Origin of the sequence: Lysobacter yananisis (genome assembly GCF_031199375.1) — a bacterium.
Lineage (GTDB): Bacteria > Pseudomonadota > Gammaproteobacteria > Xanthomonadales > Xanthomonadaceae > Lysobacter > Lysobacter yananisis.
In genome coordinates this window covers 1-449,902 of record NZ_CP133568.1, presented here as the reverse complement: position 1 = coordinate 449,902, position 449,902 = coordinate 1, and the positions used below count along the sequence as shown (strand labels likewise).

Annotated in this window: 407 protein-coding genes, 2 tRNA genes, 21 pseudogenes and 5 riboswitches (1 of these 435 cut by a window edge); of the genes and pseudogenes, 214 read left to right on the top strand and 216 right to left on the bottom strand. The window is 69.9% G+C overall.

The features are described from left to right. From RDV84_RS01970 to RDV84_RS01940, 7 genes are all read left to right on the top strand, one after another. A protein-coding gene (locus RDV84_RS01970) for a TonB-dependent receptor (protein WP_309152297.1) crosses the window boundary here: on the top strand, positions 1 to 602 show its end. The gene continues 1,828 nt to the left of window position 1, outside the view; 602 of the gene's 2,430 nt are visible here — the last part of the coding sequence; its start codon lies off the left edge, out of view; the stop codon is at positions 600 to 602. A gap of 195 nt (positions 603 to 797) precedes the next feature. Further along, a complete protein-coding gene (locus RDV84_RS01965) occupies positions 798 to 1,085 on the top strand; it encodes a hypothetical protein (protein WP_309152296.1) in 288 nt (95 codons plus the stop codon). A gap of 62 nt (positions 1,086 to 1,147) precedes the next feature. Beyond that, on the top strand, positions 1,148 to 3,265 hold the full coding sequence (gene recG, locus RDV84_RS01960) for an ATP-dependent DNA helicase RecG (RefSeq protein WP_309152295.1): 2,118 nt from the start codon (positions 1,148 to 1,150) through the stop codon (positions 3,263 to 3,265). 306 nt (positions 3,266 to 3,571) lie between these two features. After that, on the top strand, positions 3,572 to 4,252 hold the full coding sequence (locus RDV84_RS01955) for a calcium-binding protein (protein WP_309152294.1): 681 nt from the start codon (positions 3,572 to 3,574) through the stop codon (positions 4,250 to 4,252). Between the two features lie 191 nt (positions 4,253 to 4,443). Then, positions 4,444 to 5,091, top strand: coding sequence for a DUF4166 domain-containing protein (locus RDV84_RS01950; protein ID WP_309152293.1), 648 nt, complete (start codon positions 4,444 to 4,446; stop codon positions 5,089 to 5,091). Next, positions 5,088 to 6,023, top strand: a complete 936-nt coding sequence (locus tag RDV84_RS01945; protein ID WP_309152292.1) for a nucleoside hydrolase — start codon at positions 5,088 to 5,090, stop codon at positions 6,021 to 6,023. Before RDV84_RS01950 ends, RDV84_RS01945 begins: the two co-directional genes overlap by 4 nt. A gap of 243 nt (positions 6,024 to 6,266) precedes the next feature. Further along, on the top strand, positions 6,267 to 6,512 hold the full coding sequence (locus tag RDV84_RS01940; RefSeq protein ID WP_057946400.1) for a type B 50S ribosomal protein L31: 246 nt from the start codon (positions 6,267 to 6,269) through the stop codon (positions 6,510 to 6,512). Between the two features lie 135 nt (positions 6,513 to 6,647). Here RDV84_RS01940 and RDV84_RS25725 read toward each other — a convergent pair. Beyond that, positions 6,648 to 6,758 (bottom strand): annotated as a pseudogene (locus RDV84_RS25725) (DUF6053 domain-containing protein); the annotation flags it as partial. Between the two features lie 369 nt (positions 6,759 to 7,127). Here RDV84_RS25725 and RDV84_RS01935 point away from each other — a divergent pair. After that, positions 7,128 to 8,432 (top strand): citrate synthase, encoded by a 1,305-nt coding sequence (locus RDV84_RS01935; RefSeq protein WP_241833720.1) that lies wholly within the window; start codon positions 7,128 to 7,130, stop codon positions 8,430 to 8,432. Positions 8,433 to 8,656: 224 nt separating this feature from the next. Here the strand turns inward: RDV84_RS01935 and RDV84_RS01930 are convergent, their stop codons facing one another. Next, positions 8,657 to 9,679, bottom strand: a complete 1,023-nt coding sequence (locus tag RDV84_RS01930) for a hypothetical protein (RefSeq protein WP_309152291.1) — start codon at positions 9,677 to 9,679, stop codon at positions 8,657 to 8,659. Here RDV84_RS01930 and RDV84_RS25720 point away from each other — a divergent pair. Further along, a pseudogene (locus RDV84_RS25720) lies at positions 9,609 to 9,821 on the top strand (DUF6053 domain-containing protein); the annotation flags it as partial. The gene RDV84_RS01930 and the pseudogene RDV84_RS25720 sit on opposite strands and share 71 nt — an antisense overlap. Here RDV84_RS25720 and RDV84_RS25715 read toward each other — a convergent pair. From RDV84_RS25715 to RDV84_RS01920, 4 genes and pseudogenes are all read right to left on the bottom strand, one after another. Then, a pseudogene (locus tag RDV84_RS25715) lies at positions 9,743 to 9,913 on the bottom strand (DUF6053 domain-containing protein); the annotation flags it as partial. The pseudogenes RDV84_RS25720 and RDV84_RS25715 overlap by 79 nt on opposite strands. Beyond that, complete coding sequence (locus RDV84_RS01925) at positions 9,910 to 10,563, bottom strand: hypothetical protein (protein WP_309152290.1); 654 nt, start codon at positions 10,561 to 10,563, stop codon at positions 9,910 to 9,912. The gene RDV84_RS01925 and the pseudogene RDV84_RS25715, both read right to left, overlap by 4 nt. A gap of 146 nt (positions 10,564 to 10,709) precedes the next feature. Continuing rightward, entirely contained in the window at positions 10,710 to 10,889 is a 180-nt protein-coding gene (locus tag RDV84_RS25710) for a DUF6053 domain-containing protein (RefSeq protein WP_425608192.1), read from the bottom strand. 117 nt (positions 10,890 to 11,006) lie between these two features. Then, positions 11,007 to 13,562, bottom strand: coding sequence for a penicillin-binding protein 1A (locus RDV84_RS01920; protein WP_309152289.1), 2,556 nt, complete (start codon positions 13,560 to 13,562; stop codon positions 11,007 to 11,009). 621 nt (positions 13,563 to 14,183) lie between these two features. Between RDV84_RS01920 and RDV84_RS01915 the strand changes: the two genes are divergently transcribed. From RDV84_RS01915 to RDV84_RS01865, 11 genes are all read left to right on the top strand, one after another. Then, entirely contained in the window at positions 14,184 to 15,242 is a 1,059-nt protein-coding gene (locus RDV84_RS01915; RefSeq protein ID WP_057946404.1) for a pilus assembly protein PilM, read from the top strand. Further along, positions 15,242 to 16,075: a PilN domain-containing protein gene (locus RDV84_RS01910; protein ID WP_309152288.1), complete on the top strand. Its 834-nt coding sequence runs from the start codon at positions 15,242 to 15,244 to the stop codon at positions 16,073 to 16,075. The genes RDV84_RS01915 and RDV84_RS01910 overlap by 1 nt, the downstream gene beginning before the upstream one ends. Continuing rightward, positions 16,072 to 16,755 (top strand): type IV pilus inner membrane component PilO, encoded by a 684-nt coding sequence (locus tag RDV84_RS01905; protein WP_057946406.1) that lies wholly within the window; start codon positions 16,072 to 16,074, stop codon positions 16,753 to 16,755. The genes RDV84_RS01910 and RDV84_RS01905 overlap by 4 nt, the downstream gene beginning before the upstream one ends. Before the next feature lies 1 nt (position 16,756). Further along, positions 16,757 to 17,308: a pilus assembly protein PilP gene (locus RDV84_RS01900; RefSeq protein ID WP_057946407.1), complete on the top strand. Its 552-nt coding sequence runs from the start codon at positions 16,757 to 16,759 to the stop codon at positions 17,306 to 17,308. Positions 17,309 to 17,320: 12 nt separating this feature from the next. Further along, complete coding sequence (locus RDV84_RS01895; protein ID WP_425606455.1) at positions 17,321 to 19,420, top strand: type IV pilus secretin PilQ; 2,100 nt, start codon at positions 17,321 to 17,323, stop codon at positions 19,418 to 19,420. Between the two features lie 285 nt (positions 19,421 to 19,705). Further along, positions 19,706 to 20,734, top strand: coding sequence for an AAA family ATPase (locus tag RDV84_RS01890; protein ID WP_057946408.1), 1,029 nt, complete (start codon positions 19,706 to 19,708; stop codon positions 20,732 to 20,734). 166 nt (positions 20,735 to 20,900) lie between these two features. Next, entirely contained in the window at positions 20,901 to 21,797 is an 897-nt protein-coding gene (locus RDV84_RS01885) for a DUF58 domain-containing protein (RefSeq protein ID WP_078997214.1), read from the top strand. Then, on the top strand, positions 21,797 to 22,258 hold the full coding sequence (locus tag RDV84_RS01880) for a DUF4381 domain-containing protein (RefSeq protein WP_309152286.1): 462 nt from the start codon (positions 21,797 to 21,799) through the stop codon (positions 22,256 to 22,258). Before RDV84_RS01885 ends, RDV84_RS01880 begins: the two co-directional genes overlap by 1 nt. A gap of 25 nt (positions 22,259 to 22,283) precedes the next feature. Continuing rightward, positions 22,284 to 23,297 carry a vWA domain-containing protein gene (locus RDV84_RS01875; protein WP_309152285.1) on the top strand — a complete coding sequence of 338 codons (1,014 nt, stop codon included), beginning with the start codon at positions 22,284 to 22,286 and terminating at the stop codon, positions 23,295 to 23,297. After that, positions 23,294 to 25,042: a vWA domain-containing protein gene (locus tag RDV84_RS01870; RefSeq protein WP_309152284.1), complete on the top strand. Its 1,749-nt coding sequence runs from the start codon at positions 23,294 to 23,296 to the stop codon at positions 25,040 to 25,042. The genes RDV84_RS01875 and RDV84_RS01870 overlap by 4 nt, the downstream gene beginning before the upstream one ends. A 4-nt stretch (positions 25,043 to 25,046) precedes the next feature. Continuing rightward, positions 25,047 to 26,783 carry a BatD family protein gene (locus tag RDV84_RS01865; RefSeq protein ID WP_309152283.1) on the top strand — a complete coding sequence of 579 codons (1,737 nt, stop codon included), beginning with the start codon at positions 25,047 to 25,049 and terminating at the stop codon, positions 26,781 to 26,783. A gap of 13 nt (positions 26,784 to 26,796) precedes the next feature. On the opposite strand, the pseudogene RDV84_RS25705 reads toward RDV84_RS01865, so the two are convergent. The 3 pseudogenes from RDV84_RS25705 to RDV84_RS25695 all read right to left on the bottom strand — a co-directional run. After that, positions 26,797 to 26,868, bottom strand: a pseudogene (locus RDV84_RS25705) (DUF6053 domain-containing protein); the annotation flags it as partial. Positions 26,869 to 26,903: 35 nt separating this feature from the next. Beyond that, positions 26,904 to 27,113: pseudogene (locus tag RDV84_RS25700) on the bottom strand (DUF6053 domain-containing protein); the annotation flags it as partial. Between the two features lie 35 nt (positions 27,114 to 27,148). Next, positions 27,149 to 27,289: pseudogene (locus RDV84_RS25695) on the bottom strand (DUF6053 domain-containing protein); the annotation flags it as partial. Positions 27,290 to 27,381: 92 nt separating this feature from the next. Between RDV84_RS25695 and RDV84_RS01860 the strand changes: the two are divergent. The 3 genes from RDV84_RS01860 (at position 27,382) to RDV84_RS01850 (ending at position 32,663) form a co-directional block, all read left to right on the top strand. After that, complete coding sequence (locus RDV84_RS01860) at positions 27,382 to 28,746, top strand: dicarboxylate/amino acid:cation symporter (RefSeq protein ID WP_250444950.1); 1,365 nt, start codon at positions 27,382 to 27,384, stop codon at positions 28,744 to 28,746. Positions 28,747 to 29,886: 1,140 nt separating this feature from the next. Further along, on the top strand, positions 29,887 to 31,884 hold the full coding sequence (gene tkt, locus RDV84_RS01855) for a transketolase (protein ID WP_078997217.1): 1,998 nt from the start codon (positions 29,887 to 29,889) through the stop codon (positions 31,882 to 31,884). A 215-nt stretch (positions 31,885 to 32,099) separates the two neighbouring features. Further along, positions 32,100 to 32,663, top strand: coding sequence for an REP-associated tyrosine transposase (locus RDV84_RS01850; RefSeq protein WP_309152282.1), 564 nt, complete (start codon positions 32,100 to 32,102; stop codon positions 32,661 to 32,663). 76 nt (positions 32,664 to 32,739) lie between these two features. On the opposite strand, the gene RDV84_RS01845 is transcribed toward RDV84_RS01850, so the two are convergent. After that, on the bottom strand, positions 32,740 to 34,776 hold the full coding sequence (locus tag RDV84_RS01845; protein ID WP_309152281.1) for an acetyl-CoA hydrolase/transferase C-terminal domain-containing protein: 2,037 nt from the start codon (positions 34,774 to 34,776) through the stop codon (positions 32,740 to 32,742). Between the two features lie 92 nt (positions 34,777 to 34,868). Here RDV84_RS01845 and RDV84_RS01840 point away from each other — a divergent pair, with 92 nt between their 5' ends. Further along, positions 34,869 to 35,240: a BlaI/MecI/CopY family transcriptional regulator gene (locus tag RDV84_RS01840; protein WP_057946417.1), complete on the top strand. Its 372-nt coding sequence runs from the start codon at positions 34,869 to 34,871 to the stop codon at positions 35,238 to 35,240. Further along, complete coding sequence (locus RDV84_RS01835) at positions 35,227 to 36,507, top strand: TonB family protein (RefSeq protein ID WP_309152280.1); 1,281 nt, start codon at positions 35,227 to 35,229, stop codon at positions 36,505 to 36,507. Before RDV84_RS01840 ends, RDV84_RS01835 begins: the two co-directional genes overlap by 14 nt. Positions 36,508 to 36,626: 119 nt before the next feature. Here RDV84_RS01835 and RDV84_RS01830 read toward each other — a convergent pair whose 3' ends face one another. The 7 genes from RDV84_RS01830 to RDV84_RS01805 form a co-directional block, all read right to left on the bottom strand. Beyond that, complete coding sequence (locus RDV84_RS01830; protein ID WP_309152279.1) at positions 36,627 to 37,292, bottom strand: ATP-binding cassette domain-containing protein; 666 nt, start codon at positions 37,290 to 37,292, stop codon at positions 36,627 to 36,629. Continuing rightward, on the bottom strand, positions 37,289 to 37,993 hold the full coding sequence (gene modB / locus RDV84_RS01825) for a molybdate ABC transporter permease subunit (protein ID WP_309152278.1): 705 nt from the start codon (positions 37,991 to 37,993) through the stop codon (positions 37,289 to 37,291). The genes RDV84_RS01830 and modB overlap by 4 nt, the downstream gene beginning before the upstream one ends. Positions 37,994 to 38,066: 73 nt before the next feature. Next, entirely contained in the window at positions 38,067 to 38,855 is a 789-nt protein-coding gene (modA, locus tag RDV84_RS01820) for a molybdate ABC transporter substrate-binding protein (protein ID WP_309152277.1), read from the bottom strand. A 149-nt stretch (positions 38,856 to 39,004) separates the two neighbouring features. Next, positions 39,005 to 39,127 carry a DUF6053 domain-containing protein gene (locus tag RDV84_RS27270; protein WP_425606328.1) on the bottom strand — a complete coding sequence of 41 codons (123 nt, stop codon included), beginning with the start codon at positions 39,125 to 39,127 and terminating at the stop codon, positions 39,005 to 39,007. Positions 39,128 to 39,237: 110 nt separating this feature from the next. Then, positions 39,238 to 39,747, bottom strand: coding sequence for a molybdopterin-binding protein (locus tag RDV84_RS01815; RefSeq protein ID WP_309152276.1), 510 nt, complete (start codon positions 39,745 to 39,747; stop codon positions 39,238 to 39,240). A gap of 8 nt (positions 39,748 to 39,755) precedes the next feature. Next, a complete protein-coding gene (locus RDV84_RS01810) occupies positions 39,756 to 40,655 on the bottom strand; it encodes an MBL fold metallo-hydrolase (RefSeq protein WP_309152275.1) in 900 nt (299 codons plus the stop codon). A 250-nt stretch (positions 40,656 to 40,905) separates the two neighbouring features. After that, positions 40,906 to 41,748 carry a S1/P1 nuclease gene (locus RDV84_RS01805; RefSeq protein ID WP_057946424.1) on the bottom strand — a complete coding sequence of 281 codons (843 nt, stop codon included), beginning with the start codon at positions 41,746 to 41,748 and terminating at the stop codon, positions 40,906 to 40,908. On the opposite strand from RDV84_RS01805, the gene RDV84_RS25685 reads away from it, so the two are divergent. Beyond that, positions 41,650 to 41,994 carry a DUF6053 domain-containing protein gene (locus RDV84_RS25685; protein WP_425608191.1) on the top strand — a complete coding sequence of 115 codons (345 nt, stop codon included), beginning with the start codon at positions 41,650 to 41,652 and terminating at the stop codon, positions 41,992 to 41,994. The two genes, RDV84_RS01805 and RDV84_RS25685, sit on opposite strands and share 99 nt — an antisense overlap. Here the strand turns inward: RDV84_RS25685 and RDV84_RS01800 are convergent. Beyond that, positions 41,984 to 42,607 (bottom strand): OmpW/AlkL family protein, encoded by a 624-nt coding sequence (locus tag RDV84_RS01800; RefSeq protein ID WP_057946425.1) that lies wholly within the window; start codon positions 42,605 to 42,607, stop codon positions 41,984 to 41,986. The genes RDV84_RS25685 and RDV84_RS01800 overlap by 11 nt on opposite strands. Positions 42,608 to 42,842: 235 nt before the next feature. On the opposite strand from RDV84_RS01800, the gene gap reads away from it, so the two are divergent. Together gap and RDV84_RS01790 are read left to right on the top strand one after the other, a co-directional pair. Further along, a complete protein-coding gene (gap, locus tag RDV84_RS01795) occupies positions 42,843 to 43,847 on the top strand; it encodes a type I glyceraldehyde-3-phosphate dehydrogenase (RefSeq protein WP_250444929.1) in 1,005 nt (334 codons plus the stop codon). 193 nt (positions 43,848 to 44,040) lie between these two features. Then, positions 44,041 to 45,690, top strand: a complete 1,650-nt coding sequence (locus tag RDV84_RS01790) for a diguanylate cyclase (protein WP_078997226.1) — start codon at positions 44,041 to 44,043, stop codon at positions 45,688 to 45,690. 223 nt (positions 45,691 to 45,913) lie between these two features. Here RDV84_RS01790 and metE read toward each other — a convergent pair whose 3' ends face one another. Further along, a complete protein-coding gene (gene metE, locus RDV84_RS01785) occupies positions 45,914 to 48,193 on the bottom strand; it encodes a 5-methyltetrahydropteroyltriglutamate--homocysteine S-methyltransferase (protein WP_309152274.1) in 2,280 nt (759 codons plus the stop codon). A gap of 189 nt (positions 48,194 to 48,382) precedes the next feature. After that, a riboswitch (cobalamin riboswitch) is annotated at positions 48,383 to 48,652 on the bottom strand. Between the two features lie 445 nt (positions 48,653 to 49,097). Here metE and RDV84_RS01780 point away from each other — a divergent pair. After that, positions 49,098 to 50,267: a COG3904 family protein gene (locus RDV84_RS01780; RefSeq protein ID WP_309152273.1), complete on the top strand. Its 1,170-nt coding sequence runs from the start codon at positions 49,098 to 49,100 to the stop codon at positions 50,265 to 50,267. 375 nt (positions 50,268 to 50,642) lie between these two features. Here RDV84_RS01780 and RDV84_RS01775 read toward each other — a convergent pair whose 3' ends face one another. From RDV84_RS01775 to RDV84_RS01765, 3 genes are all read right to left on the bottom strand, one after another. Further along, positions 50,643 to 51,689, bottom strand: coding sequence for an aldo/keto reductase (locus RDV84_RS01775; protein WP_309152272.1), 1,047 nt, complete (start codon positions 51,687 to 51,689; stop codon positions 50,643 to 50,645). Positions 51,690 to 51,800: 111 nt separating this feature from the next. Beyond that, complete coding sequence (locus RDV84_RS01770; RefSeq protein WP_254782744.1) at positions 51,801 to 52,181, bottom strand: acyl-CoA thioesterase; 381 nt, start codon at positions 52,179 to 52,181, stop codon at positions 51,801 to 51,803. 110 nt (positions 52,182 to 52,291) lie between these two features. Next, positions 52,292 to 53,344 carry a ribonucleotide-diphosphate reductase subunit beta gene (locus RDV84_RS01765; RefSeq protein ID WP_231783951.1) on the bottom strand — a complete coding sequence of 351 codons (1,053 nt, stop codon included), beginning with the start codon at positions 53,342 to 53,344 and terminating at the stop codon, positions 52,292 to 52,294. A 61-nt stretch (positions 53,345 to 53,405) separates the two neighbouring features. Here RDV84_RS01765 and RDV84_RS01760 point away from each other — a divergent pair, with 61 nt between their 5' ends. Next, positions 53,406 to 53,759 (top strand): four helix bundle protein, encoded by a 354-nt coding sequence (locus RDV84_RS01760; RefSeq protein WP_309152271.1) that lies wholly within the window; start codon positions 53,406 to 53,408, stop codon positions 53,757 to 53,759. A gap of 44 nt (positions 53,760 to 53,803) precedes the next feature. Here RDV84_RS01760 and RDV84_RS01755 read toward each other — a convergent pair whose 3' ends face one another. After that, positions 53,804 to 56,158 carry a ribonucleoside-diphosphate reductase subunit alpha gene (locus RDV84_RS01755; protein ID WP_231784016.1) on the bottom strand — a complete coding sequence of 785 codons (2,355 nt, stop codon included), beginning with the start codon at positions 56,156 to 56,158 and terminating at the stop codon, positions 53,804 to 53,806. A gap of 411 nt (positions 56,159 to 56,569) precedes the next feature. Further along, positions 56,570 to 56,880, bottom strand: a riboswitch (cobalamin riboswitch). A gap of 123 nt (positions 56,881 to 57,003) precedes the next feature. Here RDV84_RS01755 and RDV84_RS01750 point away from each other — a divergent pair. From RDV84_RS01750 to RDV84_RS01720, 7 genes and pseudogenes are all read left to right on the top strand, one after another. Further along, positions 57,004 to 59,781 (top strand): DUF2339 domain-containing protein, encoded by a 2,778-nt coding sequence (locus tag RDV84_RS01750; RefSeq protein ID WP_309152270.1) that lies wholly within the window; start codon positions 57,004 to 57,006, stop codon positions 59,779 to 59,781. Next, entirely contained in the window at positions 59,778 to 61,154 is a 1,377-nt protein-coding gene (locus RDV84_RS01745) for a DUF3999 domain-containing protein (protein WP_309152269.1), read from the top strand. Before RDV84_RS01750 ends, RDV84_RS01745 begins: the two co-directional genes overlap by 4 nt. A gap of 281 nt (positions 61,155 to 61,435) precedes the next feature. Beyond that, a pseudogene (locus RDV84_RS01740) lies at positions 61,436 to 62,496 on the top strand (IS30 family transposase). A 930-nt stretch (positions 62,497 to 63,426) separates the two neighbouring features. Beyond that, positions 63,427 to 64,602 carry a phosphoglycerate kinase gene (locus RDV84_RS01735; protein WP_309152268.1) on the top strand — a complete coding sequence of 392 codons (1,176 nt, stop codon included), beginning with the start codon at positions 63,427 to 63,429 and terminating at the stop codon, positions 64,600 to 64,602. 3 nt (positions 64,603 to 64,605) lie between these two features. After that, positions 64,606 to 65,256, top strand: coding sequence for an HAD hydrolase-like protein (locus RDV84_RS01730; protein WP_057946434.1), 651 nt, complete (start codon positions 64,606 to 64,608; stop codon positions 65,254 to 65,256). Positions 65,257 to 65,519: 263 nt separating this feature from the next. Continuing rightward, a complete protein-coding gene (locus tag RDV84_RS01725; protein ID WP_057946435.1) occupies positions 65,520 to 65,750 on the top strand; it encodes a DUF6289 family protein in 231 nt (76 codons plus the stop codon). Positions 65,751 to 65,991: 241 nt separating this feature from the next. Then, a complete protein-coding gene (locus RDV84_RS01720; protein WP_057946436.1) occupies positions 65,992 to 66,216 on the top strand; it encodes a DUF6289 family protein in 225 nt (74 codons plus the stop codon). Between the two features lie 140 nt (positions 66,217 to 66,356). On the opposite strand, the pseudogene RDV84_RS25680 reads toward RDV84_RS01720, so the two are convergent. Both RDV84_RS25680 and RDV84_RS01715 read right to left on the bottom strand, forming a co-directional pair. Beyond that, positions 66,357 to 66,443, bottom strand: a pseudogene (locus RDV84_RS25680) (DUF6053 domain-containing protein); the annotation flags it as partial. A 78-nt stretch (positions 66,444 to 66,521) separates the two neighbouring features. Beyond that, positions 66,522 to 67,148: a GNAT family N-acetyltransferase gene (locus RDV84_RS01715; RefSeq protein ID WP_057946437.1), complete on the bottom strand. Its 627-nt coding sequence runs from the start codon at positions 67,146 to 67,148 to the stop codon at positions 66,522 to 66,524. A 194-nt stretch (positions 67,149 to 67,342) separates the two neighbouring features. Between RDV84_RS01715 and pyk the strand changes: the two genes are divergently transcribed. After that, positions 67,343 to 68,809 carry a pyruvate kinase gene (pyk, locus tag RDV84_RS01710; protein ID WP_057946438.1) on the top strand — a complete coding sequence of 489 codons (1,467 nt, stop codon included), beginning with the start codon at positions 67,343 to 67,345 and terminating at the stop codon, positions 68,807 to 68,809. A gap of 103 nt (positions 68,810 to 68,912) precedes the next feature. Further along, positions 68,913 to 69,866 carry a hypothetical protein gene (locus tag RDV84_RS01705; RefSeq protein WP_057946439.1) on the top strand — a complete coding sequence of 318 codons (954 nt, stop codon included), beginning with the start codon at positions 68,913 to 68,915 and terminating at the stop codon, positions 69,864 to 69,866. 331 nt (positions 69,867 to 70,197) lie between these two features. Here RDV84_RS01705 and RDV84_RS01700 read toward each other — a convergent pair whose 3' ends face one another. Continuing rightward, positions 70,198 to 71,523, bottom strand: coding sequence for a hypothetical protein (locus RDV84_RS01700; protein ID WP_309152267.1), 1,326 nt, complete (start codon positions 71,521 to 71,523; stop codon positions 70,198 to 70,200). Between the two features lie 277 nt (positions 71,524 to 71,800). On the opposite strand from RDV84_RS01700, the gene RDV84_RS01695 reads away from it, so the two are divergent. From RDV84_RS01695 to RDV84_RS01685, 3 genes are all read left to right on the top strand, one after another. After that, complete coding sequence (locus tag RDV84_RS01695; RefSeq protein ID WP_057946441.1) at positions 71,801 to 72,811, top strand: class I fructose-bisphosphate aldolase; 1,011 nt, start codon at positions 71,801 to 71,803, stop codon at positions 72,809 to 72,811. Positions 72,812 to 72,906: 95 nt separating this feature from the next. Beyond that, entirely contained in the window at positions 72,907 to 73,542 is a 636-nt protein-coding gene (locus RDV84_RS01690; RefSeq protein ID WP_057946442.1) for a LysE family translocator, read from the top strand. 64 nt (positions 73,543 to 73,606) lie between these two features. Continuing rightward, complete coding sequence (locus RDV84_RS01685; protein ID WP_309152266.1) at positions 73,607 to 74,281, top strand: hypothetical protein; 675 nt, start codon at positions 73,607 to 73,609, stop codon at positions 74,279 to 74,281. A gap of 153 nt (positions 74,282 to 74,434) precedes the next feature. Here RDV84_RS01685 and cysK (RDV84_RS01680) read toward each other — a convergent pair whose 3' ends face one another. Continuing rightward, positions 74,435 to 75,391, bottom strand: a complete 957-nt coding sequence (gene cysK, locus RDV84_RS01680; protein ID WP_309152265.1) for a cysteine synthase A — start codon at positions 75,389 to 75,391, stop codon at positions 74,435 to 74,437. Between the two features lie 327 nt (positions 75,392 to 75,718). Between cysK (RDV84_RS01680) and RDV84_RS01675 the strand changes: the two genes are divergently transcribed. Genes RDV84_RS01675 through RDV84_RS01665 form a run of 3 tightly spaced genes read left to right on the top strand, consistent with a single transcriptional unit; the run spans position 75,719 to position 80,149 of the window. Continuing rightward, positions 75,719 to 76,840: an efflux RND transporter periplasmic adaptor subunit gene (locus RDV84_RS01675; protein WP_057946445.1), complete on the top strand. Its 1,122-nt coding sequence runs from the start codon at positions 75,719 to 75,721 to the stop codon at positions 76,838 to 76,840. Beyond that, positions 76,833 to 77,027 (top strand): hypothetical protein, encoded by a 195-nt coding sequence (locus RDV84_RS01670; protein WP_309152264.1) that lies wholly within the window; start codon positions 76,833 to 76,835, stop codon positions 77,025 to 77,027. The genes RDV84_RS01675 and RDV84_RS01670 overlap by 8 nt, the downstream gene beginning before the upstream one ends. Next, complete coding sequence (locus RDV84_RS01665; protein ID WP_309152263.1) at positions 77,024 to 80,149, top strand: efflux RND transporter permease subunit; 3,126 nt, start codon at positions 77,024 to 77,026, stop codon at positions 80,147 to 80,149. Before RDV84_RS01670 ends, RDV84_RS01665 begins: the two co-directional genes overlap by 4 nt. A 126-nt stretch (positions 80,150 to 80,275) precedes the next feature. On the opposite strand, the gene RDV84_RS01660 is transcribed toward RDV84_RS01665, so the two are convergent. Next, a complete protein-coding gene (locus RDV84_RS01660) occupies positions 80,276 to 80,584 on the bottom strand; it encodes a peptidyl-tRNA hydrolase (RefSeq protein ID WP_309152262.1) in 309 nt (102 codons plus the stop codon). 99 nt (positions 80,585 to 80,683) lie between these two features. After that, positions 80,684 to 81,145, bottom strand: coding sequence for an Imm10 family immunity protein (locus RDV84_RS01655; RefSeq protein ID WP_309152261.1), 462 nt, complete (start codon positions 81,143 to 81,145; stop codon positions 80,684 to 80,686). A 68-nt stretch (positions 81,146 to 81,213) separates the two neighbouring features. Between RDV84_RS01655 and RDV84_RS01650 the strand changes: the two genes are divergently transcribed. Together RDV84_RS01650 and RDV84_RS01645 are read left to right on the top strand one after the other, a co-directional pair. Beyond that, positions 81,214 to 81,771, top strand: a complete 558-nt coding sequence (locus tag RDV84_RS01650) for a GNAT family N-acetyltransferase (protein WP_309152260.1) — start codon at positions 81,214 to 81,216, stop codon at positions 81,769 to 81,771. Then, positions 81,761 to 82,906, top strand: a complete 1,146-nt coding sequence (locus RDV84_RS01645) for a TrmH family RNA methyltransferase (RefSeq protein WP_309152259.1) — start codon at positions 81,761 to 81,763, stop codon at positions 82,904 to 82,906. Before RDV84_RS01650 ends, RDV84_RS01645 begins: the two co-directional genes overlap by 11 nt. A 68-nt stretch (positions 82,907 to 82,974) precedes the next feature. On the opposite strand, the gene RDV84_RS25675 is transcribed toward RDV84_RS01645, so the two are convergent. The 3 genes from RDV84_RS25675 to RDV84_RS01640 all read right to left on the bottom strand — a co-directional run bounded on the left by RDV84_RS25675 (position 82,975) and on the right by RDV84_RS01640 (position 84,032). After that, a complete protein-coding gene (locus RDV84_RS25675) occupies positions 82,975 to 83,061 on the bottom strand; it encodes a DUF6053 domain-containing protein (protein ID WP_425606456.1) in 87 nt (28 codons plus the stop codon). Positions 83,062 to 83,234: 173 nt separating this feature from the next. After that, positions 83,235 to 83,285 (bottom strand): DUF6053 domain-containing protein, encoded by a 51-nt coding sequence (locus tag RDV84_RS25670; RefSeq protein ID WP_425606457.1) that lies wholly within the window; start codon positions 83,283 to 83,285, stop codon positions 83,235 to 83,237. An 18-nt stretch (positions 83,286 to 83,303) separates the two neighbouring features. Beyond that, positions 83,304 to 84,032 (bottom strand): hypothetical protein, encoded by a 729-nt coding sequence (locus RDV84_RS01640; protein ID WP_309152258.1) that lies wholly within the window; start codon positions 84,030 to 84,032, stop codon positions 83,304 to 83,306. A 96-nt stretch (positions 84,033 to 84,128) separates the two neighbouring features. On the opposite strand from RDV84_RS01640, the gene RDV84_RS25665 reads away from it, so the two are divergent. Continuing rightward, positions 84,129 to 84,269, top strand: coding sequence for a DUF6053 domain-containing protein (locus tag RDV84_RS25665; protein WP_425608190.1), 141 nt, complete (start codon positions 84,129 to 84,131; stop codon positions 84,267 to 84,269). Here the strand turns inward: RDV84_RS25665 and RDV84_RS25660 are convergent. From RDV84_RS25660 to RDV84_RS01620, 5 genes are all read right to left on the bottom strand, one after another. Next, positions 84,251 to 84,316, bottom strand: a complete 66-nt coding sequence (locus RDV84_RS25660; RefSeq protein WP_425606459.1) for a DUF6053 domain-containing protein — start codon at positions 84,314 to 84,316, stop codon at positions 84,251 to 84,253. The two genes, RDV84_RS25665 and RDV84_RS25660, sit on opposite strands and share 19 nt — an antisense overlap. An 85-nt stretch (positions 84,317 to 84,401) precedes the next feature. Next, complete coding sequence (locus tag RDV84_RS01635; RefSeq protein ID WP_309153666.1) at positions 84,402 to 85,805, bottom strand: M20/M25/M40 family metallo-hydrolase; 1,404 nt, start codon at positions 85,803 to 85,805, stop codon at positions 84,402 to 84,404. A 426-nt stretch (positions 85,806 to 86,231) separates the two neighbouring features. Beyond that, positions 86,232 to 86,639 carry a large-conductance mechanosensitive channel protein MscL gene (mscL, locus tag RDV84_RS01630; protein ID WP_057946453.1) on the bottom strand — a complete coding sequence of 136 codons (408 nt, stop codon included), beginning with the start codon at positions 86,637 to 86,639 and terminating at the stop codon, positions 86,232 to 86,234. Between the two features lie 74 nt (positions 86,640 to 86,713). Further along, positions 86,714 to 87,442 carry a fumarylacetoacetate hydrolase family protein gene (locus RDV84_RS01625; RefSeq protein ID WP_309152257.1) on the bottom strand — a complete coding sequence of 243 codons (729 nt, stop codon included), beginning with the start codon at positions 87,440 to 87,442 and terminating at the stop codon, positions 86,714 to 86,716. 4 nt (positions 87,443 to 87,446) lie between these two features. After that, positions 87,447 to 87,779, bottom strand: a complete 333-nt coding sequence (locus RDV84_RS01620) for a hypothetical protein (RefSeq protein ID WP_078999615.1) — start codon at positions 87,777 to 87,779, stop codon at positions 87,447 to 87,449. A 120-nt stretch (positions 87,780 to 87,899) separates the two neighbouring features. Here RDV84_RS01620 and RDV84_RS01615 point away from each other — a divergent pair, with 120 nt between their 5' ends. After that, positions 87,900 to 88,217, top strand: coding sequence for a Rieske (2Fe-2S) protein (locus tag RDV84_RS01615; protein ID WP_231784017.1), 318 nt, complete (start codon positions 87,900 to 87,902; stop codon positions 88,215 to 88,217). 242 nt (positions 88,218 to 88,459) lie between these two features. Here the strand turns inward: RDV84_RS01615 and RDV84_RS01610 are convergent, their stop codons facing one another. The 3 genes and pseudogenes from RDV84_RS01610 to RDV84_RS01600 form a co-directional block, all read right to left on the bottom strand. Further along, positions 88,460 to 90,307: an SLC13 family permease gene (locus tag RDV84_RS01610; RefSeq protein WP_057946457.1), complete on the bottom strand. Its 1,848-nt coding sequence runs from the start codon at positions 90,305 to 90,307 to the stop codon at positions 88,460 to 88,462. Between the two features lie 49 nt (positions 90,308 to 90,356). Then, on the bottom strand, positions 90,357 to 91,139 hold the full coding sequence (gene trmB / locus RDV84_RS01605) for a tRNA (guanosine(46)-N7)-methyltransferase TrmB (RefSeq protein ID WP_309152256.1): 783 nt from the start codon (positions 91,137 to 91,139) through the stop codon (positions 90,357 to 90,359). Position 91,140: 1 nt separating this feature from the next. Continuing rightward, positions 91,141 to 92,073, bottom strand: a pseudogene (locus RDV84_RS01600) (DUF6053 domain-containing protein); the annotation flags it as partial. On the opposite strand from RDV84_RS01600, the gene RDV84_RS25655 reads away from it, so the two are divergent. From RDV84_RS25655 to RDV84_RS01585, 4 genes are all read left to right on the top strand, one after another. Then, positions 91,988 to 92,167 carry a DUF6053 domain-containing protein gene (locus tag RDV84_RS25655; RefSeq protein WP_425608202.1) on the top strand — a complete coding sequence of 60 codons (180 nt, stop codon included), beginning with the start codon at positions 91,988 to 91,990 and terminating at the stop codon, positions 92,165 to 92,167. The pseudogene RDV84_RS01600 and the gene RDV84_RS25655 sit on opposite strands and share 86 nt — an antisense overlap. A gap of 102 nt (positions 92,168 to 92,269) precedes the next feature. Continuing rightward, positions 92,270 to 94,882 (top strand): TonB-dependent receptor, encoded by a 2,613-nt coding sequence (locus RDV84_RS01595; RefSeq protein WP_309152254.1) that lies wholly within the window; start codon positions 92,270 to 92,272, stop codon positions 94,880 to 94,882. Positions 94,883 to 94,938: 56 nt separating this feature from the next. Beyond that, the gene (locus RDV84_RS01590; RefSeq protein WP_309152253.1) at positions 94,939 to 96,165 is read left to right on the top strand and encodes a phosphatidylinositol-specific phospholipase C1-like protein; all 1,227 of its coding nucleotides are present in this window, start codon (positions 94,939 to 94,941) and stop codon (positions 96,163 to 96,165) included. A 263-nt stretch (positions 96,166 to 96,428) separates the two neighbouring features. After that, on the top strand, positions 96,429 to 98,006 hold the full coding sequence (locus RDV84_RS01585) for a CehA/McbA family metallohydrolase (protein WP_309152252.1): 1,578 nt from the start codon (positions 96,429 to 96,431) through the stop codon (positions 98,004 to 98,006). 345 nt (positions 98,007 to 98,351) lie between these two features. On the opposite strand, the gene thiS is transcribed toward RDV84_RS01585, so the two are convergent. Next, positions 98,352 to 98,552 (bottom strand): sulfur carrier protein ThiS, encoded by a 201-nt coding sequence (thiS, locus tag RDV84_RS01580; protein WP_057949975.1) that lies wholly within the window; start codon positions 98,550 to 98,552, stop codon positions 98,352 to 98,354. A 518-nt stretch (positions 98,553 to 99,070) separates the two neighbouring features. Between thiS and RDV84_RS01575 the strand changes: the two genes are divergently transcribed. Beyond that, positions 99,071 to 100,864, top strand: a complete 1,794-nt coding sequence (locus RDV84_RS01575; protein ID WP_309153665.1) for an autotransporter outer membrane beta-barrel domain-containing protein — start codon at positions 99,071 to 99,073, stop codon at positions 100,862 to 100,864. Positions 100,865 to 100,946: 82 nt separating this feature from the next. Here the strand turns inward: RDV84_RS01575 and RDV84_RS25650 are convergent. Beyond that, positions 100,947 to 101,003, bottom strand: a pseudogene (locus RDV84_RS25650) (DUF6053 domain-containing protein); the annotation flags it as partial. A 128-nt stretch (positions 101,004 to 101,131) separates the two neighbouring features. Here RDV84_RS25650 and RDV84_RS01570 point away from each other — a divergent pair. From RDV84_RS01570 to RDV84_RS01560, 3 genes are all read left to right on the top strand, one after another. Continuing rightward, a tRNA-Gly gene (locus RDV84_RS01570) sits at positions 101,132 to 101,205 on the top strand. Between the two features lie 344 nt (positions 101,206 to 101,549). After that, the gene (locus RDV84_RS01565; RefSeq protein ID WP_057946461.1) at positions 101,550 to 101,951 is read left to right on the top strand and encodes a hypothetical protein; all 402 of its coding nucleotides are present in this window, start codon (positions 101,550 to 101,552) and stop codon (positions 101,949 to 101,951) included. Positions 101,952 to 102,091: 140 nt separating this feature from the next. Further along, the gene (locus tag RDV84_RS01560; protein WP_057946462.1) at positions 102,092 to 102,451 is read left to right on the top strand and encodes a bleomycin resistance protein; all 360 of its coding nucleotides are present in this window, start codon (positions 102,092 to 102,094) and stop codon (positions 102,449 to 102,451) included. A gap of 12 nt (positions 102,452 to 102,463) precedes the next feature. On the opposite strand, the gene RDV84_RS01555 is transcribed toward RDV84_RS01560, so the two are convergent. Then, entirely contained in the window at positions 102,464 to 103,399 is a 936-nt protein-coding gene (locus tag RDV84_RS01555) for a hypothetical protein (protein WP_309152251.1), read from the bottom strand. A 124-nt stretch (positions 103,400 to 103,523) separates the two neighbouring features. Between RDV84_RS01555 and RDV84_RS01550 the strand changes: the two genes are divergently transcribed. From RDV84_RS01550 to RDV84_RS01525, 6 genes are all read left to right on the top strand, one after another. Then, positions 103,524 to 103,904, top strand: coding sequence for a VOC family protein (locus tag RDV84_RS01550; protein WP_057946464.1), 381 nt, complete (start codon positions 103,524 to 103,526; stop codon positions 103,902 to 103,904). A gap of 148 nt (positions 103,905 to 104,052) precedes the next feature. Next, a complete protein-coding gene (locus RDV84_RS01545; protein WP_309152250.1) occupies positions 104,053 to 104,721 on the top strand; it encodes a hypothetical protein in 669 nt (222 codons plus the stop codon). 362 nt (positions 104,722 to 105,083) lie between these two features. Then, entirely contained in the window at positions 105,084 to 105,581 is a 498-nt protein-coding gene (locus RDV84_RS01540) for an ATP-dependent zinc protease family protein (RefSeq protein ID WP_309152249.1), read from the top strand. Positions 105,582 to 105,697: 116 nt separating this feature from the next. Next, a complete protein-coding gene (gene rimK, locus RDV84_RS01535) occupies positions 105,698 to 106,606 on the top strand; it encodes a 30S ribosomal protein S6--L-glutamate ligase (protein WP_078999630.1) in 909 nt (302 codons plus the stop codon). Between the two features lie 553 nt (positions 106,607 to 107,159). Then, the gene (locus tag RDV84_RS01530; protein WP_057946468.1) at positions 107,160 to 107,840 is read left to right on the top strand and encodes a response regulator transcription factor; all 681 of its coding nucleotides are present in this window, start codon (positions 107,160 to 107,162) and stop codon (positions 107,838 to 107,840) included. Positions 107,841 to 107,843: 3 nt separating this feature from the next. Further along, positions 107,844 to 109,181 carry a sensor histidine kinase gene (locus RDV84_RS01525; RefSeq protein ID WP_057946469.1) on the top strand — a complete coding sequence of 446 codons (1,338 nt, stop codon included), beginning with the start codon at positions 107,844 to 107,846 and terminating at the stop codon, positions 109,179 to 109,181. A 172-nt stretch (positions 109,182 to 109,353) separates the two neighbouring features. Here RDV84_RS01525 and RDV84_RS01520 read toward each other — a convergent pair whose 3' ends face one another. From RDV84_RS01520 to metF, 4 genes are all read right to left on the bottom strand, one after another. Next, positions 109,354 to 110,268 carry a branched-chain amino acid transaminase gene (locus tag RDV84_RS01520; protein WP_057946470.1) on the bottom strand — a complete coding sequence of 305 codons (915 nt, stop codon included), beginning with the start codon at positions 110,266 to 110,268 and terminating at the stop codon, positions 109,354 to 109,356. 121 nt (positions 110,269 to 110,389) lie between these two features. Beyond that, the gene (locus RDV84_RS01515) at positions 110,390 to 111,094 is read right to left on the bottom strand and encodes a DUF4124 domain-containing protein (RefSeq protein ID WP_309152248.1); all 705 of its coding nucleotides are present in this window, start codon (positions 111,092 to 111,094) and stop codon (positions 110,390 to 110,392) included. A gap of 1,226 nt (positions 111,095 to 112,320) precedes the next feature. Next, on the bottom strand, positions 112,321 to 113,589 hold the full coding sequence (locus RDV84_RS01510; RefSeq protein WP_309152247.1) for a M12 family metallo-peptidase: 1,269 nt from the start codon (positions 113,587 to 113,589) through the stop codon (positions 112,321 to 112,323). Positions 113,590 to 113,950: 361 nt separating this feature from the next. Then, complete coding sequence (gene metF / locus RDV84_RS01505) at positions 113,951 to 114,775, bottom strand: methylenetetrahydrofolate reductase [NAD(P)H] (RefSeq protein ID WP_057946474.1); 825 nt, start codon at positions 114,773 to 114,775, stop codon at positions 113,951 to 113,953. Between the two features lie 162 nt (positions 114,776 to 114,937). On the opposite strand from metF, the gene RDV84_RS01500 reads away from it, so the two are divergent. Then, positions 114,938 to 115,654, top strand: coding sequence for a GNAT family N-acetyltransferase (locus RDV84_RS01500; protein WP_309152246.1), 717 nt, complete (start codon positions 114,938 to 114,940; stop codon positions 115,652 to 115,654). After that, positions 115,635 to 115,877 (top strand): LytTR family DNA-binding domain-containing protein, encoded by a 243-nt coding sequence (locus tag RDV84_RS01495; RefSeq protein WP_309153664.1) that lies wholly within the window; start codon positions 115,635 to 115,637, stop codon positions 115,875 to 115,877. The genes RDV84_RS01500 and RDV84_RS01495 overlap by 20 nt, the downstream gene beginning before the upstream one ends. A 118-nt stretch (positions 115,878 to 115,995) precedes the next feature. On the opposite strand, the gene RDV84_RS01490 is transcribed toward RDV84_RS01495, so the two are convergent. Beyond that, the gene (locus RDV84_RS01490) at positions 115,996 to 116,136 is read right to left on the bottom strand and encodes a hypothetical protein (RefSeq protein ID WP_309152245.1); all 141 of its coding nucleotides are present in this window, start codon (positions 116,134 to 116,136) and stop codon (positions 115,996 to 115,998) included. Here RDV84_RS01490 and RDV84_RS01485 point away from each other — a divergent pair. From RDV84_RS01485 to RDV84_RS01470, 4 genes and pseudogenes are all read left to right on the top strand, one after another. Beyond that, positions 116,135 to 120,814 carry an RHS repeat-associated core domain-containing protein gene (locus RDV84_RS01485; RefSeq protein ID WP_309152244.1) on the top strand — a complete coding sequence of 1,560 codons (4,680 nt, stop codon included), beginning with the start codon at positions 116,135 to 116,137 and terminating at the stop codon, positions 120,812 to 120,814. The genes RDV84_RS01490 and RDV84_RS01485 overlap by 2 nt on opposite strands. Beyond that, positions 120,795 to 121,268 carry a hypothetical protein gene (locus RDV84_RS01480; protein WP_309152243.1) on the top strand — a complete coding sequence of 158 codons (474 nt, stop codon included), beginning with the start codon at positions 120,795 to 120,797 and terminating at the stop codon, positions 121,266 to 121,268. The genes RDV84_RS01485 and RDV84_RS01480 overlap by 20 nt, the downstream gene beginning before the upstream one ends. A gap of 120 nt (positions 121,269 to 121,388) precedes the next feature. Then, positions 121,389 to 122,402 (top strand): annotated as a pseudogene (locus tag RDV84_RS01475) (RHS repeat-associated core domain-containing protein); the annotation flags it as partial. Continuing rightward, positions 122,393 to 122,689, top strand: coding sequence for a hypothetical protein (locus RDV84_RS01470; RefSeq protein WP_309152241.1), 297 nt, complete (start codon positions 122,393 to 122,395; stop codon positions 122,687 to 122,689). The pseudogene RDV84_RS01475 and the gene RDV84_RS01470, both read left to right, overlap by 10 nt. Positions 122,690 to 123,082: 393 nt before the next feature. On the opposite strand, the gene RDV84_RS01465 is transcribed toward RDV84_RS01470, so the two are convergent. Both RDV84_RS01465 and ahcY read right to left on the bottom strand, forming a co-directional pair. Then, entirely contained in the window at positions 123,083 to 123,826 is a 744-nt protein-coding gene (locus tag RDV84_RS01465; protein WP_057946476.1) for a hypothetical protein, read from the bottom strand. A 309-nt stretch (positions 123,827 to 124,135) separates the two neighbouring features. After that, a complete protein-coding gene (gene ahcY, locus RDV84_RS01460) occupies positions 124,136 to 125,566 on the bottom strand; it encodes an adenosylhomocysteinase (protein ID WP_250444852.1) in 1,431 nt (476 codons plus the stop codon). A 61-nt stretch (positions 125,567 to 125,627) separates the two neighbouring features. After that, positions 125,628 to 125,704: riboswitch (S-adenosyl-L-homocysteine riboswitch) on the bottom strand. Positions 125,705 to 126,019: 315 nt separating this feature from the next. Between ahcY and RDV84_RS01455 the strand changes: the two genes are divergently transcribed. After that, positions 126,020 to 128,659: a S9 family peptidase gene (locus tag RDV84_RS01455; protein ID WP_425606331.1), complete on the top strand. Its 2,640-nt coding sequence runs from the start codon at positions 126,020 to 126,022 to the stop codon at positions 128,657 to 128,659. Between the two features lie 112 nt (positions 128,660 to 128,771). Here RDV84_RS01455 and RDV84_RS01450 read toward each other — a convergent pair whose 3' ends face one another. Further along, a complete protein-coding gene (locus RDV84_RS01450; protein ID WP_309152240.1) occupies positions 128,772 to 129,488 on the bottom strand; it encodes a hypothetical protein in 717 nt (238 codons plus the stop codon). A 429-nt stretch (positions 129,489 to 129,917) separates the two neighbouring features. Next, a riboswitch (cyclic di-GMP riboswitch) is annotated at positions 129,918 to 130,003 on the top strand. Between the two features lie 45 nt (positions 130,004 to 130,048). Here RDV84_RS01450 and RDV84_RS01445 point away from each other — a divergent pair. The 4 genes from RDV84_RS01445 to RDV84_RS25640 all read left to right on the top strand — a co-directional run bounded on the left by RDV84_RS01445 (position 130,049) and on the right by RDV84_RS25640 (position 135,165). Continuing rightward, positions 130,049 to 132,514 carry a hypothetical protein gene (locus RDV84_RS01445; protein ID WP_309152239.1) on the top strand — a complete coding sequence of 822 codons (2,466 nt, stop codon included), beginning with the start codon at positions 130,049 to 130,051 and terminating at the stop codon, positions 132,512 to 132,514. Positions 132,515 to 132,841: 327 nt separating this feature from the next. Beyond that, positions 132,842 to 133,444, top strand: a complete 603-nt coding sequence (locus tag RDV84_RS01440) for a TetR/AcrR family transcriptional regulator (protein WP_309152238.1) — start codon at positions 132,842 to 132,844, stop codon at positions 133,442 to 133,444. Positions 133,445 to 133,563: 119 nt separating this feature from the next. Further along, positions 133,564 to 134,598 carry an NADP-dependent oxidoreductase gene (locus tag RDV84_RS01435; protein WP_309152237.1) on the top strand — a complete coding sequence of 345 codons (1,035 nt, stop codon included), beginning with the start codon at positions 133,564 to 133,566 and terminating at the stop codon, positions 134,596 to 134,598. 306 nt (positions 134,599 to 134,904) lie between these two features. Next, entirely contained in the window at positions 134,905 to 135,165 is a 261-nt protein-coding gene (locus RDV84_RS25640) for a DUF6053 domain-containing protein (RefSeq protein WP_486624516.1), read from the top strand. Here the strand turns inward: RDV84_RS25640 and metK are convergent. Then, complete coding sequence (metK, locus tag RDV84_RS01430) at positions 135,059 to 136,282, bottom strand: methionine adenosyltransferase (RefSeq protein ID WP_309152236.1); 1,224 nt, start codon at positions 136,280 to 136,282, stop codon at positions 135,059 to 135,061. The two genes, RDV84_RS25640 and metK, sit on opposite strands and share 107 nt — an antisense overlap. A 350-nt stretch (positions 136,283 to 136,632) precedes the next feature. Here metK and olsF point away from each other — a divergent pair, with 350 nt between their 5' ends. Together olsF and RDV84_RS01420 are read left to right on the top strand one after the other, a co-directional pair. Continuing rightward, positions 136,633 to 138,411 carry a bifunctional ornithine lipid synthase OlsF gene (gene olsF / locus RDV84_RS01425; RefSeq protein ID WP_309152235.1) on the top strand — a complete coding sequence of 593 codons (1,779 nt, stop codon included), beginning with the start codon at positions 136,633 to 136,635 and terminating at the stop codon, positions 138,409 to 138,411. A 20-nt stretch (positions 138,412 to 138,431) separates the two neighbouring features. Then, a complete protein-coding gene (locus tag RDV84_RS01420) occupies positions 138,432 to 139,265 on the top strand; it encodes a UDP-2,3-diacylglucosamine diphosphatase (protein WP_057946484.1) in 834 nt (277 codons plus the stop codon). 300 nt (positions 139,266 to 139,565) lie between these two features. On the opposite strand, the gene RDV84_RS01415 is transcribed toward RDV84_RS01420, so the two are convergent. Together RDV84_RS01415 and RDV84_RS01410 are read right to left on the bottom strand one after the other, a co-directional pair. Then, positions 139,566 to 140,048 carry a hypothetical protein gene (locus tag RDV84_RS01415; protein WP_057946485.1) on the bottom strand — a complete coding sequence of 161 codons (483 nt, stop codon included), beginning with the start codon at positions 140,046 to 140,048 and terminating at the stop codon, positions 139,566 to 139,568. 249 nt (positions 140,049 to 140,297) lie between these two features. Continuing rightward, positions 140,298 to 141,002, bottom strand: a complete 705-nt coding sequence (locus RDV84_RS01410) for an aspartate/glutamate racemase family protein (protein WP_309152234.1) — start codon at positions 141,000 to 141,002, stop codon at positions 140,298 to 140,300. A 135-nt stretch (positions 141,003 to 141,137) separates the two neighbouring features. Between RDV84_RS01410 and RDV84_RS01405 the strand changes: the two genes are divergently transcribed. Both RDV84_RS01405 and RDV84_RS01400 read left to right on the top strand, forming a co-directional pair. Continuing rightward, the gene (locus tag RDV84_RS01405) at positions 141,138 to 142,298 is read left to right on the top strand and encodes a metal-dependent hydrolase (protein ID WP_082644326.1); all 1,161 of its coding nucleotides are present in this window, start codon (positions 141,138 to 141,140) and stop codon (positions 142,296 to 142,298) included. Between the two features lie 175 nt (positions 142,299 to 142,473). Then, positions 142,474 to 142,980: a PEGA domain-containing protein gene (locus RDV84_RS01400; protein WP_309152233.1), complete on the top strand. Its 507-nt coding sequence runs from the start codon at positions 142,474 to 142,476 to the stop codon at positions 142,978 to 142,980. Between the two features lie 334 nt (positions 142,981 to 143,314). On the opposite strand, the gene dusB is transcribed toward RDV84_RS01400, so the two are convergent. Continuing rightward, complete coding sequence (gene dusB / locus RDV84_RS01395) at positions 143,315 to 144,313, bottom strand: tRNA dihydrouridine synthase DusB (RefSeq protein WP_309152232.1); 999 nt, start codon at positions 144,311 to 144,313, stop codon at positions 143,315 to 143,317. Between the two features lie 229 nt (positions 144,314 to 144,542). Further along, a complete protein-coding gene (locus tag RDV84_RS01390; protein ID WP_057949977.1) occupies positions 144,543 to 144,878 on the bottom strand; it encodes a YegP family protein in 336 nt (111 codons plus the stop codon). A 199-nt stretch (positions 144,879 to 145,077) separates the two neighbouring features. Between RDV84_RS01390 and RDV84_RS25635 the strand changes: the two genes are divergently transcribed. Continuing rightward, positions 145,078 to 145,257, top strand: coding sequence for a DUF6053 domain-containing protein (locus tag RDV84_RS25635; protein ID WP_425606462.1), 180 nt, complete (start codon positions 145,078 to 145,080; stop codon positions 145,255 to 145,257). On the opposite strand, the gene RDV84_RS01385 is transcribed toward RDV84_RS25635, so the two are convergent. Then, on the bottom strand, positions 145,217 to 146,338 hold the full coding sequence (locus RDV84_RS01385; RefSeq protein WP_309152231.1) for a PepSY-associated TM helix domain-containing protein: 1,122 nt from the start codon (positions 146,336 to 146,338) through the stop codon (positions 145,217 to 145,219). The two genes, RDV84_RS25635 and RDV84_RS01385, sit on opposite strands and share 41 nt — an antisense overlap. A 28-nt stretch (positions 146,339 to 146,366) precedes the next feature. Beyond that, a complete protein-coding gene (locus tag RDV84_RS01380; protein WP_309152230.1) occupies positions 146,367 to 148,487 on the bottom strand; it encodes a TonB-dependent receptor in 2,121 nt (706 codons plus the stop codon). 153 nt (positions 148,488 to 148,640) lie between these two features. On the opposite strand from RDV84_RS01380, the gene RDV84_RS25630 reads away from it, so the two are divergent. Next, a complete protein-coding gene (locus RDV84_RS25630) occupies positions 148,641 to 148,691 on the top strand; it encodes a DUF6053 domain-containing protein (RefSeq protein WP_425606463.1) in 51 nt (16 codons plus the stop codon). Here the strand turns inward: RDV84_RS25630 and RDV84_RS25625 are convergent. The 6 genes from RDV84_RS25625 to RDV84_RS01355 all read right to left on the bottom strand — a co-directional run bounded on the left by RDV84_RS25625 (position 148,673) and on the right by RDV84_RS01355 (position 155,410). Further along, entirely contained in the window at positions 148,673 to 148,723 is a 51-nt protein-coding gene (locus tag RDV84_RS25625) for a DUF6053 domain-containing protein (protein ID WP_394541474.1), read from the bottom strand. The two genes, RDV84_RS25630 and RDV84_RS25625, sit on opposite strands and share 19 nt — an antisense overlap. A 51-nt stretch (positions 148,724 to 148,774) precedes the next feature. Further along, on the bottom strand, positions 148,775 to 149,755 hold the full coding sequence (locus RDV84_RS01375) for a ribokinase (protein ID WP_309152229.1): 981 nt from the start codon (positions 149,753 to 149,755) through the stop codon (positions 148,775 to 148,777). Positions 149,756 to 149,759: 4 nt separating this feature from the next. Beyond that, positions 149,760 to 151,058: a NupC/NupG family nucleoside CNT transporter gene (locus tag RDV84_RS01370; RefSeq protein ID WP_309152228.1), complete on the bottom strand. Its 1,299-nt coding sequence runs from the start codon at positions 151,056 to 151,058 to the stop codon at positions 149,760 to 149,762. Positions 151,059 to 151,442: 384 nt separating this feature from the next. After that, positions 151,443 to 152,582: a GGDEF domain-containing protein gene (locus tag RDV84_RS01365; protein WP_175429124.1), complete on the bottom strand. Its 1,140-nt coding sequence runs from the start codon at positions 152,580 to 152,582 to the stop codon at positions 151,443 to 151,445. 146 nt (positions 152,583 to 152,728) lie between these two features. Beyond that, entirely contained in the window at positions 152,729 to 153,319 is a 591-nt protein-coding gene (locus RDV84_RS01360) for a TMEM165/GDT1 family protein (protein ID WP_057946494.1), read from the bottom strand. A 1,149-nt stretch (positions 153,320 to 154,468) separates the two neighbouring features. Beyond that, the gene (locus RDV84_RS01355; protein WP_309152227.1) at positions 154,469 to 155,410 is read right to left on the bottom strand and encodes a hypothetical protein; all 942 of its coding nucleotides are present in this window, start codon (positions 155,408 to 155,410) and stop codon (positions 154,469 to 154,471) included. A 76-nt stretch (positions 155,411 to 155,486) separates the two neighbouring features. On the opposite strand from RDV84_RS01355, the gene RDV84_RS01350 reads away from it, so the two are divergent. The 5 genes from RDV84_RS01350 to RDV84_RS01330 all read left to right on the top strand — a co-directional run bounded on the left by RDV84_RS01350 (position 155,487) and on the right by RDV84_RS01330 (position 161,036). After that, positions 155,487 to 156,452, top strand: coding sequence for a potassium channel beta subunit family protein (locus RDV84_RS01350; protein ID WP_078995956.1), 966 nt, complete (start codon positions 155,487 to 155,489; stop codon positions 156,450 to 156,452). A 152-nt stretch (positions 156,453 to 156,604) separates the two neighbouring features. Continuing rightward, positions 156,605 to 156,853, top strand: a complete 249-nt coding sequence (gene hemP / locus RDV84_RS01345; RefSeq protein ID WP_078995957.1) for a hemin uptake protein HemP — start codon at positions 156,605 to 156,607, stop codon at positions 156,851 to 156,853. Positions 156,854 to 157,142: 289 nt separating this feature from the next. Beyond that, entirely contained in the window at positions 157,143 to 159,458 is a 2,316-nt protein-coding gene (locus tag RDV84_RS01340) for a TonB-dependent hemoglobin/transferrin/lactoferrin family receptor (RefSeq protein ID WP_309152226.1), read from the top strand. Positions 159,459 to 159,461: 3 nt separating this feature from the next. After that, positions 159,462 to 160,019 carry a hypothetical protein gene (locus RDV84_RS01335; protein WP_057946497.1) on the top strand — a complete coding sequence of 186 codons (558 nt, stop codon included), beginning with the start codon at positions 159,462 to 159,464 and terminating at the stop codon, positions 160,017 to 160,019. Between the two features lie 123 nt (positions 160,020 to 160,142). After that, complete coding sequence (locus RDV84_RS01330) at positions 160,143 to 161,036, top strand: DUF6607 family protein (RefSeq protein ID WP_309153662.1); 894 nt, start codon at positions 160,143 to 160,145, stop codon at positions 161,034 to 161,036. A 437-nt stretch (positions 161,037 to 161,473) separates the two neighbouring features. Here the strand turns inward: RDV84_RS01330 and RDV84_RS01325 are convergent, their stop codons facing one another. The 3 genes from RDV84_RS01325 to RDV84_RS01315 all read right to left on the bottom strand — a co-directional run bounded on the left by RDV84_RS01325 (position 161,474) and on the right by RDV84_RS01315 (position 164,418). Then, entirely contained in the window at positions 161,474 to 162,751 is a 1,278-nt protein-coding gene (locus tag RDV84_RS01325) for a PDZ domain-containing protein (protein ID WP_309152225.1), read from the bottom strand. Positions 162,752 to 162,884: 133 nt separating this feature from the next. Then, complete coding sequence (locus RDV84_RS01320; RefSeq protein WP_309152224.1) at positions 162,885 to 163,820, bottom strand: hypothetical protein; 936 nt, start codon at positions 163,818 to 163,820, stop codon at positions 162,885 to 162,887. Beyond that, positions 163,813 to 164,418: an RNA polymerase sigma factor gene (locus RDV84_RS01315; RefSeq protein WP_057946500.1), complete on the bottom strand. Its 606-nt coding sequence runs from the start codon at positions 164,416 to 164,418 to the stop codon at positions 163,813 to 163,815. The genes RDV84_RS01320 and RDV84_RS01315 overlap by 8 nt, the downstream gene beginning before the upstream one ends. 105 nt (positions 164,419 to 164,523) lie before the next feature. On the opposite strand from RDV84_RS01315, the gene RDV84_RS01310 reads away from it, so the two are divergent. From RDV84_RS01310 to gcvH, 6 genes are all read left to right on the top strand, one after another. Next, positions 164,524 to 165,480: an SPFH domain-containing protein gene (locus RDV84_RS01310; RefSeq protein ID WP_057946501.1), complete on the top strand. Its 957-nt coding sequence runs from the start codon at positions 164,524 to 164,526 to the stop codon at positions 165,478 to 165,480. Between the two features lies 1 nt (position 165,481). After that, positions 165,482 to 165,922: an NfeD family protein gene (locus RDV84_RS01305; RefSeq protein ID WP_057946502.1), complete on the top strand. Its 441-nt coding sequence runs from the start codon at positions 165,482 to 165,484 to the stop codon at positions 165,920 to 165,922. Between the two features lie 2 nt (positions 165,923 to 165,924). Then, on the top strand, positions 165,925 to 166,791 hold the full coding sequence (locus tag RDV84_RS01300; RefSeq protein ID WP_309152223.1) for a hypothetical protein: 867 nt from the start codon (positions 165,925 to 165,927) through the stop codon (positions 166,789 to 166,791). Between the two features lie 310 nt (positions 166,792 to 167,101). Beyond that, positions 167,102 to 168,238, top strand: coding sequence for a glycine cleavage system aminomethyltransferase GcvT (gcvT, locus tag RDV84_RS01295; protein WP_057946504.1), 1,137 nt, complete (start codon positions 167,102 to 167,104; stop codon positions 168,236 to 168,238). A 208-nt stretch (positions 168,239 to 168,446) separates the two neighbouring features. After that, on the top strand, positions 168,447 to 169,085 hold the full coding sequence (locus RDV84_RS01290; protein WP_309152222.1) for a 2-hydroxychromene-2-carboxylate isomerase: 639 nt from the start codon (positions 168,447 to 168,449) through the stop codon (positions 169,083 to 169,085). 136 nt (positions 169,086 to 169,221) lie between these two features. Further along, a complete protein-coding gene (gene gcvH / locus RDV84_RS01285; protein WP_057946506.1) occupies positions 169,222 to 169,617 on the top strand; it encodes a glycine cleavage system protein GcvH in 396 nt (131 codons plus the stop codon). A 285-nt stretch (positions 169,618 to 169,902) separates the two neighbouring features. On the opposite strand, the gene RDV84_RS27265 is transcribed toward gcvH, so the two are convergent. The 3 genes from RDV84_RS27265 to RDV84_RS01280 form a co-directional block, all read right to left on the bottom strand. Beyond that, entirely contained in the window at positions 169,903 to 170,202 is a 300-nt protein-coding gene (locus tag RDV84_RS27265) for a DUF6053 domain-containing protein (RefSeq protein WP_486624539.1), read from the bottom strand. After that, positions 170,084 to 170,383 carry a DUF6053 domain-containing protein gene (locus RDV84_RS27260; RefSeq protein ID WP_486624540.1) on the bottom strand — a complete coding sequence of 100 codons (300 nt, stop codon included), beginning with the start codon at positions 170,381 to 170,383 and terminating at the stop codon, positions 170,084 to 170,086. The genes RDV84_RS27265 and RDV84_RS27260 overlap by 119 nt, the downstream gene beginning before the upstream one ends. A 233-nt stretch (positions 170,384 to 170,616) precedes the next feature. After that, complete coding sequence (locus tag RDV84_RS01280) at positions 170,617 to 170,919, bottom strand: hypothetical protein (protein WP_309152221.1); 303 nt, start codon at positions 170,917 to 170,919, stop codon at positions 170,617 to 170,619. A gap of 138 nt (positions 170,920 to 171,057) precedes the next feature. On the opposite strand from RDV84_RS01280, the gene RDV84_RS01275 reads away from it, so the two are divergent. The 4 genes and pseudogenes from RDV84_RS01275 to RDV84_RS27255 form a co-directional block, all read left to right on the top strand. After that, entirely contained in the window at positions 171,058 to 171,591 is a 534-nt protein-coding gene (locus RDV84_RS01275; protein ID WP_309152220.1) for a hypothetical protein, read from the top strand. A 582-nt stretch (positions 171,592 to 172,173) separates the two neighbouring features. Beyond that, on the top strand, positions 172,174 to 172,596 hold the full coding sequence (locus RDV84_RS25620) for a hypothetical protein (protein WP_057946507.1): 423 nt from the start codon (positions 172,174 to 172,176) through the stop codon (positions 172,594 to 172,596). 301 nt (positions 172,597 to 172,897) lie between these two features. Next, on the top strand, positions 172,898 to 173,428 hold the full coding sequence (locus RDV84_RS01265) for an SRPBCC family protein (protein WP_309152219.1): 531 nt from the start codon (positions 172,898 to 172,900) through the stop codon (positions 173,426 to 173,428). A gap of 43 nt (positions 173,429 to 173,471) precedes the next feature. Continuing rightward, a pseudogene (locus RDV84_RS27255) lies at positions 173,472 to 173,549 on the top strand (DUF6053 domain-containing protein); the annotation flags it as partial. Positions 173,550 to 173,632: 83 nt separating this feature from the next. On the opposite strand, the gene RDV84_RS01260 reads toward RDV84_RS27255, so the two are convergent. Further along, positions 173,633 to 175,057, bottom strand: a complete 1,425-nt coding sequence (locus RDV84_RS01260; protein ID WP_078995966.1) for a serine hydrolase domain-containing protein — start codon at positions 175,055 to 175,057, stop codon at positions 173,633 to 173,635. An 80-nt stretch (positions 175,058 to 175,137) separates the two neighbouring features. On the opposite strand from RDV84_RS01260, the pseudogene RDV84_RS25610 reads away from it, so the two are divergent. Further along, positions 175,138 to 175,335: pseudogene (locus tag RDV84_RS25610) on the top strand (DUF6053 domain-containing protein); the annotation flags it as partial. Here the strand turns inward: RDV84_RS25610 and RDV84_RS25605 are convergent. Together RDV84_RS25605 and RDV84_RS01255 are read right to left on the bottom strand one after the other, a co-directional pair. Then, positions 175,260 to 175,538: pseudogene (locus RDV84_RS25605) on the bottom strand (DUF6053 domain-containing protein); the annotation flags it as partial. The pseudogenes RDV84_RS25610 and RDV84_RS25605 overlap by 76 nt on opposite strands. Then, positions 175,427 to 176,995: pseudogene (locus RDV84_RS01255) on the bottom strand (GMC family oxidoreductase); the annotation flags it as partial. The pseudogenes RDV84_RS01255 and RDV84_RS25605, both read right to left, overlap by 112 nt. 399 nt (positions 176,996 to 177,394) lie before the next feature. Between RDV84_RS01255 and RDV84_RS01250 the strand changes: the two are divergent. The 6 genes from RDV84_RS01250 (at position 177,395) to RDV84_RS01225 (ending at position 184,003) form a co-directional block, all read left to right on the top strand. Continuing rightward, positions 177,395 to 178,783: an NTP/NDP exchange transporter gene (locus RDV84_RS01250; RefSeq protein WP_078995968.1), complete on the top strand. Its 1,389-nt coding sequence runs from the start codon at positions 177,395 to 177,397 to the stop codon at positions 178,781 to 178,783. Then, positions 178,780 to 179,664, top strand: coding sequence for a metallophosphoesterase (locus RDV84_RS01245; protein WP_309152217.1), 885 nt, complete (start codon positions 178,780 to 178,782; stop codon positions 179,662 to 179,664). Before RDV84_RS01250 ends, RDV84_RS01245 begins: the two co-directional genes overlap by 4 nt. A gap of 67 nt (positions 179,665 to 179,731) precedes the next feature. Then, on the top strand, positions 179,732 to 180,940 hold the full coding sequence (locus RDV84_RS01240; protein ID WP_309152216.1) for a hypothetical protein: 1,209 nt from the start codon (positions 179,732 to 179,734) through the stop codon (positions 180,938 to 180,940). A gap of 106 nt (positions 180,941 to 181,046) precedes the next feature. Continuing rightward, positions 181,047 to 182,426 (top strand): NTP/NDP exchange transporter, encoded by a 1,380-nt coding sequence (locus tag RDV84_RS01235; RefSeq protein ID WP_309153661.1) that lies wholly within the window; start codon positions 181,047 to 181,049, stop codon positions 182,424 to 182,426. Further along, positions 182,423 to 183,550, top strand: a complete 1,128-nt coding sequence (locus tag RDV84_RS01230; protein WP_309152215.1) for an SDR family oxidoreductase — start codon at positions 182,423 to 182,425, stop codon at positions 183,548 to 183,550. Before RDV84_RS01235 ends, RDV84_RS01230 begins: the two co-directional genes overlap by 4 nt. A gap of 102 nt (positions 183,551 to 183,652) precedes the next feature. After that, complete coding sequence (locus tag RDV84_RS01225; RefSeq protein ID WP_309152214.1) at positions 183,653 to 184,003, top strand: DUF1304 domain-containing protein; 351 nt, start codon at positions 183,653 to 183,655, stop codon at positions 184,001 to 184,003. Positions 184,004 to 184,019: 16 nt separating this feature from the next. Here RDV84_RS01225 and RDV84_RS25600 read toward each other — a convergent pair whose 3' ends face one another. Continuing rightward, positions 184,020 to 184,133 (bottom strand): DUF6053 domain-containing protein, encoded by a 114-nt coding sequence (locus RDV84_RS25600; protein WP_425606332.1) that lies wholly within the window; start codon positions 184,131 to 184,133, stop codon positions 184,020 to 184,022. Between the two features lie 96 nt (positions 184,134 to 184,229). After that, complete coding sequence (wrbA, locus tag RDV84_RS01220; protein ID WP_309152213.1) at positions 184,230 to 184,829, bottom strand: NAD(P)H:quinone oxidoreductase; 600 nt, start codon at positions 184,827 to 184,829, stop codon at positions 184,230 to 184,232. Positions 184,830 to 185,019: 190 nt separating this feature from the next. Between wrbA and RDV84_RS25595 the strand changes: the two genes are divergently transcribed. The 3 genes from RDV84_RS25595 to RDV84_RS01210 all read left to right on the top strand — a co-directional run bounded on the left by RDV84_RS25595 (position 185,020) and on the right by RDV84_RS01210 (position 187,246). Beyond that, complete coding sequence (locus tag RDV84_RS25595; RefSeq protein WP_425606464.1) at positions 185,020 to 185,070, top strand: DUF6053 domain-containing protein; 51 nt, start codon at positions 185,020 to 185,022, stop codon at positions 185,068 to 185,070. Between the two features lie 329 nt (positions 185,071 to 185,399). After that, positions 185,400 to 186,572 carry an MFS transporter gene (locus RDV84_RS01215; RefSeq protein WP_057946519.1) on the top strand — a complete coding sequence of 391 codons (1,173 nt, stop codon included), beginning with the start codon at positions 185,400 to 185,402 and terminating at the stop codon, positions 186,570 to 186,572. A 71-nt stretch (positions 186,573 to 186,643) separates the two neighbouring features. Next, a complete protein-coding gene (locus RDV84_RS01210) occupies positions 186,644 to 187,246 on the top strand; it encodes a hypothetical protein (RefSeq protein WP_309152212.1) in 603 nt (200 codons plus the stop codon). Between the two features lie 25 nt (positions 187,247 to 187,271). On the opposite strand, the gene RDV84_RS01205 is transcribed toward RDV84_RS01210, so the two are convergent. From RDV84_RS01205 to RDV84_RS01195, 3 genes are all read right to left on the bottom strand, one after another. Next, a complete protein-coding gene (locus RDV84_RS01205; RefSeq protein ID WP_250444793.1) occupies positions 187,272 to 187,655 on the bottom strand; it encodes a hypothetical protein in 384 nt (127 codons plus the stop codon). Positions 187,656 to 187,854: 199 nt separating this feature from the next. Further along, complete coding sequence (locus tag RDV84_RS01200) at positions 187,855 to 188,331, bottom strand: hotdog fold domain-containing protein (RefSeq protein WP_309152211.1); 477 nt, start codon at positions 188,329 to 188,331, stop codon at positions 187,855 to 187,857. Positions 188,332 to 188,619: 288 nt separating this feature from the next. After that, positions 188,620 to 191,106 carry an acyl-CoA dehydrogenase gene (locus tag RDV84_RS01195; RefSeq protein ID WP_250444791.1) on the bottom strand — a complete coding sequence of 829 codons (2,487 nt, stop codon included), beginning with the start codon at positions 191,104 to 191,106 and terminating at the stop codon, positions 188,620 to 188,622. A 361-nt stretch (positions 191,107 to 191,467) separates the two neighbouring features. On the opposite strand from RDV84_RS01195, the gene RDV84_RS01190 reads away from it, so the two are divergent. From RDV84_RS01190 to RDV84_RS01165, 6 genes are all read left to right on the top strand, one after another. Then, a complete protein-coding gene (locus RDV84_RS01190) occupies positions 191,468 to 192,148 on the top strand; it encodes a TetR/AcrR family transcriptional regulator (protein WP_091798825.1) in 681 nt (226 codons plus the stop codon). Between the two features lie 75 nt (positions 192,149 to 192,223). Next, complete coding sequence (locus RDV84_RS01185) at positions 192,224 to 193,990, top strand: phosphoenolpyruvate carboxykinase (GTP) (protein ID WP_309152210.1); 1,767 nt, start codon at positions 192,224 to 192,226, stop codon at positions 193,988 to 193,990. A gap of 239 nt (positions 193,991 to 194,229) precedes the next feature. Beyond that, a complete protein-coding gene (locus RDV84_RS01180) occupies positions 194,230 to 194,817 on the top strand; it encodes an RNA polymerase sigma factor (RefSeq protein WP_057946524.1) in 588 nt (195 codons plus the stop codon). Then, positions 194,814 to 195,482 carry a hypothetical protein gene (locus RDV84_RS01175; protein ID WP_309152209.1) on the top strand — a complete coding sequence of 223 codons (669 nt, stop codon included), beginning with the start codon at positions 194,814 to 194,816 and terminating at the stop codon, positions 195,480 to 195,482. The genes RDV84_RS01180 and RDV84_RS01175 overlap by 4 nt, the downstream gene beginning before the upstream one ends. 18 nt (positions 195,483 to 195,500) lie before the next feature. Further along, a complete protein-coding gene (locus tag RDV84_RS01170; protein ID WP_057946526.1) occupies positions 195,501 to 196,448 on the top strand; it encodes a DUF4097 family beta strand repeat-containing protein in 948 nt (315 codons plus the stop codon). A gap of 385 nt (positions 196,449 to 196,833) precedes the next feature. After that, a complete protein-coding gene (locus RDV84_RS01165; protein WP_309152208.1) occupies positions 196,834 to 198,105 on the top strand; it encodes an aspartyl/asparaginyl beta-hydroxylase domain-containing protein in 1,272 nt (423 codons plus the stop codon). 198 nt (positions 198,106 to 198,303) lie between these two features. On the opposite strand, the gene RDV84_RS01160 is transcribed toward RDV84_RS01165, so the two are convergent. From RDV84_RS01160 to hslO, 4 genes are all read right to left on the bottom strand, one after another. After that, entirely contained in the window at positions 198,304 to 201,207 is a 2,904-nt protein-coding gene (locus RDV84_RS01160) for a TonB-dependent receptor domain-containing protein (protein WP_309152207.1), read from the bottom strand. Between the two features lie 292 nt (positions 201,208 to 201,499). Continuing rightward, on the bottom strand, positions 201,500 to 204,346 hold the full coding sequence (locus RDV84_RS01155) for a TonB-dependent receptor (protein WP_057946529.1): 2,847 nt from the start codon (positions 204,344 to 204,346) through the stop codon (positions 201,500 to 201,502). Between the two features lie 445 nt (positions 204,347 to 204,791). Continuing rightward, positions 204,792 to 205,598 (bottom strand): XOO1806 family protein, encoded by an 807-nt coding sequence (locus RDV84_RS01150; RefSeq protein WP_425606465.1) that lies wholly within the window; start codon positions 205,596 to 205,598, stop codon positions 204,792 to 204,794. Between the two features lie 218 nt (positions 205,599 to 205,816). Next, positions 205,817 to 206,740 carry an Hsp33 family molecular chaperone HslO gene (gene hslO, locus RDV84_RS01145; protein WP_309152205.1) on the bottom strand — a complete coding sequence of 308 codons (924 nt, stop codon included), beginning with the start codon at positions 206,738 to 206,740 and terminating at the stop codon, positions 205,817 to 205,819. A gap of 209 nt (positions 206,741 to 206,949) precedes the next feature. On the opposite strand from hslO, the gene mtgA reads away from it, so the two are divergent. The 4 genes from mtgA (at position 206,950) to RDV84_RS01125 (ending at position 210,219) form a co-directional block, all read left to right on the top strand. After that, on the top strand, positions 206,950 to 207,708 hold the full coding sequence (gene mtgA, locus RDV84_RS01140) for a monofunctional biosynthetic peptidoglycan transglycosylase (protein ID WP_309152204.1): 759 nt from the start codon (positions 206,950 to 206,952) through the stop codon (positions 207,706 to 207,708). A gap of 208 nt (positions 207,709 to 207,916) precedes the next feature. Beyond that, the gene (locus RDV84_RS01135; protein ID WP_078995988.1) at positions 207,917 to 208,960 is read left to right on the top strand and encodes a glycosyltransferase family 2 protein; all 1,044 of its coding nucleotides are present in this window, start codon (positions 207,917 to 207,919) and stop codon (positions 208,958 to 208,960) included. Continuing rightward, positions 208,920 to 209,348, top strand: coding sequence for a CBS domain-containing protein (locus tag RDV84_RS01130; protein WP_057949983.1), 429 nt, complete (start codon positions 208,920 to 208,922; stop codon positions 209,346 to 209,348). The genes RDV84_RS01135 and RDV84_RS01130 overlap by 41 nt, the downstream gene beginning before the upstream one ends. 325 nt (positions 209,349 to 209,673) lie before the next feature. After that, on the top strand, positions 209,674 to 210,219 hold the full coding sequence (locus RDV84_RS01125; RefSeq protein ID WP_309152203.1) for a hypothetical protein: 546 nt from the start codon (positions 209,674 to 209,676) through the stop codon (positions 210,217 to 210,219). Between the two features lie 115 nt (positions 210,220 to 210,334). Here the strand turns inward: RDV84_RS01125 and RDV84_RS01120 are convergent, their stop codons facing one another. From RDV84_RS01120 to RDV84_RS01090, 7 genes are all read right to left on the bottom strand, one after another. After that, complete coding sequence (locus RDV84_RS01120; RefSeq protein WP_309152202.1) at positions 210,335 to 212,329, bottom strand: AsmA family protein; 1,995 nt, start codon at positions 212,327 to 212,329, stop codon at positions 210,335 to 210,337. 180 nt (positions 212,330 to 212,509) lie between these two features. Further along, positions 212,510 to 213,187, bottom strand: coding sequence for a PAQR family membrane homeostasis protein TrhA (gene trhA / locus RDV84_RS01115; protein ID WP_057946534.1), 678 nt, complete (start codon positions 213,185 to 213,187; stop codon positions 212,510 to 212,512). Positions 213,188 to 213,325: 138 nt separating this feature from the next. Then, positions 213,326 to 213,574 carry a hypothetical protein gene (locus tag RDV84_RS01110; protein WP_309152201.1) on the bottom strand — a complete coding sequence of 83 codons (249 nt, stop codon included), beginning with the start codon at positions 213,572 to 213,574 and terminating at the stop codon, positions 213,326 to 213,328. Between the two features lie 284 nt (positions 213,575 to 213,858). Further along, positions 213,859 to 214,347 (bottom strand): hypothetical protein, encoded by a 489-nt coding sequence (locus RDV84_RS01105; protein WP_057946536.1) that lies wholly within the window; start codon positions 214,345 to 214,347, stop codon positions 213,859 to 213,861. 3 nt (positions 214,348 to 214,350) lie between these two features. Then, on the bottom strand, positions 214,351 to 215,955 hold the full coding sequence (locus RDV84_RS01100; RefSeq protein ID WP_309152200.1) for a peptide chain release factor 3: 1,605 nt from the start codon (positions 215,953 to 215,955) through the stop codon (positions 214,351 to 214,353). A 197-nt stretch (positions 215,956 to 216,152) separates the two neighbouring features. Next, positions 216,153 to 217,097, bottom strand: coding sequence for a peptidoglycan DD-metalloendopeptidase family protein (locus tag RDV84_RS01095; RefSeq protein WP_078995993.1), 945 nt, complete (start codon positions 217,095 to 217,097; stop codon positions 216,153 to 216,155). A 45-nt stretch (positions 217,098 to 217,142) separates the two neighbouring features. Next, entirely contained in the window at positions 217,143 to 218,243 is a 1,101-nt protein-coding gene (locus tag RDV84_RS01090) for a phytase (protein ID WP_309152199.1), read from the bottom strand. 162 nt (positions 218,244 to 218,405) lie between these two features. After that, a riboswitch (SAM riboswitch) is annotated at positions 218,406 to 218,540 on the top strand. Between the two features lie 69 nt (positions 218,541 to 218,609). Between RDV84_RS01090 and metX the strand changes: the two genes are divergently transcribed. The 5 genes and pseudogenes from metX to RDV84_RS25590 form a co-directional block, all read left to right on the top strand. Beyond that, positions 218,610 to 219,677, top strand: coding sequence for a homoserine O-succinyltransferase MetX (gene metX / locus RDV84_RS01085; protein ID WP_309152198.1), 1,068 nt, complete (start codon positions 218,610 to 218,612; stop codon positions 219,675 to 219,677). Positions 219,678 to 219,704: 27 nt separating this feature from the next. Further along, complete coding sequence (locus RDV84_RS01080; protein WP_309152197.1) at positions 219,705 to 220,916, top strand: O-succinylhomoserine (thiol)-lyase; 1,212 nt, start codon at positions 219,705 to 219,707, stop codon at positions 220,914 to 220,916. Next, a complete protein-coding gene (locus RDV84_RS01075; protein ID WP_309152196.1) occupies positions 220,913 to 222,058 on the top strand; it encodes a homoserine dehydrogenase family protein in 1,146 nt (381 codons plus the stop codon). Before RDV84_RS01080 ends, RDV84_RS01075 begins: the two co-directional genes overlap by 4 nt. Positions 222,059 to 222,306: 248 nt before the next feature. Then, complete coding sequence (locus tag RDV84_RS01070) at positions 222,307 to 223,503, top strand: DUF3089 domain-containing protein (protein ID WP_309152195.1); 1,197 nt, start codon at positions 222,307 to 222,309, stop codon at positions 223,501 to 223,503. 26 nt (positions 223,504 to 223,529) lie between these two features. Then, a pseudogene (locus tag RDV84_RS25590) lies at positions 223,530 to 223,583 on the top strand (DUF6053 domain-containing protein); the annotation flags it as partial. Positions 223,584 to 223,975: 392 nt separating this feature from the next. On the opposite strand, the gene RDV84_RS01065 reads toward RDV84_RS25590, so the two are convergent. After that, positions 223,976 to 225,988, bottom strand: coding sequence for a glycosyl hydrolase family 18 protein (locus tag RDV84_RS01065; RefSeq protein WP_309153660.1), 2,013 nt, complete (start codon positions 225,986 to 225,988; stop codon positions 223,976 to 223,978). Positions 225,989 to 226,694: 706 nt separating this feature from the next. On the opposite strand from RDV84_RS01065, the pseudogene RDV84_RS25580 reads away from it, so the two are divergent. Further along, positions 226,695 to 226,751: pseudogene (locus tag RDV84_RS25580) on the top strand (DUF6053 domain-containing protein); the annotation flags it as partial. 50 nt (positions 226,752 to 226,801) lie between these two features. Here RDV84_RS25580 and RDV84_RS01060 read toward each other — a convergent pair. From RDV84_RS01060 to RDV84_RS01030, 7 genes are all read right to left on the bottom strand, one after another. Continuing rightward, positions 226,802 to 227,806, bottom strand: a complete 1,005-nt coding sequence (locus tag RDV84_RS01060) for an alpha/beta fold hydrolase (RefSeq protein WP_309152194.1) — start codon at positions 227,804 to 227,806, stop codon at positions 226,802 to 226,804. 178 nt (positions 227,807 to 227,984) lie between these two features. Beyond that, positions 227,985 to 229,274 (bottom strand): c-type cytochrome, encoded by a 1,290-nt coding sequence (locus tag RDV84_RS01055; RefSeq protein WP_309152193.1) that lies wholly within the window; start codon positions 229,272 to 229,274, stop codon positions 227,985 to 227,987. Further along, on the bottom strand, positions 229,271 to 229,852 hold the full coding sequence (locus RDV84_RS01050) for a (2Fe-2S)-binding protein (RefSeq protein ID WP_309152192.1): 582 nt from the start codon (positions 229,850 to 229,852) through the stop codon (positions 229,271 to 229,273). The genes RDV84_RS01055 and RDV84_RS01050 overlap by 4 nt, the downstream gene beginning before the upstream one ends. After that, positions 229,849 to 232,707: a xanthine dehydrogenase family protein molybdopterin-binding subunit gene (locus RDV84_RS01045; protein WP_309152191.1), complete on the bottom strand. Its 2,859-nt coding sequence runs from the start codon at positions 232,705 to 232,707 to the stop codon at positions 229,849 to 229,851. Before RDV84_RS01045 ends, RDV84_RS01050 begins: the two co-directional genes overlap by 4 nt. A gap of 261 nt (positions 232,708 to 232,968) precedes the next feature. After that, on the bottom strand, positions 232,969 to 233,700 hold the full coding sequence (locus RDV84_RS01040; protein WP_309152190.1) for an alpha/beta fold hydrolase: 732 nt from the start codon (positions 233,698 to 233,700) through the stop codon (positions 232,969 to 232,971). A 1-nt stretch (position 233,701) separates the two neighbouring features. Next, on the bottom strand, positions 233,702 to 234,451 hold the full coding sequence (locus tag RDV84_RS01035) for a hypothetical protein (RefSeq protein ID WP_309152189.1): 750 nt from the start codon (positions 234,449 to 234,451) through the stop codon (positions 233,702 to 233,704). Positions 234,452 to 234,464: 13 nt separating this feature from the next. Further along, positions 234,465 to 235,868 carry an L-serine ammonia-lyase gene (locus RDV84_RS01030; protein WP_057946547.1) on the bottom strand — a complete coding sequence of 468 codons (1,404 nt, stop codon included), beginning with the start codon at positions 235,866 to 235,868 and terminating at the stop codon, positions 234,465 to 234,467. Positions 235,869 to 236,082: 214 nt separating this feature from the next. On the opposite strand from RDV84_RS01030, the gene RDV84_RS01025 reads away from it, so the two are divergent. Next, positions 236,083 to 236,310: a glutaredoxin family protein gene (locus tag RDV84_RS01025; protein ID WP_309152188.1), complete on the top strand. Its 228-nt coding sequence runs from the start codon at positions 236,083 to 236,085 to the stop codon at positions 236,308 to 236,310. 160 nt (positions 236,311 to 236,470) lie between these two features. Here RDV84_RS01025 and RDV84_RS01020 read toward each other — a convergent pair whose 3' ends face one another. The 3 genes and pseudogenes from RDV84_RS01020 to RDV84_RS01010 form a co-directional block, all read right to left on the bottom strand. Next, entirely contained in the window at positions 236,471 to 237,025 is a 555-nt protein-coding gene (locus RDV84_RS01020) for a YceI family protein (RefSeq protein WP_057946549.1), read from the bottom strand. Positions 237,026 to 237,152: 127 nt separating this feature from the next. Continuing rightward, positions 237,153 to 237,695 (bottom strand): annotated as a pseudogene (locus RDV84_RS01015) (cytochrome b); the annotation flags it as partial. After that, positions 237,692 to 238,528, bottom strand: a complete 837-nt coding sequence (locus tag RDV84_RS01010) for a YceI family protein (protein WP_425606467.1) — start codon at positions 238,526 to 238,528, stop codon at positions 237,692 to 237,694. The gene RDV84_RS01010 and the pseudogene RDV84_RS01015, both read right to left, overlap by 4 nt. Positions 238,529 to 238,952: 424 nt before the next feature. Here RDV84_RS01010 and RDV84_RS01005 point away from each other — a divergent pair, with 424 nt between their 5' ends. From RDV84_RS01005 to RDV84_RS00990, 4 genes are all read left to right on the top strand, one after another. Then, on the top strand, positions 238,953 to 242,522 hold the full coding sequence (locus RDV84_RS01005; RefSeq protein ID WP_241833763.1) for a hybrid sensor histidine kinase/response regulator: 3,570 nt from the start codon (positions 238,953 to 238,955) through the stop codon (positions 242,520 to 242,522). A 309-nt stretch (positions 242,523 to 242,831) separates the two neighbouring features. Further along, on the top strand, positions 242,832 to 246,398 hold the full coding sequence (locus tag RDV84_RS01000; RefSeq protein WP_309152186.1) for a hybrid sensor histidine kinase/response regulator: 3,567 nt from the start codon (positions 242,832 to 242,834) through the stop codon (positions 246,396 to 246,398). Continuing rightward, positions 246,395 to 250,057 (top strand): hybrid sensor histidine kinase/response regulator, encoded by a 3,663-nt coding sequence (locus RDV84_RS00995; RefSeq protein ID WP_309152185.1) that lies wholly within the window; start codon positions 246,395 to 246,397, stop codon positions 250,055 to 250,057. The genes RDV84_RS01000 and RDV84_RS00995 overlap by 4 nt, the downstream gene beginning before the upstream one ends. A gap of 414 nt (positions 250,058 to 250,471) precedes the next feature. Next, the gene (locus RDV84_RS00990; RefSeq protein WP_078997824.1) at positions 250,472 to 250,777 is read left to right on the top strand and encodes a cupin domain-containing protein; all 306 of its coding nucleotides are present in this window, start codon (positions 250,472 to 250,474) and stop codon (positions 250,775 to 250,777) included. Positions 250,778 to 251,030: 253 nt separating this feature from the next. On the opposite strand, the gene hemE is transcribed toward RDV84_RS00990, so the two are convergent. The 5 genes from hemE to RDV84_RS00965 form a co-directional block, all read right to left on the bottom strand. Continuing rightward, positions 251,031 to 252,107, bottom strand: coding sequence for a uroporphyrinogen decarboxylase (hemE, locus tag RDV84_RS00985; RefSeq protein WP_057946552.1), 1,077 nt, complete (start codon positions 252,105 to 252,107; stop codon positions 251,031 to 251,033). A gap of 205 nt (positions 252,108 to 252,312) precedes the next feature. Next, positions 252,313 to 252,567, bottom strand: a complete 255-nt coding sequence (locus tag RDV84_RS00980; protein WP_057946553.1) for a WGR domain-containing protein — start codon at positions 252,565 to 252,567, stop codon at positions 252,313 to 252,315. A 178-nt stretch (positions 252,568 to 252,745) separates the two neighbouring features. After that, positions 252,746 to 253,315 carry a hypothetical protein gene (locus RDV84_RS00975; RefSeq protein ID WP_309152184.1) on the bottom strand — a complete coding sequence of 190 codons (570 nt, stop codon included), beginning with the start codon at positions 253,313 to 253,315 and terminating at the stop codon, positions 252,746 to 252,748. A 501-nt stretch (positions 253,316 to 253,816) separates the two neighbouring features. Next, the gene (aroB, locus tag RDV84_RS00970; protein WP_309152183.1) at positions 253,817 to 254,923 is read right to left on the bottom strand and encodes a 3-dehydroquinate synthase; all 1,107 of its coding nucleotides are present in this window, start codon (positions 254,921 to 254,923) and stop codon (positions 253,817 to 253,819) included. After that, positions 254,920 to 255,486, bottom strand: a complete 567-nt coding sequence (locus RDV84_RS00965; protein WP_309152182.1) for a shikimate kinase — start codon at positions 255,484 to 255,486, stop codon at positions 254,920 to 254,922. Before RDV84_RS00965 ends, aroB begins: the two co-directional genes overlap by 4 nt. A gap of 155 nt (positions 255,487 to 255,641) precedes the next feature. Between RDV84_RS00965 and RDV84_RS00960 the strand changes: the two genes are divergently transcribed. Then, positions 255,642 to 255,845: a dodecin family protein gene (locus tag RDV84_RS00960; RefSeq protein ID WP_057946557.1), complete on the top strand. Its 204-nt coding sequence runs from the start codon at positions 255,642 to 255,644 to the stop codon at positions 255,843 to 255,845. Between the two features lie 140 nt (positions 255,846 to 255,985). Here RDV84_RS00960 and RDV84_RS00955 read toward each other — a convergent pair whose 3' ends face one another. Next, positions 255,986 to 256,864, bottom strand: coding sequence for a kinase (locus RDV84_RS00955; protein WP_425606335.1), 879 nt, complete (start codon positions 256,862 to 256,864; stop codon positions 255,986 to 255,988). 17 nt (positions 256,865 to 256,881) lie between these two features. Here RDV84_RS00955 and pdxH point away from each other — a divergent pair, with 17 nt between their 5' ends. From pdxH to RDV84_RS25565, 3 genes are read left to right on the top strand one after another with little or no spacing between them, the layout of a single operon-like run. Then, the gene (pdxH, locus tag RDV84_RS00950; protein ID WP_309152181.1) at positions 256,882 to 257,487 is read left to right on the top strand and encodes a pyridoxamine 5'-phosphate oxidase; all 606 of its coding nucleotides are present in this window, start codon (positions 256,882 to 256,884) and stop codon (positions 257,485 to 257,487) included. Next, positions 257,484 to 257,942 carry an aminoglycoside 6'-N-acetyltransferase gene (gene aac(6'), locus RDV84_RS00945; RefSeq protein WP_309152180.1) on the top strand — a complete coding sequence of 153 codons (459 nt, stop codon included), beginning with the start codon at positions 257,484 to 257,486 and terminating at the stop codon, positions 257,940 to 257,942. Before pdxH ends, aac(6') begins: the two co-directional genes overlap by 4 nt. A gap of 52 nt (positions 257,943 to 257,994) precedes the next feature. Next, positions 257,995 to 258,081, top strand: coding sequence for a DUF6053 domain-containing protein (locus RDV84_RS25565; RefSeq protein ID WP_425608200.1), 87 nt, complete (start codon positions 257,995 to 257,997; stop codon positions 258,079 to 258,081). Positions 258,082 to 258,165: 84 nt separating this feature from the next. Here the strand turns inward: RDV84_RS25565 and RDV84_RS00940 are convergent, their stop codons facing one another. Beyond that, positions 258,166 to 258,963: a cobalamin-binding protein gene (locus RDV84_RS00940; RefSeq protein WP_250444727.1), complete on the bottom strand. Its 798-nt coding sequence runs from the start codon at positions 258,961 to 258,963 to the stop codon at positions 258,166 to 258,168. Positions 258,964 to 259,301: 338 nt separating this feature from the next. On the opposite strand from RDV84_RS00940, the gene RDV84_RS00935 reads away from it, so the two are divergent. Both RDV84_RS00935 and RDV84_RS00930 read left to right on the top strand, forming a co-directional pair. Beyond that, positions 259,302 to 260,246: a lipase family alpha/beta hydrolase gene (locus tag RDV84_RS00935; protein ID WP_309152179.1), complete on the top strand. Its 945-nt coding sequence runs from the start codon at positions 259,302 to 259,304 to the stop codon at positions 260,244 to 260,246. A gap of 2 nt (positions 260,247 to 260,248) precedes the next feature. After that, positions 260,249 to 261,271: a lipase secretion chaperone gene (locus tag RDV84_RS00930; protein WP_309152178.1), complete on the top strand. Its 1,023-nt coding sequence runs from the start codon at positions 260,249 to 260,251 to the stop codon at positions 261,269 to 261,271. 238 nt (positions 261,272 to 261,509) lie between these two features. On the opposite strand, the gene RDV84_RS00925 is transcribed toward RDV84_RS00930, so the two are convergent. Next, on the bottom strand, positions 261,510 to 261,971 hold the full coding sequence (locus tag RDV84_RS00925) for a DUF4426 domain-containing protein (RefSeq protein WP_309152177.1): 462 nt from the start codon (positions 261,969 to 261,971) through the stop codon (positions 261,510 to 261,512). Further along, on the bottom strand, positions 261,968 to 262,804 hold the full coding sequence (proC, locus tag RDV84_RS00920; protein ID WP_309152176.1) for a pyrroline-5-carboxylate reductase: 837 nt from the start codon (positions 262,802 to 262,804) through the stop codon (positions 261,968 to 261,970). The genes RDV84_RS00925 and proC overlap by 4 nt, the downstream gene beginning before the upstream one ends. A gap of 119 nt (positions 262,805 to 262,923) precedes the next feature. On the opposite strand from proC, the gene RDV84_RS00915 reads away from it, so the two are divergent. After that, complete coding sequence (locus tag RDV84_RS00915) at positions 262,924 to 263,553, top strand: HAD family hydrolase (protein ID WP_309152175.1); 630 nt, start codon at positions 262,924 to 262,926, stop codon at positions 263,551 to 263,553. 30 nt (positions 263,554 to 263,583) lie between these two features. On the opposite strand, the gene RDV84_RS00910 is transcribed toward RDV84_RS00915, so the two are convergent. Next, entirely contained in the window at positions 263,584 to 264,276 is a 693-nt protein-coding gene (locus RDV84_RS00910; protein WP_309152174.1) for a YggS family pyridoxal phosphate-dependent enzyme, read from the bottom strand. A 179-nt stretch (positions 264,277 to 264,455) separates the two neighbouring features. Between RDV84_RS00910 and RDV84_RS00905 the strand changes: the two genes are divergently transcribed. The 3 genes from RDV84_RS00905 to RDV84_RS00895 all read left to right on the top strand — a co-directional run bounded on the left by RDV84_RS00905 (position 264,456) and on the right by RDV84_RS00895 (position 267,441). Beyond that, positions 264,456 to 265,493: a type IV pilus twitching motility protein PilT gene (locus RDV84_RS00905; RefSeq protein WP_057946565.1), complete on the top strand. Its 1,038-nt coding sequence runs from the start codon at positions 264,456 to 264,458 to the stop codon at positions 265,491 to 265,493. A gap of 112 nt (positions 265,494 to 265,605) precedes the next feature. Then, a complete protein-coding gene (locus RDV84_RS00900; RefSeq protein WP_057946566.1) occupies positions 265,606 to 266,772 on the top strand; it encodes a PilT/PilU family type 4a pilus ATPase in 1,167 nt (388 codons plus the stop codon). A 96-nt stretch (positions 266,773 to 266,868) separates the two neighbouring features. Then, positions 266,869 to 267,441, top strand: coding sequence for a hypothetical protein (locus tag RDV84_RS00895; RefSeq protein ID WP_309152173.1), 573 nt, complete (start codon positions 266,869 to 266,871; stop codon positions 267,439 to 267,441). Between the two features lie 124 nt (positions 267,442 to 267,565). Here the strand turns inward: RDV84_RS00895 and RDV84_RS00890 are convergent, their stop codons facing one another. Then, positions 267,566 to 268,471, bottom strand: a complete 906-nt coding sequence (locus tag RDV84_RS00890) for a hypothetical protein (RefSeq protein WP_309152172.1) — start codon at positions 268,469 to 268,471, stop codon at positions 267,566 to 267,568. A 407-nt stretch (positions 268,472 to 268,878) separates the two neighbouring features. On the opposite strand from RDV84_RS00890, the gene RDV84_RS00885 reads away from it, so the two are divergent. Genes RDV84_RS00885 through RDV84_RS00875 form a run of 3 tightly spaced genes read left to right on the top strand, consistent with a single transcriptional unit; the run spans position 268,879 to position 272,221 of the window. Further along, positions 268,879 to 270,039: an ATP-grasp domain-containing protein gene (locus tag RDV84_RS00885; protein WP_309152171.1), complete on the top strand. Its 1,161-nt coding sequence runs from the start codon at positions 268,879 to 268,881 to the stop codon at positions 270,037 to 270,039. After that, a complete protein-coding gene (locus RDV84_RS00880; protein ID WP_309152170.1) occupies positions 270,036 to 271,151 on the top strand; it encodes a hypothetical protein in 1,116 nt (371 codons plus the stop codon). Before RDV84_RS00885 ends, RDV84_RS00880 begins: the two co-directional genes overlap by 4 nt. Beyond that, positions 271,148 to 272,221 (top strand): Rieske 2Fe-2S domain-containing protein, encoded by a 1,074-nt coding sequence (locus RDV84_RS00875; RefSeq protein WP_309152169.1) that lies wholly within the window; start codon positions 271,148 to 271,150, stop codon positions 272,219 to 272,221. Before RDV84_RS00880 ends, RDV84_RS00875 begins: the two co-directional genes overlap by 4 nt. 173 nt (positions 272,222 to 272,394) lie before the next feature. Here RDV84_RS00875 and RDV84_RS00870 read toward each other — a convergent pair whose 3' ends face one another. Together RDV84_RS00870 and RDV84_RS00865 are read right to left on the bottom strand one after the other, a co-directional pair. Continuing rightward, complete coding sequence (locus tag RDV84_RS00870) at positions 272,395 to 274,218, bottom strand: DUF4153 domain-containing protein (protein ID WP_309152168.1); 1,824 nt, start codon at positions 274,216 to 274,218, stop codon at positions 272,395 to 272,397. Between the two features lie 665 nt (positions 274,219 to 274,883). Then, positions 274,884 to 275,388 (bottom strand): annotated as a pseudogene (locus RDV84_RS00865) (DNA-3-methyladenine glycosylase I); the annotation flags it as partial. A 180-nt stretch (positions 275,389 to 275,568) separates the two neighbouring features. Between RDV84_RS00865 and RDV84_RS00860 the strand changes: the two are divergent. The 3 genes from RDV84_RS00860 (at position 275,569) to RDV84_RS00850 (ending at position 277,632) form a co-directional block, all read left to right on the top strand. Beyond that, complete coding sequence (locus RDV84_RS00860; RefSeq protein WP_309152167.1) at positions 275,569 to 276,135, top strand: YqgE/AlgH family protein; 567 nt, start codon at positions 275,569 to 275,571, stop codon at positions 276,133 to 276,135. Continuing rightward, complete coding sequence (gene ruvX, locus RDV84_RS00855; RefSeq protein WP_057946573.1) at positions 276,132 to 276,620, top strand: Holliday junction resolvase RuvX; 489 nt, start codon at positions 276,132 to 276,134, stop codon at positions 276,618 to 276,620. The genes RDV84_RS00860 and ruvX overlap by 4 nt, the downstream gene beginning before the upstream one ends. A gap of 76 nt (positions 276,621 to 276,696) precedes the next feature. Continuing rightward, on the top strand, positions 276,697 to 277,632 hold the full coding sequence (locus RDV84_RS00850; RefSeq protein ID WP_057946574.1) for an aspartate carbamoyltransferase catalytic subunit: 936 nt from the start codon (positions 276,697 to 276,699) through the stop codon (positions 277,630 to 277,632). 31 nt (positions 277,633 to 277,663) lie between these two features. On the opposite strand, the gene RDV84_RS00845 is transcribed toward RDV84_RS00850, so the two are convergent. The 17 genes from RDV84_RS00845 to RDV84_RS00765 form a co-directional block, all read right to left on the bottom strand. Further along, the gene (locus RDV84_RS00845; RefSeq protein WP_139381983.1) at positions 277,664 to 278,404 is read right to left on the bottom strand and encodes a hypothetical protein; all 741 of its coding nucleotides are present in this window, start codon (positions 278,402 to 278,404) and stop codon (positions 277,664 to 277,666) included. A 24-nt stretch (positions 278,405 to 278,428) separates the two neighbouring features. Next, positions 278,429 to 279,790 (bottom strand): magnesium transporter, encoded by a 1,362-nt coding sequence (gene mgtE, locus RDV84_RS00840; protein ID WP_057946577.1) that lies wholly within the window; start codon positions 279,788 to 279,790, stop codon positions 278,429 to 278,431. A gap of 235 nt (positions 279,791 to 280,025) precedes the next feature. After that, positions 280,026 to 281,735, bottom strand: coding sequence for a phosphoenolpyruvate--protein phosphotransferase (ptsP, locus tag RDV84_RS00835; protein WP_057946578.1), 1,710 nt, complete (start codon positions 281,733 to 281,735; stop codon positions 280,026 to 280,028). A gap of 13 nt (positions 281,736 to 281,748) precedes the next feature. Then, positions 281,749 to 282,018, bottom strand: a complete 270-nt coding sequence (locus RDV84_RS00830; protein ID WP_057946579.1) for an HPr family phosphocarrier protein — start codon at positions 282,016 to 282,018, stop codon at positions 281,749 to 281,751. Between the two features lie 122 nt (positions 282,019 to 282,140). After that, positions 282,141 to 282,533 (bottom strand): PTS sugar transporter subunit IIA, encoded by a 393-nt coding sequence (locus RDV84_RS00825; protein ID WP_309152166.1) that lies wholly within the window; start codon positions 282,531 to 282,533, stop codon positions 282,141 to 282,143. Positions 282,534 to 282,957: 424 nt separating this feature from the next. Then, on the bottom strand, positions 282,958 to 283,269 hold the full coding sequence (locus RDV84_RS00820; protein ID WP_309152165.1) for a hypothetical protein: 312 nt from the start codon (positions 283,267 to 283,269) through the stop codon (positions 282,958 to 282,960). A gap of 64 nt (positions 283,270 to 283,333) precedes the next feature. Further along, entirely contained in the window at positions 283,334 to 283,732 is a 399-nt protein-coding gene (locus RDV84_RS00815; RefSeq protein WP_078997844.1) for an EF-hand domain-containing protein, read from the bottom strand. A 478-nt stretch (positions 283,733 to 284,210) separates the two neighbouring features. Then, positions 284,211 to 285,065, bottom strand: a complete 855-nt coding sequence (gene rapZ / locus RDV84_RS00810; RefSeq protein WP_078997866.1) for an RNase adapter RapZ — start codon at positions 285,063 to 285,065, stop codon at positions 284,211 to 284,213. Between the two features lie 62 nt (positions 285,066 to 285,127). Further along, positions 285,128 to 286,078 carry an HPr(Ser) kinase/phosphatase gene (hprK, locus tag RDV84_RS00805; protein WP_057946583.1) on the bottom strand — a complete coding sequence of 317 codons (951 nt, stop codon included), beginning with the start codon at positions 286,076 to 286,078 and terminating at the stop codon, positions 285,128 to 285,130. Between the two features lie 142 nt (positions 286,079 to 286,220). Then, entirely contained in the window at positions 286,221 to 286,685 is a 465-nt protein-coding gene (locus RDV84_RS00800) for a PTS sugar transporter subunit IIA (RefSeq protein WP_057946584.1), read from the bottom strand. 54 nt (positions 286,686 to 286,739) lie between these two features. Beyond that, a complete protein-coding gene (gene hpf / locus RDV84_RS00795) occupies positions 286,740 to 287,075 on the bottom strand; it encodes a ribosome hibernation-promoting factor, HPF/YfiA family (RefSeq protein WP_057946585.1) in 336 nt (111 codons plus the stop codon). 324 nt (positions 287,076 to 287,399) lie between these two features. Continuing rightward, positions 287,400 to 288,848, bottom strand: coding sequence for an RNA polymerase factor sigma-54 (locus RDV84_RS00790; RefSeq protein WP_309152164.1), 1,449 nt, complete (start codon positions 288,846 to 288,848; stop codon positions 287,400 to 287,402). A 100-nt stretch (positions 288,849 to 288,948) separates the two neighbouring features. Next, the gene (gene lptB / locus RDV84_RS00785) at positions 288,949 to 289,668 is read right to left on the bottom strand and encodes an LPS export ABC transporter ATP-binding protein (protein ID WP_057946587.1); all 720 of its coding nucleotides are present in this window, start codon (positions 289,666 to 289,668) and stop codon (positions 288,949 to 288,951) included. Continuing rightward, positions 289,668 to 290,267: a lipopolysaccharide transport periplasmic protein LptA gene (gene lptA / locus RDV84_RS00780; RefSeq protein WP_309152163.1), complete on the bottom strand. Its 600-nt coding sequence runs from the start codon at positions 290,265 to 290,267 to the stop codon at positions 289,668 to 289,670. The genes lptB and lptA overlap by 1 nt, the downstream gene beginning before the upstream one ends. Next, positions 290,248 to 290,814: an LPS export ABC transporter periplasmic protein LptC gene (lptC, locus tag RDV84_RS00775; RefSeq protein WP_057946589.1), complete on the bottom strand. Its 567-nt coding sequence runs from the start codon at positions 290,812 to 290,814 to the stop codon at positions 290,248 to 290,250. The genes lptA and lptC overlap by 20 nt, the downstream gene beginning before the upstream one ends. Beyond that, positions 290,811 to 291,359 (bottom strand): KdsC family phosphatase, encoded by a 549-nt coding sequence (locus RDV84_RS00770; protein ID WP_078997847.1) that lies wholly within the window; start codon positions 291,357 to 291,359, stop codon positions 290,811 to 290,813. Before RDV84_RS00770 ends, lptC begins: the two co-directional genes overlap by 4 nt. 148 nt (positions 291,360 to 291,507) lie before the next feature. After that, positions 291,508 to 292,530 (bottom strand): KpsF/GutQ family sugar-phosphate isomerase, encoded by a 1,023-nt coding sequence (locus RDV84_RS00765; protein WP_057946591.1) that lies wholly within the window; start codon positions 292,528 to 292,530, stop codon positions 291,508 to 291,510. Positions 292,531 to 292,872: 342 nt separating this feature from the next. Here RDV84_RS00765 and RDV84_RS00760 point away from each other — a divergent pair, with 342 nt between their 5' ends. Next, positions 292,873 to 293,109 carry a BolA family protein gene (locus RDV84_RS00760; RefSeq protein ID WP_057946592.1) on the top strand — a complete coding sequence of 79 codons (237 nt, stop codon included), beginning with the start codon at positions 292,873 to 292,875 and terminating at the stop codon, positions 293,107 to 293,109. A gap of 294 nt (positions 293,110 to 293,403) precedes the next feature. Further along, the gene (murA, locus tag RDV84_RS00755) at positions 293,404 to 294,660 is read left to right on the top strand and encodes a UDP-N-acetylglucosamine 1-carboxyvinyltransferase (protein ID WP_309152162.1); all 1,257 of its coding nucleotides are present in this window, start codon (positions 293,404 to 293,406) and stop codon (positions 294,658 to 294,660) included. On the opposite strand, the gene RDV84_RS25560 is transcribed toward murA, so the two are convergent. The 6 genes from RDV84_RS25560 to RDV84_RS00730 form a co-directional block, all read right to left on the bottom strand. Beyond that, entirely contained in the window at positions 294,600 to 294,767 is a 168-nt protein-coding gene (locus tag RDV84_RS25560; RefSeq protein ID WP_425608189.1) for a DUF6053 domain-containing protein, read from the bottom strand. The genes murA and RDV84_RS25560 overlap by 61 nt on opposite strands. A 68-nt stretch (positions 294,768 to 294,835) precedes the next feature. Continuing rightward, positions 294,836 to 295,525, bottom strand: a complete 690-nt coding sequence (locus tag RDV84_RS00750) for a DUF3108 domain-containing protein (RefSeq protein WP_309152161.1) — start codon at positions 295,523 to 295,525, stop codon at positions 294,836 to 294,838. After that, on the bottom strand, positions 295,525 to 296,247 hold the full coding sequence (locus tag RDV84_RS00745; RefSeq protein WP_309152160.1) for a DUF3108 domain-containing protein: 723 nt from the start codon (positions 296,245 to 296,247) through the stop codon (positions 295,525 to 295,527). The genes RDV84_RS00750 and RDV84_RS00745 overlap by 1 nt, the downstream gene beginning before the upstream one ends. A 117-nt stretch (positions 296,248 to 296,364) precedes the next feature. After that, positions 296,365 to 297,048, bottom strand: coding sequence for a phosphoribosylglycinamide formyltransferase (gene purN / locus RDV84_RS00740; RefSeq protein ID WP_057946594.1), 684 nt, complete (start codon positions 297,046 to 297,048; stop codon positions 296,365 to 296,367). A 270-nt stretch (positions 297,049 to 297,318) separates the two neighbouring features. Next, positions 297,319 to 299,574: a TonB-dependent receptor gene (locus RDV84_RS00735; protein ID WP_309152159.1), complete on the bottom strand. Its 2,256-nt coding sequence runs from the start codon at positions 299,572 to 299,574 to the stop codon at positions 297,319 to 297,321. Positions 299,575 to 300,719: 1,145 nt separating this feature from the next. Continuing rightward, positions 300,720 to 301,862, bottom strand: coding sequence for an alpha-D-ribose 1-methylphosphonate 5-triphosphate diphosphatase (locus RDV84_RS00730; RefSeq protein WP_309152158.1), 1,143 nt, complete (start codon positions 301,860 to 301,862; stop codon positions 300,720 to 300,722). Positions 301,863 to 301,979: 117 nt separating this feature from the next. Here RDV84_RS00730 and phnF point away from each other — a divergent pair, with 117 nt between their 5' ends. Next, on the top strand, positions 301,980 to 302,774 hold the full coding sequence (gene phnF, locus RDV84_RS00725) for a phosphonate metabolism transcriptional regulator PhnF (protein WP_309152157.1): 795 nt from the start codon (positions 301,980 to 301,982) through the stop codon (positions 302,772 to 302,774). A 316-nt stretch (positions 302,775 to 303,090) separates the two neighbouring features. Further along, complete coding sequence (locus RDV84_RS00720) at positions 303,091 to 305,244, top strand: tetratricopeptide repeat protein (RefSeq protein WP_309152156.1); 2,154 nt, start codon at positions 303,091 to 303,093, stop codon at positions 305,242 to 305,244. 22 nt (positions 305,245 to 305,266) lie between these two features. On the opposite strand, the gene RDV84_RS00715 is transcribed toward RDV84_RS00720, so the two are convergent. Next, positions 305,267 to 305,758, bottom strand: coding sequence for a hypothetical protein (locus RDV84_RS00715; protein WP_250444672.1), 492 nt, complete (start codon positions 305,756 to 305,758; stop codon positions 305,267 to 305,269). A 357-nt stretch (positions 305,759 to 306,115) separates the two neighbouring features. Between RDV84_RS00715 and RDV84_RS00710 the strand changes: the two genes are divergently transcribed. Then, positions 306,116 to 306,640 carry a hypothetical protein gene (locus RDV84_RS00710; protein WP_309152155.1) on the top strand — a complete coding sequence of 175 codons (525 nt, stop codon included), beginning with the start codon at positions 306,116 to 306,118 and terminating at the stop codon, positions 306,638 to 306,640. A gap of 296 nt (positions 306,641 to 306,936) precedes the next feature. Here the strand turns inward: RDV84_RS00710 and RDV84_RS00705 are convergent, their stop codons facing one another. The 7 genes from RDV84_RS00705 to RDV84_RS00675 all read right to left on the bottom strand — a co-directional run bounded on the left by RDV84_RS00705 (position 306,937) and on the right by RDV84_RS00675 (position 312,394). After that, positions 306,937 to 308,094, bottom strand: a complete 1,158-nt coding sequence (locus RDV84_RS00705) for a TIGR03364 family FAD-dependent oxidoreductase (protein ID WP_309152154.1) — start codon at positions 308,092 to 308,094, stop codon at positions 306,937 to 306,939. 77 nt (positions 308,095 to 308,171) lie between these two features. Then, the gene (locus RDV84_RS00700; RefSeq protein WP_309152153.1) at positions 308,172 to 309,461 is read right to left on the bottom strand and encodes a DUF5690 family protein; all 1,290 of its coding nucleotides are present in this window, start codon (positions 309,459 to 309,461) and stop codon (positions 308,172 to 308,174) included. Continuing rightward, positions 309,458 to 310,147, bottom strand: a complete 690-nt coding sequence (locus tag RDV84_RS00695) for an HAD-IA family hydrolase (RefSeq protein WP_057946603.1) — start codon at positions 310,145 to 310,147, stop codon at positions 309,458 to 309,460. Before RDV84_RS00695 ends, RDV84_RS00700 begins: the two co-directional genes overlap by 4 nt. Before the next feature lie 224 nt (positions 310,148 to 310,371). Then, complete coding sequence (locus tag RDV84_RS00690) at positions 310,372 to 310,794, bottom strand: DUF4259 domain-containing protein (RefSeq protein WP_250444663.1); 423 nt, start codon at positions 310,792 to 310,794, stop codon at positions 310,372 to 310,374. Between the two features lie 29 nt (positions 310,795 to 310,823). Further along, positions 310,824 to 311,246 carry a hypothetical protein gene (locus RDV84_RS00685; RefSeq protein ID WP_309152152.1) on the bottom strand — a complete coding sequence of 141 codons (423 nt, stop codon included), beginning with the start codon at positions 311,244 to 311,246 and terminating at the stop codon, positions 310,824 to 310,826. A 33-nt stretch (positions 311,247 to 311,279) separates the two neighbouring features. After that, on the bottom strand, positions 311,280 to 311,732 hold the full coding sequence (locus tag RDV84_RS00680; protein ID WP_309152151.1) for a hypothetical protein: 453 nt from the start codon (positions 311,730 to 311,732) through the stop codon (positions 311,280 to 311,282). A gap of 56 nt (positions 311,733 to 311,788) precedes the next feature. Beyond that, a complete protein-coding gene (locus RDV84_RS00675; protein WP_057946607.1) occupies positions 311,789 to 312,394 on the bottom strand; it encodes a DUF2238 domain-containing protein in 606 nt (201 codons plus the stop codon). Positions 312,395 to 312,819: 425 nt separating this feature from the next. Between RDV84_RS00675 and RDV84_RS00670 the strand changes: the two genes are divergently transcribed. Then, positions 312,820 to 313,308, top strand: a complete 489-nt coding sequence (locus tag RDV84_RS00670) for a hypothetical protein (RefSeq protein ID WP_309152150.1) — start codon at positions 312,820 to 312,822, stop codon at positions 313,306 to 313,308. A 121-nt stretch (positions 313,309 to 313,429) separates the two neighbouring features. On the opposite strand, the gene purM is transcribed toward RDV84_RS00670, so the two are convergent. Further along, entirely contained in the window at positions 313,430 to 314,494 is a 1,065-nt protein-coding gene (gene purM / locus RDV84_RS00665) for a phosphoribosylformylglycinamidine cyclo-ligase (protein ID WP_309152149.1), read from the bottom strand. A gap of 312 nt (positions 314,495 to 314,806) precedes the next feature. Here purM and RDV84_RS00660 point away from each other — a divergent pair, with 312 nt between their 5' ends. Genes RDV84_RS00660 through hda form a run of 3 tightly spaced genes read left to right on the top strand, consistent with a single transcriptional unit; the run spans position 314,807 to position 317,804 of the window. Continuing rightward, positions 314,807 to 315,895: a DUF2066 domain-containing protein gene (locus RDV84_RS00660; RefSeq protein ID WP_078997862.1), complete on the top strand. Its 1,089-nt coding sequence runs from the start codon at positions 314,807 to 314,809 to the stop codon at positions 315,893 to 315,895. An 8-nt stretch (positions 315,896 to 315,903) separates the two neighbouring features. Continuing rightward, positions 315,904 to 317,076 (top strand): AI-2E family transporter, encoded by a 1,173-nt coding sequence (locus tag RDV84_RS00655; RefSeq protein WP_057946610.1) that lies wholly within the window; start codon positions 315,904 to 315,906, stop codon positions 317,074 to 317,076. Beyond that, entirely contained in the window at positions 317,073 to 317,804 is a 732-nt protein-coding gene (gene hda / locus RDV84_RS00650) for a DnaA regulatory inactivator Hda (RefSeq protein WP_078997863.1), read from the top strand. Before RDV84_RS00655 ends, hda begins: the two co-directional genes overlap by 4 nt. Positions 317,805 to 318,527: 723 nt before the next feature. Here the strand turns inward: hda and RDV84_RS00645 are convergent. The 7 genes from RDV84_RS00645 to cysG form a co-directional block, all read right to left on the bottom strand. Beyond that, complete coding sequence (locus RDV84_RS00645) at positions 318,528 to 319,589, bottom strand: IS30 family transposase (RefSeq protein ID WP_309152148.1); 1,062 nt, start codon at positions 319,587 to 319,589, stop codon at positions 318,528 to 318,530. 376 nt (positions 319,590 to 319,965) lie between these two features. Further along, positions 319,966 to 320,475 carry an O-acetyl-ADP-ribose deacetylase gene (locus RDV84_RS00640; protein ID WP_309152147.1) on the bottom strand — a complete coding sequence of 170 codons (510 nt, stop codon included), beginning with the start codon at positions 320,473 to 320,475 and terminating at the stop codon, positions 319,966 to 319,968. A 4-nt stretch (positions 320,476 to 320,479) separates the two neighbouring features. Then, entirely contained in the window at positions 320,480 to 321,031 is a 552-nt protein-coding gene (locus RDV84_RS00635; protein ID WP_309152146.1) for an RNA 2'-phosphotransferase, read from the bottom strand. 58 nt (positions 321,032 to 321,089) lie between these two features. After that, positions 321,090 to 321,809, bottom strand: a complete 720-nt coding sequence (gene murU / locus RDV84_RS00630) for an N-acetylmuramate alpha-1-phosphate uridylyltransferase MurU (RefSeq protein WP_078996827.1) — start codon at positions 321,807 to 321,809, stop codon at positions 321,090 to 321,092. Positions 321,810 to 321,820: 11 nt separating this feature from the next. After that, positions 321,821 to 322,864, bottom strand: a complete 1,044-nt coding sequence (locus RDV84_RS00625) for an aminoglycoside phosphotransferase family protein (protein WP_078996805.1) — start codon at positions 322,862 to 322,864, stop codon at positions 321,821 to 321,823. Between the two features lie 565 nt (positions 322,865 to 323,429). Continuing rightward, positions 323,430 to 324,407, bottom strand: a complete 978-nt coding sequence (gene cysK, locus RDV84_RS00620) for a cysteine synthase A (protein ID WP_078996806.1) — start codon at positions 324,405 to 324,407, stop codon at positions 323,430 to 323,432. A 46-nt stretch (positions 324,408 to 324,453) separates the two neighbouring features. Continuing rightward, positions 324,454 to 325,881: a siroheme synthase CysG gene (gene cysG / locus RDV84_RS00615; RefSeq protein WP_309153658.1), complete on the bottom strand. Its 1,428-nt coding sequence runs from the start codon at positions 325,879 to 325,881 to the stop codon at positions 324,454 to 324,456. Positions 325,882 to 326,267: 386 nt separating this feature from the next. On the opposite strand from cysG, the gene RDV84_RS00610 reads away from it, so the two are divergent. Continuing rightward, positions 326,268 to 327,251 (top strand): LysR family transcriptional regulator, encoded by a 984-nt coding sequence (locus RDV84_RS00610; protein WP_057946616.1) that lies wholly within the window; start codon positions 326,268 to 326,270, stop codon positions 327,249 to 327,251. Positions 327,252 to 327,520: 269 nt separating this feature from the next. On the opposite strand, the gene RDV84_RS00605 is transcribed toward RDV84_RS00610, so the two are convergent. The 4 genes from RDV84_RS00605 to RDV84_RS00590 are packed head-to-tail and all read right to left on the bottom strand — an operon-like array spanning position 327,521 to position 332,125. Further along, positions 327,521 to 328,273, bottom strand: a complete 753-nt coding sequence (locus tag RDV84_RS00605) for a phosphoadenylyl-sulfate reductase (RefSeq protein WP_057946617.1) — start codon at positions 328,271 to 328,273, stop codon at positions 327,521 to 327,523. Next, complete coding sequence (gene cysI / locus RDV84_RS00600; protein WP_078996808.1) at positions 328,270 to 330,009, bottom strand: assimilatory sulfite reductase (NADPH) hemoprotein subunit; 1,740 nt, start codon at positions 330,007 to 330,009, stop codon at positions 328,270 to 328,272. Before cysI ends, RDV84_RS00605 begins: the two co-directional genes overlap by 4 nt. Then, the gene (locus RDV84_RS00595) at positions 330,006 to 330,278 is read right to left on the bottom strand and encodes a hypothetical protein (RefSeq protein ID WP_138884756.1); all 273 of its coding nucleotides are present in this window, start codon (positions 330,276 to 330,278) and stop codon (positions 330,006 to 330,008) included. Before RDV84_RS00595 ends, cysI begins: the two co-directional genes overlap by 4 nt. Next, positions 330,278 to 332,125, bottom strand: a complete 1,848-nt coding sequence (locus RDV84_RS00590; RefSeq protein WP_425606469.1) for an assimilatory sulfite reductase (NADPH) flavoprotein subunit — start codon at positions 332,123 to 332,125, stop codon at positions 330,278 to 330,280. The genes RDV84_RS00595 and RDV84_RS00590 overlap by 1 nt, the downstream gene beginning before the upstream one ends. A 488-nt stretch (positions 332,126 to 332,613) precedes the next feature. On the opposite strand from RDV84_RS00590, the gene cysD reads away from it, so the two are divergent. Both cysD and cysN read left to right on the top strand, forming a co-directional pair. Next, positions 332,614 to 333,579 (top strand): sulfate adenylyltransferase subunit CysD, encoded by a 966-nt coding sequence (cysD, locus tag RDV84_RS00585; protein ID WP_309152145.1) that lies wholly within the window; start codon positions 332,614 to 332,616, stop codon positions 333,577 to 333,579. Next, positions 333,579 to 335,591, top strand: a complete 2,013-nt coding sequence (gene cysN / locus RDV84_RS00580; protein WP_309152144.1) for a sulfate adenylyltransferase subunit CysN — start codon at positions 333,579 to 333,581, stop codon at positions 335,589 to 335,591. The genes cysD and cysN overlap by 1 nt, the downstream gene beginning before the upstream one ends. A gap of 258 nt (positions 335,592 to 335,849) precedes the next feature. Here the strand turns inward: cysN and RDV84_RS00575 are convergent, their stop codons facing one another. Further along, positions 335,850 to 336,095, bottom strand: a complete 246-nt coding sequence (locus tag RDV84_RS00575; RefSeq protein WP_057946620.1) for a GlsB/YeaQ/YmgE family stress response membrane protein — start codon at positions 336,093 to 336,095, stop codon at positions 335,850 to 335,852. 420 nt (positions 336,096 to 336,515) lie between these two features. Continuing rightward, positions 336,516 to 338,042 (bottom strand): M20 family metallopeptidase, encoded by a 1,527-nt coding sequence (locus RDV84_RS00570; RefSeq protein WP_057950003.1) that lies wholly within the window; start codon positions 338,040 to 338,042, stop codon positions 336,516 to 336,518. A gap of 191 nt (positions 338,043 to 338,233) precedes the next feature. Here RDV84_RS00570 and RDV84_RS00565 point away from each other — a divergent pair, with 191 nt between their 5' ends. The 3 genes from RDV84_RS00565 to RDV84_RS25555 all read left to right on the top strand — a co-directional run bounded on the left by RDV84_RS00565 (position 338,234) and on the right by RDV84_RS25555 (position 339,798). Then, positions 338,234 to 338,602, top strand: a complete 369-nt coding sequence (locus tag RDV84_RS00565) for a ComEA family DNA-binding protein (protein ID WP_425606176.1) — start codon at positions 338,234 to 338,236, stop codon at positions 338,600 to 338,602. Positions 338,603 to 338,998: 396 nt separating this feature from the next. Then, positions 338,999 to 339,616 (top strand): HutD/Ves family protein, encoded by a 618-nt coding sequence (locus tag RDV84_RS00560; RefSeq protein ID WP_078996813.1) that lies wholly within the window; start codon positions 338,999 to 339,001, stop codon positions 339,614 to 339,616. A 65-nt stretch (positions 339,617 to 339,681) separates the two neighbouring features. After that, positions 339,682 to 339,798 (top strand): DUF6053 domain-containing protein, encoded by a 117-nt coding sequence (locus tag RDV84_RS25555; RefSeq protein ID WP_425606177.1) that lies wholly within the window; start codon positions 339,682 to 339,684, stop codon positions 339,796 to 339,798. Positions 339,799 to 339,869: 71 nt separating this feature from the next. Here the strand turns inward: RDV84_RS25555 and RDV84_RS00555 are convergent, their stop codons facing one another. The 7 genes from RDV84_RS00555 to RDV84_RS00525 all read right to left on the bottom strand — a co-directional run bounded on the left by RDV84_RS00555 (position 339,870) and on the right by RDV84_RS00525 (position 347,935). Next, positions 339,870 to 341,522: a sulfite reductase subunit alpha gene (locus tag RDV84_RS00555; protein ID WP_309152143.1), complete on the bottom strand. Its 1,653-nt coding sequence runs from the start codon at positions 341,520 to 341,522 to the stop codon at positions 339,870 to 339,872. Next, entirely contained in the window at positions 341,519 to 342,520 is a 1,002-nt protein-coding gene (locus RDV84_RS00550) for an FAD:protein FMN transferase (RefSeq protein ID WP_336044406.1), read from the bottom strand. Before RDV84_RS00550 ends, RDV84_RS00555 begins: the two co-directional genes overlap by 4 nt. Positions 342,521 to 342,682: 162 nt before the next feature. Further along, positions 342,683 to 343,492: a DUF4198 domain-containing protein gene (locus RDV84_RS00545; RefSeq protein ID WP_250444355.1), complete on the bottom strand. Its 810-nt coding sequence runs from the start codon at positions 343,490 to 343,492 to the stop codon at positions 342,683 to 342,685. Positions 343,493 to 343,658: 166 nt separating this feature from the next. Further along, complete coding sequence (locus RDV84_RS00540) at positions 343,659 to 344,174, bottom strand: DUF2271 domain-containing protein (protein WP_250444352.1); 516 nt, start codon at positions 344,172 to 344,174, stop codon at positions 343,659 to 343,661. Positions 344,175 to 344,214: 40 nt separating this feature from the next. After that, complete coding sequence (locus tag RDV84_RS00535; RefSeq protein ID WP_250444350.1) at positions 344,215 to 344,850, bottom strand: PepSY-associated TM helix domain-containing protein; 636 nt, start codon at positions 344,848 to 344,850, stop codon at positions 344,215 to 344,217. Then, positions 344,847 to 345,533 carry a Fe2+-dependent dioxygenase gene (locus RDV84_RS00530; protein WP_057946626.1) on the bottom strand — a complete coding sequence of 229 codons (687 nt, stop codon included), beginning with the start codon at positions 345,531 to 345,533 and terminating at the stop codon, positions 344,847 to 344,849. Before RDV84_RS00530 ends, RDV84_RS00535 begins: the two co-directional genes overlap by 4 nt. A gap of 101 nt (positions 345,534 to 345,634) precedes the next feature. After that, positions 345,635 to 347,935 (bottom strand): TonB-dependent receptor, encoded by a 2,301-nt coding sequence (locus tag RDV84_RS00525; protein ID WP_057946627.1) that lies wholly within the window; start codon positions 347,933 to 347,935, stop codon positions 345,635 to 345,637. 398 nt (positions 347,936 to 348,333) lie between these two features. Between RDV84_RS00525 and RDV84_RS00520 the strand changes: the two genes are divergently transcribed. From RDV84_RS00520 to RDV84_RS00510, 3 genes are all read left to right on the top strand, one after another. Next, positions 348,334 to 348,864, top strand: coding sequence for a hypothetical protein (locus RDV84_RS00520; RefSeq protein WP_309152141.1), 531 nt, complete (start codon positions 348,334 to 348,336; stop codon positions 348,862 to 348,864). A 158-nt stretch (positions 348,865 to 349,022) separates the two neighbouring features. Then, a complete protein-coding gene (locus RDV84_RS00515) occupies positions 349,023 to 349,508 on the top strand; it encodes a hypothetical protein (protein ID WP_309152140.1) in 486 nt (161 codons plus the stop codon). 30 nt (positions 349,509 to 349,538) lie between these two features. Next, entirely contained in the window at positions 349,539 to 351,017 is a 1,479-nt protein-coding gene (locus RDV84_RS00510) for an XVIPCD domain-containing protein (protein ID WP_309152139.1), read from the top strand. A gap of 86 nt (positions 351,018 to 351,103) precedes the next feature. On the opposite strand, the gene RDV84_RS00505 is transcribed toward RDV84_RS00510, so the two are convergent. From RDV84_RS00505 to RDV84_RS00465, 9 genes are all read right to left on the bottom strand, one after another. Next, entirely contained in the window at positions 351,104 to 351,427 is a 324-nt protein-coding gene (locus RDV84_RS00505; RefSeq protein ID WP_057946632.1) for a Rieske (2Fe-2S) protein, read from the bottom strand. Positions 351,428 to 351,546: 119 nt separating this feature from the next. Next, positions 351,547 to 352,089 carry a GNAT family N-acetyltransferase gene (locus tag RDV84_RS00500; RefSeq protein ID WP_309152138.1) on the bottom strand — a complete coding sequence of 181 codons (543 nt, stop codon included), beginning with the start codon at positions 352,087 to 352,089 and terminating at the stop codon, positions 351,547 to 351,549. Beyond that, positions 352,086 to 353,327, bottom strand: a complete 1,242-nt coding sequence (locus RDV84_RS00495; protein ID WP_309152137.1) for a cysteine desulfurase — start codon at positions 353,325 to 353,327, stop codon at positions 352,086 to 352,088. Before RDV84_RS00495 ends, RDV84_RS00500 begins: the two co-directional genes overlap by 4 nt. Before the next feature lie 103 nt (positions 353,328 to 353,430). Continuing rightward, a complete protein-coding gene (gene sufD / locus RDV84_RS00490; RefSeq protein WP_309152136.1) occupies positions 353,431 to 354,726 on the bottom strand; it encodes a Fe-S cluster assembly protein SufD in 1,296 nt (431 codons plus the stop codon). A 25-nt stretch (positions 354,727 to 354,751) separates the two neighbouring features. After that, positions 354,752 to 355,516, bottom strand: coding sequence for a Fe-S cluster assembly ATPase SufC (gene sufC / locus RDV84_RS00485; protein WP_057946636.1), 765 nt, complete (start codon positions 355,514 to 355,516; stop codon positions 354,752 to 354,754). Positions 355,517 to 355,535: 19 nt separating this feature from the next. After that, positions 355,536 to 355,973, bottom strand: a complete 438-nt coding sequence (locus tag RDV84_RS00480) for a hypothetical protein (RefSeq protein WP_309152135.1) — start codon at positions 355,971 to 355,973, stop codon at positions 355,536 to 355,538. Continuing rightward, the gene (locus RDV84_RS00475; protein ID WP_309152134.1) at positions 355,966 to 356,169 is read right to left on the bottom strand and encodes a hypothetical protein; all 204 of its coding nucleotides are present in this window, start codon (positions 356,167 to 356,169) and stop codon (positions 355,966 to 355,968) included. The genes RDV84_RS00480 and RDV84_RS00475 overlap by 8 nt, the downstream gene beginning before the upstream one ends. Then, positions 356,166 to 357,656, bottom strand: a complete 1,491-nt coding sequence (gene sufB / locus RDV84_RS00470) for a Fe-S cluster assembly protein SufB (protein WP_309152133.1) — start codon at positions 357,654 to 357,656, stop codon at positions 356,166 to 356,168. The genes RDV84_RS00475 and sufB overlap by 4 nt, the downstream gene beginning before the upstream one ends. Before the next feature lie 16 nt (positions 357,657 to 357,672). Next, positions 357,673 to 358,134 (bottom strand): SUF system Fe-S cluster assembly regulator, encoded by a 462-nt coding sequence (locus tag RDV84_RS00465; protein ID WP_057946639.1) that lies wholly within the window; start codon positions 358,132 to 358,134, stop codon positions 357,673 to 357,675. 253 nt (positions 358,135 to 358,387) lie between these two features. Between RDV84_RS00465 and RDV84_RS00460 the strand changes: the two are divergent. From RDV84_RS00460 to RDV84_RS00440, 5 genes and pseudogenes are all read left to right on the top strand, one after another. Next, a pseudogene (locus RDV84_RS00460) lies at positions 358,388 to 358,852 on the top strand (SET domain-containing protein); the annotation flags it as partial. Between the two features lie 491 nt (positions 358,853 to 359,343). Further along, positions 359,344 to 360,129, top strand: coding sequence for a 3-hydroxybutyrate dehydrogenase (locus RDV84_RS00455; RefSeq protein WP_309152132.1), 786 nt, complete (start codon positions 359,344 to 359,346; stop codon positions 360,127 to 360,129). A 143-nt stretch (positions 360,130 to 360,272) separates the two neighbouring features. Then, positions 360,273 to 361,763 carry a DUF3734 domain-containing protein gene (locus tag RDV84_RS00450; protein WP_309152131.1) on the top strand — a complete coding sequence of 497 codons (1,491 nt, stop codon included), beginning with the start codon at positions 360,273 to 360,275 and terminating at the stop codon, positions 361,761 to 361,763. 370 nt (positions 361,764 to 362,133) lie between these two features. Next, complete coding sequence (locus tag RDV84_RS00445; RefSeq protein ID WP_309152130.1) at positions 362,134 to 364,395, top strand: DUF5916 domain-containing protein; 2,262 nt, start codon at positions 362,134 to 362,136, stop codon at positions 364,393 to 364,395. A 295-nt stretch (positions 364,396 to 364,690) separates the two neighbouring features. Then, entirely contained in the window at positions 364,691 to 365,170 is a 480-nt protein-coding gene (locus RDV84_RS00440) for a hypothetical protein (RefSeq protein WP_057946642.1), read from the top strand. Between the two features lie 50 nt (positions 365,171 to 365,220). Here RDV84_RS00440 and RDV84_RS00435 read toward each other — a convergent pair whose 3' ends face one another. Both RDV84_RS00435 and RDV84_RS25550 read right to left on the bottom strand, forming a co-directional pair. After that, positions 365,221 to 367,281, bottom strand: coding sequence for a TonB-dependent receptor family protein (locus RDV84_RS00435; protein ID WP_309152129.1), 2,061 nt, complete (start codon positions 367,279 to 367,281; stop codon positions 365,221 to 365,223). Positions 367,282 to 367,474: 193 nt separating this feature from the next. Then, positions 367,475 to 367,546, bottom strand: a complete 72-nt coding sequence (locus RDV84_RS25550; protein ID WP_425606337.1) for a DUF6053 domain-containing protein — start codon at positions 367,544 to 367,546, stop codon at positions 367,475 to 367,477. Between RDV84_RS25550 and RDV84_RS27250 the strand changes: the two genes are divergently transcribed. Then, positions 367,518 to 367,682: a hypothetical protein gene (locus RDV84_RS27250; RefSeq protein ID WP_486624508.1), complete on the top strand. Its 165-nt coding sequence runs from the start codon at positions 367,518 to 367,520 to the stop codon at positions 367,680 to 367,682. The two genes, RDV84_RS25550 and RDV84_RS27250, sit on opposite strands and share 29 nt — an antisense overlap. 515 nt (positions 367,683 to 368,197) lie before the next feature. Here the strand turns inward: RDV84_RS27250 and RDV84_RS27245 are convergent. The 33 genes and pseudogenes from RDV84_RS27245 to RDV84_RS00275 all read right to left on the bottom strand — a co-directional run. Then, positions 368,198 to 368,518 (bottom strand): annotated as a pseudogene (locus RDV84_RS27245) (EamA family transporter); the annotation flags it as partial. 169 nt (positions 368,519 to 368,687) lie between these two features. Continuing rightward, complete coding sequence (locus RDV84_RS00425) at positions 368,688 to 369,512, bottom strand: AraC family transcriptional regulator (RefSeq protein WP_309152128.1); 825 nt, start codon at positions 369,510 to 369,512, stop codon at positions 368,688 to 368,690. A 125-nt stretch (positions 369,513 to 369,637) separates the two neighbouring features. After that, positions 369,638 to 369,721 carry a DUF6053 domain-containing protein gene (locus RDV84_RS25545; protein WP_425606338.1) on the bottom strand — a complete coding sequence of 28 codons (84 nt, stop codon included), beginning with the start codon at positions 369,719 to 369,721 and terminating at the stop codon, positions 369,638 to 369,640. After that, positions 369,700 to 370,155: a PIN domain-containing protein gene (locus RDV84_RS00420; protein WP_309152127.1), complete on the bottom strand. Its 456-nt coding sequence runs from the start codon at positions 370,153 to 370,155 to the stop codon at positions 369,700 to 369,702. The genes RDV84_RS25545 and RDV84_RS00420 overlap by 22 nt, the downstream gene beginning before the upstream one ends. A gap of 16 nt (positions 370,156 to 370,171) precedes the next feature. Continuing rightward, positions 370,172 to 370,915, bottom strand: a complete 744-nt coding sequence (locus RDV84_RS00415; RefSeq protein ID WP_309152126.1) for a hypothetical protein — start codon at positions 370,913 to 370,915, stop codon at positions 370,172 to 370,174. Beyond that, on the bottom strand, positions 370,912 to 371,679 hold the full coding sequence (locus RDV84_RS00410; protein ID WP_309152125.1) for a hypothetical protein: 768 nt from the start codon (positions 371,677 to 371,679) through the stop codon (positions 370,912 to 370,914). Before RDV84_RS00410 ends, RDV84_RS00415 begins: the two co-directional genes overlap by 4 nt. A 366-nt stretch (positions 371,680 to 372,045) precedes the next feature. Then, the gene (locus tag RDV84_RS00405; protein WP_078998763.1) at positions 372,046 to 372,576 is read right to left on the bottom strand and encodes a hypothetical protein; all 531 of its coding nucleotides are present in this window, start codon (positions 372,574 to 372,576) and stop codon (positions 372,046 to 372,048) included. Between the two features lie 348 nt (positions 372,577 to 372,924). Next, on the bottom strand, positions 372,925 to 373,659 hold the full coding sequence (locus tag RDV84_RS00400) for a tellurite resistance TerB family protein (protein WP_057946650.1): 735 nt from the start codon (positions 373,657 to 373,659) through the stop codon (positions 372,925 to 372,927). 156 nt (positions 373,660 to 373,815) lie between these two features. Continuing rightward, positions 373,816 to 374,448, bottom strand: coding sequence for a LysE family translocator (locus RDV84_RS00395; protein WP_309152124.1), 633 nt, complete (start codon positions 374,446 to 374,448; stop codon positions 373,816 to 373,818). Positions 374,449 to 374,536: 88 nt separating this feature from the next. Beyond that, the gene (locus RDV84_RS00390) at positions 374,537 to 374,932 is read right to left on the bottom strand and encodes a thioredoxin family protein (protein WP_078998768.1); all 396 of its coding nucleotides are present in this window, start codon (positions 374,930 to 374,932) and stop codon (positions 374,537 to 374,539) included. 194 nt (positions 374,933 to 375,126) lie between these two features. Next, complete coding sequence (locus RDV84_RS00385) at positions 375,127 to 376,383, bottom strand: mechanosensitive ion channel family protein (RefSeq protein WP_309152123.1); 1,257 nt, start codon at positions 376,381 to 376,383, stop codon at positions 375,127 to 375,129. Further along, positions 376,380 to 376,769, bottom strand: coding sequence for a DUF4087 domain-containing protein (locus tag RDV84_RS00380; RefSeq protein ID WP_197414824.1), 390 nt, complete (start codon positions 376,767 to 376,769; stop codon positions 376,380 to 376,382). The genes RDV84_RS00385 and RDV84_RS00380 overlap by 4 nt, the downstream gene beginning before the upstream one ends. Positions 376,770 to 376,855: 86 nt before the next feature. Beyond that, positions 376,856 to 377,773: a hypothetical protein gene (locus RDV84_RS00375; RefSeq protein ID WP_309152122.1), complete on the bottom strand. Its 918-nt coding sequence runs from the start codon at positions 377,771 to 377,773 to the stop codon at positions 376,856 to 376,858. A 36-nt stretch (positions 377,774 to 377,809) separates the two neighbouring features. Next, positions 377,810 to 379,873: an elongation factor G gene (gene fusA / locus RDV84_RS00370; RefSeq protein WP_078998779.1), complete on the bottom strand. Its 2,064-nt coding sequence runs from the start codon at positions 379,871 to 379,873 to the stop codon at positions 377,810 to 377,812. A 311-nt stretch (positions 379,874 to 380,184) separates the two neighbouring features. Next, the gene (locus tag RDV84_RS00365; RefSeq protein WP_309152121.1) at positions 380,185 to 380,514 is read right to left on the bottom strand and encodes a Mor transcription activator family protein; all 330 of its coding nucleotides are present in this window, start codon (positions 380,512 to 380,514) and stop codon (positions 380,185 to 380,187) included. 47 nt (positions 380,515 to 380,561) lie between these two features. Further along, the gene (locus RDV84_RS00360) at positions 380,562 to 381,044 is read right to left on the bottom strand and encodes a regulatory protein GemA (RefSeq protein WP_309152120.1); all 483 of its coding nucleotides are present in this window, start codon (positions 381,042 to 381,044) and stop codon (positions 380,562 to 380,564) included. Between the two features lies 1 nt (position 381,045). Next, a complete protein-coding gene (locus RDV84_RS00355; RefSeq protein ID WP_309152119.1) occupies positions 381,046 to 381,951 on the bottom strand; it encodes a recombination-associated protein RdgC in 906 nt (301 codons plus the stop codon). Between the two features lies 1 nt (position 381,952). Then, positions 381,953 to 382,990 (bottom strand): hypothetical protein, encoded by a 1,038-nt coding sequence (locus RDV84_RS00350; RefSeq protein ID WP_309152118.1) that lies wholly within the window; start codon positions 382,988 to 382,990, stop codon positions 381,953 to 381,955. Further along, positions 382,983 to 383,492 carry a hypothetical protein gene (locus RDV84_RS00345; RefSeq protein WP_309152117.1) on the bottom strand — a complete coding sequence of 170 codons (510 nt, stop codon included), beginning with the start codon at positions 383,490 to 383,492 and terminating at the stop codon, positions 382,983 to 382,985. The genes RDV84_RS00350 and RDV84_RS00345 overlap by 8 nt, the downstream gene beginning before the upstream one ends. Continuing rightward, on the bottom strand, positions 383,489 to 383,857 hold the full coding sequence (locus RDV84_RS00340; RefSeq protein ID WP_309152116.1) for a DUF2528 family protein: 369 nt from the start codon (positions 383,855 to 383,857) through the stop codon (positions 383,489 to 383,491). Before RDV84_RS00340 ends, RDV84_RS00345 begins: the two co-directional genes overlap by 4 nt. Before the next feature lies 1 nt (position 383,858). After that, on the bottom strand, positions 383,859 to 384,497 hold the full coding sequence (locus RDV84_RS00335; RefSeq protein ID WP_309152115.1) for a DUF3164 family protein: 639 nt from the start codon (positions 384,495 to 384,497) through the stop codon (positions 383,859 to 383,861). 16 nt (positions 384,498 to 384,513) lie between these two features. Next, on the bottom strand, positions 384,514 to 384,705 hold the full coding sequence (locus tag RDV84_RS00330; RefSeq protein ID WP_309152114.1) for a hypothetical protein: 192 nt from the start codon (positions 384,703 to 384,705) through the stop codon (positions 384,514 to 384,516). Next, positions 384,695 to 384,964: a hypothetical protein gene (locus tag RDV84_RS00325; RefSeq protein WP_309152113.1), complete on the bottom strand. Its 270-nt coding sequence runs from the start codon at positions 384,962 to 384,964 to the stop codon at positions 384,695 to 384,697. Before RDV84_RS00325 ends, RDV84_RS00330 begins: the two co-directional genes overlap by 11 nt. 28 nt (positions 384,965 to 384,992) lie before the next feature. Next, the gene (locus RDV84_RS00320) at positions 384,993 to 385,379 is read right to left on the bottom strand and encodes a hypothetical protein (RefSeq protein WP_309152112.1); all 387 of its coding nucleotides are present in this window, start codon (positions 385,377 to 385,379) and stop codon (positions 384,993 to 384,995) included. Then, positions 385,379 to 385,612, bottom strand: coding sequence for a hypothetical protein (locus RDV84_RS00315; protein ID WP_309152111.1), 234 nt, complete (start codon positions 385,610 to 385,612; stop codon positions 385,379 to 385,381). Before RDV84_RS00315 ends, RDV84_RS00320 begins: the two co-directional genes overlap by 1 nt. Next, on the bottom strand, positions 385,609 to 385,845 hold the full coding sequence (locus tag RDV84_RS00310) for a hypothetical protein (protein WP_309152110.1): 237 nt from the start codon (positions 385,843 to 385,845) through the stop codon (positions 385,609 to 385,611). Before RDV84_RS00310 ends, RDV84_RS00315 begins: the two co-directional genes overlap by 4 nt. A gap of 1 nt (position 385,846) precedes the next feature. Further along, positions 385,847 to 387,019 (bottom strand): ExeA family protein, encoded by a 1,173-nt coding sequence (locus tag RDV84_RS00305; RefSeq protein ID WP_309152109.1) that lies wholly within the window; start codon positions 387,017 to 387,019, stop codon positions 385,847 to 385,849. A 151-nt stretch (positions 387,020 to 387,170) separates the two neighbouring features. After that, positions 387,171 to 387,374 carry a hypothetical protein gene (locus tag RDV84_RS00300; protein ID WP_309152108.1) on the bottom strand — a complete coding sequence of 68 codons (204 nt, stop codon included), beginning with the start codon at positions 387,372 to 387,374 and terminating at the stop codon, positions 387,171 to 387,173. Continuing rightward, complete coding sequence (locus RDV84_RS00295) at positions 387,371 to 389,032, bottom strand: hypothetical protein (protein ID WP_309152107.1); 1,662 nt, start codon at positions 389,030 to 389,032, stop codon at positions 387,371 to 387,373. Before RDV84_RS00295 ends, RDV84_RS00300 begins: the two co-directional genes overlap by 4 nt. Positions 389,033 to 389,175: 143 nt before the next feature. Further along, entirely contained in the window at positions 389,176 to 390,075 is a 900-nt protein-coding gene (locus RDV84_RS00290) for a hypothetical protein (RefSeq protein WP_309152106.1), read from the bottom strand. 16 nt (positions 390,076 to 390,091) lie between these two features. After that, complete coding sequence (locus RDV84_RS00285) at positions 390,092 to 390,403, bottom strand: helix-turn-helix domain-containing protein (RefSeq protein WP_309152105.1); 312 nt, start codon at positions 390,401 to 390,403, stop codon at positions 390,092 to 390,094. After that, positions 390,400 to 390,576, bottom strand: a complete 177-nt coding sequence (locus RDV84_RS00280; RefSeq protein WP_309152104.1) for a hypothetical protein — start codon at positions 390,574 to 390,576, stop codon at positions 390,400 to 390,402. The genes RDV84_RS00285 and RDV84_RS00280 overlap by 4 nt, the downstream gene beginning before the upstream one ends. Then, positions 390,573 to 390,782 (bottom strand): hypothetical protein, encoded by a 210-nt coding sequence (locus RDV84_RS00275; RefSeq protein ID WP_309152103.1) that lies wholly within the window; start codon positions 390,780 to 390,782, stop codon positions 390,573 to 390,575. The genes RDV84_RS00280 and RDV84_RS00275 overlap by 4 nt, the downstream gene beginning before the upstream one ends. A 77-nt stretch (positions 390,783 to 390,859) precedes the next feature. Here RDV84_RS00275 and RDV84_RS00270 point away from each other — a divergent pair, with 77 nt between their 5' ends. Both RDV84_RS00270 and RDV84_RS00265 read left to right on the top strand, forming a co-directional pair. Further along, on the top strand, positions 390,860 to 391,366 hold the full coding sequence (locus tag RDV84_RS00270; RefSeq protein ID WP_309152101.1) for a helix-turn-helix domain-containing protein: 507 nt from the start codon (positions 390,860 to 390,862) through the stop codon (positions 391,364 to 391,366). A 48-nt stretch (positions 391,367 to 391,414) separates the two neighbouring features. Continuing rightward, positions 391,415 to 391,948 (top strand): hypothetical protein, encoded by a 534-nt coding sequence (locus RDV84_RS00265; RefSeq protein WP_309152100.1) that lies wholly within the window; start codon positions 391,415 to 391,417, stop codon positions 391,946 to 391,948. Here the strand turns inward: RDV84_RS00265 and RDV84_RS00260 are convergent. Further along, positions 391,945 to 392,169 carry an Acb2/Tad1 domain-containing protein gene (locus tag RDV84_RS00260; RefSeq protein ID WP_309152099.1) on the bottom strand — a complete coding sequence of 75 codons (225 nt, stop codon included), beginning with the start codon at positions 392,167 to 392,169 and terminating at the stop codon, positions 391,945 to 391,947. The two genes, RDV84_RS00265 and RDV84_RS00260, sit on opposite strands and share 4 nt — an antisense overlap. A 194-nt stretch (positions 392,170 to 392,363) precedes the next feature. Here RDV84_RS00260 and RDV84_RS00255 point away from each other — a divergent pair, with 194 nt between their 5' ends. The 37 genes from RDV84_RS00255 to RDV84_RS00075 all read left to right on the top strand — a co-directional run bounded on the left by RDV84_RS00255 (position 392,364) and on the right by RDV84_RS00075 (position 426,202). After that, positions 392,364 to 393,080 (top strand): hypothetical protein, encoded by a 717-nt coding sequence (locus RDV84_RS00255; protein WP_309152098.1) that lies wholly within the window; start codon positions 392,364 to 392,366, stop codon positions 393,078 to 393,080. Further along, positions 393,077 to 393,505 carry a hypothetical protein gene (locus tag RDV84_RS00250; protein WP_309152097.1) on the top strand — a complete coding sequence of 143 codons (429 nt, stop codon included), beginning with the start codon at positions 393,077 to 393,079 and terminating at the stop codon, positions 393,503 to 393,505. The genes RDV84_RS00255 and RDV84_RS00250 overlap by 4 nt, the downstream gene beginning before the upstream one ends. Next, positions 393,414 to 393,752 carry a hypothetical protein gene (locus RDV84_RS00245; RefSeq protein ID WP_309152096.1) on the top strand — a complete coding sequence of 113 codons (339 nt, stop codon included), beginning with the start codon at positions 393,414 to 393,416 and terminating at the stop codon, positions 393,750 to 393,752. Before RDV84_RS00250 ends, RDV84_RS00245 begins: the two co-directional genes overlap by 92 nt. Further along, positions 393,749 to 394,063 (top strand): hypothetical protein, encoded by a 315-nt coding sequence (locus tag RDV84_RS00240; RefSeq protein ID WP_309152095.1) that lies wholly within the window; start codon positions 393,749 to 393,751, stop codon positions 394,061 to 394,063. Before RDV84_RS00245 ends, RDV84_RS00240 begins: the two co-directional genes overlap by 4 nt. Further along, positions 394,053 to 394,361 (top strand): hypothetical protein, encoded by a 309-nt coding sequence (locus RDV84_RS00235; RefSeq protein ID WP_309152094.1) that lies wholly within the window; start codon positions 394,053 to 394,055, stop codon positions 394,359 to 394,361. The genes RDV84_RS00240 and RDV84_RS00235 overlap by 11 nt, the downstream gene beginning before the upstream one ends. Positions 394,362 to 394,367: 6 nt before the next feature. Continuing rightward, entirely contained in the window at positions 394,368 to 394,910 is a 543-nt protein-coding gene (locus tag RDV84_RS00230; RefSeq protein WP_309152093.1) for a phage protein Gp27 family protein, read from the top strand. Next, complete coding sequence (gene terL, locus RDV84_RS00225; RefSeq protein ID WP_309152092.1) at positions 394,907 to 396,355, top strand: phage terminase large subunit; 1,449 nt, start codon at positions 394,907 to 394,909, stop codon at positions 396,353 to 396,355. The genes RDV84_RS00230 and terL overlap by 4 nt, the downstream gene beginning before the upstream one ends. Then, on the top strand, positions 396,352 to 397,881 hold the full coding sequence (locus tag RDV84_RS00220; RefSeq protein WP_309152091.1) for a DUF935 domain-containing protein: 1,530 nt from the start codon (positions 396,352 to 396,354) through the stop codon (positions 397,879 to 397,881). The genes terL and RDV84_RS00220 overlap by 4 nt, the downstream gene beginning before the upstream one ends. A gap of 3 nt (positions 397,882 to 397,884) precedes the next feature. Then, entirely contained in the window at positions 397,885 to 399,180 is a 1,296-nt protein-coding gene (locus tag RDV84_RS00215) for a phage minor head protein (RefSeq protein ID WP_309152090.1), read from the top strand. Beyond that, positions 399,177 to 399,638, top strand: coding sequence for a phage virion morphogenesis protein (locus tag RDV84_RS00210; RefSeq protein ID WP_309152089.1), 462 nt, complete (start codon positions 399,177 to 399,179; stop codon positions 399,636 to 399,638). The genes RDV84_RS00215 and RDV84_RS00210 overlap by 4 nt, the downstream gene beginning before the upstream one ends. A gap of 206 nt (positions 399,639 to 399,844) precedes the next feature. Next, positions 399,845 to 401,020: a hypothetical protein gene (locus tag RDV84_RS00205; protein ID WP_309152088.1), complete on the top strand. Its 1,176-nt coding sequence runs from the start codon at positions 399,845 to 399,847 to the stop codon at positions 401,018 to 401,020. 55 nt (positions 401,021 to 401,075) lie between these two features. After that, positions 401,076 to 401,411 (top strand): capsid cement protein, encoded by a 336-nt coding sequence (locus RDV84_RS00200; protein ID WP_309152087.1) that lies wholly within the window; start codon positions 401,076 to 401,078, stop codon positions 401,409 to 401,411. 58 nt (positions 401,412 to 401,469) lie between these two features. Continuing rightward, positions 401,470 to 402,417 carry a hypothetical protein gene (locus tag RDV84_RS00195; protein WP_309152086.1) on the top strand — a complete coding sequence of 316 codons (948 nt, stop codon included), beginning with the start codon at positions 401,470 to 401,472 and terminating at the stop codon, positions 402,415 to 402,417. Between the two features lie 93 nt (positions 402,418 to 402,510). Continuing rightward, a complete protein-coding gene (locus tag RDV84_RS00190; protein ID WP_309152085.1) occupies positions 402,511 to 403,185 on the top strand; it encodes a hypothetical protein in 675 nt (224 codons plus the stop codon). Between the two features lie 7 nt (positions 403,186 to 403,192). Beyond that, positions 403,193 to 403,720, top strand: a complete 528-nt coding sequence (locus tag RDV84_RS00185) for a gp436 family protein (protein WP_309152084.1) — start codon at positions 403,193 to 403,195, stop codon at positions 403,718 to 403,720. After that, positions 403,717 to 404,190: a phage tail terminator protein gene (locus RDV84_RS00180; protein ID WP_309152083.1), complete on the top strand. Its 474-nt coding sequence runs from the start codon at positions 403,717 to 403,719 to the stop codon at positions 404,188 to 404,190. Before RDV84_RS00185 ends, RDV84_RS00180 begins: the two co-directional genes overlap by 4 nt. Then, the gene (locus tag RDV84_RS00175; RefSeq protein ID WP_309152082.1) at positions 404,187 to 404,390 is read left to right on the top strand and encodes a DUF7210 family protein; all 204 of its coding nucleotides are present in this window, start codon (positions 404,187 to 404,189) and stop codon (positions 404,388 to 404,390) included. Before RDV84_RS00180 ends, RDV84_RS00175 begins: the two co-directional genes overlap by 4 nt. A gap of 54 nt (positions 404,391 to 404,444) precedes the next feature. Continuing rightward, positions 404,445 to 405,194, top strand: coding sequence for a phage tail tube protein (locus RDV84_RS00170; protein ID WP_309152081.1), 750 nt, complete (start codon positions 404,445 to 404,447; stop codon positions 405,192 to 405,194). A 4-nt stretch (positions 405,195 to 405,198) separates the two neighbouring features. After that, the gene (locus tag RDV84_RS00165; protein ID WP_309152080.1) at positions 405,199 to 405,693 is read left to right on the top strand and encodes a DUF6631 family protein; all 495 of its coding nucleotides are present in this window, start codon (positions 405,199 to 405,201) and stop codon (positions 405,691 to 405,693) included. Between the two features lie 187 nt (positions 405,694 to 405,880). Continuing rightward, positions 405,881 to 409,363 carry a phage tail length tape measure family protein gene (locus tag RDV84_RS00160; protein ID WP_309152079.1) on the top strand — a complete coding sequence of 1,161 codons (3,483 nt, stop codon included), beginning with the start codon at positions 405,881 to 405,883 and terminating at the stop codon, positions 409,361 to 409,363. Then, the gene (locus RDV84_RS00155) at positions 409,360 to 410,967 is read left to right on the top strand and encodes a discoidin domain-containing protein (protein WP_309152078.1); all 1,608 of its coding nucleotides are present in this window, start codon (positions 409,360 to 409,362) and stop codon (positions 410,965 to 410,967) included. The genes RDV84_RS00160 and RDV84_RS00155 overlap by 4 nt, the downstream gene beginning before the upstream one ends. Positions 410,968 to 410,972: 5 nt before the next feature. Then, positions 410,973 to 411,914, top strand: coding sequence for a hypothetical protein (locus RDV84_RS00150; protein ID WP_309152077.1), 942 nt, complete (start codon positions 410,973 to 410,975; stop codon positions 411,912 to 411,914). Next, positions 411,914 to 413,587: a hypothetical protein gene (locus RDV84_RS00145; RefSeq protein WP_309152076.1), complete on the top strand. Its 1,674-nt coding sequence runs from the start codon at positions 411,914 to 411,916 to the stop codon at positions 413,585 to 413,587. Before RDV84_RS00150 ends, RDV84_RS00145 begins: the two co-directional genes overlap by 1 nt. Then, on the top strand, positions 413,577 to 414,404 hold the full coding sequence (locus tag RDV84_RS00140; protein ID WP_309152075.1) for a phage BR0599 family protein: 828 nt from the start codon (positions 413,577 to 413,579) through the stop codon (positions 414,402 to 414,404). The genes RDV84_RS00145 and RDV84_RS00140 overlap by 11 nt, the downstream gene beginning before the upstream one ends. Positions 414,405 to 414,413: 9 nt before the next feature. Next, positions 414,414 to 414,638 (top strand): hypothetical protein, encoded by a 225-nt coding sequence (locus tag RDV84_RS00135; RefSeq protein ID WP_309152074.1) that lies wholly within the window; start codon positions 414,414 to 414,416, stop codon positions 414,636 to 414,638. A 2-nt stretch (positions 414,639 to 414,640) separates the two neighbouring features. Further along, on the top strand, positions 414,641 to 414,841 hold the full coding sequence (locus tag RDV84_RS00130) for a hypothetical protein (protein WP_425606178.1): 201 nt from the start codon (positions 414,641 to 414,643) through the stop codon (positions 414,839 to 414,841). Then, a complete protein-coding gene (locus RDV84_RS00125) occupies positions 414,828 to 417,050 on the top strand; it encodes a hypothetical protein (protein WP_309152072.1) in 2,223 nt (740 codons plus the stop codon). The genes RDV84_RS00130 and RDV84_RS00125 overlap by 14 nt, the downstream gene beginning before the upstream one ends. A 7-nt stretch (positions 417,051 to 417,057) precedes the next feature. Continuing rightward, positions 417,058 to 418,110 (top strand): hypothetical protein, encoded by a 1,053-nt coding sequence (locus tag RDV84_RS00120; protein WP_309152071.1) that lies wholly within the window; start codon positions 417,058 to 417,060, stop codon positions 418,108 to 418,110. A gap of 161 nt (positions 418,111 to 418,271) precedes the next feature. Then, on the top strand, positions 418,272 to 418,451 hold the full coding sequence (locus tag RDV84_RS00115) for a hypothetical protein (protein ID WP_309152070.1): 180 nt from the start codon (positions 418,272 to 418,274) through the stop codon (positions 418,449 to 418,451). Beyond that, entirely contained in the window at positions 418,448 to 419,584 is a 1,137-nt protein-coding gene (locus tag RDV84_RS00110) for a hypothetical protein (protein WP_309152069.1), read from the top strand. The genes RDV84_RS00115 and RDV84_RS00110 overlap by 4 nt, the downstream gene beginning before the upstream one ends. Continuing rightward, the gene (locus RDV84_RS00105) at positions 419,584 to 420,249 is read left to right on the top strand and encodes a formyltransferase family protein (protein WP_309152068.1); all 666 of its coding nucleotides are present in this window, start codon (positions 419,584 to 419,586) and stop codon (positions 420,247 to 420,249) included. The genes RDV84_RS00110 and RDV84_RS00105 overlap by 1 nt, the downstream gene beginning before the upstream one ends. Further along, a tRNA-OTHER gene (locus RDV84_RS00100) sits at positions 420,211 to 420,315 on the top strand. The genes RDV84_RS00105 and RDV84_RS00100 overlap by 39 nt, the downstream gene beginning before the upstream one ends. 358 nt (positions 420,316 to 420,673) lie before the next feature. Next, entirely contained in the window at positions 420,674 to 421,105 is a 432-nt protein-coding gene (locus RDV84_RS00095) for an OsmC family protein (protein ID WP_123649228.1), read from the top strand. Positions 421,106 to 421,340: 235 nt separating this feature from the next. Continuing rightward, positions 421,341 to 422,081, top strand: a complete 741-nt coding sequence (locus RDV84_RS00090; protein WP_309152067.1) for an alpha/beta hydrolase — start codon at positions 421,341 to 421,343, stop codon at positions 422,079 to 422,081. A gap of 81 nt (positions 422,082 to 422,162) precedes the next feature. Then, positions 422,163 to 422,882 (top strand): glycine zipper 2TM domain-containing protein, encoded by a 720-nt coding sequence (locus tag RDV84_RS00085; RefSeq protein ID WP_309152066.1) that lies wholly within the window; start codon positions 422,163 to 422,165, stop codon positions 422,880 to 422,882. Between the two features lie 207 nt (positions 422,883 to 423,089). Further along, positions 423,090 to 424,985 carry a propionate--CoA ligase gene (prpE, locus tag RDV84_RS00080; RefSeq protein WP_309152065.1) on the top strand — a complete coding sequence of 632 codons (1,896 nt, stop codon included), beginning with the start codon at positions 423,090 to 423,092 and terminating at the stop codon, positions 424,983 to 424,985. A 143-nt stretch (positions 424,986 to 425,128) separates the two neighbouring features. Beyond that, the gene (locus RDV84_RS00075; protein WP_309152064.1) at positions 425,129 to 426,202 is read left to right on the top strand and encodes a suppressor of fused domain protein; all 1,074 of its coding nucleotides are present in this window, start codon (positions 425,129 to 425,131) and stop codon (positions 426,200 to 426,202) included. Between the two features lie 63 nt (positions 426,203 to 426,265). Here RDV84_RS00075 and RDV84_RS25540 read toward each other — a convergent pair whose 3' ends face one another. Continuing rightward, positions 426,266 to 426,358 carry a DUF6053 domain-containing protein gene (locus RDV84_RS25540; RefSeq protein ID WP_425606179.1) on the bottom strand — a complete coding sequence of 31 codons (93 nt, stop codon included), beginning with the start codon at positions 426,356 to 426,358 and terminating at the stop codon, positions 426,266 to 426,268. A 108-nt stretch (positions 426,359 to 426,466) separates the two neighbouring features. Here RDV84_RS25540 and prpB point away from each other — a divergent pair, with 108 nt between their 5' ends. From prpB to RDV84_RS00060, 3 genes are all read left to right on the top strand, one after another. Continuing rightward, complete coding sequence (gene prpB, locus RDV84_RS00070) at positions 426,467 to 427,348, top strand: methylisocitrate lyase (RefSeq protein ID WP_309152063.1); 882 nt, start codon at positions 426,467 to 426,469, stop codon at positions 427,346 to 427,348. A 12-nt stretch (positions 427,349 to 427,360) separates the two neighbouring features. Then, entirely contained in the window at positions 427,361 to 428,515 is a 1,155-nt protein-coding gene (gene prpC, locus RDV84_RS00065) for a bifunctional 2-methylcitrate synthase/citrate synthase (RefSeq protein WP_309152062.1), read from the top strand. Between the two features lie 257 nt (positions 428,516 to 428,772). Beyond that, positions 428,773 to 429,291, top strand: a complete 519-nt coding sequence (locus RDV84_RS00060) for a hypothetical protein (protein ID WP_309152061.1) — start codon at positions 428,773 to 428,775, stop codon at positions 429,289 to 429,291. A 158-nt stretch (positions 429,292 to 429,449) separates the two neighbouring features. Here RDV84_RS00060 and RDV84_RS00055 read toward each other — a convergent pair whose 3' ends face one another. The 3 genes from RDV84_RS00055 to RDV84_RS00045 all read right to left on the bottom strand — a co-directional run bounded on the left by RDV84_RS00055 (position 429,450) and on the right by RDV84_RS00045 (position 433,535). Continuing rightward, positions 429,450 to 430,061 carry a glutathione S-transferase N-terminal domain-containing protein gene (locus RDV84_RS00055; protein WP_057946664.1) on the bottom strand — a complete coding sequence of 204 codons (612 nt, stop codon included), beginning with the start codon at positions 430,059 to 430,061 and terminating at the stop codon, positions 429,450 to 429,452. A 184-nt stretch (positions 430,062 to 430,245) separates the two neighbouring features. Next, positions 430,246 to 430,704, bottom strand: coding sequence for a cell wall hydrolase (locus tag RDV84_RS00050; protein ID WP_057946665.1), 459 nt, complete (start codon positions 430,702 to 430,704; stop codon positions 430,246 to 430,248). A 716-nt stretch (positions 430,705 to 431,420) separates the two neighbouring features. After that, a complete protein-coding gene (locus RDV84_RS00045; RefSeq protein ID WP_309152060.1) occupies positions 431,421 to 433,535 on the bottom strand; it encodes an NADPH-dependent 2,4-dienoyl-CoA reductase in 2,115 nt (704 codons plus the stop codon). A gap of 237 nt (positions 433,536 to 433,772) precedes the next feature. On the opposite strand from RDV84_RS00045, the gene RDV84_RS00040 reads away from it, so the two are divergent. The 6 genes from RDV84_RS00040 to RDV84_RS00015 all read left to right on the top strand — a co-directional run bounded on the left by RDV84_RS00040 (position 433,773) and on the right by RDV84_RS00015 (position 447,339). Continuing rightward, positions 433,773 to 435,302, top strand: coding sequence for a hypothetical protein (locus RDV84_RS00040; RefSeq protein WP_309152059.1), 1,530 nt, complete (start codon positions 433,773 to 433,775; stop codon positions 435,300 to 435,302). Next, on the top strand, positions 435,299 to 436,327 hold the full coding sequence (locus RDV84_RS00035) for a hypothetical protein (RefSeq protein WP_309152058.1): 1,029 nt from the start codon (positions 435,299 to 435,301) through the stop codon (positions 436,325 to 436,327). Before RDV84_RS00040 ends, RDV84_RS00035 begins: the two co-directional genes overlap by 4 nt. Then, complete coding sequence (locus RDV84_RS00030) at positions 436,320 to 439,127, top strand: AAA family ATPase (RefSeq protein ID WP_057946668.1); 2,808 nt, start codon at positions 436,320 to 436,322, stop codon at positions 439,125 to 439,127. Before RDV84_RS00035 ends, RDV84_RS00030 begins: the two co-directional genes overlap by 8 nt. Before the next feature lie 633 nt (positions 439,128 to 439,760). Beyond that, the gene (gene fusA / locus RDV84_RS00025; RefSeq protein WP_309152057.1) at positions 439,761 to 441,821 is read left to right on the top strand and encodes an elongation factor G; all 2,061 of its coding nucleotides are present in this window, start codon (positions 439,761 to 439,763) and stop codon (positions 441,819 to 441,821) included. Positions 441,822 to 442,311: 490 nt separating this feature from the next. Beyond that, positions 442,312 to 445,215: a TonB-dependent receptor plug domain-containing protein gene (locus RDV84_RS00020; protein WP_309152056.1), complete on the top strand. Its 2,904-nt coding sequence runs from the start codon at positions 442,312 to 442,314 to the stop codon at positions 445,213 to 445,215. 81 nt (positions 445,216 to 445,296) lie between these two features. Then, entirely contained in the window at positions 445,297 to 447,339 is a 2,043-nt protein-coding gene (locus RDV84_RS00015; protein ID WP_309152055.1) for an alpha/beta hydrolase family protein, read from the top strand. Between the two features lie 93 nt (positions 447,340 to 447,432). Here the strand turns inward: RDV84_RS00015 and RDV84_RS00010 are convergent, their stop codons facing one another. Beyond that, positions 447,433 to 448,449, bottom strand: coding sequence for a zinc-binding alcohol dehydrogenase family protein (locus tag RDV84_RS00010; protein WP_250444282.1), 1,017 nt, complete (start codon positions 448,447 to 448,449; stop codon positions 447,433 to 447,435). 208 nt (positions 448,450 to 448,657) lie between these two features. Beyond that, positions 448,658 to 449,902 (bottom strand): SGNH/GDSL hydrolase family protein, encoded by a 1,245-nt coding sequence (locus RDV84_RS00005; protein WP_309152054.1) that lies wholly within the window; start codon positions 449,900 to 449,902, stop codon positions 448,658 to 448,660.

Sequence of the window (449,902 nt, the reverse complement as noted above, 5' to 3'; positions counted from 1 at the left end):
CCTCGCTGTTCTACTACGTCTACGACAACCGCCAGGCGGTGCGGCTGGACAGCAGCACCGACATCCCGCGCTTCGTCGTCGACACCTCGGACCTGGAAGCCTACGGCCTGGACTTCGACATGCGCTGGCAGGCCACCGACAACTTCGGCCTGGACTTCAACGCCAGCTTCATCGACTCGACCTACAAGAACTACGTCACCTCCGACGGCATCGACGCGAGCGGCGATCCGACCGGCCTGCCGTACTGGTCGGCGGCCGGCGGCCTGCACTACCGCATCCCGATGGAGGCCAACGGCGACATCAACATCGCCCTGCGCCACTCCTACCGCGGCAAAGTGCGTTGCAGCGAGGAGTCGCGCGCGCAGAACCGCTGCGGGGTGAGCCCGGCGCTGGACCTGGGCGAGGCGCAGAACCGCACCGACCTGCGCATCGCCTGGACCTCGCCGCAGGACCGCTGGGGCCTGGCGATCTACGGCAACAACCTGTTCGACAACCAGTACGTCAACTCGCTGGGCACCTACGGCAAGAACGTGCTCGGCACGGTCGGCGCGCGCCTGACCGAGCCGCGCACGTACGGGATGGAGTTCAGCGCGCGCTATTGATCCGGCGCGACGCGAGCGGGCGGGCGCCGCCCGCTCGCTCGCCCGGCCGCCCGCGACCCGGCGGCGCGCCGATGCCGGACGCCGCCGCGGCTGGACATGCGCGCCAGGCTTGGCTATCTATCGTCCCGAATCGGGGGGCGATGCATGGCCAGGCACTACCGGAAATACGAGTCGCTGAGATCGCGGGCGCGGCGGATGAGCCGCTACCCGTTCGCCGCGTTGTCGGGCCTGTGCCTGCTGCTGGCGTTGTGGCGGGCCGCGTCGGCGCTGCGGGAGTGGAGCGCCGACTCGCCAGGAAGTTCGATCGGCGAGCTCGTGTTCATCGTCGCGCCGCTGACGGTACTGGCCGGAATCTTCTTCGTCGGCTGCCGCTGGGCGCGCGGTACGGCCGGCGTCGGCGGCGCGCTTGCGGCGCTGCTCGGCGTCGCGGCGTTGATCGCGTTCTTCGCCGCGGTGTCGTCGATACAGCTGAAAACCTTCTGAGCCGGCCGCGCGTCGCGGCCTCGGCTTTCCCGATCCGCGGCTCCCGCCCTATCCTTACGCCCATGCAGAGCCGTAAGGACGGGCCCACCGTCGATCTCCACACGCAACCGTTGCCGCGCATGCCCGGGGTCGGGCCGGCCGTGGCCGAGAAACTGGCGGCGCGCGGGCTGCTGACCTTGCAGGATTTCTGGCTGCAGTTGCCGCGCCAGTACGAAGACCGCACCCAGCTAACCGCGATCGGCAGCCTGCGGCCCGGCGTGGCGGCGCAGGTGGAAGGGCGGGTCGAGGCGGTCGAGCGCGGATTCCGTTACCGGCCGATGCTGCGGGTCGCGGTCGGCGACGACTCGCGCGGCAACGTGGTGCTGCGTTTCTTCCATTTCCGCGCCGCCCAGGTCGCCCAGTTCCAGGTCGGCGCGCGGGTGCGGCTGTACGGGACGCCCAAGCCCGGCCAGCACGGGCTGGAGATCGTCCATCCCAGCTACCGCATCCTCGACGATGCGGCCGAAGTCGAACTCGGCCAGTCGCTCGATCCGGTCTATCCGGCCATCGAAGGCATCGGCCCGGCGACGCTGCGCAAGCTGATCGGCTACGCGCTCGACCGCCTGCCGGGCGACGACGCGCTGGAACTGCTGCCCGACGAACTGCGCCGTCGCCTGCAGCTGCCGACCTTGCGCGAAGCGCTGCTGACCGTGCACCGCCCGCCGGCCGACGCCGACGTCGCCGCGCTGATCGACGGCCGCCATCCGGCGCAACGGCGGCTGGCGCTGGAAGAACTGCTCGCCCACCACCTCAGCCTGCGCCGCCAGCGCATCGCCCAGCAGGCGCACAAGGCGCGGCCGCTGAAGCAGGCGGTATTGGCCGAGAAACTGCGAAAGTCGCTGCCGTTCAAGCTCACCGGCGCGCAGCGGCGGGTGTTCGACGAGATCCGCGCCGACCTCGCCAAGCCCTCGCCGATGCTGCGGCTGGTGCAGGGCGACGTCGGCAGCGGCAAGACCGTGGTCGCCGCATTGGCGGCGATGCTGGCGGTGCAGCACGGCCGTCAGGCCGCGCTGATGGCGCCGACCGAATTGCTGGCCGAGCAGCACCTCAACAATTTGCGTCGCTGGCTGGAGCCGCTCGACATCCGCGTGGCGTGGCTGGCCGGCAAGGTCACCGGCAAGGCGCGCAAGCAGGCGCTGGAAGCGGTCGCCGACGGCAGCGCCCAGGTCGTGGTCGGCACCCACGCGCTGATGCAGGAAGGCGTGGCTTTCCACGACCTCGCCCTGGCCATCGTCGACGAACAGCACCGCTTCGGCGTGCACCAGCGTTTGGCGCTGCGCGACAAGGGCGCCGGCGGCGCGGTCGGCGTCGACGCGATCGTGCCGCACCAGCTGGTGATGACCGCCACGCCGATCCCGCGCACGTTGGCGATGACCGCCTACGCCGACCTCGACGTTTCCGCCATCGACGAACTGCCGCCCGGGCGCACGCCCGTGCAGACCGTCGCGCTCAGCGAAGAGCGCCGGCCGGAACTGGTCCAGCGCATCCGCACCGCGTGCGCCGAGGGCCGCCAGGCCTATTGGGTGTGCACGCTGATCGACGAGTCCGACGAAGTGGTCGCGCAGGCCGCGCAGAGCACGTTCGAGGATTTGTCGAAACAGCTCGCGCCGCTGCGCGTGGGATTGGTGCACGGGCGCATGAAGGCCAAGGAAAAGCAGGAGACGATGCGCGCGTTCAAGGACGGCGAGCTCGACCTGCTGGTCGCCACCACGGTGATCGAAGTCGGCGTCGACGTGCCCAACGCCTCGCTGATGATCATCGAGAACGCCGAGCGGTTGGGTCTGGCGCAGTTGCACCAGCTGCGCGGGCGGGTCGGCCGCGGCAGCGCCGCGTCGAGCTGCGTGCTGCTGTACCGCGCACCGCTGTCGGGGCTGGCGCGGCAGCGCCTGGAAACGATGCGGCAGACCCACGACGGTTTCGTCATCGCGCAGAAGGACCTGGAATTGCGCGGCCCCGGCGAACTGCTCGGCACCCGCCAGACCGGCCTGGCCGGCTTCCGCGTCGCCGACCTGAGCCGCGACGCCGACCTGCTGCCGCTGGTGCAGGAGGTCGGCGAGCGCCTGCTGGCGCAATCGCCGCAACTGGCCGAACGCATCGTCGCGCGCTGGGTCGGCGGCGCGGTGCGCTACGCGTCGGCGTGATCGCATCGGCGTGATCGCGCCGGCCGGGCCGTCGTCCCGGCACGCCATCGCCTTGGCGCGAACGCCCTGAGACATCGAGGCGGCGGCCGCTCACCTTTCGCAGCATCGTCGCGGTCCGGACTCGCTTCGATGCGGCGGCGACCGCGATGCAGGCGTCGCGGCGGTGCCCACGTCGCGACGGCACGGCGTCGCAGCGCCTGCGCCGGCGCCGTGCTGCAATGATCGGGCTTGCGGACGCCACCGATGGCGGCGTGCGCAGGTCCGACCGCCGCGCCATCGATCCGCGTCATCGACAAGGAGTCCGTCATGCCTGTGCTTTCCGATCTCCCGCCCGGCACCGATGCCGCCCGCGCGCCGGTCGCCGAGGTGCGCCGCGGCGCCGACCTCGCGCCCGGCGCCTCCGCGCGCGCGCAGCAGGCGCGCTTGCGGCGCGCGGTGCCGAGCCTGTTTTCCGCATCGCCGCGCGGTGCGGACGCGCCCTCGGCCCACATCCTCGCCAGCATCGTCGGCAGCTCCGGCGACGACACGCTCTACGGCACCGCGCAGGCCGACACCATTGAAGGCCTGGACGGCAACGATGCGCTCTACGGCCTCGCTGGCGACGACGTGCTCGACAGCGGCGACGGCGACGATGTGTTGACCGGCGGCCCCGGCGACGATGCGCTGTACAGCGGCCAGGGCAATCCGTTCTTCGTGTTCTCCGCCGGCGACGGACACGACCGCGTCTATCACAGCGACCCGTTGGGCCAGTTCATCGCAGTTCTGCAGTTCCAGGCCGATGTCGATCCGGCCACGACTACGGTCGAGCGTTCCGGCGACGATCTGGTCGTGCATTACGGCAACGCCGACAGCGTCACCGTGGTCGACTATTTCCCCGGCGGCGACGACCCGTGGCCGCGCGGCGTCGACGAGTTCTGGTTCGCCCAGGGCGCGGTCTGGGACACCGCCGAGATCCTGTCGCGGCTGCCGCCGGGCCAGGGACTGTGAGCTTGCATGCCGGCGCGGTCGCGTCGGCACGCCGCGCGCGGGGCGGAGGCTGCGCGCCCGCCCCGGCGCATTCGCCCGGGCCGGCGCAGCCGCCCGAGCCGGCAAAACCCGGCGAATTCGCCGATTCCGGCGATTTCCCCGCCCGCCCGAGTTAGGGCATAGTGTCCCGCCAGCAGGAGAGCCCGACCCGGATGCCGGGAGAGCCCCACAACGCGGCGATCGGATGGTTCGGCCCGGCCTTCGACCGGCTGCACCCCTTGCTGCAGGCGCTGCACCGCGACGGCGGCGCGCTGGCCGGCGAGATCGAGCTGCGCAGCGGCCGCGGCCTCGCCGGCGTTCTCGGCCGGCGCCTGGCGCGCAGGCTCGGCATTCCGCTCGACCGCCCGCGCCGCGGTTTCCGCGTCGATATCGTCCACGAACCCACGCGCATGCTGTGGCTGCGCCGTTTCGACGACGGCGGCGAACTGCGCTCGGTGTTCGAACCGGTCGGGCATTGGCCCGACGGGCATTGGCTCGAAACCACCGGCCCGGTGCGCCTGCGCCTGGGCGTGGACCTCGACGGCGGCGGCTGGCGCTGGCGTTTGCTCGGCCTGAGCGCGCGCGGCCTGCCGCTGCCGCGCTCGCTGTTTCCGCGTACCGATGCGAGCAAGCGCATCGAGCGCATCGACGGCGAAGAACGCTATCGCTTCGCCGTCGCCTTCTCGTGGTTTCCCTTCGGCGAACTGCTGCGCTACCAAGGCGCACTGCACGCTGTCCCGGCCGTTACGGCCCCCTCGGCCGCACCGGCCGGCGCGGCGAACGTCGCTGCGCACTGTTCCGCACAACGAGTGACTTCATGACCGATCGCATTCCCCTGCTCATCGACACCGACCCCGGCGTGGACGACGCCCTGGCGCTGCTGATGGCGTTCAACGACCCGCACCACGAGATCGTCGGCCTGACCATCGCCGCCGGCAACGTCGGCCTCAAGCACACCGTGGCCAACGCGCTGAAGCTGTGCGAAGTGGCCGGCCAGGACATCCCGGTGTTCGCCGGCGCCGACGCGCCGCTGCTGCATCCTTCGCCCGACGCCGGCTACGTGCACGGCCAGGACGGTTTCGGCGACGTCGGCTATGAGGCGGCCAAGCGCCAAGTCGAAGCCGAGCATGCGGCGCTGGCGATCATTCGCCTCTCGCACCAGCATGCCGGCAAGTTGCTGCTGGTCGCGCTGGGCCCGCTGACCAACGTCGCGCTCGCGCTCAAGCTCGATCCGACCCTGCCGCAACGCATCGCGCGCCTGGTGGTGATGGGCGGCGCGGTGACCTGCCAGGGCAACATCACTCCGGCGGCGGAGTTCAACATCTACTTCGATCCGGAAGCCGCGCACATCGTGTTCGAGGCGTTCGAACGCATCGACCTGGCCGATTGGGAAGCGGTGATGGCGCACGGCCTGCACCACGACCGCGTGGTCGGCTGGCTCGCCGCCGGCGCCGAGCGCGGCCGTTTCTACGAGCGCATTTCCGAGAAGACCCGGCTGTGGTCAATCGACCGCCGCGGCGACGAATGGCATGCGGCCGATGCGCTGGCGATGGCGTTCGCGCTCGAACCCGATGGCGCGCTGGACGTGCAGGACCGGCCGGTGTCGATCGAACTGGACGGCACCCACAGCCGCGGCGCGACCGTGGTCGACTGGCGCCGGCAGGAAGGGCGCGCGGACAAGGTGTCGATCCTGATGAAATACGATCAGGCCCGGTTCGAGCGCTTGATCGCGGCGGCGCTGGCCGCGGGCTGAGGCGGCGCGGGCGAGGCCGGGCCGGAGTTCCGGTCGGGCCTTGGTCTGGCCGGGTCTGGTCGCGCCGGCTGGTTCGAACCAGCGGGTTTAGCCGCCGCGACGCGGCGTCCCGGCCGGGGCAGGGCGAGGCCGGAGTTCTCAAGGGCCGCTGCGATCAAATTCTTTGTGCGGCCTGGACTTGCGCGAACCGCCAGGGCCTGTCTATACTGCTCGACTTTCCCGCACACCTTAAGGTTGAGTGCCATGAAGGCAGGCATCCATCCCGAATACCGCGACGTCGTGTTCCAGGACGTCACCACCGATTTCCAGATCCTGACCCGTTCGACCCTGTCGAGCAAGGAAACGATCAAGCTCGACGGCGCCGAGTATCCGCTGATCAAGGTCGATATCTCGTCGGCCTCGCACCCGTTCTACACGGGCAAGCACAAGATCATGGACACCAGCGGTCGCGTCGACAAGTTCCGCAAGCGTTACGGCGCGCAGAAGTAATCGCGTGCCGCGCCGGAGCGATCCGGCCGGAACTTGCAGCAAGCGCTTGGCTGTACGCACAACGGCTGCCCGCAAGGGCGGCCGTTTGCGTTTGCGTCCGGTTTGGCTGCCGGCTTGGTCCAGCGCGGATGCTTTTGTGGGAGGGGCTTCAGCCCCGATGCTTTCCGTTCCGGTCGCCGCGACCTGACAGAAAAGCATCGGGGTTGAAGCCCCTCCCACCACAGCGGCCCCTTCCACAAAAGCCATCCCTCGTGTCGGGCGCGTTTGCCGGCGGATACGGCGCGACGAACCGGCCGCTCCGGCAAGCCGTCACACCGCCTGCATACCCGTCGGCCGCCCAGCGGATCGACGTCGCCCCGCGCCGCCCGCTGCCGCCGCGCCCCGCGAATCCAGCCGCCACATCCCGGCAACCGGGCGGTCGAATACTGACCGGTGGCCGCCTCCCGCGGCCGCGCCGACGCAACGATCCGTCGCGCCAAGCCCGCCGCCGCGACCAAAGTCCGAGCTTGGGCTCGGAATGCGTTGTGCGATAATTCACTATCGCAACGTGCTTGCGACCCCCCGTTGCCCTCCTGTCGCGGCCATCCCTGCGGCAGGCAGACTGAGGAGTGTTTCGTGTCCGAAGATTCCAACAAACGCCTGGACCAGGTGAGCGTCGCCGCCGGCGACAAGAATTTTGCCCTGCCGGTGCAGCATCCCACCCTCGGCGCCTCCTGCGTCGACATCGGCAAGCTGCCGAAGGAAACCGGGATGTTCACCTACGACCCGGGCTTCACCGCGACGGCGAGCTGCAAGTCGGCCATCACCTACATCGACGGCGACGCCGGCGTGCTGCTGTACCGCGGCTACCCGATCGAGCAGTTGGCCGAGAAGTCGAACTTCCTCGAAGTCGCCTACCTGCTGATGAACGGCGAACTGCCGACCGCGGGCGAATTCTCCAAGTTCGAGCACGAGGTCACGCATCACACGATGATGCACGAGGCCTTCCGCACCTTCCTCTACGGCTTCCGCCACGACGCCCATCCGATGGCGATGCTGGTCGGCATGCTCGGCTCGATGGCGAGCTTCTACCACAACGAACTCGACCTGGAAGATCCGGAGCAGCGCCGCCTGGCCGCGATCCGTCTGATCGCCAAGGTCCCGACCATCGCCGCCGCCTGCCACCGCTATTCGATCGGCTGGCCGATCCGCTATCCCAAGAACAGCCTCGACTACACCACGCGCTTCCTGCACATGCTGTTCGAAGTGCCGAGCGAGCCGCTGGAGCTGAGCCCGGTCGCCGCCAAGGCGATGGACCTGTTGTTCATCCTGCACGCCGACCACGAGCAGAACGCCTCGACCTCGACCGTGCGTCTGGTCGGTTCGACCGGCGCCAACCCGTACGTGAGCGTCGCCTCGGGCGTCGCCGCGCTGTGGGGGCCGGCGCACGGCGGCGCCAACGAAGCCGTGCTCAAGATGCTCAACGAGATCGGCCGTCCGGAGAACGTCAAGTCGGCGGTCGAAAAGGCCAAGGACAAGGAATCGGGCTTCCGCCTGATGGGCTTCGGCCACCGCGTCTACAAGAACTACGACCCGCGCGCCGCGCTGGTGCGCAAGATGACCCACGACGTGCTCGGCGAGCTGGGCATCAACGACCCGCTGCTGGACGTGGCGATGAAGCTGGAAGAGGCGGCGCTGAAGGACGACTACTTCGTCCAGCGCAAGCTCTACCCGAACGTCGACTTCTACTCCGGCATCATCTACAAGGCGCTCGGCATTCCGGTCGAGATGTTCACCGTCATGTTCGCCATCGCCCGCACCGCCGGCTGGGTGTCGCATTGGCTGGAACAGCAGAACGACCCGGAAAACAAGATCGGCCGTCCGCGCCAGATCTACACCGGCCACGGCGTGCGCGACTACGTCGCCGCCGACAAGCGCTGAGCCGCGCCGCGATCCGCCTCGCGCGGGTCGCAAGCGCTCGACGCCGGTAAACGCCCCGCTTCGGCGGGGCGTTTTCGTTTGCGGCGTCGGCGCGTGGCTCGGTGCGCGCCGGCCGCGGACGCGCATGGCGGCGATGGATCGCGCGCGGTCGCGGCGGGTGCCGGCGTCGACGGGCCGCGCCATGCTTCGGCCGGAGGTTTTCGTGCGCAGCGTCGGCGCGCGGCTCAGTCCAACTCGGGGCCGCGGCCGCGCATGGCGGCGATGAAGTGCGCGTAGGCGGCGAGATCGGCCTGGGCGCCGGCGGGCAGGGCATCGCGTTGCCGGCGCGCCTGGCTTGCGGCTTCGCCGGCGCCGAGCGCGCCCTTGAGCACGCCTTCGCGCAACTCGCGCAGGCGTTGCAGGCTCAGGCCGGAGGCGTCGGCGTAGCGGTCGGCCTGGGCGATCAGGAATTCGGCGAGCGCCGGCGGCAGCCGCTGCGAGGGCGCGATGTCGGCGCGGGTGTAGGGATAGATGCGTTTCTGCTTCCACGGATCGAAACCGCGGGTGCCGAAGCTGTCGTTGCGGCCGAGGAAGATCAGCGTGGTCGGCACGACGATGCGCGCTTCGCGCGGCGGGCCGGGGCGGCTCCAGACCGCGACCGTGTGATTGGACGTGGGCCATAGCAGGCCGACGCCGTCGACGCCGCCCAGGCGCGCCAGCACGGCGTAGAACGCCGACAGTTCGTCGCATTCGGCGACCGCGGTGGCGCGGTCGGGCGCCGGTGCGCGCACGCTCTGCCATTGCCGCCAGATCGCGTCCGACTTGGGTTCGCGGTCGGTGATCGCCCAGCGCAGGTTCCAATAGCCGCCGTCGCGCGAGGCTTCGAACAGCAACCGCAGCCAGGCGAAGTCGGGGTAGGGCAGCTGTTGCTCGCTCAGGCCCTGCGCGCGCAGCAGGGCGAGGTAATCGGCGCGCACCGCCGGGCTGCGTTGCGAGGCGGCGGCGCGGGCGCGCAGGCGCGCGACGAGGTCGGCGACGGTGGAGACTGCTGCGCTGGCGCGCGCAGCCGGCGCGGGGCGGGGCTTGGCGGAGGCTGGGTTTGCGGAGGCCGGGCTGGCGGACGCGGCAGGCATCGCGCTGATGTCGGCGCCGGCGACCGACGCCAGCGCCGCAGACGCCATCGCGGCCGCCAGGAGCATGTTGCGGATGAGGCGGCGCGGATGCCGGCCGTCGGCCGCGGGGGCGGTGCGTGGTTGCAGTCCTTGCATGTCGCTTCGATCCGGTCGAGTGAGCCGCTGTCGCGGCCGTTGCGGAACGCCTTCGGCTTTTGTGGGAAGAACTTCAGTCCCGACGCCTTTCGATGCGCTCGCCGCGGTCTGGCACGAAAGCGTCGGGACTGAAGTCCCTCCCACAAGCGCCTCGTACGCATATGCAGGGCGATCGCAGATGCGGAGCGCTGCGCGGGAGCCCGGACGCAGGCGCCGCTGGCGCGCCCGGCTCAGCCGCGTTCGAACAGCGAGATTTCCTCTTCGGCCAACATCTGCCGCACCTGCGCCGTCGAGGCGCGCTTCATCGGTTTCTCGTCGATGTTGGACAGCGGCGCCTGGCGCAGCACGTCCAGCGGCAGCACGGTCAGGTCGAAGCCCAACTCCTCGGCGCTGAACACCCAGACCGGGAAGTCCTCGGCGCGCTCGCGGTCCAGGCGCAGGCGGCGCTCGCGGGTCTCGGCCGGGATGTGGTGCTGTTCGAGGAAGCGCGGGACCGCTTCGAAATCGTCGCAGTACAGGTGCAGCGCGACCGGGCTGCGCGCGTCGGCGGTGCCCTCGAGCACCGGGCCGACCAGGCGCGGTTCGAAGCCGGCGAAGAACTCCATCGCCCGCAGCGCGGCCTCGCGGCGCTGGCGCAGGCCGTCGGCGTGCTCGCGCTGGAACAGGCGCTGGTACTCGCGCAGCGCGTCCTCGATCTCGCGGTTGGCCGGCAGCGAGGCGTCGTCGAAGATGCCGAGCCGCTCGGCGGCCTTGAGCTTGGCCTGGTGGTAGTCGCGGTAGCCGCTTTCGGCCATCAGCCGGGCCGCCTCGTGGGCGACGCGCCTGCGGCGCTCGCGGGTGCGGGTCTGCGCATGCTGGTGTGCGTGCTGTCGGGCCTGGTGCATCTCGACCTCCGGGCGGGCACGTCACGGCGAGGGCGCTCGCCGCGGCCGGGGTGCACCGGCAGCCCAAAGCTAGCACGTCCGCGCGGCGCGGCAATGTCCGCGCCGGGCCGCGCGGCGAGGCGCCAGATCGGGCAAGCGGGCGGTGTTCAGGCGGTTGCGGGAGGGCCTTCAGGCCGGATGCTCTTGTTTCTGATCGCCGCGACCTGACCGGAAAGCGTCGGGCCTGAAGGCCCTCCCACAACCGCTCGGAGCGTCGGGACTGAAGGCCCTCCCGCAACCGCTCGGAGCGTCGGGTCTGAAGGCCTTCCCACAACCGCTCGAAGCATCGGGCCTGAAGGCCCTCCCACAAACGCCGCGGGCTGTCCTGCAGAAGCCATGGCCCGGGCAGAAAAAAAGCCGCACGCGCGAGGCGTGCGGCTTTCGGTTTCGCGACGGGGCCGCGGTCAGAAGATGTCGAACGACTCTTCCGACGGCGCCTGGTCTTCGCTGCCGTAGTCGGTGTAGGTCTGCATCCGCTCCAGGTCCTCGGCCTTGACCCACTCGACGATGCCGCCGGCGCCGTCGGGAATCAGCGCGCCGCTGGCGCCGACGGAGACCTTGACCATGCCCTCCGGCGGTTCGTTGTCGCGGATCGGCTGGTCCTTGAGCGCCACGCGCATGTAGTCGATCCAGATCGGCAGCGCGGCCTTGCCGCCGTACTCGCGATAGCCCAGCGACTTGTAGTTGTCGCGGCCGACCCAGACGGTGGTGACGTAGGGGCCGCCGAAGCCGGAGAACCAGGCGTCGCGGTGGTCGTTGGTCGAGCCGGTCTTGCCGCCGACGTCGTCGCGGCCGAGCACCTTGGCCGCGGTGCCGGTGCCGCGCTTGACCACGTCGCGCAGCATCGAGACGATCTGGTAGGCGATGCGGTCGTCGATCGCGCGCGGCGCGACCTTGATCTGCGCGATCTCTTCCGGCGTGAGCTTCTTCGCCGGCTCCTCGGGCTTGGCCTTGTCCTTCTTGTCCTTCTTCGGATCGGGCTTCCTGGCGTCGGCGACCGCGCCCGGCGCCGGGCCCAGGTCGAAGCCGTCGACGACGTTGTTGGCCGGCAGCGCCGCGCTGGCGGTGCCGCCGCGGCCGACGCACTGCGGGCAGGCGGTGGCGGGCTTTTCCTTGAACACCACCGCGCCGGCGCGGTCCTTGACCTCGTCGATGAACCACGGATCGATGCGGAAACCGCCGTTGGCGAAGGTGGCGTAGCCGCGCGCGACCGACAGCGGGGTCAGCGAGGCGGTGCCCAGCGACATCGACAGGTTCGGCGGCAGTTGCTCGATGTCGAAGCCGAAGTGGCTGATGTACTTGCGCGCGAAGTCGACGCCGATGGCGTCGAGCAGGCGCACCGAGACCAGGTTGCGCGACTGCACCATCGCCTCGCGCACGCGCATCGGGCCGGCGAAGTTGCCGCCGTCGTTCTGCGGGCGCCACAGGTGGCCGCGGCGGTCCTTGAACACCACCGGGGCGTCGAGCACGATCGACGCCGGGTTGTAGCCGCGCTCGAACGAGGCCGCGTACACGAACGGCTTGAAGCTCGAACCCGGCTGGCGCCGCGCCTGGGTGGCGCGGTTGAACTTGGCGCCGGCGAAGCTGTAGCCGCCGGACAGCGCGCGCAACGCGCCGTTGCCCGGTTCCAGCGAGACCAGAGCGGCCTGCGCCTGCGGCAACTGGTCGAGGCGGTAGCTGATGGTCGGCGGCGCAGTCGGCGGCGCGGCGGTTTCGCCGGGCTTGGCCGCGGGCGCCGGCGCGGCGGTCTCGATCCGCGCCACCCGCACCAGGTCGCCGCGCTTGAGCAGGCTGCCCGGGCTGCGGCCGAGGAAGCCTTGTTTCTCGCTCAGCGCGAGTTCGGTGCCGTCGCCGAGCACCACGCTGGCCTGGCCGCCGGCCGTCGACAGCACCACCGCCGGCAACAGGTTGGCCTGGGCCGGAATGCCGCGCAGGCGCACCTTGGCGGCGGTGGCGTCCTCGCTCGGGGCCAGTTCGAAGTGCTGCTCCACGCCGTGCCAGCCGTGGCGGCGGTCGTACACCGACAGGCCGTCGCGGATCGCCTTGTCGGCCGCGGTCTGCAGCTCCGGGTCGATGGTGGTGGTGACGTGGTAGCCCTTGGTCAGCGCTTCGGCGCCGTAACGGGCGACCATTTCCTGGCGCACCATTTCGGCCACGTACGGCGCGTACACCTCGACCGGACGTTCGTGCGGGCTGGCGTGCATCGCCACCGCCTTGGCCGCGTCGGCTTCGGCGCGGGTGACGAAGTTCTGCTCGGCCATGCGGTCGAGGATGTAATCGCGGCGGATCTTGGCGCGGTCGGGATTGCTCAGCGGATTGCCGCTGGACGGGAACTTCGGGATGCCGGCGAGCGAGGCCATCTCGTCCAGGCTCAGCTCGTTCATCTTCTTGCCGTAGTAGAACTCGGCGGCGGCGCCGACGCCGTAGGCGCGGTTGCCGAAGAAACTCTTGTTCAAGTACAGCTCGAAGATCTCGTCCTTGCTCAGCTCGCGCTCCATGCGCATCGCCAGCAGCATTTCGCCGAGCTTGCGCTTGTAGCTGTATTCCGAGCTCAGGAAGTACTGGCGCGCGACCTGCTGGGTGATGGTCGAGCCGCCGGGCACGCGCTTGTCGTCGGTGGTAGCCAGCAGCCACACCGCGCGCGCGATGCCTTTGTAGTCGATGCCGTGGTGGGTGTAGAAGCGCGAGTCCTCGATCGCGATGAACGCGTTCTTGAGCCGGTCGGGCACGTCCTCGATCGCCACCGGGTAGCGCCGGGTCTCGCCGAACATCGCCATCAGGCGGCCGTCGCGGGCGTAGACGTACATCGGCTCCTGCAGCTCGATCGTGCGCAGGGTCTCAACGTCCGGCAGCTTGGGCACGATCAGGTAGTACAGCGTGCCGAGCGCGATCGCGCCCAGCAGGGCCGCGCCGATGAACGCGTACAGCGCCCAGCGCAGCCAACGGCGAAGTCGGGACATCTATTGGGCTTCCGGGTGTCTTGGGGTCGTGGCGGGGAAGTATAGATGAGCGCGGAACGCGACCCGGGTCGCGCTTCGCCCGCGGCCGGGGTGACGCGGCGCGGCACCCCGGGGTGGGGCAGGCCGGTCCCGTCCGCGGGCGGCGGCGAGCGGGGCGGACTGGCGGGCGGGTCGCTGCCGGATCGGCGCCGGGCCGCCGCCGGGCCGCCGCCGGCCGCGCTGGCGCTCACGCAGTCTCACGCGCGGCTGGCACGGCTTGCGCGAGCTGTGAGCGCGCGCGCACTGTGCGGTGGTGGTTCGCGGGCGAATTGCAGGCGCCGGCACGGATCGCGGTGCCGACCCGGCGGCAGGATCGGGCCAACCGAGCGCGCAAGCCCGGCGCGGACGCAGCGCATCCGGCCCCGGCCGCGCGAACCGCGCCCTGAATCGCGGTTTCGGGGGCTGCAGCGGTATGTGTCGCCCAGGTGGACTGACCGTGGCGGTCACGTGACGCCAAAGGTCAAAAAAGCACGACTGGGTTGGCAATCGTGAAAGAAGTGGTTGCCAGCCTGTGAAAAGTCCGTTATCTAAGCCGGGGCCACACGAAGTGCGCGTAAGCGCTTGTGGCATGGGGAGATAACTGTGGGACTCATCACAAAAAGCCAGCCGGCTCTCGTCGGCGTGGACATCAGTTCGACCGCGGTAAAGTTGCTGCAACTTTCGCGTGCGGGCAATCGCTACCGCGTTGAGCATTACGCGGTCGAGCCGTTGCCGCCGAACGCGGTGGTGGAAAAGAACATCGTCGAGGTCGAAGCGGTGGGCGAGGCGATCAAACGCGCCGTGGCCCGCTCGGGGACCCGCGCCAAGCACGCCGCCGCGGCGGTCGCCGGTTCCTCGGTGATCACCCGCGTCATCGGCATGCCGGCCGACCTGGACGAGGACGATCTGGAGTCGCAGGTCGAGCTGGAAGCGGCGAACTACGTGCCGTATCCGATCGATGAGGTCAACCACGATTTCGAAGTGCTCGGCCCGATGCCGGGCAGCCCGGACATGATCCAGGTGCTGCTCGCCGCGTCGCGTTCGGAGAACGTGGAAGTGCGCGCCTCGGCGCTGGAGCTCGGCGGCCTGACCCCGCGGGTCATGGACGTGGAAGCCTTCGCGATCGAGAACGCGTTCGCGCTGCTCGCCGACACCCTCAGCGGGCCGCGCGACGGTCTGGTCGCCCTGGTCGACTCGGGCGCGACCATGACCACGCTCAACGTCCTGCGCAACGGCCGCAGCCTCTATCACCGCGAGCAGGTGTTCGGCGGTAAGCAGCTGACCGACGAGGTCATGCGCCGCTACGGCCTGAGCTACGAGGAAGCCGGCTTGGCCAAGCGCCAGGGCGGGCTGCCGGAGAGCTACCAGGCCGAGGTGCTGGAGCCGTTCAAGGAAGCCATGGTCCAGCAGGTCAGCCGCCTGCTGCAGTTCTTCTACGCCGGCAGCGAGTTCAACCGCGTCGACCAGATCGTCCTGGCCGGCGGCGGCGCCTCGATCCCGCGCATCGCCGAGATGGTCGAAGAGCAGCTCGGCATCCCGACCACGGTGGCCAATCCGCTCGCGCACATGACCCTGGGGCCGCGCGTGCAAGCGCACGCGCTGGCGCAGGACGCTCCCGCGCTGATGATCGCCTGCGGCCTGGCCCTGAGGAGCTTCGACTGATGGCACGCATCAACCTGCTCCCGTGGCGCGCCGAGCGCCGCAAGGCACGGCAGAAGGAATTCGGCGCGATGCTGGGCCTGTCGGCCCTGGCCGCGGCGGCGCTGTCGTTCCTGATCGTCTTCTACTACAGCAACGAAATCAGCGGCCAGGAGAAGCGCAACAGCTTCCTCGACGGCCAGATCGCCGAGGTCGACAAGAAGATCGCGGAGATCGAGGAGCTCGACAAGAAGAAGGCCAAGCTGCTCGCGCGCAAGGAAGTGATCGAGAAGCTGCAGTCCAACCGCTCGCAGATGGTGCACCTGTTCGATTCGCTGGTGCGCACCATTCCCGACGGCGCGGTGCTGACCGCGATCAAGCAGGACGCCGAGACCCTGACCCTGGAAGGCCGCGCGCAGTCCAACGCCCGCGTCAGTACCTACATGCGCAACCTCGAGGTCTCCGGCTGGATGAGCAAGCCGGACCTGACCATCATCGAGGCCAAGGACGGCGGCGGTAAGGGCCTGCCGTACGAGTTCAAGCTGACGGTCAAGCTGGCCAATCCGAACGCGCCCAAGGACGAGGACGGCGACGGCATTCCCGACGCGCCGGCCGCTCCGGCCGAAGCCGCCGCGGCCAATGCGCCGGTCGCGGCCGCCGGTCCCGCTCCCGCGGGCGCCGCGCCCGCCGCCGCCGCTCCGGCCGCCGCCCGCAGCGGGGCCGCGGGCCCCGCCGCGGCCAAGCCCGGCCAGGCGCCCGCCGCGCCGGCGCAGCCGCCGGCCGCCAAGCCCGCCGCCGCGCCGGCCAAGCCCGCCGCGCCGGCCGCCGCCCCCACCAAGACTGGAGCCGCGTCGTGAGCAAGAAGGCTTCGATGAAGAACTTGGACTTCAACAACATCGGCAGCTGGCCGCGGCAGGCGCAGATCGTGTTCTGCGCCGTGGTCGGGCTGGTGATCGTCGGCCTGGCCTGGTACCTGTTCGTCAGCGACAAGCGCACCCAGCTGGAAAGCCTGGAGGGCAAGGAAACCGAGCTGCGCCAGACCTTCGAGACCAAGCAGGGCCGCGCCGCCAACCTCGAGCCGCTCAAGCAGCAACTCACCCAGATGGAGCAGCAGTTGCAGCAGATGCTGCGCCAGCTGCCGAGCAAGACCGAGATGCCCGACCTGATCGTCGACATCTCGCAGACCGCGCTCGCCACCGGCATCTCCAACGAACTGTTCCAGCCCGGCGCTGAGGTTCCCAAGGAGTTCTACGCCGAGAAGCCGATCGCGCTGCGCATGGTCGGCACCTATCACCAGTTCGGCGCCTTCGTCAGCGGCGTGGCCTCGCTGCCGCGCGTGGTCATCATGACCATGCACGACATCTCGCTGAAGCCCAAGGGCAACAACAGCAAGGACGCGATGGGCGGGATCACCCCGAACAGCCCGCTGGAGCTGGCCGGCACGGTCAAGACCTATCGCTACCTGGACGAGGAAGAGATGGCCGCACAGAGCCCGCCCGCCGACGGGTCGGACGGCGCCAAGAAGGAGGGCAACTGACATGCGAGCGAGTTCCGTGTCCAAGCCTTCCCGCCTGTTCGCCGCCTGCGCCGTGGTCCTGGCGCTGTCGGCCACCGGCTGCTTCCGCAGCATCACCAGCACGCCCGGCGAAGCGCCCAACCTCGAGAAGTGGGTCGCCGAGGTCAAGGCGCGCCCGGCGCCGCCGCTGGATCCGCTGCCGGTGATGCAGCAGTTCGAAACCTTCGAATACGCCGCGCAGGACCTGCGCGACCCGTTCAGCACCGCCTTCACCGACGAAGACAGCGGCTCCGGCGTGCGTCCGGACAAGGTGCGCCGCAAGCAGCCGCTCGAAGCGTTCCCGCTCGACGGCCTGGACATGGTCGGTACCCTGGGTACGGGCAAGAACATCGTGGCGCTGGTGATGGCGCCCGACAAAGTGACTTATCGTGTTCGACCCGGTGCGTACATGGGGCAGAACGACGGTCGCGTGACCGGCGTGTCTGAGGAGCGCATCGACTTGGTGGAACTGGTGCCGGATGGCGCTGGCGGCTGGTTGGAACGACCGGCTTCCGTGGCGCTGGAAGATCAATAAGGGGATTGCATGATGATCGTATTCAACGCCAACCGCATGCCGTCGGACCGACGCCCCATGGCATCCGGCGCCCGCATGGCCGCGCCCCGTCTGGCCGGGCTCGCGCTCGGCCTGCTCGCCGGCATCAGCGCGGTCAACGCCGCCGAACCGGTCGCCGCCGCGGGCAAGCCCGCGCTCGCGCCGGCCCCGGCGGTCGCGCCGACGCCGAGCAACGACCCCGCCAAGCAGCTGCCGGGCACCATCTCGGTCGCCAACATCGACTTCAAGCGCGGCGACGGCGGCTCCGGCAAGCTGATCGTGCGCTTCAGCGGCGAAGGCGCGCTGCCCGACATGCGCAGCCAGGGCTCGCAGGTCACCATCGACGTCGGCAACGCGCAGTTGCCGGCGGCGCTGCAGCGCCCGCTCAACGTCGCCGACTTCGCCACGCCGGTGCAGCGCATCGATGCGCGCAGCGCCGGCACCGGTTCGCAACTGGTGCTCAACACCGCCGGCGCGGTCGACACCATGGCCTACCAGACCGGCCGCGACTACATCGTCGAGGTGGTGCCGCGCACCGCCCAGGCCGGCAATCGCGCGGTCGGCGCGGTCGGCGCCAGGCCCGCCGCGACCGCAGCGCCGACGTCCGGCACGATCGGCGGCAGCGCTCCGGTCGCCGCGCGCAGCTACTCCGGCCGCCCGGTGACCTTCAACTTCCAGGACGTGCCGGTGCGCACCGTGCTGCAGTTGGTCGCCGAGGAGTCGAACCTCAACATCGTCGCCGCCGACACGGTCCAGGGCAACGTCACCCTGCGCTTGGTCAACGTGCCGTGGGACCAGGCGCTGGACATCGTCCTGCAGGCCAAGGGCCTGGACAAGCGCCGCAGCGGCAACGTGGTGTGGGTCGCGCCGCAGGCCGAGGTCGCCAAGTACGAGCAGGACCGCGAGGACGCGCGCATCGCGCTCGACAACCGCGTCGATCTGGTCACCGAGTACGTGCAGATCAACTATCACAACGCCGCGCAGATCTATAAGGCGCTGACCGAGGCCAAGGGCATCGGCGGCGGCTCCGGCGGCGCGGCCAACAGCAACTCCAGCAACGAGAACGGCTTCCTGTCTCCGCGCGGGCGACTGGTGGCGGACGAGCGCACCAACACCCTGATGATCAGCGACATTCCGAAGAAAGTCGCGCAGATGAAGGACCTGATCAAGGTCATCGACCGCCCGGTCGACCAGGTCCTGATCGAGGCCCGCATCGTCATCGCCAGCGAAAGCTTCGCCCGCGACCTGGGTGCGCGCTTCGGCGTGTCGGGCCAGAAGGGCGATGTGATCACCAGCGGCACGCTGGACAGCATCAACAACTATCGCAACATCGCTGCCAAGAACGACTTGATCCGGCAGCAGGCGAGGCAGTTGACCGACGACGCCGACACGTTCCGCGTGTCCGATCCGGCCAAGTACGCCACGTTGAACGATCAGGCCCGTTCGCTGCTGCAGACCCTGACCAACCCGGCGTTCCTGTTCCCGGCCAGCCTCAACACCAACCTGGCCCGGCTCAACCCGGCCGGCGCGATCGCCTTCACCATCCTGGGCAAGTACGTCGACCTGGACATGGAGTTCAGCGCGATGCAGACCGAGGGCCGCGGCGAAGTGGTGTCCAACCCGCGCGTGGTGACCAGCAACCAGCGCGAGGCGGTGATCCGCCAGGGCGAGGAGGTCGGCTACGTGACGATCTCGCCGCAGCAGGGCGGCAACAGCATTCCGATCCCGAACGTGCAGTTCAAGGACGTGCTGATGGAGATGAAGGTCAATCCGACCATCACCAACGACGGCCGCGTGTTCCTGAACCTGGACGTCAAGAAGGACGAGATCAGCCGCTACGTCAACACTTCGATCGGCGAAGTGCCGCAGATCAACAAGCGCAACATCAACACCGCGGTGCTGGTGGAAGACGGCCAGACCGTCGTGATCGGCGGCGTGTACGAGTTCCGCGACCGCAGCGACCTGAGCAAGGTGCCGTTCCTCGCCGACATCCCGTTCCTGGGCAACCTGTTCAAGAAGAAGACCCGCAGCAAGGACAAGGCCGAGCTGCTGATCTTCGTGACCCCCAAGGTGATGAAGGTCGCGCAGCGCTGAACGCGCCGCGGCGCAAGCGAGGAGGGCCTTCGGGCCCTCTTCGCGTTTGTGCGGGCCGGCGGCGCTGAGGCGTGCCGGCGGGCGAGCGGCTCGTGCCGTCGCCGCCGGGTTTGCCGTTCCCGGCGAAAACCCGGCGCAAGCGCGCCCCGCGCGGCCGGGCCGGGGTCCGATCGCGTCCGCGGGTTGAACCTGCGCGGCGAACTTCGGTCAGAATCGCCGTACCGATGCCGTATTGCCCGTTAAAGTAATGCCTTCGTTTGCCCGCTTCGCCGCCATGGATACCGGATGGACAGCGCTACCGATCACGCCCAAACCCCTGTTGCCGCCACTTCTCCCGCCGATGTCGCCCGCCTGCACGACGCGTTCAGGCAATTGCGCGACGCGCTTGCCGTCGAGATCGTCGGCCAGTCCGAACTGATCGAGCGCCTGCTGATCGCCCTGCTCGCCGACGGCCACCTGTTGGTCGAAGGCGCGCCCGGCCTGGCCAAGACCAGCGCGGTGCGCGCGCTGGCCGCGCGCCTGGAAGCCGATTTCGCCCGCGTCCAGTTCACCCCGGACCTGCTGCCGGCCGACCTCACCGGCACCGAGGTGTGGCGTCCGCAGGAAGGCCGGTTCGAGTTCCAGGCCGGGCCGATCTTCCATCCGATCCTGCTCGCCGACGAAATCAACCGCGCCCCGGCCAAGGTGCAGTCGGCGTTGCTGGAAGCGATGGGCGAGCGCCAGGTCACCGTCGGCCGCGCCACCTACGCGCTGCCGCCGCTGTTCCTGGTGATGGCGACCCAGAACCCGATCGAGCAGGAGGGCACCTTCCCGCTGCCCGAGGCCCAGCTCGACCGTTTCCTCATGCACGTGCGCATCGGCTATCCCGAGGCCGCGGCCGAGGCCGAGATCCTGCGGCTGGCGCGCGAGCGCGCCCGCCAGACCCTCAAGCCCGCGCCGGTCGCGGTGCAGCGCATGCCGCTGGCGGACGTGTTCGCCGCGCGCTCGGCGGTGCTGGACCTGCACGTCGCGCCGGCGGTGGAGCGTTACCTGGTCGAGTTGGTGCTGGCCTCGCGCGACGCCGCCCGCTACGACGCCACCCTGGCCCGGCGCATCGCCTGGGGTGCGAGCCCGCGCGGCTCGATCGCGCTGGAGCGCTGCGCGCGCGCCCACGCCTGGCTGGCCGGACGCGACTTCGTCACTCCCGACGACGTGCGCGCGATCGCCCCGGACGTGCTGCGCCACCGCATCCTGCCGAGCTACGAGGCCACCGCCGAAGGCTGGGACGGCGATCGCCTGCTCGGCGAATTGCTCAAGAAGGTGCCGTTGCCTTGAGGCCATGGGGCGGGATCGTGTTTGCGGATCGAGCTTTGAAATCGCAGTGTCGGGATCGGAATTTCGCGATCGCAGCTTCGCGATCCGCGGCAGCGGCGATCGCGGCGGACGCGCTTGCGCGGACGAGCGTGTCGCGTTCACCCACGGATCGGAGTGAGAGGACTCGATGAGCGACGGCGTCGTTCCCAGCCTGGCCGAGTTGGTGGCGCTGCGCGCCGCCGTCGCCGGCCGCCGCAGCGCGCGCCAGGGACGCCACGGCGTCAGCGGGCAGGCGTTGTCGCCGCTGCGCGGGCGCGGCATGGAGTACGCCGAGTCGCGCGAATACTCCAACGGCGACGACGCCCGCCACATCGACTGGCGGCTGACCGCGCGCACCGGCCGCGCCCACACCAAATTGTTCCAGGCCGAGCGCGAGCGCCTGAGCCTGATCGTCGCCGACACCTCGCCGGCGCTGTACTTCGGCACCCGGGTGCGCTTCAAGTCGGTGCAGGCCGCGCGCGCCGGCGCGGTCGCGGCCTGGGCCGCGGCGCGCGACGGCGACCGCATCGCCGCGCTGCGCGGCAGCCTGCGCGAGCCGCCGGTGAATCCCGGCAGCGGTCCGCGCGGCGCGCTGCGCGTGCTCGACGCGATGGTGCGCTGGTATGCGCAGCCGCCGGCCGAGGACGCCGGGCTGGAGGTCGCGCTCGACCACGCCGCGCGCCTGCTGCGCCCGGGGTCGCGCATGGTGGTGCTGGCCGAGCCCGGCAGCGTCGCCGCGCTGCCGCAGCGGCGCTGGGCGGTGCTGGCCCAGCACCACGAAGTGATCGTGCTGCTGCTGACCGATCCGATCGAAGCCGCGCCGCCGCAGGCCGCGCTGCCGTTCAGTCACGACGGCCAGCGCATCGAGCTCGACCTCGGCGCGCCGGCCCAGCGCCAACGCTGGCACGCCAGCTTCGTCGCGCCGGTGCAGGCCGCGCTGGAAAAACTGCCGGCGCGCGGCGTGCGCGTGCAGGCGCTGTCGACCGACGCGGCCAGCGAGTCCTGGCTGCCGCTGCTGGGCCGCACCCGGCCGTTGGTGGCCTGATGGCTTCGCCGCAACAACTGCCGCTGCGCGACGTGCATCTGCCGGGCGCGCCCTCGCTGTGGCCGCTGGCGCCGGGCTGGTGGCTGCTGCTGGCGGCGCTGGCCGCGCTGGCGCTGTCGCTGTGGTGGTGGCAGCGCCGCCGCAGCCGCCGCCGGCGCGAGGCCGAGCGCGTGTTCGACGAAGCCCTGGCCGCGGCGACCACGCCGGTCGCGCAGGTCGCGGCGATCTCCGAACTGCTGCGCCGCGCCGGCCGCCGCCGCGACCGCGCCGCCGACACCCTCGACGGCCAGGCCTGGCTGGAATTCCTCGATCGCGGCAGCAAGCGCCGCGATTTCGCCGAAGGTCCCGGCCGGCTGCTGCTGGAAGGCGGCTACCGGCGCCAGGTCGATCCGGCCCAGGCGGCCGCGCTGCGCGAACTGGCGCGGCGGCGGTTCCTGCAATGGATGGGCGTGCGCGCATGATCCGCGTCTTTGCGAGCGCGCCGCGATGACCGGGCTGGGCGCGTTGATCGCCGAGTGGCGCGAATTGTTCGCCTGGCCCTGGTGGCTGGCGGCGTTGCCGTTGCCGCTGCTGGCGCGCTGGCTGCTGCCGCCGGCGCGCGACGCTTCGGCGGCGCTGAAAGTGCCGTTCGGCGCGCGCCTGGACGCGGTCGCCGCGGCCGGCGGGCGCGGCCTGCGCGGCGGCGGCGCCGGCTGGCTGCTGTGGCTGGCCTGGGCGCTGCTGTGCCTGGCCGCGGCGCGGCCGCAACAGCTCGGCGATCCGATCCGCCCGCCCCAGGTCGGCCGCGGCATGATGCTGGCGCTGGACCTGTCGGGCAGCATGAGCGAACAGGACATGACCCTGGGCCGGCGCAACGTCGACCGCCTGACCGCGGCCAAGGCGGTGCTGGCCGACTTCCTCGACCGCCGCGTCGGCGACCGCGTCGGCCTGGTGGTGTTCGGCAACCGCGCCTACGTGCTGGCGCCGCTGACCCTGGACCGCGACACCGTGCGCGACCAGCTCGGCAACAGCCTGGTCGGCCTGGCCGGGCAGGAGACCGCGATCGGCGAGGCCATCGGCCTGGCGGTGCGGCGCCTGCGCCAGCTGCCCGAACGCGAGCGCGTGCTGATCCTGCTGACCGACGGCGTCAACACGCCCGGCACCCCCGATCCGATGCGCGCCGCCCAGATCGCACGCGACGAAGGCGTGCGCGTGCACACCATCGCGTTCGGCGGCGACGGCGTGCTGACCCTGTTCGGCGTGCGCCTGCCGACCAGCGGCGGCGCCGAGGTCGACGAAGCGGCGCTGCGCCGCATCGCCGACCTCACCGGCGGCCGCTTCTTCCGCGCCCGCGACACCGCCGAGCTGGCCGGCATCTACGCCGAGATCGACCGGCTCGAACCGGTGCAGCGCGAAGGCAAGGCGGTGCGCCCGCGGCTTGAGCGCTATCCCTGGCCGCTCGGTGCCGCGCTGGCGCTGGGCCTGCTGGCGTTCGCGTGGCCGCGACGGAGGCCGGCATGAATCCTTCGGCGTGGTTCGAACACCTGGCGCCGCTGACCTTCCTGCGCCCGCAGTGGCTGTGGGCGCTGTTGGCGCTGCCGCTGCTCGGCGCGTGGTGGTGGCGCAGCCGCCGCCAGCGCAACGTCTGGCAGGGCGCGGTCGATGCGCATTTGTTGCCGCATCTGCTCGACGCGGCGCCGGGCCGGCGTTCGCAACTGGCGGCCGGCGCGGCTGCGCTGGGCTATGCGCTGGCGGTCTTGGCGCTGGCCGGGCCCAGTTGGTCGCAGGGCGAGCAGCCGCTGTGGCAGGGCAGCACGCCGATGGTGGTGGCGCTGGACCTGTCCAGCCGCAGCCTCGCCGGCGACCTGCCGCCCAGCCGCCTGGCCCAGGCCCGGGCCAAGCTCGCCGCGTTGCTGCGCGCGCGCGCCGGCGGCGGCCAGATCGCGCTGGTGGTCTACGCCGACGACGCCTTCACCGTGGCGCCGCTGACCGACGACCCGGACAACATCTCGGTGTTCCTGGATTCGCTGGCGCCGGACATCATGCCCGGCGACGGCCAGCGCAGCGACCGCGCCATCGCCTGGTCGGCGCGGCTGCTGCGCCAGGGCGGCTTCAAGCGCGGCCGCATCGTGCTGATCACCGACCGCGGCGACAGCGCCGCCGACCGCGCCGCGGCCAAGGCCGCCGGCGACGGCTACAGCGTGTCGGTGCTGGGCCTGGGCAGCGCCAGCGGCGCCGCGTTCCAGCGCCCCGACGGCCGCATCGTCAAAGTCAGGCTCGACACCCCGTCGCTGCAGGATCTGGTGCGCGCCGGCAACGGCCGCTACGCCGCGCTCAGCGCCGACGACAGCGACCTGCGCGCGCTGCAGATCGGCAACGCCGGCAGCGGCGACGCGCGCGTCGGCGCCGGCGCCGGCGAGAAGCGGCTGGCGCGCGAGGACGACGGTTACTGGCTGTTGCCGCCGTTGCTGCTGCTGGCGCTGTTCGCGTTCCGCCGCCGCGCCGGCGCCGGCGCGCTGGCGTTGCTGCTGTGCCTGGGCCTGCCGCTGGCGACCGCGCCGGCGCGCGCGCAGTCGCTGTGGCAGCGCGCCGACCAGAGCGCGCACGAGCGCATCGTCGAAGGCAACCAGGCCTATCGGTCCGGGCGCTTCGAGCAGGCCGGCGAGCTCTACCAGCGCGGCCAGGGCGCCGATGCGCAGTACAACCTCGGCAACGCACTGGCGCGCCAGGGCCGCTATCCGGAGGCCATCGCCGCCTACGACCGCGCGCTCAAGCAGCAGCCGGGCATGGCCGACGCGCTCGCCAACAAGCGCGCGGTGGAGGCGGCGATGAAGCGGCCGCCGCCGCAGAACCAGAACGGCAAGGGACAGCAGCAGAAACCGTCTTCGGGTTCCAAGCAGGACGATCCCAAGCCGCAGCCGTCGGATTCGCAGCAAAAGCCCGACGGCAAGCCGCAATCGCCGCCGCCGAAGCCCGACCCGGACGGCAAGCCGCAAGACCGGCCCAAGCCCGCCGACGATCCCGAGCAGCAGCGCCGCGCCGACCAGGAGCAGCGCGAGCGCATGCAGCGCGAGCTCGAGCGCCAGCGCGCGCAACAGCCGCCGCCGGGCGCGCGCGAGCCGGCGCGCACGCCGGCCCAGCGCGAGCGCCAGCAGGCCAACGACGCCTGGCTCAAGCGCGTTCCCGACGACCCGGGCAGCCTGCTGCGGGAACGGTTCAAGATCGAGTACGCGCGCCGGCAGATGTCGGCGCTGGAGGGAGACTGAGGCGATGTCGCGTTACCTGCTCAAATTCGCCCTGTGCCTGCTGCTCGCCGGCTTCAGCGCCGGCGCCGCGGCGCAGGTGCGCGCCTGGCTCGACCGCAGCAGCATCCGCGCCGGCGAGACGGCGACCTTGAACGTCGAGGTCGTCGGCCGGGTCGGCGGCGCGCCGGACTATGCGCCGTTGTCGGCGAACTTCGAACTGGTCGGCACCAGCGTCGACACCCGGATCGAACCGGGCGCGCAGGGCATGGTCGCGCGCAGCCGCTACAGCGCGGTGCTGCGGCCGCTGCGCAGCGGCCGCATGAGCGTGCCGCCGCTGCAAGTCGCCGGCCAGCGCACCGCGCCGGTGGACCTGTACGTCGAACCGACCCCGGCCGCGGTGCCGGAGGAAGCGGTCGGCGCCAGCGACGTGTTCATCGACGCCGCGCCGGACGACAGCAGCCCCTACGTGCAGCAGGCGGTGGGCTGGGTGGTGCGGCTGTACGCGTCCACGCCGGTGCTCGGCGGCAAGATCGACCAGCCGGTGCCCGACGGCGCCTCGCTGACCAAGGTCGGCGACGACCTGCAGTACGAGCGCACCGCCAACGGCCAGCGCTACACCGTGGTCGAGCGCCGCTTCCTGCTGGTGCCCGAGCGCAGCGGCCCGCTGACCATGCCGGCGGCGGTGTTCGAAGGCCGGGTCGGCACGACCCTGATCGAGCAGCTGACCGGCAGCGGCGGCGACGCCCGCCGCGCGGTCAGCCGCGCGCGCACCCTGCAGGTGCGGCCGGTGCCGGCCGACGCGCCGCAGCCATGGCTGCCGCTGCGCAGCCTGACCCTGAGTTACCGCTCCACGCCGCAGCAACTGCGCGTCGGCAATTCCGCCAGCCTGACCATCGAGGCCAGCGTCGACGGCGCCGGCCTGGCGCAGATGCCGGAGCTGCAACTGCCGCCGATCGACGGCGTGCAGGTGTTCGCCGATCCGGTCCAGGCCGACGAGACCTTCGTCGGCGGGCGGCCGCGGGTGAAGCTGACCCGCAAGTTCTCGCTGGTGCCCTCGCGCGAAGGCGAGGTGCGTCTGGACGGCCTGCGTCTGGACTGGTGGGACGTGAACGCGCGCGCCGCGCGCACCGCCACCCTGCCGCCGCTGAGCTGGACGGTGGGCCAGGGCATCGGCGGCACCCAGGCCGCGCCGACCAATCCGGCCGTGGCCGCCGCGCGCGGCGCGGGCGGCAAGGCCGAGGCCGGCGCGGACCCGGCGCCGGCCGCGATCGACGCCGCCGTGGCGAGCGGCAGCGGCGGCGCGGTGCACAAGGGCTGGGCGATCGCCGCGGTGCTGTTCGCGCTGCTGTGGCTGGGCACCCTGGTGTGGGCGCTGCAGCTGCGCGCGCAGCCGCGCCTGATGGCCGCGGCCGCGCCCAAGGCGGCCGGCGCCGCTACCGGCGCGGCGCCGCCGGCATCGCTGGCGCTGAACCTGCCGGCCTTGCGCGAACTGATCGACCGCGGCGACTTCGAACATATCGCCAGCGTCCTGCGCGGCTTGGCCAAGCCGCCGGCGGCCGACGACGACGAACTGGTCGAACGCCTGGCCGACCCGGCCCAGCGCGACGCCGTGCAGGCCTTGCGCCGCGCGCGCTGGGGCGGCGGCGACGGCGTCGACGCGCGCAACCGCCTGCGCGCCGCGTTCGCGCAAGGGCCGCACTGGCGGCAAGGCGCCGCGCAGCGGCCTTCGCCGCTGCCGCCGCTGTATCCGCCGGGCAAATAACAGTAGGAGGGACTTCAGTCCCGATGCTTTTGTCGCAGATCGCGGCGACCTGAGCCGAAGGCATCGGGGCTGAAGCCCCTCCCACAAATGCAGCCCGAAGCCGGCGCTTTGCGTTGTCGTAGGAGGGACTTCAGTCCCGACGCTTTCGTTGCAGATCGCGGCGACCTGAGCGGAAGGCGTCGGGGCTGAAGCCCCTCCCACAAATGCAGCCCGCAAATGCAGCCCGAAGCCGGCGCTTTGCGCTGTTGTGGGAGGGACTTCAGTCCCGACGCTTTCGTTGCAGATCGCGGCGACTTGAGCCGAAGGCGTCGGGGCTGAAGCCCCTCCCACAAATGCAGCCCGAAGCCGGCGCTTTGCGCTGTTGTGGGAGGGACTTCAGTCCCGACGCTTTCGTTGCAGATCGCGGCGACCCGAGCGGAAGGCGTCGGGGCTGAAGCCCCTCCCACGCGAGCGGCCCATCGCCGCCACCCCGCGCCGTTCCGCGCGAAACGGCGCGCGGCGCGCATGCTGCGGCGCTTCCAAACCCCACCGTCCGGGCGTTTGCGGACCCCTGGTGTATCCTGCCGATTGTTTTGGCCGGGTGGTAACGAGCGTATCCATGAGCGAAACCCAGAACGCGCGCAAGCAGCTGCCGCTGCACTGGAAGATGGCGATCGGCTTCCTCGCCGGCCTCGGCCTGGGCCTGATCGTCTACGCCGCGGGCGTCGGGGGCATCAGTTGGGCGCAGCTCACCGGTCAGGCCTGCGAGGCCGGCGCCACCGGCTGGCGCTGCGAGTCGCTGCTCAAGCTGTTCACCGAAGTGATCACCGGCCCGGCCGGCGAGATCTTCCTGCGCCTGATCTTCATGCTGGTGATCCCGCTGCTGTTCTCGGCCCTGGTCATGGGCGTGAGCGAGATGGGCGACATCCGCGCGTTCGGCCGGGTCGGCTGGCGCACGCTCGGCCTGACCATCGTGATGTCGGGCCTGGCGGTGGTGCTGGGCCTGGTCATGGTCAACGTGTTCCAACCCGGCGCGGGCATGGACCCGACCCAGGCGCAGCAGTTGATGAGCGAGAACGCCGAGCGCGCGCAGAGCATCGTCAAGGGCAGCGCCGACGCGCCCAAGGGCATCCAGATGCTGGTGTCGATCGTGCCCAGCAACGTGGTCCAGGCCGCGGCCGACGACGCGATCCTGGCGGTGATGTTCTTCGCCCTGATGATCGGCGTGGGCATGGTGCTGACCAAGTCCAAGGCGGTGGACACGCTGCGCGACGGCATCCAGGGCCTGTTCGAAATCTCCATGACCCTGATCGGGCTGGTCATCAAGCTGGCGCCGTACGCGGTGTTCTGCTTCATGTTCAACTTGTCCTCGCAGTTCGGCTGGGACTTGTTGTTCAAGCTGGCCAAGTACGTCGCGGTGGTGGTGGCGGCGCTGGCGATCCACCTGTTCGTGGTCTATTCGCTGGCGATCAAGTTCGTCGGCGGCCGCTCGCCGCTGGCCTTCTTCAAGGGCGCGCAGGAAGCGATGGTGCTGGCGTTCTCCACCGCCTCCAGCAACGCGACCCTGCCGACCGCGCTGCGCGTGGCCGACGAGCTCAAGCTGCCGCGGCGCATCTCGCGCTTCGTGCTGACCGTGGGCGCGACCGCGAACCAGAACGGCACCGCGCTGTTCGAGGGCGTGACGGTGATCTTCCTGGCCCAGTTCTTCGGCGTCGACCTGACCCTGGGCCAGCAGGTCATGGTGATGCTGGTGTGCATCCTCGGCGGCATCGGCACGGCCGGCGTTCCGTCGGGGTCGCTGCCGGTGGTGGCGATGATCTGCGCGATGGTCAAGGTGCCGCCGGAGGGCATCGGCCTGATCCTCGGCGTCAATCATTTCCTCGACATGTGCCGGACCACGCTCAACGTCACCGGCGACATCGCCATCGCGTCGATGGTGTCGCGCGGGGTGGAGGATCCGCCGGCGGAGACGTTGGCGGATTGATCCGCGATCTGCGAAAAGCCCGCCGTCCGGCGGGCTTTTTCTTTGCGCGGCGCTTTGTGTGGGAGCGACGCGAGTCGCGACCGCGAAAATGCGGCTATTGCGTGGGTTTCGTCTTAGTCGCGTAACCGTGGTCGTGGCTTGCGACGTGGCTGCAGTCGGATACGAACCGCAACGGCCGTCATTCCGGCGAACGCCGGAATTCAACCGAAGCGGCGAAGTCCTGCCGTTACATCCCGAAGCAACAATCTGCTCCAGATCGTCATTCCGGCGAACGCTGGAATGCAACCGAAGCGATGAGGTTTTGCCGTTACATTCCGAAGCAACACATCGCTCCAGGCCGTCATTCCGGCGCACGCCGGAATCCAACCGAAGCGATGAAGTCCCGCCGTTACGTCCCGAAGCAACAGATCGCTCCAGGTCGTCATTCCGGCGAACGCCGGAATCCACTTTGACTTTGCTGTTGCTCCTGCTTTTTGCGCTGCAGCGAGTGACGAAAAGCCGCCATCAAGGGCTTCCGTCCGCAAGCGGCCGGGTCACTTTCTTTGTCCAAAGCCACAAAGAAAGTAACCAAAGAAAAGGCATTCTTTTTTCGGATCAAGAGCCACTAGGGCTCGCAGCGGCGCGGGGCCGCGCCATAAGGGGCATCCTGCCCCATGGCGCGCGTGCGCATCCATGCGCACGCCCTCCGGGGCTGCGGGACGACTGCATCGCGCTTGGGGGCGAGCACAAGCAACGGCAACGGCAACATCAGCGGCAAGATCAAAATGGATTCCGGCGTTCGCCGGAATGACGGGGTTTGGATGCGGAACCTCGGTTGCTACGGCAGGGCTGCGATGTTTGGGTGGGACTCGGTTTCCGCCGGAACGACGGCTGGGAGGATTCGCGGCTTTGGGCCGAGACGGCAGCGCCAGTCGGCTTCGATGGGGCGCGGCCCACGCGCTCCCGCTGCGGCGTGCCGAATCTGCCGGTTCGGGGCGGGGGGAGGCGCGTCGACGGCTCCAGCGGCCGCTGAACGGGTTCGGGGCGACACGGCCGCCCCGGGATGGGACAATGGCGGCTCTTCGCCGGCCCCGCCGCCCGAAACGGGCACGCCCCGGGCCGGTTCTCGCTCCGCTTCCCAGCCTCAGCCGCCCGAGCCCCATGACGACGCCCAGCCGCCGCGATCTTGCCAACGCCATCCGTTTCCTCGCCATCGACGCGGTGCAGGCCGCCAACTCCGGCCACCCCGGCATGCCGATGGGCATGGCCGATATCGCCGAAGTGCTGTGGAACGACTTCCTGAGCCATAACCCGGCCGATCCGAAGTGGTTCAACCGCGACCGCTTCATCCTCTCCAACGGCCACGGTTCGATGCTGCAGTACGCGCTGCTGCACCTGGCCGGCTACGACCTGCCGATCGAGGAGCTCAAGCGCTTCCGCCAGCTGCACTCGCGCACCCCGGGCCATCCGGAGAACTTCGAGACCCCGGGCGTGGAGACCACCACCGGTCCGCTCGGCCAGGGCCTGGCCAACGCGGTCGGCATGGCGCTGGCGGAGAAGATCCTGGCCCAGCGCTTCAACCGCGAAGGCCACGACATCGTCGACCACCGCACCTGGGTGTTCATGGGCGACGGCTGCCTGATGGAAGGCATCTCGCACGAAGTCGCGTCGCTGGCGGGCACCTGGGGCCTGGGCAAGCTGGTCGCGTTCTGGGACGACAACAAGATCTCCATCGACGGCAACACCGACGGCTGGTTCACCGACGACACCGCGGCGCGCTTCGAGGCCTACGGCTGGCGCGTGATCCGCAAGGTCAACGGCCACGACCCGGTCGAGATCAAGACCGCGATCGAGACCGCGCTCAAGCACGACGACAAGCCGACCCTGATCTGCTGCCGCACCACGATCGGCTTCGGCTCGCCGGCCAAGGCCGGCAAGGAATCCTCGCACGGCGCGCCGCTGGGCAAGGATGAAGTCGCCGCGACCCGCGCCGCGCTGGAATGGCCGTACGCCGAGTTCGAGATCCCGCAAGACATCTACGCCGGCTGGCGCAACCGCGACCACGCGGGCGCGCAGGCGCAGTGGCAGCAAGCCTTCGACGCCTACGCCGCGCAGTTCCCGGCCGAGGCCGCCGAGCTGAAGCGCCGCATCGCCGGCGAGCTGCCGGCCGACTTCTCCGCCCAGGCCGACGCGTACCTGGCCAAGCTGCAGGCCGATGGCCAGACCATCGCCTCGCGCAAGGCCTCGCAGATGGCGATCGAGACCTTCGCGCCGCTGCTGCCGGAACTGATCGGCGGCTCGGCCGACCTGGCGCATTCCAACCTGACCCTGTGGAAGGCCAGCAAGTCGGTCGCCACCACCGATCCGAACGCGAACTACGTCTACTACGGCGTGCGCGAGTTCGGCATGAGCGCGATCAGCAACGGCCTCAACCTGCACGGCGGCTTCATCCCGTTCGACGCCACCTTCCTGGTGTTCAGCGACTACGCCCGCAACGCGGTGCGCATGAGCGCGCTGATGGGCGCGCACGTGATCCACGTCTACACCCACGACTCCATCGGCCTGGGCGAAGACGGCCCGACCCACCAGCCGGTCGAGCACCTCGCCAGCCTGCGCTACATCCCGCACAACGACGTGTGGCGCCCGTGCGACGCGGTCGAGTCGGCGGCGGCGTGGAAGGCCGCGATCGAGCGCCTGGACGGCCCGAGCTGCCTGGTGTTCTCGCGCCAGAACCTGCCGCACCAGCCGCGCGACGCGCAGCAGGTGGCGCAGATCGCGCGCGGCGGCTACGTGCTGCGCGACAGCGACGGCGCGCCGGAGGTGATCCTGCTGGCGACCGGTTCGGAGATCGGCCTGGCCACCCAGGCCGCCGACGCGCTGAGCGCCGAAGGCGTCAAGGTGCGCGTGGTGTCGATGCCCTCGACCGACGTGTTCGACCGCCAGCCGCTGGATTACCGCGAGTCGGTGCTGCCCAACGCCGTGCGCAAGCGCGTCGCGATCGAAGCCGGCGTCAGCGACTTCTGGCGCAAGTACGTCGGCCTGGACGGCGACGTGGTCGGCATCGACCGCTTCGGCGCCTCGGCCCCGGCCGAAGCGCTGTTCCCGTACTTCGGCTTCACCGTCGATCGGGTGGTGGCCACGGTGAAGAAGCTGGGCTGAGGGCGCGCGGCCCGAGGGTCGCAAAGACCGAAAGAATCGGGGCGCTTTTGCGCCCCGTTTCTTTTGCGCGATTTGATCGCAAGGCGTCGGGCTTGAAGGCCCTCCCACAAGGGCGAAGCGCTGCTGCGGGGCGCTTGTGTGGGAGGGCCTTCAGGCCCGACGCCTTCCGATCAGCCAAGGCAGTACTTTCCTACCTGCGCCAACGGCACACTCCGATGATCGCAGCCGCCCGGGTGCCGAATGCTGCGGGCATGAACTCGCCTTCGGATTCTCCCGGTTATCGCGCCCTGCGCCGCGGCCGCTGCTCGGAGCAACAACGGATCTACCTGGTCACCACGGTCTGCATCTGCCGCAGGCGGATGTTCGCCAGCGACCATGTCGCCCGCGTCGCGGCGGACGCCATCGCCGATCCGGACAAATGGCTGGGCGCGCAGTTGCTGTGCTGGGTGCTGATGCCGGATCACTGGCACGGGCTGATCCGGTTTAACAGCGAGGTTCGCCTGGAAAGCGTGGTCGCTTCGATGAAAGGACGGGCGGCGCGAACGGTCAATCGGGCCCTGAACCGAAAGGGTTTCGTCTGGATGCCGGGCTTTCACGACCGGGCCTTGCGCACAGAAGAAGAACTGTTGCCGGCGGCTCGTTACATCGTCGCCAATCCCAAGCGCGCCGGTTTGGTGCGGCGAGTCGGCGACTATCCGTATTGGGATGCGATCTGGACTGATCGAAGAGCGTCGGGCCTGAAGGCCCTCCCACAACAGCCGTCGGGTCCGCTGTCATGACTGCGAGCCTCGGCGATCGGCTCATTCATTGGCGGCGAGCCTTTGTGGGAGGGCGTTCAGGCCCGACGCTTTCCGATCAGTCCGCCGAAGTCTCGCGCAACGCCAACGCCACCAGCCGCGCTTCGAGTTTTTCGGCGAACCCCGCCGGCCGCTCCAGCCCCATGCGCTGCATCGCTTCGGCATCCGTCGCGCCGCCGGAGAACCACGCCTTGAGCGCGGTACGCGCCTTGGCGCCGGTCGTGGCGGTGTTCGCCTTCAGCCACGCCAGCGCCTTGACCAGGCGCTGCTCGACGGCAGTGAAGTCGCTGCCGAGCGGGTAGTCGGGCAGCACGCCCTGCGCGCGCAGCGGCGCCAGCGCGGCGCGCAGCCGTTGCGGGGTGTTGCGGTCGCTCGCGCGGTGGAGCTTCGGCGCCAGCTTGCCGGCGCCGATCGCGGCCTGCAGCAGCGGCTGCTGGAAGCCGCTGCCGGCGATCGCGGCCATCGCCAGGGTGCAGTCTTCGTCGGTCTTGCCGCGCAGATGGGCGATGCCGTACTCGGTCACGTAGACATCGCGCAGGTGGCGCGGAATCGTCGCCTGCGGGTAGTTCCAGACCACGTTGGATCGGGTTTCGCCGCCGCCGTCGCGGGTGGCGCGCAGCATCAGCACCGAGCGCGCATTGGGCAGGGCATGGGCCATGGCGACGAAGTTGTACTGGCCGCCGACGCCGGACACCACGCGCCCGTCGTCGAGCGTGTCCGACACCGCCGCGCCGAGCGCGGTGGCCATCATGCAGCTGTTGAAGAAGCGCGCGTCGCGGCGCTGCAGGCGTTCCAGTGTTTCGTTGCCGCCGTAGAGCTCGTTGACCTCGCTGATCCGGCGCATGCTGATGCCGCGGCGCTGGGCTTCGGGCATGTCGCGCAACCAGTCGTAGAAATCCTGCGAGCCCAGATAGAAGCCGCCTTGCAGGTACTCGCCCTCGCGTTCGAGCCGTTCCAGGTCGGCGGCATCGGCGCGGCCCTCGTGCAGCCTCCGCATGAAATCGAGATCGTCGACGACCTTGCGCTTGATCACGCCGACTTCGACCAGGCGGCGGAAGCCTTCGTTGAGCATTTCGCTGCAGCCAAAAAGCCCAACGCTAAAGGGGGCAAGCGGCGCAATTGTCGCCATCGCGTTATGGGTAGTGGACAGGTCAACATCCGACGAAGCGGTGTGTGCAAGCGGCGAGCCTCCCGCACCGCCGGACTCGCCAGCCTTTTCATACCCCAACGCCTCCAACACCCGCCAATACGCCGCATTGTCCGTATGCCGCAACACCAGCGCATGGCAAAGCGCATCCGCCAACGTCCCGATCCCGATCTGCAAGGTCCCGCCATCGCGCACCAAGGTGCTTGCATGGAAGCCGATCGCGTAGTCCGCATCGCTGACCGGCTGCCGCGGCAGCCCGAACAATTTCGGATACGGCCCCGGTGGCGCCACCACCGCATCGAAGAACGAGGCGTCCACCGCCGCACTGCCGTCGATCCACGGCAGCAGCGGATCGACTTCGGCGATCAGCAGCGGCCGCGGCAATCCGTGCGCGACGATCGCGTCGACGGCGTCGAAGGTGAGATCGGTATTGCACGACAGCGACAGCCGCCCGCCGCCGGACGGATCGGCCGCGACCTTCTGCACCACCGCATTGACCCCGCGCTCGGCCAGCGCGCGCGCGACGTGGGTGTAGTTGAGGCTGGCGTAGCGGCGCTGCGCCGCCTGCGAGCGCAGCAGCGCGCCCGATTGCAGGTAGAACTCCTCCACCTCCATGTGCGCCGGCAGCGCGTTGCGCTTGAGCGCCTGCACATACGCCAGGCGCGGGTAGTCGTCGCCGAAGTGGCGTTGCAGGAACGGTTGCAGAAACCGCGCCTCCAGGCCCTTGCCGGCCGCGGGCGGGTCCAGCGACAGCGCGGTGTACAGGTGCAGGCGCCGCGCCGGTTCGCGCTGCGCGCGTTCGTACAAGGCGTTGAGCAGGCGATGCGGCTTGCCCAGGCCGAGCGGGGCGCCGACGTGCAGCGGGCCCGGCAGGCGCGCGTAGAGGAAGTCGACGGCGTCGGCGAGGGACTGGAAACGGACGGGCTCGGGGCGCGGGGAAAGGCTCATCGCCGCAGTATCGCACCGGGCCCGTCAACGCGGCGGGGGCTTGCATTGTTCGTTTACGGGTGTAATCTCAATAAAAATTACGGATGTAAACGATGCAGATCAGCGAAGCCGAATCGGTGGTGATGGAAGTGCTGTGGCAGCGCCATCCGCTGGCCGCCGAAGAGGTGGCCGCGGCCGTGGCCGACGCCCAGTCCTGGCAGGAGGCCACGGTCAAGACCCTGCTCAACCGCCTGTTGAACAAGGGCGCGATCCGCGCCGAGAAGGACGGCCGGCGCTATCTGTACGCGCCGGTGCTCAAGCGCGAGGACTGGCTGCTCGACGAGAGCCAGGGCCTGCTGCAGCGGCTGTTCGGCGGCCGCGTCGCGCCGCTGGTCGCGCATTTCAGCCAGCACCGCAAGCTCAGCCGCAAGGACATCGCCGAACTGCGCAAGCTGCTGGAGGAACTCGACGATGACGCTCGCTGAGTGCTGCGCCGCGCTGTTGCCGATGCTCGCCCGCGCCGCTGTCGCCGCCGGCGCGGCGGCGTTGGCGGTGACGATCCTGCGCCGGCCGCTGCGCGCGGCGTTCGGCGCCGGCGCGGCCTATGCGGGTTGGAGCCTGGTGCCGGCGGCGTCGATCGCGACGCTGTTGCCGGCGCCGCAGGCTTACATCGGCGCGTTGCCGGCCCTGACGGTGTGGGCGCCGCTGGCCGCGGCGCCGGACGGCCGCGGCGCGGACACGGCCAGCGCGTGGTGGCTGGCGGCCTGGGCGTGCGGCGCGTTGGCGACGGCGGCCTGGATGGGGTCGCAGCAATGGCGCTTCCAGCGCGGCCTGGCGCGGGCGCGGTTGCGCGCCGACGGCCTGCTGCAGGCGCCGCACCGCGCCGGCCTGCCGGCGGCGTTCGGCCTGCTGCGGCCGCGCATCGCGGTGCCCGCGGATTTCGACAGCGCCTACAGCGAGCGCGAGCGCGACCTGATGCTCGCGCACGAACGCGCGCACATCGCCGGCGGCGACCTGTGGGCCGGCGCGGCGGTCGCGGCGCTGCGCTGCCTGCTGTGGTTCCAGCCGTTGCTGCACCTGTGTGCGCGCAGTTTCCATCACGACCAGGAACTGGCCTGCGACGAGCGGGTGATGCGCGCGCATCCCGGCGCGCGCCGCGCCTATGCCGAGGCATTGCTCAAGACCCAGCTGGCGCCGGGCCCCGCGCCGCTGAGTTGCCACTGGGGCCAAGTCCATCCACTCAAGGAGCGAATCATGATGTTGAGCAAACGCAGCGCCGCGCGCGGACGTCGCGTGGCGGGCGCGGTATCGATCTGCGCGTTGGTGTTGTCCGGCGCGGCGGCGGCCTGGGCGGCGCAGCCGCAGGCGGCGCTGGCCGCGGCCGGAGCGGCCAAGGCCGCGGCCGCGACCGAAGTCGGATACGGGCGCTTGTCGCCGCCGCAGTGGCCGCAGGGCAGCCGCAATGGCGGCCGGGTGATGCTGGAGCTGGAAGTGGCCATCGACGGCCGCGTGTCCGACCTGCGGCTCAAGCGCAGCTCGGGCCATGCCGAACTGGACCAGGCGGCGATGGACGCCGCGCGCAATTGGTCGTTCACGCCGCGCACGGTCGGGGGCCGGCCGGTCGCGTCGTGGGTGCGGGTGCCGGTGGACTTCGAGCCCGATACGCAAAGCCCGGCCGCGCCCGGCGGCGATGCGCCGGGACTGGCGTCCGAAGTGCCCGAACTGGACGCGTTGCGGATCGGCGCGCAGTAAGCCTGCGCTGCCGCGCCGATGGCCACGGCGCGGTGGCGGCGGTTTTTGCCTGGGTTCGTTCGCGCGCCCGCGCATGTTGCCGGGCGCGTTCGTCCCCTCGGCGATGGCGGCGCCGTCGCTCAACCGATGCGGTGCACGTCCTCGGCGATCCGCCGCACTTCCTCGGGATAGTGGCTGACGTAGATCATCGGCAAGCCGCTTTCCTCGCGCACCCGCTGCAGGTACGGCAGCAGTTCGTCGCGGCGGTTCATGTCCAGCATGGACAACGGTTCGTCGAGCAGCAGGATGCGCGGCTGCGACAGCAAGGCGCGGCCCAGCGCCACGCGCTGCATCTCGCCGCCGGACAGGCCGGCGGTGCCGCGCGCCAGCAGGTGGTCGATGCCGAGCAACTCGACGATCGCGTCCAGTTCGAAGCGGCGCTCGCGCGCGCCCGCGCCGCGCAGGCCGTAAAGCAGGTTGGCGCGCACGTCCAGGTGCGGGAACAGGCGCGCGTCCTGGAACACGTAGCCGATGCGGCGGCGGTGCGCCGGCTGGTCGATGCGGCGCTCGCGGTCGAACAGGGTCTCGCCTGCGACGACGATGCGTCCGCGCACCGGCCGCAGCAGGCCGGCGATGGCGTGCAGCAGCGAGGTCTTGCCGGCGCCGGAGTCGCCGACCACGGCGATCACCCGGTGCTCGCTGCGGATCGCGAACGTGCGGCGAAAACCCGAGCGCGCGTCGCCGCGGCGCAGTTCGATGTCGATGTCGAAACCGCCGTTGTCCGCGGCGGAAACCGCGGCGTTCATCGCTGCGTCCCCGCGCGCTGGCGCTGCACCAGCCATTCCGAGGCGAACACCGCGGCAAACGACAACGCCACCGCGACCAGCGCCAGCCGCAGCACGCCCGACTCGGCGCCGGGCGTCTGCATCAGGCCCCAGATCGCCGACGACAGCGTCTGGGTCTCGCCGGCGATGTTGGACACGAAGGTGATGGTGGCGCCGAACTCGCCCAGCGCCTTGGCGAAGCACAGCACCGCGCCGGCCAGCAGGCCGGGCCAGGCCAGCGGCAGGGTCACGCCGAAGAACACCCGCCACGGATTGGCGCCGAGCGTGGCCGCGGCCTGTTCCAGGCGCCGGTCCACCGCTTCGATCGACAGGCGGATCGCGCGCACCATCAGCGGGAAGCCCATGATCGCGCTGGCCAGCGCGGCACCGGTCCAGCGGAACGCGAACACGATTCCGAAGTGCTCGAACAGGAACCGCCCGATCGGTCCCTGCGCGCCGAAGCCGAGCAGCAGCGCATAGCCGGTGACCACCGGCGGCAGCACCAGCGGCAGGTACATCAGCGTGTCGACCAGCAGCTTGCCGGGAAAGCGCGTGCGCGCCAGCAGCCAGCCCACCGCCACGCCGAACGGCAGGCTGCAGACGGTGGCGGCCGCGGCGACCTTGAGGCTGAGCGCGATCGCGGTCAGCTCGGCCGCGCTGAAGCCGGCGAAGCCCTCGCTCATCGCGATGCCGCGGCGTTCGCGGTGGCGACGCGGTCGGACCGCACGGGCGTCGCGGCCGGGTTCGCGGCCGGATTCACGGCAGCGGCGCGAAACCGTGGCGGCGGAAGATCGCCGCCGCCTGCTTGTCGCGCAGCCATTGCGCGAACGCGGCCGCGCCCGGGTGGCGGCTGGCCTTGACCACGGCCACCGGGTAGACGATCGGCGCGTGGGTGTCGGCGGGGAAGGTCGCCAGCACCCGCACCTTGGGTTCGGCCTGGGCGTCGCTGCCGTAGACCACGCCCAGCGGCGCCTCGCCGCGCGCGACCAGCATCAGCGCCGCGCGCACGTTCTCGCCTTCGGCCACGCGCGGCTGCAGTTGTCGCCATACGCCGAGCTTCTCGAACGCGGCGCGCGCGTACTTGCCGGCCGGCACGCTCGCGGTCAGCGCCAGCGCCAGGCGGCCTTCGCCGAGCAGCGGGCGCAGGTCGGTGCCGGGCTTGAGCGCCAGCGGTTTGGCCTGGCTGTCCTTCGGCGCGATCAGCACCAGGGTGTTGCCGAGCACGTTGCGGCGGCTGGCGTCGACGAGCAACTGGCGTTGCTGCAGGTAGTCCATCCAGTCCAGGTCGGCGGAGAAGAACAGGTCGGCCGGCGCGCCTTGTTCGATCTGCCGCGCCAGCGCCGAGCTGGCGGCGTAGGAGGCGCGCACCGCCTGGCCGGTTTGCGTTTGGTAAGCGGCGGCGGCTTCGTCGAGCGATTCCTTGAGGCTGGCGGCGGCGAACACGGTCAGCGGCTGCGCGTTCTGCTCCTGCGCGGGCGCGGCGCCGGCGGCGAAGGCGAGACCGAGGGCGCACAGGGCGCCGAGGAAGCGGCGGCGGACGTTCATGGGGACGGGCCTGCGGGGAGGTGGAGGCAGAGTAACCCGAGGCTGTGGCGGAAGGGTTCGATGGCCGTTGTCGGAGGGGCTGTTGGAGCGCCTGGGTGTCGCAGGGCCTGGGCTGTTGTGGGAGGGCCTTCAGGCCCGATGCTTTTGTCTCAAATCGCCGCGATCTGAGCGGAAAGCGTCGGGCCTGAAGGCCCTCCCACAGAAGAGCGCAGCGGCGGGCCTGGAGGCTCTTCCACAGAAGAGCGCAGCGTCGGGCCGGGAGGCTCTTCCATAGAAGAGCGCAGCGTCGGGCCTGAAGGCCCTCCCACAGAAGAGCGCAGCGTCGGGCCTGGAGGCTCTTCCACAGAAGAGCGCAGTGCCCGGCCTGAAGGCCTTGCCTCAGTCAGTCGGCGCCGCTCACCCGGATCGACTCGACCTGCCGCACCCACCGCGCCGGACGCGATTCGCCGGGGACGATCAGGCGCCAGGGGCCGTCTTCGGCCGGCAGGTCGGCGCCGTTGCAGCGGCGGGTCAGCACCACCGGACGGTTGCCCAGGCTCGGGTCGAGTTCGCCGAGCGAGAACGCGGCGCGGTAGCCGTCGCGCGCGCGTACCTGCGCGACCCGCGCCAGTTGCGCGCCGCGCAACGGCGCGGCCGGCATCGCGCCGGACGCGCGCAGCAGTTCGACCAGGGCCACGCCTTCGCAGCTGAGTTTGCGGCCGTGCGCTTCGCCCTCGGCCTTCACCTGCGGCAGCCGCGCGATCAGCGCTTCGTCCAGCTTGACCTCCACCGGGCCCGTCGGCGCGGCTGCGGCCTTGGATTCGGCGTCGGCATGCCGGTGCTGCGCCTGCGCGGCGAAAGCGACGGTCAACAGCAGCGACAAGGACAACAAACGGGCATCGGTGCGGCGCATGCGCATCCTCACAGTTGGTCGAGCGGAAGTTTCAGGTAGCGCACGCCGTTGGCCTCCGGCTCCGGCAGCGCGCCGCCGCGCAGGTTGACCTGCAGCGACGGCAGGATCAGCGCCGGCACCGCCAGGGTGCGGTCGCGCGCTTCGCGCAGGGCCACGAACCCGGCTTCGTCGGTGTCGGCGCGCACGTGCAGATTGCCCTGCTTCTGCGCGCCGATCGTGGTCTCGCAGGCCGGCTCGCGTCCGTCCTTGCCGTAATCGTGGCAGACGAACACGCGGGTCGCCTCGGGCAGCAGGTACAGGCGCTGGATCGACTGGTACAGCATCGCCGCGTCGCCGCCGGGAAAGTCGCAGCGGGCGGTGCCGCTGTCGGGCATGAACAGCGAGTCGCCGGCGAACAGGGCGTCGCCGATCAGGTAGGCCAGGCTGTCCTGGGTGTGGCCGGGCACCGGGATCGCGCGCGCGGGCAGCGCGCCGACGGCGAAGCTTTCGTCGTCGTCGAACAGATGATCGAACGCGGCAGGCTGTCGCGCGGGCTCTTCGTCGGACAGGCCGAACAGCGGCGCGAACACCCGCCGCACCTCGCCGATGCGGCGGCCGATGGCCAGCCGCGGCGCGCGGCCGTCCGCCGCGCGCAGGCGCTCGCGCAGCGCGTGCGCGGCGCTGAGGTGGTCGGCGTGGGCGTGGGTTTCCAGCAGCCAGTCGATGCGCAGGCCGTCGGCGGCGGCGCGTTCGAGCAAGGGCGCGACGCTGTCCAGGCCGGTGCGGCCCGAACGCGGGTCGAAGTCGAGCACCGGATCGACGATGGCGGCCGCGCGCGTGGCCGGGTCGGCGACCAGGTAGGTCCAGGTGCCGGTGTCGCGATGATGGAAGGCGCTGACGTGCGGCGCGGCGGCGGGGGCGGGCGGCATGGCGGCTCTCGGTGCGGCGGCGCCGCGTTCTTCGTCGGTTCCCGCGCGGGCGCGGCCGATACGAGGCGCCGTATCGGCCGGACGTCGGCGCGATGGGCCGCGCCGATCCGTCGTCCGATGCGGCGCGGCGCGTCGGTGCGCCACGTTAACCCGCCACGCCGATCGGCCATGTTAAGCGGCCATGTCAAGCGGCCGCGTCGATGCGCGGTCCGGCGTCGGCGTCGCGCGGCAGGGCGGCGCGACGCGGCGGTCAGCGCCCCGGCGCCAGCGCGGCGTCGAGCAGCTTGGCCAGATGTTCGCCGCCCAGGCGCAACTGGGTCTCGGCCAGCGGCCGCCAGGTGGCGACATAGTCCGGCGCCAGCTTGTGGGTCGGCGGATAGAAGCCCGGTTGCAGCACCAGCTTGCACGAGTCCTCGGCCCAGTCGGCGGCCGGCGGCGGCAGCGCCAGCGCGCTGACCGCGGGCACCTGGATCTTCTCCAGCCGGGCCAGGTACTTGTCGTCGCCGAGCTTGCTCATGCTGAGCATGCGGCTGTCCCACAGCGAGTGCAGGTTGGCGCCGTAGCCGCCGGGGCGCTCGGGCTGGCCGGGAATGGCGAGCTGGAAATCGTTGCCGCCCTTGTCGCGGGCGTAGCCGGCGTGCAGCGGCTGGTGCACGTCGCCGACCAAGTGGACGACGAACTTCAACGCCTGCAGGCGCTCGGCCCGCGGCTTGCGGCGGTCGGCCAGGATCGCGCTCTGCGCGGCGATCGCCGCGACCACGCAATTGCCGCCGGGGCAGTCGCGCGCGGCGTCGTAACGGCAATCGCTCTCGCCGAGGTTGACGTAGTGCCACTTGGCGCTGCGCTTGCCCAGGTCCGGGTCTTCGGCGCGCAGTTGGTCGGCCCAGTTGGCGATGCCGGGCAGGGTCGGGTCGGGCTCGCCGGCGAGCAGCTTCTCGGCCTCGGCGCGCGCGGCGGGCGACATGTCGTTCCAGGCCAGTTCGGCGACCAGGCGGTGGCCCTGCGGACCCCAGGCCAGGGCCGGCAGCGGCAGGGCGAGGACGAGCGCGGCGGCGGCGAGCAGGCGGCGGGCGGAAGTGTGGGGGGCGGTCATGGCGCGCACTGTACCGGAGCCGGTGGCGCGGGCCGCTGTCCGAAGCTGGCGGTGCGAGGGGTGGCGATCTGGAACGAAAGCGTCGGGGCTGAAGCCCCTCCCACAACAGCCCTCCGACCGCGACGGCCTGCGCTTTTGTGGAAGGGGCTTCAGCCCCGACGCGGTTCGATCCGATCACCACGATCAAGGCCGCGCCGCCCGGCGGCGCGGCCCCGCTGCATGACCCAGGCGCCGCTCAGAACTTGAACACGTACGCCAGCCCGTACACGAGCGGATCGATGTTGGCCTTGCCGATCTTCTGCCCGTTGAGCTTCACGTCGGTGCCGATGTCCATCCAGCGCGCGTCGACCCGGACCGCGCCGCGCTCGTTGAGGATGAAGTCCACGCCCACGTGCGCGGCCACGCCGACCGAGTCCTCCAGCTTGAGCTTGGCGCCGCGCAGCGGGCCGGTGGTCTTCTCGCTGAAGAAGGTGGTGTAGTTCACGCCCACGCCGACGAACGGCGAGACCGTGCCCTGGCTGTTCCAGTGGTATTGCAGCGAGAAGGTCGGCGGCAGGTGCTTGGTGGTGGCGACCTTGCCCAGGCCCTTGATGTCGATGTCGTGCTTGAACGGCGTCGCCGCCAGCACCTCGATGCCGAGGTTCTCGCGCAGGAAGTACTCGAAGGTGATGGTGGGCTGGACGTTGTCGCCGATCTCCAGTTGGGCGGTGCCGCCGAGCACGCTGCCGTTGTTGGACTTGGGCTGGACCTGGTGGGCGCCGATGCCGACGGTGAAGGTGCCGGCCTGCTGGGCCAGGGCAGGGTGGGCCGCGCAGGCGAGCGCGGCGGCGACGAGGCCGCCGGTCAGTCGATGGTTCATTCCTTGAGTCCCCCTTGCAGATGAGTGCGGAATGCCGGGTTTTCTGAACAGGCCGAAGCCTGCCGCGCACTCTAAATGCGCAGTAAAACCGCAAACCTTGATTGCCATCGCAGTCCGGGCGCGGCTCACGGTCGCTCTCGGCCGCGGTCGTGCCGGACTGCGACGCCGGCCCCGCCTTGCTAGAATGGCGGTTTCCCCACTTCGACCCGCCCCGGCGGACGCAGGAGTTATCGCAATGACGATCAAGGTAGGCATCAACGGCTTCGGCCGCATCGGGCGCAACGTGCTGCGCGCGGCCGTGCAGAACTTCGACGGCGAGATCGAAATCGTCGCGATCAACGATCTGCTCGAGCCGGACTACCTGGCCTACATGCTGCAGTACGACTCGGTCCACGGCCGCTTCAAGGGCACCGTGGCGGTCGAAGGCAACACCCTGGTCGTCAACGGCAAGAAGATCCGCCTGACCCAGGAACGCGACCCGGCCAACCTCAAGTGGGACGAGGTCGGCGCCGAAGTCGTCGTCGAATCGACCGGCCTGTTCCTCGACAAGGCCACCGCGCAGAAGCACCTCGACGCCGGCGCCAAGAAGGTGGTGCTGTCGGCGCCGTCGAAGGACGACACGCCGATGTTCGTCTACGGCGTCAACGACAAGACCTACCAGGGCGAGGCGATCGTCTCCAACGCCTCGTGCACGACCAACTGCCTGGCGCCGCTGGCCAAGGTGCTCAACGACAAGTGGGGCATCAAGCGCGGCCTGATGACCACCGTGCACGCCGCCACCGCGACCCAGAAGACCGTCGACGGCCCGTCCAACAAGGACTGGCGCGGCGGCCGCGGCATCCTGGAGAACATCATCCCGTCCAGCACCGGCGCGGCCAAGGCGGTCGGCGTGGTGATCCCGGAGCTCAACAAGAAGCTCACCGGCATGTCGTTCCGCGTGCCGACCTCGGACGTGTCGGTGGTCGACCTGACCGTCGAACTCAACAAGGACGCCACCTACGCCGAGATCTGCGCCGAAATGAAGGCGCAGTCGGAAGGCGCGCTGAAGGGCGTGCTGGGCTACACCGAGGACAAGGTCGTCGCCACCGACTTCCGCGGCGACGCGCGCACCTCGATCTTCGACGCCGACGCCGGCATCGCGCTGGACGGCACCTTCGTCAAGCTGGTGAGCTGGTACGACAACGAGTGGGGCTATTCCAACAAGTGCCTGGAAATGGTCAAGGTGGTCGTCGGCAAGTAAGCCGCCGCACCGGCCCCGGGCGTGCGAGACGCGCATGGACGACGAGACCCCGCAACCGCCATCGCCGCCACCGCCGCGCCGCCTTGAACGGCGGCGCTGGCTCCGCGCCGGCACCGCGCATCGAAACAGCCCCGCTTCGGCGGGGCTGTTTCGTTTTGCGAGGCACAAAAAATCGGTTGCGGAAGCGGGCCGCATGCAGCCGGCGGTGCGGCGCGGCTTGTATCGGCAGTTCCTCGGCCTGCTGGTGATGGCGGTGGTGCTGCCGAGCCTGGCGTTCGGCGCGGCGATGGTGCTCGCCCGCTACCGGGCCGAACTCGACGAGATCGATGCGCGCACCGCCGCCAGCGCGCACGTGCTCGCGCACGAGCTCGACGAGAGCCTGGCCGCGCTGCAGGCCAGCCTGCACGTGCTGGCTGCGGCCGGCGCGCGCCACCGCCTGGACTGGAGCGTGGAACTGCCCGAGCTGCAGCGGCGCTACCCGCCGATCCTGACCTTGATCGCCACCGACGCGCGCGGCCGGGTGATCGGCGCCGCGCCGGCCGCGGCGGCCGCGCGCGCGGTCGGCTTGGACGTCTCCGACCGCGACTACTTCCGCCAGCCGGCGCGCAGCGGGCGGGATTACATTTCCGACGCCTTCGTCGGCCGCGGCCTGGGCAGCGACCCGCTGGTGGTGGTGTCGGTGCCGCGCTACCGCGACGGCGCCTTCGCCGGGGTGATCGAGGCCTCGCTGGCGCCGGCCCACGTCTACGACGAAAACGGCCACGGCGACTACGAGACCGTGCTGCTGGACCGCGCCGGCCGGGTCATCCACGCCAGCGGCGGCATCGGCCTGAAGTTCATGCAGCGCGCGGCCGACACCGGTTTCGCGCCCGCGCTGGCCCAGCGCGACGCCGGCGCCGCGCGCCGCGCGGTGCCGGTGATGCCCGACGGCGGCCACGCCTTCGTCGCCGCGGCCCGCACCCGCGGCGGCTGGACCTTGTACGCGGTGGCGCCGCGGGAACTGGCCGCGCGCCCGGCGCTGGAGCGGGCGATGTCGATGATCCAGTTGCTGCTGCTGGCGGTGCTCGGCGCGGCGTTGGCGTTCGTGTGGTATGCGCGGGTGCTGGCGCGCGCGTCCTCGCTGCTGCTGCAGCGGCTGCGCGCGCTGGCCAGCGGCGCCGCGCCGGCGCCGGGCCTGCCGGCCGGCGACGTACCGATGCCGGAGGAACTGCAGCCGGTGCTGGCCGCCATCGTCGACCTGTCGACGCGGCTCGACCACGCCCACGCCGAACTGCGCCAGAGCCTGGCCGAGCGCGAACACGACGTGGCGCAGCGCACCGAGCAACTGCGCGCGGCCCTGCGCGAACTCGACCGGGTCGCCTGCACCGACCCGCTGACCGGCGCGCTGAATCGTCGCGGCCGCGACGAATTCGTGCAGGCGCTGGCCGCGCAGGGCGCGCGCCTGGGCAGCGTCGCGGTGCTGTTGCTCGACGTCGACCACTTCAAGGCCTACAACGACCGCTACGGCCACCGCGCCGGCGACGAAGCGCTGCGCACCGCGGTGGCGGCGATCCGCGCCGAAGTGCGCGAAGGCGACGACGCGGTGGTGCGCGCCGGCGGCGAGGAATTCTGCGTGCTGATCCCCGGGGTCGGCCGGGCGCGCGTGCTCAACATCGCCCGCGCGATCCTGCTCGGGCTGTATCGCCGGGACATCGAACACCGCGACAGCGAACACGGCCGGCTGACCTGCAGCATCGGCGTGGCGATGGCCTACAGCGTGGACGAACTGGATGCGGCGATGGATCGCGCCGACGAAGCGCTGTACCGGGCCAAGCGGCGCGGGCGCAACGGGTTTTGTTCTTGATCGCGCGAGGATCGCAGCGCGGGTAGCGGATGTCGCGGCGCGTGGCCGCAGGCGGTGCGTATCGCGAAACGGCGGCGATGCGGGTTTCGCGGTGGTCGGATTGGCGCGGTTCGCAGGGAACAAACGACGGGCGTTCGCGCATCGGCGAGCGCCCGCGTCGGTTGCCTCGGCCGCGCCGGACGCGCCGCGCACGCGGCGCGACGCATCCGCCGGACCGTCCGGCTCAGGCCTCCGCCCGCGCCGCCTCGCGCAGGCCTTGCGCCGCGCTGACCATCGCCCGCAGCGCCGCGCGCACTTCCGGCCAGCCGCGGGTCTTCAGGCCGCAGTCCGGATTGACCCACAGCTGCGCCGGTTCCAGCACGTCCAGCGCCTTGTCGAGCAGCTCGCGCATCTCCGCTTCGTCGGGCACGCGCGGGGAGTGGATGTCGTACACGCCCGGGCCGATGCCGTTGGGGTAGCGGTAGCGCACGAACGCGTCGAGCAGCTCCATGCGCGAGCGCGAGGTCTCGATCGAGATCACGTCGGCGTCGAGCGCGGCGACCGCGTCGATGATGTCGTTGAACTCGGCGTAGCACATGTGGGTGTGGATCTGGGTCGCGTCGCCGACGCCGCTGGCGGCGAGGCGGAAGCTCTCGCCGGCCCAGGCCAGGTACGCCGGCCAGTCGGCGCGGCGCAGCGGCAGGCCTTCGCGCAGCGCCGGCTCGTCGATCTGGATCGCGGCGATGCCGGCCGCCTCCAGGTCCAGCACTTCCTCGCGCAGGGCCAGGGCGATCTGCCGGCAGCTGTCGGCGCGCGGCTGGTCGTCGCGCACGAACGACCACTGCAGGATCGTCACCGGCCCGGTCAGCATGCCCTTGACCGGCTTGGCGGCGTGGTCCTGGGCGAAGCGGCTCCATTCCACCGTCATCGGCCTGGGCCGGGCGACGTCGCCGAACAGCACCGGCGGCTTGACGCAGCGCGAGCCGTAGCTCTGCACCCAGCCGTGCGAGGTGAAGGCGAAGCCGTCGAGCTGCTCGCCGAAGTACTCGACCATGTCGTTGCGCTCGAACTCGCCGTGCACCAGCACGTCGATGCCGAGCGCTTCCTGCTCGCGCAGGCACTGCACGGTTTCGTTTTCGAGGAAGGCGCGGTAACCGGCGTCGTCCAGGCGCCCGGCCTTGTGTTCGGCGCGGGCCTGGCGCACCTGCGCGGTCTGCGGGAACGAGCCGATGGTGGTGGTCGGGAACAGCGGCAGCTTCAGCCGTTGCTGCTGCAGCGCGATGCGCTGCGGATAGGCGCTGGCACGGCGGGTCATCGCCGGCTCGACCGCGGCCAGGAGCTTGCGCACCTGGGCGTTGCGCAGCAGCGGCGAGGCCAGGCGCGCGGCGCGCGCGCTGGCGGCCTGGGCCAGTTCGCCTTCGGCCGCGGCGTCGCCGGCCAGCGCGCCGGCGACCAGGCGCAGCTCTTCGATCTTCTGCTTCGCGTACGCCATCCACTGCTTCAGCGGGCCGGGCAGCTTGCGTTCCAGCTCCAGGTCGGTCGGCACGTGCAGCAGCGAGCACGACGGCGCCAGCCAGCGCGCGCGTTCGCCGGCGCGGCGGGCCAGGCTCAGCGCGGCGTCGAGGTCGGCGCGCCAGATGTTGCGGCCGTCGACCACGCCCAGGCTCAGCGCGCGGTCGGCCGGCAGCAGCGGCAGCACCGCTTCGAGCTGTTGCGGCGCGCGCACCAGATCCAAGTGCAGCGCTTCGACCGGCAACTGCGCGGCCAGCGCGGCGTTGTCGCCGAGCGCGCCGAAGTAGGTCGCGAGCAGGCGCTGCGGCGAGTCGGCCTGGGCGAGCGCGTCGAAGGCGCGGCGGTAGGCGGCGCGGTCGGCGTCGTCGAGGTCGAGCGCCAGCGCCGGCTCGTCGATCTGCACCCACTGCGCGCCGGCCGCCTTGAGCGTGGCCAGCAGCTCGGCGTAGGCCGGCAGCAGCGCGTCGAGCAGTTCGCGCGGATCGCCGCCGTCCGTGCGCTTGCCGAGCTTGAGCAGGGTGACCGGGCCGAGCAGCACCGGCCGCGCGTCCAGGCCGAGCGCGCGGGCCTGGGCCAGTTCGGCCAGCGGCTTGTCGGCGCGCAGCGAGAAGCGCTGGCCGGGTTCGAACTGCGGGACCAGGTAGTGGTAGTTGGTGTCGAACCACTTGGTCATTTCCAGCGCGCGCAGGTCGCGGCGGCCGTCCTGCAGGCCGCGGGCGAGGGCGAAATAGCCAGAGAGCGGATCGTCCTCGAACGCGGCGCGGTGCGAGGCCGGGATGGCGTCGAACAGCACGGCGGTGTCGAGGACATGGTCGTAGAGCGAGAAATCGTTGCACGGCACGCTGTCGGCGCCGGCCGCGACGGCCAGGCGCCAGTGGCGTTCGCGCAATCCGGCGGCGGTGGCCTGCAGCGCGGCCGCGTCGCGGTCGCCCTTCCAGAACGATTCCAGGGCTTGCTTGAGCTCGCGCCGCGCGCCGATGCGCGGGAAGCCGAGGGTGGTGACGCTGATCATGATCAATACCTGCGATGCGTGGGCATGACGCAGGGCAACGAAGGAGACCACGGCCGCGCCGGCCCGGACGCGGGTGCGCCGGACTGCGGATCGATCCGTTGGCTTCGACCTCCGCCCCCGCGGGCGAGCCGGCCCGCCGCGCGCATCGCGCGGACGCGACGGCGAAGCGGGACCGGAGTCGGACGGAAGGCGTACCTTCCGGTCGCGGCAGGTCTTCGGGCTCGGGACTTTGAGCGAGGAGTGAGCGCAGAGGAGTGAGAAGCGAGCAAAAGCCAAAGGGCTTTACTCGCTTCTCACTCCTCTGCGCTCACCCCTCGCTCCGCCTACTAAGGCCGCTTCCCAGGCGTACCGCCCAGTGCCAAGGCCCGTTCGTTTCCCATACCGCTGCGGGGCAGCTCCGGATTCGCACCGGATTCCCTCTGGCCGGCCGCGGCGTCAACCGTGGCCGGCGTGTCCCATCGCTTTATCTGTATGAAGCGATGTTCACCGAGACGCGGCCAAGGTACGCAGCGGGCCCGGCGAAGTCAAATGACACTGCGGCGGTTTGCGGCACCGGTCGGGCCGGGACGAACGGCATCGGGCCTGAAGGCCCTCCCAAGCGTCAGGGGCGGTGCGGCAGCGGCGGGAACATCGAAGGCTCCAGCGATCGTGGGAGGGCCTTCAGGCCCGATGCTGTCCGGTCAGATCGCCGCGCTCCCGCCACGTTTGCCGCACCTGTCGGTTGCGCGCGCGAGCGGTCCGTCCTCGCCCCGGGTTCATCCGCCCCGCGTCAACATGAAGCCCGGCCCGCCCACGCGCGTCGTGCTCGTTGAGCTTGGACGAGCCTGCCGCTAACGTTTGCAGGCGCAGCGCGCGGCGCGGGCCAGGACGGTCCCGCGCGATTCCGACTCCGGTGGCTCGACACATGGTTCCGCAACGCTCCCCGTTCCTTTCCCGCAGGCTCCTGGCCGCCGCGTTCGCGGCGTTGTGCGCGCTGGCGCTGGCCGCTTGCGGCCGGGACCCGCAGGCGCCGCCGGCCGCGGCGGTGACCCTGGGCAGCCAGAACGAGATGCCCAAGCCGGCGCCGGCGGCGGTCAGCGAAGAGGACATCCTCAAGGGCACCTACTGGCCGCCGGCCAAGCTCGACGGCGGCAGCGCCCGGATCAGCTGCGAATACGACTACCCGCGCTTCGGCGACGGCGACACCCTGGAATCGCTGGACTTCTTCAGCCTGGTCGACGCGATGTCGCCGTGCCAGCAGCGCGGGGTGGTGCGGGTGCGCTACCAGGGCAAGATCGGCGCCGGCTTCACCGCGCTGACCCAGCGGGTCGCGGCGATGGCCGCGCGCATGGAGATCCCGACCCGCATCCTCGACATCGACTCCAGCGGTGGCCACGTCGAGGAAGCGCTGCGCGCCGGCGACTCCATCGCCGAATCGGGCTGGGCGATCTGGGTGCGCGAGAACTCGGTCTGCCACAGCGCCTGCGTGCTGGTGCTGGCGGCCGGCGACACCCGCTCGATCGAGGGCAAGGTCGGCATCCACCGGCTGATGCGCGACCGCTCCACCGCCACCTCGCGCGCCGAGCTCAGCCGCGAACTGCGCGCGATCAACCAGCAGGTGCGCGATTACCTGGAGCGCAACGGCGTGGCCACCGCGGTCTCGGACCTGATGATGACCGTGGCCAACCGCGACCTGCGCATCCTGACCCCGGACGAACTCAAGCAATACGGCCTGGACGGCACCAACGCCGCCCAGGACGACCTCGACCGGATCCGTCTGGCGCGCAAGTGCGGCGACGACTTCGTCCGCCGCCGCGAATCCTTCCGCCGCGCGTTCGACGCGCAGTGCATGGGCACCGGCAAGAGCTTCGAGTCGATGCCCGAATGCGCCGAGCAGTTGCAGGCCCAGTTCGGCTTCCCGGACAAGACCTGCCCGGGCGAGAGCCCGGCCGACCTGTACGCGCGCGACCTGCCGCCGCCGTTGCTGGACGAGGCCGCGGCGGGCGAGGGCGCGGCCGAGCCCGCCGACGGCAAGCCGGCCGGCGCGGCGGGCAAGAACGAGCCGCCCGCCAAGGCCGACAAGGCGGCGAAGTAGGCGTGCTGTAGGCGAGCGGCGGCGCTGCCGCGCGCGGATTCTCTGCCGTCGCTTCCGTTCCGTTTCGCCGTGGCGTTTGCGCTGCGCGTCTGTTCCGCGGCTTCGCTTCGCCTCCGATTCGCCCCGCTTCATTACCCCGTCATTCCGGCGAAAGCCGGAACCCATTTTGCCGTTGCTCTTGCGACGGTCGGAAAAGCGGAACGGCAAAATCAAGGTGGGTTCCGGCTTTCGCCGGAATGACGGGGTGGGGGAGCGCGTTGTAGTGGAAAGCGCGGCCCGCAACCGGAGTGGCGGAGTTGGGGACGTGGTGTACCGGAAAGCGCGGCCCTCAGTCGCCGCGCCCTTCTGCTTTGAAGTCCGTCTTTACCCAGCGCCTCACCAATCGCGTCGCACCCGCGCGCCGCCGAACATCGCGCCGACGATGCCGGGCAGGGCCAGGAAATCGTGCGGGAACCCCAACGCGATCGCGCTCGCCTGTTCCAGCCGTTGCAGCTGCGCGGCGCCGAGCGCGAGCTCCAGCGCGCCGAGGTTTTGCACCAGCTGCGCTTCGGTACGCGCGCCGATCACCGGCACGATCGCGCCGGGCCGCTGCAAGGTCCACGCCAATGCGACCTGCGCCGGCGGGCGCTCAAGCTCGCGCGCGATGTCGACCACGACCTCGGCGATGTCGAGCGCGCGCTCGGTCAGCGCGCCGTTGCCGATCGCGACCGCGCGCCGGCCCTGAGCCGTGGCCGGGTCGAGGTCGGCGCGCGAATACTTGCCGGTCAGCACGCCGGAGGCCAGCGGCGACCACGCGCTCACGCCGAGGCCGAGTTCGCGCGCCATCGGCAGCAGTTCGCGCTCGCTGTCGCGCTGGGCCAGGCTGTATTCGGTCTGCAGCGCCACCAGCGGCGACCAGCCGCGCAGTTCGGCCAGGGTCTGCATGCGCGCGGCCTGCCACGCCGGCAGGTCGGAGACGCCGGCGTAGAGCAGCTTGCCCGCGCGGACGAGGTCGTCGAAACCGCGCATGACTTCCTCGACCGGCGTGGTCGCATCCCAGGCATGCAGGTAGAGCAGATCGAGATAGTCGGTGCCGAGCCGGCGCAGGCTGGCCTCGACCGATCGGCGCAGGTTCTTGCGGTGGTTGCCGCCGGCGTTGGGATCGCCCGGGTCGGTGCACAGCGAGAATTTGGTGGCGATCACCAGGCGGTCGCGGCGGCCCTGGGCGAAGCGGCCGAGCAGGGTTTCCGAACTGCCACCGGTGTAGAAATTCGCGGTGTCGACATAGTTGCCGCCGCGTTCGAGATAGGCGTCGAACACGCGCCGCGCTTCGTTCTCGTCGCTGCCCCAGCCCCAGTCGTCGCCGAAGGTCATGGTGCCCAGGCAGATCGGGCTGATGCGCAGGCCGCTGCGGCCGAGGGTGCGGTAGTGGTCCAGTTGCATCGCGGTATCCGTAGTGGAGGTGCGAGGCACTGTAGGAATCGCGCGCGCCGAGGAATATCCGCAGCTTGCGCCGGCGCGGCGGCGCGCCGGATCGCTGTGTTGCGGCGTCGGCTACGCCTGCGCGGCCGGCAGCGGCGGCACCGCGGTCGGCTTGCCCTCGACGTCGAGCGCGATCATGGTGAAGCGCCCGCGCGTGGCCAGCTGCGATTCGCCGGTCAGCAGGTCCTCGCGGATCATCTCGACTTCGACCTGCATCGAGGTGCGGCCGGTTTCGACCACGCGCGCGATCAGCTCGACCAGCGCGCCCTTGGGCACCGGCAGGTGGAAGTCGATCTGCTCCGAGCGCGCGGTGACCACGGTGCGGCGCGCGTAGCGCGAGGCGGCGATGAAGGCGGCCTTGTCCATCCACGCCAGCGCCTGGCCGCCGAACAGCGTGCCCAGGTGGTTGGTGTGGTCGGGGAAGACGATCTCGGTCATGCGGGCTTCGGTCATGGGGCGAGAAGCGAGCGAAGAGGAGTGAGGAATGAGCATGGGAAACGAGCGAGCGCAGAGGGCGAAGCGAGCCTGCGCTCACTTCTCGCTCCTCTACGCTCACTCCTGCTTCAAAAGGCTTCGTCGAACGCCACTTCGCCCTGCACGCCGACCTGATACGCCGACACCCGACGTTCGAAGAAGTTGGTCACTTCCTGCACGTCCTGCAGGTCCATGAACGCAAACGGGTTGGTCGCGCCGAAGTGCTTGGGCATGCCGAGCTGGACCATGCGCTGGTCGGCGCAGTACTCCAGGTACTGGCGCATGTCCTTCAGCGACAGGCCGACCACGCCGCCGGACAGCACGTCCTGGGCGAACAGGTATTCGCAGTCCACCGCCTCTTCGAACATCTTCACCACCTGCGCGCGCAGTTCGTCGTCGAACAGGTCCGGCTCTTCCTCGCGCGCGGTGCGGATGACCTCGAACGCGAACGCCATGTGGCAGCTCTCGTCGCGAAACACCCAGTTGGTGCCCGAGGCCAGGCCGTTGAGCAGGCCGCGCGAGCGCAGGTAATAGACGTAGGCGAACGCGGCGAAGAAGAACAGGCCTTCGATGCAGCCGGCGAAGCAGATCAGGTTGAGCAGGAACTGGCGGCGCTGCTCGCGCGTCTCGATCCGCTGCACGCCCTGGATCGAGTCGATCCAGCGGAAGCAGAACTCGGCCTTGGCCCGGATCGAGGGAATGTTCTCGACCGCGTCGAAGGCCTTGGCGCGCTCGTTCGGGTCGGGCAGGTAGGTGTCGAGCAGGGTCAGGTAGAACTGCACGTGCAGCGCTTCCTCGTACAGCTGCCGCGACAGGTACATGCGCGCTTCCGGCGCGTTGATGTGCTGATACAGGTTCAGCACCAGGTTGTTGGAGACGATGCTGTCGCCGGTGGCGAAGAACGCGACCAGGCGCTCGATCAGATGCCGCTCGGCCGGGCCGAACTTGTGCTTGAGGTCGTTGACGTCCTGGGAGAAATCCACTTCCTCGACGGTCCAGGTGTTGCGGATGGCGTCGCGGTACATCTCGTAGAACTGCGCGTAGCGCATCGGGCGCAGGGTCAGGTCGAAGCCTGGATCGAGCAGCTTAGGAGTGAGCGGAGAGGAGTGAGGAGTGAGCGAGGACATCGCTGACGAGGACATGGGCGGTTTTCCTAATGCAGGTGTGCCGGCGAGCTGAGACCTTGGGGGCAAGGAGGCCGTCGTGCACTACCAAGAAACTGTTGTCTGGAATAAAGCTATTCGACTGGCCGAAAAGGTCTGTCTGGTGTCTCGGCAATTGCCGGCGATGGAGCGATTCGGTATGAGGTCGCAACTCAACAGGGCGGCAATTTCGGTGCCGAGCAATACGGCTGAGGGATGGACTCGCGAATCCAAGCGCGAGAGACGGCAGTTTCTGTCGATCGCGCACGGATCTTTGGCGGAGCTACACACCCAGTTGCTGATTTGCGAGCGGGTAGGCTGGTTGCGAACCGCCGATCTGCCAGAAATAAAATCGCTGATCGACGAGATAAGCCGCATGCTCACCGTCCTGAGAAGAGCAGCCAGGCACCCCTGACCGCCCTTGCTCACTCCTCACTCCTCTCCGCTCACTTCTCGACCTTACTGGCAAGCCTCGCAGGCTTCCGGATTTTCCAGCGAGCAGGCGATCGCGTCGCTCTCGGTGTATTCCGGCTTCGGCGCCACCGGCGCTGCGGCCGGCGCGCTGACCGTTGTCTTGGCGATCTTGGTCGCCGGACGCGAGCGCAGGTAGTACGTGGTCTTCAGGCCCTTCTTCCAGGCGTACATGTACATCGAGCTGAGCTGGCCGATGTTCGGGCTCTCGATGAACAGGTTCAAGGACTGGCTTTGATCGATGAACGCGCCGCGGTCGGCGGCCATGTCGATCAGCGAACGCATCGGCAGTTCCCACGCGGTGCGGTAGACCTGGCGCAGCGATTCGGGGATCTCCGTCACCGCCTGGATCGAGCCTTCGGCCATCTTGATCCGGTCGCGCATTTCCGGCGTCCACATGCCGAGCTTCTTGAGCTCCTCGACCAGGTACTTGTTGACCACCAGGAAGTCGCCCGACAGGGTCTCGCGCTTGAACAGGTTCGACACCTGCGGCTCGATGCACTCGTAGCAGCCGGCGATCGAGGCGATGGTCGCGGTCGGCGCGATCGCCACCAGCAGCGAGTTGCGCAGGCCGTGCTGCTTGATGCGTGCGCGTAGCTCGGTCCAGCGCTCCGGCTGCGACGGTTCCACGCCCCAGGCTTCGAACTGCAGTTCGCCGATGCTGGCGCGGGTGTCTTCGTAGCCGGGGTGCTTGCCGTGCTCCATCGCCAGTTCGTTCGACGCCGACAGGGCGTGGAAGTAGATGGCTTCGGCGATCTCGCGGCCGAGCTTGCGCGCCGGCTCGGAGTCGAACGGCAGGCGCAGCTTGAAGAACACGTCCTGCAGGCCCATCGTGCCGAGGCCGACCGGACGCCAGCGCAGGTTGGCGCGGCGCGCGGTCTCGATCGGGTAGAAGTTCAGGTCGATCACGCGGTCGAGCTGGCGCACGGCCAGGCGCACGGTCTCGGCGAGCTTTTCGAAATCGAACGCGCCCTTGCCATCCTCGAAGATTTCGACGTGGTGCGACAGGTTGATCGAGCCGAGGTTGCACACCGCGGTTTCGTCCTGCGAGGTCACTTCCAGGATCTCGGTGCACAGGTTCGACAGGTGCACCACGTTGCCGTCGCGCAGGGTCTGGTTGCAGGCGCGGTTGGACTTGTCCTTGAAGTTCATCCAGCCGTTGCCGGTCTGCGCCAGGGTGCGCATCATCCGCGCGTAGATGTCGCGCGCCTTGACCTTCTTGACCGCTTGGCCGGCGGCCTCGGCGGCGCGGTAGGCGCGTTCGAACGACTCGCCCCACAGGTCGGTCAGCTGCGGCACCTTGGCCGGGTCGAACAGCGACCAGTCGGCGTCGGCCTCGACCCGGCGCATGAATTCGTCGGGAATCCAGTTGGCGAGGTTGAGGTTGTGGGTGCGGCGCGCTTCGTCGCCGGTGTTGTCGCGCAGTTCCAGGAACTCTTCGATGTCGGCGTGCCACGGCTCCAGGTACACGCAGGCCGCGCCCTTGCGCTTGCCGCCCTGGTTGACCGCGGCGACCGAGGCGTCGAGCGTCTTCAGCCACGGCACGATGCCGTTGCTCAGGCCGTTGGTCGAGCGGATCAGCGAGCCGCGCGCGCGGATGCGGGTGTAGCTCAGGCCGATGCCGCCGCTGAACTTGCTCAGCTTGGCCACGTCCATGTAGCGCTTGTAGATCGCTTCCAGCGAGTCTTCCGGCGAATCCAGCAGGAAGCAGCTCGACAGCTGTTCGTGGGTGGTGCCGGAGTTGAACAGGGTCGGCGAGGACGGGATGTAGTCGAGCTGGGCCATGCGCCGGTACAGCGCCAGCGCGTCGGACACGTCTTCGCTCAGCGCGCAGGCGATGCGCAGGAAGAACTGCTGCGGGGTCTCGATGACGGTGCGCGCGGTCGGGTGGCGCAGCAGGTAGCGGTCGTACAGGGTGCGCAGGCCGAAGTAGTCGAACTTGGCGTCGAGGTTGCGGTCGATCGCGTCGTTGAGCTTGCGCGCGTTGGCCTGGACGAAGTCGAGCAGGCGCTGGTTGATCAGGCCCAGGTCGAAGCCGCGCTGGACCGACTGCGAGAACGCGTGGATCTCGATCCCGGCGACTTCCTTCTCGATCACCCCGGCGAGCAGGCGCGCGGCCAGGCGGCCGTATTCGGGCTCTTCGGCGGTCAGCAGCGCGGCGGTGCGGATCGACAGCTCGTCGAGCTCGCGCGTGGTCGCGCCGTCGTACAGGCCGGAGATGGTGCGGGTGGACACGCGCATCGGGTCGACCGAATACAAGCCTTCGGCGCAGCGGGTCACCGCGCGCACGATCTTGTTGAGGTCGACCGGCTCGCGGCGGCCGCTGCGCTTGGTCACGCTCATCGTCAGGTTCGCGGCCGGCGGGGTCAGCGCGAAGCCGGGCGCGTCTTGTGCGCTGCGTGCCGGTTTGACGTTGGTAGCGGGGGCGGCGGCGGCGTCCGCGGCGGGGGCGACGGACGAATCGGTTTCCAGTGTGGTCATGGCATTGCTCCGGGGCGTGGGTGCACGGTGCGGAGAACGCGGACGCGCCATCGGCAGCGAACCGCATAAAGCGGCGTCGCCGACGGCACGGCCGTGCCCCCGCGGGCGCGGAGCGTCGGAGCGCTGGCTGGGTGTCGCGCGCGCCGGAAGGTTCCGGGCACGGGCCGCTCCGCGCATGGCGCCGAAGCGGTCGGACGCGACGGTGGCCCCGTCGTGCCGCGACACCGGCCGGTCTTCCCCCGAAGACTCCATTGGGCCGGGACCGCGCGGTTGTGCGACGCGCGGCTGTCGGCAGGTCTTCGGGCTCGGGACTCAGAGCCAGAAACAGAGCGGAGAGGAGTGAGGAGCGAGCCGCAGCGATCCGCCTTCGCTCACTCCTCACTCCTCTCCGCTCGTTCCTCGCTTTTGTCCTACTGGGGCCGCTTCCCAGGCGCTTGTCGCGCCCAGTGCCATGGCCCGTTCGTTTCCCATACCGCTGCGGGGCAGCGCCGGCTTCGGCGGCCGCGCGGCGATCCGCGGGCCCTCCCTACCGGCTTCCCTATTCAGCCGGTCTCTCGACCGGCACCGACGGACACAACATAGTGGGGTTCGTCGATTTCGTCAACGCGATATGTGGTGAGTCAGCAAGGTATGCACGGGGTGAAGGACACCCCCGCAAGGTGCCGTGGTTGGTGTAACGTGCCCGCCATAAGGATAGGGGAAACGTGATGGAATCGCTGATTGTCTTGCTGGTCCTCGCGGTCCTGGCGGTACCGGTGCTGCTGGTGGTCGCGCTGGTCCAGCTCGGCTCGCTGCGCGGCCGGGTGAGCGGGCTGGAGCGCGAAGTCGAGCGCCTGCGCCAGTCGGGCGGACCGGCGGGCCACCAGGCGACCCTGGCCGAATCGAGCGCACGCGAGGCCGCGGCGCGGGCGCAGGGCGAGCGCGTTTCGGCGCCTTCCGTCGCCGTCCCGGCCGCCCCCGGCCCTGCGAGCGCGGCACCAGAGCGCCCCGCGGCGACCCCGGCGCAACCGCCGCCGCTGCCCGCGGCTGCGCCGCCCTCGACTTCGGTGCCCCCGACCTCGACGCCCGCCGCGCCGGTGCCGCCGCCGCGCCCGCAGGCGCCGCGCGCGCCGGCTCAGCCGGACGTCGTCACCGTCGCCGCGCGCTGGCTGCGGCGCTGGTTCACCGAGGGCAACGTGCCGGTCAAGGTCGGCATGCTGGTGCTGCTGGCCGGCGTCGCCGCCCTGCTCAAGTACGCCAGCGACCAGGGCTGGATGCGGGTGCCGGTGGAACTGCGCCTGGCCGGCGTCGCCGCCGCGGCGATGGCCGCGCTGGTGTTCGGCTGGCGCCAGCGCGAACGCAAGCGGGTGTTCGCGCTGAGCCTGCAGGGCGGCGCGATCGGCGTGCTGCTGTTGGTGGTGTTCGCCGCGTTCAAGCTCTACGGCATGATCCCGGCCGGCGCCGCGTTCGCGCTGAGCGTGGTGCTGGTGGCCGGCACCGGCGTGCTGTCGGTGAAGCAGAACGCGATGGCGCTGGCGGTGTTCGCGATCCTCGCCGGCTTCCTCGCGCCGATCTGGCTGTCGACCGGCTCGGGCAACCACGTCGCCCTGTTCGGCTACTACGCCGTGCTCAACGCCGGCATCTTCGCCATCGCCTGGTGGCGGCCGTGGCGGGTGCTGAACCTGCTCGGCTTCGCCTTCACCTGGGGCATCGGCACGCTGTGGGGCGTGCTCAAGTACCGGCCGGAGCATTACTCGACCACCGAGCCGTTCCTGCTGCTGTTCTTCGCCTTCTATCTGCTGATCCCGGTGCTGTACGCGCGCCGCCGCGCCGCCGGCCGGCGCGACCTGATCGACGGCTGCCTGGTGTTCGGCACGCCGCTGATCGCCTTCAGCCTGCAGGCCGGGCTGCTGCAAGGCGCGCGCATGCCGCTGGCGTTCTGCGCGCTGGGCCTGGGCGCGCTGTACGCGGCGCTGGCGTGGTGGCTGCGCCGCGACTCGCGCTTCTTCGCGCTGAGCACGCCGTACGCGCTGCTCGGGGTGGGCTTCGCGACCCTGGCGGTGCCGCTGGCGCTCGCCGCCGAGGCCACCGCCTGCGTGTTCGCGCTGGAAGGCGCGGCGTTGGTCTGGCTCGGCCTGCGCCAGCAGCGCCTGCTGCCGCAGCTGACCGGCGCCGGCTTGCAACTGGCCGCGGCGATGGCCTTCGCGATCGGCGCCAGCGACGAGATCTGGGACGCGCGCTGGATCTTCCTCAACGCCAACTTCGCCGGCGCGTTGCTGATCGCGCTGGCCGGCCTGGCCAGCGCCGCCAGCTACCGCCGCAGCGCCGCGGCCGGTGCGCCCGCGGCGCTCGCCGGGCTGTACTACTTGTGGGGCCTGCTGTGGTGGCTGGGCGCGTTCGCCGGTCAGATCGAGGCGTTCGTGCCGTCCGCCGCGCGCGCCAACGCGGGTTTTGCGCTGACGGTGGCGAGCGCCTGGCTGGCCGCGGAAATCTTCGCCCGGCATCCGTGGCGGGCGCTGTCGGCGACCGCGATGCTGGCGCCGGCGGTGGCGGCCCTGTTCGCCTTGTGGCACATCGACGGCCACCTGTGGCCGTTGCGCAACTGGGGCTGGCTGGCGTGGGCGGCGTATGCGCTGCTGGGCTGGCGCCTGCTGCGCGCGTTGCGCGCGAGCGGCAAGGGCGAACTCGCGTTCGCCCATCTGGGCTGGCTGTGGTCGTGGGCGATCCTGCCCGGCGTGTGCCTGCAGCTGTGGCTGCGCGACGACGCCACCGCGTTCGGCTCGGGCTGGCAGTTCGCCGCATTGACCGCGCCGCTGCTGGCGATGGCCGCGGCCTGCCTGTGGCGGCCGGGCCTGATCGAGCGGCCGGTGGCCGAACGCTTCGCGCAGTGGCGCGGCGGGGCGATGGCGGGCTTCGCGTTGGTGCTGGCCTTTGCGACGATCGTGCGCCTGGGCAGCGACGCCGACCCGGCGCCGCTGATGTGGCTGCCGTTGCTCAATCCGCAGGCCCTGATCCAGTGGGGAACCCTGTCGGTGCTCGGCGCCTGGCTGGCTTCGACGCTGGTCCCGGCCGGTCTCGGCCGGCGCCGGGTGCCGCTGCTGGCGTTGGGCGGCTTCGCCCTGGTCACCGTCGAGGTGCTGCGCAGCGCCCACTTCTGGGGCGGCGTGGCCTGGAGCCCGTCGATGTATTCGGCCAGCCTGGTGCAGACCAGCCTGACCGTGACCTGGAGCGTGCTCGGCGTGGCCGGCTGGATCGCCGGCTCGCGCCGCGGCCAGCGCGGGCTGTGGCTGGCCGGCGCGGTGCTGATGGCGGTGGTGCTGGCCAAGCTGGTGCTGATCGACCGCAGCCACCTGGGCAACCTGTTGGGCATCGCCTCGTTCATCGCCTACGGCCTGTTGTGCACGCTGGTCGGCTACTTCGCGCCGGCGCCGCCGTCGCGCGATGCGCAGGCCGATGGCGGCGAACCTCCTTCCGATTCACGCACCGAGCAGGACGCTTCCGCATGAAATCCCGTTCCCTCACGCTGGCGCTGCTGGTTCTCGCCTTGCCGCTGGCCGCGGCGCCGCGCCAGGACTATGCGCGGCAATGGCCGTTGCAACTCAGCCGCGACGACGGCGGCGCGTATCGGGTCGAACTCGATCCGTCCGTGTACGCGCAGGCGCAAAGCGCGCAGTTGCGCGACATCGACGTGATCGACGCCGGCGGCGCCATCGTGCCGGCCGAGGTGTTCGCGCCGGAGCAACCGCTGGCGCGCGCGCCGCAGCGCCGCTCGCTGCCGTGGTTCCCGCTGCCGGCCGCGCCGGCCGGGACGAACAAAGGCTGGGAGCTGATCAGCGAAGTGGAAACCGACGGCCGCCTGCGCCGGGTCGAAGCGCGCAGCACCGCCGGCGACACCGCCAAGCTGCCGCAGACCGCGCTGCTGATCGACGCCAGCGCGGTGCGCGCGCCGATCCAGGCGTTGCAGCTGCAATGGGCGCCGGGCGCGGCGCTGGACGCGGCCTATTCGGTCGAGGCCAGCGACGACCTCGACCATTGGCGCAGCGTGACCAGCAGCGGCCGCCTGCTCGACCTGCAGCGCGACGGCCAGCGCCTGGTGCAGCGGCGCATCGCCTTCGACGCGGTCGGCGAACAGGCGCGCTACCTGCGCTTGACCCCGCAGGACCCGCAACGCGGCGCGCAGATCGTCGCGGTCGAAGCGGAGCTGAGCGCGACCGCGGCCGGCGCGCCGCTGCAATGGCGCGAACTCAAGGGCGCGCGGGTGCAACTCAAGGACGGCGGCGTTGCGTTCGAATACCGCCTGGACGGGCGCTTCCCGATCCAGCAGGCCGACGTCGCGCTGCCCGGCAACCACGCCCTGCAGTGGCGGCTGGACAGCCGCGACAGCGAAGACGAAGGCTGGCGCGCGCAAGCCGGCCCGTGGATGGCCTACGCGGTGGCCGGGCAGGGCGCGGGCGACCGCTCGCCCGCGCGCCAGCTTTCCGGCACCTCGCGCGACCGACTGTGGCGCCTGCGCGCCAGCGGCGCGGTGCCGGGCGAACCGGTGCTGCGCCTGGGCTACCGCCCGGAAGTGGTGGTGTTCCTGGCCCAGGGCCAGCCGCCGTACGCGCTGGTCGCCGGCAGCGGCCGCGCCGCGCGCGCCGATTCGCCGCTGTCGCAGTTGGTGGACGCCTTGCGGCAATCGCGCGGCAACGACTGGCGTCCGGCCGAGGCGAGCCTGGGCGCGCCCAGCGACCTCGCCGGCGCCGCGGCGCTGGCGGCGCCGGAGCCCGAGCGCGACTGGCGTTCGTGGCTGTTGTGGGCGGTGCTGGTGGGCGGGGCGTTGATCGTGGTGGGCTTCGCAATGAGTCTGTTGCGTTCGGGGAAGACGCCGCAAGCGTGAGGCAACGCGCTTGGTGTCGCGATGGCTTTGGGTGTTGTTGCGGCAGTGCTGGAAATTCATAGCCGTTGCCGTTGCTTTTCCTCCACATCGAGCAAGGCCATAGTTCCGCAGACCCGGAGGGCGCGCGCATGGATGCGCGCGTGCGCCGTAGGGGCAGGATGCCCCTTACGGCGCATCCCCGCGAAAGGTGCTGGACCTAGTGGCTTGTGACCTTAAACAAGCGTTTTTCTTTGGCTGCTGGTCTCTAACCTCAAGTGCATCACCTCAGTGAGGCACTGTGAATGGGCCAGCAGTATTCACATCTGAGCGCAGAAGAGCGCGGGGCCATCATGGTCTTGATCGCCCAAGGGGCGAGCGGACGGCAAATCGCCCAGACGTTGGGTCGGGCGCAAAGCACCATCGCTCGCGAGTTGCGCCGTAATGGGTTTCGGTCCCATTCGGGGCCGCCGCTGCGCGGACGCCCCCGTTTCGACCCTGGCTACGATGCGACCCGGGCGGGCCGGCGGGCCCAACGGCTGCGTCGGCGGGCGCGGGTGCGCCGCAAGCTGCGACGCGACACCGTGCTGTGGCGACGCGTGCGCTATTGGCTGGAACGGTGCTGGTCGCCGCAACAGATTGCCGACAAACTGCGCGATCTGTACCCGGACCGGCCCTGGCTGCGCGTGTCGCACGAAACGATCTATACCGCGATTTATGCGATGCCGCGCGGCGAATTGCGCCGCCAGGTGACCCGTCTGCTGCGGCAGGGGCGCAAGTCCGGCCGCCGCACGCGCCAGGGAAGCGACGCCCGCGGCCATCTGCCGGATCTACCAACATCCGCCTGCGGCCGCCGGCCGCGCATGAGCGCCTGATGCCGGGGCATTGGGAGGGCGACCTGATCGTGGGCGCGCACAATCGCTCGGCGATTGGGGTATTGGTCTGCCGCCGCACCTTGTACGTCAAGCTGGTCAAGCTCGCCGACGCGACCGCGCACACGGTGCTGGAGGCCTTCAGCTCGGCGTTCGAAGGTGTGCCGGAAAGTTTGAAGAAGACCTTGACCTACGACCAGGGCAAGGAAATGGCATCGCATCGGCAGTTGAGCGAACGCACTGGTTTAGCGATCTACTTCGCCGACCCCCATAGCCCGTGGCAACGCGGAACCTGCGAAAACACCAACGGCTTGTTGCGGCAATACTTTCCCAAGGGCACCGATCTGTCGGTGCATTCTGCGCAGCGCCTCAAGGAGGTGGCGTGGGAAATGAACAACCGCCCCCGTCGTAGCCTGGGCAGGCGCTCGCCCGTCGAGGTGCTCTATGAGGAACTCAAAAACCCGCGGGCGCAGGGTGATGCACTTGGACATTGACTCCGCCGCTACTTTCTTTTGTCGCGCTGACAAAAGAAAGTAGCTCGGCCGCTTGCGGACGAAAGCTCTTGATGGTGGCTTGTCGTCGCGCGACACATCGATAACGGCGAAGGCAGCAGCAAAATCAAAATGGGCTCCGGCTTTCGCCGGAATGACGGGCGAGGGGTTGCGTATCCGACTGTAGGAGCGGCGCGAGCCGCGACCACGGCAACGCAGCTACGACGGAACTTTCACTGTGTTTGCGATGGCGCGGTCGCGGCTTGCGCCGCTCCTACAGGGGGCGTGCCGCGGCGGGTTCTGCTTTTGCGTGTGCCTGCTGGTGACGACAAGCGAAGATCAAGGGCTTCCGTCCGCAAGCGGCCGGGTCACTTTCTTTGTCTTAAGCCACAAAGAAAGTAACCAAAGAAAAGGCCTTATCTTTTTCGGATCAAGAGCCACTATGGCTCGAAAGGGGCGCGGGGCCGCGCCATAAGGGGCATCCATGCCCCATGGCGCGCGTGCGCATCCATGCGCACGCCCTCCGGGGCTGCGGGACGGCTGCGTCGGGCTCAGGGGCGAGCACAAGCAGCGGTAACAGCAACGACAACGGCAACGGCAACGGCAAGATCAAAATGGATTCCGGCTTTCGCCGGAATGACGGTGGGTGGTTTCGGCGGGACTGTGTTGCCGCAGTCCCCGCAATCCCCGCAGACGCAGCGCCGCCGCCGGATACGAACCGGCCGCAGCCCCTGTAGGAGCGGCGCAAGCCGCGACCGCGCCAGGACAGCGACGACGAAAGCGCCCTTGCCCTCGGAACCACCCGCGCTCCCGCCATTCAGCCCAACGGTTCCCTTCGCCCCCCGCCCCCGCGACAATAGCCACCCCAGCCGCGCCCCGAGCCGGCCGCGGTCCGTCCGCGCATCCCCGTTTCCGCATCGCCCAGGAGGCCCCGTGTCCATCGTCCGCATGACCGACCTAGATCTCGCCGGCAAGCGAGTGCTGATCCGCGAAGATCTCAACGTCCCCATCGACGATGGCCGCATCACCTCCGAGCAGCGCATCCTCGCCGCGATCCCGACGCTGAAGCTGGCGCTGGAGAAGGGCGCGGCGGTGATGGTGACCTCGCATCTGGGCCGGCCCAAGGAAGGCCAGTGGAGCCAGGCCGATTCGCTGGCGCCGGTGGCCGCGCGCCTGTCCGAACTGCTCGGCATCGAGGTGCCGCTGGTCAAGGATTGGGTCGATGGCGTCGAAGTGGCGCCCGGCCAGTTGGTGCTGCTGGAGAATTGCCGCATGAACGTCGGCGAGGGCAAGGACGACGAGGCGCTGGCGAAGAAGTACGCGGCGCTGTGCGACGTGTTCGTCATGGACGCCTTCGGCACCGCCCACCGCGCCCAGGCCTCGACCCACGGCGCGATCCGTTACGCCAAGACCGCCGCCGGCGGCCCGCTGCTGATGGCCGAGCTGGACGCGCTGGCGCAGGCGTTGGACAACCCGGCGCGGCCGCTGCTGGCGATCGTCGCCGGCTCCAAGGTCTCGACCAAGCTGGAACTGCTGTCCTCGCTGGTGTCCAAGGTCGACCAGCTCATCGTCGGCGGCGGCATCGCCAACACCTTCATCGCCGCGATGGGCCACAACGTCGGCAAGTCGCTGGTCGAGAACGACCTGATCGACACCGCGAAGAAGATCATGGCCGACGCCAAGGCGCGCGGCGCCGACATTCCGGTGCCGACCGACGTCGTGGTCGCTCCGGCGTTCGCCGCCGATGCGCCGGCCACGGTCAAGGCGGTCGACGCGGTCGGCGCCGACGACATGATCCTCGACATCGGCCCGGACACCGCCGCGCGCTACGCGCAGATGATCGCGCAGGCCGGCACCGTGGTCTGGAACGGCCCCGTCGGCGTGTTCGAATTCGACGCCTTCGGCAAGGGCACCGAAGCCTTGGCGCGCGCGATCGCCGCGTCGAAGGCGTTCTCCATCGCAGGCGGCGGCGACACCCTCGCGGCGGTCGACAAGTACGGCATCGCCGAGCAGGTGGGCTACATCTCCACCGGCGGCGGCGCGTTCCTGGAGTTCCTGGAAGGCAAGGAACTGCCGGCGGTGGCCGCGCTCAAGCAGCGCGCGGGCTGAGCGATGAGCGCACAACAACCGGTGTTGTTCTTCGATCTCGACGGCACCTTGATCGATTCCTCGGTCGGCATCACCCGCTCGATCGCCTATGCGCTGGAGACCATGCGCCACCCGGTGCCCGACCCGCAAGCGCTGCGCGGCTGGATCGGCCCGGCGCTGCGCACCAGCTTCCAGCCGCTGTTGGGCGACGAGGACAAGGTCGAGCAGGCGGTGGCGCTGTACCTGGAGCGCTACGGCCGCGAAGGCTGGACCGAGCACAGCGTCTACGACGGCATCGCCGAACTGCTCGACGGCCTGCGCGCGGCCGGTTACCGCATGGCCGTGGTCACCGCCAAGAACGAGAACAACGCGCGCAAGATCCTCGAGCACCTGCCGTTCGGCGCGCACTTCGAGGACATCGTCGGCTGCACCGACGACGGCCGCCTGACCCACAAGGTCGAGCTGATCGGCGAGGCGCTGGGCCGTTTCGGCCTGACCCCGGCGCAGTGCGTGATGATCGGCGACCGGCGCATGGACATCGAAGGCGCGGCCCAGCACGGCATGGCCGGCGTCGGCGTGCTGTGGGGCTTCGGCAGCGAACAGGAACTGCGCCAGGCCGGCGCGCAGCGCATCGCGACGGCGCCGGCGCAGTTGCCGGAATTGCTCGCCGCCTGAGCGCGGCGGCATCGGTGGATATCGCAGCGGCCGCACTCGCGGCCGCTTTCGTTGGTGCGGCTTCGTTGGCGCGGCCCTCGCGCATCGGCGCGCGTCATGTTGGCGATCGCGGCCCGGCCGAACCGGTCGTCCGTCCGTCGCCGGGGCCCGAGCACCGGCGCGTTTTCGCGACTGCGATCACGGCGCGGTCGGGCGCGGCGCGCGCCGCACGCATGCTAGCGTCCGCTCGCGGCCAAGGAGGCCGCGCACCGGAGTAACGAGCGATGAGCCGCAAGCTTCAAGCCGCCGCACTGGGACTGTTGGTCGCGCTGATGGCGACCAGCGCGGTATCGATCCCGCAGTATCCGCCGCTGGCGCCGGGCTACCAGCGCGACTTCTACGACGACCAGGGACACTTGGTCGGGCGCTGGGTCAACGACTGCGACAACGTGCACTTCAGCCAGTGGGGCGTCAGGACCAACCGCTGGAAGGATTCGCCGACGATCTGCCTGTAAGCGGGCCCGCGCGGAAGAGGGGCCGCGTCCGCGCTGTCATGCGCGCTCTCGCGCGCCCGGCCGCGCGACCGCGGCCCCTTCCGCCGTTTGCGCCGCGGCCAAAAAACGCCAAAAGCGAAGCCAATCACGCTTACGCAACGGCATGACATCCGAGGTGACAGCCGCTCGCACACCGCGCGACCGCGCTCGGCTAGCGTGCTTGCGCGGCGAATGAGCGCCGCGAACTCGGGAGAGCAGGCACATGCGTCGTATCGGATTCTTCTCCGCGGCCTTCGCCGTGGCGCTGGCGGGCACGATGTCGTTCGCCGCGCTGGCCAACAGCTGGCAGGGCACCTGGACCTACTACAACGCCGAAGGCGCGCAGATCGGCCGCTGGACCGCCGGTTGCGGCGCGGCCGACGGCCGCTGGGGCGACACCAGCGGCAGCAACAAGCGTTTCACCCAGGGCTGCGCGGTCGAAAGCTGACCGTCCGCCCGCCGCTCGCGGACGCCGCCGCCGCGACGAGGCGGCGCGCGTCCGCGGCCGCGCCCGCGTTGCGATCGCCGCGCGGGCCAGTGTTCAGGGGAGGGGCCAGGAGCGGATCGCCAGGGGATCGGCTGGGTGGGAGGGGCTTCGGTCCCGATGCTCTGCCGGCCGCTTCGCGTCGCCTGAGCGCAAAGCGTCGGGACTGAAGTCCCTCCTACGGTCGGCATCGCGGTCGGCGCATGAAGCTGCGCCCGATTCGCGGCGGCTCGAGCGTGCGGCTGGATGCGCGCGGCTCTGCAAATGGCTCAGCGCAACGCCGCGGCAGCCGTCGCGCGCCGTTGCCGCCAGTCGCTGGCCAGCAAGCCCAGCAATTCGCTGTCGGTGACCCGCTCGCCGACGAAGAAGCTCTCGCGCTGCCGGCCTTCGGTGAGGAAGCCGTGGCGGTGCAGCAGCGCGCGCGAGGCCTGGTTGTCGGGGTCGATGCCGGCGTCGATGCGGTGCAGGCCCACGCGGTCGACCGCCCAATCCAGCGCCAGCGCGGTCGCCTCGCTCGCCAGCCCGCGGCCCCAATGGTCGGCATGCAGCGCGTAGCCGAGTTCGGCGCGGCGGTGCGCGGCGTCGAAGCGGAACAGCGTGCAGGTACCGACCAGCGCGTCGTTCTCGTCGGCGATCGCCCAGTTGAGCAGGCTGCGCGCCTGCATGCCGGCGTGGATCTGCTCGATCAGTTCGCGCGCCTCGGCGATGTCCTGCATCGGCGGCCGGCTCCAGAAGCGGGTCACCCGCGCATCGCCGAACAGCGCGAACAACGCCGCGGCGTCGTCCTCGCGCGGGCCGCGCAGGCGCACGCGCGGCCCCTGCAGCACGGGGAAGCCGTCGAGCGCGGCGAGGAAGTCGGCGATGGCCTGGCTATGCGGCGAAAGAGGCAAGGGCATGGTGCGTCCGGAAGGCGGTGGAGCCGGTCGCGGCGAGGCCGCGCGGCGGTGCGGTGCGGAAGGGTGACATGCGCCGCGGTATGCGCCGCGCGCAGTGCGATATACGGCGTTTGCGCGTGCCGGCCGCTGCGCCGCCGGGCCCGCGCAATGCAGCCAAGCTATGCTAGCGTGGCCGGCAGTCCAGAGAGTCTGCCATGTCCCACAGTCCGCGACGCACCAAGATCCTCGCCACGCTCGGCCCGGCCACCGATCCGCCGGGCGTTCTCGACGCCCTGCTCAAGGCCGGCGTCGACGTGGTCCGCCTGAACTTTTCCCACGGCGATCCGTCGTCGCAGGTCGCGCGCGCCGAAGCGGTGCGCGAGGCGGCGCAGCGGGTCGGGGTGGAAGTGGGCATTCTCGCCGACCTGCCGGGCCCGAAGATCCGCATCGAACGTTTCGCCGAAGGCCGCGTACTGCTCAAGGCCGGCGACCGTTTCGACCTGATCGCCAAGGACAATCCGCCGCCGGGCAACCTGCGCGAGGTCGGCGTGAGCTACCTCGGCCTGCCCGGCGACGTCGCCCCCGGCGACGTGCTGCTGCTCGACGACGGCCTGCTGCAACTGCGCGTCGGCGCGGTCGAAGGCGAGCGCATCGTCACCACCGTGCTCAACGACGGCGCGCTGTCGGACCGCAAGGGCCTCAACAAGCTCGGCGGCGGCCTGTCGCTGGGCGCGCTGACCGAACGCGACAAGGAACTGATCGGCGTGGCCGCGCAGATCGGCGTGGACTTCATCGCGGTCTCGTTCTGCCGCAACGCGCAGGACATGAACGACGCCCGCGCCATCGCCCGCGCCGCCGGCAGCGAGGCGGCGCTGGTGTCGAAGATCGAGCGCGCCGAGGCGATCGAGAACCTGGCCGAGATCGTGGAAGCCAGCGACGTGGTCATGGTCGCGCGCGGCGATCTCGGCGTCGAGATCGGCGACGCCGAACTGCCGGGCCTGCAGAAGAAGATCATCCGCGAATCGCTGGCGCGCAACCGGGTGGTGATCACCGCCACCCAGATGCTGCAGTCGATGGTCGACAATCCGATCCCGACCCGCGCCGAAGTGCTCGACGTCGCCAACGCGGTCATCGACGGCACCGACGCGGTGATGCTGTCGCAGGAATCGGCCGCCGGCCGCTATCCGGTCAAGGCGGTCGAGGCGATGTCGCGCATCTGCCTGGGCGCCGAGCGCCAGTTCGACCACGACACCGATTTCGAGGCCGCGCCGCGCAACCTGCAGCGCGCCGACCAAGCCATCGCCATGGCGGCGATGTTCCTGTCCGAGCACATCGGCGTGCGCGCGATCGTGGCGATGACCGAATCCGGCGGCACCGTGCGTTTCCTCTCGCGCTTCCGTTCGAACGCGCCGATCTACGCGTTCTCGCGCCATGCCGGCGCGCGCCGGCAGATGGCGCTGATGCGCGACGTCTATCCGATCGATTTCGACAGCCGCGGCATGGCCTCGCGCGACGCCGCGCGCAACGTGGTCAAGCAGTTGTTCGACGCCGGCATGCTCGAAGCCGGCGAGCGGATGATCTTCACCAGCGGCGACACCATGGAGCAGCACGGCGCGACCAATACCCTGCGCCTGCTGCAGGTGGGCGACGGCGGCAGCGCCGAAGGACTGGGCGAACTGTAAGCCGCGCGGTCGCGCCGCGACCGTCGCCGATCGCATCGCGCCGGCCCGTAGGGCCGGTGCGTTCGCGTTTTCGCGTGTTTCTTCCCCCACAGGAGTCCAGAGCATGAAACTGCGCATTTCCGGACAGGAACAAGAACAGGGCCAGGAGCCGCAACAGGCGCAGGCCGCGCCGGAACAGGCCGGCCCGAGCTACGACGTCAGGGCCTTGAACGAACACCTCGGCGACCGCCACGCGCGGCAGCAACAGCCGGCGGGCCCGGAGCAGGGTCCGGCGCTGGACTGGCAGCGCAACGGCCCGGGCCAGTGGGCCGAGCCCGGCGCGCAGGCGCCGCAGCCCGCGCAGGCCGATCTCACTCCCGAGCAGCGCATGCAGCGTTACCGCGAAGTGGTGCAGGGCGCGATGGACGCCTACAGGGGCGAGGTCGCGACCGAACGCGAGAACGCCGCCTCGCGGCGCGCGGCCCATCCCGAAGGGCCGCAGGTCAACGCCGAGCGCGCGCGCGAACAGGAGAAGCACTGGTCGGGGATCGAATCCGCCGCCAGCCAGCTCAACGCGCTGGTCAAGAACCCGATCCCGGCGGCGGCGGAAGCCCGCTTCAGGCCGCTGATCGACGATCGCGTCGACAACATGGTGCAACTGGCGGCCACCCCGCAGCGGCCCGACGTCGAGCGCATCCGCAACCAGGACGACGTGCGCGGCCGCCAGCCGCACCAGGAACTGGGCAAGGACGGCGACGGCCGCTATCACCTGACCGACCCGAGCACGGGCCAGCGCGCCGCGGCCAACGGCGACTTCGTGTTCGTGATTCCGGTGTCGAATCCCTCGCAGGTGTGGATCGGCGAGCGCGCCACCGGCGGGCACACCGCCATTTCCCGCGGCGGCGACGTCTACTACGCGGGCGAAGTTTCGTTCCGCGACGGCGAGATCACCCGCTGGAGCAACGACAGCGGCCACTACCGGCCCAATGCCGACCTGCATCGCCAGGTCGGCAGTGCCTCGATCGCCACGCTCGAAGGCCTGTTGCCGCGCGATAAGTTCCAGCCCTACAACGGCTGAGCGCTTCGGCCGGAGCGTGTTGTAGGAGCGGCGCAAGCCGCGACCGCGGCAATGCGATTACGGCGGAACCTCCTGGTTCCGTCGTAGTCGCCTTCCTTCGCCTGGGCAACCGCGAAAGCGAGATCGAAATGGGTTCCGGCTTTCGCCGGAATGACGGAGCAGGGGCGTTGTCGCCGGAGCTCCCTGTAGGAGCGGCGCAAGCCGCGACCGCGACAACGCAACTACGACGGAACCAACCGGTTCCGTCGTACCGCTTGATCAAACCGGGTTCCAGCTTTCGCCGGAATCACGCGATGGGCCGACCGATAAGGACCGGCCGCAACGCCAGCGCTCAGACGCCGACGTAGCCGCCCTGGTAGGCCTTCTTCCACTGGCCGCCCTTGCGCGACCAGACCTGGTAGTCCACGCCTTCGTACTGCCCGACCTGGAAGATCAGCTCCGGCACGCCGTCGCCGTCGAGGTCGAGGCGGTCGAAGAAGCGCGGCGATTCCAGCATGTCGCCGCCGTTGCTACTGCTCTGGCTGCCGACCACGCGGTAGCCGCCCTTGCCGTCGCCTTCCAGGATCGCCGAGGCGGCGACGCTGGTCTCGACCTGGTCCGGGCCGGCGACCGGCAGGTTCCACACCACCGTGGCGATCGCCATCGGGCCGGCGCTGCCGGCCTCGAAGCTGTGCAGCTCCATGCCCAGGTCGCGTTCGTGGTCGGGCTTGGCCTTGAGCGCGCGTTCGATCTGCGCGCGCTCGACCTTCTGCTGGCGCAGGCCGGCGCGCAGCGCGTCCTCGGCGGCCTTGCGCGCGGCCGCGGGCGCCGCCGCGTCGGCGACCGGCTTGGCCGAGGTGGCGGGGAAGTTGGTCGCCAGGCCGCGGGCATCGTCGCTGCGCGCGGTGGCCGGCGCGATCCGCACGTGCGCCTCGCCGGTGACGTCGGACAGCGCCACGTCGAGCACCTGGGCGATGCCGTCGGCGCCGCCGCGGCGGAAGAAATACAAGCCGCGCAGCGGCGGGAAATAGCGGGTGCTGGCGTCGGCGTCCTGCAAGCGGCCGTCGTCGCCGATGCGCGCGAGCGGCGCGGCGTAACCGCGCTCGACCACGAACAGCAGCTTGGGTTCGCCGCTCAGGCGCTCGGGCTTGGGCGAGAGCATGCGGTCGCGGAATTCGCCGGCCTTGCGCGCGCCTTCGGCGTCGCCGGCCTTGCTCAAGGTGTCGATCAGCAACTGGTGGCCCGGCGCCTGGTACGGCGCCAGCGCGACGATGCGCTCGGCCACGGTCTTGCGCTGGTCGGGCGCGGCCGCGGCGTAGTCGGCGTTGAGCGAGGCCAGGGTCGGCGCCTTGGCCTGCAGCAGGTCGGCGCGGATCCAGCCGACCGAGGGCTGCGGCAGTTCCGAGGTGCCGCGTACCCAACCGTCGCGCTCGCATTCCAGCGTCACCGCCGCGGCGATGGGGATGCGCGCGACCACGCCGCCGTCGGCGCGCGGCACCGGCCGCATGAACGCGCCGGTGACGGCGACATAGCGGGTGCCGGATTTCGGCGCGGCCTTGCAGGCGGCGACGGCTGCGGCGAATTCGTCGTCGGCGGGACCGGCATGGGCGAGTCCGGCGGCGGCGAGCGCGGCGGCGAGCAGGGCGACCTGCGGCAGGGAGCGGGCGAACAACGGCATCGGTGCAGTCCTTGGCGGCGAATCTTGGGTGCGCAGGCTAGGCGTTGCGGCCGGCGCGCGCAATCGCGACGGGGCGTGGCGGCGCCGCGCCGAGGCGCCGACTGAACGGGCCGCCGCCGCGCGCGGCGGCGCGCGTTGGTATTGATGACCTGTCGCGCTTGAAAACGGTTACCGCCGAAACTGGGCGCAAGTACCTGATTCGGAAGGCGCAGCGAGGGGCAAGGTTCACCGCCAGCGGCTATAATCGCGGGCTTCCCACCGCTGCCGCAGGATCTCCATGAGCATCGAACAGCTTGCCGAAACCGCCCAGGCCATGGTCGCCGCGGGCAAGGGCATCATCGCGATCGACGAGTCGACGACCACCATCGCCAAGCGCTTCGCCGGGGTGGGCATCGAGAACACCGAAGAGAATCGCCGCGCCTACCGCGAGCTGCTGCTGGCCACGCCGAACCTGAGCGACTACATCTCCGGCGCGATCCTGTTCGACGAAACCCTGCGCCAGTCGACCAAGGCCGGCGTGCCGTTCGCCAAGCACATGGCCGATCACGGCATCATCCCGGGCATCAAGGTCGACAAGGGCCCGCAGCCGCTGGCCGGCTTCCCGGGCGAAGTCGTCACCGAAGGCCTCGACGGCCTGCGCGCGCGCCTGGAGGAGTACTACAAGCTCGGCGCCCGCTTCGCCAAGTGGCGCGCGGTGATCAACATCAGCGACGACATCCCCTCGGGCACCTGCATCGAAGCCAACAGCCACGCGCTGGCGCGCTACGCCGCGCTGTGCCAGGAGCAGGGCCTGGTGCCGATGGTCGAGCCGGAAGTCATCATGGACGGCAGCCACGACATCGACACCTGCTTCGAAGTCACCGAAGTCACCCTGCGCTCGCTGTTCGGCGCGCTGTACGAGCACAGCGTGCTGCTGGAAGGCACCATCCTGAAGGCCTCGATGGTCCTGCCGGGCACCACCGCCGCCGAGCAGGCCAGCGTCGAGGACGTCGCCGCGGCGACCCTGCAGTGCCTGAAGTCGACCGTGCCGGCGACCCTGCCGGGCATCGTGTTCCTGTCCGGCGGCCAGTCCGACGAGGACGCCACCGCCCACCTCAACGCCATGAACCAGATGGGCCCGAACCCGTGGCCGCTGTCGTTCTCCTACGGCCGCGCGATGCAGTCGGCGGCGCTGAAGCTGTGGTCGCAGGACCTGGTGAACAACTACGCCAAGGCGCAGCAGACCGTGTACGAGCGCGCCAAGGCCAACGGCCTGGCGGCGCTGGGCCAGTGGAAGTCGGCGGCGTAAGCTGTCGCTTCCGCAGCCTCCGAAAACGCCGGCCTCGCGCCGGCGTTTTTCGTTTTCGGCGCTTCGATTCCCCGCCAAGCCAGACCGGACCCCTCATGGAAACCCAGTGGCTCGCTTTCTCCGTCGCCGCGCTGATGCTTACGCTGATGCCCGGCCCGGACACCTTCCTGGTGATGGGCAACGCGGTCGCCGGCGGCGCGCGCCGCGGCCTGGCCGCGGCGGCCGGCACCACCAGCGGCGGCCTGTTCCACGTGGCCCTGTTCGCGCTTGGCGTGACCCAGTTGCTGATGTATTCCGAGCGCGCGTTCTGGACGGTGAAGATGCTCGGCGCGTTCTATCTGGCCTTCCTCGGCATCAGGGCCCTGCGCGCGGCGCTGCGGCCGCGCGCCGACGCGCCGGCACTGGAGCTGGAACTGGCGCCGCCGGCATCGAGCCTGTGGCGCGCCTTCGCCCAGGGCGCGCTGACCAACGCGCTGAACCCGAAGATCGCGATGTTCTACCTCGCGTTCCTGCCGCAGTTCCTCGCGCCCGGCCCGCACATGGCGCGCGATTCGATGCTGATGATCGGCCTGCACTACGCCATCGGCGCGGTGTGGCTGGCGATCGTCGCGATCGGGTCGGCGCGCATGGCCGGGGCGATGCGCAGCGCCAGGGTCGCGCGCGCGCTGGACGGGGTGATCGGCACGATGATGCTCGGCTTCGGCGCGCGCCTGGCGCTGGCCTCGCGCTGAGCGCCGTGGCGCCGGCGGTCGGGCGCGGCTAGGCTGGGCGCGTCCATCCGCAGGGAGCGCCGCGATGTCCTTGGAACCGGGTTTGTTCGTGCCTACGCGCGCCGACGCGCTGATCCGCGGCCAGCGCAAGGTCGAGGCGATCAAGGCGGTGCTCGACGCCAATCCCGGCGCGTCGTTGCGCGCGGCCAAGGACGCGGTGGAGGCGCGCACGGACGCGTTGCTGGCCGGTTCCGCGGCGTCGCTGTCTTCGCCGGCCGGCGAGGCGCGCGAAACCGCGGGCCTGCCGGCGGCCGCGCTGGAAGCGCTGCAGCGCGGCCAGATCATCGAGGCGATCAAGCTGGTGCGCCTCGCGCACGATGTCGATCTGCGCACGGCCAAGCAGCGGGTGGAAGCGCATCTGCGCGGAGACGTCGGCGCGGACGTCGGTATCGATGCCGATGCAGCGCAGCCGGATGCCGCGGCGTCCGCGCCGGGCGAACTGCCCGCGGACGTGGCATCGCTGCTGCGAGGTGGCGACCGCGGTGCGGCTTGGCAGCTGCTGGAACGCAAGTACGGCGCGACCGCGACCGAGGCGCTGCGCCGCATCGGCGATTACGAGATCGCGCGCAAGCGTGGCGGTCGCGGCCGCGGCGCCGCCGCCGGATCGACGGTGGTGCGCGGCGACAACAACGGCAAGCTGGTGGCGTGGGCGTTGCTGGCGGCGGTCGCGGCGCTGGCAGTGGCGTGGGTGTTGTGGTGAGCGTTCGGTCGTAGGCGGACGGCGGTCGCGTGGGTTTCGCCGCCGTCGTCGTGGCGCGGTCGCGGCTTGCGCCGCTCCTGCAGGGGCTTCGGTCGGTTCGTTCGCGACCGCGACACCGCGCTTACGGCGACACCGCCGAAGCCCCGCGCCGCGTCATTCCAGCGACGCCAGCCACTCCTCGTCGCTGCCTTCGTTGACGCCTTCGAACAGGAACGTCGACAGGTAACGCTCGCCGGTATCGGGCAGCATCGCCAGCACCACCGCGCCGGCGTCCGCGCCTTGCGCGACCTGCAACGCCGCGGCCATCGTCGCGCCGGCGGAGATGCCGACGAAGATGCCTTCCTCGGCGGCGAGCCGGCGCGCGGTGTCGCGCGCCAGCACGTCGTCGACCGGCACGATCTCGTGCGCGGCGTCGCGGTCGAGCACGGCCGGGACGAAGTCCGGCGTCCAGCCCTGGATCTTGTGCGGCGCCCAGGCGTTGCCCGACAGCAGCGCCGCGCCGGCCGGTTCGCAGGCGGTGACGCGCACCTCCGGCCGCGCCAACTGCAGCATCTGCGCCACCCCGGTGAGGGTGCCGCCGGTGCCCCAGCCGGTCACGAAATGGTCGAGCCGGCGGCCGGCGAAGTCCTGCAGGATCTCCGCGGCGGTGGTGTTGCGGTGGAACGCCGGGTTGGCCGGGTTCTCGAACTGGCGGGCCAGGAACCAGCCGTGCTGCTCGGCGAGCTCGGCGGCGCGGCGGACCATGCCGCTGCCGCGCTCGGCCGCGGGCGTGAGGATGACCTTGGCGCCGTAGGCGCGCATCAGCTTGCGCCGCTCGATCGAGAAGGTCTCGGTCATCACCGCGACGAAGCGGTAGCCGCGCGCCGCGCACACCATCGCCAGGGCCACGCCGGTGTTGCCCGAGGTCGCCTCGATCACGGTGTCGCCGGGCTTGAGCAGGCCGCGCGCCTCGGCGTCGAGGACGATCGCCAGCGCCAGCCGGTCCTTGACCGAGCCGCCGGGATTGAACGCCTCGACCTTGGCGTACAGCGCCACATGGCCCGGCGCGATGCGGTGCAGGCGCACCACCGGGGTGCGGCCGATGGTCTGCAGGATGCTGTCGTAGATCATGGGACGGCTCCGTGGGGGAAAGTCTGGAGTATGCCCCCGGCCGCGCTGCGCGGCGGCGTCGCCGGCCGCGGTCGCGCGCCGGAGCGGACGGTTTGCCGAATCCGGGGCGAAGCGGTCAACCAATGGCCCACGCGCGAGTTCACAGTCCGCGGCTAGAATCGCGCGGCTTCACCGCCCTGCGGCCTGGGCGCCACCGGCTGCGGCAACGCAGGTCGCGCAAACCGCATGGCACGCACCGTCCGCGCGGACGGTGCGTGCGGCGCTCCTGGGGAGAGGCGCCGCTATGCCGTCCACGCCAGCACTCGCCAGCCCCGTTCAGAGATCCGCATGCGACCACGTCCCGCCCTTCGTTCCGGCTGTCTCCTCGCTTTCGCCCTGGCCCTGGCGGCGTGCGGCAAAGGCGGCCAGCCGCAGGCCGGAGCGGGCGGCGGGCCCGGCGGCGGCCAGGGCGACCGCCCGATCCCGGTGACCGCCGAGCCGGTGCGCCTGCGCGCCTGGAACGACACCGTGCAGGCGCTGGGCAACGTCAAGGCGCGCGAGTCGGTCACGGTCACCGCCAAGGTCAGCGAGATCGTGCAGAGCGTGCACTTCGACAGCGGCGACCACGTCGCCGCCGGGCAGTCGCTGGTCACCCTCAGCGGCAAGGCCCAGCTCGCCGCGCTGGCCCAGGCCGAGGCCACCGCCAAGGAAGCCGAGCAGCTCTACCAGCGCCAGACCGAGCTGGCCGCGCAGCAATTGATCGCGCGCTCGGCCCTGGACACCCAGCGCGCCACCCGCGACGCCACCCGCGCGCGGGTCGAGCAGATGAAGGCCGACATCGGCGATCGCCAGGTGCGCGCGCCGTTCGCCGGCGTGCTCGGCATCCGCCAGGTCAGCCCCGGCGCGCTGGTGACCCCGGGCACGCCGATCGCCACCCTCGACGACACCGAGCGCGTCTACATCGACTTCCCGGTGCCCGAGACCCTGCTCGCGCGCGTAGCCAAGGGCCAGGACGTGACCGGCACCAGCGCGGCCTATGCCGGCAAGGAATTCCACGGCAGCGTCGGCACCGTCGATGCGCGCGTGGACCCGACCACCCGCGCGGTGACCGTGCGCGCCGACTTCGCCAATCCCGGCCACCTGCTGCGCCCGGGCATGCTGGTGCAGGTGACCCTGATCCAGCCCGAGCGGCAGGCGCTGCTGGTGCCGGAGATCTCGGTGGTGCAGGTCGGCAACGATTCCTATGTCTACCGGCTCAAGCCCGACGCCACGGTCGAGCGCGCCGATGTCCAGGTCGGCTCGCGCCGGCAGGGGCTGGCCGAGATCCTCGACGGCCTCGCGGTCGGCGACACCATCGTCGTCGACGGCACCGGCAAGCTGCGCGCCGGCAGCAAGGTGCAGGCCGCCGGCGCGCCGGCGCGCGAAGCCGGCGCGCCGTCCGGCGCCGCGAAGGACGGCCGCAATGGCTGAGGCGGGCTTGCTGAAGTGGCTGCGCGCGGTGGTGCCCGGGTTGAAGCCGCGCGCGTCCGCCGGGGGCGAGGCTGAAGACAAGCCCGGCGCGCCGGTCTACGTGCCCGCCCGGCGCGGCCCGCACGCGCGCCGCGGCGCGGCCCAGGGCGACGGCGGCGGCAAGGGCAAGGGGAGCGCGCGGCGATGATGCTGTCCGACGTCTCCATCCGCCGGCCGGTGTTCGCCACGGTCATGAGCCTGCTGCTGATCGTGCTCGGGATCATGGCGTTCTCGCGCCTGACCCTGCGCGAGCTGCCGGCGATCGACCCGCCGATCGTCTCGGTCGACGTGACCTATCCCGGCGCCTCGGCGGCGGTGGTGGAAACCCGCATCACCCAGGTGCTGGAAGACGCACTCGCCGGGATCGAGGGCATCGAGACCATCGAATCGCGCAGCGTCAACGGCCGCGCCTCGGTCAGCATCGAGTTCACCCTGCAGCGCGACATCGAAGCCGCCGCCAACGACGTGCGCGACGCGGTCAGCCGGGTCATGGACCGCATGCCCGACGAGGCCGATCCGCCGGAAGTGGAGAAGGTCGAGAGCGACTCCGACCCGGTGCTGTGGCTCAACATGAGCTCGAAGAAGATGGACACCCTGCAGCTGTCGGATTACGCCGACCGCTACGTGGTGGACCGGCTGTCCTCGGTCGACGGCGTCGCCCAGGTCCGCATCGGCGGCCAGCAGCGCTACGCCATGCGCATCTGGTTGAACCAGGACGCGCTGGCCGCGCGCGACATCACCGTCAACGAAGTCGAGAACGCGCTGCGCTCGGAGAACGTCGAGTTGCCGGCCGGCCGGATCGAATCGCAATCGCGCGACTTCACCCTGCGGGTCGCGCGCAGCTACCAGAAGCCCGCCGACTTCGCCCAGATCCCGCTGAAGAAGGGCGCCGACGGCTACGTGGTGCGGCTCGGCGACGTGGCCAAGATCGAGCTGCAGTCGGCCGAGCGCCGCGCTTACTACCGCAGCAACGGCGAGCCCAACATCGGCCTGGGCATCGTCAAGACGTCCACCGCCAACAGCCTCGACGTCGCCCGCGCGGTGCGCGCGGAGGCCGACAAGATCCGCCCGACCCTGCCCGAAGGCACCGACATCTTCGTCGCCTTCGACACCACCGTGTTCATCGAATCGGCGGTGGAGCGGGTCTACCACACCCTGGTCGAAGCCGTGGTCCTGGTGCTGATCGTGATCTGGCTGTTCCTCGGCAGCTTCCGCGCCGCGCTGATCCCGGCGGTGACGGTGCCGGTGTGCCTGATCGCCGCGTTCATTCCGCTGTACGCGTTCGGCTTCTCGATCAACCTGCTGACCCTGCTGGCGCTGGTGCTGTGCATCGGCCTGGTCGTGGACGATGCGATCGTGGTGCTGGAGAACATCCAGCGCCGCGCCGACCTCGGCGAGCCGGCGCTGGTCGCGGCCGCGCGCGGCACCAAGCAGGTCGCGTTCGCGGTGATCGCCACCACCGCGGTGCTGGTGGCGGTGTTCCTGCCGGTCGGTTTCATGGAAGGCAATACCGGACGGCTGTTCCGCGAACTGTCGGTGGCGCTGGCCGGCGCGGTCGCGCTGTCGGCGTTCGTGGCGCTGACCCTGACGCCGATGATGTCGTCCAAGTTCGTGCGCCCGCACAGCCAGGAAAAATCGAATCCGGTCAATCGCTGGATCAATGCGCGCCTGGACGCACTGTCCAACGGCTATCGCGGCTTGCTCGACCGCACGGTCGAGCGGCCGTGGCTGTTCGGCGCGCTGTTGCTGGCGGCGCTGGCGCTGAGCTTCGGCCTGTTCAAGCTGGTGCCGTCGGAACTGGCGCCGCAGGAGGACCGCGGCTCGTTCCAGATCTCGATCCAGGGCCCGGAAGGCGCCGGCTTCGACTACACCGTCAAGCAGGTGCAGCAAGTCGAGAAAATCGTCGCCGCCCACACCGGCCAGGACCAGACCATCCAGCGCTACAACCCTCGCGTGCCCGGCGGTTTCGGCGCCAGCGAGGAGATGCACACCGGCCGCATCGCGGTGTTCCTGCAGGACTGGAAGCGGCGCGAGAAGAGCACCGCGCAGGTCGCCGACAGCCTGCGCGCGGAACTCGGCGCGCTGCCGAGCGTGCGCGCGCTGCCGCAGGTCGGCGGCGGCCTGGTGCGCACCCGCGGCCAGCCGATCCAGATCGTGCTCGGCGGCCCCGAGTACGCCGAACTGGCGCAGTGGCGCGACCGCATCCTGGCCCGGATCGAGCAGAACAAGGGCCTGTTCTCGGCCGATTCGGACTACAAGGAAACCCGGCCGCAGATGCGGGTCGAGATCGACCGCCAGCGCGCCGCCGACCTCGGCGTCAGCGTCACCGACATCGGCCACGCGCTGGAGACCCTGATGGGCTCGCGCCGGGTCACCACCTTCGTCCAGAACGGCGAGGAGTACGACGTGATGGTGCAGGCCGACCGCGACCTGCGCGCCTCGCCGGCCGACCTCGCCGCGATCCAGGTGCGCGCGCGCGACGGCGGGTTGGTGCCGCTGTCGAATCTGGTGACACTGAAGGAACTGGCCGAAGCCGGCAGCCTCAACCGCTTCAACCGCCTGCGCGCGATCACCGTCAGCGCCGGCGTCGCCCCGGGCTACACCGTCGGCGAGGCGATCGCGTGGTTGAACCAGGTCGTCGCCGAGGAACTGCCCGAGCACGCGCAGATCGACTGGAAGGGCGAATCGCGCGAATACCAGAAGGCCGGCGGCGCGGTGCTGATGACCTTCACCCTGGCGCTGCTGGTGGTGTACCTGGTGCTGGCCGCGCAGTTCGAGAGCTTCATCCACCCGTTCGTGATCATGCTGACCGTGCCGCTGGGCGTGCTCGGCGCCTTGCTCGGGCTGTGGATGACCGGCGGTACGCTGAACCTGTTCAGCCAGATCGGCATCGTCATGCTGGTCGGGCTGGCGGCGAAGAACGGCATCCTCATCGTCGAATTCGCCAACCAGCTGCGCGACGAAGGCCGCAGCATCCACCAGGCGATCGTCGAATCCTCGGCGGTGCGCCTGCGCCCGATCCTGATGACCTCGATCGCCACCGTGGTCGGCGCGGTGCCGCTGGTGCTGGCCGGCGGTCCCGGTTCGGCCAGCCGCGCGACCATCGGCATCGTGGTGATCTTCGGCGTGTCGTTCTCGACCCTGCTGTCGCTGTTCATCGTGCCGGCGTTCTACGTGCTGCTGGCGCGGTTCACCAAATCGCCCGAAGCGGTGGCGCAGGAACTCGAGCGGCTGGAGCAGGACACTCCGCAAGCCGGCGGCCACGCGTAATCCCGACAGCCCCTGTAGGAGCGGCGCGAGCCGCGACCGCGACAATGCGATTACGCCGTCGGTTTCGTCGTAGTTGAGTTGTCGCGGTCGCGGCTCGCGCCGCTCCTACAGGGAGAAAACGGGCGGTCAGGCGTCCTTGTACAGGCGCAGGAACTTGAACATCTTCGGCCACTCCTCTCGCGGTCTGAACGCGATCGCGACCTCGCGCCCGCCGAGCGCCGATTCGGTCAGCACCACATGGTCCTCTACCGCCTTGGCGTTCTCGAACTCGCGGGCATTGGCCTTGCACACCGCCTTGAAGAACGGGCCGTCGAGCCATTGCGCGGTTTCCGGCGCGTCGCGGAACTTGAGGTAGGCGGCCAGCGAGGCATGGGCGACGGCGACCATGGCGAAGCCCAGCGGCACGTCGTCGCGGACGAGGATGTACATCTTCATGTCGGTAAATCCGGGGAGAGGAAACGTTAGGCGCGGCCGCTGAGGCGGCGCGGGTGCGGCGATATGCGATGCCGCCGGCTGGGGACGCGGACAGGTCCGTCAGGCTGTGGTGGTGCCTGTGCCTGTGCCTGTGCTGGAGCTTGTACTTGTGCGGGCAGCGCCCGCCGCCGGCTCGCACTCGACCACGCGCCCGCACTCGTATCCGCTCATGCGCGCCAGAATCGCCAGCGCCTCGCGCTTGCCGGCCTGCGCGTCCGCCCAGGTCAGCCGCAGCGCGGCGTCGAATTCCAGGCTGCGGCGGCCGTCGTCGTTCAGTTCGAGCGCGACCGCCTGTTCGCCGGCATGGATGCGGTCGGCGCCGGCATAGCCGCCGCGGCTCTGGTCGTCGCGTTCCAGGTAGATCGCGGCCATGCCCAGGGCGCGGTCCTGGGCGTCGGGACGCAGCCCGCAGACGATGTGCAGCACGTCCAGCGGCCGGTGCTCGGACGCGAACCCCAGGCTCACCCACAGACAGCCGTCGTCTTCGCCGCTGTGGATTTCTTCGATCGGGTAGGTCCGCATGCGCCGCTCCTGGCCGTGCCGCGGCGGCGGCGTTTGCAGCGCGGCGACGGCGAAATTAGGCTACCCGCATGAACCCCGATCCCGCCACCCTCCCGCCGCCGCAGGGCGAGGGATTCGTGCTGCGTCCCTGGCGTCGCGACGACCTCGACAGCCTGCTCGTCCACGCCGACGACGCCCAGGTCTCGCGCGCGCTCAGCGACCGTTTCCCGTACCCGTACACGCGCGCCGACGGCGAGCGTTTTCTCGAAGGCCAGGTCATCGATCTCGAGCATCCGGTGTTCGCCATCGAAGTCGACGGCCGCGCGGTCGGCGGCATCGGCGCGCACCCCGGACGCGGCGAACGCGGCCACGGCGCCGAATTCGGTTACTGGCTCGGGCAGCGCTTGTGGGGCGCGGGGCTGATGACCCGGGTGATCGCGGCGTTCGCGCCGTGGGCGATGCAGCGGCTGCAGCTGTACCGGCTGTGCGCGATGGTGCTCGACGACAATCCGGCCTCGGCGCGGGTGCTGTTGAAGAACGGTTTCGAAGAAGAGGGCGTGCAGCGTTGCGCCGTGTACAAGCACGGGCACGTGCACGACCTGCGTGTGTTCGCGAAGGCGAGAAGGAGCCTGCAAGATGCGACGTGACGATCCCCCGCGCGGCCCGCGCAAGCCGCCCGGCAGTCCCTATGGCGCGGGCGGCGGGCAGCGCGGACCGGGCGCGCCCAGGGGCGATGGCGGCCCCGGCCAGGGCGGCCAAAGCCGTCAGAGCGGCCCAGGCGGCCCAGGCGGCCCGGGCGCTCACAGCGGTCAGGGCGGCGCCGGCGCGCCCGCCGGCGGCGACGGGCAGGGCCCGTGGCGCGAACGCGGCGGCTCGCATCACCCGCATTCGCGCGAGCAGCGCCGCGACCAGCGCGCGCGCCACGACGAGGTCGAGCACGACGAGCGCCCGCGCGGCCGCCATCACGAGCGTCATGAGCGCGGCTATCGCCGCCACGACGACGACGACCAGGGCGACGCAGCCGCCGGCGCGCCGCACCCGCAGCGCGCCCGTCGCGACGCCGAGATCCGCCTGTACGGCCTGAACGCGGTGCGCGCGGTGTTCGCGCAGCGGCCGCAGGCGCTGCGCAAGCTGTACCTGGACGCGCCGCGCATCCCGCAACTGCAGCCGCTGCTGGCCTGGTGCGTGGCCAACCGCGTCGGCTATCGCGTGGTCGAGAGCGCCGACCTGGACAAACTCGCCGCCAGCGGCCACCACGAAGGCGTGGTCGCCGAAGTGTTGCGCGAAGAACCCGCGCCGCTGTCGAGTTGGCTGCGCGACTTGCCCGCGGGGCCGCAGCTGGCTCTGTGGCTCGACGGCGTCGGCAACCCGCACAACCTCGGCGCGATCCTGCGCTCGGCCGCGCATTTCGGCGTGGCCGCGGTGTTGTTGCCGAAGGACTCGACCCTGGCCCTGTCGGGCGCGGCCGCGCGCGTGGCCGAGGGCGGCGCCGAAGCGGTGCCGATGGTGCGCCTGGGCCGCAGCGACAACGCCGTCGCCCAGCTGCGCGGCGCCGGCTTCGAGCTGGCCGCGACCGTGGTCGGCGGCGGCGAGGACGTGTTCGCCGCGCCGTTGCCGCCGCGCCTGATCTACGTGCTCGGCGCCGAAGGCGAAGGCATGGACCGCGAACTGGCCGCCGCCTGCGACCGGCGCCTGTCGATTCCCGGCACCGGGCGGGTGGAAAGCCTCAACGTCGCCGCCGCGACCGCGGTGCTGCTGGCTGCGTGGCGGTCGCGGCGCTGAGCGCTGGCGATCGCGTCTTGGTGTTGCGGGTGCTTGCTGGGAGGGCCTTCAGGCCCGATGCTTTTCGCTCAATTCGTGGCGATCTGGAACAAAAGCGTCGGGCCTGAAGGCCCTCCCACAACAGCGGCGCTCGCCGCTAGAAGATGCCCTTGCATGACAGCGGCGCTCGCCGCTCAGACGATGTGCTTGATTGCTTCGAGCAGGCTCATGTATTCCCGGGCCTGATCCGGCTGCTTGAGCATCGCGTCCAGGCAGACCACCAGCGCCGCCGCCTGTGCAGGCGCTGCAGTTTCTTGGTGGGAGGGCCTTCAGGCCCGACGCTTTCCGCTCAGTCCGCGGCGATCTGAAACAAAAGCATCGGGCCTGAAAGCCCTCCCACAACAGCGACATGCGCCGCTCAGACGATGTGCTTGATCGCTTCGAGCAGGCCGGCGTACTCCTCGGCCTGATCCGGTTGCTTGAGCATCGCGTCCAGGCACACCGCCAGCGCGGCCGCCTGCAGGGTCTGCAGGTTCTGCCGGTGCTGCGCGTCGGAGACCTTGCGCAGCCCGGACGCGAACGCGTCGGTGGCGGCGCGGTGGCCGTAGGCGAATTCGCCGGCCGCGCCGAGCACGGCTTCGTTGGATTGCTTGAGCGCCGATTCGATCTGCTGGTTGATCCCGCCGTAGCGATACGGCTCGCCGCCGGCGAGCGCGGCGCGCAGGCGTTCGAGCAGTTCCTCCGGCTCGGGCTGGGACGGATCGGCATCGTCGCCGGCCGGCGGCGGGGCGCTGCCGTTGCTTCCGGCGTGCGCGCCCGCGGAGGCGTTCGGCGTCGCCGCGGTGCCGTCGGTGTCGTCGTTGTCGGTGTTCTCGCTCATGGTCGCCTCGGGTGCGTGCGGACCGTCGCCGGCCGCGGACAGGTGGGCTTTCAACCGGCTCAGGCCATGGGCGAGGACCGCGTCGGCGCGTAACGCCGCTTCGCCCTGCTGCGCCAGCGCGCGCGCGCCCAAGGCCACGGTGGCCTCGCGCAGCGATCGCTGCAGCGCCGCCAACGCGAGCTGCGGCGAGGCCGCGTCGGCGCCGGGCGCCCGGCCGTCGTCGCGGCGCTGCGTGGGTTCGGCGGCGTCGTCGCGGGCGTCGGTCATCGCAAGGGCGGCTCCGGAAGGGCGGGCCGGACGGCGCGCTGTTCCGGAAATAACGCAAAGCGGCGCGCGGACAGGGCAGGGTGCGCGCGGCAAAGCGTGAGGGCGGCTACGGTTCCGGCGCGCGGCGCCGATGGCTTCGCGGCGAGGCCGCGAAGGCGATGCGCTTGTGGGGGGCTGGATGCTTTTGTGGGAGGGCCTTCAGGCCCGATGCTCTCCGCTCAGGTTGCGGCGATCTGAGCGGAGAGCATCGGGCCTGAAGGCCCTCCCACGAGAGCCAAGGCCATTGGCCTGGGAGCTCTTGCACAAGAGCCAAGGCATCGGCCTGCAGCTCCTGCTGCTGCAAGCGGAGCGTCCGGCGTCGGCCGGGGCTCACTCCTCCGGCGGCGACACCTGCTTCGGCGCGCTGCCGAAGTCGCCGTCGGCCGAAGCCGCCAGGTAGGCGAACACTGCGTACGCGGCGACGTTCTGCGCCAGCGCCTTGGGATCGATCTTGTCTAGGGTGTCGTCGGGCGTGTGGTGGTAATCGAAGTAGTCGCTGCCGTCCTGCGCCAGCCGCGCCCAGGCCAGGCCCTTGGCCGCGAACGGGCCGATGTCCGGGCCCGGGCCGCCCTTGCCGGGCGTGTGCTCGATGCCCAGCGGCGCCAGCGCATCGGCGATTTGCTTGTCGGCGGCCTGGGCGTAGTCCGGCGCCGAGCTGGAATAGGCATAGATGCGGCCGGCGCCGAAGTCGCTCTCCGCGCCGATCTGATGCTTGCGCACGTCGGCCGCGTGCTTGTCGGCGTAAGCCTTGCCGCCGTACAAGCCCTGCTCTTCGTTGGCGAAGGCGATCACCCGCACGGTGCGCGCCGGGCGCAGCTTGCTCTGGCCGATCAGCTTGGCCGCGGCCATGGTCAGGCCGACGCCGGCGGCGTCGTCGATCGCCCCGGTGCCCTGGTCCCACGAGTCCAGGTGGCCGCCGATGATCACCACTTCGTCGGGCTTGCCCTTGCCGCGGATCTCGCCGATCACGTTGTAGGACGTGGCCTGCCCGTCCCAACCGCAGTCCAGGGCCACGCGCACGCGGGTGGCGCCGCGCGCGGTCAGGCGCGCGAGCTGGTCGGCGTCGGGCGCCGACAGCGCCGCCGACGGCACCGGGGTCAGGCCTTCGTCGAAACGGGTGATGCCGGTATGCGGCATGCGGTGCGAGTCGGTGCCGGCCGAACGCATCAGGAAGCCGGCCGCGCCGGCGCGGATCGCCGCCGACGGGCCGCGGCCGCGCACGCGACCGCCCGGACCGTAGCCGGCACCGTCCTTTGCGCGCTGCATGGCGTAGTCGACGAAGGCGATCTTGCCGGCCAGCGAGCCGGCCGGCGCCGCTTCCAGCGCGGCCAGGTCGGCGAAGCGCACGACCTCGCCCTCGACCGTGCCGCCCGGGCTGCCGCCGAGCGCGGTCAGGCGCAACGGCTGGGCGCTGGCGCCGAGCACCTCGGCATGTTCGCTGCGGCGCTGCCATTTCGGGAACGTCACCGGCTCGGTCCAGACCTTGTCGAAGCCCAGCTCGCGGAACTTGGCCTGCGCCCACGCCACCGCGCGCGCATCGGCCTCGCTGCCGGCCAGGCGCGGGCCGACTTCGGTGGTCAGCGATTCGGTGATCTTGAAGCCCAGGTCGCTGGCCAGCGCGCGTTCGCGCAGTTCGCCGGCGGCATCGACCGCGGCCTGGGGAATGCGCGTTTCGCGCTGTGCGGCGGCGGCATCGCCGGCCAGGATCGAACCCGTGAACAACACGGCAGCCATCGCTGCCCACAGCGGTGCGCGCATCCCCAATCTCCTCGTGCTGGCCGGCCGCGCGGGAGGTCGCGCGGCGTAGGCGAAACGCCGAGCTTAACAACCCGCGGCGGGCGCGCTACCTGAGGAAAGTCACGCCGGACGCGCGGGATTTTTGTCGCTGGCCGCAGCGGGGTTTGATCCGCGCCGGTTCGCGCGTTTGGTCGTCCATCGTTTTGCCGTATTTGCCGATTCGGCGCCGCCAGCTCGGCGGCGTCGCACGGGTTGTCGCCGAAGCTGCACACGGCGTAGTCGTCGGCGCCGCCGCCGGCGCGTCCGAGATAGTCGCGCCAACAGGCGTCGGTGGCGGCGGTTTTGTCGGCCATGCGTGGCTGCGCCCGGAAACGAAGAAGGCCGCCACGAGGTGGCGCCCTTCGAAGGCTACGCGCGGCTCGCTTACTTCTTCAGCGAATCGCGGATCTCGCGCAGCAGCAGCACGTCTTCCGGCGTCGCCGCCGGCGCCGCCTCGGCCGGCTTGCGCACCTTGTTGTACGCCTTGAGGACGATGAAGATCACGAACGCGATCAGGATGAAGTCGATCGCGGTCTGCAAGAACATGCCGTACTTGATCGCCACTTCGGCCGCCACTTCCTTGCCGGCCGCGTCGAGCTGGGAGGGCTTGAGCACGTATTTCCAGTCGCTGACGCTGACCCCGCCGGTGATGTAGCCGATGGCCGGCATCACGATGCCGTCGACCAGGGCGGTGACGATCTTGCCGAAGGCCGCGCCGATGACCACACCGACCGCCAGGTCGACCACGTTGCCGCGCGCAATGAACTCTTTGAACTCGCTGATCATGCCCATCGCATGCTCTCTCCCAGGTTACGACTGAAGGACGGTGGACGGCGCCGGCCGATCCGGGCGGCGCCGGGGCCGGACTATAGCCGGGGCGGGGTGATGTGTCCGTGCAGCTCGGCCACGCCCTCCAGCACCGCGCGGTAGCGGTCGCCGGGCTGCAGCGCGGCGACGCCGGCCGGCGTGCCCATGTAGATCAGGTCGCCGGCGCGCAGCGCGTACAGCTGCGAGAGTTCGTGCAGGATTTCGGGGACGTTCCAGACCAGGTCGTCGAGCGTGCCGCGCTGGCGCAGCTCGCCGTTGACCTCCAGGCTCAGCGCGCGCGCGCCCAGTTCGCCCACGTCGGCGGCCGGCACGATCGCGCTGATCGGCGCGGCGTGGTCGAACGACTTGCCGGTGTCCCACGGCAGGCCCTTGGCCTTGGCCTGCGATTGCAGGTCGCGGCGGGTCAGGTCGAGGCCGACGGCGTAGCCGTAGACCAGCGCCTGCGCGTCCTCGACCGGCAGCACGCCGGCGGGCGCGTCGCGGCCGAGCGCGACCACCAGTTCGACCTCGTGGTGCAGGTCGGTGGTGCCGGGCGGATAGGGCACGGCCTCGCCGGTGTCCAGCGCGTCGGTGGGCTTGAGGAAGAAGGTCGGGCGGCCGCGGTCGGCGGCCGAGGTCGGCACCGCCGCGCCCATTTCGCGGGCGTGGTCGGCGAAGTTGCGGCCGACGCAGTAGACGCGGTGGACCGGGAAGGCGGCATCGGCGGCCAGGCCCTGGCCGCGGACGGGGATGCGGGTGGCCGGCGCGGCCGCGACGACGTCGCTCATGCGCTCAGCGGGCCCGGTCGGCGGCGCGCGGCAGCGCCTGCGGCGCGACCACGCGGAACTCGCCCTCGACCACGTCGCCGGGGCCCTTGGCCCGCGCTGTCATCGGTTTGCCACGGCGCTGCCATAGCTTGTAGGCCAGTCCGACCGCGATCATCGCCGCGCCGACGAAGACGCTGAAGAACACCAGCAGCGCCAGCAGGCCCAGCCCGACCACGCCGAGGACGAAGCGCAGGAGGCGGTGACGCGGCTTGCGCGGCTCGAAAGCGCTGCGCACGCGCGACTGGAACGCATTCCATTGCGAACGTTGATCGGCGAATCGGAAGGTCTGGGCGAACATTTTCGGTCGTCGTGAGACAATGCGGCCTGGGCCGGACAGATGAGTATCGTTCCAGGCATGAACGATGGTGTGAGAACTTCGTTAAACGCATCCGGCGACGACGGCTCCGGCGCGCAGCCCTTGATCGAGCTGGAGCGCCTGGCCGACGGCGGTTTCGCCGAGGTCGAAGCGACGATCGACGGCGATGCCGAATCGTTGCTGCTCTACCGCGACGGCGACGCCGTGCGCGCCTGGCTCAACATCTGCCCGCACGCCGGACGCAGACTGGATTGGGCCCCCGGGCAATTTCTCAAGAGCAAGGACGGGCTGCTGGTGTGCGCGGCGCACGGCGCCAGCTTCGAGCTGGGCGGCGGCGAGTGCGTGGCCGGGCCGTGCCGCGGCGAAGCGTTGCGCGCGGTCGCGGTCGATGTGCGCGACGGCGGAGTCTGGCTGGCGTAAGCCGCCTGGCCCACCTGTAGGAGCGGCGCGGGCCGCGACTGCGGGAATTGATCGCCGGCGAACGCTTGCGATCGCGCCGTAGTGCCCGATCTGTTTGGGCGGCGGCGCTTCTTGCTTGCGCGCGCTGTGCGTTTTCGCAGTCGCGGCTTGCGCCGCTCCTGCAGGCAGCCCAGGTGGGGGCGCGGGAGCGGGAGGGTTATCCGGTTGGCCGGGCTTCGGGGCGTGCGTGGTATGGCGTCGCTTTATTTGCCCCAGAACAGCACGTTGATCATCAACACCGTCACCACGGTATAGATCAACGACAGCGGCCCGCCGATCTTCCACAGTTCCTTGCCGCTGTAGCCGGCCGGCCCGGTGATCATCGAGATCACCGGATTCGACGCGGTCATGAAGTTGTTCGACGCCGACAGCGCCACGATCAGCGCGAACGCGGTCGGGTTGCCGCCGGCCGCGAGCGCGAGGTTGACCGCGAGCGGCACCACCACGATGGTCGCGCCGACGTGGCTGATGACCAGGGAAAACGCGGTCGTCAGCAGTCCGACCAAGATCTCCAGCACCCACACCGGCGTCCCGTGGGGCAGCCGCTCGATGCTGTGGCCGGCGATCCACGCCGCCGCGCCGCTGGAATCCATCGCCCAGCCCAGCGGAATCAGGCAGGCCATCAGGAACACGGTCTTCCAGTTGATCGCCGAGTAAGCCTCGTCGATGTTGAGCACGCCGGTGATCAGCATGCCGACCACGCCGGTCATCAGCGCGATCGACACCGGCAGGCGCGAGGACAGCGCCAGCAGCATCGCCACGGCGAAGATCGCCAGCGCGATCTTGAGCTTGTGCGGGCGCTGCTCGCCCTTGGGGTAGTCGGTGACCACGACCAGGTCCTTGCTCGCCGCGGCGCTGGCCAGGTCGGTCCAGATGCTGTGGAACACCAGCATGTCGCCGGCGCGCATCGGCACGGCGCGGACGTTGTCGCGCAGCACGGTCTTGTCGCGGTTGATCGCCAGCAGGCTCAGGCCGGACTGCTTGCGCAGGTGCAGGTCCCCCGCGGTCTTGCCGATGTACGCCGAGGTCGCCGGCACCACCGCCTCGGAGATGCCGGCGCGGCTGGGATTGAACAAGTCGGCGAAGTTGCGCAGGCGCGAGGACAAACGCAGGAAATGGTTCTGGGCGAAGTCGGCGACCTGCTGCTTGGGCCCCATCGCGCCGAGCACGCTGCCGACCCAGATGCGGGTGTCGGCCGGCGGCGCCAGGCGCGAGTCGTTGTCGCTCTTCAGCGCCAGCAGCAGCGGCGCGCCGCGCAGGGTCTCGGCCTCGCCGAGCGACATGCCGACCAGCGGGCTGTCGGCGGTCACGGTGAGTTCGTAGACGTCGCCGTCGATGCCGTAGGCCTTGGCGAAATAGCTCTGGGTGCGCGCCGGCGTCGCGCCCTTGTCGCTGTCGTCCTTGAGCAGCTTGTCGCCGAAGAAATGGAAATACGCCAGCGAGGCCGCCAGCAGTGCGATGCCGATCGGCAGCGGCGCGAACATCTTCAGCGGCTCGATGGTCGCCGCGCCCGAGGGCAGGTTGCTGTTGGCGTTGAGCAGCAAGTCGTTGAGCAGGATCAGCGGCGAGTTGCCGACCATGGTCAGCGCGCCGCCCATGACGATGGCCGCGGCGATCGGCAGCAGCAGCCGCGGCAGCGACAGGCCGGTGCGCGAGGACAGGCGCGCGGCGACCGGCATGTACAGCGCCATCACCGAGGGGTTCTGCATGAACGAGGAATTGAGCCCGGCCACCGCCGTGGTCAGCAGCAGCAGGCGCTGCTCGACCCCGTGCGCGCGCCGCAGCAGCCAGCCGGCGAGGCGGTTGAGCGCGCCGGTGCGGTCCAGGCCGGCGCCGAGGATCATGGTGGCGATGATGCTGATGACCGCGTTGCCGGAGAAGCCGTTGAACAGCTCGTCCGGCTCGACCAGGCCCGACAGGCCCAGCAGCACCAGCACGACCAGGGCGACCACGTCGGCGCGCACGCGCTCGAACAGGAACATCGCCATCGTGAACACCACCAGCCCGAGCACCAGCATCATGTCGGTGGTGAGCGCGAGGGAGGTGTCCATGCCGGTTCGGTCGGGGTCTCGGTCGGGTCGCTAGGAAAACCTGTCCGCGCTACGCCTGCTGCGCCGTGCCGCCGCCGTTGTCGGGCACACGGTCGTCGGGCACGCGGTCGTACAGCAGGTCCCAGACGCCGTGGCCGAGTTTCTGGCCGCGGGTCTCGAAGTGCGTCTGCGGGCGCCATTCCGGTCGCGGCACGCTGCCGCGCGGACCTGCGCGGTTGGCGAGCCCCCTGGTCGCGTCCAGGACGTCCCACATCTGTTCGGCATAGTCCTGCCAATCGGTGGCCAGGTGCAAGCGTCCGTCCGCGGCGAGCTTGCGCACCAGCAGTTCGGCGAACGCCGGCTGGACCAGGCGGCGCTTGTTGTGGCGCTTCTTGTGCCACGGATCGGGGAAGTAGATCCGCACCTCGTCGAGGCTGCCGTCGGCGACTTCGTGGTTGAGCACTTCCACCGCGTCGTGGTGGTAGAGCTTCACATGATCGCTGCCGTCCTCGGCCAGGGCGTTGAGCAGCCGGCCCACGCCCGGGGCGTGCACTTCGATGCCGATCAGGTCGCGATCGCGGTAGTTCTGCGCGGCGTAGCGCAGCGCCTCGCCGTTGCCGAAACCGATTTCAAGCACGCGCTTGGCGCTGCGGCCGAAGATCGCGTCGTAATCGCGCGGCGAGCCGGCGTAGTCGATGCCGAAGCGCGGCCACAGTTCGTCGAAGGCGCGCTGCTGGGCCGGGGTGAAGCGGCCCTGGCGCAGCACGAAGCTGCGCACCTGGCGGCGGCCTTCCTCGACCGTGAACGGCTTGGGCGGGGCTTTGTGGCCGTCGCTGGAGAACGGGTCCGTCATATCAGCCGATCAGCCCGTCGACCGGGCTCGACGCGCTGGCGTAGCGCTTGCGCGGAATCCGCCCGGCCTTGAACGCGGCGCGGCCGGCTTCGACCGCCAGCTTCATCGCGTGCGCCATCAGGATCGGCTCGCGCGCGCCGGCGATGGCGGTGTTCATCAGCACGCCGTCGCAGCCCAGTTCCATCGCGATGGCGGCGTCGGAGGCGGTGCCGACGCCGGCGTCGACGATGATCGGCACCTTGGCGTTCTCGACGATCTCCAGCAGGTTGTACTTGTTCTGCACGCCCAGGCCCGAGCCGATCGGCGCGGCCAGCGGCATCACCGCGACGCAGCCGATTTCCTCCAGGCGCTTGGCCAGGATCGGGTCGTCGGAGGTGTAGACCATGACGTCGAAACCGTCCTTGACCAGGGTTTCGGCCGCGGCGAGGGTCTGGATCACGTCGGGGAACAGGGTGCGCTGGTCGCCGAGCACTTCCAGCTTGACCAGGGTGTGGCCGTCGAGCAGCTCGCGGGCCAGGCGGCAGGTGCGCACCGCGTCGTCGGCGGTGTAGCAGCCGGCGGTGTTGGGCAGCAGGGTGTAGCGGTCCGGCGGCAACACGTCGAGCAGGTTCGGCTCGCCCGGGTTCTGACCAATGTTGGTGCGGCGGATCGCGACGGTGACGATTTCGGCGGCCGCGGCCTCGGTCGCCAGGCGGGTTTCGGTCAGGTCCTTGAACTTGCCGGTGCCGGTGAGCAGGCGCGAGCGGTAGGTCTTGCCGGCGATGACCAGCGGATCGGAGAAGGCGGTGTCAGTCATCGCGCAATTATGGCCGATGGGGGGCGGGCCGTGGGGCGTCGAGGTGGCCGCTGTGGCCCGACGGCTCCCTGTGGGAGGGCCTTCAGGCCCGACGCTTTCCGGTCCGATCGCGGTGATCTGGAACAAGAGCGTCGGGCCTGAAGGCCCTCCCGCAAGGGCCGAAGCTGCTCCATCGGCAGCGGACTTGACCGGATCTGGCGGCAATTGCGCGCGCCGTGTCACGAATCTTTAAGCCTTGGCGTTCAGCATTCATCGCGGCTGCCGGGCGCCATGCACGGCTTCGGACGGAACCGACGGCAGCGATCCCTTCCTTCCGAATCCGCCGTCCGCCGCCATGACCTCTCGTTCCCGCCAGCTCACCCGGGCGATCCGCTTCGCCCTGGCCGCCAGCCTCGTTTGTGCTGGGTTTTCCGCCACCGTTTCGGCGCAGGAGGCGGCTTCGGGCGCTTCCGGCGCGGCGCGGGCCGACGCCGCAACGCCTGCATCGGCCTCGGACGGCGAGGGCTCCGCCGCTGCGGTGGACCTCGACAAAGTCATCGTCACCGGCCGCTCCGGCACCCGCCAGCGCAGCAAGGCCGAGACCAGCTACTCGATCACCGCGATCGAGGAAGAGCGCCTGCGCCTGCAGGCGCCGACCTCGGTGACCGAGGCGATGAAGTCGGTGCCGGGCTTCTGGGTCGAGGCCAGCGGCGGCGAAGCCAGCGGCAACATCCGCGCGCGCGGCATCCCGGTCGACGGCTTCGGCTCGGTGACCCTGCTCGAAGACGGCATCCCGGTCCAGCACGATCCGGCCCTGGGCTACCTCAACGGCGACCAGGCCTTCCGCCTCGACGAGACCGTCGAGCGGGTCGAAGTGGTGCGCGGCGGGCCCTCGTCGGTGTTCTATTCCAACGCCCCGGCCGGCGCGATCAACTTCATCCCGCGCAGCGTCGGCGACAGCGCCGAAGGCGTGGCCAAGCTCACCGTCGGCGACTACGGCCTGACCCGCTACGACCTGTTCTTCGGCACGCCCCTCGGCGGCGGCTGGAAGTTGGGCCTGGGCGGCTTCTGGCGCAGCGACGACGGCCTGCGCGACCCGGGCTATCCGGCCAACGACGGCGGCCAATACCGCATCAACCTGTCGCGCGCGTTCGAGCGCGGCAACTTCAGCTTCGACTACAAGCGCGTGGACGACAAAGTCGCGCTGTACCTCGGCATCCCGATGCGCAGCTACGCCGACGGCAAGATCCGCGGCGTGCCCGGCTTCGACGCCCACGACGGCACCCTGGCCGGGCCGCAGACCCGGCGCCTGGGCATGATCCAGGGCGACGGTTCGCTGTACGACTTCGACAACGCGCTCGGCACCCAGGTCAAGCGCGACCAGTACACGGCCAAGTTCGACTACGACCTCGGCGCCGGCTTCCAGCTGGCGCAGTCGCTGCGCTACAGCCGCACCCGCACCCAGCGCAACGGCGTGTTCCCGCTGACCCTGCAGAGCGACGCCAAGTTTTACGCCGATTCGGCGGTTAAGAAGCTGATCGCCTCGGTGCCCGGCGCGGTCGGCGCGCAGTTGCGCTATGTGGATGCGCCGGAACAGGCGTTCGCATCCAACCAGAACGGCAACGGGCTGATGACGATCTCCGGCCTGCGCGGCGTGACCATGCCGGTCGATGAATTGATCAGCGACACCCGCCTGATGCGCCGCTTCGATTTCGGCGGACAGAGCCACGATGTCACGCTCGGTTACTACTACGCCCGCTTCGACCAGGACTTCGATCGTTATTCGTCCAATGTGCTGACCGATGTGCGCGACAACGCGCGCCTGCTCGACCTGGTCGCGGTGGACGCCGCCGGCCGGCCGTTGCGCACGCTGACCGACAAGGGCGTGTACCGCTACGGCTACGAGTGGGAAAACGCCAGCGGCCGTTCCACCACCCAGGCGCTGTACCTGTCCGACGAATGGCAGGTCAACGACAAGCTGCGCATCGACGCCGGCGTGCGTTGGGAGCAGGTCAAGGTCGAGGGTTGGACCGAAGTGCGCAAGCAGGTCAACCTCGGCACCGCGGCGACTTCGCAGATCCTCACCGGCTCGGGCAGCTTCGTAAGCTACGACCAGAAATTCGACAAGATCGGCTGGACCGTCGGCGCCAACTGGCAGTTCGATCCGCACCAGGGCGTGTTCGCGCGCTGGACCCCGGCGTTCCGCCTGCCGAGCCTGTCGAGCTACATCACCAAGTACTCCAACTGCGACCTGGCCAAGCTCGCCGCCTGCGCCAACGATCCCAACGGCCGCCCGGTCACCCAGACCATGGACCTGGGCGAGATCGGCTACAAGTTCAGCAACGAGCAGTTCGACCTGTTCGCGACCTTGTTCTACACCAAGTACGACAACGTCGGTTTCAGCAATTACGTGTTCGACCTGGGCAGCGGCGCCTCGACCGTGCAGCAGGGTTTCGCCGACACCAAGACCACCGGCCTGGAGCTGGAAGGCTTCTGGACCCCGGTGCGCTGGTTCGACCTGCAGGCGACCGCAACGATCCAGGACCCGAAGTACAAGGGCCTGCGCTACACCGAACTGGTCAACGGCGCGCCGGTGTTGCGCGACTTCGTCGACAACCAGCTGATCCGCGTGCCCAAGAACAGCTTCCGCGTGGTGCCGGGCCTCAACCTGCTCGACGAGCGCCTGCGCCTGCAGGTCTCGTACGAGCACGAAGGCGAGCGCTTCGTCGATACCGCCAACTCGGTGAAGCTGCCGTCGTACTACGTGATCAACGCCAGCGCGCGCTACGAGTTCGCGCCGGGGCTGAGCCTGTACCTGTACGCCGACAACCTGACCAATTCGCTGGGCCTGACCGAAGGCAACCCGCGCGCCGGCGAGCTGCAGAGCGCCGACGCCGGCAACAACACCTTCATCGCCCGGCCGTTGCTGGGGCGCGGCTACCGCGCGGCGCTGATGTACCGGTTCTGAGCGGCGGCGGTCGGGTGGCGGGCGTATCGTTGCCGGTTTCGATGCGGAGAGCGGACATGAAGGCTTGGGCATTGCCGATGTTGGCGTTGGGACTGTGCTGCGCGCTGGCGGGAACGGCGCGCGCGCACGACGAACCGGCCGCGCCGCGGCCGGTCGATCCGGCCTGCAAGCTCGACGCCGCCGACGCCGCGCAGGCCGGGCCGGACTGCGCCGAGGCCTGGATCGACCGTAACCTCGGCCTCGCCGACGTCCAGGCCATCGGCACCCACAACAGCTACAAGCTGGCGATCCCGGCCGAGGAACTGGCCGCGCACCGCGCCCGCGACGCCGCCGGCGCGGATTCGCTCGACTACGCCCACGCGCCGCTGCACGAGCAACTCGAACTGGGCATGCGCCAGTTGGAGCTGGACGTCTACTACGACCCGCAAGGCGGCCGTTACGCGCATCCGCCCGGCGCCTTGCGCCAGGGCTACGGCGAGGCCGGGCCGTGGCCGTCGGGCGTGGCCGCGCGGATGGCGCAGCCGGGGTTCAAGGTCATGCACCTGGCCGACATCGACTTCCGCAGCCAATGCATGGTCTTCGTCGAATGCCTGCGGCAGATCCGCGCCTGGTCGCGCCAGCATCCGCAGCACGCGCCGATCCTGATCCTGATCAACGCCAAGGACGGCAAGGGCGGGCCCGGCGCGGCCGCGCCGCTGGCGTTCGACGCCAAGGCCTTCGACGCGCTCGACGCCGAAGTGCGCGCGGTGTTCGCGGCCGACGAGTTGATTACGCCCGACGACGTGCGCGGCCGCGCCGCGACCCTGCGCGAGGCGGTGCTCGCCGGCGGCTGGCCGAAGCTCGGTGTCGCGCGCGGAAAAGTCCTGTTCGCGCTCGACGAGGAACCGCGCAAGGTCGCGCTGTACCGCGGCGCGCGGCGTTCGCTGCAGGGGCGGGCGATGTTCGTCAACGGCGACGAAACCTCGGCGGACGCGGCCTATCTGACGATCAACGATCCGGTCGCCGATGGTGAGCGCATCCGCGCGGCGGTGCGCGCCGGTTTCCTGGTGCGCACCCGCGCCGACGCCGATACCGCCGAAGCGCGCCGCAACGATCCGCGCCGGCGCGAGGCCGCGTTCGCCAGCGGCGCGCAGTACATCTCCACCGACTATCCCAAGCCCGATCTGCGTTTCAGCCGCTATCGGGTGACGTTTCCGCGCAGCGAGGTGGTGCGGTGCAATCCGCTGCGCGCGCAGGATCGTTGCGCTCACAGGGCTGTGGAAGCGCCCGAGAAGCACGACTGAGGAATGCGCGTCAGAAGCGCGCGTGAGAAGCGTACGCGAGCGGCACGTTCGACGAGCACGACTGAGCCGGTGCGATGCCCGATACGCAATTATCGACCGAAGCGATGAACGATCCGACCCGTCCGCGCCACCCCAGCCGTCATTCCCGCGAACGCGGGAATCCAGGGCTTTTCGTGCGAGAACGCTTGAGGCCTCTGGATTCCCGCCTTCGCGGGAATGACGGTGTGAGGGCGCGCGGGCTAACGGGTTTCCAGGGCAAAGCCATGCACCTCCTCGCGGCGGCTTGCGCGCTCGCAGTCGCGCTGGCCGCGTCGTGCATGAGCGCGCCCGCGCTCGCGCAAGGGCCCGCACACGCCAACGAAGCGACGCACGCGCGACTCGTCGCCGCGGGGCCCGCTGATCTCATCCTGCAAGGCCGCATCACCGGCGCCGACAACCAAACCTACCGCGAACTCCCGTTCCAGGTTCCGGCCGGGACCGCCCGCATCGAAGTCGAGTTCGACTACGACCGCAGCGACAAAACCACCATCGACCTCGGCCTGCTCGGCCCCGGCGAATTCCTCGGCCGCGACGGTTTTCGCGGCTGGAGCGGCGGCAACAAGCGCCGCTTCAGCGTCGCAGCCAGCGACGCCACCGCGTCCTACTCGCCCGGCGCGCTGACGCCGGGCGAATGGAAGCTGTTGCTTGGCATCCCCAACATCCGCGCCGGCGGCAACGCCGCTTACACCGCGCGCATCCGCCTCACTCTTGCGGCCACGCCGGATGCGCTGCCACAGGAGAACAAGGCCCCGTTGCGCAGCGAAGCGGGCTGGTACCGCGGCGACCTGCACATGCACAGCGCCCACAGCGACGGCAACTGCGCCGGCCAAAGCGGCGCGCGCGCGCCGTGCCCGCTGTTCCTCAGCGCGCAGGCCGCCGTCGCGGCCGGCCTGGACTTCGTCGCGGTGACCGAGCACAACACCGTCTCGCACCTGCCGGCGTTGCGCGAACTGCAGCCGCACTTCGACCGCCTGCTGCTGATTCCCGGCATGGAGATCACCACTTTCCAGGGCCACGCCAACGTCTTCGGCGTGCGCGCGCCGGTCGACTTCCGTGTCGGCAGCGCGGCGGTGCCGGACTGGAACGCGGTGCTGGCGCAGATGCGCCGGCGCGGTTTGGCGGTGTCGATCAACCACCCGATCCGGCCCTCCGACGAGCGCTGCATGGGCTGCGGCTGGACGCCGCGGCCAGCTGCCGACCTGGGCCTGGTCAGCATGGTCGAGGCGATCAACGGCGGCGACGCCGACACGCCGGGCTCGGGCATCGCGTTCTGGCAGCGCGGACTCGATGCCGGCCACCGCCTCACCGGCGTCGGCGGCAGCGACAACCACGACGCGCCGACCGCCGCCGAGGAACCCTTCGGCCCCAGCCGCATCGGCCGGCCGACCACGGTGGTGCACGCGCGCGAACTGTCCGAGGCCGGCATCCTCGACGGCCTGCGCGCGGGCAACGTGTTCGTGGACGCCTTCGGCAGCCGCGACCGCCTGCTCGAACTGCGGGCCCGGCACGGCGCGAACGAAGCCGCGATGGGCGGCGAACTGGTCGTGCCCGCGGGCCAGCGCGCGCGCCTGCGCGTACAGGTACGCAACCTCGCCGGCGGCCGGGTCGAGGCGACGCTGGACGGCGCCAAGGCGGCGTTGATCGCGCGGCCGCAGGTGAGCGCGGCGCAACAATCGTTCGAGTTCGACTGGCCCAGCGACGGCCGCCGCCATTGGCTGCGTATCGACGTGCGCGATGCGCAGGGGCGGTTGGCGCTGATGGGGAATCCGGTCTACTTCAACTGGAGCGCGCAGCGCCCTTGAGCTTGTGGATTCGCGGGGCAGGGCGAGAGCGAGATCAACATGGATTCCGGCTTTCGCCGGAATGACGGTGCGAGGGGGCGCTGAGCAAGCGTACTCGTCGAGACGGCCGCGAGAGCCGCGCACTGTCTTACCGTCGTTCCGCTGAAAGCTGGAATCCACATCGGATTTTCCACCACGTAACCGCCACTAACGACGATCCCGCCCGCAGCCCCTGTAGGAGCGGCGCAAGCCGCGACCGCGCCACCGCATTCACGGCGAAAGTTCCATCGCCCGCGCCCCCGCAGTCCCGGCTCGCGCCGCTCCTAGAGGTAGCGAACCCAACTACGCCGCCATCGGCCCCAGCGCTCAACCCCCGCCCAGCGCGTGCACGATCTCGACCTTGTCGCCCTCGGCCAGCACTGTCTCGCCGTGGCGCCCGCGCGGCACGATCTCGCCGTTGATCTCCACCGCGACCCGCCGCTCGCCCAGGCCTTCGGCCGCGAGCAACTGGAGCAAGGTGACCGGCGCGACCAGGGCGCGCGCTTCGCCATTGAGCAGAATATTCATGCCGGCATTGTCGCCGTTGCCGGGTGGCGCGGCCAGCCGCGCGGCCGGACCGACATCGCCCGCTGCGCGCGCCGTCGCCGCGTGCCGCGCCTGTATTCGCCGCATCCGCCGCCGCCGCCGCGCGTTCCCGGTTGCGGCACGCCGCCGCCGCAACCGCCAAGCCCGGCAACACCGCCGGCCCGGCCGTCGGCCCCGCCGCCGCGATCCCGCGCCGCCGCCCGCGCCGCTTTCCCGCGCCGTGACCTCCGGCCCCGGTGCATCCGCGCCGGCGGGCGCATAATCCGCCGCCGGGAGCCGGCCGCGCGCCCGCGGCTTTGCCGCGCTGCGCCTTGCCAGCCTCGCCGTGACCGTGTTTCGATTCGCGCCATCCGCCGCCATGCGCTGCCGTATGCGCAGCGCCTACCGTCGGAAGCACGCCTGTCCGGCGCTCGCGCCGCCCGTTTCCGGGCCGCGGGCGCCGCCACCGCAAGCCCCATAAGAAGCAAGGAAGTGCATTGATGAAAACCGCTCGTACCGCGCTGGCCGCCGCCCTGGCGCTGGCCGCCGCCCCGGCCTTCGCCGGCGGCCCCTATTCGCAGACCGTCTTCATCGGCGACAGCCTCACCGATTCCGGCCACTTCCGCCCGGCGCTGATCCAGGCGGTCGGCCCCAACGGCGCGCTGATCGGCCGCTTCACCACCAACCCGGGCCTGGTCTGGTCGGAATGGCTGGCCGATTACTACGGCACCAACGCCGCCAGCGACAACCAGGGCGGCACCAACTACGCCGTCGGCGGCGCGCGCACCGGCACCAACACCAGCGGCGCGCTCGGCCCGATCGATTCGCTGGCGACCCAGACCACCAAGTACCTCGCCGCCAACGGCGGCCGCGCCGATCCCAACGCCCTGTACACCGTGTGGGGCGGCGCCAACGACCTGTTCGCGGTCGCCGGCGGCGCGCCGGCGCAGGCCACCATCGGCGCGGCCGTGACCGCGCAGGTCGGCGTGGTCGCCGCCCTCAACAACGCCGGCGCCCAGTACATCCTGGTGCCGAACATCCCCGACCTGGGCTCGACCCCGCAGTTCCGCGCCGGCGGCCCGGCGCAGATGGCGGCCGGCAGCCAACTCGCGACCACCTACAACAACGCGCTCTACGGCGGCCTCAGCGCGGCCGGCCTGCGCTTCATCCCGCTGGACACCTACAACCTGATCCGCGAAGTGGTGAACAACCCCGCGCCGTTCGGCATCAGCAACGTCACCGGCACCGGCTGCAACCCGCAGATCACCGCGTCCTCGGTCACCTGCAGCCCGCTGAACTACGCCGCGCCGGATGCGCCGAACTCCTACGCCTTCGCCGATGGCGTGCATCCGTCCTCGCGCTCGCACCAGATCCTGGCCGACTACGCGATCTCGGTGCTGGAGGCCCCGCGCTTCGTCGCCGTGCTGCCGAACTCGGCCGCGATGACCGGCCGCGCCCGCGCCGACCAGGTCGCCAGCCACGCCGAACGTCCCGACGGCGACGGCATGCGCTGGTGGAGCAGCGTGCGCGGCGACTTCCAGCGCTACGGCCACGGCGACGTCTACGACGGCGCCGGTCCGGCGCTGACCGGCGGCATCGATTGGGCCCGCGGCAACCTGGTGTTCGGCGGCTTCCTCGGCTACGGCCAGCAGAAGCAGGACTTCGGCCTGCGCAACGGCGACTTCGAGCAGAAGGAAGCCAGCATCGGCGGCTTCATCGGCTGGTACGGCGAGCGCGCCTGGGTCAACGGCCAGCTGAGCTACACCAAGCTCGACCTCGACATCGACCGCAAGGCCAACCTCGGCATCGCCACCCGCACCCACCACGGCTCGACCGACGGCAAGAACGTCACCGCCGCGATCAACGCCGGCTACGAGTTCGGCGAGGCCCTGCGTCACGGCCCGGTGCTCGGCGTGGTTGCCCAGCGCATCGACATCGACGGATTCGCCGAAAGCGACCCGACCCTGTCGACCTCGCTGGCCTACCCCGACCAGAGCTACGACTCGCTGATCGGCAGCGTCGGTTACCAGGTCAACTACACCCACAGCGAGAAGTTCCGCCCCTACGCGCGCCTGACCCTGGACCGCGAGTTCGAAGACGCGCCCAAGGACGCCCACGCGCGCCTGCAGAGCCTGCCGGGTACCGGCTGGTACTCGGTCAAGAACCGCGAATTCGACCAGGACTACGGCACCCTCCTGTTCGGCGTGCGCACCAAGCTGTTCGGCCTGGACGCCAACCTCGGCGCCAGCGCCACCGTCCACCAGGACGGCGGCAACAACACGACCGTGTTCGCGCAAATCGGCGGCGGCTTCTGATGCCGGCGCGGGCGGCCGATGGGTTGTCCGCGTTCGATCTTGATGCGAGGAACGAGAAACCGGGCCGGGAGGCCCGGTTTCTTTTTGTCCGGATCGCGGCGACCTGAGCCGAAAGCGTCGGGCCTGAAGGCCCTCCCACAAAAGCTATCGGCGCTTCGGCTGCGCTTGTGGGAGGGCCTTCAGGCCCGACGCCTTTCGACCAGAACAGGACGGCCCCTCCGTCCCGATTTGCCACCCGCGCCGCCGCGTCATAGACTTCGATCCGACGCGGGTGTAGTTCAATGGTAGAACTGCAGCTTCCCAAGCTGCTAGCGTGGGTTCGATTCCCATCACCCGCTCCATCGTCTCGCTTCCCTGGCGCGCAACGCGCCGGACCGATCAGGAAGCGCCATCCCAGCCTTGCCACACACTTTTCGACGACTCGCCTGTGGGCGCGTTAGCGGTTTTCCTGGCGTTGCCGGCGACGACCGCAACGAGGCCTTCGAGATGATCTGCAAGCCGTATCGGCACATCCAGGCGCTGATGGCGGCGCAGTACGCGCAACGCCATTGAGGCGCGCGGCCCCCGACTTGCCATGGCGGGATCGCTGCGGAGCGATATCGCCGGAATCGGCCAAGTCCGCTGCGCGTCGTCTGCCTGCCCGGCCACTATGATGAGGCCCGGATCGAATCGCTCAGGACGGCACATGCAATCGAAAACGGATGCGAACGCAGCATGGGCGCTCGGTCTCCTGGACTGGAACCGCGCGCATCTGACCCACGACAGCGACTTGAGCGAGGCCGCGGTCGGCGAGCGGTTCGCGGATCGGCTTGTGGTCAAGGCCAACGGGCGGACCTACGAGGCCGATCGGCGCGCTTACAAGGAATTCCTCGACGGGTTCCGGCGCACGATCGCGGCCATCGATTACCAAGTGCACGAGACGGTGGCGAACGAGGCGTCCGCGGTCCTGGTCATGAGCGCCCGGGTCGACCGGCTCGACGGGTCGGTCGATCGCTTCGAGGCGATGCTGCTGTTGAAGTTCGACGGGTCGGGACGGGTCGAGCTTTGGCAGGAGGTCTACGTCAAGGCGGAAGGCCCGGCGGGCTGACGGGGCGACGAGGCGACGAGGCGACGAGGCGACGAGGCGGCAATCGGCCACGAACCCTGGGGCGGCGGCATCGCACCTGCCAGAGTGAGACACTGCGGCCGTCGCCCGCCACGACCGCCTCATCCCTCAGGAGCGTCCGCATGCGCCAGACCGTCATTCCGCAACTGCGCGTCCTCAGCGCCGAACGCAGCCTGCCGTTCTATGTCGACGGGCTGGGCTTCAGCGTCGATTGGCAGCACCAGTTCGAGCCGGGGTTCCCGCTGTTCCTGCAGATCACCCGCGAAGGTCAGACCTTGTTCCTGACCGAACACACCGGCGATTGCGAAGTCGGCGGCGCGGTGTATCTGATCGTGCCGGACGTGGATGAATGCCATCGTCGCTTCCGCGCCAACGGGGTGACGCCGACCGAAGCGCCGCACGACACGCCGTGGGGCAGTCGCGAGATGTCGGTGACCGATCCGGACGGCAACCGTTTGCGCTTCGCCACCGACGCGGACTAGCGCGGCGACGGCTCAGTCCCGATCCGCGTCGTCGTCGGGTTGCGGCCGGTCCACCGTCGAGCGGATCTCGCCGCGCCGCCACTGCGCCAGGCGCTGCGAATAGCGCGGCGCGATGCGGTCGAAGTTTTCCCAATTGTCTTCGGTCATCGCTTCGCCGGGCTTGCGCCAGTAATTGGCGTCGCCGAACAGCTCGCGCGCGTCGAACAAGGCGCAGGCCGCGTCCGGCGCCATCAGGCGCTTGGCGTAGGCGTGGCAGAACGAGGCGTGGCGCGGGCGCACGTCGCCCTGCCACAGCAGGCCGCCGAGCGGACCGGACAGGAATGCGAGCGGGGTGGTCCGGCGTTCGCGCAGCGCGGCGAGGGCGTCGGCGTCGAGGCGGTCGGCGCGCAGCACGTCGTTGAGCGCGCACCAGGCGGCGAAGAAGCCGTCTTCGACCGAGTGCGCGGGGTCGCCGCCGGGATGGATCGTGGCGTAGTCGGACTCTTCGGCCACGCGGATCAGCAGATGACGCGGGCGGTCGCGGTCTTCGTCCAGGGTCGCCTTCGCTTCCAGCCCTTCGCGCGGCGGCGGCAGGGTGTAGCGCACTTCCTCCAGGCCGCCTTCGACGCGGCGGCGGAAACGCGCGCCCAGCGCGGCGTCGTCGAGCGACCAGTCGAATCCCGGCGGCAGCGCGCCGCGGTAGTTCGGGTAGACGAAGGCGTGCGACACCCACGACACCCAGCGGCGGCCGTCCTTGCGCGGCGGGAAAAAGGCGCGGTTGACGATCCGCGCGGTGGCGGCCACTTCCAGGCCGAGCTTGCGGTTGCCGATATGCACGCTGCTGTTCGGCGTGGCGTTCTTGAACGGTTTGACGCCCATTGCCTGCGCCAGGCGCGCGGCGGCGGGGGCGTCGATGCGCTGGCCGAGTGCGTCGAGCAGCAGCGCGGTGAGGTCGGTGGCGGTGGTCATGGCGTCGTCCGCAGCGGGGTGTGGGCCGGTTCGCGCCGGCGGCCCGCGGATGATAGCGGCGGCGCGGTTGATCGCGGCGCCGCGCCGGCCCATTCTCGCGGTCGACTCCAGCAGGACATCGCGCATGAACCTCACCGTCGTCGAGATCAAGGCCTTCGTCCCCGCGCGCGATTTCGAGCGCGCCAAGGCGTTCTATCTGGCGCTGGGCTTCGAGCTGCCATGGTCGTCGGACGACCTGGCCTATGTGCGCCACGGCAACACCAGCTTCCTGCTGCAGCGTTTCTATGTGCCCGAGCACGCCGGCAACTTCATGATGCACCTGCTGGTGGAGAACGCCGACGACTGGCATGCGCGGGTGCTCGCCGCCGACGTGGTGGAGCGCTTCGGCGTGCGCCTGGAGCCGCCGCAGGACCGGCCCTGGGGCCTGCGCGATTTCGTCCTGACCGATCCGTCCGGCGTGCTGTGGCGGATCGGCCACAACCTGCCGCTCGCGGCGGCCGGCTGAGGCCGGTGCGGCAGCGGCGAGCCGGCGCCGTTCGGCGGCGAGCGCTGCTTGAACGCCAAGCAACCGAGGGCCTCGCCGGGCACTCGCGACGGCCCGCGCTTGTGCGCACACTCGCGCGGTTCGCACGACTCGCAGGGATGGCAGAGGGATGCAGGCTGAGCAATCGACGCCGGTGGCGCCGGCGGTGCGCGCAGGCGCGGCGCGCGAAGTCTCGCGCGGCGAATCGGTGCTGGCCTGGACGGCGGTGGTGGCGTTCCACGCCGCGTTGTTCTGGCTGGCCGGCAAGGCGCTGATGCCGCGCAGCGCCGCGGTCGACGCGCACGCGTTGACGCTGGTGTGGTTGCCGCCGCCCGCCGAGCCCGCGCCGCGCGAACCAGCGGCGGCGCCACCGGTGAACCCGCCTGCGCGTGCGCAGCCCGCGTCGCGCCATCGCGCGCCGCCTGCGCGCATAGCGGCCGACGCCGCCGATCCCACGACCGACGCCGGCCTGACCGCGGTGGCGATCGGTCCCGCGCCGCCAGTGCCGGTCGCGCCCGCCGCCACGGCCACGCGCGCGCCGTGGGACGCGCCACCGTCGCCGCCGGCCAAGCCCTTCGCCCGCCGCGCGCCGGACTTGCCGGGGCAGGGCGCGCAGCGTTTCCGCATGCGCCCGCCGCGTTCGATCGCGTCGACGGTCGGACAGATCGGTTTGCTGTTCGGCGGCGGCGGTCCGTCGGACTGCGCGGAGACGCGCAAGAACATCCGCGACCTGGCCGTGCTCGGCGCCGAGGCGGTAGCGCAGGAAGTGGAAGAGGAACGGCGCAACTGCCGCAACTGATCCGGCGGCCGGCGCGTGCGGGCCGGCGCTCGCGGATTGGATCGCGCAGGACGCGGCGGGGATGTCGGCGTGGCTGAATCGGTCAGCTTGGGGCGACGCCGCGGCCATCGCGGAGCGTGCCGGCCGATGTAAAAAAATCATTCCCGCCCGACGCCGCAACGAACGCATCGACGCTCGCAACGCGGCCGAGTTAGACTGCGCGCCCGGTCGCGCGGCCGGCCCGCCGTCGCGCATCGCATCGCAGCCACGGGCGCGGCTTGCGCGCCCGCTGCGGACCGGCCGGCGCGCGGCCGCGAAGCCGCCCGCCGCCGTCCCTGTTGTCGCCCCCGAGTCCTTTCAGCGTTCGCCACAACGGAGGTGCGATGTCTTCCCCGATCCTGTCTTCGCCGGCGATCGCCGCGGGCCCGTCCGGCCACGCGCCGATCGTCCTGGGCTGGCGCGAATACGCCGCGCTGCCGCTCCTGGGCATCGCCGCGGTGCGCGCCAAGATCGACACCGGCGCGCGCAGCTCGGCCCTGCACGTGGAGGCGCAATGGCGCTTCGTCGAGGCCGGCGCGCCGTGGGTCGGCTTCCGCCTGCGCCCGGGCGCGGCCGGCGGCGGCGAGGTCGAGGCGCTCGCGCCGGTGGCCGACGAGCGCGAGGTCACCGACTCCGGTGGCCACCGCACCCGCCGCGTGTTCATCCGCACCGTGCTGAGTCTGGCCGGCAGCGAGCGCGAAATTGACATGAACCTGGCGGATCGTCGCGGCATGCGTTTCCCGATGCTGCTGGGCCGGACCGCGGTCGCGCACGCCTTCACCGTCGATCCCGCGCGTTCGTTCCTGCACGGGCGCGTGCGCCGCCGTCCGCCGCGCGCCTGAGCCTGCGTACCGGCCCGCGCGTCCGAGAACGGCGCGTCCGGTCCGGCACGCTTGAACCCGCGCGCACACGCCCCAACTCCGCCGAATCCCCTTCCCACCTTGCAGCCGACCCCGCCATGAAGCTCGCGATCCTGTCGCGCAACACCAAGCTCTACTCGACCCGCCGGCTGGTCGAAGCCGCGCGCGACCGCGGCCACAGCGTGCGCGTGCTCGACCCGCTGCGCTGCTACATGCGCATCGCCTCCGACGGCTTCCAGATGCATTACAAGGGGCGCGAGATCGCCGGCTACCACGCGGTGATCCCGCGCATCGGCGCCTCGGTGACCCGCTACGGCTCGGCGGTGCTGCGCCAATTCGAGCTGATGGACAGCTACAGCCCCAACACCTCCGACGCGATCCTGCGCGCGCGCGACAAGCTGCGCAGCCACCAGCTGCTGGCCGCGCAGGGCATCGGCCTGCCGGCGACCGTGTTCGGCGACAACCCCGACGATACCGCCGACCTGCTGTCGATGCTCGGCCCGCCGCCGCATGTGATCAAGCTCAACGAGGGCACCCAGGGCGCCGGAGTCATGCTGACCGAGAAGCTGTCGGCGTCGAAGGGTGTGATCGAGGCGCTGCGCGGGCTCTACGCGAACTTCCTGGTGCAGGAGTTCGTCGCCGAGGCCAAGGGCGCGGACCTGCGCTGCTTCGTGGTCGGCGGCAAGGTGGTCGCGGCGATGAAGCGGCAGGCGCCCAAGGGCGACTTCCGCTCCAACCTGCACCGCGGCGGCACCGCCAAGGGCGTGCGCGCCAGCGCCGCCGAGCAGGACGTGGCGGTGCGCGCGGCCCAGGTCCTGGGCCTGGGCGTGGCCGGCGTCGACCTGATCCGGTCCGCGCGCGGGCCGCTGGTGCTGGAGGTCAACGCCTCGCCCGGCCTGGAGGGCATCGAGGAGGCCAGCGGGGTCGACGTGGCGATCGAAATCGTCGACTACGTGGCCGGGCGGGTCCGGGAAAAACCGGCGCGTCGGCTCGCCGCGAGACGCTGAACGGGGCGTTTTCCCGGGGTCTGGCTTGCCCGATCCCCGGCAAATGGCAAGCCGGGCAGGTCATCTGTCGGTGACCCGCCGAACGGCAGGTCCCCGGCGCGGAAGGGCCGGGCCCGGACGACTCCAATTTCCGGTTGCGGATAACTTTTATTTAACACCGTTTTTAACGACGGTTTAATCGAAATCCGCGTAGCTTTGGCCCACCGAAGCACTGCCGCTCCACCCAATCACGCTCCTCGTCAGACGTCATCTGGGCGAACGCAGGTTACGGTAATCGGGGCAACACCTTTTGGCCCAGGCGCGGTGGCCCCGCGTCTGGGCCTTTGTTTTTTGGCCGCGATCGGGGGCAGGGGGCGCGGACCCGGGGCCATGACTTCTGGCCCATTCGCCGCTTCGGCGCGATGCCGCCTGCTTGCGGGCAGGGGCGTTTCCCGTTCATTTTACAAACGCTCTGGCAGAATCCACCGCCTGCCGTCGCCGCTTGGCGCGCGACGCCTACGGAACCTGTTGCGTGCGGCCATGGTCGTACCGCCACCCCCATTGGGACGAGCTCATGCGCATCCTCGTAATCGAAGACAACCAGGACATCGCCGCCAACCTCGGCGACTTTCTCGAAGACCGCGGCCACACCGTCGACTTCGCCGCCGACGGCATCACCGGCCTGCACCTGGCGGTGGTGCACGACTTCGACGCCATCGTGCTCGACTTGAACCTGCCCGGCATCGACGGCCTGGAAGTCTGCCGCAAGCTGCGCAACGAAGCGCGCAAGCAGACGCCGGTGCTGATGCTGACCGCGCGCGACAGCCTCGACAACAAGCTCGCCGGCTTCGACTCCGGCGCCGACGACTACCTGATCAAGCCCTTCGCCCTGCAGGAAGTGGAAGTGCGCTTGAACGCGCTGTCGCGGCGCGGCCGCGGCGTGCAGACGCGGGTGCTCAACGCGGCCGATCTGGAATACAACCTCGACACGCTCGAAGTGCGCCGCCAGGGCAAGCTGCTGCAGCTCAACCCGACCGCGCTGAAGATCCTGCAGGCGCTGATGGAAGCCTCGCCGGCGGTGGTCACCCGGCAGGAACTGGAGACCCGGGTGTGGGGCGAGGAGCTGCCGGATTCCGACAGCCTGCGCGTGCACATCCACGGCCTGCGCGCGGTGGTCGACAAGCCGTTCGACACCCCGCTGATCCAGACCCGCCACGGCATCGGCTATCGCATCGCAGCGCCCGAAAACGGCTGACGCGTGGCCCCGTCCGATCCTTCCGCGGCGCGGCTGAGAAAGAAGAAGCGCTTCCGGCGGCGCTTGCGCAGCCGCATCATCCTGTCGTTCGTGCTGCTCGGTTTCGGGCTCACAACGATGTTCGCCTTCGCCACCAACTGGACCCGCACGCGGGTCGAGAACCAGTTGATCGAAGACGCGATGAACCGCAACATCGAGAAGGCCGCGCAGCAGTTCGAGCTGGCGCCGGGCAACCCGCAGTTCGGCTTCGACCAGGTGCGCGCGTTCGTCTATACGCCGGACAAGTTCGAATCGGTGCGGGTCAACCGGCCGGAGTGGTACGAGCTCAAGGACGGCATCGTCACCATGAACGGCGTCGGCGACGACGGCCGGCCGTTCGCCTACAAGCTGGCGGTGCGCAAGACGCCCAAGGCGTGGTTCTTCCTGGCCTACGACACCACGTCCTCGGCGCGCAGCGAGGCCCAGTTCAACCGCGCGCTGTATCTGTCGGTGCTGGTGTTCACCCTGTTCTCGCTGCTGGTGGGCTGGTGGGCGGCCTCGCGGGTGATGAGCCCGGTGTCGGAGTTGGCCAACCGGATCAAGCGTTCCGGCCGCAGCGCCCAGTCCGAAGCGCTGGCCGCGCACTTCCCCGACGACGAAGTCGGCCAGTTGGCCGAGGCGCTGGACGACTACGCGGTGCGCCTGACCAACGTGGTCCAGCGCGACCGCGAGTTCAACGCCGACGTCAGCCACGAACTGCGCACGCCGCTGGCGGTGATCAAGGGCGCGGTCGAGCTGCTGCTGTCGCGGCCGGATCTGGAAGAGAAGAGTCGCAACCGATTGTTGCGGATCCAGCGCGCCGAGCAGCAGTGCACCGACCTGATCAGCGCGCTGCTGCTGCTGTCGCGCAACGAGCGCGGTCACGGCTCGACCGACCTGGCCCGGTTGTCGGAGCAGTTGCTCGACGCGCACCGCGCGCAGATGGGCGCCAAGAACCTGGCGTTGAGCGTGGAAGGCGAGCGCGGGCTGGTGGTGGACGCGCCGGAGGCGGCGGTCGCGGTGGCGCTGGGCAACCTGATCGGCAACGCGGTCAAGTACACCACCGAAGGCAACGTGGTGGTGCGGCTGCATCCGGATTCGGTCGACGTGATCGACTCCGGCCCGGGCCTGAGCGCGGAGGACGCGGCCAAGCTGTTCGAGCGCGGTTATCGCGGCACCCATGCCGGGCACTCGCAGGGCGGCGGCATCGGCCTGTCGATCGTGCGGCGCCTGTGCGACCTGTACGGCTGGGACGTGCGGGTCAAACCGGGCGAGGAGCGCGGGGTGGTGGCGACGTTGCGGTTTTCGCGACCCGCCGAGTGAGCGCCGCGGCGGCTGTGGTGGGAGGGGCTTCAGCCCCGATGCTCTTGCCTCAGATCGCGACGACCTGACCGAAGAGCATCGGGGCTGAAGCCCCTCCCATAACAGCCAAGCGCAAAAGAAAAAGGCGCCGCGTCCGCTCCCGGCGGCCGCGGCGCCCTTGTGCGCGCAGCGCTTACTTCACCGCTTCGAGCCAGCCGTACTTGTCGGCGGTCTTGCCGTTGAACAGGCCGAAGAACAGTTCCTGGATGCGCTCGGTGACCGGGCCGCGGCGGCCGCTGCCGACCTGGCGGCCGTCGACCGAACGGATCGGGGTGATCTCGGCCGCGGTGCCGCACATGAACAACTCATCGCACAGATACAGGTACTCGCGCGGCAGGTCGCGCTCGACCACTTCGATGCCGGCGTCGCGGGCCAAGGTGATGATGGTGTTGCGGGTCAGGCCGTTGAGCAGCGCTGCGCTGACCGGGGTGGTGTGCAGCGCGCCGTTGAACACCAGGAACAGGTTCTCGCCGGCGCCTTCCGACAGCAGGCCGGTCGAGGCCAGGGCGATGCCTTCGCCGAAGCCCAGGCGGCGCGCTTCGCGCGCGACCAACTGGCCGGAGAGGTAGTTGCCGCCGGCCTTGGCGCCGGCCGGGATGGTGTTCGGGGCGAAGCGCTGCCAGCTCGACACGCAGGCGTCGATGCCTTCCTCGAGCACGCTCGGGCCGAGGTACTGGCCCATCTTCCAGGTCGCCACGGCCACGTCGGTGGGCGTGTCGGCCGACAGGCCGAAGCCGCCGAGACCGCGGTAGGCGACCGGTCGCAGGTAGTCGGTGCTGTGGCCGTTGGCCTTGATCACTTCATGGCAGGCGGCGTTGATCTGCGCGAGCGAGTACGGGATCGGCATGTCGTAGATCTTGGCCGAGGCGAACAGACGCTGGTTGTGGTCGTTCAAGCGGAAGATGATGGGGCCGTTCGGGGTGTCGTAGGTGCGGATGCCTTCGAACACCGACGAGCCGTAATGCAGCGCGTGCGACATGACGTGGGTGGTCGCTTCGGCCCAGCGCTTGATCGAACCGTTCTGCCAGATCCATTCGGGGTATTGCATCGTCGGCTTCCGTCGTCGGGTGGGGAAACCGCTATTGTGCCCTGCGCGGTGGCGCCTTCCCAACGCGACTGCGGCGTATGGGCTTGCGCGGCACGTCGGATGCGCCCATTCAGGCGCAGGTTCAACCGCCTTTGATCCACCAGCAGCCGAAGTGGCGGGTCAGTCCGAACACGGTGCGCGATGGCGTGACGCCGTTGGCCAGGGTCTGCTCCAGGCGCAGCGCGACCGGCGCGGCGCGGCGGTGGACCGGAGCCGGCGCGGCCGGCGCTTCGGCGACGGCGGCGGGATCGCTGGCGGGCGCCGGATCGCCGTCCATGCCGGCGGGGCGGCCAAGGCCGGTCGCGGGCGCGGGCGGCGGCGTGGCCGGCGGCAGCGGCGCCAGCGCGGCGTTCGGCGCGGCCGCCGGCAGCGTGGTCCACGGACCGGGACGCGGCGGCGCGGGTTCGGGCGCGGCGCCCATCACCGGCGCGATGTCGAGCAGCGGCCGCTGGGCGATCGCGTCGAGACGCTGGATCACCGCGTAGCCCTGGTCGTCGGACATGCCGGCGAAGTGATAGACCGCGGCGAGCTTGTTGCCGTCGTGGGCGTCGATGGCGGTGGTGATCGCGCCGACCAGATCGCGCAGGTTGCGCGCGCAGCCGCCGGCGTAAGCCGCCTCGGGCTTGGCCGCCGCGGCGTTGCCGCGCGGCAGCCGATCCACGCCGCCGACCGCGGCGCAATCGCGATCGGTGTAGACCGAGTTGCCGCGCGCGTCGGTGCAGCGGTGGATCTGCGCCGATGCGGCGGCGGGCGACAGCGCCGCCGCGGCGAAGACGAGCGGCGGCAACAGGCGGAGGCTGGGACGGGCGGCAGAAGGCATCGGCGAAGACTAGCGCCGGGGGCGGCGCAGGGACAGTGCAGCGGTCGCGGTGGGGGCGGCCGGTCGTTGCCGGGGTGGAGTGGTCGCGGCTTGGGTCGCGCCAGCGGTCGGTCGTATTGCGTTTTCTTTCTGCACCAGCGATGCGGAGCGAGGCTGCGAGACGGCAATTGCGAAGGACCTCGACGGCCGTCATTCCGGCGAAAGCCGGAATCCATTTTGCTGTTGCTGTTGTTGCATTTGCTTTCGCTGTTGCTTTATCTCCTCCTGAAACGAGGCCCCAGCTGCGCAGACCCGGAGGGCGCGCGCATGGATGCGCGCGTGCGCCGTAGGGGCAGGATGCCCCTTACGGCGCATCCCTGCGCAAGGCGCTGGACCTGGTGGCTTGTGACCTTAAACAAGCGTTTTTCTTTGGCTACTTTCTTTTGTCGCGCTGACAAAAGAAAGTAGCTCGGCCGCTTGCGGACGAAAGCATTTGATGGTGGCTTGTCATCGCGTGACATATCGATAACGGCGAAGGCAGCAGCAAAATCAAAATGGGTTCCGGCTTTCGCCGGAATGACAGCGGCGGGGTTGCGTATCCGACTGTAGGAGCGGCGCGAGCCGCGACCGCGACAACGCACCTACGATGAAACTTTCGCAATTGCCGCGATGGCGCGGTCGCGGCTTGCGCCGCTCCTACAGGGGGCGTGCCGCGGCGGGTTCTGCTTTTGCGTGTGCCTGCGGGTGACGACAAGCGAAGATCAAGAGCTTCCGTCCGCAAGCGGCCGGGTCACTTTCTTTGTCTTAAGCCACAAAGAAAGTAACCAAAGAAAAGGCCTTATTTTTTCGAGTCAAGAGCCACTAGGGCTCGAAAGGGGCGCGGGGCCGCGCCATAAGGGGCATCCTGCCCCATGGCGCGCGTGCGCATCCATGCGCACGCCCTCCGGGGCTGCGGGATGACTGCATCGGACTTAAGGGCGAGCACAAGCAACGGCAAAGGCAGCCGCAACCGCAAGATCAAAATGGATTCCGGCTTTCGCCGGAACGACGGGAGCGGGGATTCGGGGGCCGTGACTCCCGGATGCGGCGGCGAGGCTGCGTTGCTGGGATCGATCGCAGCGGACGCGGCTCCGGCAGGGATAAGCGAAGGCGCGCGGCCGCCGAAGCGCGCGATCCGCGCGCGGCGCCGGTGAGCGCCGCGCGCGGGGCGAAGGTCAGCGGAAGCCGGCGACCGTCGCGGCGCGCTGGTTGAGCACGCGCGCGTTGTTGCTCTTGGCCGTCGTGCCCATCGGCGAACCGTTGTAGGTGATGTTCGGGTTCGACCAGTAGTTCAGGCGCGGGCAGTTGCTGCCGCAGTTGTAGGCCATGATCGTGCGCCAGGCGTTGCCCGGGCCCCAGTAGCCGTGGCCGTAGGGGTAGATCGTGTTGTTGCCGTTGTTCGGATCGTGGTGCGCGCCGAAGTTGTGGCCGATCTCATGGGCGAAGCTGTAGTAGCCGGTCATGCAGCTCGCGCCGACCACGCTGAAGGCGTTGGTCGCGCTCGAGTTGAGGTAGCCCAGGCCGCAGTACGCCGGGTCGGTGATGATCAGGACGTTGACGTCGGCTTTGATGGTGTTGCGGGTGGTGTGGTAGTTGTTGAGGTAAGCGTCGGTGGTGCCGGCGAAGCGGCTCAGGTCGGTGTCGAAGCCGGCGCTGACGTAGCTGTCGGTGTACTGGCCGGCCAGTTCGAAGCGCACGTTGACCGCGCTGTTGGCGAAACTCTGGTTGCTCTCGGTGATGGCCAGGTTGGCCTTGGTCAGGGTGTTGCCGACCGCGTTGGCGGCGGCCTGGGTGTAGACCACCATCACCCGCACCACGGTCGGCGCTTTTTCGCCGGCCTTGGCTTCGTCGAACGCCGGATCGAGCTTGAGCGGCGGCATCGGCAGGGCGGCGTAGGAAGACGGATGGTCCTCGGGCATCTTCGATTCGTCGATCAGGCTGATCGCGTGGCCCTGGCCCTTGAGCGGGTCGATGCGGTACAGCTTGCCGCCGCTGCGCACGGTGCCGGAGATCTGTCCGCCCTGGCGCACCAGGATCGCCGACTCTTCCGGATTGTCGATCAGCTCGGCGCCGGTGAATTGGTTGATGCGCTTGAGCTGGGCGTTCGGGTCGCCGACCATGCCCTGCCAGACCACCACGCCGCCGGGCTTGGTTTCGGCCTGCAGCTTGTGCGCCTTGAGGCTGACGCCGGGGGCGAGGTTGAGCAGCAACTGGTCCTGGGTCTCGGTGATCTGCGCGGCGTCGGCGCGGACCAGGTCCACGCGCACGGCCGCGCGTTCGGCCTTGGCGGCCTTGAACGCGCTGTCGGCGTCGGCGCTGCGCGCGAGCGAGGCGGCCGGCGCGGCGAATAGCGGCGCCGGTTCGGCGGCCGATGCGGCGCCGGCCAGGCCGAGCGAAAGGGCGATGGCGAAGTTCAACGGCAAGAGCTTGTTGCGGACAGTCATGTGCGCACTCTCCATTGGGGACCGCTGCGCGCCGCGCGGCCCGTGGCCGGGCCGGCGGTGGCGGTCGCGAGGGCACCGCTCGTCGTGGCGATGCATCCTGGCGCCAGTGGGCGCGCGCGCGGTCGCGCGGCTCAAGACCGAACTTGTCGCAAGACAAACGCAAGCTGAGACCTGCGCGTGCAGTTCGTCATTGGTGCTGGGCAGCACGACGCATTTGTGTGCGTTGCGTCGTTTCGCTTCAGCTGGGTGAACGCGCGTCGCCGGTCGGGCGTATACGGTTACGCGCGCGCTTTCGCATCGCGATCGCCGCGAAAACCCGGCCGCCCGCAAGCGCGCGCGGGGACGCGCGCGTCGCGTCTGCTCAGGCGATGCGCGAGAGCACCGACAGCGTCGGCTTGGCGAGGTTGAGCGTGTAGAAGTGCAGCCCCGGCGCGCCGCCTTCGATCAGGCGACTGCACAGCCGCGCGACCACGTCGGCGGCGAACTCGCGGATGCTGTCGGCGTCGTCGCCGTAGGCCTGCATGCGCTGGGCGATCCAACGCGGGATCTCGGCGCCGCACAGGTCGGAGAAACGGCGCAGCTGGCTGAAGTTGGCGATCGGCATGATGCCGGGCACGATCGGTACGTCGATGCCGGCCGCGCGCACGTCGTCGACGAAGCGGAAATACGCGTCGGGGTTGTAGAAATACTGGGTGATCGCGCCGTCGGCGCCGGCGCGGACCTTGCGCTTGAAGTTCTCCAGATCCGACAGCGCGTCGCGCGCCTGCGGATGGGTTTCCGGGTACGCGGCCACTTCGATGTGGAAATGGTCGCCGGTCTCGGCGCGGATGAACTCGACCAGTTCGTTGGCATAGCGCAGGTCGCCGGCGCTGGCCATGCCCGAGGGCAGGTCGCCGCGCAGGGTGACCAGGCGGCGGCAGCCGAGCTCGCGGTAGAGCTCGAGCAGTTGGCGGATCTCGCCGCGGGTGCCGCCGACGCAGGACAGGTGCGGCGCCGCGTCGAGGCCGTGCTTGCCGCGTAGGCGGCGGATGGTCTCGGGCGTATAGCTCAGGGTCGAGCCGCCGGCGCCGAAGGTGCACGACACGTAGCTCGGCGAGAACCCGCGCAGCTTGGCCGCGGTCTTGTCGAGCTGGCTGCGCTGATCGTCGGTCTTGGGCGGATAGAACTCGAAGCTGATCGGCAGCATGGGACGGCACCGTGGCGGGGTTGCCGGGATAATATCTCTTTATCGCGATGGATTGGAATATCGCTGGATGGGGCAAGGTCCGACCAAAGTCGCACTCCGCGCCGGCTTGAGCCGCCGCCGCCGCGCCGCCATTGCGATGGGCAGTCCCTGCAGGCGGCCGGCATGAGCGAAGGCGATCTCGACAATCCGATCTGGGCCTCCCTGGCGAGCCGCCATCGCGCGCTGGCGCTGGGCGCGGGCGGCGTCGCCCGCTATCCGGCCGAGGTGGCGCCGTTCCTGGGCGTGGCGAGCGCCGATGCCGGCGAAGGTGCCGACGCCGATGCGGCGCTCGAAGCGCTGGTGCCCGCGGGCGACACAGCCTTGGTCCTCGGGGTGGCGCCCCGGCCCGGCCCGCGCTGGCGGCTGCGCCATCTCGCCGACCTGGCGCAGATGATCTGCCGCGCGCCGATCGCGGCGCCCGACGCCGGCGACGACGATGCGCCCATCGTCGAGCTCGACGCGGCCCGGCGCGAGGATGCGCTGGCGCTGACCGCGCTGGTCTATCCGCATTACTTCCGGCCGCGCACGATGGAGCTGGGGCGTTACTTCGGCATCTACCAGGACGGCCGGCTCGCGGCGATGGCCGGCGAGCGCATGGGCACGGACGGCTACACCGAGCTCAGCGCGATCTGCGCCCACCCGGATTTCCTCGGCCGCGGCCACGCGCGCCGGCTGCTGGCGTTCCTGGCCAACGACAACCACGCGCGCGGCCGCGTCCCGTTCCTGCACGTGAGCCAGGAGAATCCGCGCGCGGTCGGCCTGTACCTGCGCAACGGCTTCGAGCTGCGGCGCGCGATCCCGTTCTGGGCGCTGAGCCGGGCTGAGCCGGCGCGCCCGTAAGCGCCGTCGTAAAGCGACGCAAGCTCAAACGCGGCGGCGATGGGCGCGGCTGGACCCGTCGCTGTTCTTCCGCGCCGAGCGCAACCCTCCGCTCAACCTGCGTGCGGTGAAGTCGGTGGAACCGGCGGTGGGCGACGGCTACGAACTCGAACTCAGGGACGGCAGTCGGATCGAGGTGTCGCGGCGGCAGTCGCGGGAACTGCGCGAGCGGTTGTCGTTGTAGTGGCATGGCGATCGCGGCGGCGGGTCGATGCGATGGGCCGATGCCGATGGAGCAGGAAACGGACGCTGCGAAGCGTCCGTTTTTCTTGGCGGTATTCATGCGGTAAATACGCCGGATATCAGCAAAAAATCACTGTTTTTTCGAACTTGAACCGCGGCGGCGCCGGTAACGAAAATGTCGACGGGCGGTCAACGACGATCGCCCCGGCATCGAGGTGAAAGCTGTCGACGCCGCGCCCTTCGTTCTCGGGTTCGAACATGCTTACAGGGATTCGTTTCGCGCAGCGCGCCTTCGCACGCTGCGTCCGGTTTCGGCTTTCGCTGTCCATCGCACTCTGGCTCGCGGCGATCTTCGCTTCCGCCGCCGTCGCGCAGGAAAGCCAGATCGCATGGAAGATCGTCGTTCCGACCGGCCAGACGACGTCCTACAACACCTATCAGCAGGCGGCTGACGCGATCAAGGCGCTGCCCGGGCCCAGTGACGGACCCAATCCCTATCCCTTCGTCACCGTCGTCAAAGACAACCTGCTGCGCGCCGACGGCAAAGGCACCATCACCTACTGGATGGGCTTGAAACAGCCGCTGGATCCGGACTGGGGCTACGACGCTACCCTGGGCGGCGCGCCGCACTCCAGCGAAGCGCTCGCGGTGGCGGAGCTGGAGGCGTTTTACAACGATCAGGCGCCGGCCTGCCCGGCGACCGCGAAGGCCACGGCCACCGGGGCCTGGAGCCCGCCCGATCCGCAACACGCGGGGATGCTGGAGCATCGCGTGTTCGACATCGTCTACTACCGCGGCGAAAACACCCAGACCCAGCCTTGCGTGAAGGACGCGACGGATACGATGACGCTGTCGCGCACGCGCCGGATGCAATGTCCCGCCGTCAATATGAACTGGAGCGACAAGTACGGGGCTTGCGCGAACGAGCGCGATGTCGCGGCGATCAGCACCGACAAGATCCTCGGGTGCGGCGGTCACCGCGGTAATCCTTGCAACGTCAAGACCGGCGAGAAGATCGAGAACCAGACCGATTTCGACCTGGGCTGGATATCCCTCACGCGCAGCTACCATTCCGGCATCGCCGTGCGTTCCGGCAGCTTCGGTCCGGGCTGGACCCATTCGCTGGACCTGCGCTTGAGTATCTCGGCCGATACGCTCGGGCTCAGCGGCGGCAACGGCTACCAGGTCCGCTTCGCCAAGGTAGGCAACGCCTTCGTTGCCGCCGACAGCAGCGGCGACCGGATCGTCGCCTCGGGCTCGCAGTGGTTGCTGCATCGCTCGGGCGAGGTCTTGGTGTTCGACAGCCAAGGCCGTCTGGCGGAGCGGCAGGCCGAGGACGGAACCAAGCTGACCTATGGCTATGGCGCGTACGACCGCCTGGACTCGGTGACGCACTCGACCGGCCGGTCGGTGAAGTTCAACTACGCCGGCAACTCCGGCGACGCGCTGATCTCCTCGATCGCGTCGGGGAACACAACCCTGGCCAGCTACACCTATACGCCGGGGCGCCAAGTCGAAACCGCGGCGTTTCCCGGCGGCGGCCAGCGCAAGTACCACTACGAAGACAGCCGCTTCCCGCGCCACCTGACCGGCGTGACCCACGAAGACAACAAGCGCTACAGCACCTTCGCCTACGACGCCAAGGGGCGGGTGATCACCAGCCAGCACGACGGCGGCGCCGACAAGATCACGCTGGCCTACCGCCCCGAAGGCGGAACCGAGGTGACCGACTCGCTGGGCCAGAAGACGACCTATGGCCTGACCAGCGGCACCGGCGTGTTGCCGCGCCGGTTCGGCGACATCGTGGACGAGAATGGCACGGTCAAGAATATGTACAACGCCGAGTCCACCGACTTCCGTGGCCGCCCGGCCAGCCTGACCGACCGCAAGGGCATCAAGTCGGAGTTCGCCTACGCCGAAGCCAACGACGCGGTCACCGGCGCGCTCGCGCGCACCGTCACGACGACCGAGGCCGTCGGCAAGCCCGAGCAGCGGGTCAGCACCGCGACGACCGATGTCGCCAGCAACCGCCTGATCCGCTCGACCGTCGGCAACCAGGAGACCCGGATCGCCCGCAACGCCCGCCTGCAGCCGATCAGCGTGGCCGTGCGCGACACCGTCGCCAATGTGACTCGCACCACCGCCTACGCCTACTGCGAAGCCGCCGATGTCGTCGCCGCCAACAGCACCTGTCCGATCCTGGGCCTGCTGAAGTCGGTGGATGGCCCGCGCAGCGACGTCAACGACATCACCAAGTTCGAGTACTACGGCAGCGACGACAGCACCTGCGCGACCACACCGGCGCTGTGCACCTTCCGCAAGGGCGACCTGCGCAAGACCATCGATGCGGCCGGCCTGGTCACCGAAATCTCCGGCTACGATGCGCAGGGCCGGGTGTTGTCGGTGGTCGATCCCAACGGCGTGGTCACCGACTCCGAGTACAACACCCGCGGCTGGCTGACGGCCAGCAAGGTGCGTGGTACCGACAACGCGGTCGAGACGGACGACCTGGTCACCAAGATCGAGTATTTCCCCACCGGCCTGACCAAGCAGGTCACGCTTGCGGATGGGAACTTCACGACCTTCGCCTACGACAACGCGCAGCGGCTGACCGGCGTGACCGACCGCTCCGGCGCGACGGTGCAGTACACGCTGGATCTCGCCGGCAACCGCAAGGTCGAAGACACCAAGAACAGCGCCGGCACCGTGCAGGCGACGCTGTCGCGGGTGTTCAACGTCCTGGGTCAAGTGCAGACCTACAAAGACGGCCTGAACCACGCGACCGGCTACACCTACGATGCCGAGGGCCATCCGGACACGACCACCGACGCGCTCGGCCGCGTGACCGACCAGGACTACGACCCGCTTGGACGATTGGTCAAAACCTTGCAGGACGTCGGCACCGGCCGGATCAACGCGGAAACCAAGATCGAGTACGACGCACTCGATCAAGTGACCAAGGTGATCGATCCGAAGGGCCTGTCCACGGTCTACGCGCGCAACGGGTTCGGTGAGCTGACTCAGCTGACCAGCCCGGACACCGGCGTGACCGGCTACACCTACGATGCGTCGGGCCAGACCAAGACCCGGACCGACGCGCGCAATATCACGACAACCTACAGCTACGATGCGCTGGGCCGCCTGACCCAGCGTGCTTACCCCACTGCCGTGCTGGGCACGACCTACACCTACGACACGGTCGCGTCCGGCTGTCCGGCCGGGGAAACGTTCTCCAAGGGGCGGCTGAGCCAGTCCGTCGGCACCGGCGGCGCCTTGCGCTATTGCCACGACCGCTTCGGCCGCATGGTGCGCAAGATCGTGGTCACTACCGGGCCCGTGCTGACCCTTCGCTACGCCTACACCGCGGCCGGCACGCTGAAATCGGTGACCTATCCGGACGGGAGCGTTGCCGACTACGTGCGCGGCAGCCATGGCCGAATCACCCAGATCGGCGTGACCCGTACGGGAGCGTCGCGCGAAATCCTGCTGACCGCCGTGGGCTACGCCGCATATGGCCCAGCGGCCGGCTGGGCATACGGCAACAACCAACCGATGACGCGCAACGTCGACCGCAATTACGACATCTCGCGTCTGGTCGGCTCCGCCCCGGACGGCCTGTCGCTGCACCTGACCCGCAATGAAGTCGGCAACGTCAGCCGATTCAGCACCCAGAACCAATCCGCGATCCTGGCGCGCTACGAGTACGACCGGCTCGACCGCCTGACCCAAACCCAGGATGGCCCCACCGCGACCCCGCTGGAGACCTACGGCTACGACGCCACCGGCAACCGCACCAGCTTCAAGAGCGGAGCGAGCGCCGTGCAGGCCTATGCCTTCCCGAACACCAGCCACCGCCTGCAAAGCGTTGCCGGCATCGCGCGCAGCTACGACGCAGCCGGCAACACCACCAGCGTCGGCGGCACGGCGAAGCAATACGTCTACAACGACCTTGACCGCCTCGCGCAATTCAAGGTCGACGGCGCGGCGAAGATGAACTACGCCTACAACGGGCTCGGCCAGCAGGTGCGCCGCTACAACGACACCAGCATCCGGCATTCGCTGTACGCCGAGGATGGCAGCTGGTTGGGCGAGTACGACAACGCCGGCGCGGCGCTGCAGCAAGTCGTTTGGATGGACGAGCTACCGGTCGGCGTGATCCAGGGCTCCGGCACGGCGCAGAAGCTGTACTACATCGAGCCCGATCATCTGGGTACGCCGCGGATCGTGGTCGATCCGGTGCGCAACAAGGCGGTTTGGGCGTGGAACGTCAAAGGCGAGGCGTTCGGAAATACGCAGCCAAATGAAGATCCGGACCTGGACGGCGCGAAGTTCGTGTTCGATATGCGGTTTCCGGGGCAGCGGTTCGATGCGGTCAGTGGCTTGGTTTACAACTACTTTCGTGACTACGATTCGGCCGTCGGTCGTTACATTCAGAGCGATCCGATTGGTCTGAATGGTGGGGCTGATACTTATGTTTACGCCGATGCGCAGCCACTAAATACCATTGATCCCCTGGGGCTTATGGATGTCCGGGCTAGAAGATTTCTTGGTGGAGAGTTTCGAGGGCAAGTCCGATTCTCGGTGAGGTTCTATGGTCCGGTGAGCGGTAGGTTAAGAGACTTTAAAGCATTTCTGATGAGCCCCTTGCCTGGTGCCGCCAAGCAGCTCGACAAGGGTCTGAATTATTTGGACGGCGATCCATCCGGGGTTAGCTCAATCCCGCTCATAAAATTAAGCAAGCGGCGGATGTGTGATAGCTATGATGATGAGGCGAAGCAGATCTACGAAGAAATGTTCGGAAGTTGGTCGCCAATAGGTACCATCTCTGCCGATCAGCTTGTTAGCTATGTGGCGGCGGTGAAGGCATCCAATCCGAATCTTCGTTACGATGCTGGACTTATGATCAGGGAGTCGACCAATGGTCTTCCGTTTGAGTGAAGGCAGGTGTTGGCTTGTAGCGCTGCTGGCGATGGTCGTCTCAATCGTCGTATCGATATGGCCTTTGGGTGAGGTGAAATCCCAGTTCTTTGTGCTCCTGGCGGGAGCTCTATCCGCTTATCTCGTGTTGGCAGGCTATGCGGCGGCAAGGTTGATCCGCTGGATAGATTCGAAGGGTTTTGGATTTGGAAGGACTATTGGCGTACTCGCTACGTTCGCCTTTTTGCTGGCGATGTCATGGGGGGTGTTCGGCGGCTACTTTATCCTTTCATCTTCGCAAGGATTGCAGTCGACGGAACAGTTGGCTGTCGACTACCTGCTTAGAAGGGGGGTTAAAATACAGCAGTCGCTAATGATTGCAGTGCCGATTTTATCGGTTGCGTCAGAAAAAATGGTGGACTCGATCGGCTCAATACTTTTGCTGGTGATTGCTATGGCTCTACTCCTTGGATAAATGCGGTATTGCTGCACTAACACCTCCCAATCGGGCATCATAGGGGCCAGGGCCCAGAGCGGATGCCGTCGGCGAAACGCCGCCAGCGTAGGCGGCACCGCCTAGTAATACGTCTACAACGAGTTAGGCCGCCTCGCGCAATTCAAGGTCGACGGCGCGGTGAAGATGAACTACGCCTACAACGGGCTGGGCCAGCAGGCGCGCCGCTACAACGACACCAGCATCCGGCATTCGCTGTATGCCGAGGATGGCAGCTGGTTGGGCGAGTACGACAACGCCGGCGCGGCGCTGCAGCAGGTCGTTTGGATGGACGAGCTACCGGTCGGCGTGATCGAGGGCTCCGCCACGGCGCAGAAGCTGTACTACATCGAGCCCGATCATCTGGGCACGCCGCGGATCGTGGTCGATCCGACACGCAACAAGGCGGTGTGGACGTGGAGCGTGAAGGGCGAGGCGTTTGGCAGCACTATGCCGAACGAAGACCCTGACATGGACGGTACGAAGTTCGTGTTCGATATGCGATTTCCGGGGCAGCGGTTCGATGCGGCCAGCGGGTTGGTCTACAACTACTTTCGCGATTACGATTCAACTACGGGGCGATATATTCAGGGTGACCCCACAGGCCTGGATGGCGGGATCAGCTTGTATGCCTATGCACAGTCCGGTCCGTTGAAGTACTACGACCCCGAAGGTCTATGCCCCTGCGGAAATGTAGATGCATTGTTGAAAAACGCGCGAGCCGATATGCGGGATTGGAGTCGCAAAGCTGATCGGAGCGAAGTCAATTCCAGTTTTGGTGCCGAAACAAACAAATGCAACTTGTTCGTAGATACTATCTATGAAGAATCAGGCTATGCGCTGCCTAATCTTGGAGGCTCGCTTTTCTCTGTAATGATGTTGAGGTATCCGCCGGGTGCCCAGACATTGTCTGACGCTAGCTATGACTTGCTTGGGTGGCCGAAGGTTTCCGGTCCTGCGCAACCTGGCGATCTGGTTGCGTATGAAGGACATGTTGGAATCTATGCTGGCGATGGAACGACGATTTCCGCATCTACCGATAAGGGAAAAGTTGAGAATAGCTGGGGCTTCAGGAAGGGGCAGAATCCGGTGATCAGGAGAAGCAAATGTCCATGATTTCGAGACATATGTCGCTGTCCGTGTCGGGTGTTGCACTGGCTGTGGTGCTGCTATTCCTCGTTTATTCGCATGCCAAGTCTTCATTTTTCCACGTGGGCTACAATGATGGATTATCGGCGGCCAATAGTGCTTTCCTCCAGAAGCTCCGTGAGCAAGGCAGCCCAAATTTTGATTGCAAGGGCTTTCCGGAGGCTGATCTTGAGGAACTGGTCAGTGTGAAAGGTGACGCCGTTTATTTGATCAAGTCAGGTGGTGCTTTGCGAATGTGTGAGTATCTGCATTGACGCGGATATCAAGAAAGAAGTTGCGCTGCATCTTTTCTTGAGTCTTTTCTCTAGCTGTCTGAGCTATGACGCGCATGATGTCACTTCGTTCGATTGGCAGCCTGATGGCGCGCGATGGTCGATCCTCATGAGCGCTCGCAAAAGACGGTGAATTGACCGTGCGAGGATCGCTTGGCGAATGAAGGTGGCAAATACGTACGGTCGCAGTACCGCGTCTGGTGGGAGCGGTGCTCTGCTTTGAAGTGAGCCGATCTTGGGCTTCGGGATGGCGCGTGAAGAGCACGGCGCGACGCGGTAAGCGGTGCGCCGTGGCAGCAAGAAAGCGGACGCTCTCGAGCGCATGTTTTGAGTTTTCGCTCGCTACCCAACCAAAGCAAGGCGACGGCAGGTGCCTCAAATAAACGGCACCCCCGGAACATCGTCCGGCAGATCGATATCCGGCACCAGATCGCGAATATCCGGCACCGCCACCGTCGGCAGCTTGTCGAGGCTGGGGAACCAGTCCTGCTCGGTCAAGCGGTCGAACAAGCGCTCGCCCTGCTTGCCCAGGCCGATGCCGAGGCCTTGCGGCGTGAACGCGAACGGGCCGGCGTCGTGCAGGTATTGCTCGGCGGTGGCGCCGAGGATGCCGGGCAGGTTGTCGATGTCGAGCTTGCCGATGGTGAGCTTGGTCTGGTCGATGCCTTCCTGGCTCAGCACGTCGTTGATGTCCGGGGTCAGCGCGATCACGGTCAGGTCTTGCGCCGACAGCTGGTACAGGCCCGAGTCGACGTAGGCGTCGGGATGGGTGCCGAAGGCGAACTCGCGGAATGCGGCGGGGTCGCGCTCCAGTTCGGCGAAGCCTTGCGGGTCGCGGATGCGGTAGTCCTCGATCGCGGTCTGCAGCGCCAAGGTGGTGCGGTCGCGCCAAGCCAGGCCCGCCGGCGACAGGTCGGTGCTGTCGAGCGAGGCGAAGCGCTCCATGTACTTGTCGCCGTAGCCCATGTAGTAGTCCGGCGGGGTCATGCCGGGGTTGCGCGCTTCGAAGTCGGCCAGGCGCTGCTCGTAGTATTCGCGCGTGCCGACCTGGACCGGCGCCGGAGTGTCGGCGGGCGGGGTGTAGGTCGGAAACGAAGGCGCGTCGATCGGGCGGACCATGGCGGGCTCCTGCGAAAGGATGGCGTCAGGGTAGCGGTGGGGGAGGGGGCTGCCAGCTCGGACAGACCCTAGGTGAAAGGCGCGGAGCGGAATCAGCGCAGGCGGTTCAGGTTGCGCTGACGCGTCTCTTGCGCGCTCGCGGCTTGCGCCGCTCCTGCAACGCGGCCCTGCAGGAGCGGCGCAAGCCGCGACGCGGCCGATCGTTCGCCGACGCGATGCGAGGTCTGTACGAGGCATCCGCGCAAACGAAAACGGGCGCCCGAAGGCGCCCGTCTTTCGTATCGGCGCATCGCCCGAAGGCGAAGCCGATCAGTAGCGGTAGTGATCCGGCTTGTACGGACCGTCGACCGACACGCCCAGGTACTGGGCCTGTTCGGCGGTCAGCGTGGTCAGCTTCACGCCGATCTTCTCCAGGTGCAGGCGCGCGACTTCTTCGTCGAGCTTCTTCGGCAGGATGTAGACCTTCGCCTCGTACGTATCCTTGTTCGCCCACAGGTCGATCTGGGCGAGGGTCTGGTTGGAGAACGAGTTCGACATCACGAAGCTCGGGTGGCCGGTGGCGCAGCCGAGGTTGACCAGGCGGCCTTCGGCCAGCAGGAAGATCGAGTTGCCGGTCTTGAAGGTGTACTTGTCGACCTGCGGCTTGATGTTCAGGCGGGTCGCGCCGGAGGCGTTGAGCGCGTCGACCTGGATCTCGTTGTCGAAGTGGCCGATGTTGCAGACGATGGCCTGGTCCTTCATCTTCGACATGTGGTCCAGCGTCAGCACGTCCTTGTTGCCGGTCGTGGTGACGTAGATGTCGCCGCGGCCCAGGGTGCTCTCGACGGTGTTGACCTCGAAGCCTTCCATCGCCGCCTGCAGCGCGTTGATCGGGTCGATCTCGGTGACCACGACGCGGGCGCCGTAAGCGCGCAGCGAATGGGCCGAGCCCTTGCCGACGTCGCCGTAACCGCACACCACCGCGACCTTGCCGGCCAGCATCACGTCCATCGCGCGCTTGAGGCCGTCGGCCAGCGACTCGCGGCAGCCGTAGAGGTTGTCGAACTTGCTCTTGGTGACCGAGTCGTTGACGTTGATCGCCGGGACCAGCAGCGAGCCAGCTTCGGCCAGCTGGTACAGGCGGTGCACGCCGGTGGTGGTCTCTTCCGAGACGCCCTTCCAATGCTTGACCACTTCGTGCCAGAAGCCCGGGCGCTCGGCGTGGACGCGCTTGAGCAGGTTCTTGATGACCTGCTCTTCGTGGTTGCCCGACGGGGTGTCGACCCAGCCGTCGCCGTTTTCGAGCTCATAGCCCTTGTGGATCAGCAGGGTCACGTCGCCGCCGTCGTCGACGACCAGCTCCGGGCCCTGGCCGTTGGGGAAGCTCAGCGCGGCGAGGGTGCAGTCCCAATACTCTTCCAGCGACTCGCCCTTCCAGGCGAACACCGGGGTGCCGCTGGCGGCGATCGCCGCGGCGGCGTGGTCCTGGGTCGAGAAGATGTTGCACGAAGCCCAGCGCACGTCGGCGCCGAGGTCGCGCAGGGTCTCGATCAGCACCGCGGTCTGGATGGTCATGTGCAGCGAGCCGGTCACGCGCACGCCCTTGAGCGACTGCGCGGCGGCGTACTTCTTGCGGATCGACATCAGGCCCGGCATCTCGTGCTCGGCGATGTCGATCTCCTTGCGGCCCCAGTCGGCCAGGGAGATGTCGGCGACCTTGTAATCGCCTTCGGTCGAGAAGGTCTTCGGTACAGCGTTCATGCGGATTAGCTCCAGTGCGGGGGGAGCCGGCGGGATGCCGGGTCCGGCGAGTCGCGAAGACTCAAACCGGGCGCCGTTGGGACCTGGGCCTCGCCGAGCCTGGCCGTGTCCGTCACGGTCGCAGCGCCCCTCGGCGGGCTGAGCGCGAAGTATATCGCGCGGCCCGCGGCGGCCGAAACGCGGGCCTGAACGCGCGGCTGCGGCAAAGCTCGGCTCCGGCAAGGCTCGGTCCCGGCAACGCGCGCGGCCCGCCCGCGACGAGCGACCGGCCCCAATGGCATAGGCGCCGCGGCGCGCCGGGCGGCTAAGCTCGAAGCGGGGAGCGCGCCGCCCATCGCCGCCGTCGCCGCGACGGCGCCGGGCCGGCCAGCGCTCCGACGTTCCGCATCCGCTGCGTTGCGCAGCGGTGCTTTCCCGCATCAGCGTTTTTTCGCATCCGAGGACCGACCTTCCATGAAGCCGCACGCGCGCCGCTCCGACCGCCGACCTTCCACGCCCGCGCCGGGCAGCCGCCGGCCGTTGCCGGGTTTGCCGTTGCCGGGTTTGGCGTTGCCGGGTGTGTTGCTGCTCGCGCTGGTGCCGTGCCTGGCCGCGCAGGCCGCGCCGGCGGCCAAGCCCGCCGCCGCGCCGGCCGCCGCGAACGCGGCGTTCGGCGACGGCTACCAACTGCCGCCCAAGCCGCTGCAGGCCATCGTCGACGCGCCGCGCCCGCCGCAGATGTCGCTGAGCCCGCGCCGCGACTGGATGGCGCTGATGCGCACGCCGTCGTTGCCGGGAATCGAAGTGGTCGCCCAGCCCGAGCTCAAGCTCGCCGGCCTGCGCATCCATCCGCGCGTGCGCGCGGCCAGCCGTTTCAGTTTCGCCAGCGGCCTGGAGCTGCTCGAGATCGCCAGCGGCAAGACCGTGCAGATCGACGGCCTGCCCTCGCCGCTGTCGCTGGCGTCGCTGGAGTGGTCGCCGGACCAGCGCTGGCTCGCGTTCAACCGCGTCGACGCCGCGAGCGGCGCCAACGAGGTGTGGCTGGTGGAACTGGAGACCCGGCGCGCGCGCAAGCTCGTCGCCGGGCTCAACACCGTCGCCGGCCGCGGCTACGGCTGGACGCCCGACAGCCGTAGCCTGCTGGTGCGGTTGCAGCCCGAAGGGCAGGGCGACGCGCCGGCGGGCAGCGGCGTGCCCACCGGCCCGGCGACCCAGGAAACCCGCGCCGGCGGCGGCGTGAAGCAGATCCGCACTTACCAGGACCTGCTGCGCAACGAGAACGACGCGCGCCAGTTCGAGTACTACCTGCGTTCGCAACTGGCGACGGTCGATCTGACCGGCCAGGTCGCCAAGCTCGGCGCGCCGGACCTGTACACCGGCGTGTCGGTCTCGCCGGACGGCCGCCACGTGCTGACCACGCGCCTGCAGCGGCCGTTCTCGTATCTGGTGCCGGCGAGCATGTTCGCGCGCCGCATCGACGTGCTCGACGGCAACGGCCGGTTCGAGCACGAAGTCGCGCGCCTGCCGTTGGTGGACGGCCTGCCGACCGGCAACGACGCGGTGCCCACCGGCGTGCGCGAAGTCGAATGGCGCAGCGACGCGCCGGCGACCCTGGTCTGGGCCGAGGCCCAGGACGGCGGCGACCCGGCGCGCGCGGTCGAGATCCGCGACGCGGTGTTCATGCAGGCCGCGCCGTTCGACAAGCCGCCGCAGACCCTGGCGCGGCTGGCCTCGCGTTTCGAAGGCGCGCACTGGGGCAGCGGCGAACTGGCGCTGATCGATGAGTTCTGGTGGAAGACCCGGCAGGTGCGCCAGTGGCGGATCGCGCCCGACCACGGCGATCGCGCGCCGGAGCTGATCCGCGAAGGCCGCAGCGAAGACCGCTACAACGATCCGGGCAAGCCGGTCAGCGTGCGCGACGCCGCCGGCGGCGAACGCCTGCTGACCAGCGCCGACGGCGGCAGCGTGTACTTCATCGGCGAAGGCGCCTCCAGCGAGGGCGACCGTCCCTTCCTCGACCGCCTCGACCTCGCCGACAAGCGCCGCACGCGCCTGTTCCATTCGCAGGCGCCGTACTTCGAACAGCCGTTGGCGGTGCTCGACGACGCGGCCAAGTCCGTGCTGACCGTGCGCGAATCGCCGACCGAACCGGCCAACCTGCAGCGGCGCGAACTCGGCGGCGACGCCGCGCCGGTGGCGCTGACCCATTTCCCGCATCCCACGCCGCAACTGCGCGACATCAAGAAGGAACTGATCCGCTACAAGCGCAACGACGGCGTCGAGCTGACCGCCAACCTGTACCTGCCGGCCGGCTACGACGCCAAGCGCGACGGCCCGCTGCCGATGCTGATGTACGCCTACCCGGCCGAGTTCAAGAGCGCCGAAGCGGCCAGCCAGGTGACCGGCTCGCCGTACGAGTTCAACGCGGTCAGCTACTGGGGCCCGCTGCCGTACCTGGCGATGGGCTACGCGGTGCTGGACAACCCGACCATGCCGATCGTCGGCGAGGGCGAGCGCGAGCCCAACGACACCTACATCGCCCAGCTCACCGCCAGCGCCCAGGCCGCGATCGACGAGGTAGTGCGGCGCGGCGTCGTCGACCGCAACCGGGTCGCGGTCAGCGGCCATTCCTACGGCGCGTTCATGACCGCCAACCTGCTCGCCCACACCCGTTTGTTCAAGGCCGGCATCGCCCGCAGCGGCGCGTACAACCGGACCCTGACGCCGTTCGGCTTCCAGGCCGAGGAGCGCAATTACTGGCAGGCGCAGAGCACCTACGAGGCGATGTCGCCGTTCAACTTCGCCGACAAGATCAAGGACCCGCTGCTGCTGATCCACGGCGAACAGGACAACAACTCGGGCACTTTCCCGATCCAGAGCGAGCGCATGTACGCCGCGATCAAGGGTCTGGGCGGCAACGCGCGGCTGGTGATGCTGCCCAACGAAAGCCACGGCTACCGCGCGCGCGAATCGATCCTGCACATGCTGGCCGAGACCAACCGCTGGCTGGAGACTTACGTCAAGAACGCGAAGCCCGAGAATGCGAAGGGCGAGGGCGCCAAGGCCGAGAGCGCCAAGGCCGAAGCGGGGCGAGGCGCGAAGGCGGCGAAGTAAGCGCGATTCGGGCGCGCGCGGTCCGCGCGCGTCTGGCGTAAACGAAAAGCGCCGGCCGCGAGGGCCGGCGCTTTTTCGTTCTTGCGCTGCGGGATTTGGATGCGGGCGGGGCTCAGTGTCCCTTGCCGTTGCCGTGTCCCTTGTCCTTGCCTTTGCCCCCGCCGTTGCCATGGCCCTTGCCGTTGCCGCCGCCATGGCCCTTGTCCTTGCCGCGACCCTTGCCGGGGCCGTCGTCGTAGCCGTGGCCGGAGTTGCCGTGCGCCTTGGGGCCGCCGTGGCTCTTGCCGTTTCCATTGGCGTTGCCGCGCCCCTTGCCCGGCCCGTGTTCGGCCCAATCCACCCGCACGCTCTGATCGACGCGGATCGGATAACCCCAGTGGTCGTAGGTCTGCACCGCGCCGCGCTTGAGCGCGTGGAAGGCGGGCGAGCCGGGCTTGATGCCCATGCGCTGCGCCACCGCGCCCCAGCCCTGGCCGGGATTGCGGTCGTACTCGCGCACCACGTTGAGGCAGGGCACGCCGAGCGAGCGGGCCAGGGCGCAGGCGTAGTAGACATCGCCCGGCGCCCAGCGGCGGCGGTCGAGCAATTCGTCGATCAACGAGCGCGGCGCGCCGTAGTAGCCGGTCATTTCCTCGATGAAGGGTTCGCGGTAACGGCGGCCGTAATCGTTGATCTCGCCCAGGCGGGTGTCGACCCAGACGTCGCCGGTGCGGATGTTGTAGCCGATGGTCTGGGCCTGGACGTTCGCGGCCAGGCCCAGGCCGATCAGCAGGGCCAGACTTGCGGCCTTGAGGCCGGTCCGGCGCGGGTTGTGCGGGGCAGTTCGCATTGCAGCACCTCGTCGTAGTGCGGTGGTGGCCGGGCGCCGGCTTGGGGGCGGCGGGCGCCGTGCGCGGAGCATAGCGGCGTTCGCGCTGGCGCGGACGTTGTTGGTGCCTGCGTTGCGTAGCGGTTGGGCTTCGTCCGCGCCAAGTGAATGCCAGCGGCGGGGCGCGTTGCGGCGGGCAGGGCCGGAACAGGCGCTCGCCGCGGCGGTTCCGCCCTCGGCGGCGCGGCGTTCCCCAGCGGCGCTTGCCTGGGCCGACGCCTGCGGCGGTCCATCCGGCGGTGGTCGGTGATGTTGCAAAAACGCAACGCGCCGGCCTTGCGCCGGCCGTGTCCGGCGGGCGTATAGTCCGCCTCGGCAACGCAGCGCAGGGGATCGCGGGCGCTGCCGCCGGACCCGCTGTCGAGCCGTCCGGCGCCTTTCGACCCCAGGACTCGACAAAGGCACAACCGGCGAAAGCCGGCGTCGCAAAGCTCCCGGGTACCGGCCCAGCGCGCCGGCACGGCCGAGCTACCGAGCGAACACGACGGACGGCCACGGCCGCCCCGCTCAGGAGTTCTGTCATGTCCCGCTATCGTCCCTGGCGCCCGCTGCTCGCGGCGGCGCTGCTGCTCGCATCCTCCGGGGCCTGGGCCGCCTCGGTCCTGCCGACCACGTATCCCGGCAACTTCACCAGTTGCGACGACCTTCCCGGCGTCGGCAGCTGGCAGGGGCTGGGCTACAGCACCGGCAGCGCTCCGATCAACGGCCAGAGCTACACCCTCGGCGTTCCCGGACAGAGCATCGTCTTCAACTACACCCCGCCCAGCCAGATGCAGTACATCGGCTTCGACGCGACCATGCCGATGGACTACGTCGTGGTGAAGGGGGGCAATGCCTACAACGTGTTCCATTACGCTCCCGGCGTCGCCAACGACACCAACCTGTATTCGCCCGACAACGGCAGCGGCCAGCCGGCCGGCGTCAGCCACGTCACTTTCTGCTTCACCCCGCGCCCGACCGGCGCGAAGACCGCCGACGCCAGCTGGAAGCGCTACACCGACTGGAGCATCGACAAGACCGCGACGCCGAACCAGATCGTCATGCTCGACGGCGACAGCCACCAGGTCGATTACACCGTCACCGCCAGCGCGCTGACCCGCCAGTTGTACCGCGTGTCCGGCACGATCACGGTGCGCGACCCGTTCGGCTTCGGCTGGAACGCGAGCTCGGTGGTCGACACCATGCAGTTCGGCAACGCGCCCAATCAGTTCAGCCTGCAGTGGACCGCGCAGGGCGGCGACACCGACACGCTCGATTGCAGCAAGCCCGCGCCCAACGCGGACAAGGTGATCCTCAACTGCAGTTACGCGTTCGATCTGAGCAGCCTGAGCTTCCCGTTCCTGACCAGCGCCAGCGGCGGCGTCAACGCCGCGGGCATCACCGCGACCCGAAGCGGCCAGTCGTACACGTTCTCCGCGAGCGCGCCGTTCTCGATCTCGGCCGACCCGAACGAGAGCTACGGCGACAGCTTCGCGGTCGACGATTCGATGCTGCCGGACAGCGTGGACCACAGTTTCGCGCTGGGGTCCGGGCCGTACGTGTGGACGTATCCGCGGCCCAACCCGCTGACCTGCAACGCCGACCAGGGCAACTCGACCAACACCGCCACCGGCACCTGGAGCACCGGCGCGAACACCAACGCCGGCGCCAGCGATTCGGCCACGGTGCAGGTCGCGTGCCGCACGGTCAGCGTGAGCAAGACCGCGCAGACCCGCTACGACCGCGATTACGCCTGGACGCCGGACAAGCACGTGGTGGTCTCGCCCGCCGACGCCAAGGTCACCGGCATGCAGGGCTGCCTGGCCGATCCGATCGCCACCGGCGATTACGCGGGCAACTACCTGTGCGACGACGTCGACGTGACGCTCAACGCCGGCGGCAGCTACGAGACGGTCTATCGTCTCGCCGCCACCCGTACCACCGAGGCGGAAAGCAACTTCGGCGTCAGCGGCGACATCCAGGTCTCCTGGCCCGCCGACGTCAGCCCGGTGTTCAGTCCGTCCGCGCCGAGCGACACGTTGTCGTTCGACGACGGCGGCAGCCAGTCGGTCGTGCCGACCTGCGATGCGCAGACCGCGACCTCGCTGCATTGCAGCTACAGCGCCGCGCTGAGCGGCAAGCTGGGCGGCACCAACCAGGCCACGATCCAGCGCGTGCAGCAGTGCTACGACGCGCAGGGCAACGCCAGCGCTTGCGGCTTCAAGCGCTACAGCTCGAACCAGGCGGTGGTGGCGTTCGGCGATCCGGCGGTTGAAACCGACCGCTGCGTGGCGTTGACCGATCTGTTCAACGGCACCGCCGGGCTCAACCTCGGCGCGGGCTTCGGTTGGACGGTGCAGCCGCTGCTGTGCGGCAGCTTCGCCCAGTTCGTCACCGGCGACGTCGATCCCGATCCGGGCATCGTGCGCAGCCTCGACGTGGCCGCCGCGTGGTTGCCGCCGGCCGACACGGGACCGGGCCTGAGCTGCGAGTTCATGGTGCCGAACGTGCTGACCCTGAACAGCGACAACGGCGCGAGCAAGAGCGACGAAGCGGTGCTGAGCGTCCGCGTTCCGGAACTGTGCGCGAGCGGCGGATGCACCTACACCCTGGGTTACTGGAAGACCCATTCCAAGTACGGGCCGGCGCCCTACGACGCCACCTGGGCCAAGATCGGCGAAGACACGCTGTTCTTCGGCTCGGGCCAGACTTGGTACCACGTGTTCTGGACGCCGCCGAAGGGAGGCAACGCGTACTACATCCTCGCGCACCAGTACATGGCCGCGCGCTTGAACGTGGAAGCCGGCGCGACCGCGCCTGCGCAGGTCGCCAGCGCCATCGCCCAGGCCGGCGCCTGGTTCGCCGGCCGCAGCAGCGCTGCGCCGAAGGGGCCGGCGAGGGAAACGGCGATCGCGCTTGCGGGCACCCTCGGCGCCTACAACGAAGGCGCCACCGGTCCGGGACATTGCTCCACGTCCCCGGCGACGCTCGCCAAGGCCGGGCAGTAACGGCCGGCAGCGGCCGCGATTCGGCCGCACTGCGTCATCGGCGACCCCGGCCTCGGCCGGGGTCGCTGTTTTTGCGGCGCCGGGCGGCTTTGGGCCGGAGGACTGTCGGGCCGGGCTCTTGTGGAAGGTCTTGTGGAGAGAGCTCTTGTGGGAGGGCCTTCAGGCCCGATGCCTTTCGATCCGGCGCGGCGATCTGGTCGAAAGGCATCGGGCCTGAAGGCCCTGCCACAAGAGCCGGGCTGAGGCGCAAGAGCGGCTGCTACGACACCGGCTGCCACAAGGCTGGCGACTAGACGACCGGTCTAATCGGGCGTACAGTCGCGTCCCATGAACGCCATCCCCGTCCCCCACGACGTGCGCAAGCACATCCTCGACGTCGCCTACCCGCTGATGCTGCGCAAGGGCTTCACCGCGGTCGGGCTGGCCGAGGTGCTGTCGGCGGCGCAGGTGCCGAAGGGCTCGTTCTATCACTACTTCGGTTCCAAGGAAGCCTTCGGCGAAGCGCTGCTGGAGGCGTATTTCAGCGACTACCTGCAGCACGTCGACGCGCTGATGGCGCAGCCCGGCAGCGGCGCGCAGCGGGCGATCGCCTACTTCGAGGACTGGCGCGAGGCCCAGACCGGGTCCGATCCGGACGGCCGCTGCCTGGTGGTCAAGCTCGGCGCCGAGGTCTGCGACCTGTCCGAACCCATGCGCGCGGCGCTGGAGCGCGGCACCGGCGCGGTCATCGCCCGGATCGCCCGCTGCATCGAGCGCGGCCGCGACGACGGCTCGCTGCCGGCCGGGCTGGAGCCGCACTCCCTGGCCCAGGGGCTCTACCAGAACTGGATCGGCGCCAGCCTGCTGGCCAAGGTCCAGCGCGAGCGCGAGCCGATGGATCTGGCGATGGCCGGCACCCGGCACCTGCTGGGGCTGCCCGCGCAAGACTGAAAACCCCACAGGGCGGGGCGCCCCGGCGCACCCGCCCTTTCTTTCGCCCCGCTACTAGACGACCGGTCTAATCGATCCGGTCGAGCCGTGCCTCCACCACCCACCCAGGACACCGTCCCATGCCCCAGACCGCTGCCGTCAACCGCCGTTTCGCCCTCGCCGCCCACCCGCAGGGCCTGCCGACCCCGCAGGATGTGCGCCTCGAAACCGGCCCCGTGCCCGCGCCCGGCGACGGCCAGGTGTTGCTGCGCACGCTGTACCTCTCGCTCGATCCGTACATGCGCAACCTGATGGACGAGGTCGGCCCGGTCTACGCGCCGGCGGTGCCGCTGGGCGAGGCGATGGTCGGCGGCACGGTCAACCGCGTGGTCGCCTCGAATCACCCGGACTTCAAGCCCGGCGATCTGGTGCTCGGCAACGCCGGCTGGCAGGACTATGCGCTGTCCGACGGCAGCGACCTGACCGCGCTCGGCGACATGGCCGAGCCCTCGCACGCGCTCGGCGGCCTCGGTATGCCCGGCTTCACCGCCTACGTCGGCCTGCTCGACCTCGGCCAGCCCAAGCCCGGCGACACCGTGGTCGTGGCCGCGGCCACCGGCGCGGTCGGCGCGGTGGTCGGACAGATCGCCAAGCTCAAGGGCGCGCGCGTGGTCGCCATCGTCGGCGGCGAGGACAAGCGCCGCTACGCGCTCGACGAACTCGGCTTCGACGTGTGCCTGGACCGGCGCGATCCGGATTTCGCCGCGCAGCTCGCGCAGGCCTGCCCGGACGGCATCGACGTGTACTTCGAAAACGTCGGCGGCGAAGTGTTCGACGCGGTGCTGCCGCTGCTCAACATCGGCGCGCGCGTGCCGGTGTGCGGCATCATCGCCCACTACAACGACAAGACCGCGCCGGCCGGCCCGGACCGGGTGCCGCTGCTGATGTCGGCGATCCTGCAAAAGCGCATCAAGGTGCAGGGCTTCATCATCTTCGATCACTACGAACAGCGCTTCGAAGCGTTCCGCCGCGACATGGCCGAGTGGATCGGCAGCGGCGCGCTGAAGCTGCGCGAGGATCGCGTGGACGGCTTGGAGAATGCGCCGGAGGCGTTCATCGGCCTGCTGCAGGGGCGCAACTTCGGCAAGCTGGTGGTGCGCGTCGGCGAGGATTGAGGCCGGCGATTGCGTTGTGGGAGAGCGCTGCGGTCTGAGCGAAAGGCGTCGGGACTGAAGTCCCTCCCACAACAGCGGGCGCCCGCGATGAAGCCTGTGTCGGAGGGCCTTCAGGCCCGACGCTGTTCGGCCAGGTCGCCCCGCGATCCGGAACCAGAGCATCGTGACTGAAGTCCCTCCCACGACAGCGGGCATGGGCGATCGAGCCTTTGTGGGAGGGCCTTCAGGCCCGACGCTGTTCGGCCAGGTCGCCCCGCGATCCGGAACCAGAGCATCGGGACTGAAGTCCCTCCCACGACAGCGGGCATGGGCGCTCGGGCCTTTGTGGGAGGGCCTTCAGGCCCGACGCTGTTCGGCCAGATCGCCTCGCAATCCGGAACCAGAGCATCGCGACTGAAGTCCCTCCCACGAAAAAGGGCCGCTTTCGCGGCCCTTTTTCCTGTTGCGAGGCGCGTCGGGCTTACTTCTTCAGCCCGGCGTCCTTGCGCAGATCCTCGGCCTTGTCGGTCTTCTCCCACGAGAAGGCGGTGGCGGTCTGCTTCTTGCCGGCGCCGTCGACGTAGCTGACTTCCTTCGGCTTGCGGCCGAAGTGGCCGTAGGCGGCGGTCAGCTGGTAGACCGGGTGGATCAGGTCGAGCATCTTGACGATGCCGTACGGGCGCAGGTCGAAGTGCTTGCGGATCAGCTTCTCGATCTTGTCGTCGCTGATCTTGCCGGTGCCGAAGGTGGTCACCGAGATCGAGGTCGGCTCGGCCACGCCGATGGCGTAGGAGACCTGCACTTCGCACTTGTCGGCCAGGCCGGCGGCGACGATGTTCTTGGCCACGTAGCGCGCGGCGTAGGCGGCCGAACGGTCGACCTTCGACGGATCCTTGCCGGAGAACGCGCCGCCGCCGTGGCGGGCCATGCCGCCGTAGCTGTCGACGATGATCTTGCGGCCGGTCAGGCCGCAGTCGCCGACCGGGCCGCCGATCACGAAGATGCCGGTCGGGTTGATGTGCACCTTGTTCTTCGGCAGCTTCTCCAGCCACGCCTTCGGCAGCACCGGCTTGAGGATGTGCTCGTACACGCCCTCGACCAGGTCCTTCTGCTTGATGCCCGGATCGTGCTGGGTCGACAGCACCACCGCGTCGAGGCCGGCGACCTGGTGCTTGTCGTCGTAGCGCAGGGTGACCTGCGACTTGGCGTCCGGACGCAGCCAGGGCAGCTTGGAGTTCTTCTGCTTGCGGATCTTGGCCTGCTGCTCGACCAGGCGGTGCGAGTAGTAGATCGGCGCCGGCATGAATTCCGGGGCCTCGTTGCAGGCGTAGCCGAACATCAGGCCCTGGTCGCCCGCGCCCTGTTCTTCCGGCTTCTTGCGGTCCACGCCGGCGGCGATGTCCGGCGACTGCTTGCCGAGCATGTTGATGATCGCGCAGGTGTGGCCGTCGAAGCCGACGTTGGAATTGTTGTAGCCGATGTCGTTGATGACCTTGCGCGCCAGCGCTTCGATGTCCACCCACGCGTTGGTGGTGACTTCGCCGGCGACGATCGCCGCGCCGGTCTTCACCAGCGTCTCGCAGGCCACGCGCGCGCGCTTGTCCTGGGCCAGGATGGCGTCGAGGACGGCGTCGGAGATCTGGTCGGCGATCTTGTCCGGATGGCCTTCGGAGACGGATTCGGAGGTGAACAGATAGCTGGACATCGAGGCAATATCCTTCGATTCGGATAGAAAGATGGCCGAGCATTGTACAAGCTCGGCCGCGTGCGCGCATTGTGCCGTGCCCCAGGGTTGTCTGGGCGTTAAGCGCGGCTGAAGGGCCCGCGCCGGGTCGGCCGTTCGGCGGAGGCCGGGGCGGGGCGCCGGTGCCAGCCTGGACCCGCTGCCAGGATGGCCGGCTTCCACGGCGACGACGCATCGCCGTTTCGCGCTTTCCGGGCGGCGCTCCCAGGCCGGACAGGGCTGTCACCGGACTGTCCCCAAACCGCCATGTGGCTGTCGCCGCGCCGGCTCAGGCTGCGCGGCATACCGCCGCCCCCGATGCGACGAAGACCATGCTGCAACTCGAACGCCGATTGGAAGAACGTTATCCGCAGTGGTTCCGCGGCCGCAGGGCGAGGCTCGCCCGTCCGCTGGTGCGGACCCTCGGCCGTTGGTCGAGGTTCGACCAGATCGATGAATTCCTGGGCGAAACCCGGCATCTGCACGGGTTCGACTTCGTCACCGCCTCGCTGGAGTTCCTGCAGTCGCGCTACCTGGTCGAGGACGCCGAGTTGCGCCGGATCCCGACCACCGGGCGGCTGCTGATCGTGGCCAACCACCCCTCCGGCGCGGTCGACGCGCTGGCGTTGCTGGACGCGGTCGGCCGGGTCCGCAGCGACGTCAAGATCGTCGCCAACGACCTGTTGCTGGCGCTCGACGGCCTGCAGGACCTGCTGCTGCCGGTGCGCATCCTCGGCGGCCGCCCGAGCGCGGAGAGCCTGCACGCGATCGAGGCGGCGCTGGAAGCCGAGCAATGCGTGATCGTGTTCCCGGCCGGCGAAGTCGCCCGCCTGGGCCTGCGCGGGGTCACCGACGGGCGCTGGCAGCGCGGTTTCCTGCGCTTCGCCCGCCGCACCGGCGCGCCGGTGCTGCCGATCCGCATCGAGGCGCGCAATTCGGCGCTGTTCTACGGCGCCTCGGCCTTGTTCAAGCCGGCCGGCACCGCGCTGCTGGCGCGCGAGATGTTCGCCCGCCGCGCGCGCCGCATCGCCCTGCACATCGGCCGCGCGTTCCGGCTGCCGGCCGAAGGCGACGCCCAGCAGGTGCTGCGCGAGGTGCGGCGCGAGCTGCACGCGGTCGGCACCCCGCGCGAGCGGCCGGCGCCGGTCGGGCCGGAGGCGCTGATCGACGCGGTCGACCCGGCGCTGGTGCGCGCCGGGGTGGAGTCGCTGGAGTCGCTGGGCCGCACCACCGACGGCAAACAGATCCGGGTCGGCGCGCTGCCGGCCGGCTCGCCGCTGCTGCGCGAAATCGGCCGCCTGCGCGAGCTGACCTTCCGCCAGGTCGGCGAGGGCACCGGCCAGCGCCTGGACGTGGACGTCTACGACAGTTGGTACGAGCACATCGTGCTGTGGGACGAAGACGCCGGGCGCATCGCCGGCGCCTACCGCATCGCCCGCGGCAGCCGGGTGGTGGCCGAGCGCGGCCTGGCCGGGCTGTATACCGCTTCGTTGTTCCGTTATGCCGAAGACGCGGTGCCGCGCCTGGTCCAGGGCATGGAACTGGGCCGCAGCTTCGTGACTCCGGACTACTGGGGCAGCCGCAGCATCGATTATCTGTGGCAGGGCATCGGCGCCTACCTGAGCCGCAACCCGGGCATCCGCTACCTGTTCGGCCCGGTCTCGATCAGCGCCGCGCTGCCGATCCCGGCGCGCGAGCAGATCGTCGCCTACTACGCCCGCTACTACGGCGGAGCCGGCGCGGACGCGGTGTCCAAGCAGCCGTTCGTGTATCGCGCCGCGCCGCCGCAGTTCGACGCGCTCGACGCGGCCACCGCGTTCCGCGTGCTCAAGAACAACCTCGACGCGCTCGGCAGCGCGGTGCCGATGCTCTACAAGCAGTACACCGACCTGTGCGAGCCGGGCGGCGCGCGCTTCCTCGCCTTCGGCGTGGACCCCGCCTTCAGCGACGCGGTCGACGGATTGATCGAAGTGGACCTGCAGCAGCTGCGGCCGAAGAAGCGCGAGCGCTACCTCGGCGTGGCCGTGCCGCGTCCGGCGCCGCCCGCCGACGGCGAGGCGGCGAACGACGCCGGCACCGACGCTGCCCAGGCCCACGCACCGGACACCTGACCCCGCCACGAGACCGTGCCATGAGCCCCGCCTCGATCGTGCCGTTGCCGTTACGCCGCCGCGCCGTGTTCGTTTCCGACGTGCATTTGGGCTCCAAGCACTGCCATGCGGCGGAGTTCGCCGACTTCCTGCAGGGGCTGCGCTGCGACAAGCTCTACCTCGTCGGCGACATCGTCGACTTGTGGTGGATGTCGCAGCGCCGCGCCGCCTGGGGTTCGGCGCAGTACCGCGTGGTCGAGGCGCTGCACGCGCTGGCGCGCGCCGGCACCGAGCTGATCTACGTGCCCGGCAACCACGACCGCTCGATCCGCCGCTTCTGCGGGCTGACCCTGCCGCGCATGCAGGTGCGCCGCCGCGCCATCCACCTCACCGCCGACGGCCGCCGGCTGCTGGTGACCCACGGCGACGACTACGACGCGATCACCCAGTTCGGCGGCATGCAGGAGAAGTTCGGCGACTGGCTGTACGAGCGCATCCTGACCGGCAACAAGCTCACCAACCAGGTGCGGCGCCGCTTCGGCAAGCGCTACTGGTCGCTGGCGGATTTCCTCAAGCGCCGCAGCGGCGCGGCCGAGCGCTACATCGCGCGCTTCGTCCAGGCCGGCCTGGACGATGCGCGCAAGCGCGGCCTGGACGGCATCGTCTGCGGCCACATCCACCGCGCGTCGCTGTTCGAGCGCGAGGGCTGCGTCTACGCCAACGACGGCGACTGGGTCGAGAGCCTGACCGCGCTGGTCGAGGACCCCGACGGCACCCTTCGCCTGCTGACCCACACCGGCGAGACCCGCGCCCTGCTGCCGCCGCGCGCGCCGCGGACGTTGCCGGCCGGCAAGGAACTGCCGTACGCGGCGTGAGGCGTGAGGCGGCTGGAGGGCGAAAGTCAGGACCCAGTTTGTCCTTGCTCGCGAGCCCGGCTGCGCGCGCATCCGTTCCCGGACAGTGAGCAGGGCGCGCCTGACTGGACGAACCCAAAGGAAAACAGCGCGTTTTTCAGCGCTGCCTGAAGGTTCGATCAGGATCGGTCGAATCGATGCCCCACACCTCGACAGGGTTACGGCCCGCACGGCAACCAGAGTCCCCGGCCGGACTGCTCCGACTCAGGCCGGGCCGCCAATCCGCGGCCCCTCAAGCCATGATTCATGACCGCATGAAGCCTACGAAGCCCTGTGTGACTCGCCGCGCGTGCTTCGATCTTTCAACTCCGCATCCACCGAATCGACCAGCGCCTGCAAGTTTCTGGGGACGGGCGATCCTATATAGCTGCGACCTACCTCGAACGGATCGACCATAAGCGCCATGTCGTTCCACGCGGAGAATCGCCCGACCACGTAGCGTCCGTAAAAAACAGATCCTTCATCTTCGTTGACATACCAAGAGCCCTGGTATCTCTGGGCGAAATACTCCCCGACAAAATATGCCACCCTCGCGTGGAGCCATATTTTCTCGTCGTCGCCGTCCAGTTCCACGTTCTTCAAGGCAGTGCTGAGCAAAGGCAGGTAGTCGGCCGCATGGATCAGGACTTGCGGCGCAGGATTTATTCCCATCTGCCCCACGAACTCGACAAGCACGGAAATAGCCTCTGCGTAAAAATCATCGAGCTCGGACTTCCGTTGCTCGATCAACTCAGGCGAAATCATCGTTGAGTACCTTCATCCATAAAAAAAGCCCAGCGCCCTTGCCGGCGGCTTGCGCCATCATGCCTGTTCTCGCGACTCATTGGTGCGCCAGCAATGGCCGTGCCCAGTCGGCCCGCTCTAACCCGGGATGACGCTGCCGATGGACATTGCGCGCGCCGTCGGCGCGCCGGCACCGCCGTCCCGTGCGAGGAACCGATTGCCTGCGGCCAGCTACGGCGGCGAGGCCGTACCCGCCCTCAGGCCGATGCGCTAATCCACCCCGGCCACCGCCGCCCGCAACGCCGCCCGCGCCAGCAGCCGGGTCGAATCCAGCGTCGGCAGCGCCGAATTGCCGTCGTCGATGATCAGCGGGATCTCGGTGCAGCCCAGCACCACCGCGTCGCAGCCCTGCGCCTTGAGGTCCTCGATAACCCCCTGGAAGTAGGCGACGGTCTCCGGCTTGAACACGCCGTACACCAGCTCGTCCATGATCAGCCGCCCGATCCGCGCGCGCTGCTCGGCGCCCGGACGTACGTACTCCAGTCCCAACGCTGCCAGCTGCCGCGGGTACACCTCGCTCTCCACCAGCCACTGGGTGCCGGTCAGGCCGATCCGGCGGAACCCGCGCGCCTGCGCCTCGCGCGCGACCACTTCGGCGATGTGCAGCCACGGCAGCGTCGAGCGCGGCCGCACGTAGTCCATCGCCTGGTGGATGGTGTTGTCCGGGCAGATCAGCAGCTTGGCGCCGGCGCGTTCGAGCTTGCGCGCCGACGACAGCATCAGTTCGCCGACGCCGTCGAGGTCGCCGCGTTCCAGGCAGGCCACGTAGTCGGCCAGCGAGTGACCGTGCAAGGCGATCTGAGGATGCGCGTGCGGGCCGAGCAGCGCGGCGGCTTCGGCGCAGATCGTGCGGTAGCACAGCGCCGCGCCTTCCGAGGAACAGGCGACGATGCCCAGGGGCAGGGGAGCGGTCATGCGGATTCCATGAGAGCGCGGCACGCGGCCGCTTGCGGCCACCATGCGAGCGCCGCCGCGGCCGCGCAAGTCCGTGCGCGCGCATGCAACGAAAAACAAACACCTTGCGCGGGCCCGCGCCGGTAGCATTCCGCGATGGATTCGCTTACCCAGATCGTGCTCGGCGCCGCGCTGAGCGCCGCCATCGCTCCTGCGCAACACCGGCGCGCGGCCCTGCTGGCCGGCGCGGCGCTGGGCACCTTGCCGGATTTGGACGTCCTGCCGGTCAACCTGCTCACCGGCGATCCGGTCGCGCGCATGACCTGGCACCGCAGCATCAGCCACTCGCTGCTGGTGCTGCCGTTCGTGGCCTGGGCGATCTGGGGTTGGTGCCGCGGCCGCGGTGGACGCGTGGCGCAATCGCCCAAGCGCTGGTTCTGGGCGATGCAGGCCGCGCTGCTGACCCATCCCGTGCTCGACGCCTTCACCGTCTACGGCACCCAGTTGTGGTGGCCGTTGCCGGCGCGGCCGACGATGTGGTCGAGCATCTTCATCATCGATCCGCTCTACACCGTGTGGCTGTTGGCCGCCTGCGTCTGGGCCTGGTTCGCGCGCGCCGGGCGCAGCGCGCAGCCGGCGCTGGCGTTGGGGCTGGCGCTGAGTTCGCTGTACCTGGGCGGCTCGCTGTGGGCCAAGCACCGGGTCGAGCAGGCCGCGCAGCCGGCGCTGGCCGCGCTGGGGCTGGAGAACGCGCCGCGTTTCTCGGTGCCGATGCCGTTCACCACCGCGCTGTGGCGGGTGGTGGCGATGACGCCGGACGGCTATGTCGAGGGCGAGCGCTCGCTGCTGGCCGACCGCGGGCCGATGCATTTCCGCCTGTATCCGTCCGACTCGCTGGCCTATTCCCAGGTCAGCGGCTATCCGGCGGTGCACCGGCTGCAGTGGTTCAACCACGGCTTCATGAAGGCCGAGGAACGCGACGGCCGGCTGGTGCTGAGCGACCTGCGCATGGGCGCCGAGCCGGACTACAACTTCCGCTTCGCGGTGGCCCGGCGCGAAGCCGGCGGTTGGCGCGAGATCGCGCCGGAACAGCTGCAATGGCCGTGGGACGCGGCCGCGCGGCTGCCGGCGATGTGGCAGCGGATCTGGCGCGAGCCCGCGCCGGTGCCGCCGGAACATACGGTGGCCGATGTGCGCCGGTTGCAGCGGGCCACGCCGATGCGCGCGCGCGCCGGCATCGACGCCCGCCCGGGCAGCGAGTTCAGCGGCGAGATGAGCGACGACCTCGGCGGCGGCGAGGCCGCGGCGCCGCGCTAGCCGCGGCCGCGGCGGCCGCCGCGAGGACGGCGCGGCGCGGACGGACAGGGGGCCCCGTGACCGCGGTCAGGGTGACAAGCGGCCAGTGTCGGCGGGCCTGCAAATCTGCATAATCGGGCCGCCGCGGCGCCGGACTGCCGCGCCTCCACGTCTCCGCCCGCCCCCGAGGTAGACCATGTTCCCCCTGCTTCCGCGATGGATCGCATTGCGGCCGATCGCGCCCGCAGCCGTCGCCGCCCTCGCGCTCGCCGCCAGCGGCTGCGCGACCTTCATCCGCGGCTCGACCCAGTCGCTGACCATCGACAGCCTGCCCGGCGCGGCGACGGTGTCGTTGTCCAACGGCGAACGCTGCTCCACGCCGTGCGTGCTCAAGCTCAAGCGCAAGCATCCGGTCGCGGTGGAGCTGTGCAAGCCCGGCTACCGCCAGGCCCTGACCCAGGTGCGCAGCGAACTCGGCAGCGCCGGCGCGGTGCGCATGGCCGGCAACGCCTTGATCGGCGGCTTGATCGGCGTCGGCGTGGACGCCGCCAGCGGCGCGGCCAAGGACCTCAATCCGAACGTGCTGGCGGTGCTGCTGGTCGAGGAAACGCCTGGCTGCACCGCGCCGGCGTTTCCGGCGGTGCCGGAAAACGGGCAGACGCCGGAGGAGTACGCGCGCGCGAAAGGCAAGGGCAAGCGCTGAACCCGAGCGCAGCGGGCGGCGGATTGTCGCGGCGGCGGATCGAAAGGCGTCGGGCCTGAAGGCCCTCCCACGGTCGCGCGCCGCCCCCATGGGATTGGCTTCGACCCCGGTGTTTTTGTGGGAGGGGCTTGAACCCCGATGCTCTCGCGGGAGGGGCTTCAGCCCCGATGCTTTCATGGGAGGGCTTGAACCCCCGATGCTCTCGTGGAAGGGGCCTCAACCCCGATGCCTTCATGGTGGGGCTTGAACCCCGATGCTCTTGTGGGAGGGGCTTCAGCCCCGACGCTCTCCGCTCAGGTCGCGGCGCAATCCCACATCGAACCGCCGACTGCGCTCAAGCAGCCGCCGGCAATTCCGGAACCACCCCAGCCACCAGCGCATCGAAGTAATCGCGCGTCAGCCGCAGTTGCTGCTCGGCCGATTCGGCGCGGTTGACCACGGCGCGGAAGGCGGTGTTCTCCGGGCGGTCCTTGGCGTACCAGCCCAGGTGCTTGCGCGCGATGCGCACGCCGGAGACTTCGCCGTAGAACGCGTGCAGGTGTTCGAGGTGGCCGAGCAGGATCTCGCGCACCTGCGCCAGCGCCGGCGGCGCGCGTTCCTCGCCGTGTTCCAGGAAGTGGGCGATCTCGCCGAAGATCCACGGCCGTCCCTGCGCCGCGCGGCCGACCATGACCGCGTCGCAGCCGGTATGGGCGAGCACGAAGGCGGCCTTGCGCGGCGAATCGATGTCGCCGTTGGCGATCACCGGGATCGACAGCTGCGCCTTGATCGCGGCGATGGTGTCGTACTCGGCGACGCCGGTGTACTGCTGGTCGCGGGTGCGCCCGTGCACCGCCAGCGCGGCGATGCCGGACTGTTCGGCGATGCGCGCGATCAGCGGCGCGTTGCGCTGGTCGTGGTCCCAGCCGGTGCGGATCTTGAGCGTGACCGGCACGTCGACCGCCGCGACCACCGCCTCCAGGATCTGCGCCACCAGTTCGGGTTCGCGCATCAGCGCCGAGCCGGCCCAGGCGTTGCAGACCTTCTTGGCCGGGCAGCCCATGTTGATGTCGACGATCTGCGCGCCGTGATCGACGTTGTAGCGCGCCGCCTCGGCCATGACGCGCGGCACCGTGCCGGCGATCTGCACGCTGATCGGCGCGGGCTCGCCGGCGTGGTCCATGCGGTGGCGCGACTTGGCCGTGGTCCAGAAGCGCGGATCGCTGGTGGTCATCTCCGATACGCACAACCCCGCGCCCAGGCGCTTGCACAGCACCCGGAACGGCTTGTCGGTGACGCCCGCCATCGGGGCGAGGATCACCCGGGGGGCGATGGAATGGGGGCCGATGCGCATGCGCGCATTGTAAGCCACCCGCCCGGAGCGGCCCCGCGGCGGCGCGGAGGCCTGCCAGACGTGGGCGCGAGCGTCATCGGCGGATGCGCCGATGCGGGCCGTCGCAGGGCGCGGACTCTGCCTGCCTGGTGCCGGCCCGCCGGCGCCTGCCGTTACGGCCGGCCCGAGGTCGTAGCGGACCGGCGCGACGGCGGAACCCGGCCCGGGCCCAGCCCGAGCCAAGCCGGACTCAGGGCGCGGTGTCTTCGACCTTCAGCGACGGCCCGTTCTCCTTGACCGAAGCGATGCCGCCGTCGCGGCCGCTCGCGTCCTTGTACATCTGGCTGTTGCCGATGGCCTGGCCATTGCTCGCGGTAAGCAGGAAATACAGCCGGCCGTCGGCGGCGCTCTTGCGCTCGTAGCGCGCGTCGATCTGGCTGTTCTTGCGCACCGACTCGATGCCCTCCAGCGCCGAGGCCTTCTGCTTGTAGCCCTCGCTGCTGAGGATCACCTGGCCGTTGCCGGCCTTGAGCACGAAGTGGAACTGCCCGTTGCTCTGCTTGCTGATGACGTACTTGCCTGCCATGTCCGATCCCTCGAGTTTGGCGCCGCCGCGGCGGCGGGTGTGGCCGTGTGGATGCACGCGCATAAGACGTACACGAGCTTAGAACGCGCTCGTGAAGCCGGACCGGACGGGAACGGGCGATGCGGGGACGAAACACCCGCAAGATTTTTCCGCGCCGGAAAGCCGCGGCGGCGCTTTCGTGGGAGGGCCTTCAGGCCCGATGCCTTCGCTTTATGCGGGAGGGCCTTCAGGCCCGATGCTCTTGTGTCAGTCTGCGGCGATCCGACACAAGAGCGTCGGGCCTGAAGGCCCTCCCACAAAAGCCCAAGCAGTTCGCCAAGGCGGGCAACCGGTGCCGCTCAGCGACCGCGCCGGCGCCGCCAGAACAGGAAGCCGGTGACCAACAGCAACGGCGGCGCCAACCCGGTCAGCGCGATCAGCAGCTGCCACGTCCGCCCACCGACGAAGCCGCCGTGCAGCGGATACATCGCCTCGTACGCGCGCGCGCCGGGGCCCTGTCGGGTCGCATCGCGCGCGCCCAGCAGCGCGCCGCGCCACGGATCGATCCAGATCATGCTGCGCCCGACCGGATGCCATTCGTCGACCGCGCGCGCGCGGATCGTGACCAGCCCGCTGTCCTTCTTCGGCAAGCCGATCCGGCGCAATTGCGCGCCGGGAATCGGCCCATCCGCGGCCACCGCCGCGTCGGCCGCGCGCAGGGTTGCGGCCCAGTCGATCGGCGCGTCGGCGCGCGCCGCGAGCTTCGGCGGCTTCGCCGGTTCGGCTTCGGAGAACGCCGCGCGCAAGGCGCTGCGGGCGATCTCGTCGTAGACCATTGCGGTGCCGGTGATCGCCGCCAGCAAGGTCAGTGGCAACAGCCACAGGCCCAGGCCGCGGTGCCAGCTGAACCAGCGCCGGGTCGGCGGCCCGCGATACCACTTCAGGCTCGCCGCCAGTGCCGACCAACGCGGCCACCACAGATACAGCCCGCTGAGCAGCAGGAACACCGCGGCGATGCCGACCGCGCCGAGCACCTGCTCGCCGCTTTTGCCGGCCAGCAGGTGGGTGTGCCAATCGCGCAGCCACAGGATCAGGTCGTTGCCGGTGTTGCGGGTCAGCAGCAACTCGCCGCTGGCCGGATCGAAATAGCGCCGTTCGTTGCCGGGGAAGTAGCCCTGCCAGACCGGGAACTGCGGCGAGGGCAGGTCGAGCGAGGTCATGCCCTGGGCCTGCCAGTGCGCGACGATCCGCTCCAGCGCCCGCGCGCGCTGCTGAGGCGCGATGTCGGCATCGCGCTGCAGTTGCGGATACGCCCACAGCGCCAGCTCGCGCTGGAACGCCAGCACCGTGCCCGACAGCGCCACCAGCGCGAACGCGCTGCCCAGGGTCAGCCCCAGCCACAGGTGCAGCCACTTCAAGGCCGCGCGCAGTCGGCGCGGCGCGGGGGCGTGCGGAGCGGGGGCGGCCTGGCTGGAATTCATGGCTCGGCGTGCGCGGCGGCGGCGGGGATCAGAACCGGTGCGACCAGCTCAGGTTGAGCACGCGCCCGCGTCCGGCCACGTAGGTGTCGTTGCGCGGCGTGCTCTGCGAGTAGTAGGTGATGTACTGCTCGTCGAACAGGTTCTCGATGCCGACGTTGAGCTGGCCCAGCGGCAGCTTGAACCGGCCCTGCAGGTCGACGGTGGTGTAGCCGTCGGTGCTGGCCACTTGCACGCCCTTGGAATCGAAGTCGCGGTCGATCGCGCGGCTGCCCTGCAGGCGGGTCGAGAACCAGTCGTTCCAGGTCTGGTCCCAGAACGCGGTGATGCGGTCGGGGCTGATGTTGATGCCGGGCAGGTCGGAATCGACGCGGTCGTCGCCGTCGCTGTCGTAGCGGCCCTTGCCGCGCGCGTAGCCCACGCCGGCGCGGCCGTTGTCGGAGAACTGGAACGCGACGTTGCCCTCGATGCCGCGGATTTCGGTACGCTCGCGCACGACGAAATAGCTCTGGGTGTTGCGGTCGAACTGCAGGCGCGAACCGAGGTCGGAATCGGACCAGTACGCGGCCAGGTGCGCCAACCAGCGGCCGTTGTCGAAGTCCACGCCGATCTCGCGGTTGTCCGACACCACCGGCGACAGGTCGACCAGCTTGTCCACGCTCTGGTTCGGCGTGGTGATGCCGCGCAGCACCCGGCCGATGTCGGCGACGGTGTAGCCCTCCGAATACGAGGCGTAGAACTTCAGCGCGTCGGTGGCTTCGAACACGATGCCGTAGTTGGGCAGGGTCTCGCGGGTCTTCGGCGAGCCGCCGCGGACGAAGCGGCTGCCGCCGGCGTTGGACGGGATGGTGGTGAAGTCGCCGACTTCGAGCTTGCCGCGCTCGTGGCGCACGCCCGCGGTCAGCATGACCTTGTCGGTCACCCACCACTCGGCCTGCGCGAACGGCGACCAGGATTCGTAAGTGGTCTGCGGCACCCACTTGAGCTTGGCCACCACCAGTTCCTGGTAGGTCTTGTCGCGGTTCCAGTCCAGGCCGAAAGTCGCGCGCAGGCGTTGGCCGAACAGGTTGTCGCGCGACCAGCCGAACTTGCCGCCGATCTTTTCCGACACGTTCTGCGACTGGTCCCACCAGTGCGGATCGCGGCCGTCGCGCCAGAAGTCTTCCCAGTCGGTGGCGCCGTACAGGCCGTTGAAGTCGACCCAGAACAGTTGCGCGTTGAAGTAGCCGCCGGCCAGCGACTTGTCGGTGTAGTCCAGCACCACCGAGGTCGAGCGGTTCTGCGCGCCGCGGCCTTCGCGGCTGCCGCGCGCGGAGGTCGCGAGCTTGCCGGTGCGGATGTCGCCGTTGACGGTGATGTAATCGTTGTTGCCGCGCAGCTGGTAGCGGTTGGCGGTCAGCTGCAGGCGCTTGTCTTCGTCGATGTCCCAGCCGGCCTTGGCGAACAGGTTGTAGCTGCGCGCGTCCATCAGGTCGCCCTGGATGTCGTTGACCGCGATCGCGTCGCCGTTGCCATCGTAGAACAGCCCTTCGCTGGCGTACGACGCGCCGCCGACGAAGTCCACATCGCCGCTGCGGGTGCCGAACAGGTAGGAGGCGCGGTAACCGACGCTGTCGCTTTGGTTCGGCAGCGCGCTGCTGACGCCGATGTTGACGTCCTGGAAGCTCTCGCCGTCGCGGCGCGGCGCGCGCTTGGTGATGATGTTGATGATGCCGCCCGATGCGCCCAGGCCCTGCAGCGCGTTGGCGCCGTGGATGACCTCGATGCGTTCGATCATCGCCGGATCGATGGTGTGGCCGTCGCGGCCGCCTTCGCGCAGCGGGGTGGACTGCGGCACGCCGTCGACCAGGTACAGCGGCTTGCGCCCGCGCAGGGTTTCGCCGCCATTGGTCAGCTTCTGCCGCGAGGGCGAGAACGAGGGGATCAGGTTGGCGAGGATCTGCGACACGTCCTGGGTCACCGCCAACTGCTGCTTGAGCTGTTCGGCGTCGATCACGGTGATGGTGTTGGCCAGCGCCGCTTCCGAGTTGGGCGTGCGGCTGGTGCTGGCCGAGACGGTGACGCGATCGAGGTCCTTGGCCTCCTCGGCCTGGGCGATGGGCGCGATGAGGACAGCCAGCACGGCGCTGGCGAGAAGCTGGGGACGGAGCATGGGGAGGGCGGCCTGGGAACTGCGACAGGGATCGCATGTTAATGCGAACCATTCTCAAGTCAAAGGCCGTGGACGGCGTTGCGATCGCGCAGGCCGCGTGCAACGAGCCGAAAATCCAGGCGTTTCAGTCGCTTAGGTGCTGCCAGAACGACAGTGGGAGGGCCTTCAGGCCCGATGCTTTTCGGTCAGGTTGCCGCGACCTGAAACAAGAGCATCGGGCCTGAAGGCCCTCCCACAGAAGCAGATCCTGGCGAGGGCCCTGCCGCGACCCCGGTGCGGCTCTCAGCTCAGCCGAACCGCGCCCGCAGCTCGGCGTCGCTCGGCATCGCCGCCGCCGCGCCGGCGCGTTCGGTCGACAGGCCGGCGAAGCGCACCGCGTAGCGCACGTGTTCGCCGAACGCCGCGTCCGGGTCGCGCGCCAGCGCGGCCGCCAGCGCGCCGTTGAAGGCATCGCCCGCGCCGGTGGTGTCGATGGCCTTCACCGCCGCGGCGGCGACGCGATAAAACGCCTGCGCGTCGCCGCGCAGCGCGCCGTCGGCATGCGAGACGAAGCAGCCCGACTTGCCTAGGGTGATCACCACGCTGCCGTGCGCCAGCAAGCGCCGGCAGTGCGCGTGCAGCGCCGCGTCGTCGAGGCCGGCGAGCGCGTCGGGGTCGAGCGCGTCGCCGCCGCGGCGCTGCAACTGCGCGCAGAACTCGGTTTCGTTCGGCGTGGCGATGTCGGTCAGCGCCCACAGCGCGTCGCTGGCGACCGCATCGGCCGGGGCCGGGTTGAGCAGGGTCGATCCGCCGGCATCGCGCGCGCGCGCGAACGCGGCGATGGCCGATTCGAGCGGGGTTTCCAGTTGGGTCAGCGCGACCTGGGCGGCGTCCAGGGCGGCCGCGTGCTCGCCGACGAACGCCGGCGACAGCTCGGCGTTGGCGCCGGGGCCGATCACGATGGTGTTGCGGCCGTCGGCGTCGACGTAGATGCCGGCGGTGCCGGTGGGCTCGGCGCAGCGCAGCGCGCGCAGGTCCAGGCCGTCGCCGGCGGCGAGCTCGCGCGCCAGGCGGCCGCCGGCGTCGTCGCCGAGCGCGCACACGAACGCGGTCGCCGCGCCCGCGCGCGCCGCCGCGGTGGCCTGGTTGAAACCCTTGCCGCCGGGGCCGGTGTGGTAAGTGCCGGCCAGGGTCTCGCCCGGGCGCGGCAGCGCGGGCAGCGCCCAGACGTGGTCGACGTTGAACGACCCGACCACGACGACGCGGCCTTTGTTGGCGGAATTGCTCATGCGCTTACGAGGCGAAGTGGGTCAGCACGCCGGCGATGGTCGCGGTCATGAAGGTGGCGATCGAGCCGCCCAGCACCGCGCGCAGGCCGAAGCGGGCCAGGTCCTGGCGGCGTTCCGGGGCCAGCCCGCCGATGCCGCCGATCTGGATCGCGATCGAGGAGAAGTTGGCGAAGCCGCACAGCGCGTAGGTCGCGATCAGGCGGCCTTCCTCGCTCAGGCTCACGCCGGCGACCTTGTTGTTCACGATGTCGGCCAGGTGGGTGTAGGCGACGAACTCGTTGAGCACGACCTTCTCGCCGATCAGGCCGCCGACCACGTTGGCGTCGGCCCACGGCGTGCCGATCACCCAGGCGATCGGCGCGAGCACGAAGCCCAGGATGGTGGACAGGTCGGTCGGCTTGCCGATCGCCGCGGCCAGGCCGGTGTGCTCGCCGATCCAGGTCAGCGGCGCGTTGATCAGCGCCATCAGCGCGATGAAGGCCAGCAGCATCGCGCCGATGTTCAGCGCCAGGCGCAGGCCGTCGCCGGCGCCCGCGGCGGCGGCGTCGATGATGTTGGCGGTGTTCTTCTCCACTTCCATCTTGATCGTGCCGCGGGTCAGCGGCTCGCCGGTTTCCGGGACCAGGATCTTGGCGATCACCAGCGTGGCCGGCGCGGCCATGATCGAGGCCGCCAGCAGGTGCTTGGCGTAGAACGCCTGGGACTCGGGGTCGCCGGCGCCGAGCATGCCGACATAGGCCGCGAGCACGCCGCCGGCGATGTGGGCCATGCCGCCGATCATCATCGTGATCAGCTCGGACTCGGTCATCTTCGGAATGTACGGGCGCACGGTCAGCGGCGCCTCGGTCTGGCCGATGAACACGCTGGCGCAGACGCTGGTGGTCTCCGCGCCGGACACGCGCATGACCTTGGTGATCGCCCAGGCCATGCCGCGCACCACCGCCTGCATCACGCCCAGGTGGTACAGCACGCCCATCAGCGCGGAGAAGAAAATGATCGTCGGCAGCACCTGGAAGGCGAAGATGAAGCCGAATTTGCTGACGTCCATGAGGTCGCCGAAGATGAACTTCGAGCCGGCGCCGACGAACTCGAGCACGTGCACGAAGCCCTTGCCGATGGCGTCGAACACGTCCTTGCCGCCCGGCACCAGCAGCACCACCGCGGCGAAGGCGATCTGCAGGGTGATGCCGATGGCGACCAGCTTCCAATCGACCTTGCGGCGGTTGACCGAGAACACCCAGGCGATGGCGACGAGCACCGCCAGACCGAACAGGCCGAAGCCCACGCGCGAAATCGAATCCACTCCACTCTCCCCGGGCGCCGGAGCCCCGGCGGCTTTAGACGTCTAATAGTTAGTCGGCGCAGCCTAGAGGCACAGCGATCCAGCGGCAAGCCGCGGCGCAGCGCAGGGCGCGAAAACCGGCGATTTTAGCGGTCCGCGAGGGCGTTGGGGCGGGGCGGCGGCGAAACGGCACGGTCGGCGCGGTCCGTGGGCCGCCGCGCAACGGCGGCGAAAACCGCGGCCGGGCGCAGCCGCACCCGCGTTTGCGGCGCTCGCGGCGGGTGTTTTGGCGCGTTCGGGCGCCGGTTCGGGCAAAACGGGCGCGGGCGGGCCGGAACCGGCGCCGCCGTGGTCCGCAGCATCAGGCCCAATCGGGCCGAATCGTTCAGCCGGCCCGCGCGGCGGTCAAAGATCGCGCGCCACCACCCGGTTGCGGCCGGATTGCTTGGCCCGCTGCAGGCGCAGGTCGGCGCGGCGCAGCAGCCGCGACAGGTCGCCGCCTTCCTGCGGGAAGGTCACCAGCCCGGCGCTGAAGCTCAGCCACAGCGGCTCGGCGCCGCGGCCGGGCTCGAACGGGCGCTCGGCGACGGTGCGGCGGATCGCGTCGACTTCCTCGAACGCGGTGCCCAGCGGCTTGCGCATCACCAGCAGGAATTCGCCGCCGGACAGCCGCACCAGCCATTCGCTGGGTTCGGCCTGCTCGCGCAGCACCGCCACCAGATGGCGCAGGCTGCGGTCGCCGAGGCGGTGGCCGTAGTCGTCGTTGATGCGCTTGAAGTGGTCCAGGTCGATCAGCGCCAGGGTCAGGCTGCCGCCGTCGCGGCGCACCGCGTCGAACAGGCGCGGGATGCGGTGGGTCAGCCAGGTCCGGTTCGGCAGCCGGGTCAGGCCGTCGGTGCCGGACATCTCGATCAGCCGCTGCATGCGGTAGACCACCATCGAGGTGGCCAGGGTCATCATCGCCAGCAGCAGCAGGCGCTGGGTCTGGCTGCCGACGGTGACCGCGCCGTAGTCGCTGGACATCAGGTCCTCGGGCGAGCCGGCGGCGGCGAACACCCACAGCACCAGCAGCCCGTACTGCAGCAACGCCAGCACGCCGGAGAACAGGGTCACCCGGCCGTCGCTGCGCAGCGCGGTCATCAGGATCGCCAGCAGGTAGCCGCACCACACGATCAGGCTGTTGAGCCCGGCCGGCAGGTGTTGCACCGCCAGCATTGCCAGCACCGCGGTGGTGGCGGTGACGTCGAAGGCGGCGGTGCAGAACGGCAGCCAGCGGTAGCGGCGCTGGCGTCGCGCCAGCGCCAGCCACAGCTGCGAGAACACGTTGACGAACACCGCCCCGCCCAGGCCGATCAGGGTCTCCTTGACGCTGCCGCCGCCGAGCGCGTTGAACAACGGCAACAGCAGCAGCATCGCCGCCAACACCGCGCGCAGCCGCGCCACCAGCAGTTCGCCGCCGGCGCCGATCTCGAGCATGATTTCGTCCGGCCGCGCCAGCAGCGCGATCAGCACGCTGCGCATCCGTCCGCCTACGCCCTGGTACATCCCCGTCCTTCCGTCCCGGCGGCCCCGCGCGAGCATAGCGCGAGAGCGGCCCGCCGCCGCGCGCACGGCGGCGCGATTCGCGCCGGCGGGCGCGGCCGCGGCGACGGCCGGTCGCGCGCGCCGGCCGGGACCGGCGCCGGCGGGGCTCAGCCGATGCCGCGGATCGCCACCCACAGCGCCAGCGCGGCGAACACGGCCGCGGCGACGAAGCGGGCGGTCTTCAGCGGCAAGCGGTCGGCGAAGCGGGCGCCGAGCAGGGCGACCGGGACATTGGCCAGCAGCATGCCGACGGTGGTGCCGACGATGACCGCCCACAGCGGCTCGTAGCGGGTCGCAAGCAACACCGTGGCGACCTGGGTCTTGTCGCCGATCTCGGCGAAGAAGAACGCGATGGTGGTGGCGATGAAGGCGCCGCGCGCGGAGAACTGGGTTTCGCCCTCGTCGAGCTGGTCGGGCTTGAGCGTCCACAGCGCCACCGCCAGGAAGCTCGCGGCGACCACCCAGCGCAGGACTTCGGGCTTGAGGAACGCGGCGACCAGGGTGCCGAACCAGGCCGCGAGCGCGTGGTTGAGCAGGGTGGCCAGGAGAATGCCGAGGATGATCGGCACCGGCTTGCGGAAGCGCGCGGCCAGCAGCAGGGCCAGCAGCTGCGTCTTGTCGCCGATTTCGGCGAGCGCGACGGTACCGGTGGACACGGCGGTGGCGACGACCCAAGCCGGGAAGTGGGACAGATCCATGGGAACTCCAGGGTCGGGCATTCGCGTGGACGCGAAGGCAAACGCCGCGCGGCCCGACCCGGGTACGCACAACGCCTGCCTTCGGTCTTGCCCGTGGTCGCTGGCTCGGCGTCCGTGGACGCGCGCGCTGGCTGCCGCTCATGCGCCATGGCCTGCTGGCCAAGTGTGTTGACGCATGCCCCCGCGAGCTGACGCCGGCGGGTGGGCTACTCCCCGGAGGAGGAAAGTGTGCGCATTGTAGCCATATCGATCGGGTCATGCAGCAAATGAGAGGCTTTCGCGGTTGGGCGGCTGAACGAGGGGCGAGGGTGTGCGTCGCGTCGTTCGCGGGCGGCAGGGCAGTGCGCGTCTGCAGCGGAATTTCGAAGGGAGCGGGCGTTCGTCGCCGGCGAAGTATCGCGGTCGCGGCTCGCGCCGCTCCTACAAGGGCATCGGCTGGTTTCGTGTCCGGCTGCAGGAGCCGAGCGAGTAGCGACCGCGTCAAGCCTTCCGCGCCGCCGCCACACCCACCGTCATTCCGGCGAACGCCGGAATCCATTGTGATCTTGCTGTTGCCGTTGCTTGTGCTCGCCCCCGAGCACGATGCAGTCGTTCCGCAGCCCCGGAGGGCGTGCGCATGGATGCGCACGCGCGCCATGGGGCAGGATGCCCCTTATGGCGCGGCCCCGCGCCCGGTACTGGACTTAGTGGCTTTTGATCCGAAAAAACAAGGCCTTTTCTTTGGTTACTTTCTTTGTGGCTTAAGACAAAGAAAGTGACCCGGCCGCTTGCGGACGGAAGCTCTTGATGGCGGCTTGTCATCACTCGTTGCAACGGAAAAAGCAGGAGCAACGGCAAAGTCAAAATGGGTTCCAGCTTTCGCTGGAATGACGACCTGGAAGGCCCACGCTCCAGGATGTTCCGGCGGAGCTACGCAACCTCGGTTGGTTCCAACTTCCGCTGGAATGACGGCCTGGGAGATCCTCGTCCCGGAATATTCCGGCGGAGCCCTGTCGCTTCGGTTGGATTCCGGCATTCGCCGGAATGACGGACAGGGAACGAGTCGCCGCAGACGAAACCTGTGCACGAGGGACGTATGCGCAGACAGCCGATACCGCACAAACCCGATCCCGCAAACCACGCCACCCCGCAAACACCCCACAGCACCCCTCACTGCGAACAAGCCGACGCCTCGCCCCCCTCTTCCCCATACAAGGCCGCGAAACTCGCCGGCATCACCCGCGGCATCCGCTGCAGCGGCGTCTTCACCGCGGCGAAGTAGTCGCGCTGCCACTGCGCCGCCAACGCCGCCGCCGCCGGCTCCAGCGTCGCATCGCGCGAGGCCGGCGGATCGGCCGGGTTGCCGCTCAGCCGCGCCACCAGCAAGCGCATCGCCCGCGCCTTGGTCGGGTCGTCGGCGATCAGGCCGGTGATCGGCGAGGAATTGTCGCTGTAGGCGGTCATCAGATCGAACAGCGCCGGGGTGTAGCCGGCTTCGAACGAAAGCTGCAGCAGATTGCCGGCTTCGGCGCGCCAGCGGTCGAATTCGGGCGTGTTGAGATGGGAGTAGTCCAGCAACACCGAATCGCCGCGCGCGTAGCGGTACATCGCCTCGGGTTCGCCGGCCAGCGCGGCCTGGCGCAGGTAGCGGTTGCCCTGGCGCCAGGCGTCGCTGCGCGCGTCGCGGCATTCGGCGATCAGCTGGCGCGCGCGGTCTTCCATCCGGGTCATGTAGGCGCGTTGTTCCGGCGCCAGGCCGGCGCTGGCGTTCTGCTCGGCGCCGGCGAGGAGCTGCTGCGCGGCGGAGGTGTCGGCGCAGCGCAGCAGGTCGACGCCGAGCTGGCAGGCCGCGCGGCTGTCGCCGGCGTCGGCGCGTTGGCGCAGTTCGTCCTGGCGGCGTTGGCGGTATCCGGCCTGGGCCGGATCGGGCGGGCGCGCGGGCCGCGCGGTCGGCGCGGCCGCCGTCGGCGTCGCGATGTCCGCCGGTGCGCTCGCGGCCGGCGCCGGCGCCGGCGCGTGCACCGCGTCGCGCGCGCGCCACCACTGCCAGCCCGACACGGCGATCGCGGCCGCGGCCGCCGCCGCGAGCAAGCCCCGGGTGCCCGGATTCATCGGCCGCCGCCGCGCGTGGTCGTCGCATTCATCGGCGTAGCATGCCCGCAATCGATCATCGGATGGGAGGCTTGTTATGCAATACCGTCGACTGGGTTCGTCTGGCTTGCAGGTGTCCGCGCTGTCGTTCGGCGCCTGGGTCACCTTCGGCGCACAGATCGGCCGCGACACCGCGCGCGAGCTGATCGCCGCGGCGTGGGACCACGGCGTCAATTTCTTCGACAACGCCGAGGGCTACGCCAACGGCGAGGCCGAGCGGGTCATGGGCGAGGCGATCGCCGAGCTGGGCCTGCCGCGCGACGGCTATTGCGTATCGAGCAAGGTGTTCTTCGGCGCCGAGGCGGAGCCGCGGCCGACCCAGCGCGGCCTGTCGCGCAAGCATGTGGTCGAGGCCTGCCATGCCGCGCTCAAGCGGCTGCGGGTGGAGCACCTGGACCTGTATTTCTGCCACCGCCCCGACCCGGACACGCCGGTGGAGGAAACGGTGTGGGCGATGGATTCGCTGGTGCGCCAGGGCAAGGTGCTGTACTGGGGCACGTCGGAATGGCCGGCGGCGCTGATCCGCGAAGCGCACAAGATCGCCCGCGCCCATCATCTGCAGCCGCCGAGCATGGAGCAGCCGCAGTACAACCTGCTGCATCGCGAACGCGTCGAGCTCGAATACGCGCCGTTGTACGCCGAACTCGGCCTCGGCGCGACGATCTGGTCGCCGCTGGCGTCGGGCCTGCTGACCGGCAAGTACCGCGCCGGTTTCGAGGGCGAGAGCCGGCTCGGCCACGCCGACAAGGAGTGGCTGCGGCGGGTCGCGGTCGGCGAGAGCGGGCAGCGCCGGCTGGAACGGGTGACGGCGTTCGTCGAACTGGCGCAGGAACTGGGCGTGGCGCCGGCGTCGCTGGCGATCGCCTGGTGCCTGCGCAATCCGCACGTGTCCACCGCGATCCTCGGCGCGAGCCGGGTCGAGCAGTTGCTGCAGAACCTGGGGGCGCTGGACGTGAAGCTGGAAGACGCGCAATGGCAGAGGGTGGAAGCGGTCACACGTTGAGCGCGGCATCGAGGCCGCCGGCCGGGGGGGGGGCGGGCCGGCGGCCGACGAACGGTGGGACCGGGCACGCAATTTCCTGCAATCGCGTGTTGACTGGCAAATGAGAATCATTATCATCATTCGGGAGCCCACCCCCCGAACGAGTCGCTGCCATGTCTCTGCGCAACCCCGTGCTGCAGTTGAAGCCCCGTACTGATCGTTCCCTGGCCGTCGTCGCCCCGCCGGTGGCGGCGGTCGCGCCGGCCGCCGCGGCGGCCTCGGCCGTCGTCGCCGCCGCCCAGGGCGGACTGGTCGAAAGCGCCGCGCTGCTGCGCGGCGCGCGCGAAGTCCTGATCCGCCACGGCGGCGAGGTCTATCGCCTGCGTCATACCCGCAACGACAAGCTGATCCTGACCAAGTAACCCCGCGCACGGCGCGCCCCGGCCAAGCCCGCTCGGCAACATCCCCTCCCACGTCGGTCCAGATTCCCAAGCCCGGGACGCCCCAAGCGCCCCGCCGCAAGGAACCTCCACCGCGTTGCCGAGCCCGCCGCCTGCCGGCCCGCCCCACCGCAAGCACCACCCGCTCCGCGCCCACCCCGGGCGCGGCGCGGTGCGTCCCGCCAGCACCTCTCTCCCAGGCTGCCAGCCCCGACTCTCTCCGGATGCCAGCTCGCCTCGGTCTCACCGTTCCATTCAACCGAGTCGAAGAATGTCCCGCGTCCATACCCCGGCTGCGTCCGCGCGCCCTGTTTCCGTCTCCGTCCTCCCCGCGCGCTCCGCGCTGGCCCTCGCCCTGTTGCTGGCGCTGCCGGCCGCGCAGGCCGCAGACGCGCCCGACGCCGCCGGCGGCGAAGTCAACGAACTCAACCGCGTGGTCGTCAGCGCCACCCGCACCGAGCGCGCCGTGCAGGACGTGCCGGCCACGGTCAGCGCGATCGACCGCGAGCGCATGGACAACGAACTGACCCGCAACATCCGCGACCTGTTCCGCTACGAACCCGGCATCGACGTCGGCGGCAACCGCGAGCGCTTCGGCCTGGGCGACATCCGGATCCGCGGCCTCGGCGGCAACCGCGTGCGCGTGCTGGTCGACGGCGTCTCGGTCTCCGACGGCTTCTCGATCGGCAGCTTCTCCAACGCCGGCCGCAATTTCGTCGACCTGGATACGGTCAAGGAAGTCGAGATCGTGCGCGGCCCGTCGAGCGCGCTGCACGGTTCCGACGCGCTCGGCGGCGTGGTCTCGTTCGTGACCAAGGACCCGGCCGATTACCTCAAGGACGGCGCGACTTCGTACTTCGGCCTCAAGCTCGGCGCCGAAAGCCAGAACGAAGGCCTCTACGGCAGCGCCACCGCCGCGTTCGGCGGCGACCGCTGGTCCGGCCTGGTCGTGGTCAACCACCACCAGGGCAAGGAGACCGAGAACCAGGGCGACAACGACGCCCACGACGGCAGCCGTACCCGCGCCAACCCGCAGCGCTTCGAAGGTCGCAGCCTGCTGACCAAGCTGGTCTACGCGCCGAGCGACAACCAGCGCTTCCGCCTGACCGTGGAAGGCAGCGAAGACCGCACCACCACCGACGTGTTCAGCGCCCTGGGCCTGAGCGCGCTGACCCCGGGCCTGCCGCCGACCGCGCCGCGCACGCGGGTGGCGTCGATGGCCGGCAACGACCACCAGACCCGCGCGCGGGTCGCCTTCGCCCACGAGATCGACTCGCTCGACAGCGTCCTGGCCGATTCGCTGCGCTGGCAGGTCTACCGCCAGGACAGCGAGACGACCCAGCGCACCCGCGAGCAGCGCGCCAGCGTGGTCGCCGGTCGCGACACCAGCCCGAGCCTGCGCCTGCGCGAGTTCAATTTCGACCAGCGCGTCTACGGCGCCGAGGCCACTGCGCACAAGGACTTCGCCACCGGCTCGGTCGAACACACGCTCACCTACGGCTTCGAATACGAGCAGACCGAGTTCCGCCAGAAGCGCGACGGCCGCTCGGTCAACCTGACCAACGGCGTCGTCAGCAGCACGATCTCGCCCGACGCGTTCCCGGTGCGCGATTTCCCGATCAGCAAGACCCGCAATGCCGGCGTGTTCGTGCAGGACGAGATCCGCTTCGCCGACGGCGCGTTCCGGCTGGTGCCGGCGGTGCGCGTGGATCGCTACGAACTCAAGCCGCAAAGCGACGCGATCTGGAACGGCGACAACCCGGGCGTGAAGATCAGCGACCTCAGCAAGACCAGCGTCTCGCCCAAGCTCGGCGCGGTCTGGCATTTCGCCCAGGACTGGTCGCTGTACGGCGGCTACCAGCGCGGCTTCCGCGCGCCGCCCTACAGCGACGTCAACCTCGGCTTCACCAACCTGCAGTTCGGCTACACCGCGATCCCCAACGCCGACCTCAAGCCGGAAACCAGCAACGGCTACGAGCTGGGCCTGCGCTACAGCGGCAAGGCGGTGTACGCGCAGCTGTCGGGCTATTACAACGACTACAAGGACTTCATCGAATCCAACCGCCAGGTCAGCGCCCCGCCGCAGACGCCGTTGATCGTGTTCCAGTCGCAGAACGTGGACAAGGCGCGCATCCGCGGCGTCGAGCTGCGCGGCGGCGTGGACTTCGGCGCGCTGTATCCGTCGCTGGCCGGCTGGTCGACCCGCTTCGCCGCCGCCTACAGCAAGGGCGAGGACAAGACCGACGACCGCCCGCTGGAATCGATCGCGCCGCTGACCGCGACCGTCGGCGTGGCCTACGACCGCGAAAGCTGGGGCGTGGAGCTGGCCGGCCGCTTCGCCCGCCACAAGACCGACCTGCCCGAGGCCAACCGCTTCGCCGCGCCGGGCTACGGCGTGCTCGACCTGCTCGCGCACTGGGACTTCGCTCCGGGCGCCAAGTTCAACGTCGGCGTGTTCAACCTCGGCGACAAGAAGTACTGGGACAGCGGCGACGTTCCGGGCGCGCTGACCGCGTCCAGCGTCATCCTCGACCGCTACACCGCGCCGGGCCGCAACGTCGGCGCCAGCGTGGCGGTGAGCTGGTAAGCCATGCGCGCGGCGCCGGCGTCCGCCTTCGCCTTGTTGCCGCAGCGCGGCGGCGCGCGCGCCGCGCTGCCCGCGCCGGAGCGGCTGGCGGCGGTGGCGACGGTGCTGTGCGTGCATCCGCGCCGCCAGCGCGACGCCCTCGACGGTTGGCTGGCGGCGCGCAGCGCGCAACGCCTGGGCGACGGCGGCGGCGAAGCGCTGCGTTTTTGCGACGCCGGCGGGCGCGAGTGCTGGCGGCTGTACCTGCTGCCGGACAGCGACTTCCTGGCCTGGGACGACGTCGCCGCGGCGATGCCCGACGCGGCCGCGGCGATCCGCCCGGCCGTGGTACCGGCGCTGGCGCGCTGGTGGCGGCGCCTGCGCGGCGGGCGCCGCGCGCAGGCGCTGCGCTTGCGGGTGCTGCGCGATGCCGACGGCCACTGCGTGCTGCTCGCCGATCCGGCCGAGCTGTCGCCGCTGGGCCTGGCCCAGGCGCGGCGGATCGCCGCCGGCGAGGGCGCGCGCCTGGACGAATGCGCCGACGCCTGCTGTTGCCTGGCCTCCGGCGTCGGCCGGCGTTGAGCGCGGATGTTCCCTTCCTTTCCGTTTTCGTTTTTCAGCCAAAGAGCCAAGCGAGATTCCATGAACCTCCGTAACTTCCGCGCCAGCGTGCTGGCGATCAGCCTGTTCTCCAGCCTGTCAGCGATGGCCCAGACCGCCGCCGCTCCGGCCGCCGATCCGGTCCGCGACCGCGCCTCGATCCTGGCGATGCAGGGCGAATACATCGTCGACTTCGCCTTCGACGAAACCGTGCTGCTCAAGCCCGGCTACGAGCGCGCGCCGGCGATGCGCAGCGGCGGCAACGAGACCGTGATCGTGGTCGAGGACACGCCGACCAAGCTGGTGCTGCAGCACATCCTGGTCGATGGCAAGAGCGGCCACGTGACCAAGCACTGGCGCCAGGACTGGACGTTCGAGGCGCCGCAGCGCTTCGAGTTCAGCGCCGACCAGACCTGGCACGTGCGCGCGATTGCGGCCGAACTCAATCGCGGCGCCTGGACCCAGTGCGTGTACGAGGTCAGCGATGCGCCGCGCTACTGCGGCACCGGCCGCTGGGACTACGCCCATGGCAACGCCACCTGGACCAGCGACCCGAGCTGGCGCCCGCTGCCGCGGCGCGAGTACACCAAGCGCAGCGACTACAACGCCATCGTCGCGATCAACCGCCACACCCTGACCCCGAACGGCTGGACCCACGAGCAGTTCAACACCAAGGTGCTGCGCAAGCCCGACGGCAGCCAGCAGGAACTGGCGCGCGAGTTCGGCTTCAACGACTACGTCAAGACCAAGGACATCGACTTCAAGCCGGCCTACACCTACTGGCAGGCGACCCAGGGCTACTGGGCCAAGGTGCGCCAGCGCTGGGACGCTTACCTGGGCAAGGCGCCGGGCGTGCGGCTCAAGACCAAGGTCGACGGCATGGCGATGATCATTCCGTTGTTCGAGCAGGCCGGCAAGCTGGAAGAGGGCAAGAAGGTCGCCGACAAGGACATCGATGCGGTGTTCGCCAAGTGGGTGGTCGCGGCGCCGGCCGAGTAAGCGGCGCGAGGCGACGCAACGATTTCCGGCCAGGCCGGCGAAGGAGCGCAGGTGCCGGAGCGAGGATCGGAACGGGCCGGGCAGGGATGCCCGGCCTTTTTCTTGGCCGCGAGTCGGTATCGGTGCGAGAGGGATCGGCTGCGGTGTCGCTGCCGGTCGCGTGGGCTGAATGGTTGGCGGCGCGAAAAAAAAGGGGCCGGGCGCGCTGGGCGGCCGGACCCGAATGGGGAAACTGGATGGGTGGGGCGGGACGATTGCGGTCGGCGGGAGTCGGATCGTGCGGCTCGAATCCGGCGGCTTGTGCCGCGCGAGTCGAGTCGTGCGACTCGAATCAGGCGATTCGCATCATGCGACTCGAACCGCGCGATTCGATCCGCGCGATCCGGCCCACGCGCCGCATCCATGCGATCGGCGCGGCCGGGTTGGCGCGGCGCGATTCAATCGACGCGGTAGCTCTGCGCGCCGCGCGCAAGCTGCACCGGCGCGGGTGGCGCCGGCGGCGCCGACGCGACCTTGCTCTTGGGCGGCGCAGGCGGCGGAGGCGGGGGCGGCGGCGGTGCGGGCGGGGCAGGCGGCGCGACCGCCGGCGCCGCCGGCGCCGGCGGCACCGGCGCGGCCGGCGGCGCGCGCGGCGCGGGTGGAGCGGGCGGCGCCGGCGGCGGAGGCGGCGGCACCCAAGCCACCGCCTTGGGCACGGTCAGCTTGAGCTTGGCGCTGGCGCGATCGCGCAGGTAGCCGATCTCGACCTGGGCGCCTTCGCGCTTGCCGCGCAGCGCGTCCATCGCCTCGCGCGGCGTGTCGACCGCGCGGCCGTCGACGCTCTGGATCACGTCGCCGGCTTCCAGTCCCTTGAGTTCGAGCGGCGCGCTGATCACCAGCACGCCGCGCTGGGCGCCGAAGTAGCGGCCGAGCTTGGGATCGACCGAGGCCAGGTTGAGGCCGTTCCAGCGCATCGCTTCGCTGATCAGCGGCATGTTGCAGGCCGCGCGCTTGTCCTTGTCGTTGCCGGCGCAATCCAGATCCGGGCCGATCCGGTAGATCTCGGTGCGCAGACCCGGCGCCACCGCGACCCCGGCCTCGCCGACGCCGGCGCGGCCGTCGCGGTCGATGCGCATGCTGCGCATTTCGGTGTTGAGCACGTAGCGGCTGCCGTCGGCGTTGCGGAACATCATCACCCGCTCGCCGGCCTGCGGTTCGACCTCGAGCGTCGCCTCCTGCTTGCCGCGCTGGTAGAGGATGCGCGCGGGCTGGCCGAGCTTGAGCGCGCCGAGCAGTTCGCGCGCGTTGCCCAGCCGCGCCTCGCCGTCGGCGCCGGCGATCTTGCGGCCGTCCACCGCGAGCAGGCGGTCGCCGCTGTGCAGGCCGGCGCGCGCCGCGGCGCTGCCGGGCGTGACCGCGAGGATCGACACGCCGCTGCGCGCGTCCGGCGCGAGGATCACACCCAACTGCGGCCGTCGTTGGTTGTCGCTGATCAGCACCGGGCCGAACGGCGCCGGCTGCGGCATCGCGCCGCGCGGGTAGGCGCCGCTGCGCGGCGGTTCCGGCGCCAGTTGCGCCAGCACCTGCGGCGCGCCGTCGCCGCTGTAACGATAGACATAACTATAGGTAGTGGTGCGCGCCGGGGCGGCGGCCGTCGGCGCGGCCACGGCCGGAGCCGCGAGCGAGCCGGCGACCGCGGCGGCCAGCGCGGCGGGGAGCAGGAAATGGAACGACATGGCGGCCTCCGGGCGGGTGGGCGTGGATGGGGTGCGACGGGCGTTGCGGTTCGGCGGTGCGAAGGCGGACGGCGGCTCGCAGGCGGGCGTCGCGCAGTGGGGCAGGGCGGGCTCGTGCATGGGCATTCGGCCTTCAGTCCACGCGCACCAGTGCGCCGTCGTAGCGCTCGCCGCCGCGTGCGGCGAACCAGCGCTGGGTGCTCTCCACGCCGGCCAGCGCGCGCAGCGAGTCGACCCGTTCGCGCCACAGCGCCACGCGCGAGACGGCCGGCAGGGCGCCGTCGATCAATGCGGTGTCGATCAGGCGCAGGCGCTGGTCGAGGTCGGCGCTCATGACCGCGGCGGCGGCGCTGGCGACGCGCTCGTCGCGCGCGGCGGCCACCAGCGCTTCCAATTGCGCCGACTCGGCCTGCAGTTCGCGCAATTGCGCGGCGAAGCGGGCGTCGTCGGAGGCGCGGGCAACGTGGTCGGGCGCTGCGGATGGCGTCGCGTCGGACGGCGCGGTGGCGGCCGCGCGCGGTTGCGGCACGACGTTCGCGGCCGTCGCCAAACGGCGCTCGGCGGTAGCGGTGCGGGTGGGTTGCGTCGTGTCGGCTGTCGCCGGCGTCGGCGTCGGCGTCGGACGCGCTTCGGAGGCGCTGTCGCGGCCGCGATCCGCGCTTCCGGCGACGCTTCGGTTTCCGCCGTCGGCCTTTCCGCTCGCGGCGATGCGTTGGTTACCGTCGTCGGTTCGCGTCGGCGCCGTAACCGCATCGCGCTGCGGCGCTGCGGCCGGCGGCGCCTGCCGCACCAGCGGTTCCGACACAGGGCCTTGCGCCGGCCGCTGCGCGCGCAGGCCGAGCCACAGGCCCAACGGCAGCGCTGCGGCGAGCATCGCCGCCAGCGCCCAGCGCTGGCGCGAGCGGCGCGCGGTGGCGGCAACGGACGCCGACGCGGTCGCCGCGGCGGCGACGGGCTGTTCGGCCAGGCGTTCGGCCAGGCGCGCCCAGCCGCCGGCGGGCGGCGTTTCGGCGGGCAGCGCGGCGAACGCGCCGGCCCAGTCGGACGGGGTAGGGGACTGCTCAGGCATGGGCCTGCTCCGGTTCCAGCAACTGGCGCAGGCGGCGGCCGCCGCGCGCGAGTTGCGATTTTGAAAAACTGATCGAGCGCTGCATCAGCGTGGCGATCTCCTCATGGGTGTAGCCCTCGGCGTGGTACAGCCACAGCACGCTGCGGGTGGCCTCGGGCAATTGCGCCAGCGCGCGCCCGAGCGCGGCGGCGTCGGCGGCGGCCGGCGGCGGCGGAGCGCGGTCGTCGGCCAGGTGTTCGTCCTCGCTGTCGGCGTGCTCGTGGCGGCGCCGGCTGCGCAGGCGCATCAGCGCCTCGTTGACCGCGATCTGGCGCAACCAGCCCCAGAACGGCGTGCCGCTGCCGTCGCGGTGGCCGCGGAAGTCGCCGATCCGCGTGAGCACCTTGAGCATGGTCTCCTGCAGCACTTCGGTGGCTTCGTCGCGGTCGCCGGCGATGCGCACCGCCAGGGTGAACACCGGCCGTTCGAACCAGCGGTAGATCTGCTCGAACGCGGCGCCGTCGCCGGCGCGGGCGCGCGCCAGCAGCGTCTCCGGGACGTCGATGGCGAAGCTCGACACGGGCCGGTCGGCGGCGGGCGCGGGCGGCGGCAGGGGCATGGGTTCGGGTGGCATTCCCAGGCAAGGATGCACCGGGGGCGTGAAGGGTCGCAGCCGGCGCCAAGGCCTATACTGCGCCTATCTATAAGGACGAAGGGGGACGACATGGGCGCTGCCGGTTCGATTCTGGCGCTGGTCTTGGTATTCGCCGGCGTGGTGTTGTTGTTCAAGACCGTGCGCATGGTCCCGCAGGGCTACCAGTGGACGGTCGAGCGCTTCGGCCGCTACACCCACACCATGGACCCCGGCCTGCACTTCCTGATCCCGGTGATCTACGACGTCGGCCGCAAGATCAACATGATGGAGCAGGTGCTGGAGGTTCCCAGCCAGGACGTGATCACCAAGGACAACGCGGTGGTCAAGGTCGACGGGATCGTGTTCTTCCAGGTCCAGGACGCGGCCAAGGCGGCGTACGAAGTGGCCCAGCTGGAGATCGCGATCCTCAACCTGGTGATGACCAACATCCGCACCGCGATCGGTTCGATGGACCTGGACGAGTCGCTGTCCAAGCGCGACGAGATCAACACCAAGGTGCTCAACGCGGTCGACGCGGCGACCCATCCGTGGGGGCTGAAGGTCAACCGGATCGAGTTGAAGGACATCCAGCCGCCGCGCGACCTGGTCGATTCGATGGCCCGGCAGATGAAGGCCGAGCGCGAGAAGCGCGCCAACATCCTCGAGGCCGAGGGCCACCGGCAGTCGGAAATCCTGCGCGCCGAGGGCGACAAGCAGGCCGCGATCCTGGAAGCCGAAGGCAAGCGCGAGGCCGCGTACCGCGAAGCCGAGGCGCGCGAGCGCCTGGCCGAAGCCGAGGCCAAGGCGACCCAACTGGTGTCCGACGCGATCGCCGCCGGCAACGTGCAGGCGATCAACTACTTCGTCGCGCAGAAGTACATCGAGGCGTTCAAGGCGCTGGCGCAGGCGCCGAACCAGAAGTTCGTGATGATGCCGATGGAGTCTTCCGGCGTGATCGGCTCCCTCGCCGGCATCGCCGAACTGGCCAAGGATGCGATGGCCCAGCAGGCCGCTTCGAGCGCGCGGCCGCCGCGCAGCGGAGCCTGACATGAGCTGGAACTGGCCGACCGTCGCCTGGGCCGCCGTCGCGCTGCTGCTGTTCGCGGCCGAGGCGATGGCGCCGGGGGCGTTCATGCTCTGGCTCGGGCTGGCCGCGGCGGCGGTGTTCGTGCTGGTGCTGGCCTTGCCGGAACTCACCGTGCTGACCCAGGTCGCCGCGTTCGTGGTGCTCAGCTTCGTCTCGGTGCAGGTCTACCGCACCTGGTTCCGCAAGCGCGAGCCGGCCAGCGACCAGCCGCTGTTGAACCGCCGCGCCGAGCAACTGATCGGCCGGGTGGTGCCGCTGGAGCGCGGCATCGTCGCAGGTCGCGGGCGGGTGCAGATCGCCGACGCGTTCTGGGACGTCAGCGGCCCGGACCTGCCGGCCGGCGCGCTGGTGCGCGTGGTCGGCGCCGAGGCCATGGTCCTGCACGTGGAAGCGGCGGGCTGAGCGTGGGCCCGCGCTGCGCCAGGCCGTGGTCGCGCGCAACCGCGCGCCGACGCGCGTCGGCGGCGCTGGGCGCGTGCGCGCTGGGCCTGTGCCTGGCCGCGCAGGCGGGGCCGACCGTGCCGGCGCCGGCCAATCCGGCGCAGAGCAAAATGGTCGACAGCAAGCCCGCTAGCAGCAATCCGATCCGCGACAAGATCGCCCAGGACAAGGCCGTCCAGAGCGGTGCGACGCAAGCCAGGCCGACGCAAGCCGCATCGCCCCAGAACGCATCCGCGCAGAGCGGCGCGGCCCGCGGCGCGCCGGTTCAGAACCCGCCGACCCAGGCCGGATCGAAGCCCAACGCCTCGGCTGCGGCCGGCCCGGTCCCGAGCGGCCCGATCCTCGCCCGGCCGCCGGCGCTGCGCGACGACAAGATGGCGACGCGCGACTGGATCGGCCGGGTGGTGCCGCCGTATCCGGACGGCTATCGCTCCAACACCGGCGGCTGCGTCGGCAGCGGCCGCAGCGCCGAACAGATCTGCGCGCGCAGCATCGGCACCATCGACGACAACGAAGACCGCTCGCAACTGTTGTACGCCGCCGAACTGATCGGCCGCGCCGGCAACGAAGCGCGCTGGAAGATCACCGACGTGGTCGCGTATCCGCGGCTGCAGCGCGGCGAGCGCGTGTCGATCTCGACCTGCCTGTACGACGGCGCCGGCGATCCGGGCGTCATCGCCGTCGTCGACACCCTGGTGGAGAACGCCGCCGCGCGCGAGACCTTCGACGCGGTGCGCTGGGCGGTGCGCCTGGACCGCAGCAAGGGCCGCTTCGTCGAGATCAAGGCGGCCGAGGTGCAGTGCTACAACGAAGGCGCCGAGGGCGAGTGAGCGGTTCGTCGGTCGAGGCGCGCGCTGCCTAGCGAACTGATCGCAAAGCGTCGGGCCTGAAGGCCCTCCCACAACAGCGGACCTTTCTTTTTGTGAGGGGCCTTTCTTTTGTGGGAGGGCCTTCAGGCCCGACGCTTTTGTTTCGGCCGCGAAGGACTTTCATCGCGACCGCAGCCCCAGGCACCGCGGCCGAGGTCTCGGCACGACCGCCACCATTCGCCGGGGTACCGAAATACGGCAAACCCGCACGCCGCGCGCTTGAGGGATAATCCCGGGTTCCCACCCCCACCCAGCAGAGCAGGCCGCGCCCATGAGTCAGAAGACCATTCTCAACGACGCCCATCGCGCACTCGGCGCCAAGATGGTCGATTTCGGCGGCTGGGACATGCCGATCAGCTACGGCTCGCAGATCGAGGAGCACCATCAGGTGCGCCGCGACGCCGGCATGTTCGACGTCAGCCACATGACCGTGGTCGACCTGCGCGGCGCGCGCGTGCGCGAGTTCCTGCGCCGCCTGGTCGCCAACTCGGTCGACAAGCTGCAAAAGAGCGGCAAGGCGTTGTACACCTGCATGCTCAACCAGGACGGCGGGGTCATCGACGACCTGATCGTCTATTTCCACGACGAGGAATACTTCCGCCTGGTGGTCAACGCGGCCACCCGCGACAAGGACCTGGCGTGGATCGGCCAGCAGGCCGCCGCGTTCGGCGTCAGCGTCACCGAACGTCCCGAGCTGTCGATGATCGCGGTGCAGGGCCCGAACGCGCGCGAGAAACTCATCGGCCTGCTGCGCGAGGACGATCGCGCGCGCATCGGCAAGCTCGGCAAGTTCGTCGCCGGCCAGGCGCAGACCGCCGACGGCATCGAACTGTTCGTCGCCCGCACCGGCTACACCGGCGAGGACGGCTTCGAAGTGATCGTGCCCGAAGACCGCGCGGTCGCGCTGTGGGACGCGCTGCTCGCCGCCGGCGTGAAGCCGGCCGGTCTGGGCGCGCGCGACACCCTGCGCCTGGAAGCGGGCATGAACCTCTACGGCCAGGACATGGACGACACGGTCTCGCCGTACGAGGCCGCGCTGGCCTGGACCGTCGCGCTCGACGTGGATGCCGATGGAAAGCCGCGCGACTTCATCGGCCGCGCCACGCTCGAAGCGCACAAGGCCGGCGGCGCGCCGCGGCAGATGATCGGCCTGGTGATGGACGAGAAGGGCGTGCTGCGCCACGGCCAGAAGGTGCTGACCGCGCACGGCGAGGGCGAGATCCTCTCCGGCACGTTCTCGCCGACCCTGGGCAAGTCGATCGCGTTCGCGCGCGTGCCGGCCGGCGAGATCGCGCTCGGCGCGGCCGGCAACGTGCGCGTGGACATCCGCGGCAAGGAAGTGCCGGTGCGCGTGGTCAAGTTCCCGTTCGTGCGCGACGGCCAGGCGCAGGACGGCGTGCTCGGCTGATTCGCGCCGCGCGGCCGGGATCGCGCGGGTGCGCCCCGCGCGATCGTCGTCCGCGCACCGCCCGATTCCGAACCGCCTCGCCCGATCCGCCCGCCCGATCCAGGTGGGCCTACCCAGCCAGCGGCCCGGCGCATCGCCCGGGCCGCGACGCCACCTTCCCGATCCGGCCGCCGCGCTGGACCGGGCATCGAAATGAACGGAGCCGTGCATGAGCGTCGCCGTCGACTACTACTTCAGCTTGATCTCGCCCTACGCCTACCTCGGTCATGCGCCGCTGCTGGCGCTGGCGCGCGAGACCGGCGCGCACCTGCGCTACAAGCCGGTGCGCATCTTCGAACTGTTCTCCGCCAACGGCGGCCTGCCGCTGGGCCAGCGCGCGCCGGCGCGCCAGCGCTATCGCGTGGTGGAACTGCAGCGCGCGCGCGCCGAGCGCGACGTGCCGCTGAATCTGACGCCGAAGCACTTCCCGGTCGACCCGGGCCTGGCCGACCGCTGCGCGATCGCGCTGGTGCGGGCCGGGCGCGATCCGGCGCAGTACATGGACACGGTGTTCCGCGCGATCTGGGCGCACGACGAGGACATCGCCGACCGCGGCGTGCTGGCGCGCGCGTTGCGCGACGCCGGTCACGATGTCGATGCGATCCTCGCCGCGGCCGATACCGGCGCGGTGGCCGAGGTCTATCAGGACAACACCGCCGCGGCGATCGCCAACGACCTGCCGGGCCTGCCGGGTTACGTCTTGAACGGCGAGCCGTTCTGGGGCCAGGATCGCGTCGACGCGCTGCGCGCGGCGCTGGTCAGCGGGCGCGCGCCGTTCCTGGCCGGCGCCGGCGCGGCACCGCGTTGAACCGCGGCGTCGGCCGCGGCGGCGCCTGAACTGCGCCGTCGCCGCCGATCGTCGTCAACCCCTCCCATGACGCGCCAGCATCGTTAAACTACGCGCCATCATCCGCGGCTCCCCGCAACGTCCGAGGCCCCCTGCCATGAGTGAAATTCCCGGCGATCTGAAGTTCATGAAGTCCCACGAGTGGGCCCGCGTCGAAGGCGACGGCAAAGTCACCGTCGGCATCTCCGACCACGCCCAGGGCCTGCTCGGCGACCTGGTCTACGTCGAGCTGCCCAACGTCGGCGACCGCGTCGAAGCCGGCAACGCGTCGGCCGTGGTGGAATCGGTCAAGGCCGCCTCGGACGTGTACGCGCCGGTTTCGGGCACCGTCACCGCGGTCAACACCGAGCTGTCCGACAAGCCCGAGACCATCAACGAAGATGCCTACGGCGAAGGCTGGATCTACACCGTCGAGATCGACGAGCCGGACCAGCTCAACGAACTGCTGTCGCCGGACGACTACGCCGAGCTGCTGGAAGACGACGACCACTGAGCCGTCCGCCGCGGCCGATCCCTCGGCCATGGCCCCACGGGGAGCGCAGGACCGGACCGCGACGCGGTACCGGGACTGGCTCCCCGTTTCGTTGTGGGCGGGCCTTCGGGCCCGATGGTCTTGTTTCCGCTGCGGCGGACCTGCCTCGCGACCTGCGCCGAAAGCGCGACCGAACCTTCCTCGCAAGCTGAGCCGAAAGCGTCGGGGCTGAAGCCCCTCCCACAACAGTCGGCGTCGTTGCCTTGGCGGCGAGATCTTCGTCGCTGCATTCGTGTGGGAGGGCCTTCAGGCCCGACGCTTTTCTTTCCGCCGCGGTAAAATCTGCCTAGCCGCATGCGCCAGAAGCGCGGTCGAACCTTCCTCGCAAGCTGAGCCGAAAGCGTCGGGGCTGAAGCCCCTCCCACAACGGCCGGCGTCGTTGCCTTGGCGGCGAGATCTTCGCCGCGGCATTCCTGTGGGAGGGCCTTCAGGCCCGATGCTTTTCTTTCCGCTGCGGTAAAACCTGCCCAAGCGCATGCGCCAGAAGCGCGGTCGAACCTTCCTCGCGAGCTGGGCCGAAAGCGTCGGGGCTGAAGCCCCTCCCACAACAGTCGGCGTCGTTGCCTTGGCGGCGAGATCTTCGCCGCGGCATTCCTGTGGGAGGGCCTTCAGGCCCGATGCTTTTCTTTCCGCTGCGGTAAAACCTGCCCAAGCGCATGCGCCAGAAGCGCGGTCGAACCTTCCCCGCAACCTGAGCCGAAAGCGTCGGGGCTGAAGCCCCTCCCACAACCGTCGGCGTCGTTGCCAGGGCCGCGTGACCTTCGTCGCGGCATTCCTGTGGGAGGGCCTTCAGGCCCGACGCTTTTCTATCCGCCACGGCGGAACCTTCCTCGCGAGCTTGCTCGACCGAAGCCGTCGCGACCCGAACCCTCCCACGACGGCGGTGTTCGTCGGCGGGAGCGGCTTCAGCTCCGACGCGCTTCGATCCGCCGCGTCGTCGCGCCGGCGATGGCCGGATACTCACCGCGCGTGCCGCCGCTCAGCATTCGAATGCGAATACGAGGTGGCATTCGCGGGCGCGTCGTTGACGCCGGCATAACGCGATCGCGCGCGCCGCGTCGCCGCCGTCGCCGGTCGCTCCCCGCTCGACGACGATGCTTCGATGCCAGCGAGCAGCGTGGGTGCGCGCGTCGCGCGGGTGTTGCCGGGCGGCGCTGGCGGCGTCTGCGGTAGCGGCGATGCCGCCGCGCCGACGAGCGAGGATGGCGCCGGCGTCATCGGCGCCGCCACGCGCATGCATCGTTTTCGCTCGGGAAAATCCACGCGACCGCGCTCGCGGTCGCGTGCCGTCGCGGTCGGCGCGGCGGTCTTACGCCGCGGTCGCGATGCAGCGCGCCGGCCGCGCTGGTGCGGGTGCCGAGGCGGGAGCGCGCTCGTGCGCCGTCGCCGCCGACAGCACCGATGCTGGCCGCCGGATCGGACGACGCAACGCATGTCCGGCCGCGCGCGCTCCACTTTCGCGTAGCGTTTCGAACGGATCGCCGCGTCGCCGCCGCCGCGCTCGCGGCAACGCCGCCGTGGCGTTCGCGCGCGACCGGCGCGCGCGCCGCGCGCTGCGCTCGCGTCGGCGAACCGCGGCGGCGACGCGGCGATGGCGGCGCGTCGTTGCCGCCGACGCCCGCGCGTCGCGCGTCCGCACCGGCGCGTTCGCGCATGCCGGTCGCGGACGCGGCGGTCGTCGCCGCCGACCTTCCCGACGCCGGTCGCGGGGAAAAAAAGTTCGCGCACTTTCGCGCATTCGGGCTTGTGCGACGCGAAATCGGCGGCGTCGGCGGAAGGGAATTTTTCTTGCCGGTACAGGTCGCCGCGAACGCTTCGCGCGCGTCGGCGAACGCGCGCGCGCATCGCGCGATGCGCGAAAAGAAAAAACGCGACAACGCGGAAACCCGCGCCACGCTTGGGTTTCAGCGTAGTAGTCGAAATTCTTTCGCGTAGCCTTCGATGCGCGCGCGCGTTGCCGCGCGATGCGCGCGCGCGCGCCGTCCACGCCGGGCCGGTCGGGCCGGCGAAGAAAAATCCGCCGGGGTTGTTGACAGTTGCAAAAAGCGTGATTAGGTTTCGCCCAGCAGACGTTCACTGCCACGAGAGTGAGAACAGCCAGCGCGACAACACGCAGCACAAATCGAACCTCCGCCCGGACAGTCAAAACGGTGGACGCAGGATTCGCTTCCTCTGCAGAAATGTTGGCCCCGCTCTCTTCGCCGATGACATCCAAAGTCCCGATGACATCGCTGGCGTCTCGCAAAGCACCCGGTACGCGTTCGGCGGCCCGGGTTTTTGTTTGGTCGCGCGGTTGCGCGGCCGCTTCCGCCCCGGCTCGCCACCCGGGCGGGCCAGCCATCGGTCCTGCCGCCGCCACGGCCGGACGCGATCCCCGATCCGTTCCGACGCGCCTCGCGCGCCGGCGGTTGCACGCGGGTCCGACTCCCGCGGCTCTGCCACCACAGAGTCTTTATAACTGGGCTTACCGCTACACCCCTGATCATCCCTGATCGACCACTGACGAGGAGCCATCCCATGGCCGTTAAGAAAGCCGCTAAGAAGTCCGCCGCCAAGAAAGCGACGAAGAAGGTCGCCAAGAAGGCCGGCGCTAAGAAGGTCGCCAAGAAGGCCACCAAGAAGACCGCCAAGAAGGCTGTGAAGAAGGTCGCCAAGAAGGCCGTCCGCAAGACCGCCAAGAAGGCCGCCAAGAAGACCGCCAAGAAGGCCGTGAAGAAGACCGCCAAGAAGGCGGCGAAGAAGGCGACCAAGAAGACCGCCAAGAAGGCCGTGAAGAAGACCGCCAAGAAGGCGGCGAAGAAGGCCACCAAGAAGACCGCGAAGAAGGCTGTCAAGAAGACCGCCAAGAAGGCCGCGAAGAAGGCCCCGAAGAAGGCCGCCAAGCGCGCCCGCAAGCCGAAGGCCGCCGCCATGCCGGCGACCCCGGCGCCGCTGATCTGAATCAGCGCCCCGATTAAGCCGTAACCCGACTCTCTCCCCGCAGCCCAGGCGGGGGGAGAGTTTTTTATTTGGGCCGGCGGAAAGCGCGCCGGCCGGCCGCGAGCGTCCTCGCCTTCGGCCGATGCGCGGCCCGGGCCGTCCCGCGGCGCTTGCCCGTCGCGCCATCGCGCACCGCACGTCGCGCCGCCGCTGCGTCCGCCCGCGCCGCCTTCCGCCTTCCGTCGGCCAACCGCGCCGCTCACCTCGCTTCCCGCGCGACGGCGCTAGCATCGGCGCAACGCCACCGGAAGGGGACCGCGACGTGAAAGCATTGCTCAAGGGCTTGCTCTATCTGGTTTTGCTGCTGGCGCTGGTCTGCGTCGGCGGCGGACTGCTGTTGCCGTCGACGACCCACGTCGAGCGCTCGATTTCGATCGACCGGCCGCCGGCGCAGGTCTACGCCATGCTCGATTCGTTCAAGCGCTTCAACGAGTGGTCGCCGTGGTACGCGATGGAGCCGGAGGCGAAATACAGTTACTCCGGGCCGGAATCCGGCGTCGGCGCGCGCATGGCCTGGGACGGCGAGACGGTCGGGCGCGGCAGCCAGCAAATCGAAGCGTCGGCGCCGCAGAAGATCGTCTTGGCACTGGAGTTCGACGGCAGCCGGGCGACCGCCAGCTACGCGCTCGCGGCCGAGGGCGACGGCACCCGGGTGACTTGGGCGCTGGACAGCGACCATGGTTACAACCCGATCGCGCGCTGGTTCGGGCTGCTGATGGAAAAGATGGTCGGCAAGGACTACGAGCAGGGACTGACGCGGCTCAAGCAGGTGTTGGAGAACGATCCGCGCTAAGGGCGCGAGCTGCGCCCAGAGCTCCGACTCGGCATCCGTTCTTGTGGGAGGGACTTCAGTCCCGACGTTTTCGGCTCCGATCGCCGCGATCCGAAAGAAAAGCGTCGGGACTGAAGTCCCTCCCACGACAGCACCGCTATGGGGTAGCCGCCAACGAAAAGGCCCGCCGAAGCGGGCCTTTCGATTCGTGCCGCGCGCGAGCGTTTACCGCGGCGCCGCGGTCGACTTCTGCGCGTTGCTGCCGTTGACGTCGCGCGCCGGGCCGACGCCCTCGGACGCGTACAGGCCCGGGTCGTCGAAGCCGTCGACGTCGAGCCAGCGCTGCACCGGCATGCCGATGGCGCGGTCGAGGATGGTCGGCAGCATGCCGGTCGGCAGGCCGCTCTCGCTGTTCCACAGCACCGCGATGCCGAGGTCGCGCTCGGGGACCATCGCGACCATGCCGCGATAGCCCTGCACCGCGCCGGCATGGAACACCACGCGGTGGCCGGCGTAGTCGAACACCCGCCAGCCCAGCGCGTAGCCGGCCGAACCGATGCGCTGGCGGCGCCAGCTGGAGCCGCGGATCTCGCTGGGCGTGTCGACCAGCGGCTGGTGCAGGGTCGCCAGCAGCGGCAGCGGCAGCACGTCGGGACGGTGGCCGGTCTGGGCGATCAGCCACTGCGCCATGTCGCTGGCGCTGGCGTTGACGCCGGCGGCCGGCGGCAATTGGTAATAGGTCGGCTTCGGCGTCACCGAGGCCCAGCCGCCGCGCGCGCGCACGTGCGGCTTGGCCCAGCGCGCGCTGGCGGTGATGCCTTCCAGGCCGAGGCTGGCGTCGTTCATGCCGAGCGGCTTGAACAGGCGGCGCTGCACTTCCTGGCTGTAGAAGTCGCCGGTGGCGGCGAAGACCACGTCGCCGATCAGGCTGAAGGCGATGTTCTGGTAGCCGTAGCAGGTGCCCGGCTGGCAGGTCATCGGCGCGTAGGCGAGCTTCTGGGTGAGCACGCGGTAGTCGGCGTAGTTCTCCAGGTCGCGGTCGTAGGTGTTGTGGCTCAGGCCGACGCGGTGGCTGAGCACGTCGGCGACGGTGACCGTGCGCGCGGCGTTGGCGTCGACCATCTGGAAGCCGGGCATGTAGTCGACGACCTTGCTGTCCCAGCGCAGGGTGCCGTCGTTGACCAGCAAACCGGTCAGGGTGCCGGCGAAGCTCTTGGACAGCGAGGCCAGGCGGAACACGGTGTGGGCGTCGATCGCCTCGGCGTTGCGCACGTCGGTGATGCCGTAGCCGCGCGCGCTGAGGATCTGGCCGTTGTGGACGATGGCCATGGCCATGCCCGGGATGCGCTGGTCGGCGACCATGGCCTGGGCCATGGCTTCGAACTGCTGCACGTCGAAGCCGGCGGCCAGCGGTTGCACGCGCAGGTTGGTATTGGCCGGCGCGCCGATGCCCAGTCCCTGCGGCGCGGTGCCGTCGACGCCCTGGCCGCGCGCGACCGCATCGGTGGAGACCGGCGTGGGCAGGGAAGGATTGGCGGGCTGCCAGCGCAGCGAGGTCTGCGCGGTCGAGCCGAGGGTCAGGGTCAGCAGGCCGGCGAGGGCGCCCAGGCGCCACGGGTTGAGTGAGCGTCGGGAAAGATCGCGTTTCATCGCTCAGCGCCTGCAAAGACCGGGGTGTCCCGATTCTAGCTCCGATCTCAGGGAGTTGCGCAACAACCGTATTCAGGTTGATGTTTTTTCAGGGATTAATTGTTTTTCTGCAAACCGTGGCCCGGTCTGGGGATGTGGCTTTTCAGTGGTGCGAAAGTGCGAGGCTGGGCCGCGGCGAGGCCGGGCGGGTGGAGGCTGTTGTGGGAGGGGCTTCAGCCCCGATGCTGTTCGTTCCGCTCGCGGCGATCCGGCCGAAGAGCGTCGGGGCTGAAGCCCCTCCCACAACAGCCGGCGAATCCCGAATCAGGCCCGCCCGCGGATCAGGTCCGCCGCGCGCTCGGCGATCATCATCGTCGGCGCGTTGGTGTTGCCGCCGATCAGGGTCGGCATCACCGACGCGTCGATCACCCGCAGCCCTTCGACACCGCGCACGCGCAGTTGCGGGTCGACCACCGAGGCCTCGTCGCGGCCCATGCGGCAGGTGCCGACCGGGTGGTAGATGCTCTCGGCCTTGGCCCGGACGAAGGCTTCCAGGCCGGCGTCGTCGAGGTCGTCGCGGGCGGGGAAGATCGGCGCGCCGCGGTAGGCGTCGAAGGCTTTCTGCCGGAGCAGATCGCGCGAGAGCTTGGCGCATTCGATCGTCATCTTCAGATCGAAGCCGTCGGCGTCGCCGAGGTAGTTCGGATGCAGGCGCGGCTTGTCGCCGGCGCTGGCGCTGGCGAGTTCCAGATGGCCGCGGCTGCGCGGTCGCAGGAAGCAGGCGTGCACGGTGTAGCCGTCGCCGGCCAGGCGGTGGCGGCCGTGGTCGTCGAGCATCGCCGGGACGAAGTGGAACTGGATGTCGGCGCGCTCGTCGCTGGCGTACCGCGAGCGCACGAAGCCGCCGGCTTCGGCCATGTTGCTGCTGCCGATGCCGCTGTGGCCGCGCATGAAGTAATCGAAGATCACCTTGAGCTCGCTGGCGCGGTCGTAGGTGATGCGCTGGGTGGAATGGTGCAGGGTGCAGATGTCGAGATGGTCCTGCAGGTTCTGCCCCACGTGCGCGGCGTCGGCCAGCACCTCGATGCCGTGCTTGCGCAACTGCGCGGCCGGGCCGATGCCGGACAGCATCAGCAGTTGCGGCGAGTTGATCGCGCCGCCGCACAGCAACACTTCGCGGGTCGCGCGCTGGTGCAGCGCGTTGCCGCCGTGGCGGTAGACCACGCCGGTGGCGCGGCCGTGTTCGAAGGTGATGCGATTGACCAGCGCGCCGGTGACGACCTGCAGGTTGCGGCGCTCGCGCGCCGGGTCCAGGTAGGCCACCGCGCTGGAGCAGCGCGCGCCGTTCTTCTGGGTCACCTGGTAGAAACCGAAGCCTTGTTGTTGCGGGCCGTTGAAGTCGCGGTTGCGGGCGTAGCCGGCCTGCTCGGCGGCATCGACGAAGACCGACGACAGCGGATTGGTGTGACGCAGATCCGACACGTACAGCGGGCCGAGGCTGCCGTGCAGGGCGTCGTCGCCACGGCTGTTGCGTTCGCTGCGCTTGAAATAGGGCAGCGCCTCGTTCCAGCTCCAGCCGTCGGCGCCGAGCGCGGCCCATTCGTCGTAGTCGCCGGGCACGCCGCGGATGTAGCACATGGCGTTGATCGAACTGGAGCCGCCGAGCACCTTGCCGCGCGGCCACCACAGGGTACGGCCTTCGAGCTGCGGTTCCGGCGCGGTGTCGTAGTCCCAGTTCACGCCCTTCTGGTTGACCAGCTTGGCGATGCCGCCGGGCATGTGGATGAAGGGGTGGTAGTCGCGCGGGCCGGCTTCGATCAACAGCACCCGGGTGTCGGGGTCCTCGCTGAGGCGGTTGGCGAGGACGCAGCCGGCCGAGCCGGCGCCGATGATGATGTAGTCGAACTCGGTGGGCACTGGCGGTTCCCGCTGCGGCGCGGCGTGGCGTGCGGCGCTCATCGGGCGACCGTAAGCGCCGGGGCTAGAGCAAATGCTCCCAACATTGGGGCCTGGCGCGGCGGCGCCGCGTTTCCGGCAGGCAGGAGCGGAGCGAGCCGCGACTGCGGGGGGGGGGCAGGTCGCGTCGCATATGCGGTGTCGCGGTCGCGGCTTGCGCCGCTGCTACAGGGAGATACGCGGTCTGCGGCGCGAAGGTGATGCTTCGACCCACACGCCACGCCCGGTGGTAGCGGCGGCCGACGCGTTTGGGCTACCGTGCCGGCAATCGCGCCGCCGCCACGGTGGCGCGGGGCGGCGGCGGTCGCGACGGCCCGGGGACGAACCCGCCAGGGCGCGCGGCCGACCACGATCTGCAGGACCGGCGGCGCGCCGCCGCCGGTCCACTCATGGAGCGACGCGATGTCGGCAGTGCAAGGCGCCACCCTGTCCGGCGGACGGGTCCACACCGGGGAATGGCGCGCGGTGGCCTTGTCGCTGGCCTATTTCTTCTGCGTGCTGACCGCGTACTACGTGATCCGGCCGGTGCGCGACCAGCTCAGCGCCGCGGTCGGCTCGACCCAGCTGCCGTGGTTCTACGCCGCCTCGTTCCTGGCCACGCTGGCGCTGACGCCGGCGTTTTCGGCGCTGGTCTCGCGCTATCCGCGCCGGGTGGTGGTGCCGGTGGTGTACGGCTTCTTCATCGCCTGCCTGATCGGTTTCGCGCCGCTGTTCGGCGACAGCGGCCCGCTCAGCGCGCATGCGCTGGGGGTGGTGTTCTTCGTCTGGATCAGCGTGTTCAACCTGTTCGTGGTGTCGGTGTTCTGGAGCTTCATGACCGACATCTGGAGCGAGGGGCAGGCGCGGCGGCTGTTCCCGATCATCGCCATCGGCGGCACCGTCGGTTCGCTGGTCGGGCCGGCGCTGACCCGGCAACTGGTCGGCACGATCGGGGTGGCGCCGCTGCTGCTGGTCTCCGCCGGCCTGTTGGCGCTGGCGCTGGTGCTGGTGCTGGCGCTGGGGCAGTGGTCGCGCGTGCACGGCACCCGCCGCTTCGAGGGCCAGCACGAGGCGGCGATCGGCGGCGGCATGTTCGACGGGCTCAAGCAGATCTTCGCCAATCCGTTCGTGCGCTCGATGGCGATCCTGATGCTGCTGGGCGACTGGATCGGCACGGTCAACTACGGGTTGGTCGTGGACTACTCCAAGGCCACGTTCACCGACGCGGTCTCGCGCACCCGTTTCGCCGCCGACCTGGACCTGATGACCAACATCGTCGCGCTCAGCACCCAGGTGCTGATCACGCCGTGGCTGCTGTCGCGGCGCGGCGCGGCGGCGGTGATCGGGGTGTGGTCGGTGGTGACGGTGGCGGTGTTGAGCCTGGCGGCGTGGGTCGGCAACGCCTATGCGCCGCTGACCGAACTGTTCCCCGGCTACGGCGCGCTGGTGGCGATGCTGCCGTCGGGCATGGCCGGCTTGGTCGGACCGCTGCCGGCGGTGGCGGTGGCGCTGGTGGTCAGCCGCGGCCTGTCCTACGGCATGGTCGGGCCGGCGCGCGAGAGCCTGTTCGCCAGCGCCGCGCGCACCCTGCGCTACAAGGGCAAGAACGCGGTCGACACCGCAGTGTGGCGGTTCGGCGACGTGATGGTCGCCAGCACCATGGTCGCCCTGCGCGGCGCCGGCGCCGGCGTGGCCGGGTTGGCCGGGATCAGCGCGGCGGTCGCGCTGGGCGCCGGCGTGGTCGGCTGGAACCTGGCGCGCTGGGTCCAGCGCGGCGGCGCCGACGAGGCGGCGAAGGACGCGCGCGGGTGAGCCCGCGCGGCTGGCGGCCGTGGCCGCGCAACCCGTGGCTGCAGCGCCTGTTTGTCGGCGCGACGCTGGTCGCGCTGGGCTGCCTGGCCTGGGGCTTCTTCTGGGAACCGCGGCAACTGGTGGAACGCGATTACGACTTCGCCCTGCCGCACTGGTCGCGCGAGTGCGAAGGCCTGCGCCTGGACGTGGTCGCCGACCTGCACACCGGCTCGCCGCACAACGGCCTGGACAAGCTCGACCAGATCGTCGCCCGGCTGGTCGCCAGCGACGCGCCGGCGGTGCTGATGGCCGGCGACTACGTGATCCTCAGCGTGCTCGGCGGAACCTACATCTCCGCCGACGAACTGGCGCCGCACCTCAAGCCGCTGACCGCGCGCAAGCCGGTGTACGCGGTGCTCGGCAACCACGACTGGTGGAAGGACGGCGGCAAGGTCCGCGCCGCGCTGGAATCGGCCGGCGTGGTGGTGCTGGAAGACCAGGCGCGCAAGGTCGAACTGGGGCGCTGCACGCTGTGGATCGTCGGCATCGGCGACAAGTGGGAGACCCGCCACGACATCGCCGGCGCCTTCGCCGGCGTGAGCGACGACGCCCCGGCGATCGCCCTGACTCACAACCCCGACCTGTTCCCCGAGATTCCGCCGCGCCCGTCGCTGACGATCGCCGGCCACACCCACGGCGGCCAGGTGCAACTGCCGTGGCTGGGCACCCCGGTGGTGCCGGCGCAGATGCGCTACGCCGGCGGCTACCTCGTCGAAGACGGCAAGTCGCTGTTCGTGTCCACCGGCATCGGCACCAGCATCCTGCCGGTGCGGTTCGGGGTGCCGCCGGAGATTTCGCGGCTGACCTTGCGCGCGGCGGCGAGGGAGCCGGTGCGGCATTGAATGTTTGCGCCAAGGCGGCCGCACCGCCTTGAAGGACGAGGAGCGCGATCCGATGGAACGTACTGCGATGTTGGGCGCGCTCATGCTGATGCTGGCGGGCTTGTTGCCCTGGCGGCCGGCGCGGGCCGATACTTTTTTACCGCCGCGCGTCGAGACTTACCTGTCCGGCAATGGGCGCTACCGGCTGACGGTGACGCCGTCGGCGGGCATTTCCTTGCCCGCACGCGAGGACGTCGCGCCCGCAAACGCAGCGCAAGCGCGGGTGGAACGCCGGCAAGGGACGGGCTGGGCGCAGGTGTGGCGCGGGCCGCTGCGCAATCCGGTGGCGCCGTCGTGGAGCGTGGTGTCGAATACCGGCCAGGTGGCGACCTTCGACGATTACGCCGCCGCGGGCCATGGACCGCGCGTGGTCGTGCTGTACGGCCCGACTGGCCGCAGCGTGCGCACGCTGAGCCTGGCGCAGTTGTTGCCGGCCGACTACATCCGCGCCTTGCCGCGTTCGGTCAGCTCGATCGGCTGGGGCCGCGAGCACGCATTCTCCGCCGATGGGCGCAGCCTGCGGCTGCGGGTGAGCATTCCCAGCAACAAGGAGGGAGGGCTGAGCCCCGCCGGCTATGTCGAACTGTCCCTGGACGCCGCGACCGGACAACGCGCGCCCGGCTACGCGGCTGCGTTGCAGCGTGCGTATGCCCAGGCTGCGCCGGCCATCGCCCGGGAGCAACTGCGCTGGGAGGCGGCGAAGGCGTTCCTGCGCGCGCCGCTGCTGGCGCCGGAAACCGGCGATTACGGCGCCTGGAATCGCTACCTCATCGAAGCCTATCGGCGCCTGGACTCCGGTGGACGCGAGACCTCGCCGAACCTGATGCGGGTGCAACTGCAGGCCGGCCGTGCCGATCTGCCGGAACACCGGCGGATCGTCGAAGCCTTGTCGAACCCGGGCAAGGACCCACGCGCCTTGGTGTTCGCCACGACCTTCGCCCAGCCGCCCGAACAGGAAGGGCTGATCGCATCCCTGGCCAAGGCCGCGCGGGACGCGCCGGCGGGCTGTCAGGCCGGCCGGCGCGTATATGTGCTGGCCGACGACCAAGGCGCCGCCGCCGCCGTCGCGGCGCTGGCGCGCACCGGTGCGACCGTTGTGCGGATCGATCCCTCCCGGCCGATCGCCCAGCGCGCACAGGTGCTGCGGGCGCTGGAGCGATTGAGCGACGCGTCCGCGGCCTATGCCGAAGGTCGGGATGACCATCCGCAGACGCCGCCGCGGTCGGCGCGGCGCTAGCTTGTCCGCGGGAAACGGGAGTGGCGGCCATGCGCGAGCCTTGCGGGCGGTGCGGATGCGGTCGTGCGCGTGCGCCGGACGGTGCGCGGCGCGGCGTGGATGAGCGCTGGGCGAGGGTTCGCCGCCGCGGAGCGCGCGCATGAGCGGCCCGCGTCGCGCCCTGGCCCGGACGCCGCCGTTGTGGTGGTCGCTGCTCTACTTCTTCTGCCTGCTGTGCGGCTACTACGTGCTGCGTCCGGTGCGCGACGCGATGGGCGCCTCGGCCGATGCCGCCACCGTGTTCCCGCACGCCTGGATCGAATTCGCGCGCGGCCACGGCCGGGAGCTCAAGGACTTCGCGCTGCAAGTGCTGTTCACCTGCACCTTCGTGGCGATGCTGGCGCTGCAGCCGGTGTACGGCGCGCTGGTCGCGCGGTTCCCGCGGCGCGCGCTGCTGCCGCTGGTGTACGGCGTCTTCATCGTCTGCCTGTTCGGCTTCCACTGGGCTTTCCATGCGCAGGTGCCGGGCCGCGGCATGGTGTTCTTCGTCTGGACCGCGATCTTCAACCTGTTCGCGGTGACGGTGTTCTGGAGCTACATGGCCGACGTGTTCGACGACCGCCAGGCGCGGCGCGTGTACGGCTACATCGGCGCGGGCGGCACCGCCGGCGCGGTGCTCGGGCCGATGCTGACGCAGTGGCTGGTGCAGCCCCTGGGCGTGGCCAACCTGCTGTTGGTCTCGGCCGGGTTCCTGTCGGTGTGCGTGTTGTGCGTGGTGCGCTTGCGGCCGTGGGCGATGGCGCGCGAGCGCGCGTACGGGCTGGCCAGCGGCGAGGGCGCGATGGGCGGTTCGGTGTGGGCCGGCCTGCGCCTGGTGTGGCAGCGGCCGGCGCTGCGGGCGATGGCGATCACCCTGTTTTTCAGCGTCGGCGCGGCGACCTTGCTGTACAACCAGCAGTCGGCGATCGCGCGCGAGTTCTATCCCAGCGCCGAAGCCGCCACGCGCTACTTCGCCCGCATCGACAGCGCGGTCAATCTGCTGGCGATCCTGACCCAACTGCTGCTCACGCGCTGGCTGCTCAATCGCCACGGCGTCGCGCCGGCGCTGCTGATGCCGGGGCTGATCCTGATGCTGGGCTTCGCCGCGCTGATGGCGTCGCCGCTGCCGATGATGGTCGCGGTGGTGCAGGTCGCGCAGCGCGCCAGCGAATTCGCCCTGTCCAAGCCGGCGCGCGAGACGCTGTACACGCGCATGGACCGGCCTTCGCGCTACAAGGGCAAGGCGGTGATCGACACCGCGGTGTTCCGCGGCACCGACTTGGCCTTCGTCTGGGTGCACAAGGCGGTGGCCTTGCTCGGCACCCAGGCGGTGTTCGCCGCCGGCGCGCTCGCCGCCGCCGGCATGACCGCCGGCGCGTGGAGCATCGTGCGCGCGCAGCGCGGGCTGCCCGGCGCGGCCGGTCCCGTTCCTTCCGTTACCGAACCCAACCCACGAGGTGCCGCATGACCATCGATCGCCGCGATTTCCTCGCCGCCGGCGCGGCTGCCGCGAGCCTGCTCGCGCTGCCCGGCGGCGCGCTCGCCGCCGCCAAGCCGCAACCGCTGAAACTGCTGGTGCTCGGCGGCACCGGTTTCCTCGGCCCGCATTTCGTCGAGGCGGCGCGCAAGCGCGGGCACACGCTGACCTTGTTCAACCGCGGCAAGACCAACCCGGACAAGTTCTCCGGCGAGGACTACCGCGACATCGAACAACTGCACGGCGACCGCAAGACCGATCTTTCGGCCTTGGCAGGCGAGCGCAAATGGGATGCCGTGCTGGATACCTCGGCCTACGTTCCCGCCGACGTGACCCGCTCGGCGAAGTTGCTCGCGCCGAAGGTCAAACAATATCTCCTGGTCTCGACCATTTCGGTCTACGCCAAGAACGACGTGCCGTCCGACGAGACTTCGACGCTGGCGGTGCTGTCCGATCCCAACGTCACCGAAGTCACCGGCGAGACCTACGGCGGCCTCAAGGCCTTGTGCGAGAAGGCGGCCGAGGCCGAACTGCCGGGCCGCACGACGGTGGTGCGGCCGGGGCTGATCGTCGGCCCGGGCGACAACAGCGACCGTTTCACCTACTGGCCGGCGCGCGCCGACCGCGGCGGCGAGATCCTCGCGCCCGGCAGCGCCGAGGATCCGACCCAGTTCATCGACGTGCGCGACCTCGCCGCGTTCCTGCTGGCGTGCATCGAGCGCGGCCACGTCGGCATCTACAACGCCGACGCCGAGCCGGGCGCGCTGACCATGGGCGCGCTGCTGCGCGAATCGCAGAAGGCCGCGGGCAAGAAGTCGACGCTGACCTGGGCGCCGGCCGATTTCCTCGAAGCGCAGAAAGTGGCGCCGTGGAGCGACATGCCGGTGTGGATTCCCGCGCGCGGCGAATATGCCGGTTTCGGCCACACCTCGGTGCGCAAGGCGCGCGCGGCGGGCCTGAGCTACCGGCCGCTGCGCGACACCGTGCGCGACACCCTGGCGTGGTGGCGCAAGTTGCCCGAGGAGCGCCGGGCCAAACCCAAGGCAGGCTTGTCGGCGCAGCGCGAAAGCGAGGTGCTGGCGGCGTGGCATGCGCAGGAGAACAAGGGCAGTTGAGGCGGGCGCCGTCCGCGTCGGCGTCGCGTCCCGCGATTGCCGCCACGGCGCAAGCGCGGCGCCAGGGCTTATGCTGCGCGCTCGCACCCATGAGTCCGCCCCATGCCCTGGCTAGCCGTCGTCCTGACCGCCCTGGTCGCCGTGTTGCACACCTGGTTCCTGGTCCTGGAAATGTTCCTGTGGACCAAGCCGCTGGGCATGAAGACTTTCCGCATGAACCCGGACAAGGCCGAGCAGACCAAGGTGCTGGCGGCCAACCAGGGCCTGTACAACGGCTTTCTGGTCGCGGGTTTGGTGTGGGCGCTGGTGTGCGCGCGCCAGGACGTGGCGACGTTCTTCCTGGCCTGCGTGGTGGTCGCCGGCGCGTTCGGCGCGGCGACCGTCAGTCGCCGGATCTTCTATGTGCAGGCGGTGCCGGCGATCGCTGCGTTGGCGGCGTGGTGGTTGCTGTAATCGCGGCGGCCGCCTATTAGTCCGTCGGTGCGGGGACTGTAGCGCGACCCGCTGTTGTGGGAGGGCCTTCAGGCCCGACGCTTTTCGTTCCGATCTGATCGAAAGGCGTCGGGCCTGAAGGCCCTCCCACAAACCGCTTCCATCCGCCGAAGCCGCGCCGGTGAACCGAATCGCCGCATCCGCAACCGGCGCCTCGCCGCGCGCCGGTCGCGAACCCGACGCCGGCTCAGCCGTGCAGCTTCTTCGCCGTCTCCGCCACTTCACGGCCCTGGTAACGCGCCGCGTCGAGTTCGTTCTGGGTCGGCTGGCGCGAGCCGTCGCCGCCGGTGATGGTGGTGGTGCCGTACGGCGAGCCGCCGGTGACCTCGTCCAGGCGCATCTGCCCGGTATAGCCGTAGTTCAGGCCGACGATCACCATGCCGAAGTGCAGCAGGTTGGTGATGATCGAGAACAGCGTGGTTTCCTGGCCGCCGTGTTGGGTCGCGGTGGAGGTGAACGCCGCGCCGACCTTGCCGTGCAGCGCGCCCTTGGCCCACAGCCCGCCGGCCTGGTCGAGGAAGTTGGCCATCTGCGAGGACATCCGGCCGAAACGCGTGCCGGTGCCGACGACGATGGCGTCGTAATGCTCCAGATCGGCGATCTGCGCGACCGGCGCGGCCTGATCGAGCTTGTAGTGCGACTTGCGCGCGATCTCTTCGGGCACCAGCTCGGGCACGCGCTTGATGTCGACCTGCGCGCCGGCTTCGCGCGCGCCTTCGGCGACGGCTTCGGCCATCTTTTCGCAGTGGCCGTACGCGGAGTAATACAGAACCAGGACTTTCGCCATCGTCGTCGCCTCGGGTTGGGACAGGGCGTCGAGCCTAGGCCGGCGATGTTTCAGGCGGTGTGACGGGCGTCGGCGAACTTGTGGGAGCGCCTCCAGGCCCGAGGATTCCTGCTTTTGTGTGGGTGCCTTCAGACCCGAGGCCCTCTAGCTTTTGTGGGAGGGCCTTCAGGCCTGATGCTCCCTGGCTTTTGTGGGAGGGCCTTCAGGCCCGATGCCCTTGTTTCAGATCGCTGCGACCTGAGCGAAGAGCATCGGGCCAGAAGGCACTCCCACAAGCGCCGCCCACTCTGCCGCACCCGGTCGCGCGCGACTAGTTCGCGATCCGGGATAAACAGTCCCGATCCGCGCCGAACTCGCCAAAGCCCGCAACGCCAAGGCTTGCGCGCATTGTCCCCGTTCCGGAACAATGCCGGTGCGGCGTTGCGGTTTATCCCGCCCTCGCGTCCGCCTACAGTGCAGTCACTCGCCGGCCACGCCACGCCGGCCCGGTTCCCTGCGAATCCCCTCTCTTCCCCGCCGCACCGGCGCGCCATTGCGCGCGCCGGCGACGTTCCGTCTTTGGAGTCCGCCGTGTTGCTCCCCCTGATCCTGCTCTCGGCCGCCGGCTTCACCGTGCTGACGACCGAATTCATCCTCGTCGGCCTGCTGCCCTCGCTCTCACGCGACCTCGGCGTGAGCGTGTCGCAGGCCGGCCTGCTGGTGACCTTGTTCGCCTTCGCGGTCGCCGCCAGCGGCCCGTTCCTGACCGCCTATTTCGCCCGCTTCGAACGCAAGCGCCTCTTCATCGTCGTGCTGCTGCTGTTCGCCGCGTCCAACGTGGTCGCGGCGATGGCGCCGAATCTCGGGGTGATGGCTTTCGCGCGCTTGATTCCCGCGCTCGGCGTGCCGGTGTTCTGGGCGCTGGCCAGCGAGACCGCGGTCGACATCGCCGGCCAGGATCGCGCCGGCAAGGCGATCTCGATGATCTCCTTCGGCGTGATCTGCGCCACCGTGATCGGCGTTCCCACCGGCACCCTGATCGCCGACGCGTTCGGCTGGCGCGCCGCGTTCGTCGCGCTCGCCGTCGCGTCGTTGCTCAAGGCCGGCATGCTCTACGCCTTCCTGCCCGACAGCCGCGGCGCGCAGCCGCCGAAGCTCGGCGAACAGTTCCGGGTGCTGCGCGATCCGCGCGTGGTCGGCCACGTGCTGATGTCGGTGATCCTGTTCGCCGGCATGTTCACCGCCTACACCTATCTGGCCGATATGTTCGAGCGTCTGGCCGGCCTCAACGGCGCGGTAGTCGGCTGGGCGCTGATGGCCTTCGGCGCGGTCGGCCTGATCGGCAACACCCTGGGCGGGCGCATCGTCGACCGCCACCCGCTGCGCGCCTCGCTGATCTTCAGCGTGCCGTTGGCGATGGGCCTGGTGCTGGTGGTGCCCTCGGTGCAGACCCTGCCGCTGTTCGCCGTCGCGTTGGCGCTGTGGGGCATCACCCAGGCCGCGCTGTTTCCGGTCAGCCACGTGCGGGTGATGAAGTCGGCCCCGCAGGCGCCGGCGTTCGCCGCGGCGCTCAACGTGTCCGGCGCCAACCTCGGCATCGGCGTCGGCGCGATCGTCGGCGGGCGGGTGATCGACGCGGTCGGCGTAGGCGGCGTGGGCTATGCCGCGGCGGCGCTGGTCGGACTGTCGGTGGTGGTCGGATTCGTGCTGATGTCGGTGGGGCAGCCGGCGCAGGCCGATGCCGAACCGGAATGCGCGTCCTGACGAGGTAGGTCGCGCCCGGTTGCGGCACAGTCGCGGGGCGTCGAGCGCCCGAGCCCACGGGCGCCGTAAGCTTGGCGCTCGAACAGGGTCGCCAGACGCGGGAGCGCGCGGTGGCCTGGTGGGAAAACAGCTCGTTCTTCCGGAAGCTGTGGAGCTATCTGGCGATGGCCGGGGTGTTCGCGCTGGGGCAGGCCTTGATGGCCTGGGTGTTCCTGTCGAGCCCGCGTCTGACGTTTTGCTTCCTCGCCGCCGAGCTGGTCTTGGCCGGCGTGGCGATCGTCGCGAGGCCGTTGGCGAGTTCGCGGGCGATGGCGCTGGCGTGGTGCAAATGGCCGCTGCTGGGAATTTATGCCTTGCTCACGGGCTACTTCGCTTTCGTGTTCGCGCTGGGTTGCTATTGGTTCGGGACAGCCAACGGCGCGTGGTCTGCGTTGGCGCTGTCCCTGGCGCTCGCGGCCGTGCATTGCGCGGCGCGGTACAGGCCCCGATGGTCCGGATGGGCGCAGTCGGCAGCGAGCCTGTCGATCATGGGCACGAACGCGTGGATCTCGGTCAAGGCCGGCCAGGCGTCGATTCTGCCGTTCGCGCTGGCGCCGATGTTCTGTATCGCGTCGGCGGTGTTCATGGTGGTGGTTTGGCGCGAGGCGGCCAAGCCGAGATCCTGGGACGGCTGATCGCTATCTTGCCGGCAACGATGGCTCAAGCCGGCATCCACAGCGGCACCGCGAACAACACCGCACCCAGCACGAACAGCGCCGTCAGCGCATGCACCATCGGCCGGTTGATGCGCAGGAACACGAACTGCTCGATGGTCCGCCCGACCCAGAACAACGACATCCCCAACAACACCGCGCGGCCCAGCGCGGTGCTGTGCAGCTCGTCGGCGAACAGGAAACACAGCGCGGCGACGCCCGACGCGATGTAGATCAGGCGCAGGTTGAGGATCTGAATGATCGCGCGGTCGGCGACGGTCGCGGTGCGCAGGGTCTTGCGCCAGCCGAAGATCCGCCAGAAGGCCATGTGGAAGACGGCGAAACCGAGGCTGTGCAGGCCGGCGAGGTAGATCCACTGGGTGGCGGTCATGGCGTGGCCGATGTGGGGAGCGGCGGCGATTGTGGCACCGGTTGCGGTGCCGATGGCGCGCGGATGTGTCGTTTCCGACTGTAAGAGTGGCGTCCCAAGGGGAGTTCCTTCGGTCACAAGCCGCGACCGCGACCTCCGGCTTGCGTCGTCAGCGCGATGTCGCGGTCGCGGCTCGCGCCGCTCCTACAGGTGGCTGCGGCTAGTTGCGTTGGGGTTTGGGCGAGACGCGCATGGCGATGCGGGCGCGGAACACGGGTTCGCCGGCGGGGTTGGCGATTTCGACGTTTACCGGCAGGTCGTAGGGCGCATCGGACTCGACGATGGGCGCGGCCGGCGTCGCGACGGCGCGCAGGGTGCCGACGGCTTTCTTCAGGTACTCGACCTGCATGCCGATCGGAATCCAGCGCATCGACTTGGGAATGCTGACGTCGGTCATCACCCCGCCGGTGAGTTCGGCGAGGTTGCACATGGCGATGGCGTGGACGGTGCCGAGGTGGTTGGTGATGGCGCGGCGGTGTCGGATGGTGGCGGTGCAGCGGCCGTGTTCGAGCGATTCGAAGCGCGGTTTGATGCTGCCGAAGTAGGGCGCCTTCACGCAGACCGCGCGCGAGAACAGCCAGTGGCCGGCGGGGTAGCGGGTGAGTTTTTTGTAGAGGGCGAGGACGTTGGCGCTCATGGCGATGGGCTCGTCTTTGAAGGGGGAGTTCGCGTCGTCCCTACCTATCGTCATTCCCGCGAATGCGGGAATCCAGGGCTTTACCGCGACATGACTCTGAAGTCTCTGGATGTTCGGCTTCGCCGAAGTAAAGCGGAGCCCGCTTTCGCGGGAATGACGGTAGGAGGGCGGTGTCGCGGTTGATCGATGACGGTCGGGCGCTGCCAGCGCCGCATACCAAAACGGCGAGCCCGAAGGCCCGCCGTTCCAGTCACGCTGCGCTGCACATGGGCGCGCCTTGTTACCGGCTTACGCCGCCGCGCGCGTGTCGCCGCGGCCGGCGCTGTCCTGCGGATACGGCTTGTAACCCGCCGAGCGCAACTCAGCAGCGTCGAAGTCGTCCACGCTGATCGCGTCGATGGTCATCTCGCGCAGTTCTTCCAGCTGCTTGCGCTCCTCGGCGGTGATCCAGCCCTCGCGCACGCCCTCGTCGAGCTGGCCGGCGAAGTCCAGCGCCTGGATGTCGCTGTTCTTCAGCGCCTTGAGGAACTTGCGCTCGACCGGCTCGGCCAGGATCACCTTCTGCAGGTAGCTGTTGATGCGGCCGGCCGGGTTGTTCGCGCACGGGGTCAGGAACACGCCTTCGGCGAGGCGGTCGCGGGCGTCGTTGGGCGACATCAGCAGCGCGGCGGCGCGGTGGCCGAGGCGGTCGCTCGGCGCCTGCGCGCGGCGGCCCCACGGGAAGATCAGCGCCCACAGCAGGTAGCCGACCGGACGGATCGGGAAGTTGCGCAGCGCGCCCGACAGCGCCAGCTCGATCTTGTGCACGGCGTCGTGGAAGGCCCAGGCCAGCAGCGGCTGGTCGCCGACCGGACGGCCTTCGTCCTCATAACGCTTGAGCATCGAGCTGGCGATGTAGAGCTGGCTCAGCACGTCGCCCAGGCGGCCCGACAGCGATTCCTTGAACTTGAGCTTGCCGCCGAGCAGCAGCATCGAGGTGTCGGCCATCAGCGCCAGCGTGGCCGAATAGCGGTTGAGCTTGCGGTAGTAGCGGCGGGTGTAGGTGTCGCCCGGGGCGGCGCCGATGCGCGAGGCGGTCAGGCCGTACCACAGGCTGCGCACCGCGTTGGAGATGGCGAAGCCGATGTGGCCGAACAGGTTCTGGTCGAACTCGCGCAGCGCCTGCTTCTTGTCGGGCAGCATCGCCGCCTTCATTTCCTTGAGCACCCACGGGTGGCACAGGATCGCGCCCTGGCCGAAGATCATCAGCGAGCGCGTCATGATGTTCGCGCCTTCCACCGTGATCATGATCGGCACCGCCTGCCAGTTGCGGCCGGCGTAGTTCTTCGGGCCGAGGATGATGCCCTTGCCGCCGTGGATGTCCATCACGTCCTTGGCCACGTCGCGGGCCATGTCGGTGCAGTGGTACTTGGCGATGGTCGAGGGCACGGCCGGGTTTTCGCCGCGCGCGACCGCCGCGGCGGTGGCCTGCGACAGCGCGCTGACCGCGTAGGCGTGGCCGGCGATGCGCGCGAGCGCTTCCTCGACGCCTTCGAAGCGGCCGACCGACAGGCCGAACTGCTTGCGGATGCGCGCGTACGCGCCGGTGACCACCGCGCCCATCTTGGCGCCGCCGCTGCCGGACGAGGGCAGGGTGATCGAGCGGCCGATCGACAGGCATTCGACCAGCATCTGCCAGCCCTTGCCGGCGTAGGCTTCGCCGCCGATCAGCTGGCTCAGCGGAATGAAGACTTCCTTGCCGTGGATCGGGCCGTTCTGGAAGGTGCAGTTGAGCGGGAAGTGGCGACGGCCGACTTCGACGCCGGCGGTGTCGCGCGGCACCAGCGCCAGGGTGATGCCGATGTCGCGCTTGTCGCCGATCAGGCCGTCCGGATCGTACATGCGGAACGCCAGGCCGATCAGCGTGGCGACCGGCGCCAGGGTGATGTAGCGCTTGTCGAAGGTCAGCTTGACGCCGACCACGCGCGCGCCGTTCCACTCGCCCATGGTGACGATGCCGTAGTCCGGGATCGAGGTCGCGTCCGAACCCGCCCACGGGCCGGTCAGGCCGAAGCACGGCACTTCGCGGCCGTCGGCCAGGCGCGGCAGGTAGTGGTCCTTCTGTTCCTGGGTGCCGTAGTGCATCAGCAGTTCGGCCGGGCCCAGCGAGTTGGGCACGCCCACGGTCGAGCTGACCACGCTCGACATCGACGCCAGCTTCTGGATGACCTTGTGGTTGGCCAGCGCGCTGAAGCCCAGGCCGCCGTATTCCTTCGGGATGTTGAGGCCGAAGAACTTGTTCTTCTTGATGTAGTCCCACAGCTGCGGCGACAGATCGGCGTCCACGTGGGTGATCTGCCAGTCGTTGGTCATCTTGCACAGCTCTTCGGTCGGGCCGTCGAGGAAGGCCTGTTCCTCGGCGGTCAGCACCGGCTTGGGCTGGCTCAGCAGCTGCTGCCAGTCGGGCTTGCCCGAGAACAGCTCGCCTTCGAAGCCGACCGTGCCGGCCTCCAGCGCGGTGCGCTCGGTTTCCGACAGCGGCGGCAGGATCTTGGTGTAGAAGCCCAGCAGCGGCTTGGTGATCAGCGGCAGGCGGATCGCCGGGATCAGCAGCGGCAGCGCGATCAGCGCGACCAGCGCCGCGGCGACGATGGTCGCGGTCGGGTTGGCGCCGAGCAGCCAGCAGGCGACCAGCGCGGTCGCGGTCAGCGCGGCCCACACCGGCAATCGCAGCCGGTGGTAGGCGGCGATCGCGCCGATAAGCAGGAAGGCGAGGAAGGGGATCGCGATACTCATGACGGCGCTCCAGGGGATGCGGCTGGATTCGATCTGGCGGTGAAGGCCGGACTTTGGGAGCCAGGCCCCATTTAGGGCTTGTGCGGGTGGTTCGCGCGTGATGCCGGCCATTCAAACGCTGGCATCAAACGCATAACATACGGTCGAGTATGGGTTCGCCCTTGGAGTGCTGTCAACCGACCGGCCGCGGTTTTTCGCGCAACGCTGCGTTCGCGCGCCCGCCGCTGCGGCCATCGGGCGTTTTCGCCGAAGTTCTGTTGCATTGCAGCAATTTCCCGGGCCGTTGCGAACCTGACTCAATGCCGGGTTTGCTGCACTGCGTACTGTCCCCGACCGAGGCGTATGGATAAACTTGTCGTCCATGAACCAGCCCGCCTCGAACAAGCCTGAGCCCGCGCTCGACACTGCGTCCGCCGACGCCAAGTCCTCCGCGTCGTCCGCTTCCGCCAAGAGCGAGGGCAAGGCCGACGCCAAGCCCGAACGCAGCGGACGCCTGAGCGCCGACGACTGGGCGCAGGCCGCGCTCGACCTGATCGCCGAACAAGGCGTCGCCGCGGTCGCGGTGGAACCGCTGGCGCGCCGCCTCGGCGTGACCAAGGGCAGTTTCTACTGGCACTTCCCTTCGCGCGACGCGTTGCTGGTCGCGGCGCTGGAGCGCTGGGAAAAGGTCGAACAGGAAACCGTGTTCGGCCAGCTCGAACCGATCCCCGATCCTCGCCAGCGCCTGCGCTCGCTGTTCCACCTCGTCGCCCACGAGGTCAAGTCGCACATCATCTATTCCGAGTTGTTGAAGGCGCTGGACCATCCGGCCGTGCAGCCGGTGATCGGCCGCGTGTCGGAACGCCGCCTGGACTATCTCACCGCTTCGTTCCGCCAGGCCGGCCTGAGCCGCACCGACGCGCAGCACCGCGCGCGCCTGCTCTACGCCGCCTACGTTGGCTTCCTGCAGCTCAACCTGCAGCTGCACCAGACCCGCATGCAACACGACGAGTTCGAGGCCTATGTCGAACACATGATGGCCACGCTGATTCCCTCGTCGTAAACCGCTTCCTTTTCCGATCCCCCGGAGAGCACTGCCGTGAATGCCAATTTGAAAGATCCCGCCCCCGCGACGTCCGTGCCGGGGAGCGCGGGCAGCGCGTTGCCGGCGCTCAACCAGTGGGTAGCGCAGGTCGCCGCGCTGACCCGTCCGGACACGATCCACTGGTGCGACGGCAGCGACGCCGAGTACCAGGCGCTGCTGCAGCGGATGCTCGCCGACGGCACCCTGGAGACTTTGAACCAGGACACCCATCCCGGCAGCTACCTGCACCGTTCGCATCCGGAGGATGTGGCGCGGGTGGAGCACCTGACCTTCGTGTGCACCAACGAGCGCGAAGACGCCGGCCCGAACAACCACTGGATGGCGCCGCGCGAAGGCCACGCCAAGATGGACGCGCTGTTCGAAGGCTGCATGAAGGGACGCACGATGTACGTGATCCCGTATTGCATGGGGCCGATCGATTCGCCGCTGGCGCGTTGCGGCGTGGAAATCACCGATTCGCCGTACGTGGTCGCCAACATGCGCACGATGACGCGCATGGGCGCCGCGGCGCTCAAGCGCATCGAGAGCGGCGACTCGTTCGTGCGCGGCCTGCATTCGATCGGCGAGCTCGATCCCGAGCGCCGTTTCATCATGCATTTCCCCGACGAGCTGGCGATCAAGTCGTTCGGCTCGGGCTACGGCGGCAACGCCCTGCTCGGCAAGAAGTGCCACGCGCTGCGCATCGCTTCGCACCAGGCCCGTCACGAGGGCTGGCTGGCCGAGCACATGCTGATCGTCGGCATCGAGAACCCGCAGGGCGAGACCCATTACGTCGCCGCCGCGTTCCCGTCGGCCTGCGGCAAGACCAACCTGGCGATGCTGATTCCGCCGGAAGGCTATCGCCGCGATGGCTGGAAGGTGTGGACGGTCGGCGACGACATCTGCTGGATGCGTCCGGGCGCCGACGGCCGGCTGTACGCGATCAATCCCGAAGCCGGCTACTTCGGCGTCGCGCCGGGCACCTCGGCCAAGTCGAACCCGAACGCGCTGGCCTCGATCCAGACCAACACCATCTTCACCAACGTCGGCGTCACCGCCGACCACCAGCCGTGGTGGGAAGGCCTGGACAACGGCCAGACCCCGGTCACCGACTGGCGCGGCAACGCGTTCGACGCCGCCAAGGGTCCGGCCGCGCATCCCAACGCGCGCTTCACCGTCTCGGCCAGGCAGTGCCCGAGCTATTCGCCGGAAGCGGAGAACCCGGCCGGCGTGCCGATCTCGGCGATCGTGTTCGGCGGCCGCCGCGCCTCGCTGGTGCCGCTGGTGTTCGAGGCCCGCGACTGGACCCACGGCGTGCTGATCGGCGCGGCGATGGGCTCGGAAACCACCGCCGCCGCGACCGGCGCGGTCGGGGTGATGCGCCGCGATCCGATGGCGATGAAGCCGTTCTGCGGCTACAACTTCGCCGACTACTTCGCCCACTGGCTGTCGTTCGACCAGGCCGGGGCGAAGCTGCCGAAGGTGTTCCACGTCAACTGGTTCCGCAAGGGCGACGACGGCAAGTTCCTGTGGCCGGGCTTCGGCGACAACCTGCGCGTGCTGGAGTGGATGATCGGCCGGGTCAAGGGCGCGGCCGGCGCGGCCGACACTCCGATCGGCCACCTGCCCAAGGCGTCCGACCTCAACCTCGACGGCGTCGCGCTCAGCGACGAGGCCCAGGCCAAGCTGTTCGGCTTCGACCCGGCCGGCTGGAGCGCCGAGTTCGACAGCATCGGCGAGTACCTGCGCGAGTACGGCCCGCGCATGCCGCAGGCGCTGCACGACGAGCAGCAGCGCATCGCGGCGGCGTTGAAAGGCTAAAAACCAGGAGTGAGTGGAGAGGAGTGAGGAGCGAGCGGGGCGTGTCGGCCTGCTCGGGCCTTGCTCCTCTTCCTTTTTGGGCGGCCCGAACCGCCTGTGCGCCGCCCGGACCGACCCGCCCGCGGCTCCTGGGCCGAAGCGACGTCGCGGCCGGCCGTCGCGCCCCCACTCACTCCTCACTCCTCTCAGCTCACTCCTGGCCCTTAAACCCTGAGCCCCGACCCCGCATCGGACTCAGTATGCTGACCGCCGTGAACGACACCATGCCCGACGCCGCCCCCGCGCTCGACGCCGACGCCGACCAGGAACTGGTCGCGCAGGCCGCCGCCGGCGGCGTCGCCGCCTTCGAGGCGCTGTACCGGCGCCACGCCAGCCGCGTGCACGGCGTGATCGCGCGCCTGGTCGGCTACCACGGCGCCCGCGCCGAGGACCTGACCCAGGAAGCCTTCGTCCGCGCCTGGCAGGCGCTGCCGAACTTCCGCTTCGAATCGGCGTTCGGCACCTGGCTGCACCGGCTGGCGGTCAACACCGCGCTGATGGAGCTGCGCGGCCGCCGCGGCCGTCCGTTCGAGGACAGCGACGAGGACGTGTTCGACACGATCGGCAGCGCCGATTCGGCCGGCCACGTCACCGCGCTGTCGATGGACCTGGAACGCGCCGTCGCCAGCCTGCCGCCGCGCGCCCGCGCGGTGTTGGTGCTGTACGACGTGGAAGGCTGGAAGCACGAGGAGATCGCGGCCGAACTCGGCATGGCGGTCGGCAGTTCCAAGGCGCAATTGCATCGCGCGCGCAGCCTGCTGCGCGCCCGGCTCGGAGAACAGGCATGAACGAGAACGAGCTCCACCCGCGCGGCCCCGAGCGCGCCGGCGAGGGCGAACTGCCCGATACGCTGCGCTGGCAGTTGCGCGCGCTGCGCCGCGACCAGCCGCCCGCGCGCGACCTGTGGGCCGGCATCGCCGCGCGCCTGGGCGAACAGGCCCCGGCCGGCGCCGATGGCGCCGTCGCGGCCGAACCGCCGTCCGTCGGCGCAGCCGCGGCCGCCGCCCGCCCCGCGCCGGAACCGGCCGCGATCGTCGCTTTGCCGCGCCCCGCCGGCGCGCGCCGCAACTGGATGGCGCCGCTGGCCCTGGCCGCGAGCGTGGCCGCGCTCGCGGTCGGCATCGGCGCGCACTTCCATGCGCAGGGCCCGGCCGCGCCGGCCGCCGATGCGGTCGCCGGCCGCGCCGTCGCCGCCCAGGCCGCCGCGCCGAGCCTGGTCCAGCGCGAAGCCCAGGGCCTGACCCTGCAATACCAGGCCGCGCTGCGCGAAGTCGAGCCGGTGTCGTCGGCCACCGTGGCGATGAAGCCGGCCTTCGACGAACTCGACCGCAACGCCGCGCTGATCCTCGATGCGCTCTCGCACGACCCCGATTCGCGGATGCTGCTGGAACAGCTGCGCCGCACCTACGCACGCCGTCTCGCGCTCGCCCAGCGCCTGGTGGCCTACACCTGATCCGAGGAGAACGCTCCGATGATGTCCGCCGCCTTCCGCCACCGCAGCGCCCTGCGCGCCTGCTCCGGCAGCCTGCTGGCCCTCGCCCTGGGCGCCGCGCTGCCGGCCTTCGCTTCCACCCCGATCAACGAAAGCCGGCCGCTCGACGGGCTCGGCAGCGTCGAGATCGACAACGTCAAGGGCTCGATCCAGGTCCGCGTCTGGGATCGTCCCGAGGTCAAGATCGAAGGCGAGCTCGGCGACGGCGTGGAGCGGCTGCAGATCGAAGGCGATCGCCAGCAGTTGTCGATCAAGGTGCGCTATCCCAACCGCGGCAGCGGCATCGGCTTCCTCGCCGGCGGCGACAAGAGCGAGCCGACCGACCTGCGCATCACCGTGCCGCTGCGCGCGAAGCTCGACATCGACGCGGTCTCGGCCGACGTCGACGTCACCGGCGTGGCGTCGCGCGAGCTCAAGATCGAAAGCGTCAGCGGCGACGTGATCGTGGCCGGCGCGCCGCGCGAGGCCGAGATCGAGAGCGTCAGCGGCGACCTGCGGCTGACCCTCAACAGCCCCAAGGTCTCGGCGCAGACGGTCAGCGGCGACCTCGACCTGCGCGGCCGCCTCAGCGGCGAGGTCTCGGTGGAGTCGGTGTCGGGACGGGTCGAACTCGCGGCGCACGAGTCGCGCTTGTACAAGATTTCCGGCGAATCGGTGTCCGGCGACCTGCGCATCGACGCGGCCCTCGCCGACGGCGGCGAGATCGGCCTGAAGACAGTCAGCGGCGACGTCCGCCTGCGCTTGCCGCGCGGCCTGTCGGCGGTGGTGCGCGGGGAGAGCTTCAGCGGCGACCTGCGCGCGCCGGACGCGCAGATCCAGCGGCCCAAGCACGGCCCGGGTTCGAGCTTCGAGCAGCGCTACGGCAGCGGCGCCGGCCGGGTGCGGATGGAAACCTTCTCCGGCGATGCGAGTCTGGATCTGAACTGACCGGCGCGGGTCCGTGCGCCTGCCGCGTACGGCAGGCGCAATGACGGCGCACGGGGCCTGCGACGGGCGCGAACCGATCCGGTTCGCGCCCGTCGTCGTTTTCGCGCCGGCGCGGCGGGCGAGATCGTGCCGTACAGGCCGCCGCGCCGGGTTCGTGCGCCATGGCTACGCTCGCCGATTCGCCGATTCGCCGATTCGCCGATTCGCCGATTCGGTGGTTTGCTGGTTCGCCGCGCCGCCGCGCCGCCGCGCCGCCGCGCCGACGAGCGTATGAGCCGATAAGCGGCCAAGCCGATCTGCTGGCCGCGCGCAATGCGCGATACGCGAAGCGCGCCCGGCGGTGTATGGTCTGGCCGATCACCATCACCCGGGGCAGGGCGCGGTCTTGAGCGAACAGGTCAACCAACTGGTCCAGGCCGCCGGCCTGGCCTCGCGCGCGGGACGCTGGCAGGACGCCGAGCGGCTGTGGCAGCAGGTGCGCGCGCTCGCGCCGCAGCACCCGCAGGCGCTCTACAGCCTCGGCGTCCACGCGCTGCAGCGCGGCGACGCCCAAGGCGCGATCGAACTGCTGCAGGCGGCGCATCACGCCGCGCCGCGGGATCCGATGATCCTGCTGTCGATCGGCATGGTCGAGCGCGAGCGCGGCAACCTCCAGGCCGAATCCGAAGCGATCCAGGCCGCGCTGGCGCTGGATCCGTACTTCCTGGCCGGCCTGCTGGCCAAGGCCTCGTGGCTGGAGCGCCAGGGCCAGGCGCGCGCGGCCGCGCAGGCCTGGCGCAACGCGCTGACGGTGGCGCCGCCGCAGCCGCATTGGCCGGACATGCTGCGCTCGCAGCTCGAACACGCGCAACGCAAGGTCGAGGAGTACCGCGACGAGTTCGCCGCGTTCCTGGAGCACCGCGTCGGCGGCACGCGCGAGGCGCTGGAGTTCGGCGCGCGCGGGCGCTGGCAGGAAGCGGCCTCGATCATGGTCGGGCGCAGCACGCCCTACCTGTCGCAAAGCAACCAGCTGTGCGTGCCGCGGTTGCCGGCGATCCCGTTCTTCGAGCGCGAACAATTCGCCTGGGCGCCCGAGCTGGAAAGCCGCACCCACGACATCCTGCGTGAGATGCGCCAGGCGCTGCGCGACGAACAAGCCGAGTTCACGCCCTACATCGAGTACCAGCCCGGCGATCCGGTCAACCAATGGCGCGAACTCAACCATTCGCGGCGCTGGAGCACCTACAAGCTGTGGAGCTACTCGCAGCCGGTCGATGCGCACCTGGCGCGCTGCCCGGCCACGCGCGCCGCGCTGGAGGCGGTGGACATGGCCGACATCGCCGACGTCTGTCCGAACGCGATGTTTTCGGCGCTGGCGCCGCACACCCACATCCCGCCGCACCACGGCGAGACCAACGCGCGCCTGGTCGCGCACCTGCCGCTGATCGTGCCGGAGAAGTGCAGCTACCGGGTCGGCTTCGAGCGCCGCGAGTGGAAGGTCGGCGAGACCCTGATCTTCGACGATTCGATCGAACACGAGGCGCGCAACGACAGCGACGACCTGCGCGTGGTGCTGATCTTCGATGTGTGGAACCCGCTGCTGTCGCTGGCCGAGCGGGCGATGGTGGACGCGATGATGGCGGCGCATCGCGAGTTCCTGGCCGGCGCGCAGCGTTGAGGGGTTAGGCGAGGGGGCGGGGGCGGTGTCGAGGCCTGAGCGGAAAGCGTCGGGGCTGAAGCCCCTCCCACAAGAGCCGCGGCGTCGCTGCGGGCGCGGGCTTCGAACGTCGAAAGCCCAGTAAAAACATCGAAGGCCCAATAAAAAAGGAGGCGGGCCAAGGCCCGCCTCCAACGACTCGGAGCTTTCTATTTCTTATTAGAACCGCATCGTCAGGCCCAGGGTGTAGTAACGGCCCAGGGTGTCGTAGAACTGCGGGAAGGTGTTGCCGCTGTTGTAGGTGGTGCTGCCGATGTTGCCGCCCACGACCGGCGGGGTCTTGTCGGCCAGGTTGGTCACGGTGAAGTTGATGCGGGCGTTCCACGGCAGCTCGTACGCCATGGTCAGGTCGAAGTAGTCGTAGGCGTCGATCGAGGTGTAGGGCTTGTACCAGGTGATCGGGCCCGGCTCGACGTCGACCGAGCTCAGGTGGCGCCAGTTCAGGCCCAGCTCGAAGTCCTTGATCGACCACACCGCGCGGAAGTTCGACTTGTAGTCGTAGATGATGCCGGCGGCGACGTTGCACGAGACGCCGTAGACGCCGACGCAGTCGTGCTTGTACACCAGCGGATCGGCCTGGTAGTCGTACGAGTCGGTCTTGGTCAGGTCCAGGGCGAAGTCGATGCGGCCCCATTCGTTGGCCAGCGGGATGCCGTAGCGCACGCCCAGATCCCAGCCGTCGGTCTTGATCCGGCCCTTGTTGGAGCGGTCCAGGAACGGGCCGCGCGCGCCTTCGTTGAGCGAGCCGTCGGTGGGATGACGCGCACCGATCATCAGCTGGCACATCGGATGGTTCACGCTGAGGGTCGGGTTGAGCGCCTGGTCGTAGCAGCCGAACAGCGCGTCGCCGAGCAGCGGACGGGTGATCGCGTCCTTGATGTCGATCTTCCAGTAGTCCAGCGTGACCGAGAAGTCGTTGGTCGGCTGCCACACCAGGCCCAGGGTCTGGGTGTTGGCCTTTTCCGGGCCCAGGATCGGGTTGCCGCCGATGAAGGCGTAGGCCTGGCCGGAGTTCGGGCCGTCGACGCCGTTGGCGCTGTTGAGGATCGCCGCCGGCACGCCGGTGGCGACGCACAGCGCGCCGATGGCGCTAGACGGACCGCCGACCTTGGCCAGCTCCGAAGCCTGGCAGGGATCGACCGCGCTGTTGTCCAGGCTGCTGGTCAGCGGCTGGAACAGCTCGTTGACGTTCGGGGCGCGGGTCGCGCGCTGGAACATGCCGCGGAAACGCAGGGTCTCGATCGGCGCCCATTCCAGGCCGTACTTGTAGCTGCCGTAATCGACGTCGGTTTCGCCCGACTTGAACTGGCTGTGGCGGTAGCCGGCTTCGAAGTTCAGCGCGTAGGCGCCGCTCTTGCCGCTGACGAGCGGAACGATCGTCTCGACATAGGCCTCGCGCAGGGTCAGGTTGCCGCGCACGTCGGGGTTGGCGCCGCCGGCGCCCTGGACCTCGTTGGGATCGCGCGATGCGGCGTCGGCCTGGTTCATCGCCTCGACCTTGCGGCCTTCCAGGCCGAACGCCAGGCCGATCGGGTACTCGGCCCACGGGCTCTTGAACTCGTCGCCCAGGTCGCCGTTGACCGTGCCCGACCACACTTCCTGCTCGACCCGCTGGGTCGCGAAGGTGATCACTTCCAGGAACTTCTTGGCGCCGGTGCCGAACGAGCCTTCCGGACCCCACAGGTTGATCGGCACGCAGCCGCCGCTCGGATCGACGCAGTTGACGCCGTCGCGGGTCAGCAGCGCCTGCTGGCTGCGGGTGTAGGACAGGAAGCCGCCGTTGACGACGAGCTGGTCGGCTTCGCCGTGCGACCAGTAGGCGTCGTAGCGCCAGTTGTCGTTGATCTTGCCGCGCACCCCCAGGGTGGTCTGGAAGACCTTGTTCTGGAAGTCGGTGCTGCGGGTGCCCAGCTCGGTGGAGCGGCGCAGCACGGACGAGTTGAAGGTCGCGGCGCTGCCGACGACGCAGTCGGCGGCGGCGATGTTGAAGTTCGCGCACAACTGCTGGCGGGCCGGCTCGGGCAGCATCGGGTTGCCGATGCTGACGTCGAACCCGGCGCCGAACAGGCCGCCCGGGGCGATCTGCGAGGTCACGTCGGAACGGGTGTAGAGCACCTGCGCATAGGCTTCGGCGTGCTCGTTGAATTCGTAGCGGCCCAGCGCGGTGGCCTGCCAACGGTCCAGTTCGGTCTGGAAGTAGTTGAAGGGGTTGTAGTTGAAGCGCTGGTTGATGCCGCCGAACGCGCCGGTGGCCGGGTTGAACTGCCCCATCGGGCCGATGCGGGTCGGGATGCCGACGCTCGAACCGCCCTGGCTGCCGTCGGTGGAGTCCAGGGTGAACACGCTGTACTTGCGGCCGCCCTGCAGCAGCGGATCGTTGTCGGTCTTGCCGACGCTCAGCACCACGTTGCCCTTGCCGTCGTCCAGGTTCACGCCCATGGTGACCGTGGTGTTGCGGCGGTCGGCGTCCTGCTTGCTGGACTGGCCGTAGCTGGTGTTGAGCTCGACGCCTTCGAAGTTGCGCTTGAGCACGAAGTTGACGACGCCGGACACCGCGTCGGCGCCGTACACCGCCGAAGCGCCGCCGGTGACCAGATCGACGCTGTCGATCAGCGCCAGCGGAATCACGTTGGTGTCGACCACGCCGAACAGGTTGAACGGCACCACGCGGCGGCCGTCCATCAGCACCAGGGTGCGGTTGTCGCCGAGGCCGCGCAGGTTGATGGTGGCGCCGCCGTTGGCGCCGTTGTTGACGCCGGGACCGATCGCCGGAGTCGCGCCCGGCAGCACCTTGAGGAAGTCCTCGGCGGTGACCGGCTGGTTGCGGTTGATCTCTTCGCGATCGACGGTCATCACCGGGCTGTTGGTGGTGAGCCCGGGAATCGAAATATGCGAACCGGTGACCTGGATGCGATCCAGGGTCGTCGCCTCTTGAGCGGCGGCCGGCGCGGCGGGGGTTGCGCCGTCCTGGGCGTTGGCCAAGCCGATGCCGGCCAGGCTGGTAGCGCCCACGCACAACGCGAAGGTGATCGCGTCGCGCAACTTGTTGGTCTTCAGGGTCATCTCTCTCTCCAAGTGTCCTGAATGATTCGGGGGTCGGCAAAGGCGTTGGCCAGCGGGCGAAAAGGTTTGCGCCCAAATAGGCAAAGCCGGTCCGATAGTAGTCCTCCTGTTCCAGTAATTAAAGTGTCGTTAAGAACAATGACCCGCGCCGATTTGTGCTAATCGCCACGGTGGCGACGTCGAGCCGGGGGGCGCGCGGCGCAATGGGAGAGAAGGCGCGGCGAACGGCGGACGCACAAAAAACTACGGCCCCTTGCGGGGCCGTAGTCAAAGCGTCAGGAACCTAGAAGGCTCAGAAACGCTGGGTGTAGCGCATGTAGTAGAAGCGGCCCGGAACTTCGAACGCCGGGTCGAAGCTGTTGGCGAACGTGGTCGCCGAACCCGGCGGGTCGCGGTCGAACACGTTGTTGATGCCCACGGTCACCTTGGCGTTCCACGGCACCTGCACGTAAGCCGACAGGTCGGTGTAGGTCACGCTGGGGATGTGGTTTTCCGGATCCGCACCGTCAGCCGTGACGCGGTTCGGGTCCGAGCACAGCAGCGGGATGTTGGCCGGGTTGGCCAGGTTGGCGCCGGTGCAGTTCTCGGTCTGGCTGGAGTAGTAGCGCAGGTTGGCGCTGGCGCCGACCGAGCCCAGTTCCCAGTTGACCGACAGGTTCGAACGCAGACGGAAGTAGTTGTCGCGCGCCGAGCCGCCGCGGTATTCGCCGACGCGGTTCTTGCCGGTGGTGATGGGATCGGTGACCGTGTAATCGGTCATGTAGGTCGAGTCCCAGTTCACCGACACCTTGCCCCAGCTGAATTCCGGCAAGCGGTAACCGACGGTCAGGTCGTAACCTTCGACTTCGATCTCGCCCACGTTGTTCGGCACGGCCAGCATGTTGGCGATTTCGCCGGTGGCCGGATCGCGCTGGATCAGGCCGCACACGGCGGCGTTGCCCTGGGTGTAGCAGGTGTCGAGCATTTCCTGCGCGGTCTGGGTGAAGATGGCGTCTTCGATCTTGACGTTCCACCAGTCCAGGGCCACGTCGAGGCCCGGCGCCCAACCCGGGCTGTAGACGAAGCCCAGGGTCTTGGACTTCGACTTTTCCGGACCCAGCTGCGGGTTGCCGCCGACGGTGGTGCGGATCTGCGAGTTGGACTGCACGTACGGGGTGCCGGTGCAGCCCGCCGGACGGTTCGGGTTCGGGACGTTGCCCGGGGGCAGGAAGCCGGCGCAGGGATCGGCCACGTCTTCGAAGGTGTCGCTCACGCCCGAGAACAGCTCGCTGACCGACGGAGCGCGGAAGCCTTCCGACCAGTTGCCGCGGATCAGCAGGTCGTCGATCGGCTTCCAGCGGAAACCGAACTTGCTGTTGAGGGTGTCGCCGAAGTTGCTGTAGTCCGAGTAGCGGGTGGCCAGGCTGAAGTCGAGCAGCTTGGCGCCCGGCAGGTCGGCCAGCAGCGGGACCGCCAGTTCGAGGTAGGCCTCGTCCAGGTCGTAGCCGCCCTGGGTGGCGGTACGGGCGTTGCCGGTGGTGTCGCCGGAGTTGATCAGGCCGTCCGGATGGTCGAAGCCCGACTCGGAGCGGTGCTCCAGGCCGAACGAGAACGCCATCGCGCCTCCCTGCAGGTCGAACAGGTCGCCGCCAATGCTGGCGTAGTAGGTCTTCTGCTCGTAGCCGTACACGTCGTGCGCTTCGAAGCCGACGTAGTCGAGCATCTCGCGGGTGATGGTGCCGGCGCCGCCGAGCAGGTTCAGCGGGACGCAGCGGTCGATCGCGTTGCCGTTGGCGCCGCAGCGCAGCTGGCCGTTGGCATCGACGAAGCTCGGGCCGAGCGCGTTGCGCAGGGCCGAGATGTTCTGGAAGCCGCTGGTGGTGTCGGTCTGGTCGTTCTTGCCGTAGAACATGCCCGCTTCCCAGGAGAAGTTGCGGGTGCCGACGTCGAACGAGCCTTCGAATACGCCGTTGAAGGCGTAGGTCTTGACGTTCTGGTTGTAGATGCGGCCGCCGGTTTCGACGAAACGGCGCTGGATGTAGTCGATGTCGCGACCGGTGTTGTTGTACGCGTTGTCCTTGCTGATGACGATATCGGCGCCGTTGGTGCCCGGCGCGGCGCGTCCCAGGGTCACCGGCATCGGCGCCAGCACCTGCGTGGACTTGCGCTCGTTATAGGTCACGGTGGTGCGGAACGAAACCTTGTCGGTGATGTTCAGCGTGGCATCGCCGAAGACCGAGGTACGCTCCTGCGGGGTCAGCAAGTAGTTGCCCGGCGCGTGGTTGAAGGCGTCGGCGGCGGTGTACGGGCGGCCGCTCGGCTGGCCGTTCGGGATGAAGTAGCCCGGGGTGCCGTCGAGGCGGGTCGCGCCGTTGCCGCCCGGGATCGGGCCGAAATAGGCGAAGCGGCCATCCGGGGTGGTGGCGCTGTTGCCGGTGCCCGGCAAGGCGCCGTAGACCGGCACGGCCGAGATCTTGCGGTCGCCCGCCCAGACCGGCTCTTCCTTCACGTAACCGACGCCCAGCATCGCCGACCAACGGTCGGAGCTGGAGCCGATGGTGAAGTCGTAGGCCTGGCGGGTGCCGTCGCCCTTGTCGAACTGGCCCATGTAGGCGTTGGCTTCGGCGCCGTCGAAATTGCGGCGCAGAATGATGTTGACCACGCCGGCGATGGCGTCGGAGCCGTAGATCGTCGAGGCGCCGTCCTTCAGGACTTCGATGCGCTCGACCGCGGCGGTCGGGATGGTGTTCAGGTCGACCGCGCCGCCCAGGCCGGTGCCGCCGACCCAACGACGGCCGTTGACCAGCACCAGGGTGCGGTCGGCGCCGAGGTTGCGCAGGTCGACGCGGGTCTCGCCGTTGCCGCCGTTGTTGTAGGTGCTGTTGAGCGCAGAACCGTTGGTCGAGATGTTCTGCAGGATGTCGCCGACCGAGGTCAGGCCCTGCTGCTCGATCTGCACGCGGGACATCGAGAAGACCGGCTGCGAGGTCTCGATGTCGGCGCGCTTGATGCGCGAGCCGGTGACTTCGACGCGGTCCAGCGTCGTCGCTTCCTTCTCGGCGTCCTGGGCGTACGCGACGCCGGTGCCGATCAAAGCGGTGCTACCCACTGCGAGCGCGAAGGTAATCGCGTCGCGGAGCTGGGTGGTCTTGAAGGTCATTTCTCTCTCTCCGAGTCTTGTCTGATGTACCCAGGGGCCTCGCCGGTGATGTCAAAAAAGACGCCAAATCCAGCAAGTTGTCCGGATCGTACCCGCACACTGGAGAAAATTAAAGTGTTGTTAATTGCCCCCGCGCGTTCATTTGTGACAGATCCGGGGGGCGGCGATCTCCCGACCAATCCGTTCCCGGGCGTATGTTCGAGAGGCAGAAATCCAACCGCAGCTTGCAGTTACGGGCGTAACCATGTGCGCCAGACGGCGCCGAGTGCGATGGAATGCCGCGCGAAGGCCAAACGCACTTCATTGTAGAAATGCGATTTTTGTCACAAAAATTTGGTAGTCAGGCCCGGGAAGCGCGCGCGGCCATGCGCCGGAGACGGCGGCAAGCGTCGGGGCGGGAGGGAATGCGGCGGGGATGCGACACGCGCGCGGCCGCGCGCGACGGTCAGAGGTCTTGTTCGTAGCGGACGTAAGGCACGGTGCCTTCGTCCTTGTCGCCGTTGCCCGGCGCGAACGGGTTCTTGCCGCGGGTGACCACGTTCTCGGCGCCGACGGTGAGCTGGCCGCTCCACGGGGTGCGCCAGGTCAGGCCGACGCCCAGGCCTTCCCACTGGCCCGGCTGGCCGGGCGTGTCGACCACGCGGCCGATGATGTTGGCGCCGAAATTGCCGTAGGCGGCGCCGACGGTGATGCTCTTGCTGTTCCAGTGGTCGGCCAGGTTGGGCATCTCGCCGGCTGGAATCAGCTTGGCGCGGGCCCAGGTGCCGCCGATGGAGACCATTGCCTCGCGGCCGATGTTCTTCTGGCCGTAGACGGTAAGGGTGTTCTGGTCGACCCGGCTGGGCCGGTTGTTCGGGCTCATCCAGGCCGGCAGGGTCTCGCGGCCGTTGCCGAGGGCGACGCCGACCCGCCCGCCCGGACGGCTGAGGCTGGCCCCGGCCGAGAACTGGCGGTTGTTGCTGTGGTCGTCGTCGTCGAGCGCGGCCAGCAGGCAGTGGTTGGCGAGGTTGCCGATCGCCCCGGCCAGGCCGGATTTGCGGTCGCAGACCAGGCCCAGGCCGTCGTTGGCGTCGAGGCCGACGGTGGCGTCGAAGGTGTTGGCGCCGCTCTTCCAGCGCGCGCCGGCGCGATCGGCCGGCTCGAGCTGCAGCAGGTACTCCAGCTTGCCGTTGTTCTGGTTCCACACCGGCAGGTAAGTGGTGTCGCGCTTGGCCTGCGCATGCGCGCCCGCCGCCACGCCTAGGGCGAGGATCAGGGCAAGCGGCAAATGGCGCAGGAGCTTGGACATCGCTGAGAAGTGTGCGGCGCGGACCGTCGTTGACCGTCGTTAAGACCGAATGAAGCCGGTCGAGTTCCCCGGAATTACGAATCGACTATAGAGGGTTTATGTTTATTTAACAATCAGAAAACGGTCCCAGATCGGTGCGGCCGGGACCGTTCAGGCGACCGCCGGTCGGCTGGCCGGGCGGGTCATTGGACCCGCTGCGGCGCCTCCAGTTCGGCCGCGGCGGCGGCGAACAGGCCGGCCACCTGGTCGGGGTCGAAACGGTAGCTCTGGCCGCAGAACTCGCAGCGGATCTGCGCTTCGCCGCCGGCCGCCTCGACCGCGGCCTCGGCTTCCTCGCGGCCCAGCGAGACCAGCATCGCCTCGACCCGCTCGCGCGAGCACGAGCAGGCGAACGACAGCGACTTGCCGCCGAGCGACTGCACGCCGTCTTCGTGGAACAGCCGGTGCAGCAGCGCGTCGGCGGGCAGTTCCAGCAGTTCGGCCTGGCCCAGGGTGTCGAACAGGGCGCCGACCCGGGTCCAGCCGTCCTCGTCGCCGCCGTCGCCGGGCAGCTTCTGCAGCATCAGCCCGGCGGCGCGGTCGCCGTCGGCGGCCAGCAGCAGCCGCGTGGGCAGCTGTTCGGACTGGCGGAAATAGCCTTCGAAGGCGCCGGCCAGGGAGTCGGATTCCAGCGCCACCAAGCCCTGGTAGCGGATCGGGTCGCGGCCGCCGGCGCTGGGGTTCTCGATGGTGATCGCCAGCACCGCGTTGGCGCCGAGCTGGCGCAGGTCGCGCGAGACTTCGCCGCCTTCCTCGGCCAGTTGGACGATGCCGCGCAGGGTGCCGGCGGCGGTGCATTCGGCGAACAGGGTGCGCAGCGCGCCTTCGCCGCGCAGCTGGACCGACAGCCGGCCGTCGACCTTGGCGTGGCCGGTGAACAAGGCCGCCGCCGCGGCGGCTTCGCCGAGCAGTTCGGCGGCGGCCTGCGGGTACTGCGCGCGTTCGCGGATCTGCTGCCAGGCCTGGTCCAGGCGCACGTGCACGCCGCGCACGCCGGCGTCCTCGATCAGGAAGCGGGTAAGGCGGTCGTGGCCGTCGGGCCGGGCGGTGGAGGCGGAGTCGGTCATCGTCGTCGTACTCTGTGAAAGGCATGCGGCGCACGCCGCGAGCGCCGCGCCGGGGATGCGCCGGGCGCGGCTTGGCGGATAATGCGCACGTTCCTGTGAACGGGGGGATGCAAGGCAATGCGGTTGCGACCGGTGCGAGCGAGGCCGACACGGGCAGACCGTCCTGCGCCAAGAGTGGGGACGCGGATGCGCCGGTGCAAGGTTTGAACATGAAGGCCGCCGGCCCGGCCGCCGCCGCGCCGACGTCCGCGGCCGCGCCGCCGCCCCGGCGCGCGCGGCGCTGGCTGCGCTGGCTGATCGCGCTGCCGTTCCTGTTCGTGCTGGCCTCGGCGCTGCAGGTGGCGGTGCTGCGCTTCGTCGATCCGCCGTTCTCGGCGTTCATGCTGATCCGCCAGGGCCAGGCCTGGGGCGGCGGCGATTTCGGTTTCCGTCTGGCCTACGACTGGCGCGACCTGGACGAGATCTCGCCGAACCTGCCGGTGGCGGTGGTGGCCTCGGAGGACCAGCGCTTCGCCGAGCACTTCGGCTTCGACCTGCGCGCGATCGAGAAGGCGCGCAAGAACAACGAGCGCGGGCGCCGGGTCCGCGGCGGCAGCACGGTCAGCCAGCAGACCGCCAAGAACCTGTTCCTGTGGGCCGGACGCAGCTGGGTGCGCAAGGGCCTGGAGGCCTGGTACACGCTGCTGATCGAGACGATGTGGTCGAAGCGCCGGATCATCGAGGTCTACGTCAACGTCGCCGAATTCGGCGACGGCGTGTACGGCGCGCAGGCCGCGGCGCGCACCTACTACCGCAAGGACGCCGCCCGGCTCGCGCCGGCCGAGGCCGCGCGCATGGTCGCGGTGCTGCCCAATCCCAAGCGCTACAGCGTCGTCAAGCCGGGGCCCTACGTGCAGCGGCGCACCAATGCGATCCAGCGGCAGATGCGCAACATCGGCGGCAGCGGCTACCTCAAGCAGATCGAGTGAGCGCGGCGGCGCGAGTGCCGCGCCGGCGAATCGACCGGACGGGAAACCGCCGGGTTCCGCCGCCACCGGCCCCGTCTGCCGCCGCCTTGGGCGAGTGCGGAATCCCGCGGCCGACACGGACCGACGACGCGGGCCGAGGCGAGCCGACACCAGACGACACACGCCGGCGCCCGTGCCCGCGCCGGCCGCCGTCGTTACTATGCGCGGCATGAACCGCGAACGCGTCACCGTCGTCCTGGCCGCCTTCGACGAAGCGCAGAGCCTGCCCCTGCTGCAGCCGCGCATCGCCGCCGCGCTCGACGCGCTGGCCGCCGACGGCGTCGACGGCCAGGTGCTGTACGTCGACGACGGCAGCCGCGATGCCACCTGGGCGATCCTGCAGGGCTTCGCCGCCGCCGATCCGCGCGTGGGCCTGCTGCGGCTGTCGCGCAACTTCGGCAAGGAAGCGGCGCTGACCGCCGGGCTGGACCTGGTCGAGACCGGCGCGGCGCTGATCCTGGACGCCGACGGCCAGGACCCGCCGGAGTTGATCCCGCAGTTCGTGGCCAAGTGGCGCGAAGGCTACGACGACGTCTACGGCACCCGCCTGGAGCGCGAAGGCGAGGGCTGGTTCAAGCGCTCCAGCGCGCACGCTTTCTACCGGGTGATCGGGCGGCTCTCGCGCACCCCGATCCCGGCCGACACCGGCGACTTCCGCTTGCTCTCGCCGCGCGCGCTGGCGGCGCTGCGGCAGTTGCGCGAGCGCCATCGGTTCATGAAGGGCCTGTTCGGCTGGGTCGGCTACAACCGGATCGGCTTGCCGTATCACCGCGGCGCGCGCGCGGCCGGGCGCAGCAAGTTCAATTTCTGGCGGTTGTGGAACCTGGCCCTGGAGGGCATCACCAGCTTTTCCACCGCGCCGTTGCGGCTGGCGACCTACCTGGGCCTGGCCACGGCGGCACTGGCGTTCGCCTTCGCGCTCAAGGTGGTGCTCAAGGCGCTGTTGTTCGGCGATCCGGTGCAGGGCTGGCCGACGATGATGGCGGTGATCCTGTTCCTGGGCGGGGTGCAGCTGATCGCGCTGGGGCTGATCGGCGAATACCTGGGGCGGCTGTACGAGGAATCCAAGCAGCGGCCTTTATATCTTGTCGACACTTTCCGGCCGGCTGCGGGAGTATCCTCGGGCCAGACCCCGCTCTCTACGTTCCCCACGCTCGCGCAAGGAGACGGCCGTGCGCACAGTAAGGCAGCTGTTGGAGACGAAAGCCCCTGAGGTCATCGCGATCGGCCCGGACGCGCCGGTGATCGACGCGATCCGGCTGATGGCGGAAAAACGCATCGGCGCGGTGCTGGTGATGGACGGCGCGCGGCTGGCCGGGATCCTGTCCGAGCGCGATTACGCGCGCAAGATCGTGCTGCAGGGACGCTCGTCGGCGGACACGCCGGTGCGCGACATCATGACCGCGCAGGTCATCAGCGTCGGGCTCGGCGATACCGCCGAGCGCTGCATGCAGTTGGTCACCGACAAGCGCATCCGCCACCTGCCGGTGCTGGAAGACGGTCAGGTGGTCGGCGTGGTGTCGATCGGCGATCTGGTCAAGGCGGTGATCGAGGACCAGCGGGTCGAGCTGGATCAGTTGCAGCGCTATATCGCCAGCTGATCGGCGTTGCCGGCAATGCCGCGCGGCGCCAGGCGCGGAATCGCGCGCGGCCGGGCGAGTTGATGGCGGTTCGCGTGGCGTGCGCGTCGATGCCGCGGGCGTCGGTGTCGCGTCTGGCGCATTGGACGATTCGACATCGCAGGTTCGGCATCGCACGCGCCGATGAAGCCGGCGCGCTGGGCCGTCGTTCGGGCTGGGCGCACCGAATTTCCCGTGCCGGCCGCACGGCTGTTATCGTCGGGCCTCTTTCGTAGGGATACGCAGCTCGATGAATGGATTCCGTTCGCTCCGTCCGCATGGCGCCGTGGTTGCAGGCGCGCTGGCGTTGACGCTTTTGCTGGCCGCCTGCGACCGCGCCGCGCCGCCCGAGGAAACAGCGCCCGTCGCCGCCGCGCCGGCCGTCCCACCGGACCTGACCCAGGGTCCGGCCACGGCCACGATTTCGGCCGACGGCCGCACGCTCTCGGTCGGCGTTCCCGAGCGCAGCCTCGAGGAGACCGCAGCCAAATTCTTCAACCAGCGCGCGGACCGGTTCGACAGCGTCGCGATCCTCGCACAGGGCAAGCGCGACGACGTCTACCAGGTGTTGGTGCGCGCCGAGGCGGCGAGCGACCCCAAGCGCGACGGCGGGCGTTGCCGCGACGGCCGCGAGGTGAAGCTGCGGCACCTGGAATTCGATCTGAGTTCGATGTCGATGACCTCCAGCCAGGACCTCGAATCCTGCTTGCGCCGGCTGCGCGTGGTCGCGCAGCGGCGCTTGGCCGACGGCGGTTTCGAGTACGACCTGGAAGAGATCGACGCCGACGGCGATCCCAGTTCGATCTATCTGCGCTACGACGGCAAGGATTACGGCCGCCCCGCCGCGCACTGAGCGAACAGCGGCCGTTGCGCGCGCGCTCGCGGAGCGCTCGGTCGCGTCCGGCCTGTCGCATCGATCAGGGCGCGGTTCGCGGCCGCGCCCGCGCGTCGGGTTTCGCGCCCTGCGCTCAATTCACCACGTGCCCGGCGCAGCCGGTGTCCTTGCCCGGGCCCAGTTCCAGCGTCGCCAGCAGCGCCGCCGGCGGCGCGATCGCGCCGAGCGCCAGCGCGGCCGCGCCGCGCAGGCCCAGGCGCTTGTAGTCGGGCCGCGCATTGGGATTCTTGAACGAGCCGGTCACCAGCAGCGGCGTGCGCAGCGCCAGCAGGCTGCGGTCCTTGGGGCGCGGGCGGATCGTCAGGTCGAGCTTTTCCTGGTTCAGGTCGATGGTGCCGCTGCCGACCAGCACGGTGTCGCTGGTGTCGAAGGCCAGCGACTTGGCCGTCATCACCCCGTCCTTGACCGCGAAGTCGCCGAAGCCGCAGCGGATCGGGATCTTGTGGTCGCCGGTGAGCTTGAACTTGAGGATCTCGGCCACGTCGATGCCGGTGAACTCCATCAGCAGGTTGCTGATCTGGCCCTGGCCCATGCCGACGGCGACACTGCCGTCGCTGCCGCCGAGCATCTTGGCGATCGAGTTGCCGCTGCCGGCCAGGGCGATGCGGCCGCCGACCTTGCCGATCGCGTCCTGGCCCAGCTTGACCCCCGGCATCAGCTTGGCCAAGTCGAGGCGGCGGGCCTGGATGTCGCCGCGGGTGCGCAAGGTGGCCGCGCGCGCGTCCATGGTGATGGTGGAGCGGATGTCGCCGCCGGCGACGCCGAAGTTCAGCGGATCGAGCTTGAGCACGCCGTTTTCCAGCAGCAGGTGCGCCTGCATGTCGTCGAGCGGCCAGCCCGGCGCTTCGATGCGCGCGGCCTTGAGCTTCACGTCGGCGTCCATCGAACGCAGCTTTTCCAGGTGGTAGGGCGTATCGGGCAGCAGCCGCGCGCTGGCGTCCTGGCGCGCGTGCTGCGCTACCAGTTCGGGGTTGGTGCTTTCGCCGCGGCCCTGCTCGGGCGCGGCGCCGACGAAGCCGGCGAGGTCGTCGAAGTCCAGGCGCTTGGACACGAGGTCGGCGCGCAGATAGGGGCGTTGGCCGGCGGTGTCGACGCTGGCGTTGCCGGCGAGGTCGCTGTCGCCGACCTTGCCGGTGAAGCCGTCGTAGCGCCACAGCGCGCCGGCGCGGCGCAGGCGGCCGTCGAGCGCGTACGGCGGGGTCGGCGGGATCGCCACGCCGATCAGCGGATACAGGTCGGCGAGGTTCTTGCCGCTGAGCGCGAACTGCAGGTCGAAGTCGCGCAGGTGGAAGGGATCGACCAGTTCGCCGCGGGCGTGGGCGCGGGTGGCGCCGGCGGCGGCGCGCAGGTCAATGCGGTAGGGATTGACCGTGTCGCGCAGTTCCAGCGGCGATTCGGCGCGGCCTTGCAGGGTGAAGGGATTGCCCTTCCAGCGGCCCTTGCCGGCGACGTCCACCGGCGGCGCGGCGTCTTCGCGCTTGGGTTCGCGGCTGGCGATGTCCAGGCGGATGTCGGTCTTGCCGGCGGGATCGATGAACTCCAGGCGGCCGTCGTCGATCCAGATGCGGCGGAACTTCGGCAGCTCGCCGCCGCCGCTGCCGAATACCCAGTTGCCGCCGTGCTCGCGGTCGCTCTGCAGGTACACGCGCGGCTGGCTCAGGCGGATGTCGGGGATGCGGATCTCGCCCTTGAGCAGCGGCCAGAACTCGATCGCCAGTTCCAGCCGCTGGGCGCTGGCCATGCTCGGCGCTTTACCCCACGGCGCGTTGGCGAAGCTCAGCGCGTCGGCGCGGATCACCGGCACCCGGCCCAGGTCGACGTCGAGATTGCCGCCGATCTGCAGCTTGCGCCCGGTGCGCGCCTCGACCTGGCGTTCGATCGGGCCCTTGAACCAGTTCCAGTCCCACAGCGCGATCAGGATCGCGACGGCCGCGGCCAGCAGGCCGAGCGCGCTGAGCCAGGGATGGCGGCGGGGCCAGGCGCGCGCCGGCGCGGGCGTGCCGGAATGGGGCGTGCCGGCGTCGGCTGCAGCGGTGGATTCGGGCGGTCGGAGGTCGGGGGAGTTCATCGCGGGAAGGCGCGAGCCGGCGGCGATGCAGGTCGGAACTGGCGCCGCGGCCGGTGTCGGCCGGGTCTCGTCAGTCCGGGAGCCGGCCCATGCGTCGGGGCCTGTTCGCTACGTTGGCCCCACCATCGCCACGGGCCGGTAAAGCGAAGGTGAATGCGCGGTGGACGCGGCGTGTGGCGTTCAGGCCGTCAACGCTTGCGGCGACGGCACGACCTGCGACAGCACCGCGATGTAATGGCAGACGCTGCCGGCGACCACGAACAGGTGCCAGATCGCGTGCGAGTACTTCAGCGACGGGCGATGGTAGAACACCGTGCCCAGCGTGTAGCACAGGCCGCCGGCGAGCAGCCAGCCCAGGGCCCAGGCGTCGAGCGCGTCGAGCAGCGGCTTGATCGCCACCAGCACCAGCCAGCCCATGGCGATGTAGATCGCCGTGGACAACAGCTTGAAGCGGCCGGTGTAGTACAGCTTGAACACGATCCCGGCCGCGGCCAGGCCCCAGATCGCCGCGAACAGGCCCCAGCCCCACGGTCCGCGCAGGCCGATCAGGGTGAACGGGGTGTAGGTGCCGGCGATCAGCAAATAGATCGCGCAGTGGTCGAAGACCTTGAGCCGGCCCTTGGCCACCGGGTGCTGGATCGCGTGGTAGAGGGTCGAGGCGATGTACAGCAGCAACAGGCTGATGCCGAACACGATCGCGCTGCCCAGTTGCCAGCCGTCGCCGTAAAGCGCGGCCAGGGTGATCATCACCGCCCCGCCGGCCAGCGCGGCGGTGGCGCCGAGACCGTGGGTGAGGGCGTTGGCGAACTCCTCGCGGATCGAGTGGTCGCCGTGTGCGGGGGCGTGGGCGGCGGGCATGGTCCCCGCATCCTAGCGCGGTCCGCGGCAAATGCTAACGCCGGGGGCGAACCGACCGTTGGGGTTAAGTGCGCGGCGTCGCGAATCGGCGCTGCGGCTCGGTTCGGCCGTGCGCTGCGGCGAGGCCGGCATCCGGATTCATCCCGCCTCGCGCGTCGGTGCCGCGCCCATGAACACGCCGATCACCGCCAGCGCGAGCCCGGCCAGGTTGAGCAGCGCCGGCGTTCGCGCGCGATCCCAGTGCATGAACGCGAACAGCGCCAGCACCGGTGCGAACAGCAGCGAGCCGAGGCCCCATCCCAGGTGTTCCTGGAAGGCCAGCGCCAGCAGCCACAGCGCGCCGACAAGGCCGATCGCGCAGCCGAGGATCGTCAGCGCCGTGCTCATGTCGGGTTTCTCATGCCGGCTCTCTCATGCGTGCTCTCTCATGATTGTTCTCCGCGAGGCCGGCTGGGCGCCGGATCGGGCATGTTAGCCAGACGCGGGGCGCGACGCGCCGGCGTCAAGCCGGCGAGGCCGGGGCGATGGCGACGTGGGCGGCGGCAGCGGCGCGGGTCGCGACCGTGGGGCTGCGGTTTCGGATGGGGCAGCGTCGTGGTTTTGTTGGCGCGGTCGCGGCTTGCGCCGCTCCTACAAGGGGATTGCGTGGCGGCGGGCGGGGCGCCGCGCGCTCACTCCAACGCGTTGAGCTTGCGGATGCGCCGCAGCCGGCGCTGGATCTTGTGCGGCTTGGGGAAGCGGTATTCCTCGACTTCCACCAGCAGTTCGCAGTCTTCGCCGAAGGCCTCGCGCATCGCGTAGAGGCGGCCGTTGCCTTCGAAGGCGAGCCAGCGCGCGCCGTCGGCGACCACCTTGATCTGCGAGACGGACGGGATGATTTCGCTGAGCGCGGCCAAGTCGAGCCGGCCGCGCGCGAGCAGTTCCTCGCGCCGCGCGGCCAGCGCCTCGGCGCGGGCGCGGGTGGCCTGCAGCGCCGATTCGCGGTCGATGCGGTGGATCGGCTGCAGCGCGCGCAGCGGCACCAGCGCCTGCGCCTTGTCGCTGCGCAGGCGGTGGATGTCCATGATCACCTTGCCCATGTAGGCGTCCTTGTAGTCGAGCGCGGCGACTTCGCTGCGCTTGCTCAACAAGTACAACCACCATTGGCGCAGGCGCGACACGGTTCAGTCGACCGCGATCGCGTGGGCGTGTTCGCGCGTGGCCAGGAACTGCACGCCCGGCGCGCGTTCCTGCGCCAACTGCAGGTTGACCCGGGTCGGGGCGAGGTAGACCAGTTCGCCGGCCGCGTCGATGGCGAGGTTCATCGCGTTCTTTTCGCGGAATTCCTCGAGCTTCTTGGCGTCGCCGCAACGGATCCAGCGCGCGGTCGCCACGCTGACCTGTTCGAAGCTGGCGTCGACGCCGTACTCGTCCTTCAGCCGGTAGGCGACCACGTCGAACTGCAACACGCCGACCGCGCCGAGGATCAGGTCGTTGCTCATCAGCGGGCGGAAGAACTGGGTCGCGCCTTCCTCCGACAGCTGGGCCAGGCCCTTCTGCAACTGCTTGAGCTTGAGCGGATCGCGCAGGCGCGCGCGGCGGAACAGCTCCGGGGCGAAGTTGGGGATGCCGGTGAACGACAGGTTCTCGCCTTCGCTGAAGCTGTCGCCGATGGAGATCGTGCCGTGGTTGTGGATGCCGATGACGTCGCCCGGAAACGCGGTTTCGGCGATCTCGCGGTCGGAGGCCATGAAGGTCAGCGCGTTGGCGAGCTTGACCTCCTTGCCGCTGCGCGCGTGGAAGGCCTTCATGCCGGCGCTGAACTTGCCCGAGCAGATGCGCATGAACGCGACCCGGTCGCGGTGCTGCGGGTCCATGTTGGCCTGGATCTTGAAGACGAAGCCGGTCAGCTTGTCCTCGGCCGGCTGCACCTCGCGGCGGGTGGTCTCGCGCGGCTTCGGCGCGGGCGCGTGCTCGACGAAGAAGTCCAGCAGCAGCTGCACGCCGAAGTTGTTGACCGCCGAGCCGAAGAACACCGGGGTCTGTTCGCCGGCCAGGTATTTGGCCTTGTCGAACGGGTGCGAGGCGCCCTCGACCAGTTCGAGTTCCTCGCGCAGCTCGGCCAGCATGTTGTCGCCGATGCGCGCGGCCAGGGCCGGGTCGTCGATCGAGGCGAAGATGGTCGAGTCCTGGCGGGTGAAGTTGCGGCCCTGCTCGTAGAGGTGCACCTCGCCGGTGAGCAGGTGGACCACGCCCTTGAGGCGCTGGCCCATGCCGATCGGCCAGGTGATCGGCGCGCACTGGATGCCGAGCACGCTCTCGACTTCGTCGAGCAGGTCGATCGGGTTCTTGCCTTCGCGGTCGAGCTTGTTGATGAAGGTCATGATCGGGGTGTCGCGCAGGCGGCACACCTCCATCAGCTTGATCGTGCGCTCCTCCACGCCCTTGGCCACGTCGATCACCATCAGCGCCGAGTCCACCGCGGTCAGCACGCGGTAGGTGTCCTCGCCGAAGTCGGCGTGGCCGGGGGTGTCGAGCAGGTTGACGATGCGGCCCTCGTAGGGGAACTGCATCACCGAGGACGTCACCGAGATGCCGCGCTCCTTTTCCAGCGCCATCCAGTCGGAGGTCGCGTGGCGCGCGGCCTTGCGGCCCTTGACCGAGCCGGCCATCTGGATCGCGCCGCCGAACAGCAACAGCTTTTCGGTCAGGGTGGTCTTGCCGGCGTCGGGGTGCGAGACGATCGCGAAGGTGCGGCGGCGCAGGGCTTGCTGGGTGACTTCGGACATGGGAACGGCGCGCCCGGGGCGCGTCGGGTAGGCAGGAGAGGGCAGAGATTATACCTGCCGGCCGGGCCGGCGCTCCGGGCGCTCCGGTTGCTTCCTGTAGGAGCGACGCGAGTCGCGACCGCGACCTCCGGCGGCCGGCGCGAGCTTGGAGCCCCGCGGTCGCGACTCGCGTCGCTCCTACAGCGGCCTCGGGCGGCTTAGCGGACGCTGCCGCCCAGCCGCAGCGGCCCCTGCGGGCCGGTCATGCGGAACGGGATCGATTCCAGGCGCATGCCGCGGTTGACCTGCACCGCGAAGTGCAGGTGCGGCCCGGTGCTGAAGCCGGTGTTGCCGGACAGGCCGATCTGCTGGCCGGCGCGCACGCGCTGGCCGACCCGGACCATCACCCCGTCGTCGGCCTTGAGGTGGGCGTACAGGGCCATGGTGCCGTCGTCGTGCAGGATGCGCACGAAGTTGGCGCGGTCGCCGAACTTCTCCAGGTTCAGCCCGGCCTTGTCGAAGTCGGACTCGACCTGCATCACCGTGCCGTCGCGCGCGGCCAGCACTGGGGTGCCGATGTCGGCGGCGAAGTCGACCGCGTAGCGGTGCTCGGGTTCGCTGTGGCTGAAGTGGCCGCCGTAGCCCTGGTCGATGCGGAACTGCTGCTGGCGCAGCGGCAGCAGGTAGTCGGCGTTCTGCGGCCGCGCGCGCGGGTCGCCCGGCACCGAGCGCATGCTCAGTTCGAAATCGCCGCCGCGGCTGGGGTCCTGCGCGCTGAGCACGCTGACCACCGCGCTGGCGCGCGGGTCGAGGGTGGCGCTGGCCGGCAGCAGCGGGCTGCCGATGATGTTGTTGCTGTGGTTGAAGTCCAGCCGCACCTCGATCGGCCCGGCCAGGCTGTTGTCGGCCCAGGCCAGGTAGCGGTCGCCGTCCTGTTGCACGCGCAGGCGCGCGATCGATCCGGGCTCGGAGCGGTACGGGATCACCTTGACCTCGGCCGCGCCGATCGCGGCGGCGGCCGCGTCGCTGGGCGCGCGGTCGCCGTAGTGGGTGACGCCGTTGCGGTCGGTCCAGCGATACAGCTTGCCGGCCTGCGCCGCCGGCGCAGCGAGCGTGGCGGCCAGGATCAGGCTGGGGACGATGAGGGAAGTCGGACGCGGCATGGTTCGGCGGCGGCAAGGCCCGTCGGGGCTGGCGGGGAGGCGGGCTTAGTCGAGGCAATCCGATTGCAGTTGCAGCGCGCGGGCGACCTCGCCGAGGTCGAAGGCGGCGACCGAGCGGTCGTCGTCGACCGCGTACAGCGCGCCGTACGGGAACGCGCGGGTGGCGGCCGCGTGCACGGCGATGCCGTCGGTGTGCGCGGTGCGCTCGCCGCGGAAGCTGCCGACCGGGCGCAGGCTGTCGCGCTCGAAGACGTGGAACACGGTCTGCGGATCGAGCTGGTCGACCGCGATCCAGTAGCCGCCGCCGCGCGCGCAGTCCCACAGCGCCACGCCCTCGGCCTGGGCGGCGAAGCTGCCGGCGGGCAGGGCGCGGCCGGTGGCGCGGCCGGCCAGGCTGTATTCGCGCAGGGTCGAGCCGTGGCCGAGGTCTTCGTCGGCGATCAGCAGGCGGTCGCCGGCGGCGTCGCCGGCGATGGATTCGACGATGCGCAGCGCGGCCGGTTCGCTGGTGTCGCCGAACGCGCCGAGATATTCGCTGCCGACCCGGCCGTCGGCGTCGAAGCGCAGGCGGTAGCGGCGCACGCGCTGGTCGAGCTCGTTCAGCGGCGGCACCTGGTCGAACTTGGCGCCGTACATGAAGTTGTCGGTGACGTAGACCTCCAGCTCGTCCGGCGCGGTCTCGTTGAGCCACAAGCCGTACGGGCTGCGCAGCTGGGCCTCGCCGAAGCTGGCCAGCGGCGCGAACTCGGGCAGGCGCAGCACCTGCACGCGGTGGTTGTCGCGCTCGGCCACGAACAGATAGTCGCCGAACACGGCCACGCCGTTGGGGCGCTTGAACTGGCCCAGCGCCTCGCCTTTCTCGCCGAATTCGCGCAGGCGCTGGCCGCTGTCGGCGTCGTACACGGCCAGGCGGTGGGTCGATTTGGCGGTGGCGATCAGCCAGGTCGAGCCGTCGGCGGCGGGCCAGGTCGCCAGCGAGTCCAGTTCGTCGCGCGCCTGCGGCGTGGAGACGAAGCGCTCGGGCAGGCTGCGCGTGCCCGGCGGCGGCTCGGCGTTGCGGCGCGGTTCGGCCGGCCGCGGCGGGGCCGAGGCACAGGCGGACAGCAGGGCGGTGGCGAGCAGGACGGCGACGAGGCGGCTGTTCATCGGCGCAAGTGTATGCGGCGGCGATGGCGAGCGGGTGTCGACGCGGCCCGCGCGGGCGCGATCCGGGCGGTCGCGCGGGCCGCGGGCCGGTCGGCTAAATAATAAATCGCTATATGCGGATGAAGCGATTGACACGCCTCCATACGCTCGGCAGACTGTGCCCATCCATCGAGACCGGCTGAGGGACAGGCCCTTAGAAGCCGGGGCAACCCAACGCAGCGCAAGCTGCGTGAAGGTGCCAATTCCTGCGGCCCGCCCCGTCATCGAGACGTAGAGGCGTCGGTCGGAAGATGGTTGCGAACACGCGCCCCGCAGCGCGTGCGCGACTTGCAAGCTCGGTGGTCCGTTCACTTCCGGATGCCCGCCATGAGCTTCGCCCCCAGCATCGACAGCCGCAGCGCCGCCAGCGTCGAACGCAGCGATTCCTACGCTTCCTATGCCGCTTCGGCCGCCGCCTTCGAGCGCGCGCCGACGCCGCGCGCCGTTCGCGGCGAGATCGCGGTCGAACTCGAACTGCGCCACGCCGGCCGCCGCGCGCTGCGCCTGCGTTATGAAATCCAGGGCGACCGCGCGTTGCCGGCGGTGTTCGTCGCCGGCGGCATCTCCGCCCACCGCCACCTCGCGCCGAGCCGCGAATTCGCCGAGGCCGGCTGGTGGGAAAGCCAGGTCGGCGCGGGCCGTTCGCTGGATCCGGCGCAGCACTGCCTGGTCTCGTTCGACTGGGTCGGCGCCGACGGCGCGCTCGACGTCGCGATCGATCCGGCCGACCAGGCCGACGCCGTCGCCGCCTTGCTCGACGCGCTGAAGATCGCCCGCCTGCAGGCCTTCGTCGGCTATTCCTACGGCGCGATGGTCGGCCTGCAGTTCGCCGCGCGCCATCCGCAGCGGATCGAGTCGCTGGTCTCGATCAGCGGCACCCATCGCGCCCATCCCTACGCCGCCGCTTGGCGCGCGCTGCAGCGCCGCGCGGTCGCGCTCGGCGCGCTGCAGTGCGACGAGGCCCAGGGCCTGGCGCTGGCGCGCGAACTGGCGGTGCTGAGCTACCGCACCCCGGAAGAATTCGCCGAGCGTTTCGGCGCTGCGCAAGTGGTCGACGGCCGCGTGCGCGTCGACGCCGAGGACTATCTCGACCATTGCGGCAACAAGTACGTCGCCCGCACCTCGCCGACCGCGTTCCTGCGCCTGTCGGAATCCATCGACCTGCAGCAGGTCGATCCGGCGTCGATCCGCATCCCGGTCACCGTGGTCGCGGTCGGCGAAGACCGGCTGATCCCGCTGGGCGACAACTACGAGCTGGTCGAGCGCCTGCGCGGCGAAACCCGCCTGCGCGTGCTGCGCTCGATCTACGGCCACGACGCCTGCCTGAAAGAACAGTCCCAGATCGACACCATTCTTCGCGAAGCGTTGGCCGACTGTACGTCGGCGGCCGCCTGAGCATTCAACCCTAAAGGAACGGCCGACGTGAGCAACGACACCATCCAGACCCCGACCCGCAACGCCTGTACCGCCGCCGTGCGCGCCGGCATCGACCGCGACGCCGCCTACGGCGCGGTGACCCCGCCGATCGTGCTGTCGTCGAACTTCAGCTTCGCCGGCTTCAACGACAAGCGCCAGTACGACTACACCCGCAGCGGCAACCCGACCCGCGACCTGCTCGGCGAAGCGCTGGCCGAACTCGAGGGCGGCGCCGGCGGCGTGATCACCTCCACCGGCATGTCCGCGATCACCCTGGTGCTGCACGCCTTCCTCAAGCCCGGCGACCGCATCGTGGTGCCGCACGACGGCTACGGCGGCAGCTGGCGCCTGTTCAACGCGCTCGCGGCCAAGGGCGCGTTCGAGCTGATCACCGCCGACCTGACCGACCCGCGTTCGCTGACCGAGGCGCTGGCGACCAACCCGGCCGTGGTCTGGATCGAAACCCCGTCCAACCCGCTGCTGCGCATCACCGACCTGCGCTTCGTGATCGAGGCCGCGCAGGCCAAGGGCGCGCTGACCGTGGTCGACAACACCTTCCTGTCGCCGGCGTTGCAGCGCCCGATCGCGTTCGGCGCCGATCTGGTCGTGCATTCGACCACCAAGTACATCAACGGCCACAGCGACGTGGTCGGCGGCGCGGTCGTCGCCAAGAGCGAGGAACACCACCAGAAGCTGATCTGGTGGGCCAACGCGCTGGGCCTGACCGGCTCGCCGTTCGACGCCTTCCTGATCCTGCGCGGGCTGCGCACGCTCGACGCGCGCCTGCGCGTGCATCAGGAAAACACCCAGGCCATCGCCGAACTGCTCGACGCCCATCCGGCGGTGCGCGTGGTCCATTACCCGGGCCTGGCCTCGCACCCGGGCCACGCCCTGGCCGCGCGCCAGCAGAAGGGCTTCGGCGCGATGCTCAGCGTCGAGATCGACGGCGGCGTGGACGCGGTGCGCGCGTTCGTCGACGGGCTGAGCTGCTTCACCCTGGCCGAATCGCTCGGCGGCGTGGAGAGCCTGGTCGCGCATCCGGCGACCATGACCCACGCGGCGATGTCGCCGGAAGCGCGCGCCGCCGCCGGCATCGGCGACGGCCTGCTGCGCCTGTCGGTGGGCATCGAGCATGTCGACGACCTCATCGCCGACCTGCAGGCCGCGCTCGACCGCGCCAGCGCGGCGGTGGCCACGGCGGCGCGCGCGAAACGATGAGCGCCGTCGCCGCCAGCGCCCTGCACGGAGCCGAAGCCCTCGCGCAGGCGCCGGCGCTGCGTCCCTTCCCAACGGTCGGCGCGGCGCCTGCGCGGGTGGCTTTGCTCGGCACCGGCACGGTCGGCGGCGCGGTGCTGGCGCGGCTCGGCGGTTGGCGCGGCGGCCCGCTGGACGGGCGCCTGCGCCTGGTGCACGTGGCCAATTCGCGCCGCGCCGCCGCCGATGCCGACGGCATCGTGCCCGAGCACGCCGCCAGCGCCCTGGCCGCGGCCGACCAGCGCAGCTCGCTCGACGACGTGGCCGATGCGCTGGTCGGCGGTTCCGGCGCGCGGGTGGTGATCGACGCCACCGCCAGCGAGGCGGTGGCCGAGCGCCACGCGCAGTGGCTGGCGCAGGGCATCCACGTGGTCACCGCGTGCAAGATCGGCCAGGGCACCACGCTGGCGCGCTGGCGCGCGATCCGCGAGGCCTGCGCGTCCGGCGGCGCCGGCTACGGCGACAGCGCCACGGTCGGCGCGGGCCTGCCGCTGCTGCGCTCGTTGCGCGAACTGCAGGCCGGCGGCGACCGCATCCACGCCGTCGCCGGGGTGTTGTCGGGTTCGCTGGCGTGGCTGTTCAACCACTACGACGGCATGCGTCCGTTCTCGGCGCTGGTGCGGCAGGCGCGCGACGCCGGCTACACCGAGCCGGACCCGCGCGACGACCTGTCCGGCGAGGACGTGCGGCGCAAGCTGCTGATCCTGGCGCGCGCGGCCGGCGTGGCGCTGGAGGCGGGCGAGGTCGAAGTCGCCTCCTTGGTGCCGCCGGAACTGGCGATCCTCAGCCGCGAAGGCGTCGACGCCGCGCTGCCCGCGCTCGACGCGCCGCTGCGCGAGCGCTATGCGCAGGCCTACAAGAACGGCGAGCGCTTGCGCTTCATCGCCCGCCTGGAGCGCGCTGCGGACGGCCGCGTTGTCGCCGAGGTCGGCCTGCAGTCCTTGCCCGGCGACCATCCGCTCGCCGGCGGCGCCGGCACCGACAACAAGGTCGCAATCTGGTCGGACCGCTACCGCGCCCAGCCGCTGGCGATCCAGGGCCCCGGCGCCGGCGCCGAGGTCACCGCCGCGGGCCTGCTCGACGACGTGCTGCGATTGGCAGGCTGAACGCCGCCGCGGCGGCGGTGTTGCCGCGCGCATCGGGGCCCTGCGTAGCTGCGGCGCACGCAGCGGAAGCCGTCTACCGTCACCCTTTGTTACAAACCGCGAAAGCCTACGACGCGGCCGCTACATGCCGGCACCACATAATCCGTGCAAACCGGCCGACAAGCGCAGCGCGGCCGTCCTAGAATGCCGCGCGGCGCCGCCGGAATCGTTCCGGCCGCGCCGGCATTCCAGACTACGGGCAGGTGGGCATGAAGAGCGGCGCGGGTTGGCTGGTGGCGGTCGCGTTGGCGTGCAGCGCGGGCTGCGCCCCGATGCAGCGGGTGGTCACGCCGGTAAAGCGGATGGTGCTCGACCCCAAGCGCGAGTTCGACCGCACCCCCGAACCGGCCGCGCCGGACTACCGCGACGCCCGTTTCTGGGCGGCGCTGCCGGAAAAACGCGACGACGCCGACGCCACTCCCATCGGCATGCGCAACCGCCAGGCGGATGCGCCCGTGGACGTATTCTTCATCCATCCCACCACCTATTTCAGCCGTGCCGGCTGGAACCAGCCGCTCGACGACGAGCAGGCCAACCGCGGCACCGAATTCGCCTTGCGCGCGCAGGCCAGCGCCTTCAACGAGGTCGGCCGGGTGTATGCGCCGCAGTACCGGCAGATGACCCTCAACGGTTACCTCTCGGCCTCCGACGCCGACCGCGACCGGGCCCTGGACCTGGCCTACCGCGACGTGCGCGCGGCGTTCGACACGTTCCTGAGCCAGTGGTCGCACGGGCGCCCCTTCATCATCGCCGCGCACAGCCAGGGCAGCGGCCACGGCCTGCGCCTGGTGTCGGAACTGATGTCCGACCTGTCCGCCGACCCGGCGCTGCGCAAGCGCCTCGTCGCGGCCTACCTGGTCGGCGCGGCGGTGCCCGAGGACGCGCTGCGGCGCACGATCCCGGGCGTGCCGCTGTGCGCGACGCCCGAGCAGACCGGTTGCGCGGTGTTCTTCAACGCGATCGAGGCCGACGCGTTCGAGCCGGGCGAGCGGCCCAAGCGTTTCGAGCAGGTGCGCGCGTGGTATCCCGGCGGTTTTCGCAGCGTCGAGCGCCCGCGCCTGCTGTGCGTGAACCCGGTGACCTGGCGCGCGGACGGCGAGTCCAGTCCGCAATCGGCGCACCTGGGCGCGATCCACGCCGAGCGCAACCGCCCACTGCCGGAACCGCAGCCGCGGCGGGTGAGCGCGCGCTGCGACGGCGACGGCCTGCTGCAGACCACGTTGCCGGACGGCGAATGGCGGCAGTGGTGGTTCGGCGGCGACCAGCACGTCAACGACTACCAGCTGTTCTACATGGACATCCGCGCCAACGCGGCGCGGCGCGCGGCGGCGATGCGCGGCGCGACGGCGCCGGCCGCGGCGAAGGCGGCGACCAAGCCGGCGGCGGGGCGCAAGCGCGGGCATTGAGCGCGGCGTATTGCGCGGCGGACTGAGCGAAAAGCATCGGGCCTGAAGGCCCTCCCACAAGAGCAAAGCATCGGGCCTGAAGGTCCTCAGCCACTGCTGCGGCCGGCGAGGCTGTGCTGTCGTGGGAGGGCCTTCAGGCCCGACGCTCTTTTCCCGGATCGCGACGCGGCTTCCTGCATCGCTTGTGCTGGAGAGCAGCCAGCTTCGATGTCTGGCAACCGGACCGCACCTTCACCGCTACCGCAATCCCCAAACCGCAAAAAACGAAATCGGAGCGCCGATCGGGGGGATGACCGGCGCTCCGCTGCAGATCGCCACGACGTATCGCTCGCCGCGGCTTTGCAAAACTTGGACTTCGAAACGCCCCTGAAGCGCTTCAGACGAATACGAGAGGCGATGACGATCCTCGCCCCGACCCCTCTCCCGCGAGCGGGAGAGGGGCTTGCCGCTTGAGCGTCGACTCAGCCCGGACTCACTTCAGCCCGTCGTCGATCGCGGTCGCCAGACTGCCGGTGGCGTCGTCGCCGCTGAACTCCCAGAAGAACGCGCCGCCGAGGTTCTGCGCCTTGACGTACTGCATCTTCTCGTTGATCAGCTGCGGCGTGTCGTAGCTCCAGAAGGTGCTGCCGTCGTACTTCCAGGTGGCGCGGGCGGTGGCGTCGGTGTAGATCGTGCCCGGCTTGTTCTTGAGCACCTTGTAGTCCTCGATGCCGGCTTCGTACGTGCCCGGCGCCGCGGTGCCGTTCTGGTACAGGCCGTTGGCGACGTTCTGCACGCCGGTCCAGCCGCGGCCGTAGAAGCCGATGCCCAGGTTGAGCTTGGACGCCGGCACGCCGCGGGTGATGAAGGCCTGGATCGCGTCGTTGGAGTTGTACAGCTTCTGATCGCCGGTGGACGGATCGTTCGGCGAGGCGTACAGCGCCGAGTGATGGCCGGTCTTCGGATCCCACGCGCCGTGGAAGTCGTAGGTCATCACGTTGATGAAGTCCAGGTACTGGTGGTACGCGCCCGGATCGGTCACGCGGATCTTGTCGACGCCGGCGCCGACCGCGACCGTGAGCAGCAGGCCCGGACGCACCGCGTTGAGCTGGCGGCGGAACTCGGCCATCAGCGCGGTGAAGTTGGCGTTGTCTTCCGGCTTGCCGCACTCGATGCCGCAGGCCACCGGGTATTCCCAGTCGATGTCGATGCCGTCGAACACGCCCGCCGCCGCGCCCGGGCCGCCGGCGCCGTCGGTGACCGGCAGGTTGCCCTTGATGTAGGCGTCGATGCACGAGGCGACGAAGGCCTGGCGGTTCTCCGGACGCGCCGCGCTGGAGAAGCCGCGCGACCAGGTCCAGCCGCCCAGCGAGATCAGCACCTTCAGACCCGGATGCTTGGCCTTGAGCTGCTTGAGCTGGTTCCAGTTGCCGCGCAGCGGCTGATCCCAGGTGTCGGACGCGCCGCTGACGCTCTCGCCGGCCTGGAACGCCTTGCTGTAATCGGCGAACGCGTCGCCGCCGGCGCCGGTGTTCGGATCCGACGGGATGGTGACGCCGACTTCGCAACGGTTGTTGCGCACGTTGCCGAAGGCGTAGTTGATGTGGGTGATCTTCGCCGCCGAACCGGAGGTGTCGATGTTCTTGACCCGGTAATTGCGGCCGTAGATGCCCCACTGGGCGAAGTAGCCGATCTTGTACTTGCTGCCGCCCGGGCCGCCCGGCTTGGTGGTGGCGCTGATCGAGCCGCTCTGCGCCGAGGCGTTGCCGGCGTTGTCGCGCGCGCGCACGGTGAAGCTGTAGCTGGTGCTCGGGCTCAGGCCGGAGACGGTGTAGGTGGTGGTGGTCGGCGAGCCGGCGAGGCTGCCGTTGCGGTACACGTCGTAGCCGGCCACGCCGCTGCCGCCGCTGTTGTCGGTCGAGGCGTTCCAGCTCAGCGACACGCTGTTGGCGGTCTGCGAAGACGAAGCCAGGCCGCCCGGCACGCTCGGCGGGGTGGTGTCGCTGGAGCCGCCGCTGACGGTCACGGCGACCGCGGACGAGGTCGTGGTCGCGTTCTGGTTGTCCTTGGCCACGGCGGTGAAGCTGTGGCTGCCGGCGGTGGCGTTGTTCCAGGTCACGCCGTAGGGCGCGGAGGTGTCGACGCCGAGCGAGGTCGTGCCGCGGAAGAATTCGACGCTGGCGACGGAGCCGTCGCTGTCGGCGGCGTTGGCGCTGACGGCGATGTTGGCGCCGGCGTTGTAGGTGGCGCCGTTGCTCGGCGCGGTCAGGCTCACCGTCGGCGGCTGGTTGCCCGGGCCGGTGCCGCACACGCCCAGGTCGGTGTAGTAGTTGCAGCTCGGACAATGCGTCGGCGGCGTGTTCCAGATCGGGCCGTTGGCCTGGTAGAGACGATTCTGGTACGTCAGCTTGTCGCCGGCGGCGTAGATGGTGGAGGCGTTCCAGGCAGGAACGCCGTTGCAGGCGGCTTGCGCCCACGCCGTCGACATCGACGACGCGGCGAGCATGCCCGACAGCAACAGCAGGTTGGCGGACCGTGCGTGTCTCATGGTGCTTCCTCTCTCCCGATGCATAGTCATGACTTCGCCGGCCGCGCGCGGCCGACGGCGATTCCCGCCCGTGTCGAAGGAAGGTCGTCGAACCTTCCAATTGCATGGGAGGCTCGGGCCTCCTCGTCGATCGGCGTCGTTGCGCCGTCGTGTGCGTTGCCGTGTTGCGGCGCACCGCCGCCCGAGGCGGCCGGGCCGGTGCGATAGGCCGGCCGTGCGCGAAATCGATTGCCCTGGCTTGCGACTGCGGCGTTGCCGCGTGGTCCTCCCTGCTGCCGCGGCGACGAACCGGTCGACTCGCCGTTCGGATCGGGAAACTGGCGCCGCGTGACAACGTTGTCAACCAAGCGTCCGAGTCTTTGCGGGCTGGTTCACAGAACCTCGTGACAACGTTTGCCGGAAATGGCGCCGATTGCTGCGGCGCAGCGAGTCGTGGCGCGAGATGATGTTGAAAAACAGTGACTTGGATCGATGTCCAATGGACAGTGAAGGCGGACTTCGAGTCAAACGACGTCACGGAAGTCGTTGGAGTTGAAGCCCCTCCCACGGGGCGCGCATAGCGGCGCCTCACGCGCGCAGCGCATCCGGCAAGGCCGCTTCGAACCGCTGCGGCGCTTGCACTTGCGGCGAATGGCCAGGGTCGTTGAACAGGCGCTCTTTGGCAGTGGGAGGGCCTTCAGGCCCGATGCTTTTGGCTCAGGTCGCTGCGTGGCGAGCGGATCGGAAAGCGTCGGGCCTGAAGGCCCTCCCACGGGCGCGCATAGCGGCGCCTCACTCGCGCAGCGCATCCAGCAAGGCCGCTTCGAACCGCTGCGGCGCTTCCACTTGCGGCGAATGGCCGAGATCGTCGAACTCCACCAGCTTCGCCCCGGCGATCGCCTTCGCCGCGGCGCGGCCGAGTTCGGGATACAGGCCGAGCTTGGACTTAAGCGCGTCGTCGGCGAGGTCGCGGTTGATCGCGGTGCGGTCGCGCTGGCCGATGAACAAGACGGTCGGCACGCGCAGGCGCGCGAATTCGTGCACGACCGGTTGGGTGAACACCATCTCCGAAGTCAGCGCCTGGTTCCAGGCCACGCGTTCGCGGCCGGGGCCGGCGTAGAGGCCGGCGAGCATGTCGACCCAGCGTTGGTACTCGGGCTTCCACTGGCCGCTGTAGTAGACCTCCTGCTGGTATTTGCGGATGGTCGCGGCGCTTGTCTTGAGTTCGCGCGCGTAATTGTCGTCGACGCTGCGCCACGGCACGCCGAGCGCTTTCCAGTCTTCCAGGCCGATCGGATTGACCATCGCCAGGCGCGCGGTGGCCCGTGGATACATCAATGCGTAGCGCGCGGCGAGCATGCCGCCCATCGAGTGGCCGACGATGTCGGCGCGCTCGATGCCGAGCGAGGCGAGCAGGGCGTGGGTGTTGGCGGCGAGTTCGTGCAGGCTGTATTGGTGGTGGGCGGGCTTGCTGGATTTGCAGAAGCCGAGCTGGTCGGGCGCGATCACCCGGTAGCCGGCGCCGCGCAGCGCAGCGATGGTCGATTCCCAGGTTGCGGCGCAGAAGTTCTTGCCGTGCAGCAGTACCACGGTGCGGCCGTTGGCGCGCTCGGGGCGCACGTCGAGGTAGGCCATCTGCGCCGGTTCGCCTTGCGACTGGAAGCGATAGCGTTGCACCGGGTAGGGATAGTCGAAGCCTTCCAGTTCGGCGCCGTAGGCGACTGGCTTGGGCGCGGGTTCGGCGTGCAGCGCGGGCGCGAGCAGGGGCAGCAGCGAAGCGAGGGCGAGGGAGCGCATGGCGGGGTCGGTGCGGTGGGGTGTCGGCATCGTACCGCGCCGCGGAAAGCAGGGGCTCCGGCGATCGGAGCGAAGAGCGTCGGGCCTGAAGGCCCTCCCACAAAAGCCTGGGACTTGCCCTGCTGTTGTGGGAGGGCCTTCAGGCCCGACGCTTTTCTTTCCGGTCGGACACGCAGCTTCAATGCGAGCCAGTGCTCTCGCGCAAATCCTTCACTTGCGCGGCCGAAACCTGCGCGCTCTGCCCGCCGTATCGCGCGCGCAGCCACTGCGCCAGTTCGGCGACCTCCTGGTCGTTCAGTTGCGCGGCGAAGCCCGGCATGTCTTGCATGCGCTCCAATCCGGGCAGATCGTGCTCGGGCAAACCATCCAGAATGGCGACGATCAGGTTGTGCGGGTTCGGATCGCGCACGCCGGTATTGCCGGCCAGGGCCGGCGCCACGTGCGGCACGCCTTGGCCGTCGCGGCCGTGGCAGCCGGCGCACAAGGCGAAGTAGCGCGACTGCGCGGGTGCGCCGTCGGCGCCGATGCTCGCACCTGCACCTGCATTCGCACCCGCGAACGCCAGCGGCGCCGGCGGCGCATCGCCGAGCAGGTAGGTCGCGATCGCGCCGACATCGTCCTGGCTCAGCCGGCTGGTCGACAGGTTCACCACCTTGAGCATTTCGTCGGACGCGACCGCGTGCGCGGCGACGCCGCGGGCGAGGTAGTCCTGCAGGCCGGCGCGGTCCCAGCCGCGCTGCGCCAAGCCTTGCGGGGTCAGGTCGGGCGCGGCGAAGCGGCCGAGCGCGTCGTTGCCGGCCAGCGGCTTGGAGCGGTCGACCTGGCCGAGCCAACCGCGCGGGCTGTGGCATTCGCCGCAATGGCCGAGCGTTTCGACCAGGTATTCGCCGCGCTTCCACTGCGGCGACTGCCCCTGCGACGCCGGCCGCGCCTGCGCGCCGGCGAACAGCAGGTTCCAGGCGTGGATGCCGGTGCGGATGTTGAACGGAAAGCCGACGCCGTTGGCGCTGTTCTCGCGCTTCACCGCCGGCCGGGTCATCAGGTAGGCGTAGATCGCATCGCTATCGGCGCGGGCGATGGTCTTGTACGAGACGTAGGGCATGGCCGGATACAGCTGGTGGCCGTCGCGCGCTTCGCCGCGGGTGATGGCGTGGAAGAAATCGTCGGCGCTGTAGCGGCCGATGCCGGTGTCGGCGTCGGGGGTGATGTTAGTGCCGTGAATGACGCCGAACGGCGAGGCCAGCGGCACCCCGCCGGCGAACGGCGCGCCGCCGTCGGCGGTGTGGCAGGCGGCGCAGTCGGCCGCGGCGACCAGATAACGGCCGCGCTCGATCTGCGCCGGCGTAGCGTCGACCCGCACCGCGGGGCCGCGGCGATACCACCAGCCGGCCAGCCAATCCAGCGCGAACCACACCAGCGCGATCAGCACGACCCAGGCGATCAGGCGTTTCCAGCGGCGCTTGCTCATCGCGAATCCTCCGCCGGCGTGCGCAGCCGCACCGTCGGCAGCTTGAGCACGAGTTCCTCGACCGCCTGGTAATAGCGCACATAGCCGGTGCAGCGGCACAGGTGCGGGTTGAGCGCTTCGAGAATCAGCGCGCGTACCTCATCGCGCCCGTAATCGCGCGCCGCCTGCTTGCCCAGGCGTTCGAGCAAGACCGTAGCGGCATTGACGAACCCAGGCGTGCAGTAGCCGCACTGGAAGCTGAAATGATCGAGGAAGGCCTGCTGCACCGCCGACAGTTCGAGCAGCGCGCCGTCGTCGCCGCGCTTGGCGTGGCCTTCGACGGTGCGGATCGCCTTGCCCTGGAAGTAATGCGCGCCGGTGATGCAGCTGCGCACTTCGCGCGGCCCCTGCTCGTCGTCGACGATGACCGTGCAGGCGCGGCACACGCCCTGGCCGCAACCGAAGCGGGTGCCGGTGAGTCCGAGGTACTCGTGCAGCACGTCGACCAGCATCATGTCGTCGGGCACGTCGATGGGGCCGTGGTCGCGGCCGTTGATCCGCAGCGTCAGCGGTATCAGGCGCAGGCTGCCCTGGCTCATGTGCGGGCCTGCTGCGCGCGCGGCGCGGATTCGGCGGCGGCGAGCGCGGCCTGGACCTTGTCGGGCGTGATCGGCAGTTCGCGGAAGCGGTGGCCGATGGCGTGGGCGACCGCGTTGGCGATCGCCGGCACCACCGCGATCATCACCACCTCGGCCATGCCCTTGGGCGCGTCGGACGGCGACAGCGGCGGCAGGATCTCGCCGCTCTGCGCCCACACCGCCACGTCGCGCGCGCGCGGCAATTGGTAGCGGTTGAAGTTCCAGCTGCCGTCGCCCGGCCCGTCCTCGTACAGCGGCAGGAATTCGTGCAGCGCGTGGCCGATGCCCATCGCCAGTCCGCCCTGCAGCTGGCTCGACACCAGCTCGGGAACGATCGGCGTGCCGCATTCCAGGATCGAATGATGGTCGAGCAGTTCGATCTGGCCGGTGGCGGTGTCGACCGCGACCTCGGCGATAGTGCCGATCGCGGCGTAATAGGTGACGCCGGCGTTGTTGCGCTGGGTCGGCGGGTAATGCGCGCGGCTGCGCTCGATCATGCGATAGCCCTCGGCGGTGGGCGTGCCGGCGCCGGCGCCTTGGCCGTCGCCCCAGCGCAGCGCGACGCCGTCCAGCGGCAGCCGCGCGTCGTCGCCGGACAGCGGGAATTCGGCCTCGGCCCATTGCCAGCGGTTGAAGCTGTGCACGGTCGCGGCGGTGGCCAGACCCAGTTCGAACGCTTTGGCGGCGAGCTGTTGCAGCGTCAGCGGCGCCAGGCCGCCGGCGCTGAGCCGGCCGTCGACCCAGCGCGCGTCCTCGCGCCGCACCGACAGCGGCGCCAGCTGGCCGCCGCCGTAGCCCTGGCCCCACAGCGCCAGCGCCGCCGGCCACAGGCCCTGGGTGAACACCAGCCGCGCCGCCTCGCGGGTGGCGTGGCTGAAGAAATAGGCCGAGTTGCTGGCGCTGGACGGGCTGGCGTAGTTCGGGGTCCAGCGCGGATCGCCAACGTGCGCGTCCTGGGTCGCCTGCGACATGGTCCAGGTGTCGTCGGTGGCGCGCATCGGCAGCGCGGCCCAGTCGGTCTCGCCGGTCAGCACCTCGTCGGCCGGGCGGCCGAGCCACTTCGCGCACACCGCGGCCTGGCTGGTGGCCATGCCGGTGCCCATCTCGATGCCGATGTGGCGCAGGCGGATGCGGCCTTGCGCGGTCAGCGCGACTTCGGCGAACGCGGCCTCGCCGCCGGTGCCGTAGTCCTTCTGCACGCAGCCGTAGCCGACGCCGTAGCGCTTGCCCGGATGCGCGGCCTCGTACTCGCGCTTGCGCGCTTCGCGCCGGGTCCACAGCGGATGCGCGCGCGACTTGCGCAGCACTTCGTCGGCGCGCTGCGCGCCGGCCGGGATCGCGCCCTGGGTGTTCTTCATGCCGGTGGCGAACACGTTGCGCAGGCGCAGTTCGATCGGATCGAGGCCCAGTTCGGCGGCGATCTCGTCGACCAGCATTTCGGTCGCGCCCATGCTCTGCAGGGTGCCGTAGCCGCGCGCCGAGCCGGCGTCGAGCGCGCGCGAGGCGATCACGGTGCTGCTGAGGTCGCTGCGCGGGAGGTAGTAGATCGACTGCGCCGCGGTCGCCGCGACCAGGCACACCGACGGCGAGAAGTTCATCCGCCCGCCGCCGTCGCCGGTCATGCGGCCGTGGAAGATCTCGAACTTGCCGCTGGCGCGGTCGGCCTGCAGCCGGTAGCGCATGCGGAAGCTGTGGCGCTTGAGGCTGGACTGGAACTGCTCGTAGCGGTCGTTGGCCAGCCGCACCGGGCGGCCGCCGCCGTACAGCGCGGCCATCAACGCCACGAACGGGAACGGGTTGTGGTCCTTGGAGCCGTAGCCGACGGTGTAGCACGGGTGCAGCACCAGCCGCTTCACGCCGAAGCCGGTGGCGGCGAGCATGCGCGCGCCGTCTTCGGCGATCTCGTTCGGCGACTGGGTCGCGCTGACCAAATGGACGGTGCCGGTTTCGGCATCGAACCAGCCGTTGGCGTTGTCGAGTTCCATCGCCGCGGTGTCGATGGACTGCGAGAAATACTCGCGTTCGATCACCAGCTTGCCCGCCGCCGGCGCGTCGAGTTCGGCCGCCATCGCATCGGCATGCGCCACGCCCTGCGCGTCGAGCTTGCCGCCGGCGTCGCCCTGCACCCACTCGGGGTTCTGCTTGCGGTAGCCGGTGGGGAACAGCACGGTGTCCTTGTAGCTGGAATAGACGTCGTCGGCGTAGGCGTCCGTGCCGCCGACGCGGACGTAGCGGAACGTCGCCCACGGCGGGCGCTCGACCGGGCCGGTCTGCGCGCCCCAGCGGATCAGCTCGGGACGGAACTTGAGCCGGCTCTTGGCCGCGCGGAAGCGGGCGAAGTCGTTCCAGATCAGCAGTGCGACCGCCTGGCCGAGGTAGGCCGGGGTCTTGCCCGGCGGCAGCAACAGGTCTTCGCCGTAGAACGCGGGGAAAGCGACGCGGTCGCGGGCGAGATCGTCGGCGGTGACGACGCGGTCGGGCCGCAGGTCGGCCGGCAGCGAGGACAGGTCGAAGCCTTGGTAGGCGCGGTCGGCGAGGGTGGTGCGCAGCAGCATCGCGTGGGCTTGTTCGCGCGGCCAGCCGGGCAGGTCGCGCGAGCGCATGTCGAAGCTGAAGATTTTCTCGCCGCTGGCCTTGGCGGTGGCGTCGGTGCGGTAGCGGATGCGGCCGGTCGCCGGGTCCCAGGGCATCGGCCGCAGGCGCTCGCGTTCGAACAGGGCGGCGAGCGCGGCGCTGCCGGGCGCGGCGACGTAGACGCCGATGCCGGCGATGACGCTGCACTTGAGGAAGTCGCGGCGGCTTAGGCGGGCTGGCATGAGCGACGGGCTCCGGCTGGCTTCGGCCCATAGTAAGCGCATGCTGCGCGGCAAAACGCGGTGAAGTCCGCGCGTCGGCGGGCGGTGCGCGCGGGATGTGGCGTGAGGGATGAAAGAGCGTGGGCGCCGGTGCGGGGTATGTCGCGCCGGAGCGGACAGCGTCGGGCCTGAAGGCCCTCCCACAACAGCCTCGGCGAGAGCGTGAGGCGGTGCGTGCTCTTGTGGGAGGGCCTTCAGGCCCGACGCGTTCCGCTCAGTTCGCTACGAAACATCGGCCCGACCGGCATCGGGGCCGCTCGCGCGATCCAGCCAATCGCCGATCCGCGCCGCGGCCGCGTCGGCGCAGGCCTGCAGCACGAAGTGAGGCGCGTCCAGCGCGATGCATTCAGTCCGCGGCCGCGCGCTTCGGATCTCTTCCCAGCTTTCGCGCGAGACCAGCCGGTCGGCGGTCGCGCGCAGGTACAAAGTGGGAACCGTTACGCCGGCCAGCGCCGCGCGCGCATCGACGCGGGCGATCTCGCCCAGGCGCCGGCGCAGCACCGCCGGATCCAAAGCGTCGAGCGCGGCGCGCAGGCGCTGGCGACGCTGCGCCGTCGACCATCGGCCCAAGGCCGCGCGCGCGACGGCGGCGAGCGGCGCGCGCTGCAGCGGCAGGCGGTGGGTCCACGCCGGCAGCGCGGCCAATCCCAGCGGCGACCACGGCGGCCGCGGCGCGCGCACGAACGATGCGCACAGCACCAGCGCCCTGAGCTGCGGCGGCCGCCGCGCAGCGAGCGCGACCGCGACCGGGCCGGAGAAGGATTCGCCGATCAACGCGAACGGTTCGTGCGCGGGCAGCCGCGGCCAGACCCAGTCGATCAGCTCCGCGTAGCCCAGCGCCGGGTCGCCGGGATAGGCCAGCGCATGCGCATCCCGGCGCGGCCGCATCGCGGCGAGGAAGTCGTCGAGCAAGGCGCCGCCGCCGTCGAGTCCGGGCAGGACCAGGCAGCGCATCTCAGCCGCGCCGGCGCCGCTGCGCGCGGGCGCGTCGGGCGGCGGATTCGCCGACGTGTGCGCGCGACGCCGTGCGTGGAGGCGTCGCGACGGGCGCATCGGCACCGCCGTCCGCGCCCAATCGCGCTTGCAGCCGGTCCAGCGCCTTGAGCATCGCGCCGCGATGCCGCGCCAGTTTCATCCACGCCGGCAGGCGCGAGACCATCGAGGCGTTGCCGGCGCTGCGCAGGCGCTCGCGCTGGGTCGCGGCCACATAGCGGCGCAGTTCGTCCAGGTGCTCGGCGTTGTAGGCCCACAGCAGGCCGTGGCGGGTGGGTTCGAGCAACAGCAGCGGCAGGCCCAGGTGCGGATCGCGCGGTTCGTGGCCGCGGTGCGGTGTCGTCTGCACCTCGACTTCGCTGTCGCGTGCGCACACGCGGCAGCGCACGCTCAGCCGCTGCGGCGGGTGCGCGGGCCGGCCGTCGTGGACCCGGTCGACGCAGATCCACTGGTGACCGCAATAGCCGCAGGGCCGCCGGCCGTACAAGCGCACCGGTCCGTACCAGTCGCGTTGCGCCGCATGCAGGCCGCAGCACGAGACCGTCGCCGCGTCGAACCCGCAGCCGGCGCAGGCGAAGCGCACATCGCCGTCCTGGCCGCGCGGCGCGCGCACGTGACCGGCGCGCGCGCAACGCGGGCAGCGCACCTCGATCCGCTCGGCGTAGCGCCACAGCCCGCGGCCGTCGTCGATGTGTCGTTGCGGGGCGTCCATGCCGGTGTCGTCCTCAGCACTCGATGACGTTGACCGCGAGACCGCCGCGCGAAGTTTCCTTGTACTTGTCCTGCATGTCGCGGCCGGTGTCGCGCATGGTCTTGATCACCTTGTCCAGGCTGACCTTGTGCTTGCCGTCGCCGCGCATGGCCATGCGGTAGGCGTTGATCGCCTTGACCGCGCCCATCGCGTTGCGCTCGATGCAGGGAATCTGCACCAGCCCGCCGATCGGGTCGCAGGTCAGGCCGAGGTTGTGTTCCATACCGATTTCGGCCGCGTTCTCGATCTGGCTCGCGCTGCCGCCGAGCGCGCCGACCAGGCCGGCGGCGGCCATCGAGCAGGCCACGCCGACCTCGCCCTGGCAGCCGACTTCGGCGCCGCTGATCGAGGCGTTTTCCTTGTACAGGATGCCGACCGCGGCCGCGGTCAGCAGGAAGTTGCGCACGCCCTGCAGGTTGGCGCCGGGGCAGAAACGGTCGTAATAGTGCAGCACCGCAGGGATGATGCCGGCCGCGCCGTTGGTCGGCGCGGTCACCACGCGGCCGCCGGCGGCGTTCTCCTCGTTGACGGCGAGCGCGTACAGGTTGACCCAGTCGAGCACGGTCAGCGGATCGCGCATCGCCGCCTCGGGCTTGGCGGCGAGTTCGGCGTGCAGGCTCGGCGCGCGGCGCGAGACGTGCAGGCCGCCGGGCAGGGTGCCGGTCTCGCGGATGCCGCGGCTCACGCAGGACTGCATCGCCGCCCAGATTTCGTCGAGGCCGGCGTTGATCTGCTCGTCGCTGCGCCAGACGCGCTCGTTGGCCATCATCAGCTGGGCGATCGACAGGCCGCTGCGCGCGCACTGCGCCAGCAGTTCGTCGCCGGAGTGGAACGGGTAGGGCAGGTCGGTGGTGTCGGCGACGATGCGGTCTTCGGCCGCTTCGTCCTGGTTGACCACGAAACCGCCGCCGACCGAGTAGTAATCGCGCGTGGCGATGACGTTGCCGTCGGCGTCGAACGCGGTGAAGCGCATGCCGTTGGTGTGGAACGGCAGCTTCTGCCGCTTGTTCATGATCAGATCGTGCTTCTCGTCGAAGCCGATCTCGTGGCGGCCGAACAGGTTGATGCGCTTGGTCTTGCGGATGCGTTCCAGCGCCGCCGGGATGATGTCCGGGTCGATCTGGTTCGGCCAGTGGCCTTCCAGCCCCATCAGCACCGCCTTGTCGGTGCCGTGGCCGCGACCGGTCAGCGCCAGCGAGCCGAACACCTCGGCGCGCACGCGCGCGGTGCGGGCGAGGTCGGCGCCGGGCTCGCCGGCGCCGCAGCCTTCCACCAGCCAGCGCTCGATGAAGCGCGCGGCGGCGCGCATCGGGCCGACGGTGTGCGAGGAACTCGGACCGATGCCGATCTTGAACAGGTCGAAACTACTGACGGCCACGTTTGGCTGCTCCAACTGGGGTCGGACGTTGCTGGCGGCCCGCGCGCGGCGCGTCGCGCCGGCACCGCGCGGGTGTGTATACCGCTTATTCTACGCGCGGCCGCGCGCGCTCCGCGGCGGGTTTTCGCCGCCTTGCGCGCGATTCGGCCATACCTGGGCGCATTGAGGCGCGCCGGCGCGAGCGTGCCGGCGTGCGAGCGATGAGGGAGCGACTGTGCTGACTTTGTTCCAACGCGACGATTGCCACCTGTGCGACCTGGCCCTGGCGGTGCTGGCGCAGGCGCGCGCGCCGGAGTTCGAGAGCGTCTTCATCGACGAGGATGCGGCGCTGGAAGAACGCTACGGTGCGCGGGTGCCGGTGCTGCGCGACGAGGCGCGCGGGGTCGAGCTGGATTGGCCGTTCGATGCGGCGAAGCTGACGGCCTGGTTGGAGCGGCCGTAAGTCCCTGTAGGAGCGGCGCGAGCCGCGACCGCGACAACACAGCTACGACGCAAGTTGCGGCGCAGTTGCGTTGTCGCGGTCGCGGCTCGCGCCGCTCCTACAGGGAGATCGCGAAGAAAAACGGGACCGCGAGGGCCCCGTTTCGGTCGCGCGGCAGCGCTCAGCTGCCCGGCGCGAAGGTGACCTTGGTGCTCACCGCCACTTCGTTGGGGATGATCGAAGTGTCGGCCCAGTCGCCGCCGCCGACGTTGAAGTCCAGGCGCTTGACCGTGGCCTTGCCGGCCAGCACCGGCTTGGCGCCCGCGGTCCAGGTGAAGTTCAAGGTCACCGGCTTGCTGACCCCGCGCAGGGTCAGGCTGCCGTCGGCGGCGTAGTTGTTGCCGCCCAGGCTGCGGAACTTGGTCGCGGTGTAGCGCGCCTGCGGGAACTTGGCGATGTCGAAGAATTCGTTGCCCTTGAGGGTGTCGTCGCGTTCAGCGTTCTTGGAATTGGCGCCGGCCAGCGGGATCACCACGTCGAGCTTGGAGCCTTCCAGCTTGGCCGGGTCGAAGCTCAGCCGGGCGGTGAAGCCGGGGAAGTTGCCGGCGAACACCTCGCCCTGGTACTTGGTGGCGAAGGTCAGGGTCGAGCCGGCCTGCTGCACGTAGTCGGCGGCGAAGGCCGGGGCGGCGGCGAGGGTCAGGGCGGCGGCCAGGGCCAGGGACTTAAGGCGCATTGCGGTTCTCCGGGGAAGCGGGGGCGGACGCGGTGGGTGGATGGGTGGGCGGAAGCTGGGATCGGTCGTCGGCGCTGGACGGGCCGTGGCCGTTGGCGGCGTCGGCGATGGCGTCGTACGTGCGGTGCCCGCCCGGCAGCATCCGGGTCAGGGTGGCGTCGTTCTGGAACAGATGGTGGTAGAACGCGGCCGCCGCGTGCGCCAGCACCAGCGCCAGCAGCACCCAGAAGCCGGTTTCGTGCAGGGTGCGGGTCAGCTGGGCCAGTTCTTCGTTGCGCGCGGCGAGCTTGGGCAGGTTGAACAGGCCGAAGTACTGCAGCGGGTAGCCGGCGGTGGAATTGAATAGCCAGCCCGACAGCGGCAGCGCGAACATCAGCGCGTACAGCGCCCAATGGGTCAGCGAGGCGATGCGTTCCTGCCAGTGCGGGGTGCCGGCTACCGGCCCGGGCGCGCCGGCGTAGACGCGCCACAACAGGCGCGCGACCACCAGCGCCAGCAGGGTCAGGCCGAGCGATTTGTGCAGGGCGTAGATCTTGATCTTCGACGGCCCGTTGCTCATGTCGGTCATGGTCAGGCCGATGACCGCGATGGCCGCGATCAACAGCACGATCAGCCAGTGCAGCGATTGGCTCACGGCGCCCCATCGGTCGGCGGTGTTCTTCAAGGTCATCGGCTGGGCTCCGGTTCGGGCTGAGCGTTGGCGGGGGTGGGCGGTGCGGGATCGGGTCGCACGGAATCGGGGTCGGAATCGGAATCGGGGGCGGCGTCCGCGCCGGCGGCGGCATCGGCCGCGCCCTGGGGCGAATCGCCTACGTATTTGTCGCGCACCGCTTCGGCTTCGATGCGCAACTCCACTTCGTCGCCGATCACCGACTTCCATGCGTCGATGCCGAACGCGGCGCGGCTGAGCGTCCCGGTCGCGGAGAAGCCCGCGGTGCGGTGGAACGGCGGCAGCGGGTGGCGCTTGAGCTGGTTGAACCGGACCTGCAGGCACAGCGGGCCGTCGACGCCGTGCAGGCTCAAGGTGCCGCAGACCTGGAAACGCTGCGGGTCGCCGGCGGCCGGTTCGATCCGCTCGGAGACGAAGCGCGCGGTCGGCCAGCGCTTGCCGTCGAGCAGGTTGCGCGCCAGCGCGGCCTTGTTCCATTTGCCGTCGCCCAGGTTGAGCCGGGTCAGCGGCACCTGCACGTCGAGGCGGGCGCCGCGCCAGTCGGCCGGGTCGAAGCGCAGCGTGCCGGCGGCGCCGGAGACGGTGCCGATGGCCTGGGAGAAGCCGGCATGCGACAGGGCGAACATGACCCGGGTGTGGACCGGGTCGAAGCCGTATGTGCCGGGATCGGACTTGGCGGCGGGCGTCGTCTCGGCTTGCGCGTCCGTCGCCGTGGCGGTCGGCTGGGCCGTCGCTGCGGCGGCCGGCTGGCGCGCGTCCGCCGGCGCGGCGGCCGCTTGCTGCGCGCCCGCTGGTGCCGCGCCCGCCGGTGCCGCGCTCGCGGCGCCCGCCAGCGCGACGAGCGCGGCCAGCACGATGGCGCAGGGACGATTGAGAGACATGGCAGCTCCGGCAAGGTTCGGCAGGGATTCTAGGCACAGCGGCGCAAGGCCGTGTCCAGGCGCGCGCAACGATCCGTTTCGGCGCGGGGCGCCGATGCGCCGGGCCGGCGGCGCGCGCCAAGGCCGAAGTGTCGCGACTTGCCTGCGGATGCGGTTATCGCCGAGCCTTATGCCAGGGGAATATGTCGCAGCCGGACCGGCGAAACCGTAATCCGGATGCCAGAATGTGGTCAGCCGGGTGTCAGCGAGGCGTCAGTTTCGCTGATCCCGGCGCAGCCGGCGTGCTGCCAGGACGGCGTGTTTCATTGTGCGAGGGAACCGGATGCTGCAAGCGCTGATACGGGAAAGGCCGCGATGGCGCGCCTGCCTGGCCGTCGTGGCCGTGGCGGCGGCCGCGCTCGCGCCCGCCTGGGCCGCGGCCGGCGTGCCCGAGGCGCCGCGCGCGCGCATCATCGGCGTCGCCGACGGCCTGCCGTCGAGCAAGGTCAACGGCATGGCCTTCGACCATGCCGGCTACCTGTGGCTGGCCACCACCGACGGTCTGGCGCGCTACGACGGCGTCGGCATGAAGGTGTGGCGGCACGTGCCCGGCGATCCGGCCTCGCTGCCCGGCAACGACCTGGCCCTGGTGACCGTCGACGACCGCGACCGCATCTGGGTCGCCGCCGAGGGCCGCGGGCTGAGCATGATGGACGCGCGCCGCGAGGGCTTCGTCCAGTACAGCCGCGCCGCGCATCCGCAGATCGGCAGCGACGACACCTTCAGCGTGGCCAGCCGCAACGGCGAGGTCTGGTTCGGCACTTACGGCGGCGGCCTGCACCGGATCGACCGCCACGGCCGGATCGAACGCTTCATGCCCAAGGACGGCGACCCGCGCAGCCTGCCGTCCTCGACCGTGCTGTCGCTGGCCTTCGACGACCGCGGCGAGTTGTGGATCGGCACGTTCAAGGGCCTGGCGCGCTGGACCGGCAGCGATTTCGAGCGCCTGTCCCTGCCCGGCGAGGACCCGGCGCCGTGGGTGTTCACCGTGGCGCCGGTCGGCGAGGCGCTGTGGGTCGGCAGCAAGAGCGGCCTGCACCGGCGCGAGCGCGACGGGCGCTGGAGCGATCCCGACTATTCGGTGATGTTCGCCCAGCTCAACGCGGTGCTGAGCCTGGCGCCGGACCGCGACGGCAGTTTCTGGATCGGCACCCAGCGCAGCATCTGGCGGGCCACGCCGCAGACGGTGCCGGCGCCGATGGCGCTGGGCCCGGCGCGGCCGGCGCGGCCGGTGCAGCAGATCCTCGGCCAGGACGACGGCTCGTTCTGGTTCCCGCTGGCCGGCGTCGGCGTGGGCTACCTGCGCCCGGACTGGCGCCGCATCGCCCAGTATTCGCGCGAGCGCGGCACCCTCAGCAGCGAGCTGTACACCGCGCTGGCGCCGTCGGCGCGCGGCGGCTTCTGGCTGATCGGCGCGCGCGGCGAGATCGAGCGGCTCGGCCAGGACGGCGTGGTCGAGCCGGTCGCCGACGGCCCGCACGACGCGCTCGGCAAGGGCGGCATTCCCAACACCGCGGTCGAGGACCGCCGCGGCCGGCTGTGGATCGCCACCAGCCGCAACAACCTGGTGCGGATCGATCCCTCCGGCGCGTGGCGCGACTGGAGCGACGATTCGGCGCAGGACCCGGTGTTGCCCGGCGAACCCGACCGGGTCGCGATCGCGCCCGACGGCACGTTGTGGATTTCCTACCTCACCCAGGGCCTGCAACAGCGCGATCCCGACACCGGCAAGGTGCTGTCCACGGTCGCGGTCGGTCCGCAGCAGGGCATCGGCAACGGCGACTTCGACGCGATCGGCTTCGCTCCCGACGGCGCGCTGTGGATCGCCTCGGGCGAAGGCCTGCTGCGCCGCGACGGCGCGCGCAACGTCATGGTCGCGGTGCCGGGCCTGCCGCGCGACCGCGTGTTCGGCTTCGTGTTCGAAAACGCCGACAGCCTGTGGCTGCAGCGCCTCAACGGCCTGGAGCACTACCGCCGCGAAGGCGGGCGCTGGCTGCTGCGCGAACGCGCCGGGGTCGAGCGCGGCATCCCGGCGGTCGAAGGCACGGGCCTGTTCCGCGATCGCGACGGGCGGCTGTGGCTGCCGACCGCGCGCGGCCTGTTCCGCTGGGACCCCAAGACCCAGCGCCTGCGCCGCTTCGGCGTGCAGGACGGCATGAGCAGCCAGGAATTCCTGCGCCGCACCAGCGTGCTGACCGCCGACGGCACCCTGGCCGCGTCGCTGTCGGACGGCAGCGTGGTGTTGATCGACACCGCCTGGCCGGACCCGGCCGCGCGCCAGCCGCGGCTGGTGTGGCACCAACTCGACGTGCGCCGCCACGGCCGCTGGGTGCCGCTGCCGCTGCACCGGCCGGTGCGGCCGTCGGGTTCCGAGCGCGCCTCGCGCTACGAAGCGCTGCCGACGCTGGCGCCGGACGACCGCGAGATGCGCGTGCAACTGCGCCTGTTGTCCTTCGACGATCCGCAGGCCAACCGCTACTACACCTGGCTGGAGGGCTACGACAGCGACTGGGTCGCGGTCGGCGAAAGCGGCGAGCGGGTGTTCGCCGGCCTGCCGCCGGGCAGCTACGTGCTGCGCGCGCGCGCGGTCGACGCCAACGGCAACGCCGCGCTGGAGCGGACCCTGGAATTCAACGTGCGGCCGCCGTGGTGGCGCACGCCGCCGGCGTTGGCGGCGCTGCTGGGACTGATCGCGCTGGCGGCGTGGTGGGCGACGATGGCGTACCGGCGGCGGCTGGCGCGGCGGCTCAACTGGCAGCGCGCCGAGCACGAGCGCGAAGTGGCGAAGCAGGCCTCGCTGGCCAAGACCCGGTTCCTGGCGACGCTGGGACACGAGGTGCGCACGCCGATGACCGGCGTGCTCGGCATGAGCGAGTTGCTGCTGGACACGCCGCTGGATCAGAAGCAGCGCGGCTACACCGAATCGATCCGCCGCGCCGGCGAGCACTTGCTGCGCCTCGTCAACGACGCGCTGGACTTGGCGCGGATCGAATCGGGCAAGCTCGAACTCGCGCACGAACCCTTCGACCTGCGCGCGCTGGTGGCGCAGGCGGCCGACCTGATGCGGCCGCTGGCGCAACAGCGCGGGCTGCGTTTCGAAGTCGAGGTCGACGCCGCCGCGCCGGCCGGCTTGCGCGGCGATCCCAGCCGGGTCTGCCAGATCCTGCTGAACTTGCTCGGCAACGCGATCAAGTTCACCGATGCCGGCACGGTCGGGTTGCGGGTGGAGCGGCTGAGCCCGCAGGGCGTGCGCTTCGAGGTCAGCGACACCGGCCCGGGCCTCAACGAGGAACAGAAGCAGCGCCTGTTCCGTCGCTTCGAGCAGGCCGAGGGCGCGCGCACCGCGGCGCGCTACGGCGGCAGCGGCCTGGGCCTGGCGATCAGCCAGGAACTGGCGGCGGCGATGGAAGGCCTGATCGCGGTGCACAGCGAGCCGGGGCAGGGCGCGCGTTTCGTGTTCGACCTGCCGCTGGCGCAGGCCGAGCCGCCGGCGCACAGCGCCGCGGCGAACGAACCGAAGCTGGCGCGGCCGCACGTGGGGCCGCGCGCGGTGCTGCTGGTGGAGGACGATCCGACCGTGGCCGAGGTGATCGCCGGGCTGCTGCGCACCCAGGGCCACCGCGTCACCCACGTCGCCAACGGCCTGGCCGCGCTGGCCGAAGTGGCGACCGCGCGCTTCGACCTGGCCCTGCTCGATCTCGACTTGCCGGGCATCAACGGCCTCGACCTCGCCCGGCAGTTGCGTGCGCAAGGCTTCGCCCAACCGCTGGTGGCGGTGACCGCGCGCGCCGACGCCGACGCCGAACCGCAGGCGGCGAAGGCCGGCTTCGACCGCTTCCTGCGCAAGCCGGTGACCGGCGCGATGCTGGCCGAGGTGTTGCGGGCGTTGTTCGAGCGCGAGGCGTGAGGGCGGGCTGAGCCGAAAGCGTCGGGCCTGAAGGCCCTCCCACAACAGCATCGGGCCTGAAACGACGCGGGGCCGGCGGCATTGCGGGCAGGGCCTGGCTCTAGTGGGAGGGCCTCTGCTCTTGTGGGAGGGCCTTTGCTCTTGTGGGAGGGCCTTCAGGCCCGACGCTTTGCGCTCAGCCGCCGCGCGGTTGTGACCGCCACCGCATTCGGCGCCGAGGCCGCGCGCTTGCGCCCGCTCCCCCCCGTTGCGACGATACGCGCACCGGCCTTACCGGCACTCAATCGCTCGCGTTCCAGGAGGAGCCCCGTGCTGGGACGTTGTTGTGGCCTGCTCCTGTTGTTGGCGCTGTGCGCGGTGCAGTGCGTCGAACAGGCCCAGGCGCGCCTGCCGGAAACGCCGCGCTTCCGCCGTTTCGGCCAGGAACAGGGCCTGCCCAAGTCGGTGGTCGCCGCCGAACTCGACCACCAGGGCTATCTGTGGATGGCCACCGAGGACGGCCTGGCGCGCTACGACGGCGTCGAGTTCACCCTGTGGCGCCACGTCATCGGCCTGTCCGGTTCGCTGCCGGACAACATGCTCGAAGACCTCTACATCGATTCGGGCGACCGCATCTGGGTCGCCAGCCGCGACGGCCTGAGCTGGCTCGGCGCCGACCGCAAGGAATTCGAGCGCATTTCCTTCGACGGCGCCAACGCCAACTGCAGCGACAACGTCACCTTCCTCACCGGCACGCCGGACGGCGCCATCTGGACCGCGACCTCCGACGGCCTGCTGTGCCGCATCGCCTCCGACGGCCGCAGCGTCGAGCGTTTCGTGCCGGGCGCCGGCGCCGCCGCGCGGCTGCCGCGCGGGCCGGTCACCGCGTTGATGGCCGATCCGCGCGGGCGCCTGCTGGTCGGCACCGCCAACGGCCTGGCGCGCTACGACCAAGGCCGCTTCGAACGCATCGGCCGCGACGAGACCGCCGGCCTCGGCGTGGGCGAACTGTCGCAGGAAGCCGACGGTTCGATCTGGGTCGGCACCAGCGGCGGCCTGTTCCGGCTCAGCGCCGACGACCGCATGACCCGGCCGCCGTGGAAGCTCGGCGAGGACGCCGGCAACGCCATCGTGATCAGCGACCTGTCCGGCGGCCGCTGGATCGGCACCACCGCCGGCCTGTACCGGGTCGACGCCGACGACAACGTGCGCCTGCTCCAGGACGACGCCGGCGACGGCCTGTGGGACTACCGCAGCGGCGTGCTGCAGATGCTGCGCGACGAAGAAGGCGGCATCTGGCTGGTCACTTATTCGCAGGGGCTGGTCTACCTGCCGCCGGATTGGAACCGCTTCGCCTCGGTGACCTCGGTCGGCGGCCGCCAGATCGACCGGCTCGACGCGCGCGACGTCGCCCCCGACGGCGACGGCGGCTTCTGGATGCTCACCGCGACCGACCTGTACCGCCTGCGCGCCGGCAGCGGCACGCTGGAACCGGTGGCGTCCAGCCGCGAGCTCGGCCTGAAGTGGATGCACACGCTCTACGCGCGCCCGGACGGGCGGCTGTGGATCGGCCACTCCGGCGGCCTGGTCCTGTTCGACCCGGCCAGCGGCCAGGGCCGCAGCTGGCCGCTGGACCCCAAGCGCCCGCGCCTGCAGGGCACGGTGTGGTTCCTGCACGAGCAGCCCGACGGCGGGCTGTGGATCTGGCTGTCGGACGGCAGCGTGCACCGCTACAGCGCCGACGGCGAGGAACTGCCGCGCGGGCCGATCGAGCGCACGCTCGCCACCGCCGGCTTCCTGACCAGCCCCGGCACCTTCCGCCCCGGCCCCGACGGCCAGCTCTGGTTCGCCGGCGGCACCGGCCTGCACCGCTGGGACGGCGACGGCTTCGTCGCGGTGCCCGGCGGCGAGTTCGGCGACATCCAGGCGATGACCTTCGCCGGCCCGCAGCGGCTGTGGCTGGCGCGCACCGGCGCGCTCGAGGCGTATCGCTGGAAGGACGGCAAGCTCAGCCTGGAACGGCGCATCGACAACACCAACGACTTTCCCGACACCAACGTGTCCGGCCTGCTGGCCAGCCGCAACGGCACGGTCTGGGCGACCACCGCGCGCGGCCTGCTGATGGTCTCGCCCGACGCGCGCCGGCTGCGCCTGTTCGGCCTCGGCGACGGCATTCCCAACGTCGAACTGACCCGGACCACGCCGCACCGCAACGCCGATGGCATCGCCGCGGCGCTGTCGCTGGACGGCATGGTCCTGTTCGACCTGGACACGCCGTTCCCCAGCGCGCGGCCGCCGCGGCTGTCGCTGGAGAGCCTCAGCGTGCGCCGCGAGGAAGACGACTGGGCGCTGTCGCCGGCCGGCGGCGGCGTGCAGCTGGAATCCGACGACCGCGACTTCCGCGTGGTCGCGCGGTTGATGTCGTTCCTGGACCCGCGCTCGCACATCTACCGCTTCAAGCTGGAAGGCTACGACCCGGACTGGATCGAGCAGCGCGCCAACGGCGAGCGGGTGTTCTCGCGCCTGGACCCGGGCGAGTACCGGCTGCTGGTCAAGGCCGCCGGCGCCGACGGCATCTGGTCCGAGCCGGTCGCGTTCGAACTGTGGGTCAAGCCGCCGTGGTGGCGCTCGACCTGGGCGCAGCTGGTGTTCACCGTGCTCGGCATCGTGTTGATCGGCATCGTCGCGGTCGCCTACCGGCGTCGCCTGGGCCGGCGCAGCGCGTGGCAGCTGGCGGTGCACAAGCGCGAGGTGGCCGAGCAGGCCTCGCTGGCCAAGACCCGGTTCCTGGCGACGCTGGGGCACGAGGTGCGCACGCCGATGACCGGCGTGCTCGGCATGAGCGAGTTGCTGCTGGATACGCCGCTGGATCAAAAGCAGCGCGGATATACGGAGTCGATCAAGCGCGCGGGCGAGCACTTGCTGCGCCTCGTCAACGACGCGCTCGACCTGGCCCGGATCGAATCGGGCCGGCTGGAACTGCAGGACCGCCCGTTCGACCTGCACGCGCTGGTCGAGGAAGCGGCCGGGCTGATGCAGCCGCTGGCGCGCCAGCGCGGGCTGGCGTTCGAGGTCGAGATCGCCGACGACGCGCCGCCGGGCCTGCGCGGCGATCCGCACCGGGTCAGCCAGATCCTGATGAACCTGCTCGGCAACGCGATCAAGTTCACCGAGCACGGCCGGGTCGGCCTGCGGGTGCGGGCGCTGTCGCCGCAGGGCGTGCGCTTCGAAGTCAGCGACACCGGGCCGGGCCTCAACGACGAACAGAAGGCGCGATTGTTCCGCCGCTTCGAACAGGCCGAAGGCGCGCGCACCGCGGCGCGCTACGGCGGCAGCGGCCTGGGCCTGGCGATCTGCCAGGAACTGGCCGCGGCGATGGACGGTCAGGTCAGCGTGGTCAGCCAGGCCGGGCAGGGCGCGCGCTTCGTGCTCGACCTGCCGCTGCCGGCGGCCGCGGCGCCGGCGCCGTCGCAACCGCGCGACCGTTACTCGCCGCGGGTGCCGGTGGCGCCCGAGCGCAGCGTGCCGCGCGCGATCTTGCTGGTCGAGGACGACGCCACCGTGGCCGAGGTGATCGCCGGCCTGTTGCGCGCGCAGGGCCATCGCGTCACCCATGTCGCCAACGGCCTGGCGGCGCTGGCGGAAACCGCGACGGCGCGCTTCGACCTGGCCCTGCTCGATCTCGACCTGCCCGGCATCAACGGCCTCGACCTCGCCCGGCAACTGCGCGTGCAGGGTTTCGCGCAGCCGCTGGTGGCGGTGACCGCGCGCGCCGACGCCGACGCCGAGCCGCAGGCGCGCCGCGCCGGGTTCGACCTGTTCCTGCGCAAGCCGGTGACCGGCGCGATGCTGGCCGAAGCCATCGAGCGCGTCGTCGACGCGGCGGACGCGCCATGAGCCGCGCCGGCGCCGGCCCGCGCATCCGCGCCGTCGCGCCCGCGCCGGCACGCGCGTGGCTGCGCGCCGCCGCCGGACTGCGCGCCGCCGTCGCCGCGCTCGCGCTGCTGGCCGCGCTGGCCGCCGCGCCGGCCGTCGCCGGGCTGCCGGAAACGCCGCGCCCGCGCCAGCTCACCGTCGCCGACGGCCTGCCGTCGAACACCATCAACCGCATCGCCGAGGACCGCCACGGCTATCTGTGGATCGCCACCAGCGAGGGCCTGGCGCGCTACGACGGCACCGGCTACCGGATCTGGCAGCGCGAACAGGGCCTGCGCGACAACTTCGTGTGGACCGTGCACGTGGACGCGCGCAACCGGGTCTGGGTCGGCACCGCCCAGGGCGGCATGGCCATGCTCGACGCGCAGCGCAAGCGCTGGACCTATTTCGACCGCAGCAACACCCCGATCCTCGACGACGACTGCGTGTGGTCGATCGTCTCCACCGCCGACGGCGCGCTGTGGTTCGGCACCGAGCGCGGCGGCCTGTACCGCATGGGCGAGGACGGCCAGATCCAGCGCTTCATGCCGCGCGCGGGCGATCCGCGCAGCCTGCCCGGCGAAGGCGTGGTCGCGCTCAGCGTCGCCCCCGACGGAGGGCTGTGGGTCGGCACCCGCGACGGCGCGGCGCGCTGGACCGGGCGCGATTTCGAACGCGTGCCGGCCGGCGCGCTGAAGTCCAACATCCTCAATTCGATCGGCTTCGAGCGCGACGGCGCGGTCTGGTTCGGCACCACCGGCGGCGTCGGCCTGCGCACGCCGGACGGCCGCTACCGCGCCGATCCGTGGTCGGCGTTCGCGTCGAAGTACGCGGTCATGGACGTGCTGGCGCGCGACCGCGCCGGGCAGTACTGGTTCGACCTGCCGCAGGGCCTGGGCGTGGGCGGCGTGGACGGGATCGAAGTGGTTCCGTTGTTCAGCGCCACCAGCCAGGGCCTGGTGCGGCCGAACTGGTCGGGCGCCTACGAGGACCGCGAAGGCGGCCTGTGGTTCGGCAGCAACGGCCACGGCCTGTGGTACCTGCCGCCGAACTGGCGCCAGTTCTCGGTGCTGATCCGGCGCGTCGACGATCCGGCCTCGATGGCCAACGGCTACGTGCGCGGCATCGCCCCGGCCGGCGACGGCGACATGTGGCTGGTCGGCAGCGGCGGCGCGCTGGACAAGCTCGACCCGGAAACCGGCGCGATCGCGCACGTGGCCAAGGGCTTCAGCGGCGGCATCGTGCTCTACCACGTGCTCGCCGACCGCCGCGGCAAGGTGTGGACGACCTGGTACGGCGGACTGGCGCGGATCGACCCGGCGACCCGGGCGATCCGCACCTGGCACATGGACCGCGGCGAGGACCGCGCGATCACCGGTTCGGTCGACCTGATCGAAAGCGGCGAACTGGTCTGGCTGATCGGCAGCGCCGGCGAAGTGCAGGCGCGCGACGGCGAAGGCCGGGTGCGCGAGACCCTGCACGCCGGCGAACGCGGCCTGCCGGCCAACGTGGTCATCCCGTTCGGCGGCCACGGCCCCGACGGCTCGCTGTGGCTGTCCGCCGGTTCCGCGCTGCTGCGCTGGGACGATGGCGAGCGCCGGTTCGTGCCGGTGCCGGGGCTGGCGCCGGGCGGCGCGATCCAGAGCTTCGTCTTCGCCGACGGCCAGCGCATGTGGCTGGGCGGCTTCGGCACCCTCGACGCCTATCGCTGGGACGGCAAGCGCCTGCACCGCGATTTCGGCCTGGACGTGCGCGACGGCCTGCCGGCGACGGAAGTGCGCGGCCTGGCGGTGGACGCCAACGGCCTGGTGTGGATGACCAGCAAGCGCGGCCTGGTGCGGGTGGATCCGTATGCGCGCACGGCGCGGGTGTATGGGGTCAAGGACGGCCTGCCGAGCCAGGAATTCGCGCGCGCGCCGGTGGCGCGCCCGGGCGACGGCCGCCTGCTGATCGGCAGCCCCGAGGGCCTGGTGCTGTTCGATCCGGCGATGGTCAAGCCCAGCCGCGCTGCGCCGACGCTGATCGTGGAAAGCATCGAAGTGCGCCGCGGCAGCCGCAAGGTCGCATTCCCGACCGAAGACGCCGACCCGCGCAAGGCGCTGCCCGGGCGGGTGCCTTCGGTGTTCGTCGCCGACGGCGACCGCGATCTGCGCATCGTCGCCCGCTTGCTGTCGTTCAACAATTCGCAGAACAACCGCTACCGCTTCCGCTTGAGCCGTTTCGATCCGGGCTGGGTCGACGTCGGCGCCAGCGGCGAGCGCGTGTTCTCGCAACTCTCGCCCGGCGATTACCGCCTGCAGGTGATGGCCAAGACCGCCGACAACGTGTGGTCGCCGCCGCTGACGGTCCAGTTGCGGGTCGACTCGCCGTGGTGGTGGAGTTGGTGGGCGGTGGCCGCCGCGATGGCGCTGTTGGCGCTGCTGCTGGCATGGATCCTGATGGCCCACCGCAACCGCCTGCAGCGCCGGCTGGCCTGGCAGCGCGCCGAGCACGAGCGCGAAGTGGCGAAGCAGGCGTCGCTGGCCAAGACCCGGTTCCTGGCGACGCTGGGACACGAGGTGCGCACGCCGATGACCGGCGTGCTCGGCATGAGCGAGCTGTTGCTGGACACGCCGCTGGATCAGAAGCAGCGCGGCTACACCGAATCGATCCGCCGCGCCGGCGAACATCTGTTGCGGTTGGTCAACGACGCACTGGATCTGGCGCGGATCGAATCGGGCAAGCTCGAACTCGCGCACGAACCCTTCGACCTGCGCGCGCTGGTGGCGCAGGCGGCCGACCTGATGCGGCCGCTGGCGCAGCAGCGCGGACTGGCGTTCGAGGTGGAGGTCGCCGCGAACGTGCCGCGCGGCCTGCGCGGCGATGCCAGCCGGGTCTGCCAGGTATTGCTGAACCTGCTCGGCAACGCGATCAAGTTCACCGACTCCGGCACCGTCGGCCTGCGCGTGGAACGGCTGACCCCGCAGGGCGTGCGCTTCGAGGTCAGCGACACCGGTCCGGGCCTCAACGAAGAACAGAAGCAGCGCCTGTTCCGTCGCTTCGAGCAGGCCGAGGGCGCGCGCACCGCCGCGCGCTACGGCGGCAGCGGCCTGGGCTTGGCGATCAGCCAGGAGCTGGCGGCGGCGATGGAAGGCGAGATCGCGGTCTACAGCGAACCCGGCCAAGGCGCGCGCTTCGTGTTCGACCTGCCGCTGTCCAACGCCGAACCGCCGGCCGGCGCCGGTGCCGATGGCGGCGCGCGCGCGGTCGCGCGGCCGCATGCCGGGCCGCTGGCGATCCTGCTGGTCGAGGACGACGCCACCGTGGCCGAAGTCATCGCCGGCCTGCTGCGCACCCACGGCCACCGCGTCACCCATGTCGGCAACGGCTTGGCGGCGCTGGCCGAAGTGGCGACCGCGCGTTTCGACATCGCCTTGCTCGACCTCGACCTGCCGGGCATCAACGGCCTGGACCTGGCGCGGCAACTGCGCACGCAGGGCTTCGCGCAACCGCTGGTGGCGGTGACCGCGCGCGCCGACGCCGACGCCGAACCGCAGGCGGCGCAGGCCGGCTTCGACCGTTTCCTGCGCAAGCCGGTGACCGGCGCGATGCTGGCCGACGCGATCGACGAGTTGATCGTCGCGCGCCGCGGCGAGGCGTAGCGGCGCGGGGTGGCATAGCGCGGCGCCACGCAGCGCAGTGTGGCGCCGTGTGGCGTCGCTCCAGCACACCGTCATTCCGGCGAAAGCCGGAACCCATCTTGATTTTGTTTTTCCTCGGATCGCGAGCGAAAGGAACAGGAACGAAATGGATTCCGGCTTGCGCCGGAATGACGGGGGCAGGAGCGAGCGTCGCGTCACCGCACCATCGGCTCCCATCGCCGTCCCGTCCGCCCCCCCTGTAGGAGCGGCGCAAGCCGCGACCGCGCCAACCCGACTACGACGCAAACGTCCTCGTCCGACCTCCACGCCCCGCCTCGCGTTTGCTTGACCGCCGTCCGCCCCCGCGACATCGCGCCGTAGTTGAATGATCGCGATCGCGGCTCGCGCCGCTGCTACCGGGAGCCATCCAGCATCATGCCGATCGGGAATCTGTTCGCCGGCGCCGACGCGCCGGCCGAAGGCGAGCGCTTCGAGGCGCTGCTCACGCACAAGAACCTGGTGGTCGAACGCATCGTCAGCTCGGCGCGGATCCAGCCGACGCCGTACGTGCAGCCGCAGGACGAATGGGTCGCGCTGCTGCGCGGCGAAGCCGAACTCGACGTCGCCGGCGAAACGACGATCCTGCGCGCCGGCGATTATCTGTTCCTGCCGGCCGGCACGCCGCATACGGTGCGCAAGGTCGCCGAAGGCAGCGTCTGGCTGGCGGTGCACCTGCACTGAGGCAGCGGCCGCGGCGGCCGCGTCGCGGCCGACGAAGGTTCGGCCGCTGCGACGTTGTTGCGTACGCGCAAGGCGGCGACGCTGCCGGGTGCCTCGCTGCGCCGCTTGTTCGCTGCGCGCCGTCAGCGCAGCGGCCTCAGCGCCTGCCTGGGCGCCTGCCTGGGCGCCGCGGCGGAGCCGAACGCAAACCCATCGCGGCAACGAAAAAACCGGCGCGGACGCCGGTTTTTCGAAGGCCGCGCTAACCGGCGCGTCAGCGCGCGCTCAACTCGTGCACCGCCGCCACCAGCGCGCCGACATGCTCCGGCGACATGTCCGGCGACAGCCCGTGGCCGAGGTTGAACACGTGCCCTTCGCGCGAGCCGCCGTTGCCGTCGCGATAGTCGTCGAGCGCGCGCCCGACTTCGCGGCGGATCGCTTCGGGCGAGGCGTACAGCGTCACCGGATCGAGGTTGCCCTGCAGCGCGGTGCGCCCGCCGATGCGGCGCGCGGCGTCGCCCAGGCCGATGGTCCAATCCACCCCGACTGCCTCGGCGCCGCTGGCGGCGAGTTCGTCCAGGTAAGGATCGTTGCCCTTGCCGAACAGGATCAGCGGCGCGCGCGTCTCGCCGTCGCCGCGCGGCAGTTCGGCGGCGATGCGCTGCAGATAGCGCAGCGAGAACTCGCGGTACATCGACGGCGACAGCACCCCGCCCCAGGTGTCGAACACCTGCAGCGCCTGCGCGCCGGCGGCGTGCTGGGCCTTGAGGTACGCGATCACCGCGTCGGTGACCGTGCCCAGCAGCTTGTGCATCGCCGCCGGGTCGTTGAGCGCGAGCGACTTGACCTTGGAATAGTTGTCGCTGCCGCCGCCTTCGACCATGTAGCAGGCGATGGTCCACGGACTGCCGGAGAAACCGATCAGCGGCACCGAGCCGTTCAATTCGCGGCGGATGGTGCGCACCGCGTCCATCACGTAGCGCAGGTCGGTCTCCATGTCGGGCACGCCGAGCTTGTCGATGTCGGCGGCGGAGCGGATCGGGCGCTCGAACTTCGGGCCCTCGCCGTCGGCGAAGTACAGGCCCAGGCCCATCGCGTCGGGCACGGTGAGGATGTCGGAGAACAGGATCGCCGCGTCCAGCGGGAACCGGCGCAGCGGCTGCAGGGTGACCTCGCAGGCCAACTCCGGGTTCTTGGCCAGTTGCAGGAAGCTGCCGGCCTGGGCGCGGGTGGCGCGGTACTCGGGCAGGTAGCGGCCGGCCTGGCGCATCAGCCACACGGGCGTGCGGTCGACGGGTTGGCGGCGCAGGGCGCGCAGGAAGCGATCGTTGGCGAGGGGCTGGCTGGACATGGTCGGGCGTGGGCCGTGGGGTTCGTCGGGAAGTCGGGGGCGGATCAGCGTTCGCGCGCGTTGCGGCGGCGGGCGTGGTCGGCGGGGCGGGGGCGGCGTCGCGGGCGTGGCGGCGCGAACCGGCCCGGCGCGCAGTCTGGGCCGCGGCGGGCAAGGGCAGGAGTGGCGGTTTGTCCCACCCGCGCCGGCGGCGCCGCGCGCGCGGTCATCGCGGCGCTTCGGCGCCCTGGCTGAACATCAGCTGGAAACCGCGCTTGAGTTGTTGGTCGCGCGCCTGCTCCAGCGCCACGAATGCGCTGTCGCGGTCGAGGAATTGCTCGCGCCGGACGGTGCTGCGGCCGCCGATCTGGCCGCTTTCGCGCACCAGGGTCCAGCCGCCGAGCAGGTCGGGCTGCAGCATCAATTGCACGAAGCGCGGGGCTTCGTGGCCGTCGGGGCGTTGTTGGAGGAGGAGGCGCACCGGCCGATTGTAGCCGCAGGCGCTGGCCGCGGCAGCCGGTGCGGGCCGGCTGGGCGCCGCGCTACGGGGCGGTCGCGGCGGCGTCGCGGCCGCGGCCGGGGCCCGAGCCGGGCGTGGCCGGCGGCTGCGCCGGGGCGGCGGGACGGGCCGGCGGCGCGCCGCCGCCGGCCGCGCGGACTCAGTACGTGGGCGGGTTCTTGAGTTCGACGTCCTGCACCCAGTCGCCGAAGCCATTGCCCAGGTGCACGATTTCGCCGAGCGCCTGCCCGCCCGGCGCCTGCGCGGTGAGGAAGATCGAGCCGTTGGAATATTCGCTGACCGTGTACTGCGGGCGGCCGCCGACCATGGTCCGGGTGGCGTTCACGAAGCGTAGGCCGGTCAGGATGATCTGCCACTGGTTGGCGTCCTCGCTCAGTACCGCGGCGACCGGGGCGTCGTAGATGCCGCCGTTGTTGTAGTTGAGCACCGCATGCTGGATCGACTCGGTCAGCGCCTGCCAGGCCACGCCGAAGATGACCGTGCTGGTGCGCGCGTTGGGGTAGTTGCCGAAACGTTCCAGCGCGGTCTGCGCGGCGATTTCGGGCAGGTCGGTGGGATCGTAATGCTTGTCGAGGAATTCGAACTCGTTGGCCACGGCGGGCTCCTGGTCGGTGGGAGGGGCGGGTTCGTCCGCGTCGGCGGGAGCCGGCGCGGGACGGGCGAGGGCGCGGCGCAACAGCAGCATTTCCAGCAACGACACGGCGGCCATGCGACGCGATCCGATGGGCGATGCGGGACAGAACGCGGCGCGGGCGGCGGTGTGAAGCGCCGCGCGCCGCTTTCCGCCGCTGCCCGAACCAGCCCAAGCCCCTGTAGGAGCGGCGCAAGCCGCGACCGCGACACCTCAGCCACGGCGACGCCCCAGCCACCGCAAAAGCCCAACGTGCCTAAACGAACCCGCGCCGCTGCGCGTTTTCGCTATCCGCCCGCCCGCCCGCGTACCGCAGAACCTGCGCCGATACGCCGACGGCGACACCCAACGCGCGCGGTCGCGGAGTTAGGTCGCGGCCTGAGGCCGCGGGCGGCGCTCAAGCCCGTGCGACGGCGTAGACGCGCGCGCGCGGGCGTCGGCGCCGATGCGCTCATTCGCGTCGTGGGGCGAGCGAGCATCGACGAGCGGGATCGCGTCGCTGTCCAGCAGGCGCAGGCGGTCGCCGAAAACGAGCGCATCCTGCCGCCCTCGGCGAAGACGGCGGCCGCGCCGGTGCGCTCAGCCTTCGCGCAACACCGCCAGCACTTGCTCGTCCGCCACTCCCGACACGATCCGCGCCGCGCCGGCGCGGTCCCACAGCACGAAGCGCAGGCCCGAGGCGTCGGCCTTCTTGTCCAGGCGCATGCGCGCCAGCAGCGCTTGCGGGTCGAGCCCGGCGGGGATGCGCACCGGCAGGCCCAGGCGTTCGAGCAGGCGTTGCAGGCGCTCGGCATCGGCCGCGCCGGCGCGGCCGAGCGCGGCCGACAAACGCGCTGCCAGGACCATGCCCACCGCCACCGCCTCGCCGTGGTTGAGGCCGTCGCCGGTGGTGCCGGCGTAGCCCTGCTCGGTCTCGATCGCGTGGCCGAAGGTGTGGCCGAAGTTGAGCATGGCGCGGTCGCCGCGTTCGTACGGGTCGCGCGCGACCACATCGGCCTTGAACGCGCAGCTGCGCGCGATCGCTTCGGCCAGCGCGGCGTCGTCGCGCGCGAGCAGCGCCTCGGCGTGGCTTTCCAGCCAGTCGAGGAAGCCGGCGTCGAAGATCGCGCCGTACTTCACCACCTCGGCCAGGCCGGCGCGCAGTTCGCGGTCGGGCAGGGTGCGCAGGGTCGAGGTGTCGGCGATCACCGCGCGCGGCGGATGGAACGCGCCGACCAGGTTCTTGCCGCTGGGCAGGTCGACCGCGGTCTTGCCGCCGACCGAGGAATCGACCATCGCCAGCAGCGTGGTCGGCAGCTGCACGCAGTCGATGCCGCGCATCCAGCAGGCCGCGGCGAAACCGGCGAGGTCGCCGACCACGCCGCCGCCGAGCGCGAGCACCGTCGCGTCGCGGGTCGCGCCGAGTTCGGACAGCGCGTGCAGGCACTCGGTGAAGCGCTCCAGGGTCTTTTCGTGTTCGCCGGGCGGGATCGTGAAGGTGGCGACGCTGAGGCCGGGCTTGGCTTCGGCCAGCGCGGCGAGCGCGCCGTCGAGGTAGAGCGGGGCGACGTTGCCGTCGCTGACCACCAGCGCGTGGCGGCCGCGCAGCGCCCTGGCCAGGCGCGCGCCGTCGCCGAGCAGGCCCGGACCGATCTCGATGCTGTAGCCGGCTTCGCCGGACACTTCGACTTTGCGCGGCGCGTTCATGCGGTGGCTCCAAGGGGGGAAGACGTGGACGAAGGCGGGCGCCGCCACAGCGCGTCGAGCTGGCGCGCCAGGCCCAGCGCGGCCTCGCCGGCGCCGGCGGCGCCGGTGTCGAATGGCAGGTCGGCGACTTCGGCGTACAGCGGCGCGCGCACCCGGGCGAGATCGCGCAGCACCTGCTCGCGGTCGCCGCGCGCCAGCAGCGGGCGGCTGCGGTCCTGGGCCAGGCGTTCGAGCTGCTGTTGGACGCTGACCTGCAGGTATACGACGAAACCGCGCTCGCGCAGCAGCCGACGGTTGTCCGCCGCCAGCACCGCGCCGCCGCCGGTGGACAGCAGCAGGCCGTCGCCGGCCAGCAGTTCGGCCAGCGCCGCGGTCTCGCGCGCGCGAAAGCCCGCTTCGCCTTCGTGTTCGAAGATTTCGGCGATGCGCGCGCCGGCGCGCAGCTCGACCTCGCGGTCGGCGTCGACCGCGCGCAGGCCGAAGCGCTCGGCCAGGCGCTTGCCGATGCAGGTTTTGCCCGAGCCCATCGGCCCGACCAGGATCAGATTGCTCGCCGGATTCATGCCGCGATTGTAGGGCACGCCGCGCCCGCGCTTGCGCCGCCGCGACGCTTGCGCCGGCTTAACGAGCCCCGGCCTAGGCTCGGGGTTCCCGTCGCCGGCCCCGCGCGCGCCGCGGCGCGGGCGTTTCCCGTTCGCGCGCCACAGGAGAGACGCACATGTCGGTCGCCAAGGTCATCGAACTCAGCACTTCCTCCACCACCGGCATCGAGGACGCGGTCAAGTCCGGCCTGGCCAAGTGCGCCGAATCGGTCAAGGACATCCAGGGCGCCTGGGTCAACGAGATCAAGGTCACCACCGACGCGGCCGGCAACATCCAGGAGTGGCGGGTGAATCTGAAAATCAGCTTCGTGGTGAAGTGAGCGGGCGTCGCGGCTGAAAGGAAAGCGTCGGGCCTGAAGGCCCTCCCACGAAGGCCTACGGCTTCGGCTTGCGAGCGGCCTTAGCCCTTGTGGGAGGGCCTTCAGGCCCGACGCTCTCCGCTCCGGCGCGATCAATCCGGCTAAGCTCGCGGCCTGCGCTGCGCATCCAGCACGACCGTCCGGTCGGCGATTCCCGGCAGCGTCGCCAGCGCCTGCCGGCTGACCCGCTCGAACAGGCTCACGAAGCGCTGCACCTGCGCCCGGGTCATGCCCTGGCGGTGCGGATGGCGCGCCTGCAATGCCTGTTCCTGCTGCCAGCGCCAGCCCGCGACCACCTCGAACCCCGGCGGCTGCAGGAACAGCAGCCGGTCCAGCTGCGACCACAGCGGCGGATAGTCCGCGGCCAGGGCGCGATTGCAGTAAGCGCGCCAAACGCCGTGGGCGTCCTCGTCGCGTTCCAGCGCGTTGACCGGTTCGGCCAGTTGCGCAGTGTCCTGCGCCGGCGCGCCGAGGAACCAGCCTTCGAACACCACCAGGTCGACGGCGTTCGCGCGCGGCCAGCGCGACGGCGGCAGGCGGGTGTCGGCGAGCTTGTCGAAGCGTGGCAGGCGCACCGCGGCGCGATGACGCAGTTCGTCGAGCAGGGCGCAAGCCAGCGCGACATCGTGGGTGCCCGGCGGCCCGCGCGTGGCCAGCAACGGATGCACCTGCCGGCCCAGGCGCTGGCGTTCGCGCCGGCCGAGATAGAAGTCGTCGATCGACAGCACTGCGGTGCGCAGCCCGTGCGCTTGCGCGGCCGCGGCCAGTTGCGCGGCCAGCGTCGATTTGCCGCTGCCCTGCAGGCCGCTGATGGCGAACACGCGTGCTCGGCCGGCCGGCGCGCGGATCGCCAGCGCCTGAGCGAGAACGTCGGCAACGAACGGAGCGTCGAAACCGTGCGCGTCGTCGCCGGCCGCCGCGGCGGCTTTGCCCGATGTGGCGGGCGCGCGGGCGGCGGGCAGATGCGGACGCGGCGACATGCGCTCACAATAGCGCAATGAACCCGACCGCCGATTTGCTCAACGAAGCCCTCGCCACCTTCGACGCGCTGTTCGCACAAGCGCGCGCGGCCGGCGAGCACGATCCGACCGCGATGAGCGTCGCCACCGCGTCGCTCGACGGCCGCCCGTCCGTGCGCACGGTGTTGCTGAAGGCGCACGACGCGCGCGGCTTCGTGTTCTACACCCACCTCGACGGACGCAAGGGCCGCGAGCTGCAGGCCAATCCGCACGCCGCGCTGCTGTTCCACTGGCCGCGCGTGCGCCATGGCGTGCAGGTGCGGATCGAGGGCGCGGTGGAGATCGTCTCCGAGGCCGAAGCCGACGCGTATTTCGCCAGCCGCCCGCGCGGCAGCCAGCTCGGCGCGTGGGCGTCGAAGCAATCGGAAACCCTGGACGGCCGCGAGGAATTCGAGCAGCGCCTGGCCGAAGCCGAGCATTCCTTCGAGGGCCGCGAGGTGCCGCGCCCGCCACGCTGGACCGGTCTGCGCGTGCGCGCCGACAGGCTCGAGTTCTGGTACGGCGCCGACTTCCGCCTGCACGAGCGCTGGCTGTACGAGAGCGACCGCGCAGGCAGCTACAGCAAGCGGATGCTGTATCCGTGAATCAGCCCTGGCGCGTGCGCGCGGCCGCGCCGGCCGACCGCGCCGCCTGGGCGACGCTGCGCGCGCAGCTGTGGCCGGAGCAGCCGTTGGCGGAACTGGCCGCGGATCTGGACGGTTGGTTCGAGGACGCGCGCCTGGCCGCTTTCCTCGCCGAAGACGGCGAGGGCGTGTGCGGCTTCGCCGAGGCCAGCCTGCGCAGCGACTATGTCAATGGCACCGAGTCCTCGCCGGTGGCGTTCCTGGAAGGCTGGTACGTGGCGCCGTCGCATCGCGGCCGGGGCGTCGGCCGCGCGCTGGTCGCGGCGGTGGAAGCGTGGGGACGCGAACGCGGCTGCCGCGAACTGGCCTCCGATGCCTTGCTCGACAACCTCGACTCGCACCGCGCGCATGCCGCCTGCGGCTTCGAGGAGACCGAGCGGGTGGTGTATTTCCGCCGCAGGCTCGACGCGCAGTAGACGCAGAGCCGTTGTTGTGTGAGGGCCTTCAGGCCCGACGCTCTTGTCTTTTGTGGGAGGGCCTTCAGGCCCGACGCTCTTGTCTTTTGTGGGAGGGCCTTCAGGCCCGACGCTTTGCGTTCGGATCGCCGCGAACTGAAACAAGAGCATCGGGCCTGAAGGCCCTCCCACAAGAGCCGCGGGCCTTACAACAAGCGCCGCGGGGCCCGACGGCAACGATTCTTCAGCCCGCCCGCCGCTGCGCCCAGCCGGCGATGATACGGCTCAGTTCGTCGACGCCCGCGGTCAGCGCCGCCGGCCCCGGTTGCAGGATGATCGGCGACTTCACCTCGTGCAGCTCGCCGTCGCGCACCGCCGGCACCTCGCTCCAACCCGCGCGCGCGGCCACCTGTTCGGGGCGGAATTTCTTGCCGCACCAACTGCCCAGGATCAGCTCCGGCGCGCGCCGCACGACCTCCAGCGGGTCGGCCAGGATGCGGTCGCGCGCCAGCGGCATCGCCGCGTGTTCGGGGAATACATCGTCGCCGCCGGCGATGCCGACCAGCTCGGACACCCAGGCGATGCCGGTGATCTGCGGGCTGTCCCATTCCTCGAAATACACCTTGGGTCGGCGCGGCAGGCGCGCGGCGCGCTCGCGCGCGGCGTCGAGGTTGCGCTCCAGTTCGCCGGCCAGCGCCGCGGCGCGCTCGCCCGCGCCGACCAGCGCGCCGAGCCGGCGCACGTAATCGACGATGCCGGCGACGCTGCGATGATTGCTGATCCACACCTCGACGCCGTGCTTGATCAGCTCGGCGGCGATCTCGGCCTGGATGTCGGAAAACCCGATCACGAAGTCGGGCTTGAGCTTGAGGATCTCGCCGATCTTGGCGCTGGTGAAGGCGCTGACCTTGGGCTTTTCCTTGCGCGCCTGCGGCGGACGCACGGTGAAGCCGCTGATGCCGACGATGCGGTCCTGCTCGCCGAGCAGGTACAAGGTCTCGGTAGGTTCCTCGGTGAGGCAGACGATGCGTTGCGGGCCCATGGGTCCAGAGGTCGACAGCGGGGAAGGGCATTGTCGGCGATGCGGGCGGGTGGGGCGACTGCTGGGCGCGTCGTGGTTGGATTGGCGCGGTCGCGGCTCGCGCCGCTTCTGCATGGGCTGCCTGTAGGAGCGGCGCGAGCCGCGACCGCGCCACCACGGTTACCGCGCAAACTACGATGCGACGCAGCATTTCCCGGCCTGCGCGCGCCCCGGTCGCCCCCGTTTCTCCCGTCCAGTTCACAGTTCCCCACGGTATGGTGCAGCGCGGCGTGTCCCCGCCATACCCATTCGTACAGTCGACCCGTCGGCGCGCCGCCGTCGTGTCCCTGGGAGGGACCATGTCGCGACTCAACCTGCGCCGCCTGTTCGGCGCGCCCGTGCTGTTCGCCCTGTTGTGCTGCGCCGCGGCCTTCCCGGCCAGCGCCGACGACTACACCAAGACCCGCTATCCGGTGGTGCTGGTGCACGGCCTGTTCGGTTTCGACGCCATCGGCGGCGTCTACGACTACTGGTTCGGCATCCCGCAGGCGCTGCGCTCCGGCGGCGCGCAGGTGTACGTGGCCCAGGTCGCGGCGGCCAACTCCAACGAAGTGCGCGGCGAGCAGCTGATCGACCAACTGGAAACCCTGCAAGCGCTGCACGGCTACACCAAGTTCAACCTGGTCGGCCACAGCCAGGGCGGGCCGACCGCGCGCTACGTCGCCGCGGTGCGGCCGGATCTGGTCGCGTCGATGACCTCGATCGGTTCGCCGCACGCCGGCAGCAAGGTCGCCGATTTCATCGGCACCACGGTGCCGGACGGCTCGCCGCTGCGGCCGTTGATCGCCTCGTTCGTGAATGCGTTCTCCTCGCTGATCGGCGCGCTGTCCGGCGGCCAGTCGTCGCAGGATTCGCTGGCCGCGCTCAAGGCGCTCGACAGCGCCGGTTCGGCGCGCTTCAACGCGCGCTATCCGCAGGGCATGCCGACCAGCGCCTGCGGCAGCGGCGCGGCGACGGCCGGCGGGGTGCGCTATTACTCGTTCGGCGGCACTTCCAATTCGACCCACTGGTTCGACGCCTCCGACCCGGCGATGATCGCCGGCGGCCTGCTGTTCGCCGGCGAAGCCAACGACGGCTTGGTCGGTCGCTGCTCCAGCCACTGGGGCCAGGTGATCCGCGACGACTACGAGTGGAACCATCTCGACGAGGTCAACCAGATCGCCGGCCTGCGCGGGCTGTTCAGCGCCAATCCGACCAGCGTCTACCGCGCCCACGTCAACCGGCTCAAGAACGCGGGGCTGTAAGCATGCGCGCCACCGCGCTAGGCATCGCCATGGCGATCGTCGCGGTCCTGGCGATCGTCGCGGTGTTCGCGGTCGGCGGGCTGCTGGAGCGGCCGCTGCTGTCGTCGGCTACAGTGGTTAGCAGCGGCGATGGCGGTCAACTCGCCGATCCCGATCCGCGCGCCGCGGAATCGCGTGTGTCGAGGCCGGTCGCGCCGGATCGCGCGGCCGCGGCCGATTCGCTGCGCGACACCGCGGTGGACGGCGCGGCCACGCTCGACGCGCTCGGCCGCCCGCGCGCGGATCGCGAACTGCGCCGCCTGTTCGACTATTTCCTGGCGCGCAGCGGCGAGCGCTCGCCCGAGACGATCCGCTCGGCCCTGGCCCTGCACCTGCACGCGCAGCTGGCGCCGCCGGCGCTGGCGACGGTGCTGGCCTGGTACGACGCCTATGTCGCGCTGGAGCGCGATTCGGTGGCCCTGGCGCAGGCCGCCGGCGGCGCCGAGGCCGGGTTCGCGCGGGTGCGCGCCTTGCGCCGCGAGCGCCTGGGCGAGGAACTCGCGCAGGCCTTCTACGCGCAGGAAGAAGCCGACTACGAACTGGCGCGCCAGCGCGGCGCGGCGCGCGGGGCGTTGCTGGCGCAGCAGGGACTCGATGCCCAGGCGCGCGCGGACGGCCTGGCCGAACTCGACCGCAGCGCGGCGGCCGAACCCGCGCTGCAAGCGAGCGCGCAGTTGAGCGATGCGCTGGCGCAGAACCGGCGTTTCGAGCGCGAGGGCACCGACGCGGCGACGCGCTACGCCCAGCGCGAAGCGCAGTACGGCGCGGCGGCGGCGCAGCGCCTGGCCGACCTCGACCAACGCCGCGCGCAATGGCAGTTGCGCCTGCGCAGCTATGCCGCGCAACGTCAGCGCGTGCTCGCCGACGGCGGCCTGAGCGAGACGCAGCGGCGCCAGCGACTGGATGCCTTGCTCGCGGACTTCGACCCGAACGAACGGCGTCGGGTGGATGCGCTGGCGCGCAATGGCGGTTTGCCCGGGCGATGAGATGCGTCGTCAGTGGGAGCGGCTTCAGCCGCGATGTTTTTCGCTCAGCTGGCAGCGTCGCATCGGATAGAAAAGCGTCGGGCCTAAAGGCCCTTCCACAACAGCCTGTCGCGCACCGGCCCGCTCCTGTGGGAGGGGCTTCAGCCCCGACGCTGTTCGCTCAGATCGCTGTGTCGCGCCTGATACCGCGCCGGATACAAAGAAGCGCATCGGGCCCGCAGCGCCACCCAAAGCCCGCTCAAAAGAAATCGCGATTGAACTTGGCCGGATGAACGCCGTGCCCGGTGTCCATCGACACCTCGAAACGCAGCGTATCCGGCGGCGCCACCTGCGCGGTGCCGACGTAGTCCACCAATTCGCCGTCGCGCATCTCGCGCATCGCCAGGGTCTGCTTGCGGCCGAGCAGGTCGGTCGCGGTCGCCTGGACGCGCTGCGCGGTCAGCGCCTTGGCGTCGGCGCCGCCGCCCAGGCGCAGCGACATCACCACCAGCACCGTGCGCGCATCGCGCTGGGCGCCGTAGCGGCGCACCACCTGTTCGGGCAGTTTGTCGGTCTGCACCGCGGTGACGTGCAGATACACATCGCCCTGGCGCACGGTCTCGCTGCCGGCGGCGTTGCCCTGGCTCGGCGGTACCGAAGGATCGCGGCCGCAGCCGGCGAGCAACGCCAACGCCAGCGCCGCCAAGATGCGGCGGCTCACTCGTTGGCCGCCGACAGCTGCCGGCCGCGCTCGGTCGCCGCGGCGATCGCGCGCGCGACCAGTTCGCGCAGGCCGCCGGCTTCGAACGTCTCCATCGCGGCCTGGGTGGTGCCGCCGGGCGAGGTCACCCGCGCGCGCAACGTCGCCGCGGATTCCTCGCTGTCCCGCAGCATGGTGGCCGCGCCGAGCAAGGTCTGCACGACCAGCGCGCGCGCGGCGTCGCTGTCCAGGCCCTGCGCTTCGCCGGCCTGCTGCATCGCCTCGGCCAGCAGGAACACATAGGCCGGGCCGCTGCCGGAGACCGCGGTGACCGCGTCCATCTGCGCTTCGTCGTCGATGCGCACGGTCGGGCCGACCGCCGACAGCAGCTCGGCGGCCTGGTCGAAACGCGGCCGCGCCGCGTCGTTCGCGTACAGGCCGGTGATGCCGGCGCCGAGCAGCGCCGGCGTGTTCGGCATCGCCCGCACCACCGCGGCGCCGCCGCCGAGCCAGCGGTCGAGCTGGCCGGCGGTGATGCCGGCGGCGATCGAGATCGCCAGCGGCGCCTGCGCGCGCGCCTGCGTGGCCAGCGATCCGCAGACCTCGCGCATCACCTGCGGCTTGACCGCCAGCAGCCACACCTGCGCGCCTTCGACCGCGTCCTCGCCGCGTTCGAACACCGGCACGCCGAAGTCGCGCGCCAGCGCGTCGCGCAGTGCCGGCACGGGTTCGGCGACGCGGATGCGGGCGGGATCGGCGCCGCGCGCGATCAAGCCGCCGATCAGGCTGCGGGCCATGTTGCCGCCGCCGACGAAGGCGATCGGCGCGGAGGAGGGGGGCGTGGCGTCGGACATGGCGGGTCGGGCAAGAGTGAGCACCCGCGCAGGATAGCAATTCGGCCCGGGCCGGCCCGGCGCGTCGGCGCGTCGGCGCGGATCGGCTAGGCTGCGGTTTTACCGCGAGGCGACGCAAGATGGCGATACGGGCCGTGGTGTTCGATGTGTTCGGCACGTTGGTGTACATGCGCGAACGCCGCCGTCCGTTCCGCCGCCTGGTCGGCTTGCTCGAAGCCCGCGGCCGGCATGGCCAGGCTGGGGACGCGGCGCGGATCATGAGCCGCGATGTCGGGCTGGCCGGCGCCGCGGCCTTGCTGGGCGCCGAACTCGGCGCGCAGGAACTGGCGTCGCTGGAACGCGACCTGCAGGCCGAGCTGGCGAGCGTGCGCCTGTTCGACGACACCGCCGCGACCTTGCAAGCGCTGAGGGCGCGCGGCCTGCGGCTGGGACTGTGCTCGAACCTGGCCGCGCCTTACGCGCCGCCGGTGCGCGCGCTGTTGCCGTTCGAACTCGATGCCTACGCCTGGAGCTTCGAAGTCGGCGCGGTCAAGCCCGATCCCGCCATCTACGCCCACGTCTGCGAACGCCTGGGATGCGCGCCGGCCGAGGTCCTGATGATCGGCGACACCCGCGCCGACGATTGGTTGGGGCCGCGCGACTTCGGCATGCACAGCCGATGGCTGCGGCGCGAGGGCGGCGACGCCCGGGAAGAGACGATCGCCGGTCTGGACCAGGTGCTGGCCGAAGTGGAGCGGCTGGCGGACTGAGGCGCCCGCGCCGCCGTGCCGCCGCGCCGGTTATGCCGGCCGCGCGCGCGCGCCGAACAGGGCGGTGCCGATCCGCACCAGGGTCGCGCCCTCGGCGATGGCGATGGCGAAGTCGTCGCTCATCCCCATCGACAAGGTGTCCACGCCGGCACGGTCGGCGGCGAGGGCGTCGAACAGGGCCTTGGCGCGTCGGAACGACGGCCGGCGTTGTTCGGGCTCGGCGTGCGGGGTCGGGATCACCATCAGACCGCGCAGGCGCAGCGCCGGCTCGGCGGCGATCGCCGCGGCCAGCGCCGGCACCTCGTCGGGGCGGCAGCCGTGCTTGCTGGCCTCGTCGTCGATGTTGACCTGGATCAACACGTTCAGCGGCGCGTCCGCGCCGCGGTGGCGGGCCAGCGCCGCGACCAGCTTGGGCCGGTCCACGGTGTGCACCCAGTCGAACAGCGCCGCCGCCTCGGCGGCCTTGTTCGATTGCAGGTGGCCGATCAGGTGCCACTCCAGCGCCCGCCCGGCCGCGGCGGTGGCGGCCATGACCGCGCGCTTGCCGGCCGCCTCCTGGACGTAGTTCTCGCCGAAGGCGTCCTGGCCCTGCAGTGCCAGATTCGCGACCGCGGTCTCATCCTGGGTCTTACTGACCGCAAGCAATCGAGGAACCGGCCGGCCGGCGTCGTGCGCCGCGTCGCGCAACTGTTGCAAGATGTGATGGAGAACGTGCTCGTGCACGCGGGGAAATCCTGTGAGAAAGGGTGGAACGGCGCAGCCGTTGCGGGGCTATACTGCCTCTTGGGGGTGGTTTGGTTCCAGCTTTACGGTTGCGATCGGGCCGTTCCACGGCAGCGGAACCAAGTGGCTGGTTTTTCCGGACCCGCGAGGCGGGTCCTAGAGCAGTGCGGGGAGCACGCATGGATATCGCCGAACTTCTGGCGTTTTCGGTAAAGAACAAAGCATCCGACTTGCATCTTTCGGCCGGCCTGCCGCCGATGATCCGGGTCGATGGCGACGTGCGCCGGATCAACATCCCGGCCCTGGACCACAAGCAGGTCCACGCCCTGGTGTACGACATCATGTCGGACAAGCAGCGGCGCGACTTCGAAGAGTTCCTGGAAGTCGATTTCTCGTTCGAGATCCCCGGCCTGGCGCGCTTCCGCGTCAACGCCTTCAACCAGAACCGCGGCGCCGGCGCGGTGTTCCGTACCATTCCCTCCGAGGTGCTGAGCCTGGAGGACCTGGGCTGCCCGCCGATCTTCCGCCAGCTGATCGAGCAGCCGCAGGGCCTGATCCTGGTGACCGGGCCGACCGGCTCGGGCAAGTCGACCACGCTCGCGGCGATGATCGACCACATCAACAAGAACGAGTACGCGCACATCCTCTCGGTCGAAGACCCGATCGAGTTCGTGCACACCTCGCAGAAGTGCCTGATCAACCAGCGCGAAGTCCATCGCGACACGCACGGCTTCAACGAGGCGCTGCGTTCGGCGCTGCGCGAAGACCCCGACTACATCCTCGTCGGCGAGTTGCGCGACCTGGAAACCATCCGTCTGGCGCTGACCGCGGCGGAAACCGGCCACCTGGTGTTCGGCACCCTGCACACCTCCTCGGCGGCCAAGACCGTGGACCGCATCATCGACGTGTTCCCCGCCGGCGAGAAGCCGATGGTGCGCTCGATGCTGTCCGAATCGCTGCGCGCGGTGATCTCGCAGGCGCTGCTGAAGAAGGTCGGCGGCGGCCGCACCGCGGCCTGGGAGATCATGGTCGGCATCCCGGCGATCCGTAACCTGATCCGCGAGGACAAGGTCGCGCAGATGTACTCGGCGATCCAGACCGGCCAGGCCTACGGCATGATGACCCTGGACCAGCACCTCCAGGACCTGGTCAAGCGCGGCCTGATCCTGCGCCCGCAGGCCAAGGAATACGCCAAGGACAAGCGCCTGTTCGAGTGACGCCGCTGCGGCGGCGCGGCCCCGCGCCGCCGCCTCGACGCCGCGCCCTGCCGCGAACCCATCCCCCCGGCGACCCACGCCGCCGTAATCGACCTCCCGAGGAGGTAGCCGCATGAACACGCCCGCCCCGTCCAACCCGACCACCGCCTCCGGCGCGATCGACTTCACCTCCTTCCTCAAGCTGATGGCGCACCAGCGCGCCTCGGACTTGTTCATCACCGCCGGCATGCCGCCGTCGATGAAGGTGCACGGCAAGATCACCCCGATCACCCAGAACCCGCTGACCCCGCAGCAGAGCCGCGACCTCGTCCTCAACGTGATGAGCCCGCAGCAGCGCGAGGAGTTCGAAAAGACCCACGAGTGCAACTTCGCCATCGGCGTCACCGGCGTCGGCCGCTTCCGCGTGAGCTGCTTCTACCAGCGCAACCAGGTCGGCATGGTGCTGCGCCGGATCGAGACCAAGATCCCCAGCGTCGACGAGCTGAACCTGCCGCCGATCATCAAGACGCTGGCGATGACCAAGCGCGGCATCATCATCTTCGTCGGCGCCACCGGCACCGGCAAGTCGACCTCGCTGGCGGCGATGATCGGCTACCGCAACCAGAACTCGACCGGCCACATCATCACCATCGAGGACCCGATCGAGTTCGTGCACCGCCACGAGGGCTGCATCATCACCCAGCGCGAAGTCGGCATCGACACCGACAGCTGGGAAGCCGCGCTCAAGAACACCCTGCGCCAGGCGCCGGACGTGATCATGATCGGCGAGGTGCGCACCCGCGAAGGCATGGACCACGCCATCGCCTTCGCCGAAACCGGCCACCTGGTGCTGTGCACCCTGCACGCCAACAACGCCAACCAGGCGATGGACCGCATCATCAACTTCTTCCCCGAAGACCGCCGCAACCAGCTGTTGATGGACTTGTCGCTGAACCTCAAGGGCGTGGTCGCCCAGCAGCTGATCCCGACCCCCGACGGCAAGGGCCGGCGCGTGGCGATGGAGATCCTGCTCGGCACCCCGCTGGCGCAGGACTACATCCGCGACGGCGAGATCCACAAGCTCAAGGAGCTGATGAAGGAATCCACCCAGTTGGGCATGAAGACCTTCGACCAGGCCCTGTTCGAGCTCTACCAGGGCGGCGAGATCAGCTACGAGGACGCGCTGCGCTACGCCGACTCGCAGAACGAAGTGCGCCTGCGGATCAAGCTGGCGCAGGGCGGCGACGCGCGGACCTTGTCGCAGGGGTTGGATGGGGTGGAGGTGGCGGAGGTGCGGTGAGGCTCGGCCGCATCCAGCTGATTTTCCGAAGACGCCAGCGAAAGCTGGCGTTTTTGTGTACCGGCTCGTCGGTTTGCAACGGCTAAGGAGGGACGCGTGAGGCTGCTGGCATCGATCATGGCGATAGGGCTGTCCGGCGGCACACAGGCGCCGAACCTGGATCGCATCGATTGGAGCAAGAATTCGTTGTTGTTGATCGGCGCGCATGCGAATGTCGAAAATGTCGCGATCTATGCTTTTCCTGGAAAGATGAAGGGCGGGGCTTTCGATTTCCACGGCTTCATCCCCGCGCGCATGAACTCGCAGCCGGTGGACGGCTACTTTCTGGGCGTATCGAAGGGCGAGGAAACCATCGGCCTGTCGTCGGTCGCGTGGTACGCCACAGGCAACCTGGTGCAAGGGGCCAGCTACGAACTGCGTTTCTGCAGGGATCGGACCATCCCGGTTTTTCGGGTCGAGCCCGGGCAGATCGTTTACGTCACGGATCTTTATCTCCATGCCGGAAGCGCTCAGGGCGGCCCGGGGAAATGGAGGGATTTCCGCTGGGTTTTTCGTCCCGACGTGGATGCTGCCAAGGCCTGGGTAGAGAAGCATCGCCCCGGCGACATTTCTCGCTTCGTAGTGGCTGATGTATCCGAGATGCCGTCGTCCGACAAATGTAAGGACTGAGGCGGATGCTTCACAGGCAGGACAGCGCACCTGCACCGTTTCATCGAGTGGATCAGATCCGCGTTCCAGTCATCGTAACGACAGACATATCGATTGATTCGGTTTGCCGCGATGGCGAGCAAACTCAAAACTTGATCCCCAGATTGAATTTCGCCCCACCGCTGACATCGCCGGTCCGCGTATCCACCCGCCCGCTCCCGGTCACCCCGAGCGAAGCGCCGCCGGAGTTGTAATGGGCGCCGATGGTGCCGTCGACGGCAGTCGGTCCGTTTCGATCTGCGCTGACGCTGATGGCGGCCGAACCGGTCCAGTTCTCGGACAGTGGTGTGCTGTAGTTGGCGTTGAAACTGCCATTGGTGAATCCGTCGGTGTTCGCGTTGACGTTGAGGCTGAGACCGAGCTTGCCGAAATCCAGCTCGGCCGCAGTGGTGGCGGTGATCCCGTAGTTCGGGTCGGCGATGCCGCCGAACGGGCCGGCTACGCCGCTCAGGCCGTAGGTAGTGACGCCGTTGGTATAGCTCACGGCGCCGGCGAAGGTGACCTGCGCCGGGGCGATGCCCATGCGCGCTTCGAGGTTGGCGTTGATGTCGCCGACGTGATTCAACCCGACGTTGATCGAGACGGCGCTGAGCGGCGCGGTTTCCACCGTGGCCGGGTCGTTCGGGGTGATGCTGAAGCTCGCCGACCAGGCGTTGTATTCGGTGACCGCCGGCGTGGTCGGGGTGGCGGTCGCCTGGGCGATGTCGGCGTAGGTCGCGGCGGTGGGCACGCCGCCCAGCGTCTGCAGCGAGGACAGGCTGGGCACCGTGTCCACGGTCATGGCGCTGAGTTGCGAGATCGCCGCGGGCGAGATGCTGAGGTCGACCGGCGCTGCCTGCACGGAATTCAGCGCGGCGGCGGCCGCGGCTTCGGTGGCGGCTTTATCGGCTGCGGCCTGTTGCGCCGCGGCGGTTTCGGCGGCGCGGTCGGCGGCGTTCTGGGCGTTCTGGGAAGAGTCGGAGCCGGAGACTCCCGAGCTTGCGTCGGCCATGGGAAAACCCTCCTGGTGGGCGTCCGGCCGTGCCGGCGCGCAGGGAAAGCGTTTTCAGCGGTCCGACCCTAGCAAGCCGGCGCGGCGCGGGAGTACCTGGGGCGGACCCCAGCATGGCCGGTGCGGCAGCTGCGGGCGCTGGTTAAGTCCTTGGTTTCGAAGACTAACTATCGCCGCTGGCGGTAGCCGGCGCGGGCGTCTGCGGCGACGGGCGGCGATCCGGCGTTCGCCGTTGCGGTTCTTGAACGCGGCCGCTCGCAAGATACGGTGGCGGCGTACGCGGCCGTGCAACGCAAGCCGTCGCAAGACTTGCCAACACGGTCACATGCTTCGATGCTTGCCGGCCGTCCGGTCGTTTCGCCGCTGTTGCGCGCGTCGTGTCCGCCCGTCCACTCCGTCGCGCTGCCATGCCCAACGTCCTCGTTCTCGGCGCCCGCGCGCCCGCCGCCCTCGAAATCGCCCGCCGCTTCCGCCGCGACGGGCGCGCGACTGCGATGGTGGCCGACAGCGTGTCCTGTCGCCTGTCGGGCTGGTCGAACGCGGTGTGCGCGAGCGAGCCGATCGCCGGCCCGCGCTTCGACGCGGCGCGCTTCGCGGCCGACCTCGCCCGCATCGTCGCGCAGCGCCGCATCGATCTGGTCGTGCCGACCTGCGAGGAGGCATTCTGGCTGTCGCGCTATCGCGGCGCGCTGCCGGCCGGCGTGCGCGTGCTGGTGGACGAGTTCGACAAGCTGCGCGAGCTGCACAGCAAGCTGCGTTTCCTCGAACTGGCGCGCGGTTGCGGCGCGAACGTGCCCGACAGCGCCGAGGTAAGCGATCTCGAGCAGGCGCGCGCCTGGGCTGCGGGCCGGCCGTTGGTGCTCAAGCCCGAGTATTCGCGTTTCGGCGTGCATGTGCGCCTGTATCCGCAAGGCATGCCGGCCGATGCGGCGCCGCTGCCGCTGGCGCAGGCGTGGGTCGCGCAGCGTTTTCACGTCGGCACCGAGCTGTGTTCCTACAGCGTCGCCGACCGCGGCCGGTTGCTCGCGCATTCGGTTTACCGCCCGGCGTACCGGCTCAGCCGCAGTTCCAGTTTTTATTTCGAGCCCGCGCCGAACGCGACGATCCGCGGTTTCGTCGAACGCTTCGTCGCCAAGATCGGCTACACCGGACAGATCTCGTTCGACTGGATCGTCGGCGACGACGGCAGCGCGACGGTGCTGGAATGCAACCCGCGCGCGACCAGCGGCGTGCATCTGTTCGGCGTCGGCGACGACCTGCCGGCGGCGTTGCTCGGCGCGGACATCGCCTGCGTCGATGCGCGCCCGGCGCGGCCGCGCATGCTGGCGCCGGTGATGCTCGGCGCGGGACTGGCGCAGGCGTTGGCGCAGGGCCGCGCGCGCGCGTGGCTGCGCGACTGGCGCCGCGCCGACGACGTGCTGTCGGTACCCGGCGACCGCCTGCCGCCATTGGGCGGGCTGGCCGACCTGGGCGCCTACGCCGCCAGCGCGCTGCGCCGCGGCGGCGGTCTGCGCGAGGCGGCCACGCGCGACATCGAATGGGACGGCGAGGAGTTGCCGGACCTGTGAACGCCGCCGCGCGCGTCGCCGACGAAACGTTCTCCCAGCGCGCGCACGCCTTCGCGCGCATCCACGTCGGCGCCGATTCGCGCGCACTGGTCGCCAATCTCGATACCCACGCGGAGTTGATCGACGACGGCGAGCGCAGCTATCCGGTCAGCATCGACGACGGCGAGGCGCAGGACAACGCCTGGGTCTGTTCGCCGCGCACCACCTACGGCGCTTACGCCACCGAAGAAGCGCTGCGCTACGCGCCGACGCTGCTGGGCGCGCCGATCCGCGCCGCCGGCCGCGGCCTCGACCGCTGGCTGCGCGGCGCGCGCATCGACCGCGCGGTGGCGATCAACAACTGGTGGCTGTCGACCAATCTGTATCCGCGCTGGCGGATCGGTTGCGCGCAGCGCCTGCTGCAGGGCGCGCTGCAGCGCTGGCCCGGGCATGCGGTGTGGCTGCGCTCGCTCAATCGCGACGATCACGCCGACTGGTTGGAGGAATGCGAGCGCCTGGGCTTCCTGCTGATCCCGAGCCGGCAGGTGTATTTGTTCCGCGACGTCGCCGCGCTGGCGCAGCGCCGCCACAACCTGCAGATCGATCTGCGTCTGGCGCGCAAGCAGCCGCACCGCGCCGGCGATGGCGACATCGGCGGCGCCGACTACGCGCGCATCGCCTGGCTGTACGCGCGGCTGTACATGGATCGCTATTCGCGCTGCAATCCGCGCTACACCGAGGCCTTCGTGCGCAGCTGGCACCGCGCCGGGCTGTTGCAACTGGACGGCTTCCGCGACGAGGCCGGGCAACTGATGTGCATCGCCGGGGTGTTCCGCCAGGGCCGCACGCTGACCACGCCGATCGTCGGTTACGACACCGACCAGCCGCAGCGGCTGGGCCTGTACCGGCTGCTGACCGCGACCACGTTCGAACGCGCCATCGCCAGTGGCGATGCGATCAACTTCAGCGCCGGCGCGGCCGGCTTCAAGCGCCTGCGCGGCGGCCAGCCGAGCATCGAGTACAGCGCGGTCTACGCCCGCCACCTGCCGGCGCGCACGCAGCGCGCGCTGGGCTGGCTGTCGGCGCTGACCCGCCGGGCCGGGGTGCCGATCATGCGAAGATTCGAACTATGACGCCCGACGACCGCGACGTTCCAGCCGAAGCCCGCGCGATGCGGGATGCGGTGCGCGCGGGCGGCTGGCACCCGTCGCACGCCGCGCGCTGGTTTCCGGTGTTGTGCGGCGAGCGCCTGCGCGCCGCGCCGGTGGCGGCGACCGTGCTCGAACGGCCGTACGCGCTGGCCCGCGACGGCGCCGGCCGCGCGTTCGCGCTGGAGGACCGCTGTCCGCACCGGCATGCGCCGCTGTCGCAGGGACGCTGTAGCGATGGCGGACTGTCGTGCCCGTACCACGGCTGGCGTTTCGACGCGCAAGGCCGGCTGTGCGAGATTCCCGGGATGCCGGCCGACGCGGCGCTGCCGCAGGTGCGCGTGCGCGCCGCGGCGGTGCGCGAGCACGACGGCCTGATCTGGCTGCGGCCCGACGGCCGCGACGAGGGCGAATTGCCGGCGATGGTCCGGCGCAATCCGCCCGGCTCGCGTCGCTTCCTGTGGCAGACGCAGTGGCGCGCGCACATCGTCGATGCGATCGAGAACTTCCTCGATCCGCTGCACACGCATTGGATCCATCCGGGCCTGGTCCGGCGCGGCGGCGCACGCCGGCCGGCGACCGCGCGCTTCGTGCCGTCGCCGCAGGGGTTCGCGGTCGATTACCTCGGCCAGGCCCAGCAATCGGGCCTGCTGTACCGATTGTTCGAATCGCCGCGCGAAAGCGAGCGCGCACTGTTCGATGCGCCCGGCAGCGCGCAGATCGAATACCGCTACGCCAACGGTGGCATCGTCCGCATCAGCCTGCACTTCGCGCCGGTCGACGCGGCGACGACCTCGGTGTTCGCGAGCCTGCACGTCGAAAACCGCTGGGCGCCGGCGTGGCTGGTGCGCGCGCTGGTGTGGCCGCTGCTCAAGCGGGTCAACGACCAGGACGCGCGCATGCTCGCGCTGCAGTCCGACAACCTGCGCCGCTTCGGCACGGTGCGCGGCGCTTCGACCCAGCTCGATCTGGTGCGGCCGTGGGTGGAGGCGTTCTGGAACCATGGCGCGCCGCCCGCGGATGCGCAGGCGAAGGACGTGGCGTTGACGCTGTGAGTGTCGGGGCTGGGTCGGGCCCCGACTGGCGTGAGCCGCTGATGCCGTGAATCGCCGGCGCCGCGCGAGGCGGGCGTCGCGAGCGGCGGATGCTGCTGGTCCGCAAAGCCTCGCCCATGCGCGACGCGGCCCGGCCGCGCGCGAGCGCCCGGACGGCGCCCGCGCACGATCGTTCAGGGCTCGCAGTCCTTCTTGCCTTCGCAGTCCGTAACCGGGTCCAGGCGCATCAGCTTGCCCTGCGCGCCGATGCGGACATCGCCCCAGCGCCGCGGCACCACCTGCACCGGCTCGCCGAGCAGCCGCTCCTTGAAGCCGTCCGCGGACTGCGACAGATAGCTCTCGCCGATGCGGCGCCAGCCGTCGGCGTCGCGCGCATAGGCGTAGCAGCGGTTGCCCCAGTCGCGCACGTTGCACAGCAGGTACTCGGGCTGGCCGTCGCGATCGAGATCCGGCGCGACCAGCGCGCAGGCGCCGTCGTCGTCGAGGCAGCCCGGCGTCTTCAATGTCTGCTTGACCACCGCGTCGAGCCAGGCGGGATCGATCGCGCCGACGTCCTTGGCCGCGGCGATGCGCTGCAGTGCCTGCGCGGGCGTGTCGGTCTTCGGCGCCTCGCGCCTTTCGATGCGGTACTCCCAGCGCGTGGTCGCGGCGAGCGCGCGTTCGAGATTGGCGTGCGCAGTCGGCGCGGTCGCGGCGAAGCGCGGGTCGCGCTTCAGCGCATTGAGCGCCTGGTAGCCGCGGCGGCCGCTGTCGAAGCGCAGGTAGCCCAGGTCGAACTTGGCGGGCTCGGCCTTGCCGCGCGCCAGTTGCGCGAGCTGCGAGCCCACGCCGAGGCGATGCGGATCGAGGATCCAGGAATTGGCGGCCGCGACCAGCGCCAGCAGCACCAGCGACACCGCGACGTTGACCCGGCGCAATCCGCCCAGCCATTGCCCGCCGCCGCGGCGCAGCGTCGCCACGGCATAACCCAGCGCGTACAGGCTCAGCGCCACCGACGCCAAAGCGGCCCAGAAGCGCTCGCCGGTCCAGCCGTACTGGCCGATGCGCAGGCTCAGCGCGTACAGGCCGAGCGCGGCGAACACCGGCAGGGTCAGCAGCGCCGCGTCGACCACGCCGCGCAGCCAGCGCGGATACGGCGGCTCGCCTTCGCCGTCCTGGTAGACGGCATTGACGAACAGCACCACCGTCGCGATCAAGCACATCAGGATCAAGGTCGCCGAGCGCGTCTTCCACAGCGCCTCCAGGCCGGTGAACGGCAGGCTGGCGACGAACAGCAGCGCGATCAGCGCCACCAGCGGCAGCAGGCCCTTGAAGATCGCGAACAGGATCTGCCGCGCGATCTGCACCGGACGGTGTTGGGTGCGGCCGACCAGCACGCCCAGGCCGACCATGGTGCCGGTGGCGAGGTGGACGAAGCTGCGGGTGGTGAACAGGTCGGCGAAGAATTCGATGCCGATCAGCTTGAACAGCACCGCGCACAGCCCCAGCACCGCCCAGCAGATGCCGACGAAGGCGGCGGTGAGGATCAGGGTCAGCGCGTTCTGCCAGCCGTGCTCGAACAGTTCGCGATACGGCGCGCGCCAGCGGCCGTGGCTGAGCCGGCATTGCAGGTAGGGCAGGGCGACGAACAGGCCGATCGCCAGGCTGACCGCGAACGGCCCCAGCACCGTGGCCTCGCTCAGGTCCGGCGCGCCGGTGGCGCTCCAGCCGGCCCACAGCGACAGCGGCAGGTAGACGGCGGCGAGCAGGCCGGCGTTGCTCCAGAAACGGCGGTCGTCCAGGCGCTGCACCGACAGCAGCATCGCCGTGGGCACCGACAGCACCATCGCGTACCAGCTCACTTCCAGTTCCAGCCCGAAGCCGGTGCCGATCCGCGCCAGGTACAGCAGCAGGCCTTGCAGCAGGGCGACGGCGACGATGAAGCCGCGGGTGTTGCGGTCGAGTTCGGCGGCGGGCGCGGGAACGGAATCGGATTTGGCGTTGGCGTCGGGCGTCATGCGGGTCCTTTGCATCGGTTCGGGCCGGCGCTCGGGCGCGGCCGGTGGTGCGGGTTGGTGCGGATGGGCGCGTCGCGGATGGAGCGCTCGAACGTGGGGAGGATGCAGCGGTTGGGTGAGCGGTCGATGAAGTCGGGGTGGCGAGATCGGGGCGGTGCGATCGGGGCCCGGCTCGTCAGTCCGGCGAAAGCCCCAGCCCGTCATTCCGGCGAAAGCTCCGGCCCGTCATTCCGGCGAAAGCCGGAATCCATTTTGCTGTTGTTGTTGTGTTGGCCTCACCGAAGCATTGCGAAGCAAGATCAAAATGGATTCCGGCTTTCGCCGGAACGACGGATCGGGGGTGCTGTCAGTTGAGCGTCGAAGCCGCGCCGCCGAGCCTTCGGATCGCCGCCGCGCAGACCCGCACCCGCAGACCTATAGCGATCAGCGCGGACGGACCTTGCCTGGCGCGGCTTTCTTCGCCTTCGTCGCAGTCCGCTTCGCCACCGCCTTCGCAGGCGGGGCCACACCCACCGTAGCGGCCTGCTTCTTCGCCGACTTCGCCGCCGGCGCTTGTTGCGCATTCGCCGCGGCAACGCCCGCCGCCGTGCGCTTGGTGCCCGCCTTGGCCGCGGCCTGCTGCGTGCGCTTCCAGTACGGCCCGATCCGCTCGATCCGCCGATACGCCGGGCAGCTCTCGCGATGCGCTCCGGGCAGGTAGCTCAGGCTCATCAGGAACTCGTTGGTGATCTCGCCGCCGGTGAAGCGGAAGGTCTGCTTGAACAGCTTGACCCAGCCGGCCTTGTCGCGCGGCTCGCCTTCGTGCAGCACGTGCGCATCGAGCCACTGCGCGAAGCCGCCGTGGCTGGCGCGCAGGCGCTGCACGACCTGGGCGTTGTGGATGGCCGCGTCGACCTTGAGCCGGTTGCGGATGATGCCGGCGTCCTCGAGCAGGCGCAGGCGGTCGGCTTCGCCGTAGGCGGCCACGGTGTCCACGTCGAAACCGCCGTAGGCGCGGCGGAAGCCCTCGCGTTTGCGCAGGATGGTTTCCCAGCTCAGGCCGGCCTGGTTGATTTCCAGGATCAGGCGCTCGAACAGGTCGGATTCCTCGCGTTGCGGGAAACCGTACTCGCGGTCGTGGTAGTCGCCGTGGACCGGGTGGCCGGGGGCGAGGTCGCAGTAGCCGGACATGGAAAGCCTCGTGGCGCGCCGCGCTGCGGCATGGCCTGGGATTGTCGAGGCGCGCGGGCGGCGAATCCAGGCCCGGGCCGTTTCCGCCCTCATCGTCCCGAACCGGCCGCAAGTCGCGTTCTGGCGGCCCCGGTCCGCCCGTGGACCCCGCTTAACGGCCGGGCAGGCTAGAATGGCCCCATGACCGTGATGCCCACGCCCCTCGCCAATCAGGTCCTGATCGCGCTGCCCGCGCTGGCCGATACCAATTTCTCGCGCAGCGTCGCGCTGATCTGTCAGCACGACGACGACGGCGCGATGGGCATCGTGGTGAACCGCCCGTCGGAGTACACCCTGGGCGAAGTGTTCGGGCAGATGGGCGTGGAAGGCGGCGACGATGCCCTGCGCGCGCAGATCGTGCTCGCCGGCGGCCCGGTCCACCCCGAGCGCGGCTTCGTCCTGCACGACGGCGGCACGCGCTGGGATTCGACCCTGGCGATCGCCGACGACCTGTTCCTGACCACCTCGCGCGACATTCTCGAGGCGATGGCCAAGGGCGAAGGCCCCGACCACGCCATCGTCGCGCTGGGCTGCGCCGGTTGGGGCTCGGGCCAGCTCGAACACGAGATCACCGAGAACGACTGGCTGACCGCGCCGGCCGACGCCGAGCTGCTGTTCCAGTTGCCGCTGGACGCGCGCTGGCATGCCGCGGCCGGCCGCATCGGCGTGGATTTCGCCCACCTGGCCGACTACGCCGGACACGCATGAGCGCAGGCGCCTCCGACGAGATCCGACGCGACGGCACCGTCCTCGGATTCGATGTCGGTTCGCGCCGCATCGGCGTGGCCGTGGCCAGCGCGTTCGGCCACGGCGCGCGCGCGCTGGCGGTGATCGACGTGCACGGCGCCAGCCCCGACTGGGGCGCGATCGACCGCCTGCAGAAGGAATGGCGCCCCGACGGCCTGATCGTCGGCGACCCGATGACCCTGGACGGCGGCGACCAGCCCGCGCGCCAACGCGCGCTCGCCTTCGCCCGCCAGCTGCGCGTGCGCTACAAGCTGCCGGTGGTGCTGGTCGACGAGCGTTCCAGCTCGGTCGAGGCCGCGCACCGCTTCGCCGCCGACCGCGCCGAAGGCCGCAAGCGCCGGCGCGACGCCGAGGCGCTGGACGCGGTGGCCGCGGCGGTGATCGTCGAACGCTGGCTGGCCGCGCCGGACGATGCCACCGACATTGACCAGGTCCCGCACTCCTGACTTCGACGCCGCCCGCTCGAGCCGCGCCGACTTCGGCCCTTTTTCCCCGCACGTTCCCCGCACGCCCGCACCGCCCATGACCACCTACGTTTCCGCCGACGGCGGCTCGCGCCACCTGCTCAGCCTGCGCGATGCCTCGCGCGATTCGCTCGACGCCCTGCTGATCCGCGCCCAGGCCTTCGCCGAGGGCCATTACGACAGCCGCGCGCTGGCCGGCATCGCGGTGTGCACGCTGTTCTTCGAGCCGTCCACGCGCACCCGCCTGAGCTTCCAGCTGGCCGCGCAGCAGCTCGGCGCGCACATCCTCAACTTCGACGCCTCGACCTCGTCGACCAGCAAGGGCGAGACCGCGCTGGACACGCTCAAGAACATCGAGGCGATGGGCGTGCGCGGCTTTGTCATCCGCCACCGCGAGGACGGCGCGGTCGCCGGACTGGCCGCGCACGCGCGCCCGGGCACCTGCCTGGTCAACGCCGGCGACGGCCGCAGCTCGCATCCGACCCAGGGCCTGCTCGACATGCTGACCCTGCGCCAGGCCAAGGGCAGCGACTTCTCGCGCCTGCGCGTGGCGATGGTCGGCGACATCAAGCACTCGCGCGTCGCACGCTCGGACCTGCAGGCGCTCAAGGCGCTCGGCGCGGCCGAGATCCGCGCGGTCGGCCCGGCCTCGCTGCTGCCCGACGACGGCACCCTGGACGGCTGCAGCGTCGGCCACGACCTCGACGCGGCGCTGGAGGGCGTGGACGCGGTGATGATGCTGCGCCTGCAGCGCGAGCGCATGGAAGAAGGCCTGGTGGCCTCGCTCGACGACTACCACCGCGACTACGGCCTGACCGCGGCGCGGCTCAAGCGCGCCGCGCCCGACGCGGTGGTGATGCACCCCGGCCCGATGAACCGCGGCGTGGAGATCACCGACGAAGTCGCCGACGGCCCGCAATCGCTGATCCTGACCCAGGTCGCCAACGGCGTGGCGGCGCGGATGGCGGTGTTGGAGGCGTTGTTGAAGGGGTGAGCGCGCGGCGCGGGATTCGGCCGCGCGATTCTCAGCCCGGCGCCGGCAGCGCGTCGAGCCGTTCGACCAACAGCGCCTGCGCGGCCATGACCGCACCGGCGTGCAGGCGGAACTTGCGTTTCGGCGCGCCTTGCGCCGTCCAGGCGAAGCGACGCCACAGCGCGGTCGGCACGCCGGTTTCGCAGCCGCCGCCGCGCAGGCGGCGCAACAGGGTTTCGGCGTAAGCGTACAAAGCGGCGGCTTCGCGCAGCTCGGGTTGGCGCATCAGCGCGCCGACCTGGTCCTCGTCGAGCAAGCGGCCGCAGTCCAGCGCCAGTTCGTCGAGACTCGTGCGCATCTGCCGGTCGGCGCGGCGTTGGTCGCCGGCGGTCAGCGGTCGCGAACGCAAGCTCGGGCCGTTGATGAACCAGCTGCACATCTCGCAAAAGCAATGCGCGCCGGGCGAATACAGGCGCTGGCCCGGCTCGCGCACCAACCGATGGCCGTCGTCGAGATAGCCGACGAACAGGCGGAAGAAACCGGCGGTGTCGTGTTGCGGCGGCAGCGCGTCGGGCGGCAGTTCGCTGCGGTGGCGCTGGGTCCAGGCTTCAGCCGCGGCCGGATCGCGGGCGTAGGCGTGGGCGGCATCGAAGCCGATCACGCCGCGCTGCACCGCTTGCGCCAGCCAGCGCAGCAGTGCGTAGCTGCGGGTTTGCAGCTCGACCGCGTTCTCGATGTCTTCGCGTTGCAGCATGGCGGCCAGGGTAGCCGCGCGCGGTGAGCGCAGCGACACCGCCGGTCCGCGCGCGGACGGCGCTCAGCGCAGCAAAATCAACGTTGCCAACCCCAGGAAGCTCAAGAACCCCATCACGTCGGTCAGCGTGGTCAGGATCACGCCGCCGGCCAGGGCCGGGTCGAAGCCCAGGCGCTTGAGGGTGATCGGCACCAGCACGCCGCCGGTGGCGGCGGTCAGCAGGTTGATGGTCAGCGCGCTGCCGATCACGAACGACAGGCCCGGCTGGCGGAACCAGATCAGCACGATCAGGCCCAGGCCGATGCCGAGCACGAGGCCGTTGATCAGCGCCACCGACAGTTCCTTGCGCAGCAGCACGCCGACGTTGGACGCGCCGATCTGGCCCAGGGCCAGGCCGCGGATCATCAGCGCCAGCACCTGGGTGCCGGCGTTGCCGCCCATGCCGGCGACGATCGGCATCAGCGCGGCCAGCGCGACCAGCTTGGCGATGGAGTCTTCGAACTGGCCGACCACGCTGGCGGCGAGGAAGGCGGTGCACAGGTTGACGCTGAGCCAGATCAGGCGGCGCCGGAACGCGCGCCGGACCGGGCTGAACAGGTCTTCGTCCTCGTCCAGGCCGGCCGCGCTCAAGGCCTGGTGTTCGGCCTCTTCGCGGATGATGTCGACCACGTCGTCGATGGTGATGCGGCCGAGCAGGATGTTGTTGTCGTCCACCACCGGCGCGCTGATCCAGTCGTGGTCGGAGAACTGGCGCGCGACTTCGCCGGCGGTCTCGCCGACGTCGATCGCCGGTTGTTCGTCGTCGATCAGCTTGTTGATCGCGGTGCCGGGCTCGTGGGTCAGCAGCGCGGCCAGGGCGATGCGGCCCAGGTATTGGTGGCGGCGGCTGACCACGTACAGGTGGTCGGTGTGCTCGGGCAGTTCGCCGCGCAGGCGCAGGTAGCGCAGGACCACGTCGATGGTGGTGTCGGCGCGCACCGTCACCACGTCGGGGTTCATCAAGCGGCCGGCGGTGTCCTCGGGATAGGACAGCACCTGCTCCAGGCGCTCGCGGTTCTCGCGGTCCATCGACTTGAGCACTTCGTCGATGACCGTATCGGGCAAATCCTCGACCAGGTCGGCCAGATCGTCGATGTCGAGGTCCTCGACCGCGGCGACGATCTCGTCGGTGTCCATGTCCGCGAGCAGGCTTTCGCGCACTTCCTCGCCGACGTGGACCAGCACCTCGCCGTCGTCTTCCGGATCGACCAGGCCCCACACCACCTGGCGCTTGCCCGGCGGCAGCGATTCGAGCAGGTTGCCGATCTCGGCGGGGGACAGGGTGTTGACCAGGCGGCGAACCGGCCCCAGACGGCCGCTGTCGAGCGCATCGGAAAGCAGGCGCAATTGACGTGCGGTCTTGTCGTGGCGGACGGCTTCGGCCATGCGGTACTTCCTGGCAGGGGGACGGGCGCGGCCACGAAGCCGGCGAGGGGAGCGAAAGCGCGGGCATTATCGCCCGCGCCCCTGGCAAAGCCCAGTGACGATGCGTGGCGGCGCGGCTGGCGTGACTCGCGGCGGACGGGAGTTGCGGTCGGCGCGGGAACGCCGCGCCGCGATGCGAACCGAAGACGGGCGATGCCATCCACCGCATGCGCCCGGCGTGCGGGGCGGCCGGCGCTCAGGCGCGCAGCCAGGCCTCGATGCCGGCGCGGTCGCGCGCGCGCAGCAGCGCCGGCGCGCGCTTGCGCAAGCGTTCCAGGCTGAGCCCGCGAATCGCCCGGCGCAGTTCCAGCAGCGTGGCCGGGTGCAGGCTGAATTCCTCCAGCCCCAGCGCCAGCAGCAGCGGCGCGAACGCCGGGTCGCCGGCCATCTCGCCGCACACCGCCACCGGCTTGCCGCGCGCCTTGGCCAGCTTGATCACGTCGCGGATCACCCGCAGCACCGCCGGATGCAGCGGCGTGTACATGTCGCCGAGCGCTTCGTTGTTGCGGTCCACCGCCAGCAGGTACTGGACCAGGTCGTTGGTGCCGATCGACAGGAAATCGACCGCGCCGATGAACGCCGGCAGCGCCAGCGCCGCGGCCGGCACCTCGATCATCGCGCCCAGCGGCACCCGCTCGGCGATCTCGTGGCCTTCGCGGCGCAGGTCGGCGGCGACCTTGTCGAGCAAGGTGCGCACCGCGCGCATCTCTTCGGTCGCGCTGACCATCGGCACCAGCACCCGCAGCGGGCCGTAGCCCGACGCGCGCAGGATCGCGCGCAACTGGGTCTCCAGCAGGCCGTCGCGCGCCATCGACAAGCGCACGCCGCGCACGCCCAGCGCCGGATTGGGTTCGTCGCGCAGGGCCAGGCCGGTCTTGTCGGCCTTGTCCGCGCCCAGGTCGAGGGTGCGGATGGTGACGACGCGGCCGGTCATGCCCAGCACCACGTCGCGGTAGGCGCGGAACTGTTCGTCCTCGTCGGGCAGCTCGTGGCGCTGCAGGAACAGGAACTCGGTGCGGTACAGGCCGACGCCGGCGGCGCCGAGCGCGTGCGCCTCGGCCACGTCCTCGCGCGATTCGGCGTTGGCGTAGAGCTTGATGTCGACGCCGTCGAGGGTGATGGTCGGCTCGCGCCGCAACCGGTGCAGCTGCTTGCGCTCGCGCGCCAGCTCGCGCACCCGCGCGCGGTGCGCGCGCAGGTCGTCGGCGTTGGGTTCCAGGATCACCGTGCCGGTGCCGCCGTCGACCACCACCGCGTCGCCGTCGTTGATCTTCAGCAGCGCCTGCGCGGTGCCCACCACCAGCGGCAGGTGCAGGCTGCGCGCCAGGATCGCGCTGTGCGACAGCGCGCTGCCGGCGGAGGTGACGATCGCCATCACTCCCTGCGTCTGCAGCTGCGCCAGTTCGGCCGGGGCGACGTTGTCGGCGATCAGGATCTCGCCGGCCACGCCCTGGGTGTCGTGGTCGCGCCGGTGCAGGGCGGCGTGGATGCGGCCGATGACCTGGTCGATGTCGTCCACGCGGCTGCGGAAATACGCGTCGTCCATCGCCTCGAACACCGAGGCGATGCGGTCGCGCTGCAGGCGCAGGGCGTAATCGGCGGCGTAGTGGCCGGTGCGGATCAGCGCGTCCAGGCCCTGCAGCAGCTCCGGGTCGTCGAGCAGCAGGGTGTGCAGGTCGAGGAACTCGCCGACCTCGTGCGCGAGCGCGCCGTGCAGGCGCTCGCGCAGGACGTGGATCTCGCCGCGGACGGTGTCGATGGCCGCGTGCAGCCGCGCCAGTTCGCTCTCGACCTGGTCGCGGCCGATGCGTTCCTCGGCGACTTCCAGCGCATGCGGCAGCCGTACCCGGGCGCGCCCCAGCGCGCTGCCCCGCGATGCGCCGACTCCATGGAATTCCTGCCGCATCCGCGCCTCCGGCTCAGCTGTCTTCGTCGAAACGGCGTTCGAACAGGGCGACTACGGCCTCGGCCGCGTTGGCCTCGTCCTCGCCGTCGACGCGCAGTTTGACGTGGGTGCCCTGGCCGGCGGCGAGCAGCATCACGCCCATGATGCTCTTGGCGTTGACCTCGCGGCCCTTGGCGGTGAGCGTGGCGTTGCTGCGGAAGGCCGACAGCACCTGCACCAGCTTGGCGGTGGCGCGGGCGTGCAGGCCCAGTCGGTTGGAAACGGTGAGTTCGCGTTCGATCATGTCGGGGTCCTCAGGCAATGGTCAAACGCAGCGTGCGCGGACGGCAGTGATGTATTGCGGCTTGCTTCATGCGTTCAAGGGGCTTCCTGTCGAGACGGCGGCGTCGCGGCGACGCCGCCGCATCATGCGTCGTCGTGCAGCACGCCGTTGCGGGCGCCGGCCGCGGCGACCGCGGGCAATCGGTCGAGGTCCAGTTCCGCGTAGTTCATCACCCGCAGCAGCATCGGCAGGTTCAGCGCCGAGACCCGCCGCACCGGCGTGCCGAGCCGGGCCACGCGCGCGGCGAGGTTGCTCGGCGAGGCGCCGTACAGGTCGGTCAGCAGCAGCACGCCGTCGCCGCCGTCGACCCGGCGCAGCGCCGCGCTGGCCTGCGGCAGCAACTGGTCGAGGTCGGCGTCGAAGGGTACTTCGAACGCTTCGGCGCGCAGCGGCAGCGGATTCAACAGACGGCCGGCGACCTGCAGCATCGCGCTGCCGACTCCGGTGTGGGTGATGAGAAGGACGCCTACGGACATGCCTCCAACTTAACAGAGCACGGTGACAGGCCGGAAGCGCCCGAACGGTCGATCCGCGGCCGCGGAGGGGAGGGCGCGCGGGACGGTGCGTGCCGGATGCGCGCCGAACGCGGCGGCGTGGGCGCCAAACGGCGCGAACGCGCCGGCAATGGGCCGGTTGCGATGGGCGGGTTTGCGCTGATGCGGGGCGCCGGCCTGCAGCGGTGCGATGAGCGCAGCGAGGGAAGATCTCCGCGGCGGAGCGGGTATGAGGCCGCGTCCGGAGCGGGGTAGCGCCAAGCGCGGCGGAGCTGGGCGGCCGTAGCGTCCGTGCCGACCCGACGCGGCGCGCCCGTCCGGCCGGCTGCGAACGCCGGTTCGCTCGCCCGCCGCCGGCAAAAAAAGGCCGCCCGAAGGCGGCCCTTGCCATGAAACCTCGCGTCGCCTACTGCTTCGGCGGGGTCTCGGTCTGTCCCTTGTTGCGGCCTTCGTCCGGCGGCGGCGGCGCGGTCGCGGCCGGGTCGGCCGGCGGCGCATCGGCGGGCGGGGTGTCTGCCGGCGGCGGCATATCGGCCGGCGGCGCGCCGGCGTCCGCGGGCGGGGTGGTGTCGGCCGGGGCGACCGGACCGGCCGCCGGGTCCGGCGGCGGCGCCTGCTCGGGCTGCTTGCAGGCGCCCAGCAGGACGGCGGCGAATGCGGCGCTGAGCGCCAGGGCCAGCGAACGCGGACGCAGGGTGCGGGTGTCGTGCTTGCTCATCTCGATCCTTTGCTGACCGGGTCAGCGCGTTGGGGGGAGGGCGGCCGGCGGGCCGAGGCGGCGGTCAGCGGTCGCCGCTGCCCTTGTTCTGCCCGGCCTGGTATTCCGACAGCGACAGGTACCCGTCGCGGTCGAGGTCGTGGACGGAGAAGTTGGCGGCCAGGCGCGCGTCCATCGCGGCCTCGTCGCGGCTGATCTTCTGGTCGCCGTTGGCGTCGAGCTCGGTGAACGCGGCCGGACCGATGGCGTCGCTGGGCGGAGGCGGCGTGCGCGCGTCGGCGCCGCTGACGTCGTTGACCGGCGGCTCGGTGCGCTGCATCGGCGCGGTGTGGTCGCCGTGGTCGGCCGCGCGCGGCGGGGTCTGGCTTTGGGCGAAGGCGGCCGGCAGCGCGAGCGCGACGGCCAGGGTCAGCGCCAGCGTGGAACACCGGCGCGATGCGAGCGTGCGGATCATGGGGGACATGTCGCGGCTCCGTGTGAGGGGACGCCGTCGCATCGAATGCGCGGTGCGCAGCTCCGGCGTGCATCCGACATTAGGGCGCCGCGCGCAAGCGCAGCGGCACAAAGATGGGAAAATTTCGTAATTTTCAGGCGTTTTCGCCGTGCGCCGGTCGGCGGCGATTCATTCGCGGCGAGGGTATGCGCGATGGATGCGGTAACGAAGTTGCGCTGTGGGCGACGTCGTAGCCGCGCATTCGCGGTCGCGGCTCGCGCCGCTCCTACAGGGAGGCACGCAGCTTGGCGAAGCGCCTGTAGGAGCGACGCAAGTCGCGACCGCGGCAATGCGCCTACGTCGAAAGCTGCGTCGTAGTTGCGAATTCGCGGTCGCGGCTCGCACCGCACCTACAGGGAGGCACGCAGTCAGGCGAAGCGACTGTAGGAGCGACGCAAGTCGCGATCGCGCTAATGCGCCTACGACGAAAGCAGCGATCCGCCCGCGTTCAGTCCAGTTCGCGGTGATGCACCGCCACTTCGTTCCAGCCGCGCAGCCGCGCGTGTTCGGCCATGCGCTCGGCCAGGTACACCGAGCGGTGGCGGCCGCCGGTGCAGCCGAAGGCGATGGTGGCGTAGCTGCGGGTGCTGTCGCCCTGCAGCCGCGGCAGCCAGGTGTCGAGGAACTGGCCGACCTGCTCGACGTACAACTGCACGTCGGCCTGGGTCTCCAGATAGTCGCGCACGCCGGCGTCGCGTCCGGACAGCGGCCGCAGCGCCGGGTTCCAGTGCGGGTTCGGCAGGGCGCGCGCGTCGAACACGAAGTCGGCGTCGGCCGGCACGCCGCGGCGGTAGGCGAAGGATTCGAACAGCAGCGACATGCCCGCTTCCACGCCCAGACCGAATTCGGTGATGACGTGGCGGCGCAATTGGTGGATGTTGAATTCGCTGGTATCGACGATGGCGTCGGCGATCTGGCGCAGCGGCTTGAGCACCTGCCGCTCCAGCGAGATCGCATCGGCCAGGGCCAGCCCGAACTGGCTCAGCGGATGGCGCCGGCGGGTGTCGGCGTAGCGCTTGAGCAGCACCGCGTCGCTGGATTCGAAGAACACCAGGCGCGGATCGGCGCCGAGCGCGCCGACCGCCGACAGCCACTCGGGGATGTTGGCCAGGTCGCTGTGGCGGTTGCGCACGTCGATGCCGACCGCGAGCTTGGTCGGCATGCCGTCCTCGGCCTTGATCACGTTCTGCACGAACTGCGGCAGCAACTCGGCCGGCAGGTTGTCGACGCAGTAGAAACCCAGGTCTTCGAAGGTGTTCAGCGCCACCGACTTGCCCGAGCCGGACATGCCGCTGACGATCACCAGGGTGAAACCGCTCGCCTCGGCCGCGTGGTGGGCCCCGGCCGGGCTGGACTCGACGCCGCTCACGATTCTCCGCGCTCCAGAAAGTTGCTGTGCCGGGCGATGAACGCCGCGGCGGGGTCGAGGCCCTTCATGCGCAGGCTGTGCAGGCGCGTGGCCGCTTCGGTCAGCACCGCGAGGTTGCGGCCCGGCATGACCGGCAGGGTGATCATCGGCACGTCGAGGTCGAGCACCCGGCGCAGGCTGGTGTCGCCGGTCAGGCGTTCGATGCCGGTGGCCTTGGGTTCGCTCATCGGCTTGGTCAGGTGCACGATCAGGCGCAGGTACTTGTTGTTCTTGACCGCGGTGTCGCCGAACATCTGGCGGATGTTGAGCACGCCCAGGCCGCGCACTTCCAGCAGGTCCTGCAACATGTCCGGGCAGGTGCCGTCGAGCACGTCGGGAGCGATCTGGGTGAATTCGGGCGCATCGTCGGCGACCAGCCGATGCCCGCGCGTGACCAGCTCCAGCGCCAGTTCGCTCTTGCCCGATCCGGATTCGCCGGTGATCAGCACGCCGATCGAGTAGATCTCCATGAACACGCCGTGCAGGGTGATCTGCGGCGCCAGCGCACGCGCCAGATGGTATTGCAAATGGTTGAGCAGCTCATGGCCGCGGCGCGGCGACGCCCACAACGGAGTGTCGCTTTCCTCCGCGGCGATGCGCAGGTCCTCGGGGCAGGGCTGGTCCTTGCTGATGACCAGCGCCAGCGGCCGGTACTGGATGATCTTCTCGATGGTCTCCCAGCGCAGGCGCGAGTCCAGGCCGTCGAGCCAGGTCAGCTCCTCGGTGCCGAGGATCTGCACCTTGTTGGGATAGATCGCATTGAGATAGCCGGCCAGCGACGGCCGGCGCGCGACCGTGTTGACCGCCTCGACCAGGCGGCCGTCGCCGCGCTGGCCCGCGATCCAGCGCAGCGCCAGCTTCTCGCGCTGCTGTTCGAACAGTTCGCCTGCGCGGATGCTTTTGCTCATGGCGGCCAGTTTACGGGATTCGCGATGGCCGGGGCTTCGAGGCCGCGGGTCTCGTGCGGCGCGGTGCCGCGTGCGAAGCGGCGCGAACGGCGAATCCCGGATGTTCCGTCCCCGGGTTTCGCGATGACCGGGTTGCGGCCGCTCAGGCGGCGCTGCGGCGACAGCAGTCGAGCAGGCGATGGCTCAGTTCGGCCGCATCCGGCGCGCTGCGCAGGCAGTCGCGGAAGTCCGGGTCGGCGAAGCGCTCGGCCAGTTCGGCCAGCAGTTGCAGGTGCTGCTGCACGTGGTGCTCGGGCACGGCCATGGCCAGCACCAGGTCCACCGGCTCGCCGTCGGCGGCGCCGAAGTCGACCGGCTGGGCCAGGCGCAGGAACGCGCCGCAGCTGGTTTCCAGCAGCGGCGTGCGGCCGTGGGGAATGGCCACGCCGTGGCCGATGGCGGTGCTGGCCAGGCGCTCGCGTTCGCGCAGGCCCAGGTCCAGCGCGGCCGCGGTGCGCGGGTCGCCGCCGGACAGCAGGCGGGCGGCGGTTTCGAGCACTGCGTTGCGATCGCCGGGGCTTCCGAGGATCGCAACGCGCTCCGCGCTCAACAGGTCGTAAAGCGGCATGACGGCTTGGGTGTGGCTTGCGTTGCTTGGCTGGCGCGGAGTTTACGCCTGAACTCAGCCGATTTCGCCGATTTCGCCATTGCGGGCGAGGCTTTCGCCGCGATGGTGGTCGACCAGCTTGCTCTTGTGCTTCATCAGCAGGCGGTCGAGCTTGTCGGCGAGCAGGTCGATGGCGGCATACATGTCTACTGCCGCGGCGTCGCAATGCAGGGTGCGGCCGGCGAGATTGAGGGTGGCTTCGGCGCGGTGGTCGGGCTTGTCGAGACTGAGCTGGGTGCGGACGTCGAAAGGCTGGTCGTAGTGGCGTTGCAGACGGGCCAGCTTGGATTCCACGTAGTCGCGCAGGGCGGGCGTGACTTCGATCTGCTGGCCGTGGGTTTCGATACGCATCGGGGACCTCCTTCACGTCGCGGATGAATGCAGAACTTCAGAGCGTTCCAACCTGAACGTCGGAGTTCCGTCCGGCCCATCCGGACCGAAACGGAACCGGGTGACGCCCTGGCCGTGACCAGGGAGTCCAGCATCGCACGATGGGACGCGGGCGCAAGGGGCCGGCCTCATGCTTTGGTCTTAGGCGCGCGCGAAGGCCTTGATCGGGCGGGGTTTTTTCGCCGTCGTAAAGTTTTTGCAATGACAATGGGCGCAATCGGCATAAGCCGCGGCCCGGTCGCGGCGGGTGCTGAGAAGCGTCGGAACGGGCCGCGACGGCACCGCTCAGCCCATGCGCACGCGGTCCTGCGACGACGGGATGCTCATCGCCTCGCGGTACTTGGCCACAGTGCGTCGCGCCACCGGCACGCCGGTGGCCTTGAGGGTCTCGGCCAGGCGTGCGTCGGACAGCGGCTTGCGCGGGTTCTCGGCCTCGATCAGCCGCCGGATCATGGCCTGGATCGCGGTGCTGGAGGCCTCGCCGCCGGCGCCGGTGTCGATGCCGGAGGCGAAGAACGCGCGCAGCGGCACGGTGCCGCGCGGGGTGCGCGCGTACTTGCGCGCGATCGCGCGCGAGACGGTGGATTCGTGCAGGCCGATTTCGTTGGCGACCTCGCGCAGGGTCAGCGGCCGCAGCGCGCTGTCGCCGAATTCCAGGAACGCGGCCTGTTGCTTGAGCAGGCAGCGGGCGACCTTGAGCAAGGTGTCGCCGCGCGCTTCCAGGCTCTTGAGCAGCCAGCGCGCTTCCTGCAGGTGGCCGCGCAGGTAGCTGGCGTCGGCGGCGCTGGCGTGGCGGATCATGCCTTCGTAGCCGCGATGGATGCTGATGCGCGGACGCATCGCCTCCGACAGGGCGACCCGCCACAGGCCGTGCTGGCGCCAGATCACCACGTCCGGGGTGACATAGGTGTCGGTGGAGATCGCGCCCATCTGCGCGCCGGGGCGCGGATCGAGCGAGCGCAGCAACTGCACCGCGGTCTCGACCTGGGCCGGGTCGAGCTTGAGTTCGGCGGCCAGGCCCGCCACGCCGACGCGCGGCAGCCGTTCCAGCGGGCCGGAGGCGATCTGCTGCGCCAACGCCTTGCCGGGGGTGTCGTCGGACAGCGTGCCCAGTTGCAGGCCCAGGCATTCGGCCAGCGAGCGCGCGCCGGTGCCGACCGGATCGAAGCGCTGCACCTGGTGCAGCACGGTCATGACCTCGTCCTCGCCGACGCTCAGCTCCGGCGCCAGCGAATCGGCGATGGCCTGCAGCGGCTCGCGCAGGTAGCCGTCGTCGTCGATGGCCTCGATGATCGCCACGCCGATGCTGCGGTCGCGCGGTGACAGCGGGCTCAGGTGCAGCTGCCACAGCAGGTGGTCGAGCAGGGTCTCGGCGTCGGCGACCTGCTCGGCCGCGGACGAGTCGTCGTCGTGGTCGGACGGGCCGACCCGCTCGTACCAGGTCTCGCCGTCGTCCATGGTCCATTCCGGCTCGGGCGTGGATTCAGGCCCGGGGCCTTCGCCGCCGGCGCTGCCCTCGGTGCTGGAGGACGAGGTGACGGTCGACGCGTGGACCGGTTCGCCGGGCTCGGGCGCGGCCGGCTCGGTCCAGTCCAGCAGCGGATTGCTTTCCACCGCGCTCGCCAATTCGGCTTCCAGCTCGACCGCCGAGAGTTGCAGCAGGCGGATCGCCTGCCGCAATTGCGGCGTCATCACCAACTGTTGTCCGAGGGAGGCTTGGAGGCGGGGCTTCATGTTCGATGGATGACGCGACCGGTTGGGACGGCCGCCCGCACGGCGCAGGCAGCCGGGTCGCGCATCGCGGGCGTCGCCTCACGCCCGGCAACCGCAGAGGTCACAGACGGAAGGAGTCGCCCAGGTACACGCGACGGACATCGGGATTGGCCAGCAGCGCGTCCGGAGCCCCCTGCGCGAGCACGCCGCCGTCGTTCAGGATATACGCACGGTCGCAAATGCCCAAGGTTTCGCGCACGTTGTGGTCGGTGATCAGCACCCCGATGCCGCGATTCTTGAGATGGCGCACGATTCGCTGGATCTCGCCGACCGAAATCGGATCGACGCCGGCGAAGGGTTCGTCCAGCAGCATCAGCCGCGGCCGCGCGGCCAGGGCGCGGGCGATCTCCACGCGCCGGCGCTCGCCGCCGGACAGGCTGGCGCCGAGCTGGTCGGCGACGTGGGTGATCTGCAGTTCTTCCATCAGGCTGGCCTGCTCGCGCTCGATCCCGGCCTTGTCCAGGTCCTCGCGCAGTTCCAGCACCAGGCGCAGGTTGTCGGCGACGCTGAGCTTGCGGAACACCGAGGGTTCCTGCGGCAGGTAGCCCACGCCGTACTTGGCGCGCGCGTACATCGGCTCGGAGGTGATGTCCTTGCCGTCGAGCACGATCGTGCCGGCGTCGGCCGGCACCAGGCCGACGATCATGTAGAAGCAGGTGGTCTTGCCGGCGCCGTTGGGGCCGAGCAGGCCGACCACTTCGCCGGCGTCGAGGGTGAGGCCGAAATCGCGCACCACCTCGCGCTGGCGGTACGCCTTGCGCAGGCCCTGGGCGACCAGCATCAGCCGCCTCCCTTCTTGGCCGGTGCGGGCTTGGCCGGCGCCGGCTTGGCCGGTGCGGGCGCGGGCTTGGACGCCGGCGGCGGCGAAGCCGAGGCGTCCTTGTTCTTGGGCTGCAGCTGCATCGACACGCGGCTGCCGGTGCCGCCGCTCTCGACCTGGCCGGTCTTCATGTTGTAGACGATGCGCTCGCTCTTGATCGTGTCGCCGGCCTTGTCGACGAAGGCGTTGCCGGTGAGGATCACGATGTCCTTGGGCATGTCGTAGTCGACCTTGTTGGCGCGGCCGTTGAACGGCGAGCCGTCGTCGAGCTCCTGCTTCAAGGTGACCTGCGAGCCGGTCAGGGTGACGTAGCTGATGTCGCCGTTGGCGCGCTTGATGTCGGCCTTGGCGGACTTGATCTGCAGCGTGCCTTGCACGATCACCACGTTGCCGGTGAGCACGCAGGGGCCGGTGTCGCTGGCGACCGAGCAGTCGCTGCGGTCGGCGTCCACGTTCATCGGCTGGTTGCGGTCGGAGGAGCGCGCGTACGCGCTCGCGGCCGGCACCAGCAACAGGGCGGCCAGGCACAGGGCCGGCAGGTTAGCGGGCTTTCGCTTCATAGCGCGCCTTGACGTTGGATTTGAGGATGATGTTCTTGGTTTCGAGGTCGGCGTCCAGACCCAGACCGGTCAGTATAGTGCCCGGCTGGGTCATGTTGACCGCGACGTCCGAGGTCGCCTTGTTGGCGTCCGGGAAGACGTTCAGTTCCTCGGTCGCGATGTTGATCGGCTTGCCGGCGGCGTTGGTGCTGTCGGCCTTGACCTGCCCGCGCAGGCGCACTTCGTCGCCCTCTGCGTTGACCCAGCCGCGCTGCGAGCGCACTTCCCACGGGCCGCCGTTGCTGCCGGGCTTGGCCGGGATCAGGAACAGCGGGGTGGCGATGTCCATGGTCTTGTCGCTGGGATCGCGGGTCAGCTTCGGCGCGCGCAGGGTGAAGGATTCGCGGCCTTCCTTATTGAGCACGACCACGTCGAAGTCGGTCAGCACGTAATCCGGGCGCGACGCCGCCTTGGCCGCGGCGGGCTTGTCGCGTTGCGACCACCACGCCCAGCCGGTGAGCGCGGCGGCGGCGAGCAGGACCAGGGTCGAGAGCAGGCGCCAGTTCATCCCAGGGCTCCGGCGAGGATCGCGTCGGCGTGGCCCTGCGCGCCCAGCAGCAGGTCGCACAGCTCGCGCGCCGCGCCTTCGCCGCCGCGCGCGTGGGTGCGCCAGTGCACGCGCTCGCGCACCCACGGGTGCGCGTTGGCCGGCGCCACCGCCAGGCCGACGTGCGGCAGGATGCGCAGGTCGGCGAGGTCGTCGCCCATGAAGCAGACCTGTTCCAGCGTCAGCGACAGGCTTTCGGCGATTTGCTTGACGCACACCAGCTTGTCCTTGATGTCGCCGTGCGAACTCGCGCCCAGCTCGGCGGCGCGGTGCGCGGCGATCGCGCCGCCGCGCGCGGTGACGAAATGCACCGCGATGCCGTGCTTGCGCAGCAGCGCCAGGCCCTGGCCGTCCTGGACGTGGAAGCTCTTGTACTCGCGCCCGCCCTCGTCGTAGGTCAGCCGCCCGTCGGTCAGCGTGCCGTCGACGTCGAAGCAGGCCAGGCGGATGCGCGCGGCGCGCTCGCGGATGTCGGCGGGGTAGTCGTTGAGATGGCTGTAGGGCATGGAGCGAGGAGTGAGCGAAGAGGAGTGAGGAGTGAGAGGGATGCGGGTGGCGAGGCGGTCGTGGAGTCGAAGGTCTTGGCGGAAGCGGGGAATCGACGGCAGCGATCAAACCCGCTCACTCCTCGCTCCTCTGCGCTCGGTCCTCGCCTTAAACCACCCGCGCTCGCAACAGGTCGTGAATGTTCAAGGCACCGACCACGCGGCGTTCAGTATCCACGACCAGCAGGCCGCTGATCTTGTGCGTTTCCATGAGCTGCGCGGCTTCGACCGCGAGCGCGTCGGCGCCGATGGTCTTGGGCGCGCGGGTCATGACCTCGGCGATCCGGGTCGAGCGCAGGTCGACGCCGCGGTCGTCGAGGGTGCGGCGCAGGTCGCCGTCGGTGTACAGGCCGATCAGGCGGCCGTCGTCGTCGACCACCGCGGTCATGCCCAGGCGCTTGTGGCTCATCTCCACCAGCGCCTGGCTGACGCTGGCGTCGGCGCCGACCCGCGGCACGTCGTCGCCGGCGTGCATGATGTCGGTGATGTGCAGCAGCAGGCGGCGGCCGAGCGCGCCGGCCGGGTGCGAGCGGGCGAAGTCGTCGGCGGTGAAGCCGCGCGCTTCCAGCAGCGCCACCGCCAGCGCATCGCCCATCGCCAGCGAGGCGGTGGTGCTGGAGGTCGGCGCCAGGTCGAGCGGGCAGGCCTCGGCCGGCACGCTGACGTCCAGGTGCACGTCGGATTCGCGCGCCAGGGTCGACTGCGGCCGGCCGGTCATCGCGATCACCGTGTTGCCCTGGCGCTTGAGCACCGGCAGCAGCATCAGCACTTCGTCGCTCTCGCCGGAGTAGGACAGGGCCAGGACCACGTCGGCGTCGGTGATCATGCCCAGGTCGCCGTGGCCGGCTTCGCCGGGGTGGACGTAGAAGGCCGGGGTGCCGGTCGAGGCCAGGGTCGCGGCGATCTTGCGCGCGATGTGGCCGGACTTGCCCATGCCGGTGCAGACCACCCGGCCGCTGGCGGCGAGGATGCGCTTGCACGCGGCGGTGAAGTCGCCGTCGATGCGCGCGGCCACCGCGGCCAGCGCCTGGGCCTCGATCGCGAACACGCGCCGGCCGCTGTCGGCCAGCCCGGCCTCGGAGCCGGCGGGGATCGTGGTGCGCGGGTCGCGGGCGGGGGCGGGCTGGGTCATGGGGCGGGGCGATCCTGGGAACGTCGGGGGCGGACGGCGGCGGCGAAGGCGGAAACGCTCGACCGTGTCCGCGCTCGGACGCGGTCGATGGAATCGGCCGTTGCGGCCACCGGCATTCCGGTAGCGGGGGCTTTCCGCTAGGCTAAGCCGCCAATTCTAAGCGGTTCGCCGGCCCCGCGCCGGTTCCGCAGGCACATCCCGGGTTGCCGGGCTCCCCACATTCAGCCGGCCTGCGGCTGCGGCCGGGCCCGGCTTGCGCCCCCGGCGCGTCGCCGGCGGCCCGCCGGCCGGGCGGCGTCCGCCCAGTCCCCGACAATTCCAGCTCCCGCCAGAGGTCCCGCCGTGAACGCCGACACCATCCGCTCCCTGATCGAACAAGGCCTGCCGGGCGCGCAAGCGCAGGTGCGCGGCGACGACGGCGTGCATTTCGAAGCCACCGTGGTCGCCGAGGCCTTCCGCGGCAAGCTGCCGCTGGCCCGCCATCGCCTGGTCTACGCGACCCTGGGCGAGCGCATGGGCGGCGAGATCCACGCCCTGGCGCTGAAGACCCTGACCCCGGAAGAGGCCGGCCAGGCCTGACCGGCGCGCGGCCGGGCGTCTCGCGCTCCCCGCCGCGCGCGGCCGCATCGGGCCGCGGACGCCGGTCGCGCCCGAACCGCCGAGGCCCGCATCGCGCCGGCCCGGTACTTCACCGTCGCCTCACTCAATCGGCCGCGCCAGCTTCTACCATGGGCGTCCCGCGATCCGCTTAGGCCGTCGCGCTGCCGCGGCGACGCCGCGCACGTTATCTTCGCCAGGCGCCGGCCGCGCGGCCGCCGCCTCGCGCTTGTCCTTTCGACTCCACTTCTCCTTTCGACTTCAGCGAATCCGTCAATGCAAAAAATCGTGGTGCAAGGCGGCCAGCCGCTCAACGGCGAGGTCCAGATTTCCGGCGCCAAGAACGCCGTCCTGCCGATCCTGTGCGCGACCTTGCTGGCCGATGCGCCGGTGACGATCCGCAACGTGCCGCGCCTGCACGACGTGCTGACCACGGCCAAGCTACTGGGCGAACTCGGCGCCGGCGTGAGCAGCGAAGGCGCGTCGATCACGGTCGACCCGACCACGGTCAACAGCCACGTCGCGCCGTACGAACTGGTCAAGACCATGCGCGCCTCGGTGCTGGTGCTCGGCCCGCTGCTGGCCAAGTACGGCCAGGCCGAAGTGTCGCTGCCGGGCGGCTGCGCGATCGGCTCGCGTCCGGTCGACCAGCACATCAAGGGCCTGCAGGCGCTGGGCGCGGAGATCGTGGTCGAGAACGGCTACATCAAGGCGCACAGCAACGGCCGGCTCAAGGGCGCGCGCTTCGTCTTCGACGTGGTGAGCGTGACCGGCACCGAGAACGTGCTCATGGCCGCGGCCCTGGCCGAGGGCACCAGCGTGCTGGAGAACGCGGCGATGGAGCCGGAGGTGGTCGACCTGGCCGACTGCCTCAACGCGCTGGGCGCGCGCATCGAGAACGCCGGCAGCGGCCGGATCGTCGTGCACGGGGTCGAGAAACTGCACGGCGGCAGCCACGACGTGCTGCCCGACCGGATCGAGACCGGCACCTTCCTGGTCGCCGCGGCGATGACCGGCGGCCGCGTCACCGTCACCGGCAGCCGCGCCGACACGCTGGATTCGGTGCTCGACAAGCTGCGCGACGCCGGCGCCAAGATCGATGTCGACGGCGACCGCATCACCCTGGACATGGGCGGCCGCCGCGCGCGCGCCGTGGACCTGGTGACCGCGCCGTACCCGGCGTTCCCGACCGACATGCAGGCGCAGTTCATGGCCCTCAACTGCACCGCCGAGGGCGCCGGCGTGATCAACGAAACCATCTTCGAAAACCGCTTCATGCACGTCAACGAACTGCTGCGCCTGGGCGCGGACATCCGTGTCGACGGCCACACCGCGGTGGTGCGCGGCGTCGCCAAGCTCAGCGGCGCGCCGGTGATGGCGACCGACCTGCGCGCCTCGGCCTGCCTGATCCTGGCCGGCCTGGTGGCGCAAGGCGAGACCACCATCGACCGCATCTACCACCTCGACCGCGGCTACGAGAACATCGAGCAGAAGCTGTCGGGGCTGGGGGCGAAGATCCGCCGGATCGATTGATCAGGCCCGACCGAGCCTGCTCTTGTGGGAGGGCCTTCAGGCCCGATGCCTTTCGATCCGATCGCGGCGATCTGAAACAAAAGCTTCGGGCCTGAAGGCCCTCCCACGGAAGACTCCACAGAAACAAAAAAGCCCCGCGAACGCGGGGCTTTTTTGTTGTCGACTTCGAGGCGCCTCAGCGCACCGCCTGCACCCGCAGGTCGATCGCGTCGCTGCCGTTCTCGCGCTGCAGGATGCGCACCGGCACCGGCACGTCGGCGACGACCCAGGCGATGGTTTCCTTGTCGCCGTTCTTGCTCGAGACCTTGGTCGCCTGCTGCGACTTGCCGCCGACCGTGATCGCTTCCTTGCCGACCACGGTGTAGCTGAGTTCCTTGATCCGGCCGTCCTCGACCATGCGATAGCTCATCGGCTTGCCGGCGGCGGCGTCGCGCACGATCGCCAGGTTGACCAGCAGGCCGTCGAGGTCGCCGCTCTGCAGCTTGATCGGGCCGGAGCGGTCGGGCTTGATGTCGCCGGTCCAGGTGGCCACGCCGCGCGACCAGTCGTAGCTGGCGTTGACGCTCTTCTTCTTGGTCAGCACCTTGCTCGAATCGCTGCCGCTGAGCGGGCGCAGCTTGCCGCCGGCCTCGTCGAAGGTGGTGGTCTGGCGCAGCTCGGCCAGCGGGCTGGTGATCGACAGTTCGTACTTCCAGCGGCTGCCGTCGGCCTGCGACACGGTCATGCGACCGGCGCCCTGCATGCCCATGTAGCTGGCCGAATAGTCGGCGCTGAACGGCTTGACCGCGAGCGCCGGCGCGCTGAACGCGGCCAGGGCGCCGGCCAGGGCGGCCATGCGGAAAAAGTGCGTGGACTTCGTGGTCATCATTGTTCGTTGACTCCTTTGTATTCGACCAGGCGCAGATCGTAGGTGTCCTGGCCGTCTTCGCGTTGCAGGATGCGGACCGGCGTGGGCACGCCGTCCACCACCCAGATCGAGGTTTCCTCGCTGCCGCTCTGCACGCGGTTCACGCGCATCGCGTTGAAGCTCATGTCGTCGATCTTGACCCCTTCCAGCTCCTGCTGCACCACATATTGGTGCGGGCGGGCGCGGCCGGAATCGACGAACCGGTAACTCAGCGTCTTGCCGGGCTGGGCGTCGCGGACCACGGCGAGGTTGATCAGCAGCCCACTCATGTCGCCGTCCTGCAGCGGGATCGGCTTGCGCCGGTGTTCCTTGACGTCGCCGGTCCATTGCGCGCTGCGCTGGTTCCAGTCGTAGTTGCCGTCGATCACGCGCTTGGAGAACAGCACCTTGCGCACCATCTTCTGGCTCAACGGCCGGTAGGCGTCGCCGACCACGTCGAACACCGTGGTCTGCTGCGCGGCGGCGCCGGCCAGGCTCATCATGCCGTGCTCGGCGCGGATGTCCAGGTCGATGCGCCAGCGGCCGCCGCCCTCGGGCTTGACCTGCATGGTGGCGTCGCCGAGCGCCTTGCCGCCGTTGAACACCTCGTAGTTGGCCACGAACGGTTCCAGCGCCAGCGCGCTGGTGGGCGCGGCCGCGCCGGTCAGCGCGGCCAGCAGCAGGGGCAGGAAGGGCTTCATGGCGACGCGGGCGGGTCCTGGTGCGCTGGGCGCGAAGGGGGAGGTGCGGCGTAGCGGTCGGTGGGGCGGGTGGAACGCGCGGGCCGGGCTCGCCGCGCCGGGCGCGCGGCCGCGGTGTCAGGCCGTTGCGCCGCCGGCGGGATCGGTCAGGCGGCCGGCGCAATCTAAACGCAGCGGCGTAAATAGCGGATGACCATCGACCTGCACGGTTGCGCCGTGTTCAGCCAGCCGGCCCGAGGTGGCCAGGCGCATGACCGCCAGCAGCAGCGGGTGCTCCACGCCGAGGACTCGTTCGGCCAGGAGTTCCGGTGTATCGCCGGTGTGCACCGGCACCACGGCTTGTGCGATCACGGTGCCGGCGTCGAGTTCCGGAATGACGAAATGCACGCTGGCGCCGTGCTCGCCGTCGCCGGCCTCGAGCGCCCGCGCGTGGGTGTGCAGGCCGCGGTACTTGGGCAGCAGCGAGGGGTGGATGTTGATCGTGCGGCCGCGGAAACGCTCGACGAAGGCGTCGCCGAGGATGCGCAGGTAGCCCGCGCAGAGGATCCAGTCCGGTCGCGCGGCGGCGACGGCTTCGGCCAGGTCGGCGTCGAACGCCTCGCGGCTGGGATAGGCCTTGGCCGCGGCCGACCAGCGCAGCGGCGGCGCGACCCGTTGCAGGGCCGCCGCGCCGGGCTTGTCGGAAAACACCCCGACCACCTCGCCGGCGAGGCTGCCGGCGGCGATCGCGTCGAGCACGGCCTGCAGGTTGCTGCCGCGGCCCGATGCGAGGACGGCGATGCGGGGGAGCGGCTGGGGCATTGCGGGCGTGGCTGTGGGAGCGGTGGGGCATTTTAGGCGATCCGGGGGATCGCGGTGGGGGGCGGGGCGAGTTGGGGGGAGCGGTGAAGCGAAATCGAAATGGGTTCCGGCTTTCGCCGGAATGACGGAGATGGGAGGGCGGCGCGATCTGCCGCCGCCGAGGACATCCGTCCTGTCCCACGCCGTCATTCCGGCGAAAGCCGGAACCCATTTTGACTTTGCGCTATCCGCCCAAGGCCGCGCCACCTGCAGGCGGCGCGGCCCACGTCCTCAGAACTGCGCATCCACCGACACGAACCACTGCCGCGGCGCGCCGGTCAGCAGGGTCTGGAACGTCCCCTGCGGGTCGTAGTCGCGAAAGCCGTTGCTGCCGAGGGTGGCGATGTAGGTCTTGTCGAACAGGTTGTAGACGTTGAGGCCGACCCGCAGCGACTTGACCTGGCCGATATCGCGCTTGCGCCAGCTCACTCCCGCGTCCCACAGCCAGAACGCGTCGGTGCCGGCGTCGTTGCTGTAGGTGTAGTAGCGCCGGCCGGTGTACTTGCCGCCCAGGCGCAGTTCGACATCGCCGATGCCGTAGCTCAGTTCGGTCGCGAACAGCTGCTTGGGCGTGTCGACCATCTGTTTGCCGCGGACCTGTACCAGCTGGCCGCCGCTGACGTAGTCGGAGCGGTACTGCGAATCGTTGTAGGCGGCGCTGGCCAGCCAGCGCAGGCGCTCGACCGGCGTCCACACGAACGCGACCTCGCCGCCGAGGGTGCGCGCCTTGCCGACGTTGGCGAACTGGTTCGGGCAGCTGACCACGCCCGGGCAGGGCACGATCACCAACTGGCGGTCGTCGAAGTCGACGCCGTACACGGTGGTGGAGAGCTGGTAGCGGTCGTCGCCGTAGCGCCAGCCCAGTTCCAGGGTCTTGGACTGCTCGGGCCTTGCGCCGTCGCGGCTCAGGTCGAAGGACGCCTGGGTCAGCGACCAGGCGCCGTTGACGCCGGGGCGGAACGCGGCCTGGTTTTCGGCGTAGTTGGCGAACACGTCGCTGCGTTCGTTCAACTGCCAGGCGAGGCCCAGCTGCGGCAGGAAGCTGTCGCGCGCTCTCAGGCGGCCGCCGGCGCGACCGGGCACCACCACCTTGCCGTCGGTGACCACGTCCTGGCCCTTGAAACCGGCGTTGACGGTCAGGCGCTCGTCGAACAGCCGCAGCGTGTCCTGCAGGTACCACTGGCGGGTGCGGGTGTCGAAGCGTTGGCGGAACAGGCGCTGGGCGAATTCGCCCGGGTCGAAGAAGCGCTGGTCGTCGATCGGGCCGTCGATGTCGACGAAACTGCGGCCGGCGCCGTGCACGCTGTCCTCGAACCAGACCCCGCCTTCCAGGGTGTGGCGGCCGACGGTGTAGCTCAGGCGCGCGTTGAGGCCGCTGCGTTCGATGTCGTAGCTGGTGATGCGCAACGCGATCGGGATCGTCGGCGAACTGATGTACGGGGTGAACCAGTGGCCCTGGCCTTCGTTGCGGTGGTAGTAGCCGGTGGCGTTCAGGCGCAGCGCGTCGCTGAGGTCGAATTCGCCCGACAGCGCGGCGAGGTCGTCGTCGCGCAGGCCGCGGGCGAGGTAATAGGCGTCGTCCTTGGTCTTCGCGCAGCCGCTGAAACGGCCGTTGGCGGCGGCGAGCGCGCGTTGCCAGTCGGGCGCGTAGTTGTCCCAGCCTTGGCCGCAGCGGCGGATCAGGTCGAGCGAGAGATCCGGATCGTCGGTTTCGTTGCGGCGCGACGTCGACAGCCACAGCGCGATGCGGCCCTTGTCCCACTGGTACACGGCCTTGCCGTTGAACTGCCGCTGCTCCTGCACGCCGGCGCCCTTCCAGCGGTCGGCTTCGTTGCGCATGCCCGAGACGTAGGCGCTGAAGCCGCGCAGGTCGCCGGTGTCCACTCGCGCGAAACCGCGCAGGGTGGCGTTGTCGCCGAACGCCAGCCCGGCGCGCGCGCCGAACTCGGCGGCCGGATCGGAGGAGTGCAGCAACAGCGCGCCGCCGAGGTTGCTGGTGGAAGGAATGCGCAGCGCGCCGGCGCCTTGGGCGAGTTCGAGCTCGGCCACGTTCTCCGGCAGGATCGCGCGATTGGGCGAGAGCCCGTTGTTGTTGGCGTAGCTGTTGTCGCCCAGCGGAACATCGTCGAGCGCGTAGCCGAGCTGGTTCTGGGCGAAACCGCGGATCGCGATGCGGTTCGACCACTCGTAGCTGCCCCACGGATCGGAGCTGACGAAATGCACGCCGGGCAGTTTTTCCAGCGCCTTGACCGGATTCGTGCCGGGGGCGACGGCCTGCAGTTCGACCTGGCCGATGCGCTGGACCTGGCGGGTTTCGCGGTGGCCGATCACCGAGATCGTGTCGAGCGTGGCGGCGTCGCCGCGGTCCAGCGGCGCGCCCGCGGCGGCCGTCGCGCCGGCGTCCGGCGACGCAACGGCGGCGTGGCCGGCCAGGGGCAGCACGGCGAGCAGGGCCAGCGCCAGGGGAGTACGGATGGGGACGTTCATGGGGTCTCGTGGAATGCGCGCCGCGGTGGCGATGGGGCGGCATTACAGCGAGGCGATATGAAGGCGCGGGCGCGCGATGCGGACTGCGTGGGGGACCTGTCTAGTGCTTTGGGGGGGGGATAGGTGGAAGGGAGGGATGAATAGGCGTTGGCGGTGGACGCTGGGTGTCGTCAGCAATCGCTGTTGCCGTTGCCGTTGCTGCGCTTTGCTCTTGGCTTGGACGCAACCTCGCACGAGGCCCATGTTCCGCAGCCCCGGAGGGCGTGCGCATGGATGCGCACGCGCGCCATGGGGCAGGATGCCCCTTATGGCGCGGCCCCGCGCCACGATGATCCTTAGTGGCTCTTGATCCGAAAAAACAAGGCCTTTTCTTTGGTTACTTTCTTTGTGGCTTAAGACAAAGAAAGTGACCCGGCCGCTTGCGGACGGAAGCTTTGGATCTTCGCTTGTCGTCACGCGTAAACACACGCAAAAGCAGATCCCACCGCGGCACGCCCCCTGTAGGAGCGGCGCAAGCCGCGACCGCGCCATCGCAGACACAGTGAAAGTTTCGTCGTAGTTGCATTGTCGCGGTCGCGGCTCGCGCCGCTCCTACAGTCGGACACCCAACCTCGCGACCGTCATTCCGGCGAAAGCCGGAACCCATTTTGACGTTGCTGCTGCCTTCGCCGTTATCGATGCGTCGCGCGACGACAAGCCACCATCAAGAGCTTTCGTCCGCAAGCGGCCGAGCTACTTTCTTTTGTCAGCGCGACAAAAGAAAGTAGCCAAAGAAAAACGCTTGTTTTAAGTCAAAAGCCACTAAGTCCAGCACCTTGCGCGGGGCTGCGCCATAAGGGACATCCTGTCCCATGGCGCACGCGCGCATCCATGCGCGCGCCCTCCGGGGCCGCGGAACGTGGGCCTCGGGCGAGGTTGCGTCCAAGCCAAGGGCAAGAGCAACCGCAAGAGCAACAGCCACAACCACAGCAGCAGCGACTGCCACAGCCACAGCCACAGTCACAGCCACAGTCACAGCAGTAGCCACAGCCACAGAAGCAGCCACAGCTACAGCCACAGCCGTGATCGACAGGGCTCCATTCGCAAACCGAACACAGCTTGCTCAGCCCTGAGCAACCGACCGCCCCGTATCAGCGACCGGCTCGTCAATAGCGCCGCTCGCCGCCGATCCACACCGCTTCCAGTTGCGGAAACCCGCGCACCACCCGCACCCGCAGCAAATCCGCGCGCTGTCTGGCCGCCAGCGCGCCGCGGTCGTCGTAGCCGGCGGCGCGCGCGGGGGTGTGGGTCACCATCGCCACCGCGCGCGGCAGGCCGATGCTGTCCCAGGCGCCGAGTTGGAAGGCCGCCAGCAGCAGGCTGCCGGGCACGTAGTCCGAGGACAGTGCATCCAATGCGCCGGCGCGTGCCAGTTCGCTCGCGGCGACGTTGCCGCTGTGCGAGCCGCCGCGCACCAGGTTCGGCGCGCCGGCCAGCACGCTCAGGCCGGCCGCGCGCGCGGCCAGGGCGGTGGCGAGGTTGACCGGGAACTCGGCGATGCGCGCGCCGGCGTCGACCGCTTCGGCGATATGGCTCAGTTCGGAATCGTCGTGGCTGGCCAGCGGCAGGCCGCGTTCGCGCGCCATCGCCAGCACGATGCGGCGGTGGCCGGCGGCGTGGCGGCGCTGCAGATCCTGCAGATGGCGGACGTGCGCGCCAAAGCCGGCGTCGTCGCGGGCCGTGCCGTGGCGCGCGCTGTAGGCGCGGTAGCGTTCGAGGTCGTGGAACTGGCGCTGGCCCGGGGTGTGGTCCATCAGCGACAGCAGCCGCAGTTGCGGCGCGTCGAGCAAGGGCTGCAGACGCTGCGGGAGGTCGGGGCAGGGCAGTTCGCAGCGCAGGTGCACGGCGTGTTCGATGCGCAGGCCGCCGTCCTCGCGCGCCTGCGCGAGCGCGGCCAGCACCGTCTGCGGCTCGACCGCCTGCTCGGCTTCTTCTTCGCCGACCGAGATCGCGTTGAGCGCGGTGGCGATGCCGGCGGCGAGCAGTTGCGCATCGTGCGCGCGCACCGCCGCGGCCGCCGGCCAATGCGCGCCGGGTCGCGGCAACAGGTGTTTTTCCAGGTTGTCGGTGTGCAGTTCGACCAGACCCGGCAGCAGGTAGTCGCCGTCGCAATCGCGCGCCGACGGCGTGCGCAGGCGGCCTTCGCCGAGTTCCCGGATGCGGCCGCCGGCGACGCGCAGGTGGCCGTGGACGACGCGGTCGGGCAGCACCAGGCGGGCGTTGTCGAGCAGCAGTTCGCGCGGGGACATGTCGGGCGAGGGGCAGCGAACGAGGAGAGGTTGTCACCGTCATGCAACGCCGGCGGGTTCTGATGAAGGCGGGCGCGATGCGACCTGTCTAGTGAACCAAGCGCAGATGGAGGTTGTATGACATCCCCCGCCGCGGCGAAGCGAACCGTCGCCGAACAGGCCGCCGGCGAGCGGCCGAGCCCGGAGCCGACCCAGCGCGATGCCGCGATGCCGCTGTGGCAGCAGATCGAGACCGCGCTGCTCAAGGACATCCGCGCCGGCCTGCTCAGCGAAGGCGACAAGCTGCCGTCCGCGTTCGACCTGGCCAAGCGTTTCGGCGTCAACCGCCACACCGTGCGCCGCGCGATCGAGGCCTTGGAGGAACGCGGCGTCCTGCGCACCGAGACCGGCCGCGGCAGCTTCGTGCAGGAACATCCGTATCACTATCCGATCGGCCGGCGCACGCGCTTCGGCAAGGCCATGCACGATCTCAACGTGGAAAGCCGGTATCGCCTGATCGAGTCCGGCACCCAGGCGCCGCCGCGGCTGGTGGCGCGTTCGCTGGGCTTGCTGGCCGGCGAGCGCGTGCACCGCGTGGTGTATTCCAGCGAGGTCGAGGGACGCACGATCGACCACAGCGAGGCCTGGTTTCCGGCCGCGCGTTTTCCGGGGCTGGACAAAGTGTTCGCCGACAAGCTGTCGGTGACCCGCACCCTGGCCGAGTTCGGCGTGCGCGACTACCTGCGCAAGCACACCGCGGTGATGGCGCGGCTGCCCGCGGCCGAGGTCGCGCGCGTGCTCGGCCAGTCGACGCGGCGGCCGGTGCTGTGCGTGCATTCGCTCAATGTCGACACGCAGGGCGCGCCGGTGCAGTTCGGGGTGACTTCGTTCGCCGGGGACTGGGTGCAGTTGATGGTGACCAACGAAGCTTGAACGCGGCGGGTTCGAGTCCGGATTCGTCGCATCCCGATTGAGTCGCAGCGCGGGTCGGCGGTCCCGCAAGACCTCGGGCCGACCTTGCGCTGCGAGGACTCCGGCCGCGCGCCACGGCCAGACTGCGCGCCACTGAACAGAGGTTTGCGGATCGTGTGCTGTTGCGCCGGATGTCTCCGATTGCGATTGAAGTCCGCAGCGAATGTGATCGCTCGCGCGCTGGTTCATGTTCGCTCGCGATTTGCGCCCGCCTGCGTCGCTTCCGCTTCGGGCCCGGATCGGCAAAGCTTCCGGCAGGGGGAACAGGGAGCGGGCCGTGTCCAAGGAATCGTTCGCGCGTGGGGTGGCGCTGGCCGCGTTGCTGGCGGCGCTGTGCGGCATCGCCGACGCCGGCGTGGTGGCGCCGGCGGGCGAGCCGGCCTGCGCCGAAGCGGCGGCGAGCGTGCTGCCCGAGCCGGCGCAATGCCTGCGCGGATACGGACTGGACCTCGGCGGCGACACCCCGTCGCTGCTCGCCGCGCTGTACCAGCGCAACGGCACGCTGGTGGAAAATCACCGCTACGCGGAAGCCTCGCGGGTGATGGACTGCGCCGAAGCGGTGGCCGGCGCCGATCCCGCGCCGGCGGTGGCGCAGGAGCTCGCGCGCCGTCGCGGCGTGATCGAGTTCCGCCGCGAATGCCCGTTGCAGGCGCTGGACTGGTTCAAGCGCGCCCTGGCCGCGGCCGAGCGTTCGGAGAACCGCCTGGCCCAGGGCAAGAACTGGAACAACCTCGGCGCCGCGTTGCTGCGGCTGGGCGACGTGCGCGGCGCGGTGCAGGCGCAGACGCAGAGCCTGGCGCTGCTGCGTAACGTTCCCGGCGAATCCGCGCGGCCGCTGAACAACCTCGCCGAGATCTACCGCGACCAGGGCGACCTCGCCGCCGCGGTGCGCTATTACCGCCAGGCGCGCGATGCCCACCTCGCCGCCGGCAATGCGGGCGAGGCCGCGCACACGATGGAGTCGTGGGGCGCGGCGCTGCTCGACAGCGGCGACGTCGCCGGCGGCGAGGCGCTGTTGCTGCAGGCGCGCGCGCAGATGGTCCGCGACGGCAACCGCAAGTACCAGCAGCGCACCGATGCGGAACTGGCGCGCGCGGCGCTGCTGCGCGGCGATGTCGCCGCGGCCTCGCGCTGGGTCGACAGCGGCCTGGCCGCGGTCGCCGCCGCCGAGGGCGAAACCGCGCCGGCGCCGTTGCAGCTGCAGGCCGCGCGGGTGGCGCGCCTGCGCGGCCAGCCCGAGGTGGCGCGCGAACGCGCCGGCGCCGCGCTGCGCGCGCTGGCCGCGCACGACAGCGACCGTCCCGCGCTGCTGGCGGAACTGGCCGCCGCGCACGAGGCGTTGGGCCAATGGCCGCAGGCGATGGCGGCGCTGCGCGAATCCGAGCGCGCCGCGCAGGCGCTGCGCGAGGCCCAGTACGACCGAGAGACCCGCTGGCTGCAGGTGCGTTTCGAGACCGCCGAACGCGACCGCACCATCGCCGCGCTGGCTTCGGGCAATCAGGTGCGCACGCTCGCGCTGTGGCTGACCGTGGTGTCGGCGCTGGCCGCGTTGCTGGGACTGACCGTGTTCTTCCTGCGCCGCCAGCAGCGCGCGCGGGTCGCCGAGGCGGCGCGGCGCGCGCGCCTGGACGAGGAGATCGACTACTACCGCCGCGCCGCGGCCGAGCTGGGCGTGGACCGCGCGCGCCTGCAGGCCGCGCTGGACAGCCGCGAGGACGCGGTGCTGGTGCTCGACGGCGCCGGCCAGGTGCTCGCCGCGAACCGCGCCGCCGGCGAACTGCTGCGGCCCGGCGGCGTCGCGGCGCCGGTCGGACGCGGGTTCGGCGAGTTGCTCGGCGCCGACGACGCGCGCGGCTTCGCCCTGGCGCTGGAGCGCCTGGAGGAATCCTCGGCGCCGCAGCGGCTGGCGTTCGCGCTCGGCGGCGAACGGCTGCAAGGACAGTTGAGCGAGAGCGGGCAGGGCGAGGGCTCGCTGGTGCTCGGCCTGCAACGGGCGGCGGTCGAGCCGGCGGCGGACGCCGCGCACGATGGCGCGCACGACGGCGCCGGGCCGGCCGAGCCGTTGGCGCTCGAAGTCGAGCCGGCCGCTTCCGGCGACGAGGCGCTGCGCCAGTCGTTCCGCCGCGCCCTGGTCGAACTGATGCTGGCGGTGGTCGAGGCCTGGGAGCGCAGCACCGGCCAGGGTCGGTTGGAGCTGGCCGAGAAGAGCCGCATCTGGCGGGTCACCGTCGACGACGGCCGGCTGCGCGCGCGCGCCATGGAGCGCTACCTGAGCCTGTCCAAGCTGCCGCGCCAGCCGCGCTGGCGCGACGTGCTGCGTTCGGGCTACTACGTGCTGGCCGAGTGCGCGCTGGAGGAACCGGTGCGCGGCGAACTGCAGCGCCACGTCGACGCGGTGCTGGCCTACACCCGCCGCAACGCGCTGGTATGAGCGGCGGGCGCGGCCGGCGGCGTCATTTCGACGGCGGCGCCTCGACCGTAATGCAGATCACGCACAGGCCGCGCAGCACGACGGCGTCGGGATCCGCGGCGCGGTAGGTGTACAGCTGATGGTGCTCGGTCTTGAGATAGGACAGCGGCGCGGTCACCTCGGCGACCGGACGCGCGCCGCTGGCGCGCGCGTTGCCCTGCAGGCCGGCGCAGTACTCGTCGGACATGATCCGGGCGACGTGCCAGTGATCGACCTGGCCGCACGATTTGGCCGCGCTCCCGCCCAAGCCGGCCGGACACGAGCCGGGCGGCCGGCGCATCAGATCGGCGTGGAATTTGGCGACCTGGCGCGATGTGAAGGTGAATTCCGCCACCGGCTGCGTCTGCACGCCGTCGAGGTAGCACTGCGGATTGGTCTGGTGGGCGAACGCGCTGCCGGCGGTCAGGGCGGCGGCGAAGGCGATCGCGGCGAAGCCGCTGCCATGGCGGAGCATTCCTTTGGAAGTCAGGCGCATCGGTGGTTCTCCTGGGCCCATCGCGGGGAGCGCGATGTGGACCCAGCCTAGGAGCCGCGACCAACCCCGTCCAAGCAATTCGCGGGTACAAAACGGGTCGTTTTACCGCGAAATTTGATCCCCGCCGCGCTCGCGCCGTGACCGCGAACGCACTATGCCCGCGGGTCGCGCGCGCGAGGGCCGAATCGTTCCCGCCGTGTCCCGGTTCGCACCCGGCTTGTTCCTCGCCTGCGGCGGTGCCGCGGCGCTAAATGGAGGTCGCGGGCTGGCACAGACGCTGCGCAAGGCGGCAGGGACCGCCGATCCGCGCCGCGCCATCGCCGCCGTCCGCCACTCAACTCAGGGGAGGAGTTTCCGATGATTCGCCATTGGCTGGCACCGGCCGCGTTGATCGCCGCCGTCGGCCTGGGCAGCGCCGCGCCGGCCTCGGCGCGCATGCTCGGCGGCACCACCGTCATCCATACGACCAACCCGGTGCCGTCGCCGGGCCCGTGGGGCGGCTACTACGCCTACACCGTGCACGTGCGGCGCTGGAACAACAGCACCGGGCGCTGGGATTTCCACTTCATCGCCGCCTACGAGTACGCCGATTGCCTGGCCCAGTACAACGCCATGGCCGGCCAGGGCTGGACCTACAACCCCAACCCGGGCGTGGGCCTGTGCCAGCGCCATGCCGGCTTCAGCGGCATGGCCGTGACCAGCCCCGACGGCAACGGCCCGATCGACCGCGGCAACTGGAGCGCCGAAGCGGTGCGCCACTACGACGAAGGCGTGCGCGAACTGCGCGAGAAGTACCGCATCGGCGAGTTCATGCGCCAGCACGAACTGCTGATCGAGACGATCGAATCGATGCCCGGTTCGGTCGTGGAAGGAGGCAAGTAAGCCTCCGCGCAAGGCTCCGCGCCGCCGCGCCGTTCCGGGCCCCGCACGGGGCCGCACGGACGGAACGCGGGCGCGGCGGACGGAGCAACAGGCACAGGGAGGTGCCGCCCGCCCCGCGCCGGCCACGGATGGTCCGGCGCGGCGGTCGCCGACGCGCAGCGCGCGCGGCGTCGTGGGTGCGGACGGTTCGACGGGGGAGCCAGCGAACCGGACGGCGCGGGCCATGGCGGGTCAGGCCGCCATGGCCCGCGCATGGACTTGCCGGCGCGGCGGGGCGCCGCACCGGCGCGGGCCGCTCAGGCCGCGCGGCGCACCGCGGCGTAGCGGCCGTCGACGATTTCCTCGGCCAGGCCGAAGCTCAGGGTCATGCCGAGCCCGCCGCCGCCGACCGCGTTGACGATGGTCACGCCGGGCAGCGGTTCGGCGACGAATTCGCTGCTGCCGTCGGTGAGCTTGGGATAGATGCCGTGCCAGGTCTGCAGCGGGCGCGGCTCGCGCAGGCGCAGGAAGCCGCCGAGGTAGTCGAGCACGCGCGCGTTGATCGCCTGCTCATCGAAGGGATCGTGGGTGTGGGCGTAGACGTGCGAATCGCCGACGGTGATCTCGCCGCGGCCGTTCTGCGCGGCCATCACGTGGATGCCCAGTTCGATCAGCTCGCCGTACTGGGCCTGGTAGCGCGCGCGCAACGGCGCCACGTCGGCGGCCTGCTGGAAGCCGGCGTAATGCACCAGCGACAGCCCGCCGCACAGCGCCGCGCCCAGGCGCAGGCCGTCGTCCGGCGGCGCCAGCCGCAGCATCTGCAGCTTGCAGCGGGTCAGCGGCGCGGCGGCGTAGAGCTGCGGGAACAGTTGTTCGAATTCGGGGCCGCTGCACACGAACACGCGGTCGGCCTCGAACCGGCGCGTGCCCGAATGCGCGCGGCCGCTCTCGACCGCGGTGACCGGCGTGCGCCAGTGGAACTCGACGCCGTAGCGCTCGTGCAGATAGCCCGGCAGCGCGGCGAGGGCCTCGCGCGGATCGACCAGCAACTCGTCGCGGTTGAACAGCGCGCCGCGCAGGCCGTCGGCGACCAGCGCTGGCGATTTCGCCAGCGCCTGGTCGCGGCCGAGCAGCGCGCACGGCCGCAGCGCGCGGTTGGCGTCGGCATACTGCGCCAGCACCTCGAATTCGTCCTGCGCGTAGGCCACGTGCAGCGAGCCGCAGGGGTCGTGCCACAGCCTGGCGCCGTCGATCACCTCCTGCCAGATCGCGCGCGAGCGCAGCGCGCGCTCGTAGGCGGCGCCGTTGGTCACGCCGATCGGCCAGATCATGCCGAAGTTGCGCACCGAGGCGCCGACCGCGCGGTCGTAGCGCTCCAGCACGGTGACGCGATGGCCGCGCACGGCGAGCGCGCGGGCGATGGCCAGGCCGACGATGCCGGCGCCGACGACCAGGGCGGAATCACTGTTCTTCATTCGAGGGTGTTCTTCATGCGGGTGTTGTTCACGCGGGGCCTTGGAAGCGGCTGCCAACGGTGCGCGCGAGCGTTCGCTCAGGCGGGCGCCAGCGCCGGCGCGCGGGCATGGCGGCCGGCGCGATGGTGGAAGTACCCGGCCGACGCCAGCAGGCAGGCGCCGCCGACCACGCTCAGGGCGAGCACGATGTGGGCGAAGAACTGGGTCCACGACAGGGTCAGGCCGGAGAACTCCTTGGCCAGCAGCACCGCGACGCTGCCCAGGTAGCCGAAGGCATCGGACAGGTACATCAGGAAGCCGACGTTGCCGGCGACGCGGAAGGTCGCGATCAGGCGCTCGTAGAACACGCAGTTGAACGGCACATACGCCAGATACAGGCCGAAGCCGACCAGCGCCAGCCACCACAGCGGCGGCAGCGCGCCGGCGCGGAAGGCGAGGGTGGCGATGCCGGCGACCAGCAGCCCGCCGAACATCAGCGCGTGCAGCGCCATCAGCCCGCGCAGGTTGTCGCGGAACCACGTCAGTCCGGCGGTCAACGCGAGAACAGCCAAGGCGACCGGCGTCTCGATCAACGCGAACACGCCGGCGTTGTTGCCGTAACCCAGATCCGCGAACAGCTCGGCCTCGAAGTTGTCGCGGAAATCGCGCACCACGGTCAGCGCCACATAGCAGCCGATCATCAGCGCCAGCCCCGGCAGGAACCGGCGCACGAACGCGCGCCGCTCGGCGCGGTTCATCGGCAGGCGCTGGCTGCGCGCGGCGCGGTCGGCGGCGTCGGGTTCGGGCACGCGTTCGAGCAGGCGCAGCGCGATCAGCAGCGGCGGCAGGAACAGCAGGCCGGTCAGGAACGGCATCCAAAATTCGCTGACGCCCGACAGCAGCAGCCACTTGCCGACGCTCTTCACCACGCCCGAGGCCATGATGAAACTCGACGCCAGGATCGCGCCCATCGCCTCGGTGGTGCGGCGGCCTTCCAGGTAGCTGAAGACCAGGCCCCAGACCATGCCCAGCGGCAGGCCGTTGAGGAACAGGCAGGCGATGTTCCAGGGCGCCGGCACCAGCGCGAAGCCCAGCAGCGCCAGCCACGCGGTGCCGATCAGCGCGAGCATCAGCGGCGCGCGGCGTTCGCGGCGCAGCCCGCCGATCACGCCGATGCCGAGGAACTTGCTGCACATGTAGCCCAGGATCTGCGCCACCACCAGCCAGACCTTGTAGTCCACCTCGAGCCAGTGCTGGCCGTGGAACGACGCCGCCGCGAACGGTTTGCGGAAGGCGTACATGCTGGCGTAGGCCAGCAGCGCCGCGCCGCCGGCGAGCAGGGTCAGCTGCCACTGGCGCAGCGGCGGCGTCGCGGCGGCAGCGTTCATGCGGCGTCGTCGCGGGCGACCGCGTCGATGCCGAGCAGCGCCGGCAGTTCGAACAGCGAGTCGACGATGGCGTCGGGCGCGTAGGGTTCCAGCTCGGCGCGGGCGAAGGCGCCGGTAGTCACCGCCACCACCAGCCCGGCGCCGGCGTTGCGGCCTTCGCCGATGTCGACCTCCGTGTCGCCGATCTTGACCAACTGGCGCGCGTCGTTCAGGCCGAAGCGGCGCAGCAGCGCCTGCGCCATGTGCGGCGCGGGCCGGCCCGCGGGCACTTCGTCGCTGGCGATCAGCGCGTCGATGCGCTCGTTCCAGCCGAGCCGGGTCAGGATCGCCTCGGCGATGTCGCGCGAGAAGCCGGTATTCAGCGCGACCTTGATGCCGTGCGCGCGCAACAGGGCGAAGGTCGATTCCGCGCCCGGCAGCGGCGCCACCCCGGGCTGTTCGCGGTAGCAGCGCAGCATGCGCTGGACGAAATCGTCGTGGATGGCCTCGATCTTGGCCGGCGTGGCCGCCGCGCCGAGCAGGCGCGCGATGGCTTCGGGCTTGCGGTAGCCCATCAGCGCCCGGCACTGCTCCGGATCGATGGGATGGCCGGCCGCGCCCATGGCGCCGACGAAGGCCTGGGCGACGAAGCCCGGGTCCGACACGGTGGTGCCGGCGATATCGAACAGGGCGAGGCGGTAGTCCATGGAAACCGGAGGCGCTGCGGAACAGGCCTCCAGCTTGGGCGCGCGGCGCAACCCGGTGATGACACGGCGGGGACAGGCGGGTGGACCTGTCTAGTGCGGCTTGACGCTGGCGCCGCGTCGCGTCGGCGTGTTTCGCGCCGGCGCCGGCTTTCCGCTACGCGACTTCTCAGCGCGGCGTCCGCGGCCCGGCGGTCGCGACGCGGCCCGCGGCCGCCGCCGCGGTTTCAGCGCGAAGCGGCGAGCTTGGCGACCAGCGCCGAGCGCAACGCGGCGACAACGGCGCGCCAGTCGTCGGCGTCGTCGGTTTCGTCCCACAACTCGCGCAGTTCCGACTCCTCGCCCAGGACGCGATCGATCGCGGCCACCGCGGCCGCGCCCAGGCCCGCGTCGGCCACGGCGGCGTGCCGCGGCAGCCAGGCGGCGAATTCCTCGTGCCAGGCCAGCGCCGGCGTCGCCGCGTCCAGCATCGACAGCACCGTTTCCGCCGCCGCCAGCGCGGTGGTGGCGTCCGGCGCGTCGAGGCAGTCGCTGGCCAGCGCTTGCGCCAGCAGCGCGCGCACCGCCGCGCTGTCGTCGGTGTCGGTCAGGTCGCCGAGCCAATCCAGGGCATCGTCGTTTTCGAACGTGCCCACGCCCCATGCGCCCATCGGTTCGCTCCTTGTGCCGGTGTGGCGGGTCAGTCGCCGAACGCCGCCCGCACCTGCGGACGCGCCAGCACGATGAAAGTGAACACGCCCAGCAGGGTGCCGAGCGGAAACGACAGGCAAGTGATCGCCGCGGTGAACTGGCACAGGCCGCGTCCGCGCCGCTGGCTCAGCCGACGCGCGGTCATGAACTGCAAGATGCCGCTGGCCAGGCTGAGCGCGACCGACAGCGCCATGACCACGATCAGCACGGTCAGGTCGCCGGTGGCGACCGAGCCGTCGTGACCGGCGCCACCGGCGCCGAGGTAGCCGAACAGCAGCACGGTGATCCCGACCGCCATCAGCAAGGCCAAGGCGCCGAGCGCGGCGAGCACGTAGTAGAAGATCGACAACAGCTTGAGATGCGATTCGTCTTCGGCGCCGAAGGCGACAGCGGGCGGGGCGGGATGGGACATGGCTCGGTCCTTGAGGAGGGTTGGGGCAGGGCGTCAGTTCGCGCCGAACAGGGCCTTGGTTTCCGGCTTGAGCAGCAGCACCAGGGCGAACACGCCCAGGATGGTGCCGAGCGGCATGAACATGCAGCTCACCCCGGCGACGACCGCGCACAGCGTGTGGCTGCGGCGCTGGCGCATGCGCCGGCCGCCGAGCACCAGCAACGCGGCGAAGGCCAGGCCGCAGAGGATGAAGCCCGCGCCGAAGATCACGAACACCCAGCCGACCGCGGGCGGCGGCGGATTCGGGTTGCCGGGCTGGTCGAAGGCGCCGGTGAGCATCGCGATGCCCATGCCGACGTGCAGCAGCGGAAACAGCGAAAACAGCGCGGCGAACGCGGCCAGCACGTAGTAGAGGATGCCGATCAGGTCGAGCTGGTCGGCGTCCTTCGACGCGGGCGCGGCGTTCGGCGCGGGGGTGGGCGCGGCGGTGGGCAGGGGATCGTTCATGACGGGCGGCTCCTGTGGATGGCCGGCGGCCGGCGCGGGACCGGGCGGTCGTGCGCTCAACCGGCGCGCTTGCGCGGCCACGCCGCCAGCGATCCCAGTGTCGCAAGAAACATATCGGTGTGCGCGTCCCACACGTCGCCCTGCTGGCCGTTGTAGGACTCCGCGTCCTGCGGCGACATGGTCAGGGCGATGGCCCATTCGAACCACTCGTAGACCAGGCTGGTGCACATGATCGCCGCCACCGCCAGGACGAAGGCCTGGCCCGCGCCAAGCGCCGGCCAGCGCTGGCGGAAGTACTCGCGCAGCGGCGGCGCGAAGCAGGCGCCGTAGAGGAAGTGGATCAGGCGGTCGAAGTGGTTGCGCTGGAAACCCAGCGCGCGGTCCAGCGACCAGCCGCCGCTGAGCCATTGGATCCACTGGTCGTAAGGCACGTAGGAATACAGCCAGCGCGCGGCGATGCAGTGCGCGGTCATGAAGCCGCAGATGGCGAGAAAGTGCGCGTCGCGCAGCGGCCAGCGGCGGTCGTGGCGCCACAGCCAGAACAGGCCGAGCACGGTCAGCACGCTGTGCATGGCCTGTTCGAACGGGCTCTTCGGCGCGATCCAGGTGATCGCGAACACGGCCAGGACGAAGCCCAGGGCGGCTTTCTTCGGGGCGCTCATGCGTCCTTGCGCAACGGGCATGCGGACTGTTTCCTGTGATCAAGCCGGCACGCTACCGGAGTGCGGTGGGGAAGGGAACAGGCGTCGGTTGCGCGGCGCTGGGTGCGCTTCGCCGCAGCGCTCGTCGCCCGTGGCGGCGCGAGTCGCGACGAGCCCGGTGCGGCACCGATGGGCCTCGCCACTGCGCCGTGGCGACAATCCTCGCCGCTGCGCGCGCGCCGAAGTCGCTCGATCAAGATCCTCGACCTCTGCGGACGCACGCCCCAACCCCGCGGATCGTCGCGCGCGGGCAGCGTGCCGGCGTCTTTTCAACTGCTACCCTTCGTCCTCGACAGCCCACTGTCCGCGGTGTTCCGGGCGGACAGCCATCGAGCCGACGCTTCATCGCCGCCGCCGACGGCCGGCGTTCTCTTTATTGGAGTTCCATGGAAAACGCCCCGCCCGATGCTGTCCCCGCCTCTCACGCCGGCAAGCGGCTCGGCATCCTTGCGACCCTGTCGATCGCGACGATCTTTCCGGGCCTGCTTTTCGCCCTGCTTCGGGTCGGGCGCAACTGCGCCATCCAGGACATCTTCGCCGGCGACAACGATGCCGCGGCGCTCAAGCTCTTCAGCGTGACGCTGATCTATGCCGGGGCGGCGCTGGCGTTGAGCCGCCTCAACCGGCGCCTGGGGTTCTATCCCGTGCTCGGCGCGGTCCCGGTGTTGATCGGCGTGGCGGCGGTGTACGGGTTCCCGCTGGCGCTGGTGCCGGCGGGCTTACTGGCGATCGTGTCGTTTCTGATGTGGAAGGGCCGGTACCACTGCGCGCCGATCCAGAAATGGCTCGCTATCGCGCTGCTGGTTCCGGGCGCGTTCGCGGTCCTGATCATCGTTTTGAACATCCGGATGGAGCTGCTGTACCGGTTCGGATAAGGCGCTGTCCGGGAGCTTGCGCGGCGTTTGCGGATTGCGGGCGCGCGGCAACGACCGCCGCGGCGCAAACGAAAAACGGCGGGCCAGGCCCGCCGTTTTTCGTATCGACAGCGCGTCGCGCTCAGCCGATGTGCACGCGCTCGCCGCCGCTGTGGCCGACCACTTCGCCGATGCGCCAGTGCGCCAGCCCGATACGGCGCAGGTCGGCCTCGGTCGCCGCGGCCGCTTCGTCGGGCACCACCAGCACGAAGCCGATGCCGCAGTTGAAGGTGCGCCACATCTCCTCGCGCGGCACCGCGCCTTCGCGCTGCAGCCAGTCGAACACCGGCGGCAGGGTCCAGGTGGCGGTGCGGATGTCCAGGCCCAGGCCTTCGGGGATGACGCGGATGATGTTTTCGGTCAGGCCGCCGCCGGTGATGTGGGCCATGGCGTGGATCGTGTGCTCGCCGCCGTTGCCGCGCAGCAGTTCCAGCACCGGCTTGACGTACAGCGCGGTCGGCTCCATCAGCGCGTCGATCAGGCGCACGCCGCCGACGGCGACGTCGCCCGGGCGGCCGGCGCGGTCGAAGATCCGGCGGATCAGCGAATAGCCGTTGGAGTGCGGGCCGCTGGAGGCGATGCCGATCAGCACGTCGCCGCGGCGCACGCGCGAACCGTCGAGGATCTGCGACTTCTCCACCGCGCCGACGGTGAAGCCGGCCAGGTCGTACTCGCCCGGCGGGTACATGTCGGGCATTTCCGCGGTCTCGCCGCCGATCAGCGCGCAGCCGGCCAGTTCGCAGCCGCGGGCGATGCCGCCGACCACCGCGACCGTGGTGTCCACGTCGAGCTTGCCGGTGGCGAAGTAGTCGAGGAAGAACAGCGGCTCGGCGCCCTGCACCAGCACGTCGTTGACGCACATGCCGACCAGGTCGATGCCGATGGTGTCGTGGCGGTTCAACTGCTGGGCCAGCTTGAGCTTGGTGCCGACGCCGTCGGTGCCCGACACCAGCACCGGTTCGCGGTACTTGCCGGACAGGTCGAACAGCGCGCCGAACCCGCCCAGCCCGCCCATCACCTCGGGACGGAAGCTGCGCTTGACCAGCGGCTTGATCCGCTCGACCACTTCGTTGCCGGCGTCGATGTCGACGCCCGCGTCGCGGTAGGTCAGGGGCTTGGGAGAGGTGTCGGAGGAGGAAGCGGTCACGGCGGCCCCGGGGTGGTCGCGGAGGGAAGCCGGCGATTTTAGCAGGCCGGGAGGGGCGAGGAGTGAGCGCGGAGGAGTGAGAAGTGAGCGAAAGCCAAGCGTGCCGGGCCTTTCACTCACTTCTCACTCCTCCGCGCTCACTCCTCGCTCCACCCCGTTCAGCGTCCGAATGGACTCCCCGCCCCGCCTGCGGCACCATTTCCGACCTTGAACGTCGCCGTCGGCCCCGGGCCGGCGGACGGCCGCACGGGCCGGGCCAGGCGGTCCGCAACGCGGGCGGGATGCCCGCTCCACGAACAGATAGGGACAGCGATGGGCGGGTCGATGGGTAAGGCAATCCGGACTTGGGCAATGGCCGCGGCGCTGCTGGCGAGCTTCGCCGCGAGCGCGCAGCGGGTCGAGGGCGATCGCGCCCAGGCCGATGGCGCGTATTCGGCCGAAGTGCCGGTCGGCGGCCAGAGCGAGAACGAGCGCAACGGCGCGATGGCGCGCGCGCTGGCCCAGGTGCTGAGCAAGATGTCCGGCGACCGCGCCGCGGCCAGCCGTCCCGGCGTCGGCCAGGAACTGCGCCGGGCCAAGGACTACGCCACCGGCTACGACTACCGCCAGGACGAGGGCGTGTCCCAGGTCACCGGCGCGCCGACCTTCCAGACCACGCTAGTGGTCAGCTTCGACCAGGAAAAAGTCGACAACCTCGCCGCCACCCTCGGCCTGCCGATCTGGCCTCAGCCGCGGCCCAAGCCGGTGCTGTGGCTGGCGATCGACGACGGCAGCGGCCCGCGCCTGGTCGGCCTGGCCCAGGCCAACGCCGCGCGCGCGGTGCTCAACCGCGCGGTCGAGCGCGGCTACCGCCTCGGCCTGCCCAGCGGCAGCGCCGCCGAACAGGCCAGCGTCGGCGCGATCTGGCGCGGCGACGCCGCCGCGGTGGCGCGCGCCTCGGCCCGCTACAGCCCGCCGATGCAGCTGATCGGCAAGCTCTACCGGGTCAAGACCGGCGGCTGGAAGGGCGACTGGACCTTCGTCGACGGCGGCAAGGTGCTGGGCAGCTGGAACAGCGCCGACCTCGACGCGCGCAAGGTCATGGCCGGCGGCGCCGACGGCGCGGCCGACGCGCTGATGAAGCGCTACGCCAAGCGCAGCGTGGCCGGCACCCCGGGCACCTACCGCGTGGTGTTCACCGGCGTGCGCAGCGCCGACGACTACATCCGCCTGGCCGGCTACCTGCAGGGCCTGGCGGTGGTGCGCAAGATCGTCCCGGTCCGGGCCACGCCCGAGAGCGTGGAGTTCGACCTCGACCTGCTCTCCGGCTTGCCCGGCTTCAAGCGCATGACCGATGCCGGCGGCACCCTGGTCGGCCTGGAAGGCCTCGAAGGCCAGCCGCCCGTGTTCCAACTGCACTGAGCCCCCGCATGACCGACCCGACGCCTGTGCGCGCCCCGCTCGAAGACATCGCCCTGTTCCTGCGCCGCCTGCAATGGACGGCGCTCGGTGTCGGCGCATGCTGGCTGCTGTGGGTGCTGGCCCCGGTGCTGACCCCGTTCGTCGTCGCCGCCATGCTCGGCTGGCTCGGCGATCCGCTGGTCGACCGGATCGAGCGCACCGGCCGCTCGCGCAACACCTCGGTGGCGTTGGTGTTCACCCTGATGGCGCTGCTGGTGGTGCTGGTGCTGGTGATCCTGGTGCCGCTGATCGAGCGCCAGATCACCACCTTGATCGTGTCGCTGCCGACCTACCGCGCCTGGTTCACCGAGACCGCGATCCCGTGGCTGGAGCAGCGCACCGGCTTCCAGATCAGCGTCTGGCTCGACCTCAACCACATCATCGAGCTGGTGCGCAGCAACTGGGAGCGCGCCGGCGGCGTCGCCACCACCTTGCTGGGCTATCTGTCGCGCTCGGGCTTCGCCCTGATCGCGATGGTCGCCAACATCGCCCTGCTGCCGGTGCTGACCTTCTTCTTCCTGCGCGACTGGGACAAGCTGGTCGAGCGCGTCGCCTCGCTGATCCCGCGCGACTACCTCGGCACGGTCAGCCGCCTGGCCAAGGAATCCAACGACGTGCTCGGCGCGTTCCTGCGCGGCCAGTTCCTGGTGATGCTGGCGCTGGGCGTGATGTACGGCGTCGGCCTGTGGGGCGTCGGCCTGGACCTGGGCATCCTGATCGGCATCATCGCCGGCCTGCTGACCTTCGTGCCTTACCTCGGCCCGGCCAGCGGCATCATCCTCGGCGTGATCGCCGCGCTGGTGCAGTACGGCGACTGGAAGCACGTGCTCGGCGTGCTCGCGGTGTTCGGCGTGGGCCAGGTGGTGGAAAGCTACTGGCTGACCCCGAAGCTGGTCGGCGACCGCATCGGCCTGCATCCGGTGGCGGTGATCTTCGCCGTGCTGGCCGGCGGCCAACTGTTCGGCTTCCTCGGCATGCTGCTGGCGCTGCCGGTGGCGGCGGTGGCCAACGTGCTGCTGCGCTACGCCCAGGAGCGCTACACCCACAGCCGCCTGTACGCGGGCGACCAACCGGTCGCGCCGCTGGAACCGGCGCTGGCGCCGGCCGGCGCGGACGCAGCGGAGCGCGAGAGCAAGCAGTGAGCATTCCGCAGTTGCCGCTGGCCCTGCGTCATTCGCCGGACCAGCGTTTGGAAACCTATGTGAATGCGCCCGACGGCGCGATCGCGCAGTTGCGTTCCCTGGCGAGCAGCGACGAGGAAACCGCGGGCTACCGCGATCCCTCCGGCGCGGACTGGGTCTACCTGGCCGGCCCGTCCGGGGTCGGCAAGACCCACCTGCTGCTGGCCGCGTGCGCCCAGGCCGACATCGCCGGCCGCCGCGCCGCCTACGTGCCGCTGAGCGCGGCGGTCGGCCGGCTGCGCGAGGCGTTGCAGTCGCTCGACACCAATAACGACCTGCTGGCGCTGGACGGGATCGAAGCGATCGCCGGCCGGCGCGAGGACGAGATCGCCTTGTTCGACACCCACAACCGCGCGCGCCAGGCCGGCATCGCGGTGATCTACGCCTCGCGCGAGAACCCCGACGAACTCAAGCTGACCTTGCCGGACCTGCGCTCGCGCCTGTCGCAGTGCACCCGCATTGTGCTGACCCCGCTCGACGACGACGGCCGCGCCCAGGTCCTGCGCCAGCGCGCGCAGCGGCGCGGGCTGGCGCTGGAGGAAGCGGCGCTGGAATGGATGCTCAAGCGCATGGACCGCGACCTCGGCGGCCTGACCCAGTTGCTGGACAAGCTCGACCGCGCCTCGCTGGCCGCGCAGCGGCGCATCACGGTGCCGTTCCTCAAGCGCACGATCGACGACGAAACTTGAGTCGATAGCCGCGTCGGCGGATCCAACGAAGCCACGCGGCTTCATTCCCTTCTCCACGCGGCCCCAACCCCGTCATTCCAGCGGAAGCTGGAATCCATTTTGCCGTTGCCGTTGCTGTTGCGGTTGCCGTGGCCGTGGCCGTTGATAGCTGTTGCTGTTGCTTAAGCTCGCCTTCGAGCCGAAGCAGCAACTCCGCAGCCCCGGAGGGCGTGCGCATGGATGCGCACGCGCGCCATGGGGCAGGATGCCCCTTATGGCGCGGCCCCGCGCCACGATGAGCCATAGTGGCTTTTGATTCGAAAAAGATAAGGCCTTTTCTTTGGTTACTTTCTTTGTGGCTTCAGACAAAGAAAGTGACCCGGCCGCTTGCGGACGGAAGCTTTGGATCTTCGCTTGTCGTCACAAGTACGCACACGCAAAGACGAACCCCACCGCGGCACGCCCCCCTGTAGGAGCGGCGCAAGCCGCGACCGCGCCACGGCAAACACAACGAAAGTTTCGTCGTAGTTGCGTTGCCGCGGTCGCGGCTCGCGCCGCTCCTACAGTCGGATACGCAACCCCTCGCCCGTCATTCCGGCGAAAGCCGGAACCCATGTTGACGTTGCTGCTGCTTTCGCCGTTATCGATGTTTCGCGCGACGACAAGCCACCATCAAAAGCTTTCGCCCGCAAGCGGCCGAGCTACTTTCTTTTGTCAGCACGACAAAAGAAAGTAGCGGCGGAGTCAATGTCCAAGTGCATCACCCTGCGCCCGCGGGTTTTTGAGTTCCTCGTAGAGCACCTCGACGGGCGAGCGCCTGCCCAGGCTACGACGGGGGCGGTTGTTCATTTCCCACGCCACCTCTTTGAGGCGCTGCGCGGAATGCACCGACAGATCGGTGCCCTTGGGAAAGTATTGCCGCAACAAGCCGTTGGTGTTTTCGCAGGTTCCGCGTTGCCACGGGCTATGGGGGGCGGCGAAGTAGATCGCTAAACCGGTGCGTTCGCTCAACTGCCGATGCGATGCCATTTCCTTGCCCTGGTCGTAGGTCAAGGTCTTCTTCAAACTTTCCGGCACGCCTGCGAACGCCGAGCTGAAGGCCTCCAGCACCGTGTGCGCGGTCGCGTCGGCGAGCTTGACCAGCTTGACGTACAAGGTGCGGCGGCAGACCAATACCCCAATCGCCGAGCGATTGTGCGCGCCCACGATCAGGTCGCCCTCCCAATGCCCCGGCATCAGGCGCTCATGCGCGGCCGGCGGCCGCAGGCGGATGTTGGGAAGATCCGGCAGATGGCCGCGGGCGTCGATTCCCTGGCGCGTGCGGCGGCCGGACTTGCGCCCCTGCCGCAGCAGACGGGGCACCTGGCGGCGCAATTCGCCGCGCGGCATCGCATAAATCGCGGTATAGATCGTTTCGTGCGACACGCGCAGCCAGGGCCGGTCCGGGTACAGATCCCGCAGTTTGTCGGCAATCTGTTGCGGCGACCAGCACCGTTCCAGCCAATAGCGCACGCGTCGCCACAGCACGGTGTCGCGTCGCAGCTTGCGGCGCACCCGCGCCCGTCGCCGCAGTCGCTGGGCCCGCCGGCCCGCCCGGGTCGCATCGTAGCCAGGGTCGAAACGGGGGCGTCCGCGCAGCGGCGGCCCCGAATGGGACCGAAACCCATTACGGCGCAACTCGCGAGCAATGGTGCTTTGCGCCCGACCCAACGTCTGGGCGATTTGCCGTCCGCTCGCCCCTTGGGCGATCAAGACCATGATGGCCCCGCGCTCTTCTGCGCTCAGATGCGAATACTGCTGACCCATTCACAGTGCCTCACTGAGGTGATGCACTTGAGGTTAGAGACCAGCGTCCAGCACCTTTCGCGGGGATGCGCCGTAAGGGGCATCCATGCCCCTACGGCGCACGCGCGCATCCATGCGCGCGCCCTCCGGGTCTGCGCGGCTGCGGCCTCTGTCGAGGTTGCGTCCACGCTGAGGGCAACGACAACGACAACAGCAACAGCAACAGCAACAGCAACAGCAACGGCGGCAGCGGCAGCGGCAAGACGGATTCCAGCTTTCGCCGGAATGGCGGACGGAGCTGAGTCGTTTCGATGGACGTCAGCGCTCGCCTGAATCGCGGTTTGCGGGGCGCTGGCTTCGGTATACGGCGGCGGGGCTGCGTTTGCTCCGCGCCGCGTTAACCGTCTTCGCCCAGCAAGGCCAGGTAAATCGCCAGGTCGGCCTCGCCGAAACAACACAGCAGCACATCCGTGGGCGCTTCGGCGGCGAGCGCATGCGCTCGCACTGTCTCTACCGCGACCCGCGCCGCCGCCTCGGCGGGGTAGCCGAAGATGCCGGTGCTGATGCACGGAAACGCGATCGACGCGAAGCCGCGAGCGGCGGCGATGGCGAGGCTGTTGCGGTAACACGCCGCCAACAGCGCCGGTTCGCCGTGGTCGCCGCCGCGCCAGACCGGTCCGACCGTGTGGATCACATGCTTCGCCGGCAGCCGATGGCCGCCGGTGAGCTTGGCCTCGCCGGTCTTGCAGCCGCCGAGCAGGCGGCATTCGGCCACCAGCGCGGGGCCGGCGGCGCGATGGATCGCGCCGTCCACGCCGCCGCCGCCGAGCAGCGAGGAGTTGGCCGCGTTGACGATCGCGTCCAGCGCCAGGGTGGTGATGTCGGCCCGGATCGCGCGCAGTTTCATCGCTTCACCCCTGCGCGGGCCAGTCGATGAACTGCGGCGCCACCGCATCGGTGAGCCACACCCCGTTGTCGGCGCGATAGAACGCGATGCCTTGCGCGTGCATCGCGCCGGCGCGCACGTGCAGCACCAGCGGCGTGCCGTGGCGGCTGCCGACCTTGACCGCGGTGTCGCGGTCGAGCGAGAGGTGCACGTGCTGGCGGCTGCGCTTTTCCAGCCCGGTCTTGCGGATCGAGCCGGCGAAGCGGGTGGCGGTGCCGTGGTAGAGCGTGGCCGGCGGTTCGATCGGCTGCAGGGCCAGGTCGATGTCGATGGAATGGCCCTGGTTGGCGCGGATGCGCAGGCCGTCGTCGCTGAGCTTGAAGCGCTGCTTGTCGTTGTCGCGCACGATGCGTTCGATCAGCGTGCGGCTGTACAGCTTGCCGTGGGCGCCGGCCTTGGCGATGAATTCGTCGACTTCGGCCCAGCCCTGGGCGTCGAGGGTCAGGCCGATGGCCTGCGGTTCGTGGCGCAGGACGAGGCTGAGGAACTTGCTGAGTTTCTTGTGTTGGTCGGTCATAAGCGTCGGCGCGGATGCTAGGCCCGCACCGGCGCCGACGCCAGTGCCGCGGCGGCCGTCAGTCGGCGACGAACGTCGCGTCCAACTCGCGCAGGCGTTCGGGGGTGCCGACGTCGGTCCAGCGGCCGCGGTGGTGCGAGCCGCGCAGGCGGCCCCGGTCGGCGGCGCGGCGCAGCAGCGGCACGATGCTGAAACGCGGCGGATCGAGCTCGCTGCCGGCGGCGTCGCCGAGCGCGCCGCGCCAGTCGTCGAACAGCCCGGCGCGATACAGGCCGATGCCGGCGTAGGTGAGCTTGCGGTCGCCGTCGTTGCCGACGCGGCCGTCGGCGTCGAGCTGGAAGTCGCCGCGCGGATGCTGCGGCGGGTTGTCGGCCAGCAGCAGGTGCGCGTCGCCGTCGAACGCGCGCGGCAGCGCGGCGAAGTCGTAGTCGGTCCAGATGTCGCCGTTGGCGACCAGGAACGGCGCTTGCGGATCGGCATCTTCCTGCAGCAGCGCCAGCGCCTTGAGCATGCCACCGCCGGTTTCCAGCGGGGTCGGACCTTCGTAGGAATAGCGCAGCCGCAGGCCCCAGCGCGACCCGTCGCCGAGCGCGGCGGGAAAGCGCTCGGCCAGCCACGAGGTGTTGACCACGACGTCCGCGACGCCGAGCGCGGCGAGTTTTTCCAGGTGCCATTCGATCAGCGGCTTGCCGCCCACCGGCAGCAGCGGCTTGGGCGTGTGCAGGGTCAGCGGCCGCATGCGTTCGCCCAGGCCGGCGGCGAAGATCAGCGCCTTCATCGCCGGCGCGCTCATGCGCGTTCCGGCGCGTCGGCGCCCGCGGCCAGCGCCGGACGCACGTAGCGCTCGACGATCTCGCTCAACGGCCGCAGTTCCGGGTAGCGCGGCAGCACCAGATCGAGGTAGCCGAGGAAGCGCGGCGCGTCGGCGAGGTACTTGGGCTTGCCGTCGCGGTGGTGCAGGCGCGCGAACAGGCCGAGGATCTTGATGTGGCGCTGCAGTCCGGCGAAGTCCGCGTCGCGGCGGAAGCGTGGGTAGTCCGGCAGCGCGATGCCGGCGGCGACGGCGCGCGCGTGGTAGCGCGCCAGCCACGTCTCCACGCGCTCCTCCGGCCAGCTCACGAAGGCGTCGCGGAACAGGCTGATCGGGTCGTAGGCGATCGGCCCGCGCAACGCGCCCTGGAAGTCGATCACCGCCAGCCCGTCGGCGATGGGCATCAGGTTGCGCGGCATGAAATCGCGATGGATGAACACCTGGCGCTGGGCCAGCACGTTGTCGAGGATGCGGCGGTAGGCGAGGTCGAGCCGCTCCAGGTCGCCGCAATCGAGCGTCGCGCCCAGGTGGCGGCCGAGGAACCATTCGTCGAACAGGCGCAGTTCGCGGGTCAGGAAGGCTTCGTCGTACGGCGGCAGGTCGTCGGGGCAGGGCAGGGCCTGGATCTTCAGCAGTTGCCCGAACGCGGCGTCGAACATCGCGTCGGCGTCGGCGCGCCCGGCTTCCACCGCCTGCAGGACGGTCTCGCGGCCGAGATCCTCCAGCAGCAGGAAGCCCTGGTCGGGGTCGGCGCGGTACACCTGCGGCACGCGCACGCCGCCGGCCTCCAGCACTTCGCGCAGGCGCAGCCAGGGACGCGGGTCCTCCAGCTCCGGCGGCGAGTCCATGACGATGACCTCGCCTTCGGGACGGGCCGCGCCGGCGTGCACGCGGCCGCGCCAGTAGCTGCGGAAACCGGCGTCGAAGGAGGCGCGGACGAGGTCGAGGCGGTCGTCGCCGGTCGCGGCGCGGGCCCAGGCCAGGCGCGCGGCGTCGCGGTCGGAGGGGTGCGGCTGGGTCATGCAGGCTCCACGCGGCGAAGGCCGCCGGCGCACAGGGTAGCCGGCCGGGCGCGGAGCGCAACCGCACGGCCTGAACGTCGCGGCCGCGGGCGTCGTTGCGGCCGCTTGTTGTAGGAGCAGCGCAAGCCGCGACCGCGGGGTGTCCGCCCGCGTCGTGGCCTTCGGCACAGTTGCGTTGTTGCGGCTCGCGCCGCTCCTGCAGGGGAGCAGCGTTATCGCCGGTCGCAAAAAAGTGTAGGGCGAAGCCCGCGACGCCTTCGGCTGGGAACGGTCGCCACCGCCACTCCCAGCGTCGTGCGCCGCGGGCCCCGCCCTACGGGTGCCCGGGTGGAACCTCGCCGCGCGCCGGTCCTGGAGCGCGCGCGGCGGTGCAACGTCGACTCGATCAAACCCAACGGGTGAAGCGCGCAACGGTGAAGCCGGAATCCGACATCCGCGTCGCCGCGGGGTACAGCACGCAGCGAAGCCGGCGCGGGTTCCGACCCGTCGCGGCGGCACATCCGCGACGGTGCGTCCTAGGCGCGCGCCGGTCGCGCCCGGCTTCGCTGCGTATGCCGCGCTTGGCTCAGGCGGCAATCTCCTCGGCCTGCAACGACTTCAGCCATTCGTCGTCGGAGCCTTCGTTGACGCCCTCGAACAGGAACGTCGACAGGTAGCGTTCGCCGGTGTCGGGCAGCATCGCCAGCAGCACCGAGCCTTCCGCCGCGTTTTGCGCGACTTCCAGCGCGGCGGCGACGGTGGCGCCGGCGGAGATGCCGACGAACAGGCCTTCCTCGGCGGCGAGGCGGCGCGCGGTGTCGCGCGCGAGCACGTCGTCGATCGGACGGATCTCGTCGGCGATGCCGCGGTCGAGCACGGCCGGGACGAAGTCCGGGGTCCAGCCCTGGATCTTGTGCGGCTGCCAGTCCTTGCCGCCGAGCAGCGAGGCGCCGGCCGGCTCGGAGGTGACGATCTTCAGGTCCGGCCGGGCCAGCTTGAGGATCTGGCCGGCGCCGCTGAGGGTGCCGCCGGTGCCCCAGCCGGACACGAAGTAGTCCAGCCGCTTGCCGGCGAAGTCGCGCAGGATCTCCGGACCGGTAGTGTTGCGGTGGTAGGCCGGGTTGGCCGGGTTCTCGAACTGGCGGGCGAGGAACCAGCCGTGCTGCTCGGCCAGTTCGGCGGCCTTGCGCACCATGCCGGTGCCGCGCTCGGCGGCCGGCGTCAGGATGACCTTGGCGCCGTACGCGCGCATCAGCTTGCGCCGCTCGATCGAGAAGGTCTCGGTCATCACCGCCACGAACGGGTAGCCGCGCGCGGCGGCGACCATCGCCAGGGCGATGCCGGTGTTGCCCGAGGTCGCTTCCACGATCGTCTGGCCGGGCTTGAGCAGGCCGCGCTGCTCGGCGTCGAGCACGATCGCCAGCGCGAGCCGGTCCTTGACCGAGCCGCCGGGATTGAACGATTCGACCTTGGCGTAAAGGGTGACGTGCTTGGGTGCGATGCGGTGGAGCTTGACGATCGGCGTGTCGCCGATGGTGTCGAGGATGCTTTCGTGCAGCGACATGAGGAGGCTCCCGTGGCGTGGGTATGAGGAATCGGGTGGCGCGAAGTCAGGCGGCTCGGGCCAGCGCGGCGTCGGCGGGCGGTTCGGTCAGCGGCGCCGGGCCGAACCAGTGCAGGCGCTGCGCCAGCGCCGCGACTTCGCCGACGATCAGCAGCGCCGGCGACTGCACGCGATGGCCTTGCGCGCGTTCGGCCAGGTCGGCCAGGGTGCCGGTGACCACGCGCTGTCCGGGCCGCGAGCCGTTTTCGATCAGTGCGAACGGCGTGCTGGCGGCGCGGCCGTGTTCGATCAGTTTGTCGCGCAGCACGTCCAGGCCGGCCACGCCCATGTAGACGGCGAGGGTCTGCCGGTCCTGCGCCAGCGCCTGCCAGTCGAGGTCGTCGGCCGACTCCTTGAGGTGCGCGGTGACCAGGCGCAGCGACTGGGCGTGATCGCGATGGGTCAGCGGCACGCCGGCATAGGCGGCGCAGGCCAGCGCGGCGGTGATGCCGGGCACGACCTCGAAGCCGATGCCGGCTTGCGCCAGCACTTCCAGTTCTTCGCCGCCGCGGCCGAACACGAACGGATCGCCGCCCTTGAGCCGGACCACGCGCTTGCCGGCGCGCGCATGTTCGAGCATCAGCTCGTGGATGCGCTCCTGGGTGGTGTGGTGGTTGCCGGCCTGCTTGCCGACTTCGATCAGCTCGGCGTCGCGCCGCGCCAGTCGCAGCACGTCGCGGCTGACCAGGCGGTCGTGCAGGATCACGTCGGCCTGGTTGAGCGCGCGCAGGCCGCGCAGCGTCATCAACCCGGCGTCGCCGGGACCGGCGCCGACCAGCACCACCGAACCGGCAGGCGGCGCGGCGGGTTTGTCGTCGATCAGGGCCGCGCCGAACGCGCGTTGCGCCTCGTCGTGGCGGCCGTCGCGCAGCAGCGCCGGAATCGCGCCGGCCAGCACGCGTTCGAAGAAGCGGCGGCGCTGGCCGAGGTCGGGATAGTGGCGGCGGATGCGCGCGCGTTCGCGGTTGAGCAACTGCGCCAGCGCGCCCAGCGATTCGTCCAGCTCGGTCTCGAGTTTTTCGCGCAGGTGCCGCGCCAGCATCGGCGCGCCGCCGCCGCTGGAGATGGCGATCTGCACCGGCCCGCGCTCGACCCGCGCCGGCACGTGGAAACCGGAGGCCTCGACGTCGTCGACCACGTTGACCCAGATCCGCCGCGCTTCGCCGGCCGCGGCGACCGCGCGGTTGACCGCGGCGTCGTCGGTGGCGGCGATCGCCAGCCAGGCTTCATCCAGCCACTGCGGCGCGAATTCGCCGGGCAGGTGTTCGATGCGCCCTTCGGCGGCCCAGGCGCTCAAGCCCGGATTGAGCGTGGGCGCGCCGACCCGCACCGTGGCGCCGGCGTCGAGCAGGGCCGCGGTCTTGCGCTGGGCGACCGCGCCGCCGCCGACGACCAGCACGCCGCGGCCGCGCAGGTCGGCGAACAGCGGGAACAAGCCGCCGCCCGGCCGTTCGCCGGCCTGCGGTGCGTTGTCGTGCTCGGAGCGGGACGAGGCGCGGGTCACGGCGGCGTGGGGCGTCGGGAGGGAGGATGCGACGACCCTACGGCCGTCGCCCGGCGCGGCGGAAATGACGGCCCCGCCTTTGCACATGCCGTCACGTAATGAGCCGCAGCGTTGCCGGACGGATACTGGACACGGGTTATACGGCTGGTTAATCTATAAATCCTTTCATCCGAATAGAGCGATAAATACGTGGACACGATGTGCCAGCGAATGCGTGCGATGCGCCCGAGCTGCCGCGGCAACGCGGCCGCCGGCTGTTGTCGCAGCCGCGCCGTTCGCCGCATCGCGCCCCGACACTCTTTCTGGATCGCCACCCCATGACCCTCACCCAGCTGCGCTACCTGGTCGCCATCGCCGATTCCGGCCTCAACATCACCCTCGCCGCCGAACGCGTCCACGCCACCCAGCCCGGCCTGTCCAAGCAGCTCAAGCAGCTCGAGGACGAGCTGGGCTTTCTGTTGTTCGTGCGCAAGGGCCGCAGCCTGGAGGCGATCGCCCCGGCCGGCGAGCGCGTGCTCGCGCATGCGCGGCGCATCCTCGAGGAAGCGGCCAACATCCGCGCCTACGCCGCCAACGAGCGCGGCCAGCACGCCGGCCGGCTGGTGCTGTCGACCACCCACACCCAGGCGCGCTACGTGCTGCCGCCGGCGATCGCCCAGGTCAAGCGCGACTTTCCCCAGGTCAGCGTGCACCTGCAGGCCGCGGCCGACGGCGAGGTGCTCGCGCATCTGTCGCACGGCAACGCCGATCTGGCGGTGATCAGCACCGCCGGCGCGCCGCCGGAGGGCGGCCTCGCGGTGCCGTTGTTCCGCTGGCGCCGGGTGGTGCTGGTGCCGCGCGCGCATCCGCTGGCCAAGCTCGACCGTGCGCCGACCCTGGCCGAACTGGCGGCACAGCCGCTGATCAGCTACGAATCCTCGACCCGGCCCGAATCCTCGCTGCGCCGCGCCTTCGCCGCCGGCGGCCACGAGCCGCAACTGGCGATGACCGCACGCGACGCCGACCTGATCAAGACCTACGTGCGCACCGGCCTGGGCGTGGGCCTGCTGGCCGAAATGGCGGTGACCTCGCGCGACGACGACCTCAAGGCCCTGACCGCGCCCGACGCGGTGCCCGAATGCATCACCTGGGCGGTGATCCCGCGCGCGCGCGTGCTGCGCGACTATGCGCTGGAGCTGGTCCACGGCCTGGCGCCGCAGATCGACCGGCGCGACCTGCGGCGGGTGCTGGAAGGCAACCTCGAACCGGCGTGGCCGAAGGCGCCGAGCTGGATCGAACTGACCCAGTCGATCAGTTCCTGAGTGCGGGTGGATACCGCGAATCCCGCGCGATGCCTCGCGCGGCGAGGCGCGGGGGATTTTCGTTTCCACCTCCTGCCCGATCGAGAAATCGCTGCGCGATCTACCTGTAGGAGCGACGCGAGTCGCGACCGCGGGGCGGCCGCTCGCGGCGGAAGTTTCGTCGCAGCCGCATTGTCGCGGTCGCGACTTGCGTCGCTCCTACAGGGGGCATCCGGCTTCGACCGCGATCTGCCTGTAGCCGCGTTGCAGCGGCGTCGCCCCGGCCGCGATCAGGCGGCCTGGTTCTCCTGCGCCGGCTCGCTGTCGAAGTGCAGCCCGCATTCGCGCTTGAGTCCGAAGAAGCGGGTGTCTTCCTCGCGCATGCCCGGCTCCAGCCGGCGCGTGGTGTGGACGTCGCCGATGGATACGTAGCCGTCGTGCCACAGCGGGTGGTACGGCAGTTCGTGCGTCTGCAGGTACTGCCACACGTCGCGGTCGCTCCAGTCGGCCAGCGGATGCAGCTTCCAGCGGCCGTCCTTGAGTTGCAGGAACTCCAGCCCGGCGCGGCTGCCCGATTGGCTGCGGCGCAGGCCGGCGATCCAGGTGCGCACGCCCAGTTCGGCCAGCGCGCGCTGCATCGGCTCGACCTTGCGCAGGCGGTTGTAGCGCTCCAGGCCTTCCAGCCCCTGTTCCCACAGCTTGCCGAAGCGCGCTTCCATCCACGCCGCGCCCATCTGCGGGCGGTAGACCTTGAGGTTCAGCGCCAGGCGCTCGCCGAGCTCGTCGATGAAGCGGTAGGTTTCCGGGAACAGGTAGCCGGTGTCGATCACGATCACCGGAATGCGCGGCGCCTGCCGCGCGACCATGTGCAGCGACACCGCCGACTGCGCGCCGAAGCTGGACGACAAGGCGTGTTCGCCGGCGGTGTTCTCCAGCGCCCAGGCCACGCGTTGCTCGGCCGTCCGCGTGGCCAGCCAGGCGTTGAGTTCGGCGAGCGCGCGCGGCGACTCGGCGGCGGTGACGGGATCGGTCGGAGCGCTCATGGGCGGGCCTGTGCAACCAGTTCGATGGGGATGCCGGTGGGCGTGGGATAGGGCACCGTCACGACCTGACGGCGCACCAGGTAGTCGCCGAAGCCTTCGCCGTCTTCGCGCTCGCCGGCGTAGCCGGCCAGCAGCGGATCGAGCGCGGCGAGGATCTCGGCCTCGACGATGTTTTCGCGATACAGCGTGTTCAGGCGCTGGCCGCGGTGGTCGGCGCCGAGCATCAGGTTGTAGCGGCCCGGCGCCTTGCCGACCAAGGCGATCTCGCCCAGGTAGGGGCGCGAGCAGCCGTTGGGGCAGCCGCTGAGGCGCAGGTTGATCGGCGCGTCGGCGATCGAATGGCGCTGCAGCAACGTTTCCAGCGCGTCGACGAACTCGGGCAGGTAGCGCTCGGCCTCGGCCATGGCCAGGCCGCAGGTCGGCAGCGCCACGCAAGCCAGCGCGTTGCGCCGCACCGGGCTGGCGCTGACGTGGCCGTCCAGGCGGTGCTGCGCGACCAGCGCATCGACGCGCTCGCGCGACGCCGCGGGTACGCCGGCGATGGTCAGGTTCTGGTTCGGCGTCATCCGGAACTGCGCGCCTTCGGCGTCGAGCAGCAGTTCGGCGATCGCGCGCAAGCCGCTGAGGTGGGTCACTTCCTCGCCGCGGCCGTCGAGCGCGCCGTCGACGATGCGCCCGGCGGGAATGCGCAGGGTCAGGTGCGCGCGGCCGTCGTCGCCCTCGACCCAGCCGAAGCGGTCGCCGTTGTGGCGGAAGGCGAACGGACGCGCCGGAAGGAGAGTGAAACCGGCGCGCCGTTCGACTTCCGCTTTGAACCAGTCCAGACCGCGATCGTCGATGGTGTACTTGAGCCGCGCGCGCTTGCGCACCTGGCGGTTGCCGAAATCGCGCTGGGCGGTGACCACGGCCACGCCGACCGCGATCACCTGATCCGGGGTGACGAAGCCGATCACGTCGGCGACGCGCGGGTAGGTCTCCGCGTCGCCGTGGGTCGCGCCCATGCCGCCGCCGACGGTGACGTTGTAGCCCAGCAGCTCCCCGTCTTCGAGGATGGCGATGTAGCCCAGGTCCTGGGCGAACACGTCGACGTCGTTGTACGGCGGGATCGCGAAGCCGATCTTGAACTTGCGCGGCAGGTAGGCCTGGCCGTAGATCGACTCGTCCTCGCTGCCGCTGCCGGCGACGAGTTCCTCGTCGAGCCAGATCTCGTAATAGGCGCGGGTCTTCGGCAACAGGTGTTCCGACAGCGCCGCGGCTTGGGCGAACACCTGCGCGTGGCTGGCGCTGACCTGCGGATTGGCCGCCACCGCGACGTTGCGGTTGACGTCGCCGCACGCGGCGAGGGTGTCGAGCAGGGCGGCATTGATCGCCTGCATCGTCGCCTTGAGCTCGGTCTTGATCACGCCGTGGTACTGGAACGCCTGGCGGGTGGTGATGCGCAGGCCGCGCTCGGCGAAACGGGTGGCGACGGAATCGAGCTTGAGCCATTGCTGCGGCGAGACCACGCCGCCCGGGGTGCGGGTGCGGATCATGAAGCTGTAGGCCGGCTCCAGCTTGGCCACGCGGCGCTCTTCGCGCACGTCGCGGTCGTCCTGCTGGTAGCTGCCGTGGTACTTGATCAGGGTCTGGTCGTCGTCGTTGAGCGCCCCGGTCAAGGGGTTGGCCAGACTCTCCAGCAAGCTGCCGCGCAGGCGCGCGCTGGACTGCTTGATGTCCTCGACCGAATGCGCGCTCATGCGGCGGCTCCGGCGAAGCCGCGGCGGAAGGCCCGCAGTTGCAGCCCGAACGGAGCGCGTCGCGACGGCGGCGGCGCGTTCTTGTCGGCGCGCTCGTGAACGCCGGCGCGGGGTTCGCGCTCCATCCGGACTGCCGGGGCAAGCGGTGCGGGCGCGCAGCCGGGCGTCCCGCGACGCTCAGTAGAACCTACAACCGCACCGTCGGCCTGCGACGCGCGGCGCGGTTCGACGAAGTAATGTTCCGACCAGCGGACAGCGACGGCGTACATCAGTAGACATCCCGGGCGTAGCGCCCTTGTTGTTGCAGATCGTTGAGGTAGTCCTCGGCGGCTTCGGCGCCGCGGCCGCCGTGTTCGGCGATCGCCGCCAGCAGCGCGGCATGCACGTCCTTGGCCATGCGCGTGGCATCGCCGCACACGTACAGGTGGGCGCCGTTCTGCAGCCAGTCGTAAAGTTCGCGGCCGTGCTCGCGCAGGCGGTGCTGGACGTAGACCTTGTGCGCCTGGTCGCGCGAGAACGCCAGGTCCAGCCGGTGCAGCTGGCCGGACTTCAGCGCCGCCTGCCACTCGGTCTGGTAGAGGAAGTCGGTGCGGAAATGCGGGTTGCCGAACAGCAGCCAGTTGCGCCCGGACGCGCCGTCGGCGGCGCGGTCCTGGACGAAACCGCGGAACGGCGCCACGCCGGTGCCCGGGCCGATCATGACGATGTCGCGGCTGCCGTCGGCGGGCAGGCGGAAGCGTTCGTTGGCTTCGATGAACACCGGCAGGCGCTCGCCTTCCTCGGCGCTGGCGAGCTGGTGCGAGGCCGCGCCCCAGCGCAGGCCGAGTTCGCTTTCGTACTCGACGTGGGCCACGGTCAGGTGCGCTTCCTCGCCGACCGCCTTCTGGCTGGAGGCGATCGAGTACAGGCGCGGAGTCAGCGGGCGCAGCGCGGCGACCAGTTCCTCGGCCGACCAGGCGCCGTCGTAGCGCTGCAGCAGGTCGATCACCTGGCTGCGCGACAGCAGTTCGGCCAGCGACGCCGACTGGTCGGGCGCGAGCAGCCGGTTGAGTTCGTCGCTGCGCGCGTGCGCGGCGTGGCTGGCGACGAACGGACGCGCGAGCTTGGTCAGCTCGCGCTTCTCGCCGAGCCATTGGCGCAGCGGCAGGGTCTGGCCGGCGTGGGCGACGGCGGCGTCGCCGTCGAGCTGCAGCGTCTCCAGCACCGCCTGCACCAGCGCGGGCGGGTTGCGCGGCCACAGGCCGAGCGCGTCGCCGGGCTGGTAGTGCAGGCCGGAATCCTCCAGCGACAGTTCGATGTGGCGGATGTCCTTGTCGGCGGCGACCGCGCCGCGCGCGCTGCTGGCGCGGGCGATCAGGCGGCGGTTGCCGATCAGCTCGGCGGCGAACGGCGCGTCGCGGTGATGGGTCGGCGCGGCCGGCGCGATCGGGCGCAGCGGCGTCACCGTCGCCAGGTGCGCGGCGGCCGGCTTCAGGGTGTCCTTGGCCTGGGCCAGCGCCTGCTGCAGCCACGGGCCGGACACGGTTTCGATGTCGAGGTCGGCGTCGCCGCGGGCGAAGGCGCGGGTGGCGCCGAGCTCGGCCAGGCGCGCGTCGAGGCGGGCGCCGATCGCGCAGAACTGCGGATAGCTCGAATCGCCGAGGCCGAGCACGGCGTAGTGCACGCCCTTGAGTTCGGGCGCGCGCTTGCCGGCGATGAAGTCGACCAGGCCGCGCGCGTCGTCCGACGGATCGCCATCGCCCTGGGTGCTGACCACCAGGTACAGCAGGCGCTCGCCCTTTAGTTCGCGGGTCGGGTAAGCGTCGGCGCGCAGCAGGCGCACGCCCAGGCCGGCGGCCTCGGCCTGCGCGGCGAGCTGTTCGGCCAGGCGCTTGGCGTTGCCGGTCTGGCTGCCGTAGACCACGGTCAGCCGCTCGCCGGTCTTGCTCTCGACCGCAGCCGGCGCGGCGGCCGTGGCCACCGCGAGGCCGGAGCGGGCCAGCCCGGCGGCATAGCCGGACAGCCACCACAGGCTGTCGCGATCCAGGCCGTCGGTGAGACGGGCGAGCGAGTCGAGCCGGTCGGCCGGCAGCGGCGCGGCGAGCAGGGGCGGAGCGGCGAGGGGCTGCGCGGGCAGCGCGGCGGACGGGGCGGCGGCAGGCACGGTGGCGGTCTGCGTCTGGCTTCGGAATCCGCAGGCTACGAGCCCGCGCCGGGCGCGCGGAAAGGATGCTCGGTTATTCGTTAATGCCTTGCGTTCATTTCTCCCCGAATCCGGGGGGATTTCTAATGCGTTCCACGGCGGTGTCCGTGGCGGGGTCCGTTGAGGGCCGCCGCCGCTGTCGCCGCCGCCGCTGCCGCGCGGCCGGGTCCGCGCCGAGGCGGGCAGGACGGCGCGCCCGCATTCACGATCGCGGCGCGTCGCCCGGCGCGACCGGGTTCTCATTTGGATCGCGCCAACGGAAGCAATCGGCGCAGGCAGCGCGACACGCAACACACATTGTGATTCCATGGATGCCGGGTCGCCGCGCAGGCGTCCATGGAAGTCGGACCCAACCTTTTGCAGGCCGGACGCCGCCGCGTCGTCCCGCCGTCCCAGGAACGCGGCGAGCGAGCCCCTTTGCGATGAGTGCGTCACCCGTACCGAGCGCCGCCTTCGATCCCGTCTCCGACACGTCCACGCCGCTGGCCCAGGCGCTGAGCCATCTCGACCGGCTCGAGGCCGAGAGCATCCACATCCTGCGCGAGGTCGCGGCCGAGTTCCGCAACCCGGTGATGCTCTATTCCATCGGCAAGGACAGCTCGGTGCTGCTGCACCTGCTGCTCAAGGCGTTCTATCCCGCGCGCCCGCCGATCCCGCTGCTGCACGTGGACACCGGCTGGAAGTTCCGCGAGATGATCGCCTTCCGCGATCGCCGCGCCGCCGAGACCGGCGTCGACCTGCGCGTGCACATGAATCCCGACGGCCTGGCCCAGGGCATCGGCCCGGTCAGCCACGGCGCGGCCGTGCACACCGACGTGATGAAGACCCAGGGGCTGAAGCAGGCGCTGGACTGGAACAAGTTCGACGCCGCCATCGGCGGTGCGCGCCGCGACGAGGAAAAATCGCGGGCCAAGGAACGCATCTTCTCGTTCCGCAATCCGCAGCACCGCTGGGACCCGAAGAACCAGCGCCCGGAGCTGTGGAACCTGTACAACACCCGCATCCACGCCGGCGAGAGCGTGCGCGTATTCCCGGTCTCGAACTGGACCGAGCTCGACGTGTGGCTGTACATCTTCCGCGAGCGCATCCCGGTGCCGTCGCTGTACTTCGCGGCCAAGCGCCCGGTGGTCGAGCGCGACGGCGCGCTGATCCTGGTCGACGACGAGCGCCTGCCGCTGCGCGCCGGCGAAACCCCGCAGGTACGCAACGTGCGCTTCCGCACCCTGGGCTGCTATCCGCTCACCGGCGCGATCGAATCCGAAGCCGACACGCTGGAGAAGATCATCGCCGAGATGCTGGTGGCCACCACCTCCGAACGCCAGGGCCGGATGATCGACCACGATCCGTCCGCCTCGATGGAACGCAAGAAGCAGGAGGGCTACTTCTGATGGCCACGGGATTCGGAGTTCGGGAATCGGGACTGGCCGAAGCGGAACGCGGCGACGCGGGCGATGCGAAGTCGGAGGCGGGCGCGGGTAAGTCGGGCGGCAGCGTGGTGGCGTTCGCCAATCCCGCATCGCCGGTCGCCAACGCCGCCGGCGAGGCCGTCGCCGATTATCTGAAGCAGCACGAGAGCAAGAGCCTGCTGCGTTTCATCACCTGCGGCAGCGTCGACGACGGCAAGAGCACCCTGATCGGGCGCCTGCTGCACGACACCCAGCGCCTGTTCGAGGACCAGCTGGCTGCGCTCGACGCCGACAGCCGCCGCCACGGCACCCGCAACGGCCAGATCGATTTCGCCCTGCTCGTCGACGGCCTCGCCGCCGAGCGCGAGCAGGGCATCACCATCGACGTGGCCTACCGCTACTTCGGCACCGAGCGGCGCAAGTTCATCGTCGCCGACTGCCCCGGCCACGAGCAGTACACCCGCAACATGGCCACCGGCGCGTCCACCGCCGACCTCGCCGTGGTGCTGGTCGACGCGCGCAAGGGCCTGCTGACCCAGACCCGCCGCCACAGCTACATCGTCTCGCTGCTCGGCATCCGCCACGTGTTGCTGGCGGTCAACAAGATGGATCTGGTCGGCTTCGACCAGGCGGTGTTCGAAGGCATCGTCGAGGAGTACCGCGAACTGGCGGCCAAGCTCGGCATCGACCACGTGCAGGCGGTGCCGCTGTCGGCGCTGGAAGGCGACAACCTCACCGCGCGCTCCGACGCCACGCCGTGGTACCGCGGCCCGAGCGTGCTCGAACACCTGGAAACCGTCGACGTCGCCCGCGACCGCGCCGAGCTGGGCCTGCGCCTGCCGGTGCAGTGGGTCAACCGCCCGCACCAGGATTTCCGCGGTTTCGCTGGCACCATCGCCGCCGGCAGCGTGCGTCCGGGTGACGAGATCGTGGCGCTGCCTTCGGGCCGGCGCTCGCGCGTGCAGCGCATCGTCACCGCCGACGGCGACCTGGCCCAGGCGGTGGCCGGGCAGGCGGTCACGCTGACGCTCGCCGACGAACTCGACATCAGCCGCGGCGACGTGATCGCCGGCGCGGCGCAACCGGCGCAGGTGGCCGACCAGTTCGCCGCGCACCTGTTGTGGATGGATGCGAATCCCTTGCTGCCCGGGCGTTCGTACTGGCTCAAGATCGGCACCCGCACGGTCACCGCCAGCGTCACCGAGATCAAGCACAAGATCGACGTCAACACCCAGGCCCAGTTGGCCGCGCGCCGGCTCGAACTCAACGAAGTGGCCTCGTGCAACATCGGCCTGGACCAGCCGATCGCGTTCGAGGCCTATCGCGACAACCGCGAGCTCGGCAGCTTCGTCCTGATCGACCGTCAGACCCACGCCACCGTCGCCGCCGGCACCCTCGACTTCGCCCTGCGTCGGGCCGAGAACATCCACTGGCAGCCGGTCGACGTCGACAACGTCGCGCGCGCCCGCGCCAAGCAGCAGAAGCCGCGCTGCGTGTGGTTCACCGGCCTGTCGGGCTCGGGCAAGTCGACCATCGCCAACTTGGTTGACAAGCAACTGCACGCGCTCGGCCACCACACCTTCATCCTCGACGGCGACAACGTCCGTCACGGCCTCAACAAGGACCTGGGCTTCACCGACGCCGACCGGGTCGAGAACATCCGCCGCGTCGCCGAAGTCGCCAAGCTGATGACCGACGCCGGCCTGATCGTGCTGGTGAGCTTCATCTCGCCGTTCCGCGCCGAACGGCAACTGGCGCGCGGGTTGTTCGGCGCCGACGAGTTCGTCGAGGTGTTCGTCGACACGCCGCTGGAGGAAGCCGAGCGCCGCGACGTCAAGGGTCTGTACGCGAAAGCGCGCGCCGGCAAGATTCCGAACTTCACCGGCATCGATTCGCCGTACGAGGCGCCGGAATCGCCGGAACTGCATCTGGCGACCCTGGACGACGATCCGCAGGCGCTGGCCCAGCGCGTGGTCGATTACCTGCGCGGTTGAGCGCGGCGGCTTCGCAGTCGCGTCGCGATCCGCCGCACCGCACCGCAGCGCGGTCGCGACTCGCGCGTTCCCGCAGGGCGCGATGCCGCTGCGTTGGCGCCCTGTAGGAGCGGCGCAAGCCGCGACCGCGCCACCGCAACGACGACGAACCTCGCGGCTACCGGTTTATCCGCAACCGCCGCGGCCTGCGTAGCCACAAAAAACGAACGCCCCGGCATCCACCGGGGCGCTCTTGTCCGCGAAACGAAGAATCTAAACTCAGCCCTTCGCCGCCTTGCCGCGAATGAACTCATACAGGAACAACAAGACGATCGCGCAGACCACCGACACGATCAGCCCGATGAAGCCGCCACCGCCGTAGATGAGGCTGCCGACATACGCGCCGGCGATGCCGAGCAGGATGGTCAGGATCCATCCCATCGGATCCGCGCCCGGCTTGAAGAAGCGCGCGAGGATGCCGATGACCGCGCCGATGATGATCGTGGAAATGATGCCGCCGAACATGGCCTGCCTCCTCGAAGGAATGGAGCGCACCGGGATGGAGTGCGCAGGGATCATGTGAGCGCCGGCGTCGCCGCCGCGTGAGGGCGCCGCGGGCGGATTGGGCGGCGGTTAAGCCGGTGCCACCGGGCTGAAAGCGCGCCGCTTGCGACGTGTTTTCGCATGCGTGCGCGGCCCGATCATGTGGTTTTCGCGCGGCCGAGGCGCAGTCGATCCTAAGTGCGTCGCGCCACCGCTCCGCCGGCGCCCGTGCAGACCGAGGCTCGGTCGCTCGAGCTTCGCGCCTCGCCGACAGCGTCGCCGTCGGCCCGTGCTGGTCGCGGCGTCGTCGATGCCGTTCTCCGCCGTCGCCGCGGACGCGGACAAAGAAAAAGCGGGCCGATCGGCCCGCCTTCTCATGCATCCATCGCCCGGGGGCGAGTGTCAGCAGCAGCCGTGGCCGCCGTGGCGATCGCCGCTGTCGGCGACGACCGCCGCGCCGGTGGTCTCGCCGCGCTGGCTGGCCTGGTGATGCTCGGCCACCACCCGCGCCACGCACGCGGTCACCCGCTTGCCCATCGGGATGTGCAGGAACTCGTTGGGGCCGTGCGCGTTGGAATGCGGGCCGAGCACGCCGGTGATCATGAACTGCGCGCCCGGGAACTTCTCGCCGAGCATGCCCATGAACGGAATCGAGCCGCCTTCGCCCATGTACATCGCGGGCTGGCCGAAGAACTCGCGGCTCGACGCGTCGATCGCCTTGGACAGCCACGACGACATCGCCGGCGCGTTCCAGCCGCTGGAGGACTTCTCCAGTTCCAGCGACACCTGCGCGCCGTTGGGCGGATCGCGCAGCAGCACTTCCTTCAGCAGTTCGCCGGCGCGCTTGCCGTCCAGGGTCGGCGGCAGGCGCAGCGACAGCTTGACCGAGGTGTAGGGACGCAGCACGTTGCCGGCCGAGGCCAGCGACGGCATGCCGTCCACGCCGGTCACCGACAGCGCCGGGCGCCAGGTGCGGTTGAGCACCAGTTCCGACAACTCATCGGCCATCGGCTTCATGCCCGGCAGGAACGGGAACTTGTCGTAGACCGCCGTGTCCAGGACCTTGGCCGCCTGGCGCGCCTGCTCCATGCGTTCCTCGGGCACCTCGACGTACAGGCCTTCGACCAGGATCTTGCCGCTGGTCTCGTCCTCCAGCCGCGAGAGCAGCTGGCGCAGCAGGCGGAAGCTCGACGGCACCACGCCCGAAGCGTCGCCGGAGTGCACGCCTTCGCTAAGCACCTTGACCGTGAAGTTGCCGCCGGCCAGGCCGCGCAGCGAGGTCGTGCACCACAGCTGGTCGTAGTTGCCGCAGCCCGAGTCCAGGCACACCACCAGCGAGGGCTTGCCGATGCGCTCGGCGAGGTGGTCGACGTAGGCCGGCAGGTCGTAGCTGCCCGATTCCTCGCAGGCTTCGATCAGGATCACGCAGCGCGAGTGCGGGACCTGCTGGTCCTGCAGCGCCAGGATCGCCGCCAGCGAGCCGAAGATCGCGTAACCGTCGTCCGCGCCGCCGCGGCCGAACAGCTTGTCGCCCTTGATCACCGGCTTCCACGGGCCGAGGTCGTCGTCCCAGCCGGTCATCTCCGGCTGCTTGTCGAGGTGGCCGTACAGCAGCACGCAATCCTCGTCGCGCTGTGCCGGGGCATCGGCGGCGGCGCGCGCGGTCGCGCCGTCGAAGGCCGGGATGTCGATGAAGATCAGCGGCGTGCGGCCTTCCAGGCGCACCACCTCGACCTGCATGCCGGGAATGCTCTGGGCCTTGGCCCAGGACTCCATCAGCTTGACCGCGTCGTCCATGTAGCCGTGCTTGACCCAGTCGGCGTCGAACATCGGCGACTTGTTGGGGATGCGGATGTATTCGACCAATTGCGGGACGATTTCGTCGTCCCACTTCTGACCGACGTAGCGGTCGACCTTGCTGGCGTCCATGAACGGGGCCTCGGAGCTGGGGAAGGCCGCCATTTTACGCCGGTCCGGCCGTGTAGGACTTTTCCTACCCTGCGCTGCGGTTCCGCCCGACTTCGCCGGGGCGCAAGCGGCGATAACCTGTGCCCGTCGAGACATGGAGACTGTCTCCACCGGCAGACAAGGACTCAGGGAAGCAAGTCGGCCGGCCTGGAATGGAATCCAATCTCAAGGAGCTCAACATGAAGTCGTTTGCCCTCATCGCCAAGTCGCTGGTGCTCTCGCTGGTCCTCGCCGGCAGCGCCTACGCCTCGGAGAAGGTCAATATCAACAGCGCCGATGCGGCCACGCTGGACCGCGTGCTGCTCAACATCGGGGCGTCCAAGGCAGAAGCGATCGTCGCTTACCGCAAGGCCAACGGGGCCTTCCGCAGCGTCGAACAGCTGGCCCTGGTCAAGGGGATCGGTCTGAAGACGGTGGAAAAGAACCGGGACCGTATCGTGGTGGGTGGGGCGCCGGCGCAGGGTCGCCCCATCAACACCGCCGGCGCCATCGCGGCGCCGCGCGCCGCCAGTAAGCGCTGAACAAGCCTGCCGGCACCGTACGGATGCGGAGCCGGTAGCTGATCGGGCAAGGAGGCCCGAAGGATTCGGGGGGAGGTCCCTGGACACGGAAGTACGCTGCCCCGCCGCGGATGGATCCGCGGCGGGGCGCACCCAACCGAAGCGACGCCGCCTCGCCGCCCCACACTCGAAGCCCCGCATCCCCAGGACGCCCTCTCCGCGTCGCTGGTTTTTGTCGCTGGCGCGCCGCAAGCCCCCGTAGGGCGGCGCAAGCCGCGACCGCGCAACTCCATCCGCCCGCGCCCCTACCCATCACAACGAACTTCCACGCCCGGCGCCCGTCCGCGGCCCCGCAAGACTTGGGCCCCTTGCCCACACCCACTAGACTGGCCCCTCCATTCAGCCAGTCGCAGCCCCATGCCCACCCGCCCGTCCTGGTGCATCCCCGCCAACGAATACCGCCGCGAGCGCTGGCGCAACCAGTTCGGCTGGACCCGCGAGATCGTGCGCATGCGCCGCGAGGCCGGCCGCGACCGTCCGGCGGCGGGCGAGGAAGACTGGGACTGGCGCCTGTCGATCGCCGAAATCGAAAGCGACGCCCCGTTTTCGGCTTTCCCGGGCGTCGATCGGGAGCTGGTCCTGCTCAGCGGCAACGGCCTGCGCCTGCGCTTCGACGACGGCGAGGCGGTCGAGCTGCACCCGCCGCACGACAAGCTGCGCTTCGCCGGCGAACGCACCGTGACCGGCGAGCTGGTCGACGGTCCGACCCACGACTTCAACCTGATGTGGCGCCGCGGCCGGGTCCGCGCCGAACTCTGGCACCGGCCGCTGGTCGGCCCGATGGTGCTGTTCGCCGAGCCCGGCCAGAGCTGGGCCGTGCACCTGTTGGCGGGCCAGGCGCACTTCGCCGACGGCTCGGGACTCGCGCCGCTGCAGGCGGGCGATACCGCGATCCTGGCGGCGGGCGAGGATCGCCTGCGTCATGTGCTGGAAGGCGGCGGCGAAGTGTTGTTGGTGCGCGTCGGCGAAGCCTGAGCCGCGTCGGCGATCGCTGCGAACCACGGTGGCGGCTATGAAGCGATGGCTGTCGTGATCGGTAGGTGGGAGGGCCTTCAGGCCCGATGCTTTCCGCTCGGGTCGCCGTGCCCTTCGCGGTAAGCGTGGCATCGCGGCTGCGGCTTGCGCCGCTCCTACAGTCGGACGTCCAGCGGCGCTAGTACCTGTGGGAGGGCCTTCAGGCCCGACGCTTGCCGCTCAGATCGCCGCGTCCAAGCAGAACGAGCACCGATCAGTACACATCGCGCCGATACCGTCCCTGCGCCGCCATCGCCTCCAGCGCTTCGTCGCCGAGCGCTTCGCGCAGCACTGCGTCCACCGCCGGCGCCATCCCTTCCAGATTGCCGCAGACATAGACCGAAGCGCCGGCATCGACCCAGTCGCACACCTGCGCGATGCGTTCGCGCAAACGGTCCTGCACGTACACGCGCTGCGCGCCGTCGCGCGAGAAGGCGTAATCGGCGCGTTCGATGCGCCCTTCGGCCAGCCATGCGTCCAGTTCGTCGCGGTAATGCAAATCGCAGGCCGCGTTGCGTTCGCCGAACAGCAACCAGTTGCGGTGACGGCCGGCGTCGATGCGTTCGCGCAGCAGCGCGCGCAGTCCGGCCAGGCCGGTGCCGTTGCCGATCAGGATCAACGGCCGCGCGTCGGCGGGCGCGTGGAAGGACGGATTGGAGCGGATGCGCAGGTCGATCGTCGCGCCGTCGCCGGCGTATTCGGTCAGCCAGCCGCTGCCCAGGCCCGGGCGGCCGTCGTCGCGACGCATCTGTCGTACCAGCAGGCGCAGCGCGCCGTCGGCGGGAACCGAAGCGATGGAGTATTCGCGGTGCGGCAGCGGCTCCAGGGCGTCGGCCAGCGCCTGCGCGCTCTTGCCGCGCGCGTCGGCGGCGGCGGGCAGGCGCGAACGTTGCAGCAGATCGGCCAGCGCGAGGTCGGCCTCGTCGCGACGCACGCGCGCGGCGCCGTCGAAGCCGTTCGCGGCCAGCCATTGCACGACGTCGTCGGGCGGGTTGCGCGGCCCGATCTCGGCGATGTCGCCGGCTTGCCATTGCAGCGCCGAACCGTCGGCCGGCACCAGGGCGAGATGGAAGGCGGCCGCGCCGGCGCTGCCCGGATTCGAGACGCGCCGCTCGCGCAGACGCCACGGCGCGTAGGCCGGTGCGCTCCAGTCGGGCAGGTCGGTGCGGCCGGCGAGCAGGCCGAGGTGATGCTGCCAATGGCGCAGCGCGCCGGCTTCGCCGTTGTCGACTTCGACCAGATCGAACAGCGCTTGCGCGCCGGCGTGGCGCAGCCAGTGGTCGAGGCGATGGCCGAACGCGCAGTACTCGGCGTACTCGCGATCGCCAAGCGCGAGCACGCCGTAGCCAAGCTGCGGCAGCGGCGTCGCCGCGCCCATCGCCTTGCGCACGAACGCGGCGGCGCTGTCGGGCGCGTCGCCTTCGCCGGTGGTGCTGACCACGAACAGCGCACGGCGGTAGTGCGCCAGCTGCGCGGCATCGAGCGTGCCGAGCACGGCCAGATCGGCGCTCAGGCCGGCGTCGCGCAGCGCCTGCCAGCTGCGCCGGGCGAGTTGTTCGGCGAAGCCGGTCTGGCTGGCGAAGGCGACCAGCCAGTCGCCGCGGCGGTCGGCATGGATCGCCGGCAGGGCCTCGCGTCGCGCGCTGCGCCTGCGCGAGACCGCGACCGCGGCGACGAAGCCGGCATACGCGGCGACCAGCGCGGCGGCCATCCACCAGCGGCCGCGGCCGGGCGCGATCCAGTGCCAGGCGTCGGCCTGCCAGCGCGCCAGCGCCACGGCCAGCGCCGCCAGCGCGAGCAACGCCAGCGCGTTGCCGAGCAGCGAGCGATCGAATGCGCGTTCGCGCGCGCCGGAGTCGGAGGTCATGCGGAACGTTGCCGGGCGACGAAGCCCGGGGTGGCGCGGGTGACGAAACCCTCGCCCTCGCGCAGCACGAACAACGCGGCGAGCTGGCGGCGGTTGGCGTAGGCGAGCCCGGCGCGGGCACCGAGCACGGTCAGGGCGGTGGCGAGCGCGTCGGCGTGCATGCAGCGTTCGTGCAGGACGGTGACCGAGGCCACCGCGTTGTCGATCGGCGCGCCGGTGCGCGGATCGAGGGTGTGCGAATAGCGGTGCGCGCAGCCGGTGGGCGCGCCAGAACGTTCGCCGCCGGTGTGTTCGAAGCTTGATGGCTCGAAGTAGCGGCGGTAGTCGCCGGAAGTGGCGATGGACAGGTTATCGAGTGCGATCACCGCGGCGGCTTCGTCCTCGCGCCCGGGCTGTTCGACCGCGATGCGCCAGGCCGAGCCGTCGGGCTTGCGCCCGTGCGCGCGCAGTTCGCCGCCGACTTCGACCAGACAATCGGCCACGCCGTGCGCAAGCAGCCAGTCGGCGACGCGGTCGACGCCGTAGCCCTTGGCGATGGAGGAGAAATCCAGATACGCGCCGCCCGGTTGCGACAAGACGCGAGCGAGCGGATCGAAATGCAACCGACGCCAATCGACGCGTTCGCGCGCCTGCGCCAGCGGCGCGGCGGCCGGCGCCCGCGTGCGCGCGCCGGCGGGGCCGAAGCCCCACAGGTCGGCGAGCGGGCCGATGGTCGGGTCGTAGGCGCCGTCGGTATCGGCGGCCAGCGCCAGCGCCGCGTGCAGCACTTCGGCGAACGGCGCCGGCAGGACGTGCGCGCTGCCGGCCGTGGCGCGGTTGTAGCGGCTGATGTCCGAATCGGTTTCCCAGGTGCTCATTTGCGCGACGACTTGGTCGAGCATGGCCTGGATGCCGCGTTCCAGGCCGATCAAGGCCGACACCGGCGCGATCAGCTTGACCGACCACGTAGTGCCCATGCTCAGTCCGCGCAATTCGTGCAGCGCGGCGGGCGTGGACATCGCGGTGGCGTCGAGCGTCGTGCTCGCGGCGAAGTTCGCCGAGTACGTCGGCGCGAAGGCACCTGTCGCGAGCGTGTCCCGCGCACCCGCGCCCGCGCCGTGGACGGGCGCCACGGCGCCCGTCCACGACCACATCGGCTGCGGCGCGCGCGCGGTCATCGCTTACTGCGGCAGCACTTCGAACACCGCCACGTAGCTCAGGCGGCGCTGCTTGGCGTCGGGCAGGGTGGTCTTGGCGTCTTCGCTGGCGGTTTCCAGCCAGTACATGCCGGCCTGCGGCCACTTCACTTCGAACTTGCCGTCGGCGCCGGTGGTGACGAGGATCTCGGCCTGTTCGTTGCGGTAGCGGGTCGCGCCCGGCACGACTTCGATCTTCAGGCCCGAGGCCGGCTTGCCGTCGATCAGCAGCTGGAAGGTCGCCGCTTCGCCGGCGAACAAGTCGTTGGGATGGGTCACCGGCACCAGCTCGATGCCCTTGCCGGTGGTCTTGAACACGCCCGTGCTCGGCTTGCCGACGGTGGCGAAGGTCTCGACCCGGCCCAGGCTCTCGGACGCGTTGACCTCGGTCGCGCCGGCCGGGATCGCGCCCTTGAACTCGCCGGCCTTGCCGCGCCAGCGCTTGGCTTCGCCGCCGAGCTTGTAGCTGGCGAACATGCCTTCGTTGTTCATCGCGATCTTGTAGGTGCCTTCCTGCTGCAGTTGCAGGTCGAACACGCTGCGCAGCTTGCCGGTGGCGCCGTTCTGCGGCGCGACGCTGCTGCCGTCCGGCGCGGTCACCTGCAGCCGCTCCAGCGGCAGCGGCACGTGGTTGAAATAGAACAGGTCGTTGGACACGGCCGCGTCGACCGTCATCCACGAGCCCTTGTCGGAGAACACGGTCTGCGAGGGCTGCAGCCAGGCCTTGTGGGCGTGGGCGCTGCCGGCCAGGGCGAGGGCGGCGAGGGCGGTGGCGAGTACTAGTTTGGTTTTCATGGCTGGGGTCCGGGAATGAAGGGAATGCGGAGGAAAAGCAGCGTGGATGGATCGCGAGGCCGGGCGGAACCGTTCGCAACGAAGCGGCGAACGCGGCGGGATGCCGGCGCGGCGGGAAACAGCGCCATCGCGTCGTTTGCCCGCATCGCCTTCGGTCCCCGCTCGATCAGGGCTTCACTACCAGCCCGACCTTGCCCAACTCGGTCTTGCCTTGCGCCGACAGCTTCTGCGCCTTGGCCGGCCATTCGAACGGGATGCTCAGCATCTCGCGGCCGCCGACTTCGCGCGCGGCTTCCACCACCAGGGTGTAGCTGCCCGGAGCGAGGCCGGCGAGTTGCTTGGAGCCGCCCTTGAAGGCGACCGCGTGCTGGCCGACCGGACGGGTCGCGCCGCTGACGCCGTCGACCGGCATGCTCAGGGTGCGGCCGCTGCGCCGCCACCACTGGCGCATGTCCTTGAGCCACTTGGTGCCTTCGCCGTTCTTCATGTCCACGTCGTACCAGACGAGCAGGTTGCTCGCCACGGAGTTGTCGGCCTTCTCGATCCAGGCGGCGACGTAAGGACGGTGATACTCGGCCGCGTTGATGCGCGGCACTTCGATGTTGAGTTCCAGATCGGCGGCGAACGCCGGCAGCGGCAGGGTCAGCGCCGGGATCAGGATCTTGAACATGGACGGCTTCATGGAGCGCTCCGGAAAGTTGCGGTGAATGTCTTCGGATTCTTCAATGCATGAACAAGACGACGATCAGCAGCGGCAGCAGCAGCCCGGCGACCACCAGCGGCCAGGTCTTGCCGCGCTGGCGCGCGTGCAGCTGCAGCAGCCACAGGCCGGTCAGCGCGAACAGCAGGCAGGCCACCGCGAACAGGTCGATGAACCAGCGCCAGGCGGTGCCGGTGTTGCGGCCCTTGTGCAGGTCGTTGAGCCAGGCGATCCAGCCGCGGTCGGTGCGTTCGTATTCGATCGCGCCGCTCTCGCGGTCGATGCTGATCCAGGCGTCGCCGCCGGGACGCGGCAGCGACACGTAGACCTCGCTGTCGCTCCACTCGCCCTTGCGCCCGTCGGTGCGTACGTCCAACGCATCGGCGAGCCAATCGTTGACGCTGCCCGGCAGCGGCGCGTCGGCGGCGCGCTCGCCGCTCAGGTTGCGCAGCAGGCTCGCCGGCAGGGTTTCCTTGAGATTGACCACGCGCGGCTTGGATTCGATCTGCGCGGCGTGGTTGAGGGTGATGCCGGTGACCGAGAACAGCAGCAGCGCGACCAGGCTCAACGCGGCGCTGATCCAATGCCAGCGGTGCAGGGTCTTGAGCCAGTACGCGCGGCGGTTCGGGTCGGCGCCGTTGGCGGCCGCGGCGCTCACGTCTGGCTCCAGCGCCGCAGCAGGTTGTGGTAGACGCCGGTCAGCTGCACCAGCGCCGGATGCTCGGGCACGTCCGCGCTCAGGCGGCGGATCGACACGTCGAGCTCGAACATCAGCCGCCGCTGCGCGTCTTCCGCGAGCAGGCTCTGGATCCAGAAGAACGACGCCGTGCGCACGCCGCGGGTCACCGGGGTGACCTTGTGCAGGCTGGTGCCCGGGTACAGCACCAGGTCGCCGGCCGGCAGCTTGACGTTGTGCGAGCCGTAGGTGTCCTCGATCACCAGTTCGCCGCCGTCGTATTCGTCGGGCGCGCTGAGGAACAAGGTCGCCGACAGGTCGGTGCGCACCGCGTCCATGCCGCCGCGGCTGCGGTCGTAGCGGATCGCGTTGTCGACGTGGAAGCCGAACGACTGCCCGCCGGCGTAGCGGTTGAACAGCGGCGGATACACGCGCTGCGGCAGGGCGGCGGAGAAGAAGGTGGAATTCCTCGACAGCGCGTCGAGGATCAGCGCGCCGAGCTCGCGCGCGGCCGGATCGGTCTCCGGCAACTGCGCGTTGTCCTTGGCCTTGGCCGATTGATGGCCGGCGGTGATGCGTCCGTCGGCCCAGCCGGCCTGGTCCAGGCGCGCCCGGCAATGGGCGACCTGTTCGGCGGTGAGAACCTTGGGCACGTGCAGCAGCATGGTTACCTCGATGCGGCCGCCCGGCGGATCCGGGCGGCGCGCGTGGCCGGGAAGCGTCGATTAGACCGTGAAGCCGACGCCTCCCGCCACTTGGCTTGCGGTCAGAACGAGAAGTTGGCGCTCAGCACCACCTGGCGGCCGTCGCCCGGGGTGGCCCAGCCGTTGTTGCGGATGCGGGTGAAATACTCTTCGTCGCTCAGGTTGTTGACGTTGAGCTGCAGCTGGGCCTGGCGGCTGATCTTGTAGGCGACCATCGCGCGGTGGGTCCAGTAGCTGCCGTAGGTGGTCAGCGGGCCGTTGACGTTGGTCGCGCTGTGCTGGGTCAGCCAGATCTTGCCTTGGTAGGTCGCGCCGTAGCCGATCTGCCACTTCGGGCTCAGGTCGTAGGTGGTCCACAGGCTGAAGGAGTGCTCCGGCACGCTCAGCAGGCGGTCGCCCTTGGTGAAGTCCTGGCCGAGCTGCGCCTGACGGTTGGACACGCCGCGCAGCACTTCGCTGTCGAGGAAGGCGTAGTTGGCGTAAACCGCCCAGTGGTCGGTCAGCAGGCCGGACAGGCCGAGCATCACGCCGTCGACGCGCGCGCGGCCGTCGAGCTGCTGCAGGCCGGACGGGTTGAGCGGGTTGGCCGGGTCGGCGACCTTGTAGTTCTTGCGGTCGTTGCGGAACACCGAGCCCGTCAGCGCGAGGCGGCCGTCGAGGAAGTCCCACTTGGTGCCGAGCTCGTAGCTGACCGCGGTTTCCGGATCGACCGAGCAGTTCTGCGGCGTGCACGAACCGTTGACCGAGGCCTTCGACGGGGTCTTGGAATTGCCGTAGGCGATGTAGACGCTGCCGTTCTCGACCGGCTTGAACACCAGGCCGGCGCGGTAGGAGAACAGGTCGTCGTTGCTCTTGGTCGGCACGCCGTAGCCGGTGACGGTGCCGATCGGCTGCGCCGGCAGCGGCTGGTTGGCGGCGGTCGGCGCCTGCACGACGACGGCGCTGTTGGTCTTGCCCTCGTTGCGCTCGTAGCGCGCGCCCAGGCTCAGCTGCCACTGCTCGTTGAACTTGAGCGTATCGAACACGTACAGCGCGCGGTTGTCGAGTTCGCCCTCGGTGCGCCCGGTCAGGGTGCGGTTGAGCGGGCCGCGGTAGATGTGGTCCGGGTTGGCGATGTTCATCTGCGGCAGGCCCGCCAGGAACGGGTTGGTGCCGTTGGGGTTGCGGAAGTCGCTGGTGACGTCGAGGTCGAACTTCTCGTGCAGGATCGAGAAGCCGGCGACCAGGTTGTGCTCGATCGCGCCGGTGTTGAAGCTCAGCGTCAGGTCGGTCTGGTTGTAGATCGTGGTGTTGCGCGTATCGCGGCCGTAGCCGCGCGGGCCGCTCGGGCTGTAGTTGCCCGGGCGGGTCGCGCCGCAGGCGGCGCCGGTCGGGGTGACGCCGTTGGCCAGGCACCAGGTGCCCTGCACCGCGTCGACCAGCGAGAACTGGTCGACCTGCTGCCAGCGGGTCAGATTGCGCAGCTTGAAGCGCTCGTTGAAGCTGTGGTCGATCACCGAGGTCAGCGAATCGAGCTCGACTTCCTGGCGGTCGATGTTGCTGTAGCCGTAGTAGTTGCCGCGGTCGATGCCCGGCAGCACGTCGCCGTTGAAGAACGGCAGGCCGTACTGCGGGGTGTTGTCGTCGCTCTGGTGCAGATAGCTCAGGGTCCACGACGTATCGCTGCCCAGGCCGAAGCCGAGCGAGGCGGCCACGCCCCAACGCTGGTTGTCCTCGACGTCGCGGCCCGGCACGTCGTTCTGGTGCGCCATGGTGTTCAGGCGCAGCGCGGTGCCTTCGCCGAGCACGAAGTTGCTGTCGCTGGTGAAGCGCGCGTAGGCGTCGGTGCCGGCGGCGATGGAGGCCTTGTGGAACTCGTTGAGGCCGGCGGACTTGCTGACCAGATTGACGGTGCCGCCGACCGAGCCGGCGCCGGAATAGACCGAGTTGGCGCCGTTGATCACTTCCACCGATTCCAGGTTGAACGGATCGGTGCGGCTGTACATGCCGCTGTCGCGCACGCCGTCGACGGTGATGTCGTTGGTGGCGTCGAAGCCGCGCAGGTTGATCTTGTCGCCGAAGCCGCCGCCGCCCTCGCCGGCGCCGAAGGTGATGCCCGGCAGGGTGCTGAGGATGTCCTGCAGCGACAGCAGGTTCTGGCCGTCGATGGTGTTGCGGTCGATCACGGTGACCGTCTGCGGGGTGTCGCGCAGGTTCGCGGTGTACTTGCCGCTGCTGGCCTTCTGGATGCGCTGGCCGTGCACTTCGACGCCTTCGACGTCCTTGGCCTGGGGGGCCGGAGCGGGGGCGGCGAGGGTGGGCAGGCTGATGGCGAGGGCGAGCGCGCCGGCGAGCGGCGACACGACGAACTTCGTGGGCGACATGGGAATCTCTGGGGGCAGGAAAAGGGCCGCGGAACGGGCCGCGTCGGGCCGGGATATTAATGAGATGGATTCTCATTTGCAACGAAAATTGAACGAAGCGCCCCGCTGTAACCGTTTTCGTCGCATAACTGTGCTTGGAACCGTCGCCCGGCAGCCGGTATCTGGCGATGTGGGCAGGCAGCGCGACCAGTGCCGGCTTAGCAGGCTTGGGCACGTTGCGTATCGCCGCCGAATGCCTTTGGAGTGCCCAATCGACTTATCCACGGTCGATCGCGTCGCGATCCGCTGGCGATTTTGCCAACGCTTTGTCGGCGATTTAAAACATCGGAGCCAGAAGCCGCGTTTGCTTACGAATAGCCCGGCCTACACTGAGCGTCTTCGGCAAAAGGACGCTCGCCATGATGTTCCGCCCTCTCGCTGTCGCGTTCGTCCTGGCGTGTTGCGCGTTGACGAGTTGCAAAACCATCGAGCCGGCGAACGGCACGCTCCAGGACATGCAGGAGTGGGCGACGCCCGAGCCGCTGGATCGCTTGTCGCCCGCGAACGAACAACGGCGCGCCAAGGCGGAGATGGTGCGATGGGTCGAGCGGTATCTGAAGCACGAATATCGGGTGATCGGCCGGCGTTTCGTGTTGACTGCGCCGGGGTCCACCGACGGTGCGGCAATAGGTTCAAAAGCGCATCAGTTTGCTACGCAGAACTTAGGCGGCGCGATGCAGATCGATGGGTGGTTTGAGGATGTCGATTACAGGATCTTTCTGTGGGCATTCGATGATGGTTCGCCGCGCTATGTCGCTTTTGTGTGGAGCAATAATTTTCTTCCCGATACGCGTGAGCGCACTTTAGTGGGTTATTTTGAACTTGTGCGCATTGCCAACGCTGACGTACATCAAACCGATGATCATCCCGATGCTGAGGGTGTTCGTTAGGGCAGCGCCCATTGCGGCCGTTTTCTTGTGCCGAGGTGTGCGTCTTTTAAGCAAACACTTGCCAGGTCGAATTTGAACCGAACATTTGATCCAGAAGGTATGCACGCCAAAGACCGTCCCGGTCTAAACTGACCGCATCTGGCAAAAGGAGCTTCGCCGTGAAATTCCGCCCCCTCGCTGTCTTGCTCGTCCTGGCGTGCTGCGCGTTGGCGAGCTGCAAAACCATCGAGCCAACGAACAGCACGCTCAAGGACATGCAGGAGTGGGCGACGCCCGAGCCGCTCGACCGCGTGTCGCCGGCGAACGAACAGCGGCGAGCCAAGGCAGAGATGGTGCGATGGGTCGAGCAGTATCTGAAGCACGAGTACCGGGTGATAGATCAGCGTTTCGTGTTGACCGCGCCTGGGTCTACCGACGGTGCCGCGATCGGTTCCAAAGCACATCAATTTGTCACCCAGAAGCTGGGCGGCGGGGTGCGGATCAGTGGTTGGTTTGACGATGATAATTACCGCTTTCTTCTGTGGACATTCGGCAATGGCGCGCCACGCTACGTAATTTTTGTATTGACCCGCGATTTTTTGCCTGGTACGGATGAGCGCCGTATGGTTGGCTATCTGGAACTTGAACTCGCGGCGAAAGATTGACTTACACATCTCAGCAACGGGAAGTTAGGTATGGCCAGGGAGAAACGGGAGTACACAGCAGCAGACCTATATGGAGTCGATGGTCGTCCTCGTGCTGTCGACATTCGGCAGAACGATCTCTACAACTGCTATTTGCTCGCGCCGATGGGCGCGCTCGGCGAGCAGCAACCAGATCGCATTCATGATGCCATCCGCTTCAATATTGCGGCCGGCGAGTTCACGGTAACGCTGTACCGTCCGCCGAACGCGCAAGAGCGTGATCGAGGACAGAGCGAGCCGATCCGGGAATCAGTCGTCGTGTCGCAAGAGGATATTCGAAGGAACATCAGCGAGAAGGGCGGCGGCACGGCCGACAACAATCGCGAAGGCGATGGTCCTTTGTGGCCGACCGTGATCGAAGCCGGTTTCGCCGAACTGTATGGCCGCGATGCGCAGGGACAAGTCAATCTGAGCCGAGGCTACCGCACTATCGGCGATCCGACAGGCGGCGGCGGTCTGGGCGACGGCATCTATGCCTTAACTGGCGAGTCGGGCCGCAGCCTGCAGATCCGGAATCCCGACGCCCCACCGATGCGGCCCACCGGCCCCGACCATGTCAAACCTTCCGAGCCGCCGCCGTACCGGGCGCCTTTGCAGGGGGCCAAGTTGGAGCTGGATGCGGTTTACGCTGAAGTAGAGCAAGCGCTGGCGACCAATCGACCTGTGTCGATGGCGACACAGGGACGGGATGTTCGCGATGGCCTTGAGGAAAGCCACGCCTATATGGTGGTCGGCGTATCGCGCGATCCGCAGACCAACGAAGCGCGAGTGACGCTGCGCAACCCCTACGGCCACAACGAGCGCGCAAAAGAAGGCAACCAGAATATTGGAGCAGGCTGGAGTGCGGACAACCCGGAGATCACGGTCAATCTCAATCGACTGGTCCGCGACGGCAGTTTCGCCGAGTTCAATATCGGCCCGGCGCCGCGTACGCAGACGCAGCAACAAGGCGCGCCCGCCTCCGGGCAAACCCCATCGACGCAACCCGCTCAGTCCGAACCGCGCCCGCCGACGCCTTTGCCTGCCGAAACACCCGCCATCACCGACCGCGCCCATCCCGGCCACGAACGCTTCCAGCAAGCGATGGCCGCGATCGAGCGTTCGCCGAACATCCCGGCCGGCGCGCTCTCGGGCGATCGCTTGCAGCAGGCCGCCGCCAACCTGGCCTACGCCAGCCTTGCCGGCGCGCAGCGGCCGCAAGGCGGTCAGAACGAGCGGCTGGACCGAATCGATTTCGCCGTCTTCAACAACGACCGCAGCGGCCTGATCGCGGTTCAGGGCGAACTGGGCAACCCGGCGGCGAAGCTGGCTTTGCTGCCCGCGGCGCAGGACAGCGCGACCAGCCTGGCGCAGGCCTCGCTGCAGATTCAATCCACGTTGGCGCAACAACACGCCCAAGCGCAGGGCGGCGAGCGAACGCAGCCCGCGCCGACGCAAGACGATCCGGCACCTAAGGGACCGGCGCGGTAACGAACTACGGGCCCGAACCGCCCTTGCGGATAATGCGTCGGGCCGGCGCCGCGAGGGCGCAGTTTTCCACCGGCCGCGCAGCCGCCTCACCCGCGGTCGTCGCGCGTCCACACCCCGCCGTCCTCGACCTTGACCGGGAACTTCGCCACCGGCTCGTACGCCGGCGCGCACAGCGGCCGGCCGTCGCGCACGTCGAAGCGCGCGCCGTGCAGCACGCACTCGATGCTGGCTTCCTCGCCGTCGAAGGTGCCCGAGGACAGTTCGAAGTCCTCGTGCGAGCAGCGGTCTTCCAGCGCGTAGTAATCGCCGTCGTAGTTGCACACGAAGATCGCGGTGTCGCCGTCCCAGGCGACAGTGGATTCGCCCGGCAGCAGTTGCGAGGTGGCGCAGACGAAGACCCAGTCGCTCATGTCTTGGCTTCCTTTCGGTCAGTGCGGGACTAGGGACCGGGGACCCGAAGGTAGGGTATGCGGTAAGGCGCGGCGAGCTTCTGCGGGTCCCTGGTCCCCGGTCCCGGGTCCCCCAAAATTCACAGCGACTTTTCCAGCACCTCGAAACTCAGGTCGTCGCGCTTGGGCAGCCCGAACCGCGCGTCGCCGTAGGGGAACGGCTTGAACCGGCCGGTGCGCAGATAGCCGCGGCGCACGTAGTACTGGATCAGTTCCTCGCGCACGTTGATCACGGTCATGCGCATCGTCGGCGTCTGCCATTGCTCGCGCACGACGCGCTCGGCCTGGGCCAGCACGCGCTTGCCGATGCCGCCGTTCTGCAGGCCGGGGTCGACCGAGAACATGCCGAAATAGCCGGCACCGTCCTCGATCGCGATGTGCGCGCAGGCCAGCAGCCGCGGGCCGCTGCCGTCGTCGAGTTCGGCCAGCAGGATCATGTTCTGGGGCTTGGCCAGCACCGCGTGGATTTCGTCGGCGCCGGTGCGGCGGCCGTCGAGCAGATCCGATTCGGTGGTCCAGCCGCGGCGGCCGGAGTCGCCGCGGTAGGCCGATTCGACCAGGGCCACGACCGCGTCGGTGTCGGCCAGGGTCGCGGGGCGGAAGGTCAGTGCGTCGAGGCTCATGCGAGTAGCGTGCGGACCTTGTTGAGGGCGGCGACGAAAGCGTCGATTTCTTCGAAGGTATTGTAGTAGGCCAGCGAGGCGCGGCAGGTGGCCGGCACCCCGAAATGCTGCATCAGCGGATGCGCGCAGTGGTGGCCGGAGCGGATCGCCACGCCTTCCAGGTCGAGCAGGGTGGCCAGGTCGTGGGCGTGCGCGCCTTCGACCAGGAAGCTCACCACCGCGGCCTTGTCCGGCGCGGTGCCGAAGATGCGTAGGCCGGGGACCTCGCCGAGCGCGGCGGTGAAGCGTTCCAGCAAGGCCTGCTCGCGCGCCTCGATGTTGTCCATGCCCAGCGCGCCGAGGTAGTCGACCGCGGCGCCGAGCCCGGCGAAACCGGCGATGTTCGGCGTGCCGGCCTCGAAGCGGCGTGGGCCGTCGGCGAACACCGTGCCGTCGAAGCGCACTTCCTTGATCATCTCGCCGCCGCCGATGAACGGCGGCATCGCGTCGAGATGCTCGCGCCGCGCCCACAGCGCGCCGGTGCCGGTGGGGCCGCTCATCTTGTGGCCGGTGAGGGCGTAGAAGTCGCAGCCGATCGCGGCGATGTCGAGCGCGCGATGCGGCGCGGCCTGCGAGCCGTCGACCAAGGTCGCGATGCCGCGCTTGCGCGCCTCGCGGCAGATCTCGCGCACCGGGTTGACGGTGCCGAGCACGTTGGACACATGGGTCAGCGCCAGCAGCTTCACTTCCGGCGTCAGCAGCGAATACAACTGGGCGAGATCGAGACGGCCGAGTTCGTCGAGTTCGGCGACCTTGATCGTCGCGCCGGTGCGCTGCGCCACCAACTGCCACGGCACGATGTTGGCGTGGTGCTCCATGCGCGTGAGCACGATCGCGTCGCCGGGCTTGAGCCGCGGCAGCGCCCAGGAATAGGCGACCAGGTTGATCGCGAAGGTGGTGCCGCTGCACAGCACCAACTCGTCGCTGCGCACGTTGAGGAAACGCGCCAGCTTGGCCCGGGCGCCCTCGTAGGCTTCGGTCGCCTCGGTGCCGAGCGTGTGCACGGCGCGGCTGACGTTGGCGTTGTGGCGGCGATAGAAGTCGTCGACGGTCTCGATGACCGCGTTGGGCTTCTGCCCGGTGTTGGCCGAATCGAAATAGATCAGCGGCTTGCCGTGGACTTCGCGGGTGAGCACCGGGAAGTCGGCGCGCACGGCGGTCCAGTCGATGGCGGCGGGAGTGGGGGCTGCGACGGTCATCGTTTTCCCGATAAGCGAGAAGTGAGCGGAGAGGAGCGAGGAGTGAGCGGAAGCGGCGAAGAGCTCTTTCTCACTCCTCGCTCCTCTTCGCTCACTCCTCGCTTCAAGCCGGTTGCAAGCGCTCCAGCGCCAGATTCAGCCGCACTTCCAGCATCGCGCGCACGCTCTCGTCCTCGAGCACCGAGACGGTCTCGCGGCAGAACGCGGCGGTCAACAGGGCGCGCGCGGCCTCGGCCGGCACGCCGCGCGAGCGCAGGTAGAACAGGGCGTTGGCGTCGATCTGGCCGACGGTGGCGCCGTGCGCGGCCTGCACTTCGTCGGCGTGGATCTCCAGCACCGGCTGGGTGTCGATCTCGGCGCCCTCGCTGAGCAGCAGGTTCTTGTTCGACAGAGCGGCGTTGCTGCCGTCGGCGCCTTCGCGGATCAGGATGCCGCCGTGGAACGCGGCGCGCGAGCGACCGGCGCCGAGGCCGCGCCAGACCAGCTCGCACTGGGTATCGCGGCCGACGTGGTCGATGCCCAGGCGGGTATCGAGATGGCGGCGGCCGGTGGCCAGCAGCACGCCGTTGGCGTGCACGTGCGCGCCCTCGCCGTGCAGGGCGGCGTTGAGTTCGTGCCGGCTCAGCGCGGCGCCCAGTTCCAGATCGAGGCGGCGGTACTGCGCGGCGCGCGCCAGCACCGCGTCGGTGCGGGCGATGACGGTCGCGCCGAGCGCCTCGTCCTGCACCCGCGCATGCGCGAGCTGCGCGTCGGGAGCGAGGTGGACGTGGGTCAGGCTGTTGCCGAGGTGGTTGTGGCTGTCGCTGGCCAGGTGGTGCTCGACCACGGTCAGGCGGGCGCCCTCGCGCAGTTCGATCAGGTGGCGCAGGTGCCAGGCGCGATCGCCTTCGCTCGGGCTGGCGACGAACACCAGATGCACGGCGGTGTCGGCGCGCACGCCGGCGTCCACGCGCAGCACCGCGCCTTCGTCGGCGAGCGCGGCGTTGAGGCGGGCGAAGACTTCGTCGGCGCGCTCGAAGCGGCGGGCGAGGAAGTTGGCTTCGCGCGCATCGTCGCCGGCCAGTACCTGCGACAGCGGCTGCAGGCTCACGCCCGCCGGCAGGCCGGACAGGTCGCTGTGGCCGGCATCGAAGCGGCCGTTGTGGAAGACGATGCGCGGCGCCGGGATGCCGGCGACCGCGGCGGCGTCGAACGCGGCGGGCGCGGCATCGGCGGCGGCGAAGGCGCGGCGTTCCAGCGAACGCAACGGGGTGTACTTCCAGGCTTCGGTGCGCGGACCGGGCAGGCCGTCGCGCAACGCGGCGTCGAGCGCGGCGCGGCGGGTCTGGCCGAGGCCGGCGGATTCGCGCGCGGGCAGCGCGTCGAAGGCGGAAGCGAAAGCGTCGAGCAGGGCGCTCATCGGGTGGTCTCCTGTGCTCGCGCCGTCAGGCCGCGCTTTGCGGCGCGACCCGGTCCTTGAGCCAGGCGTAGCCGTGCGCTTCCAGCTCCAGCGCCAGTTCGGCGCCGCCGGTCTCGACGATGCGGCCGTCGGCGAGCACATGGACCACGTCGGGCTTGATGTAGTCGAGCAGGCGCTGGTAGTGGGTGATGACCAGGAACGCGCGTTCGGGCGAGCGCAGCGCGTTGACGCCGTCGGCCACGGCCTTGAGCGCGTCGATGTCCAGGCCCGAGTCGGTTTCGTCCAGGATCGCCAGGCGCGGTTCGAGCAGGGCCAGCTGGAAGATCTCGTTGCGCTTCTTCTCGCCGCCGCTGAAGCCTTCGTTGACGCCGCGGTGCAGCAGTTCGTCCTTTAGATGCAGTACGGCGAGCTTCTCGCGCACCAGCTTGAGGAACTGCATCGAGTCGAGTTCGGCCTCGCCGCGCGCCTTGCGCTGGGCGTTGAGCGCAGCGCGCAGGAAATAGGTGTTGTTCACGCCCGGGATCTCGACCGGGTACTGGAAGGCCAGGAACACGCCGGCGGCGGCGCGTTCTTCCGGCTCCAGCGCGAGCAGGTCGCGGCCGTCGAACTCAACGCTGCCGGCGGTGACCTCATAGCCCTCGCGCCCGGCCAGCACGTTGCCGAGCGTGGACTTGCCGGCGCCGTTGGGGCCCATGATGGCGTGCACCTGGCCGGGGATCAGCTCCAGGGTCAGGCCCTTGAGGATTTCCTTGCCGGCGACGGAGACGTGGAGGTTTTCGATCTTGAGCATGGCGGGATTCTTGGTTGATTCAGTCGTCAAGCCGTTCCAGGTCCGCCAGGTCTTGCAGGCGGCCCACGGCCTTCTTGTTCTTGCGCAGATCGTCGATTCCGATCACCGAGACGCTGGTGCCTGCGAGCGGCACGACGATCCGGTTCGGGAAGCACTCGTCGAAGTCCACGCCATCGGCGAAGTTGATCAGCTCGATCTTGTTCGGCTCCATCCCCAGGACCAGCATCGCGCGCGGTTTGCAGAACGCGGCGGGGTCGGCCTGGAGGTCCGCGAAGCCGAAGTCGCGCAGCGCGGCGATCAGCCGGCGCGCGTTGTCCTCGGTGCCGCGAAACCAGACGTCCATGTCACGGGTGTAGCGCACGTGCCCATGTACGCCGAGTGCGATGCCGCCGACCAGCATGTAGTCGACGCGGTTGGCGCCAAGGGCAGCGAGAAAGTCGCGCCAGTCGTCAGGCAACCGAGACATCGCGCAACTCGATCACATAGGCGAAAGGCGGATTGCCGCCCTTGAACAGCTCGTTTCCTTCCCGATGCAGGTTCAACGTCTCCTGCAGCCGCTCTTCCGGCGGGCGCGAGCGCCAATAGCGCACGGTCCCGGCGTCGCGCTCTTCCGGCGCGACGAAACGCAGGGTGCGGACGACACCGGTGGTCATCCGACCGAGCCCTCCAGGCTCACTTCCAACAGCTTCTTGGCCTCGACCGCGAACTCCATCGGCAGTTCGCGGAACACGCTCTTGCAGAAGCCGTCGACGATCATCGACACCGCGTCTTCCTCGCCGATGCCGCGCGAGCGGCAGTAGAACAGCTGGTCTTCGCTGATCTTGGAGGTGGTGGCCTCGTGCTCGACGGTGGCGTCGGGGTGCTTGACCTCGATGTAGGGGAAGGTGTGGGCGCCGCACTTCTTGCCGATCAGCAGGCTGTCGCACTGGGTGTGGTTGCGCGCGCCGGCGGCGTTCTTCTCCACCTTCACCAGGCCGCGGTAGGTGTTCTGGCCGCGGCCGGCGCTGATGCCCTTGCTGACGATCTTGCTCTTGGTGCGCTTGCCGACGTGGATCATCTTGGTGCCGGTGTCGGCCTGCTGGCGGTGGTGGGTCAGCGCGACCGAGTAGAACTCGCCGACCGAATCGTCGCCCAGCAGCACGCACGAGGGGTATTTCCAGGTGATCGCCGAGCCGGTCTCGACCTGGGTCCAGCTGATCTTGCTGCGCGCGCCGCGGCATTCGCCGCGCTTGGTCACGAAGTTGTAGATGCCGCCGCGGCCTTCCTCGTCGCCGGGGTACCAGTTCTGCACCGTGGAGTACTTGATCTGCGCGTCTTCCAGCGCGACCAGCTCGACCACCGCGGCGTGCAGCTGGTTCTCGTCGCGCATCGGCGCGGTGCAGCCTTCCAGGTACGACACGTAGGCCTGGTCCTCGCACACGATCAAGGTGCGCTCGAACTGGCCGGTGTGGCCGGCGTTGATGCGGAAGTAGGTGCTCAGCTCCATCGGGCAGCGCACGCCCTTGGGGATGAACACGAAGCTGCCGTCGGAGAACACCGCCGAGTTGAGCGCGGCGAAGTAGTTGTCGCCGACCGGCACGACGCTGCCGAGGTACTTCTGCACGAGTTCGGGATGTTCGCGGATCGCCTCGGACATCGAGCAGAAGATGATGCCCTTCTCGGCCAGTTCCTTGCGGAAGGTGGTGCCGACGGAGACCGAGTCGAACACCGCGTCGACCGCCACGCCGGCCAGGCGCGCGCGCTCGTGCAGCGGCACGCCGAGCTTGTCGTAGGTGTCGAGCAGCTCCTGCGGCACTTCGTCGAGCGAGTTGTACTTGGCCTTCGGCGCGCTGTAGTAGCTAAGCGCCTGGAAGTCGATCGGGGCGATGTTGAGCTTGGCCCAGTGCGGCATCGGCATGGTCAGCCAATGGCGGTAGGCGGCCAGGCGCCAGTCGGTCATCCACTGCGGCTCGTTCTTCTTGGCCGACAGCGCGCGCACCGTGTCCTCGTCCAGGCCCGGCGGCAGGCTGTCGGATTCGATGTCGGTGACGAAGCCGGCTTCGTAGCGGCGGCCCAATTGCTCATGGATCGCTTCGTTCTGAAGCGGACGATTAGCGATGTCGCCCGCCGGTGCGGGGGCGGTCTTGATGTCGGTGGCCATGGCGGCTGCCTACTGTCTATGCGCCGGCCAGGCGCAGGTCGATGCGCTTGGCGGTGGCGACTGTTTCGGTTGGAAAAGAAGGAGCGAGCATCTGCGCGAGGGTCACGTTGCTGAGGGCTTCGACCACGACGTCGTTGATCCGGCGCCAGTTGGCGCGCACGCCGCACTGGCTTTCCAGGCCGCATTGGCCTTCGTGCAGGCTGCATTCGGTCATGCCGAGCGGGCCTTCCATCGCCTCGACGATCTCGATCAGGCCGATCTCGTCGGCCGGGCGGGCCAGCCGGTAGCCGCCGTTGGCGCCGCGGAAGCCCTCGACCAGGCCGGCCTGGGCCAGCGGTTTGAGCACTTTGCTGACCGTCGGCGCTTCCAGGCCCGCCCGTTCGGCCAGTTCGGCCGCGCTGAGGACGCGGTCGTGCTGGGCCGCCAGGACGGTCAGGACGACCGTGGCGTAGTCGGTGAGCTTGGTGACGCGGAGCATCGGCGTGGGGGCGCTGAGGGCGGGCTGGTGAGGGCGGGCGTTAATTCGTACCGAAATTGTACGGTTTTATTCCGCCGGGAGCCAGCCGGGGGATTTGCGCGATTCAGCGGCCTGGGCGCCGCCGCCGGGCCCCATGCCGGCGCCGGGCCGAGCCGCGGGCCCTCGCGCGGACGAGGCGGAAAAGGCGACCCCGGCGATAGCGGCGGACGCCTCCGGCAGGCGAGAATGCCGGTTCGTCATTTTGGGAATCGTCATGCCGCGCAAGATCGCCGCCCGTCGTTCAGCCATCCACGGCAACGGTGTATTCGCCGTCGCCCCGATCGCCAAGGGCGAACGCGTCATCGAGTACAAGGGCCGCCGCCGCACCCACGAGGAAGCCGACGCCGGCGACACCGGCGACGCCGACTCCGGCCACACCTTCCTGTTCACCCTCAACGACGAGTACGTGATCGACGCCAACTACGAGGGCAACACCGCGCGCTGGATCAATCACAGCTGCTCGCCCAATTGCGAGGCCGTGCTGAACGAGGACGAGGGCGACGACCGCCGCCTGGACCAGGTGTTCATCGAGGCGATCCGCGACATCGCCCCGGGCGAGGAACTGTCCTACAACTACGGCATCACCCTGGCCGAGAAGCACACCAAGGAACTGAAGAAGATCTGGGAGTGCCGCTGCGGCTCGCCGGACTGCACCGGGACGATGCTGCAGCCGAAGAAGGACAAGAAGAAAAAGAAGAAGGACAAGGACAAGAAGAAGGACAAGAAGAAAAAGAAGGACAAGAAAGGTAAGAACAAGGACTGACCGATCGCGGCGAGGCGGCGCCCGCTCCGTGTAGGAGCGGCGCGAGCCGCGACCGCGCCGATGGGGCTTGCGCGCTGGCCGCAGGCCCCGTTACGTTCCGGCCGGACGCAGGCCGGGTAGATCATGAGAGGCGTGCTTTCGCCGGCGATTCGTTTTCGCGGTCGCGGCTTGCGCCGCTCCTACATATGAAGCGTCCGGCCGCGCCCGGACCGGCCGATTGCGCAAACTCCCCGCGCAACTTCCCCCGCGGACGAAGGTCCGATTCCCGTAGCCCTCGCGCGGCGGGACACTGCGATGCAGCCGCCGCCACGCCGCGATAACGCGGCGCGGCGACAATGGCCGCCGGTCCGCCGTCGCGGCGCGCTGTTTCCGCATCGTCTTCCGCATCGTCCAGGAGTTGGGTTCCCATGAGTTCGATCCAAGGCAAAGTCGCCGTCGTCACCGGTGCCGCGAGCGGCATCGGCAAGGAAATCGCGTTCGAGCTGTCCCGCGCCGGCGCCGCCATCGCCATCGCCGACCTCAACCAGGCCGGCGCGCAGGCGGTGGCCGACGAGATCGTCGCCGCCGGCGGCCGCGCCATCGGCGTGGCCATGGACGTCACCGACGAGGCCGCGGTCAACGCCGGCATCGAGCGGGTGGTCGCGCAGCTCGGCGGCATCGACATCCTGGTCTCCAACGCCGGCATCCAGATCGTCAATCCGATCGAGAACTACGCCTTCGCCGACTGGAAGAAGATGCTCGCCATCCATCTCGACGGCGCCTTCCTGACCACCAAGGCCGCGTTGCCGCACATGTACAAGGGCGACAAGGGCGGCGTGGTGATCTACATGGGCTCGGTGCATTCGCACGAGGCCTCGCCGCTGAAGTCGGCCTACGTCACCGCCAAGCACGGCCTGCTGGGGCTGTCGCGGGTGCTGGCCAAGGAAGGCGCCAAGCACAACGTGCGCAGCCACGTGGTCTGCCCCGGCTTCGTGCGCACTCCGCTGGTGGACAAGCAGATTCCCGAGCAGGCCAAGGAGCTGGGCATCAGCGAGGATGAGGTGATCAAGAAGGTCATGCTCGGCAACACCGTCGACGGCGTGTTCACCACCGTGCAGGACGTGGCCCAGACGGTGCGCTTCCTGGCCGAGTTCCCGAGCGCGGCGCTGACCGGGCAGAGCTTCGTGGTCAGCCACGGCTGGTACATGCAGTAAACCGTTGCGTGCAGGGCCTTCAGGCCCGGTGCCTCCCGATCCGATGGCTGGAATGGGAACACAGGCATCGGGCCTGAAGGCCCTCGCGCCATGGCCGCCGCGAACGGGCGGCCCCGACACGGCAACCACCCTCGGAGGCCGCGATGCCCGCTCCGCGTTCCCGCAAGACCGCCGCCGGCGCTTCGCGCGCGGCGGCCAAGCGCAATCCCCGGCCGGCCGCGTCGGCCGGGCGCGATCCCAAGCCGGCCGCGCCGGCCAAGCGCGACCCGAAGCCGGCGACGCCGGCCAAGCGCGACCCGCCGTCCAAGACTCCGCCGCGCAAGGAACCGCCGAAGCGCGAGCCGGGCGCCGCCGCGCGCGCCAGCGCACCGCCGGCCCGCGCGCGCCGCGAGGCCGGGCCGGCGCCGGCGACGCCGCGCCAGGCGCGCCGCGCCGAAGCCACCGAGCGCGCCGCGCGCGAATCGGCGCAGCGCGTGCACGACGCCGCGCCGGCCCTGCCCGAGAACATCGCCCTGGTCCTGCAAGGCGGCGGCGCGCTCGGTGCGTATCAGGCCGGCGTTTACCAAGGCCTGTTCGAAGCCGGGATCGCGCCCAACTGGATCGCCGGCATCTCCATTGGCGCGTTCAACACCGCGATCATCGCCGGCAACCCGCCGGACAAGCGCATGGCCGCGCTGCGCGAGTTCTGGGACACGATCTCGCGCCCGAACATTTTTCCCGCGACCACGTTCGGCCAGGAAGCGCGCTTCGACGGCATCGACGCCGACACCCGCGCCTGGCTCGACACCTGGGAGGCCTGGCGCGCGTTGATCGAAGGCCAGCGCGGTTTTTACCAGCCGCGCGCCTGGCTCGGCGCCGACCCGTCGCTGTGGGCCGGCGGCCAGCCCGGCCCGGCCGCGGCGAGCTTCTACGACACCTCGCCGATGATCGCCACGCTCGATCGGCTGGTCGACTTCGACCGGCTCAACGACGGCGGCATCCGCGTCAGCGTCGGCGCGGTCAACGTGCGCACCGGCAATCTGGAGTATTTCGACAACACCCAGATGCGCCTGGACGCGCGCCACATCCTCGCTTCCGGCGCGCTGCCGCCGGCGTTCCCGGCGATCGAGATCGACGGCGAGTTCTACTGGGACGGCGGTCTGGTCTCGAACACGCCGCTGTCGCAGGTGCTTACCGCCAGCCCGCGCCGCGACACCCTGGTGTTCCAGGTCGACCTGTGGAACGCGCGCGGCGAGCCGCCGCAGAACCTGCTCGACGTGGCCGAGCGGCAGAAGGAAATCCAGTATTCCAGCCGCACCCGCCTGATCACCGACACCCAGCGCGTGTTCCAGCACTACCGCCGGCTGCTGCGCGAGCTGCTGGAAGAGATCCCCGAGGACGTGCGCGCCAGCAATCCCTGGGCCCAGCACGCGGCCGAATTGGCCTGCGACCGCCGCTACAGCGTGATCCACCTGATCTACCGCGACCGCGCCAAGATCGGCCACTTCAAGGATTACCAGTTCGGCCGGGTGGCGATGCGCGAGCACTGGCTGTCGGGGCAGGGCGACATCGCCCGCGCGCTGAGCCATCCGGACTGGCTGCAGCTGCCGCAGGGCGAATCGGCGTTCGTGGCGCACGACGCGACCGCGCCCTGAGCGCGTCGGTGCCGCTCCGCGCGGCCGCGCCGGCGCCACTCCCTCTGTAGGAGCGGCGCAAGCCGCGACCGCGCTCGTTCACGCCGACGGCGCGAGTCCGATGCCCCGCGGTCGCGGCTCGCGCCACTCCTACAGGAATAACTCCGCGGCTTGCGTCGGCTGATCCTTGTCACCCGACCGCCATGCGGCTGCCTGAACTGCGGTCCCAACGGCTCCGATGCGCCGCGAACGCCGAGGGTTGCCATGACTTACGCCAGTTAGCGCAAAGCCGCCGCACCGCTAGTCTGCGCGCCGTCGCGGTGCCGTTCGCCGCGATCCGCGCGCGGCCCGGCTCGCCCGCGACGGTCCACGCAGTCCCGGGGAGCGCGCCATGCGCCATCGTTGCACCATCGCCGCACTGGCCGCCGCCGGCGCCGCCGTCTCGCTCGCGCCGTGCGCGCGGGCCGTGGAGATCGACGGGCGCATCGATCCGCAGGAGTGGGCCCAGGCCCAGCGCATCGACGACTTCCGCCACACCCAGCCGCTCTCGCGCGAGCCGGGCCGGCTGCCGACCCAGGCCTGGCTGATGGCGACCGAGCGCGGCCTGGCCGTGGCCTTCCGCAACACCCAGCCGGCCGGGGTGCCGCGCATGCGCCAGCACACCCAGCGCGACGGCGACGGCACCGTCGACCGGGTCAATCTCTACGTCGACTTCGACGGCGACGGCCGCACCGGCTACAACTTCACCGTGACCCTGGCCAACAGCATCACCGACGCCACCGTCACCAACGAGAACCGCTTCAACAACGACTGGGACGGCCACTGGCTGCACGCCACCGGCGAAGACGAGCAGGGCTGGTCGGCCGAGATGCTGATCCCCTGGCACATCGCGCCGATGCGCGGCGGCGCCGGCGGCATGCGCACGCTCGGCATCCAGCTCGACCGCGTCGTCGCCTCCAGCGGCGAGCGCCTGTCGTGGCCGGCGGTGCACTACACCGAGGCGCGTTACCTGAGCGCGTTCAACCGCGTCGAGGTGCCGGCCTACCGGCAATCGCTGTTGGCGATCACGCCGTATGCGGTGGCCATCGGCGACGCGGTCGGCCACGCCAGCGACGTCGACGGCGGTTTCGACCTGTTCTGGAAACCCAGCGGCGCGTTCCAGCTCAGCGCCACCGTCAATCCGGATTTCGGCCAGGTCGAGAGCGACGAGCTGACCGTCAACTTCAGCGCCACCGAGAGCTTCTTCAGCGACAAGCGCCCGTTCTTCACCGAGAACCAGGGCTTCTTCGACGTGCCGTTCGGTTCGTACAACAACAACAGCCGGCTGATCTACACCCGCCGCGTCGGCGCCAAGGCCGACGACGGCAACGGTTCGGGCGACGTGACCGCGGCGATCAAGCTCAACGGCAGCGCCGGCGGACTCAACTACGGCGTGTTCGCCGCCAGCGAAGGCGACGCGGCCGGCCGCGATTTCTATGCCGCCCGCGTCACCCGCGATTTCGAACGTTTCGGCCTGGGCGCGATGGCCACGCGAGTGGAGCGGCCGTTCCAGGACCGCGTCGCCAACGTCTACGAGTTCGACCAGCGCTGGGCGCCGAACGCGCAGTGGTCGCTGCGCGGCACCGTGGTGGCTTCCGACGTGCAGCAGCAAGGGCGCAACCGGCGCGACAGCGGCGCGCAGCTGCGCGTGGACTACGACATGGGCGGCGGCTGGCGCCAGCAGCTGTACGGCCTGCACCTGGGGCGCGAGCTGATGCTCAACGACTTCGGTTACCTGGAGCGCAACAACTTCAACTACCTGCGCTACGACTTGGCCAAGCGCAAGACCGACCTGCCGGCCGATTCGGCCTACGCCAGCCAGGACTGGCACTTCGCCGGTTCGCGCCGCTACAGCGACGACGGCGTGCGCATCGCCGATGCGGTGGCCGTCAACCGCCAGAGCAACATGCGCGACGGCGGCACCGAGTTCGTCGAGGCCTCGCTGTGGAGCGGCGGCCACGACGACCTGCTCACCCGCGGCCACGGCACGGTGCGGATGCCGGCCAAGGCCTTCCTGAGCTACGAACGCCTGCGCCCGCGCCAGGGCGACAGCCCGTGGTCGCTGTACACCGAGGCCTATTACAAGGCCGAAGGGCTGGGCGATCTCGACCAGGGCCGGGCCACCGTGTACCTGGAGCCGAACTATCAGGTCAGCGACCGCATGCTGCTGTTCGCCGGCGTCGAATACAGCCACGATCCGGCCTGGCTGCTGTGGCGCGGCGACAACCGCATCGCCGATTTCCGCGCTGACATTCTCAGCCTCAACGGCGGGATGCAGTGGTTCATCGACGAGAAACAGGAACTGCGCGTGCGCTTGGAGACCATCGGCATCGACGCGCGCCAGCGCCAGGTGTATCGCGTCGACGCCGCCGGCCGGCCGTTGCGGGTCGAGGAAGCGGTGCCGGACTTCAGCCTGCGCAACCTCGCCTTCCAGGTGCGCTACCGCTACGAGCTGGCGCCGCTGTCGTACCTGTACATCGCCTACGTGCGCGGCGGCGAAATGTACGAGGAAGGCGCGCGCCGCCGCGACGTCGGCAGCGAGTTCGGCGACGCGTTCGGCTTGCGCGACAGCGAGCAGTTGCTGGTGAAGCTGTCGTACCGGTTCGAGATTTGACCGCCGTCGCGCGCAGGCGATGACCGCGTCGGCTTTGAGCCGGCCTGGCCCGCGTCGGGGTTCCGGCTCGCGCATCGCGCGCGGCTTGTGATCGAGCGCCTGGGTTCGCGAACGCAGCGCGCAAAGGGCTTAGCAGTACCGGTTCGGCGCGGGCGGCGGTGATAGACGTTCGCGCCGGCACCGCTGCCTGCGCGTGCCGGCGCGGGTTTCCGCACGCGCGCGCCGCCGCGGTCCGGGCGGTGCGCGCACGCGGGCGACCGCGTCCCTCCGCCTGAATCCGACAAGGAGCAAGTCCATGGACGTTCGTGCCATCCGCATCGCCGCCTGCACCCTGGCGCTGAGCCTGATCGCGTTTTCCGCCGTCGCCGCCGGCGGCAAGGGCGTGACCTGGCGCAAGGCCGGCCACGCCAACGGCGTGGATCGCGTCGCCTGCTTTTCCCCCGAATGCGACGCCTACCAGGGCGACACCGTGTGTTCGGCGCGCCTGCCGGTGCTGTGCCTGAACCAGGACGGCGCGCCCTCGCCGGTGCCGACCGACTTCTACAACGGCTGGGCCAAGGGCAACATCGCGTTGAGCCGCGCGGTACGCGGCGATTCGTTCAAGTCGCGCGGCGAAGCCGATGCGTTCTGCCGCGCCGAATTCGGCCCCGGCTACCGCATGGCCAGCCATCACGACGGAGACGGCGGTTGGGGCTGGCAGGCCTACGGCAACATCGACGCGACCACGCGCTTCTGGATCACCGTGATCGACCAGCCCAGCAGCTGCTGGAACTGAGCGCGAGCGCGCGGCGGCCGCACGGCCGCCGCGCGCCGCCGTCGGCGGCATCAGTCGCCGCGTGCGCCGATCCGGTCGCCCGACCACTCCAGCCCGACATACACCGCGCGCCCGTCGCCCGGCAGGACGTTGCGCCCGTCCTGCCCGCGCGCGTCGGCGATGGCGTTGGTGCTGGCGATCCACTTACGCCCGGCGAGATTGCGCGCATCGGCGAACCAGTTCCACTGCGCGCCGATGCGCCCGCCCACGCGCAGGCCGGCGACGCTGTAGCCCGGCGCCTTGAACGTGTTGGCGTGGTCGATGTAGTAGTCCTGCGGCGTCCACTCGATGTTCGGTTCGAGATAGAAACGTTCGTCCGGCGACCAGCGCAGCTGCGCGCGCAGTTGTTGCGGCGGCGCGCCGGCGAGATCGTTGTCGCCGTAGACGCGGTCGCGGTCGAAGCGGAAGTCGTTGTAAAGGTAGTTGGCCGACAGCGTCCAGGCGCGGGCGAAGCGCCAGCCCAGGCCGAATTCGACGCCTTGGTGCAGGGTACGGCCGGCGTTGACGGTGCCGAGCGGATTGCCTTGGCCGTCGTTGAGCGCGAGCAGTTCGCCGCGGATCCGCGCGCGATACACGGCGAAGTCCAGCGACAGGGTTTCGCGCTGCAGGCGCAGGCCGAACTCGCCGCTGTCGGCGCGCTGCTTGTCCACCGGCGTCACCCCGGGTCCGCCGCTGAGTTCGCCGAAACTCGGCGGTTCCAGGCTGCGACTGAGGTTGGCGTACCACTGCACGCCGTCGCCGGCGAGGTAGCGCAGGCCGAGCTTGGGACTGACGCCGCCGTAGTCCTTGTCGAAGCTCTCGTCGCGGCCGCCGAGGATCAACCGATCGTGCGAGAGTCGCTGCGAGCGCAGTGCCTGCGCGCCGAGCGAAACCGCCCAGCGCGGCGACAGCCAGCTCTGGTTCTCCAGGTAGAGCTTGGCGTTGCGCGCGCGCTGGTCGAAGCGGTTGCTCGGCGCGCCGGCGCGGCCGGCGAGGTTGAACCAGCGCCGGTCGTCGATCTCGCCTTGGGCGAAGGCGACGCCGGCGATCAGATCGTGGCGCAGGCCGAGTCCCTGGTAGTGGCCGCGCCAGCGCAGGTCCAGGCCGTAGTCGCGGCTGTCTTGGCGCAGCACCTGGAAGATCGGATGGTGCAGCGATTTGTCGGCGTAGTACGCCGACAGCGTCAGCGTGCCCGCGGCCGAAGGCGACCACGCCAGGCGGCCGGAAAGGCGGTCGAGGCGATAATCGCGGCGCTGATCCAGCGCCAGGTTGCCCGGGGCGGCCAGGCGCGGATCGCGCCGCGATTCGGCCAGGGTGAGGTTGCCGGGCAAGGCCGAACGGGTATCGACGTGAGTGAAGTAGAGCCGCCCGTCGAGGGCGTCGTCGAAGCGATAACCGGCGTTGGCGAACAGCCGGTAATTTTCCTGTTCGGCGTGATCGCGAAAGCCGTCTTGGCGCAAGCCGCTGAGGCTGGCGTAGCCGTCGGCGGCGCCGGCGGCGCCGGCGACGGCGAGCTGGCCGCGGCGATAGCCGAACGCGCCGCTTTCGATGCGCGCGCGCAGCGGCGCGGCGTCGTAGCCGGTCGGGGAGACGAAATCGATCGCGCCGCCGAGCGTGGCCGCGCCGTATTCCAGCGCGTTGGCGCCGCGGTAGACCTCGATGTAGCGCGCGCTCAGCGGCTCCACCGCCTGGAAATCGAAACCGCCGTCGGCGAGGTTGAGCGGGCTGCCGTCCTGCAACAGTTCCAGGCCGCGGCCGTGGAACGTGCGCTGCAAGCCCGAGCCGCGGATCGACAAGCGCGCTTCCTCGGCGCCGAAGCGCGGCTGCACGAATACGCCGGGCGCGTAGCCGAGCGCGTCGGTCAGCGTGCTCACGCGGCCGCCGCGATAGGACTCGCCGTCGACCCAGGCGGTCGCGCCGGCGCGCTGCGCGAGGCGCTCGCGCGCCTGCGCCGGCGCGGCGACCGTGGCCGGGCGCTGGCCGTGCACGCGCAAGCGGTCGAGCGTGATCGCTTCCGTGGCGGCCGACTGCGCGTGGGCGGCGCCGGCGAAGGCCAGCGACAGCAAGACGGGCGAAAGCGTGACGATGCGCATGCGAGGCCCTGGCCGCGGGAAAATGTCGGCCAGCCTAGTGCCGCGTCCGTGCGCGCAGATGCGGCAAAATGCCGCGCTGGCAAGCATGGCCGGCCGCGCCGCGATACCGCGTCAAGCTCTCTTGATGAGCGCGCCGCGCAGCGCTTTTGCGGGAGAGCTTCAGGCCCGATGCCCGATTGTTGTAGAGAGGCCTTCAGCCACAACGTTCGTTTGTCGTGGGAGGGCCTTCAGGCCCGATGCTCTCGTTCCAGATCGCCGCACCCACTCAAGCCGCGCTCTCCACCGCGACCTCCGGCGGCACCGGCTTGATCCGCAACGCCCACAACACCCCGGCCACCAGCAGCCCGATTCCGGCCAAGGTCAGCGCGGGCGGCCACTGCCCGCGCAGCATGAAGGCATAGGTCAGCGCGAACAGCGTTTCGAACACGATCAGCTGTCCGGCCAGCGCGGTCGGCAAGCGCTGGCTGGCCTCGTTCCAGCACAGCGTGCCGACCCACGAAGCGAGCAGGCCGATGGCGACCATCAGCGCGACGAAGTAGCCGGCGCGCGGACCGAACGGCATCGGGAACGGCGAGTGGGTCGCGCTCATGTACAGCCACAGCGCGATGTAGCCGGCCAGCGCGAGCGGCAGCGTCGCCACGCCTTGCGCGGTGGCCCAGCTGCGCGGGCTGCGGTCGGGGTGCGCGCGCAGCCAGTCGGCGTTGCGCAGCGGATACCAGGTCCAGCAGATCACCGCGCCGAAGGCGAGCAGGCCGCCGACCGCGTAGCGGCCGAGGTCGGCGTGCGACTGCGACTGCAGCTCGCGCAGTTCGGCGCGGTTGACGCAAGCGATGCCGAGCGCGATCAGCAACAGCGACGGCGCCAGCCGCGCCCACGGCAGGCGGCCGTCGCGGCGCGCGTTGCGCAGGTTGGCGCTGATCGCGATGATCACCGGCAAGGTGCCGATGATCATGGTCGGCAGCGGTCCGCCGGCGCGCTGGATCGCGCTGGCCAGGCACAGGTAATAGAGCAGGTTGCCGATCAGCGACAGCTTCAGCGCTTCGATCCAGTCGGCGCGGCCGAGCTGGCGCAGCGCCTTGCGGTCGAGCCAGGCCAGCGGCAGCGCGATCAGGCCGAAGGCGAGGTAGCGGCCGACCGACTGCAGCGCGGCCGGGTATTCGGGCAGCAACAGCGGGCCGACGAAGACCAGGCCCCAGATCAGGCCGGCGAGCAGGGCGTAGAGAGTTCCTAGCAGCATGGCCGCAGGATCGCGCGGCGGCCGCGGCGGCGTCTTGTACCAGATTGCGGTCGGGCGCCGGTATCGCCTGTAGGAGCGGCGCGAGCCGCGACCGCGACACCCCGCTTACGGCGAAATCGTGCAAGCCCGCGGTCGCGGCTCGCACCGCTCCTGCACGAGGGCTGTCGGATCAGCCGCGGAGTTGCTTTTGGTAGCGTGCAGGTGTGATGCCGTAGCGTCGCTGGAACGCGCGGGTGAAGTGGGCCTGGTCGGTCAACCCGGTCTCCGCGGCGATGCGCACCGGCGGCAGGCCCGCGGCCAGCAGGCGCTTGGCCTCGTACAGGCGCAGCGCCATCAGCATCTGCTGCGGAGTGACGTGGTACTGCGCGCGGAACTGGCGCAGGAAGTGGAACGGACTCAGGTCGGCGACCGCGGCCAGTTCTTCCAACGTCACGCGTTCGGCCAACTGCGCGCGCAGGTAGTCCAGCACCGGGGCGAAGCGCTTGGGCGCCTCCGGCCGCGCCCGCCGCGGCATCCGCGCGTGATCGCGGAATTCGTCGAGCAGGGCGTGCAGTTGGCTGTCGAACGCCAGCGGTTCGCGCGCATGCCACAGCGCATCCAGGCGTGCGGTGACCCGGCGCGCGCGCGCCGGATCGTGGCGCACCGCGTCGTCGAACCACCAGCCTTCGTCGCCGGTGATCTGCGCGGCGGCCTCGGGCTCGACATAGATCATCCGGTAGCGCCAGCCCTCGGCGGTGACCGCGTGGCCGGTGTGGAGCACGTCCGGATTCATCAGCACCAGCGAATCGGGCGGGGCGAGGTGATCGCTGCCGCGGTAGCGGAAGCGCTCCACGCCCGATTCGATCGCGCCCAGGCCGTAGGCTTCGTGGGTGTGCGGGTCGAAGGAGTGGCGGACGATGTGGGCGCGGTAAAGCTCGACCCCGGGGCGATGCGCGACCTGCCGGAACTGGGCGGCGTCGGAGGTGGCGTCGAAGCGGTCGGGCACGCCTTGCATGCGGCGAGTATGGCATGCGGGTTCGGGGGGCGCGGCGATCTGAGACGAAAGCATCGGGCCTGAAGGCCCTCCCACAAAAGCAGGTCATATCGGATCTGAAGGCCCTGCCACAGAAGCCAGCGCCTTCAGCCGCAGCCGGCTGTTGTGGGAGGGCCTTCAGGCCCGACGCTTTTGTCCCAGATCGCGATCAACCCGCAGGCGAACGCCACGCCTCCAACGCCACCCAGGTCCGTGGCGTCATGATCTCGAACCAGCCCGCCCGCGCGGTCCGCCGCCCCAGCACCACCAGGGCGTGGTCGCGGCTGAGCAGCCAGCGCGCGCCGGCCGCATGGGCCAGTTCCAGGAATTTCTGATCGTCCGGATCGGCGCAGCGCGGCAGCTTGGTTTCGCCCGCGCCGTCGTGCGCGAACGGGCGCAGCACTTCGTCGTACTCGCGCAGGCAGCGCGCGCGCGCCGCCGGGTCCAGCGCGAGCTGGGGATAGTCGAGGATGCGCTGCCATTCCTCGCGGCAGGGCGCGTCGGTGACCGCGGCCACCGCGCCGCTGCGCAGCGCCTGCAGCAGCGGCGCCACCGCCGGATCGGCGAACGCGAACAGGTCCAGGCAGACGTTGCTGTCGAGCACGATCCGCGGCGCGGCGCTCATGCGCGCGACCGCGGCGTCAAAGATCGTCCTCGCCAGGGAACGACACGCTCAGCTCGCCGACCCGCAACAGCCGGCCTTGTTCGGGATAGCGCTTGTCGTCGCTGGAGAACTCGCCATCGCCGGCCGGCACCTGCGCCTGCGTCGGCGCGTCCTCGGCCAGGCCCAGGCGCGCGTTGCGCCGCACCGGATCGCCGTCCCTGGGCGCGAGCGCGCCGCCGTTCCAGTCGGAAACGACGCCGCCGTAATCCCAGTCCAGGCCGAAGAAGCGCAGCGGCTTGCCGTTGAGGCGCGTCAGTTCGCTCAGCGTCTGGCCCATCTTCAAGCCGTTGTCCAGGCGCCAGCGGCTGCGCGGTTCGTCGACGACGACGATCGACAGGCCGCGCAGTTTCTCGCTGTCCTGGAAATAGACCCGCGCGCGCCGGGTCGGGTCGCCGTCGAACAGGCGCACGCCGCGGAATTCCTCGCCCTCGGCGCCGGGCAGGCGCTCGTCGATGGCGACGTTGTCGGCGCCGAACAACTGGCGCAGTTGTTCGACGCCCAGATCGGGCGCGAGCGCGCCGGGCAGCACGTAGTCGCTGACCGGTGCGAGTGCGGGCTGCTGGGGTGCGTCGCCCGCTGCGATCGTCGCTGCGGATGCGGATGCGGATGCGGGTGCGGCGGCCGGCGCGGGCGTCTTCGGCGCCGGCGCGGCGGCTTCGCGCTGGCACCCGGCCAAGGCCAGAGCGCACGCGAGCGCGGCGGCGGCGCGCGTCGCGCTCACGGCTTGAGCTCGCGGATGTCGGCGCTGGCGATGCGCCAGGCGCGTTGTTCGGCGCTGGCGCCGTCGACCACGGCGCGGCGCAGGGTGTAGCCGCCGACGTAGCGGCGCTGGCTGCCGTCGCGCTGGGTGGCGGTGATCGAGACCGGCACTTCGATGTGGCGCTGGCCGGCGCCCGCGTCGATGCGGCCCGGCGGCGCCAGTTCCACGCTCACGCCGGCGGTATTGGCGAAGCCGTTGGCGAACTGCTGCGCGTCCTGGCCGCTGGCGCGGCCGCCGTCGGACCACAGCGCGTAGGCGCGGCCGTAGTTGCGGCTGTTGATCGCGGCGTAGTAATCGCGGACCACGGCGACGGCGTCTTCGGGCGTGGGTTCGGCGGCGGTCGCGGCGCCGTCGGCGGCCGGCTGACTGGCCGAAGCGGCGTCTGCGTTGGCGGGATCGGCGCCGGCCGGCACCGGCAGGGCCGGATCGTTGGCGGCGACGGCGTCGGGATCGGCCGGGAGCGCGGCCGGATCGGCCGGCGGCAACGGATTACCGTTCTCGTCCAGCTGCGGCGCCGCGGCCGGGGCGCCGGCCGGGCCGGGCTGGCCGGCGTCGGGCATGCCGGTGATGCCGCCGCGGCCGCCGCCTTCGGGTACCGGCAGCGAGGCCGGATCGCCCGCGACCGTGCCGTCGCCGCCGGCTGCGGCGTCCTTGCCGCCGCAGGCGGCGAGCGCGGCCGCCAACGCGGCGGCGGTCAGCAGGGCGAGGACAGGCGAAAGGCGCATGGCGGAATCCTGAAAATCCGGGGCGCGCCGCGGTTGCGACGCGAGTCGGGCAGTGTAAGCCGCGCTGGCGGGCCGCGGCGTTCGCGCGTTGGCGGTCTGCGGCCGCGGCGGTTCGGTGCGCAGCGCGGGTTCAGCGGTGGATGGTGGGCGGGTGCGCGGCAGGCGGGCACGCGGCGGTCGCGGGGTGCGGCGCGCCGTCCGCGCGCATGGGCTGCGGATGGTTGCGCGGCGGCGGGCGGGTTCGCGGTCGCGGCTCGCGCCGCTCCTACAGCAGGCCGCCGTGGTTTGCGTTGAGCGCGCAGCGGCGGCGCAAGCCGCGGACGTGGAGTTCGCGGTCGCGGCGACGCTTGCGTTTACCGCAGCGTCTTACTGCAACTTCGCTGCGACCAGTACGCCGGTCAGCTCCCAGCGTTGTTCGACCTGGTTGCGGCGCAAGCGGTACCAGCCCGTGTAGCGGCGGTTCTCGCCGTTCTCCAAGGTCGCGCGCAGGTCGACCGGAATGCGCAGCAGTTCCGGCACCGGTTCCTGGTCCAGCGGCTCGGGCGTCTGGTTCTGGATGCGCAGTCCGCGCAGGTTCTTGAGCGCGCGCAGGTTGGATTCCTCGTTGCCGCGCGGCATGCGCTGGTAGCCCCAGAACTTGTCGGCGGCGTCCTGGTCGCCGGCGCCGACGCGCTGCAGATAGAGGTGCAGGGTGCCGACGGCGTCGGTGTAGGCGTCGTTGCGCCGCTGTTCCAGCGCTTGCGCGCGCAATTGCGCGGCGCTGGGCGCGGCCGCGGTCTCGGGTGTCTGCGCCTGGGCGGGCGGCGCGGTGCCATCGCCGCCGTTGTCGTCGGCGTTGCGCTGGCAGGAACAGCCGACGAAGGTCAGCGCGAGCAGGGCGGGGATCAGCAATCGCATGGCATCGGTCCGCAGGCGCGCCGGGCGGCGCGTGGGCGATGCTAGCGGTTGCCTCGGCCGCTGGCGACTGCGCGCGCGACGGAGCGTGGCGGGCGTCGCGAAGGCGCTGGCGGGCTGCGCGGCGGTGTGCGGCCTGGGATCGGAAGGGTGGGCAGAGGCGTTGGATCGGAAAGCGGAGGGACCGAAGTCCTTCCGCATCGGATCGGAAGGCGTCGGGACTGAAGTCCCTCCCACCAGCGCTGGCCACTCCTGCAAACGCTGGTCCCTGCTGCGAGCGTCAGCCGCTCCCGCGAGCGTTGCGGGCGAGGAACGCCCGCGCCGATCAAGCTTGCGCAACGCCCGCGGCGATCAGGCCTGGGCGTCGCGCAGCTGTTGTTCCAGCCGCGCCTTGAGCGCGTCGTCGATCTTGAGCTGGCGCGCCAGTTCGTCGAGGTAGGCGCGTTCCATGTAGTTCTGTTCGTCCGCCGCCAGCAGGCTGGCCAGGTACATCTCCGCGCCGATCTCCGGGGTCTCGGCGGCGCGCGCCACTTCGGCCGGGTCCAGCGGCTTTTCCAGTTCCGCGTGCAGCCACGTGCGCAGTTGCGTGTCGCCGTCGATGCGCACGAACTCGCCTTCGATCGCCTCGCGTTCGCGCGCGTCGATGTGGCCGTCGGCCTTGGACGCGGCGACCAGTGCCTGCAGGATCGCGCGGCTGTGCTGTTCGGCCTGCGGCGGTGGCAGGCGGTCGACGGTGCGCGGTTCGGCCGCGCCGGGCCCTTCCTGCTGGCGCTTGTAGTCGCCGTAGGCTTTGTACGCCAGCACGCCGACCGCGGCCACGCCACCGGCGAGGGCGAACTTGCCGGCGTGCTTGCGCAGCTTCTTGTTGCCCAGCAACAGGCCGAGCGCGCCGCCGGCCAGGGCGCCCTTGCCGAAGTCGGCGTTGAGCAGGCCGCGCGAGGGTTCGTCGCGGCGCTCGTGGCCGCGTTGCGGCTCGGTCCGCGCCAGCGGCTTGCCGCCGCCGAGCAGATCGCCCAGGCCGCCACCGCCGCCGAGGCTGTTCTGCGCGGTCTTGAGCAACTGGTCGAGAAAGCCTTGGGTCTTCATGCGCGGCGCTCCGGTTCGAGGTCGTGAAATACCGACCTGTGGTTGCGCCGCCGCCGGTTCAAGCCGCGCGGATCGGGCTGCGCGGTTGCGTAAAGGCTCGGTTCAAGCAGGTCCGATCCGCACGACCGGTCGTAACGGCGCCGACGCGCACGCGGCTCAGCGCTGCTGCACGGCCAGGCGCAGGCCCAGGGCGATGAACACGCTGCCGGTCAGGCGTTCCTTCCAGCGTCCGCCGCCGCCGCCGAAGCGGCGGCCGAAGCGGCCGACGGCGAAGCTCAGGATCAGGCTGTTGCTGAGCCCGATCAGCGACAGCAACGCGCCCAGGACCAGGAACTGCAGCCACACCATGCCGCGCTCGGGATGCACGAACTGCGGCAGGAAGGCGAGGAAGAACAGCGCCACCTTGGGGTTGAGCACGCCGGTCATGACCGAGCGCCAATAGACCTGGCGCGCGGAGATCCGCGCCGGCGGCGGCGCGTCCGCGACCGCCGCCGGCGTGGCCGGACCGCCGCGCCAGGCCTTGATGCCGAGCCAGATCAGGTAGGCCGCGCCGGCGTACTTGAGCACTTCGAACGCCAGCGCCGAGGTCGCCAGCAGCGCCGACAGGCCCAGGCCGGCGGCGAGGGCGTGGATCAGGGTCGCCGTTTCCAGCCCGAACGCGGCCTGGATGCCGCGCGCGGTGCCGCCGGCGGCGCTCTGGGCGACGATCCATGCGGTGCCCGGGCCGGGAATGAAGACCAGCACGGCGGCGGCGATCAGGTAGGCGGCGAGGGTGGAGGCGTCGAACATGGCGGCGGCGCGCGAAGGCAGGAGTGGAGGGGAAGTCTGCGCCGGTCCGCGGCCGCCGCCAAGCAGGCCGCCGCGCGGCCGCGTGCGCTCAGCCCGCGGGTGGCGGCGCGGCCGCCGGGTCGTCCGCGCGCAGCTTCTCGATCGCCGCGACGAAGGCCTCGGTGCCCGGCCACTGGCCGATCCGGCCGAGCTTCCTGGCGCCGCGGAACACCAGGAACGCGGGGATGCCGTGCAGGCCGAAGTGCGTGCCCATGGCGGCGTCCTCATAGACGTTGTCGTGCAGCCAGTCCACGTCGGGCCAGCGGAAGCGCTCTTGCGCCAGCAGCATCTGGCCCTTGGCGATATCGCAGTTCGGACAGTCCTTGCCCCACAGGAACAAGATGCGCAGGCGGCCGTCGTCGGGCAGGAACTCGTCCAGGCGCGCGTGCCGGACCAGTTGCATCGGGAACTGCCAGAAGAAGCGCGGGTGGGCGGTGTCGGTCACCCGGCCATGCTAGCGCCGCTCGTTCGCGAGCGAGCCGCCGCGGTGCGCCGTTCGTCGGTATGGTGCGTTGCGCAGATGTGCACGCCGAAGCGCGGCAGCGGCGCGGCGCGGCCGGGACGCGTGGCGAGCTTGGGACAGGGGCCGGTCCGCGCCGGCGAGTCGGCCGGCCGATCGCCGGGCGATCGGGCCGGCGATCACGACGCGACCAGTTGCACGCCGTTCTTGCGGAACGCGCCGAGCACCGCGTCGTAGATGTCGGAGGCGACGTTGTTCTGGCCGTTCTCCGGATCGGAAATCCAGAAGTGCCCGTCGAGCTGGATGCCCTTGTCGTTGACGCCGGTGATGTACATGTGCGGCGCCGGCTCCTGCAGCACCCGCGGCTGCGCGTTCATCGCCTCGACGAACAGCGTGCGCGCCAGTTCCAGGTCGGTGTCGCCCTTGACCAGCACGCCGCAGACCAGGCGCAGGTTCCGGTCCGACCAGGATTGGTTGACGATCACGTTGTTGGTCAACAGGTCGTTCGGCACGATCGCCTCGACCCCGTCGCGGGTGCGGATCATGGTGTAGCGCACGGTCATGCGGGTGACCCGGCCGGACACCGAGTTGCTGACGATGTTGTCGCCGACCCGCACGGATTGTTCGAACAGCACGATCAGGCCGCTGATGTAGCTGGCCGCGAGCTTCTGCAGGCCCAGGCCCAGGCCGATGCCGAGCGCGCCGCCGAACGCGGCCAGGGCGGTGATGTTGATGTCGCTGGCGGCGAAGATCGCCAGGGTCGCGGCGATCCAGATCGCCACGCTGAAGATGCGCGACAGCGCCAGGATATAGTTCGGCTGCAGGGTGCGGCTGCGGCGCAGCAGCTTGGTGACGGTCTTGTCGCCCCACAGCGCGACGATCGCGATCACCACGCCGCCGATCAGGCCGGCGACCAGGCCCTGGCTGGACACGTTGATGCCGCCGAACTTGAAGCTGGCGCCGTAGAGCTTGGCCAGCGGCTGGCTGCGGTCGACGAATACCCCGACCACCAGCGCCAGCCACGCCACCACGGTCACCGCGCGCAGCATGATCTTCAGCGGCAGGGTCGGGCGGAACAGCAGTTCGACGGCCATGCCGAAGAACCGGATCACCAGGAACAGCAGCAGCAAGGTCGCGGCCAGGCCGATCAGCGGATTGCCGAACGAACCGCCGAACAGGCTCAACACCCCCAGCGTCAGCAGGGTCAGCACCGGCGTGCACAGGTACTCGACCACGGTCAGCAGCACCGGGCGCTGGTGGCCGATGCGCTGCTTGAGCGCGCGCGTGACCAGCACGCCGACCGCGGCGGCGAGGGTCAGGGCGAGCAGGGTGATCAGCAGGTCGGTCGGGTTCGACACCACGTCCATGGCGTCGGAGACGACTTCGGCGAGTTCCGGGTCGCGGTCCAGCGGCGGCGGCTTGGGCGCGGCGCTCATCGGTCGGAGGCGTAGTCCGGTTCCAGTCCGGTCAGGGCGCGGTCGCGGCGGCATTGCGCCAGCGGCTTGCCCTTGGCCGAAAGGATGCGGACGATGCTGTGGTCGAAACCGGTCACGACCTTCAGGCAGGCGCAGCCGTAGCCGTAACCGCGCGGATCGCCTTCGTGCTTGACCCAGTCTTTCTCCGACGGCGGCTCCGGCCACGGGCCTTCGGCCTGGTGGCCGCCCTGCAGGCCCACGGTCCATTGCGCGTCGGGATCGATCAGCCAGGCGTTGCCCGGGGTCGGGTTGATGAACCAGCCGCAGCGCGTTTCCGGCTTGGCGGCCGCCGCGGCGTGGCCGGCGAGCAACGCCGCGGCCAGGGCCACGGCGAAGCGCGGGGACAAGAGGGAACGTCCGTGACGGGCCATGTGCGGTTCTCCTTGAAGTGCCGTCATGTTAGCCGCTGCCGCGACGGGGTCGATGGCCGGCGTCAGTCCGCCGCGCCCGCCGGCACGGCCGGGCGCCATTGCAGCAGGCGCGCCGATGGATGGGCGTGAAGCCAATCGTCCACCGCCGCGCGCGCGGCGGCTTCGTCGCGCGCGGCCACGCCGACCCAGCGCGCGCCGGCGGCGTCGCCGGACGCCTGCAGCGGCGGATGGTCGTGAGCGGCGTCGGCATCGGCGTCGCCGAGCGAACAGGCGCGGCACAGGTGGCGCACGCTGTCGGTCCAGTCCTGCGCCTGGCCGTGGTCGCGATGCGCGCGCTGCGCCAGCGCGGCCAGGCTGGCGGGATCGGGCGTTTCGATCCAGGCCTCGAAGGTGGCGTAAGGCGAGGCCTGCCACAGTTCGAGTTGATCGAACACCGGATACTCGCGTTCGCCGATGCGGCGGCTGCCGTTGGGCGCGCCGTCGTTGAGCACGATGTCGGCGTAGCGATGGCCGCTGTCGGGCAGCGGCACGTTGCGGATGCGCGCGCGGGCCGGGTCGAGCCGGTCGCACCACACCACTTCGCCGCGGCCGTCCGGGTCCAGCCGCACCGGCGCCAGGCCGCAATCGGCCTCCAGCGGTTCCTCGCCCGGCTCGATCGGCAGGCCGTAGCGCTGCCAGGCCTCGCGCGCGCTGCGCCAGTCGCGCAACGCGGTCGCGGCGATGCCGAGGTTCCAGCACGCGCCCTGGTGGCCGGCGTCGCGCGCCAGCGCCTCGCGGTTGGCGATCAGCGACTGCGTCCAGTCGCCGAAATACTTGTGCAGCAAACCGATGTTGAACCACGGCGCGGCCCAGGCCGGATCGGCCTGGGCCGCCTGAGCGTAGAAGCTCAGCGCGCGTTCGTCCTCGCCGCGCGCGCCGAGGCGGTGGCCGTACTCGTTGAGCAGTTCGGCGCGTTCGCGCGCGCTGCGGGGCTTGGGCATGGCGAAGAGGATGCGGCGGTGGGGGCGCACACGGTATCAGTCTTCCTCATGCCGCGGCTTGTAGGCCTCGACCAGTTTCTGCTGCACCGTGCCCGGCACCGGCTCGTAGTGGCTGAAGTCCAGCGAATAGCGCCCGCGTCCGGCGGTCACCGACTTGAGTTCGGCCGCATAGCCCTCCAGTTCCGACAGCGGCACCTGCGCGCGCACCACGATCTCGCCGCCGCGCAGGCTGTCGGTGCCGTTGATGCGCGCGCGCTTGCTGGCCAGCCCGCCGCTGATGTCGCCCATGTGCTGCTCCGGCGCGTTGACCTCCAGGTCGACGATGGGTTCGAGCACTTGTGGACGGGCCTTGCCGATCGCATCGAGGAACGCCTTCTTGCCGGCAGCGACGAAGGCCACTTCCTTGCTGTCGACGCTGTGGTACTTGCCGTCGTAGACCACCACCCGCACGTCCTGGATCGGATAGCCGGCGACCGCGCCGTCGTGCAGCACCTGGCGCACGCCTTTCTCCACCGCCGGCAGGAACTGGCCGGGAATGGTGCCGCCCTTGACCTCGTCGACGAACTCGAAACCGCCGCCGCGCGGCAACGGCTCGATGCGCAGGAACACCTCGCCGAACTGGCCGGCGCCGCCGGTCTGCTTCTTGTGCCGGTGGTGGCCGTCGGCCTTGCCGGCGACGGTCTCGCGGTAGGCGATGCGCGGCGGGCGCGACTGCACTTCCACGCCGTACTTGTCCTTGAGCCGGTCCAGATTGATGCGCAGGTGCAGGTCGGACAGGCCGCGGACCACGGTTTCGTTGGTCTCGGTCTCGTGCTCGACGTGGAAGCAGGGGTCTTCCTCGGCGAGCTTGTGCAACGCGTTGGACAGCTTCTGCTCCTGGCCCTTGCTCGCCGCTTCCACCGCCAGGCCGAACATCGGCCGCGGGAAATTCAGCGGGGCCAGGTGGATGTGGTCCTCGTCGTGGCTGTCGTGCAGCACCGCGTCGAAATGCAGTTCGTCGACCTTGGCCACCGCGGCGATGTCGCCCGGCACCGCCTGCTCGATCTCGACATGGTCCTTGCCCTTGAGCTTGAACAGATGCCCGACCTTGAACGGTTTCTTGCCGTCGTCGACGAACAGCTGGGTGTCCTTCCTGACTGTGCCCTGGTAAACGCGGAACACCCCGAGCTTGCCGACGAAGGGATCGTTGACGATCTTGAACACGTCGGCGATGACGTGCGCCTTGGGATCGGGCGTGGCCGCGATCGGCTGCGCATCCTCGCCGACGCCCTTGGCGAACGGCGGCGGATTGGCCTCGCCCGGGTGCGGGAACAGCCGCTCGGCGGTGTCCAGCAATTCGGCGATGCCCGCGCCGCTGCGCGCCGAGCAGAACAGCACCGGCACCAGGTGGCCTTCGCGCAGGCATTGCTCGAACGCGTCGTGCAGTTCCTGCCCGGACAGGCCGCCTTCGCCGAGGTCGAGGTAATGCTCCATCACCGTCTCGTTGATCTCGACCACCTGGTCGATGATCTTCTGATGCCATTCGCCGACCGCGCCCAGGTCGCTGTCGCCGCCGGCGTTGCCGAAGCAATCGACCACCCGCTTGCCGCCGTCGGCGGGCAGGTTCAGCGGCAGGCATTCGGCGCCGAAGGTGTCGCGGATGTCGTTCAACACCCGCGCGACGTCGGCGCCGTCGTGATCGATCTTGTTGACCACGATCGCCCGGCACAGCCCGCGCGCCTTGGCGTGGTCCATCATCCGCCGGGTGCCGTATTGCACGCCGGTGTCGGCATCGACGACCACCGCGAGGGTTTCCACCGCCGCCAGCGCGGACAGGGTGGGGCCGCGGAAATCCGGGTAGCCGGGGGTGTCGATGAGGTTGAGGTGGACGAGCGGATTGGGCGCGGTGCCGTGATCGATGCTGGCGATCGCGCAGTCCAGCGAATGCCCGCGCTGCTTCTCGATCGGATCGAAGTCGGACACGGTGCTGCCGCGTTCGATCGTGCCTGCCGTCTGGACTGCGCCGCCGGCGTGCAGCAGGGCTTCGAACAGCGTGGTTTTGCCGGCGCCGGGGTGGCCTGCCAAGGCCACGTTGCGGATTTGTTCTGTGCTGTAGGACATGAGCGGACTTCTCCCTGAGGCTAGGGTCGGAAGGCCGTCATGGCTGTCCGCGCTGCGCGCCCGAGCGTGGCGCTCGGCGGGCGGTCATGGCGGGCCGGCGGGGGCCGGGAGGACAGGCTCGCGCAGCGCGCCGGGTGGGTGAGCTGGGGTGAGATATCTGGAGGGGCTGAGGCGAGATATTCTGCCGGAAGAGCCCGGAAGAAGTCGGTCTAAGGCGGGCGGCCGTGGAACTCGATTGCATGTGGCGCAATGACCGGCGTGAAGCCTGGAGGCGGCCGGCTCAGCGCCCAATGCCCAACACGCTGGCCGACTCAGGACTGCCCGAACAGGTTGAGCTGGTCCAGGTCGGGGTTGCGGGCGGCCGCTCGGCGCAGGAGCTTGCGGATACCCTCGTCCGACATGTGGTACTTCTGCCGAAGCTCCGAGATCCGGGCGCCGCCTCGGTGGGCTTCCAGGATCTCCTGCTCGCGGGATGCCATCTTGTAACCGGCATCGAAGGGGTAGTACACCGTCTGCCCGGCGTGGGCCTCGGACAGCCCGTCTGCGACGGCAGCGCCGCATTGCGCGGCCAGGGCCGGGTCAATTCCATGCGCCAACAGAACCCGCTGGACCAGGTCGTCGGTGAAGGCGAGCAGCTCCATGCGGCGCGCCGCCATCGTCTTATGCTCAGCCGGGGCCGCGGGCCGGGTCATTCGGTCAACGGGTCTCGGCGCCGCCGGTCGGCGTCGATCTGGAGGGCCGCGATCACCTTGGCGAGCTGGTCCGGCCGGCACCACTCGACGCGGCTCACCCGGCAGATCCGAAGGGCGACGGCATGCGCGTAGGCCCAGTCGCGGCCGGAGTCAGCCAGCAGCGCCTCGACCTTCCCCACCTGCGGGGACAGGGCGCCCTTCGGCCGGCCGGGCCAGTTGGCGGCGGTCTCGGCGTCCTTGTCGCCCTTTCCGGCCAGGCGCCGCAGCTCGTTCGCGATCGCGTCGAGCTGCACCGGGGTGCATTTGCCGGCGCTGCGCTGGGCGTCGCCGTGCTGAGCGCTAACGCGCTGCACCAGGTCGCGGTACACGTCCTCGTCGAGGCCGAGCTGGGTCGCGGTTGCGTGGATGGCCGCCAGCGTGCGCTTGCGGCGTGCGGCGGCCTGGTCGGTGCGGGTGCGAGGGGCGCGGGGCTTGCGCATGTCAGGGTTCCATCGCGCTGAGCTTGAGCGCGGTTTGCATGGTCAGGAACAGCCCACGGACCTCGCCGGACATCAGCGCGAACCGCGCGTCGATCTCGGCCCGAAGTCCATCCTGTTCGGCGTCGGCAAGCACATCCAGGGCGCCGTCGAGGAAGCGCAGCTTGCGCACCACCAGGCTCTCGTCCAGATCGAACGCAACGCGATCGGCCTGGACCAGGGCCAGGCGAGTGGCCTGGCGGCCCGCCCGCAGGTGTTCGGCGACTTCGTCGCTGAGCAGGTCGATGCGGTAGCACTTGACCGCGCTGCCGCCGTCGGCCGCGTCCTGCAGGTTGCAGTCCTCGCCCAGGGTCCAGCCGGCGGGCAGCGGCTCGCCGGCGACCCAGCCGGTCAGGATGGAGCGTGGCGCCACCTCGGCGTTGAGCGGCAGCGCCGGAAAGTGACCGAGGGCACCGCGCAGCGTGCTGACCAGCTCCTCGGCGGCGCGCCGGCTACCGCTGTCGACGGCCAAGAAACCGCACCGCAGATCCAGGTACGCGTCCAGCCGCGTCGGCTTCACCATCGCCCTGGGCAGCAGTTCGTGCACGATGGTCTCGCGCAGCTGCGCGCGCGCGCGGCCACCAGGCCGGCGCCCGTGCTGCGCATACAGCGCCTCCAGGCGCTCGTTGAGGACCTTGTCGATCGCTGCCGGCGGCAGGACCTTCTCCTCGCCGCCCACGGTCAACCACACCGCATCCCCGCAACGCACGGTGGCGTCGTCGTAGCCGCGGCCGAGCGGCGATACGAAGCCGGACGAAGCCAGCTCCAGATGGCCTACTGGCTTGAGCCAGCAGGAACGAAGGGCCGCATCCAGGCCGGCCAGATCCAGGCCGGCCGGGAAGCGGAAGAACGTGATTGATCGAAAGAACACCTCAGCCCGCCTTATCGCTGGGGGCAACCGCGTCGCCGTTCGCTTCCGCGGCCCGCGCGGCGTCGATGGTCATGCACTCGTTCACGACCGCATCCAGGCTGCTCCCGTAGAGGGGCTCAGCGTCGCCAAGATCCATGCCGATGACGCACCAGGGGGTGCCCTGGCCGCTGCTGTTCTCGCGCTCGAAGTACAGCGCTCGGTCCCGCAGCCATCGATACCGCTTCGCGGCCTCTTGATCCCGCGCCGCCGCCGCCAGCAACGCGACCAGCGCATCGGCATGCTGCATCACGAAGCCGACGCAAGCGTTCTGATACATGGCCGCGATTTCCTGGGAGGCGCCTACGGCGCCGCCGGTGTTCTGGGCGATGCGCAGGTCGGCGAGGATGGTCTCGACGTCCTTGGGCGCGCCCGCCAGCACGACGTTACCGGTCAGCGTGAAGGCATAGATCCACCACCGCACCAGGGCCGCATCATCCATTCCGGCGGGGTCGAGCTGAGCGCTACGTGAGGCCATCCGCAGAAGCGCCTCGCGAACGTTCCTCGGCAATTCAATCCAGACTTCATCCTCCGGCTCCGACGCTTCGATTTCCAAGGCGGCAGGCGCCGCGCCACCCTCATCTTCCGTACGCGCGCGAGCAAGCGTTGCGGCGATGCGCTTCAGCACGGTGAGCGGATCGTCGTCGCCTTCGTCCCCGGTGATCTCAGCAACGACGTTGGCGAGATCATCCTGGTAGCGCTCGAACTCTTCATAGCTGCGGAAGAACGGCTCACCAACGAACACGCTGTCCGTCGGATCACCGCTGCCGCCCTGCATGACCGCCTCGACTGCAGCCCGATTGCGAGTCCAGTACTCCGGTGCCGGAACCGGCTCACGGTAGATGACCGCGTGACCGAGAATCTTGCGGCCAGCGTCCGCGATCGGGCGGATCGAATTGACCGCGCAGCCAAACGACTTGCAGCGATCGCCGACGAGGAAGCCGTTGCCATCCTTGCTCTGGAACAGCAGCGCATGCAACACGGTGGGGCTGCCCTTATCCATGATTCGATTCTCCAGACATGGCCGCTCCGGGCGCGGTGCGCAACCAGGCTTCGAGGCGGCGAACAGATTTGCAAAGCGGATCTTCGTACGAGCCGTCGCAGTCGCAAATTATCGACGAGACACCGTGAATCTTGCCGGGGTCGTCGAAGTGCAAGGTGACGAAGTCGACGACCGCACGCACGTCACCTCGATCCGCGCCGGCAACGGGCAAGCACACTTCGGGGCTGCCCGCGCCGTGACGCGCCTCGGTGGCGCTCAGTCCTTCGCGCGCAGCGAACACGTCCGAGGCGCTGAATTGGCCCAGCAACAGGCGTTCGATCACCTGCCGCTTGTTGAGCCCGTAGCGTTCGCACATCGCCACGAGGGCGGCATCCGCTGAGGCGGTGATCTTCGCCTGCAGATAGGCGTACCCGCGGCTCTCCCAGCTGCGCTTGCGCAACCCTTCCGGCCCGAGGCTCGATTCCGGCCGACGTGCATTCGGCCGCGCGTGTTTGGCGTTCATTCCAGCTCCACCTCGGTCACGTCCAACTGCGAGCTATCGAGGTCCGGCCGACCTTCGCACCGCACCAACCGGATGCCGTGCGCGCCGTTCGGCGGCCAGCCCTCCATCCCGTCGAACTCGCGCTGGATCTGCTCGATGCTAGGCCAGCGGATGACGTCGAGGACGTGTGCGAGGAACTCCGCCGCCGCCATCGTGACCACCGCTTCCACGACGTCGCCGTGCGCCCTCTCGAGCCGCTCATCGGCGTCGACCCTGAAGTTGTTGATCTCCGTCGCCAGTTCGTCGGTAAGCACGTCCGTATCGACGTCGATGGTAACGTCCGCGCCGGTGTCGCCGTGCCAGATGTTGTAGCGCTTGATGGCCATGTCACACCGCCGCGACGTCGAGGTTGAGGAGGCGGTACTCGCCGGCGGCGTCGCGCTTGTAGACTCGGATATAGGGCTTCGTGCCGGTGACCTGGATGGCGTCGCTGATCGCCTTCATCGCGCGCTGCCAGCGATCGTCATCGATCTTGTAGCGCCGCAGCGTCAGGATCTTGCCGGTGCTGATCTTGCCCTGCTTGTCGACGTCGAACGCGTCCTGGACGATCGCACGCAGCTCGGAGGGAGCGTTCTCGGACCATTCGATCAGGCATTCGTCGATCAGCGTCTTGGCGGCCTGCAGGCGCTCGTCGAACGTGATGTTCTCGGCGACCGCGCGCAGCACCTTGTAGAGCCCGTCGAAGCTGATCAACTGCACGTTGCCCTTGTTGCCGCCGAGTTTCACGCCATATTGCTCAGCGCTCAGCTCGACGAACGCGGCGATGTCGGCCATCGCCTTGATCTTGAACTCGTTGAGGAAGTGCTGGATCTGCATCGCGCTGTGCACGATCTCGCGCACCAGTTGGTCGCGCTCCTGGTCGATCGCGGGGATCTGCGCCTCGGGCACCAGCCTGCCCTTGGCGTCCTTACGATAGCCGAGCGGGATGATGCCGGGCTCAGCGTTGAGGGTGGTTTGGGTATTCATCGTGGGGCTTCCTTGGTTATTCCACGTTGCGGAAATGCTCGAAGAACCGGCGATCGAGGTGATCGAAGATCGCCGCCACTTCGGGCGGGGGTACGTCGTTGCAGATGAGGTCGACGCTGGGCGGCGGCGCGGCGCGATCGACGGCCGGCCCCTGGTGGGCGGCCGCATCGGCGGCTTGGGCTTCGGGGCTGAGGCGGTTAATGGCCACGGACCACCTCCAACCGGGCAGGCCCGGCCACTTCGCGGATGGTTTCGAGCTGACAGCCGTAGTACTCCGCGGCGTAGATCGCGGTGAGGCGGCCGAACGCGCCGGGATAGCGGCGCTTGACGGTGGCCACCGTGTCCTTCGGCATGTGATCCACGATCAGCAGCGGCCGGCGGCCGTTCGCCAGGGCGGCCAGGACCTGGATGCCTTGATCGGCGAGCAGCATCGTGACCGATGCGGCGCGGGTGAGCTGACTGACCATCGAATCGTTGGGGCCGTCTGCCGCAGCGTTAATTCTCATTGGGAGCCTCGTCGGTTTGGGGGCGTTCGAGCCCAAGCTGGCCGTACAGATCCGGCACGGCGATGCGCTTCATCGCGCTGGCCTGGCGAAGCGACGTCATCGCGCGCGCGACCAGGTAGTGGATCGTTGCGTCCAGCTCTGAGGGGTTCGACGCGAAGTGGTAGCCGAGCGCCGGATGGGCGCAGATGGGGTGTCCGTCGTTGCGCAGCTTCACGATGATCTCGCGCAGCTTGCGTTCGTCTGCGGGGCTCACGCGGCCGGTGACGACGTACACCAGGTCGCGCGAGGTAATGCCGTTGGCGGCGCCGCGCCGGCCCTGCAGCGCGATCAGCACCGTTTCCGGGGTCAGCTCTCGCGGCAGCAGGGACAGTTGCATTAGTGCCGCGCCTCCGATCGCACTGCGGGCGCCGCCGGCGCAGGCGGCGCGCCACGTCGTTCCAGCGCGTGCGTGCAGCGGCCGCAGTCGCCGGCGAGCGCCGGCCCTGCTTCCAGCACACCGCCGAACGCCGTGTACGCGCCACACAGCGACGCGCCGTCGACGAAGTAGTGCTGCTTGATGGCGAGCAACGGCCAGCCCCAGCCCTCGCTGGGCTTCGAGCGCGGGTTCATTCCTCGCTCTCCTTGGTCAGCTCGACGACCAGGCGCGCAGCGGCGGCGGCGCTGAGGCTGCAGAGCAGCGGGTCGAGCCACTGGCCCTCGCGCCAGGCCACGCCAGCGCGGTCGAACAGGTCCCCTTGGTCAGCGCTGACGCGACTGGTCAGCAGGCCGCGGTCGATCAGCAGGGCGTAGATCGTCGAACGCTGGGTCGGCGTGATTCCGGGATTGGCCGTCATGGTCGACATGTCAGCCCCCGCGGATCACGTCGGCGTTGACCTGCGGGATGCCCAGCTGCGCCGCGCGGTTCATCGCGCCGGCGAGCGCGTTGTGCACCGCCAGCGGATAGAGCAGCGTCGCTCCGTTGCCTTTCGACGGCGTCAGCCAGGCGCGCAGCGCGTCGAGCCCCTCGCGGGTAATGACCTTGTCCAGCGCGACGCCGGTCCGCTTGAACCGAAACTCCAGGTACTCCTGCAGGTTGGTGTCGAGGGGTTGCAAGGTGATGATCTCCAGGCGCTGCATCACCTCGCGGATCTCGGGGTCCTGGGCCGACAGCTTGGTCATCAGCTCGGGCTGCGCGATCAGCACGATCGACAGCAACGGGCGCAGGCCGTCTTTCAGCTCCATAAAGCGCTTCAAGTGCTTGAGCGTCGGCTTCGGCATGCAGTGCGCCTCTTCGATCAGCAGCACGTGCTTCTGCCCGGAACGGGCGCTGTCGCGCATGACCTGGTGCATGTGCCGGAAGCGCGCGTCCGGGCTGTTCTTCTGCTTCGCGTCCGGCGCGAGCGAGGCCATGATCGCCTCCGCGATATGCGTAGCGCGCAGCGTCTTGCCGGTATTGTCAGACGGTTCCATCGCCAGCGTGTAGGGCTCGATAACCACGATGGAGCGGTCGTCGGTCTGGACGCGGTCGACGAACTCCTCGCGCAAGGTGGTCTTGCCGGCGCCGCTTTCGCCGACGACGGCGATGAAGCCGCCGTGGCGCGCGGCCTGGTACATCGACTCGCGGACGTAGCGGATCTCGCGGCTGAGGTACACCTCTTCGCGGCTCTGCGGCTCGGCGAAGGGATTGCCGCTCAGGCCGAAGTGCGTACGGGCCTGCGGGGTGAGCGGTTGCTTACGCAGTAACATGTCTTTCTCCTCGTGGGTGGACCCGGCAGGGGCTTCTTGCGTGGGGGAACCTGGAGCCGCCGTGTTGACGCACGGCGGCTCCTCTTTCTTGAACCAGTCCGCGGCGGGCACGTTGTGGGCCTGCAGGAAGCCGGTGATGGCCTTGCGGATCTCGGCGCGATCGGCGCCGCGCGGCAGCACGTTGTGGTTGATCAGCCCGTTGAGGGTCGAGCGCGGGACGCGGATCGATTCGGCGAGCCGCCCCTGCTTGATCCCGGCGCGGGCCAGGACGGACTTGAGCCGAAGGGTCATAGCCGCACCGGCCTGTCGCGCTTGGGCACGACGGTCTCGGGGTCGCGGCTCTTCTGCTTGCCGCGACCGTGCCAGGCACGCAACAGGCTGCGGCCATTCTTCGCCCGGTCCATCGCCGCGCGCTGCTCCGGCGTCGGCTCGTAGGGGCGCCTCACCGCGCACCGGCCTTGCGCGGCGGATACACCTCGCGCATGTCGCTGAGGATCGTCTTGACGGCGTCGGCTGCCCGCTCCAGATCGGCGTGGAAGCAGTCGTCGACCTCGCTCCAATCGGCGGCCATCGCTTCCAGGCGCGTCTGGACGGTCTGCAGCTTCCGGCAGGTGTCGGCGGCCATGCGTTGCGTGGACAGCATCATGCGGCTCCTCCCTGCACCACTCGCAGCCCGCTACGCGGCGGCGCCAGCAGCTCGACCGCCCAGGTTTCGACCTCGTCGACCGGCAACCCCTCGGGCCAGCGCTGCGCCGTGCGGGCGTACATGTCCGGGGTCCAGGTGCCGCCGGCGCGCTCGACCATCGGCTTCAAGCGCGTAGCGGCGTCGTAGTGCCCCAGCGCGGCCAGCTCGGCGCGCACGGGCGCCGGCTCGATCCGCTGCGCCACCACCACCGGCACCTCGACGTCGGCCGCGCGGCCGGCGCGCGGCAGGGCCGGCGCGACGGGCGCGTCGCGCAGCGGCTTCATCGGATCAACCTTGCCGCCGAACGCGAGGCGCTTCGATTTGCGCGCCGCCGCCGCCTCGGCATCGGTGCGGACCTCCATCGCGACCCGGTCCAGTTCCTTGCGCGCCGCATCCGCGGGCGTCTCCGGCAACGACTTGAACTCGGCGCCGACCTCGGCCGCGGTCTCGACAAAGCCCCAGGCGTTCGTAGACACCCGCGCGGCCAGGTAGTGGACGACCTGGCGGTCAGCCTCGCCGGGCATCAGCACGCGCACGCTGTCGCCGGCCGCCAGGGCGTTCGCGATCACGTTGACGCGCTGCCCGTTGATCAGCCCGGGCACGCCGCGCACGTCGTACAGCCCACCCTTGAACCGGATGAAGCCGTCGCGCACGGTGCACGGCTTCGGCGGCGTTGCGGCGAACTGGCGCAGCACGTCGAGCGCAGGCGCAAGGACCAGTTGATCGGAGGTGATGCGAAGCCAGCCGTCCCGACGGGTCATGCCTGTGCGCGAGTGCGTGCGCGTGGCGTTGTAGCCACGCGCCCACTCCTGCGCCAGGCGGTTGATCTCCTCCAGGCTGGTCACCGGCGCCTGCAGCTTGAGCCGCGCCTCGAAGTGAGTTTCAACCAGGTAGTGGGCGTTCTCGACCTGGCCCTTCGCCCGCGCGTTTCCGACCTCGTTGACGATCGGCTCGATGCCAGTCGCCTCCAGGAAGTTGCGCGTCATGCCGGCCGTGACCGCGCTGCCGGGGTCCATCATCAGCATCTTGGGGATGCCGTGCATGGTGCCGGTCGGCCGCTGCGTCATCGTGTGCATCAACGCTGCCAACAGGTTCGCGCTCGATTCGGCGCCCTGGACGTAGAACAGCTCCAGACAGCCGCTCGCGTGGTCGGTCACCACGTAGCGCCACAGGCGCCGGTCTGCGATGCGCTCGAAGTTCCCCGGCTTGCCGCGGTAGTACACGCGCTTGTCCATCTGCTGCGTGCCGTCGTCGGCCAGGTAGAACTGGCGGCTCACCGAGGCGTCGATCTGCCACAGGTGGTTCGGGTGCGGGCTGGACAGACGCGCCGCCGGCGACGGCGCGGACAGCGCCTCGCGGTGGAAACCGTAGTGGCGGATGGCGCGGCAGATCGCTGAGGTGCTTAGCGCGCGCCATTCGCCGGTCGCTTCGTCGACGCGGGCGGCGTTGATCCGGCCGTTGGAGCGCAGGATCTCCACCGCGTCCTCGACCGGCAGCGCGCCAGTGCCGGTCAAGCGGCGGGTTTCCTCGACCAGCGCCGCGATGCTGCAGGCTTCGTCGCGGCTCAAAGCGAACGCGCCCGCGTCCGCGCGGCGCTTGCGCGGCTTCATCGCGGCCATGACCTTGCTGACGCGCCGGTAGGCGGTCTGGACCGAGCAGCCCATCTGCTCGGCCAGCCGCGCGATGATGCGCTGCTTGCTGCCGTGCTGCGCCGCCAGCAGTTGGCTGGCGGCCGTTTCGATGAGAGCGTCGGCCGACATGCTCAGGCTCCGTGCATGTCGCTGACGATCGGGACTTCGAAGCCGTAGTCTTCGCGGTCGCGGATCACGCGCAGGGCGGTGAGCAGCCGGCCGAACACGTCGCCGACGAACGCGCTGCAATCCAGGTCGTTGTCGGTGCAGTGCGCCGCAAGCTCGTTGAGCGCGGCGGCCAGGCCCGACTTGTCGGACGTGATGTTCGCCCGGATCGCGGCCTCAGCTTCCGAGACCTTGTTTTCGAGCATCACCTGCCGCTCGTCGGCGCTCGCGCCCTTCCACTTGCGCTGTGCCTTGGTGACCTTGTCGTGCTCCTTGTTCAGGTCTTCGCTGAGCTTGGAGATTCGCTGGTTCTTCGCGTCGACGTCGGCGCGCGCTTCGCGCACCGCGTCGCGTAGTTCGCGGACCGTCATGGTGGAAATGTCGTCGAGCGACAGCTCGTCCGTCTTGCCCTCGGTCGCCAGTTCGGTGAACTGGTCCTCCGGCAGCGACAGCAGTTCGATCAGCTTCCCCTGGCTCTTGGCCGCGCTGAGCAAATGTTGCGACGTCGCGGCATTTGGCAGGGCCGAGACGCGGCGCGACGCCTCCATCATGCGGGCGGCTTGGTCGCGTCCGATGCCGAGCCGGTCCAGGATGCCTTGCCACTCGCCGTGCAGCGCGCATTCCCGCGCCACGATCAAGTAGCTACCAGCCTTGAGGAACGCCTCACAGCCCCGGCGTAGTTCGTTCCTGATGGCGTTCTCGTAGTGATCCGGGTGCCAGGGCAGTCCGTCGCCGAACTGCGTGACGAGCTGCTGTTGCTTCTCGTAGGCCGGCGCCGACAGGGTGTCGTCGCTCTTGCCGAGGAATTCCGGCCCGACAGGCTCGGCGGGGGCGAGTGCGTTGCGGCCGGCGGCTTTCTTGCTCATGTGCTACCTCGTCGATTCAGTTGGGATTGCGGGTGTAGCGGTTGTTGAACTCGTCCAGCCGCTGCTGGACCTGGTGCATTTCCGTTTGGTGGGCGACCGCGACCTGGACCAGGCGCGGCGACAGGCGCCACTGCTCCTCTCGCCCGTGGATGCGCTCGACCAGGCCCTCGTCGAGCAGGACCTCCAGGTCGCGAAGCACGGTCGGGGATGGCGCCTGGACGGCGTCTGCGATCTGCTTGAGGCGCAGGCCCTCGAAGGAATGGCCGCGCAGCGCGAACACGATGCGGAAGGCGCGACGGACCGGGGCTTGGGCGGGAGCGGCGCTCATGCGCGTCGGCCCTCTTCGCTGGCGCACAAACACGGCTGCTCGAACAAGCCGGCGAACCATTCCTCGACCAGGTCGTCATTCCAGGGGCCGGGATCGAGCGGCGGCAGCGTGTCGATCCAACCGGTATCACCGCAGGCTTGGCAGCCGGTCGCAGGGTCCGTGACCGGGCTCATGCACTGTCCTTGAGGCCGGAAGCCTTGACGACGCGGCGGCGCATCGCTTGGCCCGCCGGGCCGTTCCAACTGCCGATGAGGGCGTTGCGGGCGTTGGTCATGTGGATGCCGTTTTGGCGGCACCACGCCTTCAGCGTGGAGTCCTTCAGAACGAAGGCGGCCCGGACCTTTCGGAGCAGTTCCAGGCTGGGATCGGGGGTAGTCAAGGCGTGTATCCTCTTGGTCGTGTCACTGAGGTAGCTGCGGGAAGCGGCTGCCTCGGATAACTAATCCTAATCAACAAATGTTGATCCAGTCAACATGGACCGGCATGCGCCCTTTTGACGAACAACTGCTGCGGTTGAAGCAGGTCCTGAAACTCACGGACGACCAGGACGTGGCCGATGCTTTGGGCATGAACAAAGCGGCCTTTTCCGCGCGTAAAACTCGCGGCGCGTTTCCAGAGGACAAGCTGTTTGCGTTGGCCGCGAAGCAACCCGAGCTGAAGATCGATCCGGCCTACGTGATCACCGGCCGGAGCGAGGAGTTGGAGCGCCGCCTCCAGGCGGTGTCGGCGGCGACGGCCATCGCGGGCAAGGTCAAAGGCATCGAAAGTCGTGGTGACGTACAAGCCGCAGCTTTCGACGCGCTGGTCAACGCGCTGGCGCCGGACGAGCAGGAACTGCTGCGGCACTACCGCACCGCGAACGAGAACGGGCGCGCTGCGATCATCGCGACGGCCGCCGCCCAAGCCGGACTTGCAATTACCGCGCCCCCGCCTCAGCGGCGGGGTGGCACGCGGGGAAAGTGACGGAACTGATTGCGCCGAATTGGCGCTCAAGCCAAACGAGGGAACGAGATGCTGAACTTGAAGCTCGCCGCATTGACGATGGCGTTTGCTATCACTGGCTGCGCCCAAAAGAGCGAGACCACCGCTACAGCTGCGGCCGCTACGTCGGCCGCAGAGTTGTCGTCGTGGGTGGTTTCGGAGTCTGTCGACCCGATCACCGACGCGAAGACCATCACCGTCGCCCAGCCCGCCGAGCAACACGGCGACTTCCAACTGCGCATCGAATGCACCGGTGGTAAGTCCAGCGTGAGTTTGTGGGGTGACAGGTTCACGCCCACAACGCGCGGCGACAGCGAAAGCTACTCGGTCTCCTACCGATTCGACGCAAAGCCCGGTGTGCAGTTCGCTGACTGGCGAGCGCTGGACCATTGGGCATCTCCTGCCGACGAAGCGGCGTTCTTGCGCGAGATGCTGGGCTCGAAAACTCTCTACGCCCGAGTGGACTCCGACGCGATGGAGACCAGCGAGGGGAAGTTCCACCTCGCTGGGCTCCGCGAGGCGCTAGCGAAAACGCTGGCGCTTTGCCCAGCTCTCTCGACCTAAAACCCAGCGGGCTGCGCAATAGCGCGCACCGCCCACATGAAGCCCGTCTGCAAGTCGGTCTTGGCGATCGCCAGCGCGCGCTGGTCGACGCCGGGTGTGTCGCGGACGGCATCGAGCAGCTCGCCGACCTCGGCGGCCTTCGCCTTAATGCGGTTCATCGCGTCGATCTCGTCCTGCGACAGTTCGCGGTAGCCGTCGATCTTTCGGTGCTGATTTTCCATACAGGGTGCTCCACAGGTTGGAGCACCCATGCTGTCGCGCGCGCGCGGGAACGTCTTTCAAACCAGTTTGAAAGACACTTCCGAGCACACTGAGGAAACTATGCCCATCGATTTGATGCGCCTGTGGGGGGCGCATCAGGCCGGCGGGCGGTCCCTCCTCGTCCCGTTCGTCGGCCACCTTTTTGGAGATGGCCATGAGCGAGTCCCGCGGTATCCGCAACAACAATCCCGGCAACATCGATCGCCGGCCCGAGAACAAGTGGCAGGGCCGCATGCCGCGCGAGCGGATGACGCCCGCGCAGCGCGAAGAAAATCGCTTCGAGGTGTTCGCCACGCCGGCGTGGGGAATCCGCGCCCTGGCCGTGCTGCTGATCAACTACTTCGATCGGCACGATCGCAACAGCGTGCGCAAGATCGTCGGCCGCTGGGCGCCGCCGAACGAGAACAACACCGACGCCTACGTCCTGGCGGTCGCGCGCGCCGTCGGCGTCGGCCCCGACGAGTTCGTGAACCTGCATGAGTACCGGCGTCTGCGGCCGATCGTCGAGGCCATCATCACCCACGAGAACGGCCGGCAGCCGTACAGCCCGGACGTCATCGAAGAGGGGTTGCGCCTCGCCGGCGTCGTGAACCCCGGCGGTCAGCGCCTGGTGCCGGCCCAGAAGGTCGCCGAGGCGACCAAGGCCCAGGCGGCCACGGCCGCAGCGCTGACGGCCGGCGCGGGCGCTGCGCTGGTCGAGGGGGTTGGCCAGGTTCTGCCCGCCGTGCAGTCCGTGAACCAGGTCGCCGCGGCCACCTCGGGTCTGCCGACCTGGATACGCGTCGCCGCGGTGCTGGCGGTGGTGTTCAGCGTCGGCGCAAGCCTGTACGCGTGGCTGCGCCTGCGCCGCGCGCGCCCGGTGCAGGCGTGACCACGGTGATGGTCCGCTGGGCGCTGGTGTTGGTCCTGGTGGCGTTCGGCCTCGGCGCCTGCTCCGGCTATCGCTGGGGCTCGGACGATCGGGAGGCGCTGGCGGGCAGGAACGAGCAGTTGGCCGCCGAACGCGCCATCGCCGGCGGCGTCGCCAGCATCAACGCCCAGGCGGTCACGTCGCTGCAGGACCAGTTCCGCGCGGAAGCGCGGCGCCATCTGGAGATCCAGAAGGCCAACCAGCAAGCGCTGTCCGCCCGTGGCGAACAGATCGTCCGACTCGAACGCGCCGCCGCTCAGCGGCGCACCGAAACTATCCAAAAGGCTGCCGCCGATGAAGATTGCGCTGCTCTCCGCACACTTCCTGTGTGCGCTGCTGTTGCTGACCGCCTGTGGGGCGAAGCAACAGCCGCTGATCAAAACTGAGCTGGTGGAGCGGCCGACGCTGGCCTACGCCGAGCTGCCGTCGGATCTGACCGAGGAACTGCCCGCGCCGGCGCCGCCGCCGCGCAACTGCATGCTGCCCGGCGGGCGGCCCGCAGTTTGCGCGCTCGACGGTCTCGTTCATGAGCTGGCGTGGATCACCTTGCTTTCGCGTGCCAACGCCGACCGCGCGACCTCGGCCCGTCTGAGCGCCGCCGCCGGTCGCAAGTCGGGAGACGACGCGCCGTGAGGATCACCCTGGAGCTGTGGCAGTTCCTCACCCTGGCCGCGATGATCCTGAGCGCGTTCTTTGGCCTGGCGTGGCGATTGCTCGCGCAATTCGAGAAGCGGATCGGTGAGCGTCTGACGACGATCACCGACGAGAGCAAGGGATGGCGAAGAATCGAGCGCGAGCTGATGGAGCTACGCGCGGAGTTGCCCACGCGCTACGTGCAGCGCGAGGACTACATCCGCAACCAGACCGTCATCGAGGCGAAACTCGACGCCATCAGTAGCAAGGTCGAGATCGTGCAGTTGCAGGGGGCAGGACGTGGACATTGATATGGCGAAGGTGCGCCGCGAGCAGATCCGCTGGATTTTGGTTCTGGCGCTGAATCACGCTCGACCGTATGGCGCGCAGGAATCCGTGCTGCTTGGCGCGGTCCAGGGCCTGTACACCGACGCGACTCCGCTGGAGATCCGGCGCGAGCTGGGCTACCTGGAGGACCGCTGCATGGTCGAGCTGACCAAGGCCCCGTATGGTCCGTGGTCCGCTGAACTGACCCGCCTCGGCGTCGACATCGCGGAGTACACCGTCGATTGCAATCCGGGCATCGCGCGCCCGGCGAAGTACTGGTGAGCCGCCATGCCCCCGGCAAGCAAGATCGACCTGGTCGACGAGGAAACCCGCCGAGAGCTGGACGCGAGGATTATCGCCAACGGCTTCGGCGGCTATGTCGGATTGTCCGACTGGCTGACCGAGCGCGGCTACAGCATCGGTAAGAGCGCCGTCGGCCTGTACGGCAAGAATCTGCAGCGCCGTATCGATGCGATCAAGACCAGTACCGAAGCCGCGCGCCAGATCGCTGCCGCCGCGCCCGACGACGCCGACGATCGCAGCAACGCAATCATCAGTTTGGTGCAAACCTCGATTTTCGAGAGCTTGATCGCCCTGCACGAAGCGGAGGACGAGCCCAATCACGCCGAACGGGTAGCGCTGCTCGGCAAGGCCGCCAAGAACATCGCGACGCTGACCCGCGCCAGCGTCGCACGCCACAAGTGGGCGACCGAGGTTCGGCGCAACATCGCCGCCGCGTTGGAGGCATTGAAGAAGGAGGGCTTCGACAGCGGCACCCTCGACGAAGCCGAGAAGCGGATCAGCATCTACCTGCCCGCGAACAACCGATGAGCGCCACGCACATCATCAAGCCGCAACCGGGACCGCAGGAAGCGTTCCTGGCGTCCTCGGCGGACATCGTGTTCTACGGCGGCGCCGCGTTTGGCGGCAAGACCTATGCGCTGCTGCTGGAGGCGGTGCGGCACACGGGAAACCCCCGCTTCGGCGGCGTGATCTTCCGCCGCACCACCAAGCAGGTGACCGCCGAGGGCGGCCTGTGGGACACCAGCGAAGAGATCTATCCGGCGCTCGGAGCGAAGTCCAACAGTTCCCGCTTGCAGTGGGCGTTCCCGGCGGGCTCCGCGCTGACTTTCGCCCACCTTGAGCACGAGAAAAACAAGTTCGACTGGCAAGGCGCGCAGATCGCGTTCCTCGGCTTCGACGAGGTCACCCACTTCACCGCTGGCCAGTTCTGGTACCTGCTGAGCCGCAACCGTTCAACCAGCGGCGTGCGGCCCTACGTGCGCGCCACCTGCAATCCCGACCCGGATAGCTGGGTCGCCAAGTTCATCGCGTGGTGGATCAACCAGGACACCGGCTACGCAATCCCGGAGCGGTCGGGCGTGGTGCGCTGGTTCATGCGGCGCAACAACGAGCTGCTGTGGGCGGACTCGGCCGACGAACTGGTGGCGCAGCATCCCGGCGCCCAGCCCAAGAGTTTCACGTTCATCGCCTCGTCGTACCAAGACAACAAGCTGGGCCTGGACCGCGACCCCGGCTATCTGGCCAACCTGGAAGCGCTACCGACCGTCGAACGCGAGCGGCTCAAAAACGGCAATTGGAAGATCAAGCCGGCTGCCGGCGACTATTTCAAGAAAGGGTACTTCCCCATCGTCGACGCCGCGCCCGGCACGGGCCGGCGAATCCGTTACTGGGATCGGGCCGCGACCGAGCCGAGCGAGGCCAATCCCGACCCGGACTGGACCGCGGGCGTGCGCGCCTGCCTGGCCGACGACGGCTACGTGTACATCGAGCACGTCGAGCGATTCCAGGGCACGCCAGGCAAGGTCGCCAAACGCGTCCACGCGACCGCCGAACAAGATGGGCGACGGATCTCGATTGGCATCGAGCAAGATCCCGGCCAGGCCGGCAAGTTCGAGGCCGAGACCTACGTCAAGCTCCTGGCGAGCTTCATGGTGTTCACGGTCCCGCCGCAGGGCGATAAGGAAACCCGCGCGACGCCCGCGTCGACGGCGGCCGAGCATGGCCGCATCCGGCTGGTGCGCGGCCCCTGGAACGAGGCGTTCCTCAACGAGCTGGAGAGCTTCCCCAAGGGCGCGCACGACGACCAGGTCGACGCGCTCTCCGGCGCGTACAACCAGCTGATCGGGAATCCCCGCATCCCGATCGAGTTTCAGTCCAGCGGCACGCGCGCGATGGTCGCGGACTTCGGAGGGTACACGGACACCGGCTTCGGCACCGTACCCGGCGGCAATGACTTTGGAGGCTTCCTGTGACCGACGCCAATCGCCCCGAGCTGGGCCGCGAGATCGCGACTACCCGCGACGGGATGGACATCACCCGCGGCTACACCGGCCCGCTGTTGCTGCCGAACGACAGCGTGCTGCGTAACCGTGGCGGCTACGACCTGCAGATCTACGAACACGTCTACTCCGACGACGAGGTCAAGGCCACCTTCAGCCAGCGCCAGCTGGCGGTGACGCAATGCGAATGGCAGGTCGAAGCCGGCGGCGACCGCCGCGTGGACAAGCAAGCCGCCGAGTGGCTGCGCCAGCAGCTGCACGCGGTGGGCTGGGACAACATCACCACCAAGATGCACAACGTCGTGTTTTACGGCTATGCGGTCGCGGAACTGATCTACAAGCCGGACGGCGCCTACATCGGAATCGACAAGATCAAGGTGCGCAATCGACGGCGCTTCCGCTACGACCAGGACTGCGAACTGCGCCTACTGACCCAGCACAACATGTTCGACGGCGTGCTGTGCGATCGGAAGTACTTTTGGGATTTCAACGCCGGCGCCGACAACGACGACGAGCCGTACGGCCTTGGCCTGGCGCACTGGCTCTACTGGCCGACCCTGTTCAAGCGCAACGGGCTCAAGTTCTGGCTGATCTTCCTGGAGAAGTTCGGGATGCCCACGGCGAAGGGCACCTACGACGCGAACGCCACCGCCGAAGAGAAGGGAAAGCTGCTCGCCGCGGCCCGCGCGATCCAGACCGACAGCGGCATCATCATGCCCGAGGGCATGAAGCTGGAGCTGATCGAAGCGGCGCGCAGCGGCACCGCCGACTACAAGACGCTGGTCGACGTGATGAACGCCGCCATCCAGAAGGTGGTGCTGGGCCAGACAGCGTCGACACAGGGCACGCCCGGTCGGCTCGGCAACGATGATCTGCAGGCCGACGTGCGCAAGGATCTGATCAAGGCCGACGCCGACCTGATCTGCGAGAGCTTCAACAAGGGGCCGGTGCGCCAATTGATGCTGTGGAACTTTCCGGCCGCGCAGCCGCCACGGGTGTTCCGGGTCACCGAGGAGCCCGAGGACCTGGATACCCGCGCGAAGCGCGACAAGGATGTCAGCGACTTGGGGTTCAAGCCGTCGCTGAAGTACATCAACGACACTTACGGCGGCGAGTGGACCGAGAAACAATCCACGCCGCCGCCGGAGCTGTTGCCGCCGTCCGGCGCCTCGGCGGTCGACGGGGCCGACTTCGCCCAGGCCGGCGAAGCAGTGATCGCGCTGCTGCGGCGGCACGGCCTGCACTTCGCCGAATCGGCCAACGCCCAGGACCCCAGCGCGCCGATGGCCGACCAGGTCGACCGGCGCCTGCGCCCTGTCGGCGAGCACTGGATTGACCAGGTGCGCAGCCTGGTCGATCAGGCCGAGTCGCTGGAAGATCTGGACGCGAAGCTTCTTGCGCTGGCGCCGGATCTGTCGCTGGACGAATACGCCGAGGTGTTCGCCCAGGCCATGACCGCGGCGACGCTGGCAGGCCGCTACGACATCCAGCAGGGCTGACCGATGGCGAACGTCGCCTACGGCTCGCTGCCGTTCCAGCAGCAGATCGCGTTCTTCCGCAGCAAGGAGAACGTGCTGACCGACAGCTGGACCGACGTATGGGAAAGCCAGCACGACACCAGTTTCATGGTCGCCGGCGCGAACCGGATCGACCTGGTGACCGACCTGCGCAGCGCCATCCGTAAGGCGATCGACGACGGCAGGACGCTGGATCAGTTTCGGCTGGACTTCGACAAGATCGTGGCCCGGCACGGCTGGGACTACAGAGGCGGCCGCAACTGGCGCACGCGGGTCATCTATGAGACCAACCTGCGGCAGAGCTACAACGCCGGCCGCTGGCACCAGCAGCAAGCGCTCAAGCGGGCGCGGCCGTACTTGGTGTACCGGCACAGCGACGCGGTCGAGCATCCGCGCCCGATCCATAAGGGCTGGGACGGGAAGGTTTGGCATATCGACGACCCGGTGTGGCGGGTGATCTATCCCCAGAACGGCTGGGGCTGCCAGTGCTACACCGAGTCGTTGAATGCGCGCGATCTCAAGCGCATGGGTAAAGACGGCCCGGACGAATCGCCCGAGCTGAAATGGGTCGATGTCGTGGTGGGTCAGCGAAGCGCGTCCGGGCCGCGCCTGGTGCGCACCGTCGAGGGCGTCGATCCGGGATTCGCGTATGGGCCGGGCCAGAGCCTGAGCGATTGGCCGCGGGGCCGCGGCGGTCCGGTGACGCCGCCCTCGCTGCAGCGGTCGATGGAGCGCAGCACCCAGGAGCTGCTGCAGAAGTCGACGCAGCTGCCGGCGCCCGTCGCGTCGCAGCTGACCGACCAGGCGCTTCGATCCGGGCGGGTCCGCGATGCCCTGCAGGCCGGCTTCGCAGAATTCCAGGCCCGCGCGATCGCCGAGGGCGAGGCGCAAGCGCAGAGCTACCTGGTGGGCGCGATGCGGCCCGACCTGGTGTCGCAGCTCGCGCGCGCGGGCACCAGGCCGACCACCGCGGCGATCCGCGTGTCGGACGCCACCGTGCTGCGTGTAATCCGCGGCGGCACTGGCGCCGCGATCACGGCCGAGCAGCTGGCGCAACTGCCCAGCCTGCTGCGCGACGCGGTGGCCGTGCTGTTCGACAGCGCCGCGCAGCAGTTGCTCTACGTGGTCGACCGGGGGCGGCGGACAAAGTCAGGCACCGCGGTCATCGCGGTGGATGTTGCCGGCAACGCGGTGACCAACATGGCCGGTGCTGATATGTCGAGCCTTGCGCGCGATGTCGTGGCGGGGCGTTTGCAACTGCTACAGGGGGAACTGCCATGAGCGGCGCACGCATCGAGTTCACCGTCGACACCGTGACGCCGACGCTCCAGCGCGCCCTGCGCGGACTGCAGGGCGACAGCCGCGACCTGCTGCTCAACGATATCGGCGAGTACCTGCTGCGCTCCACCCGCGAGCGCGGGAAAACCCAGCGTTCGCCCAGGGGCGCCCCGTGGGTTCCGCTGTCCGATGAGTACAAGAAGTACAAGACCCGCAAGCGCCCAGGTGTCCGCATGCTGGTTTTCGACTTCCACATGCAAGGCGACCAGCTCGCCTACCAGGTCGTCGGCGATAACCTGTTCGTCGGAACCAACGCTGTCTACGGCGCGCGGCATCAATTCGGCGACGATGGCGAAGGCGGCATCCCGGCGCGGCCGTGGCTGGGGTTGTCCGATGACGACGAGGAAGAGATAGCCCTGATCGTCGATGACCACCTGATGGGTCTGTTTTCCGTTGATTGAATCTGCGGCGATCTGAGCGCCGCCACGCGCCGAGCGGTACGACGACGCACCGGCCGGGGTGCGCGAGTGTCTGACACCCGCTGAGCGCGCGTCACGCATCGTTGCGGCATTGAGCGGCCGACCGCATCCGCATCACGCGGGAACTTCGCCGCACACGAACCGCGGGTGTGACTTTCAAACTGGTTTGAAAGACACGCCGCACGGCAATGCTGAAACTGCGCGGCATGGACACCACCGCGCCCGGCCTCAACATCTTCCGTGCTGGCACTCACGTCGCCAGCAACGGCGTCCGCCACACGTTCACCCCCGAGCATCTGCGCGACCTGGTCGCGAGCTACGACCCGGCGCTGTCCGAGGCGCCGATCGTCATCGGCCACCCGAAGCTCGACGATCCGGCCTACGGCTGGGCGAAGACGCTGGTGCTGCGCGACGACGGCGAGCTGTACGCCGAGCCCAAGCAGGTGGACCCCGAGTTCGCCGAGATCGTCAACAAGGGTCGCTACAAGAAGATCAGCTCCTCGATCTACCTGCCGGACTCGCCGGGCAACCCGAAGCCGGGGCACTACTACCTCAAGCACATCGGCTTCCTCGGCGCGGTGCCGCCGGCGGTGAAGGGCTTGCGTACCGCGCAGTTCGCCGAAGGCGACGGCGCGCTGGAGTTCGCCCTGGAAACGCCCAAAGCGCTGCCGAGCCTGGCCGGCGTTCTCATGGACATGTTCCAACGTCTGCGCGACAGAACGATCGAGCGCGATGGCCTCGAACGCGCCGACGACCTCATCCCGAGCTGGCAGATCCGTTCGCTCGGCGAGATCGCCAACTGGTCCGACACCCACACCAGCTACGCCGCCGCCGACACCGGCGAGCCGCGCGAACCCCAGCCCAACCCGGAGACCGACATGTCCCAGCAAGACACCGCGCAGTTCGCCGAGCGCGAGCGCCAAATCAACGAACAGGAGACCGCCCTGCAGACGCGCGAGCAGGCGCTCAAGAATCGCGAGAGGGCCGCCGTGCGCGCGGACGCCGTCGCCTTCGCCGAGGGCCTGGTCACCGACGGCAAGCTGCTGCCGCGCCTCAAGGCGCCGGTGGTGGAACTGCTGACCTCGCTGCCGAGCGATCAGCCGCTCAGCTTCGCCGAGGACGGCCAGCAGGTGAGCAAGGCGCCGGCCGCCGTCCTGCGCGAGGTGCTCGACAGCCTGCCCAAGCAGATCGACTTCAGCGAGAAGTCCGGCGACGCGAACGCGCCCGCCGCGATCGACTTCGCCGCCCCGGCCGGAACCACCGTCGACGGCGAGCGCGCGCAGCTCCACGCCAAGGCGATCGCGTACCAGCAGCGGAACCAGGGCGTGTCCTACCTGCAGGCCGTGAAGGCGGTGGGCGGCTAAGCCGCCCGTTCCAGCGGACCGATTCCGTCACTTACGCGCCAGGAGCGCCCACACCATGACCTCGAAGATTTCCATCCTCACCCTGTCCATGAAGGCGGCGGTCGCGCTCAGTGCCGAGCTGTTCGTCTCTCCGACCGGCGGCCTGCCCACCGCCGGCGGCAACACGGCTGGCGTCAGCGTCAGCGACGCCGAACTGGGCGATCTCTTTCCCGTCGACGTCCTCGGCACCTCGATCGTCATCGCCGGCGGCGTGATCGCGGCCGGCGCCGCCGTCGAAGCGGCCGCCACCGGCAGGGCGATCACTCGCAACACCGGCGTGGCCGTGGCCCGCGCGCTCGACGCGGCCGCGGCCGCCGGAGATCGCATCCGCGTTGTCCTGATCCCGAACTGACCCGCGCGTTCGGCGGCAAGGCACGGCCAGACCTTCAACATCCCGCAGAGAGAATCCTATGTCGCAGCAGACCCCCAAGCAGGCTCGCATCATCGATCCGATCCTGACCACCCACGCCCAGGGCTACGTCCGGCCCGGCAACGTGGGCAAGTTCCTGTTCCCCACCGCGGAGGTCAACTCGCTCGGCGGCCAGGTGATCACCTTCGGAAAGGAGGGCTTCAAGCGCTACGCCACCAAGCGTGCGCCCGGCGCCGCGACCCAGCGCGTCCAGTTCGGCCACGCCGGCGAGAAGTACAGCATCATCCCCGCGGCGCTGGAGGCGCTGGTGCCGGACGAACTGCAGAACGAAGCTCAGCAGGTTCCCGGCATCGACCTCGCGAGCGACTCCGTCGACCTGGTGCTCGACGTGTTCGAGCTCGAACACGAGTGCGAATGCGCCGACCTCGCGCGCGACGCCAGCCGGTACGACGCCAACCACAAGCTGCAGCTGACCTCGACCACTCGCTGGTCGGCCGATACCAGCACGCCGACCAGCGACGTCTTCGCCGGCAGCGAGGCCATCCGCTCGACCATCGGCATGCGCGCCAACGTGGGCATCCTGTCGCCCAGCAGCTTCACCGCGCTGCAGACCAACAAGGACATCCTCGATCGCCTGAAGTACACCAGCCGCGATTCGGTCACGACCGACATGCTCGCCCGGCTCTGGAACCTCCAGAACGTCTATGTCGGCGATGCGCTGGTGGCCAACGACCAGGACGATTTCAGCGACGTCTGGGGCGACGACGTGATCCTGGCCTATGTCGCGCCGCCCACCGGCGGCAACCGCCGCAGCGCGGCCCGGCCGAGCTACGGCTACACCTACACCATGCGCGGCAACCCGCACGTCAAGCAGCCGTACTACGAGAACAACCGGGCGTCGTGGATCTACGGCGTCCAGGCCGATCGCACGCCGGTGCTCAGCGGCATCAGCGGCGGCTTCCTCCTGCAGGGCGCCGGCGCTCGCTAATCCGAACGCGGAGCGGTAGGGAACGCCCCCGAAGACGTAGGCGTGACAGGCCGGAGAGACGGTCACTTCTTTCAACCGCCCGCAGGTAATCCCATGTCCGAATCCGACACCCGCCAGTTCTACGTGGTCTCGCCCTTTAAGCTCGCGGGCGGGATCGTCAAGCCCTCATCCGAACCGATTTCGATCCCGGCCGACCAGGTCGACGAGCTGCGGTTGCTCAACCTGATCAGCGACCAGCCGCCCGGCAGCCGAACCGCCGTCGCCAGCAGCGCCAGCGACGACGAAAAGCGCGATCAGATCATCAGCCTGGAGCTGCAGATCGGCGATTCGCTCCACCGCCGCGCGGAGTTGGAGGACCAGGAAGCCATCGCCCGTCACCGTCGCGATGGCGCGATCGTCGAAGCCGAGGCCGCCGAGGCTCGCCGCGATGCCGCGATCGCCGAGGCCGACGCCGCGGAGGCCCGCCGCGACGCCGCGATCGCCGACGCCAAGAAGGCCGAGAGCCCGATCACCATCCTCTACGAGGCGGGAGCCAAGGGCGGCGTGCTGCTCGGCTCCGATTCCTTCCCCGCGCAGATCCGCATCGGCGACGTCGACGTGGCCCTCGGCGAGCTGGTCGCCGCGGCCGCGGCCGGCCTGGTGGCGGACGCCGCCTGGAACGACTTGGCGCAGTCCGATCGCGACGCCGCCATCCAGGCCGAGATCGACCGCCGCAGCGCGCCGCCCGCGGCGCAGGCCAAGGCGAAGTCCGACAAGCCCAAGCGCTGAGCCGCCCATGTACTGCACACCCGCCCAACTCGCCGACGCCAAGCTCACCCGTGAGCTGGCACAGGTCGCCACGCCCGAGCGCGCCCGCGTCGTCGCGGACGCGCTCATGGAAGCGGTGCTGCGCGGCCAGGACACCGGCGGCTACGATCCGGCCGACGTCGACGTCGCGCGCCAGGCGCTGCTGCATGTCGAGACTGCGCTCCACGACGCCGACCAATTGATCGACGGCTACCTGCGCATGCGCAAGCCGCGCCCGTACCAGGTGCCCTTGGCGCCGGTGCCGGGCATCGTGACCGTGTGGGCGCGTTGGATCGCGCGCTACCTCGCGCACAAGGACCGGGTCAACACCAAGGAAGAAACCGACCCCGTCGTCCGCGACTACAAGCAGGCGCTGAAGTTCCTGGAACTGGTGCGCGACGGCAAGTTTGGCCTTGGCGCCGACGATCCGCAGGCGCCGCCCAGCGCCGGCGCGCCGCAGGTCTGCGCGCCGCCGCGCGAGTTCACGATGCACACGCTGCGGGACTTCGGCGAATGAGCGCGGCCCCGTTCGACGTCGGCCTGGTGCTCTCCCGCCTGCAGGCCGCGGACACCGGCATGCGCGAGTGGGGTGGTCGTGCCGATTACCGCTCGGTCACCCGGCTTCAGGACTACCCCGCGCCCTGTGGCTACGTGATCTTGGCGCGCGAGCGTGGCCTCCAGACCAAGACCGGCCAGAGCTTCCCCGGCAAGCAGACGCCGGGTTTCGCGCAGATCACGGCCGTCACCTTCGCCGTGGTGATGGTGGTCCAGAACTACCGCCAGTTCGAAGGCGCGGATCTGCGCGACGAACTGCGCGAGGGGCTCGGCAAGGTCCGCAATCCCCTGCTGGGTTGGACGCCGCCGGTGGCCGGCGGCCGGGCCTGCGATCTGATCCAGGGCGACCTCACCAATTACGACAGCTCCATCGCCGTGTGGACTGATATTTGGTCCACCCAACACGTCATCAAACCGGAGATCCAGCAATGAGCTTCCCGACCGATCCCGCCACCGAACGGGCCAAGGAAACCACCACCCAGCACAAGGTCATCAAGCTCGGCCTGACGCACGACCGCAAGGAGTGCCAGATCGGCGACACGATCGATCTGACCGAGGCGCAGCGCCAGGCGCTGGTCGAGCGCAAGTTCATCGACGGCCCGAAGAAGCTCGACGCCGCCGACAAGAAGTAAGCCCGCGCAGCAACGCGCCGGCGCATCCATCCACAACACCCGAGGCAGATCGACATGGCCGACATCACCGAATATTTCAGCATGCAGGGCCGTGTCTACCTCGGCCTGCGAAACGCCGACGGCTCGCGGCAGCCGGCGCGATGGGTCTACGACTCCAGCACTCTCAACTGGGCGATGACCTCGGAGCGTGCGGAAAAGACCGAGTCCAACACCGGCGTCCGCGGCGTCGCAGCGACGATGAAAACCAGCCGCAGCATGGCCGTGAACCTGACCCTGGGCCAGCTCAATACGGACAACCTGGCGCTGGCCACCGACGGCACCCGCATCGAAGTGGCTGCGGGTACCGTCACCAACGAGGTCCTCGGCTCGGTCAAGGCCGGCGACGTGATCGCGCTGGACTACGCCGTCGTCAGCGACCTCGCACTCGTCGACGGCACCGCCGCGCCGCTGGTCGCCGGCACCGACTACGAGCTGAATCCGAAGACCGGCATCCTGCAGTTCTTCACCACGAAGGCCGGCGTCAAGGCCAGCACCTACGACTACGGCGCCCACAGCATCGTGACCGCGATGAGCGCGCTGTCGCGTGACTACTACGTGCTGTTCGACGGCCTCAACTCGGTCGACGGCGCGGAGATGGTTTGCCGCGGCGAGGTGCATCGCGTGTCGTTCTCCCCGGCGGGCGAACTGGGCTTCATCCAGGACGAATTCGGCCAGATCGAGCTCGAAGGCCAGGCCAAGAGCGACCCGTTCCGCCAGCGCGATCCGAAGTGGGGTCCGTTCGCCCGAGCCATGTTGATCGGCTGATCGCATGGCCAGGAAGCTCAATCAACCCAGCAAGGTGGCGGCCGAGGCCGCCGCCGCTGCCGCAGAGCTGCAGGTCCTGCACCCGGACCGGGCGCTGCCGATCGCCGACCGCATGCTGGTCCTGCGGGAGTACGGCTTTTTCGAGGGGCTGCAGGTTTCGGGCCTCGCCAAGCCCTTCACCGATGCGCTGTTCCAGCTGCTCAAACAGTCGTCGGAAATGCCGCCGGTTGAGGACTTCGTCGACGTGGTCGGTGAGCACACCGAGGTGGTGCGCCACCTGGTGGCCTGGTCGGCGACCGCGCAGAACGACGACCCGGCGGAATTTGCCCGCCAGGTGTCCGAGACGGCGGCCTGGATCAATACGCTCGGAGAGAGCGATGGCGAACTGCTGCTGCTCGCCTGGTGGGGGGTGAACGGCCCTTTTTTTACCCGCCGGCTGTTCCGCAAGCGCGTCGAGGCGGAAAGCCGGTTGGCTGGGCCAGGCTCTACACCACCCTGATCGCGGCCAACTTCGGCCGCACGCCGGCGGACATTGGCCGGCTGACCCTCCGCCAGATCCAGCTGTTCTTCGCGCAGGTCCAGGCGGCTGATCGGAGCCAACGGCGCGATCGCCTTATCGACACCAACGCCGCGTACGTCGGCGGCGACAGCGCAAAGCGCCTCACTAAGGAACTGGAGTAGCAGACGTGTCCAACGGCAGCGCCACCGGCAATCTGGAGTTCGCGGCGCGCATCCGGCTGGACCTGGACGACGCGGCGAAGGAAGTCCTCAGGCTCGCCACCGGCTTCGACCATATCAAGGCCAGCGGCAAGGCCGGCGAGAAAGCGCTCGATGCCGCGGCCGACGCGGCCGGAGACGCGGCGAAGCAAATGGGCGATGCCGCCGCCAAGACCGAGGCCGTCGCCGAGGCCCTGGACGACGCCGGCGACGCCGCCAAGCGTGCGGCCACGAACCTGGACGGCTCCGCCAAGGCCGCGGCGGGTGCCGCCGGTGCCGAGGCCAAGCTGGAGGCCGCCGTCGACGGCGCCAACCGAGCGATCGGCGAGACCGCGTCGAAGACTGCTGCCTCGGCGGAATCCCTCGATCGCGCCGGCGCCGCGGGCAAGCGTACGGCGGCGAACCTGGATGCGACCGCGCAAGCTTCCGATCGCACGACCCGGGCGCAGAACAAGCTGAAGCCCGCGGTCGACGCCGGCGCCAAGTCGATGGACAAGGCCGGGATCTCGGCCAAGCAGCTCGCGGCCGCCAACCGCATGCTGCCGGCGCAGATCACCGACATCGTGACCGGCCTGGCCAGCGGCCAATCGGTGTTCATGGTGGCCATCCAGCAGGGCGGCCAGCTCAAGGACGCCTATGGCGGCGTCGTGCCGGCCGCGCGCGCGTTGCTGGGCGCGATCTCGCCGATGGCGATCGCCGTCGGCGCCGGCACCGCGGCGATCGCCGCGATCGGGATCGCGACGTACCAGTCCTATCAGGAACTGCAGGGCTACGAACGCGGATTGATCGCCACCGGCGGTGTCGTCGGAACCACCGCGGGAAGGATCGCGGATCTCGCCGACGACGTTGGTTACGCCACTGGCAAGTTCTCCGATGCCGAAGCGGCGACGCAGCAGTTGGTCGACTCGGGCCGATACACGGCTGAAAGCCTGGAGTCTGCAACTCGCGCAGCTGTGGCCTTCGCCGAGATCACCGGCAAGAGCATCGAAGACGCAGCCGATACCATCATCGAGCTGGGCAACGCTCCCAGCGCGACACTGGACAAGCTCAGCAAGCAGTACCACTTCCTGACGCTGGAGGTCTACGAGCACGTTCGCGCCCTTGAAGAGCAGGGGCGGGCCGAGGATGCGGCGAAGTACGCAACCGAAGAATTCGCGCGCGTTCACGAGGCTAGAGTCAAAGAGGCGCGCGAACGGGCCGGCAGTCTAGAGCGCGCGTGGCTGGCTGTGAGGTCGGCGATCGGCCAGGCGTGGCAGGACTTGCGCAACATCGGCCGCGACGATGCGCCGTTCCGGATGGCGGAGGCGGCCCGAAAGATGGCGGCCGCGGATGCCGAGCGCCGCCGAATGATCGCGGGCGGCGCGGACAAGGCGTCAATCGACTTCGCGACCAAGGCGTATCAGGCAGCAGCCGAAGAGTACAAGCGCGCGACGATCGAGGACGGCCGATCGCGGGCGCAGGCGGCTGAGCGGGCCGCGAGCCAGCGCACGCAGGACAAGGGTATTGCGGCGTCGAAGGCGATCAATGCCGTCTTGGACGACGGCGCCACCAAGACCGAGAAGCTCGCAAAGGAAACTGAGAAGCTCCAGCAGCAGTTTCGTGACCTGCAGGCGGCCGCAAAGGCATCGGGCATAGACAGCCCGACGCTCAAGGGCGTGAGCTTCGCCGCGGACGGGAGCGTCAGCGGCGGCGCCTACGACAAGGCCCTGAAGTCGCTGCAGTCGAAGTTCAAAGAAAAGACGCCGCGGCAGGCCAAGCCCAAGCAGACCGAGGCCCAGAAGGACGAAGCCGCGGCGCAGCGGGAGCTGGAAAACCTGCGCCAGCGCATCGACCTGGTCGGCACCTTGACCGAGACCCAGAAGCGCGCGACCGAGGAAGCGCGCGTGCGCGCCGCGATCGAGAACGGCAACTACAAAGGCGCCACCGAGGCGACCAAGGCCGAGCTGCTGGATCAGGCCCGGCTGCTCGACATGGCGAACCTGCGCCGCGACGTCGACGTGCAGCTCCTGACCGTGCGCCAGCGGATCGCCGCCCTGCAGGGGAACGACAGCGAAGAACTGGTCAAGACCAACGCCGAGCTGAAGCGCCTGCAGGAGCAGTTCAAGACGCTGGGCCGCGAGGCCGAGGCCGCCGACGTCGGCAAGCTGATGAACCTGCAGCAGGCGAACGCCACGCTCAAGGATCTGCAGCAGCGCTATCAGCAGATCATCGGCGAGATCGGACTGGAAACGCAGCGCATCCAGGCGCAGACCGAGATCGGGCTCAAGACCGAGGCCGACGCGCAGCAGGACATCGTCAACCTGTACCGCAGCAAGCTCAGCGTGCTGCGCGAGATGGTGCCGCAGATGCGGGCCGCCGCGCTCGCCCTGGGCGACACCGAGGCCGGGCGCAGCGCGCTGGCCTTCGTCGACCAAATGCAGCTCAAGATCGAGCAGCTGGCCAGCACCACGAACCTGCTGCAGCAGGCGGTGCGCTCCACGTTCCAGGATGCGTTCCAGCAGGTGTTCCGCGACCTGGCCGATCTGACGACGTCGGTCCAGGACGACCTGCTGGGCTTCATCAGCAACGTGGCCGAGGGCATCGCCGAATTCGCCGAGCAGCAGCTTTCGCAGATGGCGACCAACGCGATCATGGGCAAGCTCGGCGAGCTGTTCCCCAAGCTGTTCGGCAACGCCGGCGCCGAGACCCCTGAGGCCGCAGCGATGGTCGGCGCCGGCAACACCGCCGCGGCCGCGCTGGTTCAGGCCGGCACCCAGGTCGCCGCGGCTATCAGCGCCGCGGGCAGCACCGCGGCCGCGAGCGGCGCGGGCGCCAGCGTGGCCACGGGCGTCACCGATGCCGCCCAGCAGCTGAGCGCATCCGGCCAGACGGTGACCTCGGGCGCGGGCGCGATCGCCAACAGCGCCCTGCAGCTGGCCAACGCCGCCGGCGGTCTGTCGCCGGGCGCCAGCGCCGTCATCCAGGCCGCGATCCAGTTGCTGACCGCCGCGCAGGCGATGGCCGCGGCAAACACCGTGAGCACGGTCGGTGGCGGCTTGTCGGGTGGTGGCTATACCGGCGCCGGCGGGAAGTACCAGTTCGCCGATTTCGTCCACAAGCGCGAGTTCGTCAATCGAAGCGAGGTGGTTGGCCAGCCCGGAGCGCTGCCGTTCCTGCGCGATTTCAACCGCCGCGGGATGGCCGCGCTGCGTGACTGGCACGGCTACGCGACCGGCGGCCTGGTCGGCGTGCCGATGCCGCCGATGGCCGCGCCGCAGACGCGGGCACCGACCGGCGGATTTCAGGGCGCTGCCACCCAGGCGCCGACACCGATCCAGTTCCAGATCATCAACCAGCTGCAGGCCCAGGCGATCGGCGAGGCGCTGTGGGGAAGTGGCTGGTTCGGCGAACGGGTCATGAACGTGATCGGCGACAACCCCACCGCAGTCAGCGAGTACTTGAGCAAACGATGACCACCAAGATCGGAACCGCCGCCAACTACTTCGAGCTGCTGACGCAGCTCGACGCCTTTCTGAGCGCCACGGGCCACGCCTGGGGGCTGACCTTCACCGGCGCCGGCAACGGCCGCCTGCGCGGCCCTGGCGGCGCTGTGGGCGGTTACATCGGCACCGCGGCCTCGGTGACCGAGACCATCCACATCGTGGCCACCAGCGCCACGTCCTTCACGGTCACCGGCACCGTGTCCGGCGCGCTGGGAACGGCGACGGTAGGCACCGACTTCGCCAGTGCGGTGATCGCTTTCCGCATCGTCGCCGGCAGTACCGCCTTCGTCGCCGGCGACCAGTTCGCGGTGAACACCACGCCGAAGTGGAAGCGCCTGCGGTTCGGCGGCTGCACGGAAACGACCTACCGGACCGGCAACATCAGCAACGTGCCGGCGCTGTTCGACGGCATGACCAGCACGCAGGCCACGTCCGCGGCCGTGCCGAATCAGATCCGCGTCGAGATGGGGCAGCCGACCGAGGTGCGAGCCGTTGCCATCTGGAGCGGCGGCGCCACGTCGACCGCGCCCAAGGACTTCGCGCTGGAGTGGTCCGACGACGGCTCCAGCTGGAACGTCGCGCAGGCGTGGACGGGGCAGTCGTGGACGTCGACCTACCAGCGGCGCGACTACGTCACCGCGGCCGCGCCTGGCGCGCATCGGTACTGGCGCGTGAACATCACTGCCGGTCAGACGACGACGGTCACGCTGTCCGAACTGCGGCTGTTCGCCGACGCCGGTATGAAGTGGGACGTCTCCAGCCGCTTCGAATTCGCCTGGGAAGCGCCCGGCCTGGACGGCGGCAAGCGGATCTTCGTCGCCGGGTACATCAACACCAACGTCACCACCGACTATTTCAACCTGGTCTGGCGCGGGTTCCGCTTCTGGTTCGATCCCGAGCAGAGCGTCCTGGACGTGCCCGCCCATTCCGGGGACAAGGCGCTGCTGCTGTCGCGCACGCCGATCGCGTACTGGTTCGTCGCCAACGGCGGCCGGGTCATGATCGTGTGCCGCGTATCGTCCTTCTACCAGCTCGCCTACATCGGCTTTGGCTTGCCGTTCGAGATCATCGACGAGGAACACCACCCGTTCCCGTACCTGATCGGTGCACCGTGGCCGGGCAACAACGCCCGCTGGGACACCTCGTCGTTGGCGCGCTACCGCAACCCGTGGGACCCAGGCGCAGGCACCTCCGGGAGCGGCTACAACTCCGGGCTGGCGGCGATCTTTCCGGACGGCCAGTTCGTGCAGGTCGCCAACCGATCCGATAGCTCCGGCAACGAAGGCCAGGCCGCGGGCGCGGACGCGCGTGTCTGGCCGTACACGCTCAACAGCAACTACCAGCCGGACAACTGGGGCGACAACATCGATCAAAGCAAGTCCCAACTGGCGCTGGTCATCATCAAAACGACCACGCCGTATCACGAGTGGGGCTCGTTCGACGGCCTCTACTGGATCACCGGCCAGCGGAACACCGCCGAGGCGCTGGAACGCATCGGCGCGTTCGACTGCCTTTGCATCCAGAACATCAACCGCGCCGCCTTCAACCACTTTTGCGCCGTGGCGCTGGACTGATCGCAATGGCCATCCATGAACCCGGAACCTCCACCGACGTCGCCGACCTGCTGGTAAAGCTTCGCGCGTTCGCCCAAGCCAACGGCTGGACCATCCACTTCGCCGGCGCGCGGACGTCGGGCGCCGGTCAGGCGCTGCAGTTGAGCAAGGCCGGGTTCGCGGGCACGTTTCTTACGAATCCTTCCGCGGGCAGCAGCGGCGATCCCGGTCCGTACATCGGCACCTACGCCCACGACGCCTACAACGCCGCGAACGGTACCGAGAACCAGGCCGCTCGATCGTCCACGACCTGGTCGAACGCGATGGTCGGCGCGTTTCAGGCCCATTACTTCATCACCGGCAGCGCCGGCGATCCGCCGTATCTCTATGTCGTCGTCGAGACCGCGCCTGGCGTGTTCAAGCACTTCGGGCTGGGCGGCCTGGTCACCGCCGGCGTGATCAACACCGGGGCGTTCTGCTATGCCTTGAATTGGTCCTACGATCCAAACGACATCTCCAACTGGAACTACGGCGACCATGCTGTCCCGTTCGACGGTGCTGAAAGCAGTAGCCGCAATGGTCCCTCGACCCAGGTGCGCGCGGATTGCGACGGCATCGCGCCGCGCTGGTACGACCCCTACAACACCAGCGGGAACGCGCTCGTCGGCGGCTTTCGCCGCGATGACCAGTGGGCCACGGTGCCGGCCAATGTCAGGTTCGCCACCAGCGGCATAACCAAGAGCTCGGTGCGCACGCACAGCCTGATTTTGGGACAGCGGCTCAACGGCGTTTACAGCCCGCTCGGATACCCGCCGGGCATCCGCTTCTGCCGACTCGATGACGTGCCGCCTGGGCACCAGACCACCGTCGGCGGCGTCATCTGGAAGCTGTTTCCGCTGATCCGCAAGAACGGCTCCGTCGGTCAGCCCAACTCCGACGCGTACGGCTACGCCTACCGGATCAACTGATGCCTCTGCTTGCCATGACCGACTGGAGCTACGAACCCACCGCGCTGCGCGCGGCGCGTTCGGCTGACCCGAGCGGCGGCGCTACACCCGCCATGCTGGCGGTGGCGGCGGCACAGGGCTACAGCTACCAGCCGGCGCCGATCGCCCGCGAGGGGTACGAGCTGCTGGCCACCTACGGCGCGGACTTCTATGACCGTATCCACGTCTCGGCTTTCGATTTCGCGCTCGGAAACCTGATCGGCCAGCAAGAGCGCTCCCTGACGATCTACAACGCCTTCCGCCGCGCTCGCATCCTCGAAGCGCTCACCTTCGTCGACGGCGAGGGCATCACGGTCTATGGCCAGCCTGCGCCGCCGCTGCAGTTCGCGCCCCTGCAGGTCCGCAAGTACTCCTTGCGGGTGTCGCCCGAAGGTCCGCCGACGATCGACGCCCGCATCGTGTTCGATTTCGACGAGGACCAGGCGTTCACGATCCGGGTCACCGGCTCTCGCATCACCGCCTGGCCGTGGCTGCCGGACTGGGGCAGCCCGGTCATCGAGCGCCTGGCGTGGCTGACCGACGTCATGGTCGCGGTCATGACCGACCGCAAGCAGAAGCGCAAGCTGCGGCAAACACCACGCCGCAGCTTCGAGTTCTACGTCGTAGCGGATGGGCAGGAGCGCCGCATGTTGGACCAGGCGCTGATGGCGTGGTCCGCGCGCACGTTCGCGTTCCCCGTGCCGACCGACCCACGGCTGCTGAGCGCCTCGATCGCCGCCGGCGTCGACGTGATCGAGATCGGCACAGTCGGGCTCGACTATCGCGCGGGCGGCCAGGCGATGCTCTGGAGCGATTTTCGGGTCAACGAGGTGGTCGAGGTGGCCGAAGTGCTGCCGGACCGCCTGCGCCTCACCCGGCCGACCAGCCGTGCCTGGCCGGCGGGTACAACGGTGCTACCGGTGGTGTTCGGCCGGCTGCTGCAGTGGCCGGAGCAGAACCTGTTTACCAGCCGCGGCTCCCGCGTGCGCGTCACCTTCGAGCAGCGCGACGCGGCCGTCTGGCGCGCGTTCGTGCCGCCGGTGCTGTACCGCGGCCTGCCGGTACTGGAGTGGCGCGTCGACGAGGGCCGCGATCCGACGATCACCTACCAGCGCAACACCAACACCCTGGACAACGAGATTTCGCCGGCGGCGGTCGTCGACCTGTCCGGGCGTTCTTCGCGCAAGGGCGGGCACCGCTGGATGCTGCACGGCCGCGACGAACACTCGACCATGCGCGACTGGCTGTACTACCTCAGCGGCCAGTACCGGCACGTCTGGATGCCGAGCTGGGCCGACGACCTGGTTCTGGCGCAACCCGTGTCCGCGTCCGACGTCGCGTTGCAGTTTGAAGCCAGCGGGTACGTGCGATTCGCCCGCCTGCAGCCGAACCGCCGCGACCTGCGCATCGAGCTGATCGACGGCACCGTGTTCTATCGCCGCATCACCGACGCCGTCGAGATCGACGAGTTCACCGAACAGGTGTCGATCGATCAAGCCCTGAACCGCCTGGTGCGGCCGGATGACGTGCGGCAGATCTCGTTCATGGCGACGTGCGATGCCGCCGACGACGAGGTGGTGCTGGAACACATCACCGACGCCGACGGCGTCGGCACCGTCGAAATTGCGTTCGTCGGGGGGAACTATGACGTTTGAGCAGCGCGACCAAAGCTACTACGAGGGCGAGCCGCTGGTGCTGTATCTGTTCGTGCGCGGCGCCGAGCTGCAACGCTACGTCAGCGGCCAGAGCGACTACACCTACAACGGGCAACCCTGGCGCGCGGTCCCCGGCGGCATCTCGATTACCCCGATCAACGAGAACGGCGAGACCCCGCAGCTCACCCGCACGTTGACCATCCCTCGCTCGCTGGAGGTCGCGAGGTGGTGGTGGCCGGTGGTCGGCCGCGCGCCGGTGTCGTTGATCGTCATGGACACGCACGCCGGCGACCCTGAGGCCTTGGTGCAGTGGATGGGCCGCGTCGTGGCGCCCCAGTACAAGAACGCCGGGACGCTGGAGCTGAAATGCCAGCCCGAGCGCACTGCATCCATGCGCCGCGCGAACACGCGGCGCTGGCAGCCGGGCTGCCCGCTGCTGGTGTACAGCCAGGGCAACGGCCAGTGCAACGCCATCCCGGCGCAGCACGCCATCACCGCCACCGTCGACAACGTGACCGGCTTGACGGTTCAGTCCGCGGGCTTCCTGGCGATCCCGGAGGGGCGCCTGGCCGGCGGCTACATCGAATACGACATGCCCGGCGGCTACAAAGAGACGGCCGACATCGAGGGCCACAACGGCGCCGCAATCACCCTCGCCGCGCCGTCGACGGGCTTGACGCCCGGCATGTCGCTGGTGGCGCTGCCGGGTTGCGGCGGCGACTGGGCCAGCTGCGAGTTCCTCGGCAATACGGACAACTACGGCGGCCAGCTGTACGCGCCGGACCGTTCGCCGTTCGACGGCAATCCCAACTACTGAGGACGTCGCGTGCAGTTCTTCTACATGCTCGCCGTCGCGATCGTCTCCCGCTATCTCGCGGCGGCGCTCGGCCCGAAGCCCAAAGCGCCCGAGCCGCAGAAGGCAAATATCCCCGTGGCCGACGAGGGCCGCCCGGTCGCGTGGGTGTTCGGCGACGTTTGGTTCGACGACAGCCAGGTCGTCGCCTGGCGCCAAGCCGGCCAGATACCGATCAAGGGCAAGGGCAAGAAATGAGTGTGACCGTCACCATCGCGCACGTGCGCGCCGAGCTGCTCTGTGTGGTGGGCGCGCGCGGCTGGTTTCGTCAGCAGGGCCTGGACTTCGCGGAATTCCTGGAGAACGGCATGCCGGCCGAGGAACTGGAGGCGATCGACGACTGGTTCGCGAAGCGCGTAGCGGCGCGCGCGCGCATGGAGGCCGACCGTGGGCAGCAGTAAGAAGCAAACCCTTGGGTATAAGTACCTGTACGACCTGCTGCTCGGCATGGGCTTTCAGCTCGATGGCATCACCGAGATCCGCGGCGGCGAGCGCACGGCCTGGAAGGGGCACCGGACCACCAGCGGGATTTTCCGCGTCGACGCGCCCAAGCTATACGGCGGCGACAAGCAGGAGGGCGGCATCGTCGGCGACTTCGAGCTGCTGCTCGGTGAGCCAAGCCAGCAACCGAACGCCTACCTGAAGGCCGTCTTCGGTCCCAAGTGGGGCGCGATGCGTGACCTGAGCACGCTGCTGCTGCGCCGCGTGCAGCTGGGCTCGATGAACCCCTATCCGAAGGCGCTGGGCGTCCGTGGATACCGCGCGCTGAGCGGCTGGGACGCGAACGGGGTGTGGTACCCCGAGAAAGCGCTGATCCCGCTGGCCGACGGCCAGATCCGCGCGATGAATCCGGCGCACATCCTGTACGCCACCGTGACGGATCTGACCCGCGGCCAGCAGGTACCCCGCGGCCAGATGCACGAAGCGAGCTGGCGCAAGGCGGCTGACACCCTGTACGCCGAGGGCTTCGGCCTGTGCGCGAAGTTCGAAGGCGAAGGCCCGGACGACCTGCTCGACTTCCAGCAGAAGATCGTCGACCTCATCGGCGGCGCGCTGCAGCAGCCGCGCGGCGATGGCCTGTACTACCTGGATCTGATCCGCGACGACTACGACGTCGAGTCACTGCCGATCATCGGCGAGGACGATGTCTTGAGCGTTGACTGGGAACCCAGCGTTCCGCTGGAGAACATCAACGAGATGGTGGGCGAGTGGTTCGATCCCATCAAACGCGTCAATCGCACTACGGTGCCGGCGCGCCGCCGCGGCCTGATCGCGTCCGCCGGCGGCATCGTCAGCCAGACACGCACCATGCGCGAGGTGCCCGTCGAAGTGCTGGCGAACCTGATCATCCTTCGGGATCTGGCCGCGACGTCGACGCAGCTCGCGCGCCTGAACCTGGTCCTCAACCACCGGCCCTACAGCTGGCTTCGCCGTGGCCGCCCGTTTCGCCTGCAGTTGCCGAAGATCGGCATCGGCGACATGGTGTGCCGGGCCGACAGCCTGGACCTCGGCGAGCTGCGCGACGGCCGGATCAAGCTGAAGGCGCTGCAGGACGTGCTGCGGATGCCGTCGACCGTCTACCTGGTGCCGCAGCAGAGCGAGTATGTGCCGCCCTCGCAGGTGCCCGTCGCAGCGCCGCAGCGGCGCGTGTTCGAGGCGCCCTATGTCGAACTGGCGGGCAACCTGGCCGCGCCCGCACTGGCGGCGCTGGCGCAGGAGAGCGGCTTCGTCGCCGCGGTGGGCTCCCAGCCCAGCGGCCTGGCGCTGAACTACGCGCTGGCCACCGCCGCCGGCGGCGAGACCTATCAGGAAACCAACCTCGGCGACTGGTGCCCCACGGCGACCGTTAGCGCGGCCGACACGCTGCTGCAGGTGGACTTTGTGCTGTCGGCCGGTGTGGGGCTGGACCAGGTCGAGATCGGCTCTGCGGCCCTGTGGGGCGATGAGATCGTGCGCGTGGACACGATCAACCCCAGCAGCGGCGCCGCGCGCCTGGCGCGCGCGTGCGGCGACACGGTGCCCACGTTGCACCCAGCAGGCGAGCGCATCTGGTTCTACGACGCTTACGCGGCCTCCGATGAGCGTGAGTACGTCGCCGGCGAGACGGTCAACGTCAAGCTGCTTACCCGCACGCCGAGCGATCAGTTGGCGATCGCGGCGGCGCCGATCGACAGCGTGGTCATGGCGCGCCGCGCCGCCCGGCCGTATCCGCCGGCCAACCTCAAGATCAAGGGATTGACGCAGCCCGTGGTCGACGTCACCGACCCCGTGACCCTGACCTGGTCGCATCGCGATCGGCTCACCCAGGCCGACCAGCTGGTCGACCAGGTGGCGAGCAGCATCGGCCCCGAAGCCGGCACCACCTACACCGTCCGCGCGTACCGCGGCGCCACGCTGCTATCGACCATCTCCGGTATCAGCGGCACGAACGTCGACCTGGTTCTACCGCCCGGCGCGTACCAAGCGCGCGTGACCGTCGAGGCGTCGCGCGGTGGCCTGACCAGCTGGCAGTTCCAAGAGCGCACCTTCCCCTATGCCGGCGGCCTGCTCGAAACGCAGGAGGGCGCCCGCCTGACCACCGAGGAGGGCGACCTCCTCACGATCGAGTAGAAACGACATGGCCAAGCTCAGCACCCTCGAAACCGATTCGCCGGCGACCGTCGCCGCCGGCGCCGCCCTGTGGGCCAAGGGCTTCAAAAACGAGTTGATCAACGGCTGCTTTCGCCTGTGGTGGCGCGGCATATCGCTCCCGGCGGCGACCGGCGTGCGGTACCTGGCCGATCGCTGGTTCACCAGCGCGACCGGCTCGACGGCCGCGCCGAGCCTGCAGCAGTTCGCTTTCGGCCAGACCGTTGTCCCCGGTTCCCCGCGGTACTTTCACCGCGTGGTCGTGTCGAGCGTCGCAGGCGCGTCGAACAGCGTTTCCCTGTCTCAGTTCATCGAAGACGTGGAGCGTTTCTCGGGCCGCACGGTGATGGTCAGCTTCTGGGCCAAGGCCGATGCCGCCCGGTCGATCGCGGTGGAGATGGTCCAATCGTTCGGTGGCGGTGGTTCACCCTCGGCGCCCGTCCTGGGCATCGGCGCCACCAAGATCGCGTTGAGCACGTCGTGGGCGAAGTACGCCGTGCCCGTGACGCTACCGAGCGTGGCGGGCAAGATCCTCGGCACCTACGACGACGCCACCGCGCTGAACTTCTGGATGGATGCCGGCAGCGCACTGAACAGCCGCACCGGCACGCTCGGCCAACAGTCTGGCACCTTCGATTTCGCATGCGTGCAGTTGGAGACCGGCAGAGTAGATACGGTGTTCGAACGGCGCCCGATCGGGCTCGAATACCAGATGGCGCTGCGGTACGCGTTGCTGCTCAAGGCGGCCGTGCCTTATCAGTTCTTTGCGAACGGCTACGTGGCCAACAGCACCCAGACGAACAACTTTTTCAGCCTGCCGGCGCCGATGCGCAAGCAGCCGGCGGTCAGTTTTGGCGGGCCTCTGTCCGTCGTGTCCAATGGGGTTTTCTCCCCGGTCTCGACTTTGACCGTGCAGGCGACCGCGAACACGAATGGGGTGACCGCTACAATCGGGAGCGGAAGTTTGACCCCGAATGTCCCGTCGATCCTTGCGTCGAACAACAGCACCGACACGTTCGTTCTCTTCGACGCCGAGTTCTAAGACAGGGCGGTGGGCCGGCGCCTGGCAGCGTCGGCCCACCGCTTCAACACACGCGAGTTCACCGCGTGGAATCCGCCGAGGCCCTGTTGCCCCGCGAGGCACAGACAGCTTCGGTTAACGCCGTCACATGAGGCGAGACGGCGCAGCCACAGGTGAGCAAAATGCGCGAAGCACCCCCCAACGCGCGGGCGAAGGCCCGCCAATCCCCAGGCCGCAACGGCTACCGCTACAAGCAGCAGTTCGGCGTCGTGGTCATCGTCGAGAACGAGCGCGAGCAAGAGAGGGCTTACGCCCGCCTGCAGCGCGCCGGCTTCAAGAAGCTGCGAGTGGTGACCGTATGAAGATTGCGGTCAACCATTCCTGCGCCGACTTCGACAGCTACCGCGCTGCTCGGGTCAAGGCGATGTTCAACTGCGACAGCGGCGCGACCTTCGACCTCGCGGCCGAATTGCCGGTCGACGACGACGGCTGGCAGATCGGCGTGGTCGTCGGCCCTTCCGGCTCAGGTAAGACCAGCATCGGGCGGCAGATCTTCGGGCCGCGGGCGCTGTGGCGGCCGCGCTGGCCGAAAGATGCGCCGGTGGTCGACGCGATCGCGCCCGATGCGGGCTTCGACGCGGTGCCGGCGGCGCTGTCGGCGGTGGGCCTCGGGTCGGTGCCGACCTGGCTGCGGCCTTACTCGGTGCTGTCCAACGGTGAGCGGTTCCGCGCCGACCTGGCACGCCTGATCGCGGAGCGGCCAGCGCGGGCCGTGGTCGACGAGTTCAGCAGCGTGGTCGACCGGCAGATCGCCCGGATCGGCGCGATGGCCTTCGCCAAGGCGTGGCGGCGCGCCGCTGGCCAGGCCGTGCTGCTGTCCTGCCACTACGACGTGCTGGATTGGATCGAGCCTGACTGGATCTTCGACACGGCCTCGGGCGCTTTCGAGCGCGCCGAGGCCGGGAGGCGACTTCGGCGACGGCCGCCGATCACCTTCGACGTGTGGGAAACCGACCGGCATGAATGGCCGGCATTTGAGCCGCATCACTACCTGAAGCTGCCCGAGATGATCGCCGCCACCTACTACGTGGCCAGCGTCGCCGGCGAGCGCGTCGCGCACGTCGCTGTCGGCACTCGCCCCGGCCTGGTGGAAGCGCGAGCCTGCCGGCTCGTGGTGATGCCGGAGTGGCAGGGCGCCGGCATCGGCCTGCGCTTCCTCGCCGCCGTGTGCGAGCGTTGGCGCGCTGGCCAGAACCGGCACGGCATCCGGGTGCCCACGCTGTTCCATACCAGCCACCCGGGGCTGTGCGCGGCCCTGCGCCGCGATCCGCGCTGGACGCAGGTGAGCGGCTCCCTCGTGGGCTCAAATCGGGAAAGCAGCAGAGCCTCGATCGCCAAATCTGCCGCCCGCGGTCGAATGGGGGCGGTCGGCAGCGGCTACGGTGGCCACTTCCGCGCTGTGCAGGGCTTCCGGTACCTCGGGGAGGACGCCTGATGCGCCTGATGATCGTGGGCCAGAAGTGGCTGGGCGCCGAGGCCCTGGCCGCGCTGCGCGCTCAGGGCCATGACGTGGCCAGCGTGGCCGCGCCGGTGGGCGACAGGCTGCACCAGGCGGCGGTGGCCGCTGGCGTCCCTGTGGGCGATCCTGGCCGCGCTCTGGCGGCCGCCTGGGTACCGGAAGGCGTGGATCTGATCGTGGCGGCGCACGCCCATTGCTTCGTTACCAGGGCGGCGCGGAAGCGCGCCCGGCACGGCGCGATCGGTTACCACCCCAGCCTGCTACCGCGGCACCGCGGCCGCGATGCCGTGCGCTGGGCCATCCACATGCGGGAGGCGGTTACCGGCGGCTCGGTTTACTGGATGACCGACCGGGCCGACGCCGGCCCGCTGGCGGCGCAGGACTGGTGTCATATCGTGCCCGGCGACGACGCCGCCAGTCTGTGGCGGCGGGAGCTGGGGCCGATGGGCGTACGCCTGTTGGCGCGGGTGGTCGCGGACGTGGCTGATGGGCGGCTGGTTAGGGTGCCCCAGGTCGAGGCGCTGGCAACCTGGGAGCCGGCCTTTGACCGCCCTGCGCTGGCCAGGGCGAGCGCCCATCCGGGTCCTGGCGTATGCTTGGCCGGTACCGTGGTGGAATCGGCAGACACATGGGGCGGGTGACGTGGCCACGAAGACCGCGCCCAGGCATGAAACATGGCATGAGGGTTCGACTCCCTCCGGTACGCTAAGCGCCCTTCGGGGCGCTTTTGTTTTGTGCCGGCGGGGCTGGCCATCCCGGCGGGGTTCCATCTGGCGCAATTTCCTTGCAGGCTACGCAATCCAACCGCAATCCATTTATCGCGCTGCGGCGGCCGATTTATCGCGCGGCGCTACAGGTGGGTCAAGTGGCGGCGGCGATAGCGTGTGCTGGGTCGCGGTTGGCGTGTTGCGGCGCGGCATGGAGCGTGGAGCGAGGAGTGAGCGTGGAGGAGCGAGGAGCGAGCGGAAAGCGGTCCGCCGTTCTTGCTCGCTCCTCTTCGCTCACTCCTCATTCTTAACCTGCCAGGCGCTACGCTACCCGCCCCCACCAACGGAGCCGCACACCATGGGTATCTCGCGTCACGCCACCGCGCATTGGGAAGGCGATCTCAAGAACGGGCAGGGCCGCCTGAGCACGCCGCAAAGCGGGCTGCTGGACAACACCCGCTATGGCTTCAACAGCCGCTTCGGCGAAGAGAAGGGCACCAATCCCGAGGAACTGATCGCCGCCGCGCACGCCGGCTGCTTCACCATGGCGCTGTCGGCCAAGCTCACCGAGGCCGGGCATCCGCCGGCCAGCCTGGACACCCGCGCCGAAGTCGATCTGTCGATGGAAGGCGGGCCGTCGCTGTCGCAGATCCGGCTTAAGGTGAAAGCGCAGGTGCCGGGGATCGATGCGGCCAAGTTCCAGGCCATCGCCGAGGACGCCAAGGCCAATTGCCCGGTGTCGAAGGCGCTCAGCGCGGTGCCGGTGAGCCTGGAAGCCGTGCTGGCCTGACGGCCGGTCTGGGCGTGCGGTCGCGAACCGTCCGCGGCGGCTGCGACGGCGGCGCCAACCGTGACGCGCGTAGAGACAGGCGCGAGCGCAGTCGCCGAAACCGGAGGACGTCGAGCGCAGCCGCAGTCGGCGCTCGGCGATTTCCGGCTCCGAGGGCGGCGCCGGCGCCTCGGCGCCGCGGCCATCGCGGCCCGCGCCGCTGCTACAGTCGCTGCGCCCAACAACGTCGCCGCGCATGTCCGAGCCGCCCGCCATCCGCCACGCTTTGCTGATCCACGGCGCCGGCGCCGGCGGTTGGGAATGGAACCTGTGGTGCGAGGTCTTCGTCGCGCGCGGCATCGCCGCGCACGCGCCCGACCTGCAACCCTCGCCGGCCGGCTTGGAAGCCACCACGCTGGACGACTACCGCGAGCAGGTGCGCGCCGCCCTGGCCGCGCTGCCGCGTCCGCGCGCCGAGGTTGGCGCCAGCCTCGGCGGCTTGTTGGCGTGGCTGTGCGGCGATCTCGCCGACGCGCTGGTGTTGGTCAATCCGCTGCCGCCGCTGCCGTGGGCGGCCGAGCATCCGGCGCGCGACTGGCCGGCGCGGGTGCCGTGGCGGCGCGAGGCGAGCCTGGCGTCGACCCGCCGCGCCATGCCCGACGCCGACGAGGCCGCCGCGCTGTATGCGCTGCGGCGCTGGCGCGACGAATCCGGCGGCGCGTTGCGCCAGGCCCAGGCCGGGATCGCGGCGCCCGTGCCGGCCTGCCGCATGCTGTGCATCGCCAGCCACGGCGACACCGATGTCGATCCGCAACGCAGCGCACGGTTCGCCGCCGCGGTCGGCGCGAGCCTGATCGCCTTGCCGGGCAGTCACGTCGGTCCCCTGCTGGGCCGCGAGGCCGCGCGCGCCGCTATCCATGCCGCGGATTGGTTGCGCGCACCGGCGTCGGGCGGGCAGTCTGTCGGTGAGGTGAACGTTGTTTTGACGCCGGGCTAACGCCCGGCCGCATTCAGCCCGGGTTGACCGCCCCGGCCCGACGATCCGTTTCGCGCCATCCCGGCGCCTGGGAGCCCCGTCATGAACCGCTCGCTCGTCACCGTCCTGGGCCTGGCCCTGGCCGCCGCCACCGGCATCGCCTCGGCGCAGTCGTATCCGTCCGGTTCGGGCAATTATTCGGGCGGTTACGACAACGGCTCGCCGAGCTACAGCTCGCAGGTCGACTTCGCCCGGGTGGTCCGGGTCGACCCCGTGTTCGAGACCTACTCCTCCCAGCCCGCCAGCGCGCCGCGCTGCTACGAACGCCCGACCTACGTCCAGGGCGACGGCTATTACAACGACGGCTACAGCAATAGCAACGACGGCTACAGCAATAGCAACGGCGGCTACAACAACGACGGTTACACCGACCAGTACGGCAGCCAGCGCCGCAGCGCCGGCACCGAGGGCGGCCGCACCGCCGCGACCGTGGTCGGTGGCATCGTCGGCGCGGTGCTCGGCAGCAAGGTCGGCGGCGGCAGCGCGCGCTACGCGACCTCGGCGATCGGCTCGATGGTCGGCGGCATGGCCGGCCGCAGCATCTACGAACAGAGCAAGCGCAGCCAGGAACCGCCGCGCACCGGCACGGTGCGGGTTTGCGATCCGGTGCCGGCCAACGGCTACGGCAACAGCTACGCCAACGAGCGTTCGGTGACCGCGTACGACGTCACCTACGAATACGCCGGCAAGACCTACCGCACCCGCACCGACCACAACCCGGGCGACCGCATCCGCGTGCGCGTGGACGTGCGTCCGGACTGAGCGCGGCCGCTCGAATCGACGCACAGGCGGCGCAGGAACGGGGCGCCGCCCGCGCCGGTGGGACGCCGGGGCCGCGAGGCTCCGGCGTCTTTCGTTTGCGCCGCGCGCATTCATCCGCGGCCGCGCGGCGCGACTAGACCATGGTCGTAACGCCGCGCCCGCATCCGATCGTCTAGCCTGCGGCTGCCGGCCCCGGGAGACGTCCGCATGCGTTACGAGGAGTTCCACCGCCGTTCGATCGAGCAGCCCGAGGCGTTCTGGGCCGAACAGGCCCGCGCGATCCACTGGCGCACGCCGCCGCAGCGCATCCTCGACTATTCCAACCCGCCGTTCCGGCAGTGGTTCGCCGGCGGCGAAACCAATCTTTGCTACAACGCGCTCGACCGCCACCTCGACGAGCGCGGCGACCAGCTCGCGCTGGTGACGGTCTCCAGCGAGACCGGGCAGACCCGCGAGCTGACCTATCGCGACGTGCATCGCGAGGTCAACGTGTTCGCCGCCGCGATCCGCGCGCTCGGCGTCGGCCGCGGCGACCGCGTGGTGATCTACATGCCGAACATGGCCGAGGCGGTATTCGCGATGCTGGCCTGCGCGCGCATCGGCGCGGTGCATTCGGTGGTGTTCGGCGGTTTCGCCGCGCACAACCTGGCGCTGCGCATCGACGACGCCACGCCCAAGCTGCTGATCTGCGCCGACGCCGGCATGCGCGGCGGCAAGGTGATCGCCTACAAACCGCTGGTCGATGCCGCCTGCGAAGAGGCGCAGTCGCCGCCGCCGCACGTGCTGGTCGTCAGCCGTGGGCTCGACCCGGATCTCGCCCTGGTGCCCGGCCGCGACGTCGATTACGCCGAACTGCGCAAGCGACACGAAGGCGCGCAGGTCGAAGTCGAATGGCTCGAATCCAACGAGCCCAGCTATCTGCTCTACACCTCCGGCACCACCGGCAAGCCCAAGGGCGTGCAGCGCGACGTCGGCGGCTACGCGGTCGCGCTGGCGCTGTCGATGTGGTCGATCTACGACGTCCGCGCCGGCCAGGTGATGTTCTCCACCTCCGACGTCGGCTGGGCGGTGGGCCATTCCTACAACGTCTACGGCCCGCTGATCGCCGGCGCGACCTCGGTGCTGTACGAAGGGCTGCCGACCAATCCCGATCCCGGCGTGTGGTGGAGCATCTGCGAGCGCTACGGCGTGCGCACGATGTTCTCTTCGCCGACCGGCATCCGCGTGCTCAAGAAGCAGGACGCGGCGTGGTTGAAGAAGCACGATCTGTCGAAGCTGCATTGGCTGTTCCTCGCCGGCGAGCCGCTCGACGAGCCGACCGCGCAGTGGATCACCGACGGCATCGGCAAGCCGATCATCGACAACTACTGGCAGACCGAGACCGGCTGGCCAGTGCTGTCGCTGATGCCGGGGCTCGAGCTCAAGCCGGTCAAGTTCGGCTCGCCCGGCCTGCCGACGCCGGGCTACCACCTGCGGGTGATCGACGAGGCCAGCGGCCGCGACGTCGGGCCGGGCGAGAAGGGCGTGCTGGCGATCGTGCCGCCGTTGCCGCCGGGCTGCCTGACCACGGTGTGGAACGACGACGCGCGCTTCCTCGACAGCTATTTCGGCCATTTCAAGGAACTGCTGTACAGCTCGCTGGACTGGGCGATCCGCGACGACGACGGCTACACCTTCATCCTCGGCCGCACCGACGATGTGATCAACGTCGCCGGCCATCGCCTGGGCACGCGCGAGATCGAGGAGTCGGTGGCCAGCCACGCCAGCGTCGCCGAGGCGGCGGTGATCGGCGTGCGCGACGAACTCAAGGGCCAGGTGCCGGTGGTGTTCGCCACGCTCAAGGCCGGCGGCGAGCAGGACCCGCGCGCGGTCGCGGCGGGCATGCAGGACTGCGTGGTGCGCCAGCTCGGCGCGGTGGCGCGCCCGGCGCGGGTGTACGTGGTCGGCGCGCTGCCCAAGACCCGTTCGGGTAAATTGTTGCGGCGCTCGATCCAGGCCCTGGCCGAGAGCCGCGATCCCGGCGACCTGTCGACGCTGGACGATCCCGGCGCGTTGGAGGAGGTGCGTCGCGCGCTCGAACGCGGCGCCGATGCGGGCGGTTGAACGCAACTTTCGTGCGCGCCAGCGTGAACGCGAGCCAAAGCGTTCGTCCGCGCAACATCGGCATTGACGCCATTTTTCTGCGCCGGCGTTAGCATCGCGGCAACGGGCGGGCTGCGACCCGCCCTCGATCCAGCGAGGCCGCAATGCAGTACACCAGCCCTTCCGCCACGGCCGCATCGGAATCCGAGCACGGCCCGGCGCACCGCCTCGACACGCACGGTAGCGACGCGGGCGCTCCTGGCTGGGATGCCATCAACCACGCCTTGAACCGCGTCTATCCGCGCCAGTCGCCGTGGCATTCCAGCGCGCCGGCCGGCGACGCCGCGCCGTTGCCGGGCATCAGCGCGTACAAGCGCATCACCCCGTTGCCGCACTGGCATTTCGTCACTTACGGTTTCAGCGAGCTGTTCGACAAGCGCAGCGACGACGCCGAGATCAGCGGCTACGGCTTCGAACTGACTTTCCGCCTGGCCAATCCCGACGACGCCGACGAGCCGCCGCGCTGGGCGTTGAACTTCCTGCAGAACCTGGCGCGTTACGTGTTCGAAAGCGGGCACGGCTTCCACGCCGGCCACTATCTCAGCGCCGGCGGGCCGATCGCCGCCGACAGCGACAGCGCGATCCGCGCGCTGGCCTTCGTCCACGACCCGGAACTGGCGCCGATCGACAGCGACAACGGCCGGGTCGAGTTCCTGCAGATCGTCGGCCTCACCAACGAGGAGGAGTTCGCGCTCAAGCGTTGGTCCACGCTCAAGGTGCTGGAGGTCTTCCACGACTACCTGCCGCTGTGGATCACCGACCTGGAGCGCGGCTCGCTGCTGGCCGATCCCGAGATCGCCGCGCGCCTGGCCGGAGGTTCGGCGCGCGAGGGCTCCTCGGTGGGCACGATCTACGCCGATCACGTGGACTGGGAGCAGCGCAAGCGCTTGCTGCGCGCGCCGACCACGGTGCTGTCGCTGAGCGCGCGCCAGGTCGGCGAACTGTTGGCGCTGCTGCCGCTGCGGCTGCCGTTCGGCAACGCCTTCGGCGTGGTCGGGCCCGAGCGCAGGGCGGTGTTCGAGCCGGCCGTGCGCGGCAACGAGGCCGAGGTCGCCGACGGTGCGCTGCATCTGCGTCTGGACGGGCGGGCGGTGCGCAGCCTGGTGTCGCGGTTGCGGGCGCAGGCGGGGATCTACGAAGTGGACGGGTTCGCGGCCCTGCAGGTGGAGGTGCGGTGAGGGCGGTGGCGGTCTGAGCGGAAGGCGTCGGGCCTGAAGGCCCTCCCACAACAGCCGCGGCCCTCATGAGAGGACCGTCCCGGCTTTTGTGGGAGGGCCTTCAGGCCCGACGCTTTTGTGCCAGATCGCGCAGGACCCCAAACCGGCTTTGCGCATTCAGTCGGCTCGGGCCCTCGCCCCGCCGTACCCCGGCGTCATCGGCCGGTCCGCGCCGCGGGTTAAAATGTCCGGATCGCCCCGATCGGGCCACCCGGAGTCAGACAGATGTCCCAGCTCTCCGCCGGCGCCAAGTTCCGCGCCGCGCTCGCCGCCGAATCGCCGCTGCAGGTGATGGGCGCGATCACCGCCTATGCCGGCCTGATGGCCAAGCGCACCGGCTACAAGGCCCTGTACCTGTCCGGCGGCGGCGTCGCCGCCAATTCGCTGGGCATGCCGGACCTGGGCATCAGCACCATGGAGGACGTGCTGACCGACGCGCGCCGCATCGTCGACGCCACCGGCATGCCGTTGCTGGTCGACATCGATACCGGCTGGGGCGGGGCGTTCAACATCGGCCGCACCATCTGCAACTTCGAGCGCGTCGGCGTGGCCGCCGTGCACATGGAAGACCAGGTCGGGCAGAAGCGTTGCGGCCACCGTCCGGGCAAGGAAGTGGTCAGCAAGGACGAGATGGTCGACCGGGTCAAGGCCGCGGTCGACGGCCGCACCGACGATCAGTTCGTGATCATGGCGCGCACCGACGCCGCCGCGGTCGAGGGCATCGACTCGGCGATCGAGCGCGCGGTCGCCTACGTCGAGGCCGGCGCCGACATGATCTTCCCCGAAGCGATGAAGACGCTGGACGACTACCGCCGCTTCAAGGCCGCGGTGAAAGTACCGATCCTGGCCAACCTGACCGAATTCGGCTCGACCCCGTTCTTCACCACCGACGAGCTGCGCGAGGCGGGCGTCGACATCGCCCTGTACTGCTGCGGCGCGTACCGGGCGATGAACAAGGCGGCGCTGAACTTCTACGAGACCGTGCGCCGCGAAGGCACCCAGAAGAACATCGTCGATACCTTGCAGACCCGCGCCGACCTGTACGACTTCCTCGGCTACCACGAATACGAAGACAAGCTGGACCGCCTGTTCGCGCAGAACAAATAACCAGGAGTTCCGATGAGCGACAACGCTACCCAAGTCCTTCCCAAGGCCAAGAAATCCGTCGCCCTCAGCGGCACCGCCGCGGGCAACACCGCGCTGTGCACCGTCGGCCGCAGCGGCAACGACCTGCACTACCGCGGCTACGACATCCACGACCTGGCGACCCAGTCGACCTTCGAGGAGGTCTCGCACCTGCTGGTCCACGGCGTGCTGCCGACCGCGTCGCAGCTCAAGGCCTACAAGACCAAGCTCAAGCGCCTGCGCGGCCTGCCGGCGATCGTCACCGACGCGCTGGAACTGGTGCCGGCCAACGCCCACCCGATGGACGTGCTGCGCACCGGCTGCTCAGTGCTGGGCACGGTGCTGCCCGAGCGCGAAGGCCATCCGGCCAGCGAGGCGCGCGACATCGCCGACCGCCTGATCGCCAGCTTCGGCTCGATGCTGCTGTACTGGTGGCACTTCACCCGCAACGGCCGCCGCATCGAGTGCGAAACCGACGACGATTCGGTCGCCGCGCATTTCCTGCATCTGCTGCACGGCGAGCCGCCGAGCCAGCTGCTGGCCGATTCGCTCGACAAGTCGCTGATCCTCTACGCCGAACACGAGTTCAACGCGTCGACCTTCACCGCCCGCGTCATCGCCGGCACCGGCTCGGACCTGCATTCGTGCATCACCGGCGCGATCGGCGCGCTGCGCGGCCCCAAGCACGGCGGCGCCAACGAAGTGGCGATGGACATCATCTCGCGCTACAACAGCGCCGATGAAGCCGAGACCGACATCCGCGCGCGGGTGGAACGCAAGGAGATCGTGATCGGCTTCGGCCACCCGGTCTATACCGTCGGCGATCCGCGCAACCCGATCATCAAGGAGATCTCGCGCGCGCTGTGCAAGGACGGCGGCAACCAGGTCCTGTTCGACGTCAGCGAGCGCATCGAGACGCTGATGTGGGACATGAAGAAGATGTTCCCGAACCTGGATTGGTACTCGGCCTCGGCCTATCACATGATGGGCATCCCGACGCCGATGTTCACCCCGCTGTTCGTGATCGCGCGCACCACCGGCTGGAGCGCGCACGTGATCGAGCAGCGCGAGGACGGCAAGATCATCCGCCCGAGCGCCAACTACACCGGTCCGGAAGATCGCGAGTACGTGCCGATCGAAAAGCGCTGAGCGAGCGCCGCCGGGCGGCGTAAACGCAAGACGCCGCGGAACGAGGCCAGGCGCGAGCCTGGCCTTTTTCGTGCGCGCGCGGTTCGCGGTCCGCTTGCGCCTATCGTCGAATGCGACACAGAAACGTCATGGAGTGCGATGGCATAGTCCGGTGCCGGCCGGCACCATGGTGGTGCCGGCCGGTGCGTGGACGTCGCGGGCCGGCCGCACGTCGCGAGGGGCGGCGGCGCGGCAAGGATCGAGCAAGAGGAGACGCCATGCGCGACAGCGACGTTCCGGTAAAGACCAACGAAGGCCGCGACGAGATCGAACACCGCACGCGCAAGTTGCCGCCGATGCTGCGTTCGATCCTGTTGATCGTCGACGGCGAGCGCAGCGCGCGCCATCTGCGCGAACTGGCGGTCAGTCTGCACGGCCCGGCCGATGCGCTGGAGCAACTGGAACAGCTGGGATTGATCGCGTCCTCGGCCGCGGTCGCGGCGAGTCTGGCCGCGACGCCGCGAGCGCCCGCGGCCGCATCGAGAGCCGGCGCCGCCGCGCCGACGCCGGCCGCGTCGGCTTCGCCGCAGCGGTATCAGGCGCTGTACGCGCTCATGAGCGAGGCGGTGCGCGAGCACCTGGGCCTGCGCGGCTATTTCCTGCAGCTCAAGATCGAGCGCTGCGCGAACAGCGACGAACTCGCGGCGCTGTTGCCGGAGTTGAGCGCGGCCTTGGCGAAGGTGCGCAAGGACGAAGTGGCCGCGCGGATCGAAGCGCAGTTCGCCGCCGGCGCCTGATCGGGCACGGCGGCCGCGTCGCGGCGCGAACGCGGCGAACGGCTTGCGTACCGATGCGCGCGCGCACGGCCATCGCAGCGACGCGCCGCCCCGACGAGCGCGCATAAAAAAACTCCCGCCGCGCAACGCGCGGGCGGGAGTTCGGTCGCGCCTTGAGCTTACGCCAGGCCTTCGGCCTTCAGCGCGGCCTGCACGCCGGCGTCGTCCTGCATGCGCTGCTTGAACGCGGCCAGGTGCGCGTAGCCGGACAGGTCGACCTTCACCGCATCGGCCCAGCGCAGGGTGATATAGAGATACGGATCGGCGTAGCTGCGGAAACCGGCCAACCATTCGCGATCGGCCAGGCGCTGATCGGCGGCGGCGTACATCTTGCGCAGGCGCTCGCGCGCGGTCTGGCGCACGACGTCGGCTTGTGCGGGATCGGGATGGAAGGCGCCCGGCGCGAAGATCGGCACGAACGCCGGATGGATGTCGGAGTTGCAGAACGCGAGCCAGCGCGCGGCTTCGGCGCGCTGTTGCGCGCTGCCGTCGCCGGCCAGCTGCGCCTGCGGGAAGGTGTCGGCGATGTAGCCCATGATCGCCGCGTTCTGGGTCAGCACGAATTCGCCGTCGACCACCGCCGGCACCGCGCCGGCCGGATTGATCGCCAGATACGCCGGCGCCTTCATCGTGTCCTTGTCGAGGATCTCGACTTCGAACGCGCCGCCGGTCCATTGCAGGGCGATGTGGTCGGCGGTGGAACACGCGCCGGGCTTGCTGTAGAGCTTCATGGTGTGGCGACCCCTTGGGTGGTGAGCCGGCGACTATCGCCGCTCCGGGGGGACATGCTCAAGCAAGCCGGTGCAACGGTGCGTTACGGCGCGCCGAGAGTCGGGGATCGGCGCCATCGACGGCACCGGCTATTGCGGTGCTCGACTGCCGATGTCCGACTCGCGATCGCGGCGACGCCGCGCCTCAGCCGCGTCGCGGCTTGAGCGCCTGCACCTTGTAGAACGTGTGATCGCCGATCGTCGCCACCTGGTAGGCGTTACGCCACGAGGGGCTGGCGATCGCGTGCGCGGCGAAGTGGCTCGCGCCGGGCACGATCTCCTTGCGCTGGCCGGCCGGCAGGGCCCAGTTGCGCTCCGCGGCCAGGGCCACGTTGACCGACTCGGCCCAGGCTTCGGAATTGCTCAGGCGCGTGCCCGGCGAGACCAGGGTCGGGGCGAATTGCTTGTTGGCGGTGACGACCTCGCACACGGTGTCGCCCCAGATGCCGCTGTCGCGGCGGCGCAGGGCCACCTCGGCGACGGCTTGCTGGCCGCGTTGGGACTGGTCGCGGGCTTCCAGGTAGACGGTGGTGCTCAAACACAGCGAGTCGGCGGTCTGCGGCGGAAGCACGGAGGCCAGCCACAATATCCAAGCCAGTTTCATATCGGACTCCTTGCTCCGTTGCGTCGGCCGCACTGGACCGCCGATCCCCCGCGATGGAGGAAAGCGACAGCGGTGAGGCCGACATGGCGTACTGGGGAGGGCAGCGGCTCTAGCGGCGCGCTTTTGCCCCGTCACCGGGACCGGGGGCGAATGGGCGCCCGGGGCGGTGGTGGGTGCCGCCTCTGCAGGGGGCGGCGGAAAAGTCGGCGAACGGTAGCGACGCGAATCCAAACCGACACTGAACGGCAAAATCCAAGTTTCTAATTTGGTTGGAGTTTTTATTCTGAACAGGCGCTAGGTGCTTGGTTCTGAAAGGCTTTGTCCCGGCACGAAGCGTGCCCACGTCGTCTCACCCTTGTGTGAGCGAGCCGGTTCAGCAAAGTGGGGGAGGGGTGTTTGGCGTCTCCGGGCGGCGGTGGACTCCGCTCGGGGTGGGATTTTGGGCGGCGACGGTCAAGCCAACCCCACCGATTGGGGTAAGCGGTCACAGACAGCCCTACAGAATCCGGTCGGGGTGGGGTTTCGACTTGCCGCGGGGTCGCGGACTTGCCCTGTAGGAGCGACGCGAGTCGCGACCGCGACAACGCAACCACGATGAAAGCTTCGGCGCAGGTGCGTTGTCGCAGTCGCGACTCGCGTCGCTCCTACAGGGGCAGGTACGCAGGCGCATGCGAGTAGCGCATCCACACATACATATACATGTGTGGATGCGCGGCTCAGAGCTGCGCCGCGAGCCGGCTCGCCTGCGCGATCGCGCGCTTGGCGTCGAGTTCGGCGGCGACGTCGGCGCCGCCGATCACGTGCACCGGCTTACCGCTGCCGGCCAGCGCTTCGGCCAGCGGCTTGTAGGGTTCCTGGCCGGCGCAGATCACCACCTGGTCGACCGGCAGGGTCTGCTCGCTGCCGTCGACGCGGATGTGGAAGCCCTCGTCGTCGACGCCGACGTATTCGACCCCGCCGAGCATGCGCACCTGCTTGGCCTTCAGGGTCGCGCGATGGATCCAGCCGGTGGTCTTGCCGAGCTTCGCCCCCGGTTTGCCGGCGCTGCGCTGCAGCAGCCAGACCTGCCGCGCCGGCGGTTCCGGCCGCGGCGCGGCCAGGCCGCCGCGGTTGTCGGCGTAGTCCAGGTCCACGCCCCACTCGGCGCGCCATTGCGCCGGATCGGGGTAATGCGGGGCGTCGTCGCCGGAGTGCGGACCGGCGTGGACCAGGAATTCGGCCACGTCGAAGCCGATGCCGCCGGCGCCGACGATCGCCACGCGCGGGCCGGGTACGACCCGGCCCTGCAGCACGTCGGGGTAACTCACGACCTTGGGGTGGTCGCTGCCGGGAAATTCGACCTGGCGCGGGCGGATGCCGGTGGCCAGCACGATCTCGTCGAAGCCGGCCAGCGCGGCCGCGTCGGCGTCGGTGTTCAGGCGCAGCTCGACCCCGGTCTGCTCGATCCGGCCGGCGAAGTAGCGCAGGGTCTCGTAGAACTCCTCCTTGCCGGGAATCCGCTTGGCCAGGTTGAACTGGCCGCCGATGCGCGCGGCGCGGTCGAACAAGGCGACCTGGTGCCCGCGTTCGGCCGCGACCGTGGCGCAGGCCATGCCGGCGGGGCCGGCGCCGACCACGGCGATGCGCTTGGGCGCGGTGGTCGGGTGGTAGTTCAGCTCGGTCTCGGCGCAGGCGCGCGGGTTGACCAGGCAGCTGGCGTGCTTGTTCTCGAACACGTGGTCCAGGCAGGCCTGGTTGCAGCCGATGCAGGTGTTGATGTCGGCGGCGCGGCGGTTGCGCGCCTTGTTGACCCATTCCGGGTCGGCCAGCAGCGGCCGCGCCATCGACACCATGTCGGCGTCGCCTTCGGCCAGGATGCGCTCGGCCACGTCGGGCATGTTGATCCGGTTGGTGGTCACCAACGGCAGCCGGACTTCTTCCTTCAGCCGACCGGTAATGCCGGTGAACGCGCCGCGCGGCACCGAGGTGGCGATGGTCGGCACCCGCGCCTCGTGCCAGCCGATGCCGGTGTTGATGAGCGTCGCGCCGGCGGCTTCGATGGCGCGGGCCTGGGCGATGACCTCGCTCCAGGTCGAGCCGTCCTCGACCAGATCGATCATCGACAGCCGGTAGACGATGATGAAGTCCGGCCCGCAGGCCTCGCGGATGCGGCGCACGATCTCGACGCTGAAGCGATAGCGCTGCGCCGCCTCGCCGCCCCAGCCGTCGCGGCGCTTGTTGGTGCGCGGCACGGTGAACTGGTTCAGCAGATAGCCTTCCGAGCCCATCACCTCGACGCCGTCGTAGCCGGCCTCGCGCGCCAGCCGCGCCGAATTCACGAACGCCTTGATCTGCCGCTCGACCCCGCCGGCCGACAGCGCGCGCGGGGTGAACGGGTTGATCGGCGCCTTGAGCTTGCTCGGCGCGACCTGCAGCGGATGATAGCCGTAGCGGCCGGCGTGCAGGATCTGCATGCAGATGCGGCCGCCGTGCGCGTGCACGGCGCGGGTCACCTGCTTGTGTTTGCCGGCTTCCCACGGCCAGCTGAGCTTGCCGCCGAACGGCTTGAGCCAGCCGACGATGTTGGGGGCGAAGCCGCCGGTGACGATCAGGCCGACCCCGCCGGCCGCGCGTTCGGCGAAATAAGCGGCCAGCTTGGGGAAGTCGGCGGCCTTGTCCTCCAGCCCGGTGTGCATCGAGCCCATCAGCACCCGGTTGGGCAGGGTGCAGAAGCCCAGGTCCAGCGGCGCGAACAGGTGCGGGTAGAGCGGATGCGCAGCGGCGGAGGCGGCTGCCTCGGCGGGCGCGGCGGGCGCGGCGGAGGCGGGAGCGGTCGGGGCGGCCGTGGTCATTGCTGGCTGGATACGCTGGCGTATGGATTGCGCACGATGCCGGGAAAAGCCCTGGAATTCAAGCGGGAAACCGCGGCTCCAGCGGGCGCGTGCGGGGTTTTGCCGGAGCCGTCCGGCACTTTCGCAGCGCAGCGCGTGCAAACCGCGCGAAGACAGGCACGCCGGCGCCGCCGCCGCAACGGTTGTCACGCCCCGCCGCATCGCCGAACATGCCCGACCCCCCGTAGTCCGCCTTACATGGACGCAGCCGCCGAAACCAGCCTCCAGGACTACCTGCGCGCCGACATCGTCGCCGCCGACCTACCCGACCTGCAGCCCCTGCTGGGCGCGCGCGATCTGCTGCGCGCCTTTTCCACCCTGTTCCACGGCGGCGAAGAGTCGGTGATGGTGCGGCTGCTGGTGCTGCGCGCCATCGGCGAGCGCGGCCAGGCGCCGGACTGGAGCCCGCAGGAACTGCGCGAACACTTCGCCTACCTCGACCCGGTCAAGTTCGACACCGTCATCGGCCGCCTGCGCGACAACGACCTGTTGCTGTGGGACGGCCAGACCCAGCGTTACCGCATCAGTCCTGCCGGGCGCCAGGCGCTGGCGGCGATCGGGATGCTGCTGCAGTTCAACCGCGAAGGCGACGAACTCGCCTACGTGACCGCGCAGATCGCCGCCGGCCAGGCCGTCGGCCGGGTGCGTTCGGACGATCTGCAGCACCTGCTGTCGCGCTTGAACGAACTGCGCGAAGACTTCGACCAGGCGGTGCTGTCGGGTTCCGAACACCGCATCCAGCGCGCCGCCGGCACCTTGCAGCACGCGTGGCGCTGGATCGAAAAAGGCACCCAGATCGTCGAGGACATCTCCGCCGACCTGGAACTCGACAGCCACACCCACCGCGTCGCCCAGCAGATCGGCCGCGCCCAGAGCGCGATGCTGCGCCAGGCCTCGGTGTTCCAGCGCGCGTTGAGCCAACTCGACCGCCATCGCGTGCACCTGGGCGCGAGCGGTTTGTCCTCGTCCGACGTCAACCGCTACCTGCGCGAACTCGACATCGATTCGCTCGCCGGCATCGCCGACGACCTGCTGACCCGCACCGCGATCCCGGCCTTCATGCTCGCGCCGATCGCGCTGGACGTGGCCGAGTACGAACTGGTCGAACGCGAGCGCGAAGCGCGCGAGGACCAGTCGCTGCCGCCGGCGCAGGCCGCGCCGAGCGCGGAAGGCTCGCCCGCGGCGGCGACCGACTTCGGCTACGCCGAAAACTGGCTCGACCAGCTCACCGCGCTGGCCGTCGGCGCGCCCGCGGACGACGCCTCGCTGCCGTCGGCGCCGCTGTCGGCGGTGGTGCCGCACGACAATTTCTCGCTCAGCGCTTATCGCCTGTCGCTGCTCGGCTTGATCGGCGACCCCGGCGCGGAGAACCGCGAAGGCGTCAGCGCGTCGATGGCGCGGCTGCCGTTGGCGTGGCGGGTCGAGCCGGAATTCGAAACCATCGGCCATTCCGGCGTGGCCTACATGAGCCGCGGCCGGCTCGACGCGCTGAGCGAGGAAGACCTGCTGCGCGCGCGCCAGCCGCGCAAGCGCAAGGCCGCGGCGGAACCGGACGGCGAAGCCGCCGCTGCCGCCGCTGCAGGCGAAGCCGCGCCGCGCAAGCGCGCGCGCGCCGGCAAGGGCGCCGCCGCCGACAACGAAAACGACGACAAGAAGACCGCCTCCGACGACGCCGCGCCCAAGCGGCGCGGCAAGAAAGCGGCCAAGGACACCGTACCCACCGCATGAACGATCCCATCGCTTCCCTGATCGCGCGACTGCTGGCCGAACGCTGGCTGTCGCGCGACGATGCCGCCGTCCGCGAACTGCTGACCGACGCCGAACTGCGCAACGACCTCGACCGCCGCCTGGCCTCGGTCGGCATGCGCCTGCTCGAACATCCTTACGCCGCGCACATCGCGGTCGGCATCGCCCGGCCGCAGGAGTCGGCGGTGTTCGGCAGCGCCAAGGCCTGGTCTTCGACCAACCTGCAGCTCGACCGCGACGCCGTCGCCTTGCTGGTGGTGCTGTGGGCGCTGCTGGTGCTGCCCAAGCGCCAGCGCCAGATCGCCCGGCAGAAGGCCGACCGCGACCAGGACCAGGAGCAGATGTTCGCCGAGCTCAAGCCGGTGCCGGTCGGCGCCGAGGTGGTCGAGCCGATCAACGAACGCACGCTGATGGCCGACTTCGGCGAGAAGCTCGGCGGCAAGACCCGGATCCAGTTCAACCTGGGTTCGCTGGCGCGGCAGGGCTTCATCGTGCGGCGCAAGGAGCGCATCCACGAAGGGCCGATGCTGGACTTGGCGTTCGACTACGAACGCATCGCCGGACGGGTGATGGACGGCGCGCTGTCGTTCGTGGTCGCCGAAGCGCGCCAGCACGCGCTGGAGATGGCCGAGCGCGAAGCGGCCGACGCCTTGCTCGAAAGCGAAAGCGAGCGCGCGACCGCGGCCGAGCTGGCCGACGCGGCGTTGGCCGCGGCGGGTTTGCAGGCCGACGACTACGACGCGTTCCAGGCCGCGATCGAGGCGGTCGAAAGCGTCGTGGCGGCCGATGCGGACGAGGCGGACGCGGACGCGGACGAAGCGCTGCCGGAAGCGGTCGCGGCCGAAACCGATGCCGTCGCCGACGATGGCGCAGACGCCGCGCATGCCGGCGCGAGCGAAAATGAAACCGCCGACGCAGGCGGCGCCGCAGCGGACGAACCCACAACGCAAGACGACCCCGTTCCACCCGAAGACATGAAGCACGAGGAGGCCGCGGCCGATGTTTGAGTTCCGCTCGCTCGAAGTCGTGCACTGGGACTATTGGCAGCGTTTCCAGCTGCCGCTGGACGCGTCCATCGTCACCGTGGTCGGGCCCAACGGTTCGGGCAAGACCACCTTGCTCGACGCGTTGCGCACCCTGCTGGCGATCGAAGACCGCGACACCGCGCGCGACTACAAGACCTACCTGCGCCACAACGGCAAGCCGTACGCGTGGCTGCGCGCGGTGGTCAGCAACAGCCCCGACCGCCGCGGCGGCCGTCCGTTCTTCCCGATCAAGGACGACCACGTCACCCTGGCCTGCCGCATCCGCAAGCGCGGCGGCGACTGGAGCCGCGATTACCAGATCGTCGGCGGCGACGTGCCGGTGGAAACGCTGGAGCAGGGCGGCGACTGGCTCGGCGTGCGCGACTACCGCGTGCGCCTGGCCGGCGCCGGCCTGACCCGCGCGATCTGCCGGGTGCTGACCCTGGAGCAGGGCGCCACCGACAAGCTCTGCCAGTACTCGCCGCGCGAGTTGTTGCAGCTGATCTTCGACGTGTTCGAAGACAAGGCGGTGCTCGACGACTACCAGCGCGCGCGCACCGAGCAGTTCGACGTCGAAAAGGAACTGCAGCAGCTCGGCCAGGACCTGGCCGGCCTGCACCTGCGCCTGGAATCGGCCAAGGCCGACGTGCGCTCGTTCGAGGACTACAACGCGTTGCGCAACCAGCGCCAGCGCCTGGAAACCGAGATCGCGCCGAAGGTCGAGCTGGCCGACCAGCGCAACGCCATCGAAGGCGCCAAGCCGCGCCTGACCGGCCTGCGCCGCGCGCTGCGCGAGCGCGAGCGCATGCTCGACGAGATGCAGCGCGAAGACGCCATCGCCTCCGGCGGCCGCGAGACCCTGGTCGAAGCCATGCGCGAGGCGCGCCGTCAGGTCGCCGCCAGCGAACAATCCTTCACCCAGGCGCGCGACGCCGCGCGCGACGCCGAGATGCTGGTCAAGCGCCGCGACGAACTGGCCAAGCTGCAGGCGCAGCGCGGCGAAGTCGACGTGGATTCGCTCAGCGCCGCGGTCGAGACCGGCCGCCGCCGCCAGGCCGAACTGAAGCTGGAGGCCGAACGCGACCGCAAGCGCGCCGGCGAACTGGCCGCGCAGCTGGCCGCGCTCAGCGGCGGCGGGCGCATCGTCGAACCGTTCGAGCGCGATTTCCGCGGCAGCCTGCTCAAGGCCAACATCGATCATCACGTGCTGACCGAGCTGGTCGAGATCGTCGATCCGCAGTGGTCGGTCGCGGTCGAAGCGGTGCTGGCGCCGTACCGGCATCTGTTGGTGCTGGAAAACCCGAAGGACGCGCGCACCGCGTGGCAGCTCGGCGAAAGCCAGCAGTACCGCCACTTCATCGTCGCCGAGCGCGCGCCGGTGCCCAAGCCCAGCGCGGGTTCCTTGCTGGAGGTGGTGCGCTTCTCGGCCGATCCGCCGGCGTGGCTGCCGCGCCAGCTCGACCGCATCCGCCGGGTGACCGACATCGAGCACGGCTCGCGCCTGCCGGCGCAGCAGGACTGGATCACCCAGAAGGGCTATCTGCGCGAAAGCCGCGGCGGCCGCCACATCGGCGGCAACCAGCAGCACTTCGGTAGCGGCGCGCGCCAGTCGCAACTGGCCGAGCTGCGCGCCGAGCAGGAAACCATCGCCCAGCGCGCGCAGGCGCGCGAGGCCGAGCTGCGGGAACTGAGCCAGCGCGTGGACGCCGACCAGTCGCGCCTGCTCGGTCTGGATGCGACCCAGGAACTGGTGACCCGCGCCGGCGAATTCGCCGCCGCGGCCGAGCGCCTGCCGGAACTGGCCGAAACCGCCGCCGCCGCCGCCGCCGCGCTGGCCGAAGCGCGCGCGCGCATCGATGCGGCCGGCGACCAGGACAAGGCCGAGGGCATCGCCGCGGCCAAGCGCCAGGGCCAGATCGACGCGTTGGCGCGCGAACTGCGCGAACGCGGCTCGCAAATCAACGGCGAGCGCCAGAGCCTGATCCAGCGCATCGTCGATTACCGGCGCAAGCGCGCGATCATGCCCGAGTCCTGGCGCACCGCGGCCGCGCTGCACGCCGCGCGCGAGGAGTACGAAAGCGCCTCGGCGGTGCGCCGCGAGATGGAGCGCATCGACGACCGCCTGGAGCGCGGCGGCTTCGTCGTCGACGAGTCGTGCGTGCCGCTGCGCGACAAGATCGGCGCCGATCACGACGAACTGGCCAGCTCGATCATGCGCCGCGAGGGCCATCTCGACCGCGCCAAGCGGCTCACCGAGGAAGCGCGCGGCGCCTACATCAACGTGCTGCGCGCGACCGTGCGCCGCTACAAGAAGAACCTCGCCGCGCTCGGCGAACTGGCCGGCATCGGCGTCGACGCCGACATGCCGGAGCTGGCCAACAACGACGTCGCGCTGGCTCAGGCCGGCTTGTCGGTGCGTTTCGACTTCGACCGCAAGGGCTGGATCGGCCTCGACGACGGCGAAGCGTCGGGCGGCCAGCAGGTGATGAAGTCGCTGCTGTTGTTGGTGGCGTTGCTGCGCGATGAGGACCAGCCGGGCGGCTTCGTGTTCATCGACGAACCGTTCGCGCATCTGGACGTGTTCAACATCGAGAAGGTCGGCCGCTTCCTGCGCGCCACCGACGCGCAGTACATCCTGACCACGCCGATCACCCACAACCTCAACGTGTTCGATCCGTCGGATTTGGTGCTGACCACCAGCAAGCGCCGCGGCGGCAACGCCTGGGCCGAGCCGGTGGCGGTGCTGAAGCGGCAGGTCGAGGCGAAGGGCAAGGCCGCGTAAACAGGTAATCTCCCTGTAGGAGCGGCGCGAGCCGCGACCAACCGCAGAGGTTTGGGCGACCGTTACCGCCCGCAGCTACCGGCAAATCGGGAGCGCTCTTGGGGAGCGCTCGAAGATTCGGGTTTCGGACGCTGGCGCTTGCGTACGTCTCTGCGGTTGGTCGCGGCTCGCGCCGCTCCTACAGGTAGGCGGCCGATGGAACGATAAATCCCACCGCGTACGCGGCCCCGCCGCTTGACTACCGCCGCGCCGCCCCTACGATATGCACACGCAACACCCATCCCTTTCCTCAGGCCGCCCCGTCATGCAGCGCTTCCCGCTCCTGATATCGCTGAACGCCCTGCGCGCGAGCGCGGGCCGGGTGCGCCTGCCTCCTGCGATCTTGGCTTCGCGGTCGAACTGACCCGCGTCGTGCGAAGTCGTACGAAACAAGCACCCGCCCGGGTGCTTTTTTATTGCCCGCTTTTCGACCGGCAAGCCGCGAGCGCCGGCCTTTCCCCTCATCGCAACACCCGGAAAACCAAGGAGAACGTGTCGTGAATACCACGGAAGACACCCAAGCCTAGCCGCGCATCCCGCAGCCAACCGGGACGCGCGGCGACCCCGATGTTGGCCACGAATGCGAACCTACTTATGAACACCCCGCTTACCAGCCGTACCTCCGCCAGCCGCTGGCGCAACCTCGGCATCATCGCCCACGTCGACGCGGGCAAGACCACGCTGACCGAACGCCTGTTGTGGAAAACCGGCGCGATCCATCGCACCGGCGAAGTCCACGACGGCGCCGCCACCACCGACTTCGACCCGATCGAACGCCGCCGCGGCATCACCATCGGCGCGGCCGCCGTGCAAGCGCGCTGGACGCCGCACGACGGCGCCGAGCATCGCCTCACCGTCATCGACACCCCGGGCCACATCGACTTCGCGATCGAAGTCGAACGTTCGCTGCGCGTGCTCGACGGCGCGGTAGCGGTATTCAGCGGCGTCGACGGCGTGCAGCCGCAATCGGAAACCGTGTGGCGCCAGGCGCGCCGCCACGGCGTGCCGCTGATCGCGTTCGTCAACAAGATGGACCGCATCGGCGCCTCGCTCGACAGCACCCTCGCGCAGATGCGCGAGAAGCTCGACGCGGTGGCGTGGGCGCTCGGCGAAACCGTCGGCAGCGAATCCGAACTCAGCGGCTGGATCGACTACGTGGCGCGCGAAAGCGTGTCGTGGGACGAGGCCGGGAACGCGTCGCGCCGTGCCTGGAGCGACGAGGAAACCGCTCGCTTCGAACCGGCGCGCCAGCGCTTGGTCGAAGCGGTCGCCGATCACGACGACGCGCTCGCCGAGGCTTTCCTCGACGGCCGCAGCATCGACGCTGCGCTGCTCAAGGCCGCGTTGCGCCGGGCCACCCTGGCCGGCGCGGGCACCCCGGTGCTGGCCGGTTCCGCGTTCAAGAACAAAGGCGTGGAACCGCTGCTCGACGCCATCGTCGATTACCTGCCGTCGCCGCTGGACCGGCCGGCAGTGCGCGCGCAAAGCGAACGCGGCGAAACCGAACTGGCGCCCGACGCGGACGGCCCGCTGGCCGGCCTGGTGTTCAAGATCGTGCAGCAGGAGCACGGCGCGCAGACCTTCGTGCGCCTGTACTCGGGCACGCTGCGGGTCGGCGACACGGTGTGGGCGTCGCGGCGCGAGAAGGCGTTGCGGGTCGGCCGTTTGCAGGTCGTGCAAGCCGACCGCGGCCAGGACGTGGAGGTGGCGTACGCCGGCGAAATCGTCGCGGTCGTGGGCTGGAAAGACGCGATCAGCGGCGAAACGCTCAGCGACGCCGGCGAGCGCCTGGCGCTCGACAGCATCCAGGCGCAGCCGGCGGTGTTGTCGTGGCGTCTGACCGCGGCGAACTCCGGCGACCTGATCCGTCTCGGCCAGGGCCTGGCGAGTCTGGCCCAGCAAGATCCCTCGTTCCGCGTCGGCACCGATGCGGATACCGGCGAGACCTTGGTCTGGGGCATGGGCGAGCTGCACCTGGAAGTGATGGTCGATCGCCTGCGCGAGCTGTGGAACGTCGATGTGCGCACCGGTTCGCCGCGCGTGGCCTATCAGGAAACGCCGAGTCGGGCGGTGCGTGGCGTGGAAGGCAAGCTGTCCAAGCAGACCGGCGGCAGCGGCCAGTACGCGCGCGTGGTCATCGACGTGGTCCCGCGCGAAGACGGACTTTTCGAGTTCGTCGACCGCACCGTCGGCGGCGTGGTCCCGCGCAACTTCGTCGGCGCGACCGAGAAGGGGCTGCGGGCGGCGCTGGCCGAAGGGCCGCAAGGCTTCCCGGTGGTGGGTTTGACCGTCAGCCTGACCGACGGCGAGACCCACGCGGTGGACTCCTCGGAGCAGGCGTTCCAACGCGCCGCCGCCGAGGCGCTCAAGGCCGCGCTGGCCCAGGCCGGCACGACCCTGCTCGAACCGGTGATGGCGTTGGTGGTGGACACGCCCGCGGCCAACGTCGGCGATGTGGTCGGCGACCTGCAGCGGCGTTCCGGCCGGGTGTTGTCGATCGACGACAAGGGCGGCCGCAGCGACGTCAGCGCGCGCGCGCCGCTGGCGCAGTTGTCGGGCTACACGACGACGCTGCGTTCGCTGACCCAGGGACGGGCGTCGGCCTCGATGGTGTTCGACGGTTACGAAACCGCGCGCGCGCCCAAGGCCGCCTGAGCGCAGTCCCGGCCTCCGGGTCGGGGCGCTTTGCATCATTTGGCCTGTTGGTCATGCCCCGCCGGACGCGCTCGTCGCGTCCGGCGGTTTTTTATGGCCGTCGGGGTAGGGCGGACCCGCCCGGCTGCGTTTTGAACCTAACTGGTGCGTTCAGTTGCCAGATAAACACCGGTTTTGTGCATTGCACAAAGACGGTGCGAGTGTGAAATCCAAGCGAAAAAAGACAAGACTTTTAACCTTCTTTATGGTTGACGAGTGATCGCCGTATCAGTTAGGTTGAGGTTAATTGAACGTTAACGTTCAAGTTTGGGGGCCGCCGCTGTCGCGGGGAACGACGACACCGGCCGGCAATACATAGAAAAAAACCACCGATCAGGGGGAAGCTCTAATGGCTTCACGCAATCCCGTCGCTCCGCGACGGCACCGTCTCAGCTGCGCGCTGCTCGCAGCGTTGATCCTTCCGAATGCCGGTCTCGCCCTCGCTCAGGACGTGGCCACCGACAAGGACGCCAAGCCGTCCGCCGAAGCGCCGGCCTCGAACAACGCGACCAGCCTGGAGACCGTCACGGTCACCGGTTCGCGCATCGGCCGCGACACCTTCACCTCGGTTTCGCCGCTGCAGGTGATCACCCGCGAAGAGACCACGCTGGCGGGCTTCAACTCCGCTGCTGGCGCGCTGCAGAGCAACTCCGTCACCGGCGGCTCGGCGCAGATCAACAACGCCTACGGCGGCTTCGTGGTCAACGGCGGCGGCGGCGCGAACACCCTGGGCCTGCGCGGCATGGATCCGACCCGCACCCTGATCCTGCTCAACGGCCGCCGCGTGTCGCCGGCCGGTTCGCGCGGCTCGGTCGGCTCGGCCGACTTGAACGTGCTGCCGACCTCGATGATCGACCGCGTCGAAGTGCTGAAGGACGGCGCCTCGTCGATTTACGGCTCCGACGCAGTCGCCGGCGTGGTCAACATCATCACCCGCAAGAACATCGACGGCTTCTCGGTCGAGGCGCAGTACAATGTCAGCGAAGCCGGCGGCGGCGACGAGACCCGCTATTCGATCGCCTGGGGCAAGACCAGCGACCGCTTCAGCATCTCCGGTTCGTTCGAAGCTTACGACCGCAACGAGCTGAAGCTCGGCGACCGCGACTGGGCCCGTTGCCAGACGCCGTACCTGCGCACCGTGGACGACGAAACCGGCGCCGTGGGCGCCTGGGGCAGCGCCGACTTCATCGATCCGCTGACCGGCAAGGCGAAGTGCTACCAGCTCGCCGGCCGTGGTTCCAACGGCGTCACCATCAACACCATCAGCACCGGCACCCGCGCCGGCGTCGGCGCGGCCGGCTCGGTCGGTAGCTCGTTCAACCGCTGGCGTCCGAACTCGGGCGTGACCACCGGTCTGGTGGGCTTCGAAGGCGTGGGCGGCGGTCTCAACGACCTCAACGTGCGCGATACCTTCGATCCGCGCCAGCTCAACAATTCGATGATCTCGCCGGTGCAGGTGAAGACCGGCTTCCTGCAGGGCGCGTTCGACCTGCAGGCGCTGGGCAACGCCGAAGTCTATTTCGAACTGCTCGGCAACCGGCGCGAGTCCGACCAGACCGGCTTCCGCCAGCTGTCGCTGGATTACGCGCAGGGCAGCATCCTGCTGCCGACGCAGCTGCAGAGCAGCGTGGCGCAGACCGCTCCGACCAACCTGACCAACGGCAGGCCGCTGGGCGTGCGCGCCTTCATCGGCGCCGGCAACGACCACAGCGAGCAGACGGTCGATTTCTGGAAGGTCACCGGCGGCCTGCGCGGCGACTTCGTGTGGACCGACTGGCATTACGACTTCATGGTCAGCAAGTCGCGTTCGGACGCCGACTACACCTTCGAAGGCTTCCGCGTCGACAAGCTCGCGCAGAGCCTCGACGTGGTCGCCACGCCGGGCGGCTTCGCCTGCCGCAACTCGGCCGGCGGCTGCATCGCCGCTCCGTTCCTGACCTCGCAGGTCATCGGCGGCAAGCTGCCGCAGGACTGGAAGAACTTCGTCTACGGCCGCGCCACCGGCAGCACCCTGTACGAAGAAAGCACGGTCAACTTCTCGCTCGACGGTCCGCTGTTCTCGCTGCCGTACGGCGAAGTGCGCGGCGCGTTCGGCCTGGAATACCGCAAGGCGAAGATCAACGATCAGCCGGCGCCGGATTCGCTCACCAACAACATCCAGAACTTCACCTCGGCCGCGCCGACTGTCGGCACCGACTCGGTGAAGGAAGTCTACGGCGAGTTGGAAGTGCCGCTGCTGTCGGGCCTCAAGGGTGCTGAAGAGCTGACCATGAACGTGTCGGCGCGCTACACCGACTACGATTCCTACGGCAGCGATCACACCTACAAGATCGGCGGTCTGTGGACCCCGGTGAGCTGGTTGACCTTCCGCGCTTCCTACGGCACCTCCTACCGCGCTCCGGCGCTGTTCGAGCAGTTCCTCGGCGGCACCACCGGTTTCCTGTCCAGCGCCACCGACCCCTGCGACGACCTGAGCCCGACCGATTCGCCGGTGCGTCGCGCCAACTGCGCCACCGAAGTGCCGGACGGCTTCCGCGCCACCAGCGGCGTCACCTCGATCACCGCCGGCGGCGCCGAACAGGGCCTGAAGGCGGAGACCTCGAAGAACTTCACCACCGGCATCGTGCTGCAGCCGGAACTGCCGAAGAGCTTCGGCGACCTGTCGTTCGCGGTCGATTACTACAAGATCGAAGTCGAGAACGGCGTGTCGCGCATCGGCGGCGCGGAGATCCTGAGCCGCTGCTACTCCGATCCGCAGTTCCGCAACGGCGGCAGCTTCTGCCGCCTGGTCGATCCGCGCGCCGCGGGCAACGGCGCCCTGACCGTGCACGACAGCTACATCAACCTGGCGACCGACCGCGTGCGCGGCCTGGACTTCACCGCCCGCTACGTGCGCGACATCGGCCCGGGCACCCTGCGCACCACCGTGCAGGCGACCCACTTCCTGGAGCAGGCTAGCAAGCTGTTCGCCGAAGACGAGCTGGAGGACTACAACGGCAACATCGGCGCGCCGTCGTGGACCGCCACGCTCGACGCGACGTACGAGTGGAAGAACTGGAAGGTGCGCTACGGCCTGGAGTGGGTCGACAGCATGCAGAGCTACGGCTACTACGAGCTCGACCGCGCGACCTCGTCGTACAAGATGCACACCGAGGACTACTACCTGTCGCACCTGTCGGTGCAGCACAAGTGGGACAAGTGGTCGGTCACCGGTGGCGTGCGCAACTTGTTCGACGCCGAGCCGAAGAAGATCTCGGACTCCGACCAGTACTACCGCGTGGGCAACGGCCCGCTGTACAGCGGTTACGACTACCTCGGCCGTTCGTTCTTCCTGAACGTCCAGGCCTCGTTCTGACCGATGCCTACAACCGCCGCCCCTAATCCGGGCGGCGGTTTTTTTTTGCCCAGAAACTTGGGGGACTCTTTGATGGACACGATGCATACGTTGAAGCGGCTCGCGCTGGCGCTCGCCCTGGCGGCCGGCGTGGCTTCGGCCGCCCAGGCCAAACCGGCGGTACCGACCGTCGAGCAACTCGCCGCGTTCCCGCTGATGTCGAGCTTCACCCTCTCGCCCGACGGCAAGCGCATGGCCGCGCTGCAGGCGCGCGGCGAGGAGCGGGTGATCCTGGTGTGGGACACCGACGCGTTGGACAAGGCGCCGACCGTGATCGGTTCGGCCAAGATGAAGTTCAACGCGGTCAGCTTCATCAAGAACGACCTGCTCGCGGTGTCGCTGTGGCAGCCCTACGACTTGCGAGCGGACCGGCTGTACAAGACCTTCGCCAACAAGCTGATGATCACCGACCTGCAGGGCAAGGATTGGCATGAGCCGATGCCGCAGGAGCGCGCGGAAAGCCGCGACGAGCAGGTGCGGCAGGCGCTGGCGGTGCCGGCGATCCTCGATACCCTGCCCAACGATCCCGATCACGTGCTGGCGATGAGCACGGTCGGCTCCAGCGCCGGCGATGTGTACAAGGTCGATCTGCGCACCTGGAAGGCCGAGCGCATCCAGCGCAGCAACGAGCGCATCGGCGGCTATCTGACCGACTCGCAGGGCAACCTGGCCGCGCGCCTGAGCAACGACACCGACGGCAAGGGCGCCTTCGTCGCCGCCCAGTTCCGCGATCCCAAGAGCGGGCAGTGGACCGAGCACTTCCGTTCGTACGTGAAGGAGCGCGACGAGGTGCAGGTGGTCGGTTTCGCCGACGATCCCAACATCGCGTTCGTGCGCAGCAACGTCGGCCGCGACAAGTCGGTGATCTACGAGTACGACATCGCCGCCAAGGCGCGCAAGGAGAACCTGTTCGAGCATCGGTTCTTCGACGCGTCCTCGGTGATCGTCAACCGCACCAAGGGCCTGGAAGGCGTCGGCCAGGGCGAGATCCTCGGCCTGCGCTACGAAGGCCCGCGCGAGAACGACGTGCAGTGGGTGCATCCCAAGCTCAAGGCGCTGGATCAGGCGCTGCGCGCGGCGCTGCAGCTCAAGCCGGTGCCGACCGAGTTCGTCGACCCGGCCACCGGCCAGGGCGCGACCACCGGCTACGATGCCGCGGCCGGCTACAGCCTGGTCGACTACTCCGCCGACCTGTCCACGGCCGTGGTCGCGGTCGAAGGGCGCGCGCGTCCGCCTGAGTTCTACCTGCTGCGCGGCGGCAAGCTGGCGGCGCTGGGCAAGGCCTATCCGCAGATCGATCCGGCCGCGTTGGGCGAGGTCAAGCTGGTCTACTACAAGGCCCGCGACGGACAGACCATCCCGGGCTTCCTGACCACGCCGAACAAGGAACTGTGCGGCGCCGGCCCGTGGCCGTCGGTGATCCATCCGCACGGCGGTCCGTGGGCGCGCGACGGCATGGGCTTCGACGGCTCGATGTGGGTGCCGCTGATGGTGTCGCGCTGCATGGCCGTGTTGCAGCCGCAGTACCGCGGTTCGCAAGGCTGGGGCCGCAAGCTGTGGATGGCCGGCGACGCCGAATGGGGCCAGAAGATGCAGGACGACAAGGACGACGGGGTGAAGTGGCTGGTCGAGCAGAAGATCGCCCAGCCGGGCCGGGTCGCGATGTTCGGCTTCTCCTACGGCGGCTATGCGGCGTTCGCCGCCGCGGTGCGGCCGAACGGGCTGTACAAGTGCGCGATCGCCGGCGCCGGCGTGTCCGACATCCGCCGGATCTGGGCGCGCTTCTACACCAACCCGTTCTTCCGCGAGGCGCAGGCGCCGACCGTGGCCGGCCTCAGCCCGCTCGACCAGGCCGACAAGATCAAGATCCCGCTGATGATCTATCACGGCGATCGCGACCAGACCGTGCCGATCGAACAGTCCGAATGGTTCGCCGACAAGTCCAAGGCGTCCGGCCAGCCGGTGGAGTACCACCCGATCGCCGACTACGCCCACGGCCCGGCGTGGACGCGCAAGATCATGGGCGACCAGCTGCAATTGATCGAGACTTACCTGAGCAAGGGCTGCGGCGGTTCGGGGCTGTAAGCCGCGCGTCGCAGGCAGCGAAAAAAAAGGGGCGCCGCAGCGATGCGGCGCCCCTTTCGTTGTCGCGGCGTTGGACCCCGGCGCGCGGGCCGCTTACCAGCCGGCGAGCACCAGCTTGCCGATGGTCGCGCCCGATTCCAGCCGGCGGTGCGCTTCGCGCAGCGTCGCCGCGTCGATGCGGCCGAGGGTTTCGCTGTGCGTGCCCTGCAGTTCGCCCGCGTCGATCAACTGCGCGACCCGGTCGAGGATGCGGCCTTGCTCGATCATGTCGGCGGTGCCGAAGCGCGCACGCGCGAACATCATTTCCCAGTGGATGCCGATGCACTTGAGCTTGTACGGATCGCCGATCTTGAGCGCGCCGGCCGGCTCCACGATCAGGCCGACATGGCCCTGCGGCGCCAGCAGTTCGCCGAGCTCGTCCCAATAGCGGTCGGTGTCGGCGAGGTTGAGCGCGGCGTCGACCTGTTCGATGCCGAGCGCCTTGAGCTGCGGCGCCAGCGGCTGGCGATGGTCGATCACGTGGTCGGCGCCCATCTTGCGGCACCACTCGACGGTCTGCGGGCGCGAGGCGGTGGCGATCACTTCGAAGCCGGCGCGCTTGGCGATCTGGATCGCGATCGAGCCGACGCCGCCGGCGCCGGCGATGACCAGCAGGGTCTTGCCGCGGCCGCCGTTCTCGCTGTCGAAGGGCATGCGCTGGAACAGCAGTTCCCAGGCGGTGATCGCGGTCAGCGGCAGCGCCGCCGCCTGCGCCGCGTCGAGCGAGGCGGGCGCCGAGCCGACGATGCGCTCGTCCACCAATTGCAGCTCGCTGTTGCTGCCGGGGCGGGTGATGTCGCCGGAGTAGTAGACCTTGTCGCCGACCTTGAAGCGGGAGACCCGCTCGCCGACGGCTTCGACCGTGCCGGCCGCGTCGTAGCCGAGCACGCGCGGCTGCGCTTCCACCTGCGGCTTGGGCGAGCGCACCTTGGTGTCGACCGGATTGACCGAGACCGCCTCGACCCGCACCAGCAGGTCGTGGCCGCTGGCGACGGGCGCGGGCAGCTCGACGTCGGTCAGCGATTGCGGATCGTCGATGGGCAGGTAACGGGTGAGGGCTACGGCTTTCATTACGGACTCCGGGAAACGTGGGATTGCTGTGGGGACCGGGATCGCGGACGGCGAAGCCGGATTGTGCGGGATCGTGGCTTACGGTGTTGCGAAGCGCGCGGCCACGGTTGCGGGGATGCGTGGGCGGGAACGGCAAACGGGCGGTGGGGCCGCTCTGATGTCTGCACGCTGCCGCGGATGTGTGTCATGCCCTGCCTGGCTGCTTCGTTCAATGCGCGCCGAACAGAATCGCCTCGTCGAGCGAATCGGCCATGGCGCGATAGCCGGCATCGCCCGGATGCAGGCGGTCGCCGGAATCGAAAGCGGCCTGCATGCGCGCGGGGTGCGCGGGATCGCGCAGCAGGGCGTCGAAATCGGCGACGGCGTCGAATTCGCCGCTGTCGCGGATCCAGGTGTTGACTTGCTGGCGCATGCGTTCCTTGTGCGGATTGAAGTAATGCTTCACTGGCGCGTCCGGCAACGCGTGCTCGAACGGGGTCAAGGTGGCGCCGATAATGCGAACGCCGGCCTGGCGCGCGCGCGCGATCAGCTGGCGGTAGCCGCCGATCAGGCGCTGCGCGCTCATCGCTTCGCGCGCGGGCTCGAAGCTGCTGCCGGGCCAGCCGATGTCGTTGATGCCCATCAGCAGCACCACGCTGTCCGGGCGCTGGGCCAGCACGTCGCGTTCGAACCGCGCGAGCGCGTTGACGCCCATGCCGTCGTTCAACACCTGCGCGCCGGAGATACCGGCGTTGAGCACGGCGATGTCGCGCGAGGCCAGGCGCTGGGCGAGGAAGTCCGGCCAGCGGTGGTTGCGGTTGATGCTGGAGGCGGCGCCGTCGGTGATCGAATCGCCGAACGCGACCACGGTGCGCAGCGGTCGCGCGGACTCGACGTAGATGCCGCTCAGGTACGGGCGGCTGGACACCGTGTCGGCGCCGTCGAGCGCGGCCTGCGCGCTGCGGTCGCCGCGCGCGAGGTAGGCGTCCTGCCCGCCTTCCCAGTGGAAGCTGCGCAGCGCGGTGTCTTGCGGCAGGTACAGGCTGACCGCGAGTTCGGCCAACGCCGGCGCGCTGAGTTCGACCGGGTCGCTGAGTACCGGCGCGCCGGGCAGCAGGGTGACCTCGCCGCGGCCGCCGAAGGTCAGCGCGCGATCGCTGCCGGCATCGATACGCGAACCGCCGAGGCTGCGCGCGACGTGCGCCGCGCCGATGACGACCGGCTCGCGCCCATAAGCGTTGGACAGGGCGATGCGCACGCGTGCGCCGCCGACGCTGATGCGCGCGACCTGGCGCACGGTCTGGTCGCGCAGCCGGTCGGGGGCGTTGTTGGGCAGGACGAACCCGGTGGCCCAGGTCGCTTGCGGGCTGGCGGTCCAGGTGCCGACCCAATGCGCGGGCTCGGCGGCGTAAGCGGGAGCGAGCAGGGACAGTGCGAGAGCGGCGGCGGCGAAAGAGCGGAGCAGGGGATTCAT

Bases quoted from the DNA above. Each gene is read 5' to 3' on its own strand.
- RDV84_RS01360 (WP_057946494.1), bottom strand. From the start codon at position 153,319: ATGGATCTGTCCCACTTCCCGGCTTGGGTCGTCGCCACCGCCGTGTCC.
- RDV84_RS01845 (WP_309152281.1), bottom strand. From the start codon at position 34,776: ATGAGCCTTTCCCCGCGCCCCGAGCCCGTCCGTTTCCAGTCCCTCGCC.
- RDV84_RS01175 (WP_309152209.1), top strand. From the start codon at position 194,814: ATGAACGAGAACGAGCTCCACCCGCGCGGCCCCGAGCGCGCCGGCGAG.
- RDV84_RS01455 (WP_425606331.1), top strand. From the start codon at position 126,020: ATGAAGCCGCACGCGCGCCGCTCCGACCGCCGACCTTCCACGCCCGCG.
- RDV84_RS01635 (WP_309153666.1), bottom strand. From the start codon at position 85,805: ATGGCTGCCGTGTTGTTCACGGGTTCGATCCTGGCCGGCGATGCCGCC.
- RDV84_RS01500 (WP_309152246.1), top strand. From the start codon at position 114,938: ATGAGCGAAGGCGATCTCGACAATCCGATCTGGGCCTCCCTGGCGAGC.
- RDV84_RS00210 (WP_309152089.1), top strand. From the start codon at position 399,177: ATGAGCGGCGCACGCATCGAGTTCACCGTCGACACCGTGACGCCGACG.
- RDV84_RS00690 (WP_250444663.1), bottom strand. From the start codon at position 310,794: ATGGGCGCATGGGGCGTGGGCACGTTCGAAAACGACGATGCCCTGGAT.
- RDV84_RS00105 (WP_309152068.1), top strand. From the start codon at position 419,584: ATGCGCCTGATGATCGTGGGCCAGAAGTGGCTGGGCGCCGAGGCCCTG.
- RDV84_RS01100 (WP_309152200.1), bottom strand. From the start codon at position 215,955: ATGTCCGAAGTCACCCAGCAAGCCCTGCGCCGCCGCACCTTCGCGATC.
- RDV84_RS01765 (WP_231783951.1), bottom strand. From the start codon at position 53,344: ATGTCCTCGTCAGCGATGTCCTCGCTCACTCCTCACTCCTCTCCGCTC.
- RDV84_RS01075 (WP_309152196.1), top strand. From the start codon at position 220,913: ATGAGCGCCGTCGCCGCCAGCGCCCTGCACGGAGCCGAAGCCCTCGCG.
- RDV84_RS00405 (WP_078998763.1), bottom strand. From the start codon at position 372,576: ATGCGATTGCTGATCCCCGCCCTGCTCGCGCTGACCTTCGTCGGCTGT.
- RDV84_RS00075 (WP_309152064.1), top strand. From the start codon at position 425,129: ATGCAGTACACCAGCCCTTCCGCCACGGCCGCATCGGAATCCGAGCAC.
- RDV84_RS00765 (WP_057946591.1), bottom strand. From the start codon at position 292,530: ATGACCCAGCCCGCCCCCGCCCGCGACCCGCGCACCACGATCCCCGCC.
- RDV84_RS00610 (WP_057946616.1), top strand. From the start codon at position 326,268: ATGACCCTCACCCAGCTGCGCTACCTGGTCGCCATCGCCGATTCCGGC.
- RDV84_RS00790 (WP_309152164.1), bottom strand. From the start codon at position 288,848: ATGAAGCCCCGCCTCCAAGCCTCCCTCGGACAACAGTTGGTGATGACG.
- RDV84_RS00915 (WP_309152175.1), top strand. From the start codon at position 262,924: ATGGCGATACGGGCCGTGGTGTTCGATGTGTTCGGCACGTTGGTGTAC.
- RDV84_RS01200 (WP_309152211.1), bottom strand. From the start codon at position 188,331: ATGAGCGCCAACGTCCTCGCCCTCTACAAAAAACTCACCCGCTACCCC.
- RDV84_RS01510 (WP_309152247.1), bottom strand. From the start codon at position 113,589: ATGACTGTCCGCAACAAGCTCTTGCCGTTGAACTTCGCCATCGCCCTT.
- RDV84_RS00145 (WP_309152076.1), top strand. From the start codon at position 411,914: ATGCCTCTGCTTGCCATGACCGACTGGAGCTACGAACCCACCGCGCTG.
- RDV84_RS00440 (WP_057946642.1), top strand. From the start codon at position 364,691: ATGGACGTTCGTGCCATCCGCATCGCCGCCTGCACCCTGGCGCTGAGC.
- hemE (WP_057946552.1), bottom strand. From the start codon at position 252,107: ATGTCCAGCCAGCCCCTCGCCAACGATCGCTTCCTGCGCGCCCTGCGC.
- RDV84_RS00940 (WP_250444727.1), bottom strand. From the start codon at position 258,963: ATGGGCCCGCAACGCATCGTCTGCCTCACCGAGGAACCTACCGAGACC.
- RDV84_RS01940 (WP_057946400.1), top strand. From the start codon at position 6,267: ATGAAGGCAGGCATCCATCCCGAATACCGCGACGTCGTGTTCCAGGAC.
- RDV84_RS00165 (WP_309152080.1), top strand. From the start codon at position 405,199: ATGGCCAGGAAGCTCAATCAACCCAGCAAGGTGGCGGCCGAGGCCGCC.
- RDV84_RS00655 (WP_057946610.1), top strand. From the start codon at position 315,904: ATGACCGACCCGACGCCTGTGCGCGCCCCGCTCGAAGACATCGCCCTG.
- cysD (WP_309152145.1), top strand. From the start codon at position 332,614: ATGAGTGCGTCACCCGTACCGAGCGCCGCCTTCGATCCCGTCTCCGAC.
- RDV84_RS01800 (WP_057946425.1), bottom strand. From the start codon at position 42,607: ATGAACCATCGACTGACCGGCGGCCTCGTCGCCGCCGCGCTCGCCTGC.
- RDV84_RS01750 (WP_309152270.1), top strand. From the start codon at position 57,004: ATGGAATCGCTGATTGTCTTGCTGGTCCTCGCGGTCCTGGCGGTACCG.
- hpf (WP_057946585.1), bottom strand. From the start codon at position 287,075: ATGCGTATCGAAACCCACGGCCAGCAGATCGAAGTCACGCCCGCCCTG.
- RDV84_RS01595 (WP_309152254.1), top strand. From the start codon at position 92,270: ATGACCTCTCGTTCCCGCCAGCTCACCCGGGCGATCCGCTTCGCCCTG.
- RDV84_RS01380 (WP_309152230.1), bottom strand. From the start codon at position 148,487: ATGCTCCGTCCCCAGCTTCTCGCCAGCGCCGTGCTGGCTGTCCTCATC.
- RDV84_RS00605 (WP_057946617.1), bottom strand. From the start codon at position 328,273: ATGAGCGCTCCGACCGATCCCGTCACCGCCGCCGAGTCGCCGCGCGCG.
- RDV84_RS00005 (WP_309152054.1), bottom strand. From the start codon at position 449,902: ATGAATCCCCTGCTCCGCTCTTTCGCCGCCGCCGCTCTCGCACTGTCC.
- RDV84_RS01700 (WP_309152267.1), bottom strand. From the start codon at position 71,523: ATGCCGTTGTTCGCCCGCTCCCTGCCGCAGGTCGCCCTGCTCGCCGCC.
- RDV84_RS00995 (WP_309152185.1), top strand. From the start codon at position 246,395: ATGAGCCGCGCCGGCGCCGGCCCGCGCATCCGCGCCGTCGCGCCCGCG.
- RDV84_RS00825 (WP_309152166.1), bottom strand. From the start codon at position 282,533: ATGTCCGTAGGCGTCCTTCTCATCACCCACACCGGAGTCGGCAGCGCG.
- RDV84_RS01060 (WP_309152194.1), bottom strand. From the start codon at position 227,806: ATGCGCTCCCTCGCCCTCGCTTCGCTGCTGCCCCTGCTCGCGCCCGCG.
- RDV84_RS01650 (WP_309152260.1), top strand. From the start codon at position 81,214: ATGAACCCCGATCCCGCCACCCTCCCGCCGCCGCAGGGCGAGGGATTC.
- RDV84_RS01790 (WP_078997226.1), top strand. From the start codon at position 44,041: ATGCAGCCGGCGGTGCGGCGCGGCTTGTATCGGCAGTTCCTCGGCCTG.
- RDV84_RS00975 (WP_309152184.1), bottom strand. From the start codon at position 253,315: ATGGCCGCCGTGTCGTTGCTGGAAATGCTGCTGTTGCGCCGCGCCCTC.
- gcvH (WP_057946506.1), top strand. From the start codon at position 169,222: ATGAGTGAAATTCCCGGCGATCTGAAGTTCATGAAGTCCCACGAGTGG.
- RDV84_RS01865 (WP_309152283.1), top strand. From the start codon at position 25,047: ATGTCGCGTTACCTGCTCAAATTCGCCCTGTGCCTGCTGCTCGCCGGC.
- RDV84_RS01485 (WP_309152244.1), top strand. From the start codon at position 116,135: ATGCTTACAGGGATTCGTTTCGCGCAGCGCGCCTTCGCACGCTGCGTC.
- RDV84_RS00290 (WP_309152106.1), bottom strand. From the start codon at position 390,075: ATGAGCAAGAAAGCCGCCGGCCGCAACGCACTCGCCCCCGCCGAGCCT.
- RDV84_RS00010 (WP_250444282.1), bottom strand. From the start codon at position 448,449: ATGAAAGCCGTAGCCCTCACCCGTTACCTGCCCATCGACGATCCGCAA.
- RDV84_RS01725 (WP_057946435.1), top strand. From the start codon at position 65,520: ATGAGCCGCAAGCTTCAAGCCGCCGCACTGGGACTGTTGGTCGCGCTG.
- RDV84_RS00850 (WP_057946574.1), top strand. From the start codon at position 276,697: ATGACCACCTACGTTTCCGCCGACGGCGGCTCGCGCCACCTGCTCAGC.
- RDV84_RS01625 (WP_309152257.1), bottom strand. From the start codon at position 87,442: ATGAGCGACGTCGTCGCGGCCGCGCCGGCCACCCGCATCCCCGTCCGC.
- RDV84_RS01435 (WP_309152237.1), top strand. From the start codon at position 133,564: ATGCCCCAGACCGCTGCCGTCAACCGCCGTTTCGCCCTCGCCGCCCAC.
- RDV84_RS00310 (WP_309152110.1), bottom strand. From the start codon at position 385,845: ATGTCGACCATGACGGCCAATCCCGGAATCACGCCGACCCAGCGTTCG.
- RDV84_RS01690 (WP_057946442.1), top strand. From the start codon at position 72,907: ATGGAAACCCAGTGGCTCGCTTTCTCCGTCGCCGCGCTGATGCTTACG.
- RDV84_RS25540 (WP_425606179.1), bottom strand. From the start codon at position 426,358: ATGCGCAAAGCCGGTTTGGGGTCCTGCGCGATCTGGCACAAAAGCGTC.
- RDV84_RS01355 (WP_309152227.1), bottom strand. From the start codon at position 155,410: ATGAATCCGGGCACCCGGGGCTTGCTCGCGGCGGCGGCCGCGGCCGCG.
- modB (WP_309152278.1), bottom strand. From the start codon at position 37,993: ATGAGCGAGGGCTTCGCCGGCTTCAGCGCGGCCGAGCTGACCGCGATC.
- RDV84_RS00395 (WP_309152124.1), bottom strand. From the start codon at position 374,448: ATGTTCGACGCCTCCACCCTCGCCGCCTACCTGATCGCCGCCGCCGTG.
- RDV84_RS01250 (WP_078995968.1), top strand. From the start codon at position 177,395: ATGTCGGCAGTGCAAGGCGCCACCCTGTCCGGCGGACGGGTCCACACC.
- RDV84_RS25620 (WP_057946507.1), top strand. From the start codon at position 172,174: ATGGCCGTTAAGAAAGCCGCTAAGAAGTCCGCCGCCAAGAAAGCGACG.
- RDV84_RS01365 (WP_175429124.1), bottom strand. From the start codon at position 152,582: ATGTACCAGGGCGTAGGCGGACGGATGCGCAGCGTGCTGATCGCGCTG.
- RDV84_RS00060 (WP_309152061.1), top strand. From the start codon at position 428,773: ATGCGCGACAGCGACGTTCCGGTAAAGACCAACGAAGGCCGCGACGAG.
- dusB (WP_309152232.1), bottom strand. From the start codon at position 144,313: ATGCGCATCGGCCCCCATTCCATCGCCCCCCGGGTGATCCTCGCCCCG.
- RDV84_RS00495 (WP_309152137.1), bottom strand. From the start codon at position 353,327: ATGACCGTCGCAGCCCCCACTCCCGCCGCCATCGACTGGACCGCCGTG.
- RDV84_RS00675 (WP_057946607.1), bottom strand. From the start codon at position 312,394: ATGAGCGCCCCGAAGAAAGCCGCCCTGGGCTTCGTCCTGGCCGTGTTC.
- RDV84_RS01660 (WP_309152262.1), bottom strand. From the start codon at position 80,584: ATGAAGATGTACATCCTCGTCCGCGACGACGTGCCGCTGGGCTTCGCC.
- RDV84_RS00365 (WP_309152121.1), bottom strand. From the start codon at position 380,514: ATGGAGCTGCTCGCCTTCACCGACGACCTGGTCCAGCGGGTTCTGTTG.
- RDV84_RS00455 (WP_309152132.1), top strand. From the start codon at position 359,344: ATGAGTTCGATCCAAGGCAAAGTCGCCGTCGTCACCGGTGCCGCGAGC.
- RDV84_RS00930 (WP_309152178.1), top strand. From the start codon at position 260,249: ATGCGCGCCACCGCGCTAGGCATCGCCATGGCGATCGTCGCGGTCCTG.
- RDV84_RS01275 (WP_309152220.1), top strand. From the start codon at position 171,058: ATGCTGGCCGCCGGATCGGACGACGCAACGCATGTCCGGCCGCGCGCG.
- RDV84_RS00735 (WP_309152159.1), bottom strand. From the start codon at position 299,574: ATGAACGTCCCCATCCGTACTCCCCTGGCGCTGGCCCTGCTCGCCGTG.
- RDV84_RS00375 (WP_309152122.1), bottom strand. From the start codon at position 377,773: ATGCCCAAGCCCCGCAGCGCGCGCGAACGCGCCGAACTGCTCAACGAG.
- RDV84_RS01530 (WP_057946468.1), top strand. From the start codon at position 107,160: ATGCGCATCCTCGTAATCGAAGACAACCAGGACATCGCCGCCAACCTC.
- RDV84_RS01945 (WP_309152292.1), top strand. From the start codon at position 5,088: ATGACCGATCGCATTCCCCTGCTCATCGACACCGACCCCGGCGTGGAC.
- RDV84_RS27270 (WP_425606328.1), bottom strand. From the start codon at position 39,127: ATGGAAGAGCCTCCCGGCCCGACGCTGCGCTCTTCTGTGGAAGAGCCT.
- RDV84_RS25675 (WP_425606456.1), bottom strand. From the start codon at position 83,061: ATGCAAGGGCATCTTCTAGCGGCGAGCGCCGCTGTTGTGGGAGGGCCT.
- RDV84_RS00700 (WP_309152153.1), bottom strand. From the start codon at position 309,461: ATGAACGCTGCCGCCGCGACGCCGCCGCTGCGCCAGTGGCAGCTGACC.
- RDV84_RS01310 (WP_057946501.1), top strand. From the start codon at position 164,524: ATGGGCGCTGCCGGTTCGATTCTGGCGCTGGTCTTGGTATTCGCCGGC.
- RDV84_RS00820 (WP_309152165.1), bottom strand. From the start codon at position 283,269: ATGAGCAAGCACGACACCCGCACCCTGCGTCCGCGTTCGCTGGCCCTG.
- mgtE (WP_057946577.1), bottom strand. From the start codon at position 279,790: ATGGCCGAAGCCGTCCGCCACGACAAGACCGCACGTCAATTGCGCCTG.
- RDV84_RS01240 (WP_309152216.1), top strand. From the start codon at position 179,732: ATGTTGGGCGCGCTCATGCTGATGCTGGCGGGCTTGTTGCCCTGGCGG.
- RDV84_RS00195 (WP_309152086.1), top strand. From the start codon at position 401,470: ATGTCGCAGCAGACCCCCAAGCAGGCTCGCATCATCGATCCGATCCTG.
- RDV84_RS01260 (WP_078995966.1), bottom strand. From the start codon at position 175,057: ATGAAACGCGATCTTTCCCGACGCTCACTCAACCCGTGGCGCCTGGGC.
- RDV84_RS00435 (WP_309152129.1), bottom strand. From the start codon at position 367,281: ATGCGCATCGTCACGCTTTCGCCCGTCTTGCTGTCGCTGGCCTTCGCC.
- RDV84_RS01190 (WP_091798825.1), top strand. From the start codon at position 191,468: ATGAACCAGCCCGCCTCGAACAAGCCTGAGCCCGCGCTCGACACTGCG.
- RDV84_RS01400 (WP_309152233.1), top strand. From the start codon at position 142,474: ATGTTCCCCCTGCTTCCGCGATGGATCGCATTGCGGCCGATCGCGCCC.
- RDV84_RS00955 (WP_425606335.1), bottom strand. From the start codon at position 256,864: ATGTCGCCGCGTCCGCATCTGCCCGCCGCCCGCGCGCCCGCCACATCG.
- RDV84_RS01610 (WP_057946457.1), bottom strand. From the start codon at position 90,307: ATGGACACCTCCCTCGCGCTCACCACCGACATGATGCTGGTGCTCGGG.
- RDV84_RS01560 (WP_057946462.1), top strand. From the start codon at position 102,092: ATGCGCCAGACCGTCATTCCGCAACTGCGCGTCCTCAGCGCCGAACGC.
- tkt (WP_078997217.1), top strand. From the start codon at position 29,887: ATGACGACGCCCAGCCGCCGCGATCTTGCCAACGCCATCCGTTTCCTC.
- RDV84_RS00425 (WP_309152128.1), bottom strand. From the start codon at position 369,512: ATGCAAGGCGTGCCCGACCGCTTCGACGCCACCTCCGACGCCGCCCAG.
- RDV84_RS00885 (WP_309152171.1), top strand. From the start codon at position 268,879: ATGCCCAACGTCCTCGTTCTCGGCGCCCGCGCGCCCGCCGCCCTCGAA.
- RDV84_RS01850 (WP_309152282.1), top strand. From the start codon at position 32,100: ATGATCGCAGCCGCCCGGGTGCCGAATGCTGCGGGCATGAACTCGCCT.
- RDV84_RS01655 (WP_309152261.1), bottom strand. From the start codon at position 81,145: ATGCGGACCTACCCGATCGAAGAAATCCACAGCGGCGAAGACGACGGC.
- RDV84_RS00900 (WP_057946566.1), top strand. From the start codon at position 265,606: ATGAACACGCCCGCCCCGTCCAACCCGACCACCGCCTCCGGCGCGATC.
- RDV84_RS00300 (WP_309152108.1), bottom strand. From the start codon at position 387,374: ATGATGCTGTCCACGCAACGCATGGCCGCCGACACCTGCCGGAAGCTG.
- proC (WP_309152176.1), bottom strand. From the start codon at position 262,804: ATGTCCGACGCCACGCCCCCCTCCTCCGCGCCGATCGCCTTCGTCGGC.
- RDV84_RS00185 (WP_309152084.1), top strand. From the start codon at position 403,193: ATGTACTGCACACCCGCCCAACTCGCCGACGCCAAGCTCACCCGTGAG.
- RDV84_RS00445 (WP_309152130.1), top strand. From the start codon at position 362,134: ATGCGCCATCGTTGCACCATCGCCGCACTGGCCGCCGCCGGCGCCGCC.
- prpE (WP_309152065.1), top strand. From the start codon at position 423,090: ATGCGTTACGAGGAGTTCCACCGCCGTTCGATCGAGCAGCCCGAGGCG.
- RDV84_RS00315 (WP_309152111.1), bottom strand. From the start codon at position 385,612: ATGAACCCGCGCTCGAAGCCCAGCGAGGGCTGGGGCTGGCCGTTGCTC.
- RDV84_RS01090 (WP_309152199.1), bottom strand. From the start codon at position 218,243: ATGAACAGCCGCCTCGTCGCCGTCCTGCTCGCCACCGCCCTGCTGTCC.
- RDV84_RS00465 (WP_057946639.1), bottom strand. From the start codon at position 358,134: ATGCTCCGCGTCACCAAGCTCACCGACTACGCCACGGTCGTCCTGACC.
- RDV84_RS01815 (WP_309152276.1), bottom strand. From the start codon at position 39,747: ATGCGCCGCACCGATGCCCGTTTGTTGTCCTTGTCGCTGCTGTTGACC.
- rimK (WP_078999630.1), top strand. From the start codon at position 105,698: ATGAAGCTCGCGATCCTGTCGCGCAACACCAAGCTCTACTCGACCCGC.
- RDV84_RS00400 (WP_057946650.1), bottom strand. From the start codon at position 373,659: ATGAAGACCCAAGGCTTTCTCGACCAGTTGCTCAAGACCGCGCAGAAC.
- RDV84_RS01685 (WP_309152266.1), top strand. From the start codon at position 73,607: ATGTCCTTGGAACCGGGTTTGTTCGTGCCTACGCGCGCCGACGCGCTG.
- RDV84_RS01340 (WP_309152226.1), top strand. From the start codon at position 157,143: ATGTCCCGCGTCCATACCCCGGCTGCGTCCGCGCGCCCTGTTTCCGTC.
- RDV84_RS00670 (WP_309152150.1), top strand. From the start codon at position 312,820: ATGGAAAACGCCCCGCCCGATGCTGTCCCCGCCTCTCACGCCGGCAAG.
- metX (WP_309152198.1), top strand. From the start codon at position 218,610: ATGAGCTTCGCCCCCAGCATCGACAGCCGCAGCGCCGCCAGCGTCGAA.
- hprK (WP_057946583.1), bottom strand. From the start codon at position 286,078: ATGAGCAAAAGCATCCGCGCAGGCGAACTGTTCGAACAGCAGCGCGAG.
- RDV84_RS01415 (WP_057946485.1), bottom strand. From the start codon at position 140,048: ATGATTTCGCCTGAGTTGATCGAGCAACGGAAGTCCGAGCTCGATGAT.
- murA (WP_309152162.1), top strand. From the start codon at position 293,404: ATGCAAAAAATCGTGGTGCAAGGCGGCCAGCCGCTCAACGGCGAGGTC.
- RDV84_RS01950 (WP_309152293.1), top strand. From the start codon at position 4,444: ATGCCGGGAGAGCCCCACAACGCGGCGATCGGATGGTTCGGCCCGGCC.
- RDV84_RS25640 (WP_486624516.1), top strand. From the start codon at position 134,905: ATGGGCGCTCGGGCCTTTGTGGGAGGGCCTTCAGGCCCGACGCTGTTC.
- RDV84_RS01155 (WP_057946529.1), bottom strand. From the start codon at position 204,346: ATGACCTTCAAGACCACCCAGCTCCGCGACGCGATTACCTTCGCGCTC.
- RDV84_RS00965 (WP_309152182.1), bottom strand. From the start codon at position 255,486: ATGAATCCGGCGAGCAATCTGATCCTGGTCGGGCCGATGGGCTCGGGC.
- RDV84_RS01620 (WP_078999615.1), bottom strand. From the start codon at position 87,779: ATGTTCGCCCAGACCTTCCGATTCGCCGATCAACGTTCGCAATGGAAT.
- RDV84_RS01890 (WP_057946408.1), top strand. From the start codon at position 19,706: ATGGACAGCGCTACCGATCACGCCCAAACCCCTGTTGCCGCCACTTCT.
- sufD (WP_309152136.1), bottom strand. From the start codon at position 354,726: ATGAGCGCCCTGCTCGACGCTTTCGCTTCCGCCTTCGACGCGCTGCCC.
- RDV84_RS00385 (WP_309152123.1), bottom strand. From the start codon at position 376,383: ATGAGCGCCGCGCCCAAGCCGCCGCCGCTGGACCGCGACCCGGAACTC.
- RDV84_RS01715 (WP_057946437.1), bottom strand. From the start codon at position 67,148: ATGCCCTTGCCTCTTTCGCCGCATAGCCAGGCCATCGCCGACTTCCTC.
- RDV84_RS01290 (WP_309152222.1), top strand. From the start codon at position 168,447: ATGAGCGTCGCCGTCGACTACTACTTCAGCTTGATCTCGCCCTACGCC.
- RDV84_RS01955 (WP_309152294.1), top strand. From the start codon at position 3,572: ATGCCTGTGCTTTCCGATCTCCCGCCCGGCACCGATGCCGCCCGCGCG.
- RDV84_RS01565 (WP_057946461.1), top strand. From the start codon at position 101,550: ATGCAATCGAAAACGGATGCGAACGCAGCATGGGCGCTCGGTCTCCTG.
- RDV84_RS01880 (WP_309152286.1), top strand. From the start codon at position 21,797: ATGGCTTCGCCGCAACAACTGCCGCTGCGCGACGTGCATCTGCCGGGC.
- RDV84_RS01665 (WP_309152263.1), top strand. From the start codon at position 77,024: ATGATGCTGTCCGACGTCTCCATCCGCCGGCCGGTGTTCGCCACGGTC.
- RDV84_RS01645 (WP_309152259.1), top strand. From the start codon at position 81,761: ATGCGACGTGACGATCCCCCGCGCGGCCCGCGCAAGCCGCCCGGCAGT.
- RDV84_RS01205 (WP_250444793.1), bottom strand. From the start codon at position 187,655: ATGACCGCCACCCAGTGGATCTACCTCGCCGGCCTGCACAGCCTCGGT.
- RDV84_RS01755 (WP_231784016.1), bottom strand. From the start codon at position 56,158: ATGAGCGTGACCAAGCGCAGCGGCCGCCGCGAGCCGGTCGACCTCAAC.
- RDV84_RS00055 (WP_057946664.1), bottom strand. From the start codon at position 430,061: ATGAAGCTCTACAGCAAGCCCGGCGCGTGTTCCACCGCCGACCACATC.
- olsF (WP_309152235.1), top strand. From the start codon at position 136,633: ATGCTGCAACTCGAACGCCGATTGGAAGAACGTTATCCGCAGTGGTTC.
- RDV84_RS00340 (WP_309152116.1), bottom strand. From the start codon at position 383,857: ATGGCCATCAAGCGCTACAACATCTGGCACGGCGACACCGGCGCGGAC.
- RDV84_RS01770 (WP_254782744.1), bottom strand. From the start codon at position 52,181: ATGACCGAAGCCCGCATGACCGAGATCGTCTTCCCCGACCACACCAAC.
- RDV84_RS01070 (WP_309152195.1), top strand. From the start codon at position 222,307: ATGAAGAGCGGCGCGGGTTGGCTGGTGGCGGTCGCGTTGGCGTGCAGC.
- RDV84_RS00205 (WP_309152088.1), top strand. From the start codon at position 399,845: ATGCTGAAACTGCGCGGCATGGACACCACCGCGCCCGGCCTCAACATC.
- RDV84_RS01480 (WP_309152243.1), top strand. From the start codon at position 120,795: ATGGTCTTCCGTTTGAGTGAAGGCAGGTGTTGGCTTGTAGCGCTGCTG.
- RDV84_RS00120 (WP_309152071.1), top strand. From the start codon at position 417,058: ATGGCCAAGCTCAGCACCCTCGAAACCGATTCGCCGGCGACCGTCGCC.
- gap (WP_250444929.1), top strand. From the start codon at position 42,843: ATGACGATCAAGGTAGGCATCAACGGCTTCGGCCGCATCGGGCGCAAC.
- hemP (WP_078995957.1), top strand. From the start codon at position 156,605: ATGTCTCTGCGCAACCCCGTGCTGCAGTTGAAGCCCCGTACTGATCGT.
- RDV84_RS00680 (WP_309152151.1), bottom strand. From the start codon at position 311,732: ATGAACGATCCCCTGCCCACCGCCGCGCCCACCCCCGCGCCGAACGCC.
- RDV84_RS00410 (WP_309152125.1), bottom strand. From the start codon at position 371,679: ATGCGCCTTTCGCCTGTCCTCGCCCTGCTGACCGCCGCCGCGTTGGCG.
- RDV84_RS00505 (WP_057946632.1), bottom strand. From the start codon at position 351,427: ATGAGCGACTGGGTCTTCGTCTGCGCCACCTCGCAACTGCTGCCGGGC.
- RDV84_RS01390 (WP_057949977.1), bottom strand. From the start codon at position 144,878: ATGGCAGGCAAGTACGTCATCAGCAAGCAGAGCAACGGGCAGTTCCAC.
- RDV84_RS00745 (WP_309152160.1), bottom strand. From the start codon at position 296,247: ATGAAGCCCTTCCTGCCCCTGCTGCTGGCCGCGCTGACCGGCGCGGCC.
- RDV84_RS01965 (WP_309152296.1), top strand. From the start codon at position 798: ATGAGCCGCTACCCGTTCGCCGCGTTGTCGGGCCTGTGCCTGCTGCTG.
- RDV84_RS00635 (WP_309152146.1), bottom strand. From the start codon at position 321,031: ATGACCGACCAACACAAGAAACTCAGCAAGTTCCTCAGCCTCGTCCTG.
- RDV84_RS01450 (WP_309152240.1), bottom strand. From the start codon at position 129,488: ATGCGAACTGCCCCGCACAACCCGCGCCGGACCGGCCTCAAGGCCGCA.
- RDV84_RS00800 (WP_057946584.1), bottom strand. From the start codon at position 286,685: ATGCCGCTTTACGACCTGTTGAGCGCGGAGCGCGTTGCGATCCTCGGA.
- RDV84_RS01465 (WP_057946476.1), bottom strand. From the start codon at position 123,826: ATGGTCCGCCCGATCGACGCGCCTTCGTTTCCGACCTACACCCCGCCC.
- RDV84_RS00350 (WP_309152118.1), bottom strand. From the start codon at position 382,990: ATGGATAAGGGCAGCCCCACCGTGTTGCATGCGCTGCTGTTCCAGAGC.
- RDV84_RS01520 (WP_057946470.1), bottom strand. From the start codon at position 110,268: ATGCAATACCCCGAATGGATCTGGCAGAACGGTTCGATCAAGCGCTGG.
- RDV84_RS00560 (WP_078996813.1), top strand. From the start codon at position 338,999: ATGCCCACCCGCCCGTCCTGGTGCATCCCCGCCAACGAATACCGCCGC.
- RDV84_RS00095 (WP_123649228.1), top strand. From the start codon at position 420,674: ATGGGTATCTCGCGTCACGCCACCGCGCATTGGGAAGGCGATCTCAAG.
- phnF (WP_309152157.1), top strand. From the start codon at position 301,980: ATGACATCCCCCGCCGCGGCGAAGCGAACCGTCGCCGAACAGGCCGCC.
- RDV84_RS01195 (WP_250444791.1), bottom strand. From the start codon at position 191,106: ATGAGTATCGCGATCCCCTTCCTCGCCTTCCTGCTTATCGGCGCGATC.
- RDV84_RS01180 (WP_057946524.1), top strand. From the start codon at position 194,230: ATGCTGACCGCCGTGAACGACACCATGCCCGACGCCGCCCCCGCGCTC.
- RDV84_RS01730 (WP_057946434.1), top strand. From the start codon at position 64,606: ATGAGCGCACAACAACCGGTGTTGTTCTTCGATCTCGACGGCACCTTG.
- RDV84_RS00905 (WP_057946565.1), top strand. From the start codon at position 264,456: ATGGATATCGCCGAACTTCTGGCGTTTTCGGTAAAGAACAAAGCATCC.
- cysI (WP_078996808.1), bottom strand. From the start codon at position 330,009: ATGAGCGCGCATTCGGTCGAGGACATCAAGCAGTCCAGCGCGCGCCTG.
- RDV84_RS00035 (WP_309152058.1), top strand. From the start codon at position 435,299: ATGAACGATCCCATCGCTTCCCTGATCGCGCGACTGCTGGCCGAACGC.
- RDV84_RS01895 (WP_425606455.1), top strand. From the start codon at position 17,321: ATGATCGTATTCAACGCCAACCGCATGCCGTCGGACCGACGCCCCATG.
- RDV84_RS00815 (WP_078997844.1), bottom strand. From the start codon at position 283,732: ATGTCCCCCATGATCCGCACGCTCGCATCGCGCCGGTGTTCCACGCTG.
- RDV84_RS00255 (WP_309152098.1), top strand. From the start codon at position 392,364: ATGAGCGAGTCCCGCGGTATCCGCAACAACAATCCCGGCAACATCGAT.
- RDV84_RS00180 (WP_309152083.1), top strand. From the start codon at position 403,717: ATGAGCGCGGCCCCGTTCGACGTCGGCCTGGTGCTCTCCCGCCTGCAG.
- RDV84_RS01350 (WP_078995956.1), top strand. From the start codon at position 155,487: ATGCAATACCGTCGACTGGGTTCGTCTGGCTTGCAGGTGTCCGCGCTG.
- RDV84_RS00550 (WP_336044406.1), bottom strand. From the start codon at position 342,520: ATGTCCACGCCCGCCGCGCTGCACGAATTGCGCGGACTGAGCATGGGC.
- RDV84_RS01780 (WP_309152273.1), top strand. From the start codon at position 49,098: ATGGTTCCGCAACGCTCCCCGTTCCTTTCCCGCAGGCTCCTGGCCGCC.
- RDV84_RS01705 (WP_057946439.1), top strand. From the start codon at position 68,913: ATGAAACTGCGCATTTCCGGACAGGAACAAGAACAGGGCCAGGAGCCG.
- RDV84_RS00540 (WP_250444352.1), bottom strand. From the start codon at position 344,174: ATGAAGCCGTCCATGTTCAAGATCCTGATCCCGGCGCTGACCCTGCCG.
- lptB (WP_057946587.1), bottom strand. From the start codon at position 289,668: ATGCTGGTCGCCCAGGGCCTGCGCAAGGCGTACCGCCAGCGCGAGGTG.
- sufB (WP_309152133.1), bottom strand. From the start codon at position 357,656: ATGGCCACCGACATCAAGACCGCCCCCGCACCGGCGGGCGACATCGCT.
- RDV84_RS00870 (WP_309152168.1), bottom strand. From the start codon at position 274,218: ATGACGCCCGACGCCAACGCCAAATCCGATTCCGTTCCCGCGCCCGCC.
- RDV84_RS01405 (WP_082644326.1), top strand. From the start codon at position 141,138: ATGGATTCGCTTACCCAGATCGTGCTCGGCGCCGCGCTGAGCGCCGCC.
- RDV84_RS01445 (WP_309152239.1), top strand. From the start codon at position 130,049: ATGTCCCGCTATCGTCCCTGGCGCCCGCTGCTCGCGGCGGCGCTGCTG.
- RDV84_RS01910 (WP_309152288.1), top strand. From the start codon at position 15,242: ATGGCACGCATCAACCTGCTCCCGTGGCGCGCCGAGCGCCGCAAGGCA.
- RDV84_RS00705 (WP_309152154.1), bottom strand. From the start codon at position 308,094: ATGAAGAACAGTGATTCCGCCCTGGTCGTCGGCGCCGGCATCGTCGGC.
- RDV84_RS00090 (WP_309152067.1), top strand. From the start codon at position 421,341: ATGTCCGAGCCGCCCGCCATCCGCCACGCTTTGCTGATCCACGGCGCC.
- trmB (WP_309152256.1), bottom strand. From the start codon at position 91,139: ATGACGGACCCGTTCTCCAGCGACGGCCACAAAGCCCCGCCCAAGCCG.
- RDV84_RS01925 (WP_309152290.1), bottom strand. From the start codon at position 10,563: ATGCACCAGGCCCGACAGCACGCACACCAGCATGCGCAGACCCGCACC.
- RDV84_RS00170 (WP_309152081.1), top strand. From the start codon at position 404,445: ATGGCCGACATCACCGAATATTTCAGCATGCAGGGCCGTGTCTACCTC.
- RDV84_RS00015 (WP_309152055.1), top strand. From the start codon at position 445,297: ATGCATACGTTGAAGCGGCTCGCGCTGGCGCTCGCCCTGGCGGCCGGC.
- RDV84_RS01640 (WP_309152258.1), bottom strand. From the start codon at position 84,032: ATGACCGACGCCCGCGACGACGCCGCCGAACCCACGCAGCGCCGCGAC.
- RDV84_RS00500 (WP_309152138.1), bottom strand. From the start codon at position 352,089: ATGAGCCTCGACGCACTGACCTTCCGCCCCGCGACCCTGGCCGACACC.
- RDV84_RS00990 (WP_078997824.1), top strand. From the start codon at position 250,472: ATGCCGATCGGGAATCTGTTCGCCGGCGCCGACGCGCCGGCCGAAGGC.
- RDV84_RS00530 (WP_057946626.1), bottom strand. From the start codon at position 345,533: ATGCTGCTGCACGTGCCCAAGGTTCTCACCGCCGAACAGGTCGCCCAT.
- gcvT (WP_057946504.1), top strand. From the start codon at position 167,102: ATGAGTCAGAAGACCATTCTCAACGACGCCCATCGCGCACTCGGCGCC.
- RDV84_RS01490 (WP_309152245.1), bottom strand. From the start codon at position 116,136: ATGTTCGAACCCGAGAACGAAGGGCGCGGCGTCGACAGCTTTCACCTC.
- pdxH (WP_309152181.1), top strand. From the start codon at position 256,882: ATGAACCCGACCGCCGATTTGCTCAACGAAGCCCTCGCCACCTTCGAC.
- RDV84_RS01330 (WP_309153662.1), top strand. From the start codon at position 160,143: ATGGCCCAGACCGCCGCCGCTCCGGCCGCCGATCCGGTCCGCGACCGC.
- RDV84_RS00595 (WP_138884756.1), bottom strand. From the start codon at position 330,278: ATGTACGCCGTCGCTGTCCGCTGGTCGGAACATTACTTCGTCGAACCG.
- RDV84_RS01720 (WP_057946436.1), top strand. From the start codon at position 65,992: ATGCGTCGTATCGGATTCTTCTCCGCGGCCTTCGCCGTGGCGCTGGCG.
- RDV84_RS00570 (WP_057950003.1), bottom strand. From the start codon at position 338,042: ATGGACGCCAGCAAGGTCGACCGCTACGTCGGTCAGAAGTGGGACGAC.
- RDV84_RS00045 (WP_309152060.1), bottom strand. From the start codon at position 433,535: ATGACCACGGCCGCCCCGACCGCTCCCGCCTCCGCCGCGCCCGCCGCG.
- RDV84_RS01020 (WP_057946549.1), bottom strand. From the start codon at position 237,025: ATGCGCCTTAAGTCCCTGGCCCTGGCCGCCGCCCTGACCCTCGCCGCC.
- RDV84_RS00325 (WP_309152113.1), bottom strand. From the start codon at position 384,964: ATGGTCAGTCAGCTCACCCGCGCCGCATCGGTCACGATGCTGCTCGCC.
- RDV84_RS00115 (WP_309152070.1), top strand. From the start codon at position 418,272: ATGCGCGAAGCACCCCCCAACGCGCGGGCGAAGGCCCGCCAATCCCCA.
- RDV84_RS00575 (WP_057946620.1), bottom strand. From the start codon at position 336,095: ATGTTCGGCGGCATCATTTCCACGATCATCATCGGCGCGGTCATCGGC.
- RDV84_RS01860 (WP_250444950.1), top strand. From the start codon at position 27,382: ATGAGCGAAACCCAGAACGCGCGCAAGCAGCTGCCGCTGCACTGGAAG.
- mscL (WP_057946453.1), bottom strand. From the start codon at position 86,639: ATGGGCATGATCAGCGAGTTCAAAGAGTTCATTGCGCGCGGCAACGTG.
- RDV84_RS01160 (WP_309152207.1), bottom strand. From the start codon at position 201,207: ATGACCCTGAAGACCAACAAGTTGCGCGACGCGATCACCTTCGCGTTG.
- RDV84_RS01670 (WP_309152264.1), top strand. From the start codon at position 76,833: ATGGCTGAGGCGGGCTTGCTGAAGTGGCTGCGCGCGGTGGTGCCCGGG.
- RDV84_RS01055 (WP_309152193.1), bottom strand. From the start codon at position 229,274: ATGAGCAAGCGCCGCTGGAAACGCCTGATCGCCTGGGTCGTGCTGATC.
- RDV84_RS01135 (WP_078995988.1), top strand. From the start codon at position 207,917: ATGAACCGCGAACGCGTCACCGTCGTCCTGGCCGCCTTCGACGAAGCG.
- RDV84_RS01170 (WP_057946526.1), top strand. From the start codon at position 195,501: ATGATGTCCGCCGCCTTCCGCCACCGCAGCGCCCTGCGCGCCTGCTCC.
- RDV84_RS01440 (WP_309152238.1), top strand. From the start codon at position 132,842: ATGAACGCCATCCCCGTCCCCCACGACGTGCGCAAGCACATCCTCGAC.
- RDV84_RS01035 (WP_309152189.1), bottom strand. From the start codon at position 234,451: ATGGACGCCCCGCAACGACACATCGACGACGGCCGCGGGCTGTGGCGC.
- thiS (WP_057949975.1), bottom strand. From the start codon at position 98,552: ATGAATATTCTGCTCAATGGCGAAGCGCGCGCCCTGGTCGCGCCGGTC.
- RDV84_RS00320 (WP_309152112.1), bottom strand. From the start codon at position 385,379: ATGCAACTGTCCCTGCTGCCGCGAGAGCTGACCCCGGAAACGGTGCTG.
- RDV84_RS00230 (WP_309152093.1), top strand. From the start codon at position 394,368: ATGCCCCCGGCAAGCAAGATCGACCTGGTCGACGAGGAAACCCGCCGA.
- purN (WP_057946594.1), bottom strand. From the start codon at position 297,048: ATGCCCCAGCCGCTCCCCCGCATCGCCGTCCTCGCATCGGGCCGCGGC.
- RDV84_RS00280 (WP_309152104.1), bottom strand. From the start codon at position 390,576: ATGAGCCCGGTCACGGACCCTGCGACCGGCTGCCAAGCCTGCGGTGAT.
- RDV84_RS00110 (WP_309152069.1), top strand. From the start codon at position 418,448: ATGAAGATTGCGGTCAACCATTCCTGCGCCGACTTCGACAGCTACCGC.
- recG (WP_309152295.1), top strand. From the start codon at position 1,148: ATGCAGAGCCGTAAGGACGGGCCCACCGTCGATCTCCACACGCAACCG.
- RDV84_RS00640 (WP_309152147.1), bottom strand. From the start codon at position 320,475: ATGAAACTGCGCGCGATCCGGGCCGACATCACCACCCTGGCGCTGGAC.
- RDV84_RS25710 (WP_425608192.1), bottom strand. From the start codon at position 10,889: ATGCTTCGAGCGGTTGTGGGAAGGCCTTCAGACCCGACGCTCCGAGCG.
- murU (WP_078996827.1), bottom strand. From the start codon at position 321,809: ATGAAGGCGCTGATCTTCGCCGCCGGCCTGGGCGAACGCATGCGGCCG.
- RDV84_RS00565 (WP_425606176.1), top strand. From the start codon at position 338,234: ATGGAATCCAATCTCAAGGAGCTCAACATGAAGTCGTTTGCCCTCATC.
- RDV84_RS01305 (WP_057946502.1), top strand. From the start codon at position 165,482: ATGAGCTGGAACTGGCCGACCGTCGCCTGGGCCGCCGTCGCGCTGCTG.
- RDV84_RS01775 (WP_309152272.1), bottom strand. From the start codon at position 51,689: ATGCAACTGGACCACTACCGCACCCTCGGCCGCAGCGGCCTGCGCATC.
- RDV84_RS00260 (WP_309152099.1), bottom strand. From the start codon at position 392,169: ATGGAAAATCAGCACCGAAAGATCGACGGCTACCGCGAACTGTCGCAG.
- pyk (WP_057946438.1), top strand. From the start codon at position 67,343: ATGTCCCACAGTCCGCGACGCACCAAGATCCTCGCCACGCTCGGCCCG.
- RDV84_RS01555 (WP_309152251.1), bottom strand. From the start codon at position 103,399: ATGACCACCGCCACCGACCTCACCGCGCTGCTGCTCGACGCACTCGGC.
- RDV84_RS00830 (WP_057946579.1), bottom strand. From the start codon at position 282,018: ATGATCGAACGCGAACTCACCGTTTCCAACCGACTGGGCCTGCACGCC.
- cysK (WP_309152265.1), bottom strand. From the start codon at position 75,391: ATGATCTACGACAGCATCCTGCAGACCATCGGCCGCACCCCGGTGGTG.
- RDV84_RS00750 (WP_309152161.1), bottom strand. From the start codon at position 295,525: ATGACCACGAAGTCCACGCACTTTTTCCGCATGGCCGCCCTGGCCGGC.
- fusA (WP_309152057.1), top strand. From the start codon at position 439,761: ATGAACACCCCGCTTACCAGCCGTACCTCCGCCAGCCGCTGGCGCAAC.
- RDV84_RS01835 (WP_309152280.1), top strand. From the start codon at position 35,227: ATGACGCTCGCTGAGTGCTGCGCCGCGCTGTTGCCGATGCTCGCCCGC.
- RDV84_RS01095 (WP_078995993.1), bottom strand. From the start codon at position 217,097: ATGCCGCGTCCGACTTCCCTCATCGTCCCCAGCCTGATCCTGGCCGCC.
- RDV84_RS00555 (WP_309152143.1), bottom strand. From the start codon at position 341,522: ATGACCTCCGACTCCGGCGCGCGCGAACGCGCATTCGATCGCTCGCTG.
- RDV84_RS01045 (WP_309152191.1), bottom strand. From the start codon at position 232,707: ATGCCAGCCCGCCTAAGCCGCCGCGACTTCCTCAAGTGCAGCGTCATC.
- RDV84_RS01120 (WP_309152202.1), bottom strand. From the start codon at position 212,329: ATGAACTCCCCCGACCTCCGACCGCCCGAATCCACCGCTGCAGCCGAC.
- RDV84_RS01810 (WP_309152275.1), bottom strand. From the start codon at position 40,655: ATGCCGCCCGCCCCCGCCGCCGCGCCGCACGTCAGCGCCTTCCATCAT.
- terL (WP_309152092.1), top strand. From the start codon at position 394,907: ATGAGCGCCACGCACATCATCAAGCCGCAACCGGGACCGCAGGAAGCG.
- metF (WP_057946474.1), bottom strand. From the start codon at position 114,775: ATGCTGCCGATCAGCTTCGAGTTCTATCCGCCCAAGACCGACGATCAG.
- RDV84_RS00360 (WP_309152120.1), bottom strand. From the start codon at position 381,044: ATGCGCAAGCCCCGCGCCCCTCGCACCCGCACCGACCAGGCCGCCGCA.
- RDV84_RS00520 (WP_309152141.1), top strand. From the start codon at position 348,334: ATGATGTTCCGCCCTCTCGCTGTCGCGTTCGTCCTGGCGTGTTGCGCG.
- RDV84_RS00770 (WP_078997847.1), bottom strand. From the start codon at position 291,359: ATGCCCTACAGCCATCTCAACGACTACCCCGCCGACATCCGCGAGCGC.
- RDV84_RS01230 (WP_309152215.1), top strand. From the start codon at position 182,423: ATGACCATCGATCGCCGCGATTTCCTCGCCGCCGGCGCGGCTGCCGCG.
- RDV84_RS00960 (WP_057946557.1), top strand. From the start codon at position 255,642: ATGTCGGTCGCCAAGGTCATCGAACTCAGCACTTCCTCCACCACCGGC.
- RDV84_RS25635 (WP_425606462.1), top strand. From the start codon at position 145,078: ATGCCTTCGCTTTATGCGGGAGGGCCTTCAGGCCCGATGCTCTTGTGT.
- hslO (WP_309152205.1), bottom strand. From the start codon at position 206,740: ATGACCGACTCCGCCTCCACCGCCCGGCCCGACGGCCACGACCGCCTT.
- RDV84_RS00695 (WP_057946603.1), bottom strand. From the start codon at position 310,147: ATGGACTACCGCCTCGCCCTGTTCGATATCGCCGGCACCACCGTGTCG.
- RDV84_RS00190 (WP_309152085.1), top strand. From the start codon at position 402,511: ATGTCCGAATCCGACACCCGCCAGTTCTACGTGGTCTCGCCCTTTAAG.
- RDV84_RS01885 (WP_078997214.1), top strand. From the start codon at position 20,901: ATGAGCGACGGCGTCGTTCCCAGCCTGGCCGAGTTGGTGGCGCTGCGC.
- cysK (WP_078996806.1), bottom strand. From the start codon at position 324,407: ATGTCGCTGCACGAAAGCATCCTCGACACCATCGGCGACACGCCGATC.
- RDV84_RS00860 (WP_309152167.1), top strand. From the start codon at position 275,569: ATGACCGTGATGCCCACGCCCCTCGCCAATCAGGTCCTGATCGCGCTG.
- RDV84_RS00050 (WP_057946665.1), bottom strand. From the start codon at position 430,704: ATGAAACTGGCTTGGATATTGTGGCTGGCCTCCGTGCTTCCGCCGCAG.
- RDV84_RS00305 (WP_309152109.1), bottom strand. From the start codon at position 387,019: ATGACCCTTCGGCTCAAGTCCGTCCTGGCCCGCGCCGGGATCAAGCAG.
- RDV84_RS00200 (WP_309152087.1), top strand. From the start codon at position 401,076: ATGACCTCGAAGATTTCCATCCTCACCCTGTCCATGAAGGCGGCGGTC.
- RDV84_RS01675 (WP_057946445.1), top strand. From the start codon at position 75,719: ATGCGACCACGTCCCGCCCTTCGTTCCGGCTGTCTCCTCGCTTTCGCC.
- ahcY (WP_250444852.1), bottom strand. From the start codon at position 125,566: ATGAACGCTGTACCGAAGACCTTCTCGACCGAAGGCGATTACAAGGTC.
- modA (WP_309152277.1), bottom strand. From the start codon at position 38,855: ATGAACGTCCGCCGCCGCTTCCTCGGCGCCCTGTGCGCCCTCGGTCTC.
- RDV84_RS00085 (WP_309152066.1), top strand. From the start codon at position 422,163: ATGAACCGCTCGCTCGTCACCGTCCTGGGCCTGGCCCTGGCCGCCGCC.
- RDV84_RS01325 (WP_309152225.1), bottom strand. From the start codon at position 162,751: ATGTCGTTCCATTTCCTGCTCCCCGCCGCGCTGGCCGCCGCGGTCGCC.
- RDV84_RS00215 (WP_309152090.1), top strand. From the start codon at position 397,885: ATGGCGAACGTCGCCTACGGCTCGCTGCCGTTCCAGCAGCAGATCGCG.
- cysN (WP_309152144.1), top strand. From the start codon at position 333,579: ATGGCCACGGGATTCGGAGTTCGGGAATCGGGACTGGCCGAAGCGGAA.
- RDV84_RS01110 (WP_309152201.1), bottom strand. From the start codon at position 213,574: ATGAGCACGGCGCTGACGATCCTCGGCTGCGCGATCGGCCTTGTCGGC.
- RDV84_RS00730 (WP_309152158.1), bottom strand. From the start codon at position 301,862: ATGTCCCCGCGCGAACTGCTGCTCGACAACGCCCGCCTGGTGCTGCCC.
- RDV84_RS00030 (WP_057946668.1), top strand. From the start codon at position 436,320: ATGTTTGAGTTCCGCTCGCTCGAAGTCGTGCACTGGGACTATTGGCAG.
- ruvX (WP_057946573.1), top strand. From the start codon at position 276,132: ATGAGCGCAGGCGCCTCCGACGAGATCCGACGCGACGGCACCGTCCTC.
- RDV84_RS00450 (WP_309152131.1), top strand. From the start codon at position 360,273: ATGCCCGCTCCGCGTTCCCGCAAGACCGCCGCCGGCGCTTCGCGCGCG.
- RDV84_RS01830 (WP_309152279.1), bottom strand. From the start codon at position 37,292: ATGAACGCCGCGGTTTCCGCCGCGGACAACGGCGGTTTCGACATCGAC.
- lptC (WP_057946589.1), bottom strand. From the start codon at position 290,814: ATGAACTGGCGCCTGCTCTCGACCCTGGTCCTGCTCGCCGCCGCCGCG.
- RDV84_RS01590 (WP_309152253.1), top strand. From the start codon at position 94,939: ATGAAGGCTTGGGCATTGCCGATGTTGGCGTTGGGACTGTGCTGCGCG.
- prpC (WP_309152062.1), top strand. From the start codon at position 427,361: ATGAGCGACAACGCTACCCAAGTCCTTCCCAAGGCCAAGAAATCCGTC.
- aroB (WP_309152183.1), bottom strand. From the start codon at position 254,923: ATGAACGCGCCGCGCAAAGTCGAAGTGTCCGGCGAAGCCGGCTACAGC.
- RDV84_RS00875 (WP_309152169.1), top strand. From the start codon at position 271,148: ATGACGCCCGACGACCGCGACGTTCCAGCCGAAGCCCGCGCGATGCGG.
- RDV84_RS01930 (WP_309152291.1), bottom strand. From the start codon at position 9,679: ATGCAAGGACTGCAACCACGCACCGCCCCCGCGGCCGACGGCCGGCAT.
- RDV84_RS01550 (WP_057946464.1), top strand. From the start codon at position 103,524: ATGAACCTCACCGTCGTCGAGATCAAGGCCTTCGTCCCCGCGCGCGAT.
- RDV84_RS00245 (WP_309152096.1), top strand. From the start codon at position 393,414: ATGAAGATTGCGCTGCTCTCCGCACACTTCCTGTGTGCGCTGCTGTTG.
- RDV84_RS01805 (WP_057946424.1), bottom strand. From the start codon at position 41,748: ATGACCGCCCCCCACACTTCCGCCCGCCGCCTGCTCGCCGCCGCCGCG.
- RDV84_RS00285 (WP_309152105.1), bottom strand. From the start codon at position 390,403: ATGAGCGCCGCTCCCGCCCAAGCCCCGGTCCGTCGCGCCTTCCGCATC.
- RDV84_RS01410 (WP_309152234.1), bottom strand. From the start codon at position 141,002: ATGACCGCTCCCCTGCCCCTGGGCATCGTCGCCTGTTCCTCGGAAGGC.
- RDV84_RS01375 (WP_309152229.1), bottom strand. From the start codon at position 149,755: ATGAGCAATTCCGCCAACAAAGGCCGCGTCGTCGTGGTCGGGTCGTTC.
- RDV84_RS00890 (WP_309152172.1), bottom strand. From the start codon at position 268,471: ATGGCCGACGCAAGCTCGGGAGTCTCCGGCTCCGACTCTTCCCAGAAC.
- RDV84_RS01540 (WP_309152249.1), top strand. From the start codon at position 105,084: ATGTCTTCCCCGATCCTGTCTTCGCCGGCGATCGCCGCGGGCCCGTCC.
- lptA (WP_309152163.1), bottom strand. From the start codon at position 290,267: ATGAAGCGAAAGCCCGCTAACCTGCCGGCCCTGTGCCTGGCCGCCCTG.
- RDV84_RS00295 (WP_309152107.1), bottom strand. From the start codon at position 389,032: ATGGCCGCGATGAAGCCGCGCAAGCGCCGCGCGGACGCGGGCGCGTTC.
- RDV84_RS01065 (WP_309153660.1), bottom strand. From the start codon at position 225,988: ATGCTCGCCGCGTCGTCGATGTCGACGGCGTGGGCGCAAGCCGCCTGC.
- RDV84_RS00175 (WP_309152082.1), top strand. From the start codon at position 404,187: ATGAGCTTCCCGACCGATCCCGCCACCGAACGGGCCAAGGAAACCACC.
- RDV84_RS00345 (WP_309152117.1), bottom strand. From the start codon at position 383,492: ATGAACGCCAAACACGCGCGGCCGAATGCACGTCGGCCGGAATCGAGC.
- RDV84_RS27250 (WP_486624508.1), top strand. From the start codon at position 367,518: ATGCTCTCGTTCCAGATCGCCGCACCCACTCAAGCCGCGCTCTCCACC.
- RDV84_RS00265 (WP_309152100.1), top strand. From the start codon at position 391,415: ATGCTGAACTTGAAGCTCGCCGCATTGACGATGGCGTTTGCTATCACT.
- RDV84_RS00475 (WP_309152134.1), bottom strand. From the start codon at position 356,169: ATGACCACCGGTGTCGTCCGCACCCTGCGTTTCGTCGCGCCGGAAGAG.
- RDV84_RS01695 (WP_057946441.1), top strand. From the start codon at position 71,801: ATGAGCATCGAACAGCTTGCCGAAACCGCCCAGGCCATGGTCGCCGCG.
- RDV84_RS00420 (WP_309152127.1), bottom strand. From the start codon at position 370,155: ATGAGCGCCGCGCCGCGGATCGTGCTCGACAGCAACGTCTGCCTGGAC.
- metK (WP_309152236.1), bottom strand. From the start codon at position 136,282: ATGTCCAGCTATCTGTTCACCTCCGAATCCGTCTCCGAAGGCCATCCG.
- RDV84_RS01870 (WP_309152284.1), top strand. From the start codon at position 23,294: ATGAATCCTTCGGCGTGGTTCGAACACCTGGCGCCGCTGACCTTCCTG.
- RDV84_RS00510 (WP_309152139.1), top strand. From the start codon at position 349,539: ATGGCCAGGGAGAAACGGGAGTACACAGCAGCAGACCTATATGGAGTC.
- RDV84_RS00715 (WP_250444672.1), bottom strand. From the start codon at position 305,758: ATGCGCCTGACTTCCAAAGGAATGCTCCGCCATGGCAGCGGCTTCGCC.
- RDV84_RS00040 (WP_309152059.1), top strand. From the start codon at position 433,773: ATGGACGCAGCCGCCGAAACCAGCCTCCAGGACTACCTGCGCGCCGAC.
- prpB (WP_309152063.1), top strand. From the start codon at position 426,467: ATGTCCCAGCTCTCCGCCGGCGCCAAGTTCCGCGCCGCGCTCGCCGCC.
- mtgA (WP_309152204.1), top strand. From the start codon at position 206,950: ATGAAGGCCGCCGGCCCGGCCGCCGCCGCGCCGACGTCCGCGGCCGCG.
- RDV84_RS01745 (WP_309152269.1), top strand. From the start codon at position 59,778: ATGAAATCCCGTTCCCTCACGCTGGCGCTGCTGGTTCTCGCCTTGCCG.
- wrbA (WP_309152213.1), bottom strand. From the start codon at position 184,829: ATGGCGAAAGTCCTGGTTCTGTATTACTCCGCGTACGGCCACTGCGAA.
- RDV84_RS01840 (WP_057946417.1), top strand. From the start codon at position 34,869: ATGCAGATCAGCGAAGCCGAATCGGTGGTGATGGAAGTGCTGTGGCAG.
- RDV84_RS01050 (WP_309152192.1), bottom strand. From the start codon at position 229,852: ATGAGCCAGGGCAGCCTGCGCCTGATACCGCTGACGCTGCGGATCAAC.
- RDV84_RS00270 (WP_309152101.1), top strand. From the start codon at position 390,860: ATGTTGATCCAGTCAACATGGACCGGCATGCGCCCTTTTGACGAACAA.
- RDV84_RS00335 (WP_309152115.1), bottom strand. From the start codon at position 384,497: ATGAATACCCAAACCACCCTCAACGCTGAGCCCGGCATCATCCCGCTC.
- fusA (WP_078998779.1), bottom strand. From the start codon at position 379,873: ATGTCCTACAGCACAGAACAAATCCGCAACGTGGCCTTGGCAGGCCAC.
- RDV84_RS00710 (WP_309152155.1), top strand. From the start codon at position 306,116: ATGATTCGCCATTGGCTGGCACCGGCCGCGTTGATCGCCGCCGTCGGC.
- RDV84_RS01900 (WP_057946407.1), top strand. From the start codon at position 16,757: ATGCGAGCGAGTTCCGTGTCCAAGCCTTCCCGCCTGTTCGCCGCCTGC.
- RDV84_RS01335 (WP_057946497.1), top strand. From the start codon at position 159,462: ATGCGCGCGGCGCCGGCGTCCGCCTTCGCCTTGTTGCCGCAGCGCGGC.
- trhA (WP_057946534.1), bottom strand. From the start codon at position 213,187: ATGCCCGCCGCCCACGCCCCCGCACACGGCGACCACTCGATCCGCGAG.
- RDV84_RS01225 (WP_309152214.1), top strand. From the start codon at position 183,653: ATGCCCTGGCTAGCCGTCGTCCTGACCGCCCTGGTCGCCGTGTTGCAC.
- RDV84_RS00685 (WP_309152152.1), bottom strand. From the start codon at position 311,246: ATGTCCCATCCCGCCCCGCCCGCTGTCGCCTTCGGCGCCGAAGACGAA.
- RDV84_RS01320 (WP_309152224.1), bottom strand. From the start codon at position 163,820: ATGCCTGAGCAGTCCCCTACCCCGTCCGACTGGGCCGGCGCGTTCGCC.
- RDV84_RS00545 (WP_250444355.1), bottom strand. From the start codon at position 343,492: ATGAAAACCAAACTAGTACTCGCCACCGCCCTCGCCGCCCTCGCCCTG.
- RDV84_RS00645 (WP_309152148.1), bottom strand. From the start codon at position 319,589: ATGGGTCAGCAGTATTCGCATCTGAGCGCAGAAGAGCGCGGGGCCATC.
- metE (WP_309152274.1), bottom strand. From the start codon at position 48,193: ATGATCAGCGTCACCACCCTCGGCTTCCCGCGCATCGGCGCGCGGCGC.
- RDV84_RS01315 (WP_057946500.1), bottom strand. From the start codon at position 164,418: ATGCCCCTGCCGCCGCCCGCGCCCGCCGCCGACCGGCCCGTGTCGAGC.
- RDV84_RS00625 (WP_078996805.1), bottom strand. From the start codon at position 322,864: ATGACCCAGCCGCACCCCTCCGACCGCGACGCCGCGCGCCTGGCCTGG.
- RDV84_RS01920 (WP_309152289.1), bottom strand. From the start codon at position 13,562: ATGTCCCGACTTCGCCGTTGGCTGCGCTGGGCGCTGTACGCGTTCATC.
- RDV84_RS00140 (WP_309152075.1), top strand. From the start codon at position 413,577: ATGACGTTTGAGCAGCGCGACCAAAGCTACTACGAGGGCGAGCCGCTG.
- RDV84_RS00660 (WP_078997862.1), top strand. From the start codon at position 314,807: ATGGGCGGGTCGATGGGTAAGGCAATCCGGACTTGGGCAATGGCCGCG.
- RDV84_RS00150 (WP_309152077.1), top strand. From the start codon at position 410,973: ATGGCCATCCATGAACCCGGAACCTCCACCGACGTCGCCGACCTGCTG.
- RDV84_RS00155 (WP_309152078.1), top strand. From the start codon at position 409,360: ATGACCACCAAGATCGGAACCGCCGCCAACTACTTCGAGCTGCTGACG.
- sufC (WP_057946636.1), bottom strand. From the start codon at position 355,516: ATGCTCAAGATCGAAAACCTCCACGTCTCCGTCGCCGGCAAGGAAATC.
- RDV84_RS01470 (WP_309152241.1), top strand. From the start codon at position 122,393: ATGTCCATGATTTCGAGACATATGTCGCTGTCCGTGTCGGGTGTTGCA.
- RDV84_RS00525 (WP_057946627.1), bottom strand. From the start codon at position 347,935: ATGTCGCCCACGAAGTTCGTCGTGTCGCCGCTCGCCGGCGCGCTCGCC.
- RDV84_RS01420 (WP_057946484.1), top strand. From the start codon at position 138,432: ATGAGCCCCGCCTCGATCGTGCCGTTGCCGTTACGCCGCCGCGCCGTG.
- RDV84_RS00935 (WP_309152179.1), top strand. From the start codon at position 259,302: ATGTCGCGACTCAACCTGCGCCGCCTGTTCGGCGCGCCCGTGCTGTTC.
- RDV84_RS01545 (WP_309152250.1), top strand. From the start codon at position 104,053: ATGCAGGCTGAGCAATCGACGCCGGTGGCGCCGGCGGTGCGCGCAGGC.
- ptsP (WP_057946578.1), bottom strand. From the start codon at position 281,735: ATGCGGCAGGAATTCCATGGAGTCGGCGCATCGCGGGGCAGCGCGCTG.
- RDV84_RS01585 (WP_309152252.1), top strand. From the start codon at position 96,429: ATGCACCTCCTCGCGGCGGCTTGCGCGCTCGCAGTCGCGCTGGCCGCG.
- RDV84_RS01385 (WP_309152231.1), bottom strand. From the start codon at position 146,338: ATGAATTCCAGCCAGGCCGCCCCCGCTCCGCACGCCCCCGCGCCGCGC.
- RDV84_RS01875 (WP_309152285.1), top strand. From the start codon at position 22,284: ATGACCGGGCTGGGCGCGTTGATCGCCGAGTGGCGCGAATTGTTCGCC.
- RDV84_RS01040 (WP_309152190.1), bottom strand. From the start codon at position 233,700: ATGCGCTGCCTGGTCCTGCCCGGACTCGACGGCGGCGGCGCCTTGCTC.